At 46.5% G+C, this 378,609-nt stretch carries 272 protein-coding genes and 1 tRNA gene (1 of these 273 only partly in view); 117 read left to right on the top strand and 156 right to left on the bottom strand.

The annotated features are described in order from the left end of the window. From QNM19_RS04775 to QNM19_RS04750, 6 genes are all read right to left on the bottom strand, one after another. On the bottom strand, nt 1-7,009 hold a 7,009-nt coding region (locus tag QNM19_RS04775; RefSeq protein ID WP_284026402.1), incomplete at its 3' end, for an Ig-like domain-containing protein. 142 nt (nt 7,010-7,151) lie between these two features. Continuing rightward, entirely contained in the window at nt 7,152-7,766 is a 615-nt protein-coding gene (locus QNM19_RS04770; protein ID WP_284026401.1) for a phage tail protein, read from the bottom strand. Between the two features lie 169 nt (nt 7,767-7,935). Then, on the bottom strand, nt 7,936-8,409 hold the full coding sequence (locus tag QNM19_RS04765; protein WP_284026400.1) for a hypothetical protein: 474 nt from the start codon (nt 8,407-8,409) through the stop codon (nt 7,936-7,938). 173 nt (nt 8,410-8,582) lie between these two features. Then, nucleotides 8,583-9,554: a methionyl-tRNA formyltransferase gene (locus QNM19_RS04760; protein WP_284026399.1), complete on the bottom strand. Its 972-nt coding sequence runs from the start codon at nt 9,552-9,554 to the stop codon at nt 8,583-8,585. A gap of 9 nt (nt 9,555-9,563) precedes the next feature. Further along, the gene (locus QNM19_RS04755; protein ID WP_284026398.1) at nt 9,564-10,802 is read right to left on the bottom strand and encodes an SAM-dependent methyltransferase; all 1,239 of its coding nucleotides are present in this window, start codon (nt 10,800-10,802) and stop codon (nt 9,564-9,566) included. 95 nt (nt 10,803-10,897) lie between these two features. Beyond that, the gene (locus QNM19_RS04750) at nt 10,898-11,626 is read right to left on the bottom strand and encodes an NHL repeat-containing protein (RefSeq protein WP_049865907.1); all 729 of its coding nucleotides are present in this window, start codon (nt 11,624-11,626) and stop codon (nt 10,898-10,900) included. A gap of 455 nt (nt 11,627-12,081) precedes the next feature. Here QNM19_RS04750 and QNM19_RS04745 point away from each other — a divergent pair, with 455 nt between their 5' ends. The 5 genes from QNM19_RS04745 to QNM19_RS04725 all read left to right on the top strand — a co-directional run bounded on the left by QNM19_RS04745 (nt 12,082) and on the right by QNM19_RS04725 (nt 26,663). Further along, nucleotides 12,082-16,065, top strand: coding sequence for a TOMM system kinase/cyclase fusion protein (locus tag QNM19_RS04745; protein ID WP_082225561.1), 3,984 nt, complete (start codon nt 12,082-12,084; stop codon nt 16,063-16,065). A 9-nt stretch (nt 16,066-16,074) separates the two neighbouring features. After that, nucleotides 16,075-16,557: a hypothetical protein gene (locus tag QNM19_RS04740; protein ID WP_284026397.1), complete on the top strand. Its 483-nt coding sequence runs from the start codon at nt 16,075-16,077 to the stop codon at nt 16,555-16,557. Between the two features lie 43 nt (nt 16,558-16,600). Further along, on the top strand, nt 16,601-17,707 hold the full coding sequence (locus QNM19_RS04735) for an amidohydrolase family protein (RefSeq protein WP_284026396.1): 1,107 nt from the start codon (nt 16,601-16,603) through the stop codon (nt 17,705-17,707). 1 nt (nt 17,708) lies between these two features. Continuing rightward, a complete protein-coding gene (locus QNM19_RS04730; protein ID WP_284026395.1) occupies nt 17,709-19,694 on the top strand; it encodes a YcaO-like family protein in 1,986 nt (661 codons plus the stop codon). Nucleotides 19,695-19,844: 150 nt separating this feature from the next. Continuing rightward, entirely contained in the window at nt 19,845-26,663 is a 6,819-nt protein-coding gene (locus QNM19_RS04725) for a PKD domain-containing protein (protein ID WP_284026394.1), read from the top strand. A 321-nt stretch (nt 26,664-26,984) separates the two neighbouring features. Here the strand turns inward: QNM19_RS04725 and QNM19_RS04720 are convergent, their stop codons facing one another. Continuing rightward, nucleotides 26,985-29,168: an OsmC domain/YcaO domain-containing protein gene (locus QNM19_RS04720; RefSeq protein WP_284026393.1), complete on the bottom strand. Its 2,184-nt coding sequence runs from the start codon at nt 29,166-29,168 to the stop codon at nt 26,985-26,987. Nucleotides 29,169-29,362: 194 nt separating this feature from the next. On the opposite strand from QNM19_RS04720, the gene QNM19_RS04715 reads away from it, so the two are divergent. Further along, on the top strand, nt 29,363-29,953 hold the full coding sequence (locus QNM19_RS04715; protein ID WP_284026392.1) for an outer membrane beta-barrel protein: 591 nt from the start codon (nt 29,363-29,365) through the stop codon (nt 29,951-29,953). A gap of 95 nt (nt 29,954-30,048) precedes the next feature. Here the strand turns inward: QNM19_RS04715 and QNM19_RS04710 are convergent, their stop codons facing one another. Beyond that, nucleotides 30,049-30,924 carry a LysR family transcriptional regulator gene (locus QNM19_RS04710; RefSeq protein WP_049864957.1) on the bottom strand — a complete coding sequence of 292 codons (876 nt, stop codon included), beginning with the start codon at nt 30,922-30,924 and terminating at the stop codon, nt 30,049-30,051. Nucleotides 30,925-31,031: 107 nt separating this feature from the next. On the opposite strand from QNM19_RS04710, the gene QNM19_RS04705 reads away from it, so the two are divergent. Further along, entirely contained in the window at nt 31,032-32,198 is a 1,167-nt protein-coding gene (locus QNM19_RS04705; protein ID WP_284026391.1) for an MFS transporter, read from the top strand. A 20-nt stretch (nt 32,199-32,218) separates the two neighbouring features. Beyond that, nucleotides 32,219-32,776: a GNAT family N-acetyltransferase gene (locus QNM19_RS04700; RefSeq protein WP_049864959.1), complete on the top strand. Its 558-nt coding sequence runs from the start codon at nt 32,219-32,221 to the stop codon at nt 32,774-32,776. Between the two features lie 109 nt (nt 32,777-32,885). Here QNM19_RS04700 and QNM19_RS04695 read toward each other — a convergent pair whose 3' ends face one another. From QNM19_RS04695 to QNM19_RS04685, 3 genes are read right to left on the bottom strand one after another with little or no spacing between them, the layout of a single operon-like run. Then, on the bottom strand, nt 32,886-33,140 hold the full coding sequence (locus QNM19_RS04695; RefSeq protein WP_284026390.1) for an EF-hand domain-containing protein: 255 nt from the start codon (nt 33,138-33,140) through the stop codon (nt 32,886-32,888). Continuing rightward, nucleotides 33,103-33,330: an EF-hand domain-containing protein gene (locus QNM19_RS04690; protein WP_049864961.1), complete on the bottom strand. Its 228-nt coding sequence runs from the start codon at nt 33,328-33,330 to the stop codon at nt 33,103-33,105. Before QNM19_RS04690 ends, QNM19_RS04695 begins: the two co-directional genes overlap by 38 nt. Nucleotides 33,331-33,356: 26 nt before the next feature. Beyond that, on the bottom strand, nt 33,357-33,581 hold the full coding sequence (locus QNM19_RS04685) for an EF-hand domain-containing protein (protein ID WP_284026389.1): 225 nt from the start codon (nt 33,579-33,581) through the stop codon (nt 33,357-33,359). Nucleotides 33,582-33,865: 284 nt separating this feature from the next. Between QNM19_RS04685 and QNM19_RS04680 the strand changes: the two genes are divergently transcribed. The 7 genes from QNM19_RS04680 to QNM19_RS04650 all read left to right on the top strand — a co-directional run bounded on the left by QNM19_RS04680 (nt 33,866) and on the right by QNM19_RS04650 (nt 40,516). Continuing rightward, complete coding sequence (locus QNM19_RS04680; RefSeq protein WP_049864963.1) at nt 33,866-35,275, top strand: HAMP domain-containing sensor histidine kinase; 1,410 nt, start codon at nt 33,866-33,868, stop codon at nt 35,273-35,275. Then, the gene (locus tag QNM19_RS04675; RefSeq protein WP_049864964.1) at nt 35,272-35,811 is read left to right on the top strand and encodes a hypothetical protein; all 540 of its coding nucleotides are present in this window, start codon (nt 35,272-35,274) and stop codon (nt 35,809-35,811) included. Before QNM19_RS04680 ends, QNM19_RS04675 begins: the two co-directional genes overlap by 4 nt. Beyond that, nucleotides 35,811-37,151, top strand: a complete 1,341-nt coding sequence (locus QNM19_RS04670) for a sigma-54-dependent transcriptional regulator (RefSeq protein WP_049864965.1) — start codon at nt 35,811-35,813, stop codon at nt 37,149-37,151. The genes QNM19_RS04675 and QNM19_RS04670 overlap by 1 nt, the downstream gene beginning before the upstream one ends. A gap of 192 nt (nt 37,152-37,343) precedes the next feature. Then, on the top strand, nt 37,344-37,499 hold the full coding sequence (locus QNM19_RS04665; RefSeq protein WP_156202323.1) for a hypothetical protein: 156 nt from the start codon (nt 37,344-37,346) through the stop codon (nt 37,497-37,499). A gap of 194 nt (nt 37,500-37,693) precedes the next feature. After that, a complete protein-coding gene (locus QNM19_RS04660) occupies nt 37,694-39,649 on the top strand; it encodes a methyl-accepting chemotaxis protein (RefSeq protein WP_284026388.1) in 1,956 nt (651 codons plus the stop codon). After that, nucleotides 39,642-40,055, top strand: a complete 414-nt coding sequence (locus QNM19_RS04655) for a GNAT family N-acetyltransferase (protein WP_049864966.1) — start codon at nt 39,642-39,644, stop codon at nt 40,053-40,055. The genes QNM19_RS04660 and QNM19_RS04655 overlap by 8 nt, the downstream gene beginning before the upstream one ends. Before the next feature lie 125 nt (nt 40,056-40,180). Next, nucleotides 40,181-40,516: a hypothetical protein gene (locus tag QNM19_RS04650; protein WP_049864967.1), complete on the top strand. Its 336-nt coding sequence runs from the start codon at nt 40,181-40,183 to the stop codon at nt 40,514-40,516. Nucleotides 40,517-40,624: 108 nt separating this feature from the next. Here QNM19_RS04650 and QNM19_RS04645 read toward each other — a convergent pair whose 3' ends face one another. Continuing rightward, the gene (locus QNM19_RS04645; protein ID WP_049864968.1) at nt 40,625-41,806 is read right to left on the bottom strand and encodes a helix-turn-helix domain-containing protein; all 1,182 of its coding nucleotides are present in this window, start codon (nt 41,804-41,806) and stop codon (nt 40,625-40,627) included. 209 nt (nt 41,807-42,015) lie between these two features. Here QNM19_RS04645 and QNM19_RS04640 point away from each other — a divergent pair, with 209 nt between their 5' ends. Beyond that, entirely contained in the window at nt 42,016-42,471 is a 456-nt protein-coding gene (locus tag QNM19_RS04640; protein WP_049864969.1) for a DUF6326 family protein, read from the top strand. Between the two features lie 90 nt (nt 42,472-42,561). Beyond that, nucleotides 42,562-43,551 (top strand): tetratricopeptide repeat protein, encoded by a 990-nt coding sequence (locus QNM19_RS04635; RefSeq protein WP_049864970.1) that lies wholly within the window; start codon nt 42,562-42,564, stop codon nt 43,549-43,551. A gap of 42 nt (nt 43,552-43,593) precedes the next feature. Here the strand turns inward: QNM19_RS04635 and QNM19_RS04630 are convergent, their stop codons facing one another. Next, a complete protein-coding gene (locus tag QNM19_RS04630) occupies nt 43,594-43,947 on the bottom strand; it encodes a DoxX family protein (protein WP_049864971.1) in 354 nt (117 codons plus the stop codon). 101 nt (nt 43,948-44,048) lie between these two features. Here QNM19_RS04630 and QNM19_RS04625 point away from each other — a divergent pair, with 101 nt between their 5' ends. The 4 genes from QNM19_RS04625 (at nt 44,049) to QNM19_RS04610 (ending at nt 48,645) form a co-directional block, all read left to right on the top strand. Further along, the gene (locus QNM19_RS04625) at nt 44,049-44,921 is read left to right on the top strand and encodes a LysR family transcriptional regulator (RefSeq protein ID WP_049864972.1); all 873 of its coding nucleotides are present in this window, start codon (nt 44,049-44,051) and stop codon (nt 44,919-44,921) included. A gap of 290 nt (nt 44,922-45,211) precedes the next feature. Continuing rightward, entirely contained in the window at nt 45,212-47,374 is a 2,163-nt protein-coding gene (locus QNM19_RS04620) for a S9 family peptidase (protein WP_284026387.1), read from the top strand. A 183-nt stretch (nt 47,375-47,557) separates the two neighbouring features. Continuing rightward, nucleotides 47,558-48,046: an RNA polymerase sigma factor gene (locus QNM19_RS04615; RefSeq protein WP_049866390.1), complete on the top strand. Its 489-nt coding sequence runs from the start codon at nt 47,558-47,560 to the stop codon at nt 48,044-48,046. After that, complete coding sequence (locus tag QNM19_RS04610; RefSeq protein ID WP_049866391.1) at nt 48,043-48,645, top strand: hypothetical protein; 603 nt, start codon at nt 48,043-48,045, stop codon at nt 48,643-48,645. Before QNM19_RS04615 ends, QNM19_RS04610 begins: the two co-directional genes overlap by 4 nt. Before the next feature lie 59 nt (nt 48,646-48,704). Here QNM19_RS04610 and QNM19_RS04605 read toward each other — a convergent pair whose 3' ends face one another. After that, nucleotides 48,705-49,520, bottom strand: a complete 816-nt coding sequence (locus QNM19_RS04605) for an aminotransferase class IV family protein (RefSeq protein WP_049866392.1) — start codon at nt 49,518-49,520, stop codon at nt 48,705-48,707. A gap of 81 nt (nt 49,521-49,601) precedes the next feature. On the opposite strand from QNM19_RS04605, the gene QNM19_RS04600 reads away from it, so the two are divergent. Further along, nucleotides 49,602-49,955 carry a MerR family transcriptional regulator gene (locus QNM19_RS04600; protein ID WP_049866393.1) on the top strand — a complete coding sequence of 118 codons (354 nt, stop codon included), beginning with the start codon at nt 49,602-49,604 and terminating at the stop codon, nt 49,953-49,955. A gap of 33 nt (nt 49,956-49,988) precedes the next feature. Here QNM19_RS04600 and QNM19_RS04595 read toward each other — a convergent pair whose 3' ends face one another. From QNM19_RS04595 to QNM19_RS04575, 5 genes are all read right to left on the bottom strand, one after another. Next, nucleotides 49,989-50,636, bottom strand: a complete 648-nt coding sequence (locus QNM19_RS04595; protein ID WP_284026386.1) for a hypothetical protein — start codon at nt 50,634-50,636, stop codon at nt 49,989-49,991. 31 nt (nt 50,637-50,667) lie between these two features. Further along, complete coding sequence (locus QNM19_RS04590; RefSeq protein ID WP_284026385.1) at nt 50,668-50,958, bottom strand: energy transducer TonB; 291 nt, start codon at nt 50,956-50,958, stop codon at nt 50,668-50,670. Between the two features lie 83 nt (nt 50,959-51,041). Next, entirely contained in the window at nt 51,042-51,800 is a 759-nt protein-coding gene (locus QNM19_RS04585; RefSeq protein ID WP_049864322.1) for an alpha/beta hydrolase, read from the bottom strand. A 52-nt stretch (nt 51,801-51,852) separates the two neighbouring features. Then, nucleotides 51,853-53,886, bottom strand: a complete 2,034-nt coding sequence (locus tag QNM19_RS04580; RefSeq protein WP_284026384.1) for a S9 family peptidase — start codon at nt 53,884-53,886, stop codon at nt 51,853-51,855. A 220-nt stretch (nt 53,887-54,106) separates the two neighbouring features. Further along, entirely contained in the window at nt 54,107-58,108 is a 4,002-nt protein-coding gene (locus QNM19_RS04575; RefSeq protein WP_284026383.1) for a response regulator, read from the bottom strand. Nucleotides 58,109-58,199: 91 nt separating this feature from the next. Here QNM19_RS04575 and QNM19_RS04570 point away from each other — a divergent pair, with 91 nt between their 5' ends. Both QNM19_RS04570 and QNM19_RS04565 read left to right on the top strand, forming a co-directional pair. Continuing rightward, the gene (locus QNM19_RS04570; RefSeq protein ID WP_049864325.1) at nt 58,200-59,279 is read left to right on the top strand and encodes an HD-GYP domain-containing protein; all 1,080 of its coding nucleotides are present in this window, start codon (nt 58,200-58,202) and stop codon (nt 59,277-59,279) included. Nucleotides 59,280-59,296: 17 nt separating this feature from the next. After that, entirely contained in the window at nt 59,297-60,418 is a 1,122-nt protein-coding gene (locus QNM19_RS04565; RefSeq protein ID WP_049864326.1) for a response regulator, read from the top strand. Between the two features lie 105 nt (nt 60,419-60,523). Here QNM19_RS04565 and QNM19_RS04560 read toward each other — a convergent pair whose 3' ends face one another. Continuing rightward, on the bottom strand, nt 60,524-60,994 hold the full coding sequence (locus QNM19_RS04560) for a GNAT family N-acetyltransferase (protein ID WP_197094276.1): 471 nt from the start codon (nt 60,992-60,994) through the stop codon (nt 60,524-60,526). Between the two features lie 277 nt (nt 60,995-61,271). Here QNM19_RS04560 and QNM19_RS04555 point away from each other — a divergent pair, with 277 nt between their 5' ends. Beyond that, the gene (locus QNM19_RS04555; RefSeq protein ID WP_049864327.1) at nt 61,272-62,405 is read left to right on the top strand and encodes a fibronectin type III domain-containing protein; all 1,134 of its coding nucleotides are present in this window, start codon (nt 61,272-61,274) and stop codon (nt 62,403-62,405) included. Nucleotides 62,406-62,776: 371 nt separating this feature from the next. On the opposite strand, the gene QNM19_RS04550 is transcribed toward QNM19_RS04555, so the two are convergent. Beyond that, entirely contained in the window at nt 62,777-63,676 is a 900-nt protein-coding gene (locus QNM19_RS04550) for a LysR family transcriptional regulator (protein ID WP_049864328.1), read from the bottom strand. A 269-nt stretch (nt 63,677-63,945) separates the two neighbouring features. On the opposite strand from QNM19_RS04550, the gene QNM19_RS04545 reads away from it, so the two are divergent. The 6 genes from QNM19_RS04545 (at nt 63,946) to QNM19_RS04520 (ending at nt 70,947) form a co-directional block, all read left to right on the top strand. Then, nucleotides 63,946-64,665 carry an SDR family oxidoreductase gene (locus tag QNM19_RS04545; RefSeq protein WP_049864329.1) on the top strand — a complete coding sequence of 240 codons (720 nt, stop codon included), beginning with the start codon at nt 63,946-63,948 and terminating at the stop codon, nt 64,663-64,665. A gap of 491 nt (nt 64,666-65,156) precedes the next feature. Then, nucleotides 65,157-65,567, top strand: coding sequence for a helix-turn-helix domain-containing protein (locus tag QNM19_RS04540; RefSeq protein ID WP_049864340.1), 411 nt, complete (start codon nt 65,157-65,159; stop codon nt 65,565-65,567). Nucleotides 65,568-65,639: 72 nt separating this feature from the next. Further along, nucleotides 65,640-66,047, top strand: coding sequence for a VOC family protein (locus QNM19_RS04535; RefSeq protein WP_049864330.1), 408 nt, complete (start codon nt 65,640-65,642; stop codon nt 66,045-66,047). Nucleotides 66,048-66,510: 463 nt separating this feature from the next. Beyond that, nucleotides 66,511-68,625, top strand: a complete 2,115-nt coding sequence (locus QNM19_RS04530) for a neutral/alkaline non-lysosomal ceramidase N-terminal domain-containing protein (RefSeq protein WP_049864331.1) — start codon at nt 66,511-66,513, stop codon at nt 68,623-68,625. A gap of 302 nt (nt 68,626-68,927) precedes the next feature. Continuing rightward, nucleotides 68,928-69,902, top strand: coding sequence for a helix-turn-helix transcriptional regulator (locus tag QNM19_RS04525; RefSeq protein ID WP_049864332.1), 975 nt, complete (start codon nt 68,928-68,930; stop codon nt 69,900-69,902). Between the two features lie 613 nt (nt 69,903-70,515). Continuing rightward, a complete protein-coding gene (locus QNM19_RS04520; protein ID WP_049864333.1) occupies nt 70,516-70,947 on the top strand; it encodes a hypothetical protein in 432 nt (143 codons plus the stop codon). Nucleotides 70,948-71,313: 366 nt separating this feature from the next. Here the strand turns inward: QNM19_RS04520 and QNM19_RS04515 are convergent, their stop codons facing one another. Then, nucleotides 71,314-72,237, bottom strand: coding sequence for a histone deacetylase family protein (locus QNM19_RS04515; RefSeq protein ID WP_284026382.1), 924 nt, complete (start codon nt 72,235-72,237; stop codon nt 71,314-71,316). A gap of 104 nt (nt 72,238-72,341) precedes the next feature. Here QNM19_RS04515 and QNM19_RS04510 point away from each other — a divergent pair, with 104 nt between their 5' ends. Next, complete coding sequence (locus QNM19_RS04510; RefSeq protein WP_284026381.1) at nt 72,342-72,956, top strand: flavin reductase family protein; 615 nt, start codon at nt 72,342-72,344, stop codon at nt 72,954-72,956. 68 nt (nt 72,957-73,024) lie between these two features. Here the strand turns inward: QNM19_RS04510 and QNM19_RS04505 are convergent, their stop codons facing one another. Beyond that, nucleotides 73,025-75,088, bottom strand: coding sequence for a hypothetical protein (locus tag QNM19_RS04505; protein WP_049864335.1), 2,064 nt, complete (start codon nt 75,086-75,088; stop codon nt 73,025-73,027). Nucleotides 75,089-75,367: 279 nt separating this feature from the next. On the opposite strand from QNM19_RS04505, the gene QNM19_RS04500 reads away from it, so the two are divergent. After that, nucleotides 75,368-76,258, top strand: a complete 891-nt coding sequence (locus QNM19_RS04500; protein ID WP_049864336.1) for a DMT family transporter — start codon at nt 75,368-75,370, stop codon at nt 76,256-76,258. An 87-nt stretch (nt 76,259-76,345) separates the two neighbouring features. Here the strand turns inward: QNM19_RS04500 and QNM19_RS04495 are convergent, their stop codons facing one another. Next, nucleotides 76,346-76,999 (bottom strand): hypothetical protein, encoded by a 654-nt coding sequence (locus QNM19_RS04495; protein ID WP_049864337.1) that lies wholly within the window; start codon nt 76,997-76,999, stop codon nt 76,346-76,348. 249 nt (nt 77,000-77,248) lie between these two features. Between QNM19_RS04495 and QNM19_RS04490 the strand changes: the two genes are divergently transcribed. Both QNM19_RS04490 and QNM19_RS04485 read left to right on the top strand, forming a co-directional pair. Then, nucleotides 77,249-77,605, top strand: a complete 357-nt coding sequence (locus QNM19_RS04490; protein ID WP_049864338.1) for a DUF2237 family protein — start codon at nt 77,249-77,251, stop codon at nt 77,603-77,605. A gap of 449 nt (nt 77,606-78,054) precedes the next feature. Continuing rightward, a complete protein-coding gene (locus QNM19_RS04485) occupies nt 78,055-78,363 on the top strand; it encodes a hypothetical protein (RefSeq protein ID WP_284026380.1) in 309 nt (102 codons plus the stop codon). A gap of 43 nt (nt 78,364-78,406) precedes the next feature. Here QNM19_RS04485 and QNM19_RS04480 read toward each other — a convergent pair whose 3' ends face one another. The 8 genes from QNM19_RS04480 to QNM19_RS04445 all read right to left on the bottom strand — a co-directional run bounded on the left by QNM19_RS04480 (nt 78,407) and on the right by QNM19_RS04445 (nt 88,068). Continuing rightward, nucleotides 78,407-80,755, bottom strand: a complete 2,349-nt coding sequence (locus QNM19_RS04480) for a hybrid sensor histidine kinase/response regulator (protein ID WP_284026379.1) — start codon at nt 80,753-80,755, stop codon at nt 78,407-78,409. Beyond that, nucleotides 80,752-81,780: a cytochrome-c peroxidase gene (locus tag QNM19_RS04475; protein WP_049866317.1), complete on the bottom strand. Its 1,029-nt coding sequence runs from the start codon at nt 81,778-81,780 to the stop codon at nt 80,752-80,754. The genes QNM19_RS04480 and QNM19_RS04475 overlap by 4 nt, the downstream gene beginning before the upstream one ends. Nucleotides 81,781-82,028: 248 nt before the next feature. Continuing rightward, a complete protein-coding gene (locus tag QNM19_RS04470) occupies nt 82,029-82,499 on the bottom strand; it encodes a GNAT family N-acetyltransferase (RefSeq protein ID WP_049866316.1) in 471 nt (156 codons plus the stop codon). Nucleotides 82,500-82,800: 301 nt separating this feature from the next. Further along, nucleotides 82,801-83,850, bottom strand: coding sequence for a hypothetical protein (locus QNM19_RS04465; RefSeq protein ID WP_284026378.1), 1,050 nt, complete (start codon nt 83,848-83,850; stop codon nt 82,801-82,803). A gap of 11 nt (nt 83,851-83,861) precedes the next feature. Continuing rightward, on the bottom strand, nt 83,862-84,923 hold the full coding sequence (locus tag QNM19_RS04460) for a hypothetical protein (protein WP_049866314.1): 1,062 nt from the start codon (nt 84,921-84,923) through the stop codon (nt 83,862-83,864). Between the two features lie 308 nt (nt 84,924-85,231). Then, nucleotides 85,232-86,275 (bottom strand): GGDEF domain-containing protein, encoded by a 1,044-nt coding sequence (locus QNM19_RS04455; RefSeq protein ID WP_049866313.1) that lies wholly within the window; start codon nt 86,273-86,275, stop codon nt 85,232-85,234. A gap of 281 nt (nt 86,276-86,556) precedes the next feature. Further along, nucleotides 86,557-87,213, bottom strand: a complete 657-nt coding sequence (locus tag QNM19_RS04450; protein WP_049866312.1) for a LysE family translocator — start codon at nt 87,211-87,213, stop codon at nt 86,557-86,559. A 111-nt stretch (nt 87,214-87,324) separates the two neighbouring features. Next, the gene (locus QNM19_RS04445) at nt 87,325-88,068 is read right to left on the bottom strand and encodes a helix-turn-helix domain-containing protein (RefSeq protein WP_049866311.1); all 744 of its coding nucleotides are present in this window, start codon (nt 88,066-88,068) and stop codon (nt 87,325-87,327) included. 133 nt (nt 88,069-88,201) lie between these two features. On the opposite strand from QNM19_RS04445, the gene QNM19_RS04440 reads away from it, so the two are divergent. Genes QNM19_RS04440 through yiaA form a run of 3 tightly spaced genes read left to right on the top strand, consistent with a single transcriptional unit; the run spans nt 88,202 to nt 89,822 of the window. Continuing rightward, nucleotides 88,202-88,552: a hypothetical protein gene (locus QNM19_RS04440; RefSeq protein ID WP_049866310.1), complete on the top strand. Its 351-nt coding sequence runs from the start codon at nt 88,202-88,204 to the stop codon at nt 88,550-88,552. A gap of 2 nt (nt 88,553-88,554) precedes the next feature. Further along, a complete protein-coding gene (locus QNM19_RS04435) occupies nt 88,555-89,364 on the top strand; it encodes a DUF2145 domain-containing protein (protein WP_049866309.1) in 810 nt (269 codons plus the stop codon). An 11-nt stretch (nt 89,365-89,375) separates the two neighbouring features. Further along, nucleotides 89,376-89,822: an inner membrane protein YiaA gene (yiaA, locus tag QNM19_RS04430; RefSeq protein WP_049866308.1), complete on the top strand. Its 447-nt coding sequence runs from the start codon at nt 89,376-89,378 to the stop codon at nt 89,820-89,822. A gap of 30 nt (nt 89,823-89,852) precedes the next feature. Here the strand turns inward: yiaA and QNM19_RS04425 are convergent, their stop codons facing one another. The 3 genes from QNM19_RS04425 to QNM19_RS04415 all read right to left on the bottom strand — a co-directional run bounded on the left by QNM19_RS04425 (nt 89,853) and on the right by QNM19_RS04415 (nt 98,504). Then, complete coding sequence (locus tag QNM19_RS04425) at nt 89,853-95,636, bottom strand: DNA repair ATPase (protein WP_284026377.1); 5,784 nt, start codon at nt 95,634-95,636, stop codon at nt 89,853-89,855. Nucleotides 95,637-95,726: 90 nt separating this feature from the next. Then, the gene (locus QNM19_RS04420; protein ID WP_049863955.1) at nt 95,727-97,820 is read right to left on the bottom strand and encodes a flotillin family protein; all 2,094 of its coding nucleotides are present in this window, start codon (nt 97,818-97,820) and stop codon (nt 95,727-95,729) included. A 69-nt stretch (nt 97,821-97,889) separates the two neighbouring features. Continuing rightward, nucleotides 97,890-98,504, bottom strand: coding sequence for an OB-fold-containig protein (locus tag QNM19_RS04415; RefSeq protein ID WP_049863956.1), 615 nt, complete (start codon nt 98,502-98,504; stop codon nt 97,890-97,892). A 420-nt stretch (nt 98,505-98,924) separates the two neighbouring features. Between QNM19_RS04415 and QNM19_RS04410 the strand changes: the two genes are divergently transcribed. Continuing rightward, on the top strand, nt 98,925-100,628 hold the full coding sequence (locus tag QNM19_RS04410) for a DUF4153 domain-containing protein (RefSeq protein ID WP_284026376.1): 1,704 nt from the start codon (nt 98,925-98,927) through the stop codon (nt 100,626-100,628). Here the strand turns inward: QNM19_RS04410 and QNM19_RS04405 are convergent. The 4 genes from QNM19_RS04405 to QNM19_RS04390 form a co-directional block, all read right to left on the bottom strand. Further along, on the bottom strand, nt 100,625-101,209 hold the full coding sequence (locus tag QNM19_RS04405) for a GNAT family N-acetyltransferase (RefSeq protein ID WP_284026375.1): 585 nt from the start codon (nt 101,207-101,209) through the stop codon (nt 100,625-100,627). The genes QNM19_RS04410 and QNM19_RS04405 overlap by 4 nt on opposite strands. 16 nt (nt 101,210-101,225) lie before the next feature. Beyond that, a complete protein-coding gene (locus QNM19_RS04400; protein ID WP_049863961.1) occupies nt 101,226-102,305 on the bottom strand; it encodes a tetratricopeptide repeat protein in 1,080 nt (359 codons plus the stop codon). Then, nucleotides 102,302-104,323 (bottom strand): DUF3857 domain-containing protein, encoded by a 2,022-nt coding sequence (locus tag QNM19_RS04395; RefSeq protein ID WP_049863962.1) that lies wholly within the window; start codon nt 104,321-104,323, stop codon nt 102,302-102,304. Before QNM19_RS04395 ends, QNM19_RS04400 begins: the two co-directional genes overlap by 4 nt. Before the next feature lie 176 nt (nt 104,324-104,499). Beyond that, nucleotides 104,500-104,967, bottom strand: coding sequence for a CreA family protein (locus QNM19_RS04390; RefSeq protein ID WP_049863963.1), 468 nt, complete (start codon nt 104,965-104,967; stop codon nt 104,500-104,502). 147 nt (nt 104,968-105,114) lie between these two features. On the opposite strand from QNM19_RS04390, the gene QNM19_RS04385 reads away from it, so the two are divergent. Next, nucleotides 105,115-106,077, top strand: a complete 963-nt coding sequence (locus QNM19_RS04385) for an endonuclease/exonuclease/phosphatase family protein (RefSeq protein ID WP_049863964.1) — start codon at nt 105,115-105,117, stop codon at nt 106,075-106,077. Nucleotides 106,078-106,521: 444 nt separating this feature from the next. Beyond that, nucleotides 106,522-107,691: a right-handed parallel beta-helix repeat-containing protein gene (locus tag QNM19_RS04380; protein ID WP_049863965.1), complete on the top strand. Its 1,170-nt coding sequence runs from the start codon at nt 106,522-106,524 to the stop codon at nt 107,689-107,691. Between the two features lie 75 nt (nt 107,692-107,766). Here QNM19_RS04380 and QNM19_RS04375 read toward each other — a convergent pair whose 3' ends face one another. The 3 genes from QNM19_RS04375 to QNM19_RS04365 are packed head-to-tail and all read right to left on the bottom strand — an operon-like array spanning nt 107,767 to nt 110,863. Continuing rightward, nucleotides 107,767-109,095: a peptidoglycan DD-metalloendopeptidase family protein gene (locus QNM19_RS04375; RefSeq protein ID WP_284026374.1), complete on the bottom strand. Its 1,329-nt coding sequence runs from the start codon at nt 109,093-109,095 to the stop codon at nt 107,767-107,769. 3 nt (nt 109,096-109,098) lie between these two features. After that, nucleotides 109,099-110,481: a M23/M56 family metallopeptidase gene (locus QNM19_RS04370; RefSeq protein ID WP_284026373.1), complete on the bottom strand. Its 1,383-nt coding sequence runs from the start codon at nt 110,479-110,481 to the stop codon at nt 109,099-109,101. A gap of 1 nt (nt 110,482) precedes the next feature. Next, nucleotides 110,483-110,863 (bottom strand): BlaI/MecI/CopY family transcriptional regulator, encoded by a 381-nt coding sequence (locus QNM19_RS04365; RefSeq protein WP_049863972.1) that lies wholly within the window; start codon nt 110,861-110,863, stop codon nt 110,483-110,485. Between the two features lie 293 nt (nt 110,864-111,156). Between QNM19_RS04365 and QNM19_RS04360 the strand changes: the two genes are divergently transcribed. Together QNM19_RS04360 and aroQ are read left to right on the top strand one after the other, a co-directional pair. After that, nucleotides 111,157-112,785: a Na/Pi cotransporter family protein gene (locus QNM19_RS04360; protein ID WP_049863973.1), complete on the top strand. Its 1,629-nt coding sequence runs from the start codon at nt 111,157-111,159 to the stop codon at nt 112,783-112,785. 289 nt (nt 112,786-113,074) lie between these two features. Continuing rightward, the gene (gene aroQ / locus QNM19_RS04355) at nt 113,075-114,271 is read left to right on the top strand and encodes a gamma subclass chorismate mutase AroQ (protein ID WP_284026372.1); all 1,197 of its coding nucleotides are present in this window, start codon (nt 113,075-113,077) and stop codon (nt 114,269-114,271) included. A 680-nt stretch (nt 114,272-114,951) separates the two neighbouring features. Here aroQ and QNM19_RS04350 read toward each other — a convergent pair. The 4 genes from QNM19_RS04350 to yddG all read right to left on the bottom strand — a co-directional run bounded on the left by QNM19_RS04350 (nt 114,952) and on the right by yddG (nt 121,609). Further along, entirely contained in the window at nt 114,952-117,468 is a 2,517-nt protein-coding gene (locus QNM19_RS04350) for a serine protease (protein WP_049863975.1), read from the bottom strand. A 300-nt stretch (nt 117,469-117,768) separates the two neighbouring features. After that, the gene (locus tag QNM19_RS04345; RefSeq protein WP_284026371.1) at nt 117,769-119,670 is read right to left on the bottom strand and encodes a S9 family peptidase; all 1,902 of its coding nucleotides are present in this window, start codon (nt 119,668-119,670) and stop codon (nt 117,769-117,771) included. Between the two features lie 108 nt (nt 119,671-119,778). Continuing rightward, nucleotides 119,779-120,648, bottom strand: coding sequence for a PhzF family phenazine biosynthesis protein (locus QNM19_RS04340; protein ID WP_049863980.1), 870 nt, complete (start codon nt 120,646-120,648; stop codon nt 119,779-119,781). Nucleotides 120,649-120,715: 67 nt separating this feature from the next. Beyond that, entirely contained in the window at nt 120,716-121,609 is an 894-nt protein-coding gene (gene yddG, locus QNM19_RS04335; protein WP_082225393.1) for an aromatic amino acid DMT transporter YddG, read from the bottom strand. 311 nt (nt 121,610-121,920) lie between these two features. Here yddG and QNM19_RS04330 point away from each other — a divergent pair, with 311 nt between their 5' ends. Continuing rightward, entirely contained in the window at nt 121,921-123,978 is a 2,058-nt protein-coding gene (locus QNM19_RS04330) for a S9 family peptidase (protein WP_049863976.1), read from the top strand. A 210-nt stretch (nt 123,979-124,188) separates the two neighbouring features. Here the strand turns inward: QNM19_RS04330 and QNM19_RS04325 are convergent, their stop codons facing one another. From QNM19_RS04325 to QNM19_RS04305, 5 genes are all read right to left on the bottom strand, one after another. After that, the gene (locus QNM19_RS04325) at nt 124,189-124,827 is read right to left on the bottom strand and encodes a DUF6058 family natural product biosynthesis protein (protein ID WP_049863977.1); all 639 of its coding nucleotides are present in this window, start codon (nt 124,825-124,827) and stop codon (nt 124,189-124,191) included. A 37-nt stretch (nt 124,828-124,864) separates the two neighbouring features. Continuing rightward, nucleotides 124,865-125,314 (bottom strand): hypothetical protein, encoded by a 450-nt coding sequence (locus tag QNM19_RS04320; RefSeq protein ID WP_049863978.1) that lies wholly within the window; start codon nt 125,312-125,314, stop codon nt 124,865-124,867. Between the two features lie 83 nt (nt 125,315-125,397). Next, entirely contained in the window at nt 125,398-132,531 is a 7,134-nt protein-coding gene (locus QNM19_RS04315) for a PKD domain-containing protein (protein WP_284026370.1), read from the bottom strand. 617 nt (nt 132,532-133,148) lie between these two features. Continuing rightward, nucleotides 133,149-133,382, bottom strand: coding sequence for a hypothetical protein (locus QNM19_RS04310; protein WP_049862974.1), 234 nt, complete (start codon nt 133,380-133,382; stop codon nt 133,149-133,151). A gap of 18 nt (nt 133,383-133,400) precedes the next feature. Continuing rightward, on the bottom strand, nt 133,401-133,853 hold the full coding sequence (locus tag QNM19_RS04305) for a nuclear transport factor 2 family protein (RefSeq protein WP_049862973.1): 453 nt from the start codon (nt 133,851-133,853) through the stop codon (nt 133,401-133,403). Nucleotides 133,854-134,337: 484 nt separating this feature from the next. Between QNM19_RS04305 and katG the strand changes: the two genes are divergently transcribed. Next, on the top strand, nt 134,338-136,656 hold the full coding sequence (gene katG, locus QNM19_RS04300; protein ID WP_049862972.1) for a catalase/peroxidase HPI: 2,319 nt from the start codon (nt 134,338-134,340) through the stop codon (nt 136,654-136,656). A gap of 86 nt (nt 136,657-136,742) precedes the next feature. On the opposite strand, the gene QNM19_RS04295 is transcribed toward katG, so the two are convergent. Next, nucleotides 136,743-137,927, bottom strand: a complete 1,185-nt coding sequence (locus QNM19_RS04295; protein WP_049862971.1) for a GTP-binding protein — start codon at nt 137,925-137,927, stop codon at nt 136,743-136,745. A 310-nt stretch (nt 137,928-138,237) separates the two neighbouring features. Continuing rightward, complete coding sequence (locus QNM19_RS04290) at nt 138,238-139,866, bottom strand: methyl-accepting chemotaxis protein (RefSeq protein ID WP_049862970.1); 1,629 nt, start codon at nt 139,864-139,866, stop codon at nt 138,238-138,240. Nucleotides 139,867-140,458: 592 nt separating this feature from the next. On the opposite strand from QNM19_RS04290, the gene QNM19_RS04285 reads away from it, so the two are divergent. After that, nucleotides 140,459-140,845: a thiol-disulfide oxidoreductase DCC family protein gene (locus QNM19_RS04285; RefSeq protein ID WP_049862969.1), complete on the top strand. Its 387-nt coding sequence runs from the start codon at nt 140,459-140,461 to the stop codon at nt 140,843-140,845. Between the two features lie 90 nt (nt 140,846-140,935). On the opposite strand, the gene QNM19_RS04280 is transcribed toward QNM19_RS04285, so the two are convergent. The 3 genes from QNM19_RS04280 to QNM19_RS04270 form a co-directional block, all read right to left on the bottom strand. Further along, on the bottom strand, nt 140,936-141,313 hold the full coding sequence (locus QNM19_RS04280; RefSeq protein ID WP_049862968.1) for a hypothetical protein: 378 nt from the start codon (nt 141,311-141,313) through the stop codon (nt 140,936-140,938). Between the two features lie 210 nt (nt 141,314-141,523). Continuing rightward, nucleotides 141,524-142,390, bottom strand: a complete 867-nt coding sequence (locus QNM19_RS04275; protein ID WP_082225300.1) for a lipase chaperone family protein — start codon at nt 142,388-142,390, stop codon at nt 141,524-141,526. Beyond that, the gene (locus QNM19_RS04270) at nt 142,387-143,304 is read right to left on the bottom strand and encodes an esterase/lipase family protein (RefSeq protein WP_049862966.1); all 918 of its coding nucleotides are present in this window, start codon (nt 143,302-143,304) and stop codon (nt 142,387-142,389) included. The genes QNM19_RS04275 and QNM19_RS04270 overlap by 4 nt, the downstream gene beginning before the upstream one ends. A 668-nt stretch (nt 143,305-143,972) precedes the next feature. On the opposite strand from QNM19_RS04270, the gene QNM19_RS04265 reads away from it, so the two are divergent. The 3 genes from QNM19_RS04265 to QNM19_RS04255 are packed head-to-tail and all read left to right on the top strand — an operon-like array spanning nt 143,973 to nt 148,276. Next, on the top strand, nt 143,973-144,974 hold the full coding sequence (locus QNM19_RS04265; RefSeq protein ID WP_049862965.1) for a ferritin-like domain-containing protein: 1,002 nt from the start codon (nt 143,973-143,975) through the stop codon (nt 144,972-144,974). An 11-nt stretch (nt 144,975-144,985) separates the two neighbouring features. Then, on the top strand, nt 144,986-147,154 hold the full coding sequence (locus QNM19_RS04260) for a LodA/GoxA family CTQ-dependent oxidase (protein ID WP_049862964.1): 2,169 nt from the start codon (nt 144,986-144,988) through the stop codon (nt 147,152-147,154). Between the two features lie 9 nt (nt 147,155-147,163). Next, complete coding sequence (locus tag QNM19_RS04255; RefSeq protein ID WP_049862963.1) at nt 147,164-148,276, top strand: tryptophan 7-halogenase; 1,113 nt, start codon at nt 147,164-147,166, stop codon at nt 148,274-148,276. A gap of 88 nt (nt 148,277-148,364) precedes the next feature. Here the strand turns inward: QNM19_RS04255 and QNM19_RS04250 are convergent, their stop codons facing one another. From QNM19_RS04250 to QNM19_RS04235, 4 genes are all read right to left on the bottom strand, one after another. Then, entirely contained in the window at nt 148,365-148,709 is a 345-nt protein-coding gene (locus tag QNM19_RS04250) for a hypothetical protein (protein WP_049862962.1), read from the bottom strand. Between the two features lie 263 nt (nt 148,710-148,972). Beyond that, complete coding sequence (locus tag QNM19_RS04245) at nt 148,973-150,727, bottom strand: PI-PLC domain-containing protein (RefSeq protein WP_049862961.1); 1,755 nt, start codon at nt 150,725-150,727, stop codon at nt 148,973-148,975. A 184-nt stretch (nt 150,728-150,911) separates the two neighbouring features. Continuing rightward, nucleotides 150,912-152,495: a hypothetical protein gene (locus tag QNM19_RS04240; protein ID WP_049862960.1), complete on the bottom strand. Its 1,584-nt coding sequence runs from the start codon at nt 152,493-152,495 to the stop codon at nt 150,912-150,914. 49 nt (nt 152,496-152,544) lie between these two features. After that, nucleotides 152,545-153,516 (bottom strand): hypothetical protein, encoded by a 972-nt coding sequence (locus QNM19_RS04235; RefSeq protein ID WP_049862959.1) that lies wholly within the window; start codon nt 153,514-153,516, stop codon nt 152,545-152,547. Nucleotides 153,517-153,945: 429 nt separating this feature from the next. On the opposite strand from QNM19_RS04235, the gene QNM19_RS04230 reads away from it, so the two are divergent. Both QNM19_RS04230 and QNM19_RS04225 read left to right on the top strand, forming a co-directional pair. After that, the gene (locus QNM19_RS04230) at nt 153,946-154,443 is read left to right on the top strand and encodes a YdcF family protein (RefSeq protein ID WP_049862958.1); all 498 of its coding nucleotides are present in this window, start codon (nt 153,946-153,948) and stop codon (nt 154,441-154,443) included. Nucleotides 154,444-154,601: 158 nt separating this feature from the next. Beyond that, the gene (locus QNM19_RS04225) at nt 154,602-154,946 is read left to right on the top strand and encodes a hypothetical protein (protein ID WP_049862957.1); all 345 of its coding nucleotides are present in this window, start codon (nt 154,602-154,604) and stop codon (nt 154,944-154,946) included. 331 nt (nt 154,947-155,277) lie between these two features. Here QNM19_RS04225 and QNM19_RS04220 read toward each other — a convergent pair whose 3' ends face one another. The 11 genes from QNM19_RS04220 to QNM19_RS04170 form a co-directional block, all read right to left on the bottom strand. Beyond that, entirely contained in the window at nt 155,278-155,604 is a 327-nt protein-coding gene (locus QNM19_RS04220) for a hypothetical protein (RefSeq protein WP_049862956.1), read from the bottom strand. 383 nt (nt 155,605-155,987) lie between these two features. Beyond that, nucleotides 155,988-156,335, bottom strand: a complete 348-nt coding sequence (locus QNM19_RS04215; RefSeq protein WP_049862955.1) for a hypothetical protein — start codon at nt 156,333-156,335, stop codon at nt 155,988-155,990. Nucleotides 156,336-156,804: 469 nt separating this feature from the next. Further along, entirely contained in the window at nt 156,805-157,152 is a 348-nt protein-coding gene (locus QNM19_RS04210) for a hypothetical protein (protein WP_049862954.1), read from the bottom strand. A gap of 19 nt (nt 157,153-157,171) precedes the next feature. Then, nucleotides 157,172-160,861 carry a DNA/RNA non-specific endonuclease gene (locus QNM19_RS04205; protein WP_082225299.1) on the bottom strand — a complete coding sequence of 1,230 codons (3,690 nt, stop codon included), beginning with the start codon at nt 160,859-160,861 and terminating at the stop codon, nt 157,172-157,174. A 15-nt stretch (nt 160,862-160,876) separates the two neighbouring features. After that, complete coding sequence (locus tag QNM19_RS04200; protein WP_049862952.1) at nt 160,877-163,537, bottom strand: hypothetical protein; 2,661 nt, start codon at nt 163,535-163,537, stop codon at nt 160,877-160,879. Nucleotides 163,538-164,093: 556 nt separating this feature from the next. Continuing rightward, nucleotides 164,094-165,065: a hypothetical protein gene (locus tag QNM19_RS04195; protein WP_049862951.1), complete on the bottom strand. Its 972-nt coding sequence runs from the start codon at nt 165,063-165,065 to the stop codon at nt 164,094-164,096. 853 nt (nt 165,066-165,918) lie between these two features. Then, nucleotides 165,919-166,245: a hypothetical protein gene (locus QNM19_RS04190; protein ID WP_049862950.1), complete on the bottom strand. Its 327-nt coding sequence runs from the start codon at nt 166,243-166,245 to the stop codon at nt 165,919-165,921. A gap of 804 nt (nt 166,246-167,049) precedes the next feature. Next, a complete protein-coding gene (locus QNM19_RS04185) occupies nt 167,050-167,370 on the bottom strand; it encodes a hypothetical protein (protein WP_049862948.1) in 321 nt (106 codons plus the stop codon). Between the two features lie 9 nt (nt 167,371-167,379). After that, entirely contained in the window at nt 167,380-178,269 is a 10,890-nt protein-coding gene (locus QNM19_RS04180; RefSeq protein ID WP_049862947.1) for a SpvB/TcaC N-terminal domain-containing protein, read from the bottom strand. Beyond that, nucleotides 178,266-179,630: a hypothetical protein gene (locus QNM19_RS04175; protein WP_049862946.1), complete on the bottom strand. Its 1,365-nt coding sequence runs from the start codon at nt 179,628-179,630 to the stop codon at nt 178,266-178,268. The genes QNM19_RS04180 and QNM19_RS04175 overlap by 4 nt, the downstream gene beginning before the upstream one ends. Before the next feature lie 496 nt (nt 179,631-180,126). Continuing rightward, nucleotides 180,127-182,136, bottom strand: coding sequence for an alpha-amylase (locus QNM19_RS04170; protein ID WP_417711709.1), 2,010 nt, complete (start codon nt 182,134-182,136; stop codon nt 180,127-180,129). Nucleotides 182,137-182,496: 360 nt separating this feature from the next. On the opposite strand from QNM19_RS04170, the gene QNM19_RS04165 reads away from it, so the two are divergent. The 6 genes from QNM19_RS04165 to QNM19_RS04140 all read left to right on the top strand — a co-directional run bounded on the left by QNM19_RS04165 (nt 182,497) and on the right by QNM19_RS04140 (nt 187,196). After that, nucleotides 182,497-182,928 (top strand): helix-turn-helix domain-containing protein, encoded by a 432-nt coding sequence (locus tag QNM19_RS04165; RefSeq protein ID WP_284026369.1) that lies wholly within the window; start codon nt 182,497-182,499, stop codon nt 182,926-182,928. A 172-nt stretch (nt 182,929-183,100) separates the two neighbouring features. Then, a complete protein-coding gene (locus tag QNM19_RS04160; protein ID WP_049862945.1) occupies nt 183,101-184,210 on the top strand; it encodes a DUF418 domain-containing protein in 1,110 nt (369 codons plus the stop codon). Nucleotides 184,211-184,589: 379 nt separating this feature from the next. Next, on the top strand, nt 184,590-185,042 hold the full coding sequence (gene bufA2, locus QNM19_RS04155; protein WP_010380202.1) for a BufA2 family periplasmic bufferin-type metallophore: 453 nt from the start codon (nt 184,590-184,592) through the stop codon (nt 185,040-185,042). 81 nt (nt 185,043-185,123) lie between these two features. Then, nucleotides 185,124-185,960, top strand: a complete 837-nt coding sequence (gene bufB, locus QNM19_RS04150; protein WP_049862944.1) for an MNIO family bufferin maturase — start codon at nt 185,124-185,126, stop codon at nt 185,958-185,960. Then, a complete protein-coding gene (locus QNM19_RS04145; protein WP_049862943.1) occupies nt 185,953-186,762 on the top strand; it encodes an HvfC/BufC family peptide modification chaperone in 810 nt (269 codons plus the stop codon). Before bufB ends, QNM19_RS04145 begins: the two co-directional genes overlap by 8 nt. Nucleotides 186,763-186,770: 8 nt before the next feature. After that, on the top strand, nt 186,771-187,196 hold the full coding sequence (locus tag QNM19_RS04140; RefSeq protein ID WP_049862942.1) for a hypothetical protein: 426 nt from the start codon (nt 186,771-186,773) through the stop codon (nt 187,194-187,196). On the opposite strand, the gene QNM19_RS04135 is transcribed toward QNM19_RS04140, so the two are convergent. The 5 genes from QNM19_RS04135 to QNM19_RS04115 all read right to left on the bottom strand — a co-directional run bounded on the left by QNM19_RS04135 (nt 187,180) and on the right by QNM19_RS04115 (nt 193,154). Then, a complete protein-coding gene (locus QNM19_RS04135; protein ID WP_049862941.1) occupies nt 187,180-188,499 on the bottom strand; it encodes a sensor histidine kinase in 1,320 nt (439 codons plus the stop codon). The genes QNM19_RS04140 and QNM19_RS04135 overlap by 17 nt on opposite strands. Beyond that, nucleotides 188,489-189,187 carry a response regulator gene (locus QNM19_RS04130; protein ID WP_049862940.1) on the bottom strand — a complete coding sequence of 233 codons (699 nt, stop codon included), beginning with the start codon at nt 189,185-189,187 and terminating at the stop codon, nt 188,489-188,491. Before QNM19_RS04130 ends, QNM19_RS04135 begins: the two co-directional genes overlap by 11 nt. After that, on the bottom strand, nt 189,188-189,541 hold the full coding sequence (locus tag QNM19_RS04125; protein WP_049862939.1) for a hypothetical protein: 354 nt from the start codon (nt 189,539-189,541) through the stop codon (nt 189,188-189,190). Beyond that, nucleotides 189,531-192,179, bottom strand: a complete 2,649-nt coding sequence (locus QNM19_RS04120; protein ID WP_284026368.1) for a reprolysin-like metallopeptidase — start codon at nt 192,177-192,179, stop codon at nt 189,531-189,533. Before QNM19_RS04120 ends, QNM19_RS04125 begins: the two co-directional genes overlap by 11 nt. 201 nt (nt 192,180-192,380) lie before the next feature. Further along, the gene (locus QNM19_RS04115) at nt 192,381-193,154 is read right to left on the bottom strand and encodes a hypothetical protein (RefSeq protein WP_284026367.1); all 774 of its coding nucleotides are present in this window, start codon (nt 193,152-193,154) and stop codon (nt 192,381-192,383) included. A 158-nt stretch (nt 193,155-193,312) separates the two neighbouring features. Between QNM19_RS04115 and QNM19_RS04110 the strand changes: the two genes are divergently transcribed. From QNM19_RS04110 to QNM19_RS04100, 3 genes are all read left to right on the top strand, one after another. Beyond that, a complete protein-coding gene (locus QNM19_RS04110; RefSeq protein WP_284026366.1) occupies nt 193,313-194,437 on the top strand; it encodes a sensor histidine kinase in 1,125 nt (374 codons plus the stop codon). Next, nucleotides 194,430-195,065 carry a response regulator gene (locus QNM19_RS04105; RefSeq protein ID WP_049866455.1) on the top strand — a complete coding sequence of 212 codons (636 nt, stop codon included), beginning with the start codon at nt 194,430-194,432 and terminating at the stop codon, nt 195,063-195,065. Before QNM19_RS04110 ends, QNM19_RS04105 begins: the two co-directional genes overlap by 8 nt. A 155-nt stretch (nt 195,066-195,220) precedes the next feature. Continuing rightward, on the top strand, nt 195,221-195,517 hold the full coding sequence (locus QNM19_RS04100; RefSeq protein WP_049866456.1) for a hypothetical protein: 297 nt from the start codon (nt 195,221-195,223) through the stop codon (nt 195,515-195,517). Nucleotides 195,518-195,561: 44 nt separating this feature from the next. Here QNM19_RS04100 and QNM19_RS04095 read toward each other — a convergent pair whose 3' ends face one another. Further along, entirely contained in the window at nt 195,562-197,043 is a 1,482-nt protein-coding gene (locus QNM19_RS04095) for a hypothetical protein (protein ID WP_284026365.1), read from the bottom strand. A 133-nt stretch (nt 197,044-197,176) separates the two neighbouring features. Then, nucleotides 197,177-197,980 (bottom strand): substrate-binding periplasmic protein, encoded by an 804-nt coding sequence (locus tag QNM19_RS04090; protein ID WP_284026364.1) that lies wholly within the window; start codon nt 197,978-197,980, stop codon nt 197,177-197,179. Nucleotides 197,981-198,104: 124 nt separating this feature from the next. On the opposite strand from QNM19_RS04090, the gene QNM19_RS04085 reads away from it, so the two are divergent. Continuing rightward, nucleotides 198,105-198,986: a tetratricopeptide repeat protein gene (locus QNM19_RS04085; RefSeq protein WP_284026363.1), complete on the top strand. Its 882-nt coding sequence runs from the start codon at nt 198,105-198,107 to the stop codon at nt 198,984-198,986. A gap of 67 nt (nt 198,987-199,053) precedes the next feature. Here QNM19_RS04085 and QNM19_RS04080 read toward each other — a convergent pair whose 3' ends face one another. The 5 genes from QNM19_RS04080 to QNM19_RS04060 all read right to left on the bottom strand — a co-directional run bounded on the left by QNM19_RS04080 (nt 199,054) and on the right by QNM19_RS04060 (nt 203,774). After that, nucleotides 199,054-199,512, bottom strand: coding sequence for a nuclear transport factor 2 family protein (locus tag QNM19_RS04080; protein ID WP_284026362.1), 459 nt, complete (start codon nt 199,510-199,512; stop codon nt 199,054-199,056). Between the two features lie 129 nt (nt 199,513-199,641). Then, entirely contained in the window at nt 199,642-200,382 is a 741-nt protein-coding gene (locus QNM19_RS04075; RefSeq protein ID WP_049865264.1) for a ferredoxin--NADP reductase, read from the bottom strand. 91 nt (nt 200,383-200,473) lie between these two features. After that, nucleotides 200,474-201,463 (bottom strand): tetratricopeptide repeat protein, encoded by a 990-nt coding sequence (locus tag QNM19_RS04070; protein ID WP_156202354.1) that lies wholly within the window; start codon nt 201,461-201,463, stop codon nt 200,474-200,476. A 377-nt stretch (nt 201,464-201,840) separates the two neighbouring features. Then, nucleotides 201,841-202,542 carry a purine-nucleoside phosphorylase gene (gene deoD / locus QNM19_RS04065; RefSeq protein ID WP_010380169.1) on the bottom strand — a complete coding sequence of 234 codons (702 nt, stop codon included), beginning with the start codon at nt 202,540-202,542 and terminating at the stop codon, nt 201,841-201,843. 17 nt (nt 202,543-202,559) lie between these two features. Continuing rightward, a complete protein-coding gene (locus QNM19_RS04060; protein ID WP_049865266.1) occupies nt 202,560-203,774 on the bottom strand; it encodes a phosphopentomutase in 1,215 nt (404 codons plus the stop codon). A gap of 316 nt (nt 203,775-204,090) precedes the next feature. Here QNM19_RS04060 and udk point away from each other — a divergent pair, with 316 nt between their 5' ends. Both udk and QNM19_RS04050 read left to right on the top strand, forming a co-directional pair. After that, nucleotides 204,091-204,720: a uridine kinase gene (udk, locus tag QNM19_RS04055; RefSeq protein ID WP_049865267.1), complete on the top strand. Its 630-nt coding sequence runs from the start codon at nt 204,091-204,093 to the stop codon at nt 204,718-204,720. Nucleotides 204,721-204,737: 17 nt separating this feature from the next. Further along, nucleotides 204,738-205,961 (top strand): NupC/NupG family nucleoside CNT transporter, encoded by a 1,224-nt coding sequence (locus QNM19_RS04050; protein WP_010380163.1) that lies wholly within the window; start codon nt 204,738-204,740, stop codon nt 205,959-205,961. A 332-nt stretch (nt 205,962-206,293) separates the two neighbouring features. Here QNM19_RS04050 and QNM19_RS04045 read toward each other — a convergent pair whose 3' ends face one another. The 4 genes from QNM19_RS04045 to QNM19_RS04030 form a co-directional block, all read right to left on the bottom strand. Next, a complete protein-coding gene (locus tag QNM19_RS04045) occupies nt 206,294-207,199 on the bottom strand; it encodes a hypothetical protein (RefSeq protein ID WP_049865268.1) in 906 nt (301 codons plus the stop codon). Beyond that, on the bottom strand, nt 207,196-207,993 hold the full coding sequence (locus tag QNM19_RS04040) for a glycoside hydrolase family 25 protein (protein ID WP_049865269.1): 798 nt from the start codon (nt 207,991-207,993) through the stop codon (nt 207,196-207,198). The genes QNM19_RS04045 and QNM19_RS04040 overlap by 4 nt, the downstream gene beginning before the upstream one ends. Nucleotides 207,994-208,142: 149 nt before the next feature. Then, nucleotides 208,143-208,394: a DUF2999 family protein gene (locus tag QNM19_RS04035; protein ID WP_049865270.1), complete on the bottom strand. Its 252-nt coding sequence runs from the start codon at nt 208,392-208,394 to the stop codon at nt 208,143-208,145. A gap of 15 nt (nt 208,395-208,409) precedes the next feature. Next, entirely contained in the window at nt 208,410-209,615 is a 1,206-nt protein-coding gene (locus tag QNM19_RS04030) for an RsmB/NOP family class I SAM-dependent RNA methyltransferase (protein WP_082225494.1), read from the bottom strand. A 248-nt stretch (nt 209,616-209,863) separates the two neighbouring features. On the opposite strand from QNM19_RS04030, the gene QNM19_RS04025 reads away from it, so the two are divergent. Together QNM19_RS04025 and QNM19_RS04020 are read left to right on the top strand one after the other, a co-directional pair. Then, on the top strand, nt 209,864-210,082 hold the full coding sequence (locus tag QNM19_RS04025) for a hypothetical protein (protein WP_049865271.1): 219 nt from the start codon (nt 209,864-209,866) through the stop codon (nt 210,080-210,082). A 222-nt stretch (nt 210,083-210,304) separates the two neighbouring features. Further along, nucleotides 210,305-211,666: a hypothetical protein gene (locus QNM19_RS04020; protein WP_284026361.1), complete on the top strand. Its 1,362-nt coding sequence runs from the start codon at nt 210,305-210,307 to the stop codon at nt 211,664-211,666. Between the two features lie 114 nt (nt 211,667-211,780). Here QNM19_RS04020 and QNM19_RS04015 read toward each other — a convergent pair whose 3' ends face one another. After that, the gene (locus QNM19_RS04015) at nt 211,781-212,128 is read right to left on the bottom strand and encodes a hypothetical protein (protein WP_284026360.1); all 348 of its coding nucleotides are present in this window, start codon (nt 212,126-212,128) and stop codon (nt 211,781-211,783) included. Between the two features lie 352 nt (nt 212,129-212,480). Between QNM19_RS04015 and QNM19_RS04010 the strand changes: the two genes are divergently transcribed. Next, the gene (locus tag QNM19_RS04010) at nt 212,481-213,344 is read left to right on the top strand and encodes a bile acid:sodium symporter family protein (RefSeq protein ID WP_049866050.1); all 864 of its coding nucleotides are present in this window, start codon (nt 212,481-212,483) and stop codon (nt 213,342-213,344) included. Between the two features lie 544 nt (nt 213,345-213,888). Here the strand turns inward: QNM19_RS04010 and QNM19_RS04005 are convergent. The 4 genes from QNM19_RS04005 to QNM19_RS03990 all read right to left on the bottom strand — a co-directional run bounded on the left by QNM19_RS04005 (nt 213,889) and on the right by QNM19_RS03990 (nt 223,739). Beyond that, entirely contained in the window at nt 213,889-214,281 is a 393-nt protein-coding gene (locus tag QNM19_RS04005) for a hypothetical protein (RefSeq protein ID WP_049866051.1), read from the bottom strand. Beyond that, nucleotides 214,272-221,417 carry an FG-GAP-like repeat-containing protein gene (locus QNM19_RS04000; protein ID WP_284026359.1) on the bottom strand — a complete coding sequence of 2,382 codons (7,146 nt, stop codon included), beginning with the start codon at nt 221,415-221,417 and terminating at the stop codon, nt 214,272-214,274. The genes QNM19_RS04005 and QNM19_RS04000 overlap by 10 nt, the downstream gene beginning before the upstream one ends. A gap of 239 nt (nt 221,418-221,656) precedes the next feature. Continuing rightward, a complete protein-coding gene (locus QNM19_RS03995; protein ID WP_049865677.1) occupies nt 221,657-222,007 on the bottom strand; it encodes a hypothetical protein in 351 nt (116 codons plus the stop codon). A 292-nt stretch (nt 222,008-222,299) separates the two neighbouring features. Continuing rightward, on the bottom strand, nt 222,300-223,739 hold the full coding sequence (locus QNM19_RS03990; RefSeq protein WP_082225539.1) for a chitinase: 1,440 nt from the start codon (nt 223,737-223,739) through the stop codon (nt 222,300-222,302). Between the two features lie 287 nt (nt 223,740-224,026). Here QNM19_RS03990 and QNM19_RS03985 point away from each other — a divergent pair, with 287 nt between their 5' ends. Then, nucleotides 224,027-224,584, top strand: a complete 558-nt coding sequence (locus tag QNM19_RS03985) for a GNAT family N-acetyltransferase (RefSeq protein WP_049865679.1) — start codon at nt 224,027-224,029, stop codon at nt 224,582-224,584. After that, entirely contained in the window at nt 224,584-225,918 is a 1,335-nt protein-coding gene (locus tag QNM19_RS03980; protein ID WP_049865676.1) for an NAD(P)/FAD-dependent oxidoreductase, read from the top strand. The genes QNM19_RS03985 and QNM19_RS03980 overlap by 1 nt, the downstream gene beginning before the upstream one ends. A gap of 19 nt (nt 225,919-225,937) precedes the next feature. On the opposite strand, the gene QNM19_RS03975 is transcribed toward QNM19_RS03980, so the two are convergent. The 8 genes from QNM19_RS03975 to QNM19_RS03940 all read right to left on the bottom strand — a co-directional run bounded on the left by QNM19_RS03975 (nt 225,938) and on the right by QNM19_RS03940 (nt 234,498). Continuing rightward, nucleotides 225,938-226,630: an SDR family oxidoreductase gene (locus QNM19_RS03975; RefSeq protein WP_049865675.1), complete on the bottom strand. Its 693-nt coding sequence runs from the start codon at nt 226,628-226,630 to the stop codon at nt 225,938-225,940. A 70-nt stretch (nt 226,631-226,700) separates the two neighbouring features. Next, nucleotides 226,701-227,078, bottom strand: coding sequence for a SpoIIAA family protein (locus tag QNM19_RS03970; protein WP_049865674.1), 378 nt, complete (start codon nt 227,076-227,078; stop codon nt 226,701-226,703). 7 nt (nt 227,079-227,085) lie between these two features. Then, nucleotides 227,086-227,691: a LysE family translocator gene (locus tag QNM19_RS03965; RefSeq protein ID WP_049865673.1), complete on the bottom strand. Its 606-nt coding sequence runs from the start codon at nt 227,689-227,691 to the stop codon at nt 227,086-227,088. A 52-nt stretch (nt 227,692-227,743) separates the two neighbouring features. Continuing rightward, a complete protein-coding gene (prpF, locus tag QNM19_RS03960) occupies nt 227,744-228,925 on the bottom strand; it encodes a 2-methylaconitate cis-trans isomerase PrpF (RefSeq protein WP_049865672.1) in 1,182 nt (393 codons plus the stop codon). Nucleotides 228,926-229,015: 90 nt separating this feature from the next. After that, on the bottom strand, nt 229,016-231,604 hold the full coding sequence (acnD, locus tag QNM19_RS03955) for a Fe/S-dependent 2-methylisocitrate dehydratase AcnD (protein WP_284026358.1): 2,589 nt from the start codon (nt 231,602-231,604) through the stop codon (nt 229,016-229,018). 99 nt (nt 231,605-231,703) lie between these two features. After that, complete coding sequence (gene prpC, locus QNM19_RS03950) at nt 231,704-232,825, bottom strand: bifunctional 2-methylcitrate synthase/citrate synthase (RefSeq protein ID WP_010380134.1); 1,122 nt, start codon at nt 232,823-232,825, stop codon at nt 231,704-231,706. 91 nt (nt 232,826-232,916) lie between these two features. Continuing rightward, nucleotides 232,917-233,795 (bottom strand): methylisocitrate lyase, encoded by an 879-nt coding sequence (prpB, locus tag QNM19_RS03945; RefSeq protein ID WP_040644496.1) that lies wholly within the window; start codon nt 233,793-233,795, stop codon nt 232,917-232,919. A 34-nt stretch (nt 233,796-233,829) separates the two neighbouring features. Next, on the bottom strand, nt 233,830-234,498 hold the full coding sequence (locus tag QNM19_RS03940; RefSeq protein WP_010380130.1) for a GntR family transcriptional regulator: 669 nt from the start codon (nt 234,496-234,498) through the stop codon (nt 233,830-233,832). 214 nt (nt 234,499-234,712) lie between these two features. Here QNM19_RS03940 and QNM19_RS03935 point away from each other — a divergent pair, with 214 nt between their 5' ends. Further along, nucleotides 234,713-237,181 (top strand): TonB-dependent receptor, encoded by a 2,469-nt coding sequence (locus tag QNM19_RS03935; RefSeq protein ID WP_284026357.1) that lies wholly within the window; start codon nt 234,713-234,715, stop codon nt 237,179-237,181. A 23-nt stretch (nt 237,182-237,204) separates the two neighbouring features. Here QNM19_RS03935 and QNM19_RS03930 read toward each other — a convergent pair whose 3' ends face one another. Both QNM19_RS03930 and QNM19_RS03925 read right to left on the bottom strand, forming a co-directional pair. Next, nucleotides 237,205-237,894 (bottom strand): substrate-binding periplasmic protein, encoded by a 690-nt coding sequence (locus QNM19_RS03930; protein WP_049866530.1) that lies wholly within the window; start codon nt 237,892-237,894, stop codon nt 237,205-237,207. Nucleotides 237,895-238,222: 328 nt separating this feature from the next. After that, the gene (locus tag QNM19_RS03925) at nt 238,223-238,420 is read right to left on the bottom strand and encodes a hypothetical protein (protein ID WP_284026356.1); all 198 of its coding nucleotides are present in this window, start codon (nt 238,418-238,420) and stop codon (nt 238,223-238,225) included. Between the two features lie 203 nt (nt 238,421-238,623). On the opposite strand from QNM19_RS03925, the gene nfi reads away from it, so the two are divergent. Next, nucleotides 238,624-239,298 carry a deoxyribonuclease V gene (nfi, locus tag QNM19_RS03920; protein ID WP_049866325.1) on the top strand — a complete coding sequence of 225 codons (675 nt, stop codon included), beginning with the start codon at nt 238,624-238,626 and terminating at the stop codon, nt 239,296-239,298. Nucleotides 239,299-239,421: 123 nt separating this feature from the next. Here the strand turns inward: nfi and QNM19_RS03915 are convergent, their stop codons facing one another. From QNM19_RS03915 to QNM19_RS03845, 15 genes are all read right to left on the bottom strand, one after another. Further along, nucleotides 239,422-239,931 carry a hypothetical protein gene (locus QNM19_RS03915; protein ID WP_049866326.1) on the bottom strand — a complete coding sequence of 170 codons (510 nt, stop codon included), beginning with the start codon at nt 239,929-239,931 and terminating at the stop codon, nt 239,422-239,424. 153 nt (nt 239,932-240,084) lie between these two features. Then, the gene (locus QNM19_RS03910) at nt 240,085-240,618 is read right to left on the bottom strand and encodes a hypothetical protein (RefSeq protein ID WP_049866327.1); all 534 of its coding nucleotides are present in this window, start codon (nt 240,616-240,618) and stop codon (nt 240,085-240,087) included. Between the two features lie 232 nt (nt 240,619-240,850). Then, the gene (locus QNM19_RS03905) at nt 240,851-241,357 is read right to left on the bottom strand and encodes a CC0125/CC1285 family lipoprotein (protein WP_284026355.1); all 507 of its coding nucleotides are present in this window, start codon (nt 241,355-241,357) and stop codon (nt 240,851-240,853) included. Nucleotides 241,358-241,481: 124 nt separating this feature from the next. Beyond that, on the bottom strand, nt 241,482-242,147 hold the full coding sequence (locus QNM19_RS03900) for a hypothetical protein (RefSeq protein ID WP_049866103.1): 666 nt from the start codon (nt 242,145-242,147) through the stop codon (nt 241,482-241,484). Between the two features lie 235 nt (nt 242,148-242,382). Next, nucleotides 242,383-243,315, bottom strand: a complete 933-nt coding sequence (locus QNM19_RS03895) for a hypothetical protein (RefSeq protein ID WP_284026354.1) — start codon at nt 243,313-243,315, stop codon at nt 242,383-242,385. 5 nt (nt 243,316-243,320) lie between these two features. Then, on the bottom strand, nt 243,321-246,938 hold the full coding sequence (locus tag QNM19_RS03890) for a DUF637 domain-containing protein (protein WP_049866105.1): 3,618 nt from the start codon (nt 246,936-246,938) through the stop codon (nt 243,321-243,323). Nucleotides 246,939-246,953: 15 nt separating this feature from the next. Further along, nucleotides 246,954-249,506, bottom strand: a complete 2,553-nt coding sequence (locus tag QNM19_RS03885) for a hypothetical protein (protein ID WP_284026353.1) — start codon at nt 249,504-249,506, stop codon at nt 246,954-246,956. 606 nt (nt 249,507-250,112) lie between these two features. Next, nucleotides 250,113-250,838 (bottom strand): PKD domain-containing protein, encoded by a 726-nt coding sequence (locus tag QNM19_RS03880; protein ID WP_284026352.1) that lies wholly within the window; start codon nt 250,836-250,838, stop codon nt 250,113-250,115. Between the two features lie 243 nt (nt 250,839-251,081). Beyond that, a complete protein-coding gene (locus tag QNM19_RS03875) occupies nt 251,082-252,560 on the bottom strand; it encodes an internalin (RefSeq protein ID WP_284026351.1) in 1,479 nt (492 codons plus the stop codon). 10 nt (nt 252,561-252,570) lie between these two features. Further along, entirely contained in the window at nt 252,571-253,440 is an 870-nt protein-coding gene (locus tag QNM19_RS03870; protein ID WP_284026350.1) for a GEVED domain-containing protein, read from the bottom strand. A 9-nt stretch (nt 253,441-253,449) separates the two neighbouring features. Next, nucleotides 253,450-254,697 (bottom strand): hypothetical protein, encoded by a 1,248-nt coding sequence (locus QNM19_RS03865; protein WP_049865711.1) that lies wholly within the window; start codon nt 254,695-254,697, stop codon nt 253,450-253,452. A gap of 53 nt (nt 254,698-254,750) precedes the next feature. Continuing rightward, nucleotides 254,751-256,703, bottom strand: a complete 1,953-nt coding sequence (locus QNM19_RS03860; protein ID WP_284026349.1) for a Hint domain-containing protein — start codon at nt 256,701-256,703, stop codon at nt 254,751-254,753. 90 nt (nt 256,704-256,793) lie between these two features. After that, nucleotides 256,794-259,586: a M4 family metallopeptidase gene (locus QNM19_RS03855; protein WP_049865706.1), complete on the bottom strand. Its 2,793-nt coding sequence runs from the start codon at nt 259,584-259,586 to the stop codon at nt 256,794-256,796. A 569-nt stretch (nt 259,587-260,155) separates the two neighbouring features. Beyond that, complete coding sequence (locus QNM19_RS03850) at nt 260,156-260,659, bottom strand: DUF4240 domain-containing protein (protein ID WP_049865705.1); 504 nt, start codon at nt 260,657-260,659, stop codon at nt 260,156-260,158. Between the two features lie 126 nt (nt 260,660-260,785). Beyond that, the gene (locus QNM19_RS03845) at nt 260,786-260,995 is read right to left on the bottom strand and encodes a cold-shock protein (RefSeq protein ID WP_010380108.1); all 210 of its coding nucleotides are present in this window, start codon (nt 260,993-260,995) and stop codon (nt 260,786-260,788) included. A 469-nt stretch (nt 260,996-261,464) separates the two neighbouring features. Between QNM19_RS03845 and QNM19_RS03840 the strand changes: the two genes are divergently transcribed. Next, on the top strand, nt 261,465-262,139 hold the full coding sequence (locus QNM19_RS03840; protein WP_049865704.1) for a hypothetical protein: 675 nt from the start codon (nt 261,465-261,467) through the stop codon (nt 262,137-262,139). A gap of 2 nt (nt 262,140-262,141) precedes the next feature. Here the strand turns inward: QNM19_RS03840 and QNM19_RS03835 are convergent, their stop codons facing one another. Together QNM19_RS03835 and QNM19_RS03830 are read right to left on the bottom strand one after the other, a co-directional pair. Continuing rightward, nucleotides 262,142-263,377: a GAF domain-containing sensor histidine kinase gene (locus QNM19_RS03835; protein WP_284026348.1), complete on the bottom strand. Its 1,236-nt coding sequence runs from the start codon at nt 263,375-263,377 to the stop codon at nt 262,142-262,144. A gap of 225 nt (nt 263,378-263,602) precedes the next feature. Then, nucleotides 263,603-265,846 (bottom strand): putative bifunctional diguanylate cyclase/phosphodiesterase, encoded by a 2,244-nt coding sequence (locus QNM19_RS03830; protein ID WP_284026347.1) that lies wholly within the window; start codon nt 265,844-265,846, stop codon nt 263,603-263,605. A gap of 218 nt (nt 265,847-266,064) precedes the next feature. Between QNM19_RS03830 and QNM19_RS03825 the strand changes: the two genes are divergently transcribed. Beyond that, a complete protein-coding gene (locus tag QNM19_RS03825) occupies nt 266,065-266,670 on the top strand; it encodes a hypothetical protein (protein WP_049863510.1) in 606 nt (201 codons plus the stop codon). Next, nucleotides 266,667-267,398 (top strand): oxygen-binding di-iron domain-containing protein, encoded by a 732-nt coding sequence (locus QNM19_RS03820; RefSeq protein ID WP_049863480.1) that lies wholly within the window; start codon nt 266,667-266,669, stop codon nt 267,396-267,398. Before QNM19_RS03825 ends, QNM19_RS03820 begins: the two co-directional genes overlap by 4 nt. A 3-nt stretch (nt 267,399-267,401) precedes the next feature. Here the strand turns inward: QNM19_RS03820 and QNM19_RS03815 are convergent, their stop codons facing one another. Beyond that, nucleotides 267,402-267,752 (bottom strand): VOC family protein, encoded by a 351-nt coding sequence (locus QNM19_RS03815; RefSeq protein ID WP_049863481.1) that lies wholly within the window; start codon nt 267,750-267,752, stop codon nt 267,402-267,404. 180 nt (nt 267,753-267,932) lie between these two features. Here QNM19_RS03815 and nagZ point away from each other — a divergent pair, with 180 nt between their 5' ends. From nagZ to QNM19_RS03795, 4 genes are all read left to right on the top strand, one after another. Next, a complete protein-coding gene (gene nagZ / locus QNM19_RS03810) occupies nt 267,933-269,723 on the top strand; it encodes a beta-N-acetylhexosaminidase (RefSeq protein WP_049863482.1) in 1,791 nt (596 codons plus the stop codon). A gap of 59 nt (nt 269,724-269,782) precedes the next feature. Beyond that, the gene (locus QNM19_RS03805) at nt 269,783-270,580 is read left to right on the top strand and encodes a D-glutamate cyclase family protein (RefSeq protein WP_049863483.1); all 798 of its coding nucleotides are present in this window, start codon (nt 269,783-269,785) and stop codon (nt 270,578-270,580) included. Nucleotides 270,581-270,701: 121 nt separating this feature from the next. Beyond that, the gene (locus QNM19_RS03800) at nt 270,702-271,433 is read left to right on the top strand and encodes a 5-oxoprolinase subunit PxpA (protein ID WP_049863484.1); all 732 of its coding nucleotides are present in this window, start codon (nt 270,702-270,704) and stop codon (nt 271,431-271,433) included. Between the two features lie 25 nt (nt 271,434-271,458). Further along, nucleotides 271,459-271,980 carry a GNAT family N-acetyltransferase gene (locus QNM19_RS03795; RefSeq protein WP_284026346.1) on the top strand — a complete coding sequence of 174 codons (522 nt, stop codon included), beginning with the start codon at nt 271,459-271,461 and terminating at the stop codon, nt 271,978-271,980. Between the two features lie 55 nt (nt 271,981-272,035). On the opposite strand, the gene QNM19_RS03790 is transcribed toward QNM19_RS03795, so the two are convergent. Then, nucleotides 272,036-274,114 (bottom strand): beta-propeller domain-containing protein, encoded by a 2,079-nt coding sequence (locus QNM19_RS03790; RefSeq protein WP_284026345.1) that lies wholly within the window; start codon nt 274,112-274,114, stop codon nt 272,036-272,038. Between the two features lie 153 nt (nt 274,115-274,267). Between QNM19_RS03790 and QNM19_RS03785 the strand changes: the two genes are divergently transcribed. The 4 genes from QNM19_RS03785 to QNM19_RS03770 are packed head-to-tail and all read left to right on the top strand — an operon-like array spanning nt 274,268 to nt 277,594. Then, nucleotides 274,268-275,260: a MipA/OmpV family protein gene (locus QNM19_RS03785; RefSeq protein WP_049863489.1), complete on the top strand. Its 993-nt coding sequence runs from the start codon at nt 274,268-274,270 to the stop codon at nt 275,258-275,260. Further along, nucleotides 275,250-275,648: a DUF3019 domain-containing protein gene (locus tag QNM19_RS03780; RefSeq protein ID WP_049863490.1), complete on the top strand. Its 399-nt coding sequence runs from the start codon at nt 275,250-275,252 to the stop codon at nt 275,646-275,648. Before QNM19_RS03785 ends, QNM19_RS03780 begins: the two co-directional genes overlap by 11 nt. Then, on the top strand, nt 275,648-276,337 hold the full coding sequence (locus QNM19_RS03775) for a response regulator (RefSeq protein ID WP_049863491.1): 690 nt from the start codon (nt 275,648-275,650) through the stop codon (nt 276,335-276,337). Before QNM19_RS03780 ends, QNM19_RS03775 begins: the two co-directional genes overlap by 1 nt. A 6-nt stretch (nt 276,338-276,343) precedes the next feature. Further along, nucleotides 276,344-277,594, top strand: coding sequence for an ATP-binding protein (locus QNM19_RS03770; protein WP_049863492.1), 1,251 nt, complete (start codon nt 276,344-276,346; stop codon nt 277,592-277,594). Between the two features lie 12 nt (nt 277,595-277,606). On the opposite strand, the gene arfB is transcribed toward QNM19_RS03770, so the two are convergent. From arfB to QNM19_RS03745, 5 genes are all read right to left on the bottom strand, one after another. Continuing rightward, nucleotides 277,607-278,020, bottom strand: coding sequence for an alternative ribosome rescue aminoacyl-tRNA hydrolase ArfB (gene arfB, locus QNM19_RS03765; RefSeq protein ID WP_049863493.1), 414 nt, complete (start codon nt 278,018-278,020; stop codon nt 277,607-277,609). A 56-nt stretch (nt 278,021-278,076) separates the two neighbouring features. Beyond that, a complete protein-coding gene (locus tag QNM19_RS03760; RefSeq protein ID WP_049863494.1) occupies nt 278,077-279,288 on the bottom strand; it encodes an ABC transporter permease in 1,212 nt (403 codons plus the stop codon). 10 nt (nt 279,289-279,298) lie between these two features. Next, nucleotides 279,299-280,627: an ABC transporter permease gene (locus QNM19_RS03755; protein ID WP_284026344.1), complete on the bottom strand. Its 1,329-nt coding sequence runs from the start codon at nt 280,625-280,627 to the stop codon at nt 279,299-279,301. Nucleotides 280,628-280,714: 87 nt separating this feature from the next. Further along, the gene (locus QNM19_RS03750) at nt 280,715-281,983 is read right to left on the bottom strand and encodes an efflux RND transporter periplasmic adaptor subunit (protein ID WP_049863496.1); all 1,269 of its coding nucleotides are present in this window, start codon (nt 281,981-281,983) and stop codon (nt 280,715-280,717) included. 382 nt (nt 281,984-282,365) lie between these two features. Continuing rightward, nucleotides 282,366-282,668: a hypothetical protein gene (locus QNM19_RS03745; RefSeq protein WP_049863497.1), complete on the bottom strand. Its 303-nt coding sequence runs from the start codon at nt 282,666-282,668 to the stop codon at nt 282,366-282,368. A gap of 138 nt (nt 282,669-282,806) precedes the next feature. On the opposite strand from QNM19_RS03745, the gene nhaR reads away from it, so the two are divergent. Continuing rightward, entirely contained in the window at nt 282,807-283,721 is a 915-nt protein-coding gene (gene nhaR / locus QNM19_RS03740) for a transcriptional activator NhaR (RefSeq protein WP_010380070.1), read from the top strand. Further along, on the top strand, nt 283,718-283,999 hold the full coding sequence (locus QNM19_RS03735) for an Rdx family protein (protein ID WP_049863498.1): 282 nt from the start codon (nt 283,718-283,720) through the stop codon (nt 283,997-283,999). The genes nhaR and QNM19_RS03735 overlap by 4 nt, the downstream gene beginning before the upstream one ends. A gap of 10 nt (nt 284,000-284,009) precedes the next feature. On the opposite strand, the gene QNM19_RS03730 is transcribed toward QNM19_RS03735, so the two are convergent. Both QNM19_RS03730 and QNM19_RS03725 read right to left on the bottom strand, forming a co-directional pair. After that, complete coding sequence (locus QNM19_RS03730; protein ID WP_049863499.1) at nt 284,010-286,037, bottom strand: methyl-accepting chemotaxis protein; 2,028 nt, start codon at nt 286,035-286,037, stop codon at nt 284,010-284,012. A 456-nt stretch (nt 286,038-286,493) separates the two neighbouring features. Continuing rightward, nucleotides 286,494-287,420: a hypothetical protein gene (locus QNM19_RS03725; RefSeq protein WP_049863500.1), complete on the bottom strand. Its 927-nt coding sequence runs from the start codon at nt 287,418-287,420 to the stop codon at nt 286,494-286,496. 112 nt (nt 287,421-287,532) lie between these two features. Between QNM19_RS03725 and QNM19_RS03720 the strand changes: the two genes are divergently transcribed. Continuing rightward, nucleotides 287,533-288,348 carry a hypothetical protein gene (locus QNM19_RS03720; RefSeq protein ID WP_049863501.1) on the top strand — a complete coding sequence of 272 codons (816 nt, stop codon included), beginning with the start codon at nt 287,533-287,535 and terminating at the stop codon, nt 288,346-288,348. Between the two features lie 72 nt (nt 288,349-288,420). Here QNM19_RS03720 and QNM19_RS03715 read toward each other — a convergent pair whose 3' ends face one another. Both QNM19_RS03715 and QNM19_RS03710 read right to left on the bottom strand, forming a co-directional pair. Beyond that, nucleotides 288,421-289,602 carry a sensor histidine kinase gene (locus QNM19_RS03715; RefSeq protein ID WP_049863502.1) on the bottom strand — a complete coding sequence of 394 codons (1,182 nt, stop codon included), beginning with the start codon at nt 289,600-289,602 and terminating at the stop codon, nt 288,421-288,423. Further along, on the bottom strand, nt 289,599-290,279 hold the full coding sequence (locus tag QNM19_RS03710; protein WP_049863503.1) for a response regulator transcription factor: 681 nt from the start codon (nt 290,277-290,279) through the stop codon (nt 289,599-289,601). Before QNM19_RS03710 ends, QNM19_RS03715 begins: the two co-directional genes overlap by 4 nt. 71 nt (nt 290,280-290,350) lie before the next feature. On the opposite strand from QNM19_RS03710, the gene QNM19_RS03705 reads away from it, so the two are divergent. Beyond that, entirely contained in the window at nt 290,351-292,093 is a 1,743-nt protein-coding gene (locus QNM19_RS03705) for an amidohydrolase (RefSeq protein ID WP_049863504.1), read from the top strand. Nucleotides 292,094-292,135: 42 nt separating this feature from the next. Here the strand turns inward: QNM19_RS03705 and QNM19_RS03700 are convergent, their stop codons facing one another. The 4 genes from QNM19_RS03700 to QNM19_RS03685 form a co-directional block, all read right to left on the bottom strand. Continuing rightward, nucleotides 292,136-294,715: a family 20 glycosylhydrolase gene (locus QNM19_RS03700; protein WP_082225347.1), complete on the bottom strand. Its 2,580-nt coding sequence runs from the start codon at nt 294,713-294,715 to the stop codon at nt 292,136-292,138. Then, entirely contained in the window at nt 294,712-295,587 is an 876-nt protein-coding gene (locus tag QNM19_RS03695; protein ID WP_049863505.1) for an ROK family protein, read from the bottom strand. The genes QNM19_RS03700 and QNM19_RS03695 overlap by 4 nt, the downstream gene beginning before the upstream one ends. Then, nucleotides 295,584-296,846, bottom strand: coding sequence for an MFS transporter (locus QNM19_RS03690; protein WP_284026343.1), 1,263 nt, complete (start codon nt 296,844-296,846; stop codon nt 295,584-295,586). The genes QNM19_RS03695 and QNM19_RS03690 overlap by 4 nt, the downstream gene beginning before the upstream one ends. A 591-nt stretch (nt 296,847-297,437) precedes the next feature. Next, nucleotides 297,438-300,410: a TonB-dependent receptor gene (locus QNM19_RS03685; RefSeq protein ID WP_284026342.1), complete on the bottom strand. Its 2,973-nt coding sequence runs from the start codon at nt 300,408-300,410 to the stop codon at nt 297,438-297,440. 379 nt (nt 300,411-300,789) lie between these two features. Between QNM19_RS03685 and QNM19_RS03680 the strand changes: the two genes are divergently transcribed. Together QNM19_RS03680 and QNM19_RS03675 are read left to right on the top strand one after the other, a co-directional pair. Continuing rightward, a complete protein-coding gene (locus QNM19_RS03680) occupies nt 300,790-301,656 on the top strand; it encodes an AraC family transcriptional regulator (RefSeq protein ID WP_284026341.1) in 867 nt (288 codons plus the stop codon). 75 nt (nt 301,657-301,731) lie between these two features. Next, entirely contained in the window at nt 301,732-302,520 is a 789-nt protein-coding gene (locus tag QNM19_RS03675; protein ID WP_049863506.1) for a penicillin-binding transpeptidase domain-containing protein, read from the top strand. Nucleotides 302,521-302,662: 142 nt separating this feature from the next. On the opposite strand, the gene QNM19_RS03670 is transcribed toward QNM19_RS03675, so the two are convergent. Both QNM19_RS03670 and QNM19_RS03665 read right to left on the bottom strand, forming a co-directional pair. Continuing rightward, a complete protein-coding gene (locus QNM19_RS03670; RefSeq protein ID WP_049863507.1) occupies nt 302,663-305,164 on the bottom strand; it encodes an ABC transporter permease in 2,502 nt (833 codons plus the stop codon). Then, nucleotides 305,154-305,873, bottom strand: a complete 720-nt coding sequence (locus QNM19_RS03665; RefSeq protein ID WP_049863508.1) for an ABC transporter ATP-binding protein — start codon at nt 305,871-305,873, stop codon at nt 305,154-305,156. The genes QNM19_RS03670 and QNM19_RS03665 overlap by 11 nt, the downstream gene beginning before the upstream one ends. Between QNM19_RS03665 and QNM19_RS03660 the strand changes: the two genes are divergently transcribed. The 14 genes from QNM19_RS03660 to QNM19_RS03595 all read left to right on the top strand — a co-directional run bounded on the left by QNM19_RS03660 (nt 305,872) and on the right by QNM19_RS03595 (nt 330,705). Continuing rightward, nucleotides 305,872-306,495: an arylesterase gene (locus QNM19_RS03660; RefSeq protein ID WP_049863509.1), complete on the top strand. Its 624-nt coding sequence runs from the start codon at nt 305,872-305,874 to the stop codon at nt 306,493-306,495. The genes QNM19_RS03665 and QNM19_RS03660 overlap by 2 nt on opposite strands. 465 nt (nt 306,496-306,960) lie before the next feature. After that, nucleotides 306,961-310,272 carry a M4 family metallopeptidase gene (locus QNM19_RS03655; protein WP_284026340.1) on the top strand — a complete coding sequence of 1,104 codons (3,312 nt, stop codon included), beginning with the start codon at nt 306,961-306,963 and terminating at the stop codon, nt 310,270-310,272. A gap of 83 nt (nt 310,273-310,355) precedes the next feature. Next, nucleotides 310,356-312,404: a Hint domain-containing protein gene (locus QNM19_RS03650; RefSeq protein ID WP_284026339.1), complete on the top strand. Its 2,049-nt coding sequence runs from the start codon at nt 310,356-310,358 to the stop codon at nt 312,402-312,404. 48 nt (nt 312,405-312,452) lie between these two features. Continuing rightward, complete coding sequence (locus QNM19_RS03645) at nt 312,453-313,700, top strand: hypothetical protein (RefSeq protein WP_049865376.1); 1,248 nt, start codon at nt 312,453-312,455, stop codon at nt 313,698-313,700. Nucleotides 313,701-313,709: 9 nt separating this feature from the next. Then, entirely contained in the window at nt 313,710-314,567 is an 858-nt protein-coding gene (locus QNM19_RS03640; protein ID WP_284026338.1) for a GEVED domain-containing protein, read from the top strand. 11 nt (nt 314,568-314,578) lie between these two features. Continuing rightward, nucleotides 314,579-316,057, top strand: coding sequence for a hypothetical protein (locus tag QNM19_RS03635; RefSeq protein WP_049865377.1), 1,479 nt, complete (start codon nt 314,579-314,581; stop codon nt 316,055-316,057). A gap of 60 nt (nt 316,058-316,117) precedes the next feature. Then, nucleotides 316,118-317,185, top strand: coding sequence for a hypothetical protein (locus QNM19_RS03630; RefSeq protein WP_049865378.1), 1,068 nt, complete (start codon nt 316,118-316,120; stop codon nt 317,183-317,185). 550 nt (nt 317,186-317,735) lie between these two features. Then, a complete protein-coding gene (locus QNM19_RS03625; protein ID WP_284026337.1) occupies nt 317,736-321,032 on the top strand; it encodes a GEVED domain-containing protein in 3,297 nt (1,098 codons plus the stop codon). A gap of 85 nt (nt 321,033-321,117) precedes the next feature. Beyond that, nucleotides 321,118-323,214, top strand: coding sequence for a Hint domain-containing protein (locus QNM19_RS03620; RefSeq protein WP_284026336.1), 2,097 nt, complete (start codon nt 321,118-321,120; stop codon nt 323,212-323,214). Between the two features lie 49 nt (nt 323,215-323,263). Continuing rightward, nucleotides 323,264-324,511 (top strand): hypothetical protein, encoded by a 1,248-nt coding sequence (locus QNM19_RS03615; RefSeq protein WP_284026335.1) that lies wholly within the window; start codon nt 323,264-323,266, stop codon nt 324,509-324,511. Between the two features lie 12 nt (nt 324,512-324,523). After that, nucleotides 324,524-325,378 (top strand): GEVED domain-containing protein, encoded by an 855-nt coding sequence (locus QNM19_RS03610; protein WP_049864094.1) that lies wholly within the window; start codon nt 324,524-324,526, stop codon nt 325,376-325,378. A gap of 11 nt (nt 325,379-325,389) precedes the next feature. Continuing rightward, on the top strand, nt 325,390-326,868 hold the full coding sequence (locus QNM19_RS03605; RefSeq protein WP_049864093.1) for a hypothetical protein: 1,479 nt from the start codon (nt 325,390-325,392) through the stop codon (nt 326,866-326,868). A gap of 60 nt (nt 326,869-326,928) precedes the next feature. Further along, the gene (locus QNM19_RS03600; protein ID WP_049864096.1) at nt 326,929-327,996 is read left to right on the top strand and encodes a hypothetical protein; all 1,068 of its coding nucleotides are present in this window, start codon (nt 326,929-326,931) and stop codon (nt 327,994-327,996) included. A gap of 180 nt (nt 327,997-328,176) precedes the next feature. After that, complete coding sequence (locus QNM19_RS03595; RefSeq protein WP_156202236.1) at nt 328,177-330,705, top strand: TonB-dependent receptor plug domain-containing protein; 2,529 nt, start codon at nt 328,177-328,179, stop codon at nt 330,703-330,705. 54 nt (nt 330,706-330,759) lie between these two features. Here QNM19_RS03595 and QNM19_RS03590 read toward each other — a convergent pair whose 3' ends face one another. Next, entirely contained in the window at nt 330,760-331,623 is an 864-nt protein-coding gene (locus tag QNM19_RS03590; protein WP_049864091.1) for a hypothetical protein, read from the bottom strand. A gap of 712 nt (nt 331,624-332,335) precedes the next feature. On the opposite strand from QNM19_RS03590, the gene QNM19_RS03585 reads away from it, so the two are divergent. The 6 genes from QNM19_RS03585 to QNM19_RS03560 all read left to right on the top strand — a co-directional run bounded on the left by QNM19_RS03585 (nt 332,336) and on the right by QNM19_RS03560 (nt 338,183). After that, nucleotides 332,336-333,058 (top strand): hypothetical protein, encoded by a 723-nt coding sequence (locus tag QNM19_RS03585; RefSeq protein WP_049864090.1) that lies wholly within the window; start codon nt 332,336-332,338, stop codon nt 333,056-333,058. Between the two features lie 11 nt (nt 333,059-333,069). Then, nucleotides 333,070-333,804 carry a zinc-dependent metalloprotease family protein gene (locus QNM19_RS03580; RefSeq protein ID WP_010380001.1) on the top strand — a complete coding sequence of 245 codons (735 nt, stop codon included), beginning with the start codon at nt 333,070-333,072 and terminating at the stop codon, nt 333,802-333,804. 666 nt (nt 333,805-334,470) lie between these two features. Further along, on the top strand, nt 334,471-335,268 hold the full coding sequence (locus QNM19_RS03575) for a dermatopontin-like protein (protein ID WP_049864089.1): 798 nt from the start codon (nt 334,471-334,473) through the stop codon (nt 335,266-335,268). Between the two features lie 594 nt (nt 335,269-335,862). Next, nucleotides 335,863-336,441: a TetR/AcrR family transcriptional regulator gene (locus QNM19_RS03570; protein ID WP_049864087.1), complete on the top strand. Its 579-nt coding sequence runs from the start codon at nt 335,863-335,865 to the stop codon at nt 336,439-336,441. A gap of 249 nt (nt 336,442-336,690) precedes the next feature. Then, nucleotides 336,691-337,290 carry a hypothetical protein gene (locus QNM19_RS03565; RefSeq protein WP_049864086.1) on the top strand — a complete coding sequence of 200 codons (600 nt, stop codon included), beginning with the start codon at nt 336,691-336,693 and terminating at the stop codon, nt 337,288-337,290. 2 nt (nt 337,291-337,292) lie between these two features. Further along, on the top strand, nt 337,293-338,183 hold the full coding sequence (locus QNM19_RS03560; protein WP_049864085.1) for a sterol desaturase family protein: 891 nt from the start codon (nt 337,293-337,295) through the stop codon (nt 338,181-338,183). 232 nt (nt 338,184-338,415) lie between these two features. On the opposite strand, the gene QNM19_RS03555 is transcribed toward QNM19_RS03560, so the two are convergent. Then, nucleotides 338,416-338,766, bottom strand: a complete 351-nt coding sequence (locus QNM19_RS03555; protein WP_049864084.1) for a hypothetical protein — start codon at nt 338,764-338,766, stop codon at nt 338,416-338,418. 432 nt (nt 338,767-339,198) lie between these two features. Between QNM19_RS03555 and QNM19_RS03550 the strand changes: the two genes are divergently transcribed. Then, entirely contained in the window at nt 339,199-340,734 is a 1,536-nt protein-coding gene (locus QNM19_RS03550; RefSeq protein ID WP_049864083.1) for a basic secretory protein-like protein, read from the top strand. 94 nt (nt 340,735-340,828) lie between these two features. Here QNM19_RS03550 and QNM19_RS03545 read toward each other — a convergent pair whose 3' ends face one another. The 7 genes from QNM19_RS03545 to QNM19_RS03515 all read right to left on the bottom strand — a co-directional run bounded on the left by QNM19_RS03545 (nt 340,829) and on the right by QNM19_RS03515 (nt 354,916). Then, nucleotides 340,829-341,296 (bottom strand): Imm26 family immunity protein, encoded by a 468-nt coding sequence (locus QNM19_RS03545; protein ID WP_049864082.1) that lies wholly within the window; start codon nt 341,294-341,296, stop codon nt 340,829-340,831. Next, entirely contained in the window at nt 341,297-349,690 is an 8,394-nt protein-coding gene (locus tag QNM19_RS03540; RefSeq protein WP_284026334.1) for an Ig-like domain-containing protein, read from the bottom strand. 437 nt (nt 349,691-350,127) lie between these two features. Then, nucleotides 350,128-351,396, bottom strand: coding sequence for a sensor histidine kinase (locus QNM19_RS03535; protein WP_049864095.1), 1,269 nt, complete (start codon nt 351,394-351,396; stop codon nt 350,128-350,130). Between the two features lie 7 nt (nt 351,397-351,403). Next, nucleotides 351,404-352,099 carry a response regulator transcription factor gene (locus tag QNM19_RS03530; protein WP_010379993.1) on the bottom strand — a complete coding sequence of 232 codons (696 nt, stop codon included), beginning with the start codon at nt 352,097-352,099 and terminating at the stop codon, nt 351,404-351,406. A gap of 70 nt (nt 352,100-352,169) precedes the next feature. Further along, nucleotides 352,170-352,589, bottom strand: coding sequence for a hypothetical protein (locus QNM19_RS03525; RefSeq protein ID WP_284026333.1), 420 nt, complete (start codon nt 352,587-352,589; stop codon nt 352,170-352,172). A 430-nt stretch (nt 352,590-353,019) separates the two neighbouring features. Then, nucleotides 353,020-353,430 carry a winged helix-turn-helix domain-containing protein gene (locus QNM19_RS03520; protein ID WP_010379990.1) on the bottom strand — a complete coding sequence of 137 codons (411 nt, stop codon included), beginning with the start codon at nt 353,428-353,430 and terminating at the stop codon, nt 353,020-353,022. Between the two features lie 367 nt (nt 353,431-353,797). Next, nucleotides 353,798-354,916 (bottom strand): DJ-1/PfpI family protein, encoded by a 1,119-nt coding sequence (locus QNM19_RS03515; RefSeq protein ID WP_049866298.1) that lies wholly within the window; start codon nt 354,914-354,916, stop codon nt 353,798-353,800. A 79-nt stretch (nt 354,917-354,995) separates the two neighbouring features. Here QNM19_RS03515 and QNM19_RS03510 point away from each other — a divergent pair, with 79 nt between their 5' ends. Then, the gene (locus QNM19_RS03510) at nt 354,996-355,451 is read left to right on the top strand and encodes a DUF3293 domain-containing protein (RefSeq protein WP_284026332.1); all 456 of its coding nucleotides are present in this window, start codon (nt 354,996-354,998) and stop codon (nt 355,449-355,451) included. An 11-nt stretch (nt 355,452-355,462) separates the two neighbouring features. Here QNM19_RS03510 and QNM19_RS03505 read toward each other — a convergent pair whose 3' ends face one another. Both QNM19_RS03505 and QNM19_RS03500 read right to left on the bottom strand, forming a co-directional pair. Beyond that, nucleotides 355,463-358,276: an EAL domain-containing protein gene (locus QNM19_RS03505; RefSeq protein WP_049866300.1), complete on the bottom strand. Its 2,814-nt coding sequence runs from the start codon at nt 358,274-358,276 to the stop codon at nt 355,463-355,465. Beyond that, complete coding sequence (locus QNM19_RS03500; RefSeq protein WP_284026331.1) at nt 358,273-359,208, bottom strand: cytochrome-c peroxidase; 936 nt, start codon at nt 359,206-359,208, stop codon at nt 358,273-358,275. Before QNM19_RS03500 ends, QNM19_RS03505 begins: the two co-directional genes overlap by 4 nt. A gap of 236 nt (nt 359,209-359,444) precedes the next feature. Here QNM19_RS03500 and QNM19_RS03495 point away from each other — a divergent pair, with 236 nt between their 5' ends. Next, nucleotides 359,445-361,838: an ATP-binding protein gene (locus tag QNM19_RS03495; RefSeq protein WP_284026330.1), complete on the top strand. Its 2,394-nt coding sequence runs from the start codon at nt 359,445-359,447 to the stop codon at nt 361,836-361,838. On the opposite strand, the gene QNM19_RS03490 is transcribed toward QNM19_RS03495, so the two are convergent. The 3 genes from QNM19_RS03490 to QNM19_RS03480 form a co-directional block, all read right to left on the bottom strand. Then, nucleotides 361,818-362,132, bottom strand: a complete 315-nt coding sequence (locus tag QNM19_RS03490; protein WP_049866401.1) for a cupin domain-containing protein — start codon at nt 362,130-362,132, stop codon at nt 361,818-361,820. The genes QNM19_RS03495 and QNM19_RS03490 overlap by 21 nt on opposite strands. An 88-nt stretch (nt 362,133-362,220) precedes the next feature. Beyond that, nucleotides 362,221-362,296, bottom strand: a tRNA-Ala gene (locus QNM19_RS03485). Between the two features lie 161 nt (nt 362,297-362,457). Next, nucleotides 362,458-362,982 carry an NADPH-dependent FMN reductase gene (locus QNM19_RS03480; protein ID WP_049866402.1) on the bottom strand — a complete coding sequence of 175 codons (525 nt, stop codon included), beginning with the start codon at nt 362,980-362,982 and terminating at the stop codon, nt 362,458-362,460. Nucleotides 362,983-363,124: 142 nt separating this feature from the next. Here QNM19_RS03480 and QNM19_RS03475 point away from each other — a divergent pair, with 142 nt between their 5' ends. The 5 genes from QNM19_RS03475 to QNM19_RS03455 all read left to right on the top strand — a co-directional run bounded on the left by QNM19_RS03475 (nt 363,125) and on the right by QNM19_RS03455 (nt 368,484). Continuing rightward, nucleotides 363,125-364,045 (top strand): LysR family transcriptional regulator, encoded by a 921-nt coding sequence (locus QNM19_RS03475; RefSeq protein WP_049866403.1) that lies wholly within the window; start codon nt 363,125-363,127, stop codon nt 364,043-364,045. Between the two features lie 199 nt (nt 364,046-364,244). Then, on the top strand, nt 364,245-365,810 hold the full coding sequence (locus tag QNM19_RS03470) for a YHYH protein (protein WP_284026329.1): 1,566 nt from the start codon (nt 364,245-364,247) through the stop codon (nt 365,808-365,810). A gap of 15 nt (nt 365,811-365,825) precedes the next feature. Then, complete coding sequence (locus QNM19_RS03465; RefSeq protein ID WP_049865889.1) at nt 365,826-366,329, top strand: hypothetical protein; 504 nt, start codon at nt 365,826-365,828, stop codon at nt 366,327-366,329. A 38-nt stretch (nt 366,330-366,367) separates the two neighbouring features. Beyond that, complete coding sequence (locus QNM19_RS03460) at nt 366,368-367,807, top strand: ATP-binding protein (RefSeq protein ID WP_284026328.1); 1,440 nt, start codon at nt 366,368-366,370, stop codon at nt 367,805-367,807. Beyond that, on the top strand, nt 367,807-368,484 hold the full coding sequence (locus QNM19_RS03455) for a response regulator (protein ID WP_284026327.1): 678 nt from the start codon (nt 367,807-367,809) through the stop codon (nt 368,482-368,484). Before QNM19_RS03460 ends, QNM19_RS03455 begins: the two co-directional genes overlap by 1 nt. Before the next feature lie 14 nt (nt 368,485-368,498). Here the strand turns inward: QNM19_RS03455 and QNM19_RS03450 are convergent, their stop codons facing one another. The 4 genes from QNM19_RS03450 to QNM19_RS03435 all read right to left on the bottom strand — a co-directional run bounded on the left by QNM19_RS03450 (nt 368,499) and on the right by QNM19_RS03435 (nt 373,615). After that, nucleotides 368,499-369,509 carry a tetratricopeptide repeat protein gene (locus tag QNM19_RS03450; RefSeq protein WP_284026326.1) on the bottom strand — a complete coding sequence of 337 codons (1,011 nt, stop codon included), beginning with the start codon at nt 369,507-369,509 and terminating at the stop codon, nt 368,499-368,501. Nucleotides 369,510-369,574: 65 nt separating this feature from the next. Next, nucleotides 369,575-370,789 (bottom strand): hypothetical protein, encoded by a 1,215-nt coding sequence (locus QNM19_RS03445; RefSeq protein ID WP_049865883.1) that lies wholly within the window; start codon nt 370,787-370,789, stop codon nt 369,575-369,577. A 58-nt stretch (nt 370,790-370,847) separates the two neighbouring features. Then, complete coding sequence (locus QNM19_RS03440) at nt 370,848-372,479, bottom strand: trypsin-like serine protease (RefSeq protein ID WP_049865882.1); 1,632 nt, start codon at nt 372,477-372,479, stop codon at nt 370,848-370,850. 383 nt (nt 372,480-372,862) lie between these two features. Further along, a complete protein-coding gene (locus tag QNM19_RS03435) occupies nt 372,863-373,615 on the bottom strand; it encodes a substrate-binding periplasmic protein (protein WP_082225556.1) in 753 nt (250 codons plus the stop codon). Nucleotides 373,616-374,095: 480 nt separating this feature from the next. Here QNM19_RS03435 and QNM19_RS03430 point away from each other — a divergent pair, with 480 nt between their 5' ends. Beyond that, nucleotides 374,096-374,503, top strand: a complete 408-nt coding sequence (locus QNM19_RS03430) for a hypothetical protein (protein WP_049865881.1) — start codon at nt 374,096-374,098, stop codon at nt 374,501-374,503. Nucleotides 374,504-374,717: 214 nt separating this feature from the next. Beyond that, entirely contained in the window at nt 374,718-377,291 is a 2,574-nt protein-coding gene (locus QNM19_RS03425; protein ID WP_284026325.1) for a reprolysin-like metallopeptidase, read from the top strand. 66 nt (nt 377,292-377,357) lie between these two features. Here the strand turns inward: QNM19_RS03425 and QNM19_RS03420 are convergent, their stop codons facing one another. Beyond that, nucleotides 377,358-378,380 (bottom strand): glycosyltransferase, encoded by a 1,023-nt coding sequence (locus QNM19_RS03420; protein WP_049865878.1) that lies wholly within the window; start codon nt 378,378-378,380, stop codon nt 377,358-377,360. 4 nt (nt 378,381-378,384) lie between these two features. After that, nucleotides 378,385-378,609, bottom strand: the 3' portion of a protein-coding gene (gene glf / locus QNM19_RS03415; protein WP_049865877.1) for a UDP-galactopyranose mutase. The gene runs 894 nt beyond the window's last position; only the last 225 of its 1,119 coding nucleotides appear in the window; its start codon lies off the right edge, out of view — the gene reads right to left on this strand; the stop codon is at nt 378,385-378,387.

The following is a 378,609-nucleotide window of genomic DNA, read 5'->3' as shown; positions in this document are numbered from 1 at the left end:
CTGCGTTATCCAGTGTAATCGTCTGAGTCGCAGCAGTTGAAGTGTTACCTGCCGTATCCGCCTGGGTGGCCGACACGGTTAGCGTGCCATTGTTCAGACCACTGACATCGAGCTCGCTGCCGCTCAATGTCCAGTTTCCTGAACTGTCGGCAGTCACCGTGCGGCTTACAGAGCTGTTATTATCTGTGATGGTCACGGTGACACTGTTACCCGACTCCGCGCCTGAACCGGCGATCAGCACGTCATTGTCTTCTGCCGCATTGACGATCCCATCGGTTTCAATCGGGGTGGTGATGGTCAGTGCCGACGGCGCTGCGTTATCCAGTGTAATCGTCTGAGTCGCAGCAGTTGAAGTGTTACCTGCCGTATCCGCCTGGGTGGCCGACACGGTTAGCGTGCCATTGTTCAGACCACTGACATCGAGCTCGCTGCCACTCAATGTCCAGTTTCCTGAACTGTCGGCAGTCACCGTGCGGCTTACAGAGCTGTTATTATCTGTGATGGTCACGGTGACACTGTTACCCGACTCCGCGCCTGAACCGGCGATCAGCACATCGTTGTCCTCTGCCGCATTGACGATCCCATCGGTTTCAATCGGGGTGGTAATAGTCAGTGCCGACGGCGCTGCGTTATCCAGCGTAATGCTTTGCGTCGCTGCGGTCGAGGTGTTACCTGCCGTATCTGCCTGGGTGGCTGACACCGTCAACGTGCCATTGTTCAGGCCACTGACGTCCAGCTCACTGCCACTTAAGGTCCAGTTACCTGAGCTGTCTGCCGTCACCGTACGACTCACCGAACTGTTGTTGTCTGTGATGGTTACCGTCACGCTGTTACCGGACTCTGCGCCTGAACCGGCGATCAGCACATCGTTGTCTTCTGCCGCGTTAACAAGGCCATCGGTTTCAATCGGGGTAGTGATGGTCAGTGCCGAAGGTGCTGCGTTATCCAGCGTAATGCTTTGCGTGGCTGCGGTCGAGGTGTTGCCTGCTGTATCCGCCTGAGTGGCCGACACGGTTAGCGTGCCATTATTCAGGCCACTGACGTCCAGCTCACTGCCGCTCAGCGTCCAGTTTCCTGAACTGTCTGCGGTCACGGTACGACTGACCGTTGAATTGTTATCTGTGATGGTTACCGTCACGCTGTTGCCGGACTCAGCGCCTGAGCCGGCGATCAGCACGTCGTTGTCTTCTGCGGCATTAACAATCCCATCCGTTTCAATCGGCGTGGTGATGGTCAGTGCCGACGGTGCCGCGTTATCCAGTGTAATCGTCTGAGTCGCAGCAGTTGAAGTGTTACCTGCCGTATCCGCCTGGGTGGCCGACACGGTTAGCGTGCCATTGTTCAGGCCACTGACGTCCAGCTCACTGCCACTCAAGGTCCAGTTTCCTGAGCTGTCTGCGGTCACTGTGCGGCTTACAGAGCTGTTATTGTCCGTGATAGTTACCGTCACGCTGTTGCCGGACTCAGCGCCTGAGCCGGCGATCAGCACATCGTTGTCTTCTGCGGCATTGACAATACCATCAGTTTCTATCGGCGTGGTGATAGTAACAGCGGAGGGTGCCGCATTATCCAGGGTGATACTTTGTGTAGCAGCGTTAGAGGTATTGCCAGCGGTATCCGTTTGAGTCGCTGACACCGTCAGGGTGCCATTGTTCAGACTGCTGACATCCAGTTCACTGCCACTCAGCGTCCAGTTACCAGAGCCGTCTGCGGTCACGGTACGACTGACCGTTGAATTGTTATCCGTGATGCTCACGGTCACACTGTTGCCCGACTCAGCACCCGTACCAGCAATCAACACATCATTATCTTCTGCCGCATTGACGATACCATCCACTTCAATCGGCGTGGTGATGCTGACTGCGCTTACACTGGTATCCACAGTAACAGACAAACCAGAGCCATCAGCAGTATTTCCTGCTGTGTCTGTTGAACGTGCTGTCATTGTATGTGTGCCTGCTGATAAAGCAGACGTTGTAATAGTCCAGGTACCTAAAGTGGCAGTGCCGGTGCCCACAGTACCATCAATGCTTGAAATCAGCGTAATCGCGCCACCATTTGGACCTGAGCCGGTAAATGTCGCGGTTGTATCATTGGTCACATTATCGGTATTGGATGTACCTGTATCACTGCTTGCATCCAGATCAGGTGTGCCCGGTGCTGAAGGGGCGGTTGTATCTATCGTCACACTCAGACTACTCGATGCCGAACTTTCGTTACTACTTGCGTCGGTTGCTTTTGCAGTGATGGCGTGCGTTACTCCGGCAGTCAATGCACTGGTGGTAATTTGCCAATTGCCGCCTGTTGCCGTGCCAGTTCCGATTACGGTTGTACCACCACCTTCCTGATCGCTATACAACCTAACCGTTGAACCGCTTTCAGCTGTACCACTGAATGTTGGTGTTGTGTCATTGGTGTTATTGTCGCTATCAGAAGTACCTGTATCAGATCCGGCGTCAAGATCTGGCGTTGATGGTGCGTTAGGTGCTACGTCATCATTCACTGTGATAGTAAATGCTTTTTGGAATGTCGTTGTAGAATCACTGGTTTGCAAACAAACCACATAGCTTCCCGCCGATAACGCGGCTTGCGTTTCGATGTTTGAACCATCGATCTGGAAACTACCATTGTTAGTATCTGCGCTACAGGTACCATTCGCGCTGGCACCGCTGCTAACTATCGTATACGTATGACTGTCACTGGTGTCAGGATCTGTGGTGCTCAGTGTGCCTATGTTGGCACCTGCACCAGTTGCAGATTGATTAATTGACGTCGTGTCCAGACTAATATCTGTCGGGTCATCATTTTGCGCAGTAATGGTCACTGTTGCCTGGTTGGTGCCAGTGCTGTTTGCTGTGCCATCATTAAAAGTATAATCGAGCGTCACAGATGACGGCGGTGCTTCTGAACTATTCTGGTAAGTGATGTTTTGCAACACCGAATCAACGATCGCAGAGGTTGCACTGGTGTTGAACGTCAACACTAAAGTACCCGACGAATTCGTTGTTACCGTACCGACTGTCGTTGAGTTATAGGTGAAGGTACTGCTCTCGGTAAGCGTTCCCAACAGGCCATTATTACCAAAAACATCCTGTGAGCTCGCACCGCCATTTCGGGCAATCGTCAGGGTTGCATTGTTATAATTACCTGCACCACTGTCTAGTGCATCCAGTTCGGTATCTGCAACAACAACATCCGAATCGATAATAATGGCTGAACCGTTTTCAGTAAACGTCTGGCCGCCATTCAGATTACTAAAAGTCGGTACATTGTTTGGCGAGATAAAGGTGATATCAGTATTGGCACCGTTATCCGCCACAGTAAAGTCCAGTGAACTGGCTGGCGCATTTGAAAGCGTTATTGCTACCTCAACGGCGCTGAAGTCAGTCGCATCAGTATCCACCTGCAGTGTGCTCGTGCCGTTAAAGCGAACATTGCTGGTTGTCAGGCCCGTCACACTATTAATGGTAATGATATCACCCACACTTAAGTCTGTGATGGTATCACCATTAAGGTCAGACGCGTCGCCGACAAAGTTATCATTGCCCGCATTACCTGTCATCGAGTCAGTACCACCACCAGGACGAATGGTATCAGTCCCGCTACCACCGGTGATCGTATCGTTACCGTCAAAGTCAGTGGCAGTCATGTTTATGGTGTCACCACTCAACGCACTGGCGTTTAGCGTGATAGCGTTGCTGAGCGCAAAGCCAACAGCATTGGAGATAGTGACTGAGTTGCCATTGGAGTCAAAGTTATCTGTCAGCGTAATGGTAAAAATATTGTTGGTACCAATCGCCAGGTTTTCGATTTCAGAGACGCTGGTATTACCAAAGTTAAACGTGCCCCCATCCATCAGTTTTAGGGTTTCGGAGCCTGCAGCACCTGTGATTGCCGTAGTAAAGTTATTTGCTACATTTGCCACATCAATGGAAACCGTTGCACCACTGGCCAGTGACAAGGTACCAATATTGGTAAAGCCACCGCTGGTCAGGTCAGCACCATCAGAGGCACTCACTGTATCACCGGTCGTTGCGTCACCTGTAAGCGAACCATTAAAGGCACTTCCGGCAATATCAAATGTAATAGCGTCATTGGACGCTGTCGCGTCAATCGTCGCTGACGCATTGGTCACTGTGATAGTACGGCTGTTAGTACTGTCATCGTTAACTGAGTAAGTCTCTATACCCGATAACGTTGTAAAGTTACCGTCTCCAGAAATTGTGATGGTCTCCGAACCTGCCGCCGTGACAGTACCGCTAAAAGACGCATTTTGCGCAGGCGTCATCGTCACGGATGCACCGCTGGCTAAAGTCAGGTTAACTATGTTTGCAAGCGTACCACCCGAAATATTAGCGCCTGAAGACAGCGACACAGTATCTGCGGTTGTGCTATCACCGGTCAGCGTGCCTGTATAACTGAGCGTTCCCACGTCGAATGTTACGGCATCAGTAGAAGACGATGCCGTGACAGAGGTGCCAGCGGCACCAAGGGTCACGGTACGGCTATTTGTCGAAGAGTCACCGACCGAGAAACTCTCTACATTAGCAAGCGTGGTAAAGTCACCATCCCCTGAAATATTGATGGTTTCAGTACCCGCCGCAGTGATAGTGCCACCAAAGAGTGCTGGCTGAGAAGCCGTCATAGAGACGCTGGCACCACTGGCTAATGTCAGGTTTTCAAAGTTCGATACCGTTGCACCGGCAATACTCGCACCGGAGCTCATTGACAAGGTATCCGTGCCGCCGGCTGCATTCAAAGTGCCCGTTGCGGTCAATGCTGCTATGTCGATGGTATCGTTGCCACTGCTGCCAGTGACGTTTTGTGAGGCTGAACTCAGCGTAATGCTGTTTGCAGCGCCCAATACATAAGTTTCGATTGCGCTCGCTGCCGTCAGGCCATCGGTTGCCGCAGAGATTGTAATGCTTTCCGACGCGCTGCCGTTAATCGTACTAAAAGCATCGTGTTGCGCTTCAGTCATTGTCACAGATGCGTTGGCATCCACAGTCAGGGTTTCAAAACCACTTACTGTCGCACCAGCAATACTGGCACCATTACTCAGCTGTAATACATCGGTACCCCCACTGCCCGTCAAAGTCCCCGTTGCCGTCAACGACCCCGTCGCAACGGTATCAGCCGAGCTACTGCCCGTGACATTTTGTGCAGCACCGCCCAGCGTAAAGGTAAACCCGGCACCCAATACATACGTTTCGATATCTGCATCACCAGTAATAACGGCATTGCCATCAGCACTGCTAAGTGTAAATTGGTTAGTTCCCGCGCCATTTATAGTGGTAAATGACTCATGCTGAGATTCAGTCAACGTGATAGATGCACCGCTATCCGGTGTCAAAGTCTCAAAGCCACTCAGGGATGTTAGGTTTGCGAGGTTTGTGCTGGTTGGCACAGAAAGAATATCTGTCCCCGTACCACCACTGGCAGTTGAACCTGATACATGACTGGCATCCGCAATAGTCAGAGTTTCGTCACCACCGGCAAACGTAATAGCCGGGCTCAGATTTGTGCCATTACTGGTATTAAAGCCTGTAGCTGTGGAGCTTGCAGCCGTGACATCCGTAACACTGACGGTGGCTGTTCGCGTTGTACTGCTTGCAGAGCCATCGTTGATCACCACAGTCACTGTACGTGCAGTTTCGTTTGGCGTACTCGAGGTATTGTTATAGGTGATGGCCTGCAGGAAGGTTGTAACTTCGGCTGGTGTCGCCGTCGCGCCCGTAATAGAGATAGTATCCTGCAAAGTAATATCGGATGCACCCGACACACCTGTCAGAGCATTTTGCGCTGCTGCTGTTACGTTCAGGCCTTCGGATGCTCCATCTTGATCATTGGTCAGTGAAACTGTTATGGTTGTTATGGTGTCACTGTCTGCATCCGTTGCTGAGGCGCTGCTGGCAATGTTAACCGCGCCGCTGCCCTCAGAAAAACTAGCACTGCTGTCATTACTGCCGCTCCCTGTATCTAGGTCAACAACCGGCGTTGTATTGGCTGTACTAAAATTAAAGGTAGTGTTATCACTGATCCCCGTAAAGGCATTGCTGGAAGTATCTGTTACTGAACCTGAGTCAATTCGGATCGCATATGTTCGGTTGCCGGTTAAATTACTGGTTGGATTCAGGTAAACCTTATCACTGGTAATACTTACCCGACCAGACCCTGGCGTGGTGGTGGTGCCATCGCTTTCGCTGGCAACATCAAAAACCTCAAAGTCGCTACTGTCAGTGACATTACGAATGGTGATATTACCCGTGCTCAGTGCAATGTTTTCATCAAAGGCGATGACAATGTCGTTGCCGACTGCAACATCCGTCGCGTTGTCATTGGGAGTTGAGCTTGCGCTGACAAAAGCAGGTGCCGTTGAATCAGAGGCAGTTGCATCATCCACAACCAGATATCTTAGCGCGTAGCGAGTATCATAATCATTGTTTACATCGGCATCTGGAAAGGTAATTTCAACCACATCAACATTTTGCCAGAGCGCATTATTAAAGTCGGACGAGCGTGTAAAGCTAAAATTGCTACCAGGCCCTAAACCTGCAGGAGGAGTCAACTCGACAGAGACTGTCTCGGTATTATCGGCATACCCCGTCAGCTTAACTCTTGAATTTGAGTCGGTACTGCCCGCTACAACCAATGTCATACCATCAAAGCTAAAATGCGTACCACTTTGCTCTGTTAGCTTATAGCCTTTGTTAACCGTTACGGCCGCACCGGTTTGGGGAAAAGAATTGCCATAAAAAGAGTTTGCCACAGCTCTAAAGCTATCATTATTAAAGGCGCTACTGTCCCCCGCAGTGACAAGAAAGGTCACCGCTCCGGCATTATCTAGCGAGATATCAGGAATGTCGTTCGAACCGTCCTGAAGGGTAGTAGGCGTGCCTGACCCACTGAAAAAATCCAGCGTTTTTTGAGCTGCCCAAATATTACCAGAAAACAGTGCTGCTGATACGCCCGCAGTGCTAACCGCTGATGCAACCTTACTTAACTTCATACCCATACTCCATTGATATTCCTGGTAATGTAACTATATTATTTTTAGAGCGCACCATGCATAGCCAAAAGCAGGATGCTTTAATTTTAAATGCACAAACGGGCCATTTCACAAAAGAAATAGCCCGCTAACTTTTTATATCTTAATTGCGTGGTGGAAATACCCCATCTGTCGCAATCAACCAGTTAACCGGTAAAACCGGATTTAATATATTCAAAGGTGCAGAGCCACCTGTGTTAGTGACAGTGACAGTACCACCCGCAGAGCCGCCACCACTGACATTCAAGCCCTTAATGGTTGTGAGGGCTTCAGTTTCAAATCCTGGCTTAAAAAAACCTTCGCTATTATTTCGAGCGATAAAGCAATCCGAATCCGGTACTTTAGTATTTGCCGTATTGGTTGCGACACTCATAGTACCCGAAACAGGATTAGTTCCCCCCAACGGGGTAAAAATTGCCGTATGAGAGTGCGCAGGCATATGAATGATCTCAATACCTACCAGCTCTGTACCTTGTCTTTCACCTTGACGGTAGTCCATACCACCCGGGCGCACACCCTGACCTACCGGACTGCGACCACGCAAATCTGGTAACGCGTATGTAGTACGCGCATCACCGCCATAAATAGTCCCGATCAACGCAAATAACGCCTGATTTTGTGAAATAGCCATAGTCTGGCCTAAACACATTGCAAAATTTCTGATTGTAAAAGCACCGCCGAAGGTACCCATTGAGCCAATATACGGGTCAGTAGACATATGAAATCCTCTCTAATTCGTAAACATACCCTTTAACGATAAACGCTCAGTACCACTATAATTCTCTCAGTGATTTATCGACTTGTTGCGACGAGTTCGCACCAACTACTTCAATTACAACTTTGCCTGAAAGGCATAATATGTGTTAACAGCTATCACTACTCAGTGATTATTCTGGGTTTCCTTCTGGTAAATGTGGCGTAAAAACAGGTGGGATGAAAAACTCGGGCAATTGCACCCTGCGCGCCTCTCCACTCAAGACCTTGTCAAGGCAGACTGTACCGGTTTCATTAATACTGACATTTAGTTCAGCCGGATCATCGCTGTCTGAAAAACGCCAGTATAATTCTGTGGTTTTGTAACGTAAGAGTGCCATTAATGGGTAACCGTCAAATTCGCTGGGGCTATCACAGAACCTTTCGTGACAGTCCACGAGCTTTTGATCTCCCAAAAACTGGACTAACAAGCTGCCCATGCCGGGTACTTCTAAAATACTGCACTCGCCCTGTGCGACAACTATCTCGCCAGTGCCTTCAACTTTCGCAATACGCTGTCCTTCACCACTTGGTGTGACGCCTCCATTGTATGGAAACAGCGTAAGATCATAACCATATCGGTTGGTCAGATTGATCTTTATATTCATATCTATCTCGCTTCTGAGTTAAAGTTCAGAGCATAGTTAGAAATGCAGGATAATAAGTACATCGGCTGGGCCACTCACAAGTCCTTCTCAACTAAGCTACCATTGTAAAATTTAGTACAAAGGTATCGGTTTGCAATTGATATACCTCAATCAAAACACTTAATTTTGAACACCTAGATTCTGCCCTCAGATGAGGCTGCCACCTCTAAACCAGGTTCAAGTCCAAACAGCACGGCAAACCGGTAGCCATCAAAAATCCCTTGCTCAGTTAAAACCGTATCAAGGCGAATCGCACCATCAATCGTTTTAACTAATAGTCCTTTCACTCTATCAAGTTCCAAAACTGTGCCAGGCTTAATGCCCGCCAACTTACACTCCATACTGCTGGCCTGCATTAGTTGCAACAATCCCTCGCGAAACTTAAACCTTGCGCCACCGAGCTCAGCATTGGCAGCGCGTGCCAGGTTGACAATGTCGGTGCTGGTATGCTGTCGCCAGTCAATCAATAAATCCTCTACCTGCACATGTGCAGCGTAACGAGGCTCAGATTGCACACCATCAATCTCGACGTGCTCACTTTGGGCTTGCCAGTTCAAAGTGCCGGCAGCACGCTGCTGCGCGAACTGCTCAAGCAGAGCAGGAACCGCCTGGGCTATTTTTTGGTGAAAGCACTGTGAGGTATCGAACGGGTGAACAGGTAAATCAATATGTGTAGCAATATCGCCAGTATCAAGCTGCTCAGCGACTTTGTGCAGCGTTAGTCTGACAGTATCTGCGCCACTTTTAAGCTGCCAGAACACGGGCATTGGACCGCGATAATCAGGCAACGCACTAGGGTGGACGTTAAGTACATCACCTGTAAAAAAGTCAATCAGCTTGGTACGAAGCTTGTGTTTAAACAAATAGGCTAAACCACTGTTTGCTCCCAGCCTGTCGAGATCGGCAATCAAGGCGTCGTCCGATTCGGTTTTATACTGCAGCATAGGGATCTGATGGTGATGCAAAAAGCGCTGTAACTGAACAAGATCCGGGTTTGGCTCAGCTTCAATCAATACAACGCAGCTAAGCTGCCCTCTTTGCAACAAGTACTGTACAACAGCCAGACATAAACAACTGCCACTAAACAAAGCATACTTAGGTTCCATGGTCTTCTCCTATACTTTAACCGGGACAAACCCAGGCATGCCGCTAAGCTGATAATAGAATTGGACTGTGTCACCACTATTGGCTACAAAATGTGTATGCTCCAGCTCTTTGGGTCGGGCATCAACGTAGAAGCTCATGTCGGGTTTAGGGTGAGTAATCCCCGAGTCGTATTGGTCCACTCCTTCTTCATCAAACGTATTGATTTGGGCATAAACCGCTAAAATACGTGTAGACATGTCTTCAACACCCGTAGGGATCGTCACGGCATTTGCTGCAACCACCTTGATGTCATCCTCAAGCTCTATCTCTGTCATTTCCAAAAGTGCAGACTTATCGATACGCATCAATTCGCCCAGCTCAACACGCTCATTTAACGCACTGTCGCGTAAATGGTCGGAGTGACAATACTCAGCGTCTTTCCATTGCTGGTTGTACTCAGTCTCACCATGGATCATCATCCCTTTAATGGACACAGATCGTGGTATCATCCAGCCATCAAGCGTCAGGAATTTCACCAGGTGTTTAGCAATGGAAAGTTGACCTTCGCGAGTAAAGCCATGTTGCATTGCTTCCAGTACCAGTAAATCTATCGCCTGCTCTGGCTCATAAATAGTGGCATCTTCCTCGATAATGTCTGCCACAAACTCACCCAATTGCAAATCATTAATCAGCTGTTTTAGCGTAACTATGGCACCTGGGTGCGCATCTACAAATAACACCTTAATTTGCTCATGGTTAAACTCGTTTTGATCTTTATAGTAACTTAGCAACGGCAGTATTAACGGCGCAAAAGGACCACAGGCAGGGTATAAAATCGTTATAGAGCCTTTATGAGACAACATGCCACGTATCGCTTTGTCGATACCTTTTGCGTAGCCCTTAATACGGTATATGTCTTTGATTGTATGACGGCAATTTTGGGGTGACATGATAAGACCCGTCGCTGAAATATACTGACGTGTCAATAATTCTTCACTGAGGTCCGCCATCGACATTGACTGCAAAGCATGATCGTACATTGCCTCAAAAGCAGCTGTCAGTTGCGCGTGCGTCGCTTGTGTGGTGCTCAGTATCAATGTCATTGCATCGACAAAGCTTTTGGTAAGCGCCTGCTGTCGTTGTGCGGTTGTGAGCTTAGCTTTAAGCAAAGATTCAAGTTGATTTCGTACGGTGTGTTTTAATAATTGGTCGATATTTGGATCGGCGTAATCTGTCTTCGACACATTACCCATCTGATGTTTTTCCATCGGGCGCTACCTAAGTATAATAATTCCGTAATTACAAGGCGTTAACAGACTTAATGGCTGTCCAATTTAACGCCTGTCAGCGTTCACTGTCCAGTTTAGTTGAGTGCTGAGAATTTGCGAGTTTCAATATTGAAAGTCCACTTTCTGTCATCCAGCGTGCCACCTGAAATCAGGATATGCTGCGTACCATCCAGTGACCTGTACTGCGGCTTTTTGCCTAATCGTGAGCGGCCGTAAGAGTACAAGAATGCGCCATTATTGCTGAATACCTTGATACTGGACGTGCCCATTTCAAGAACGTGAATGTGTCCTTGAGTATCCAAAGTAAGGTTTTTAGGTCCATTTAGCTGAGCCACAACCTCGGTACCAAACTCACCGATCTGAGCAAGTTTTTCACCGTAAAAATTTGCCACGGTAATAGAGTGATGTCCTCTTTCAATCAGATACAGCAGCTGCTGACTTGGTTCTATGGCAAAGTCATTAAGGTTATCAATACCTTGTGGTAATTTTATGGTTCCGCTTGGATTACCGGACAGGTCAAATATGTTTATCTCGCTGCTGGTTTCAAAGTGTACGAATAGACTCGAACCATAGCGTCTCGCTATTGCGGGATTTAGGCTAAACTCTACGATGTCACCGTTAGGCGACTCTATAGAGGCTTTAGGCGCTTTAAGTGCTAGCGTGTCGAGCAGCTCTTTACTCAGCCTTTGCGTATCCTGCTCTGAAATTGTAAATGAAGTGCTATTTGCAGCAAGTGCACTGACTGGCAGCACACCACTCGCACATAGGTACGAGCTTGTTTTAAGAAAAGTACGACGTTCCATCTGTAAACACCATTAGCAACCAAAAAACTAGTTCATTATTACAAACTACTGAATAATTAGATATTACACTATATTACACCACAAGCAACATATACCAATTTAGTACTGGAATATGCCAAAAACGTAGTAATTTAGCACTTTTTCACCGTAATTTATCCCAATACTAAGCCAGAAGCATTTGACCCTCTATTGATAATCGGTAAAGATTAAAAGCCGACAGGTTTAACATGCTTCAGACTAATCAGTAACTATTGAAATTATTGAAATTTACTCATGCTATGAGGTGAGTTTGCAGTAATCCTTACGATCTTCATCTTAGTGAAACCTGTCTGATGTCAAATAAACGATACTGTGGGCAAGGATGTTGAAAAAACATTGTAATAATCGTAATTCTTAACAATAATTTAGAGCTTAAGTTCGAGCCCTGTTAACAAATTAGATAAAAACAAAATACTATGCCACTAACTCAATTTTCTGATCCTTATATCCAGGATCGCTTTCAGTCGACTCAATATGAGCTCATCCACAAGATCGGTGAAGGCGGCTTTGGTAAGGTCTATAAAGCGAAGAATAAAAACACCGATCAGATCGTGGCAATCAAGTTTCTGGCACTTGAACCACATCTGGACGAAGCCAAAAAGCACCGTTATGTGGAGCGATTTAAACGCGAAACCACTCTGAGCAGCCAGTTGCAGCACCCGCATATCGTGAGGCTGCTGGACAAAGGCCAGGTTGATGAAAACCTGCTATACGGTGTATTTGAGTATGTGGAGGGTCAGTCCCTACGCGAGCACCTGATCCAGGAAGGTGCGTTAGACGCAGTAGACGCAACCGACATTATGTTGCAGGTGCTGGACGCCCTGATCCATGCGCACAAACAAGGCATCATTCACCGGGACATCAAACCTGCGAATATCATGCTGACCCAGGCTGGCGCCAAAACCTATGCAAAAATTCTCGATTTTGGTATTGGTACGCTGAGCCAGGAAAGCCGCCATCAGGACTTTGCAACACTGACACTCACGCAAGAAACCCTGGGTACACCTTCTTATAGTGCCCCCGAGCAATTACGCGGTGAGCCAGCGTCAGCCAAAACCGATATCTATGTATGGGGCCTGGTATTTTTAGAATGTCTGACGGGGTTACCTGCCGTAACCGGCTCTAGTATTGCGTCGATTTATCACAAGCAATTGAGCGATGTTCATATTCCGTTACCAAGCGCATTACTAGGCCACCCATTATCCGGATTACTGCGCCGCGTATTACAAAAAAATGCAACTGAACGAGTCATTTCTGGTGAAGAGGCGTTTGCTGAACTTAACTCCATGAACGTCTCTAACCTGGTTGGCGTGCTGGCAGATGTCCAGGCTCAGCATGGTTATGACGATGCCACTGTGGTACTGCGCACTGATGATCCGGCCCACCCGGGTCAGCAAGATTACACAACACTGACAGAGCGTAAGCAAATCACCGTAATGGCGTTGAGGCTGAGCGCCAAAATATTGGATGAAAACGCCAAAGATCTGGATGTCATAGACACTCTGTTTAAGTCGCAGCGTAACACCTGTATCGATATTGCGACCCGTTTTGGTGCATACCATGTCGGCAACCTGGCCGATACCGCCTTATTCTATTTCGGTTATCCTGTCGCCAGCGATAACGACACTCGCCTGAGCGCACGTACTGCGCTAGATGTAGTGAGTGAATTGGGCAAACGTAATGCACTGATGCAGGAAGCCCATGGCGTGCAACTGAATGCCCATATTGGCTTGCATTCAGGTATTTTTGTCACTTATGCCAATGCCGTACCAGAAGGCCATATCGCCAATACAGCAATGCAGCTTGCACGTCTTGCTGGTGAGCGACAAATTTTGTGTACCGCAGAGTCACGTGCCATTCTTGAGCCTTACAGTGAATTCGACTATTTCGACAATATGCCGCTGGGCATGGTGTTTGAGCAACAAGCCATTTATAACCTCAAGGGTGAAAAGCGGGTTGAAGCCTTTGGCTTTATGCGCGGCACACGTCACCATCACAAGCTGATTGGCCGTCAGAGTGAGCTCGATAAAACCCTGTCGATCATCAACAATGAACAACAGACCACCCGGGTTGCCCACATCTATGGGGAAGCAGGGATTGGTAAGTCACGTTTACTACAGGAAATTCGTGCTAACGCCGGCAAATATCAGCACCTGGTTGCCCAGTGTCTGCCGGAACATCAGAACAACGCGCTCTACCCTATTCTAACGCTTGTACGTTACCTGTTTAATACCAGCAACCTCAGCAATACTGAGGTAATAGACTTGTTTGTGTCACTGCTTAAAGAGCAGGACTGCACACTCAGCACAGATGCCATTTTGCCAATCCTGATGGTCTGGTTGAATATCGAATTACCAGAAGGCATGCAGCCGTCATCACTGGCACCGGACGCACAAAAAGAGTTGCTATTCAAAGGTCTGACTGCCCTGCTGCTATCGCACAAATTCAGCCTCAGCAACCACAAACTGTACATCATTGAAGATATTCACTGGGCAGACTCTACAACTTTGGAGTTTATTCATCACTTTGCGGCCAACCTTGGCGATGGCAGCGTGCTGATCAGCACTTCGCGCCAGCCTAGACCAGACAGCCTGCACGACCTGACATTGCTCGAACTGGAGCTACACAAGCTCACCGCAAAAGCAACGGAAGACTTCATCGAACAGTTGTTCGAGGGCAAAGCCGTATCGCAAAACGTACGCGACATCCTGGTCAGCCGAACAGACGGTATCCCGCTGTTTATCGAAGAGCTGGTCGATATGCTGAAACAAAAAGCACTTGTCAGCGAGCAAAGCGGCGAAGTTAATTTCGTCAGCCCGGATAAACTCGATCAGGTTCCCAGTAGCCTGCGTGAATCACTCCAGCAAAAACTCGACAGCCTGGTACACGCCAAAGAAACTGCACAACTCGCCGCAACCATTGGCCGGGAATTCGAATACGACCTGCTCGTCGCCGCGTCTTCACTCAGTGAAGATCAGATCCAAAACGACCTCAACGAGCTGATAGAGAAAGACCTCATCATCCAGCAACGCCGGGTTGAGAACGATAGCTATATCTTTAAACACGCGCTGGTGAGGGATGTAACGTACGAAAGTGTACTAGATTCTACTAAGAGCAAAATTCACCAGAGAGTTGCTGAGTCGCTAGATAGCTTATACGAAAGTAAATCGATTATTGAGCCCAGTGTTATTAGCTTTCACTATGAAGTTGCAGGAGACTACAAAGCTGCCGCAGAGTGGTCTAAGAAATTTACACTAGAGTTAATCTCCAAATATTCTTATCGGCATGCACTGGAGGTCGCCCAGCACACTGAAGAGCTATTAGAATACCTCAGCAACAGAAACCAGGCAGATTTACTGAAAGGACAATTGCTCAATGCGATCTATCCATGCTATGTCAGTACTTACGGTACAGCCTCTCCTGAAACTCTCGATTTTAGAGACAAACTATCTTCGGTATCTCAGTCTGATGAGGTAAAAGCTAATTCAGACATACATTTATCAATAAAAAACAAACTCGATTGGATCAAATTCATGGAGCTCTTCTATTGTGGTGGAGGTCCGAATACTATTAAATTTGGTATGGAATTACTTGAGCTATATAAGTGCGGTAAAGACTATAATAAGCAAGCCGTTACTTTAGCGCACTTGATCTTATCGTATCTATTTGAAGGGAAAATTGACGAATCTTTAGAGTGCTTTAAAGTTCTACAACAGGAACTTTTTGAAAAAACTGATAGGGATTATATTCTCCATCAGTATGGAATTGATATTGAACCATTCTCCTATTCCGTTGCCTCGCTTAGCTATCTTCATAAAAATAACATTAGTAAAGCGGATTACTGTACCCTAACAGCCATTGAAAAATCTTCTGGGCACTCCGCATGTCACGCCACTGCAATGGCTTACTTATTTCGGGCGCTTTTGAATGCTTTCTTAAATAACGATGAAGAAGTCATTGAAGTTGGCAAATTATACTTTACAAGAATTTACGAAGAGAAGAATTTCTCTTATTATCAAGTATATTTAAACTTCCTCCTTTCTTGTTATGAAGGTAAAATTGACGAATCCGAAAAAGTCATCATGAGTATTGCTGATTCTCCCCAAGACTATGCCACCGGATGGTATATAGTTTTCTTAGCATTGAAGATTGCTAAAAACGGTAATTATGAAAGAGCAAAAAAAGTACTCACATACTCTTTAGAAAAATCAAAAGAAAATAGGGAACTACCTGCCATACCTATTATATTAAACTCTTTATCCATGGTCGAAAGTGAACTTGGTAACCACTCAGAAGCCAAGAAATTGATAGAACAATCTATTGAGTTGAGCACAGCTCAAGGTAATTTGTTTTTCTTAAACGAAGCTAAAAAACGGCTTAAATCTACTCCTAATATCTAAGGTGAAAATATGTCAGATCAAAGTTCAACTATACAAGAAGACAACTCTCATGGAGATGAAAACCCGCTATGGGGTTTTGAAAAAGATGCAGAGTGGAGAAATGCTTTTAGAAGACTTATCAGCTACTCATGGGTCTCTGATGAAAAACTTCAAGAAGTAATTAATAACCCTCTAGAAATGATGAGCAAACTCTCTGATTACACGCCTCCTTCTGGTTTATATATCCGGTTCAGAGGCCTAAAAAGTAATAAAGAAGTTATTGAAACACCTCCTTATAATGAATTTAACAAAGAAAGTCTGATTGGATATAGCTATGACGCTAGCTTTTTAGATAAACAACATCCGATCAATGGTTGGCTGGAAACTGCAGATCACCTTCCTACTGAAGTCATCTTTACACTTCCTCCAGCCCCAGAAAATAATGATATAAAGGCATACGCTTTAGCCGATTATGAAGCTAAAGGAAAAGAAATGCCATTTAGCTGCTGCTAAAGTCAACTTTGTAGGAGGGGCTTCCCCTCCTTGAGAACTAAATATGCCAAATAAAATATTTGATGGAGACAGGCACGTTATAGAGCCCGTTTCACTTTGGAAAGAGTATACTAGTGAAAGAACATTTTCTAAATACCCAATATATTTAAAAAATGTCCCGCATCAAGAGCTCAGCATTCCACCGATTTTGATGATTGGAGAGCACTCTGTCCTCAGCAACTGGGGTCCCGACATCCAAGTTGCTGCCGCAATCGAAAATGAAAGCAGTATTGCGGAAAGACTCGCTGCAACCTGTTCGCAAGACCAGCTACTATCAATGAATGACTCTGGTATTGAACAAGCTTTGTTGTTTCCAAGTTTCGCCATGTACATAGTCAATCATAGTGAAATTGACGCTCAAGCCTCGCTTGATTTTGCTTCAGCATACAACCGTTGGCTATTTGACTATATAGGTTCAGAGACCGATAGATTGCACGGCGTAGGTGTGATCAGTCGCCATGACCCTAAAACTATGGTGGCACAGTTAGAGACAATCGCTCAGTTTGGATGGCGTATGATCAAACTACGCCCTGAAATCATTAATGGCAGATCTCTTGGCCACCCTGATTATGAAGCCTTTTGGAAGCGTTGCGAACAGTTAGGCATCACAGTAGCACTGCATGGTGGTACGCATTTAGCGGGCAGCACAGTTGGAACGGACAGGTTTACTAGCCGATTTGGTTTACATGCCTGCTCACACCCTATAGAAATCCAAATGGCTTTCTTATCTCTAGTCGAGTCAGGAGTGACAGAGAGATACCCAAGCTTAAAGTTTTTACTACTGGAAGCTGGCTGCTCATGGGTCCCGTACTGGCTCTGGCGGCTTGATAATATATGCTATACCGAGTTCCCAAGCTTGATTCAAGACAACATAAAAATGCTGCCGTCTGAATATTTTAAAAGACAATTTTGGCTCACAATTGAGCTTGGGGAACCCAGTATCGAAGATTGCATCAAAACAGTAGGGGTTGACAACCTAATATATGGTAGTGACTTTCCGCACCCTGACCATATGCACTTGAATGATGTCAACATAAGAAATGAGCTTGATTATCTGACACCCTCTGAAATAGACAAAATACTGTATAGAAACTATAAAGCCTTGATTTAATATGCATTACTCAAATTACAAATGGAAAAACAAAGCTATAGTTTACTCCGGAGTAAACAAGGATTTTTTCGTTATTTACGAAGAAATCCTATATCAGTTTCCTGCTGAGCAGTTCCCCTACTTAGAGCTCATTGGAAAACCAAATGTATATGAGCTTGATATCGACAGCGAAATTGCTTTCATGCGAACTTTGGAGTTAATGAAGCGTTTTTCTCTAGTTGAGATAGACGAGGAAACCAACGATTCAATACCAATGCAGGATATTAAAACTGCTTTAGAAAAGTCACAAGTTGAGACCTTAAATACAAATGAAAACTTATGCTGCCAACTTTTAGAAGTTGAATATCAGAATTATAGATCTCGACTTATTTATATTTTTGGTCAGGTGTTCATAGCAAAGAACAACATCGAGTTTTTTGATGCACTTGAACAAGTCCTACTCTCAAACTACCCGATTCGGAACATTGTAAATAACCTTAACGTAGGAAAAGAAAAACCAGCTTTCATTAAGAAATCAGAGTTGGATGCCGTTATCCGAAGTAAGCTCATTGAGAAATCAATTGAAGAGGTTAATAAATCTTCCGAGCAAATTATTGTCGAAATTTCACTTCATGACTGCTCTTCAAAAACTCACAATGTAGAGCACTTAACAGTAGACCCTTTCAATCTCGTAAATGAGCAAGATCCTGAACTAAAATTAAACTCTGTAGCATGCATATTTGACCAGGATGGCGGCTCAAGATCTAAATCCCCGAGCTCAACCTTGAATGAGCTTCTGCCATTCGTATCAAACAAACTTGGCCTTGTAACTCACATAGAAGAGCTTTCAGACTCTCAAGACAACCCGATTAAAATTTATAGAACGGGATTTTACAAGGGGCCATATACCTCGCTCGGACGTCATAACTCCTCATTCGTACAAATATGTTTGGGTAAAGGAGTTGATCCAGTTCAATCTAAAGTAAGTGGTATTTGTGAAGCGATTGAGCGAAAGAACGCCCAATATTATGGAAGCGAACCTAGTACTTTATCATTACCAAAGAAATTACCTCACCGCTATATAAGCTTTTCTGAACTATTGCCATATAGTACAACTCAAATTGATCGTTTTGCCAATACAAACTCTCAAGATTTCAACCGTAAACAAGCTGTTATGAGCTATGACAACAGCCCAGTAAATTGGTATAAAGCTTGGTCCCTCACAAATAGTGAATACGCTTATATCCCCCTTGTTTGCTGCTTTGCAAACACACCTTTTAATGATGTGAAATACGGTTTTTGGCATTCAAATGGCTGTGCTGCTGGCAACAACAAAGAAGAAGCTATTCTACAAGCACTATTTGAATTAATAGAAAGGGACTCAACCTCTATCTGGTGGTATAACAAATTAGTACGACCGGAGTTTGACATTTCTCGAATCGAATCAAACAGTCTCGATTTAATTCAAAAGAGCATTGGTAGTACGCACGATTTTTGGGTGCTGGATATTACTAATGACTCAGGTATCCCTGCCATGGCAGCAATTGGAAAAAATAAAAAAGACAATGGCTTTATATTTGGATTTGGCTGTCACCTAAAACCAGAAATGGCAGCACAAAGAGCACTAACAGAATTATGTCAGTTGATACCAATTCGCGATCAAAACGGCGCGCCTTTTGATTTCGACTCAATAAAAGATGAAGGCTTTTTATATCCAAGCAATAATATGACTTCGACAACAGCTTACACTGATTGCGAAAATATGAGTATAAATGATTGTGTATCTCATATAGTAAGCTCACTGCATGAGCTGAATATGGAAGTGATAGCCTTTGAGTATACGCGAAAATTCTCTCCGGTAAGCACCGTAAAAGTCTTTGTACCCGGACTGTGCCACATCTGGCCACAGCTAGGTAATCCAAGACTTTACCAAACACCTGTCAAACTGGGTTGGCTGGATGAAGCATTGACGGAGCGGACGATTAATCAGCAAGGGTTGTATATTTAGTATTGAGCTGAGTATCTCTCATTCAAAGTGTGATGAACGTAAAAATTCGAAATAATCATTTACATTCATTCACTCCCACCCTATACCACTGATTTATTTGTAGCTAATCGATTAGTATAATCCTCTTTTTTCTCAAGGAATGGTTTTTTAATGACTCATTCGTTTGGCCGGTTCTGCCCGACCGTGTTTATAAAAATTGTGCTCATAGTCTTTTTTTCACTCAGTATGAATGGTTGTGGAGGGGGCGGAGACTCGTCAGAAACAACCTCCAAAACACAAACTAGTAAAAGCCAGGATGATAAAAAAAATGATAATCAGGCGCCTCAAGTTGAAATACTCGGATTTTCTGAAATCTCCGAACAAAGTACATTTGAGTTATCCGCCAGAGCATCAGATAGCGACGGTCAGATAAGTCACTTTCAATGGCAGTATACCTCTAACGCTGAGCTCGTTTTATCCGATACAACCTCTGAGACCATTAGGGTAGAATTACCAGACATTGATACAGACACCACTGCTGATTTTACTGTTACGGTTACCGACAATTTCGGTAAGACCTCATCCGCTCATCACAGTGTTACCATCTTAAAGGTAACCGTTCCACTAACAGTTGCGATTTCAGGTGAGAGCTTGGCCGATGCGAACTCGCCAATGACACTTTCAGTACAAACAAACATAGCACCAGAAAATATCAAATCAATATACTGGCGCCATGACTCGAGTTTGCCGTTTTCGCTGCTTAACCAAGACACCAAACTAGTAACAGTAAGTGCACCAAAGCTTTCAGAGCAGGTAACGGTCAACTTCACAGTGACAGTTGACCATATCGATGGTGCTAGTTCATCAGCAACACATGCTGTGATTTTTGAGCCAGCTCCAAACATGCAGCCAGTCGTATCAATCACAGGCCCTACAGAGATAACCGAAGGTGCTATATTATCACTACAAGGTCAGGCAATAGACCCCGACGGTGACAGCATCTCTGTTATGTGGACGCATAACTATGACCAACCCCTTGCACTGCAAAACCCGGAGCAACCCGCGCTGTCTGTAACAGCACCAAATGTAATGGTAAACACGCCTGTTGAATTTACCCTGACAGCCACAGACGCCGAAGGCGAAACGCAAACTGCCACCCATAGTGTAACGATCGTCGCATTACCAAATGCTTTACCAACCGCTGAGATAGACGGACCAAGCGAAATCCAGGAACAAGAAACTGCACTATTTAAAGCCCAAGCCGAAGACTCCGACGGTACAATCACTCAATACACTTGGTCTTATTCATCGGATCTTGCTCTTAATGTCAGTGGAGAAAATACCTCACAACTTTCTGTCACTACACCTGATTCAACCAAAGATCAGGATGTTGTACTCTCATTAACCGTTACAGATAACCAAGGTGCTACCTACACCACCTCGCATACTCTAACAGTCACCGCCTTACCAAATATTGCGCCAGCAGTACAAATTGAAGCACCCAGTGAAGCTCAGGAGCGCACTGGGATAACGCTTACAGGGAAAGCATCTGATCAAGATGGCGAAGTTGTTTCCTACAAGTGGCAACATGACGAGACTGAGAACCTGATGGAAGTAGGTATGGACTCTGCGACACTCTCCGTACAGCTTCCGGAACTCAGCAATAAGCGGGATATCACCTTTACCCTAACGGTCACAGATAACCAGGGTGATCAGTCTGTGCTCTCACATGTTGTATCAGTACACCCGAATACCATAGGCTTAACACTAAAGGGCAAAGTGACCGACGAGCCCATTCCGTTTGCTCAGGTTGTATCACATATCGGCGATCAAGTGTTCGAGACACAAGCGAACGAGCAAGGCGACTATGAACTGACAATTTCAGTAGATGAAACCGCAGCTGAGCAGCTGGTTAGACTAGAAGCAACAGGCGCAGGAACACAAGCCCATGTAGCGCTAGTATCGCAAATGAGTTCAGTTGAACAACTACAATCTGCCGCTGGTGATGATGCCACCGTGACAAGCGCTGACATGTTCGATGTGAATATCACTAATGTAACAACCGCTGAATATGCCTTGTTGCAATACACTGAAAATCAATATAGCACCGCAGATGCGCTGTCTAACGCACGCAAACACGTGGATATGTCAGAAAAGCTGAAGCTCGCCTCTGTGCTAAAAGCCACAATAGATCACGGTATAGCGCTGCCAGAGGGCATTGCATCAACACGTGTTTTATCAGAAAACCGCCAGCAGTGGGAAGCGCTGCAAGCCAAGCTTGAAGCTCAACAACCCGAATTACTGAACCAGATAGAGCAGGACATTAAAAATGACAACAACCTGGTTAACGCTCACCGGTTTGAGCCATTCGGCCACCAGTACCTGAAAGAAGCCGGTTTTATCGACGGCTTTGGTTTTGAAATGATCTTTGGCACAGACAATACAGGTACCATGCTATACAAAGGGATTATTCCATTTGAATGGCAGCAAGAGGGGCAAAATATCATCGTCAAACTTGACGGCGAGATTGAAATCTATGGAAAACGCTTGTATGGACAGCCAGACTTTTATTCATCTGAATTCACTCTGTCGGCCTTTGAAAGTGGTGAAAACGCTACGGCTGTAACCGTTGATTTTGTTGTATCCAGTCAAAACTTATATAACTCTGCAGATAAGACTTCATTTACCGCAGAACTCATTCAGGTAGATCAGCTACCGACACCTGAACTCCCGGCTCTGCTAGGCAACTGGTCTCTCAGTTATTACGGTAGCAATGGTAAAGAAGCCTATTTCCATGTTGAACTGAAAGACAATTCAGAAGCAGTGATGTACAAACACAATATGGCGTTAGTATCACAGTGGTCTTTAACGGGTAATACGTTATTAATAAGTAACAACCTGTACGACCTCGAGTTTACTATTATCCGCGAGTCAAAGCTCGGCTATACTTTAATGGCCGCCTCCTACGCAAAAGGCATAAAAACACAAGTCCCCGCTACGCTTATTCGTCACCAGAATATAGACTTCAATGACTTTGACTATCAAAGAACCTGGAAAGAGATAAAATCCAAACTGCCTAAAACTCAATTCCAAATTGACGAAAACGATGCCTTCCATTTTCGTTGGCACCGAGACATAGCGGGTCAGAAAGTTGCAGGTAAGCTCGAGTACTATGACATGTATATGCTGAATGGCAAAGGAACCCAATACTGCGATACAACACACCCTGAATGTACTAGCTACGTGACCTATGGCTTTGAACTGCTGTCAGTGATCAACGACACCATAGTGGTTAAATATTCTAAGAACTCAGCTTGGGACAAATTTGAAAAGGTGAAGATCTACAAACTATCAGATCAGACCTGGCAATTTGCTCAGTTCGATAACTCATTTATTTCTAGCTACGGTATTGATGATAAATACCCACCCAGAACAGCTCTTTATGCGCTCCAAGATGGTCGTGTGAGTACTATCAGCAATCGCCTGCGCTGTCCGGGCACTGTTAGCCCTGTTTTCCTGTGTGGCAGCGTTCTCGTAATTAATGGTGCAGATCACTACGCGAATATTGTTGACGGTGTCATTGAACTGCAAAATATTGCAACGGAAGAGACCTCCTATCTGTCGATCATTTCAGAAGACGAGTCGGGTATCGAATTATGTCATATTTCCACAGCAGCGGCGTGTTCGGAAGATAACATCATCCGCTATACTTATCAGCGCCCGCCGTTAACCATTACAACCCAGCTCAAGGGAGACGGCAGATTAACTTTGCCTGCTCACCAAATTCGTTACAAAGAAAGTTTTGTGGTGGAAGTAGAACGTCTGAATGACTCTAACCTCCTGAGTATCTCAGGTTGCAATGGCAAACTCATTGATGATGTAGCTCCCCTGCAATACCATGTTCAAACCCCGACTGAGTCGTGTGAGATCAGTGCGCACTTCTCCAGCCGCAGAGCACATAAAGAAAATACCCTACTGGTGGCCACACAATTGGACCTCCTTGTACGTGACGACATGCCTGCTGCCTGGTACTACGAGGTAAACGAGGATAACACAGGTACATTTTATGGTTTGGGAGAACAGCGTGAGTTCACCATTGAGCAAACTGATGGCGATACTTTCACATTCAACTTCACGAATGACGGCCAATTACCAGTACAAACCACCAGTACTACACAGCATACAATCGACGGGTTTACTATCAGCTATGGACCCGATGGGACACACTTAGGGTGGCTTTTCTCTGAGCCCTATACCAATTTCAGACGAGTACAAACCGTTCAGCGCACAATCGATTTACCGGATCTCAACATATCCAGAGAGTCTCTCATTGGCAGCTGGGCTCTGGCGTATGCCAGTGATTCGCCAGGCTACACACAAAACACGGTAGAACTGACGTTGAATGAAAATCACACGGGCGCAATGTATACAGGTAAGGACTCAGAAGACCAGCGCACAATTGACTTAACATGGGACCTTACCACGCAAGGAATTGTCCACTTGTACAGCAGCGAGCTTGCAGCCTCTGCCAGTTTTAAGTTGTATGAGAAAAAAGAAGGTGGATTTGCATTTGCAGCTTACGATGTACAAAGTGATACAGATGCACATTACCATACACACTGGTTCCGTCACGGTGCAGGTCTGCTTGTGTCGAAACAAGTTACGCCTGTTACATCAGAGCAAGTAACAGGGAAATGGCGTTATTTAATGGCTTATGAAGATCAAGGTTTCGAGCTCTATTCGGACGGCGCATACAGAACCGGTCAGTACAACGGGGCAGCCACAGCAGCGATTGATGAAAGTACACTCGTCGCATCGGCCTGGTACAATCGCAACTTTCATAGCTATGACCCCTATTGTGACCCAGGCGAAGCTAAATGCCAGTCCAAAAAAGTGGGGGAGTTTAAGATCTTCAGCGTATTTGAAAATTATCTTTATGCACAGATAAAGAACGAATCCGGTCAGTTTGTATTCAGGCCTGTCAGGTTTGATCCCACACCACAACTAGAAAGTTTTGCAGAGTACCTCGAAGATAATGCCGCTTTCTACGAGCTTGATACGCCCAATCCGAAGAAGTGGCAATTTGTCAAAAAAGAAGATAATGGGAAGCAATTCAGGATAACATCTGAACAAGGTACAGAGTATTATACCCACTATATAAGCGGAGGAAGATTAAGCCTATTCAACTTTGCTCGCAATGAGCAAACCGATTATCGAATCATCGAAAGTGATCAAGACAGTATTACTGTGTGTCCAAAATATGGTGCAACTTGCACTACAGATGAATTACGGGTGCTTTCGTACAAGCCTCCGCGTATTCATGTAACACTTGATATACCCGAAGATATTGAGTTTGATCTCAATACCTCAGATGGTTACATGCAATTTGGTCAACCCTTTGAGCTGCTGCTCTCCCACGACCGATATGCCGACACCTATTTTTCTTCATTCGAAGGATGCGGAGTAGTTCGTGCTCAGTCCAGGTCTCACTTTGTCGAATTCAAAAATGAGTTTGTCACTGAGACATGTACTTTTAAAGTCACGCTCTCAGAAAAACCTGAGTCCAACGCAGAGCGCTTGGGCATTACAGCCCCCTATATGAAGATCTGTATCGACCATTACCGAGATTATTACATTGAGCACTCCTCAACCCTACAATGTAGCTCAGGTCAAAGTGACGTCACTGACCTTGAGGGGTTAGAAAAGTTTCGCTATCTGGAAAAGCTGAACCTGAAAGCCAATTTCAGTCAAGCCGCACTAGATACTGTCTCAAATTTAACACTGCTTAAAGAGCTAACCCTGGTGGGGAATGACTCACCAGGTATCGACCCAGGTCAACAGTTAGACCTTAGCCAAATGGGCAAACTGAGATCCATTTCTATAGATAGACTTTCTTTGAGCAGTCTGGCACTTGAAGAAGACAACTGGCTTTCCTCATTATCGCTCACAAATTCTCAACTTGATGAATTGGATTTGTCCGGTTCACCTTTTCTTAAATCGTTGAATTTAGAAGGTACTCATCTCACCAGTATAAACTTACAGAGAAACAAATTTCTTGAAAGATTGCGAGCAAATAACAGTCAACTAGCTGAAATTACGGGAGTTACCGAAAAGCATAAACTGGCTCACTTGGATCTCCAAAGTGCTCAGATTGAATACCTTGATCTAACTAACTTTGTTAACCTGTACTATCTAAATCTTGATGAAAACCCCATTTTAGATTTGGATATTAGCCCGGCAAAAGCACTCCAAACCGTTAATCTGCGTAAAACTCCGTTGCGGTCGCTGTTAGCCACAGAAGGATCAACGGTCACCTCGTTAGATTTAACCAGTTCAAAGCTAACACAACTGAATACAAGCCAAATGAAACAATTAACTCATCTGACCGTCGAGGGATCTGACCTGTCTGAACTGGACTTGACTAACAACATTAAACTTCGCAGCTTAGAAGGTTCAGCTGGAAAACTAACGCACGTTTCCTTCCCTGCCACTACTGAAACTTTTTGGTTAAATTACGATTTATCGGGTAACCAACTTAGTTCCGTCACAATTCCCGCAGATCTGGTCATTAGTAAATTAAACTTGTCTGATAACCCCCTCAAGGAGTTTACAAGCCAAGGAGGCGCAGAAAGCCTAAAGCTAAACAACACGTTAGTTGAAATATTGGATCTGAACACCATGAGTGACTTATATTCGCTGGATGTTACTCAAACACCACTGTCTGAGTTAAAGATCCCCGCATCCCTTAATACCTTGAGAGCAACCAGCACGGCTATCACACAATTGCATATCCCAGCCAACAGCAAATTCCGTTATTTCTCCTTTAGAAATAATACACTTAGCTCAATGACGGGGCTGGAAAATATATTGACTGACCGGCCAAATGACACTGCAACTTTCTATCTGAAAGATACCGAAGTTGACAGCACCTTGTTGCAAGCACTGGAAGCACATGAAAAGATCAGAATAGATATAAGCGCTTACAATTAGCCCTGATTGAAATGGCCTGACGCAAACAAATTTACATCAGGCCAATTCAACTCTTTACCACATCAGCAGCTAATAGATGAATACACTAAGGAAATAGCTTCGGAAAAACAGGATTTAAGCAGAGCTTTAGATATTCAGAAATAGACCCAGTCACCAGTCAGAGGAAAAGAGGTGCTAACAACTTCTTATGTATTCATCACTTGCGTGCCATGAACCCACAATGCATCTCTTACTGCCCAATTTGTCAGACAGTATATACCGGCTCCGATCCGAAGCCGGTATGACAATCAACTCACAAACTTCATTCCATCTTCAACCAAATCAGCCCTTCGCAAACGTAGCGCGTGCGGCGTGTAGCTTTTTATAGCTGTCGATCAGGCGCAAGTGCTTATCCAGGCCTTCCAGTTGCATGTTGGTCGGTGTCAGGCCATAGAACTTCACATCACCGTTAATTGAGCCAATCACCGCATCCATCACTTCTTTGCCGAACATACGGGTAAAGCTGTGGATGTAGTCTTCAATTTCCAGCTCTTCGTCCAACGCTACTTCCAGCGTGGCGTGCATTGCCTGGTAGAATAAGCCGCGCTCAACCGTGTTGTCGTTGTATTGCAGGAAGGTTTCAACCAGCTCAATGGCCGCTTCAATGTCGCCCAACGCCAGATAGATAAGGATCTTCAGCTCTAAAATGGTCAGCTGACCCCACACTGTATTCTCGTCGAATTCAACTCCGATCAGCGTGATAATATCGATATAATTATCAAGCTGACTTTCTTCAAGACGATTAACCAAATCGGCTAGTGCTTCGTCTTCCAGTGAATGGATGTTCAGAATGTCTTCGCGGTATTGCAGCGCTTTGTTGGTGTTATCCCAGATCAGATCTTCTGCCGGGTAAACCTCAGAGTAGCCAGGCACCAAAATACGACAGGCGGTGCCCATATCAGTAAACTCTGCAACATACGCCTCTTTGCCCAAATCTTTAAGAATGGCGAACAGTTTGTCACACTCTTCTTCGTTAGTGCCCGTGAAGTCCCACTCCACAAACTCATAATCGTGCTTGGCACTGAAGAAACGCCAGGAGATCACACCAGTTGAATCAATGAAGTGCTCAACAAAGTTCTCCGGCTCAGACACTGCCATGCTGTTGAACGTAGGTTTTGGTACGTCGTTCAGACCTTCGAAGCTGCGGCCCTGCAACAGCTCGGTCAGGCTGCGCTCCAGCGCAACTTCCAGGCTTGGGTGCGCACCAAAAGAGGCAAACACACCGCCCGTTTTCGGGTTCATGAGGGTCACACACATCACCGGGAACTGGCCGCCAAGAGAGGCATCTTTCACCACAACCGGGAAGCCCTGCTCTTCAAGCCCTTTAATGCCAGCAACAATGCCCGGGAACTTAGCCAGTACGTCTTCAGGCACGTCCGGCAGCACAATTTCCTGTTCAATGATCTGCTTTTTCACTGCGCGTTCAAAGATCTCAGACAAACACTGCACTTTGGCTTCAAACAGGTTGTTACCGGCGCTCATGCCGTTACTCAGAAACAGGTTTTCGATCAGGTTAGATGGGAAATAAACCGTTTCACCGTCGCTGTGGCGCGTGTAAGGAATAGAACAAATACCACGCTCGATATTGCCTGAGTTGGTGTCAATCAGATTAGAGCCGCGCAGCTCCCCTTCCGGATCATAGATTTCACGCGTGTAGCCATCCAGGATCTCAGCAGGTAACTCATCGTTGTCGCCCGGCTTAAACCACTGCTCATTGGGGTAATGAACAAATTCGGCATTGGCAATTTCTTCACCAAAGAACTGGTCGTTATAGAAAAAGTTGCAGTTCAGTCGCTCAATAAATTCGCCCAGCGCCGAGCACAGCGCGCTTTCTTTAGTCGCACCTTTACCATTGGTGAAACACATCGGCGATGCGGCATCACGAATATGCAAAGACCAAACGTTAGGCACAATGTTACGCCATGACGCTACTTCGATTTTCATGCCCAGATCAGACAAAATACCCGTCATGTTGGCGATGGTCTGCTCTAATGGCAGGTCTTTACCCAGGATGAAGGTGCTGGCGTCTGAGTCGGTGTTTACCATCAGCATAGCTTGCGCGTCGTCATCCAGGCTCTCTACCGCTTCAACCTGGAATTCAGGTCCGGTCTGGATCACTTTTTTCACAGTACAACGGTCAATTGAACGCAAGATGCCCTGACGGTCTTTCTCAGAGATACTCTCTGGCAACTCAACCTGAATTTTAAAGATCTGGTTGTAACGGTTTTCCGGGTCAACAATGTTGTTTTGCGCCACACGGATGCCATCGGTCGGAATGTCACGCGCATTACAATACACTTTCACAAAGTAAGCAGCACACAGCGCAGACGACGCCAGGAAATAGTCAAACGGGCTGGGTGCCGAACCATCGCCTTTATAACGAATAGGTTGGTCGGCAATGACAGAAAAATCATCAAATTTGGCGTCAATTCGAAGATTATCGAGATAATTTACTTTGATTTCCATAGGAAAGAGTCCGGTGTATTGCGATCGAAAACCCCTATTGTACTTGAGGTTGCAAGACGGCGCCAATGCTGATGACACAAATAACCCAACCAGCTCAAATTAAGTTATTAAATACCTATTATTGGTCGTAAAGGCATGTTACTTTCTTGGCAAATAAACTCTTCAGACAACACATGAGATAACAAGGATTTATTATGCGCAGCTATGTGTGGTTAGCACTTGGTTTAGGTCTTTTCTCTGGCTCAGCATTGGCCAATAACGGCTTTGGTGTCACTCTGTATGGTGGCAAAAGCAGCAATCAGGAATTGCATACCAGTAAAAAAGCAGTGGTCAATCTGGCCGATGAAAACCACTTTGGTATCAGCTTTGATCGCTACCTGAATAAAAAACGCTATGGCCTGTTTTACAGCATGCTGGAAACTGAATTTGAAGATGCGCCAATCCAGAAAGTGGATATGGAATATTTGATGTTTCAAAGCGCCATAGATGTGAATATCACAGATAATCTGGACAGCTATATCGGTGCGCAGATCGGTGTAAATAAGGTAACACCCAATTTTGAAGAATCAGATCACTTTTTTGCTGCGGGCTTTTATGGTGGCCTGAAATATCATTTAGGAGCCGGGTTCAGCGCGCAAACAGAATTGCGCTGGCTTGCGTCTTCTATCAAGAATTCGTCTAAAGTACGCTGTGATGGCAGCGATGAAGACGTCTGTGCCTGGCACTTTGATGGCGACGTACTTAATCAATTCCAGCTGAGCCTGGGCCTGACTTACCGTTTTTAAAAGTTGGCCAGCAATACTATTAGCCCCGGCTCTATGGCCGGGGTGACACTGTAATTGGCCATGTTCAAGTCAAATAACTGCCCACGCTTACATAGTTACAGCGTATTTTTAAGGTGCTCTATAAACAACCGGGTTTTACGGGGTGTATAGCTGGCCTTAGGATAATAGGCCCAGAGTTGTTTTACCTCAGAACGAATATCCGGCAATATGGGCACCAGCGCACCAGATCTTAACTCCCGCTCAATATAACTGGGCGCGATAAACAGCAAACCAATTCCCTGCACTGCCGCTTTCAAAATGGCATCGAGATGATCGGTCACAAAATTATAGTTAGTAAATTCAAACAATCTGCCATCTTCAAGTACAACACCACCAATTTTATGATAATAGCTACTCAGTAACATCTTATGATGTGCGAGGTCTTCAACACTGGCTATTTCATCGCAGCGCGCCAGATATTCCGGGGCCCCAAACAGCTGCATTTGATAGTCAAACAGCCGGGTGCCTTTGTGTGAGACTGAATCAAACGACTCGTTATAGCGGGTGATCACTACATCGTGCTGTAGATCCGGCGGCTCTCCCGGAGCCAGTACATTCAGGTGAATGGTGATCTGCGGATATTGCAACAAAAACTGCTCAATTTTGGGCATTAATACACTACTGCCTACCGCCTGTGTTGCCGCGATTTTCAAACTGCCCTGCAACTCGCATTGTTCAGATTGTGCGGTCTCCACCAGTGCCTCAAACTGAGCAAGCCAATCTCTGGCACGAGGAAAAAAGTGCTGCCCCTGCTCAGTCAGATTAACCTGTCTGGTGGTGCGAATGAACAAACTTTGCCCCAGATGCCTTTCCAGCCAGTCAATTCGTTTACTCATAGCAGATGCCGAAACCCCTTGATGTTCCGCCGCTTTAGTGAAGCTGCCCAGCTCTGCCAGAACGCAAAAACTGCGTGTTGCCGTTAACCAATCCATTTAATTAATTCCTACAAGGAAATAGTATTTTAATTATTACCTTATTTTTAGGACAATGAAAGCGGCGTATAGTGCCCGGGTTAAATTTACTTCACGCTGGAGTGCCCGTGCATCTATTTACCATGCTTGCTGTTTTACTCATGTCCTGCTCTCAGCTGGTCAGCCAGGTGTATATGCCTGTTTTGCCAGATATTGCAGACAGCCTGATGCTAACCAATGGCATGAGTCAGGCAATGATAATCAGTTATTTCATTACGCTTGGCGCCTCTCAACTGATTGTTGGGCCGCTGCGCGACAAGTACGGTGATCGGCCACTGTTTATTGCCGGGCAAGCCATCTTACTGGCAGGTACACTGTTATGCGCCGTTGCACCAGACAGCACCACCTTTTTACTCGGACGAATTTTGCAAGGTGCAGGCTCTGCTTCGCCGGTGTTAATCAGCCGCACATTACTGGCTCAACGACTGTCGGGGGCCAGATTAAAAAGTGCCATGGCAACCGTGGCCATCTCGGCCAGCGTCACTGCAATTATTGCCCCCCTGCTCGGCGGTATGTTGAGCAGTTGGTTTGGCTGGCAGGGCTTGTCACTGGTACTCATTACATACTATCTGTTCATCACCATATTCGGGCTGAGTCTGCTCAAAGCCAGCGAACCTCAACCTTTTGTGATTAACCCAATGAGCCTGGTTCGGCACTATCAAAATATGGTGCGCTGTCAGGTCTTTTTATCGCTGGCCAGTCTCAAATGGGTGCCAACCTTTTTGTATTTGACACTCCAGCTGCATTTGCCGTTTTTACTACAGGACCGCTTTGGCTTTACCACCAGCCAGACCGGACAAGCCATGATGCTGCCTATGGTTGGTCTTTTGTTGGGCGCTGTGTTTGCTAAAGTCTTACAGCGCCACGTTAGCTACATGAAAATTGTTTTGTGGCTGTGGCCTGCACTATTACTGAGTGCACTGACCTTCGTATTAGCCAGCGACAACGCCATAGCGATATTACTGGCCTATGCCGCCATTATGTTGGTATTTGGCGGATATTTTCCAAGCTATATGCACCTGATTGGCTTACTGCACCCTACTCACGCGGGCACTGCAAATGCTTTGGTCGGGGCAATTGAGTTACTGATATTTTCTGTCATTGCCTGGCTGGTGAATCAATGGCTGCCAGATAACACGCAAGCCATCGCGCTACTGATCGCTGTGTGCGCCGCTTTGTTGCTACTTTGCTGGCGTACTATCCGTATTCAGCGACCTCATTTTGAACACACATAAGTATAATATTGGGATCAATCATGTTCGAAAAACTCCACTTTAACACTGCCCGATTTACTATCCGGCCGCTTCAGCAAAGTGACCTTCATGCCATTTACGAGAGCAGGCGTAATCCGGATACCTCCAGGTATATTGGTGAACCAGCGACACTAAAAGATGCTCAGGACAGAATTGATCAAGCAACAGCCCCCTGGCAGGCAAATGAGCATGAAAGACTGCTGCTGGCCATCATCAGACGTGAAGACAATGTGCTGGTCGGTGAACTCATGTATAAGTTTTTGTGCCATAACGCCAAAACAGCCGAAATCGGTTATCGTCTGAATGAAAGATTTATCGGCCAGGGTTATGCATTTGAAGCTGCAAACGGGCTGATTGAAGCTGCCTTTGAGCAATTTGGACTCAATAAAGTCTGTGCATTTTGTGCTGTCGAAAACCAGGCTTCCTGGCGCTTAATGGAAAAGCTCGGCATGCAACGTGAGGCCCATTTACGTCAGCACTTTAAATTTAGTCATGGTTACTATGATGGCTATATGTACGGCCTGCTACGTAGTGAACATATCATGGCAGCAACAGCCTGATAAACGAAAAAGGCACCCTTATCAGGTGCCTTGACTCATGGAAGGACCCATGAAGATCGTTGCGTAAAAATACAAAATTGGGAGAAGAAAACTGTGTCAGGATAATGTCCTACTGACTAAATTCCTGCTCCGATAGTTTGCCGTCGCCATTGCTGTCCAGCTTATCGAAAATGACCGTCAATGTATCCGAGCCCGCGGCTTCCGACTTAGAGATATACCCATCGCCATTGGTATCAAAAGTTGAAAACGAACTGTCCGTAGCATGCGCGCCAATACTGGCTGCCATCAAAATGGTGCTTAACATAAGCTTGTACATATCAAGTTCCTCATAAATGCTTGTTAAAGTGTTTAAATTCTTTGGCACTCAGCGCGCCATCCCGGTTTGTATCCAGGCGTTTAAATGCGTCAGCGACCAGAGAGACCTTAGCTGCTTCTGAGCGACTGATCAGGCCATCGCTGTTATCATCCAAAAGTGCAAAATCGACTTCAGAGGCAAACGCTAATGCACAGGTAAACATTCCCAGGGTCAACGCAAAAACGTATGTAATTTGCATATTAAATCCTCCGGTTCAAACGCGACTTAGCCGTTAAACTCAGAGAACTCTTTTCTGCTCAGCAAGCCATCACCATTGCTATCCAGCACTTTGAACTGACCCATTAGCGCGGAGTTTGCCGTCGCCTCATTCAAACTAATGGTGCCATCACCATCCGTGTCATACTTTTCAAAACCATCGCCTGCAATTGCCTGTGTCGCCAACACCGTCAGGGCCATAGCTGTCATCATTGTCATCGCTGTTTTCATCATATTTTCCTTCTGTTTTTGAATGTGTGCTGCCGCGAAACTGTTCTGAGCTTGCTGGCTGCATTTGACAGGACTATTCCAACTTTGGTGCCAGATTTAATTAGATATTAATTTTCAATAAGTTAGTTTTAACTGGGTAAAAAAGTTCAGGGGACATTAAGGCGATTCGTTGCTAAATGGCGACAAAATTCAACTCGCGTTTTTAGCTTACTATTTAAAATCAGTTACTTATAGCTGTCGCTAATTGGCAACAGACAATTAAAAGCGCGCAAACTATCAGGCTCTTTATGCTCCATGCCAGCTCAGAATTACGCTCACACACGCCACTCAACCCCTTTTTTTCTCAGGCATTGTGGAAACAGGCACTTATGGCATTAATGCTGGCCCTGGTTCCTCTGTTGCTGTTGACCTTGTGGTTTATTCAGTCAGTTGCCTATCAGCAACATAGAGTTCAGGATATTTATACTAATAATCATAAAGTTAAATCAGAATTCAATGAGCTAAAAAACGCCTTTCAGGCGCTTCAGAAAGCACAACAAAACAATCAGTTACTACAAAGCGAACAATTAAAAATAAGCATTAATAAAAGCTGGCAGGTGCAAAAAAATGGGCTTATATCACTGCTTACGCGACTTGAGAAAGATGCATCTGTTGCTAATTGGCAACACCTGCTCCAACACACCCAGACGCCAGACAGTAATACCCTGTCGGCACTGGTCAACGCCCTGACTCGCCAGTCACAACCGCTTCAACAGACCCTGGATAAACAGCTGACGGATGCGCTCTTGCAACAAAGTCTCATCCGGCAGCGTTTTTTAATTGGGCTGAGTATTCTGTTGCCTGTCTTAGTCGGCATGAGTATCTGGTTGATCAGGCGGATCTCCCGTCAGCTATTTCAGCTGGAGCGAGCCATAGAAATCATTGGTGAAGACCGTTTTACTACGCCAATCCAGCTGGCAGGCAGCCGCGAGTTTAGCCAGCTGGGTGAGCGCCTTGAGCAATTGCGTCAGGAGCTGGCTGCCAGCAAACATCAAAAAGAAACCTTTTTACGCCACGTATCACACGAGCTAAAGACCCCGTTGGCCTCGATTAAAGAAGGCACAGACTTACTGAATACCGAGCACCTTGGGCAGCTCAATGACAAACAACGACGCGTAACCGATATTCTCCACGCCTCTGTCGCCAAGCTCACTCAGCTCATTGAAGACCTGCTTACGTTTAGCGCTGCCAGTCACCCGCACAGCCAACAGGCACGCTGCAGTGCCCGGGCAATCAAAGCGCAACTGGAAGACCACTTTGCACAGCGGCTACAAACGCGAGATATCCGTATTCACTGGCACTTTGAGCAGCAGTTAACAGACTTACCTGAGCTACCAGTCAAACTGGCTCTGACACACCTGCTCAGTAATGCAATTCAATATACACACAGCCAGATCCGCATCGACTTTCTGGCTACCCCAAGCCACTGGCAGATCAGTATCCGGGACGATGGACCCGGGCTCGATCCCCAGGAGGCTAATCACTTATTCAAACCCTTTGTCAGAGGCCGCCACAGCAAAAAAATAGCGGGCAGTGGACTGGGCCTGGCCATTGCGCATGAATGTATGAGCCAGTACGGTGGCCAGTTACAGTGGCAAAATACCCGGCCAGGCTGCGAATTTACTCTGACACTGCCCAAACACGGAGAAAACAGATGAAACCCCTCTTTTTAATCGTGACACTCGTTATCAGCCTGAGCGGTTGCCAACTGAGTCCAACACAGCAAAACACCCACTTTGTCGGGCCACGTAAAACGCTTGAGCCGGAATACGCCTCTTTGGCGCTGCTACTGCAACGCTACCTGACACTGTGTCAAAAAAATCAACTTGTTGAGCAACAAAAGCCTGACCCCTATATCGGTCAGGCCGCTATTGAGACCTTCATACACAGCTACTGCAATACCGTGTCAACAACCAGACAGTTGCAAGCAATTGCAAAGATCAAACAAAGTCAGCACTGGCCCCAACACTACCATCTGTGGTTCGATACCCTGAAACAACAGACACAGGTGCTGCGGGGACAAAAGATCCGCTTGCATCGTAGCAACGCCAAATTGAGCCAGATCCAGACGCAGCTGACCCAAACCAACCAGGCACTACTCACGCTCAAACAGGAGCTGGCCGACATCGAGCAGCAAAGGCTTCAGGACATTCCCCTGAATGCCCCCCTTCAAACACCATCGGAGCAGCCATAATGTCCTATACAACCCCGTCTATCTCAGATACTCACACGGTCTCTGTTTTGTTGGTCGACGATGACCCGGCATTAAGCGAACTATTGGCAATACGCCTCGAAAGTCATGGCTTTGACGTCACCCTGGCCAGCAGTGGACATGCGGCCCTACGGCAACTGGCAAATGGGCCCGTTGATGTGGTGATCACCGACTTACGTATGGAACATATGGACGGTCTGGCACTGAACCAGAAATTACAAGCTCAATACCCAGGCCTCCCCGTGGTCATGATGACTGCGCATGGCTCGATCCCCGATGCTGTGGATGCCATTGAACAAGGGATCACCGCTTTTATTACTAAACCAATAAACAGCGAAGAGCTATTAGCAGCGATCGACAAAGCATTACCTGAACACAGAGCGACACAGCTCACAGACCCCGATAACTTTCATGGCTTGTATCACCAAAGCCTGAGCATGCGCCAGCTGGTACAGCAGATTAAAGCCATCGCGCCCAGCCAGGCCAATATATTGATCCAGGGGGAAAGTGGCACGGGTAAGGAAGTCACCGCACGCGCCATTCATCTGGCGAGCAGTCATTCTCAGGGCCCCTTTATTGCCATCAACTGTGGTGCCCTGCCCGCACATTTGCTTGAATCCGAGCTGTTTGGCCATAAAAAGGGCGCATTTACCGGTGCAATTTCGGATAAACAGGGGCTGATCCAAAGTGCCGATAAAGGCACATTATTACTGGACGAAATAGGAGACATGCCGCTCGATCTGCAGGTAAAACTACTACGGGTATTGCAGGAAAAAACGGTCCGCCCTATCGGCGGCCAGCATGAGCAAACGGTTGATGTGCGTATTCTCTCGGCCAGCCATAGAAACCTGGCGCAGGCTGTCAGCGAAGGAAAATTCAGAGAAGACCTGTATTATCGCCTCAACGTTGTAGCCATTCAGTTGCCTGCGCTGCGTGAGCGAGTTGAAGACATTCCCCTACTGGCAAATTTGTTTATCAAGCAACTCGCCGCTGGACAAAAACGCCTCTCTTTGGACGCCACAACGGCGCTGTTAAGGTATGCCTGGCCAGGCAATATTCGTCAGCTACATAACGTAGTTGAATACTGTGTGGCAATGACACCCGGCAAATTAATCACTGCAGACACTATTATCAGCGCACTGCCAGAACAAGATGACAAGCAAGGCTTTGTCGGACTGAATGACGCTAAGCGTCAGTTTGAGCGCGATTATCTGATAAAAGTGCTCGCCCTGTGTGAGAACAGTGTCCCTCAAGCCGCCAAACTGGCTCAAAGAAATCGCTCAGACTTTTATAAGCTAATGAAAAAACACGATATAAAATAAATTAGTAAAAACATTTGACCAATTATTATGCATGCGCTTAAATGAATATGAAGGCAGGCAAGGAGTGCTTAGCCCTTCAATCACAGGGCCACTTCTTAGTTTTGGTACGTTTGAGTGAGCCTGGTTATTTATCAATATCATACAGGGATTGAAAATCTATGATCTCTAATACAACAAAAACTGGATAACAACATGAAAATAAAGGTAAAGAAAACCAATTTAAAACGCCTTTCGGAGTCTAATTCACTTCCTCAGCAGGCGACGCCGCAAATCGCGGGTGGCGATGTAGCCGCCTCATTATCAGGCAAAATTTGTGATATGTTTTCCTTGTACCACTATTGCCGTTAAGCCAAAACAGAGTTCTGAGTTCAGAACTCTGCCTTGTTCATAAAGCAGCACTCCTCTCAGCCGTGCCCCTTGTCCTCCCGTGCAAAGTTTGCAATAGTATCTTCGAATTAATGTCATAAATTGACATCACATCAGAGCAACATGCTCCGTTCACAACTACACTATTATTAGAATAAAAAACGAGGTGGTTGCCCATGAGAATGCGTAAAAAGCTGATCCTAAGCTTTGTTATGACCGTTATCATTCCTATTCTTGCAATATCCATCATGAGTATCTCGCGCACCAAACAGGAGTCACTGGACCGATTCTTAGAGACATCGGTTAACGAGATCAGACAAATTGAGAATGCATTTATCATCTTTTTTGACCAGATGAAAAGTAATGCCCGATTCTTAGCGCAGAGCAAAACGGTCCAGTCGGTGAGCAAAGACACCACAACCTATCTGGGCGCCGAAAAGATGATGATGCCAGACGCTTCCGGCGAGGCTGAGGCCGCCATCTTCGATCTGTACACCACTTTTGGTAAAACCCACCCCGAACTATTGTTTGTCTATCTCGGCACCCGAGAGGGCGGCTTTATTCAGTATCCCGCGGAGCCTCTTGGTAACTACGACCCGCGCAAGCGACCTTGGTATCAGCAAGTTAGTTCAAGTCCTTCTCAGGTAATTATCACTGAACCCTATCAAGGCGTCACCGGACAGGCGATGGTTTCCGTCGCCACCGGGATAATGAAAAGCGGCGAGATGCTGGGCGTGCAATCTCTGGATGTAACCTTATCGACACTCACGGACATTGTGAGCAACATCAAACTCGGCCAAACTGGCTATCTGTTGCTGCTCGACAATCAAGGGACGGTGCTGGCAGATCCGAAAAATGCTGACAGTAACTTTAAGAACATTCGTGATTTGAATGACGCCCGGTATCAGGCTATACGAAACGCGGGAAATGCGCCTTTCATTACGCTGGAGTATCAGGACAAAGCCTTTTATGCCAAGTTTTATCGCTCTGAAGAGCTGGGCTGGACCTTTATCGCCATCATTGAAGAAGATGAGATCCTCACTTCGTCTTATAACATGACCTATAGCATCAGTATCATCGCAGTCATCATGCTGGCGCTATTTGTGGTCATTGCCATTGTGCTGGCCAACAAAATCGTTTACCCCATTGAAATGGTATCGGACGGGCTAAAAGAAATTGCTCAGGGTGAAGGTAATTTGTCAAAACGGCTCCAGGTCATTGGCAATGATGAAATAAGCGAGCTGGCAACCTGGTTTAACCAATTCCTCAACTCCATTAATGCACTGGTGAAAGACATTCAGGGCAATGCACGCACCCTGAATAGTGAAGCCCAGAGCTCTCAATCGCGGATCAATGATATTCGTAATCAGTGCCGTCATCAGGAAAAAACATCGCAAACCGCGACGGATACCACGCAATCCATGGCAAGCATGGCCATGACAGTCAGCGACAACTGTGGTGATGCACTCAACGAAATCTCAACGACGGAGCAACACACCCAGACTGGTAACCAGATGATCCAAAGCACTGTGGCACAGGTCGCTAAACTTAACGACTCTCTGGGCGACTCAGCGACGGCCATGAGCAAGCTTGAAAATGAAAGTAACAACATCACCAATATTCTGGAGGTGATCCGCACCATTGCCGAACAAACTAACTTGCTGGCCCTCAATGCCGCCATTGAAGCGGCCCGTGCCGGTGAGCAAGGCCGGGGGTTTGCGGTTGTGGCCGACGAAGTACGAACACTGGCACAGCGCTCTCACGACGCCACTCAGGATATTGAACAGGTATTAACTAAGCTGATTGAGCAAACTCGCAGTGTGTCTGAACGCATGACAGCCAGTGTTGGTGAATCAAAACATGCCATTGACCAGTCGGAGCTGGCCCATCAGGCATTCGATGATATTGCCAGCTCAGTTTCCCGCGTTAAGGGGATCATTGCTGATATTTCCCAGCAGGCCAATGCGCAAGGGCAGGCTGCCGAGGACACCCAATCTCGTATTCACGGTGTAAGTCAGTCAGTGCAACAAGTGGGCGACTCTGCCGACGCACTGCATACAGGTGCAACACAATTGGTTGAGCTGGCCCACAACCTGGATCAACTGGTTGACCGGTTTGATGTCGATGACTGAACTAAAAATTCTGCATACCCCTCCAGCTCCCTTGGAGTTTAGCGCGCTGCGCGAAAGTGCAGGCTGGCAAAATCCTACGCCTGCTATCATTGCGGCCAGCATTACGGCGTCACTTTACTGGGTGCAGTGTCGTAAGGCAGATAAATTGATTGCCTGTGGCCGGATTGTAGGCGACGGGCACATGTACTTTTACATTCAGGATGTCATTGTGCACCCGAGCCACCAAGGCCAGGGCCTTGGTCATCTTATTATGGATAATATAGAGCAATATCTGGCGGCACATTGCCAAAGCGGCGCGACCGCCGCTTTGCTGGCTGCAACTGGCAAAGAAACCTTCTACCAGCGCTACGGCTATTCACTGAGAGACGGCGAAAAACTGGGATTAGGGATGTGTAAGTTTTACTAAAAATCAATAGATAAAGAATGTCCGTTCCCGTACAGGGTAGCAATGTGCTATCACCCTCATGTATCCTCTATCAAATAATTTAAAACACCACCTACTATAACTTATCAGTTAATGAGGAATCTTGGATGAAAAGGTTATTACTTTTAGTATTAACGATGATAACGTCAATGAGCTACGCCAACCCTTTGGCAGGCACCTATACCATAAAATCGATTCGGGTAAGTGACGCAACAGGCTACACTTATGTTTATACAACAACACCAGTGGATCACAAAAACACCAGTTGCACCGAAACTGATTCTTTCGCAATCAGTCGAGATGCCAAATCATATGACCATATTTACTCTTCATTGCTGGCAGCTGGTGCCACGGGTAATCAAGTCCAGATTTGGGTTGCATACGGCAACGGAGAGTGTTTAAACAATCGACAAAGAATTGCTTTAACGGAAATCAAGTTTTAATTGCAATTTGATAAAAGAGCCCTTGCTAACAGGGCTCTTGTGCTTTACATGTGAAATAAACGCCCTTCGACCAAGCTAATTAACATCTTCGACGTTGTCTTTATAATCTCATCTGTGCTCACCATTTTTTTGTCTGAACTGACCCGGTGTCATGCCTGTTTCTTTCTTAAATGCCTTATAAAACGAAGAACGCGCATTAAATCCCACCTCAAGGGCAATATTCAACACCGATTCATCGCTGCTCAACAGGCGGGACTTCGAAGCCTTGATACGCCAGTGATTAACAAAATCAAAGAAGTTCATCCTCAGCGTTTCATTTAAAGCCTGAGACAGGTAATTAGGTGATATCCCACTTGCCTGTGATAGCTTTTGCAGAGTCAGATCGGCATCCAGATAAAGTTCGCTGTTTTGCATAGCCTGCGTAATTTTTTCAACTATCCGTGTAGACTGAAGCTCATCCAGTGCGGATTTATGGTACTTGTTCCCTGTCCTTTCACTACGCGATAAGCGCGGAACGTCGATACTAACAACTTTGCTATGGGGTTGTGATTGAAGTATTGGCGCGCTCTGCTGCATTGCAAAAAAGGTCACGCTCCAGATAAGCACCAGTGCAACAAACACTTCGGCGCTGCGCGACAGTAGTGCATGATCAAATAGGCTAGATACAAAAGCTGACACCAAAACAAAAACCCAAATACAGACGGCGATATAAATAAGCTTTCTGATAACAGAGATCTGGGGACTGTCGAGATTAGAATAACTTTCTTTTAGCTGCGCATTGAATCTGGCCAGACGCCTGATAACCACCAGTAGCGTAAACCCGCATTCAATCAGCCATAAACACATCAAAGCCAACATCGCACAAGCCAAAACCACAACATACGGACCCGCTGGCATGTCATCTGTCACGAACAGTGCTCTGTGATGCTGCGCAGGCAAAAACGCAACCGCGCCGGAAATCAGCACGGCAGGCCAGAACAAAACAAACTTGCTTAACTTAGCTCTGTTAAGTACCCATCTTTTTTGTGTAGTAATACCTTCAATGTACAAGCGAAGCGCCGGACACAACACAAAGAGCATGGGAAAACCCAAAACGGTATATACCTGATACCAGTTGGGTAAAAACACCGGCACGATAGCATTGAGCGCAAGTACTCCACTGGCACAAAGAAAAAGTACCAAAGGCATACGATAAACACGTGTCGCTCGCGGGAGCAGCAACACGGGGACACTCAACACAATTTGTCCAATGAGCATCGCAATCAGCACCATCACGATAGATTCAGTCACCTAACCCCCCTGACATCAAAATAAACTTTTCCATAATATTTTGTTTTATCTGCTTTTAAATTTCCCTTCCCACCAAGACTGTCCGCGCCTTTACGCCAGGACGACGTATCCCCACAAAATGACTAGTCTGACGATAACCTGGATAAAACAGGGCATATGCCTTTTGGCACACCTTGCAGGGACATCCAATATGACTTAAGGAATCGCTTATGACAAACGCAATTTTAACCACTAGCGCATCACAGGATAAAAGCACTCGCATCAAAATCGCGACACTGTGGCTGTTAGTTATGCTGAATATGATTTATGCCGATATTTTGGCCTTTGTTTCAGCCTTTATCACTCCGGGGGTAATAGACACACTGATGAGCGGCTACTCAGGCTCGGTTAAACTCACCCAAGAGTTAATTTTGGTCTCAGCCATACTCATCGAGATCCCCATCGTGATGATTTTCCTCTCCCAATGTCTCAGCTATCGATTAAACCGCCTATGTAACCTAGTGGCTGTCCCGTTAACTTTCCTGTTTGTACTGGGTGGTATTGAAACGGATCCTTTCTACCTGTTTCTGGCATGCATACAGCTCACTCTGCTTTTAAGCATAGCCTGGATGATCATCCGGTGGCGAGCACCTGAAGCGGCAGTGTTAAGCACAGCTCAAAGTTGAATCGATCGATGACAGGACTCTGAACCATAAACACCCAAGGATTCAGCAGATTACATTTGTATTTAGAACATTTAAGAAGGAAACAGACTCATGAAAAGCAAACTGCTTATTCCCCTTACTCTGCTTGTTTATTGCAACATAACCACAGCCAGTGTTGAACTGGGCCAGGCAGAATTCGACAAAGGTAATCTGCGCCTTGCGCAATCCATTTTGTCGCAACAGCAAACCTCTGATTATCAAAAATCACTGCTTCTGGCCCGCATAGCACTTAGAAGCGATCAGGACGAAACGGCACTGCAACACTTAGAAGCAGCCATAGAGCAGCACCCAAACAATCCGGAGCTCTATTTTGCACATGCCGAAGTCGTCGCTAAAATTGCCGAACAAGCCAGTATTTTCAGCGTGTCCGGTTATATCAAAAAACTCAAAGCCTCATTCATCAAAGCAGTTGAACTGGCACCGGACAATAGTGAATACCGCAGTACTCTGATCAAATTTTACATCAATGCGCCCAGCATGTTTGGTGGTGATAAACAGGCCGCTTTAACGCACATTCAGGCACTGGAAAAAGTCTCGCCCTTTGATGCTTTTCTGACTCGCTTACACCTGGCCGCTAAGTCAGATGAACCAGAAGAGTTCGCTCGCCTGATAAAGATAGGGCAGCAAAACTTTTCCGCCGATCCCCGCTTTTTTTATACTTTAGGCCAAATCTATCTTGATCAAGAAGAGCCTGAAATGGCGTTAAGCCAGTTCAGAAATGCAATTAACATGCAGGCAAAAAATCTGAAACAAGAAAAGGCTCGCTATCAGTCCATGGTGTTAATTGGTGCCTTAAGCCAACAACTGGAGCGCAATTATGACGAGGGACAGAGCGCGCTTCAGCAGTATCTGAATGAGGCAGCCCATCACTACGACCTGCCCGATAAAAACCAGGTCAAATTCAGGTTAGCTTCGATAGCCATGGCACAAAAGAAAACCACGCTCGCGCAGCAACTACTCAACGAAGTCATAACAGAAACGCTGAGTGAAAAGCTCAAGAAAAAAGCCCGCTCTGCTTTGAAAAAGTTAGCCAGGGCCTGAGCGCACTCTGCCAGAGGGCTTTAGAACGAGCCCTTTCTCACATCACAGCATCCCTAAAGCCAGCAATGCTCCTGAGCCAGTTCCCGTTAATATTGCGGGAATGGCATCCTTAAAGGTGTCATATCTAAAGTGAAAATAGCACGCCCCTATTGAGGTTAATAGTATCAATACAGAACCAAGCAGCATACTTTGAACGTGCTCGGTCAGAATAGAAAACACCATCAACCCGGCAGCAAGCGACTCAATGAATCCAATAGCATACATATGCTTCCTGCCAAGCCCATATCGCCTGAAAAACGCACTTTGTATAGTGAACACTCGTGTGCTCCAGGAGAATATCTTTTGAGAACCAGCGAGAGTGAAGAAAGTGGCCAGCAAGCCTGCGAGTATTAGCATAGAAATGTTCCTGACAAGTTAAAGTGGATGCATTTAAACATTCCAATACAGCATTAAGAACCGTATTATTATGCTAGTTACTATTCCAAGTTGGAATGAATATGGACAAACTTGTTTGCATCAAACTATTTACCGAAGTGGCACATAGGGGCAGCTTTACCCATGCCGCAAACGCACTCAATATGACGCAGAGCGCTGTAAGCAAAAAAGTGGCCTGGCTTGAACAACATCTTGGATTCACCTTATTTCACAGGACATCCCGCGCAATAGCCCTGACCTCAGCAGGCAAGGCTTACCTCACCTACAGCCAGTCACTACTAGATACTATGGCCGAAGTAGAACACCAGATCCGTGATGAACAGGCACAGGTAAATGGCCATATAAAACTTTCAGCGCCCAGTGCCTTCGCAACACAGCGCCTGGCTGAGCCACTTGCTGAATTTATGCGTCGTTACCCAAAAGTTACGTTAGACATCAGTGTCAGCGATCAACAGGTAGATCTGATCAACGAAGACGTGGACATCGCCATCAGAGCGTCAGTCCTGAAGGACTCCGGATTAAAAGCAAAGAAGTTGTTGGATCACTCAGTTTGCTACTTTGCATCACCTGACTATCTGAAACGTCATGGTATGCCACACTCTCCTGACGAGTTAAAAGCGCATCAATGCCTCACGTATTCGCTAAACACACCATCAAATGTCTGGCTGTTTGATAAAACACACTACAAACTCAACGAATATATTCGCTCAGATAGTCCCGAGATGATTGTCAGGTTGGCTTTATCCGGGCTCGGTATCGCGGCAATGCCAGACTGGATGATCGCCCAACAACTAAGAGACAAATCACTTGTCACTTTATTTGAGAACTGGCAAGGCCATACCCTGCCTATGTACGCTCTATATAAAAATACCGAGTTTACGCCAGTAAGGTTTAGAGCCCTAATAGACTTCCTCGCGGAGCATTTTACTTATTAACCCTACAGTCCTGACACGGGTGATATGTGATGCGCACCTGCGCTTTGCGCACCCAAGGAGCTTAAACCAAGCTCACCCCAGCAGTTGAACATCCGTCGCCTCGGTAGTAAATTCAACTTGTTTTCCATTATTTTATGCCGCTAATCGCAAAACTATTCGGTTTATCTCAGTCACTTTGACCATTTATTAAAATTCAGACTACAATTCGACAACAATTTATTCAGGCAATGAATCTCAATTTCATTCAGAGCCATGCAAAGTCACTCCCTCTGCAATCAACAAGGACAAACATGACAACGATTAAATTCAGCGCCATTGCTGGTGCCGTTTTACTGGCCAGCGCCTGCAGCCAGATCACATCAAATAACAACACTGACACCCAAACAACGCAGCAGCAAATTCAGCCCCCTGTGGCGCAAAAAGTGCCCCATGTTACCCAAATCCATGGTTATGAACTGGTCGACAACTATCACTGGCTACGCGATGATTCAAGAAGTTCAGAAAAAGTACTTACTCACCTTGAGCAGGAAAACCGCTACGCAGACGTGAAGCTGGCGCCTATTGAGACATTGCGTGAGACCCTGTTTGAAGAAATTAAGAATAAAATCGCCAAAGACGACCGTAGCGTCCCTTATAAACGTGGCGACTATTACTATTTCAGCGAAGTTAAAGGCGATCAGGAATACCGTAACTTCTATCGCAGTAAACATGCTGACGGCAGTAATGCCACTGAGATTTTTAACGCCAACAAACAAGCTGAAGGCCAATCTTATTATGCGCTGGGTGCGATTAGCATCAGCCCGGATGGCAAGCTCATGGCATTTGCGGAAGATACCCTCAGCCGTCGCATTTATACTGTGAGTATTAAAAACCTTGAAACCGGCGAAATTTACACAGATAAACTTGAGGGTGCAGCGGATAGCATCGAGTGGGGAAACGACAACCGTAGCCTTTACTACATTAAAAAAGACCCCGTCACGTTGCTGGGTTATCAGGTCTATCGTCACGTGCTGGGCGAAGAACAATCACAAGATGAACTGGTCTACGAAGAAAAAGACAACACCTATTATACCTACCTGGAAAAAAGCAAAGAAGGCAGTGAAATTTACATTGTCCACTACAGTACAGAAGCCAAAGGGGTATCAGTCATTGATGCCAAAAACCCTAACGCTCAGCCACAACGCCTCTTGCCACGTACCAAAGGCCATGAATACAGCTTGCTCAAACAAGGTGACTTCTACTTTATTTACACCAATGACAATGCCGTTAATTTCAAGCTGATGAAAGCCCACAAAAATGATATGGCTGACAAGCGGAAATGGAAAACCATCATTGCGCACAACCCCAATGCTAAGCTGGAAGAAGTAGAACTGTTTAATCAGCACCTGGTTTATCAATCTCGCGTTGAGGGGATAGGCACTCTGAACGTGCTGGATCTGAAAACCAAACAGCACAAAGCGCTCACGTTTAAAGATCCGGCCTATATGGTGTCAATGACAGGCAACCGAACCCTGGATAGTCAGTTTGTCCGGGTCAGCTATCAGAGCCTCACCACACCCAAAACCATTTATGACATTGACCTGACTACTCTGGAAAAAACCCAGCGCAAGCAAACTAAAGTACTGGGCGACTTTAACGCTAATGATTATGCCTCTGAACGTCTGTTTATCGAGGCCAGAGATGGCACCAAAGTGCCGGTAACCCTGGTCTATAAAAAGGCAACATTCAAAAAAGATGGTACTAACCCACTCTTACAGTATGGTTATGGATCTTACGGCTCAACCCGTGACCCTTACTTCAGAGTCAGTACTTTGAGCTTACTGGATCGTGGCTTTGTTTATGCCATTGCCCATATTCGTGGCTCTCAGGCACTCGGCAGACCCTGGTATGAAGATGGTAAAAAGCTCAATAAGAAGAATACCTTTAATGACTTCATCGACGTCACCAAGGCACTGACTAAGTCGGGATACGGCGATCCAAAACGTCTATATGCTCGCGGAGGCAGTGCTGGCGGCCTGTTGATGGGCGCGGTGATCAACCAGGAGCCTGAACTGTATCACGGTGTGCACTCAGCTGTGCCCTTTGTCGATGTTATCAACACCATGCTGGATGAGTCATTACCGCTGACAACCAATGAGTACGATGAGTGGGGTAACCCGAATGACAAAGTCTATTTTGACTATATGCGCTCTTACTCACCGTATGATCAGGTGAGCGCACAAAACTACCCGAACATGCTGGTCACCACTGGCTTGCATGACTCTCAGGTACAGTACTTTGAACCTGCGAAATGGGTTGCGAAACTGCGCGAATACAAAACCGACGATAACACGCTGTTGTTAAAAACCGATATGTCTGCCGGTCACGGTGGCGCATCGGGTCGCTTTAAGCGCATCAATGATATCGCGCTGAGCTATGGCTTTATCATTGGCCTGGCTGAGGGCAAACTGTAACTGCGTGCTCCATTGCAGCCAAAGCCCTCCCGCGGGGCTTTGGCATATCATCATGCTCCCGCCGCAATCCTGCGTATTTCCAGCTTTTACCCAGATACACTTATCTTTTTTGCCAAGCTGTGACACATTTCACTCCTGTGGCCGACTAACTAAGTATCATCAATAACAACAAGCAGGGACACAGTGAACACACAACACGCATTCAAACAGATGCTCGCTGACAACGATGGGCGGATCCGATACATCGCCGACCGCTATGGCGGAGCGAGTGACCGCGACGATATGTATCAGGAAATCCTGCTGCAACTGTGGCGCAGCTATGAAAGCTTTTCGGGGCAGTCCTCAATCGGCACCTGGGTGTATAAAGTCGCGCTGAATACGGCCAACACCTTTGTCAAAACCCGAATTAAACACAATGACATTAAACAATCCGTTTCGAGGCACAGCAAACAGCAACCTCACGCTGAACAAGCTGGCTGTCAGGCCGATATTCTGAATCAGTTTATGGATAAGCTCAGTGATATCGATGCTGGCGTCCTGATGATGTATCTGGATGGCCTGAAATCGGAAGACATTGCACAAGTATTAGGGATAAGTGACAACGCAGTGCGCTCACGGATAAAGCGCATTAAGCGTGAGTTTGAACAGAACTTTGTAGGAGACGAGTCATGAAGCTGGATGATCTAAAACACAACTTTGCACAGCAAATCGAAACGAGCAGCTCAGAAGCAAAACTGGCGTTGCAAATCGATGAGCTTAAAGTCAAAACTAAAAAATATCAGCGTGATATTAAAGTGCGCGATTTTATGGAAATCTCCATTTCATTGTTGCTTATTCCCGTCTGGCTGTATGGCCTCACCATTAGCTTTAACTGGGTCCAGTCTTTAGGCTGTGTTCTGGCCACCCTGACGAGCCTGTACATCCCCTATAAATTGCTTAAAGCTCGACGCCTTTCCCCCTGCAAAGATGACAGTATCCGGGCATATTTACATCAAGAGCAGCAAAGACTTGCTCAGCAAAAGCAACTATTGGAGAGTATAGTCTGGTGGTACATAGCGCCCATTTTTGTCAGTGTTATGCTGATCACGCTGGGCGCCAACATGGATGATAACGGGGTGATTCAGCTCGATACGCACATGCAATTGTATTACCTGATTGTGCTGCTCGGTATGGTGGGGATCTACTTTTGGAATAAACGCGCCGCCGAGAAAAGGTTCGGACCTTTGCTGGCGCGCGTTGAACAGCAACTTAATGAACTGAGCGACGAATAGGCACATTACGGCCATGCATCATCAAGCCCCGAATAGCTTACGCAACGGGGCTAAGCGCGCTAGATTGCCTGCATAGGCTCAGCCGTATAAGCCTGATGAAGAAGCTCAGATAAGGATTCAGACTCTTTTAGGCTGTGGCCCGAAATTTCCGCCACTTCTACACCTGGTGTCCAGGAATTCATCACCACAGCCCCGCGAAGCGATGGCAAACTCGCCAATGTCACAGGCTCAGTGCGCTGCTCGATATTAAGTAAGCGTAGTTGCCGCTGAACCATGCTCATCATAGTGCCTTGTAGTTTTGGCGCCTGTGGCCAAATCACCGTTTCACCATCCCAAAAGGCCAGATTCCAGATGGTCCCTTCACTCAGACAACCGGTATCATCTATGAATACAGCATCATCATAGCCCTGCTGTGCAGCTTTGTGGAGGTAGTAAGTTTTACTGATCTCCCCGACATGTTTAATTTCAGGCAAAGGTCGGCAATATTCGGTAGCCAGCAGCTTCAGCGGTCCGCTCGGTCCATTCGCAGGAGCACCAGTACGAACCATAATATTTGGCTGGGTGTCCATACTATCCAGGGTGAACTCTCCATGAGAAGAATATAAGGTCACCGTCAAAGACAAGTCCGTGCCCGCCGCAGCGATGGCCGTACGAACAGACGTCAGAATTTCTTCATCAGACAGTGCCTGGCCAAACAATTCGACTGAGGCATGACGTAACCTGTCCAGGTGCAAGTCCATACCCTTTACCATGCCATCTCGTACCTGCATAGCAGTAAAATGTGCAAAACCAGAGAAGGCCAGCTGGCTCATCTGTGAACTCTGAAGTAGCGTGCCATTGACCACAGTTTGCGGCGTAAAGATGTGTTCATTCATACAATTAACTCCCGGTTTGAAACCTTTTTTGGAAGCCAGTACTATAAACCCTGACAGTACTGTGAGAGTCAAGAGCACATCATGAAAATCGGCGAGTTATCGAAACAAACAGGGATCAGCATTCGCATGCTGCGGTATTACGAAGAGCAAGGCTTGCTTCATCCCAGCCGCTCCCCCTCAGGCTATCGCCACTACACACCGAATGATATCCAGACTCTGACCCGTATTCAGTTACTGAGCGCGGCAGGCATGACACTAAATACCATTTTGCAGTTTTTACCCTGTATTCGCGGCGACAGGCCCATTTTTGAGCCCTGTGACGAGCTCAGAAACCTGTTACACAGCGAAATCAAAGCCGTTGATGAGAAAACGGCACAGCTGGTCAAGAGCAAAGCGATACTCAGTCGGTTTTTAAAGGAAATTGAGCAAGGGTAAGCTCATCTCAGATAATTTGAGTAAACAATACTCTCATAAACATTTAGCTTTATTCCGCAGCCACTTGCCTATAATTTCTTTGCTTTTGGTACTAAAGCCATTCCGAGATTTGTTTATAACAATATTTTCGCAGCCTAAACTAGTTTTAAGACCCCAAAGATTATTTGAACGGCACATTACCAACAGAATTTCACCTTTTTTCGCCTTTGTAATAAGGACGCGCCGTAAGTATTCTTGGGCAGCCCAAGCACTCGGCAAACAATTGGCGTGCTTTCCTGCTATATCCATAGTTTCCGATGCATATGGTATCAAGTTGAAGATAGCGAGATTTTTACTGGCTGCGTCTAATTGGCCACCATAAATACTATTTGCGCGTTGAGAAAACCAACTCTTCCAGCCGTCTAAGTCATATGGATAGGGTTCTTCTCCTGAAAGCTGCTCAAACAATTTAGCATTATGACTTGGAACTGAGATGGTCTTGAGTGATGGCCTATTTATACTGGGGTTTGCATAGCATAATATAACTTTAGCCGTTTTAATCGGTCCAAAATAAGGTCCTGGAGGAAAGTCATAGTTGAAGTCAAGAAGGCCACTAAGCTCACCCAATACTGCTTTATCCTCAGGATGAATATTAAGCTTCTTATCTCTACAGTCTTTCCAGAACTCTATTATGTCCATCATATGCTATCAAAGTTATTAAATTAACATTTGTCTAATTTTCTATATCAAATTCCAGCTGTACCTTTTGGTTGGTCTGCCTGACGGGTGTGCCATTCTCTGTCTTAGGGTTATATTTCCATTTTGTTAGTGAGCGTATGGCTTCTTGATCAAATAAACCATTATGGCTTGATTCAATGATGCGAATGTTCTCGGGCCTGCCTTGCTCGTTGATATCGAATTGCATCTGAACATAGCCGTTTTTATTCTGAGGATCTGCCTGCTGAGTTGACGTGCAACCACAGATAAAAACCAGGGTAAACAGCGCGGTCAGTAAGTATTTCATATGAGGGTGCTCTTATAATTATGATTAGTTGGTGAATATGACAGTGTGGCTCGCACACTGTCATTGTACTTTCTATCAGCCCACTATGCTTGTTGCAACTGTGAACACGGCTTCCCATCCAGATGTAACTGCACCAACTGCGTGATCTTATCCTTCAACCAGCCTGGACCAAAGTCAGCAATATCATCATGACGCGCTTTAGGAATGGTCACCACACAGCTGCCAAACTCGACTTGCTCCGTTTCGCTGGGCAGCACACCCGAGTCTGCCGGAAAGTCGCTGGCACGTATAGACAGTACCTTGATATCCTTAGTTTTTGGTAATGGCACACGGCGATGGTCTAAGGTAATGATCTGTTTAACATAGGGCTTGCCTTCATTACCCAGCCAGGCGGCAATATCTCCACCATTTGAGTGGCCAACCAAAGTTAGATTATTAAAATCGTACCCTGTTATGCTGCGTTGCAATTCACCGTGTAGAAACTCCAGTGTTTTTGCACCACGCTGCCAGTTTTCACTGCGCGTTTCAAACAAATTACCAGAGGCTGAAAGCGGCGGATCGCCCGGTAATTCGTGTCCGATTGCGACCACCAGATACCCATGTTTATTCAGCACTTTGGCTAAAAAGGTGTAATCAGTATGCGACATGCCGTAGCCCGCGCCAAGGAACGCCACCGGACAAGGGGCTTTTTCACTGCATTGCGCCTGGGACTCGGGATAAGTGATCTCAACCGGGATGGCTCTGTCACGGGCTTTATCGTAAACGCTGGCAGGTTGAACCTCGGCCGCTGCGGTACCCAACCAACAGGCAGTTACCAAACCAAATCCTTTTAAAAACTTCATAAAACTCCTGAACTATATAGTCAAAAAAAGCCGCATTACGCGGCTTTTACTGTTACTTTTTATATTTTTCGAACCACGCAAGCGTGTGTTCGATTTTGCTTATCATCCGCGAAGGACGCCCGGCGATACCATGGGGTGCGCCCGGAATTTTCACCAGTACAGAGTCTATCTTACGGTGTTTTAGTGCCTGATAGAACTGCTCTGTTTCAGCCATTGGCGTACGCAGGTCTTCCTCTCCGGTCATTAACATTGTCGGCGTGGTAACATTGCCAACCAGAGATAATGGTGAGCGCTCCCAGTAATGGTCAACATGCTCCCATGGCATACCAGGGAACTGAGTGGGGATCTGCACCAGGCCACTGTCAGCGGTCAATACTTTACTTAACCAATTGATCACCGGCTTAACAACCACAGCAGCATTAAAGCGATTTGTCAGGCCAATGGCATAGGCAGTCGCGATACCGCCCGCAGAGCCACCCGCGATAAACAGGTTATCCTGATCAATAAAGCCCTTGGCAATCATGGCGTCTACACCTGAGTTGTGATCGGCAAAGTCTTCTTTTGAGCTGTACTTGTATTTCAGTAGCATGGCAAAACGCTCACCATATGAGCTACTGCCACGATGGTTGTCGTAAAACACCACATAGCCCTGTGCTGCGTAGCGTTGTAACTCAGCCGAGAAATGTGGGCCATAAGCCAGGTGTGGGCCACCGTGGATCTCCATCAACAATGGATACTTCTTGTTCGGATCAAAATTTGGTGGCGTGATGTACCAACCCTGGATCTGCTCACCATCAAACGATGATTTGTATGTGATTTCGTGCACTTTACCCAGTGATTTGTGTGCCAGTAAATCCTCGTTCAGCGCAGTCAGCGATTTTACTTTGCCTTTACTGGTTGTCACTGCGACATCAGCCGGACGCGAGCTTGAGCCTTTGGTAAAAGCAATCTCACCATCAAAGTTGGCGCTGAACTGACCGCTCAGATAAGGGCGGCCCAGCGTGGTACCCGACAGTGTATCAGTCAGATCTTTAATTTTGCCTTTAGTAGTAATGGTGGCCAGTTTGCGCATGCCATGGTCGTCGTAAGCCATTGCCAGCTTAGTGCTGCCTATCCAGCTTGGGCTTTGGATTGAACGGTCAAAGTCCTTCGCAATCATGCGAGATTGCTTGCTTTGCCAGTTCATAATATTTAGTTTGTGATTGCGATACGGGTTCAACTCACCCGATGAGCTTAAAAACGCCAGCTGCTTGCCATTTTCTGAAAAGCTCGGAGAGTGCTCGCGACCCGGCGCATTGGTCAATTGCGTGATCTTACCCGCGAAATCGACTTCAAACAGGTCACCCTCCAGGCGCTTATATTCCCAGTCTGCAATGCGGTTAGCCGAGAACACGATGCCCTTTGAATCGCTGCGCCAGGCCAGCTTACCACTGTGGTGATAGTTACCTGAAGTTAGCTGACGAGGCGTGCCGCCTTCACTGGGCAATACAAAGATCTGTCGATATCCGGGCTTAACCAGACCGCGTCCATCCGCCTGATAATAGGCCTTATCAATCACAATGGCCGACTCGGACCATTTTGCGCCTTTTGGTTTTGCCGGCATCTTGGCAATCACCGCTGGCTTTTCCTCAACTTTTTGGCTAAATGCCAGCCATTTACCATCCGGCGACCAGGTCAAATCACTGATCCCAGCCTGCAACTGAGTCAACAATGCTGTGCGATTTTGCACAAGGTAATGCACGTGCACCTGAGTGCTGCCAGACACATCACTCAAAAAGGCGATCTTGCTGCCATCGGGTGACCAGCGCGGCTGATAGTAGCGGTTTTCGTCTGAGAACAACGGAGACTGTACGCCCGTTTTTGCATCGACCAGCCACAAGTTTTGTCTTTTGGCATCCTTCATCACGTCGTTGCTGTTACGTACGTATACCACTTGCGCACCATTAGGCGAAATCTGTGGATCGCTTGCATACTCCAGCTCAAAAATATCTTCAGCCTGGAGCCCGGCATTTGCCTGCGCCAATACGGGTAGTGTTGCAATCGCCAGCAAGGAGCATTGCAAAGTACGTTTCAGTCCAAAAGGCATGGGCAGCCTCCTATTGTTATCATTTTAATAAAGGCCACATAGTTATTCAGCTGAATACAGATGTCATCCAATACGCGATAAAACGGAATAAAAACCCGATGTGTTATAAAGTCACACAGATATTGAATGTCGCTTAAGTCAGCCAAACCTATGTCTGGCTGTTAATCGGTTGAGCTTGATACGCTTTTGTTTGTATCCCTTGATGGGCACTATAGGTTCACTACGCTGATTTTTCTAACAAATGGGCAACCACCTTGGCAGCCTCTTCAAATTCAAAGTCTTCAATCAAATCAATAAGCCGCTCGCTGGTCGTCTCGTCCAATTTATGGTTGGCAGCAAGCTCACGCACCTGCTCAACTGACTGCGTATCACAACTGAGCAGCAGTGCTTCAAGCTGAATAAAATCCTCTTTCGTTACCTTTAAACTAACCACATTTGTTCGCTTAATTAAAGGCGTATCTTCCTGATTTAGTTCACTCAGCTGCTTGTGTAGCTTCCTCAGGAATTCAGTCAGATCCTCTACCTGCTCCAACTCGACTTGCTCACCGCTGCCAATCGCTTTTTCAATCTCTGCGGCGCGTTTTGATAAGTCATCCATGCATAAATTGGCACTTGCGCCTTTCAGAGAGTGGGCAATACGCTCAGCATGTTCCAGATCACCTATGACCAGCGCCTGATTCAAATTAATGGTTTCCTCAATTTGGTTTCTGGCAAATTTCTTAATAATGCTCCAAAACGCCTTGTCATTGCCGCCCAGCCGCTTAATAGCGCGTTCAACGTCCACACCTGCTATTTCGATTTGCTCATCGTTTTTCACTTCCTTACCCTTATCCAGCTGGGCTTCAGTTTGCAAAGCAACAGGATCAGTAGGCTCAGATTGCTTATATAAGTGGTTGCGTATTGTTTCTGCCATTTGATTGAAGTTGATTGGTTTGCCAATATGGCCATTCATTCCGGCAGATTGACACTTTTGAAGATCTTCCTTCATAACGTTTGCTGTCATTGCGATAATTGGTAATGCGTTAAACTGACTGAGCTTTCTGATGTACTTTGTTGCAGAATACCCGTCCATAACAGGCATTTGTATATCCATCAGTACGATGTCAAACGCTTGTGCCTTAATCATTTCAACCGCAACCTGACCATTCTCAGCGATGCTCACCTGAAGGTTTAACGACGACAGCATTTCTTTGGCGATTTCCTGGTTTGTGCTGTTGTCTTCAACCAAAAGTACATGCTGCTGCTCAAATAAAAGCGCGGTGTTGTCGACCTTTTTATACGACTCATTGCCCCCTTGCTGCTCCGACAGCTGAAAAGACTCCATGATCGAATTCAGTAGCACAGACGCATTCACAGGCTTCAAAATGACCGAGTCAATAAGTTCATGCACCTCTGAGTTCATACCAATATCCGTTCCATATGCTGTAACAAGCACATACTTAGGTTCTGTTTCCAGCTCTAAAGCCCGAATATGTTTAATCGCATCAATACCGCTCATATGCGGCATTTTCCAGTCCATAAAAATAATGTCATAACCCCCGGCTTGCGCAAGCTCGACGGCACCGGAACCACTGGCAGAGCACGTCACCTGAAACTTCATTGCTTTAAGCAAATTAGTTAAAATGGCCCGTGCACTTTCATTATCATCGACAACCAGCGCTTGCTTACCCGCAAGCTGACTGTCAGGACAAATTACATTGGTGAGTTTAGCCGATTGTAAGCCACTCTTTATGGTGAAAAAGAACTCAGAGCCTTTCCCCTGCTCACTGTGAACACCAATAGAGCCCCTCATGAGCTCCACAAGCTTTTTGCAGATACTCAGACCAAGTCCGGTACCACCATACTTACGTGTGATTGAACCATCTGCCTGTGAAAAGGCCTGAAACAACTTATTTTGCTGCTCGCGAGACATGCCAATGCCCGTATCTTTCACTGAGAACTTTAAGGTTACCTGGTCTTCAATTTGCTCAGCGGCGGTCACCGAAATAGTAATTTCACCCTGCTCGGTGAATTTAATGGCGTTACCACACAAATTAATCAGGATCTGCCCGAGGCGCAGGGGGTCGCCAACCAGGCTAATTGGCACATCAGGGGCGATATCTAGCAACATCTCCAGGCCTTTCTCTTGCACCCGAATCACATTGATGTTGACCACATTGTCCAGGACCTCTTGTAAAGAAAAGTCGATGTGTTCAATTTCAAGTTTACCTGACTCAATTTTGGAAAAATCTAATATATCGTTAATGATCCCCAGCAAACTTTTCGCAGCTTGATCTATTTTATTGATATAGCCCATCTGTTGTGGGGTAAGATCGGTTCTGAGCGCCAAATGGCTCATACCGATTATGGCATTCATCGGGGTTCGGATCTCGTGGCTCATATTTGCCAAAAACTCCCCTTTTGCGGTACTCATTTCATCGGCTTTATCTTTAGCCAGCCTTAGTTCTTGCTCCATTTGTTTGCGTTCTGTTACGTCAAGCAGCAAACCTACCACGCCTGCCAGCCGATTTTCAGCATTGGTAAACAACGCCTCATACACAATGAAATTTCTGGGGTCGCCTTCTGCATTCTCGATCGTTATTTCATAATGGTGATTTGACTCTCTGTCGATTAAATCCTGATGGGATTGCTCAAAAACCTGAGCAATTTCATAATCGAAAATATCCTCAGCCGTGGCGTCCAACACATCGGCATCGAAAGTTCCAAAATATTGATTAAAAACACTATTTACGCCTAAATATTGGCCTTCGCTATTTTTGTAGTACATTGGGCTTGGGATGGCGTCGAGAATTTTCTTATTCAACTCAAGCTGCTCGACAATACGTTTTTCTGCTTTAGACTGTAGGTCAATATTCTGGGTCAATTGCAAACTCACCGCCAGATCATTAATAACCGACTTAACCCACTTGTAGTCCTGCTCTGTCAGCTCAACCAGGCTACCTAATTCCAATAACCCGATACTGTCGTTACTCACCACCAGCGGGAAGTAATATAGCTCACTAATCGAGAGCTTTTGTCCGTTTAACTCGATAGCATATTGCTCTTTTTCAAACTTCATAGAGTAGGGCTTTTGAGTGCTCAGAACATGAAAGTGAATGGAGTCATAATTGCTGTATGTTGTGGCGCAGCTGCTGCTATAGCCTGTTCCGGCAACTCGGTTGAGTGCTTTCTGATCTTCAAACACATATAAGCCAAGTAATGGCACAGATAACCGCTGCTCCAGAAACTGTAACAGCTCTTCACCAAGATCATGCGGACTTTTCTTGCCTCGCAATGCAAGGCCAAAATCCTTCATAATGGTGTTAAACTCAAGTTGCTCAGATAAGTCATTAAGCAGCTTGTTCATAGACATAGAGAGTTCAGACAGCTCCCCTTTTACGGATTCATCGAGCGTAAAATTATAGTTACCTTGCTCCACATTGCTGACCACCTGCTTTTGGATGGAGGCAACGGGGTTAATATACAATTTCCACAGCAGATAAAATGACAATGCGATATTGATGAGTAAAATCAGGTTAAATATGTTTCTGAACATATAAGCAGCGCTGAGGCTGTCTTGATGGCTTTGCAATTCATTATTAAGGCGTGTTGCAATGGCTCTGTGCGCCTCGCCAATTGCGGTCATAATTTTTGATTTTTCGGCTAAAAACGTATCGCTGAATAAAATCTTCTGCGCGCTTGTTAAATCGGGCTCCCCGCCTTCCACCCAATTCCCATACTCATCCCGGTAGATCCCCTGAATGGCATTAAAAGCCTGCCTTTCTAACCCCACTAACCCATTCGACGTGGACAGGGCATTTTGCATTTGCAACAGCTCAAAATCTTGTGCCCCAAGTTGTTGGAAACGCTCGATAATATTATGCCCGTCTTCTATCCGTTCTAACGCTGGCAAGCTGGCATGCGGTGATGCAAGATTATCCCAATAATCGAAAGTATTGGCGCTTTGCGCTTGCACTTTGCCATCCCGTACAAGCAAAACAAACTGAAACAACTGTTGCCATTTTTCATTGCCGGTTACTGCATAGGCCCGGGCAAAATTCGTTAAGTTATCCGAGCTGAGTTTCAATTCATGGGCAAGTTCTGTAAGCTGAAATAACTGTGCTTGCTTCTGTGATAAGGCATTGACCTCTACCCTTACAAAATGCGACATCAAGCCAATCCCACAACTCACAACCAGCATCATTAAAAAAGTGATAAAGAAGCTAGCTCTCAAGCTTTTCATTTTACTCAATCCCTATTTGGCGTTTCACTAATAATAGACCTATATTTCTGAGTACGTCGTGCAATCGTGCAACATAGTGGTAACAGAGGCTATGGAAGAACTAAAGACCGTGCTGGTAGTAGATGATGTGAAAGAGAACCTGGCTTTCATGGCGGAAATTATCAAAGACAAATATCGTGTATTGGCAGTAAAAAGTGGCGAAGCCGCGATTAACCTTGTTGAGAACAATCAGATAGATATTATTTTGCTGGACGTAGTTATGCCACAAATGAGCGGCTACGATGTCATCAAATATCTGAAGTCACATGAGTCTCACTGTGAAATTCCGGTAATCTTCCTGACCGCAAAAACCAGCGTCTCAGATGAAGAAAAGGGCTTTATGCTGGGTGCATGTGATTATATCAACAAGCCAATTAGCCCACCCATCCTGTTGGCTCGCCTAAATACGCATCTGCTAAACAAAGAATCTAAAGATATTCTTAAAGACAAAAACAATTACTTAGAAGAAGAGGTCCAGAAACGGACCGAACAAATGTCGCGACTGCAGGACGTTACCATTCAGGCAATGGCAAGCCTTGCAGAAACCCGGGATCAGGAAACAGGTAATCATATTCGCCGTACACAGCTTTATGTCAAATTGCTCGCCACCATCCTCAGTGGCAAAGAAAAGTATAAGCAGATACTGACCCCCGAAGTCATCAATATTTACTACAAATCCGCACCATTGCATGATATTGGCAAAGTAGGCATACCGGACAATGTATTACTCAAACCAGCCCGGCTAACAGCTGAAGAGTTTGAGATTATGAAAACCCATACCGTGTTTGGCCGCAATGCTATCGAAACGGCCGAATCAGCGCTGGGCCAGAGCGACAGCTTTTTACAAACAGCAAAAGAGATTTCTCATTATCACCATGAAAAATGGGATGGCTCAGGTTACCCCGAAGGGCTCAAGGGAGAAGATATCCCACTCAGTGCCAGGCTGATGGCCATTGCCGATGTTTACGATGCGCTCATCAGTCGACGAGTTTATAAAGATGCCATGGAACACAGCGACGCAATTGCGATTATGAAAGAAGGCCGTGGTAGTCATTTTGACCCCGAACTATTAGATGAATTTCTGGCACAAGAAAGCGCATTTTTTAAGATTTCTCAACAATACCGGGACTAAGATCGAACGGGGGACTTATGCCTTACTCAATTTTATTGGTGGACGATGATGAGGTAAACCATGACATCGCAATGACCATGCTGGGCGAAACACATAGCTACGTTTCGGCATTTAATGGGGAAGACGCACTGGCACTGTTCAGTGAACGAAAGTACGATGCTGTTTTACTCGATGTCGTCATGCCGGGAATGAACGGCTACGAGGTTTGTCAGGCAATTCGCAATGCCTCAAGCCATAACGATACCCCGGTTTTATTTGTGTCATCCAAAGACTGTATTGACGACAAACTGGAAGGCTTTAAGGCGGGTGGTGATGATTACATCACCAAGCCGTTTGATGCAGACGAGCTGGCTTTCAGAATTGAACGCCTGGTGAAGTACAGCAATGAAATAGATACTTTAAAAGTAAACTGTGAAGCCGCTGAAGAAGTCACTATGACCGCCATTACCAGTTGCAGCGAGCTGGGACTGTGCCTTGAGTTTATTGAAAACACATATCGGTGCAACACGCTCTCAGAGCTCTCCACAGCCATCCTGGCGTTGTGTCAAAACCTTAACCTAAAAGCGTCCGTACAGCTCGGGTTACTGGGAGAGTTTCGGGATTTTAGCAACTTTGGCGTAATTAACCCGCTTGAGCGCGAATTATTAAAAAAAGGCCGCGAGAGCAAAACCGTTATCAATATTGAAAAGCGGAGCTTCTTTAACAGCGCCTATTGCTCCTTGCTGGTTAAAAATATGCCCACAGACGACGAAGAGAAATATGGGCGCTTCAATGACATCCTGGCTCTGGTCGTCAGAGGAGCGAATGCCAGACTAAAAAGCCTGGAGAGCAATGTTCAGGCTATTCAGGCAAAAAACCAGGGCCTTAAGGAGCTGAGCCAGATTGCCAGCAAAGATTTAGAAAGTATCGAGCACATTTTTAGGCACTATAATGAATCGTGTCAGGAGCTGATTGAACGACTTATCTTTGATATCGAGGAGTCAATGCTAACCTTTGGGTTCAGCGATGCGCAAGAGCGGACAATTCGCGAGACCCTCGACGGCGCAAAGGACGATTTGCAACAGATACAAGCACATTCAGAAGACATGTCGACAACGTTTAATGACTTTTTTATCAAGCTGGATAAGCTCATCGATTAACGCTGGGGGTAATATCAGGATTAAATGCATCATGGCACTGGGTGTTTTTACATCGAAAGCGAGTGCCATGCTAAGCAAAGAAACCGCATACACCAGGGGCTCAAATCAGGAAAGCAACTTGCTCATTACAACCACATCCACGCCGCGATAATTAACTTGTTCCTGTGCCAGCCAGCCTAAACGCTGATAAAGCCCGCCGTCTTGTTGTTCGGTTTGTAAGTGTAGTTCCCGGACACCAAAAGACTGAGCCAACTGCTCGATTCTTTGTACCAACGCAGAAGCAACCTGCTCCCCTCTTGCGTGAGGTGCGACATACACACCGCCCAGCCAGTGCGTTTTATCCGGGTAAATGGTCATTTCGTGAAAGCGCAGATGAGCAACGCCAACAGGTTTGTTTGCCTGCATTGCCAGCAACGCCAGTGGGATAGCATCTTTTTGCAGATACCCTGCGAGCTTATCTTCAAACGAGTTTACTGTGGCGCCAGGTGTCAGCGCCCCCCACTCGTTGAAATACCAGTGAGCAACCAGCGCCTTAAACTCCGGTCGTTCTGCGAGAAAACAAAATTCCAATGTCATCATTCCTTGTCTGTTTGTTGAATAGGTCAACTGTCTCAATATTGATACATACTTGCAAGAAAGTAATAACTCCGTGCCTTTTGCCTGCTTGTACTAAACATTCAAGGCTTTTCAACTTCGAAAATTCGCATCTGGAATGCCGATTAAATCAATTACCTGATGAATATTTTAATATAACATCAAATGGCCTTTGTAATTAAAAGTGCACTTTTCTCATGGTTGGCAAGATGTGCCAGCCTCACATTTTTTTAGGACAGACTATAAAAGGAAAGTAAGTATGATCTCTAAGTTATTACCAAGCTGTGCTTCAGCGCTGTGCATGAGCGCCACGCTGGCACTCGGACTCCTGCCCACTTTCTCTGCCACCGCAGCGACACAAAGTGGATATTGTGAAATATCCAGAACCCAACCGGGCGCGCCGCCTATGAGCTGGGACAACAATGACTACGTGACAACCGCCAAGTACTCCGTCTTTGGCGCTGAGAGTTGTGAAGTCCCAAACAATGCGACTATTACCAATATTCGCGCGAGTTTTACTGCCTATGCGGATAGACAAGTACTGACCCGGGGCCTGCTGCTGGGCGATTATATACTCACAGTTAGCGCATCTTCTCCCTATTTACCTAATCCGCTAACGGGTCAGGTGAAAGCCATTATGTCAGCATACGGTGCAAACTCGTTAGGGTCTTCAACAGTTAACCTGCCTTTTAATGGTACTCGCTTAGATAATCTGTCATTCACCCTGAAGGCACAGCTGAGCAACAGCGTGAGTTTGCGGTGTGCTAATAGAAACCCGGCTGAGTGCGAAGACTATATGTATTTCGAATACACCATCGGCGTTGATTATGAATATGAAGTGCCCGGTGTACCTGATGCGCCAGGCTGGATCAATGCCTCAGCTTCAGGTAACAGCGTGAATGTGAACTGGGAACCTGTCAGCGGTGCAACCTATAAAGTTGCCATTCAATATAACAACAATAGCTGGACCGACTATCAATATATTCCGAGTCCGGCTTCAGCGTCCTATATGAGTTGGCACAACTTAAACGATGGTAATCGTCGTTATCGTGTCGTCGCTTGTAATAGCTATGGTTGCTCTCAACCTTCGCCGATCTCAAACACAGTTACAGTGCGCTCAGGCTTGGGTACACCCAACGCGCCTTACGCCAGATTAAGTGGCAATACCATCATTGTGGATTGGAACGATGTGCCTGGCGCATATCAGTATGTACTTTCAATCAAGTACAACAACAATAACTGGACTGACTACCGGTTCTACAGCGCACCAAACACGTCCAGTATCTCTTGGTCAAACTTAGGGTCAGGCAACAGGCAATATCGCGTCAAAGCATGTACGCAAAGTGGCATTTGCTACAACGCGTCACCTGCATCTAACGTTGTAAGTAACTAACGCTTTAAACCACGATGGCTGCCGACCTAGAGACTTTATGTGAAGGTTGGTAGCCGTCAATGAGTCATAAGTTGGTCCGAAAAAGCAAACCATCTACCACTCCATACCTCACACAGGCATACATCGTAAAAATACGAATTGCAAACGAACTTTGAAAGCATTGCTCATATTGATTACATCACTTTGCGCTGAATTGACTTCATTAGCAAACAGTCCCACCAACCCAGGCGCTACTCCCCCTCAGATGGATACCTTGAGTTTGCTTTATAAACAGGGAACAGCAAGTTGATAAAAACAAGAAATTAGAGAGAGCAGATAATTGATGGAAATTCCTGTTGAACCTGAAAGCATACTCGCTATAGAAGAGGCGATTACGCAAGGTATGACGCAAAATTATTGAGCACAAAGTCTTTAAATGCGCTGATCCTTGTGGGTTGATGTTTGTCTTGTAAATAAACCAGGTAGAGAGGAATGCGCTTTGGATGCCAATGTTCAAAGACTGACACTAGCTTGCCTTCTCTCAACTCCTTTAAACAGTAAATCTCAGGCACCCGAATGATGCCATTACCATGCAATGCAGAATACACCATGATCCGACCATTTTTACACTCCAGGTCGCCGTGAACACTGATTTCCTGTTCGCTACGATCATGGGGATGCACAAACGCCCAGGAGCGCATGCTGCCCGTAATACACTTATGGTTATCCAAATCTTTCGGAGTGTCCGGTTTCCCATATTTGCAGATGTAATCTGGGCTTGCATAGGTACCCATAGTCAGCTCTGTCAACCTCCTTGCAATCAGTGCTGAGTCTGCAAGCTCTCCCATCCGGAAGACAAAATCAAACTCGCCTGAAACGAGGTCAACCCGTTTACTACTGAAGTCCAGCACAATATTAATGTCAGGGTGTATTCGCATAAAATCAGCAACCAGCGGTCCAATGATGTTTTCACCAATATACCCACCGACACAATTAATTTTGATTTCGCCGGACAGCTCAGTGGCACTTTCTATTGCCCTGCTTATCGCTTGATCTATGCCAGCATAAGCTTGCTTGCACCGCTCGAAGAACGCTTCGCCCGCTGGCGTTAAATGCTGGGTACGCGTAGTTCGGACTAACAGGCTGATACCCAAACTGGACTCTAGTTGAGATAACTGTTTTGAAACTTGTGAACGTGAACACATGAGCTTTTCTGCCGCCCTGGTAAAACTCCCCTCCTCGACCAGCACCAAAAAGCTATTTATATCCGAGTAACTGACTTCTTTTCTCATCAAAATCTCTGTGTCCAAATGGAATTAATAATAAAGATTAGATCGTTTTTGTAAACAATGATGTGACTCTGACCTTATATATCACCTTCTGAGATTGCCATAGAATGCGCCTCATCATTTGGATCCCACCAGCCACTGCAACGATACGATAAAGCACTGCTGTGATATGAAGATCCTTTGCTTCGAACTCTGAGCAAACTCAACCATGTCAGAGACAAGAACTTTAACCAGCCTCACTCAAAAAGGCTGCCTTTTTAGGAGTTAAATTAATGAAAAAGCTTGTTGTTATTACAGGTGCCAGCTCTGGTATAGGAGAAGCTATCGCAAAACGTTTTAGTGAAGCTGGTTACCCGCTATTACTCATAGCACGGCGTATTGAAAAACTAACCGCACTCAACTTACCTAACTGTTTATGCGAACAAGTCGATGTCACAAACAAAGAGGCCTTTGTACAGGCCATCGCAAAAGCTGAAGCAGAGTTTGGTCCAGTAGACTGCCTAATCAATAACGCAGGGGTCATGCTGCTAGGCCAAATAGAGACACAAGACAGCAACGAGTGGCAAAAAATGTTTGACGTCAATGTTGTGGCTTTGTTGAATGGGATGCAGGCTGTACTTGAACCGATGAAAAATAGAAACTGTGGCACGATTATTAATATTAGCTCAATTGCTGGCAGAAAGACCTTTCCAAATCATGCAGCATATTGTGGAACCAAATTCGCGGTGTCTGCTATCACGGAGAATGTCCGTGAAGAAGTAGCAGACTTTGGTGTCAGGGTCACAAACATCAGCCCCGGAGCCGTAGAAACTGAATTACTGAACCACACAACGTCAAGCGAAATAAAAGCCGGTTATGAAGATTGGAAACAAACCATGGGAGGTGCTTTGCTCGCTGATGATATAGCCCGAAGCGCACTTTTCATCCAGGAGCAACCCCAGCAAGTCTGCATCCGGGAACTGTTAATTGCAGCAACTCGCCAACAACCATAAACACATATAATATGATAGACACCTAACCCCGGTACCCCTTCTCTGAACGGGCAGTTTCAAAAAATTTGTGCTGTGATGGGTGCCTTGCAATTGCGTGGCTTATGCACGCAACACGCATAATGCTGGGTGTCTTTGTCGCACCAATAACTGAGTTTCAATAATGTTTAGCCTGAACACCAAAAACAGAAACAACTGGCGCACCTCCTCACAGAGTCAAGATATCACCTACCTGTCGCAAACCGCAGCAGAGTCGATCTTTGCTTATATTTGGATGAATCATTAAAAACATATCAATCTGGCCAGTGCCGCATGCATTTGCTATTACCAACCCGATAGCTCACTTTCTCTGAGTAGGTTGTGCTTGAGCAAGGGGTATAGCAGTGGTAATTTGTTTGCTTATCTTAATGAATGATGCGTATACAGGGCTGTTGACAGGCCTAAAAGAATGTCAGTACGCCAGTCATTGTTACAGGGAACAAGCGTTAAATGTTATGGCCACAAACTATAAATTTAAAAAAGTGAAAGCTGGCAGGGATCACATTGCCGACAACTTCCACAATGCACTGAGCCTTTCTGATATGGCAAAGCATGCGCATATCTCTCCCTACCATTTTTTACGGGTTTTCAAGGACACTTATGGCGAAACGCCCAATGAATTTTTGATCCGACTCAGAGTAGCACACGCAAAGAAACTGCTGATTACCGAAAACCACAGTGTCTCAGAGGTTTGTGAGCATGTGGGTTATGCAAGTCTTGGCAGCTTTTCTTCTTTATTTTTAAAGCAAACAGGCATGGCACCGACTTTATATCGACGCAAACTTTGGGCTTTATCGGCGGAGCCTTTTTGCTTCCCCGCTCGGGCCATACCAGCCTGTTATGCTTATCACTTTTTAGGCAAATAGCGCAATATTGGAGAAACCTTTGCTGGATTTTATCTATACAATAAAGGTGAACTCACAACAAGGAATATGAAGATGATCACATCCATAGCGCATGCCACAATATATGTACTAAATCAGGACGAGGCGCTTGATTTTTATAAGAATAAGCTTGGTTTCGAAATCGGTGATGATATGAAAATAGAAGGCGGTTTCCGGTGGTTAACTGTCTATCCGAAATCGAATTCACAGCTCCAGCTGGTATTAGCAGAGCCAAAAGAAGGACCCATGTTTAACAAAGAGGCTGCCGAAAAAATCCGTAGTTTAATTGCAGAAGGCGCATTCGGCGCTGGCGTTTTCGAAACGGAAAATTGTCAGCAAACATACGAAGAGCTTGTCGCCAAAGGCGTCGAATTCATTCAGCCGCCAACAGAACAATTATATGGCGTAGAAGCCATGGGTCTGGACAACTCCGGAAACTGGTTTAGTTTGGTACAAAGATAAAACCCGATCACTAAGTAAAGTCAGCAAGTCGTGCCATGCGGCTCTGCTGCTTTGCCTTACATATATTAAGCACCTAGGAAGTGCTCGCTATTTTGTGTCTGTCACTCTCCGGGCCCTAGCTGACTAAGTGATTTTAATGGTAATAGCCGTTCCACGTGCGACCTTTGATACACACTAATATACCTAATGTAACAACAGCACATTCAAATCCGCCGGTTTTCCATCGCAAACAAATAAAACCTTATGCGCAACCAAATCGTGCTCTGTCCTGCGAGAACTTGTCGCTGCGCGTTCAGGCGGCAAATCAACTTGTTAGGCTAATATTACTATTTCGTTACACTGCTAACCAAGATTTAATAGTCCCTCGATCTCGCGAGTATCAAATGCACCCATTTTATATGGGTACTTATCCTAACCAATGAACGAAAACAGCCGTGCTGACTAGTATGGCTGGGGGATTAGTATGACTACTTTACACGCAAGATATAAAACCTGGCTGATTACACTCAGTAGCATAGGGCTGATACTTGTTAGCCTGAGTACAAAAGCAGATAGTGACTGGATCATTGGCTCCGGGATCTATGATATTACCGGTCCTGCCGCCGATCGGGGTATGGTCGGATATGGCGATGTTGGGCAAACCACCAAAGGGATTCACACACGCCTCTGGTCTCGTGCATTTGTAATTGGTAAACCAAACTCCAACCAGCTTGTCACCTTTGTCAGTGCAGATCTGCAAAGCATTACGCAAGGTGTCCATCAGGGCGTGCTCAAAAAAATCGCCAGCGACCCGCTGATTGCACCACTTTTTAACCAAAACAATGTGATGCTTAGCGCAACGCATGTTCACGTGGGACCGGGTGGTTACGATCACAACATCATGCTTAATATGAGTGCGCTGGGTTATGACGAAGATAACTACAACACCATAGTCAACGGGATATACCAGTCTATTCGTAACGCCTATCTGAGCCGAAGCTTAGGCAGTATTCAAATCAATCAGGGGCAATTGTCTGGCGCGGCAGTTAACCGCAATCTGACCGCATACAACCAAAACCCGGACGCCCATGACTATGACACTCAGATAAATGAAACTATGACCTTGCTAAAGCTTGTGAAAAGTAATGGCCAGGAAATCGGCATGATCAACTGGTTTGGCGTACACAATGTGTCGAGCAACCAGAGTCAGCGCCTTATTACCGGAGACAACAAAGGGGTTGCTGCCCAGCTATTTGAAAAGTACAAAGGGGCGAACTGGCCACTGTCGGGTCAATTTGTTGCTGCCTTCGCAAACAGCGAAGAAGGCGATGTTTCGCCCAATGTATGTGGACCGGAAGATGGCTGTGCAGGCAAAGGTAACAATGAGGCAAACGTCGCGCTATCAGCAAATAAACAGTACAACAAAGCACTGAGCCTATATAACAATGCAACAGACGGACTCAGTGGCGCATTGGACGTACGTTTTCAGTACGTAAAACTGCCTGGGTTAAACGTTTTGGGTCAATACACTGGAAATGGCAATCAACGACTATGTGAGGGTGCCATTGGATTTTCAATGACAGCCGGAGCAAGCTATGACGGCCCGTCTGGCCAGTCAGGTGTATTTGAAGGCATGACACAAGACAATGAAGGATCAAGCTGGGATCGTAGTACAGTAATAGGTGCTGTGGGCGGTGCGTTTAAGTTCATTAATGATTTTGCTGGCCTGCTCGGATTTGATAAAAACGTGCTGGGTAGTAAAACCCATGAGGCATGTCAGTACCCTAAACCTACTTTTTTACCCACACAATTGGGCTCCGGCGCACACTTGTATACAGATACCCTACCCTTCCAGCTCTTTCAGATTGGTAATATGGCCCTTGTGGGTATTCCGGGAGAAATGACCACCATGGCAGCACGCCGCCTGCGCAACGATTTACAGGCAGCGCTTGCTCCTCGTGGCATCACCACTGTGGTCTTCGCCGGGCTGGCGAATGCTTATGGCGGGTATATCACAACCAAAGAGGAATATCAGATCCAGTATTACGAAGGTGCACATACTCTGTTTGGTCAATACAGCCTGGCAGCCTATCGACAAATCTTTAACGGACTTGCCAATGCTTTGGTACACGACAATAACCTGGACACTGGTCCAAGCCCTCTGGACTGGTCAAATAAACAAAAAGTCTATGCAATTGGCGTCGTTTATGATGATAAGCGTTTGTGGGAATCTTTCGGGCAAACCTGGAGTGATGCCAACAGCAGTTATGTGCGTGGTAATAGGGTTAAGGTGAAGTTTCGCTCTGGCCACCCTCAAAATAACTTTAAAACGATGTCGAGCTTTATGGAGGTACAGCGATATGCAAATGGCGCCTGGTCTACCGTGCTGACCGACAATGATCTGAGCACTAAGTTCACCTGGATCCGCGATACTGCCGCTGACTGCATGGCCTGTTCATTTGCTCAGCTGGAATGGACTATCGATCCAAATATGCCCAAAGGTACCTACCGCATTAAGCACACAGGTCACTGGAAAAGTGGCTGGGGAGGCAAGATCCGCAGTTACTCAGGCCAGAGCCGCTCCTTTACAGTAAACTAACTCTGTTTATTGCTCGGCCATGTTTTACATGGCCCTTTTCGAACCGGACCTTTTATCAAATTCAATAACCTGCATAAGTGTACCGCCTGATGTGACTTTGCCCAGTATTCCCGCTCCAAACGCCGCCATACCCACTCTGAACTCACTCAGCTTTACACCGTCAACTCATGACAATATCGGATATACAAAATTTCTTATTCCCTCTATCATCGATTTAAAAACTTGAATATTTGCTCTATTTGGATAAACCTGACGCAGAGTATCGATACCTCAGTACTCAATCCAGATGAATAAAAACCACTATGACAACACAAATAACCAACGCAGAAAAAAGCACAGAAGCTTTCATCAGCACGCTTTACCGAGAAGCCGCACGCATACCACCCAATGAGTATCGTGTATGGGCTTTAGAACAGCTATCACGAGTCATAAACTTTGACGCGGCATTTTGGGGCAGTGGCAACAGTGCAGATATTCACTTTCATTATGTTTGTCATGTTGGCCTGGATGAAGATTATGCCTGTCAGCTGCAACAAACCCTGCCCATCAACCCTATCAAAGACGCCGTAATTAATAACCTTGGCAAACCAGTTAATATGCAGGATGTAATTGCTGACAATGACTTTTATCAATCTCAGTTATACCAGCAATTATTTCAACCATATGGTATTGAACGTATTCTGGCTGCTGGACATTTTGATCAGAACAATGGTCTGTACTCGCTGCTCAGTTTATACCGTTTTGACAGAGCGCAGATATTCACCGAGCACGAACGCCAATTACAGGAGCGACTTGTGTTTCATCTGGTCAATGCCGCCTCGCATGCCTTTTTTCTACACTTGCACGCAGGCAATATACTCCATCACAAAGCGCATGCAGCCTCCGCAATATGCGACATCAATGGGTGTTTTCACGAGGTTCAGCCCCGCTTTGTTACTCTGCTCAACGAGTATTTTCCCAATCGTACTGGTGTCACCCTGCCCTTTGCCATAGGTAAAGATAATTCCACAACGCATATTAATAACCTGACGGTCTCATTTAAAGCACAGGGGGAGCTGATGATAGTAACACTGCGTTTACCAGGCCCATTAGATTTGTTGAGTCAGCGCGAGACCCAGATTGTAGAGTGGGTATGTAAAGGCCTGACTTTCAAAGAGGTGGCCCGACAGCTGGATGTTGCCCCGTCAACCGTGTCTAATCATCTGTACCGTATTTACGACAAGATTGGCATCAACAGCCGCTGTGAGCTTGCCCAACTGGTTGATAGCCAGAGATAGGTTTAATAGTGTTGACGCAGGTGGCTTTTGAAATCCAGTGATGACTGGGACTTAGCAACAGGCTTTTAATTACGACTGACAGCTTATTGTTTTCCCAATGCACTACTCTTTACTTGCACCACTGAAATATTGAGCTCACTCAACAAAGAGGCTTAATTACCCATACCCAGGTAAATCTAAGCCCCCATTATATTGAGTGTCTGAAAAACCTTTAATTCTCATAAAATTCAATGAAAAACAAACCAAACGTGAATAAAATACTGAAAAAAGCCTTATAATTAAAAGCTCACTTACCTAACTCTAAGTCAAGGTAAAACGACACCTTCAATATATTTATTAACAAAAGTGATAGTACAGATGTCATCATAGGCCCCATCACATCAGTGGTCATGATGGAACAAACCCATAATTAAACAATAAAAACAACTTGATACAGCATCGTCATAGTGAAATACTGTGCTGGCAGAAGGTGAATTTAGTCCCTTTGGCCAAACTGATGACTTCAGTACTGTTGTTTTAATTGCCATAGTAATTAGCAGAAACAACTACACTTTTGTGTTAAAAAACACCAAAAACTCAAATTATAAACTCTACTTAAAAAGGAAATTTCTCTATGAAGAAATCATTAATCTTAGCTTCTCTGATTTATTCATCCGCAGCACTTTCAGGTACAGGGCAGGCATTAATTCCACATTATTATGTTGGAACCAACTCTTCATGCCACCTCCATATTACCAATATTTCTGATAATGATGTCCAGGTTAAGATAGATCTATTCGACCAAAATGGTAATACATATTCATCAAACATTACCTCCTGGTACGCTTTTTCAGGTTCCAACCCAGTTACTAGCACTGTTGCATTGCCTGCCAAGAAAACAGGCGCCATCTCAATGAACAAAATGGGGTCAGGCTACGTAGGACATGGTTATATCCGCTGGAGCAACGAACACAACCAAAATGACGCTTTGGTAGCTAACTTCCACTGTGATGCTACAAGTATCGGACAAAGATCGATATTAATTAACCAACAAAGTCCGTTCTAACGAAACCTCATCATCATATCTAACTCCTCTATTTGAGTTGGATTTTTCAGGGAAGCTATGAGCAACTTTTGATGCTCATCTTCCCGTCCAAACCGTCACTCAGGCACTAAGTGAGTAAAATAAAGCTGTCGAGCAGCCCAAAAATAATATAAAAAGTGAGTAGAGATTTGTTGTGCCTGTAACGCATTGGTTTTAGTCGTTTTAATATCTGACATTCAGCTCCCCGAAGTGCACCATATAACGCTATAGCTTTCATGATATGTCTGCCCACCAAATTGGTAACAAGACTCTCCATATTCGTGAATTCATTCAAGGCTTAAGAGTCAGTAGTAAGCTCAGTTAATACCTGTGGAAACTTGTTTTTACCTATAACAATGCCGCTTGCTCCACCACAATGGCGTGGCGCTGGGCCAGACGTAAATGGTCTTTGTCGTAACCGCCGCCGATCACGGTTGCAACGGGTACCCCTGCATGCTGGCAAGTTTTGAGTACCAGAGCATCGCGCTGCTCCAAACCCCGCCAGCTAATATCCAGCTTGCCCAGGCCATCGTGCTCCCAGATATCCACTCCAGCGTCGTACAATACCAAATCTGGATTAACATCTTCGAGCAAGCCTGTCAGGGTGTCTTCTACGATATGCAAGTAGTCCGCGTCTTTCAGATTGTTCGCCAGACCAATATCCATATCACTGCTGTGTTTTCGAAACGGAAAGTTTTTTTCGCAGTGAATAGAACAAGTAAACACATAAGGGTTATGTTTGAGCATGGCTGCAGTACCATCTCCCTGGTGGACATCCAGATCAAAGATCAGCACATTGTTTACTTTACCCTGCGCTATCAGGGTTGTAGAAGTAAAGACTAAATCATTGACCATACAATAGCCTGAGCCAAAATCGTAGTGAGCATGGTGCGTACCACCAGCCAGGTGGCAGGCTACCCCGTTTTGCAGCGCCAGCTCTGCAGTTTTGAGTGTGCCAAGCGGTGCGGTAAAGGTCCTCGCCATGAGCTGCTCTGACCAAGGCAGGCCAATACGACGCATCGATTTATCATCAAGTTGATTACGCCACAGATCCCACAAATAAGTATCGCAGTGCACCGCTTCCAGTGGCTCCGGTGACCCCAGCTCAGGCTGATATACATTGTCGCCAATCAACCCCATTGCCCTCACCTGCTGATAGAGATTAGCGAATTTACTCATCACAAAGCGGTGATTAGGATCGAAACTGAATGAATAGTTGGGGTGATACACCAGCGGCAGGCTGGTATTAAGTGACTGGCGGTTTATATACATATCCAAAACAACATATAACGAGGATGGCGAGAGTGTAGCGCATCTTTCCACCTTGTGGTTAGTATGGCAACATATCATCACCTAAACTTTGCGTATTTTGCCTTATGGAACTGAACTTTGCCGATTTTTCACCAACCCAGATATATCACCTTATGACTCAAACCGTGATCCCAAGACCCATCGCCTGGGTTTTAACGGAATCCGATGAACACAACTATAATCTGGCCCCCTTTTCTTATTTTTCAGCGGTATCCAGTGTGCCCCCTTTACTAATGTTTTCAGCTGGTAAAAAGCCCACAGGGGAAATTAAAGACACAGTAAAAAACATCAAATCAACATGTAGATGTGTGATACATATTGCCTCTGAGCATGATGCTGAGCTGGTAACACAAACGGCTGCAACGCTGCCGCATGGCGAATCAGAGGTGACAGCCAACGATATAAAACTAGCTGAATTCACAGGCTTTGACATGCCACGTGTCGCGCATTGTGATATCGCCTATGGCTGTGAACTATATGAAGTTCAGGAAATCGGCGACACGCCGCAAAATCTGGTGTTTGTGAAGATCATCAGTTTGTACCTGAGCGACAATGTAACTGAGCTGGATCACAAACAACGTATTAAAGTATTAGCCGATAAAGCCACCCCACTGGCACGTCTGGGTGGTGGAGAGTACTCAGGGATCACCGCACCATTTGCGAAAGTCAGACCTAAATAATGAACGCCCACAGCGATTGCCCCGTCGCAATCGCTGTGTTGTGCTTTAATGGATTTCTTCCGATTTTTTTAAACTTCAAATTCTTCTTTATTACCCACAACTATTCTGATGATTATCCCTCGCAATTTACTATAAAAATAGTCGTAAAAATCAGTGCGAGACACACCATATATCGAGATAATGGTAAAAAACATCACTGAGACAAACTGTAAAACGTTATCCAGTGTGTCATTTTTCTCAATATCAAAGTGGGCCATTAAGTATTGGGTCACGTCCAAGTTAATGACAAAGCTATAGTACACGAGTAAAAAAGCGATTAAAAATATACTATTGGTTAGTACTCGACTTATCTTACCGCAACGTGCTTCGATGCGTGCCAAGTTCATCTCCATATATGAAATTTTAACTCGCCCCTCTTCTACTTTTTTATTGAGAGATTCAGTCAGATAAACATTGTCACTTTCGAGTGTTTGTTTCTCACGCTCATATTTGGATTCCATATCACTTAACTGCGACTCCAGCGCTTTTTTCTGTTCTTCATTATCTTCGATGATTGAATTGATGTAGCTTCCTTGTTTGGTAATAATTTCTTTTGCGATACACTCAGCACCATCTTTACTGGGTGTCGAAGCATACTCGCTTAAAGAAATCAGCTTTTCAGTATAATTATAGAGCTTAACCTGAACACCTTCTTGCTCAGTTAATTTACCCTCGCCTATTAATTCGCCAATGTGCTTCTGAAACTGGCTTTTTACTTCTTTATTAATCGAGAGATTACTCATCGCATGAGCCACGATTTGATTCTTTGGTAACTTGTCGAGCGATGTGGGTAACTTAGTCCAAAGACGCGTTGCAAAGACCACGTCTGTCATACAGTGCTGGACTCTGTTTGATTCGCCTTCATCTCTGTAGTGATTTTTAAAAAATGAGGTAGCGGTATCCGCAAGCGCTTTATTTGGAGTAATAAAAATCGCGTTACATTTCTCAAGATAGCGCTTTGCTTCTCCTTTTCTGAGCCTGTAAATTGCGCATATAGAATTAACATCAGCGATCCGCGCGTCATCTGACTCCTGGTTTAATCGACTGCCCACCATAGTGTCCAGGTAGGACTCATTTATCGAGTTTTCCAGCTCGACTGTCGGAGCATCTTTGATCTCAAACCCCAACTGTTTAAGCTTGTCATCCAAGTCGATGACATATTCAAGCAACTCACCTGCGCTGATACCTCGTTGAAACGCATGATTTGCTAAGTCTCCATCAACCTGTCTGCCCTCAACCAACCCAGACGCGACACGATTAATAATTTTCTTAATTTCACTGACTGTATGGCTGAAAATACAAATTTTTGCGTCTAATGATTTGCACAAGTTAATAAGCTCATTTGTGCTTTTTTCCATTTCATCATTTACGTAACCCAGTACACGCAGCACCAATTTAGTATCGAAATAAACCTCTACACCTTTCATCTTTGACTGAAAGGTGACAATGGCAGATCCCATGTCTTGACTTGATTTATGCTTGTCATACTCAGTTATTTCGGTAATCGCCCTTAATAACGCATCCCCCAGAGCGACATCCGTAAGATCCTTGATGAAGGTTTTGCCATGCTCCGGATCGTTAATTGCTATTGCGACAATTCTGTTCAGTTCAGAGTCCTGATTACTGATGTTTGAGGCCTGAGCCTTACCGCCGAGAAAGCTAATAGCAGACTTATCCAGCCATTCTTCAAGCACTTCTTCTGCTTGAAATTTGAATCTGGAATACTCTTCAATCACATCAAATAGAATCGCTTTTATCCGGTTGATCTGCGCTTTTGACTCTCGCTCCATGTTTAATACATCTTCAATGCCTTTTTCGCTTTTGGTCCGTTCATAAATAAAAGTCGTTTTGTTTAAGGAAATGAGATCAGTGTTTGCGGAGATATTTTTAAACGTATAGCGTATCACGTTGAGCGGAATTTCAACGCCAAAGTACTTTTTTATCGCTGTCTGAACTTTGGCTTGTTCAAATTGACCATGTTTAAGATCCAATAAAGCCCTTTTGACCAAAGGCTCGACTGCATCGATAGGGCTTTTAAGACCTCGCCCAAAGGCAGCTTTAAGAAATGCGTATGCCAGAACAGATGAACTCATTGATAACACCATTTTTATTCTAATTAAGATTTAAAAGCGCAGAAAAGAAAGGTAAATCACTATAAAATGCAAAATAATAGTATCACAATATTAACCATTCTAAACAATCTTAGACAAATTCATGAGACGGTATGGGACTGGGACTTAAAACAGCTCTAACGGGCAATGCCTTACTGTAACAGTAAACAAAGAAGTGACAGCCAGAACACCTCTGCACCTCACTTCTCGATGAACGTTTGTGTATACTAGCAGCTTTGCATTAGTCAGAAGAATAATAACATGATTGGAATAGGTGAAATGGCAGCCATCAGTGCTGCATTTGTTTGGGCGTTTTCAACCCTGATATATAAGCGTTTTAGCCACCACCTTAGTCCATTTGAACTCAATGTCAGCAAAGGCGTGATCGCTGCAGCCCTGATGGTATTGTGCATGCTTATTGTGCAAGATACCGCATATCCTGTATTACCATCCAGCTGGGCCTGGTTGATTGCCAGTGGCGTTTTAGGTATTGCCATTGGAGACAGCGCCTATTTCGCTGCGCTCAGAAATATTGGTCCTGCACGCACTTTGGTCGTAGAAAGCCTGGCACCAGCTATTGCCGGCATATTAAATATCCTGATCCTGGGAGTCTATCTTAGCCCGGTTGCCTGGCTTGGGATCCTGGTAACAACCTGTGGTGTCATTGTTGCGATTAAACCTACCAAAGCTCAGCCTATCTCAGACAAAAAATACTATCTGCTTGGTATCGCGTTTGCGCTCACCGCCGCAACCTGCCAGGCCGCTGGCATGGTGCTCTCTAAAGGCGCATTAAATAGTGAAACCATCAGTAGCTTATGGGCTGCATTAATTCGTCTTGCCTCTGGTACCCTGTTTGTTGCTTGTCTGGTCGCCTGTTTGAAGTCACAAAGCCTCAATCAGGCACTGACATTGAGGCAATTGTCGGGTAAACGCTGGTTATTTATTGCTGTATTTTTTGGCACTTTTATTGGTTTGTGGTTGCAACTCATATCTGTTAACCACACCGATCCGGCAATTGCGCAAACTATTTTTGCCACAGCCCCACTCATGGTGATGACCCTGGGCCTGATCCGAAGAGAAACCGTCACCAGAGCGATGCTATGCGGCGGTGCAATTGCATTATTTGGGGTGTTTTTGCTGTTGCAAGGGTGAAGCTGCGTAACACTTAACAAATAAGTAAGGAAGCAGGAACAAAGTACCTGAACGACGCCATTGTACCTGCTTTCATATCTGCCTTACTTAGACTTGTGCTGCCAGATGCGCTTTGTAAGCTTTTACCCACTCCTTTTCGACAAACCAATCATCGCCGTTTTCTTCGATCTGCCGAATGATTTCATGGGATGTCAGTGTATCTGCCCATTTAAAAACATACTCTGCGGTGTTGATCATCGCCTTTTTCAGCAACTCTCTGACTTCATCTTCAGCAACGATATCGGCACCGCGTTCAGTGATCCAACCAGGAAGTAACCCCTTTGGCATTTCCCACTGTTTTTTAACAAAAAAGCCTTGCCTTATCGGCTCGGCCTCAATCAGCCCACCGTAGTAGATGGGGAAATAGGCGGATGTTTCCCCACAACTATTGTGCGCGTTTGTATACTGCCATTGTTCATACTCAGGAAGCTGCATAGGGTTTATCTGCACCGGACCATAGTGATCAGCATACTGCATCGGCTGCATCGCCAGGAAATCCTCACACTCAACATAGTTATAGAAAACTACCGTCAGATATTTTAGAAAAATGCTCTGGGAATGAGAAATGTTGGCCAGTTCAAAAGCCAACATGTAGTTGTCATCGGCGAAGTACCACCCGCCATTATTAAACCTGAAACCCAGAGGTAATAGATACTTGCTCCCCAGCTCTTCTGAAAGACTATAAAATTCATTGGCTTTCATTCTGATACATTCCTTTTCGTACTCTCATAAATTGTCTAAATCATGGATATAGTAACGTAGAAAAGGCGTTAAAAAATACCAGCTCCACTACTTACTGGCATAAAACAAGCGTACGTTGTTTAGAAGTAAGACCTGCCTCTGTGTTCTGTCTCCCGGTTCGCGCTCCCCGGTAAACACTTCACCCACAGTAAACCCCACTGCAAGCACATACGTACAAAGCCCTAACTGTATAAAGAATGGAAGTTAAACATGGCTAAAAATGTATTAGGTGGAGCGCTGCAGTCTTGCTGCACAGATCCGTTGACCGGCTTTTTAAGGGATGGATTTTGCAATACTAATCATATGGACGTTGGTACTCACGTAATTTGTGCAACAGTCACAGAGACTTTTTTAACCTTTACTAAATCCAGAGGTAACGACTTAAGCACACCGTATCCGGAATATCATTTTCCAGGCTTAAAACCGGGAGATAGGTGGTGTTTATGCGCACTGAGATGGAAAGAAGCCTATGAAGCCGGGGTGGCACCACCTGTTAACCTCGAAGCAACACACGAAAATGCGTTGGAGTTCATCTCATTAGAGGTTCTCAAAGCGCATCAACAATAATACGGCAGGTTTAAAAAACACTTTCTAGTCAGGGCATGCGTAAAAACAGTGCTCTGTGCTAGATTGCTGCGACTTTTCAACCAACGGCATAGCTACCTTACGTTTTTATAACGAAAAAACGCTCACACGTGATGTAACGAAGACCCGGTCATAAGAATATTTTTGACCGCCCAGGATGCCTCACAGTTGTAAGTTATAAATAGAAAAGCAGCCATCCGGTTTTGTGAGCATGCCCACAAACCACTTAAGCGGCTTTATGTTAAAAAAGGCTTTGGCGCAAAGCTAGCTTCAGTCTTCACTGAAAACCGGCACTTTGTAAAACCGCCAGTCATTCTCGACACCACTTTGCCACAGCTGTTGAAACTAAATGAGATGAATGCTTAGTCAATTAGAGTTGTCTTACAAAAAGAAACTAAGATAGAATACCGTTTTCAAAATAGGGAAAACCGATGAAATATCTGATCGCTTTATTTATCTTGATATTTAGTGTGGGGTCTTACGCGAACTACCAGTCTCAGGGTCAAGTAACAAATATCATGACCACTTCGGGTAAGATTATAGTCACCGTTAAGAACGTCAATGGTGCCATCGACAAGTTTTGGTTTACGCCAGACTCAGACATCAACCGTGTATCTCTCTCATTATTCCTCACCGCAAAAGCGACACAGGGTACTGTTTGGGTGAGTGGCTCAGACACAATTGATAATATTCAATACCCACACAAGGCAAGAAGATTCATCGCGATGGATTTCAAATAAAGTGCACTCCAGGGTAAGCAGCCTTTCAGACTACTTACCTTTACTACTCAGCTTTACTTGCTAAACACTCTCGCTTAAAAATGTACTTTTCCAGCACCTTATCCAGCTCATCCGTTTTAAACGGCTTTCCGAGATGCGCATTCATGCCTATGCTCAGGTATTTATCTACCTCGCTTTGCATGACGTTGGCTGTTAATGCGATGATCGTCAGTCGCTCTTTATCATAGGTTTCACGAAGGATACGGGTGGCTTCCATACCATCCATCACAGGCATCTGAATATCCATTAATACAAGGTCAAATGCGCCATCGCACGCCTTGATTGCCTCAATCGCCTGTTGGCCGTTTTCTGCAATCACAACCTCTAAGTCAAAACGATCTAAGAGCTTGGTCGCCACAATGCGATTAATCTCATTGTCTTCAACGAGTAGCACCCGAAACTCACCAGCTGCACAGGCAGATTCTTCTGCCTGGTCTGATTGCTCTGGGTTATTCTTTGCAGCAGTTTGGCTGGGCGTATCTTTAACAAAAATACTGATCAAGTCCTTTTTTAGTAATGGCTTATAGAGTATCGGGTAGTTCACTTTTGTCGCAATACTTTGCTCTGTGTGCGCCGTGTAAATGACAACTTTTGCAGGTAACACCGCTAAGGTTTCTAGTCTCTCTAGCAACTCATTGGCTTCACAGTCGGGCAATATCCAATCAAGTAGTAGCATGTCAAAAGTATTCTCTGATAACGCAGCCTCAGCTTGCCGTCCGTTTTGCGCACGCGACACAGTCAGCCCCACTGACGAGGCAATGTTATCACTGACCTCCATGTAAATTGGGTCATCTTCTACGATTAATATTTTGCCTGCAATACTGGCAGTCGAGACTTCCTGCTCGGTTAATGATGCCTTACTAACCGTGTTCAGAGGTAAACGAACGCTAAACGTAGAACCCTGCCCAACTTCACTGACCACCGCGATATTACCCTCCATTAGCTCTGTCAGTAATTTACAAATTGTCAGTCCCAGCCCGGTGCCACCGTAGCGACGCGTTGTGGATGCCTCAGCCTGTGTGAAACGCTCGAACAGCTGATCAACTTTGTCTTGCTCTATCCCTATCCCGGTATCTGTCACTGAAATCTCTACCCAGTCACTCGATGCTGTTTTAGTCTCTCGATGCACAGCAAGCGTAATCGAACCGGATTCCGTGAACTTTGCTGCATTCGACGTGAAGTTAAGCATAATTTGATTGATCCGAACGGGATCGCCGACGTACCAGTCACTGAGCAAAGGGTCAATATCGAAAATCAGCTTGACCCCTTTGGTATTGGCAATGGGCGTGATCAAAGATCTCAAGTTATCGAGTAACTCCTCAAACTGAAAAGGCGTTTGCTCGATATTAAGCTTCTTAGATTCAATTTTTGAAAAGTCGAGAATATCGTTAATGATGGTCGTCAGTGCATTTGCCGAAAAGCGCACTTTCTCAAGGTAATTTCTTTGTACTGAGGTGAGCTCTGTAGCCAGCAGGATATCAGTCAGACCCATGATCCCATTCATGGGCGTTCTTATCTCATGTGACATATTGGATAAAAACAAAGACTTGGTTTCAGCAGCCTGATTCGCCTGCGCATTGGCTCGCTTCAGATCGCTCATCAACCGCAGCAACACGACAATAATGAGAAGAGAGACCAAGACAAGCAGGAAGAGGATCGACCTTGTCATCTGCCAGTAAACGGTGTCGACCTGTTCGCTAAGGTGCTGCGTTTCTCTCAAAATGGCCGTTGATAGCGTGCTGTTTTGTATTGGTACCAGTAGGTTTGACGCAGGTAATGCATTCTCGAGTATAAAACCTATGTGCAAACGCATTACCCTGAAACTGCGGCTTTCCTGTTCAAACTGTTCGAGTGATGTCATAGAGCGCATTAACTGCTCACGTACCACTTCAACCACAGTATGTGAATTGGTCACCTGTAAATTAGACACCAAAGCAGCACTTTTACTGACTGCTAGCTGGGCTTGCGTCGAATAAGCATCTTTTTCCAACTCCTGCTTTGCAATGTAACGGTAGGACGTTTTGAGCATAGAAGCCAGCTGCATATATGTGTCAACGGCGTCATGAAAGTGCGTAACGGCGAGGCTCATTTCGTCGCTTAACAAGTCCCGGGCGAGCAGTTCATTGTATGCACTTTCGAATTCCAGCTGCTTTTGAGCATGCCTGTCAAAGTGATAAATATTGCTATCCATTGCAGATAAGGTTTCGAGCGATAATTCTGTTGTCGCCCTGTTAAGTCGCGCTTTCAGCGCCATAGCAACCTGAGTATCTTGTAATTGATGATATTGCGTGATGGCTTGCGCGCCAATCCACCAAATCAATCCAAGTATTGCTCCTTCAAAAAGGTATTTCATTCTTTTAATGACCTCGGCAGTTCGCCTGAAAAGGCATGTAGCAGCGCTTCCAGATCAGAGACATCCTCATCACTGAGTTCTAACCCTAGCTGTCCGCTCGCCATTATCCGGATCGCATCCGACAATTGCACCACAGAACCATTGTGAAAATACGGTCCTGTATGTGCAACGTTCCGTAAACTGGGCACTTTAAAGACAAACTTATCTTGCTCGTTACGGGTTAACTGATACCGCCCGGCGTCATTGAGTAATGCTTTGGGCATACGATCCAGGCGACCCATTTTCTGATAAATATTGCCTCCGATATTACGCCCCTGATGGCAGGTCACACAGCCCAGTTCAACAAACTTTCGATATCCACGCTGCTGTTGCGCTGTTAACGCCTGCTGATTACCTAGCAAATAAGCGTCAATGGGCGTATTTTCGGATACCAGTGACATCTGAAAGGCGACTATGGCCTTGGTAATATTCTCAGGCGTGATTCCGTCTTCGGACAAGGCTTCGAAGCTGTTAACAAAGTGCGGCTGTTGATTAAGTTTGCCAATCACCTGCGGCCAGTTGCTGGCCATCTCTAACGGGTTATGAATGGGTAACGGCAACTGACTGGTCAGGTCAGGACTACGCCCATCCCAGAATTGCCTGAAGTTAAAGACCGCATTAATCACACTCGGGGCATTGCGATTCCCCAGCTGCTGATTGATACCAACAGAAACAGGAAAACCGTCATCGCCGCCATTATAGAGGTCATGACAAGAAGCACAGGACGTTGTGTTGTCCGCCGAAAGCAATGGGCTTTTAAACAGGGCTTTGCCAAGCTGCACCCAGCCAACATCATAGTGTTCCAGGCGCGGCAAGGGTTGAATGGCGGCATCTACCCATTGGCTGGAATAAGTGACTAAGTCTGCGCTGTTATTAATAACAGGCTGGTGACGGCGAGTGTCTTTGAAAAAATAAAATTGCAACGCAAGCGTTAAAAATACCATTGCCAGCGCGCTAAATACTGCCACCACATACTTGATACCCATACAAATAATATCCCTGGTGAGCTTATTTGCTCTCAATTATGAGGGTAAGTATAGACACTTAAATCAAAAACCCCCATGACTACCAGGATAAGACGAATGCAACCGGTACCACTTGCTTGGTCACTGTCTGGATATTCTCAGTCAGATTAGCTCGTTGATCATGAGCCATTAACACTGATACTGTGATTAAAAAGCAAAGATTTGAATTAGCACTTTCCCGCCCCCGACTTTCTCATGAGCGGTTAGTTTCACTTAATTTCACTGTACATTATGTACTGAGGGCCAGCAGGACCACCCAAATATTTGTCTTCACATTCAGTTAGCCCGGCTTTCTTATAACAAGCATATGCCCCCGGATTTTGACAATTAACACCCAGATATAGCCAACGGAATTGCGCATAATGTTCCGCCAGGTAACCTAACACAGCCACCATTGCCGCACTGCCCAACCCTTTCCCCTGATACTGCTGACCAATCACAAACGCACGTATACCAAGCGCACCGGTCGGACAATAAGCAAACTTTTCTGCATACGCCAGATCCAGCTTAAAGTAGCCAATCAAAGTGTCCTGATGATAAATAACATGGAGATGCGTGGTCTCACAGATCTCTTCGAGAAATTCTTGCGCCGTGCCAGCAAAACGAACCTGCTCGCAGGCCAGCCCAATGGATTTAACCGCTTCAGTGTCAGCAGGTCTCAGCTTTTTAATTGTGATCATATACGACCTTAATTTGTTATAACACAACAAAACTGCTACCAATGTGTGTTTGAGAGAACCCACATGAGTGTTTTGATCTCTAATAGGAACAAACAACGTAACGAACAACAACGCGAGAATCAAGAAAAGCGAGGTGAGGTGTTCTGGTCAGCACAGTGTAAAACGAACAAACGTCATCTATTGAGAAAAATAGCACGCGCCTTTACCCAAAACGCATGTCTGGTTCGATACCGGGGAGCCAATTCTAGCAAAGTTCGAGATAGTGTCTCCCCGCTTGCCCTAATCAAACTTAGGGTAATGGCTATTGCTTGCCCAACTGCTTTAAAAAAGCCAGTTTCTGCTGCTCTTGTGCACTAGGCGTATAAGCTTGTCTTTGAAGATCCGAGAGATCGACCTCATCCAGTGCAAACTCGCTGACTTTACTTCGGCCAAAACGTGCTTTTTCCTGCGGCGAGCCAGACATCCGCTCTACCACGAAAGTCTTTAGCTTCAGGCCTGATGCATGGTTCGGCAACACACTTTGATGGATCTTCATGGGCAATGTCTGCACACCTTCACTCAGGCGTTTTCTGGCAACCACATGAGACAAAGGTTGATCGCCTAAAAACAGATTTGCTCTGACTCGATAAATCCCTGCTTCCTGCACATTCAGTCTGGCATCTATCAGTAGATCACTGCCGTGTACCCTTGCCTGTTCCAGATTTACCAGCTCAGCACTGGGCTTCATATATTGCACCTGTGCGACTACGGGGATTTCATCACCTCTGACATGTGCCCGCACGGTCAGTTGCAATGCTCTGGGAAAATCTTTTCTGCCAGGTATGCTGGCGATATAACTGCCTTCTTGCTCAAGCAGGCTTTGGGTTATCAGCACCTTATTACTGTCCACCTCGCTTACCATCACAGTGGCACCATAAATATCACTACCAGTCAGCATTAACTCTATTGGTTCTGGATACACAAAACGATATTGGCTCACTTTGAGTGTCAATACCTGTTCAATATCCTGTGTCGGAATGGTCACTGGATAAAAATGATTGGGTGTCAGCCTGTCACTGTCTTCCAATGTCAAAGGTTGGGAGTATGGGGCATGGCGTAATTGCTGCTCATAAAGCTGAGCAACTTTGCTTGCGGCATCAGTCATTTCTATCGGAATATGACGCTCTGACTGTCGTACTGATTTTACCTGAGGTGTGTTTTTTGTGGCTTGTTCTGGCTGATGGTTAGCCACCTCAGCGTTCAGTGTCTTAGCAACTGCGCCATGGTGAACGGGCTCAGCGTCACCGCTGAGCCACCAATAACCAAGCCCGATTGCCAAAAACGTCAGAATAATGAACATTCGGGACTTCATCCTGACCTCTCTTATTGCATCGCGTTAAGCATTAGACGAGACAGGCTGTTATTTCCTGAGTTTTCAACATAGCGATAAGTACTTTTCCAGAACCAGGCACCCGTTTCTTCTTCGTAGGTGTTGAAGTTGATAGTGCGACCATCCGCTAACTGGCGGCTCGCTTGTGCGGCAGTCACTTTGCCTTCAGCCCGATCGTTAATGACAGAAAAGTGGTCATAGTTATCACTCATAAGCATAGGGTAATGATATGGCATAAACCCGCTAACAGCATCGCTTTGCGACGCAAGCTTGCCGCTAGTTGCAACGCTTGCACTACAGCTACCAAAATCGTCTGCACGGCTGGCACCACATGCAGAGTGAGTTGCGACAACACTGTCATCTGTGCCTTTGAGGAAGAGTTTAGTTGCCCCCAGGAACAAGGTTCCATCAGCAACAAAGCGTAGCCTTGGCGTTCTGGCTTCTGGCAGAGCGGCGATCTGTCTGGCGTTATTAACTTTCAGGTCATTCAACACACCCAGCCGACCTTCAACTGAACCACCTAACCAGGCTCTGATAGCCGCTTCAAGCAATGGATTCAAACCTGATGTGCCCTGAGCAACACTCACCGCTAAATCGGCCAATTCACTGCCACCACCAGCACCCGCAATATCAAAGGTCGCAACAATATTAAGCGGTGCTAAGCCTGCGTTCTCAAGCCAGTTTGCCTGATTATCCAACAGATAACGCGCAACCAGATCACCCGTAGAGTGAGTGACCAGAATACAACCTGGCTGACAAGTTCCCTGTTGCGACATTTGTTTCAGCTTTGGCCAAACATAATCGCTGGCTATCTTGCCTTCGATACGCTCCAGCGCTGGCCAGTCAATACGTACATCTGCATGTTGGCCCCAAAACTCTGACCAGTAAGACTCCCCGTCACCAATTACATCGATTGGATAGCCTGAAGTGATCTGGCTGGTCTGAAGACCATGGATAAGTACGACTTTATAACCATTTGCAAATGAATTAAATGCGACCGAGCCTAGCAAGAATAGCCAGGAAAAACGTAGAAAGTACTTGATTTTGTGCTGCATAATTTCCTCTTAAATCCTATTAAAATCATTATGTTCAGTGACCAGTCTTCAGATTTCGGTTATCCGGTAATACGCCATACCGCGAAAATTACATAGAGCGCAACTGCATACAAGCATCACTCATCTGACGTCTGACCTTTTAGTTAAAACGAATAATAAGCTAATGAGTATATGATCAAAAATCAACCGCAAAACGAATATAAATTAAACTTTTATTAACGTTTGTAATTTGGAGAATAATGTATTTGAAGAAATTTCAAGATGTGCTGTGTAGCTAAAATAGCTACAAGTATAGCGTTCGCCGACTGTTAGCCGGCGACTTCGACCCGGTCTCGTCCGTGTGATTTGGCCAAATAGAGCGCCCTGTCTGCCAGTTCAATCAGGCTTTGCCAGGGTGCACCTTCTTTGTGTAGTGCAATACCAAAGCTCGCCGTGATCTGCCGAATAGGTTCACCAGTTTTTTTATCCTTCACCGACAGCTTTCGAATGTCATGACGAACCATATTGGCAAAGCTAACCGCTTCGCTAACACTACTGATTGATAAAGTAAGGCAAAACTCTTCGCCACCATAGCGGTAAGCATCGCCACGACCTTGTGCATGGTGTGACAGCTTTTCTGCCACCTTGCGCAGAATGTCATCGCCTTTTTGGTGACCAAAATCGTCGTTAAATCGTTTGAAGTGGTCAATATCAACAAATATCAACACCTTTTGCTTACTAAGAGGATGTGTGCAGAAACTGACAATATCTTCATCGAACTTGCCCCGGTTCAACAATCCCGTCAGCTTATCTGTGTTGGCCTCTCGTTGAGACGCAAACAGCGCCTCTTTGAGTAGCTTAATTTCATCGTAAGCCACTTCCAGTTTATTCTGAAAGCCCAGCGCATTCTGTTGCATTGCAACTGCTTCGCGGGTCAACCTGGACACATATTCCAGTACTTCATCATAAGCACTCGGGTCTTGTTCCGCACCGCGTTTTTTGAGGTTGTGCAGACCATAGTGACACTCGGAAAGAAACGCAGAGAAGTCCTGGGAAGATTCCAGGGTTTCACAGATACCGTTCTGGACCTGATCTATCGCGCCCTGAAAAGAATGAGAAATTTCATGGAACAAAGCCAAATCATGCTGAGACAGGTACTTATCAAATAACTCTCTGGCAAGATGAGGCGGACAACCCTGATAACGGGCAATAATCTGATCCAACTCCACATTCAGCTCTGGTTGTGAGCCCACAACATAGCAATAGCAAATTGAATAATTCAGTGGTGTCAGCGGGATCCGATAGCGGATCATAATAGGAAGCGCCTGCTTCAGATAGTGCGCGGAGCGAGTTAGTGTTGTATCAAATTCCATACAGGTCCATCAAGTCGCATTGTTCGGTGGCAATGCTTTATTGTTTATTTATTGTTCTACCTTTGGAGCCAAACGCGTGCAATACTAAATAATTAGAAAAAATTAATCAATCATATCGTATCATTTACAATTAAATTCACTCAGCCAAGCCCAAAACATAAAATATTCCCACCTGCAAATTCTAAAAATAAATTATTCAAACCTATGAAACAAATACAAAAGTTAGAACTGTCAGTGCTCAGCGCAATATTAATTATTGCTTATTACCATATAATGAAACTTCACTTGCTCAGTGCCAGGCGCGCTGATAATGCAATAAACAAGGTCCCCAGTACGCCGTCGAGATGCACAGCCCAGCGCTTTATCCCTTTGGCTCTTGTTGCGATAGTTTTAGCCAGATTACTGAAAGCAGCAGCGAACAACAGATTAATGCCAAACGCAAACAGACTTAACATCAGCCCAAGTACAATTAACTGCGCTGTCAAGCCATGCTCTGCTGTAGTGAATTGAGGTAAGAACAAGCTAAAAAACAACAGCGCTTTGGGGTTGAGTAAGTTGTTAAAACATCCTCGCTTGATCAACTCGACACCGTTTAAACCGCTATCAGTGGGTGCGGTGTCGCTTCCAGAAGGAGTAATGCGACGGTGTTTGTACCAGTGAAGGAGCATCTTGACGCCCAGATAGGCCAGATAGGCCGCACCAATGAGTTTTACAATGAGTGCAACCAGCGGCATTGTCTGCATCACCTGGCCAAGGCCAAAGGCCACTAACGCCGTCTGTACCAAGCCCGCCGATAAAATACCTAGTGCGATAAAAGCACCGGCACGGAACCCCTTTGTAGCTGAATAGCTGGATAACAGCAGCAGGTCAGGGCCCGGGCTGATAACCAAAAAGAAAATAGTAGTAAAAAACAGAGGTAACAGAGTAATATCGATCATCAGAGCTTCCGACTAACGTCACTTTATCGCACAAATCATCACCTCAGTGTACCCATTTGAAGACATAAAATAAATCACAGTTGGGAGTTTTTTGAGCTTTGTGCTACAACACTATTGCACCTCTTCGCGCCTGAGGTCATTAAACAAACCTAACTGCCATGGCCGCATTGCTAAAAACAACCCCACACTCTGACGTTTATCCAAAGGCAGGCGAGCATCTTGCTGATTCAGCTGAGCAACCTCCTTAGTCAACTGCTCGAGTCTGCGTCGCACCAGACTGATAGTCGCATCGCTATAACTACCACGTAAATAAAACCGAAAGCTGTCTTCCCGGTTGAAGTCGCCCTGTAAAAACCTGGTTAGTACCTGCTGTTCAATAAAGCGCTCGAGCGGGCCTCCGGGGATCCAGCGAAAGTCTTGCGCTACCAGAGATTTATAGCGATTGTTGGGGAGCAACTGGATCATGTCCAGGCTATCTAATCGTGCCAGTAAACGAATACACTCGAGGTCATCAATTTGATAGTGAGAGATAATGTCTTCAAATTGCCAACCATCACGCACGCACACAGCCACCAAAAACAGTTTCGGATTCTCCATCAACTCCTGCTCCTGAGCCTGGGTAAGCTGACTGATCAGAGACTGCTTTTGCTCCCCCAACGCAAACAGATCTGCCAAAGACAACTGCATCAGATCACAGATCTGCTCAAGACGCTGCAAACTAAACTGTTCACTGGCAAAGACCCGCTTAACATTGGCCTCGCTCATATCCAGTGCGTTAGCGACCTCCTTATAGGTCAGTTTATGTTGTTTCAACAGCTGTTTGAGCGTTGAGGTTATCATTGGGATTTGGCTCAAAGTATTACATTCCTATACTTACAGTCTCTGATTACTATACATATCAAATTTGAGTATACAAATATAATCCCTTCGGTAAATTGGAAAGCAAGTCAATGCAAGCCACATGGTTTGCTTACCAGGAGGGAAAGATATGACTCATTTACTTCGTTCAGTTTTATGTTCTGCGGTATTAGGATTATTTTGTACACAGGTTATGGCAAATGACAGCCATGCGTCACAGGCCAGCCATCATGGTAGTCAGGCCAGCAAGTACAGTGCACTCAGCGTAGGCGAAAGCGCCGTTGTCGGGGCCCAGGTATCTATGGTGATGTTAGCCGCCCCAATCGCTGTGGTCGGGATAAGCGCCATGTCAGCTGGCGCTGTTAGTACCAGTGCCGCGCTCAGTTTATCTGACGCAGCCAGCCCAAAACCCTTACCGATTTGTGACGATGTATTGATAGCAGGACCTGCCCCGGCACAAGCCCTTAGCGAGGAGCGATAGCTATGAAGTGGATACAAGGACTGTGCATGGCCGCTGTACTAAGTGCCAGCACATACACATTGGCAGGCAGCCAAAATAGTGGCAAGGCCCGCTTTGAAGCCAACCAGATTGCTCAGTTTGCCAAACAGGTTGAGCGTTATGCTGCAAATCAGGGTGCGCACGTATTTGTTATCGGCCGGGTTGGTCGTCCCGAGGGTGACTTACCAGAGGGCATTGAATTTACTCATGTTGCACTGGCGGTCTACTCCGAACTCACGACCACAGATGGTGAGAAAAAGCAGGGTTATGCCATTCACAATTTATATCAGTTGAACGACGACCCCGGCACCAGCCAGCTGATAATAGATTATCCTACGGACTTTTTCTGGTCAGTACATGATCTCAAAGCAGCCATTGCAATACCCAGCCGGGCATTGCAACAAAAGCTGCTGGATGCCTTTACCCAAGGCGTGCCAGCCAAAGTCCATAACCCAAGCTACTCAGTGGTGGCTAATCCTTTCAATAATCAGAAGCAAAATTGCACCGAGCATACGCTGAATGTGATCAATGCTGCGTTATATAGCACCACGGACATGGCACAGCTCAAAGTGAATACGCGGGCCTATTTTGAACCGCAAGCACTCAATGTAAGCCGCTTTAAACTGGCGCTTGGCTCACTCTTTAATGATGGTGTCGACAGCAGTGACCACCAAGGCAAGGTCAAAACCACCACCTTTACCTCTATCGTCCGATATCTGAATAACAATCAGTTGCTGGCGCACAGTACAGTACTGACGCCAGATGGTCCGGTTGATTTGAAATACCCACTTTAGGAGAACACAGTATGACTACAACAGCCTCTTATGCACCGAGTAAAGCATTCAGACTGGCATCTGTTGCCGCTCTGCTGATAGGTATCGCCTGCTACCTGATTGGCCTGTTCAATGCGCAAATGGCCCTGAATGAAAAAGGGTATTATCTGATAGCCCTGCTCTATGGCCTGTTCTCTGCGGTCTCTTTGCAAAAATGCATCCGGGACCGTCAGGAGCAGATCCCGACTTCAAACATTTACTATTTATTGAGCCTGGTTTCTACTTTATTGGCCATCATTCTGCTGGTATTTGCGCTGTGGCGCGCTGAGTTGCTGCTCAGCGAAAAAGGCTTTTATGGTATCGCGTTTTTGATGAGCCTGTATGCTGCGATTGCCGTTCAGAAGAACGTCCGGGATAGCCAGAGCATCACTGAAACAGTCTCCTCACCCAGCACACAAGTATATGAAGGCGAGGAGTGATCTGAAGTTATAAGGCCGCGCAATGCGGCCTTATAACATATAAGGATTCTCTCCTCTCGGTTCATTACCTTCCGACGGTGCCAACTGCAAATTTTCAAGCTTGTCGATAATCCTAGTAAGTTGCTCGCGCAACTGAGTGTCACTTCCCTGTTGTGACGCCTGCTGCATTTGGCCAAGTAACTCAGTTATTGCAGCTAATGCCTGGGCACTGGCATCATCACTGTAGTTATCTACCTGCACATTGGCCGACTGAATACGTGCCAGTTGTGCCGTCAATTCGCTAATCAAGGCTTGCTGAGCATCACTTTGCTTCGCTTGTTGAGATTCCTGCTGGCTGAGCAGTGACGCCAACACCTTATCCAGCGAACTCTGATGATGCTCTAATCCTGCAACGGACTGCGCCAATGCTTTGGATACTGCCTGAGCCTGAGCTGTCTGATTGGTTTGCTGCTGTCTAAGCACAGAATCCAATGCTGACTTAAGCGTTGCCAGATTATTGGCAGCAAGCTGATCACTGCAGGCCACAGCCTGACTGACTGTCTCGCTCAGTGCCTGCACCAACTCGCTTTGCCCTGACTGCTGATAAGCCACCAGCACTTCCAGTACCTCTTTGAGTTCTGCCTGACCCTTACGTGTCGCCGTGTCACTGCTCTGCGCAGCCGAGTTTATTGCCGTCGTTATGGTGTCCAGCCAGTGCGGAAATTGCTGGTTATGCGCCTGATTTTGTTCAGCAAGTTGCTCTAGCACTTTGAGGATGGCAGGCTGCTCGGCTTGTCGAGTCAATTGTTGCAGTTGCGCTGTCACGCCCTGCTCTCCAAGTACAGCACGCAAGCCTTCAAACTGCTCACTGTAGTTGTGACTCAGTTGCTGTTTGTCCAGACGCGAGGCTATCTGTGATAACGCACCGCTCACCTCAGCCAATTGCTCAACGGCCAGCAAAGCCGGACTTCCCGCATCATTGGCCCGATTAAGTCGTGCATAGTCTGCCTTAATCTGAGCCCAGCGTTCACTTTCCTCGGCTGTGAGCGTGTCTCGCAGCTCACCCAGTTTAAGCAGGTTTTCTTCACTGCCCTTACTCAGAGTTTGCGCTTCACCCCGGTAGTGGTCCTGGATCAGGTTTTCCAGTTCTTCCTGATTCATAGCGGCAACGACCTTTTCCGCCATCTTGTTCATGTTGCGGTAACTGCCCTGCAACTTAAATGGCGGCTCGGTGCGATAGTTATCATCCTGCGCAGCCGAGGCAATATACTGGGCATTCACTTTGAGTACAGTCTCACGAATAACCAGCAGTTTCTGAAGTACTGCACTGATCTCATTGGCCTGCGCCTGAGAATAGCCATATTCCAGCTCGTTAAGCGAAATGTCTTCTCCCTGAGCAATACGCACCAGCTTGTACAAGTCAGCCATATTGCGATTTGCCAGTGGCGCCAGCACCGCATTGGATGTCAGCGCATTTTCGACAAAACTCATGGCAAACTCTTGCTCACACCCGGCCAGTGTATCGCCCAGGTTGTATATGTCTGCCCGGTTCGCCAGCATATCCGGGATTTTAAAACTTTCACCCGATTCGGTATACGGGTTACCGGCCATGACCACCGCAAACTTTTTACCGCGCAGGTCGTAGGTTTTACTCTTACCATTCCAGACACCGTCAATCCGCCGAGAGCCGTCACACAGCGAAATAAACTTCTGTAAAAACTCCGGATTGGTATGCTGAATGTCATCCAGGTAGAGCATTACGTTATTGCCCATTTCAAAACTCTGGTTGATCTTATCTATCTCTTTGGCAGCCGTCGCATTAATCGCCTGAGACGGATCCAAAGAAACCTGATCGTGACCAATAGACGGACAGTTGACCTTAACAAAAGTCAATCCAAGGCGGTTTGCCACGTACTCAATCAAAGTGGTTTTACCGTATCCCGGTGGCGAGATCAGTAATAACATGCCCATTAAATCGGTGCGCTTAGCACTACCTGAAGCGCCGATTTGCTTGGCCAGGTTATCCCCGATGATTGGAAAATACACTTTATCAATGAGCTGGTTGCGCACAAATGAACTCAGCGGTCTGGGTTTAAATTCCTCCAGTTGCAGGCGAGCTTTTTGCGCTTGCAAAACGTCTGCTTTGAGCTGCTGATAACCTTGATAAGCGGGCAAAGCCTGCTCAATATACGCACTGGTGCGAGCCAAAAACTCAGCATAATCTAATGCCAGAGTTTGCTCTTCAATACGCGAATGCTGCCCCATCAAACCGGATACCTGCGTCTGCGCCTGGACATCCTGCACCTGATAGCTGAGCCCTTTGTGATCCACAAGCAACAAGTAATTCGCCGCTTCAATCTGACCTTCACAACTAGCGCCATGTTGTTCACCATAAGCGCTCAGCCACCCCGATGCCAGGCGGCACTTATCAGACAAAGTATTTAGTTCAGCAAAGGTGGCTTGCAGCGTCTGCCAGAAACCTTTGGCCTTGGCCATGCTCTGAAACTGTTCTGCCAGCTTGCGTGCTCCTGATTGCACTTCAAACTGTGGCAGACCTTTACTGCGGGCCAGCACCTGAATGAGGTATTCGGCGCTCAGCGGAGCAGAGTATTGCGCCAGACTCGCTGTATAATCGCCCAGTTGCACTGCAAAACTGCTTATCAGCTCACTCAGCTCACCAATTAACAGCTGGTTGAAACGCGGATCATTGAGTGTAGTGGCCATCAGTTGCGCCTGCGTTGCTTGTTGTTGCAACGGCTGTAACTGTGCCTCATCCAGTGTCGAAACAAACAGCTGGGCCATAACCCGGCAGCTGGCCGGATAAATCAATAATCCAAGCACGCTTTTTTGTTTCAGTAGCAAGGTCAGGATCTGAGTCGCGTCAAAGTCATGGATCCCTTTTTCATAGCCTTCCTGATATCTGGGCTCAGCAAATGCCTGGACTACACTCAGCAATGACTCTTCCTGCTGAGCACGCAGTAGCTGCTCCATCGACAAGTCAGACTCACCCCGTTGCGCCGCTCGCAGGATCTGAGCGGCCAAAAACTCACCGCGATAAATCTCTGGTCGTTCAGAGGGTAAGGTTTGTGTCCAGTAGTCAGCCGCCTCTGCTAACTGTGAGCGGGCTTGCGGGTCAGGGATCACATCAAAGTACTCAGTCCCGGTCAGGTGTAGCATTAGCTCATCATCGCGAGGCAAGAGCGTCAGATCAAGTACTTGCTTATTCACGCTAAAGCCATGCTTGCCAATTTTGACCGTTTTACCACCGTCGCTATAGATATCCTGCTTGTCTCTGAGTGAACGGATCCCCTGGTCTTTACTGGCCTTTAGTTTTGCTGCGATGTCATCGGCTTTGACTTCATCGCCGAGTTCCTTCAGCTCCTGGGTCAGGCTACGCAGCTTGCTGATCATAGGGTCAGAAGCAAAATAGCCGTTGATCTGATCCAGCTCAGTAAAATTCTGAGTACGTCGGCTCACGCCCTGTAAAATCCGCTCTGCTGCGGTGGCCAGATTCAGTGCCCGGCGCTGACGCTCGTCTATCAACTGCTGTTTGTGCGCTTCAAAACTTTCGTAAACGTCGTCTCGTTTGGCCAGTATCTCACCCAGAAATTCATCGTACTCACTAAACTGAGACTCCAGCTCCTCAAGCTGGATCAGCAATCGCGACAACTGCTCATCACATTGCTCAGGGGTTTTAGCAGCGCTCAGCGCACTGGTGATACTCTGACTGAACAGTTTAAAGCGCGCGGCAAACTCAGCCTTGGCCTCAACACTGCCGAGACTTTTGCGGCGTATCTCAACGGCCGCCTTAGCCCGGTTAACCAGCGCATAGACGGCGCTCACATCTTCAAGGATCTGCGTCCTGACCCGGCTGTCTTCAATTTCCAGGTCCAGCATTGTATGGTTTAGCAGGTCCAGCTCATCGCCCAGTGTTTCAAGAGCACCTAGGTAGCCTTTAAGTTCAGTGACACTGTCGCTTTGCTCACTTTTCTCATTAATATCCTGGAGCTGCTCATGATAAGGCGCCAGGGCTTTATCCTGCTGTAAGAAAGTCGCCGTGGCATGGCTGAGTACCCGGGTCTGCTCATCAATGCCATTTTGGATAGTATTGAGCACATCAAGGTTGATGTATTTCACTTCTTCCAGGCTGATCACTTTCCCTTTGAGCAGTTTCAGCGCATCCAGGCTGGCGACAAATTCACTGGCCTGTTTAAAACTGTCGGGACGCACTTCACGCAATACCTGATGGCTTTCCTGCTCAATATCGGCTTCCGCCTGTCGGGCACTTTGCTGAATTTGGCTGACCTTTTCAAACTCATCCAGCACCTGCTCAGAGGTTTCAAAGATGTCGTGCAGTTGCGTATTAATGGTGCTGAAATCAGATTCCGCGAGCCAGTGATAGCGATCCAGTATCCCACGGGTATGTGAGATCAGATCTTCGTAATGAAACACGCTGGGATTTTGCTCACTGATGGCCTTGCAGACGCTATAAAGATCAGAGATGGCTCTGACCAAATCAGGATTGCCTATGCGACCGAATACACTGGTCGGTGTGGGTGCATTAGCGGCAAACTCTGCCGAACAAAAGGGGCTTTGCCAGATTTGAATAGGGTGAACCCGCTCGGCTTCTTCCTGCTCAGCTTTAAAGGTCAGCGTTAAACCATCTTCATAAATGCCATAGCCATGACAATAAATGGGGTTTTGCAGGTTCTTTTCGATAATATTGTAAGCAAACAGTGCATAACGGCCTTCGGCAGGCTCATAAAACACATACAGCACATCTTCACCGTTTGGCGATTTTAGCTGACGATGAAACTCCAAATCATCTATTTTTTCTTCAAAATAGCGCGTCTGACCGGATTGCAGATAATAGCCGCCCGGGAAAATAATGCCGTGATCTTCAGGCAGCTGCACACAAGCCTGACCAATGGCATCCTGTCTGAGCACCTGCTGAGTGCGACAATTGTAGACAAAGTAACGCCACTGCTTTTCGCGATAAGGCTGAACCCTGAGCAGGATCAGCTCACCGACCTGCGCGTAATCCAGCTCACAGTCTGCCAATGACTGGTTGCTGTCTTCTACCGGCTCACTATAAATGCCTTCGCCAGTCTCAGTGTTGTTTTCAATCTTAATGGTCAGGTCGCCACCGACAGTTTCGACAAACACTTTGTCGAGCACATTAATGTGCGGGTGTCGGCCTTCCTCATGCTGGGCACGATCTGTCCTGGTCCACTCAAAATCAAAGCCGCTATGCTCTGAGATATCTCGTTCACCACGGTTATCTATGTAGTCCAGCGTGTTATCCGCAGCAATTTGCCAGCGGAATACCCTGACATCACTCAGCCGGTCACCAATCTGGAACAGCGCAAACAGCTTGCCGCCCTGCACAAACAGATGCTGCAAACGAGTTTCTTTGTAATAAGTATAAAGCTCGTCAAAATCTCGTAAAAAGCGGGCATCGGTCAGAAACTTGGTCTCTGACGGATACGGCTCCACTTCATAATGGTCATCCTGTAACACCAGTTTTTGTACGCTGAATACATCACTGACTTGCGTACTTTGCTTCAGACCCATAAAGACGTTGTACGCAAAGATCAGCTTATCACCGATCAGTACTATGTCTCTGGGAATGCAATTGTGCTCCGTTCTAACCCGGGCTCGACCTTGTACTTTCAGCTCAGTGCTGCCAAAGGCGTCAACGCGCTGACCATTGAGTGCATCAACCTGAGTGCGCAGCTCGCTGCCGAAATTGCTCAAGCGACGCTTTATTAGCTGATAGGAGCCCTGCTCCAGCGCACTGTGTGACTCAGTATCCTGACTTGTTGGTTCCGTCATATCACTTTCCTGTAATCATATCGGGTGCGTGCTCCCGAATTGCCGTCACGCACCTCAAAAAACATTGGGGCTGAGCCCCTTGTCAGGGGTTTATTCCTGTGTCGTGTTTTTAGCTGAGTTACCATTCAGTGAATTGCCAAGCAGGCTAAGCAATTGTTGTTTTTCAGCATCAGAGGTATTGCTCAGCTGCTGGAAAAACTTGCTCATATTGATGTTCTTAAGTGTCTCTGATGACGCATTTGCTCCCGCCAGTACACCTTTCAGGTCATCCATCAGATTGCGCTCACCGTTGAGGTGATCCTTAAACACAGTCTGCATAGTCTGGCTTTCGTTGACTAGGCCATCAATGGATTTGCCCAGTGTGATGGCGTTCATAAACTGGTTAAAGAACTGACCGTCACCACCCATGAAGTTGATATCCGCATCGCTTAGTGCTTTAGCCAGCACTTGTGCCTGATGAGCAGCAATGTCTTTGTTCGCTTCCAGCTGTGCCAGTGTCAGTTCTTTTTGCTGGTTCAGTTGCAGTGTGAAGCCTTCGTAGTCGCGGGCGTCTTTATCCATGGCATTCAGAGCCTGTAGTTTCTCTTCCAGACCTTTGGCTTCCGCCGACATTCTGCGCTCAAGGTTGATAGCTTCCGCTTCACCCTGTTTCTCCATCGCATCTGCCATGGCAGTTTGTACTTCGGCATCTGCCAGACCAATATCGCGCTTACCGTGCGCTTCTGCTTCCATCTTCTGCTGTAGTACCTTAGCGTCTGTTTCACCCTGTAATGCATTGGCTTGTGCTTTAGCCTTGATCACGTCAGCTTCCGCCAAGCCTGAGGCAGCCGCTTCAACCTGCGTTGCTTCTGCCAGGATCTTCTTCGATTCAGCCTGCTGGTTGGCAATGCGCAGCTCAGCCTCAGCCATTTTTTCCATTTCACGGGCTTTAAAGTCAGCGGCCTGTTCTTGTGCTTTAGCGGCTTCAATGTCTTTCACTAAGGCCTCCTCAGCTTCGGCCTGGGCGCGGATCACAATAGCCTGCTTATCACGTTCAGCGGCAGCCAGCGTTTGCACGTCTTTGATACGCTCCTGCTCTTCCGCCACAGTTTTCTCAACTGCCACACGGTCGCGTTGCACATCCGCAATCTCTTTGCGCTCCACTTCCAGCGCTTTTTCCTTATTAATACGCAGAATTTCAGTTTCTTTTTCGCGCTCAATCACTTCGATTTCGCGTGAACGGGCCACTTTTTCTTCTTCAATAGCCAACACGCGCAGGCGGTTTTGCTCCGCAATATCCACTTCGCGTTGTCTGTTTTGCTCTGCAATCTGAATGGCCTCATCCGCTTTAAGCCGCGCTTCTTCAGACTTCAGACGCTCTTCTTGCTTAACGCGCTCAGCTTCGGCCTCTTCGCGTGCCTGAACGGTTTCAATCTCACGCTTTTGCTTCGCCATGGCGTCTTCTTTCTGACGCTCTATTTCGAGCGTTTTTTCCAGCGCCGCCTGATTCTGGATTTCAATTTTTGCCTGCTCGTCACACTTTAACTGGTTGGTTTCAACGTTTTGCTCTGCGGTTTTTTCAGTGATACGACGAATACCTTCCGCATCCAGAATATTGCTCGGATCCAGCTTATGAATCGAGGTTTGCTCCAGGTAATCAATGGCGACATCTTCTAAGGTGTAACCCGACAGATCCTGGCCAATCACTTCTTTGATCTTGTCGCGGAACTCATTGCGATGCGTGAACAGCTCCTCGAAGTGCATCTGTTTACCCACAGTTTTTAGTGCTTCAGAGAACTTAGCTTCAAACAGCTCTTGCAGCGTTTCCGGCTCAGACGCACGCGCACACCCCACTTGCTTCGCTACCCGCAGTATGTCTTCTTTATTTTCGTTCACGCGGATATAAAAGGTAATGGCAATGTCGGCACGGATGTTGTCTTTACAGATCAGGCCACTGCTGTCACGGCGTTCCAGCACCATGCGCTTAGTAGAAATGTCCATGACTTCCATCTTGTGGATCACCGGGTAAACAATGCCGCCTGTGGTGGTTACATCAGGCTCGTTTTTCATTTTATTGATGATCAGCGCGTGGCCTTGCTCCACTTTACGATAGAATTTGCCAATCAATAAAATGACGGCAAAAATGACGACAATCGCTGTACCGACGATAGTCAAAACAGGTCCAAGGTTATTTAAAAATTCCATATCTCTTCCTGATAAATTTTATGAGTTATTCCCGGGCGCTTATCCGGCGCCATTTATAAAGTTGAGCCATCACCAGGGGTTGGTGACGATTGTGTAACTATGAGTTGTTGCGTTGTGTTCAATCAGCAGTGCTTTATCACCCTGAGTAAACGTATTTTCTTCATCACATCTGACTTCGATCAACTGCTCACTGCCCTCATGGGAAACGCGTGCCTGGCCAAATGTGGTGGTGACTTTTCCGGTGGCAATCACACACTCCAGTCCGACTAGCGCATCTTTACTACTGGTCTGCTGGCTATCGAACACCCCACGTAACGGCCTGACTAACGCCGCCGCCAGAGGCAATGCCACAACCAGACTACCCAGCATAAATGCACTGCCAATCAGGTAAAACATGACCCCATCACCAAGCAGGTAGGCAAATAATTTTTGTGCGTAGTAACTGACTACCCAGCTCAATGCAACGATTAAGCTGATTGAAACAGTCAAAGGCACACCACCAAAGCCCATTTGCCACAAAGAGCCGCCGTCCGCGCCTCCTTCAGCTTCGATATCGGCATCGCCGTCGAGCATATCGGGGTCGGCAAAGCCTGCCAAAGAAATCAGCCAGAACAGCAACACAATCAGCAGTAGTGTAGAGTAGATCACCGTAGGAAAAGTGAAAGCCGTGTTTAAAAAGTCCATATTTCCTCCTTACACGGGGGATTATTGCGTTTTTAATAACAAAAGAAGCATAGCGTGGTATTTATGAACAAACACCAAGTTGAGCGCCTGCATGGTAAATAAACGTAAATACAACCTACAGTGGACCTGACGAGTGAGATTGAATTTACCCCAGCCCGAGTTATTACGAGATGGGTACGATGTACAATGGGAAGATTTCTTCACCCCCTTTAAGTTAATATTGCGCGGTCAAAAACCACGCTATAAAAGGGCTTTGTAGCCTCTTTACCACACAATCAATCTGCCACACCTCGACATATTATGTCAAATTCTTTGTTGCGCTTTACTAGACTTTAGCGCCATTCTTACCATTATTTACTTGCTTTTCAGCACTGTTAAGTTTTAATGACAGGAACAAGGAATTGATATTATGAGATATATATGGAGCCATTACTGACAAGCCGTACACTGCTACTGGTCGCTCTGCTGCAGAGCTTTTTTCTGATCATCCTGCATCAATCTGTTGACTTCGCGTTCTGGCCGGGCCAATCACCACCCTGGCTGCTTGCCGCCTACTCGTTAGTGATCTTTTTGCCCTCTACGCTCATTTTTTCGAGCTTTACCCAGCTCAACAGCGCTTTTTACATTCAACTGGGAATATATGCTCTGCTATTCACGTTGTGTGGCTTTTATTTAGGCAGCCAGCTGCTCCCCGAGCGCGCGCCCATACCATCACAAGCGTGGCCGTATCCGCTGATCATATTCCTGGCTTCAGTATTGCTTATTCCATGGCTTACCCTGAATAGCCGGGAAAACTGGCTACCCAGCTATGATGCGCTGAGCCAGGCCATGGGTCGTTTGCTGTTGGTGTTTGCTGCGGCTCAGCTATTCACTTTATCTGTACTCATGCTGTTGATGCTGTGGGCCAGTTTGTTTGAAGTCATCGAAATCAGTTTTTTCACCGACCTGTTTTCTGAGCCCTGGTTTTATTACCCGGCCATCACATTAAGCCAGGCTATTGGCGTGATCCAGGCTCGCAGCCGCAGTAACCTGGCAAATCAATTGTTCGCCATATGCCGTAACTTTGCCACCCTGTTGTTACCCGTGCTGGTCGCTGTGGCCATGCTGTTTTTCGTGGCTGTTTTGTTCAGCGAGCTGGATACACTTTGGCAAAATGGCGGCAGCAGCCTGATCTTTGTGTTAGTTGGTGCCATCGTCTTGTGCCTGAACCTGTCGGGGGAAGCATTGACTCAGCGTCCCTGGTATCGCCATTTCATTGCACTCGGGCTACTCCTGCTCCCCTGCTATCTTGCCCTCAGCGGCTGGGGGTTATACCTAAGAATAGAGCAATACGGCCTCAGCCTGGCCCGCTTGTGGGCCGTGCTCATTGCCTCAGTCAGCATGACAGTCTGCGTGGGCTACGTATGGCAGTTGGTCACGCACAAAGCCACCTGGTATACCCGATTGAACACAGTAAACCGACCGGTGACTTTAGGGTTGCTTGGGCTGTTGATTGCCACCCAAACACCCTTACTGGACTTTCGTGGCATGAGTGTCAATTCTCAGATAAACCGCCTCACAGCAGGTATCACTCAGCCAGCTGATTTTGACCCGCGTTACCTGGTGAACGAGCTGGGCCGAAAAGGACTAACGGCACTGGAATCACTGCAACATAACATCGATGACGAGCAACTAAAGCGTCGGATCCACACCGCGTTGACCCTAGAAACTAAACCCCTGACGACACAAACTTTACTGGACCTGATTGACATGCCAGATGAACAAAAACAGGCATTGCCCCTGGAGCTGGTGACTGCACTGGAGGTATTCGCCAGACACAACACGCATTTGTTCGATGACGCGACTGAGCTTATGTTAAGACCCATTCAGCTGGACAATACACCTGAGGCAGAATATCTGTTTATTGCTGATACTCAGCATCGGGTGGAATTACGGGTGTTTTATCTGGGTGTTATTGATGGCGTACAGGGCTGGCAATCTGGCTACATGGACCAGAAAGTCTATGGACCGCAATCAAAAGATCTGCTGGAAGCGCTTAAATCGGACAACTTTGAGATTGTTGAACCCAGGTTCAAAGACATTAAGATTGGTGAGCACAGGTTAGAGCTGCACAGCCCGTTTTAACGGACTGTGAGTTTTGCTTTAAGGTGATTGCGCACTGCTGGCCATTCGCTGGCCAAAATGGAATACACAGCCGTGTCACGGATGGAGCCATCGGCCAGAATCTGATGGCTTCTAAGCACTCCATCCAGTTTAGCGCCAAGACGCTCAATGGCTCGCCTTGAAGCATGATTGAAAAAGTGCGTTTTGAACTCCAAAGAGAGCGCCCCACAGTGCTCAAACAAATTTTCCATTAACAGCAATTTTGCCTCGGTATTAACCGGCGTGCGACGCACCGCAGCGCTATACCAGGTATACCCGATAGAAGCGCGTTTGTGCTCAGGTTTAATGTCGTAGTAACGTGTGGTTCCCACAATATGGCCGCTGGCAATAGACCTGACTACAAAGGTTACCTGATCTTCACCCGCCTTACTCAGTGCCTTTTCGACATACCCTTGCATTTGCTCCGGAGCGGGCACACTGGCATACCAGAGTTTCCAGCTTTCGCCATCCTGCACGGCTTCCTGCAACTCCTCAACATGCTCAATAGACAGCGGCTCTAACCGAATATATTGCCCTTCCAGCACGGTATTTTTTATCCACATAGTTTACATCCTGGTGTTATAGATAAGCTTGTTTAAACTGCGCATACTGCGTTGAACTCATGAAATTCTCACTGTTACTGATATCTGCCAGCTCTTGTTCAGAAAACTGAATCTCAAAGATGTCTTTCATAAAAGTCAGTAGCTCAACTGCAGCATCATGTTCACCGGTGATGAACGCAACCTGTAACATGATCAGATAACCATACGCACCTGAAGCATTACGATACAAAGCATCTAAAGCGATACCAAACGCTTCGCGTTTCTGTCCTAGGTGAGCCAGCACCATTGCTTTTTCCATCAAAATTGGCGGGCTAAAACGAATATCCTCAGGCAGCTGTTCAAATTTAGTTAGTGCCTGCTCATATTGCCCCATAGTGCGATACAAGTTCGCTTCAAATAAGCCCTGATACGCCTGATCCCCCTCCTGAAGCAAGGTTTTGCATAATTCCTGATGCTGCTTACCATCACAGGTTTCTATAGAGCGGAATAAGGTTTCATGGACAATGGGCAATGATTTTAGCTCTGAGGGCAATTGTTGGTACTTTTCCAGCGCCAACTGCGACTCTTTTTTCTCCATAAGATCCGTGATCGCTGTTACCACTTCTTCGTGTCCGGCCGCTTCAATCTGCTGATCATATTGCGCGAAAAAGCGCACTACGCTGGAGCGATAGCTTCGGTTGTTCACATCAACCAATTTATAGCCTTGTTTTGTGAGGGTAATATCCACCAGCGCAAAGGTTCCGTTGTCATACGAGAAGATATACTGGCTAACCCAGTAGTCACCTTGCTCACGACTGTGGGTATAGAAAATGTGGTCGAATGAAGACAAGCCCATCATCGCCCCGGCTGAGACAAACGCACTTTTTAACGCAAACTTGGGGTCGTCTATTCCCAGTTCATTTTTCACATAGGTTTCACTGGCATGTCGGTCAATGAGGTTTAAAAATGCATTTTCATTGGGGTTATTCAGCACATACTCCACCTTTTTGTTCGCTTCATAAACCGATGCTGACGATTCAATAAAAGCAGTTTTTTTGGTGGACGCACACCCAGACACAACCAAGATTAAAACCAGCAGACTTAATAACCGCTTCATAGTGATTCTCCGACAAATTTCATCTTAGTCTTGTCCTCAAGTTGCTTAACAAAGTCCTGGAATAAGGTGTAGTGAGGGTTAGTCGTCACTTCGCTGACTGTGCCGCCAAAGCCACTATACTTGTTGGCCTGTTTAAGCTTACTGAGGTGCGCAGGCACTGCCTCAACCGGCACAGATTCCTGAAGGGCCTCATATTGAGCATGAAAAGTCACCCGACGGCGGTCATATTCCATGGCACTGTCGATTCGAACATAAGGGTCGGCAAACGACTTTTGATAAGCCAGCGCACTGAAGTCAATATCTGACGGCATGAGCAAGGTAACACGCTGAGACAAAGACAGTGGGTACACTTTGGCCAGTGGCTGCTTACGGCGCACGGTTTGAGGTAATTTTACATATTGGCTGACATTCCCAGCGGCCAGATAGAATTCTGCTGCGCCATCTTCAAGTGGTTGCCAGAAGTCTGGCACCCAGTAAGATTCCACCACAGTGATCACGTTGTCCTGGCGATTATCTGCAAAGCTAATCGGTGCCTTTACCTGTACGCCAGGATAAAATTGTGCGTAATAGTTGAGCGAATGCTCCTGAAACACCTTTTTTTCTGACGAGGCCAGTTGATATCGCAATCGTTCTGCCTGCCAGCCGTAATACTGTGACTCAATCCGCCATTGTACGGGTGATACGTAATCAGGGGCGATAATCATCTCATTAATATCAATACCATGGCGTGCCGACTGTACGGCTACGGTGGTCAAAGAGCCTGACTGGCTGTCCACCAGCAAAGCGCTGCCATAATCAGGTTGATACAAACTGGACAATCTGCTGCCCTGATAGTTAATTGTTGGATCAACCCAGAATGTTTCACCATCCAGTGTAAAGTGAGTAATGACATGGTTAAAGGCGCTATGCGTTGGCAAATACTCACTAATGTGAGCACGTTTATCCGTCGACACCAGGGCAGGTTGTGCGTCTATATCCAGCTCACGCAGCAAAGTATTCAGTAGCAGCGTTTTATCTTTACAGTCACCAAAGCGTTTCTCAAATACCTGGTGAGGCATGTTGGGCTGATGCGAATTGACACCCAGCTCAAGGCCCAGATAACGAATTTCATCTTGTACAAAGGTAATAGCTTGCTCAATTGCCTGGTGCTTTGGCAATGCTTTAAGTTCAGTGATATAGGCCTTAAGTTCTGGGCTATGCTCAGTGTTTACCTGAAACAATTGTGCCGCCCAGGCCTGCACTTCCAGCCAGGAGTTAAACTCGGTGAACTGAATATAAGGAAACGGGCTGAACCAGCCCGGAAGTTCGTTTTCAACAGTATGAGCTACGCTGTTTTCGACACGAACCGTATAGGTTTGGGTACCATTGCTTTTCTGGTGTTGCACCTCGGCATTAGGGTTACCGAATACTTTATGCGCTATTTGTTTATCATCTGGTAAGGTGAGTTTAAAGGTCAGCAGATCGACCGCAACGCCCCAGCCAAGGTTATCAAAGTAACTGAAACGATCACCCAGGACCGGGTTTTTGCCAGCCAAGCTGTAGCTGTAATCAAGTTCGTCGCCGACGCGGATATCCTGAAGCAGGATCAAGGCATCAAACAAACCCAGATACATATTATTTTGCTGATCATCTTCCGCGTTGATCACTTTAATATCCTGCGGGGTTAACTGATAAACCGCTTTGCCATCGCGAAAGACAGTGACATTGTGAAATACCAGTTTTTCATACGCTGGATTGAACCGCACTCTGACCGTACTGCCTTCCTGAACGCCGGCAGCATCGGTAAACACATAGCGGTTATGAGAAAAGGACGTCTGCTGTGCATCGTCACTCACCTGACTGTCAACCAGCCGATAATGAAGTGGCTTTCGCAGGCTTTCAGGTAATGCTGTTAGTGGCTGCTTAGTAACCCAACCTGGGGCAGACGAAATGGTCACATCAGGACGCTCACCGAGTGCCCGGACAGGATTAAACCAAACCATCAGAACGATGGCGAATATGATGTATAGCTGCTTCATAATACTCAACTTTTTGCTCTTCCCTGAACAGCTTGCAGAGCTATCAGGCTTCTTTAGGCACGAAAACGCGTCAGTTTATACAGACCGACATAGGCAAGCAAGGTACTCAGGTAACACTTTGTTAATCACCAGCGCGACCTCCTGCCCAGCCTGCCTGCCAACTCTGCGTAGCGACTCTAGGGGTTAGTGACTTTCTCAGAATAAGCCTGGGTGCCCCACAAAGGCACCGTCGACAAACTATGTTTAAAACTACCCGAAGTTTCTTTAGTGGTATAAGAGAGGTACATCAAGGTCTGATGTTCAGCATCATAAATACGCCTGACCTTCATGGCTTTGAAAAACACACTTTTTGACTGTTTGAACACCACTTCACCAGATTTGCTTTTGTCTATCTGGGCTATCATTTGAGGCGTGATTTCTCCGGTCTGACGACAGGCGATAGAGCTGTCACTGGGATCTGACAAACTAAGGTCCGCCTCAATGCTAGCGACATGGCACGTTACGCCGGTGACAATCGGATCCGTCATTGAGTGCAACTTGATGTCCTTCAGTGTAAACAGACCAAGCGATACATCGCCTACCTCACTGTCTGAGCAGGCACCAAGTAACATCATTGCTGGAAGCAGTAATAGTCTTTTTTTCATTCTCTTTCCTGAGATATATGATTTTCTTCAGTTTACCATTGTTGCACAAACCTGCTATTAAAAATATGGCTGGCGCAGTAAGCCACTGGCATTTACCACAAACTGGTCTAGCTTTATGAATCTATTCATCATAGTTCAAGGTAACCCATGGAACTGACACACCTTTCAAAAGCCACTGCCAAAAAACTAAAATTACTTGTAGAGCGCATTGAGGATAGCCATATTCCCCCCTCAATGCTGGATGAAACCCTGAATATTGCCACCTGGAATATTCGAGATTTTGGCAAACGCAGCCGCAGTGAACTGGCCATTACTCTGATCACACGTATTCTTTACCAGTTTGATCTCATTGCCATTACCGAGCTCAGAGATGATTTAACCGACTTCAAACGCGTCATGCATATGCTGGGTCCGAACTGGCAATTTGTGATCAGCGACTGGCAGAGTGACTTTGGCGGCAACTGGGAGCGCACGGCCTTTGTATATGACAAGCGCATGGTCCAGTTTACCGGCCTCGCCGCAGAAGCGCAGCCCGACCGGCAAAAAGTAGGCGACCAGTACGTTAGCGAGCAATCCTGGTGGCGTGCCCCCTATATGGCCTCATTCAAAGCTGGCAGTTTTGATTTCATGATGCTGGCCATGCATGCCCGCTGGGGCACTCGCCCAGGTCGCGAACAGGAACTGGCCAGTTTTGGCGACTGGATAAAAAGCCGCTGGATAGACAATGCCGATACAGTATTCGATGAAGATCTCATCGTGGTGGGAGATTTCAACATTCCCCGAGTTGGCGATCGCTATTATCGGGCACTCACCCAGTCAAGCGGATTACAGATGCCAGTGGCGCTCGCTGACATCAATGACACCGCAGCAAGTGCCGGCAATAAACGCTACGACCAAATTCTGCACCGCGCCAGACATGCGTTTAGTTACGCCGACCAGGGCGGTGTGATTGACTTTGCCGCCAATGGCCTGATGGCAGCGTTATTCGATGATACCGGCATCCCAGAGAGTAAATGGACCTTTGAGCTAAGCGATCACTTTCCGCTTTGGGTTCAAATCAATACCAATAACGAGCTGGCCATACTTAACAACATCATTCAAAACGAGTAACAAAATATTACCTAAATAATAGACAAGTATTTCATTTAATAGCACAATGCATTTTGACGAATGATACCCCTGCTTAATAATCTTACCTGCATTGAAGTGTGGAATGCTGTCGATAGCAACAAATGTGTCAGCACCTGTCTGTGACTCAGGTGCTGCATGACCCCATCTTTAATCATGTAAGCAGCAGCGCCCCCCCAAACAGGCAGGATATTAACGCATTAAGCTGTGGTATCTTCGTTGAACAATAAAATACCAATTTCACTTAATACCTGTTCAATTTGAAGGAGCAAATATGACGCTAACGGCGTTAAAAATCTCTCATTTAGAACAACTAAATAGCAAAATTTTTGCCTTGTTATCGACGATATTTTCTCGCCTCAAAGTAGAACACTTAATTAAGCAAATTGGTATAAGTGTAACGACGACTTCAATAAGGAAGAAGCAATGAAAGACACGAAAACCCTATCATTAACTCTAATCTCGGGTGCGCTGGCGTTATGTGCTGTTCCTCAGGCACTGGCCTCTCAATGCGACATTGTGATCCCTTCAAGCCATCACTTAATCGACGGCGACGCGCTGGCTGTGGTTGCTGGCGACACCATCTGTCTGGCAGCCGGAGAACGTGGTCCGCTGCGTATTCGCAATGTGCACGGTGAAGCAGGTAACCCGGTCGTGATCCGCAACGAAGATGGCACGGTTACAACCACGCCGTACGAGTACAGTATTTCCGTAGAGAAATCCTCCCAGTTGCGAATTACCGGCAGCCGTGATGAAGCTGGCTATGGTATGCGTCTTGGCGGTACCGTTGGCATTGGTGGATTAAGCGAATACATTGAGATTGATAATCTTGAAATCTACCGCGCGCGATTTGCAGGACTGCTGATTAAAACAGATCCAACCTGCGATCCGGCCACCTGGCAGAAAAACTTCACGATGCGTGGACTCAGCGTTCACCACAACTATATTCACGACACGGAAACAGGCGAAGGCATGTACATCGGCTACACAGGGAAGAGCCGCAAGCTGGAGTGTGATGGTGTCGCAACAACGGTATATCCGCACAAGCTGACCGGCGTAGATATTTACAATAACAACCTGGAAAACATTGGTGCCGATGGCATTCAGCTTAACTCGGTGGCTGGAGATGCACAGATCCGCAATAACAAAATTTACCGCACTGGCGTTAGCCCCTTCGATCCTAAGTATCAGAACACCGGTATTCAGGTTGGCGGTGATCACGTGACGGTATCAGGTAACCTTATCTATCGCAGTGGCGGCAATGGCATGATGCTCGATGGCGACGGTTTGATAATTCATGATAACCATATTCTATACGCCGGAGAAAACGGCATATTTGCCCGCAACCCAGCGCAACAGGATAGCAGCGTATCCGGTGGTGATGCCCATGAGTATAGTGAAAACCTCATTGTGCACCCGCTCAGTTACGGGATTAAGCTTTATGCAACGAATACAGCTACCCCTAATTTGATCAAAGAAAATACCATCGAGAACCAGGGTCAGGTTGATGCAGCTAATCGCCCGATGACTTACTCTTATCTGAACAATAACGTACTCAGACTGGAGCTAAACAACCGCCACTACGTGGTTAAGTAGTCAGCTCAGCAGTTTTTTGAACAGTAGAGCACCAAACAGACTCTACTGTTCATATCACCCATCCAAAGTGACATCTTATTCAGCTACAGACATAGCCGAGACGTACTGATTGAGCTCAGGATTTTGATGTACACGTGCAATGGTCTGTTGCAGACCGGCTAACATACTCCCGGCAAGACGTCGCTGTTTTACATGTCTCAAAGATAATGGGTTAATGGGTTTGCCATGCTTGTGCACTTCATAGTGTAAATGACGCGCCTGAGACAATCCTGTATTACCCAAATAGCCTATTACCTCCCCCTGTCTGACACGGGTGCCCGGTTTCACTCCCTTTGCAAACCCATTAAGGTGTGCATACAGCGTGTCATAGCCATTCGCATGGCGGATCACAATCCGGTTGCCGAAGCCACCTCCCCACCCTGCTTTTTTAATTGTCCCGTTACCGGCAGCAAAGATAGGTGTACCAACAGGTGCGCCAAAATCAAGCCCGGCATGCAAGCGGGTGTATCCCAGAATAGGATGCTTACGACTACCAAAAGTTGACGATAAACGCGCGCCATTTAACGGGGTTTTGAGTAAAAAGCTTTGTGCCGGGCGACCATCTACAAAGTAAAAGCCGCTTTGCTCGCCCTCAATGTGATGGTGATATACTGCCAGATCCTCTCCCTGATTTTGCAACCTCGCGAACTTTAGCTGGCCCGCTTTTTCAAGCTGTTGTTGCAGACCATCCTTCACCGATAAAATAGCTTTGTCGTACATCATAGTTAATGCATCGCCCTGATGTATTTCACGCTGAAAATCCACAAAGTGTGAAAACACCGTGATGGTCTGGTTAATCACATCCAGTGGCACAGAATCGTCAACCAATGACTCATACAAGCTTTGTGTGATCGCGACATCATGGACCGCCTCGGACTGATAGGTGTCCAGTTGATAAAAACGCTTGTGCCACTGGTCAGTCATCGACACATTCAAACGCTGCGCGAATCCGGTTGCCAGGGTAATTGAGCTCAGCTTGCCTTCCGTGATGCCAATTTTTATTTTTTGCCCAATCGGCAGCTGGCTCAGATTTACCTCAGGTGCCATTAACTTCTGTAAGTTAAACACCTGGCGTTCGCTCATCCCATAGGGTTTAAGCAAAGCAATAAAAGACTGCCCTGCTGACAACGTCAGGATCTTGTGCTCAGTATTTGGTGCCTGTTCAGGCTCAGCAGGTGACTGAGAGGCTGCAGGTTGCTGAGCCACTGCTGGTTTACTATTGACCTGATTTGCACTTCGTTGCTTCTCGACAACAACTGGCGTATCCGCAATATTGCATTGCTCAGAGGCCTGTTCAGGTAAATCAGACACAAGGGTGCTTAACACCATGCCCAGAGGTATGGCGATCATCAGATGGTATTTCATGGTTTAGTCCTTTGGAAAAATAGTCAGCGGGTCAAGGCGTTTTCCGTCAGCCAAAATTTCCAGATGCAGATGAGCCCCGGTCACCCGACCACTGTCACCTAAAGTACCAATGACTTCTCCGGCTGATACCCAGTCACCTTGTGACACAGTAATACTATCAAGGTGGGCATATAAACTCTGATAGCCATTGCTGTGCTGGATCAGTACCGTTTTGCCGTAATTTTTTGCCAGAGTTGTCTCATCGGCCACCAGGACTTTGCCCGTTGCCATCGCGCCAAGGGGCGTGCCTTTGGCCGCAACCATATCAAGCCCACCGTGCGGTTTGTAATTTCGAAAGGCCCACACGTGTCCAAAGTGAGAGCTGATCTTGTAGTCACTCATTGGAAGCTGCCAGTTGGGTGCCTGGGGACTCAATAACGGCTTCACCTGAAAGGAAACGAAAGCACTAAACACAGCTATCGCCAGTATGTTGAGTGTGACAAAACGGTGCCGCGTTTTAACCGGCTTCATGATTTGTACCAGGCGGCTTTTGTAATCAGCCAGGGATAACGCCTCCGATGCGAACCCGGCGACTGCATTAGGTGTCTTGTTTAGTGTACTGTGTTTCAGGGCATCCAGTAACGTGGCGGCGTATTGCTGACGATTAATACCGTAACGTCCGATGGTTTGTGCATCACAGCGTGCTTCCATGGCATTGATGAACGCCGCTTCCATCCTGGCAATGGCCGGATTAAACCAGAACAGACATTTGATCACTTGCCATGCCAGCAGGGCAATATGATCTTTGTGAGCCAGGTGCGTTACTTCATGCAGCAGCAAAGTCTGCTGTTTATGCTCAGGTAACCTCGTAAAGTAATGTGGCATCACGATAATCGGGTTTTTAATGCCCGTTGCAAACGCCGTACAATTCAGAGGCAGTATATACACTGACACCTGACGGCCTTTAATCTGAGTGAGCGATGAAAAAGACGCACAAAGGTCTGCCTGAAGTGGCTCAGCACTAACCAGTAACGCACGCAAGCTGGCAAGTTTGTTGAGTAAACGTGCTCCCCGACGAATGCTCTGCAGCGCCACCAGTAATGTCAGTGCGATAAATATCCATAACCCGTCCCACTGATGTTCCGCCGTCAGCATTATCTCTGTACTTAACTGCAGCTTTTCCGCCTGTTCACTAAAATCGTAAAGCACTGCCGGGATCGTCTCATCCAGCGCCATCTCGGGAAGCGGTGTAAAGGGCACGAAGCTGAGTACCAACAATGCCCACCATAAACCGGGAGCAGCCGGGTGACGGCGGCTCAGAAAGCGGCCCACTGGCACCAAAGCACCACATACCAGGCACCAAACCAACACCGACAATAAAATAGAAAATAACGTTGCCAAACTCATTTTACTGGTCCCGTTTGTCCTGCTCAGATAAGGACTCCAGCAAGTGCTCCAACTCTTCCAGCTCCTGTGATTCAATCAGACGGCTATCAGCGAACATAGCCACCGGCAATGGACCATCCAGTTCCAGGACATTTTTAGCAAATTCCTGAGCGTAAGCGGCCAAAGTGGGGACTTTATCAACCTTCGCGGTGTACGACTTCTTATTGCCTTGCTCACCAATGTTCAACAAGCCCTTATCGCCCATACGCTCAAGTGTTTTGCGCGTTGAAGAGTATGACCAGTTAAAGCGCTCGGCGATGGCGTCATGAATTTCTTTTGCGGTACGAGGCTCCTGTTGCCACAGTAGCTTGAGGATCTCTAATTCGGTGGTGTTGGGTTTCATATCTATTATTCTTTTAATGTGACACTTGTCGCACTTTAGCAGCAAAAAAAGTGCGACACAAGTCACACCATTTAAAAACGACTAATAATTAAAACCCAAACGACTGAAAATTAGCCGATTCTTGCTAACTTTAGACTTGCGGGCAATACTATTTATATCTTTGTAAACCTGTGACTGTGACAAAAGTTGACCTCAGACAACCACCGTTTTATGAAACTTGATACTTTTATGACAGTTAAGTGACACGTGGCAAGCTACTTTTTTGGTGTTTGCCCGATAAAATGGGGTAAGCAATGACAGAGACCTTTCAGTTGTTAGGAAGTCTGCTTGGCGGACTGGGGATTTTCCTGGTTGCCATAGGCATGATGACCGATGGTCTGAAACTCGCAGCAGGTAGTTCGTTGCGTAAAGTATTGGCGACCTGGACTAAGACCCCACAGCGCGGCATCGCTTCGGGCTTTTGTATGACAGCACTGGTCCAGTCCTCCAGTGCTGTCACCGTGGCTTCCCTAGGTTTTGTCAATGCCGGCCTGATCACCATGCATCAGGCACTGGGCATAGTTTATGGCGCCAACGTCGGCACCTCAGTCACCGGTTGGCTGGTTGCCGCAGTAGGCTTTAAGTTCAATATTCAAGCCATTGCACTACCTTTAATTGGTTTAGGCGCGTTGATGAAGTTGCTACGGCCACAAACCCGGCTAGCATCCGCAGGGCTTGCTCTGGTCGGCTTTGGCCTGTTTTTCATAGGTATAGATATTCTTAAAGGCACTTTTGAGCATGTTGTCGCCAGGTTTGATTTAAGCCAGTTCACCGCCCAGGGTATGACCGGCATGCTGACCTTTCTGCTGATCGGTATTGTCATGACGACACTTACACAGTCGTCCAGCGCTTCCATTGCGCTCACCATCACGGCGGCAGCCAGCGGCATAATAGGTCTCTATGCCGCTGGCGCCATGGTCATAGGGGCGAACATTGGCACCACCTCAACCTCTGTACTGGCAGCAATTGGCGCCACTTCTAATGCCAAACGCGTGGCTGCGGCTCAGGTCGTTTTTAACGCACTCACGGCGCTTGTCGCCTTTGCAATATTACCCGTACTGTTTTACCTGATAACCCAGCTCACTGGCTTTTTTAACCTGGCAGCCGACCCTGCACTGTCGCTGGCATTATTTCATACCCTGTTTAACGTACTGGGCGTCATGCTGATCTTTCCACTCAATAACCGCCTGGCAGGCTTTTTAATGAAGCGCTTTTGCAGTGCCGAAGAAACCGCAGCCCGGCCACGGTTTTTGGATAAAACTATTGCTCAGACCCCGGCGCTGGCAACCAATGCAGTGCTGCTCGAAACTAAGCTGGTTGCCGATAAACTACTGGCACAATACGAAAAATCCAAACAACCTCTGGATGGTCTGGCCATAGAGCAAGAAATACATACCATCCAGATGCTGTGTCAGCATATAACCAATTTCATTGTCACTGTTGAACAATCTGCCTTGTCTGAAGAAACCACCAGTGTGCTGGCAAAATTAATGCGTATCGAACATTACCTGTTCACCTGCAGCCACTGTGTTGAGAAGCTGGCTCAGCGGCAACCACAAAAAGCGCTTGCCGGGCACCCTGAATTACATACTCAGCTGGAAGAATACCAATCCCAACTGGGACATTTTATGAGAACCAGCTTAGAGGAGCAGGCGATGAATACAAAGTCGTTTAACGCTGCACTCCAGGAATTACAGCAACTACACGACGACGTCAAAGATGATTTGATCCTTGCCGGCACCAATGCGACTTTGCCAATCGACAATATGGTCCTCAATATCAATGGACTATCCGATATGTGGCAGCTAACCCAGCAATGGCACAAAGCCATGTTGTTGTTATACCTCATAGAAGAGCAGCTGAATCCACAGACATCATCATAGTGCAGCGGAGGCATAAAGCGGGCAAGGCTTAAGTGCGAGTGAGAAGAAAGCAAATACGTCGGGGGAATCCCGGCCCTTGCACCTTTCAGGCTAATGGCTGTGCTGCAAAAACCTAGATGTAAAGATCGCCTTTAAGTTAAAATAAACCTGATTGATCTCAATACAGATAAACTCAGGGCCACCCTATTTCACACCAGCTGTTTTATAATATGCTAACCTCTTTTGAGACAGGCAGTCGCAATTTTGCTAGGATGCCTGTTGCCTGACAGTCCTTTGGAAACCCTTACAATTGCGCCTTTTATCTCACTTACTTGCTATGTCTGTTGTACTGGCTGCCGTCACAACCGAGGCTGCCCCAGTATACGTACAAGCAGGACCCGGAAGCTTTAACCATGCAGCTCTCGACTTGCTGGCAGACCGTAACACTGACACCTATCAACGCCTTTATTCAGGCACGCCTGATGATACCTACGCAGCAGCAACAAACAATAATGCATGGGCATTCAGTGCACTGGCCAATTCGACCATTGACGGGCAGCTGGTCCCGGCAATTGTGAATGCCATGCGCAATTACCAGGTAACAGCGCTCAACGCCACAGTGCATATGCCCATCGAAATGTGTGTATTTGGATTAAATAAGACCAGTAAAATCACGCACGCAGCCTCTCATCCTGCGGCCCTTAAACAGATCAATCGGTGGCTCAGTGCGCATCAGATAAAAGCCAAACCTGTGCCTGAAGGCACCAACGAAGCGGCTCGCCTACTCGCTGATGGCCAGTTTGACCAAAACACAGTTGCAATTGGCAGTTGTGCACTCAAAGCAGTCTACCCTGCGCTAACCTTGCGCGAAGCTGGCGTTCAGGATAACGCAGATAATCATACTCTGTTCGGCTTGATGAAGTTGGAAAAACGGCCTCACACAATAAGCGAAGACGAAGCACGCACAGCGCTAAAGCAGGTCGTCGCTCAGGCTCATACACAGATAAAAGCACGCACAGACTCCGGCAAATCAGTGTTTTCATTAATTGATAAGCGTCTTGCTCAGATGCAGTCAGTGGCGCTATTTAAGGCTCACAAGCACAAACCCATTGAAGATTTATCCCGTGAAGTGGTGGTGCTCTCAAAAGCGCTTGAGCAAGCCAGACAACACTGCCTGGATGCCAGTAGCGTGAAGGCATTTTTTCAGGCACAGATGGATGCAGCCAAAGCAATTCAATACAGATACCGCGCGCAATGGCTGGCTGAAGGCGTGCCCAACAAAACAGCCGATCTCACACAATTAAGACAGGCGCTGAATCAACTCGGTTCAGCCATACTCGAAACGCTGACCGCTCATCTAGCCCAACATGGTAACCTCACCCCGGAACTGGCGCCTGCTTTTCATGCTGCGCTAATCACAGATAATTTGACTGATAAAGACAAACAAAGACTTTATCAGACACTCCAAAGCGTACGCAGGATTGAGAACTGCCAGGCAACCGACTAACCAGGTCGCACTGCAATACCTTTATCCATTAGCCCTTAACGCCAATACAGCGCAAAGGGCTGATGTAAAACCAAAAAGTATCGCCTTTATCCTAAATTAATGAGCTGGTAGTGCAATTCACACGTCTTCCGTATTGGCTGCGCTGGCGCTTTGTCATGTATAACAATGAGGGGGGTGTATTCGACATGTCGGCTCTCACCATGTGCTTAAGTATGCCTGCATCGCCCCTATTTAACATGCACTCACTCAGCTCTTCGCGCTTAAGCGAGACATCGCCACGTTTATTGTCATCAATGAGTCAGTGAAATCACATAAGCTAAAAATGATTATCATGAAATGAATTAAAGGCACATTAGATTCCCTCATTCAACTTAAATGAAAATGTAAATATGGCACTCTGGGCCTTTTAACCCGCAGTGTTTCAGATAAAAAGTTATCGAAGATACAGTACATTAATCGACGAAGTAAAAGTGAATATACAAACCAAAACAAGAAGGGGGCGGATGGAACGCAATACAAACAACATGGCAGTTCAAATCGATAAAGCACCATCCTTTTAAAAATAATGCTCGGCACCAATAAGGCCTGATATATCTAAAAAATACCGCCACCACATTTATAGTGACGGTATTTTTGCATATTTAGAGAAGTACAGTGTCTCTAAAAAGCGTCAGAATTGATTACTTCTTCCTACGACGCGTAAACAACGCCAAAGGCATCAGCAACAAGGCAAGGGAGCCAAATGAACCACTGTCTTTTTCTGGCTGCTTAACGGTAACCTGAATATTCTGTGTTGACGATGCACCAAATTCATCCGTTACGGTAACGGCAAATTCAAGTACTTCGTTCTGACTAACTGAAGGCGCAGCTACGCTTAGTTGCGCATTGCTTCCGGATACTGTGACGCTGGTGCCAGAAACCTGTTCCCAGTTAAATGTCAACGCATCACCTTCCGGGTCGACAGAAGCCGACGCGTTCAATTCAATGTTCTGACCTGATGCAACCAAAGTAGAGCTGGCTGTTAACACAACCTGAGGAGCGCTGTTTTTTGCAATCGCAACTGTCACAAGCTGTCCCGACTTGGCACCAAACTCATCTTGTGCAACGACTTCATAAACCAAGGTTTGGCCAACCAAGTCTTCATCCGCTGTGAGTTTTACAACCGCTGTTTCAGCGACAGGGGTCGTGTCATCGCCTGAGCGATTAATCCAAGTATAAGACAACGCATCACTTTCTGGGTCCGTCGTGCCACTGGCATCCAGAGTAAACTCCTGCCCGCCTCGTACATCAATATTCGTTTGCGCTACCGTGATAACAGGTTGTTTGTTCTCATCAATAGTTACTGAAACACGTTGCTTAGAAGCCGCACCAAATTCGTCTGTGGCTGTCACTTCATAAGTCTGAGTCGTCGTCTCACTGACAACAGGCGCAATTGGCTTAAATGTTGCGTCTGAGCTCAACACAACCTCAGGCGCAGTCATCTCTGTCCAGGCCAGCGCATAGTTATCACCTTCAGGATCGGCTGTACCAGTTGCGTCTAAGGTAATGCCCATACCACTTCTGACACTTAGGCTGGTTTGTGCCAATTTGATGGTAGGACTCAGGTTCTCACGCATTTTTACATCAAATGCTTTAAGCGTGATGTTATCAGTCCCTTGGCTGATGATGTAATCTTTAGTGTATTCAAACACCACAACGTTTGGACCTTCATTCAGTTCAAACGATGCTTTTTCATATTCATAAAAATCACCACTCTCGCTGAGCACTTGTTCGCCGTTAATATAAACATTGAAAAAATCAAAATTTTGCTCAGATGACAGCAGGTACTCAAAATCAATGCCTAATGCTAAGCCATGGTCAATTTCAGCCAATAAGATAGAGTTTTGTGATAACTCATCTAAGTTTGGGTTTTCTTCGTTATCTGATATATCACCGCTGATCAAAAGAGGCATTCTGGTATTATCTTCAGCAATATCTTCGCTAATAGTCCAGGGAGCATCACCGCCGGTATACCACTTTACAACAGGCTCAGAAGACATATGCAAATCAATCACCTTGCTGGCTGGGATCTTCTCATAGCTGTAACTATAATCACGCGAATGAACTCCCTGATTTACCAGCTCTGCACTTAACGTGAACTCACCTGATTTGGCGCTGTCCGATGTAACAACTGATACATCACAGCTCTGGCCTGGCTCTAAAACCGCTGCCGTACAACTTTCAGAGGTGATAGTGGCGTCAGCAGATTCCTCTGACAATTGAATTGCAGCCACGCCTATCGAGCTATCAGCCTTATTAATTAAGCTCACTGACATTGTCGTATTGGGTTTATCTGCAATCATGAACGCATCTGGTTCAAACATGACATACTGCTGGTTTCGATTTGCCCAGGTATTTAAAACGGCAACGTCTGCATATACACCAGGTTTGTTTGGTGCAGCACACCCATGACCCCAACTGACTACACCAACCTGGATCCACCGGTCATCACGACTCACAATGAGCGGACCACCGCTATCGCCCTGACAAGAGTCTTTTCCCCCTTCATCAAAGCCGGCACACAACATGCTATCTGAAATACCACCACCATAGTGCTTAGCATCATTACACACATCGTTCGGGATATAGGCTACATCGACTTCATGTAACTGATCAGGTGACTCTCCACCTGAATACAAGGCACCCCAGCCCATTACTTTAAAGTTTTCGCCCACCACAAAGCTGCGCTTCAATTCTTCGTCAGCCAGTTCAATGGGTGTAATCCCTTCTACCGGATTCGCAAGCGTCAGTATCGCAATATCATTATTATAAGCGTAGCCCTCAAAGTATTGCTCATGCATGACGATATCAGTCACTTCATAAAATTGTCCCTGAGTCTCATTAGTCAAGTCATGGGCACCAAACTTAACGGCAAAATCAGAGGCACTCCAGCCTACAACACAATGCGCTGCGGTCAGCACTTTATTTGGTGCTATCAGGGACGAGCCGCAATAGTGCCCAAACTTATTCTTGGTATAGACTTGTAAACTGCCCATAAAAGGGTAAGCAAATGGCGTTGTTTCTCCTCCACCGACTATTCTGATGTCATCCATCGCAGCGCGACGTTGCTGTGGTTGCTTTTCTTTCTCTTTAGCAACCCCAGTTAAAGAAGTGGCTGCTAAAGTGACCAAAAGTGCTGTTTTTATTGTCAATTCCATGCAAAATTTCCTGATTTTTTAGTAATGTACACATTTAACACAAACCCACCCAAACTATCACATAAAGTTCCTAAATATAAAACAAAAAATAAACCTGTCAGAGAAATTTAGGAAAATATGCCGGTTCATAGTTCTATGCCGCACCAGCGAGTGAATACACAACATGCAAAGAGGGAAGAACGCTAAGATAGAGGGTGTTTCATTGCGCTGCGGGAATAACTGGCCGAAGTTTTCCGACCGTTATTATGTACATGTCATAGACCCATCATCCACTCAGACAACGGGTCCAGACTCATTTAATTAAAGTGTATCATCCAGCCACTTAAAGAACTCACGCTGCCAGACTATGCCATTTTGCGGAGTGAGTACCCAGTGGTTCTCTTCAGGGAAGTACAGGAAGCGGCTTTTCAGGCCACGCAGTTTTGCTGCCTGGAATGCCTGGATCCCCTGCTCCAGCGGTACGCGGTAATCTTTACCACCGTGGATAACAAACATAGGCGCATCCCATTTATCCACATAGCTGACTGGGTTAAATGCCCCATAAGTTTTGTCGGTAGCGGCGTTTTTCTCCCAGTATGCACCACCAAACTCATGGTCAACGAAGAAGATTTCCTCTGTGCTACCATACATGCTGCGCAAATCGAAAATACCACAATGTGCGATAAAGGATTTGAATCGACCATCGTGATTACCAGCCAGATAAAAAGCGGAATAACCGCCAAAACTTGCACCGACTGCTGCAATACGGGTCTTATCAACATAGGACGCTTTAGACACCTCATCAATGGCGTCGAGGTAATCCTGCATTACCTTGCCACCCCAGTCCTGAGTGATGTCTTCGTTCCACTTAACCCCATGTCCCGGCATACCACGACGGTTTGGTGCAACCACGATATAACCTTGTGACGCCATAACCTGGAAGTTCCAGCGGAAAGAGTAAAACTGTGAGAGTGCCGACTGAGGTCCACCTTGTAGATACAATAAAGTCGGGTACTTCTTCGTTTCATCAAAGTTTGGCGGATAGATGACCCAGGTCAGCATATCCTGGCCATCTTTGGTCTTTACCATTTGCTTTTTAACGGTAGGCAAGTCCATATCGGCATAAAATGCATCATTGACCTTGGTCAGTGCACTTAACTTTTTGCTTTTTAGATCAAAGCGGTAAATTTCCTTCGCTTTGTTCATGCTGTTACGCGTTACCACCAGTTGCTTATCCAATGCTGCCACAATGCCATTCACATCGAACTGACCCTCGGTGAGCTGCTTAATGACAGGTCTGGCTTTTGGATTAGTGGTAACAGAAACCTGGAATAACTGGATCGTGCCGTCCGTCGGTGCCACAAAATAAATGTGTTTACCGTCTTCGCTCCACTTAAAGCTATTTACCGTGCCATCCCAATGTGCGGTCAGGTTGATGTTGTGATTTTTAACTCTGATGATGATGTCGTTCTTATCAGCTTCGTAACCTGGTGTGGTCATTTGTAACCAGGCAAGATGCCCTTTTGACGAAAATGCAGGGTACTTGTCATAACCAGGGTTGCTTTGTGTCAGGTTAGTTGTCTGCTTACTGGCCAGGTTATAACGATAGATATCGGTATTGGTGCTGGCAACATATTCTGCACCAGTGAGCTTCTTACTCACATAATAGATGTTCTCGCCTTTAGGTCCCCAGATATAATCACTGCCGCCACCAAATGGAGAAGTCGGGCTATCAAAAGGTTGCCCCAGCATAATGTCGACTTTTTCTTCTGTTTTCAGATCCTGATAAAACACATGCTTATAGCTGCCATCTTTCCAGGTGTCCCAGTGACGGTAGTTAAGATCATCATATACATAGGCATTTGCTTGAGTCAGCGCCTTGTGTCTGTCAGATGCCAGCACGGCTTCCACTTCAACCTTTTCGTGGAACAGTTTTTTGCTGCCATCGGGAGAGACTTTACTATTTGCCAGCAATCCCTGGTATGCGTCAAGAAGCTGAGGCGTTCCGCCTTTGAGCGGCACCTGATAGACTTTGCTGTCAAAATTGTTCATCTCAACACTGGGCATAGTCACTTTGTAAATGACGTGGGTTTTGTCTTTATTTAGTCCCAATGCACTGACACGTTTTACCTGCCAAAGTTTTTCCGGCGTCATCACCTCTTTGGCGGCCACACCGGTCGTCACTGCCAGTCCCAGGCCAGCACTTACTAGAATTCGCAACATCGCGAAATACCTCCGAAAATTGAATCCCAGCTAGACTACCTAAATTAACAGAAAGTTAAAAGAGATAGCGATGAGCGGCTTTGCTCTGCACAGTAATGACCTATCAACTTAAACAGACAGTCCCCTTTGGCCTGTGATCTGAGCCATGCCGCCGACAAGCAAGCGTGTGACCCCCTGCTCATCAGACTCAAGCTCAGCTGTGATACGCGAGGCACACCCCATTGCGCGTCCTTGTTCAAATACAAACCGGTTGGACTTTGCTGGGTAGACGTATTGGTTCAAATAGCACGCCAATGCCCCACTGGCGCTTCCTGTGGCTGACTCTTCCGGGATACCAAACAAAGGCGCAAAGTTACGACAACACGCCGTGAATACTCCGCTTGCATCACTCAGCTCAAACGCATGTACACCGATGACGCCGTGTTCACGGGAAAAGTCGCTCAGCGCCTGCTGGTCCACTTTAATCTTATCCAGGTGCCCTGCTGCTACGGGTACAATGATATCCGGTAATCCTGTTGAAATAACCTCAACTGGCAACTGAGTTGCACGTAATATAGACACATCAAGACCAATGAGTGGGGCAACCGTTGCGTAATCAAAGCGCTTAATATATTGGGGCAGGTTTTGCGCCATCACGATGCGCCCATTCGCGCCGACTGTTACGCCAAGCCGGCCCGCTTTGGTATTTTGCGTGTAATGCCCGTGGGTGATAAGCCCTTGTTCAAACATCACAGAAAACGCAGCTAAGGTGGCATGTCCACAAAAATCCACTTCATCCGTTGGCGTAAAAAAAGACAACGCAAAGTCTGCTTCACTGTCTGATGACACAAACGCGGTTTCAGAAAACCCCACAGATTGCGCAATGGCCAATCTTTGAGCGTCGCTCAGCCCGTCGGCCTGCAATACGACACCCGCTGGGTTTCCACCCTTACCTTGTTCTGTAAAAGCATTAACCAAATAAACTGTGAGATGACCCATATTCGTTTCTGTTTCCAAGTAAACTATGCTGATGCCCGTTGGCTCGTCACAGGCTCCGCATGCCATATTAGTGATTAAATTGCTTACGAGTGACCCACCAGCACAATAGAGATCCCGTCGTGACCATAAACACACCCTGCACAAAACTCTGAGATAACACCAATCCCAGGATCAGAGAGGAAAGTGCCGTTGATAGCACTGGCGTGAAATACGACAAAGTAGCCAGCAATACCATATTGCCACCTATAATGGCGTAGTTCCAAAGTGCATATCCACTTCCTAATGCGATACCGGTCAACAACAGCAAGCCTGCTGATTCAGCGTCAAACACCATCATGCGCTCATTACTCAGCGCAAATTTGAGCCATAAGCTTACTGCGGTCATCATAAAAAATAGGGTAATGGCGTTTTGGCCGTTACCAATACGTTTGGTTAAGATGCAGTAAAGTGCCCATAAAAACGCACCTACTAAAGCCATTGCATAGGTTACAGGGTTGGTGGCCACATTCGTGGTGATTTGGTGCAAGGTCAGCCCTTGCTCTCCAGTGATACTCCAGGCAACGCCGAGGAAAGCCAGCAAAATACCGGGGTAAACCCACTTACTACATGGTTTTCCGCTGCTGAGCACCGCCATTAGCACAGTCAGTGCAGGCCATAAGTAATTGATTACCAGCATTTCTACAGCCTGCTGTCGCGAGTTCGCCATCGCCATCGCCAACGCCAGACAGATCTCATAGGCAACAAATAAACTACCTCCGATAAGAAGGTAACGTAGCGAATACAGCCTGAGTTTGGGCACACCCATCACTGCAATCAAAAATACGGATGCCACCGTATAAATCGAGGCTGCACCACCTATGGGACCCAGCATTTCCGTCACAGCGCGAACCAATCCCATGACAGCACTCCACAGCAAAATAGCGGCCACCCCGGCCAGGGTATATTGGTATGACTTGTTCATGATTTTAAGCTATGTGTTGGTGAACCCATGGTATTCAACATGATGGAGACATCACGAAAGGAGTGAGTTCTGAATAAATTAGAAAATCAAACTGCCAGAAAGATACCTCGCGACTATGCGATATAGCAAATTTTTATCCATAAATTATCTGGCTTATCAGTTAATTGTCGGATAATTCTGCCACTTACCGCGTATCTATTCCAAAAAGTGTTACAACATATCATAAATAGGGGATATATCGAGCGACGGTTTATATTTCTAACACAGGCGTATGGACGGTCAACGACAACAACGAGTAGAGTACTAAAACAATGAAAAAGCTTTCTATTTTAACGTCTTGTATTGCGCTGGCACTGTCCGGTTCAGCACTTGCTGCCACGCCTGAACAAAACAACAACACGCTCACCTATCAAGATCTGTTCAATATCGAATATGCTGCCAACCCAGTGGTTATGCCTGACGGCAAGCAAGTTGTTTATGAACGCCGCAGCATGGATATCATGACGGACAGCCTGAAAAGAAACCTCTGGACGGTATCCCTGGATGGAAAAACACACTTGCCTTTGCTGTCAGATTCTAAAAACCATTTCAGCCCGGTCTTTTCTCCCGACGGCACTAAAATGGCCTATCTTTCGAGCAAAGAAGGCAAAGTACAGATTTATATGCGCGATCTGGCCACTGGCCTGACTGCGCGGGTGACCGATGTCAACATGACACCCAGTGGGTTAAGTTTCTCGCCAGATGGAAAACAGCTGGCTTTTTCCATGTTTACCCCCGGTAAATCCAAGCCACTGTTTAGCCTCGACTTTAAACCCAAGGATGCTAAGTGGGCAGATAATGCTCAGTATATCGACCAAACTTTATTCCAGCGTGATGGCGCCGGAATGAAACGCCCGGGTAATATGCACGTCTATGTGGTCCCTGCAATCGGCGGTTCACCAAGACAGATCAGCTCAGGGGCACATGACTTCGCTGGTGCTCTTGCCTGGACAAAAGACAGTAAGCAGATCATTGTCTCTGCCAACACCCACGACGATGCCCAGTTTGACGTTTTCAACAGTGATTTATTGGCCATTGATGTCTTAACTTCAAAAGTTACCGAACTGACTGCTATGTCAGGCCCTGAGGGCAGCCCAAAGATGAGCCCCAATGGCAAAAAGCTGGCATTTACTGGCTTCGAAGACAATGGTAAATCAAACCAGATTGCTGAGCTGTATGTGATGAACCCGGATGGCTCAGACATTAAACGCCTGACACCGAATCTTGATCGCAGTGTCGGCAACGTAAAGTGGGCCGACAACAGCAAAGGCTTATATTTCAGTTACGACAACGAAGGCAAGAAACACGTCGCATATGTTTCTTTGTCTGGCAAGCTGAAAACGCAAACTGATGCGCTGGGTGGCATGAGCCTGGGTCGCCCTTATACGTCAGGCCAGTATGATGTAACCGACAACGGACAAGTGGTGTTCACTCAATCCACTGGCGTACGCCCTGCCGACTTAGCGGTAGTCTCCAAACGTGGGAAAGTCACTCAGCTGACCGACCTGAATAGCGATGTATTTGACCATAAAACACTTAATAAACCTGAGCTGATGGAAGTGAAAAGCAGCGTCGATGGCAGACGCCTGCAGGCCTGGATAGTCACCCCTCCAAACTTCGATCCCAAGAAAAAATACCCCCTTATCCTGGAAATTCATGGTGGCCCACACACGGCATACGGTCCTGAGTTTTCAACCGAAGTCCAGTTATTCGCCGCTGCTGGCTACGTCGTTGTCTACGGTAACCCAAGAGGCTCAACATCTATGGGCGCTGATTTTGCCAACCAAATTGATAAAAACTACCCGTCAGAAGATTACAACGACCTGATGGATATGGTCGATGGCGTCATTGCCAAAGGGTATGTTGATGAGGAAAACCTGTTTGTCACCGGCGGCTCAGGCGGCGGGACGTTAACAGCCTGGATCATCGGCAAAACAGACCGTTTTAAAGCATCGGTCGTAGCAAAGCCTGTTATCAACTGGACCAGCATGATCGGTGCGTCTGACATTTATACCTTTATGACGCGTTACTGGTTTAGCGATCTGCCGTGGAATGACTATGAGCAATACTGGAACCGCTCGCCGCTTTCTTTGGTTGGCAATGTGAAAACACCCACTATGGTGCTAACCGGTGAACTCGACGTCCGTACGCCAATGGCTGAAAGTGAACAGTATTACGGTGCACTGAGACTGCAAGGCGTAGACAGTGCCTTTGTACGTATTCAGGGCGCTTATCATGGTATCGCAGCCAAGCCTTCCAACCTGGCACGCAAAGTAGGCAATATCCTGGCCTGGTTTGAGAAGTACCGAACCGACAATAAAGAAGACTAAGTCTTAGCAGCCACCTGCCTTGCAGGTGGCTTTTTTACTGATGAACAGCGGCATGATCACACCGTTCCCCCTATTATATGGCGCAATACGTTGATAAAACCGTATCTTTAGTGTTGCCATATAATCCTTGAGCTCTCCCTCATAAGTATCCATTTGCAAGTCCGAAGTGATTTAATTTGGACTCGTGATAGAGCGTTTCTCAGTATCCCACTATTGTGCTGGCAAGTTATATTTACGACGCACTTCATCCACTAAACGGTGGCGTGAGCTTCTTTGCCTTTCATGAGGTGCAAATAAAGCACTGACTGAGTCCAGCAGGTTAACGGCGCTCTCCAGCTGTTTTAATTGAGTCGGCTGAAGTGTTTCTTGTCCAATGAGCTGATTAATTTCGAGGATTGCTAACTCCTTGGCGGCAATATCCTCTGGCAAACCAGAATGAGTGCATAATCCATAAGTTCCACTGAGGAAATGTTGCCACTCCTGCTCTATATGCGCATCAAGATCGTCATTTAATTGCGGACTGTGTAGTACATGACCTGCGTCTTTTAACTGTTCTAGTGCATTTTTATAGCGCAGTGAAAACAGCGCATAAGCATCGCTTTCATCACTCAGTGCCGATATACACCCAAACCAAGCAGTATAACCTTTTGCATAATATTCAAGCGCCTGGTCTTCATTGTGCTCACCAAAAAATGAGTCACACTGTATGTTCAGTGCAATGCGGTAAGAGCAATGCGGCATTAACCCTTTTTCCTGAAGCGCTTGCAATACTTGTGGCGTGGCCTTAGTTTGTGCGAGCAACACACTTTTGGTAATAAAGCGCTCGTTTAAATAGTGCAGTAGTTCCATAAAGAAAACATTCCTTTTTCATTCGTTTTATAGAGCATTAACTGTTCTTCGATGTGGGCTCTGAGCCACAGATCCCCCCCACTTTTTCACCCGTTTGGGTGTTTTCCACCCAAAATATGATGGAGTAGCCATCCATTGCTTGTTTGATAATATAGTTTTCACCAAATTTGGCGTCTACCCATACACATCCATTTGCATAGCTATTTTTATAATTAAACCGAACCTCAATAGTCTGTACACCATCTTTAACATGAACTACATCTGGGTAGTGACTGTCCCATCCCACTCTGAATAAACTCTTGTCATTAAGTGACGTGATGACGATTCTTTTATCCAGACCGGTTAAAATTCGATTGTTCTTTTCGCTGTCTGTAGAAATGGTGATAAAGCTACCTTCTTTAGTCAAATCAACGCCTTGCTGAGTGTGCGTAGACGAACAACCTGCAACAAGTAGTAAACATAGCGCAGACAATAATACTGATTTCATTGAAACTCTCCTATTGGATTATTTATTTTTTGAGGTGCTTTATCTTGCGTGACAAAGCGTTCGCTTTGATACTCGCAAACTTGCTAAGGACCTATGAAAAAAGCATATTGATTATCTTCAACCTCAGTGAGCAGTGCCTCATTAATCACTGTGTCACGGGCAGTTATACTTAATTCTTGGGTCAAGTTGTCTAACCCGCCAATACTGTGAAGCACGTTGTAAGAAAAACTGATCCTCCGTATTCGACTGTTGGCAGATATTGTGATGCTCGTCGCAGGCACCTCGTCAGCCCAAAATTCTTGAACCATATTCGGGATATTAATAGACGCTATATTGGTTCTTCTGACAGATACACGGAACAAACTATCAAACGATGAGACGTCTAACTCTGTTAACTCAGTGTCTGATAAGTACAATCTAGATAACTCTCCCCCATTGAAGCTAATATGCTTCAATGGGTTATGCGAGACATCCAGGCTAGCAAAGAAACCATCGTACTTTGGCAGGTCCAGGTGCACCAAGGCATTGTGGGATAAATTGATACTCGAACTAACTTCATCTTCCACAGAAAAGTCAGTGAGTAAATTGCTGGATAGGTTTAAACTACGATTGATTGTATTGTGAAATAACTCAAACGCGGTTAACTGATTACCAGATAAGTCAACATTCTCAAATTTGCCATACAACAGGGCAGAAGTCAGCTTGTTATTGGCTAAATTCAACTCCCAAATCTCTGAATCAGCTAAAATCGAAATCGATTCCAACAAGTTGTTTTGCGCACTCAATGAATATGGGCTACCCAAAACATTGAGCTGGCTGAGCTGATTATTATCAAAACTCAGGTGACTATTCTTGAGACTTGCAGGCACAGTTAAGCGCTCGATTTTGTTATTCTCAAAGGAGAAACTTGTATAACCGATGTCTGAACTATCTGGCAATAGAACGCTTTTCACTGTACCCGTATCAGCATAAACACTGATATTGCTTGTCAGCATCGAAAAATCTAAAAATAATAAATTATTGTTTCTGATATTCAGGCTCCTTAACTTAGGCATCATATCAATGCGCAGTTCAGTTAAGGGAGTATTTTGCAGAGACACATCGCTCACATTAGCACTTTTTGCAAACAGCATGTTATGTAATTGAGATTGACTTGCATCAAAGCTTTCTAGCCGTGTCGCACCTGAAACATCAATCTCTTTTAGTTGCGAGCCAAATAAATTGAGCCTGATAAGTTGCTCATATCCTGTCAGGTCCAACGTTTCAATTGACGTCTTTTGTAACATCATACTTTCAAGCTGATGCTCAGGTGTCACACCTGAAATTGACTGAAGTGCAGAACCGCCTGCCGTCAGTCTTTTTAGCCTTTTGTTGTTTGACAGATCCAGAGTCACTATGTCTGATCCGTTGATGGCCAACTCTTCGAGGCCAGGTAGACCCGATAGTGCCACTTCTGTGATGCTTGCGCTAACGATATCCAATGAGTAAAGCTTCGATGTTTCGGGCAGAGTAAGGCGTCCCTGAGGTAGATTAGTTAGCCTTAGACTCCTCATATTTGTTAACCTGGATAGGTCTAAATTCAAAGTATCAGGGCCTTTATAACTTGGCCCCATCTCCAACAGGAGCCCAGTCAAGTTGGTCAACTGAGCGATTTTTTCACCGCCTTCTTCAGTCAACGCAATCCCCCTCAGCGACAGACTTGTCAATGAAGTCAGGTTTTCAATGCCTTTTAAATCTGTTTGTGTACCGTAGTTCATGCAAGATAGATGATCGTGATATTCCAGGTATTCATTGTTTGTCTTGTCAATACACTCCTTCAGAACAGGATCTGATATACCCAATCTGTCTGCGTCTGACTCTGGCAAAGGCGAAGCAACCATATTCACCGAACACGAATCAATCAAAAGTTCAGACTGAAAAATAACGAAGCCGCCGCTTATAATTTCCGGGCGTATGCCACATCCAGAAAAAGTAGACGCATACTGTCGCTGCTGATTATCCCGGGATAACCAAATTTCGAGATGCTGGCCATATTTAAGACGACCGGATTCAAGATTGTGCGTCGCTTCTAGCGACTCAGGAATATCCAGAGTGACTTCCACAAAAGGCACCTGAAATAATAGCTCTATCTGGTTCTGCATATCACATTGCCCGGCCACGACAGGGCATAACACCAACGCATCAACATTAACTTCCTGAATCTTATATCTGAAGCCGTCCTCATCCAGGTACTTCCTGAATTCTCCCTGCTCGTAATAAACGGGAATAGGAGATTGCTCATCAATGGTGAGGTTGGCGAAGCCTTCCTGTTCAAGCTGTTCAAACTGCCAGGTACGCAAAGTGCCATTCAACTTTTCATAGAACTTGGTTGAATTGAGATACGTGGGTAATTCTCTATCAACCGGGAACGCAGGATCTATCTCCACAATACTCAGTATATCTGCTGCTCCAAAACCTGAATGAACGCGAATGTAAGCACGCTGTCCATCCAGTGCAATCACTTCATATTGAGCAACGGAGAAAATCTCGCATCCAGGCAAGGTCGTCTCACACAGATTATCGTATTCCCGGCTCTGTAAGTTAAAGCCTGCGGTCACAGTGAGTAAATTATTTTCAATGGTCGCTGATGCAGCACCGTTAAATCTGCCTGAGCGGTATTCGCCACCGGCAAATAAATAAAACTCATCAATGTCCTGCTCATCGACGTTGCTCCACGCGCCTTTGAGTTGTTCTATCTCCAATGTCTGATGACCTGTGCGGATCATTGCCCAGCTGCCAAACGCCTGCCAGGAAGCATGATTACTATGATCGGTCTCATGGGCGATCAGCGTAAACAAGCTGTCTTCTTTTCTTAATACGGAGAACGCAGCGAACATGCCTGTCTCGTCAGTTAGCTCAAGTCTATTTTCTGCAGTCACCTGCCAGTTAACTTGCAGGTTAAACGCCGCCCCTTCGTCTTCTGACAGTGTCATTAGTCTGCCCGAGCCATCTTCATATAAAGTTAGCTGATAGAAGCCCAAAGACTTATCAAAATTCAGATACCAGTCACCAGTCAATTCACCCACTGAGATTTCAGTTGGTACCTGAGAAGCTGCAAGCTCTACCTCGGTGCAGATGCTTTCATGTCCGTCCGAACCTGGCTCAATGTAAACACTTTCGCGACTACCGTTCCAGCACCCAGACATCGTATTTGAACTTTTGTTAAACCACAGTGCAAATTTTGATGCGTAAAAATTGTAACCGTCTATCCGTGTGCGAATAACATCTTCGAAAACAAAGTCATAGACATAACCATTGCGTTTTTGCACGGTAAAGCTGGTGTTGCCATCCAAACCAAAGAATGTGCCGTGCCCTTCGGGGTCAATTGTGTAGTACCAGCTATCGGTAATCCCAGCAGGGGTAGCATCAACCAGGAGCGTATTCTGTATATGTGCAGTTTGATCATTAAACTGGGCTTCAATCACACACGATGAGGTCAGGCTATCGACCCGGTATTGTCTATACGTGACAGCATCAACTATATATCCGTCACACCCACTGATAGTGCCGAGCACTGAGCCTTCAACCTCATCAATTTCAATGAAAAAGCTATCTCCATAAAAGAACTGTTGCTGAGAGAGTGTCAGTTGACCACGGCCAGCTTGAGAAATTGTGACGTCCAGCTCTGGCTTAGCAAAATCAAACTCGAATTGCTCTCCCTGGGCACAAGACGAACCTTCGGAAAAATAGCACATTGAGATACGCTGTTCTGACTCGCCGGTTATTTCAAGATAAGAAACGGTGTTTGATGCAATGTGCTCTAACCTCAGGCGCTCGCCTTCAAAACGTGCCTGATAACGCTCCCCCTCTAAGACTATCGAATCAAAGCACAAGCGACTTGGTGATGGGCTGGTAGGGCAGTAATTATCACTGTGCAAGTAAGATACTTTGTCTCCTGTGGCAGAGTATAAGTGCGTGCCCGCACCAAACAGGCGCTCGAGTTTATTCGTATTAAAAAATGACTGCGTAAATTGACCTAATGGCCAAGTTTTATCTGACAGTTTGAAAAAGTGGATGTCACTTTGCTGGTCGGACAAATTTTGTTTTTCATCGGCAAAAACCACCGCAATCGTGTTACCCACCTGTGCCAGCAACTCATAACTGTATACGCCGCTGATTTCACAGTTTTCCAGCGCTGTGTTACAAAAATCAACGGGCCTTCCGTTTGACAGGTAGACATAACGCTTAAGCTTGCCATCATCGTTGCTCCCCTTGATACCGCGATGCCATCTGAAATTAAAGTTATTGTGCTCATCCACAGTGAACGCCGAGTGGGATGTTTTGCTATGCGCTTTTCGCCATGTTTTCTGGTAATCAATATCATCGAACGTGATTGATTGACGCTTAACAAAGGTCCCTTGTCGGTATTTTTCCGCTCCAAAAGACCCGGACTCAACCAGAGTCTGAAACCCAAACACAAATGGTCTGATGAACTTTAGCTTAAAATCCAAAAGAGAGCTGATGACCCTGACTTGACCGTTTTCGAGAAACCAGCGGCCTATCCAAGGTCCCTGACCAATATCAAACTCCAGTATTCCATCTTTTTTAAAAGTCAGTTCAACATAGTCTTGCTCGAAAAATCGGGTATAGGATAAAGCCCAGGTTCCCAGTAACTCAGACTCTGTGATGCCAGCCACATCAGCCGTACCAAAGAGCTGAGCAGCCGTAGAATAAACGCGAGATGGATGCCCAGTTAATGACTTTGATTCGGATAAGTAAAACTCCACCATCACAGCCAGCGACTTTCGCCTGTGGTCGTACATGGTTAACTTAAAAGATGAGCTGGAGAATCCAACGAAATGCTCAAACTGACTTGTCGCAAAGAATGTCTCACTCGCAAGCTGGACCGATATTTCCTCTCCAGCTTGCGTCCAGATGAACGCCTTATTGTCACGAGCTGTCGACAAAACGCCCGTGCCGTCTTGATTAAAAGACAGTTTATAATCAAGACCATCGACGTACTGTGTTTCGATCAGATAATAGCTGCCATTAGGCGTAAATGTGACTGATTCAAGCAAAGTTTCATCAGCAGTGATCTCCTGCTCCAACTGATCAATCAGAGTGGGCTGAGCATCCGATATACTAGCGACCAGTTCATCGACCAACTCAGGATCATTGGCTAATTCGAGCGTTGAATTAGCAGCCTCTGGCAGTGCAACATCGTGGTCTATGACTGCTTTAATAACCGCGGCCAGCCTCAATTGCTCCTGCGAAGAAATACGCGATCTGGCCTGGTCTAGCTCGTTATCATCACTAAAGCCTTCTGTGTCTCTGCTCAGCAAAGCGTACTCCGCAGTAGTCACATTCGTGACATTGACATCGAATAGCTCGTCAGATGTAACTATACCGTCATCACCAGCGGCTTCTTTAATGACTGCCACTGAGCTCAATTGTGAAACAAGCGCAACCTGGCTTTGCTCATTCACCCCCTGCGCAGATAACTTTGCTAGCGCACTGCTGTGAGCTTCATCCACTGCAACGCTCAACGTGTAATCACCGTTTTCATCAGCTTGAGTCTCGAATGCCTCATTGCCGATTTCCAAGTGCACTTGCGCAAACGCAACCGGTGAATCTGTCACTTTACCAGCGACAGTAAATGCAACTTTGACATTTTCAACGGTTACCACCGTGGAAGCACTCGCGCTTGCGCCCTGGTTATCTGTAGCCGTGTAAGTAAAGGTAATAACTTGAGCGCTATGAATGTCCGGACTGACAACCGTCAGAGTATTGCTTGTTTGACCATCAATGGCCAGGTCCAAAGAAGAATCATGAGACCAGGTATGACTCACAACTTCGCCATCTAAATCGATTGCAGAGGCCATAACCGAAAATGCTTGCCTTTCGATCGCGCCCTGAACAGCTTCTACAGAAACCTCTGGGACGATATTTGCGCGAGCGACAATGGTAACTGGGTGCTCAACCGTCGTTTTTGCGCCCTGATTATCGTATACAGTCAACGATATTATGGCCGTCTGATCTTGCGTGATATCCCCTGATTTAATGACAAACGTAGACGCATCTGGACCAGAAACAGTCAGCGGTGTATCTGATGTATAGGACCAGTGATAACGCACTAGCTGGCCATCGCTGTCGCTGGCATCCGCAGTTAACGTTAACTCTGACTGTTCCTCTATACTTTGTTCACCGTCAATCCTGGCAACAGGTGCCGCATTAGGTAAGGCAATAAACGTCAGCTCTTTGCTGGTACTGGAAGACAACCCCTGATTATCTGTCGCTGTCACGGTAAACGTAACACGCTGATCTACCAAAATATTGCCAGATGATACTGACAAAGACTGAGAGCTCTCCCCTGTTATCGTCAGGTCAATCTCGGCGTTATGAGACCAGGCATATGACACCAGCTCGCCATCTGGATCGGTAGCTGTAGCAACCAATACACTTGTTAACCCTTCAATAACTTCCTGCTCACCCGTAATACTGACTTGAGGCGCAAGATTATCACGAGCTTCAATTGTCACCTGATGTGTGTGCTCATTCACACGACCATCGCTCAGCGTTACCCGAGCAGTAAAGTTAACAACCTGGCTTTCGGAGATATCAGGTATCTCTACGCTCAAAATCCCTGAGTCACCGTCCTTAAGGATCAGCGGCAAAGACGAATCATGTGACCATAGTATCTGAGCTGAACTGTCTATCAAAATGTCGCTTGAGAGTGACAGCTGGAATGTACTCTGTTCTTGCTTGGAATCCGTCCCATCAATGCTGATATGCCAAGGTGTGATGTCTGGCACAAAGATTTCTACAACTTGTGAAGCGACGGCCTGCTTGCCCTGATTGTCTGTCACTGTCACTTTGACATCAAATGTAATGCTTTCTTCAATCTCCTTACTCACCAGAGTAAAAGAAGAGCTGTTAAAGTCATCAGAGGAAACTGGTAAGGCCGAGTCATAGCTCCACTGATAACTTTCAATCCTGCCGTCACTGTCAGATGCATTGGCGGTCAACGTAATAGGCACTAACTGTGCCGCTTTTGCTGTACCTTCAATACTGACTGAGGGAGCCACATTGGTCACTTTGGCTGTACCGCCACCTGAGTTTGTGGAACCGCCATCAGAACCACCTTCGCCACCAGAGCCGCCACATGCACTCAGCCCAAATAACACCAAAATCGCAAACAGCGCCTTTAACACCGCGCTAATACCGAACAAAACTTTCAACAACGTTTCCCCGTTTGATCCAAACACACCTAGTCGGACAAAATTCATACTGAACAAAAATCAAGCGGGCAATTATAGAGTAATTATGGATAATTTAAAGCAATTACTTTAGTCGATTGCAAAGATATGTAAAAGAGGGGAGGAAGTGACAAAGCAAACATTTAAATAACTGAATTAAAATAAAAAAATACTTTAAAAGTGCTTTCAGAAAACACAAACAGAACCTAAATTAGATATATCGCATGCATTGAGCGATAGATTTCCGCCTTTAATTATTCCGATAAACACAACAAAAGATTTACCCGCCACATGTTTTTACAATAAGAACATTGAGCCCCTGTTAATGACTTTTCCGGCTGATATGCATAACACCAACCGCAAAGTCAGCAGCCAGGATCAGCTGCACGTGAGCAACTTGTTCCCTGATGGACAGTGGCATGCGCACACCGAAATCCTTTATACGGAGAAAGAAATCGTTAATAAAATCGTATCAATAGTATGGCCAGATAATCCATAGCAACCCCAATGCTGTGTAACTCCGCGCAACCTCCGATAAGCTCATTTGTCGCTCGTCATTCCAAAGCACAACGGCCGTCCTGGAAGCCAAGAAAAGCGTATTAATCTGGTATAGAGTTTAAAAACGTCATTACCCTTTTGATCGACTCACTGCCATCTATCACACCGTCGGCAATATCTTCACAGATCCGCATGATTTCATTTCTTGAGCCAAAAGGGACAGCTTCCAGGCATTCTATTTCTTCTCCGGCAATGCGTAGCACATCATGAATGTCTGAACATTCCGCACGCTTAATCGCACTGAGAATCATGTGTTTTCTCTGCTGATTCGTCATTCAAAAACGCTTACTGACCTACAATTTGCTTTTGGCGACAAAGGTTTTAGTCACAATACGCCACGCATTTTGACGTTTGTACATCACTAAATAATCAATGTAGTGTGTTTTCGGGGTGTGAAAATCCAGTTTAACCATCGCCATTTTATCATCTACGATATCAACAGATAAAATATTGGCTTCCCATTTATCCTTTGTGGCCTCCTTGAAATAACCAGCAAACTCCTTGAGTGAAATCACTCTAACCGTTTCTTGCTGCGTTTCTTGGTCTATCCGGATCATTTTAATGTGGCCAAATTCTAAATCAAACGCTTGTGCCAGTAGTGCCTGATCGCCCTTCGCTGCGCCATTGAAGTAGGTATATGCGGTCTTAACGACCGCCTGATACTCAGTCCCGGTAACCGCTTCAGCTCGACTGAATGTAGAGAAAAGTAGTGTTGCCGCAGCCATAGCTGTAAAGAATAATTTCATTATTATCACTTCCTTTAAATTGGAGTTATTATTCAATAAACCTGCCAAAAGCAAAGGCTCATCAGGTTATAAATTCATATTTCTAGGTAAAATTACTTGCAGCTTAAAAGTAAAAATCAGCATATTATTAAGCATTAATACACTCATCATTTTAATGGGATCATATTACTCTCATTAAGATAAAAACCACATTAATGCAGATTTAATTAAAACCTATCAAGTAAATTACGTGCACTCAAGTCAGCTTGCGATGAAGAGTATGAACTTTGCGCTCGTTCGTTTTTAACAACTCGCTCTAAAATCGTCCGACCCCTCTTATCTGCATCTACCGCAGCCATGATTGATTTTTACGAATACAGGCATCGAAAAATCCCATTAACAATTTTGCAAACAAAAAATTATACTCTCAGAGAATTAAGTAGATGCACTGACGACCGGGTAGATCTGGCTGGTCGACAGGTATGTTGAAGAAAAGGTAACCTTTATGACGACAACGAAGATGTTTAAAAAGTCAGCACTGACCGTACTGGTGGGTGTTGCGATCACGGGTCTGAGTGCCTGCGCCAGCAACAATGATACACAGCAAGCCAGCCACTCTAATAGCGAAATCAGTAAACCAAAAGGCGCTGTCGGTAGCGGTCATGTGCCAACTGGCGTGGCCAAGTCGAACCAGTTCTGGTGGCCAGACCAACTTGACCTGTCGCCTCTGCGTGACCATGATGGCCGATCCAACCCGCTCGGTGAAAACTTTGATTATGCTCAGGCTTTTAACCAATTAGATATGGCCGCACTCAAGCGTGATATGAACGAATTACTGACAACATCGCAAGACTGGTGGCCTGCAGACTGGGGCAATTATGGGCCTTTATTTATTCGCCTGGCGTGGCACAGCTCTGGTACCTACCGGACGCTGGATGGTCGCGGCGGCGGTGACGGCGGACAAATGCGCTTTGATCCACTCAATAGTTGGCCTGACAATGGCAACCTCGATAAAGCAAAACGCCTGCTTTGGCCACTCAAGCAAAAATACGGAGAGCAAATCTCCTGGGGCGATCTGATGATTCTGGCCGGCACCGTTGGTCTTGAAAATATGGGCTTCAAAACCTATGGGTTTGCCGGGGGCCGAACGGATGACTGGGAACCTGATTTGGTTTACTGGGGTCCGGAGGTCGAAATGCTGGCCAGTGACCGCGAAGAAAAAGACGGGAAGCTCCAGCGCCCACTGGGTGCCACTCATATGGGCTTAATCTACGTGAATCCGGAAGGACCAAAAGGTAAGCCAGATCCTGCTGGCTCAGCGAAAAACATCCGCATTGCGTTTGGTCGCATGGCCATGAATGACGAAGAAACTGTGGCGCTGATCGCAGGTGGCCACACCTTCGGTAAAATGCATGGTGCCCACAAAGCCAACAAATGCGTTGGCAAAGAACCCGGTGGCGCTGCTATCGAAGAGCAAGGGCTGGGCTGGAAAAACAAATGTGGCAAAGGCCACTCAGAAGATACCGTAACCAGTGGCCTGGAAGGCGCCTGGACTCAGGCTCCAACCCGCTGGACTACGTTATATCTGCAAAACCTACTGAACTTTGAATGGCAGCAGACCCGCAGTCCTGGCGGCGCAATTCAATGGATCCCGACGGACGAAGCACTACATACTTCAGTTCCGGATGCGCATGTAAAAGGTAAGTTCAATTCGCCTGTTATGACGACCGCAGATCTGGCACTCAAGTACGACCCTGAATATCGGAAAATTGCCGAACGCTTCTTGGCGAACCCGGAAGAATATCGCCTGGCCTTTGCCAAAGCCTGGTACAAGCTGACACACCGCGATATGGGACCGCGTACTCGATATCTGGGTAATACAGCACCCGACGAAGCGCTGATCTGGCAAGATCCAGTCCCGGCAGTCGACCACGCTTTAATTAACGAAGCTGATGCCAAAGCAATCAAGCTGGATATTCTGAAAACCGATATCAGCGTACCAGCACTCATCCGCACCGCCTGGGCCTCTGCTGCCAGCTTCCGTGCCTCAGATATGCGCGGCGGCGCAAACGGTGCCCGAATTATGCTTGCGCCACAAAAAGACTGGTCAGTTAACAACCCAGACGAACTGTCGTCGGTTTTGAATCAACTGCAAGCAGTTCAGGCTCGCTTTAATCGTGCTGCGGGTGGCGCTAAGCAAGTATCTATGGCAGATGTGATAGTCTTGGCAGGTGCAGCAGCCGTTGAGCAGGCAGCCAAAAATGCGGGTGTCACCGTTTCTGTGCCTTTTACTCCTGGCCGCACCGACGCAACTCAGGCGCAAACCGATGTTAACTCATTCACGCTGCTTGAACCAAAAGCGGATGCCTTCAGAAACTATTTTGATGTCAACGCAAGCTATCGTTCGCCGACCGAGATGCTGGTCGATAAAGCTGATCAGTTAAACCTGACTGTACCAGAAATGACGGTGCTGCTGGGCGGACTACGCGTACTCGGTGCCAACGCGTCAGGATCTCAACACGGCGTATTTACCGATAAAGTGGGCACGCTGAGCAATGACTTTTTCGTCAACCTGTTGAGCATGTCTCATCAGTGGCAGAAAACCAGCCAGGCAGGTCTGTATGAGAGCATTGACCGAAGTACAGGCGAGCAACGCTTTACGGCCACCAGCGTCGATTTAATCTTTGGCTCAAACTCTGAGTTGCGCGCCGTGGCCGAAGTCTATGCGTATGACAACGCCCAGCAAAAATTTGCTGAAGACTTTGTTAAAGCCTGGCACAAAGTCATGCAGCTGGACCGCTTTGATTTGCGCCATCAGCTATAATTACACCCCAATTGTCAGTGCCTGTCATTACAGGCACTGACACGTTAGCAACTCACCGCACCGGCTATCCTTTTTCCTGCTCACACTCAGTCAAAGGTATCTGTCACGTGCCCCACACCAACAATCTGACCATGTTGACGAATTTCGAACTTTGTACCCACTTTTACAGCCATAGACTTACTGAGCCTGACGGTTACATGTAGCTCATCGCCGGGCATCATCATTTCAATGTTCCGAGGCCAGTCCGCCGTGCCTGCCACATCAAGGTAATGGAGGCTAAAGTCAGCTTTAAAATCATTGTGCAAAGGGGTTCTGCGTCCGCCCTCTTCGCTGGTCAAGCAATAAACCCGTGCTTCGAAACGTTGACATGATTTCATCGTACCCGCTTCGCAAAGCACCATTCCTCTTTCAATATCAGAGCGTGGGATCCCTTTGAGGCCTATCGCCGCGCTATCCCCCGCACTCACCCTTTCTTGTGGGTGAGCCCCAATATCGATGCTTGAGCAGGTTGTCTGCCGCGTATCTCTGATACCAACCAGCTCAACAGGGTCGTGTACTCGTATAGTACCTGTTTCAATTCTGCTATAAGCTTGCGTATCACGACGCGGTGAGGTAAATATGTCTTCGACAGGCATCATAAAAGGCTGGTTTTTAAATAATACCGGGTCCACAAAATAGCTGTCCATCGTCCTGATTAACTCACGTATTTTATCTTCCCATACGGGAACGCCTTCGAGCGCTTGTAATGCCGAACCATAAATCACGGGTGCTCTGTCACCATCAAACCCGTAGCCATTAAGCTGCTCTCTGACAAGTGACTCGACAAGCCCCGTTAGCTCGTCGTACTGATCCAAATCGCACTTATTAATAAATATGATGATGTGACTGACGCCGAAATCTCGCAATAGCATCAGATACTCGTCGCATGCTCTGCTAAAATCGGGTTCCTGACTGACCACCAGAATTGCCGCATCTACTCTGGTTTCGCCACTGTTCATCCCTTTAGCATGATCCATGAAGCTGGGGCAATCATATTGAATGCACACTCGTGCTGAGGATTCATACACCGCTTCCGAGCGGTAAAAGGTTACACCTGAGCGGGCTTTGTGTTGTGGCGCATTATTTAACGCGGCTAAGTCTTGCGCGACCGCCATATGATCTTTTGCCAGAACCTGCGTGATAGCAGCGGTTAAGGTCGTTTTACCGTGCCCTTTGGCACCGATCGTATCGATAAAGATAGCTTGTTTAATAAATTCATCATTGCTTGCCATACTATAGCTTCCTGACTCATGTGATATTTAACTAACCATCATTATGATAAAGGGTCTGCTTACATATCAATGACACAGTATTACACCTGCGATACTGAAACCGCAGTTTTAAGTTGGCTTGCAATTGTGTTTTATAACCATGCTGGAATTGCACCCATAAAAGTAAAAGGAGGTGTTATCAATTTAGCTGACAACCCCTCACTCAAGGGCAAGTATTCTATCAATACTGATTACTTTTGCGGATCAGGGCTTGTTTGACTTGTTGCCGGAAAACTCCTGCGATGAATTATCCGGCTGATAGAAATAATACTTATAACTTAAACTGCTCAACACAAGATTTGAGGTCATGCGCCAGTTCACTGATTTCATGACAAGCATGAGAAATTTGATTTGCGCCTTCAGTCATTTCCACGCCCGCGACATTAATATTCTCAATATTTCGGTTAAGCTCTTCCGACACCACTGACTGCTCGTTACACGCTGCGGCAATTTGAGTGCTCATGGCGGCAATGCTGTCAATTTCCTGCTCAATCTGGCTGATGGTTTTACTGACCGTGTCAGTTTGCTCAACACACACGTCAATGCCCGTCTGACAGGTCCGGGTGGCTTCGCCAGTCTCTTTGGATTTCTGTTGCAAATCACTGACAATTTCGACAATTTGTGTGGTTGAATCTTGTGTCCGGCGTGCCAGTGAACGTACTTCATCAGCCACCACAGCAAAGCCTCGCCCCTGCGTGCCGGCACGCGCCGCTTCAATGGCTGCGTTTAACGCCAGTAAGTTAGTTTGCTCCGCAATCTCGCGGATCACATCCACAACCACATTGATATTTTTAGAGTTCTTTTCAAGATTAACGGCCAGCTCACCCGCATGTGTGACGGTATCCGCCACTGCAGAAATATGTGAAATACTACTTTTCAGTGCAACACTTCCCTCGCGAGACTTCGTATGTGCCTGGTTAGCGGATTCTGCCCCCATTTCTGTGCTTTGTGCCACCTCAGTCACTGCTGCCTGCATTTCGGTCATTGCCGAGGCAACGGACTGCAACTCATTTTGTTGATTCTCCATGCCTTTGGCATTTTGTGCCGAGATCATATTTACCTCTTCAACAGCAGAAGAGAGTAAGATAGCGCTGTCATTTATTTTCACAACAAGGCCATTTAGCTGCTGACGCATTTTATCCAGTGAAACCAGCAAGGAGCCAAGCTCATTTTGACCCACCGAATCGATTTCAATGCGGGTACTCAGATCGCCATTTGCGATATTTCCAGCCAGATTCATGGCTTTTTCCAGCGGTCGCCTGACTGCCCCACTGAGCACGATACAGATCAGTGCAATCATTAACGCTGACACTAAGGTACTAATGATAATGGCCTTAATCACCATGTTGACGGCCCTGACCGCCGAGGTTTCAGCATTTCCTACATTATCACTGTTTATTTTTTCCAGTGCACTAAGCTCGTCCATAGCTCTGGAAAAGGTAGGATAGCTGTTGAGCACAATGTCATTCGCCTGAGCCACTTTGGCATTACGCACCAGAGAATTGAAATCTGAGGTCGCTGCCGCATACTGTCGCCATGCCCGGGCAAAAGCCTCAAACTGGCGCTGTTCTTTATCTGAAACATCCAACTGGCTGTATAGATGTATTTTACGATCAACGCCGCTACGTAAGTCATTCAAAATGGAAAGCCACTCGGCCATTTGTGGATGATCCGGGTTCATAGTCGCACCAAATTCGTCTTTACGTATGGTGGTCAAGTCTATTTTAATATCCTTCACGACTTCGACAGAAGGAATACTTGTTTGCACAATAAAGCCCAGATCGTCACGGACACCACTCAACCCGTTATAGGTCAGTAAACTCACCGCGAAAAAAACTAAAAATACAGATGAAAAACTCAGGCCAATTTGTTTGGTAATTGATAAGTCTTTTATTGCCATACTCTTTATATAGGTCCCTAATTAAATGATGACTAAAGTGAACAAAAAACCGCCAGGACTCGACCCTCAGGTAGAGCTCTGGCGGTTATCATAAAATACTGTATATTGAGCTAGCACAGAGGCATTTATGTCTGAAATTAGCATACCTATGCAGCAGCTTGCTGTATAAGTTACGTACATCACGGACTACGAAAGGCCTATAAACTACACACGTCATAACTCAATATTTAATCAACCATTATAATGGATTGGCAGATGCGGGTGAATGGAATATTTATTAAGAATTCATTATTAACTTTTTGTTTTTATAAATAAAAAACTAACAGAGATCAAAAAACAAACCCTCATTAACAAGCGTAAAACACTCTGATTAAATACGTTTGGGATCATTACAAAACTGAGTTGACCAATAGCGCCTGTGCTGAATGGTATTGTGCTGCCATTACAGCCCGGACTTAGGGTATATTTTAGACCTCCGGCACTGACGAATTTCCTATTCAATGAGATAATATGCAAATCAGGTTGCTTTTAGCCGGTACTGATCTGAGTCTGGCCATAAAGCGTATCGTGTAAAAATTACTGGGAACAGATTATGCGTGAACTAATTATATTTTATGACGGCACCTGCCCGTTGTGCGTAAAGGAAATGACGGCACTGACAAAACGCGACAAGGCAAAGCGGATCGCAACCGTAGATATCTACAGTGAGGATTTTGCGCAGTATCCAAACATTGATGCCAATGAAGCAAACACGATATTACATGCGCTCGATGCAGACGGTAATCTATTACTTGGTCTTGACGTAACACACCAGGCCTGGCGACTGGTGGGGATGGGATGGTTATATGCGCCACTGAGATGGCCAATCATAAAGCCACTCGCAGACAAACTCTATCTAGTGTTTGCGAAAAACCGTTACCGGGTATCCTATTGGCTGACAGGTAAATCCCGGTGTGAAAGTGGGGTTTGCCGTAAGTGATCCGGTCTCTTGGCGTTGGGCTGTCAGTTAATCCAGGTGCCATACTGCATATTATTGCCAAGGACTAACTGTGTTTGAGTCTGACGTGTTTTACAGGTCCTGTACTTTTACATCCACACTGTATTGCCACATTGTAGTGCCCTCCTCTCCCATCTCTATGCTGCCACTGCCGCCCTCATCGCTGATAGAGAATTCAGGCATATCCATATGAGAGGTTCCCTGTTCATAGATACAAGACATTTTTCCATGCAACACGAGCACCTGATCACTCTGCCTGGACAGCAAACCGGCATATTTACATTCACCTGACCGCACAGTGTTAACCTGGTCGAGAGACTGGAGCAAAAATGACGGAAACTGCCTGTCTGACACAGCGTCTTTTACGCTTACAGTCACGATGTAGCTGGTTGAAGACATCGCCAGACCGGGCACCCCCATAAACAACAAAGCCAATACAGCATTTCTCATTCCGATTTATTTACCTCTTTCTTAGCCATGGAGAGAAAACACACGTTCAACGCCATGCCTTATTTTAAAAACATATCTCCGGCAAGCACAATCAAGCACACGAGCTCAATGTCACTGCGTGCCGCATAGTACCAGAGCGGTTGAGCACATTTTGTAAAGGTTCGTTATTTTTCGTAATGAAGATAACCAGTTACGAGCCAACCCGACAAGTTACTGTGGATAAGCTAAGACCACTGCCAGCCTTTTCTGTTCTGTGTCTGTGAACATAGACGCCCTCAGCGCAGCCAACGCCGATTGCTGCGCTCCCCCGATCTGGCTAGCCTGTATCTCTGCACGTCGTTGCTTAAATTGTGCGACTCGCTCACGCCATTGCAGCTGCTCTTTACGGGTTTGCATCAAGCGCGTGGCCGCTTCATCGCCATACTCGGCGCTGAGTTGATTGTAATCCATGTTGTGCCAACTGTGTTTTAGCGTGATCAGGGTTTGGGTGGCCTCTATGGTTTGTCGCTCTGTTTGTGGCAACTGACTGATGTGCGCATCAATCAGCTCAGCCCGGGTCTGCTCGCTCAGGGTTTTATCAGATAAAATCTGCCAGCGCGCTAAGGTCTGAGCATGCCAGCGGTTCTCGCTTTCAAACCAAGCCGCTATCACTTCAGTGGAAAAGTACTGCCCCTGAAGCGTTTGCAGTGCTTCAAAACGCTCGTGCATAGACAGGTTACTATCTACCCGAGTGAGTGCCTGTTTATAGGCCATATAATCATGGGCGATATCCTGTAAACAGGGTGGCAAGCGGTGTGTCTGCTGTGCCCAGTGCTGTTCCAGTTGCTCCTTTTGCAATAACAAAACCCAGTCGTCGAGCTGGTGCTTGTGTGCCCGGGTAATGGCGCCGCAATGCTCAGACTCTGCTGGCATCACGGCGACAGACTGCGCTTCAATCTGGTGTGGCGTCTCTGTCACTGTATGTACTGAGCCTGTCACCATCTCAGTGGTTACTTCATGGTCCCGTGCGGGTAGCAGAGACCAAAGGCAAACACTTAGCCCAACACAACTGAGTGAAAGTAGACGCCAGTACCTCATAGATTTAACCCCTTCAGGCGGCGAATATGCTGACGATACACAGTCAGAGGATCCGTTTCGAACAGATGATGAATACCAATGGTCTGATTAACCTGATCCAGGTGATTCATCTTAAAATCATTGCCAATCACGTAACCCAGGTTACTTGAGCAAGCCGAAACCAGGCCGTCATTGGCTTCGTCAAATACACCTGAGAACAGCAACAAGGCATTATCAGCCGGGTCCAGCAAATTGGTCCATGCCCGACTGCCGCTCCAGGAAAAATAGTACACACCGTTACTGGCCAGTGTATCACCCTGACCGCAATACTGAGCCGGCACGCCTTCAGGATACTTTTGATTAAAAGCAATGGTGCCTTCAGTTGTCAGGGCACTCAGCGCTTCAAGGGCATCTTTGGGCGCCGTTGGCTTGCCTGATAATAAATCAATCAATCCAGCCAGACCATTGGCCAGAGACGCTAAGAACTGCTCCGAAAAAGACCCCTGATCTACGCCACCACGCACCACATCAGCAAAGCGGCTACCCCAATTAACCCCACCAATACTGGTTACCGACGCAACCCATTGAGGCTTAACCGATGCCACATAGCGAATAGTCTGTGCGCCCTGGCTATGGCCAATCAGATTGACTTTATCTTTGCCTGTCAATGCTCTGATCAGTGCAACCTGTTCCAACAGTTGCTCACCGCGCAGTTCTGAATTGTGTGCCGATGAGACTTCTGCCACATAGACATTCCCGCCTTCCTGGCGGATCACCGAAGGCACCCGATAGAAATAATCGACCCCCAGTAAATTATCAAAACCAAACAGACCATGAACCAGCACCACGGGGTATTCGAGGTCATCATTACTGTGCGCCAGTTGCGCAAAGAGTGACATCACGCAAAGTAAGAGTGAGAGTGTTATTTTTTTCATTTACCTGCTCCAAAAGTTACAATTTAGCAACAAAAGAGTAGTTCATAGTGGTAAGAGGTCAAGCCTCATCGTTTAAAAAATATACTAAAAAATCCCAAAACCTTAGATAACACGAGTTCATCAATTTGTCGAAGACAGCGCATATTTATACTTTATGAGTTGATAAATAATGACTTTTTATAATAGGCTTGAATTTACACTACGCATGCAAAGAAATGACCAAATACGCATTGTGTTGCAGATGCAAGGATTAGAGCAATTAAGTTAAAACTTAAGACATTTGAAAATCCACACAAGTGACTTTGGAATTTGCTTATAGCCAGGGTAACGCCATGATTGTTATATAAAACCTCTTCTGCAATTGCTCAATCTATTGCAACTCCATAACCTGTAATGCCGATGTAATGTCAGGTTTAGTTGATTTGTCGTTTACTTGAACTAGTTTTTGGTGAGACAAACGCAGCGCCTGAACTTCCGAGAGTGATAACGCCGTCTGTTATCGTCAGCTCACCTAGTTCAAACCTTGTCTCTTCTATATGTACCGTCGAAGTCAGCTTGCTATACAGGTTTAAAGCTCTCGGAGCCAGGTAGTCCGTGTGGGGTCGCACGTTAGTTCCTTTCGCAATAAGCATCCGTAAGCGAGCGGCTTAACCCATAAAGGAACTAAAATGATTAAACTCGAGAACCCGTCAAATTTTTTGATGGCAAAACCATTACAAAAGCCAAAAAAAGTGACATGTGGCTGGACTACTGAACAATTACATGAACACTTGCAGTGGGCGGTTGATGTTGAGATGTACACCATTCCATTTTACATGGCTGCTATGTATTCCATTAAAGATCAATCTACTGAAGCTGGTCGCTTGATCAAGTCGGTCGTGAACCAGGAAATGTTACACCTGCAAAGCGCGGCAAATCTTGCCAACGCCTATGGTACTGATCTTGAGATCCGCGCCCCTCAGTATGGCACAACCATCCCCCATCTGGATTTTGACCTGGATGACCCGAATCCAAAAGACATCTACTTCCCACACTCAACGGCCATTGGCGCGTTTGACGTGGAAAGACTGAATACCATGTGTATTATCGAGTTCCCCACCTGGAAAGAGAAAGGCGGCACGGGTGCCACAGATGAATATGGCTCCATTGGCGAGTTATACGCTGCAATCAAAGCTGGCTGTGAAGCACGTGTTGATTTACTTCAGGCCAACGCAAAACAGGTAAACCACTTTGGAAACTTTTACCCTGATACGCAACTGACAATCACCGAAGCTGGCTCTGATGGTTTGACTCAGGCTTACAACCTCATTGATTTAATCACCGATCAGGGAGAAGGGTATGAAAAAACAGCACAGTATATTCCGCCAGAATATCAAAATCGTGCGGATGATATTCAGCCTACCTGGGATCACTACGAAAAATTCACTTACCTGTTAAAGCAGCCTTTGCCAGAAACCCACGCGATTGTGCCTTACGGTGAACGACAAAAGAGCCTGCAACAAATTCAGTTGCAGCACTTTAGCGAATTTCTGGAAATCATGAATGAGACCTTCACGACAGGGAACACCCCGGATGACTTCGCGGTAGTGATGTACAAAAATGGCGCAGCAATCTCAGCCTGCTGGCAAAATGGCGTGTTGCCTTTGTTTTCAATGCCAAATGATCAATAAGGAAAGTCATCATGTCTAAAACACTATTTAAAATTCACCCTGCTATTGGCATTGCACGCGTTGGTAACAGTGAAGAATATTACCTAGCGCCTGAGAGCATCGCTGCACTACCTCAGCCGGGCAAACCACAGAAAACCACCGGAGGATTGCCGCTTGATCCTGCTACAGGTGAAGTGATCACCAGCTCTCAATTGCGCGATGAGCAAGGTGCTTTTAAACGCCAGGCAGCACGCTTTCGTGTGTTTGCTTACACAGACGTTGATCAACCAAGCTACCCTGAACAAGGCCATAGCCAGGAGCTGACTGTGGGCGCTAGCTTTCAGGGCAAAACCGTGACTAACATCAAATGGTGTGTGCATCTGGCCAATAAGAAATCGGCCTGGTTTGTAAACGACGATGACCACGGTGTGGTTGCCTACGAAAATGGTAAGTTCCCGGTGTTACGTAACCTGTCTGAGGGCCTGGACCCTTACAATGAAAGCCGACTATCCCGACTGGTCATAGACGCAGGCCCGCGCGTGGTTGACCGGGAGACGCCAGAGGCAGAATTTGATAACAACGAAGTGGCGGCTTACCTGAAAGACGGTAACAAAGTTGAAGTCGCGGATTACCCTAAATCCTTTCCGTATATGCATTTTGACTACCTGGATATCCCGGAGAAAAACGAACAAGTGGCAAGTGCTCAGTTCAAGATTAAGGACGTGGTGGATCGCAGCGACATCCATAAAGCACGCACACCTTATGGGATCACTAGCCTGGGTGAGCTGCACACAGATGCAGAAGGTAGGCTAATTGTTGCCGGTGGTTATGGTAAGGCAGTTGGCTGGAGACTCGATAGCAAAGACAAGCCAGTGCCGATTGAAGGGCCCGTCAACAACGACCAGTGGTTTGACGATACGTCAGACGGCCCGGTGACGGCTGTGGTTGAGTTTGACGATGGCAGCATCGAGGAAGTATTCGGCGGCTGGGCGGTTGTGACCGACCCCAGTTACGCACCACAAACGCTGAATGTGGTTTCTCTGTTTGATGAAGCCTACGATACCTTTGTCAGAAAGCTGAATTTACAACCTGAGTTATATCGCGATGGTAAATTTAATCCGGATTATAAACCGGCATTTGATGACCACATTAAACCGATTTTTAAAGCAACCGGGCAGCAATTGTGGAACGCCTACTTACCTGAAATTGCCATCCAGGCTCACAAATCGGTAGACGCAATCATCGCCGAAGATGACCCGGACAGCACCATTTTAGCTGGCTTAGCCTATATTCGTCAGCCTAATCCGGGCACCGAGGCAACCTGGCGCTCGCAGTCGATTGACGAAGGCGCACCACTGATGCCGCTGGCGTTAGGTGATTCCAGTGCCGCAGGTGGTAAACCCTTTTTAACCCCCACCGTTACTCAGTATCAGTTCCTGCACAGCTGGTCGAATCATAACTATGTACACACCAGCACGCAAAAGCTCAATGAGGGCGAATACCTGGATCGGGCGACTCTGCAAAACTGCCTAGGTGGACGCTTTAGCCCGGGCATAGATATGACCTGGATCATTCGCGAGCCAGCCATGTATCAGGACTGGCTGACCGGTGCGGGACCATTTCGGATTAAGCATAAGCCGCTTAACTACGCGAGCGTGCAAACCGATAAGCCATTTTTGGGCTTGGGCTGGATCCCACAACATGAAGACGTTGAGCATTTAGGTTTAGAGCCAGGTGATGCCACTAAGTTTATGGCCCTGCCCTGGCATGCAGATTATAACTCCTGTGCTATTCACCAGACTTCGCCGAATGACCTCAATTCTGAAACGCTCTACTGGTCATGGCCGGCGCAGCGCCCGGTTACAGTTTATGTAGCGGAAGACTATGATATCAATAGCAAAGAACTACCGGCACAGCGTTACTCGGTGCGAGGCTCTGGCACTTATCCGCAGGAAAACTCTCCAGAGGATAAACATGACTTAGCCAACGCCGGGCGCTTCTGGGAATACCGGGAAATGCTGACCAAGTGGGACGACATCGGCGTAATAGTTCAGGGCACGGTGATTGATGATGGCAAGCAGTACGCTGACCATGTTTACCTTGAAGTTGAAAGCAGATTGAAGGGCTGTGAACCTGAGTTAGCCGACCCAACTCCCTGGCCAATGATCGGTGGTAATGGTACAGCAACGAAAAAGAAATAAGGAAACATAATGAGCGCGATTGATGACAGCAGGGAATTTGACGTGGCCATTGTGGGTGGTGGTCCGGCAGGGACAGCCACAGGGATCGCGCTACAAAATATCGGCGTCGGCAGGGTTTTCCTTGCCGAAGCTGGTAGCTACAGCAAACCTAAAATTGGTGAGAGTATTCCGCCTGACACCCGTAAATTATTTCAACGCCTGAACATTGCTGATGCCTTTGAACAGCAAGACCATGAACCTTGTCTGGGCAGTTTCTCCAGCTGGGGCAGCGCACAACTGGGGTTTAATGATAACCTGTTCAACCCCTATGGCGCGGGCTGGCATCTCGACAGACGTCGCTTTGACCAGTTTATGGCAGATCAGTTTAAACAAAGGGGGGGTCACCTTGCCTGTGAAACGCGTTTTGCGTCTGTCTCTGTTGAGCACAACACGCTCCATCCATTCCAGTTATCTTTTGACGACCAGCCGCCTGTACGATGTCGCTTTGTGGTGGATGCCACTGGTCAGTCTGCCATTGTTGCCCGCAGGTTTGGCGCCCAACCCAAAATGCAGGATACGATGCTAAGCATTGCCGCTTATTTTGATTGCAAAGATACCGACTTAAATACACTCAAGCTGACTTTGCTTGAGGCCATCGACCTTGGCTGGTGGTATTGCGCCTCTATTCCAAACAACCAGCTGGTGGTCAGTTTGACAACCGATGCCCATATCGCCAAAGAGCATGGGTTGAAAGACCCAAAAAACTGGTTCGCCCTGTTACATCAGAGCGCACATGTGGCAGAGCGCGTACACAGCCTCGCCCCGCCTGCGCATTTACACTACTGGAAAACCCCCTCCAGTTTGCTTAATCCACCGGCAGGCAATGGCTGGCTGGCCGTTGGCGACGCTGCATCCTGCTATGACCCCATCAGCTCTCAGGGGGTTTACAAAGCGCTGGCAACCGGGCTTAAAGCCGCACACGCCATCGCAGACTGGCTGGATAACAAGCCAACTACACTGGCTGAGTACCGACAATACATAGGCAATGAGTTTATTAATTACCTCAGCCAAAGAGAATACTTCTACCAACAAGAGCAGCGCTGGCATGAAGCCGCATTCTGGCTGCAACGGCGAGCAAGCTGACGGTAGACAGTTACCAGTCGAGAATCAGCAAACATGCCCGCAAAGTCAGGCATTTTAGTTTTAAAATTTAGCTAATCCTGCAGTACGCTCACTCCCCGCCTTTTAACCAGTCAGACTTTTCATAGGTGTACTCTATATTAAAGCTGCTATCCGGGTAGAGGGTAAAAACCAACCCCCAGATCTGCTCATTGCTTGTTTCGAGCAGGTTATCACGAAGGAAAAAGGCGGCTTTGCGCAAATCGGCCCCCGCTTGCAAAGGTAGTCTTTTTCCAATCGGTTGAGTGTTCACCCCATTGAAATGTTTCCAAACTTGCCTACTAGTGGCACCATCACCTATTTCCATTATCAATTCCAGCTTATCGAACGGCTCGTCAGGGTCAAAGTGGGCAAAAAGCACGTTTCCCAGAATATTGTATGCTTGTTCTGTGTTCATCTTTCATTCTCTTAGTCTGTTTATGTCTCTTCACAATAGCACTTCAATCCCAACAACGAGGCCGCCCCTTGTGAGGAGCTTGCAGTACAATTACTCCATACACTAAGAAAGGCATGATCAGCGTGTTCTGCAATGATGAATGGAGAGGGTAAGAACGAAAAGACCAGGTACCTTCGGTTTAAAGCGCAACACCTAATTGTTGCGCTGCTCGTAAACGGGAAAGGAAAAGTCTAATTTCCTTCCCCGATGAGCCTGGCGAACTCTTAGAGCTGGTTTGTGTTGTTTTGCGCTATTGCCACATCGGTCGCCCGGGCGTATTCGACATAGTCGACATACAGCAAATTAACTATTTTGCCGTACTGATTTTTCTCAGGCAGCTCGACCATTGCACTACCTAATGCCCGGTTTGCTTCTTTGGAGACCGGCCATACTGCAGTTGGCGGGGTAAGTGTCCATGAGAGTAAGAAGAGGTCACACGGCACGCTTGGATCTTTTTCGCATTTGCCGGTAAATCTCTCGAATTTCTCAAACTGATCTTTCTTCATCGAACTAAAACTAATGGTTTTTGAATACTCATCAAATACAGTGAGATCAGCTTGAGCAACGGCTTCCGAATCCCAGTCTTTGTAAACCCAAAAACCTTGCTGCGGCTGGTCAATCGCTAAATCATTGCCAATGGCGACCATCATTGCCGTACCCTCGTTTACGTATTCACTGAGCGTGCCCTCAGCTAAACGCTTGCCTTCAGGTTTCGTTTTAACCATCCATGAACCTATTGCGTCTTCGACTTGTTGACGAAATGCCGGGTAATTAGCGCTATTGATGCCATCAAAGTGAGAAAACTTAAGGATGGCAAGTTCCTTATGACCTTGCTCACAGTAGGCACAAATGTCGGACAGTACCTCTGATAAGTCAGGCCCGGTAATTGGGCCGTGATGAATAACAAACTTACTGCCTGTCCATTTGGGACGCAAATCGAAGTACCTGACTCCAGCTTCTAATTGACCTTTAATTGACAAGTCTTGCGTTTTGCCAAAGACGGCGAGTCCACCTTTATACATCCCAGAGTCATGAGAAGCTGGCAGAGCCAATTCTGATATGGTTCTGTTACCCAGTTCACTTAACCTGTCTTGCATCCATGAAGCCCGGTTTGTCAGCATGGAGGTGGAATACCACAATCCGTATAAAATTGTTTCTGAAGGATGCACCTGCACTGCAGTATTATTAGCAATGCCAACAGAAGGACGCTGACCATCATCAAATTCAACAGCGTCACTTTGCCAGTCAATTTGAGTGCCTCTAATTTGGCCCTGGCGTTGATAAAGCTTGCCGCCCTGACTCCATACTGCTATCACCATTTCATCGTCGGTTAACGCGACACTTGGCGCCGTACCCGATCCAAACTCATGGCTGCTACCAAAGTCAATTTTGCTGCCATTCACTCGACCCACGTGATACCAGACTTTTGATTTGCTTTGAGACTGGTGCACTTCAACGACGTAGCCATTATTATTTAGGGCAACCTGAGGAACAGAACCTGAGTCGTATTCATGGCTGGAATGCCAATCAACTTTGCTCCCGTTTACCTGTCCCACGTGATAGTAAAGACCGTTGCTAAAGGGGCTTTGAGTCTTGTGAACTTCTACCACTATACCATCGTCGTTGACTGCAACATGCGGTTCAATACCACTGTCGTACTTATGAGAGCTATGCCAGTTTACGTCGTTTGAAGACACATCTCCGACATGATAATACAGCGTAGAACCTGCCTGGTTTTTATGCACTTCAACCGCAACACCGCGGTTGTTGATTGCTACGGCAGGCGTGTTACCGTCATCATAGTGGTGACTGGATCCCCAGCTTACAGTCGCTTTATTTAAGTTGCCAAACCGATAGTAAAGCTTATAACCTTCTTCGTTCTTGTGTACCTCCAGTACCTGACCAGAAGCATTAATTGCTACGTTGGGAATACTGCCTGTGTCGTATTGTTCTGCCAGTCCAAAAAATACATCTTTCATCGGTTTATTCCTCATATTGACCGTTTAATAAGTGATGAAAGGTTAGAAGGCCCGGGGTAAGCTTGGTATTACATGATATTACGTGCAGTCTTAATGACTGGATGAACAGACGTTAGTTAGCTGGCCACTCTTTAGCGTTTATTAATTGCTAAAAGAGTGGCATAAACACACGACCCCACTATGACTAATGTTGGAGGATCGAAGCAAGTCGTTTTTTGATTATTGGATGCGTTGTAGCCTGATAAAACGCCGTCAGTTTGCCGATATTCTCCTCTGATAACGCGTAATCAGCCCGCTGATATGTCCTGACAAACGCATCCACTGTATTCACATCTGGTGCACCAGTCAGGCTGGTGACAACCTGGTCCTGATAGGCTTCATTGTTGGCCAACGATTTGATTGTATTACGCCTGACTTGTCCGTCTGTGTGATTTAGATATTCGGGTAGCTTGTTCACCAAAGCAGGGTTTTTACTATTTGCGATTGCCAAAATGGCTGTTGGCAGCTGTTGCGGCTCGGACAATTTGCGCTCCAATAGTCGCGCCACCTGCTGTGACTGAGCTGGCGAAAACTTATTCATCGTGCCAATACTCAGCAATGCAACGCCTGACAATGTTTGGTCAGAATGATCGTCTGCCACAGCTTGCAGGCTGGTAAATGCAATATTAGATGCATTTTCGATTCTGCCCAGTGCCATTGCGACCTTTTGCAAAGTGGGATGGTCAAGATCGCGTTCAATCAGCAAGTCAGCAAGGGTTTGTTCGGCCTCCGGTGTCTGTGCTTTTTGCAACGAATAGATCAATGCGGAGTTCAGACCAGCATGCTCCATCAGGTAGGCCTTAATGGTGCTATGATCGTAGTTCTCTAACATGAATTTCCCAATTTCTTTTGCCAGCATGGGATCCAAAGAACCAGTTAACAGCTCCAACTGTGCCATAAAGTTCTCCGCTGTGATCGCAATCGGTGCAGACTGGTTATTATCTAACGAAGGGACACTCGCATTATGAGAGGCGCTCCAGTTGGCCAGAGCAAATGGCTGGTATTCTACAGGCTGTATTTTCACAGTTTGTACAATTTGATACTGTTGCGTGTTTTGCTGCAAAGTTTGCGTGTGGCTGTACTCAAGCGTGAGCGGGCCTGGCTGATTGATCATAGTATGATCGGCATTTTTTAATGTGAGTAACCAGCTTTCTTGCGCTTTATTATTGGTTTGCCTTTGTTGCCTCACAATTTCTCTGCCAATGGCATTACCCTCTTGCTCAAAGCGATACGTCGTTGATCCCAATGCATCATTGAAGGTTAGCGTTTCTGTTAGTGAATAGCTCATCAGATCCAGTATTTTTGGCAACACGGATAACGGATGAGACTGAGCTAATCCCAACAGATCTGAATGTACAAATTGCTGCCCGTCATAGGAAAAGTAAAACGGTAACTGCTGCGGCATGTACTGTGCTTTGTTATCAGAGACAAACTCTATATCGGTTAGCAGCGCGGCAGACCTTGAAGCATTCCCTAAAGCCTGATGAAAGTACATTTTCCATGTTAAATCAGAGTGAGCAAACGCAGTGCCTTTGTCACTCAATACAGCAGACTGTATATGGACCCGATATCCAGAGACATGCTCCTGGTTCTTGACATACTTGTAGTCAGCGGTGCGCACTGCTTCAGCGTCTGGGCTCTGATAGGCCTGTTTAAATGACAAATTTGCCACGAAAACCAAAATGCCTAATAGACTAAAAGAAGCCAGCGTAATCGTTATTTTTTTCATAAAGCTATCTCAAAACGGTGGCCTTATTCAGGCCACCAACATCCAGGGGTTATAGATCTTCCCATACAGGGCTTGCATATTCGTACAATACGGTTTCACGCGTATACAGCGGGTCCCATTTCAGGACATCCACATTAAACTGCAACAACCCCCACAGTTTTTTGCAGTAGGCCTGGATCTTGCCATCTCCACCAGTCAGTTTAGTGCTTACCTTGAGCTCCAGGAAACCTTGTTCAATCACTTGTTCATCCTGAACAATGCGACGGATACCAGCTTCTACATAGCCCTTGCCCTTCACTTTAAGTAGATTAACTTTACCTTTAACGCCGGCTTCAGAGATGCCATGACCAAACGATCCATACGCCGAGCTAGACACTACACCGCCTACAAACGGCTCTACAGCAGCATAGACGTAATCTGGACGTCTTACCCCGTCTACTTCAAAGGGTTCTTCGTTGCCATGTCCACCAATCACACCACCCACGGTAAATTCAGCACCGGCTTCAATACCCGCACCAAATTTAACGCCTAGTTTAAGCAGACCCAGAGGGTCAAGCGGCAGCTCAACTTTAGGCTTAATGGGTTCAGGGATCAGATCGAAATAATACTCGACAGGATAGGTGATCGAAGCATCTAACAGATCGTCACAGTTTGGCTTAAAGGCTGCGACAGTATCTTCACCAACAGTAAAATTAAAGCTCATGCCTTGTGTACAATCCAGTTTGCTGGGGTTAAACGAAAACTCCAGCTCCCCGATTGACATTTTAAAGTTACGGTTATTCAGCTTTAGCCAGTTTCCAGCCTGATAAAAACCTTGTGTAGCACCATTTTGCACCTGATCAACGTACATCCAGCCCTGCTGATCACGATACTGATGAGACTGTCCAATCACTTTGTTCTTTTGTATCGAACGCGCATTACGCTCTACATAGCCAGGATCTTTATACAGGTAAGCATTTGCAACAGGTGACAATGTAATCGCAGAGATAACGCTCAACATTGCAGCGTATTTAAACTTCATAATTTCCTCATTGTTTTATTAGAATTTTAAAATTTCATTTCTACATATGTTGCGCAACCCCGCCAAGATACATCTTTTTCTTTACATTTTGCTTTCAAGATTACCTTTTTGTGGTAAATGAGGTTTTCGTTTATGTTTTGGGTAATAAATTAGCACTTTAGTTTAGCTCGTGTTTTTATTTGAATTTACTAGAGTTTTTATCCTAAAAGCCAGGTGTCAGGATATATTTCAGGTGCTTCTTTCAAAATATACAGGCTGCCACCCACCTGAATGATGCAAAAATAAAAACAATAAAAATAAACATAGTTACAAATGACTGTCACACACCTCATGTAACAAGGGTGGGTGATCTGTACTGTGCATTTAAGTACTATTACCCGACCAGATTAAATTGTTCAAAGACATGGCCCAGGTTCAAAGAGGATAGGAATGGAGTTTACAAACAAAGATGTGTTGATTGTATTAGGTTGCACCAATGATGATAGCGGCGTGCTTTCCAGCCTGGCGAAAGAGCGGGCAGACAAAGCAATTGAAGTGCTTAGCAAGCATCAGATCCGGTGTGTGCTTACTGGTGGCTTTGGTGCACACTTTAACGTCACAACAACGCCACACTACGAATATATGCGACGCTACATCGACGGCCAGCTTACCCAGCCGCTCCACTTTGTTCAGGGGATATCGTCAGCCAATACATTCGAGGATGCGCAAAAAACCAGTGCGCTTCTGAACAGCCTGGATTACAACAATGCGTATGTAATTACCTCTGATTTTCACGCAGCCCGGGTCGGCATGTTGTTCGAGTTATTCTGCAACAAACGCGTCAGGCTCATTACATCAATCACTAAAAAGAAAGCCAGAGAGTTAATCGAACTGATGCAACACGAAGTCAATGCCATCTCCTATGCCGCTGAGCTCAATAACCTTTAATGGGTATCGACAGAATGAGACAAGCATAAAGCGACAGTAAACAGCCCTGCTTTGCCAGGTTACCATTCTTGAGTGCTTACTGTTTGCTTACCACATTGACACCCTGATATATTACTACCACGCTGAACCCTGTATGGTTAATTCTGGAATATTAGTTTATGCAAAAACTATTTTTAATTTTAATGGGCTTTTTCTGCCTGCCCATCTTTGCGGCGGTGGGAGACAGTGTTAATACACAGACACTGCCGATAGAGAATATAAGAGTGCAACTATACAAGGGGGACGCCTACCTGTATTTTTCACCTAAAGAAAATGACTGGTCCGCACCGGGTTGCCCGGGCACAAAGTTTGCCTATATTAAGGAAAGTGAAGCGGGTGCAAATTCAATTATGTCCGTCGCTTTAGCGGCGAAAATGGCCGAGATCCCGGTAAGGTTCACTGGCATCTGTGGGGATATCAGCGGTAACCTCGGCTACATGCGAATAACCGATATATCAATCTAGTAAAAACGTCACCGGGAGCAGAAAAACACAGCTTTGATATTCTAACCACACAATACGGCTTGGGCCTTTATTAAAGCTGGTGGCCAGAGCAAGGTTGTTTGCAGAGGTTACATCATAGTGCGTAACCCATTGCCTGTGTGTCGTGCACGCAATATCATGATGAGCCTTCCGTCGTGGCTATATAGCCGTTTAATATCTCTGGCTTCAACAGGGTTGCCACAGAAGAGTACAACTTTGCATCATTAAATATCATCAATCCATGGAACGTAACAGAAGAGCAGACAGCGTGCTACCTGCACGCCAGTATAAAATAGCCCCCTTAAACTGGACATCACTGAATCCACACTTCAGAGATAAACGGATAGCCGTTTGTTCCATCTCCAGTACACCCATTTAAAGCAAGCTGAACTTGCCCACCAGTTGCATACGCCGTAAGTAACGCTGAGAACATGTTTATGTTGTGCATTTGTCCATCTTGTTTCAGATACAGATAGTCCGTATTTGAGCATTTTCCAGGATTAGTTGCATCGCTCTGAGTGATCAGTATTTGGCTACCCTGGATACGGATCTTATCAATAGAGCCCCTGCTCCAACCGTCATAGGCATATGACAGTGACGTAAAAAAAGTGGCAAACAATATAACTATTGAGATTTTCATAAGCATTACCTTTAATCTATTCAATAACTTTAAGTCAGAGTGCACTGATGGGAAATAAATAGAAAGTCATGGCTTTTCAAAGGGAAAACATTTAAAAAGCCACTATACATTCAATAACTTAACCAATCATAAGAGCACAAATAATAAAAAAGAAAATAACCAAAAATAGTTTATTTTGTGATTCTACAGAATTCTTCTTAAGAAAATACACCAAGTTTTTACTAGCGCAAACTGACGAACCAACCAAAGAGCCGATATATGTTCTTAAAAAACTACGACCCATTTAAGTGATACTAATTGCGTTGTCGACCGTATCAAATGGGCCGACTCTGCTTTTGGCTATACAAATGATGCCAGGAAAAAGCGCTAGACAAATCCAGGCTTTATTTTATCGTGATGAAATTTACGTCCGATAACCCAGGATAGATTGTGCAATTTTCCCTAGCATATACATCAACTTTGGCTTTAGTTGCATGTGCGGTCAACGCCAGTGAAAGCAGAGCCTGCCCCATAGGAGTGTCACCTTTAAACTGCATACGTTTGGCTGCTAAAGTATGGCAACTTCCTTCCTGCCCATGCATTACTGTATCCGAAGTAAATAAAACTGAGCACATATCATAGGTATCGACATAACCACAATAAACACTCTCAATTACCGCATCTTTTACATGTACTACCGCATTTGCAGCTCCAGATGCGATTAAAACCAATGAAAATATAACATTCCTCATAATCAACCTTAAAATCAAAAAATTAAATTCGGCACACTAAAAACAAACTTAAACAACTATAAACCAAAAACATTTCAAAAAGTGTAAGATCGAAAATTAATATACTATCTTATTTAGCCAGATTAGCTTCAGAAGTTGATATTATGAAAGTAGCTCAATCACACCTCCTGATGCTCTAAACTAACTTGAACATACCGTAATGTGCCAAAAGCTCAGCCTCTTTCTTTATATAAACCAATAACACCAAACTTTGAGCCTGTTCTATGGACTTAATATATGTCACACCCTTTAACAAGGAAGCTCTTTCAGAACACCAAGTTGCTTTACAGCCCAATCTGGGAGTTACACTGCCGAACGTGGTCTATAGAGAACGTTTACTACCACAACCGAATGTAGATTAAAACGGACAAAAAATGCCCGTAATTACGGGCATAATTTATCTTAAATTTCAGCTCGATAGGCCGTTGGCTTACTCATCGCCCTTTAACCAGTCCGACTTTTCATAGGTGTACTCTATGTTAAAGCTGCTGTCCTGGAAAAGGGTAAAAGTTAATCCCCAGATCTGCTCGCCCGTCGTTTCAAGCAGGTTATCACGAAGGAAAAAGGCTGCCCTGTTCAAATCTAAACTTGCCTGCAAAGGCAGATCTATATGAAGCGGTGGACTTGTCTGCTGACCTTCATAATATTTCCATACAGTACTAGCAGTAGCACCGTCTCCAATTTCTAATATCATTTCCAATTTATCAAACTTCTCTTCTGCATCAAAATGTGCGAAGAGCACGTTTCCCAGAATATTATATGCTTGTTCTGTATTCATTCTTTAGCATTACCTGAAGTTATTGATTGAATGTGTATCTTTTTGAAACACCGTTAACAATAGAGCGAACCACAAAAATATTTGGTCGTGTCGCAGTTGGAGTGTCAGGATATCCGACCTGAATATCAACGTACACATCTTTTCCATCTTTTAACGCCTTACCCAATTCACGCTCCATTGTGCGGTACAATTTGCGATTGAGCTCACGGGTCATTGGTACCAGATTGATCTTATCACCGGCACCGCCTAAGTGGGTGGCTATTAAATGGCCACCATCGTGTAACTCATGGCTCTGCGCATTTCCCTCGTGCCCGGTTTGTGACTGTTGGTAGGTGTTTCTGTCAAGCTTAACTCCTTTCCCGGCTTCACCAGAAACAGAAACTACCCGGCCATGTGCGTCAGTCGTATAGCTGTGACCATTGCTCAATACATATTTGGTGTCTGCTTCAAGTTTACCATTGACTCGCTTATCCCAGTTACCTTTGCTCCCTACGGGTACTTGTACTTCTTTCAGTAGCCCTGAAGGTAAGTCGACGTTTCCACCTTCTTGTCGATTATCGTTAAAGATATCTTTGATTTGTTTTGCCAGCTTGTCATTAAGATAGTTATTGCGCTTCAACCAGTCGATCATTTCATCGGCTGTTTTGAAACCAGGAATAACACGTTCTAATGCACTTTCTCCAAGGAAAGTAGCCAACCCTTTTGCAAGCGCTGTTGGATCACCATTTGCTGCACGATAGAGCGTCCACAACTCTTTTGCAGTCAAGGCAACGTCGACAGCTTTCAAAACCGACAAGAATACCGGTACCAGGAAAACAGCATTGTTCGCAGCAGCCCCTTCTGCAGCAGAAGCCGCAATGTCAACATCGCCATGTGCGGCAAATGCACTCAATGCACCCGACAACTTGGCATAATCCACTCCAGTAGCAAGTAATAGATCAACTTTCTTACTAAGCTCGCTAGACACTTCATCAGAACGGAAATACTCAAGAACTTGCTCTGGGGTTTTACCCTGCGCTTTTAACTTATCAGCTATTGCTTTGTTTTCCTCGAGTAACTCATTAATTGCGCTTGCTTTGTATATATCCGCAGTCAGCTCACCAATGACTGCACCGCCAGCACCAGACGCACAACCATGGCCACCGTTAGCATTGGCAACTTCTGACGACAGCGCTCCTCTGATGCAACCCGCACCAGCATGTGCAATATATCTGACTAAATTGTTGACCTCTCCTTTCTTAAAGTTAATTCCGATTTCCTTAGCCATGGCGTCACCCAGCGCATTAACCGCTGTTGTTGCAAGTGATTGAGTTAATGACTTACTAAAATCACTTAAACTACCACCGTCAACGATTGTCGAAACACCTGCTCGAACGGCAGAAGCCATCACTGCATCAGCGGCTTGATTAGCTAGTTGAATCGCTTTTTCACCTTCAAATAGCGTGCTCCCAAATCCAGCATTATCAAAGAATTTCAGGCTTTTGAACGCTTCACTATTCAGTATCCCTGCTGTGGCCATCGCTGTAGCTAAAGACCTAATACCATCTGAAGACAACATTGTTCTGATCGTACCGTCTAAGCCTTTACCACTTGCAAGGCTTGTTGCTGCCTGAGTAGCCATAGTGGTCGCTGCTGCCTGGATCATCGCGCTTGTCGCTGTATGCGTAATAGCCCCGGATGCAGTCTGTGCCCCGAAGTTTGCGGCAATCGAGCCTTGACCACCGGTCCAGCCCATTCCCCCAGGTCCCATTGCAACAGAGACTGCAATTGCAATAACAGCCATAGCAGCTGGAGACAAGGAGCTGGTACGTTCGTGAACTTCTATACGCTCTAATTTCTGAAAAGTTACGTTCAACAAGCTGCCTGAACACTTAGCAAACTCAGGGTCATTTCTTATGCTAAGTGGAAAGTTTGCAAGCTCAGAGGCTGACGGGCAGGCAAATTCAGAATCTCTATATATCTTTTCCATCCAACCCAAAGAGCTAGACCCTGCGAATCCACCGATAATCTCTTGTACAGTCTCTCCCTGGTACTGACCCAACTCTAACTTGATCCCGTGTGAGGCCGTGGCTTTAAACCCACCAACGATGTCATTATAAACAGCTGTATCAGAAGTGTTTTGAATTGTCTCGGTTTCGATTTTCCATGTTGATTTAGAGACTCTATTATAGAAGTAATGGTTATGTTCTTTCGCGAGCAGTAGATTAAGCTTACCATTTCGAGCGTCTACTTCAGTACCAACAGCAGAAGATATGTCTGCTGCTTTCAGTGTTATTTCACCGAAATCAGAAGCTATCTTTATTCCTTTTCCAGCTTCAAGTGCAGAACGAATAGCTATCGTCTCGAACTCTTGTTCCTGAACCGAGGTTTTACCCCACTTTTTCGAACGATTTGATTGAAACTCATCAAATTCGTTAGCGATATAAATACCATTTCTGGCAAGAATGTTTATTGTGCCTTCATCTGCATGGAGTTTTGATGCATACAGCTCTACATTACCACCTGCCATCAACGTAATACTGTCTTTTGCACTTAATTCCGTCATAAGGTTTTCAACAGTACCAACATCCTCAGAAAAACGAGGTGAAGAAAAGCTTGAAGATGAAGTAGCTTGCGCCGATTTAAGAATAATGTTATTTGCTGCGTTAAATTCAATATTGTTTCCAGAAACTGAGGCTCCTTCCAAAACAATATCATTGCTCGCCTTGATATATATATTATTGCCTTCTAAGCGGGCAATCTTTCCGAAGTGTGTACCTTGAGAATAAGGCGTCTCATACCTATGAAGCAGTGTTTTCTGTACATAATCATTTGTGAATATATTTATATTCTCTTTCGCCGAAAAATTACTCGACAAATTTGAAACTGTGCCACCTGCAACAATATTTAGGTCACCATTTGCAATAATCGCACCTTCCACCACAGATACATCCTTCGCGGCTCTAATAATTGCATTACCATAAGTGTAAAGATTGCCAGTATTAATAGTAATATTTCTAAACTCATTAGAGTTACCATGAAACTCAACCTGATGACCGTTTACCGTCTGAGCCGTAATGGTAGAATCGGTTAAGTGCAATATTGGTACAAGCACTTTTCGACCACCGACTGTGCGCATTTCCGGCCAAATAAAGTTGGAACCAAAAGCATTCACTTGCGCCTGAGTGACCGCACTACCAAATGTCACCTTACCTGTTTTAGAGAATAGATAGGCATTATTATATAAACCATTAATCTGATTTGACTCACTTGTGTAGCCAATCAACAAATTTCGGTTCAATTGATTATATACTTGCGCTCGAACAAACCTTGACTGCACAAAGCTATCGCCAACTCTCTCAGATAAAAGGTATATTGGAAGAACGATAGTGATACCGCCTGACATTATCGGCACCATAAGCGGAGATTCAAGTGACGACTTATTTGAATTTTTTAATTTTTCAAAAAAACTCTCTATATTCTGAACTGATGAATTAACGACTTTATTATCAACAAAATCAGACTTAACATAAAGGTGACCATTACCATTATAAACTCGAGTATATTGAGGACTCCTCAACTCTGCACTTATTTGGTTGTTTGTCATAGCAAACGCAATACTCGGCAACATAACCTGCCAGAGCAATAAAAATATATTAAGCGTAGCTACGGATTTTTTCCAAAAAGGAACTCTATATTCAAAGCCCCAATTTTCACTTCTATTTCTCATAATTATAACTCTAGCTTATTCTGGCAACTTTGAAATTAGAACTTTTCCACTATCAATTTCGTTGACACGAAGGCACTTAACTTTACGTTCCTCGCATCTCTTCAAATTAGGAAGTAAGTTATCATGTAAGGCCATATAGCCACTCACTTTATAAGCAAACTCAACCATAGTATCGTTTGTTGTTATTTGATAAGCCGTTTTAAATGCGGTGTATGGCAACCAAGTATCATAAGGAGGCCTTGATCTATCTTCATGTTTCAAACCACTTATATATTTATCAAGTCTTTCTTCTATCTGCGTAATTGTTAAACCTGTGTTACCAACAAATTTATCTTTATTTGAGTCGGTTAGGAGTTTATCCAAGTCAACAGTGTGCTCTTTTTTACTACAACTCCTTCTGAAACTATCGTCAGTATTTGCTATAAGTACCTTGCGACATGTGTAAAGCCAAAATTTTAAGATATCTCCAGATACAGAAAATGACGTAACACTAGCGTATTCATTAGGACCCCAGTTATATTCCAATGCCGCCATATATTTTTTCCCAGCTGCTGCTTTATCGGCTTCCAGACCGTTAACATTGTGAAGGTCTAAATCTGCAGAACTAGGAAGATCTTCTTTTACACCGTACACACCACCATGAAATGACAGCAGCGTTTCAGCTTCAACTTGAGTTTCTATCACTTCGGAACTACAAAGGCCTGTAGATTGACAATACTTAGTATCAGCGTATGTCGCAGCAAACGTGTCTGAGCTCAGTTGCAAACCAACTGACGTTAGCTTTAGATTGTTAAAATATGCTTTTGAAAATACTTCTACGTAGGAGAACAGGTTATTAAACTCCTGAGTTGATCTTGGGCTTTTTGTGCCATCACTCACTCTGAGTTTTCCAAAAACAATCATTCTTCCTGGTGGAGAGTAATTAACAACCTTCGATTTATTACCTTTTTCGGAAGCATATATTTGGGTTTTCGAGTCATTAGTTACACTAAAACCAGAATAGTAAGCAGTGTCTACATCCAAATGATAACGTTCGTTAAATACTTTATTCGCATTTATGTCAAAGGTACCACTTTGACTAAGGCTTAGTATTGCAGATGAGTTTAAGATGTAATTTTCAACATCAATTTCAAGGTTATTCTCTGCTTGAAATATCACAGAGTTAGAACGTGAAGAGCTGACTTTGATTGATGAGCTCCAATCATTAGCTCCTCTACTCAAAGAATATGGGTTAATATTCTCGAATGCCTTTGCAGAAACAGAGATTCTACTCGCAAAAACTTTCGCGGAAAGATCCGGCATATTTCTATAATTTATTTTATCTTTGACTAAATGATATATACCCTGATTTAACTTTTCATGGTCTTTTTCCAGCTCAAGCAACCCCCAGGAGCTTGAAATCGATTGACCACTCCTTCTCACCCCATTGGCCACGATACCTTTCAAAGATTTAAATGTTACAGAATGGCTTCTTATGACACCGCCATAAGCATTCACGATATCCCTCTCTGTTTCAACGACCAGTTCATTGGTGTTTACATTCTTTGTATTATTAAACTCTCCTCCAGCAACTTCAATATGATGTGCCTCTAACTCACCGTTATTAAAAACACCATGCCTTGCAAAAAGAGACGCTTTTCCGGAAAGAATCAAACCATTATTCGTAAAACTTCCCGCAGTAACAACTTCAACTTTCTTATCACTCATGATTGAACCTGAGTTCGTAACTCTAGGATTAATAACCATAGGACGCCCCCGATGAGGTGAAAATGGGTCCGAATAATCGATAACTGTAATATCTCCAACAGTAGTTATAGAAACGCCTTCACTTGGAACATATATTCCATCACCCGAGTTACTGGAAGATAAAGCTTCAGTTAATGTATTTATCTTAGTTCCATTATCTATTTCTACTTCTAGCGAAGATGCGATCGAAAATCCAGCTGACTTATAAACACCTTTTATATTCACCTTTGGAATATCTAAACGGATAAAACCATGCATAAGCAAATCAATGGAATGATTATGATTTTTCGTTACCCTTCCACTATTATAATCAACAGTATACTGCCCTATATAAAGAGATAAGCCACCAGTACCCACTTCAACATCACCACTCTCATTCGCAACCAAGTATTCTCCTTTATGATTAGTCGCCTTCAAGTTCAAGTCAATTAATGATGATTCGGACGTCGTTAATTTTGACGTGTAAATTTCTAATGATTGTGCACCTGGCGCATAAATTTCCCCAACACTAACACCTATATTCAATACAGCACCGTAGGGAGTGGTATATATAGAATCACCATTATAAGATCCATTAACAAGACTAACTCTTTTCACATTATCGAAGTCACACCTCATACAACTAATTCCATCAAAACTGGAAATGACTAAATCAGCTGGATGTCCAATAATTCTAATCTTCGTGTTTATAAGTTGGGAGAATGTTTGAATATGTATTTTGTTCTTCTTCGCATCCCCATTGTAAATCAGCAATGGTTTTCCAAGAGCAAGCGAGTCGATTTGAAACTTAGCACTATCCGAGTCAGCCGGCTCGGGTGTGAGAGCATAAAAATTATCAAATTTCTCTATACTACTTATCCTTGCACTTGCACTTGCACATGCAAAGTACAAAGCACTGTAAAGAATCACTGAGAACAGCAGTTTTTTCATAAATATTAGGCACCTAACTTACAGTTGTTTTGGGAAATCTCTACGCTCCCAATTATCAAAAAGCGGGATTCTAACAGTTACTTTTTCAACAATCAATTCCTCATTAAAGGAACAAGAGAATTAATTTTTACATATTAAAATCAATAACTTAAAATTTCAAAAGTAGATTTTGAAGTAGACACCCACACCTTTAACTATTGAAATAAAAACAACTTTCTTACTCTGCATCGAATTCATGTGACAACCAAAAACCGCTCATTTTTTGCCAAAGTATAATGAGCAAAGACCTGAGTCTGCCTGCACCGATCTTGCGCCAATAGTTTAAATCTCAGTTTAAAAGTTTAAAGTAGACATCCACCCGTAAACTCAACGCTTTCTTGCGGGCAGGTTCAATATAGAAATGCAAGATGATTGATTCCTGTGCTTACTCTCAGCTCAGGGCAATGCAATTGGGGAGTTTAAACACAAAATCCAGGAAACAAGTCAGATCCAGGCAATACTATAAGGTCCCCAAGCGTGTACTTAGATAAATGGAAATGGTACTTAAGAAAAGGTGTTAACCCAGTAAAAGCTCGCACTGAGTCAAGTTGGCACGTCGCCTTTTATGAAGATGTTCACAGTAATCGGTCATCGCTTGCTTTCGTCCTACAGCACCATGAAAGACCTTTGTAAATCGGGTGGTAAGCTTGAGCCAACTATCCGGATCTATATGCAACCTCTGCAACAGTGGCTGACTATCGCTGATATAACCCCGCTTATCTGCACGCATACATAGGCCTGTTAATTCCACCAGTTGAATGTAATAAGTCAGCTCAAACGGCAGTCCTTTGGACCTGTGCTTTCTTGGACTACCCGCAAAACGTAGCAAGCTTTTGGGTTGCTTACCTTGCTGTGCATGCTTAATACGCTTTTTAATGCTGGTGTAGTCTGACGTTTCCGGAGTCTCTGCCATTTGGGCTCTGACTGGGTTCAGGTCAACATAAGCCAAGCACGCTGCCAGTGCTGCTTCATCCAGTAAAGCCTGTGACTTAAATCTTCCTTCCCAAAATCGACCTGTGCAACCATCTTCTTTATTGGCCCTGCGGGCTATGTCTTCATTCAATACCCGCATAAACCAACTGATACTCGCAAGGCGTCTTCTGAATTCACTAATATCTGTACCCAGCATACATCGTTCTGCCTCACTCAGCTCATCACCATTGATGTATTTTTGCGTCAGCAAATTACCCTTAAACAGCTTGTGCCAGCGAAGTACGATTGCTCTATCTGAAATCCTTTGTGCTTTTTTATCATCTACATACAGTACGATATGTGTATGATTGCTCATAACTGCGTAGCCACACACATCAATGCAAAACACCTTTGCAAGGGTCAGCAATTTTTCCTCAGCCCAGTCACGCCGATGTTCATAAGACTTGCCCGTAACGCGGTCTTCGCCGCACAGAAATGCCCGGCGAACACACCGGGATATGCAGTGGTAGTACTTAGTATCTGATAAGCTGACTTGCTTCTTCCTTGCAGTTGGCATACTTTGTAATCCTCAATCCATTGAGTATCACCTAAAGGTAGACGGTATGCATTCCGCACGCCAGTTTAGTGCGCTTGTTCAATTCGCCAACCAAACGATCGCACATTCGATAAGCCAATTTTAGGTGGCTGTCTATGTAATTTGTTTTCCAGTGCCCACTGCACAGTACGCTGGCATCATTGAATATAAAAAAAAGCGCTGACTGAGCGTTCACTTTAAATGGGTGGTTCGCAACTTTGCATTGCGTACGCCAGTTTAGGTGGCTATCCATTTAACAACTACCGATTTTGAATGGGTGCCAATCAAAATTTCTTACTAAATGAAGTATAAAAACCAGCACCAGCCATGAAGTTAGAAACACCATTGGAATAAAACCATAACTACCAATATCCGAACTTAAATAGCAAGTTATGTATATTAAAAGTCCATAAAGACCAGTAAGAAAAAGCCGATTTCCGAATAAGCTTTTGAAAAAGAATAAAAATTCATGCACCCTTACCAATTCTCCACTTTTCTCTGAAAATGACTCTGAATAACTCCATCACTATTGAGTATAGTTTTTGTCGTTACCACGCTCCCAAGGCCGCTATCAGCATGATAGCCTGTTACAAAATCAGCACTTATTTCTTGAATGATGGTATCTCCAACTTGAACCTATCCATGTGCTGAGCGCTAACTTTTGAGTGGATATCTTCGCAACTTTCGCATTCGCAACTTTCGCAACTTCTCTTCTCAACTACCTAAAGTTAGACGGCACACCTCCATACACCAATTTAGGTGGCTGTCCACGTAACCCTCCTGTGCGCCAGTTTGGGGTGGGTGTCCTTGTAACTCCGCCCTTGTAACTCTCCTTTTAGGTATAAAGATTCGCAATTACCGGAACAATAAAAACGATAGCTAAAAATGGATATTGCATCAGTAAATACCATCTACTCTTATCCAGCGCTTTTGTTAGTTCTTTCGACTCTATAGATGCTTTATATTTCCCCATTATTAAGAAAAAGTAAAACTTCATATCCCTCATCAACATGAACTTAGTTTCAACTGAGTTGGAAAAAACAACTAAATTTTTTAATTCAGCCTTATAGTCCGAAGCCAAAACTTCATCGAGTGATCTAATATACTTTGTTGTAAAATAAACAACGCATAAAACGTTAATTAAAAAAGTAAATTCAAGCACTAAAACATCCCCTTGTATCCATTGTTTACAGTAACTCCCATAGCTCCTGATATCGATGTCCCTATAGCCCAATCTTTATATTTCCACTCAATAAGTTATGCACGATACACCCCTGTAAACTCAAAGGAAAATTGTGCCTAAGTTCTATACGCCAATTTTAGGTGGCTGTCTTTGCTGCACTTGACCAAAAACAGAAAGCCCCCAGCGGGTACAGGGGCTTTAGATTGGATGTCTTGTATATTTTTTACTGGTAAGTTCCTGATTATAACCTTCTATAAATATGCCATTTTTAGAGCTAACATCACCAGCTCCAACCCCGCCTAGATACATTTCAGCATAGCTTTGAACAGCTCCCCGAAGCTCTCTTTTGCCAGTGCCCACTGCACAGTACGCTGGCATCATTGAATATAAAAAAGGCGCTGACTGAGCGTCCACTTTAAATGGGTGGTTTGCAACTTTACGACATCGCTGGAGCGTCCATATATGGGTTCGCATTTGCTCTCTAAAAGTAGACGGCGTATTTCGTACACCAGTTTAGGTGGCTGTCCATGTAACTAGTTTTCCATGTAACTATGTTTGCTGCACTTAACCAGAAACAGAAAGCCCCCAGCGGATACAGAGGCTTTAGATTGGGTGTCTTTTATATTTCGTTTTATATTTCGTAACCCTAACCCTCCGAACAAGACGCGCATCCTGTGCGCCAGTTTGGGGTGGGTGTCTTTGAAACTTTGTTCGAAACTTTGCTCTTTAAGGTGGCTGTCCATGTAACTCCTTTAAATAAAGCTCCATATTTGTCATATTTATTTAATAAGACTTTATTTTAACTAAATCAAAATGAAGTTCACCTTCAGTACATTCCACGCCATTAGTGTTGTGCAAACTAATAGTCATTTTATTTTGCAAAGCCAATAGTATAACGTCAATAACTAAATCTCTAGAATCAATGTCAGATTTCAAAAAGTAACTTTCCTTTTTACAACCAATTGACTTTTCAAGGCGCACAATTAATGAGTTATTTGGAAGAACAAGAAGTTCTGAAACTTTACCTGCCGCCACGAAACTATTTTTCGCTTCAGCTATATTGCAAAACACCAGCACCATAAGAACAAACATATTTCTAATCATTTTCACACCTTAATCACACTTGATCCCGCAAATTTTTTCAAATGTAGTCTCATTTCGCCTTTGCATAAGTAAAGAGTTATAACCTGCTCCACCACCAATATAGCCTCCTGAAACATAAACTGCACTTCTTTGAGTCACACCTTCAGTGCCATTTATATGTTTTAAATCTGGACCTGAAAACCCACTGCTTGAGGCTCCATGGCTATGCCAGTACGACTTTATATCGCCCAAAACATCGATTGCCACTCTATTCCTATAATATTGAGTTGTGATGTCGGCCCCTGTGACCATTCTTTTTTGGCTTAGACTCCATTGATCTCTAATTCCAGCTCCAATTTCTATATCATATTTTACCGATAAAGGGTGAACATTATCATGTAACCACTTAGCTGCCTGAGTGCTATCATCAAACTCTTTTGTTGATAACTTTTTTTGTAATGTTGCATACTCTTCGTCAAACTTTAATTGCTCTTCCTTAGTAAGATTTCTAAGAACTCCCTCTTTTCCATCTGAACTTAAGTGACTGTGCCCATCAGTAGCCCCCCAATCCGTCCTCACCGCAGTAACAAAAGCCGCACTATAAGCACCATTTTTAAACTTCCCTCCGGTTACTTTTGAAATTGTACCGCCAACAACAGCTGAGATTAGAACATTCCCAATAGGGTTACTGACATAGTTCCCGCCTCCAACTGCGCTATTAAGTCCAGCTGCCCAGAAGCCATGGCCGAAATTGCCGCCATTTATGTCACTCATAATGCCGCCAACAATGCCATCAAACATAAACCGAGCGAATACATTTTCAAAGCCGCCCCCTCCTAATTGAGACGTTGCAGCAGAGGTTAAGCCAGCCTTAAATGCCTGAGATGAACTGCCACCCATCGCTCTGGTAAACTCGTAATTCCATGCCGCAGCACACGCAGCCTGAGCTGGTCCACAAAAAGCTGTCAGCATATTCCCCGCAATGCTGGTAATTTCTGCACCAAATACCTTTACCACACCTCTGATGATTTGACGGTTTATCTTCTTCGTGAGGTTATGTAACTTCTTAAACAAATACCCACTTGGATCCGTATACGACAGCGGATTATTCAACACATAACTATAAGCATTGTAGTTCTGCAAATTCGTAGGCGCCTGAACAAACGGATCCGCCTGCATAAAGCGGCCTGTTTCCGAGTCATAGATCCGGCCATTCATATGAATGATGCGTTTATCACCACCTAGCGAGACCGGCTCATGGCCCGTGTAAGCTCTCAGGTTGTCGTTAATATGATTGAACACACTGCCCATTAGTTCATCATTCGACTCTACCTCGCGCTGTTTACCAAATATGTCGTATGAATAACGTACCAGTACCTGGTGCTTGTGGTTGGTTACCGCAATAGTTGAACCCTGATGGTCGGTAAACAGCCACTTGATCTGGCTTCGTCTTGTTCCATAGTAAGTTTGCTGTGCGTCATTGCCGATGTAACGGTTGATAACAGACTGGCCATCTTTTGACTTGGGGATGGTCAGTTCCAGCGCACCTACATAATAAACCGTATTAGTCGCATCCTCTCGCTTAAAGCGGCGGTTATTCGCGTCATATTTAAAGGTTACAGTTTCACCATTACCCGAAATCTCTACTGCTTTATTTCGCGCACTGTAACCAATTGAGGTAATACCATCACTGCCTGCACGCTCAACCTGATTACCATTGGCATCATATCTAAACGACTCAATCTTGCCCGGCAGATTGCCAAAACAACCCGAGTTACTTGCACGGCTTCTTGATGAAATAGCATGTAATGGTGCGTTGCCTTCATCATACTTCTGAGTCCAGCGACCCAGCACCATTACTGAAGAGTCTCCATACCCAGAGCATCCAATTTCACTGCCAACCAAATAATCCGCTTTCTCGATTAAATTGCCAGTCGCGGAGTACTTAAACAGATCGACATTATTCACTCCAAGCACACGGCTCAGGTCGTCGTAGTGATACTCCCGCATTGCCATCCCTATTTGAGAGCGGGTTTTCAGGTTACCCAAACTATCAAAGCTATAGGTATCACTTTGAATGTGCGGCATGGTTTCACTGAATATTCTGGTTACCATGCCTTTTTGGTCATAAGCCAGCGTCATAGTCACGCCACCTTTTTCATATTTGGTGACCTGACCGCGCGCATTTAGCCCTGTGACACGGTAGTATGGGGGCAAGTTGCCATCTTTACGTGCTTCTCTTTTTTCCAACAGCTGACCATTTTGATAGGTCATCGCAACACCACGGGCTTCAATGATCTTGCCTTGTTCAGAAACACGATAATCGTCAAACTGCAACGCTAACCGACTGTAGCTATCGTAAAAGTTCTGCTGGATCACACAGCGATTTTCGATTGGATCCAGGTTAAAGCCATCTAAAATACGTAAGTCTGCCGTTTTATTATCGGATTCAACTTTAACCAGTTTATCTGTACATTGGGCAGTGCCATCCAGTGACGTCAGCGTGGCGGATGCTCGCCCAAAGGTGTCATAGTAGTATGTTTGTTTCCAATCGCTTCCCTGAGTGCTGGACAGTAATTGATGCACAGTGTCATTGGTTTGACCGTACACCCATTCGCTGTTGCCCTCATTGACAACACCGTTTGGTGTTGCTTGTGCTTGCTTAATTTTACGACCCAGGAAGTCGTACTTCATCGTCAGTACAACACCTCGCGCATCAGTCTGTCCGACCAGCTCACCAAAGGCATTGTATGTGTATTGCCAATAGCCTCTATCTAAATCCTGCACAGACTTTTTGCGGCCCATGTCGTCATAACGAATGGTGCTCAGCAGCTGATTACTATATGACTCAGCCAACGAACTCACGGTCAGCTGATCGCCCAGTGCATTATAGGTGTAATCCAGTACCTGGTTGTTCGCATCAATAACCTGAACAGTCTGACCAACCGCATTGCTTAACGACGTTTTGATCTGGTCATCAAAACCTGACCCGCTAATGGTAACCGTGGTCTCACGTCCAAAAATATCCGTCTGCGATGTTGTACCATTATTGTTATCTACCACGATGGTCGCTCTGTCCAGCGCGTCAAAGTGCTTAGTGACGGCATGCGAGCCCGCTTCTTTAATCACATCATTACGACTGTACTGATCAAACTGATACCAGGCAGTCAGCCACTGATTAAGTACGGTCAGTTTACGCACAGAGTAGGTACGGCCCAGTTTATCCAATAAGTGCTGTTCCCGAAGTACTCCGTTTACGACTTTATTTAAACGTACAGCACAGTTATCCGTATCACTACACGGTGTGTAGTAACTGTAGGTCTGAGCCCCGGTATTGCTGAATGAGCCGATTTTTCCACCAAAATGATCGTAAAGTAAGTCGGTCTGTACGCCATTATTGTCTATTACGGACAAGGGCTGGCCGAACACATTTCGACTCGCAACCCCTTGGCCATTTTCCACAACTTTACCCGAGACCAATGACAATACACTCTTACTGCCACTTTGCTTGGTATAGAGTACATAACGTCCCTGCGCATCAAAGATAGTCTCTGAAGTACGTGTCTCACGCTCTACTCCAGTACATCCTGTATTTGTGCTCGCTACTTTTACTTTATTACCGAGGTCATCATAAGTATGTTCTGTCGTCAGCTCATATTCGCAACCCAACCCTTTGCCAACCACTTCTTTATGCAGCATATTTTCATGAGTATGACCAAGCGGATAGTACTCAAAGTGACTCTTTTTAGTGATTGAGTCCAGACCCAGTCCTTCATAAGTAACAGTGGTGTCCGACAGTCGACCCAAGCGCTTATGCGTGTCAGAAGTACCGTATTCGTTTACCGTGGTTACAGTGCGCTGCAGATCACCTCCAGCACCAACAACTGTGAAGTGTTCAGCACCTGAGGCACTCACATCATAGGTATTCACAATCAGGTTTTTCACATTACTGTGATCGTCTTGCAGTGTTGTGGTCTCGGTACACGTGTATGCACTTACACTCATGTCCGTGTTTACTACAGCACTACATTCACGACTGTCTGAGTTGTACACACGATAGGCTGTCACACCATCCAATTGCAGTGTTTTACCGACAGAGTATTCATTGACCGCTTTGCTAAGCAGCACACTACTGCCAGCTGATAGCATTGTCTTCTGCGTCGAATACGGCATGCCGGTCAACGGAAACGCTTGGTGATAACGCGTAGTTGTCTCAAAAGACTTACCGCCTTTTTGCGTCGTCGTCTTCAGCGTTTTAAACCCTAACGGTCCGCGACCGCCGAACTGTATGCGTGCTCCCTGATAGTGGTACTCCACTTTGGCTTTATCGCTAGACAACGCGCCATCTCGATTACTCGGACTGTCTGTTTCAACGCTTTGCACCAATATGCCAGCGCCTGTCATTTTACTAACTAACAGTTGCTGAGCATTGAAACGCCCTAAATCTGAGGTCAGCTCATCTTCAAGATCGGTATACACCGCAGTATCAGACATGAAACCATAGTTAATCAGCGTGGTATTAGTGTGGCCCGCATACCCCTGATCCACTTCGCGCAGCATACCTGCTGTTGCAAGCTGATTCAGGTTATATCTCACGCTCACGCCATAGTCATGCTTTACAAGAATGTCAGCGACGCCATCGTTGTCATAATCACTGAAGAAGGCAAAATCACCGCCGCGTGTATCTACGGCAAGTTCAAATGCATTGTCAGTGATCTTTTCAAATGTCTCCTTTGCCGGCGACCATTCATAACGACGCCATTGCTTGTTAGTCTTCTCTTTAAAGAACAAGTCTGCCTTGCCGTCTTTATCCACATCCATAGACATTGGCGGGATCAACTCGCTGACTGACCAGTTATCATTACCAGATGACTTAGCAACGATATTAAAGACATCTTTAAATGACACCCGCTCACTGGATTGATTGAGTAAAACATGCCAGCGCTTAACATTGTGGTTGTACTTTTGTGTGGCAAGATACATCAGATCAACCAGGCCATCGCCATTCACATCGCTTGGCGTTAAGAGTTCTATTTTCTCCTCTGATGCAACGTCCTGTGCGAGGAAGCGCTCAAACCCACCAAACACAGTTTGCCCCTGGTTATAGTGCACAGAAATGCGTTTAGCATCGTCATTATTACAATGACTCGACTCACATTTTAGCGACACAATATCAGCCAAACCGTCGAAGTTCATGTCAATTACATGCCAGTCGCTGCCTTTACTAGTAAAGTCTCCATATGCACCAAAACCAATACCATTCTCTTTCGTGTGCAGCGTAAACTGCGAACCAAACGCTTTGGTTTGCGGGTTTGTCAGTCTGACATAAAGGTTAGGGTCGTCCTTTTTCTGCTTATATACCAGGTCAGCATAGCCGTCACCGTTCATATCGGCGGGCTTGATCTCTCGCATATATTGATTATTCGGCCACCCACCGGGCAGAGCCTGATACTGCAGTACATTGTTGTCACTAAGAGCGTAATGAGCCCAGTAGCCAGGGTTTGCATCCGAAGTATGCTCAGCGCGCATATTGACCATCAGCGTTTGTTTGCCATCCAGATCATGATCAATGGCAAACAGGCTCACGCTTTCGTGGTTATCTTTACGGAAGATATTCTGACATGCCAGCTCTTCTGCTTCACGATATGTATGCCCCTGATAAACGCAGAGTTTATAACGCTTCGCGCCTTTATCGGTCTGCTCTAAGGTGACCAGCTGTGTCTGCCCGCTCCCCTTGAGATCAGCTAAGGTGATAGACGCAAGGGCGTTATCCATCCGCTCTTTGGAATACACCTTGCTGAACGAGTCAAAACTTAGACTGGTTGCAAATTTATCGTATTTAAAGGTCACTGGTGCACGACACACTGTGCCTCGACAATGTGCAATACTTTCAAGGAGTCGTACACCATTGGTCGCGTTAGCAAAGCCAAGCTGATAGTTAGCCAGTTCATTACCCAGATGATTGAATACCTGGATAGTGCTCAGGCGTGCAAATTGCGTGGTTCTCGCCTCGTCGATATAACCAACATGGCGAAGCTCACCCAGTGCGTGGTTGAACACGACACGGTTGCCACTGTAATTAATTTCTGTCAGTACTTTTTCTGTGTTTGCAGCGTTATTTGTGTCCACCAGCTCTTCGTACACATAGCTAATAGTGGTACTTTCCTGACCCAGATTGTCATTTACTTCTGACAGCATCCAGCTCATTGTGTGTTTAACACCATCTGCATCCGTAAGGTTTTGTCGGCTCTTGTCCGAGGCACCATAGCGTTTAACAGAACCATCCTTCGCAAGTACAACAAACTGTGTCTGACTGCCGTAACCTAGCTTGTAAACGGTTGTTGATGAGTCAATTTCAGTCATAAACTCGTCAACGATTTGTTCACCATCAAAGCTGCCATTGTGCGTATGAACGGCTTTGCTGATCAGACGCTGACCATCCAGACAGTAGCGATCCTCATCACTTAGCGTGAGTCCTCTAAACTGGCCATCCTGTGCTTTGGTTTGTCGGCATCGCGTCACACCAGATGCTGCACTCAAGCTCCAGCCCAGTGCCACTAAGCCATCGCCACCTTGTGAGTTGTAGTTCAGACTAATCTCAGGCTGAACACCGGTAATACCAGCAGGTATAGCGATTGGTACAGAATAAGAAGCAGCACCACTTTCTGTCACTCGGAAGCTGCCTGTCGTTGGCTGTAATGTGGCATGGGCCAATAACACATTCTCACCAGGTAAGTGATTTTCAATCTCAACTTTTGGCATTGAGAAACTTGGCTCACCCTCGACTGCCGAGCCTGTGATCGTGATGATGACTTCGTCGGAGAAGTTATTGCTACACCTGGACGTTTGCTTGTGCTTCAGCGTCGCAATAGATTTAACACAGGCTTTTGCCTTAAACTGATAATTACCGTTATGAATAAATGCTTCATTAAAGGTCCCCGGGTTCCCTTCGGCCGTTCTGTCAGCATCAGCTGTTCCAATCTTTACAAACTGGTTGCTGCCAGGCTTTAATCCGTATAATTCATACTCCTCAACCAGCCCTGTTGCCGTCATGGTGAAATCAATAATGCCACTGTTCTCTGTCGCATTCAGGGTCGGGCTCGGCAGACCATCTCGGCCATCAGCAGGGTTGGAGCCTATAGCATTTTCTACCTCATCACTCAGACCGTCACCGTCCGAATCGTAATCAAAGTGGCAGCCATCACTAATCAGGCAGCGGCCATAGAAATATTTGAGTAAATTAAAGGTTGCCTTTTCATAGGCAGACGCGCCCGCACCTAGTAGATCGATGATCACATTCGCCCGGGTCACTCCCTGTTCAAGAATACCAACCCAGTAGGCCTGATCACCCGCACCATAGGTTGTTCCATACAGTATCTGGTCTGTATCAGGATCAACCAACAGATAGTCAAATAAGGTACTAATGAATTGCGCGTTCGAAGAATCCGACAATTCCGGGTTTGCCTTGATCAGGACATTGATCACTTCATTGAACGGATGACCATTAGCCATCAGGTATGCCATAAAGCTCACTTCAGCTTTGCTGGGAGTCCTTTGCAGCAGGATCAGCATTGCCTTTGTAAGCAATACAACATTGTCGGTGTTCTGATTAGGCGCCCATTGCTGAGTTTCCCATTGCTTGAGTTCATCCGAAAACTGATCCGCCAGGCCGCTAATGTTTTGCCAGGTTAGCGCATTGGCATGGATCATTCGATCATCGATGACATGGAGCTCACCGTCGTGCGTTGTCACATAGATGTGGCCAGACGCAGACACTTGAGGTTGCATCACAACCCCCCCACTACGCGGGAAAGTATAATGCCAGTTTACCAGGCCGTTTTTTGGATTAAGCGAATACAGTGCCTCATCCATAGAGCCAACCAAAAGGACACCGTTCTGGTCAAATTGCGCACCGGCCTTGATCTCACCCTGTGTTTTAAACTGCCACTTTTTAGTCATTTTTACACTAGCAAGCGGATCATGTTCCACCCGATAAAAGTGGTGGTTCAATGAACCAAAGTAGATATTGTCGACTTTTCTGGCATTGAGTGCATCAGACACAGGCTCCTGTCTTACCAGCGGCTTGGCGGTCACATAAAGGTCACCGTCTGGCTCATTGTATCTGCGTAAATACTCCAGGCCGTGATCAGTGCGAACCTTGTACGCCCAAAGCCCACTAGATTTAGGCCCTTGGCCCATATAGAGTACGTTATTATCACTGATCGTAAATTCGCGGCCTCTCAACCGAGGACGTTGCGCAGAACCAGTTTCGTCAAGGATGATTTTGTTTTGCAGGTAAGGGCTCTCAGGAGTGTCATCTGCACGCACCTCGTTTTGTGCAATTAACTCCACGCCAGCATTCAATAATCCGAGTAGAATACGCTCAGACACTAGACCCTGGAATTCTTCTTCACCTGTTCTTATCCTATTGATTGCATAAGTCTCACCTGTTCTGCGTAGACGTGCATGGAAACTGCCACTTATGCCAATCCCCGCAACACTGACTTTCGCCCATCCAACAGGACAATCATTGTAGTTACCGTTACAAGACTCAATTTTGGCTGAGTCTATATAGGGCGATATATGTTCGACGGAATGTTGCTGACCAGCAGTACATACCCCCTGACTATTACAAGCGCGCAACTCATATGTATACATCCCCTGAACAAGGTTATTTACGCCATGAGAATAGTAAGCAGTCATAAAGCTTTGACTACTTCCGGTACCAGCCTTATCAATTAACAAAGTGTGAGGAGAAGAATGTTTGTCGCTGGGGAGACCTCTCCAGGAAACCAGTCTATAGCTTGTTGTTACATCATCCCGGTTCTGCTTCCAGGTTAGCAAATAAGGACCGCTCGCCTGTGATTTATTTAAACTTGTAAAAACAGGCCCGTGAGGTTTAGCTTCGTGATTAACTACAGTTATTGCTGCACTGCCTTCCTCACCCGATACACTTTGGTGTGAGTTTTCGGCAACGCCATGGGCGAATACACGCAATGACTTGCCATGATCTGACACTTTAGTCTGTATTGTGGTTGTGTAAGCGGTACCATTAATACTTACCCGGCCGTCTTTCATTGGATACGGCGCGCCGCTCATAGTAGCTCGCATAACCAAGTCATTGGTGTTATTTAACTGAGTAAATTTAACTTCAACTAACCCTGCACCTAAATCCTTCAAAGCGATATTTGGCACACTGGGCTCCGCCGGAATTGGGTCAAATAGCCTGATATCCGGTAACCTGGCTGTTACTTCGTGACCGTCATTGTCTCGTGCACTCAGAGTTAGCTCAATGTTATCTCCGGCATCAGCCCGCGATGGACTCCAGCTAAAGTTCACGATTTTTGCGCCCGCCTCGTCACTCGCCATCGGCAGTACAAAGCTGTTTAACGACGGTGAGATAGTCACTCCGCCAGAGACAGGAGACCCGTTGCGTTTGAGCGTTAAAGAGGACAGTTTAGGTAGCCCACCACTGTTGGTACGGCGCGAAAATGCCGATGCGTGCACAGTAAAGTTCACTTTGTCCCGACCAATAACAAACAATGATTTTGTGGGGCTGGAAACACTGATGCCAAAATGGCTGACATAGTTCACAACCTGACTAGCCGCATTTGGCTTGCCAATTTCAGGCACGGCATAGGCGTAGTAAGTTACCTCACCGGGTGTACCGGATCCGTTAATTGTGACGGAGCAATTTGAATCACCGGTACTACAGCTTTTCACTGATGTGGCGCAGCCTTTATTGGTATTTTGATAATTACCTGGTGCTTTACATATTTTGTACTCTTTTAAGCCAGACGCATGGCTTGCAGTCGCCGTTAATGTCACGGGTTCATCAATAAACGGGCTCACTGTACTAGCCGTCAAAGTGACAGCGGGTGGAGGCGCAAGCTTTACTTTAAATGACAGCGTCTTACTGGCTCCCGCCCGGTCGAGCACTCTGACACGTAATGGTGAAATATCTGCAGTGACCGGGATCACTACATTGGTACATCTTGTATTTCTCCCCGACGTATCACATGAGCCGCCACTGTAGGCCGAAATATTGGTAAAGCCGTTACCTGTGTTCAACTCTACCTTGTCTATTCGGTTGGAAGACGCATCATCTCCATCATGTGCGTTTACATCCAGGGTCAGATTTTGATCCGGCGCAATTTCAATCTCGCTGCCTTCAGCGACTTCTTCACCACCACGCTTCACCGAAAGACTGGGAGGCGTATTTTGCTCTTTAACCAAAACAGAAAAAGTATGTGTGGTTGTATTTTTTTTACTATCCGTTGCCGCAATTTTAAACTTATAGGTGCCATTGGCTACCAAACTACTTTTATAAATAGAGCGACTACATTGATAAATGCCCTGCTGATTACTCTTAACACTGCAGGTTTTTGCATAGCTCTTGTAGGGCTGCTTGACGCCATCAACAAAGACATCATACGACAGATTAAGCGCCGTGATATCATGGTTTACATCCTTGAAAGAGGCAGAACCAAACAGTCTCCAATTGTCATAGTCCGCTATGTTATTGGTTCCGCTGTAATTCGACTCTACCAGCTCAGGCTTGGTGTTTTTCGTCACAACGATTGTTCTGTAACACGAGTAATCAGGATCCTGTTCGCTTTTAGGATTTCTGACCACAAGTGATAGCTGATACTTTCCTGCACTTGGGAATTTGTAGCGCAATGAAGTAGCTGTTTTACTCTGCTCTAATACCGTGGTTCCGCGCTTTAACGTTAATTGTCTATAAGGCGTATGACCAAACGATAGCGTTGTGGTTTTGCTACCGAGTGTTACATGAGTTTCGTCGCCAGCTATGGCAAGGAGCTCAGATGAATTACACACAGGTACACGCGCATTATATGCCTGAACTGAACCACTCAGGAAAGTCAGAAAACTAATGGTGAATAACTTAGATGGATTCATAGCTTTTTCCTCCATACAACTGGCAGCGTTTGGGGTTGTTTATTTGTGTTATCTGCCTGAGACTCAGTTTGCTCTGAGCCAAAAAGCTGCTCCATGGTGTTGTTAATGATGGAGGGCGATGTCAGCGTAGGTACATTGACACCAAACAGTTCATCGTCGTTTTGCATAATAAGCTGCTGCATTCCACCTGAGGACTCAGTGATCAGTGACGGTGTATTGATAAACCGCACTTGCGCTTCACCCACGTTATATTCACTTAGCACGACCTCGAGGTTATTCGGGTCTAAGACCTGTATCAGACCATTGTGATGAAAAACGTAAATGCCACCCTGAACTTCTGTGGTGGGGGTAAATATCCCAGAGACGGTACGCAAAGCACGATCACTGGTCGATAGTTTCGATTGCACGAATAACGGGCTGGCAAGCAGGTTACTGTTTGTGGCTTTGCTACGTTGCGTTATTTTGCCATCTGATAATCGCGCTCGATACACTTGCCCGGTGCCATTTAGCATGCTGACGGAGAACAGAAGCTCACTGCCAATGAGCGTAGGAGTATCATTAACCACACCAGGTAGAGATAATTTCCATTCGGGTTTCCAGTCGACAATTTTGCCTGCCTGCTTGTTCACTGAATAGCGGTACAATGTTTGGTCGTGAGTGGCAAAAAAGAGGTTATCTTCATTTTCGAGTACAGAGTGCTCCACCACGTCCAGGCCCGATAAAAAGTGAGGCTGATGGTACTGGCCCTTAACCCCGTCCAATTGTATGGGATTCTCTGGCATCGTTGTGATTGAAAGTGCGCGAGTAGTTGCCTGACCATTAAAGTCATAAGCGGTCAGCTTAAAGTGCGACCTCTGGGTTATCTGAGTAGTCAGTGTGCCTTGCTGAGGATTAAGTATCGGCCAGCTATATACCGCTGATCCATTTTCGTAACGTGTTAATGAAACCCTGGCTGCGCCCGTAATTTGCCAGCCGAGTTTAAGCTGCCCGAATTCATCCACCTGACTGCGGTCACTATAAAATGCATTGACTGAAAATAGTTCTGATGTCACTCGGTTTTGTTGTTTAGCTTCAGCACATCCGTATTCATCACAGGCAGTCACACGATAAACACCTGATGCGGTGCTTGGCATGGTGTAGTGGTTACCCTGATAATTGGCATTTACGATCACCCATTTACCATTAATATACTGTTCAATACGGTAGTAATCTGCATCACCCACTGCGGTCCACACCAGCCTGTCACCGGCATCATTAGGCTGGACTGAAACATAAACAGGTGCATCAGGTGAGCGTTCAATTGGGATGAAAGTGGTGAACTTCCCAACTTTGATTGGGGCGTACGCTTGCTTAAACTCCATAGCGGTTACATTGTTTACCGCTAAAAAACTTAATGCAAAAAGCAAAACAATTAGTCTATAACTCATGCAGAAGGTGGCCTAAATTTAGTCAACATGTTCAAAATGGCCGCAGATTCTATTTTATGGTTGCAAAATACACAACTATAAACAGTAAATGTTCGTAAACAAATTCACTATGAAACTCTTATCTATCTACTACTAAAGGAGTTTATTTAAGCCTCATCCTACCTGATGGTGGTTCCACAATAGAGACAGCTGTCAATTGACATTCCATTCAGCTCAGCTGGTGTAACCAATCCATAGTCAAAGTTATGTAAAATGAAATGAAAGAGGATGACAAGCCTGATACCTGCATGAGTCTGGCTTTATCTGCTGATAACTCTCAGAGCTGTGCCCTACCAGCTCGCAATTTAAAAACCAGAACGAGTAAATGGCGACGGTCACCAGGGAGTATGACCGCCGCCAGGTGTAGCTTACCGGTGTGCCGGTTTAAAGGTTAGAACGCGCTGTAACTCGCTGTTGATTGGTTGAATTCAAACACCGAGATCTGGCCACAGCGCGCAAAATGGTTGTTGCTGCTGTAAGGCGTGTTAGCCTGATTAATATCACCTTCCCAGCCCTGGCCGTTTTTAACAAAGGCTTTAATTTCAAACCAGCCATTGTGGGTCTGGTTGCAATCCATATCAACATCCAGCATCCAGTAGTGCGCGCCCCACTGATTCAGCGGTGTTTCACCGTAACCATGGCTTTCGACCGTCGCTTTGGCTCCCCATTCAGCAGGCCACAAGTTAGTTGTCCAGTCCAGTGCGCTGCCTTGAGCACCTGCACTTTGGCCTGATTCAGCACCATGCCAGTCCAGGTAGTTGTCACCCTGTTTCCAGCCTTGTGTGGTCGGGTTTTTCAGGTTGTTGTGACGAACGGGCATTGCACATTGCAGCGGATCCTGGTCACAGTTGCGGCCCAGGGAGGCTGCGAAGGTATGATCCAGCCCACCACGAACAAACAGATCCTGACCTGCGGCCGTTTCAGCTTTGATAAACACGACTGTTCTTTGCCAGTCGCCTACCGGCTCATCCGGCACGTTGCCCACTTTACTGTTATGATGGATCGCCACTGCACTCATGGGGCTGACACTGATACTCGCCAAACCATTTTGCGATACCGTAATTTGATTGCCCAGACATCCATTGCCTGAGGCATTTTTTCCGCCACTTAGTACATCACAGTACACACCTTCAGTAAGACCAGTTTGTAGTGTTTGATTGAGCGACCCACCTTCACGGTTAATCGCGACAAAGCCTTCACTGCCACGTGAAAACGCAATCTGATTATTGCCATTGTCCCACCAGTTATTTACCGTCCAGTGACCAGTGGTATTGTTTCTGAAGTCCATGGCACCTGCAATCATGCTGCGGCGATGCTCACACTGCCACTCATTGGCAAAGCAGTTTAAGGTGTTGCCCTGATGCACAACACTGCCCGGCGGTCCGGCATCGCCGTCATGGTTAAAGTCGTAACTCGACATCACTTTAGGATAGCCGTATGGATAGGCCAGCATAAAGACATTGGCCAAATCATACAGTGCACCATCTTCATAGGTCACCACATTGCCAGCTCCACCATGACCTCGCTGGTTGTCGTGATTGTCAACAAACACCACCGCAAGATAGCTGGGCATCATGTCCCAGGCTTCACCAAAACTGCTCAGCCAGGCCAGTTTACCGGACTTGAAGGTGTCACCCAGCTTGGTGCTGTACTTAAACTCAGTAACCAACCCATTTGCAAAATATTCATCAGCGCGTACTGCCTGCCCGCCCTGATCAATCACCTCCTGAAATACCAAAGGTTCGCCATTCACTTTACCCATGATGGCGGCAATATCGGACGACGCCATGTGTTTACTGGCATCCAGTCTGAATCCAGCCACCCCAATGCCAACCAGGTCATTCAAATAACCAGCTAGTGTATTCTGGACATATGAAGCTGACGTGTTGAGATCAGCCAGGCCAACTAGCTCACAGTTTTGTACCCGCCAGGCATTGTTGCCATAATCGGCGTCGTTTATTGCACATGTTTCGTGAAAGTCTTGTGGGCTGTAGATTGGATAGTGCTTGTCGCCGAATGTACTGCCTGCTACGCCCGTACCACTGCCGTGCGCCATATGGTTAATCACAGCGTCTACATAAATATCAACGCCTGCGGCCTTACATCGTGTCACCATATCAATAAACTGTGCACGGTTACCGCTGCGACTTTCTAGCTGGTAACTAACGGGCTGATAGCGTGTCCACCAGGGCGCGCCGGTGATGTGTTCACTGGGTGGCGAAACCTGTACGGCGGCATAACCTTTTGGGCCCAGAAAGGTTTCACATTCGGTCGCAATATCCTGCCAGGACCATTCGAATAAATGAACAAAGGTTGTGGGGGTGGCCAGTACCTGAGCAGACATGCCCAACCCCGCGGCGATGAGTGCTGTGTTCAGCACTTTGAGTGACTGTTTAATCATTGTATGTTCTCTGTTGTTGTCATAACGGTAATGTTTACATCACGGTAACAATATAGAGAGATCCGATTAAACGTCTATTGAATACGTATGCAATAAAACGCGGCCGCACTTACCATGCCAAAACGGGTCAAAAAGCGCTCAAACAATCCTTGTGATTCATCACTACAGTTTTAAAAATGTACTGAAAAATCGGCCTTCAACACACTTGAAAAGACGCCATTTTATACCTTGAAGAAATATAAAATGTTACCTAACCAGTTGAAAATTATACTTTGTCACAAAAAAGTCGGTGTAACCCCCTTGCTTGTACTGAGGCTTCTGGATAACACTTTTCGACATCACTTTGCAGCGAGCAACGCTATGATCCTAAAACAACTCAGATTAAGCAAGCACCTGACTCAGGCCCAACTGGCTACAATCTCCGGATTAAATATCCGTACAATTCAAAGAATAGAGCAGGGGCACACTCCAAGCCTGGAGTCTCTAAAATGCCTTGCCGCTGCACTGGACACTGACATCAACACGTTACAACAGGAGTCATTCATGACCAATAAACATGCGTCACCAGGGCCGCTGTGGCTGCGGATTTGGTTCTTTCTCGGAACATTTCAAAGTCAGCCAGGCAGGGCATTACTCATCAGGCTTGAGCGTATCCTACACGGTTTTGGTTTGCTTTTTTGCTTATTGGGACTCATAAGCGAAGCAGCCCTTGTTGGCGGTTTGCTGTTGCTCATCAATGGGTATTTCATTAGTTATTGCAAATATATGGGGGACAAGTTCGCTATCTGGTGAAAATGCGACCTTTGTGCCGCTAACCGCACTGTGAACCGGCGGCTTCACAGCCATGTGAAACACATATCATTAATCTGTACCCGTCACTGTTACAACTTTATACATTTATTTACGGAATATTCCGCCCGCTCAACTTAACTTAAACACACTAGATATCCAGAAAGGAACAATGATGAGCGCGCGGATCCATGGTATTGACCTTGCCAGAGCTTTGGCAATTTTTGGTATGGTGGTCGTAAACTTTAAACTCGTTATGGGTGCGACAACCGGCAGCCCACTGCTGTTGTCATTGAGCGGGTTATTAGAAGGACGCGCCGCAGCGCTGTTTGTGGTTCTGGCGGGCGCCGGGTTGACGTTAACCGCTCGCAAGATGCAAAATCATGGCCTGCTGCATCAAAAACAACTTCAAAATAAAATAGTTATGCGTGGTATTCTGCTACTTTGCCTGGGGTTACTTTATTTACCCGTCTGGCCGGCAGATATTCTGCACTTTTACGGCTGTTACTTTATTCTGGCCTCCTGGCTATTATTCGCCTCTCACCGTACTCTCCTCACACTCTGTGCGGTGGTTGTATCCACTTTTCCTGCGCTGTTGCTGATCATTGATTATTCCAAAGGCTGGCACTGGGAAACACTCACCTATCTGGATTTATGGACGCTCGATGGCCTGGTTAGGCGTATCTTTTACAACGGTTTTCACCCTGTTTTTCCCTGGTTTGCATTTCTACTGTTTGGTATGTGGCTGGGCCGCCAACCTTTGCACAATATCGCAACACAAAGAAAACTCTTTGTTAGAGCGCTTGTTACATTAATCGCGGTAGAGGCCGCGTTTTACCTGTTGCGCTCGTTTGCTGTCGAGTCCGGAATGCAAGATCAAGATATCAGATTTTTGCTCAGCACCGGACCTATCCCACCTCTGCCTCAGTACCTGGTGTGTGCCACTGCAACTGCAGTGCTTATTTTAATAAGCTGCATCAAACTTTCCCAGCGCTTTGCGCATACAGCCATACTTAAAACCCTGGAGAACACCGGAAAGTTATCGCTTACTTTTTACATAACCCATATCATTATTGGCATGGGCATTTTAGAATCGCTCAACATGCTAGGTGATCAGTCTATTGAGCTGGCACTGCTGAGTAGCCTGATTTTTTGCCTGTCAGCCTGGTGTTTTGCCATACTATGGAGTCGAAAGTTCACTCAGGGACCGATGGAATGGCTATTCAGATACCTTATTAATCGGGCTGAAGCCTATTCAGGCCATTTTATTCATGCCCGAAAATAACACGGTCGATAATTTTTCAGAACGCTAAAAAACATCATTCGACTTTATCTCAGCCTCTTACTGAAAAATAGTAACCATCTGATAAATATACTTTGTTTTAAAAATCAGATGAACTCCTCCTATCTCTATCCGGGCTAAAACGCTGGCGACCAGGTACTTGTATTTTCTTTGCTCGGACAAAAAATTTTCGACTACACTGAAATGAATTTCACCTGGCACAGGTCTTGTCGTTACAGCAGCATGTTCAGGTAGCTAAACACTACCGATAAGTACGGGCATGAACATGCTGCTGAACTACCTGTTGAATAAAAGAGAGTTGTTATTTTGGGTCAGGTAACCGCCACGCTCAGTTTGGCACACACTCAATGAGGAAGATAATATGAAAGCACTAACGGGGGCCGCGATGGCGGTCATGGTTGCAGGCCTGGTGGGCTGTAACGCAACAGACAACACGTCATCTAATACAGCAAATACCAGTGGTGCGAGTACCGATCTGGTTCACTGCTATGATGTTAACATTTGTGGTGGTCACAATGATTGTAAAACAGCAAGCAATGCCTGTTCAGGACAAGCCAGCTGTAAAGGGACAGGCTTTGTTGCAATGCCAACTAAAGCATGTGCGGATGTGGGCGGTAAAGTAAAAGATGAGTGGGTCGGTTCAGTAGCCAAATCTGACCTTGTAAAGTGCAATGACGTCAACATTTGTGGTGGTCACAATGACTGTAAAACCGCCAATAACGCCTGTGGTGGCCATGCGTCCTGTAAAGGTACCGGGTTTGTAAAAATGCCAGCTAAAGCATGCCAGGACATAGGTGGCAAAGTCGACAGCTAACAAACTAGCCTTGTGTCAGCAGGCAGACACCGAACATGCCTGCCTGCTGATCCTAACCTCTTGCTTTAAACGGAAGACACATTGAACGCTATACCGCCCTATCTGGGATTTGGCCTGGGACTCAGAACCTGCTATTTCGAAGACATTATCCAAACTCAACCGGACGTTGACTGGTTCGAGATCATCTCTGAAAACTATTTCGTCGATGGCGGAAAGCCCTGGCATTATCTCGATCAGATAAAAGAGCGCTATCCGATTGCCATGCATGGTGTGTCTATGTCGATTGGCAGCACATCAGCAATAAATTTTGAATACCTTGGGCAACTTAAACGCACCATTCAACGCGTTAACCCTGTATGGATTTCTGACCACTTGTGTTTTTCGTCCCTTGGGGAGTTTAACAGCCATGATTTACTGCCACTGCCATATACCGAAGAAGCCCTGACACATTTGTGCGAACGTCTACACATTATTCAGGATTATCTGGAACGTCCCGTCATCCTTGAAAATGTCTCCAGCTACCTCACCTATCATCAATCTCAGATGACGGAGTGGGACTTTTTATCGGCACTGCACCAGCAGTCGGGTTGCCAGTTTTTACTCGATATCAATAACGTCTATGTCAGTGCCAGAAATCATGGCTTCGACGCCATGGATTACCTCAACGCGATCCCCCAGCAAGCGGTTGCACAGATACATTTGGCTGGGCACAGCGACTTCGGCAGTCATATTGTCGACACACATGATCAACCTGTGTGCGACGCCGTTTGGCAATTGTTTCAGCGTTATACGCAATCAAGGCCGGCAGTCAATACCATGATCGAACGAGACGATAACTTTCCTCCTTTCGAAACTTTGATGGCAGAATTACGCCAGGCCAGAGAGCTTGCTCCGCTCAGTTGGAGGTCCAATGGCTAAGTTAGCCCAACTTCAGCAAGCATTTGTTGCCATGCTCAATGGCTCGGAATCAGATTTACTCAATCAGATTGCACCCCAACCTGGCTTAAATGTTCAGGACAGAGCTGCAATCTATCAAAATGCCTATCGTATTCGGCTGACCAAAGTACTGGAACAGGATCACGAAATGCTCGGCCTTTACTTAGGCGACGACTTATTTGATAACATGGTGAACGGATTTCTTGCTCAATATCCATCAACGGATCCATCTTTGCGACACTTTGGTGACAGGCTTCCCGAGTTTCTCTCGGATCATCCCCCTTTTTCTGACCATGGGATACTGAGCGAAATGGCCCGGTTTGAGCGCCTCTTGTTGCAAGCTTTTGATGCACCGGATGCACCTCGACTGACCATTCAGGCACTGCAGCAGATCCCTGCTAATTTATGGCCCAATGTCGTTTTTACGCTGCATCCAAGTGTGCGATTACTAGCGTGTCAGTTTTCCGCTGTTGAGAGCTGGCAGGCACTAAAACAAACGGACACCCCACCACAGCCTGAACTTGCAAACGAACACTATTGGCTAATTATTCGCGAGCCCGATTTACGCACCGCTTTTCACCCGCTCTCTCACAGTGATTATATATGCCTGACTACCCTGAAAGAGGGCCTGCCCTTTAGCTTTGTCTGTGAAGCCGCAGCCAACTTGCATCAGGATACAGAAGCTGGCACACACGCCGTTATGCAACTGCTGCAAAAAGCGCTCAACGCAAATTGGCTTAGCCGGTATCAGCTGCCAGATCCTATCCAGGACCTATCAAAATAAGGCGCCTTATGAAGCTCAGTGAAAAAGTCCGCCTGTATCAGCTTAGCCTGATCGCCAGTATGTTGTTTGCGTTTGTGGGTTTTGCTTACAATGCCTGGCGATTGGAGGTCTCTGAGCAAAACAATAATATACGCACCGCTTGTTTCGAAATGCTCAGAGAACTGGCACAGCTTGAACAACTTATCTACATCGCCCATTATGATCAGGACAAAACCCTGGGCAGCCCGAGAAAAGGCTGGGTAAGTGTGGGTTTAATCAATGATTTCAGCTACCTGACCAACAGTGAACTACAACAAAGTGCCACCACACTCAGGGCAACCTGGTCAGATAACTGGCAAAATATTTATGCCAGTACCCAGGCTGTTGATTTGGTGGTTAAGGACATTGACACTGTCCGCGCTGACATCAAACAATTGCTTAATGAACTGGAATAGCAGCACTGTCCGTACTCACGCGCTTTGGCAGTCTGATCTCAAAACACGCTCCGCCCAGATCTGTGCTTTCTTCACTCACACTCACCGTACCATGATGCTTACTGACGATTGACTGGACAATCGCCAATCCCAGTCCACAGCCGCCAGAATCCCGCGAACGGCTGGGATCAAGCCGTGTAAATGGTTCAAAAATACGCGCCTGTTTTCCCGGCGGAATACCGATTCCATCGTCGATAACACGAACCACCAGCTCACCGGGTAGCTCCCTGAGCTCAACGCGTACTCTTTCCCTGGCAAAACGGCCGGCATTTCGCAATAAGTTGGTGAACAGTCGTTTTACCAGTGCTTCATCGCCTTGCCAATGTATCTCTTGCGCATCCAGTTCAAAGTCAACCTGAGGATAAAAAGGGGCAACCTTATCCAAGGTCTCCTGCAATACAGAGCCCATTTGCAACACAACCTGTTTTGGTTTGACTGAGTTGTCTTTTACTCTGGCGTAGTACAGCAACTCACTGACAAGGCCTTCCAGATCCTGCAAAGATTGATTCAGGCTGGTATGGAGCGCCGCTCGCTCCTCCTCTTCTGCATCTTCCAACATGTCCAATGCAAACTGCATCCTGGCCATCGGACTACGAAACTCATGCGCCACCCCATGTAACAGATCTCTTTGCAACGTGATTCTCGCCTCTCCTTCATTCAGTTGCGCGTCGACTAACTGCGAAAGCTGTTGCAAACTGCTATTCAAATCCTGAGGCTGACTCAGCGCAACGGGCATTTGAGCGAGTCGTTCGGCCAGCACGTTACGCTCTTTCACATTCAGATACCAGAAAACGAGCAGCAAAAGTAGGTTGAGAAAGGCCGACATCAACCAGTCAAACCAGTCTACCAAGTAGTAATAGACATCCTGGTCAACCAAAGGGCCAATTTCGAGTACCTCATGGTCGTTGAGCACAAAATACAGTGTGGCATTTAGGTAATCAACCAGCGCTTGCTGTTCATTAAGCTCAGCAAATTCGCTTAGCTGAGACTGAGAGTAAAAGTCGGCATTGCGCCGCACCACCAGTGCCTGGGTATCGTACCGTGCTTCCAGACGTACCTGCAGTTCAGATAATGATATTTGTGAAGGGCGGGCCAGCTCAGTTTGAACTCTGGCTCCGACCTCATCTAAAAACTGATTTTGCGTTTCGATATACCGGGTTTCAATCTCAACAAGTAAGGTATGTCGTACTGTCAGCGCCACCAGACTATTGAGCACAATCGCCAGAGCGATAAATGCGCTCAGCCGCAAAGCATTAACTTGCAATCAGATATCCTTTATTTCTTATTGTTTTAATAATTTTAGGCTCTTTTGGGTCATCCCCCAGTTTCTTGCGCAGCCTGGAGATGCGCAGATCAATTGAGCGATCCATACCGTCAAATTCAAGTTTAAATATTGTGCGGTACAATTCGTCCCGCGACAATATTCGGCCCGCAGAATTAGCCAGCAACCACAATAGCTCGAACTCAGCACTAGACAGCAAGACTTCTTTATCACCACATGTTGCCTTACGTTTTGCCAAGTCAACACAGATTTCACCGTCATTAATTGTGCGCACTGTCTGACTGGTTTGTGTCACAAGCATGTTGTGGCGCCTTAATTGTGCCCGAATATGGGCCAATAAGACACGAGGTTTAACGGGCTTACACAAATAGTCATCGGCACCCACTTCCAACCCGGTTACTTCATCTATGTCGTCTACCAATGCCGTCAGCATAATAATAGGCCCGTTAAAACGGCCCCGGATCTGACGGCAAATACTCAGGCCATCCTGACCAGGTAACATTAGATCAAGCACCAGTAGATCTGGTGCAAATTCATCAACGCGCGCAACGGCGCCATTTCCCTGCTCATAACAAGCGACATGATATCCATTTTTTTGCAGAAATTGAGACATCAGCTGAGTGAGCTCTCGATCATCATCTATCAATAATATTTTTTGTTGTGTCGTCATTTACAACCTGTTTAAACACGCATCATATATTTTAAGGTTATACGCTTTCGCATACTGATAAGCTTGTGTCCGTGCAGCTTTATCTGCTTCACTACGTAAAGTATCGCCGGTGCCCGGCATCACTTTAACACCACAGCGGGCTTCGAGCGCTTTAAATTCAAATTGTTCAAAGCCAGGCACCACAGGCCGCCGGCCCGTGGTGTAATACAACCTGAAGTCTTGCTTATCCATCGCCTCAGAGAGTGCTTGCTGCAGCTTTCCATCTGGCGCCATTTCTTGCTTATTCATCCCCTGGCACCCCACTGCCAATCCTGCACTGAGCAAAACGCTCAGTGCAGTTAGTTTACCCTTCATATTTTTTTACTCCTAACCGAATGAAAACCCCAGCCACCAACAACCAAAGCATCATAAACAACGTGCCTCCTGAACCACCATCATCCAGAGATTGAGTAGGAGGTTGCGGATCCGGCTGTGGATCGGGTTGAGGGTCTGGCTCTGGTTCTGGTTCTGGCTCAACAGGTGCGGCCTCAACAGTTACCGCAACGCTACCAGATGCAGTGCCTCCATTACCGTCACTTATGGTATAACCTATGGTGTCATCGCCAGAAAAGCCAGTGCCTGCAGTATAGAGCAAACCATTTGACGCAATCGTGACTGTACCGGTTCCCTGATAATCCACAGCAGAGATACTCAGCGCATCACCATCAACATCCGTGTCATTGCTCAATACAGTCAATAATACTTGCTCTGCCTGAAACTCCACATTAGCACTGTCGTTTTGCGCGACAGGTGCATCATTGACCGCAGTAACCGTCACCTCCACGTTAAATCGTTCACTGTTTTGATTGTCCTTTGTTGCGAATGCCGCAACATTCAGCGTGCCATTATAGTTCTCATTCGGGATCACTGTCAGATCTGTATAGGTATAGTTATCACCCGGCAGCAGGGTGATTAAATCAACAGCCAGCCCGAGCTCAAAGTTGAGATCTTCTTTTTTAATCTGTACACGGTCATCTTCCGCAACAGAAATCGGATTTTGAGATTCAAACACAGGTACTATCGGATCAGGCGGGCCATCAGAATTGATTGTAAAGTTCCCGGAATTAATGGCAAAAAAGATATTGTCGGTACAAGCAACTCGGATCCGGGCAGAATTGGTACTAATTGCAGAAGTGATTAGCACCTCCTGCTCTCCATCGTTATCGACCCCATTTGCCAGCGATGTACCAAAAGTCACACCTGCATCGGTAGAAAGGCTAATGGTTACTCTGGAGCATGAAACTGGCGCATTCTGAGTATTTGCAGTGTCCCAGGTCACGGTGTGTGTATCAGATAGCCACTGAGTGCTGCTATCAGGCTGGGTTACTGTGAATCCGCTTGACGAACCAACCACGTTGACCTGCATCGTATCGCTGGCAACATGCCCCTGACCATCTCGCACGGCCAGACGGAAGTTCAGCGTACGGCTTGTTGTTGGGTACGCTTCCCCATATGCCACGCTATTTGCAAGAATGTCGATTAATTTAGGAAAGGTTCTGACCGGCTGCATGATTGGGTTAAATACCCGAAACAAAGGCCCTGACCCAGAATCAATGGCATCCTGGCTTGCACTATTTGTAGCCGACCCAAGGTCGAACTGCTGCCAGCTGTAACTAAGCGTATCAGAATCTGCATCGGTTGCGCTGCCAGTTAACGTGAAAGGTGTGCGGGCGGGTATGGTAAAGTCGCTACCGGCATCAACCACTGGACTTTGATTGGTCAGATTAGTACGGGCACCGCAGGTGCTGCCAATCCCCTGACGGGTTACCGCAACCATTTGCTCAATGGAGTGTAAGTGAAAGAAGGGGTCTGAATTTTGCTGTAAATCTTGTTCTCCGCAAATGCCTGTGTATCCCATGATTGTCGAACCGCTACCCGGCTCATAAGCAGATAACCCAGAGCGGTTCCCCTGACAGGCGCCCACCAAACCATTAAAAGTATGTTCCGCACCGAGCTGGTGACCTATTTCGTGGGCAACATAATCGATATAAAATGCATCTGTCTCAGGCTGGGGACTGCCGGTCAGGCCAGCCGCTTTTTGGCTCGAACAAACTACCCCCAGCCCTGCAACGCCGCCTCCGGTAGTCACCACCAAATGTCCAATATCATAGTCAGTATCGCTCATGACGTTTTCTATCGCCTGAGAAATGGTGTCTCCGTCTATGTCTTCATCAGTATTTGAGAATGGATCTGTGTCCGCATCCACAAAAATTATTTGATCATTGTTAGCAACAAGCTGAAATGTTACTCCAAGATCCCGCGCATAGACCTGGTTAACTCGATTGACCATAGTCACAATCGCAGCCAAGGCAAGTGGACGTGTACCACCATGATAAGCGGTGTACTCCCCCGTAGCAGCTACCGCAAGGCGGTATACTATTTGTTCACTAATCTGGCTGGTTTGCATCAGCCCTTCAGGGCGATTTGCAGTGGGGTCAGAAATACCGGGAAAACGAATTGGCGGATGGCGTTTGATGTCTTGTGCATGGTTATGATGAACCGCTGGATTAAAAAAATAACTGCGATAGTTGTTTAACGCAGGCTGAGGGTCAATATAAATAGTTTGTCCCTGGTGTTCAAACATCCCAAAAAACCCTTTCGGCGACAAGTCAAAGGTGCCCTGATTATCAGGCTCTCCCACTTCCACCCCTTTAAAAGTTCTAATTTCCGGATATTTATTTGCCAGCTCAGGCGCCATCACCTGGCTCGGTGTCAGACGAAACGTCACAAACTGACCATTTGGTAGCGGCAAAACCATATTCACCGTGTTTGCCACCAGGAGTGTTGCTCTAACGGATGCTAAATCCAGCTCGAGGTATTGTTCAGTATTACCAGGCTTAAAATACTTGTCTTGCTCAAGCACAGTCCAGTGAGTCTGGCCGATTAAGTGGACCGCCAATGCACTTTGGCAAGTTAGAAATAGCATCAGGCATATCAGTGAGAGTTTATTCATAGTTAGCCCCGTCGGATTGTTGTCATTGCGGTCATAATTCAACCATACAACTACAAGCATAGACGGTCAGTAACCATTTGTAGGCGCTTTGTATCAGGATTGATAAATGTACCCAAACCAATTACTTAATTTTGCAGGTACAGGTACAATTATCTTAACTGGAGCAAACGCTGTATTTCGGCACAACTCGCAAATAAAGGCTCAGGAAGCCGCAGCTTGACGGGCCAAATTATCCTTTACAACAACCTGATAGCGTTGCTGATATTTGCGTTTGGCAACGATAAGCCCAAGAGTCCCTAATGCCGAAGGTGCCAGCCACGCCAGCAACATTGCCTGCTCTCCCAATACCTCGACAAGTAAGTAACGGCCACCAACGGCGCTAAATGCTGTGTAAACACCAATACCCGAGCCAATCATTGCGCTGAGGTGTTCAATAATCCATTGCCGCGGCTTTACTGTGTGAGCAAAGGTATAACGCATCATTTTTATTGCCACAATCATACTGATAATACTGAACGCCAGATATAAAACCTGACCACTTTGAGCGCCCAGGTAAGCAACGTATAACGCGCTGGCGCACAAAGCAAAATAGTTGAAAAGCATATCTGGACGTTTTACTGTCAGGCGTGATGCCTTATCCTTAAGCACGCGCATGCCATGCATAACCGACGCCAGAACCAAAAAAGACAACATGAGTAAAAAGCTGGCTCGCTCACGCGCTGAATTTAAAAAGTCAGCCTGATTGGATGCCTGAAGATAGGCTTCCGGATAAACAGAGATAGGGTCAGTCAGCACCAGTGCACAGCATAAAATGCCTGTTAAAGAGACAGTCTGCATACTGTAAGCATACGCTTTCCCTGACAGATTGTGCATTTTTCCGCCTTTTTTGGCCAAAATTGGTGCCCAGAATAAGAGTAATGCACAGCTACCCACGATGATGTGAATAACCAAAGAAAATTGATGAAGGTATTGCATAATTGTTATCTCCCTAGTTGATGTCCGTTCAGCTTAGGGAAAAGTAATCCGACCTTCATGTCACTATTGTCACTAAAAACCAATGACATTCGTCATGCTTCTTTTCTCGCTCTGATCTGATATAAGTACATATTATAAATAACAATTATGATTTTACTGTGCAGCCTTACTTTCAATATCAACCTTCTATGCTTGCAACCGCACTCGTGACCTGGGGCGCGGTAGCTGCACCAAGCCTGTTTGCTCTATCACAGGCTCCATTCTGGGCCTGGTTGCCACATCTGGCCTTACTGCCCTTAATTTTGCTGGTCACCAATGAGTCTCAGCACAGTTATGGTTATACAGTCAGATACCGGCTACTGGCTATAATGGCTTTTCTTATCCACAGCACCGGTTTTTTACTGCCTTCATCGGTATACCTTATTTACAGCGTAATGCTCATCGCTATTTTGACATTCTATTTATCACCTGTGCAGTCATACTGCTACATGCTGTTCGCCAGCATGACTTACTTGCTTGTCCAAAAGTTTTACTGGCAGCACCCATGGCCCTGGGTAGAGGCCATGTTATTTGCCTCATTTCATTTATTTTCTTATGTGGTAAGTCATCGCATGCAGCAAGAGCGAACAGCCAAAGAACAGGCTCAGCTGGCCAACAGCCAATTGCTGGCCACTCAGTCGCTACTTGGACAATCTGTTTCAAGACAGGAGCGATTATTACTGGCAAGGGAGCTACATGACGATGTGGGCCACCAGTTAACCAGTTTGATCGTTAACCTTGACGTTGCCAGAAGAACCGCACAGGAACCACTTAAGTCTCAGCTACAGCAAAGCTATACACTTGCCCGCGAAACACTGGAAAAGATCCGCACACTTGTCAGTGATAAGCGCACCGAGCAGTCGCTTGACCTCGAAGCGGTGCTCACTGAACTGATCCATCACGTGCCACGAGTCCATATTACTTTGCAGTTTAACGCTCACCCCGTTTTACAAAGCTTAAGCCATGCCCATTGTATTCTGCGAGTTTGCCAGGAATGTATCACCAATACCCTGAAACACAGTAACGCCACACAGGTCAATATTGAGTTTGGGCCATCAATCAATGCTGAGTTTCAGATGAAAATTTACGATAATGGTACCGCAGCGCCACTCAGCGAACCAGGTAATGGGCTTCGAGGCCTCCAAGAACGTGTTGCTGAACTTGGGGGGCAATTTGATTGGCACAACTCACCAAAAGGCTTTATCGTGCAAGTTCAGTTTAAGGAAACACACCATCATGAGTAAAATTAAGGTCCACCTGGTCGATGATCAAGCTTTAGTCAGGCAGGGCATGCAGGCCCTGCTCGCGCTCTGTGAAAACATTGAATGTAATAGTAGTTCAGCAAATGGGCTGGAATTTATAGATCAGTACACAGCAGGCCTCATTGATACTGACGTCATTTTGCTAGACATGCGTATGCCTGAGCTCGATGGGGTTGGCGTATTGGAGCGGCTCAATGCCATGGGAGACGCGCCCAAAGTATTGATCCTGACGACCTTTGACGATACCACAAAGCTACAACAAGCCCTGCAACTGGGTGCCAATGGCTGCATGCTTAAGGACGTCGAGTTAGAAGAACTGGAAGCAGCGATTCAGGCAGTATATGAGGGGAAACTGGTTATTCAACGTGCTTTAAGCAACGTATTTAAACAGGCAGAATCGATACTGGATGAGCTCACAGACAGGGAAAAACAAATTCTTGTACTCATAGCGCGTGGACTATCAAACAAAGAAATTGCAGGCCAGCTTTATAAAGCGGAAGGCACTATTCGCAATCACGTTTCCAATCTACTTAGCAAGCTTCAGGTCAGAGATCGCACCCAGGCGACATTAAAAGCTGTTGAATTGGGCCTGGTGAGCCAAAGCAGCTAAATCCAGAAATGAGCAAAATGTGAGATATAACCTACCCAATTGGTAAGAGAAATAGGTTAAATCTGTAATTTACACATTTCAGGAACAATTCACTTGCAAGTTTAGATCCCAAACTCTAAAGTACAGTCTGGTTTTATTATTGCATTGGACGCACTATGACTTACTTAATCAGATGGATCGCTGGCATTGCCTTGCTTACACTGGCACTGCTAACACTGTTTAAAGGACAATGGTTAAATTCTGGCTTATTTGCCACTTTGGGTATACTGACTTTCCCACGTCGTACTCTTACACAGTTGGATGACACCGCAGGTTATGGTCAACAACTGTACCAAAAACACCTGGTGGCTAACTCTAATGAACGTTCTACAGCCATGCCTTATCTGGTGGTGTGTATTTCGGTGATACTGGTCGTCGTGTTATATCAGCTTCTGTCTGGTTCAGCTGCATAAAGCCAGCGAATTGGCTGACCTTATGCAATAAGCGCTATGAAGCCCTACTCAAGCAGGTCGGTGCCGTTATGAAACTCCAAAATCATAGTGTCACCGGCTGCGCACGAGCTACCCTCAGCGTAACGGCATACATTTAAGCTATCCCTTGTCGACTGCTGGATCTCCAGCACTTGCGTCTCCAGTTCACCTTCAAGGTGCAGCTTACCGTCAACCACTGTAAACTTGCCCTGAATATTATTCGGTGCGTCTTTCGCGTAAACATACTCCCAGGCCCCTGTTACTGAAGGCATCATCATAAAATAATATCGCGCAGACTCACTCTGTGATTTAAAAGTCAGCGTTGTCTGGCCAAGCCATGAGTAATCAAAGGCCGATACGCTTTGATATGGCTTGAGATCGAACTTAACAATTGCCTTGCCCATAAAAAAATGCGGGCCGGCATCGACCAGCTCCGAGTCTGTTTGTATTGACACGTATAGGGCCTCTTCATCCTGCGCCAACAGTTTTAACGTAAAAGTACAAGACACATAACACGTATCATCCGGACAGACAGGGACCGTACCCAGCTGAGGGTGAATAATTTTCTGGCGCTCTATTTCACCAGCCTGATTAAATGACCAAACTGCGCTCCCGAAAGCCACATTGGGAATATAAACGTGATCCTCAAAGTAGTCATAGCGAGCTTCGCCACGCAACCAGGTACCCACCGTATTCTCATAACTGAAATGCGTTTTCTGATCTTTAATCATTAACCCCGTGCGCAACAGCGGCGCTTTACCTGTATGGCTTGTGGCTTTGATCACAACACCTAATCCAACCCCTGCCAGTGATTCTGTGATTCTCAATACAAGTTTATTTTTGATACCATTTTGCCAATATTTCAGCACCAGGCGATTACCTTTAATACGCCATTTAAAGCGGCTCACCGTGTTATCATGATGCGTTATTTGACCATGCCCATTAGCAAAGAAGTTCGCTTCGACGGCGCCAAATGCGGGTATATCAAATTCTTCATACAAGATGTAATCAACCCCCGGGATCACCCAGGTTCCCTCAGTAAGATCAACTTGCCAGTCTTGCATTGACTTGGCTGGCACCAGAATTCCGGCAAAGTGCTGTGCCTGCGTTTCAACCACTTCCATTGTGTCCGTTCGCACTACCCGCATGTGTTGTGCAAAGGAAACACCTTCCTGCGACGGAAAAACATGCACCTGGTATATTTCTGAGCGATACTCTACACCCTGATCTTGATATGCCCAGATCAGTTCCGGTGAGGCCAGATTAACTTGTAATCCATCATCAACTTTGCTCCAGCTTATCTGGCTTTCAGTTTGCCGTGCGTATTTTCCCGTGCCATTTTTGGCCAGGACAAGTTCATAGGTGGGACCAGTCGAACTTTTATCGTAAAGGAAAAACTTGCCTTTTTTAATATCATGCAATTCAGACAAGCTGGTTGCGACGCTGGAAAAACTCAAACCAGACAAGATACTTAGTATGATGGGTATTAAGATTCTATATACGTTCACTTCTAACTCCTTGATGTTATTATTTTATATGTGAGCAGCACGCACAGTGCAGCCAATTCACTGTGACAGAGTTGAAATACTTGTTCAAGTTTCAGACAGAAGCTTTTGGTGAGCCGTGTGAGATTTGACTCAGTTATGGGCCAATATAGCGGCGATTGTGTTCAGCCAGAGCACGGCGGACCTTATCAATGATTTGACTATCCGTATCAGGATGAAATGCCAGACAAGCTCTCTCACCGGAACGATCTCGCACCTCCAGTGCAGACGTCACCACCTCATATGGCTCTTCAATCAAACGTAGGGCCTCGTAGATGGTAAATTCCGTGGTCATAAGAAAATCGACCCGACCTGCCAGTAGTTTTTTTACCAGCGAGTCTGGATTGGCTGACACATCTAAATTCACGCCTCCTTTAAAGCCCTTACTGAGCAAATACTCGTGAACCACGCTCCCTCTAACCAACGCTGTGATATAACGTTTAGCGTCCTCCAATGAGCCAATTTGTATGTCTTCTCGGGTAGATAAACGAAAGAGATGCTCTTTAACTGGCCTTAACAAAGGACAGGCCCACTCAAACCGGGCCTCACGGTCTGGCGTACGAAAAATAGAGTAAATCATAGTGTTAGGTTGAGTTTGGGCAATTTTCATGGCTCTGGTCCAGGGGAATACCAAGATTTCATAGCTGATCCCGGCAGCATCAAGTACTTCCCTCACCTTTTGAGTGGCACGTCCATCAACCAGCCCCTGCTCGTTGATAAAGTTGTAAGGCACCCACTCCTCCGTGACAACCTGGAGTTGGATAGTCGCTTCTGACTCGGGCACTATGACGGGGCGCGGCTGTGGATGTGGATGTGGGTGTGCAACTACCAGGCGGCAGGCAAACATAGCAACAGCCACTACGGAGTAACATAATAACTTAAAGATAGTGCCATACCTCATGCAATCTACTTAACCTCACCCCTCATTGTATTGACCAAATAGCCTCTAACCGTGCCGGATGGTTTTGCAATTTCTAAGCCTCTCATGCACCATGCTAGACTAAACTCTCAAACAGATCACTGCTATGCTAAAAAATATCCTTATTTTCGTCACTTTGCTCTATTGCAGCGCACTCGCGGCAAGTAACGCTCAGCCTGCTCTCATCTTAACCGAGCAACAGCAGCAACAAGTATTGCAACAGCTGAAAGAGCCAATGTATCGCCCATTAATGGAGCGCTATATTTTAGACGAATTAAAATCCTTACGGCAGGATCAACAAAAGCTGCGTGAGGATGTCACTTTACAGCTCACCCACAAACAGCTTGATGCCGCAGACCGCGCACTGACCTATACCACGGATACCATCAACAATGTGCTGTTCATCATCACAGCTACAGCCTCACTGCTTGTGTTGGTTGGCTGGAATTCATTGCGGGATATCAAAAATAAAGTTGAGGAAACGGTTAATGATAGAGTCGGTAATATCACTGAAGAATATGAACAAAGGCTAAGAACGCTGGAAGAAAAGCTCAAAGAGCGCTCAGAAGAAATTCTCAACAACCAACGAAAAATCACAATCACCAACGAAATTCACTCGTTATGGATGCGAGCAAATCTCGAAAGTGACATGCATGGCAAAATCGAGATGTACGACGAAATCCTGAAACGTCACCCCGATGATGTTGAAGCGCTGGTTTACAAAGCCGATGCCCTGCTCGAACTAGAACAAACAGGGCCTGCAATTAATCTGTGCAATCAGGCGCTTGAAATTGACAGTGACTATGGCTATGCCTATTGGCAGCGCGCCTGTGCTTATGCCCTGTTGGATCAATATGCTGATGCGATTGCCGATATTAAAATGGCACTGGCCTACTCGCCAAACCTAAAGAATGAGCTCAATAACGAGCCCTCATTTCAAGTTTTGGAGACAAACCCGAGCTTTAAGGAATTGGTTGAGCACTGGTAGCAGCGCTTATCTGTGCTGAGGCTATGTACCTGAAAAACATTGTGCATAGCCTTGACGATTTTCACACTTAACGAAAAAACACGACCTTTTTAATTTTACCGTTTTCAATTTGATAGCTAGTCACAAATTCCGAGCGTTTATCCACAACACCCGCTTCTTTACTGCAAATCTCCGAAGTTTCATGATCAATCACGATGGAGCCATGCGTAATACGCTTAATTGAGGTGGCTTTAAGGCAGTGCATTTTCTTAAACATCAGCCCATAACGCTCAATCAGTTTTTCTTTTCCAGTAAACATCAAGGTTTGCGGATACATATAAAATTCAACATCTTCGGCATATAACTCTATAAACTTGCGTATGTTTTGCGCGTTATACGCCAAAATAAGCTTGTCGACTACGGCTTCTGCCGCCAGTTCCTGCTCTGTCTTTGCTAACTGATAATCGCTGGCCTGTTCATCAAGCGCAGGGTTTGCTGACCCAATAACCGAATAAACCAATCCAATCAGTACAAATAGGTATTTCATAAATTACCTTTTCATGGGACTAATTGGCGTGCACGATAGCAAATTCAGTTACCAGAATACAGAATCAGGCCACTCCACCGGGAAGTTTTGCTTTGCTAAGTGTCAATATTCGAATACATTGCCTTACGCTCACCAATATTGCTCTACCGTAATATGGCCAGGTTGTGCCCGCCGATTCCGGGTGAACCCCATCGTCTGTAATAAGGCGGTCGTATCTTTCACCATTTGCGGGTTACCACACAGCATAAACTGGCTGTCTTCAGGCAGCTGCTCAAAACCACAATGACGGCATAGCTCTTCGCTCTCGAGCAGGTTTGTCACTCTTCCAGAAAGAGTGTGCGCCGTCTCCTCCCGGCTAACTAATGGCACATATTTGAACTGCTTAAATATTTTCTCTGTATCCAGTAGCATGTCCTGATAGCACAAATCTTGTGCATGGCGCACGCCGTTAACCAGCACAACCCGATCAAAGCGCTTCCACAACTTACCATCACTCAGCATAGACAAAAACGGGCCTATCGCCGTGCCTGTGCTCAGCATCCACAGTACACTCGCATCCGGTACTTCATCCAATGTGAAAAACCCACTAGGCTTACCTGCCACTAAAATATCATCGCCTATGTCCAGGGCCGCCAATGGCGCAGATAATTGCCCATCAGGCACTTCAATCAAAAAGAACTCAAGTAAAGGGTCCTGAGGCGCGTTTACAAAAGAGTATGCACGCGAAACTTTTTTGTCTTCTACGGGTAATGCCAGTTTAGTAAACTGGCCAGCAGTGAAAGGGTCGATATCAGCCGCTACTTTGATACTAAACAAGCTGGGTGTCCACCACAGCTTTTCAACCACTTTGCCATTCACCCAGTTCGCCATACTTGCTCCCGATAGTTTTCTTATACCTGCACCTTAAATCTGGCATAAAGTGAGGTAAAAACAAATTTTTATATAAATCAGGCTCGCAACACTACATCCCTTTACACCAACGTCTGGCCAGTGCACTCGAAAGCAGAGGTTGCTTAGTGTTAATTCGAGCAGGTCTTACCACAGCCTGATTTAGACTAAAACGCGCCGACAACAGCATAACAAACTCGATATAGTCCGCCGCAATTGTCTCTATATCCTGCAGTTGCTGTCGCTGTAACTGATTCAGATTATTAGCAGAACTATATGACCGGAAGGTGTCGAGCCATTGAATAAACCTCCCCCCATGATCAGTCAGCATGTCAATGTCCAGAGTGCTCAAGGTGCGCAGCTGATCATATGCTTGCGTATCATTTTTGGCGAGCGCAACGACCAACATATTTGCCACCACAGCCTGTGCATTGCGCTTATCTCCCACAAGCAAATAATGTTCACGCGCTTGCTGATACGCGCGATGCGCTTCATCATAGCGTTTGAGCTGCAAAGCTGTATTGCCTTTAGCGACATGCAATCCGGCCAGGATAATGCTCGGTAAGTACTTTTCCTCAATCCCCTGAAGTAGACGAAACCCAATCGCTGGCTGGTCGGCATTGCGATGTACTATCGCAATATTGATTTTAATAAGCGCTCTTTCATCGTGGCTGTTGGCATATGTTAACGCACAACGATAGTGCGTCAGTGCATCTTCAGGTTGCCCGACCTTTCGATATGCAACGCCTAAGTTATTTATAACATTGAGCTCTTTGCCCGCAACGTGAGGAGATAATCGTCCCGACTGAAGTATTTGAGCGACCTCTGCAACGAGTTTCCAGTCCTGTACCCTGGTTGCAGCCATCAATAAGTAACGATATGCCAGTGCCGCATCGGCGCAGGTTGCACGCTGAAAACTACCCTGATTGCTTAAATACGTTTGTACAGCTTGTTGAGGCTGATTAAATGCCTGTGATTTCAGTAACTCTATCGGCACATTACAGGATGCCGTTGTTGACAAAGCCATTCCCCAGGACAGCAACATACTCGGAAAAGTCATCATCTCTGACCTTAATATAAAACCGCATAATCAGAGTATATAGCTAACTGGTGAGATTAAACGCCAACCTGAGTGCATTTATTTCAGTTCAGTGAATACTGAGAAGAAATAAAATAACAAAACGTCTGCAAGGAATACGCTGGGACAAACTATTATCGAAACTGACTTTTTAATTAGGTGAAGGCATATATCACCAGTGCGCGTCCCGTGCGTATAACAAAAAGGAATAACAGCAAGGTAGTGGGCAATAAATTTCAGGTAAAAAAAAGCCGCACTGGGTGCGGCTTTTTGGGTGTGATTCGCGTTGTTTTAGGCGTGTCTCCAAAACTCTGCGATTACGTTACCAAGGAACAGGGAGATCCTGGGCAGGACCAAATTCTTTAAATTGACTCAAGGGCAATTTTAACCATTTCATTGAACGTGCTTTGACGTTCTTCTGGTGGTGTTGCTTCGCCAGTGATTACATGATCGCTCACCGTAAATAGCGCCATTGCTTTGGCACCATACTCTGCAGCAACACCGTACAGGCCGGCTGTTTCCATATCAACAGCCAGTACACCCAGCTTATCTAGCTCAGGGTAAAAGCTGCTGTCAGCCTGATAGAAAGTGTCTGTGGTGTATACATTACCAACTTTCGCTTCAATACCAAGGCGACGTGCAGCGTTCACACCATTCTCAAGCAGACCAAAGTCGGCAATGGCCGCAAAATCAAAACCACGTACGCGAGCACGATTGACATTTGAGTCTGTACTTGCGCCTTGTGCAAAAATCACGTCGCGGATTTTGGTATCCTGGTTGATACCACCACAGGTACCAATGCGAATTAAGTTCTTAACACCAAAGCTGACGATCAGCTCACGAGCATAAATAGACATGGAGGGAATACCCATACCTGAGCCCATAATACTGACAGGCTTACCGTTGTAAGTACCGGTAAAGCCGAACATGTTGCGTACGTCCGTTACCTGACGTGCGTCTTGCAAAAAGTTTTCAGCAATGTACTTGGCACGCAGTGGGTCCCCTGGCATTAGCACCGTTTCAGCAAAATCACCTGGGTTAGCATTAATATGCGGAGTACTCATAACATGTTTCCTTTAATTCAAGCCTTAGCGAGTTGGGCTGCAAAGCCGTCACCATAATCACAAGCAGATAAGTTAAACCACTGAGCCAGCGTCTGACCCATATCTGCAAAGCTGTTTCTTTCACCTAACGGAGTATTGTTCATTCCATTGCGATACGCCAATACTGGCACGTATTCGCGGGTGTGGTCTGTGCCCGGAGCGGTCGGATCACAGCCGTGGTCCGCTGTAATTAACAGCAGATCATCGTCTTTTAATTGGTTAATGATGTTCGGTAAATAAGCATCAAACTGCGCCAGCGCCTCAGCATAACCCACCGCATTGCGGCGATGACCGAATTTTTCATCGAAATCCACCAGGTTAGTGAAAATCAAACTATGCTCCGGTGCGCTTTGCATGACTTCACTGGTTTTTTCCAGCAAATTCATCAGGCCAGGCGCTTTATGCTTTTGCGTAATACCTTGATGCGCATAGATATCAGCGATTTTACCGATACTGATCACTTCACCACCGTCGTTCGCCAGCTTGTCTAATACTGTCGGCGAGGGTGGTAACACTGAATAATCACGGCGATTACCAGTACGAATAAAGTCGGCACTCGAAGTGCCTATAAATGGCCGCGCAATCACTCGTCCTATATTCATTTCATCAAGCAGTGCCCGTGCGATTTCACATACTTGATAAAGCTTGTCAAGGCCAAATGATTGCTCATGTGCGGCTATTTGAAACACACTGTCAACTGAGGTGTAGCAAATTGGCATGCCAGTTTTGACGTGCTCTTCACCCAGTTGCTCTAAAATGGTTGTACCTGAGGCATAGCAGTTACCCAAAATACCGGGAATGTCCGCACGCTTACACAACTCATCGATAAATTCTTGTGGGAAACAAGGCTGTGTATTGGGGAAGTAACCCCATTCAAACAACACAGGTACGCCTGCCATTTCCCAGTGCCCAGACGGCGTATCTTTACCGCTGGATAATTCTTTTGCATAACCCCATGCAGCTTGCGGTTCAATACGCTGTGCAACTTCACAGGCTTCTTTACCTGCGGCTTCACATGCTGCAATAAGTCCAAGCTTACTTAAATTAGGTAAAGATAAAGCTTCACCTTTTTCTTGCTTATATGCTGCTAATAGATGAGCCAGGGTATTAGCACCAGCATCTCCAAACTTCTCGGCATCGGGTGCTGCCCCAATCCCTAAGCTGTCTGCCATTAATATGATTGCTCTTGCCATAATTTACCTCTCATCTATTTATTCTGACGCACAACGATTTTGTTTTTAGGTCGTGATTACTCGTCAGAGGGTGTTACTTTATTTGTAGCCCAAATTAACGTACAGGACATAAGTCCGCTGTCATAAAAGCATAACAAAAATCCATTTGTCCCCATATTAATTAAATTTCAACACTAATTGGACCAGCGGACATAAGTCCTGTTTTGTTATAACCAAAACAATTAAATTTGCTCCTTAAGCGAGGCAAAAGAGATTAATCGTGTCTTTTTTGCTATTGTGATCTTCCAACATTAGCAACTGCTGGGTGTGAACTTTAGTGACACGAACAATTATAGCCATCGCCGGCGCATCTGCGTCCGGTAAGTCTCTTTTTAGTCAAACTATTTATAACGAACTAGTAAACGAACTTGAGTCGGGTGCCATCGCCGTTATAGAAGAAGACGCCTATTATAAAGATCAATCGCATTTGCCGTTTGAACACAGAACTCAAACGAACTATGACCATCCGGATGCGTTTGAACATGCGTTAATGAAAGAGCACCTGACGCAACTGCGTCAAGGTAAGTCTGTACAAGTACCGACTTACGACTATGCTCAACATACACGCAGTAGTGAGACACGCACGGTAAACCCGGCAAAGATTTTAGTCGTTGAAGGGATCTTACTGTTAAGCGATCCAGCATTAATCGAAGAATTTGATATCAAGGTGTTTATTGATACGCCGCTTGATATCTGTCTGCTGCGAAGAATGCAACGAGACATAGAAACTCGCGGTAGAAGTATCTCTTCGGTGGTTGAGCAATATCAGGCAACGGTAAGACCTATGTTTTACCAATTTATTGAGCCTTCAAAGCACAATGCCGACTTGGTCGTTACCCGTGGCGGTATGAATCGCGTTGCGATTGATATTATTAAAAGTAAAATAAAATATTTACTGCAAGAATAATACGGGAACAATCTGGCATGACAACAATAATGAGCTTAGTCGGCATGTTAATGCTACTAGCCATCGCCTACGCAGCTTCCACCAAGCGTAGTGCCATTAATTATCGAACCGTGGGTATCGCATTTATCATGCAAATACTCATTGGTGGCTTCGTACTTTTCGTAGAAGCCGGTAAAAACGCGCTGGCGGCTATGTCGAAAGCGGTTTCATCTGTGATCGGCTATGCCAATGACGGGATCAGCTTCCTGTTTGGCCCATTGGCCGGTGCGGACAACATAGGGTTTATTTTTGCGATCCAAGTACTTCCTGTGATCGTATTCTTCTCAGCCCTGGTCGGTGTGTTATATCACATCGGTATTATGGAGTGGATCATCAAAATCTTAGGGGGTGGTCTACAGAAGCTGCTCAAAACGTCCAGACCAGAGTCTTTGTCAGCAACGGCAAATATCTTCGTAGGACAAACTGAAGCACCTTTAATCGTAAAGCCTTTTATCCCTAAGATGACCCAGTCAGAACTGTTTGCTGTAATGGTAGGTGGTTTGGCGACAGTAGCAGGCTCTGTCATGGCAGGCTATGTTGCTATTGGGGTTGAATTAAAGTACCTGATTGCAGCCAGCTTTATGGCGGCGCCAGGCGGTTTCCTGATGGCTAAAATGATTGTGCCGGAAACCGAAAAGCCAAAAGAAAATCTCGCAGAGGTTGATAGCGGCGACGACAAACCGGTTAATGTGATCGATGCAGCAGCAGCTGGCGCATCAAGCGGTATGCACCTGGCACTAAATGTCGGTGCAATGTTACTGGCTTTTGTGGCACTGATTGCACTATTAAACGGGTTACTAGGTGGTATTGGTGGGATGTTTGACCATCCAACACTGACACTACAAGAGATTTTAGGCTATGTATTTGCTCCGGTTGCCTGGATGTTAGGCGTACCTTGGGCAGAAGCCACTCAGGCAGGCAGCTTTATCGGCCAGAAACTGGTTGTAAACGAGTTTGTTGCTTACCTGGACTTTATGAATTATCGCGACACGTTAAGTGAACACACACAAGCGATTGTCACATTCGCGTTATGTGGATTTGCTAACTTGTCATCGATAGCCATCTTACTAGGCGGATTAGGCGGTATGGCGCCGAGTCGAAGAAAGGATATCGCACGCTTAGGGCTCAGGGCGGTTTTAGCAGGGTCTATGGCTAACCTAATGAGCGCAGCAATTGCAGGGTTTTTCCTCTCGCTAGCTTAGAAACTTAATGAGATAAGCCTCAGTTGCAAAACAATTGGTTGGTTGCTTTAAGGGGTTAGAGTAACCAAACTAACTTGAACGATACTTCACCAAAGGGCCTTTATGGCCCTTTTATCGTTTCTATACGCTCATACCAATTTCACTTAATACTTGGTCTATTTGAAGGAGCAAATATGACGCTAACAGCGTTAAAAACTTCTCATTTAGAACCTGATACCTTAAACATAGGTTCACAAATTTTTGCCTCGCCTATAGGGATGTAGGTGCCTCAGCGATAGCAGGACGCGGGAGCGGTGTTGTCGACTATATTTTCTCGCCTCAAAATAGAACACTTAATTAAGCAAATTGGTATCACTTCTTTTTGCTATCCGGTAGGTTTCCTGTGCATGCAGGTAAAGCCCTTTCACTATGCGATAGAACCCCCAAACAAGTAATAACGGCATTAAGATTAAATCAAACAGATTCACCGCCAGTGTACTCACTAAATAATGCGACAAAGCGTTCTGCTGATACCTGACATGCTTAGGCGATACTTTTTCCAGTTCATGAATGCTCGACTCCGCTTTGTCTTTTAATGACGCTTTATTTTGTCCATGCGTAACATCCTGATGATATTGCAACAACGCTGTACGACCCGTCGTTTTATAGCTGGCACTGACAGAATGGCTAATGGCACCACTGATATGAATGGCGTAGGGCAACATCAGATGCAGCAGTACAAAAGCCAACAATAGTCCCTCACATACCCGTTTAAGAACAGCACATAGCACCACAGGTAAACCAAATAACTCAGCGCATAGCCAAACCATCGCGCCACTTAACGTGGCAATCAGCAGCGGCATAGCTATGACATGTGCAGCCTCACTGAGCAACGACAATATCTCTACAGCAACCAGTGAGGCAAGATTCAGATTAATGCCTTGCTGCAGGTAATGTGTCACTGTCGCAATCATATTACCGACATCGACCTTAAACTCGGCAATAAATGACACCCCCACCTGGCTGCTTTCCACCACTTTGAGTAGCCCGTTGATCTCTGCAAGGTAAAACAAATCATCCAGCGCCTGAGTTTCAACATGGTGTAAATAAGCCTGATTACTCAGATACACAGCATCCGGTTGATGCTGCCAATCATGATAATGGATCACCGCGATAGTCAAAAAACCAATCACCACCAGTAGTAACAGAGCCCGCATAACCGTGTGCTCGTGTTGCCAAAGCTGTTTCGCAAAGCTCATGATTTTGCTCCCATACTTGTGCACTTCATAGCATTTAGTCCCGGCTCTCCCGCTATCACCACATCCATATCAACCGAAGTACGCACACCTGCAACTTGGGCTGAATCTGAATATTGCCATAACCACCAGGCATGTGCCTGCTGAGGAACACTGGGGCTGTCAGCATAATCGGCCAGCCAAAAAGGTTGGTTAGCAAACTGGGCTGATAAGTTCTCTTGCCAAAAATCGCCATAACTATACAAAATGGTTTTACACCCTGTTCGCTGCTTCACGGCTTCTATAAACTGCGAAACCCCATTGCTGATCTGCTGCGGTGTGCGATTACTGGTGATCTCTACATCCAGCATAGGTATCAGTGTCAGCTCAAGCCCTTGCACGGTTGTCATAAAGTTATCGACCTGCTTAGTGGGGTCATCGTCTGGTTCAAAATAGTGATATGCCCCCACTTGCAACCCCGCTGACTGTGCCCCTTTAAAATGAGCATAGAATTGTGGATCCCGATAGGTTATACCATCGGTGGCTTTGATATAAACGAACTGTACGCCTGCTTGCGAAACCTGTTGCCAATCAACCGTCCCCTGGTAGTGTGACACATCGATCCCCAACACAGCCTTAGCATTAGGATCACTGAGATATTGCTGAAGACTTTTCGGAAAAAGAACATCATTCAACGCACCATCCTGCTGAGCAGGAGGCATAAATCCGGGCCGAAAGAAAAACAACAAACAGGCAATGGCCATAAACAGCACAAATACCATAGGGGAATCGTGTTCGAGTGTTTTGCTGGAGAGCATTCAGTATCCTTCTCTAAAATATGTGCTACCGAGCGACTAGCATCTAGTTTAGTCAAAGGATGTGGGTTTGTCTGACAGGTGATTTAAAAAAGCAAAAGAAACCAAATGGCCGGTCTTTACGCCCGGCCAACGAGTACAGGTGAAGTGATTTACTGTTTAAGCTGTGCCTTTGCCTGCTCTACTTTATCGTAATCAAGACCCAGTTCCTGAACCGCTTCTTTGATAAGCCCCGGATTTTGCATCACCAGGGCCATTAGTTGTTGTAGTTTTTCAGCTGGGATATTGAGTTGCTGAACAACCGCCATAGCCATCAAAGGGTTTTCGGTCAGTGCCTGAAATACCTCATTGATTTTTTCATCACTGATGTTGTGCTCTTTGAGCAAGGCAATAATGGGATTCATATTTTTTGTCCTATTTTAATCTTGTGGTAGTTCGTTACGGCACAATACGGCGCCATAAAATCCATCAAACTCTGAGTTTATCCCCGGCAGCAAACTCAGTTCCTGTTGCAGGGTCCAGTCAGGGTTAGCGTCTAAAAATTGCACGACCTGTTGCTGATTTTCGACCGGCAGGATGGAGCAGGTTGCATACACCAGTTTGCCACCCGGACGGCACATCTGACTATATCGTTGCAACAGATCGGCCTGAAGCGCAATCAAGTCACTAATACTTTGCTCGCTAAGGTGCCATTTGCTATCTGGATTGCGGCGTAATACACCGGTCCCGGAGCATGGTACATCAAGTAATACCCGATCAAACTTATCTTTGAGGCGTTTGATGGTTTTATTGTTTTTAATCGCTCTCGTCTCAATCATATGGCAACCAGCACGTTTTGCCCGCTTTTTGAGCGTATCCAGCTTGTGCTGATGGATGTCCATCGACAGCAGACGGCCTTTGTTCTTCATTAGGGCTGCAAGGTGTAAGCTTTTACCACCAGCCCCCGCACACGCATCAACCACTTTCATGCCTGGTGCAACGTCCAGTAACGGTGCAATTTGCTGAGACCCGGCATCCTGCATTTCACACTCTCCAGATTGGAACGCGCTGGATTTAAATAGTTTATCTACCGCCTGAATGACCAGTGCATCAGGCAACGCAGAAGAAATGTGTTCACAGGAGATCTGTTCCCGCTCTAACTTACCAGCAAGGGCATCTGCCGAGGTTTTTAAGGTATTGGCTCTAACATAATAGCCCGGTGCGCGATTTAACGCTTCAGCCACCTGAGGCCATTGCTGACCAAGCTGAGAGCTCCCCAGGGTATCCAGCCAATCGGGATAGCTAAGCTGAATGGCTTGTGATGCAGTATCCAGTCGGGTTAATAGCTCAGCCTTTGAAAGATTTCGCATTTCTGGCCAGTCGGGAATTGGCTTATCGTTGAGTAACTGAAAAGCCTGCCACACAGGCCAGAAATCCTGTTCGCTGGCATTACTGGCATAGGCCAATTTGCGAATAAAACGGACCAAATCATACAGGGTCGTAACAAAATACGCTTTGTCTTCGCGACGCCAGTGAGGATTATCGTGTAAGTGGTGCTGAATGACTTTGTCAGCATATAAAGATTGTTGGAATATTCCGTTAAATGCGGTGTGTAATGTACTGATAAGTTGACGATCAACGGTCACGCGATGTTCTCTGCCTGCAAATATTGAATATCAATTGTAGCGCTTTTAAGCGGCTCAAACCACTGATGGATGCAGCGCCAGCGCTTCAATGTGGGTTGGCTATTATCTGACCTGGTTAAAGAACAGGCAGAACCAAATAGTTAACAATATAAACACATTGACAACACCAACTTTAGATGCCAAATTAACTGTACCCGCAGTAGGAAACTCCTGGGTATACGAGTTGAATCAATAACTAAGGAAATGTTATGAAACTACAAGTAAGAAAGTCGAATCTGAAATCTCTATCTCAATCCCAGCAACTTAACCTAGCTCAGACACCCAATGTGGCCGGTGGCCAGATTGAACCAAACAGCAGCTACCCAACTTATCGTAACTGCCCTCCTCCGGGTGATTCGATGGACTGTGCAACTGCACCGGCACAGGGTATGATTTGTGTGATCACAGGGCCCTGCGGCGACTTCTAAGCCCAAAAATAGTTTAAACTAACAAAGGCAGCGCTGATCTGCAGCCTGCCTTAATGCACCGATAATCTCACAGACTTGCCCGCCGGTAACAAAAAGAAACAAATCGACCTGTTTTGTATACAAATCGAGCACACTGTCCACAAGACAAGTACATGCGAAGCTTGTTAGAATGAAATTGGCATTCATATGCTCAACAACAGGAATTTATAAATTGGAGAAAAGATGAAATATAAAGGACTTTTTATCGCTGTCGGTGCAGCATTGACACTCGCGGCATGTGGCGGTTCATCAAACGATAACTCGGTTGCAAGCAAAGAACAACAACCAAAGCCCAATACCTCAAAACCAACGCCAGACCCCGTATTTTCAGTGACGGCAAGACTGGTGCCTAGCTCATGCAGTAACACGACCACACCTGCAGTCGCAGAAGTGGTTTTTCATAATGCCAGTGGCAAGGCCATCTCTAGTGTAACAACAGGACAAGATGGAAAACTGACGCAGGCCCTGCCAGAAAACACACATCATGTTTCATTAATCGCCAATAGTGCGAATAATCAGCAGATGCCAACTCAGCTATTTACATTGCTGGATGTTACTAACACAGATTATGGCATCATCACATTTGACCAACAGCTACCCTGTGAATATCCCAGAAAAGAATTTGATCTCAGTGCACTTTCTGCCAGCCAACCTGATTACTATATCAGCGGTCTTATAGGCGACGAAATGTCCCTACAAGACCCGGTAACTGACATAACATATATTGAAGCTGAGAGTAAAAATAGGCTTATGCATATCAGTAACGAAGACTACACTGATGTACGTGGCGGTCTGTTCAGCCTGGAAGGCGAAAGTCCGCTAGAGTTAACTGATGAAGCATTTGATAGTCCTGGTGTAAGAGTCAATCTCGTCGATTTGCCTCTATCAAAAATAGACAGTATTAACTCTCGCGTACTCCTGACGTCATTCAACGACAGTGAACAACTCAGCGCGCAACTCATAGCTGGGCCTAATTACCGTCACAAGTATATTTTTCCTGAACTTGCGACCACCAGCTATGCATATAACTCTATTTCCGAACGCGCTGTATTGCCCGGCTTCGATATGTTCACCAGTTCTGCCACTGTGCATAGCATTGACGATGACGGTCAGCCCAGCGAAACCGCACCGCTGCTGTATGACGCAGCACTGCAAAACGCCTTCATGCAATTTGCACAGTCTATGGCCCAGCAAAGCAATGGCAACTTGTTCCAGTATGACTTCTCCAATGTCGATGATCGCATCAACCTGATCGCCATCACATTACGATGGGAAGATACCGTTAATGGCAAAGTTAAATGGGAAGTACTAAGTAAACCCCAGGCAGCGATCCCCAACTTTGAGTTCGGTAATGCCATCGATACCACTATCAACACAGTAGAAAGCTTCGAGCTGAACCTGGATATAACCGCATTTAACTTCTCAGGAGAGTTTGACGCTCTAAGACAGGAGTTTCAAAAAGCGGCGGCTGGAAATATATACACAGATACCTCGCTCTTAAAAGGGGCTGCCGTTTATAGTTTTGACATTGAAACGTCTGAGTAATTAACAATATAGCTGAACACAGTAACTATTATGAACTTTCAGCGCCTATAGCACGCTAGATATAAAAATGGCCTGTTCGGGAACAGGCCATTTTTACTTTAATTGCACAGCGTACTAATCAAAAACATAGAAAAAGTTTGCGGCATTTATTTTTTGAGCATTCTCGGGACCGCAAACAACAGGATCATGTAAATACACTTTCATTCTTTTCCCTGAAGCAAATGCCATCAGCAAAGTGGAGTAGAGTTTGTCAGGATCAGTTGCATCACTCGTCATAAAGAAGAGCTTTTTTTTATCACCACATTGGCTAACATCAGCCTCGGTGGTGAAAAAAGTTGAATTAGACCCATATTGGCCCACTGATGTTATCTTGGTTGGTACAGTCCACCCCGCGGCCAGTACACATGTATTGAAAAACAAAAGACTCATTCCAAAGACCGACTTTAAGCTCGCTAATTTCATTATTTTATTTCCTCTATATATATCTGCATTTCATCAGGCCCAACCATAGGTGAGCGGGCGCTGTTAGCCTACGGCCAGGAAGCCCAGTTTAACCCGGTTGCCTGACAAAATAGCGGCCATTATGATAATAATTAGCGTGAATACAACTGTTTTAAGGCGATCAACGCATACAACTCCTTCCAGCGCCTGAACCTGGCCACATTGTATCCTATATGCTTTCCGCTGCAGGTCAGCTTGATACCTCTGCACTGTCGTCATATCCCCTTCACATCCTACCTGTACAAAATACCTGTGACGGCATATCACATCCGTTGTTAAGATAAGCTGAGTCAGGCCAAACAAGGACAAAAAGATGCCATCTGATTTAATTGAAATAGGCTTACCCATTGCGCTCATCCTGATCATGGCAGGCGTCGGCCTGAGTCTGACACGTGCAGATTTTCGACGCGTCTACCATCAGCCCAAGAGCTTCTTCATCGGTGCAATTTGCCAGCTTATTTTGCTTCCCGTGCTTGCTGTTGCCACCATTGCACTGACCGGGTTAAGTGGCGAACTGGCCATTGGCTTATTTATTCTGGCTTTGTGCCCCGGTGGCACAACATCCAACCTTTACACGTATTTAGCGAAGGGAGATGTTGGCCTGTCCGTGTCTTTAACCGCGGTTGTTGGCTTTATAACCCCTTTTACTCTCCCCTTTCTGGCCGCCTGGGCGATCGGTTATTATGGGCAAAACAACACCTTGATAGAGTTTCCGGTCCTCAAGGCGTGGCTGCAACTCATTGTGGTTGGGGTGGTCCCTGTACTTGTAGGTATGGCCATCAATAGCAAATGGCCTGAATTTGCAAAAAAAGCCAGTCCGTATATCAGCCGTTTCTCTGTCGCAGTATTGCTTTTGGTGATTATCAGTATCTGTATCAAGCTAGAAGACAAACTCGTCGATTATCTGGTTCTGGCAGGACCTGCGGTGATCGCATTGAATCTGGTTTCTATGCTCGCAGGGTTTATTGTGGCCCGCACTTTTTTGCATCAAGTGATGCAAACTCGCACCATCACACTGGAAGTTGGATTGCAAAATGGTACGCTCGCTTTATTGGTGACCACAGGCTTGCTGGGGAATGAAGTGATGTCTATTGCACCGAGCATTTATAGCTTGTTTATGTTTGTCAGTGCAGGTTTATTTACTGCATGGGCAATTAAAACGCATGACACCCCCTGACCCCAAAATCAGAGTACACATGCTAAGCGCGGTGACAAAGGTTGCATGTAGCAGCAAAACTCGCATTGATGTCGGCATTCACACGTTTTGAGTGATGACACATTTTGAGTGACCCCCCGTGTATTCTCTGAACTATTGTGGACAGTATCAAAGTCGAAATGCAAGGCTATTGAATGTTACGTTTTCTATAAGCTTCCCATAGTAAGACTTGCAATTTTAACTACGAAATATGATTTTGGGTGGTGTCTATGTAACTTTTCATCGCCGTTGACACTCTTAACCTATTGTTCAAGAGTACGGTAACTGTAGCCAGTATAGGGTTGGTGTTTTAGTGAAATCGTGCCTCTTACCACCAAAATACCGTTCAAAAATCACGCTATCTACATAAAAGAACTATGACAGGTTGAAACGGGTTTAACACCAGCAACAAATTCTGTCTTAAATTGCTGAAGCATTTGTTTTAAATGCTTTGAATACTAGAGGGTTATTTTTGCAATCAGAATAAGGGCGGGATTTCCAGCCCTTATTCTGATTTATCGAGGTTTTACTTTGCCTTCAACACACTCAACTTACTTAGTTTCATGCGGTTTTGCGTCCCCACTACATAAACATAACGCTCAACATTGGACCTGGCATATTGCTCAAAAGACTGATTGTCTTCAAAGTCCAACTCCACCGCCTCATAAAAGCGGCGGTGCGTTAGTGCTTCTTTGTTGTAAAACACATAGGCTTTTTGTTCAAACTTTCCCTTCCCAATGTGCTCTTTGCCAAACCATAGGTAACCTTCAATCCAAATAACTTGCCCATCATAAGCAGATGGATTAGGTAACAGCTCAAAGAAGCTGACTTTTTTACCATAGTTCTTACTGGCGCTAGAATCACAAGCGAGCAGTAAAAAGGATAAGCACAGGGCCTTAAGAATTATCGTTAGTTGCATTTCTTTCCACATAGTTTAGTTGTCGTACCTCCGGTCTTATATGACCATAATGATACATCTCCACCCGAAGGTCCACGGCTAAGAAAAACGACACTCATACTTCCACTCGTAACAGTTGAGGTATCGGCCCCAGCTGTAAAACCAATATTTGAAAATCCATGAGAGTGCCAATCAGAAACCGGTTTGAAATTTCCGAATGTCGAATCGCTTACAGTCACTGAATCATGCATAAAATCGGTCACAATTGAGCCACCATAGAATTTTGTTTCAACTTGACCCAGCTTCGGATTATAAACCATGTCATTTTTAAAGATCTCAGCACCGATTTCCATATCATATTTTTCAGAGAGCGGGTGGACATTATCATGGAACCACTCAGCCACCTCTTCAGCAGTGTTAAAACCTCCTGAGTTATTTTTCTTATCGAGCTTAGATTGCAGCTCCGACAAGGTTTTATTGATGTCGTTGACTTGCTCTTCCGTCAAATCTTTTACGGGCCCTGTCGAGGACGCAGAACGAGTATCTTTGACTTCGGGTGTCTTTTCGGTCTCTCTTTGCTTTTGCGGATTCGGATTACCATCAGTGTCAGCACTGCCTTGTTGCTTCGTTTCAAGACCATCAATACAACCACCACCTGCTGCCATATTGAGCATACAGGTAACCGCCTGACCTTTCGCGAACCCTTTAGCCCAGCCGCCGGCAAAGTTCGCCAGTGCCGTTCCGCCCTGATTCGCTGCCTGGATAATACCCACCGCCAGCTTTGCGTAACCATAGTATGAATAGGCTGTCAGTAAGCCACTGAGTACAGTCGCCGTCACACCTGTGATAATTCCCTGGCTGATTGCCGCATTCAGTGCCCATACCGCAATCGTCGCAAAGATATATCCACTGGGATCGGTCTTATTCAGCGGGTTATTCACCACATACGAATAGCGGTTCAGGTTCTGAATATTATTCGGTGCCTGCACCATAGGATCTGCCTGTAAGAAACGTCCCAAGATTGGGTCGTAAATACGACCGCCCATGTGCACCAGGCCCACTTCATCCATTTGCTCATGACCCGTATAACCACGTAACGTCAGCTTGCTGGTGAACTTATTCTGGTCGCTATAGTCTCTAGCCCAGGTGGTTGCGTTTCGCCGTGCACCAAACACATCAAAGCTCATCACCTGCTCTTTCTTACCACTGGCATCCGCAATCACATGCGTTGAACCCAAGTGGTCGTCCAGCATAAAGCGCGTCGTCGCCTGATTGTTCACTGTGGTAATAAGTACCTTGCCCGCAATGTAGCGCTTGCTCACCCAGGTGCTCTGGCCACCATAACGAACGAACTCCACATTACCTACATAGCGGGTTTCCTGTGCGATTGGAATAAAGGTGCTGATATCCCCGTTGAGGATAGGCAACAGCAAACCTTTTTCACCACCAAATTCAGTACGCTTATAACGCTTACCAGAACCTGAGTAGGCAAACTCCATCCAGTAGCTGTCTTTTTTGATGTAAACCGGCTTGTGGAAAGTGTTGTATACCAGCTCTCGGGCATTGTCCTTCACCATGTTACCTGCCGCATCGTACTGGTAGGTATTGGCTCTGTCACCCGTGACTTTGGTCACTGCATGGGGGCGGCTTGACTGGTAATGATAATGGCCCACACCTGTTTTATAGGTGATGTTACCCAGCTCATTATAGTTGATTGTGGTGCTCGGCCCTCCTGATATTGCACTGCTGGAGACCCGATTCAGGCTATCATACCCGAACGTTTCTTTCTTACCAATCGTATGGTCCTGACGATAGTTCAGGTTACTCAGACTACTCCAGTTATAGGCCCAGTTCTGTAACGTGCCACTGCCCGTTGACTTCAGACTGGTCAGCAAGCCCGTTTTCTGATCGAACACCTTAGTCCGGGTAATGCGACTGCCCAACTTCTCCGTGGTGATGTTACCAAAAGCATCGCTCGCAGAGGCCTGCCAGACAATACTGTTAGTTTGCAAGTCTTTCAGGGAACTCAGGTGCTTGTGAGCATTGTAGTGGTAAGTCACTGACTTGCCCGAGGCATCTGTCTCTTTATATAGCTGACCGGCATTATTGAACGACCAGATTTCCTTATAGGTACTGCCGTCAATCACCGTGTGTTTCTCACGAGTACGACCAAAGCTATCGTAATAAAAACGTTCGGTAAAACCTGTCACCCTGTCCGTAGAGCTCGACACTTTCCCCTTGGCATACGCGCCACTGTCATAGCTATAGACCAGGTGGTGTTCAAGCTTAGTACCTCCACGCTTTCGCTGTACACTTGTATTTCGGCCCAGTACATCGTATTGATACGTGATCACATTACCATTGCTGTCTGATTCACGAATCAACTGATGGTAAGCATTGTAGGAGTAATTGACAGTGCCCTTGTCTGGATCGATTACACGGGTTTTGTTGCCGTACTTGTCAAAGCTGACCTGGATCTTATTACCCTTAGGGCCAGTTAGCAGACGCGTTTTACCATTTTCATCATATTCATAGTAAGCCGACTTATTATTTGCATCAGTCACCTTAACCAGCAGACCCATCGCATTTGTCAGCTGTGTATGTCTCTGATTCGACGGGTTAACCGTGGTCACACTCTCGCCGTTGTACTCGGTTTTCCAGATGGAGCCATCGGCTTTAGTTACCTGCACAACCCGGTTCTGCTTATCGTATTTGTACACATTCCAAAGCGGCGTGCCACCATGGAAATACGGCATGGACTCTTTATACTTGCGACCTTTGGTGTCATAGATATAATCAACGTTAATGAATGTGCCGCTCAGAGACATACTAGAGTCACGCAGCACACGACCATACTTATCAAAGTACTGTCGGCTCGTCGGGCCGCTTTCTGACGTATTTTCCTCGTAATAGGCAGCACCACTCACACAACCACTGGTGCACCAGTATTTACTCTGGCTACTGCTCAGTGCTTTAGTACCTGTTTTGCTTGTGTTGTCGGCCGGAGTCGAAGTTTCTCCCGTCAGACGACCCAATTTATTATAGGTATAGTAAGTACGCTGGCCATTGGTAGACTGGGTATAAGACTTGCGACCCAGGCTGTCATGGCCAATAGTACTGCGATGGCCCAAACTGTTCTTCTCACCAGTCACCAAACGATAGGTGCTATCGTAAAAAGTTTCTACGGTTTTAGTAGGTAATCCCGATTTAGAGACCGTTTTCTTCCTGACTAAGCCATACCCGTTAAGGGTGTAGTTTATAATTGCCCCATTGTCTGCACTCGACCTAATTAAACGCCCTTTGCTGTCATAGGCAAAGGTTGAGGTATGGGTATTCTGATAGTTCCCTTTATTCGTGCCATTCAAACGGTTCAGATAACGCTTTGTCTCCACCGTTTTAGTAACCCGGCCACCATGATAGCTGTAACCATACGTGTTCGTTGTATCCGTCTTTGCATAGCCATTTCTTGTATCAACCACACTACTTTGTTTCAGTGGATTACCGAAGCTATCTACCGATGATACCGTTTTAGTTTTGGTCGATATAAGCGTCAGACTGCTAACATCTGTATTATAAGTTTTAGTCACGACTTTAGAAGGGTACACTAGGTAAGGTTTAGTGCTGTTCCCAGTGACAAAGCTTGTTTCCTGCTTACGACCATAACTTGAGGCCATGTCTGATTTCAGACGCCAGATACTGGTGTTGACAGAAGCCGTACTCATGGTCGCAAACTGGGCGCTGTTTGAACGAACAGGTGACGCCATTGCACCGTTGAAGCCCTCTGCCGCACTGAATGTCTCTATCGGTGCCACTCTTGGTAACTCACAGGCTCGGTCAGCTTCCCAGCGACAGTTACAAGTTTCAGGAAACACTTCACACGGGTCAACAGGCCCGCCACCGCCGCCACCTGAACCACCGCCAGAGCCGCCACCTGAACCACCACCGGAAGACGTGTCACTACCATAACGCACATAGGTCTGAACCCGCTCCGGGCTACCCCGGTAATCCCCATCCTGACGATACGTCGTGACTATCTTAGTACCACCATTCACGCTTTCAGCTTCAATCTGACGGAAGCCCAGCATGCCGCGACCCACCTGGGCCTTTGCACCATGATACTTGTACTTAATGGTGTCATCATTCTTAATGAGTGCACTGACGACCCGTGCCCCTGACTTCATATCCGTAACACGACCATTACCCCAGCTCTTGGTCCGGGCATCGCTATGTGGTGTATAGATATTACGGTTATTCAGCGTCGAATACGACACCGTGGTATACGCACCAAATCCGTCTCGTACCGACGAGATCAGATTGGTCGGTGCATCCGAGTTCTGATAAAGACCCATGCGCCCCTGAAATACCAGCTTGTCCGCAGCACCGTCACCAGTGACATCCATAAAGGTCGTAAAGTCATAGTTAGAGCCATGCGAGGTCAGTTTACGATACGTGAAGCCTGTACCATTGTAAAAGTAGAAATGGTCGCCATGGTCTTCCCGGTATACTTCAGGGATCCCGTCACCATTGATATCAAACACCTTCAGGCTCGGCTTGTTATAGTTAAATAACTTAATTCCACTGGCAAACCCCGTTCCTGTATTGATCCGCGCATACCAGTCATTGTTACTATTGCGGTACAGAATATCTGCCAGACCATCGCCATTCAATTCAACCGCCTGAATATCTTTATACGAACTGGTACTGCCTAAAGAGTAAAGCTCTGCGAAGGTGTCATTACCCGTTGAAACCAGGATTTTCCAGTAATAACTGTTACGGTAGCCCTGAGTGGTAATAGGGCCAGATGCCCGGCTTAGTGACTGTGCCTGCGCAGCCTGTTGATCCGCCTGTAATAGCGCACTGGCTGCCGGGCCGCCTACCATATTCACCGGGTTCAGCTGACTCAGATTAACCGGGGTAATGGGTGCTGATTCACTACGCTGTGTGACCGTACCACCACCGATGCGCTCAACCTGACCACCAAATCGATCTGCCAGGCTTGAAGAGGCCCCTACGTGATTAACCTTAACCGCCATTGGAGTGGGTTCAACCCCTCTGGGATCTTCACAGAAAGGTGGTCTTTCACAGGGTGGATGAATATCGTCATAATAAGTACTCACTCGCACTTTAGCGAGGAAATCAGCGCGACCATCCCCATTAAAATCCATCGCCTGGAAGGTGTTGTCTTCTTTATCGTACGACATCATAGTCGCCGTTGAGCCACTCGGTGCCGACAGGTTAAACTTCAGCGCTTTTGCTGTGCCACTGGCCAAACCATTTTTAGTGCCTTTCTGATAAGACAGCTTATTGCCCACAAAATGCAATAGCTCAGGGTAACCATCTGCGTCTATGTCTAAAAAGCGCGTGTTATCATCCGAGCTCGGCTTACTGATCCCGGTCAGCTGCGTAAACGTGAAATTCATCGCTGACGTATGACGCATCAGTTGCCAGTACTGGCTACTGCCCTTCATATACAGGATGTCGTCTTTGCCATCCTTATCATAATCAATGACTTTCCAGGTTTTACGGAAGGTTTTCGTAGCAATATCATGAAAACGACGTTCATCGCCAAAGCCACTGCCCGTATTCGGGATCATGTATAAATGATCTGACGAGCTACCCCGGTCGTTACGCACATAAGCGATATCGGTCAGGCCATCCCCGTTGAAGTCCATAAACTGGTGCGCCTTATAGCGGCTGTTTCTCGAGTAGTCACGACCAATGTCTGACCCCAGACGAATGTTACCGCGCGTCTTCCAGTTGAACACAGTGGGTGACAAACAGCTGTTGTCCGACGAGCAGGCCTGTACTTTTTGCAGCGCACTTTGTGTGACGCCGGTGCCAATGTAGCGGTACGTCAGCTTATACTTACGCAGCAGATTCCCTGAGTAATAAGAGTCAATTTGCTTGAGGCGTTTGGTCAGGCCAACCTTGTTCCCTTTCAGATAAGAGACTTTGTTCTTATCTACACGGTCTTCCCAGGTAAAGCGGATTTCATTGCGGGTGCCGCCTGTGCCATAGCCTGAATACTTCACCGCCGTCGGGTAATACTCCAGACTGCCGCTGACCTTGGTATAGTGGTAGGTGTAGTAGTTACCCGAAGCATCCTGAACACGCTTCAGTGCCCAGGCAAATGCCTTACCCTGCTTTGAGTTAATCAAAGCATCCGAGGTGCTGCTGTACTTACCATAGGTATATTTATTGCCTTCTACATCCATTACCGTGAAGGCATACGGGCCTGTGCTGGTGCTGGAAGTATGGGCAATGATTTTCTGGCCACTGTTCTGACGCGTACGGTATTCCGTGTTGTTGGCGCCATAAGTCTGACCGGATTTCACAATCAGACGCTGGCCGTCCAGACAAAAGCGGTCGTTGGTATCAAAGTTGACCGCACCGGCCTTGCCGTCGGTTTCCATATTCTGCTCACAGCGGGTAATCGCACTGAGTCCACCAATGGCAAACCCCACACCCACATGACCATTGTTGGGGTTAGACGCATAACTCAGAGAAACAGATGGCTTCAGTCCACCCGTTGATTCGCCCGTGGTGATGGGAATGGAATAAGTAAACTCACCACTGGGTGACACGTTACTCTCTGCCGGCAGTGAGCCCACATAATCATTGGTGTTGATAGCTGAACTCAAACCCGTCGCCTGGGCATAATGCACCAGCTCGGCAGATGGGTTTACAAAGTCACTACGAAAGTCATAGTTCACATCGCGTACCTGCATCCGCGTACCGATGTCACGCAGGTCAATGCCGATACGGTAAGGACGTACCTGGCCATTTGAAATAAGCAATTCATGTCCAAGATCGGACTGCATCAGAATGTCCGGCTGACCATCTCCGTCAAAATCGCTGCGCAGACGCTTACCGACCACATCCAGCTCGTCGCGCAGTGCTGTAAAGTCTTTCTTTGACAGATACTCCAGTTTGTATCCGTTTGTCGTTTCGACCACTCGCACATAGGGCAAGGCATTGTGAACACGAATACTTACCGGGGCGTCATCCGCCGTGGTGACCTGTTTAACAGGCTGCTGATAATAGAGGTGGCCGTTACTGTCTCCCCAGACATCGCTGCTGGGGGTGACCGGGCTGGCCTGTCCCGACACACTAAAAGCCCCCAGCATCAGGGCCAGGGTTCCTTTGTACTTAAACATGTTTGCTCACTTTGATTTTTTATTTTTATCTGACGTTAATACCTGTCTGCATTTACACACATCCAGTTTGAAGACACACCGCGCGCAGGCAGACCCAGAATGAGCGTATTTCTCACCCGGGGCCTTGATAGTGTCATAGAGACACAGGCAGCCTGTTGCACACAGGATCAGGATACCTGAATGCAGTGCTCGGACTTGAGCAGAGTGGTATAGCCGTATCGACAATTTGGTCGGTGGTGTTATTCAACCACCTTCACTTCAACTTCATCGATTTGACAGTTCGCAGAAGCCTGATTAAAAGTGAGCTTAACAGGCAGGTTAGCGGCAACAGCAGTAAGTAGCATAGACTGCATATTGCGATAGTTTTCACTGGTTTTATTCAGCGCAGCCGCTTCTTCCTGATCCAGGTTACAAGCCAAAGTGGCATTGGTACCCTGTGGAAATTTCACTTTTACCTGAGTGGTGTTGGCCACAACCGAAGAAAATACAACGTTTGATACGCCTTCACAGCTGTACTTATCGCAGCTCGCAGCTGCCTGGCCGGCGAAAATAATGAATAAAGCGGAGATAGCAAGTGTAGAAAATTTCATTGTTATTATGTCCTTTTGAGAGTTATCGGTACAATGATATCGAAAAAGGAATATGAAATAAATTGTAAGTTAACAATATCATCATCAAGTGCATACAGATGTTGCTAGCAATAACAAAAACTCAACTAATTCATTCAGGCTGGGCGCCTATTTTCCAGAAAACAGAAAGTAGGTTAAGTAATTTGCGTTAAAAAAGGAATAAATATCGATTTTCTATTCAGGCTGCCAAAGCTCCTAAATTATAAGAGCTTTGGCTATGATATAGTCACGAAGTAACGTTAAAGCCTAAAGGTCAAGGAGCAGTAACAAGCTCCCAGGGGCCAGTCCCGTTTGGCTCGTCACCACGGGTCCACCACTTAGCAACATACACTTTGCCATTGAAGCTGGCTTTATCACCTTGTAAATAAACCTTATTTGCCTCCCACGCAGCGACATTGTCTACCGGTGGTTTGTCATCCGGCGGCGGAAGATTGTCAACAACAGTGACAACCGGCCAGCCAGTATGTGAGCCATAGAAGTTAGTCACACATTTCTCATAATCGCCTTCAACAAGCGCAGAGTAAGCAGTCTGATAACCTACCAGCTTACATTCAAATGAGAATCCACCTGGGCGATCGGCGTAGTACTCCCAGTTTGCCTCCCAGTTGGTGTAAAGCACTTCGCCGGCACCATCCAGATTCAAACTACCAAAGGGGGTTTGTTGCCAGCAGGTGTTTTCTTCATCACTTTCTACCGGAATGTTGTAATAGTGAGACAAGCCCTCCCAGTAGCGAATACGATTGACTGGCTGGCCTTTATTTCTGTTGTGCTCGCCACACTCAATACCACCATTGATGACATTAATTGTGGTACCAAAGCCATAACCAATGCCGGCATTCAGCTCTGTCTGGGACGGTACCCAGGTACGGTCAATCACGTGCAACATCGCCGGTTTTGGGGCCTGAGGCGTCAGGAAAAACCAAATAGCAGAAGCCAGGTTTAGCCAGGAGTCAGCAACCAAAGCAGGGTTATTCAGCAATACGGTCGCGTCACCGTCGAACATTGCCTCAGAGAACATGCCATAGTTAAAGTGGTAAGATAACTGCTTGGCACCACGACCGAAGTAACCCTGGCCATCAGCGCAGGGCCAGCGACGGTTTTGCCAGTCATTTTGACCGCACCCTGTGGTGTAACCGGGTTGACCTTCAGACCAGCCCATTTCGCGCACATGCACCAGCGCTTGCTGCCACTCTTCCAGGCGTAACGGGTTATCTGACACATTGTCCGTTGAGATATGGCCACCCGTTTCCTGGGCAAAGTGTGCAAATGCCGTGACGATAGACTTCTTACAAATAGCATCTGCATTACGGCCATCGGTGTAATCACCACAAAAAGCAGGAAACTTACCAATTGCGCGTAAAAAGCGTGTATAGGTGTATTCTGGCGCCGCCATTTGGGTCAAAAAATCCCACTCACTTTGACCAAAGACTCGCTCTACTCGCTTTACATTATCGGGGTTGCTGGCCGCACCCGGAACAATTGCATCAACAATGGTATTGCTGCGTGTTTGTAATGCTTTTGCCCAGACCGCATACATAGGGTTGGCAGTCAGCGTTGACTCGGCAGCCTGAAGGCCTGCACGGTCGAGTAAATAAGCACCGGAATTGTTCGGATCAGGCTGTACATTGAGGGCCAAAGCGGGCGCACTAAGGCCCCCGATCACTGCCAGACTGACAAAGTTTAGTTTATTCATAAGACATCCTTTACATGTTGTTGTGTTGTGGGACACTCTGCGAGCACCCCGATTTCGTTTATTATCGTTCTTGTAAACAGCCTGCCAAAAAAGATCATTGCAACATCTACATCAGACATACTGTTGTCACAATTATTACCAAGATGACATCGCTGTCAATAACAGTTGAACATAAAACACACTAATTTCGTACCTATTTTGTGCAAGTTTTTTTGAACAGCTTTGTTTTCAATTAAGAAATGCTGCAGAATGACAACTCTGTAAATGACACTTGGCAATCGCATATGATCTCAATCCTCCCACTCAACTCAACGCATTACCCGGCAGTAATCGAGCTCGGTAACCTGGTCCACGGAGAGAATTACCTTGATCTGGACGGCATCAAAATGATGCATCAACGAGGTACTCAACATGGCCTGAACGCCTCTTTTGTGGCTGTTGACGAGTTACACGGAGTTGTTGGATTCAGAACGTCTTACAGCGCTGGCCAGTGGCCAATTGACAAGTGGTGTTCAACAACACTCTGGCCTGTGGGATCAGAACATATGGCATACTTTAAGTGCATCGCAATTCACCCGGATGCACAGGGACAGGGGATTGGACCTAAGTTACTCAAAGCGTCTGTTGAAGTACTGAAGCAACAGGGAGCCAAAGCGGGTGTATCTCATCTGTGGATGCAAAGTCCAGGCAATGGTGCTGTAAAATATTTCACCAAATCCGGGGGCAAGCTCGTCAAAGCACACGATGATCGCTGGCTGGATCTCTCCCTGTACGAAGGGTATTGCTGTCCAGTCTGTGGTAACGAGTGTCATTGTCAGGCAGCCGAAATGGTACTGGAGTTCTGATGCACGCTTTTGATCCACTCCATGCTCCCCATTGCCAGGGACAAGCATTCGCCCCCAGCTACTGGGCCGCAACTCAGCCTCTGCCAGTCGCAAATTCAGCGCCACAGACTTCTGAACATTTTGATGTGGCCATTATAGGTGGTGGCTTTAGTGGCTTGTTGAGTGCTTACTATCTGGCCCATATCTATCAACAGAAGGTATGTGTGCTTGAAGCCAATCAGGTTGGCTTCGGGGCGAGCGCCCGAAATGCAGGATTTGCGCTACCAGGCTCGGGGCGACTTGGCTATGCTGATTATGCAAAGCGCTGGGGCATAGATGTCAGCCGTGGTATTTATGAAGAATTTCAGGGCGGGGTGAACAGGGTCCGATCGCTGATTGAAACAAACCAGATTAACTGCGATGCTCAAGCATCAGGCTATCTTAAAATTGCACATAATGCTCAGGCTTATAACAACTTACAAAGCGCTGCACAGTTTATATCAGATAATTTTGGCAATGACGCGAGCCAGCTGCTCAGCCGCGATGCACTTGAAACTCAATTCATGTTAAATCACCATGCTCATGGTGCCATGCGCTATGAAAATGGTTTTGGTTTACACCCCCTCAAACTGCTACTGGGTTACCGCGACATGGCCATCCAGGCTGGAGTTACGTTATTCGAGCACAGTCTTGTCAGTGAAGTTAAACACGGCCAACGCCACCAGCTGAATGTCAACGATCAAACCATCAGCGCTGATAAACTGTTGTATACAGGTAACGCATACAACAATAAACACAGCCACCCATTGATTGACAACCGCTACCTGCCGATCCTAAGCAGTATCTTTGTAACACGCCCACTCAGCAATGACGAACTAGCACAAACAGGCCTGCAAACTCATCAGGTAGTCATGGATACCCGCAGACTGAAATATTACTACCGGTTATTGCCAGATAATCGTCTGCTATTTGGTGGCCGAGGTGCTGTGTTCGCCAAAGATCAGCACAAAGCCAAGTACCTTAATCATCTTAAGTCGGCTCTTGCCGAGTGCTTCCCTTGCCTCAAAGGTATAGCACACGACTATTACTGGCACGGCTATATCGCCGCAGCACTGGATGATATGCCACACATCTTTTTTGAAGAAAATGTCGGATATATTTTGGGTTATTGTGGTTCAGGGGTGTCATTTAGCTCACAAGCAGGCTACCGACTGGCGCAACTGACCATGAAGGATAAAGTACCTGACTTACCGCTTTATCAGCGGCCTTTACCCAAAATCCCCTTTCCACAACTCCGCCGTTTTGGCCAGCTAGGTTACTATCACCTGGCGCAAATTCAGGACAAGTTTTCGTAAAGCGCAACTGGTACAGGGTCTACCAGGGAATGGCAAGTCCCTGGTAATCATAAAATCCACCACTTTGCGCTTCGTGAAGCTCATCCAGCACTTGTTTGAGCCCATGTGCAGACTCTTCTACTGAAATCAATGCGTTAGGGCCACCCATATCGGTTTTTACCCAGCCTGGGTGCAGTGCTACCGTTTTGATCCCTTCAGGTAACAGGTCATTTGAAAGGCTCTTTACCACTGAGTTTAGGGCTGCTTTCGAGCTACGATATATGTAACCGCCCCCTTTGGTGTTGTTCGTCATGCTGCCAACTTTGGATGACAACACAGCAAATGTTTTTCCTTCACCTAGCTTTAGGTGCGCACTAAACGCCTCGGCCAGCTTCAGAGGTGCGATTACATTGACTTCCATCACATGCTTCCACTGTTCGACATCACAGTCACCAAAGGCATAGCCCTTTGGGCCATAAATCCCGGCATTATTGATGACTAAATCAATGGGCGTTTCACTGAGCGATTTCGCCAGTTTATTCATCTGCTCATATTGGGTAACGTCCAGCGCAAATATCTGCAAATGGCTAAATTGCTGCTCAAGTTGCCATAATGCCTCAGCCGATTGCGGCGTCCTGCAACTTGCCAGTACTCGCCAGCCCTGCTCAAGATAAAGCTTTACGAGCGCAAGCCCGATCCCCCGATTTGCACCTGTGATAAAAAGTGTGTTCATAAGTTTATTTCAGCCTTTAACTAACGCCCCACAGACCATTATATATGTTTCGCACTCGCAGGGACCACACCTACTTTGTTAACCATGACAAGGCTTGCGTTTTTTCCTCAAAATAACGAGACTCACCTTCAACAAACCAATTACCCACTTTGGCCGCAAATTTTTGCCAGCGACTGTTACCCAGCACCGCAATTTTGTAAAAGTCATGACTGTGATTCAGTGCGAGTGCGACATCGTCCCAGGCTGCATGGAGGTCCCAGCCCTCAAACTCAGTGACATCCACCAACACCCTGATTTTCTGGCCAACAGCCGCTCTCAATGCACTATCTATCACAGCTTTAATGGCCATATAATCAGCGTGACTGACCTTACCCAGTGCCTTAAAGCTCATTAACAGATCGCCATTTAAGCGTTCAGTATCTACGGAGATTGAATGAAAGCGCTCCATGGCAGTCTCAGCTAAGAAGATGGGTTGTACTAATCCAAATTAGCAGACAGGTTAACAAAAAGGCAAAAAATAAACGTAAATTACGCAATTGTGTCGGTGTTTTAATGAAACGGTGCAATACGCCGCCAAGCATCAGCCAAAGGCTATCCACTATAATAGCAATGATAAAACAGGTGCTCGCTGCCAATATCGCCCCCATCACCGGGGTGACATCAGGCACACTGTTATTAGCAAAAATAGCAATGCAGGCAGCGTAAGCCTTAGGGTTTAACAGGTTCAAAATAAATCCATCCCGAAACCCCACTTCGCTGCCCGCAATATCTGACAGACCGCTATGATTGTTTGCGATTTTATACGCGACGTAAAACAAGTAAACAATGGCCACTATCTGACATACCGCGCTGAGATTGGGATAACTCAACAATAGGGCGCCCAGACCTGTCGCAGCCGCAATAATAGCAACCAGCAAGCCCAGCAGAATCCCAGATAAAAAGGGCACACCACCGCGAGCACCAGAACTGGCTCCAACCGCAGCCAGCGCCAATGGAGCGGGTCCGGGAGAACCAAGTAACAAGGCCGTTGTCAGGGCTATTGAAAATATCGCTTCATACATATTCTTCGTTCCTTAAAAAATCAGCCCGGATAAACCGGGCTGAAGTACATCATTAAACTTGTTCCTGCGGGACTCTGACATGCCCCTCCATGACCACCCTGGCGCTGCGACTCATCACCGCTTTCTTAGCCAACCAACGGCCATTCACTTGCTCTGCTTCAGCCCCCACTTTTAGCGTGCCTGAAGGGTGACCAAAAGTAACACTATTTCGCTCACCACCGCCTGCTGCCAGATTCACCAGCGTGCCTGGAATGGCTGCGGCTGTGGCAATCGCTACGGCAGCAGTACCCATCATGGCATGGTGCAACTTGCCCATCGACAAGGCACGAACAGACAAGTCGATATCCTGCTCTGAAATCGCTTTACCACTGGATGCGGTATACGCTTTGGCACCGCACACAAACGCGATTTTAGGCGTATGCTGGCGTATTTTAGCTTCGTCAATGTGCTCAATCAGACCCATCTTAACGGCGCCATAAGCGCGGATTTTTTCAAAACGTGCCAATGCTGCAGCATCACCATTGATGGCTTCTTGCAGCTCCACCCCGGTGTAACCCAGATCCTCCGCGCGGAAAAACAAGGTGGGGATCCCGGCATTAATCATAGTGACATCGAAAGTACCTACATCCGGCACTTCCAGCTGATCAACCAAATTGCCACTGGGGAACATATCGGCATCCGCATCTGCCGGGTCAATAAACTCCACCACCACTTCAGCGGCAGGAAAGGTAACACCATCCAGCTCAAAATCACCGCTTTCCTGAACTTCGCCATTGCGCATAGGAATATGCGCAATAATGGTTTTTTCTATGTTTGCTTGCCAGATCCGCACTACAGCTATGCCGTTTTCAGGGACTCGGCTGGCATCAACCAGACCATTGCTAATCGCAAACGCCCCGACTGCGGCGGTCAGATTCCCGCAGTTGCCACTCCAGTCGATGAAAGGTTTGTCTATGGCAACCTGACCAAATAAATAGTCGACATCATGTTCAGCTTTATTACTTTTAGACAGGATCACAGTTTTACTGGTGCTGGAAGTTGCACCACCCATCCCGTCCGTTTGTTTACCATAAGGATCAGGGCTGCCAATTACTCGCAGTAACAGCTGATCCCGTGCCTCACCAGCGACCTGTGCTGCTTTCGGCAGGTCATTGAGATTAAAAAACACGCCTTTGGAAGTGCCGCCGCGCATATAAGTCGCCGGCACACGTAATTGAGGTTTGAAAGTCATCATTTTCATCCTAAATAGCAGCACGGACACCCACAGTGAGTGCCCTCTGCTCAGGTAAGCTCCACATTGGCTGCGGAGCGAGAACGGAATTACTTATGCGTTTGCTTCGAGAAAATCTTTGGCAAAGCGTTGTAGTACACCACCGGCTTCGTAAATTGACACTTCTTCTTCTGTATCAAGGCGACACAGCACCGGCACTTCAATCTGTACGCCATTGCTGCGATGAATGATCAGGTTCAACGTTGCGCCTGGAGTGCGTGTGCCTTCCACATCATATGTTTCAGTACCATCCAGCTCCAGCGTTTTACGCGTTGTGCCATTTAGGAACTCCAGCGGTAACACGCCCATCCCGATCAGATTAGTACGGTGAATCCGCTCAAAGCCTTCAGCCACAATCACTTCTACACCCGCTAAACGCACGCCTTTAGCTGCCCAGTCACGAGATGAGCCCTGACCATAGTCTGCCCCCGCCACGATGATCAGTGGCTGCTTGCGATCCATATAGGTTTCGATGGCTTCCCACATACGGGTTACTTTGCCTTCAGGTTCAAGGCGCGCCAAAGAGCCTTGCTGCACTTCACCCTTTTCCGTCACCATTTCGTTTAGCAACTTAGGGTTGGCAAAGGTTGCACGCTGTGCGGTCAAGTGATCACCGCGGTGTGTTGCATACGAATTAAAATCTTCTTCTGGCAGGCCCATTTTCGCCAGGTATTCACCAGCCGCACTGGATGCCAAAATTGCATTCGACGGAGACAGGTGATCTGTGGTGATGTTATCACCCAGAATGGCAAGCGGTCGCATGCCTTTCATCGTGCGCTCACCCGCTAATGCGCCTTCCCAATAGGGCGGGCGACGGATGTAGGTGCTCATTGGCCGCCACTGATAAAGCGGATCATTGTCTTCACCATAATCAACGCTGAGATCAAACATCGGTTCATACACGGCACGGAACTGCTCAGGTTTTACGCTCTGAGCAATAACCGCATCAATCTCTTCATCACTTGGCCAGATGTCTTTTAACGTAACCGGATTACCATCCTGATCATTGCCCAAAACACCGTTTTCGATATCAAAGCGGACCGAGCCCGCGATAGCATAAGCTACAACCAACGGAGGTGATGCAAGGAAAGCCTGTTTCGCATAAGGATGGATTCGGCCATCAAAATTCCGGTTACCGGATAGCACTGCGGTGGAATACAGATCGCGGTCAATCACTTCCTGCTGAATTTTTGGATCCAGTGCGCCACTCATGCCATTACAGGTAGTACAGGCAAATGCAACGATACCAAAGCCTAACTGCTCCAATTCTGGCAGTAACTGCGCTTCTTCCATATAAGAACGAACCGCTTTTGAACCCGGCGCAAATGACGTTTTGACCCAGGGCTTGCGACTCAGGCCCAGTTTATTCGCATTACGTGCCAGCAGTCCGGCTGCGACTACGTTACGCGGGTTACTGGTGTTGGTACAGCTGGTGATGGCTGCAATGATCACCGCACCGTCTGGCATTTCGCCTTCACGCTGTTCATAGTCAGCCACAATACCTTGCTTGGCCAGATCTGCCGTGGCTACTCGTCGGTGTGGGTTGGATGGACCCGCCAGGTTGCGGCCTACTGATGATAAATCAAATTTCAGCACCCGCTCATAATGTGCACCGGTCATGGCATCAGCCCACAGGCCGGTGTGTTTTGCATATTGCTCGACGAGTTTGATCTGCTCATCATCACGACCCGTTAAACGCAGATAGTCGATGGTTTGCTGATCGATATAGAACATGGCAGCCGTTGCGCCATATTCCGGTGTCATATTGGAAATAGTCGCCCGGTCACCCAAAGACAGGCCATCACAGCCTTCGCCGAAGAACTCCAGGTAAGAGGAAACTACACGTTCCTGGCGCAAGAACTCTGTGATTGCCAGCACGATATCTGTCGCGGTGATCCCCGGCTGACGCTTGCCAACCAGCTCGACACCAACGATGTCCGGCAAACGCATATACGATGCACGTCCCAGCATGACGCTCTCAGCCTCAAGGCCACCCACACCTACCGCAATCACGCCCAGCGCATCAACATGTGGCGTATGGCTGTCGGTACCAACCAGGGTATCTGGAAATGCCACGCCATCACGAGCCTGGATAACCGGCGACATCTTCTCTAAGTTAATCTGGTGTAAAATACCATTGCCTGGCGGGATCACGTCGACATTTTTAAATGCGGTTTTGGTCCAGTTAATAAAGTGGAAACGGTCGTCATTACGTCGGTCTTCAATCGCCCGGTTTTTCTCAAAGGCATTCTCTTCGTAGCCCGCGTGCTCAACCGCCAAACTGTGATCAACAATAAGCTGAGTCGGGACTACGGGGTTTACTTTAGCCGGGTCGCCGCCTTTTTCTGCTATGGCATCACGCAGACCGGCAAGGTCCACCAGTGCAGTCTGGCCCAGGATGTCATGGCAAACCACGCGCGCCGGAAACCAGGGGAAATCCAGATCGCGACGACGTTCGATAATTTGAGTCAGGTAATCGTTGAGTTTTTCAGGCTCAGCGCGGCGTACCAGGTTTTCTGCTAACACTTTAGAGGTATAAGGCAAGCCATCATAAGCACCCGGCTTAATGGCTTCGACCGCTTCGCGGGTGTCGTAATAACACAACGAAGAGTCAGGTAATTTTTTGCGAAATTGGCTGTTCATAACTACTTCCAGAATTGCTCGTTGGCTCAATGGCACAGATCTTTATAATTGTTGTGGACGATCTGTGCCATTAGGTGACGTGAAATGTTGATTTAGATATTAACGCTCAGACATAGGCGGAACCGGACGTAGCTCCTCACCCGTGTAATCCGCTGACGGACGGATGATACGGTTGTCTGCTCTTTGCTCCATGACATGACCTGCCCACCCTGTTAATCGTGACATCACGAAAATAGGTGTAAACAGCTTGGTTGGGATCTTCATGAAGTGATAAGCCGATGCGTGGAAGAAATCCGCGTTACAGAATAGCTTTTTCTCACGCCACATAACCGCTTCACAGCGCACAGAAACAGGATAAAGGACTGTGTCACCTACATCTGCAGCAAGCTTTTCTGACCACTGTTTGATGATTTCGTTACGCGGATCTGACTCGGAGTAGATAGCGTGCCCAAAGCCCATGATCTTCTCTTTACGCTCAAGCATGCCCATCATTTCTTGCTCTGCGTGATCAGCTGATTCAAAGCGCTCAATCATTTCCATCGCAGCTTCATTTGCACCACCGTGCAAAGGACCACGCAATGAGCCTATTGCACCTGTAATACACGAGTGCATGTCTGACAGCGTAGACGCACAAACACGCGCCGTGAAAGTAGACGCGTTAAACTCATGCTCTGCGTATAGGATCAGAGATACATGCATAACACGCTCATGTAATTCGTTTGGCTTCTCACCATGCAGCATGTGCAGGAAGTGCGCGCCGATTGAATCGTCATCCGTTTCAACGTCAATACGAACGCCATCATGGCTAAAGCGATACCAGTAACAGATGATGCTTGGGAAACATGCCAACATACGATCAGTAATCGCCAGCTGCTGTTCAAAGTTGTGCTCACCTTCTAAGTTACCCAACATAGAGCAACCTGTACGTAATACGTCCATTGGGTGTGCGTCAGCCGGAATACGCTCCAGTACTTCTTTGAGTGCCTGTGGCAGGCCACGCTGAGACTTTAGTAAAGCTTTGTAGCCGTCAAGCTCCTGTTGATTAGGTAACTTGCCTTTTAAGATCAGATACGCGACTTCCTCAAACTGACAATGCTCTGCCAGGTCTTTCACGTCGTAACCGCGATAGGTCAGGCCTGAACCAGATACGCCCACTGTCGACAGCGCCGTTTTACCTGCAACCTGACCGCGAAGGCCTGCACCGCTTAATACTTTAGCCATTTTGTTATCTCCTGAATTTTTACCTGCTGGTTAATTTCATTATAAGAAAGGCCACATATCAGCGGCACTTGCTCAATATCCTTTGTGTCTTTTACTTATTTTTACCCTGGGCAAATAACCCATCGAGCTTTTGTTCATACTCGTGGTAGCCGAGGTAGTCATACAAGTCCATACGAGTTTGCATGTTATCTATGACGGCTTTCTGATCACCATTCTCTAAGATGGACTGATAGACCATTTCTGCTGCTTTGTTCATAGCACGGAAAGCACTCAGCGGATAAAGCACCATATCAACGCCCCACTCACCCAATTCTTGCTTGTTCCATAACTCGGTTTTCCCGAATTCCGTGATGTTTGCGAGAATAGGCACATCCAGCGCCTCTGAAAACGCGCGGTAGTGTTCTTCTGTCTGAACGGCTTCTGCAAAAATGCCATCCGCACCGGCTGCAACATACGCTTTAGCACGCTCAATGGCGGCTTCCAGACCTTCCTGAGCAAACGCATCAGTACGGGCCATGATGAAGAAATCTGGATCGGTGCGTGCATCAACGGCAGCTTTGATCCGATCAACCATTTCCTCAGTCGAAACAATCTCTTTGTTTGGACGGTGACCACAGCGTTTTTGCGCAACCTGATCTTCCAGATGCACAGCCGCTGCACCCGCTTTTTGCATTTCCTGAATGGTTTTAGCAATGTTAAACGCCCCACCCCAGCCGGTGTCGATATCAACCATTAGAGGTAAGTCACAGGCTGAAGTGATACGCTGTACATCAGCAATCACATCATTCAAGGACGTAATACCTAAATCAGGCAGGCCATAAGAGGCGTTGGCTACGCCACCACCTGAGAGGTAAATCGCCTGATGGCCAATTTTCTTCGCCATAATTGCGCTATAGGCATTGATGGTGCCAACAATCTGAAGCGGCTGATTGGCTTTTAGCGCGTCGCGAAATTTTTTACCTGCGCTGATGATCCCTGTACTCATAAGTGTGTCTCCCCAATTATTACTGATGCTGTTTGGTTAACTTGGTGGCAATGTTATTTTTAGAATATTGAATATGGCGACGCATTAGCATTTCTGCCAGTTCGGCATCCCGATTTGCGATAGCGCGCACTATGTGTTTGTGCTCGTCGTAAGCGGTGGTTACGCGCGGCCCGGCCATGCCGAGCTGCACCCGATACATACGTGCCAGGTGATATATGCCGTTGCTCAGCATGGCGATAAGCTGCTGATTCTGACTACCCACAATGATGCGGTAATGAAAATCCAGGTCACCGGCTTCCTGGTAGTAAGATTCGCCGCCCTTAACTTCGTCGAACTGCTCATTCAACAGGCTGTTTAGTTTAGCGACTTCATCATCTGGCATGTGTTGTGCTGCCAGACGCGCGGCCATACCTTCAAGCGCTTCACGCACCTGATATAATTCCATCAAGCCTTCTTCACTTAACGAAACCACTCTGGCACCCACATTCGGACGACGTTCAACCAGGTGACACGCTTCAAGGCGGTTTATCGCTTCTCGTACAACAGCGCGGCTTACTTCATATTTTGTCGACAATTCCATTTCGCTCAGTTTAGAGCCAGCAGGAATATCACCTTCAACAATCTCTTTTCTAAGCCGGAAAAATGCTTTATCAGAAGCAGTTACGGCACTTTCATGCATAAAGCTCATTATGTCTTCGCCTTCCGGTCTTGATAAAAGTTGTAGACAATATAGAGCTACTTGACGTGTACGTCAACCTAACACCCTAGAGATTGTCGACAATTTTAGCTATACAGGGTATTCATGAAATTTATGGTCCAAAAATGGTGGACCAGGCTCAGAAATAAAGACGCCAGTCATAAGTTCTCTTACATTCAAAGTAAGCATTTGAAGAAAAAATCAAATGACGGCTCAGCAATGGGGGCAGGCTACTATTGGCTTACTATACTTAATGCAAAACATTCCTGAAGCTGTTGAGAACAGTATGTATGCCACCTATTTAAAAGGGCTTTGGCTTTATTTATTGCTACCTTTGACCCACCTGTCTTGCACACCCGCCATGGCGCAGGAAGCACCTAGCCAAACTGCGAATGCCCTGCAGCTGGAGCGAATTACAGTCACTGCCAATCGCCGTAATCAGGATTTACAGGCTGTCTCTTCTTCAATATCGGTATTAAGTGATGAAGATATAGAACGTAACGGTATTGTCGACATAACAAGATTAGACAGCCTCGTTCCCGGATTGCGTATCGGTCAGTCCGGAGCCGAAATACGCCCGGCAATGCGTGGTGCCAGAACCAATGAAGTGGGGGTTTCCGGCCCGGGTATTGCCGAACAGGTTGTCGGGGTTTTTCAGGATGGGATCTATATTCCGACAACGACTGCTGGCACAGGCGCTTACGTTGATATTGAGCGGATAGAAGTGTTACGAGGTCCTCAGGGAACCTTGTATGGTCGCAATACATTTGCGGGAAGCATCAACATCATCAGCAAACAACCTGACTTTGAGTCGCTGCAAGGTAGCATTAAATTGCTCAGGGGCAGTTACCACAGAAACCGTTATGAGGGTATGGTCAACCTGCCCATCAGCGATTCACTTGCAACCCGGCTGGTCATGGTGGCAGATAAACATCAGGGTTTTATCGCCAACCATCATCTGCCGGGTCCGGAGGATGACCTCAGAGAGAAAGACTTATTCTACGCACGCTGGATATCCAGATATCAGAATAATTCCGATTTTCAGATGACTTTACGATTCGATTTTTCCAACAAAGATGCCAACTCAGATGCAATTTGGGGCTATCAACAAATATATGGCTATCAGCTCAGTGAAACCACGCCTGGCTCCGGCATCTTTCATCCTCAAGCCATAGTCACGCCGGGCCACATTTATCAGCCTGATAATGTCAGAAATGACGACACTGGCCCATATGATGTGTTTCGCAACGCACAGTCTTTCAACAAGCAAGACGCGCTATCTGGCACCGTGCTGTTAGAGTGGCACGATGCGCTGGCTCACTATAAATGGACCAGCAACTATACCAAGTTTAGTGGTAAACAGTTTTACGATAATGACTTCAGCGATGGCGGTATAGACAAAGTAGGTGGATTCGGCCGTCAGGACGAACAATATAGCTGGTCCTCAGAAATACAAGCGTCTTGTGCGACTAGAGGCCCGCTGTCCTGGATTGCAGGTCTGCACATATTTCATCAGGAAGCTGACTGGGCGTGGTTATGGCACACGGATAGCAATGATGACGGGATCGCCGACCGCATTCATGTGCCAGCCTGGGGGAACCCAGAAGATGACCCTCATATCAGCCATTCAACAGCGCTATTCAGCCAGCTAAGGTTTGCGCTCAGCGACAAGCTGCGTTTAATTGGCGGTTTACGTTACAACACAGATAAGAAAGATTTTACAGGTAACCTGACCCCGCAATGGCAAAACGCTACCTTGCTGTACAAAGCAGGCGTGGAATTTAAAGCCGACGAGGACGCACTCTATTACGCCAGCATTGCTAATGGCTATCGCACCGGAGGCGCCAATGATACACGTGTGGTCGAGCGTGGCGCAGCCCCTCTTTACGACAATGAACAGGTGATATCTTTTGAGCTGGGCATGAAGCACACCCTGCTAGGCGGCGCAATGCAGCTGAATATTTCGGCTTATATGAACAAATACAGTGATGTAAAAGCACAGCTGTTTGCCATTGCCTGCAATGATGTCATCTCAGGTCACACTGTGACTCAGTGCCTTGCTAACGGTACCAGTACCACATTCGAGTATTATGAAAACGGCGGAGATATTACTTCTGTGGGCCTGGATCTGGCGCTGTCCTGGTTGCCTCTGGATGATATGCACGTGTCCGCTAATTTGACCTGGATTGATGCCCGGTTCAGTGATGATTTCAAAGTCGGCAATGCGGCACTTCGTCCGCTTCTTGGGCTTGGTAATCTGGACGGCAGACAAGACATTAATGACCACACCAGTCAGTTTAGTTTCGCCCACTGGCAACCGGCAATGACCTCAGAATACACGCTGGGATTCAGTGCACTCTATCATTTCTATCTTGATGAAACATCTTACTTAACACCCTATATCCAGCTCAGCTATAAAGACGATTATTATGCGTTTGACACCAACATTCCCGAGGTCAAAGTCAATGCCCATTTGATGGCCGATGCGCGCCTTACCTGGACTGTGAATGACAGAACAGACATTCAGTTCTTTATTGAAAACCTGACCAACCAAAACGTGCTCAGCCGTGCCGTTGTGCACTCCCAAATCGTCAATGACTTGCCTGCCAATTCAATCCAGGCCAACTGGAACAACCCCCGAACATGGGGTGTGGTATATCGATATCAGTTTTAGTTTGCACCCAAAAACAGACACAGCTACTGGCTGTAGCCTGCAATGATATTTGCCAGTGTGCCGTTGCGCTTTGCCTGGGCGATGACCTGATTAATCTCTGGCAATAAATTGGCACACCAGGAGTGACGGGATAACAATAAATGTACATCAAGCACCGCAACAGGGTGCGGCAGCGCAACAAATTCGTCCTGCAAGCCGCTTTTTTGCAAAAACAGCAAGCCATCCTGATAATCCAGCACAAAATAATCGGCCAGCCCTTCTATGAGTGGTCGCAGTACATTGGCCTCAAAAGTGGCTTTATGCGCGGCAACGCTGACAAAACTGGATTTGTTTTCAGCCGCAAAGCTATCAAATGCCTGACCAAAGCTGCCCCCAAGCGGTTTTAGCCCTACACGGCCCTTCAGGTGTTCAAGCTTCTCAAACACAAATGACCTGTCTTTATGTACAAACACCCTGATCTCATTGCGGTAATAAGGCTCGCTATATTGGAACAGGCTACTGCGCTGGGCGGTTTTATAGGCGCCAGAGACAACATCCAGCTGCCCCACTTCAACCATTTTAAGCACGCGTTTCCAGGGTAAAGACGGTGCTATCCACACTGGCAACTTTAACTGTTCGCCAATGTACTCTAGCAACTCAAAAGAAATCCCCTCTGCTTTATCCGTTTGCTCATTGATATACCCAATAGGCCACCAACTTACCGGCCCGCCCACCCTCAATTCCTGGCAGCTCCCTGTTACACTGGCGCTCGCTGCAAACCCATATAATGCAAAGGTCAAAAATGAAATGACTTTGATGTATTTCAGGCAATAAGGAAATGGGTTAAAACAGACAGCCAAACGACACCACTGTGAAAGGTGAACACACTCTAACCATAGACAGGCACAAGCTGTTTATCCAGTACAGCCCTGCTTTCAGTGCGTTTTATCACAGTATAAGATTTGATCCCGAAGAACTTGCATATTTTGCGCGTAAATCAATCTAAAATCGCGAATAAAGGCGCAACTTAAACACAGTTATAAAGCGAGCCTTTCATAAAAGTTATCGAAAATGATACTGCTTTACCACATCGTTAATGCTGCGGTTGCCGCTTTTCACCGCATTGAAATCCTGCTCGGTAATTGGTTGAATGGTGGAACTGGAGCCGTGTGCACCACTGTCATAACTGACAAAAAACTTGCCTTTTTCACGGACAACCATACAACTGATGCCTCTTATCTCTTCGTAATCTGGTGTCATATTTTTTACCCTAAAAACAAGTTCATAAACGTTTAAACTGAGCTATTTAGTGTGCTTCGTGATAACCATTGGCAGACAGATTACCTTCAACACAGCGCCGCAACATCAGCATTTTACTTAACCTATTTGTATGCTCTGCTCTATGAATAGCGAGCTAAGGTACGTTAAAATTGCACAGTAATACAAAGAATAAGGTAGTTACAATGCACATTGAGTATCCCAGCTCTGAAACACAAGCTTGGGCACTGCAAGAAACCCTCGCCACTCAGGTTATTTGTGAAGACAATTTTGACTCCATCTCCACCATTGCAGGGACGGACGTGGCCTATGACGATGCGACAAATCAACTGGTTGGCGCCATTGTCGTGCTGGATGCCAGTACACTGGACATCATTGAAACTCAGGTAGTCACCGAAAGTGTACGTTTCCCCTACATTCCCGGCTTGTTCTCATTCCGGGAGTTACCCCCATTGCTATCCGCTTTCGAGCAGCTTACCCATAAGCCAGATATGATAGTGTGTGATGGCCAGGGCCTGGCTCATCCAAGGCGCTTTGGGCTGGCCTGCCACCTCGGTGTGACCCTGGATATTCCCACCATAGGGTGTGGTAAAACACGGCTCACAGGCACACACGAAGCCTTGGTTGAAACACGAGGAGCAAGCGCAAAGCTTATCGATAATGAGCAGATAATAGGGGAAGTTTTACGGACTCAGGACAACATTAAGCCAGTGTATGTCTCTGTCGGTCACAAAGTCAGTCTGAGCACAGCCAGAGACTGGATCCTCAAACTCACGCCAAAGTACCGCCTGCCAGAAACAACCCGTCAGGCCGATCAACAAGTGAACCGGGCGCTTAAAGCGCTGCAAGCACAAGGCTGACAATTCCGTCCTGCGCAATCAGGATTGGCAGGGCATGGATTATGGGTGCTTTGAAAATAGCAGAGCCTGGTGAAGCTGGCTCTGACAGCTAATAAGCTGGCTTTCAAACCGCTAAATAGTTATTTAAGCAGTGTAGTCAAATGAGCATGCATCTGCTGACGTAGGGACCGTATAACCGGGCAAGGTTTCTCCCGGAAATATAACATCCCAGACACAGCATTTGACCAGCAGTTTCAGCATCTCTGGATGATATTTGTCAAAGTACTCGTCAAACTTATCTTGATCCATAAACTCCTTACTCAAACCAAAATATTCAACCCAGAAAAGAACACACGCACCCTGCACGCCCATATCAGGCTCTCGCTGAGCTTCATGTGGGAGGCTGTCAGTATTAAAGCTATAACAATTCAGGCGCCACCAAAACTCAGTACTCTGCTGATAAGCACTAATTAACGTCTCCTTCGCATCGACAACTCTAAAACGACCACCTTGAAAATCAAACCCTTCAAGATATTCATCCATCGCGTCCTGCATCATGCCAATTGGTGTTTCTTCACAATCGCCCGGGACATGGTAGTCTATAAAAACCGAGATTATCCACTCCAGAATTTCATGTTGCTTCGATTCAAGCATTTTCTAAACCTTTTTAATTTAGATTGACGCCTTTTTCACTGACGGGTCACCAAGGACATCCACCCTAAATTGGCGTTGGGATGATAGGCTATCCTGTACGACAGTTTTAGGTGAGTGCCCTCGCAACCCGTGAAATAAACTATGAATCCAGTATTATTTCATTATGCTGTAATCCAACAGGGACAAATCACCAGAGGTGGGCTCTTTATAACCCGGCAGGGTCTCACCGGGAAATAGTACATCCCACATACAGCGTTTAACCATGAGTTTTAACATGTCGATATGAAACTCTTGTTCCGGGTCAATACTGTATAATTTAACTTCATCTGGAAATGTCTCCGCCCAACAAATCGCCGAATTCGGCTGGAGACCATATTCGCAATCCTCGAGCTTTTTATCTCCCATGAGCAGAGAAGTTGAACACATACCGTGCCAATGATCATTGCTGGAATCAAATAAGCCTAAGAACTCATCTCGCAGTCGCTCCCTCGTTTCATCACTGCTGTAGAACTGTTGATACATATCCAACATCTCATAGATACATAGTGACAACCTACCGAGATAACACTTGGTAGGAAACTCCTTTTGAAAACTATGCTCGGCAGAAAGACCTGGCCCCCATTCTCCACGTAAGGGTTTGATTAATGAGTGAATAAGCGTATATTTCTTTGAAAATAGTTCTTGCATTACCTATCCTGGTTAATCAATTTTAGTCGGGGAAACAATCTGTTGGAGGATATCCAGGTTGAACCGACCCTGACGTACTACATTAAATAGTGCAACAGGAGCCGTGTAACAAACACATTAGTCAGAACGCGCCTTACCTGCCACAAAAACGCCTCTGGATACCAACCTCACCAGAAGATAGAACCGACCCACTCAGTCCACAGATGCGTAGCCAGCCCCGGAGAAGCTTAAACTACTTTTTATCAAACACCTGTTGCTCTGTGAGTTGGTATTTATGCTGCACCTGGTCAATACATGTCTGGGTATCATGGCTAACAGGGCGAGGCGCCTCTTGCATAGCCATTAATTGAAACAGATTTGCAAAATCACCGCAATCAGCGGTATTAGCAGGTGTCTGCTCATCGTGCAGCGAAACATCCAGATACACGCTGGGCTTACTCACATAAACACCGGGAGTCCCGGCATATGTGCTGGACACATCGGCTGAATAATTTGAGCTGATAAAAGTATCTGACCCCTGCTGCTGGGCAATCACAGCGCTACGCAACAAAGCAAAATCAATCGCCTGCTCCAGCGAAACACTGCCATTACCAGAATAATGCACCCGATAAATGTGCTCAGTGAGCTGCTTTTCCGAGTAACCGCCACGGATCCCCATAGACTGATAAGACACCGCGCTACACCCGGCCGCAGACAATGTTAAACAAACAAAACTCAGATTTATTAAAGACTTCATCATTTGTACTTCTGTTACTTGTTAAATTATGGGCGAGTACACTAGGACTCGCCCGATTCCTTTTTGTGCACTTATGGCGCGCCTTTTTCATACGCCAAAGAAGTCTTTTAAAAGCTTCACCTTTAAGCTATTCACCGAGGTGATAGAGCTCCATACACTGCTCTGGCATCCCGCCATCTTCGGGTAAAGGACCAACCCAGCCACCTGGCATACCACCTAGCCGGTAACAGTCAAGTAACCTTTTAAGAATTGGTGAGTTGTCTAAGCCTCCAAAAATGGCAGCATCCACAATCATCACGAAGTGAGCATGAACAATATCAGGAATTAAATGGTGAAATATATACTCAACATTAGTGCTGGTTAATGAGAAATTCTTCTGCATTGTTAAATCGTGCTCTTTAGTCCGTAAAGCAGAAATTCTTTGATGGGGAAAGGCTCCGAAATCATCAGTAAACCCCCAAAGTACTTTCTTATACTTTTCCTGTACAGCTAATCTATAATTGAAATCTGAATACACCCCCTCAGACGTAACTCTTCCTTGCTCATCATCCAAAATATATGGAAGATTCTGAAAACCCCACTTCTCCGGTTCGTCATTGCAATAACCAGGAGTCTGAATGCGGAAATCCAAATTAATAGGGTCTTTAAATATTCGAAACCCCTCTAAATTTTTTGGTAAAGATGAACCTAAAAAAAGTCCTGACAGAAACAGACTATTTTCACAAACCCGTTCAATACGTTGCAGATCTTCTTTAATAGATTCCAAGTCTATACTTTGATAATCAAATAGCATTGGTTGCATCTCCTATCTATTACAGATCTAAGAACCTCTATCCATTTATCTTCTGTAGCACCATGCTTTTTCATTAATGGCGGTTCATTCATGTCAAAAGAGACACCGGGAGATACCAAGGACATCCACCCTAAATTGGCGTTTGAATGATGGGCTATCCTGTACGGCAGTTTTAGGCGGGCGTCCGTACATTCTTTGAGGAATGAAGGCAAGCCATGTGGCTTGCCTTTAATTTTTACGCCTGAAGCGCGGTTTCTTCATCAAATCCCTGTGCACGAATGCGGGTCAGGAGCTGGCTGAGCAGCTCGTCTTCCGCAGGCGCGACTGGTGAATCAGGCAGCAGCTGAGTAACATTACCAAATCCGGGATGACTGAAATCCGGATTAGGCAGGCCGTGCTGAGCACGCAATGCCAGTAACATCAGTGCAGCGTAGGGAGTAAACTGCCAGTTCATATTATTGAACTCAAAAAAGTCCTTGCTGGGCGGCGCAGCCACCTGCGCTACCTGATCGTCGCATAAGCGAGTCAGATAGGCCGTGAGCAACTCTTCATTTTCCGTGTTCCAGTTTGCAACAATATCCGTATAAGCAAACCCATCCACTATTGGGGTCATGGATTTACTACCATTGACGGCATCAAACAACAGAATTACCAAATCCCCGATATGGCTGTTTGAGCGGTTAACCCAGTGTCTGGCGTAACCGACTTCAAACAACCGGAAGATATGACTCGCATATTCAGGCTGTTTTAAAATCACCGCTATGGCCAGATAGAATACACTGTCTGGCGAGACGCCCCCATCATGTTCCCGGTCAAACCTGGTTACAAAACGCTGCTGCTTAAAATAGGAGATCACACAGCTGAGATAAGCATACCCCAGACTGTGTGCCAGCGTATCTGAACAGAGTCTATCCTGCTGAATTAACGCCGTTTGTGCCGACATTTCATAATAGTCAGTTGGAATAGCGAGTTCTGATGTAAACTCCTCCCAGGGTAAAAATGGCAAACGCTCGTTCTCTGGATAGTCAAAGCCCATACACCCTTTGTCAATGTAACTCAAAATATCCGTTTGATTTCTTTCAAATACGCTTTGATACTTTGCAGGGTTTTTTATCGCCTGTTTGCGTTTTCGCAAAAATTTTTCTAACTCTTTTGAATTACTTTTCATATATATTATCCCGCCGGGATCATTGACACTGACGCAGTACCAGTTGTGCCCGGCTTTGGTACTTTCACCTTAGCCAAAATGGGCTTTATTTTATAGCCTTGAGCTTGCAAAGACTGCAGTTTTTTTGCGTATTTTTGGGCTTCAGACGTAACTTCCTGTCCATTTAACTTACCGCTTGCCACGTTGTTAATCCAATCTTTTCCTCTTTTGAGCAAGTTTAGTTTACTTGGATCTTTTGGAAAATTCTCTCTGACACTGGACTTCACTTCTATCAGCCAGATGGTTTTATTGGCGTCATCAACCCCCAACAGATCAGCACCATGGTTAGATTTGTTTTTAACTAAATCCACAAATTCCAATCCAGTGCTATCGTCAAAAATCTGCTTGGCTATTTGCTCACCATAGAAGCCATCGTTACGCTTCGCAATATGCGAACCATTTACTTTCGCAAGAAACTCGTACTCACCGCCCAGGTTACCAAGATCCAGACGCTTATCCACGGCATTTACAACATTGATATCACCGCTTGGTTTACCTTGCTTACCGGAACCTATATTGTCCTCGATATCCTCAAGCATTTTAGACGACATAACGTTATTGCGTTTCAGCCAGTCAAGCATCTCTTCAAACGTTTTGAAACCCGGGATTGCCTTGCCGATAAGACCGCCAGCAGCTTGATCAATCAGCCACTCCTCCAGCATTTTCTGACCTTCTGCCGGGTTTTTACCCATGGTGTCATAAATGTCATATAACTCGTTAGCAGTCAGAGCAATATCAATCCCTTTAAGCACCATTAAGCCCAGAGGAATAAGGAACAGAGCATTATGTTGAGCAGCATTTTCGGCCGTCATTGCCGCAAGGTTTACGTCACTGTTTGCAATCATTGCTGCCGTAGCCCCGCCGAGTTTGGCAAGATCAACACCCGCTGCGGTCAGCTTAGCCACTTCCTTATTAAAATAGCTCTGAGCTTCCTCAGATTTATAGTAAGCGGCAATTTGAGCATCACTATATCCTTCATCACTCAGTGCCTTGGCTCTCTTTGCCTCTTTTTGATAAAACTCGTCCAGTTTCTTGGCTTTGTATGCATCGGCAACTAGCTCACCAACTACGGCGCCGCCAGCACCAGTCAGGCAACTTTCACTGCCGCCCCCGGAGGATTGTCCTGCTTCACTGGTTGCAGCACCAAGAAGGCAACCCGCGCCGGCATGCGCAAGGTAACGCACCACATTTGAAATGTCACCATCCTTATAAGCTGCACCAATAGAAGAGGACATGTATTCACCGACCGCAGCAATACCGGCACTCTTGAGTGAGTTGGTAAAGGAGTCTGAGAAATCAGAAAAATCACCGCCATTGATGGCTGTAGAAATACCAGCACTGATGGTGGAGTTAACCACAGCCTGTGTTGCTTGATTACCTACTTCGATAAGTGTGTCTGCACTAAATAGCGCAGCATCCGGATTCACCTCACCGAAGAACTGAAGATCACTAAAGTGACTCAGCATGCCCGCTGTGGCCATTGCCACCACGAGATTACGCACGCTATCACCACTGGTCATTGTCTCCAGCGTATCACCAATGCTATTCCCGGCCGCAAGGCTGGTCGCAGCCTGAGTCGCTAAGGTGACAGCAGCAGCCGACATCGCCGAACCCATAGCCGCACTTTCAAACGCAGCCGCAATAGCCCCTTCGGTGCCTATCCACTGTGCACCAGCAGGTCCCATAGCAACCGATACCGCAATCGCAATGATCGCCATCGCAGCAGGGCTCAGAGAGCTGGTTTTTTTGTCAATATGAAGCTTTTGTAGCTCCGTGGTGACAATACTCAGATTATTGCTTACGTTCGCGTCATTGCTGTTATACAGCTGATTCATCCAGCCAAGTGTTGATGAGCCCGCAAAGCTACTGATGACTGTCGATACATCTTCCCCTTCGTATTGCCCCAGCTCCAGAGTAATACCATGGGTGGCATTGACCTGAACGCCGCCGATGATCTCGTTATATACCGCCGTGTCGACGTCATCCTGCTTGGTTTCGGTCTTAATTTTCCAGGTGCTTTTCTTAATCTTATTGTAAAAGTACTGCTTCTGCTCTTTGGCCAGCAGCAGGTTCACTTTGCCATTACGAGCATCAATTCTGGTACCAGTACCAGAGCTGATTTTGGTCGCCTGGAGTGTTACATCGCCAAATTCAGACGCGATTCTCACGCCTTTGCCGGCTTCCAGCGCTGAGCGGATCGCCATGGTCTGAAGTGATTGTTCTTCTTCCGTGGTTTTACCCCACTTACCACTTTTACTGCTTTGAGACTGGTTAAACTCATTCAGAATATACACACCCTGAAGCGCAAGAATATCAATCACACCTTGGTCAGCGTGTAACTCTGCAGCTTTAAGTTCAATCGCTCCCGAGGCCATCAAATAGATGCTGTCTTTGGCGGACAACTTAGTGGTTAAATGCTCCACCTCAGATTGGTGTTCACTAAACCCTTTGAACTCTTTACTACTTGAATAGCTGGTTTGTTGTGAGATCAGACGGATGTTTCCGTCGGCACGCAAGCCAATTGTGTTCCCTGTAATCTCACCACCTTGGACAACTAAGTCGCCATAACTGTGAATACGAATATCCTGTCCATCTACCGAAGCGATTTCCCCAAGACGAGTGCCCTGACCGTAAGCCGTGCTGTAGCGGTGCAATACTGTTTTTTGTACATATTGGCCAGCCACGATATTAACGCTCTGAGTCGCAGAAAGACGGCCAGACAGATTCTGTAATGTGCCACCTACAAAAAGGTTTAAGTCGCCATCTGCACGGATCTCAGCTCTAGGCATCACGGTAAGATCTTTGGCCGTCTTTACAAAGGTATCGCGCTGAGTTTTAAGCGTGCCACTATTAATAGTAATGCTTCTAAACTCGGCTCGTGAACCACCAAATTCAGTGACATGACCATCAACTCTCTGGCTATCAACAGTACTCTGAGTCAGATGTACAACCGGCACCAATACCTGTTCACCGTTAATAGTTTGCAGCTCAGGCCAGATAAAGTTTTTATTGAAACTCTTCAGGTTACTTTCTGTAACTTTATCGCCAAACTTAGTCGCTGTTGATCCTGCAAATTCAAATGCGTTGTTGTACAAGTCATTAATTTGTTGTGTCTCATTAGTATATGAGCCATTGATCAAGGTACGGTTAAGCTGATTATAGATTTGTGTGCGCACCATGCGCGATTGCACAAATCTGTCACCCACTCTTTTGGCCAACTCATAGTGTGGAAAAATAATCGTAATCGACTTATTGGCAATAGGAATGTACTTTGGCGGATTCAGACCGCTCTTGTTGTGCTCAACCAACTTTGCATGAAATGTTTCAATCGTCTGTGCAGAGCGCGCCTGTGAAGACTCTACGACATAATCTGATTTAACAAACTGGCTGTCCGAACTGCTGACTTTAGTAAACGCCGGATCAGCATTAAGTTCAGCAGTGGCTTGCTGAGCATCAAACAAGGTGAAAGCCTGCGCAAGCGTCGGTAAACCGAGCTGGCCGACTAATAATGCAATATTCAGGTAACCGACACACTTTTGCCACAATGATATGGGCTTTTCGGGGTTGAAGTTATTATTTTTCATACGATTCAAAGTCCCTTATAAATGCTTAATCAGATCAGAGAATGGTAATTCTTTGCTGATCCGACGGTTATAGTTGATATAGCCCTGACCAGAACCTGGAGTCCATTGTTTGCCATACTCTATGTATACAATCGTTATGGTCTTATAATCTGCGCTAAATGCGTAAGACTGGTACGATTTACTATCCATTGTTTCTATGGCTGTCGGATTATCTTTAGGTAGTGTGTCAACATAATTGATGGATGCTTGCTTTATCTGTGCGTGGGTCTTGCCAGTTGTGCCAACATAATTATCTTTAATTTCTTCTTCTATGAGCGCAGAAATTCGAGTTCCAAAAGAAGCATTAACGCAAGCTGGAACCTCGACACCGACATAAAAAATGTACTTAGTTCCGTTGCATACTTTATAAGTACCAGAGAGCCAATCACCTTCAGCTTTAATGCTTGTCACCCGAGAATAATGAGTACTCGACTTGTCCCAAATAAACTGGGACTTATATTTATCAATCGCTTCTCTTCTGATCTGGTCCTGAACATTGATATTCTCTTGCGTATAATCAGTCTCTGATAGCATTTGCTCATTCAGACCATATACATTGCCTTGCAACGCAAGCAGGGTTTCAGCTTCTGCGTATGTTGTTATAGTATCGGTTTTGCATCGCACTCCAAGCATGCATAGCCGCATATTCGTCACCGCAGCAGTAGCAATATCTCTGCTTAATTCAAGTCCCACTGATTTCAACTCAAGCTGATGAAAGTGACTTTGCCCAAAGACTTCAAAATATGAGAATGCATTTATCAATTGCTCATCAGAATCTGTATTGTTGCCATCACTGACCTTCAGCTTGCCATAGCTAATCACGCGGCCTGGGGGCGAATACGCCGTGATTTTAGATTCAGTACCAACTTGTACCTCTTTATAGGTGGCATTTTCAGTCGCATCGTAAGACACTTGTGACACGAGGAAGGTCGTTGCTTCCAGTCTGTAACGCTCGTTGTAGAATTTAGGCGTATTTACGTCAAAATTGCCCGCCTGATTGAGTGCCATAATGGCAGAAGAGTTACGAACGTAATATTTGGCTTTCAGTTCCAGGGTATGCTCTGCTGACATTCGTACCTGATTAGCCTGTACGGTGTTTACTTTTATGCCTGAATCCCAGCTTTCACCTGACCCTTTCTTAAGTGAATAAGGGTTTATGTTCTCGATTGCTTTTGCACTAATTGACAAAGAATTAGCATGAATAGAAGCGCTCTGATCAGACTTGTGGGAGCCACTGAAGGTCGCATTTTGATACAGGCCATGTTTGGCGCTGGTTACATCTAAAGTCGGTGTTTTTAACGCTAATGGAGAAGGCGTGTAAGAGCGTGTTGTACGAGAACCATTAGTAAAAATACCATTGGTCAAAGTAGCTTTAATGGTTCCTGCTTGCATAACGCCACCAAAACTGTTGTATACATCGCCATCACTATCGATTTCGATACGCTGGCCAACAAGTCGACCATGGTTAATTACCCTCGCCCCATTAAGTTCTATGGCCCCACTGTCAACTCGACCATAATTATAAATTGTGCCCTCAGTGAGTACTTTGAATGTGCTTGCCATAACATGAGAAGAGCGCTGAACAGCGACTGTATTGCGGTTTTTAACCGTTACAATGTGATCAGAATACAACTTACCTGATAGGAATACATTGCCACTGTTGCTCTGAGCGACCTGAATGAATATTCCCTCATTCGGCGCATAGAAATCGTTTAACCTGGTGCTGGTCGCCAGTGCGTCAGATAGCGTATTTAGCTCGGTTTGTGAAGAAATGGATACCGGGCCCGCTGCTACAATACCAATACTAGCTGCTTTGAATGTGCCGCCCGGAACATAAGATGATGTGGCCGTTTTTGCCGTCAGGACATCCAGGTTACTGTACTGAATGCTAAATTCACCCTGATATAGATTGATGCCACCAGCACCAATAATGTAATTACCCTCTGGTGCTACTGAAAACCCGCCTCTGGGGTGACGCTCTGCTCGCAGGTTTGTGTCGATCACACCTGTAGTCACAATGCTTTTTGCAATTAATTCAAGAGATTGAATTCCTGGAGCAAAAAGATTCTCAATGGCAATCTTACCCGTACTTCTGGAGTCAAGGTTTGTATCCGAGAATGTACCATTTAAAAGGGTGACCCTGCCCATATTGTCAAAGCTACAGCTTTTACAAGTCAAACTAGCTGAAGTGGTCGTAAACACCACATCAATCATTTTTCCCACGACTGAAATTTTGCTGTTTAACGTCAAATTTGGAGCAGTTATCACCAAAGTTTCAAGCGGGCTGTCCTCAGCCACTCTGATGGTCAAGGGCTTACCGGTTTGACTGAATTGAGAAAACTCCAACCGTTCAAGCTTTTGTGTGCCGCTAATAACTAAAAAGTCACTACTTGCATTCGGAAATGAGGAGACTGAAAAACCCGCATTAGCGTTATACGCATACCCTGCGGCATAGACACTTTTTGAGACCAGTGCACATGACACAACTCCCAATAAAATAACAAATGAAACTATAATCCTGACGTTCATTTTAACCCTTGCGTTACAATTAGCAAAAATAAATTAACCATAATAGGTACAAAGGAAAACAGTGTACAGCAAATATACAGTAATTCAAACAGTTGCCAGAGAATAATTAGCTATAGAAGGTACAAGTTAACTAACTCGCGAGGTCCTAATTTAACCCAACAGTTACTCAGAAATTCAATAAGTTGAGATTATGCAGGGTTGAGTGCAGAGACTGGAAGGGATTTGCCTGAAACAAGATGATCCTTGCTTGCCTGCAAAGATCACGGTCTCTTGTACTGATAAGTACGCAGTGCATGCGCATTTGAAAGTTAGCAGTCACAAAATCAGTAAATAGCAATTTGTTGTCGTGCAGAGTAAAAAGAAATGAAACCGTTTCACAATTCCAGTGCTTACTTCTCAAGGATAAGTCAGTCAATGACAAAGGTATTTAGGTGTCGGGTCAATTCACCCGCCAATGCATGTGCCTGGTAATTCCTCAACCCCTCAGAGGAATGCAACGTCGCTTGTCTTAGTGTATGGAGCATCAAGGAAATAAAGTGGGCAACAAAAAGAAAGTCGCTCGCTGCCAAAGTGCTGGCAGCTAACCGAGTTGGTAGGGCAATTTAACTAAGAACGTCTGCGTATCGCACAGACACCTGCGAGGAATAACATCAGGAAATGAAGACTACCGCCAGAGCCCCCGTCATCAGATTTGCCTGTGCCAGGCGTTTTATTGTCATTGCCATCCTCTTTTCCTGGTGTCTCGCCATTATCACTTCCGCCATCTGAATTATCTCCCTCATCGCCGCCGGGGTTTTCGCCATCCCCATCGGACCCATCGCCGTCTTCTCCATCTGGCTTTTCGCTTTCAGACTGCTCAACAGATAGCTGTGTGCTTGCACTCGACACAATCGTTTGCTGCCACATCGCATCAACTGACAACTCAACAGTACCAGATTCAGCAAACTGAGTGGTAAACTTGCCCGTTTGTGAACCCGAAGCAATGGGCTCACCGGCAACAAACCACTGATAATTTAAATCAAGCGGCTCACTGGACGTTAAACTTGCCATAAATTCAACACTTTGGCCCTGCACAACTTGATCAGGCTGCACAATAACCAGTTCGGATATTTTCGGCGTAATAAGGTCAACCAGCTTTTGTGAAGACTCTAATAACTTACCATCCTGGTACACTTCCCGGGTCACAGTATAAATGCCAGGTTGTTCGTACTGATGCTCGGGCTCCGCGTCATGAGATACAGACCCATCACCAAACCGCCAAAAGTACTGGGCGTCACTTGCCACTGCCGTGCAAGTCAAAAAACATAAAAGACCGGTTATTACTTTGTACATAGTCACTCCTTGATAGTGATATTGAATCATACGCAACACCAAAACCGTGTTCACTTTCCTCAGCTAACGCCAAGATAACTTTAACATAAAAGTTACAAAAATTCGATATTCCTCAATCTCAATGAACAAGCACTCAAAATAAATGATTCCACATTGGTTTTTCATTCAGTAACAGTGACGTCATTGTCGTTAATAGGGTAACGCTTTAAAGCGTATGCCTGCTAACAGGCACACGCTGTATCCTTATTGTTGAAAGGCCATACCATAAGTACTTAATGCCCCCTCACACAGTCGCCAGTTCAAAATCCCACGCGCGGGTGCGCCTGAATCGATGAAAGTAGGTGCCCAGCGCAAATTACGGAACAAGACACTGTGCGCTTGTGAAACGGCCCCTGAACGAACAGCCTCTTGCCTGGCCAGCTCGCACTGCTTCCAATCCTGAGCGTCGCTGGTAGGCAATTGCAAATCGGTTATATCGTAGCTGGCAGGACAAGATTTCCCGCGCTGCACACACGCATTTTTTATTTCCTGAATTTTATTTTCGCAAGCATATCCAAAGGGGTTATCACGACAGAACTGGGCGGCAGTAAAGGAAAACCAGGCATTGTCATAGGCCAGATCTTTGATGCGTTCGACAGCCAGGCGTTGCGTCTCGGGCAGATAGGCATAATAGCTGGTGAGCAGACTTGCAGCTCTTTGCTCATCCAAAATAGCTTGTTTAAAGTCATCTTCGAGTTCACTGATCAACCACTTAGTTGCATTTCTCACTATCTGATAATCTGGCACCAATGAGCGTAATGGCAAAGATGATTTGTCGTAGCGGGTTGTGTAATAACGCACCACATTGTAATCGCTGAGCGAAGTAAGCTGGCTATTGAATCCTGTTTTCGCGTATTTAACCGCTTCATAAAACATGTCAAAACAAGGCTGTGGATTATCCAAAGAGCAGGTAATGATATTATTGGGTATGACACTCAACAACTGTTTCGGATCTCCCCCTTGCTGAACCGCCCTCACCGTAATTTTGACCGACGATTTTATATCGTGCTGCAAATAATTAAGTTGCCCGCCGACATTAAATGCGCCCCCGTACAAGTCAACATCCAGGTACCCACCGATATCAGACTTATCTTTATTGCTCCCATAATCAATCTTTAAATTAACCAGAACATTTGCACCATACTCAATACCCGTCACAAACTCATCACCAACCAAATCTTGTATCTGAGCCTGGTGATTCTGGGCTATTTTCTCTCCAACCTGCGATAGGGTATATCCAGTATTTTGATTCACAGGCAAAAACACACGCTTTTTCGGCGTGCTGGAAGCACTGAATGTATAAGAGCTTGAATACGTGCTGGATGCCATTTCTTTTGCAAGCGAAGCTCCGGCAGACACACGCACCACAGGGAAATTCACATCAGTATCAACACTGCCATTAAGCATGCTCAGCATGTCATCGTAATTCATGTCAATGCCGGTTTTAAATTGCAGCTCGGTATTACCAAAGCTTTCGTCAATAACACCTTTGATTGGCTGAACGTTCAGAAAACGCTTTTTTTGGCTATCATAAGCCGTACCGATCGCTATGTGATCGTTGATAAGCCCTGAAATGACAGAGCCTGTAAGGTTGTTATTAGTTATCTGCGTATCAGCACTGAATGTACAACAGCTCACAACTGCCAGCGCTATTGCCAGTAATGTAGGGTAAATTGGTTTCATATCATCTTCCTTAACGAACCGTCACCAGATAGTCTTCGACTTCACCATAATGAATACGAGTACACGCATTATCCGAGCCTCCGCCAGCATCGGTAGCAATGCGCATCATAGTCAAACCTTCAGGCACTGTTGCAGGCACATCCAACAGAAACTTAAAAACGGCTGATGATGCCGAATGGTACACCATTTCAGATTGTTCAAACTGGCCATTGTGGTCCCAGTCTAACCATACCCGAACAGCCACGTATGAAGGAAACTCCGGCTCTTTATTTCCCGGCTTAATGGTCACTTTCGATGTCTGATTCGCCCTAAGTAAAATCACTTTTCCCGAAATCAGACTATGTCCGTGTTTTTCAGACTGGTGCGTAAAGTCATCCACCGTTACTTCAGAGATCCACTCCCATTCATGATCATAACTGCGATTATCGCAATACGATCTCGGCAGCACTGTGGTTTTAAGAGCAACTGGCTCATATTCAGGAGGCAAAATCGCGCATGCCTGACCCACACTGGTACCCGCATACCATTGATATGGGTTGGTAAAATCAGCATTTGCGAACGTTAGGTACTGAGCTTTACCCGCTGCTAATGCAGCGTCAGAGAACCATAACTCTTTTAGCTGGCGAAGCTTTTCTTCTTTCCCGACAATGTCAGTTGTGCCATGCATTCGCTCCCACAGCTCAACCAACAAGCCATCGTAACACTTGCTCAGCCAGGCAAATCGGCCCTTCGCCTGCTCCACCGTAAGTAAATCACCTAACTCGCTGAATCTGGCTTGCTGGTGTGTATGTGTATTTTGCTCTGACTCAAACGCCAGAGCGGACCGGTTTATAGCTACACACAAGATGAGTAAAACCAACAAAAATCTGAGTATATTCATGGGATATCCTTATCTTAATACATCACTGATGGCACTATAATCACGTAAATAAATCAGATTATCGGCCTCATAATCAATGCAGTGATTGCCTTCCGGGTTGCGCTCACAGTAATCCACCAAATCAGCATATAAGTTGGCGTTAGCACGGCTCTTAGTCTCAATATCCTGTAGCTGTTCAAGTTGCTGTGCAGAAAATTGTGCTGCGTAATAACGCTGCAGGTTTTTTGCACGGCGATAGACCAATCGCTCATCTATCCAGCGTGCCGTCAGCTCTTTGACAATTAATCGAGTCAAGTAGTTAGCAGGTGTATAGCCACTATCTGGGATAAGCTGCAGGAGATCTGCACCAGAATCCAGGTAACTGGCTGTATATACGTCAGTAATATTATAGTCATCCAGAGAATTGAACTGATTGATGTAGTCTGTTTTCAGGTAATGTATCGCGGCTTCAAACAAGTTAAAGCAGGGCTCAGGGTTAAGCAATGTGCAGTGCATGATACCGTTAGGTATGACTTGTAGCAGCCTGTTGGGATCTCCCCCACTTTGAATACCGCTGATCGTGATCTTAACTGACTTTCGCTTATCTTCGGCTATTTTCTGAAGTTCACCGTCAACCTTCACCGTACCTATCCAGTCGACACTCAAGTAGCCTCCGATGATGCGTTTGTCCGTTTCATCTCGGTACTCAATTTTCATGTTAATAACCACATTTGAGCCATACGCAAATCCATGTACAAATCTATCACCCAGGTTGCTCGCCTTGTTTCCGGGATACGCCTTTGCCAATTCCTTCGCAGCTACTGTCGGCTGATAGCCCGAATCATTACTGGGAGCCAACATGCTCGATTTGGGTTTAATTGAAGAATAGACAGTGTAGGTACCTGTATACCTGTCAGCACTGATATCTTTGGCATAGTTTGCACCAGCATCCACTCGCACCGCAGGCAACTCGAAGCCAGCATCAACCTTACCATCAACAAGCTTCAGGGCTTGCTGATAACTCAAATCAACACCGACTCTAAAATCTATATGCGAGTTACCCAGATGTTCGACTTGTCTGCCAAGCACAGATTGCAGCCCTAGAAATTGCTTACCTTTGCTCTGGTAAGCCGTTCCCAGCGGCACAAGGTCGTTACTCAAACCAATGATCGTTCGTTCTTCTACTTCATGGACAGCTACGGCGTGAGCATGAGCCTTTATCAGTAACAAGGCAGCTCCCAGTAACAACATAATCGAAACCACATTACGTATTTTCATTATCATATCTCCATGAAAGGCCCTTCAGGGCCTTAGTAATTGTCAATCCATGACTACTGCTTCAGGCTGTTCAGGTAATCCTGATGCCAGGCCTGAGGCAAACGATTCAGCACATCTTCAGTTGTTTCGACTTCATTGCTCAACTCATGCTCACTTTGCATTGCCAGATCACCCACTTGCAGACCATTTGCAAACATACTGAAGGACTCACCTAGCTGATAATCAGGATCATCTTTACCGCGACCCAGACGAAGGTTATAGACCTTATCGGTAAACTCTACCTCAGCGATATGCGTAATCATCTCCAGCCCATTTTCGGTTAAGATCTGCGCACCTTGTTCAACCTTGCTGGCCCATACAGCCTGACCTGATTGCATCACAACAGGATGAGATTCTGTCAATAACAGCGTTTTACCCGACTTAGTTTTGAGCTGGACCATAGGAATGGTTTCAACTCCAACAGAAATATCCTCAATTGTCAGAGCCAGATGATTAGCAGGTGAAAACTCACTGGCCCCCAACACCTGGTCACCCACTTCGAGCTGCTCTATTGGGAGCCGCTTGCCGTTTGGTAAAGTGATTAAAGTGCCTTCGGCCAGACAACCGTAAACAATTTGCATTGGAGGGTGGCCTATATCCTGCCATCCACTGTCCATATCGGTAGAGCCAATGACAAAAGAAGCCGTTAGGGGAGGTCTCCCGGGACGAATTACGTGATCAAGTGCAAAGTGCATAATCCAGTGGGTATCCTGGTATCTGCCAAATAAAGTGGCATCTCCGAATATTCCTTCGTCTTGTGGAATGTCCCAGGATATAACCGTTCTATCAATTCCATGCCACTTCTCATAGTTGAGGGTTAGCTTTTTCGCAAAAAAACCACTAATTGCTTGGTAATCGGAACTCCCAATTGGCACAGCTCCGCCACCCTCTTTTGTCTGTATAAAGATATTGGTGCCATGATTCACAAAAGCAGGCTGAGCAATAACAGGGCTCTCAACTAACGTGATTGTGCCATTTTCCTCCTTTACCTCCAGCGTAGTAAAATCCGGCAGATAAAGGCGAGTTACTTTACCCATTACACTAAGGCCCCCCTTGAACGGCACCTTTAGCTTAGTTTGACTGGTGGGGGTTCCTGATGGATAGATACTGTCGTAATCGCAATCCTCATAAGTGCGATTCAGACACATCACAATCTTGCCATCAGGAACACCCTCACCACCTTCAGAGCGGTTGTCACTGGGAGTTTCAACCTTAGTTTGAAATCCTCCTTGCAAAGCCATAGGAAATAGTGATGAATCTGCTGAACTGAATTTACCTGACCTTGGCTGGCTAAGGTAACCTAACTTGGCGAGTAAAGTCTCCTTTGAGTACTCCACCACAACGTTACGATCTTCAACTATCTGCCTATTATTGGCATCTTTGTATACAACCGTGATCCAGCCATCTGCAAAGATACGTTCCGAAGCTGCAAGCTTAGAAAGTATATTCTGTGTTTTGACATACGAATATACAGATTTACGCTTAGCTTCATTTCCATCTCCAAAGTATTCATTGTATGCCGAGTCAGTAAGCTGCTCGCCTTTTTCATTGATCAAGCGAAGGTCTATCAATGTATAATCGGTCGGCACTGTTTTACTATTCAAAGCAGAGAGCACAACAAATTGCTCACCTGTAGACGCACTTATCGCAGGCTCAATCCCCATATGTTTAAAAAAAGAACACAACTCAGGCCTGCCGCTCGTACAGTTTTGTGATGAGCTGGGATCTAAGCCGTTAGCGCTTGATGCATCTTGTTCAAGCCTTTGCTCAATCAGAGAAAACAGCTGAGGTCGATTTTTTTTGCTCAGACCGTGTTGCGCCAGTCGCGCCTTCAAGCGATCATTTTTGATTTGCATGTGTTGTAGATATGCGACATTGCTGTCGACTATGGTTAGACTTGCAAAAGCATCTGGCATGACGGATACCGTCCCCAATGCCAGTGCAATGGATAAATAGAGAGGTTTCATATTTTATTCCCTTAATATGGAGAGTTGTTTGAGCCAACGCTCAGGTCTCACCTGCGATATGCCGGCGCAACCCTACTGCAATTCTTTCAATTACGTTGGATGGAGTACGCTATAGATTTGAGATGTGACGTTTTTTATTTTGCTAGTGCATGGGCCAATATACATATAGTTCCGTGGACTCACATCCGATATCGGCTCACGGCAATTCTGGATGTCAAAAGAATGCGAAATCACGTTTGATAGAGCGGGAAACGCTGAGCCATTTCCGTTTACAGGTAGTTCAAAGCCATCCGAAGGTTGTACCTTACTTTGGACAAGACTGTTGGTGAATTTAACTTTGTTACCACTTTGAATTTCAAAGCTATAGTCAGTAGGCAGCAATTCGTCTGTGCCTGAAAAGTCGACTTTAACATCTAAAACTTGGCCCTCACTCACACCACCACAGGAAAATAAGAAACTATAACTTTCACCAACAACCACACGCATCATTATTTTGCCTGGCTGAAAACCTTCTGGCAAAGTAAAGGCAACCTGCCCCGTACCTGTAATTTCTTCTTCGAGATACGCTTCTTGTTCTTCATAAATACCATTGCGGTTGGTGTCCAGCATCACTGTTACATGCTGCCCGACAGAACTGATACCTAATTCTATTATATTCTGGTGCTTTAGATGTAAACTCAATGGCTGGTCGAGAATCTCCTGGTAGCTTTGCGGCAATAACGGCAGGCTTTGCTGATTAATCAAAATGTTACTCATGGTAGCTACTTTTTCATCTCTAAACCACGGTGGACAGGCAACTCCCAGCGGACGAGAATAATAACTCCGGTAAGCAAGTAACTCCTTCCCATCTGTTTTGACCACTTTTAATTTAAAACGCGTAAGCAGATCAGGCTCAACCCCATGAGCCCTTTGTAAGAAAGGATAAATCGCATCACCGGAATTGCGCTCCCAATGTTCAGTACTTCCATTTCCCCAGTCTACAACTATGCTTTCTATCTCACTAATGGGTAATGTATCTATCAGGTAGCCAAATTCATCGTACTGCGGCACAGCCGTAACTGATAAGCTGGAAATTTCAGACGTTTGAGCCACCAATCCAACCAGGTGTAAAGCCCCGTCGACATTGTTCAATGCTTCCTTCGCAGGCTTACCCACAACACCTGTATCTGCAACCAACATCAGACAGGCTGCAGCATCATTCAAACTCGCGTTGGCGGGCAAGCACGAAACGTTAGCATTCAAAAACAGTTTGAACGCTTCTTCTACTGTCCAGCCATAAGTTTTTACCAGTTCATAAAACGCCTTTCTGAAAATACCACCCACATCATAGTGAGACATGTTGGCACGATAAGCACTCAGGTGATCAATACTGCTGCCGTCAAGAGATGGCAGGGAGAAATAGCGCTCCCCTAGATCCTGAACTCGTACATCCCAACCTAGCCACCATTTCTTATCTGCTTGCGGACGCCCTGTACCATCCAGCACTTGGGTTAGAAATGGCTCAGAAACTCTAAAGCTGCCCGTAGCTTTGCGCTGCAAATAATCCAATACTGCGACACTTGTAATATCAGAAAATGCTTCGTTATAGGCACCGGATTCTCCATTATTTTCCAACTGACTATTCCAATGTGTCAGTGCATGTGCAGCTTCATGCGCAACTACACTTAACGTAGTGTGTGAATAATGACTATAACCATAATATCCAGTGCCGTAATTGACATAAGTATTGTCCCAATAGGCCTTGTTCATACCCTGAGTGTTATTTCTTACTCTTTGTTTGAGCGCCTTGAGACAGAAACCATTAGTTTCACAGGCGCTCTTTTGTTCGGGGAACAGTTCATTTAGCTGCTTGTGAAGAAACTGCATTGTAAGCCCGCCGTAAAAGTGAGCTTCATTCTCAGGACCGTAACTAAACAGATAAAAATAAGCTTCATCGACTTTGGTTCGATCAAAGCTCTCAAGCTTGCCACTGCAGTCAAATTCATAAGGTTCTGTTTTATGAATTAGGTAGTTAATAGTCTGCACATACGGGTTCTCCAAAACACAACGTCCCCCTTCTTTTCTAACCACAAAGGGATAGCCGTCGAATTCTGCGAAGATGAGAGGGCTATCTGTATCACTCACATCATTAAATAACAGTTCAGTTGACGGACTGGTCGTTTCATCATATTGATATCTGAGACAAGCCTCCATGGTTGCAGGTTGTGGTGAGTAACATATGGCCCCCATTTTTTCGTTACCACCGATACCACCGGCAGCCACATATCGACCCTCATCAGAAAAGTGATCAACCCCCTGCTCAGATAAAAGTATACTGAGCGTATCGGCATTGATAGTGAGTCTGCGGATGCCCTCTTTCGAAGTTGCCGTGATCTGAAACACACCTATCAAACGGCCTTGCCAAATCATATAAGCACGGCCAAAATCCTGAAACTGAGTCTCGGGGGTTATGTTTGGATCTGCAAGCAGCTTTTGCTTAATTTCAGACAGAGATATATGAAAGTACTGGCCGTCTTGAGCCTCCTTGGCTTCTTTCGTCATCAATGCAGCTCCAAGGGCCTGTGTGATCTGACCCGTACTGTCCCTGACGAGCACAAATTGCCCATCAAGCACGGGCTTGTCGCGATAAAGGACCTGGTAGTGCTCAAACCGCCTGGCTGTTCCTACTGTTTTTACGTGCTGATAAGTAAGTCCTTTTTCGACAGTTCCAGTGTTCACTACAAAGGGTTCAGTTCGAGCTTGCGCCTGCAATACTTGCTCAACTTCCTTCCACAAGTGCTGTTGGTTTAATAGTGCGTGTTTGTCGACCCACTGTGTATCAGCATGACTCAGACAACTGAAACAACACAAAAAGGCCGCAATGGGGGCTTTATTTATAGGCATTCACTCTCTCCCTGAATACATATTGTTTACAAAATAGACTTTCCTTTTAAGTTTGAGACCCGGCTATGGCGCTTACACTATGAAGTAAATGTAGCTTTTATTTGGGCGTTCAAACCTAACGCATTGCGTCATAAAAGCGTAATTTACAAACAATGAAAATGAAACAAAAAACAAACAACCTGTTAAAATTTCATATTCGCGATCTCACTTTTCCACGCTCAGGCGAAACAGACAAGTTCAATACCTGGTTAGTTTGTATGCTGGTCTTTTACAAACAATCGGAAGATTATTTCGCTATGCAAAAATAAGATGAAGCCATTGATGGGAAAATTAATTTATACTTCAGAAGAATAAGCCGTCCCCAGAGTTATCATGACAGGGAAACTATTTGCTTTAATAGAACTTAAGCACTAAACACGGGCTTGCGTTTGGTGTACAAAAGTTAATGTGGTAATCCACTTAATCGACCATCCTTAACCATGTATGACAAACCATTCATCTGTACCGACGCTTTATCACTGATGCAGATATCAAAAACAGCCATAAAACGATGTCTGGGCGGGGGTACATTACCCCTGCCAATACTTTGCATACAATTGTGGGTAAGTTTGCTTTAACACTTTGGGTTTATTTTTAAACTGCTTGCCCTGTGGCGCATAGTTCACAGTGTTGTGATACGGCAATTCCTGCTCAGTTTTTTGCTCGTAGAGCAGTCCTGCTGTCAGATCTAATTCGTCGCAATACGGATAGGGCAAATTGTCGCGCAGGGGCATGTCATCAATGTTTGCCAGGCTATCTGGCTGGGCCAGAACCTGATCGACAAGCTCTTCACCCTGAGTCAGTAACCAGTTACAGAAATCCAGAAAGTCATACTCGCTGTTGCAACCGCAAGTAACATAAGCTGCGCCCCAGATATCCCAGTGCCATAAACGTCTGAGTTGTTTACTGTAGTGGCTATCAAAATCAGCGACATCAGTATCAGAGAGCGTCTCGAGCTTGGCTTTTAATTCGCCCGCTTTGTCTTTGGTTTGGTTATCAATGGCAATGAGCTGCCAGAATTGAGTCTGATCCATGGAATAAAACACATCAGGAAGTAATAGAGCGATCTTACCACAGCCCACCAACTGAAAGGTATGTTATGACGAATTACAGGCACAAAAAAAGCAAGCCTTAGCTTGCTTTTTCTCTTAAGCCATAAATTATAGCTTAACGATTTCTTCTGCCTGAGGGCCTTTTTGACCTTGAGTCAGTTTGAACTCAACGCGCTCGCCTTCAGCTAGTGTACGGAAGCCGTCACCTTTGATAGCACTGAAGTGTGCAAAGACATCTGGGCCATTTTCCTGAGCGATGAAACCAAAGCCTTTTGATTCGTTAAACCACTTTACGGTACCTGTTAAAGTATTAGACATGATAGTAAATCCTGAATATTAAAATGATGCCAATCCTTAAAAGCTAACCTCTGCCCTGTTGCAAAGGATCCTTCTATACAAAAAACTGGCAAACCTATGCCCATGTGGGCGCATAGACCTAAATTTTGCCGGTGATAAAACTTCAGGACGGTACTACTACAAGCAAAAACTTATACAACAACGTAATGGAGATTTATAAACACTGACCCAAATTCTGTCTACGTTCATCTTATCGGGCTGCCCCTCTAAGTCAACTAATTTTTAATCATATTTATTAATTCTTAATGACACTAACAAGTCGCTTTCAAGGCAGAGCGGGCAAGGGTGTACCTTTTTTATTTTGGCTAATTGGTGGGACTATGATCGAGGGCAAATTGTGGTTAATTTAACCTGATATAACACCTTTGGAGACTATGCTTTGCAACCAAACTGGGTATAATTCTGCGAAGTTCTCCTGAGGCGTTTTTTTATGCTCAAAAAAACTTTTAGCCTAATTGCCAAAGTTATCACCTTGTGTACTTTTAGTGTATCAGTGTGTGCCACACCATTAACAATCTCTTATCTGCAACACCCAAGTGTGCGCGATCAGGCTCTGCCTTTAATACAGGCCGCTTACAATCAGGCTGGAATTAAGGCCAATTTTGTGGCCATGCCAGCACATCGCGTACTGCACGAAATTACGGCACAACACACCGATGGCGATGTGATCCTGGCACGAGAAATTTTCGCCCCCTTTAAAGATGTTATTGCTGTTGGGCCAGCTTTAACGGAAGTAGAATTTGTCCTTTTATGTGTGGCAAATGTGCCCTGTGATAACTCTGTGTTGGTGGCCACGCCCAGCACCATAGTCGCCACCGACCAGTCCAAGCGCGTTATACTCAACAAGTATCCGCATGCACACAGAAACACTTTTTATAATATAAATAATCTGGCTAAGTTACCCGAACTGCTGAATGTGCATCGGTTTGACTATGCAATATTCGTAGTTTCTACTCAGTGGCCGCTCCCTGACTCATTATCTCATTTACAAGTGCACCACTTGTTTCGCTCCAAAGCCTACCACGTGATGCACAAGAAGCATTCAGAACTGGCAGCACAACTTGCCCTGGCTATCTCTACGGTCAAAGCGCAAAAAGGACTCTGATCCTAATCCTCTATCGACTCTGATTGCGCATGAGTCACGGGAAAGCGCAACATGATACCTAACCCACTTTGATTGCAATTTACGTATACTGTCCCGCTAAGATCATTCATCGCAATACGTTTGACGTGCGCCAGACCCAGCCCTGAGCCAGCCACGTGCTTTTTGGTCGAATAAAAGGGAGCAAATATATCTTCAGGGTGAGCCAACTCAACCCCAACCCCATTATCACTAAACCTCAGCTTTAGCTCCGCTTGCTTTACTTTTACGGCGATTGTAATGCTTGGTTTTTCAACCCCAGAAAAAGCATGCTCAACAGCATTTGTAATTAGGTGATTTAACGCCTCAATAAGACTGGCAGGCTTTAGATACAGGAGTACATCGGCGCTCTGCTCAACATCAATATTCAACACAATATTGTGCATCGCCAAAGAAGACTCCCAGACACTTTCCAGTGATTTAAATACATCGGCGATACGGCATACCTTAGTTACGCCATCATGCCCTTGCACGATTGACTGCTTTAGCCTATCTATTTTGTCATCAATATGATGGAGGTTACGCAACAGCAAGTCCGAAGCTTGGTGAATGCAGGCTGCCTGTTTTTTTAACTCAGCAAATGGTACGGGGTGTTGTTGCAATAACCCGCTAAGCTGCTTGGCTGACTCACTTAACATAGATGCCGAAGTTACACTCACCCCCAGTGGTGTATTCAATTCATGGGCCAGCCCCATGGTCATCAGAGCTTGCTCTTTAAAAGCTTCTTTATGATCGTGTTCCTTTTGCTGTGACAGCATTCTGAGTTGTAGTTCAAACAGGTGCTTGAGAGAGCTCAACATAGCTCTGGCCTTAGTACCAAAGGTATTTTCCTTACTGTCCAGAACACAGACTGTGCCAAAGACAGAGTCATCAACATTTTTAATGGGTAAGCCGAGATAGGCAATCATGTTGAGCTTAATATCTGGGTTATGGTCCCAGACAGGATCTGCCAGGGCGTCAGGCACAAAGAGCTCTCTTTGCGTTTTGATAACGGTTTCGCAGTATAGCCCTGAACTTTCCCAGCATTCACTGTCGCCAATTTCATACGGGTTTTCATTATTGAGGCTTTTATTGAACACACTCAGATGCGGCCCGTTGAGCTTCATGATCAATGCCACCGGAACATCCAGCAGTTCGGCAACCCGAGTTAAAAGCTCGTTCCATTGCGTCACCAGCTGATCAGATAAAGTATTGGTGTTCACACGCTTGCTCCTCGCAAGCCCTGTTCCTGGCAACATGCCTGTCAGACTTGCTCTTTGAGTATAGCCTGCTCACACCATTTTAAAATTCAAAGGCCAATGTCGAAACTCAGAGAATCGCATTTTTCACGGCTGTTGAAGTGACATTCTGTATGTGGATGAAACTGAGCCAGACAAGCCTTTATTGAGACTTTTACAGCAGCATGACTTTACCCTGAATCGTGCGGTTTAGCTTGCCAGAATCGCCCCCAGCTGCTCAGCACTAACGGGCTCGCCGATATGGTATCCTTGCATAAGCGTACAGCCCATCTCGGACAATACCCTTGCCTGCTCAGCTGACTCAACCCCTTCAGCACAACAGGTAACATTGATATTTTTTGCCATCACTAATACAGATTTGACTAAACTCCGAGCCTCCTCGTCGGTCAACCTATGTAGTAATCCTGGATCCAGCTTCAGGGCATCGACGTTTAAATCATGTAACTGTCCAATACTCGTGTGACTGGCATCAAAATCATCAATAGCAATTGTAAAACCTGCCTGTTGCCAGCGACTTATCACGTGACTGGCCTCCGTCCCCAGCAATGTGAGTTGCTGTTCCATTATTTCAATTTCAATTTGCCGGGGCTGTAAATGATGTTCAGTCAGGCACCTGTTCAGTTCGCTCAGTGCCTTATCCTGTTGCAGTGTTTTCACAGACACATTGATACTCAGCCTGAGCCCAGGGATTGTTGCTTGCCAACTGGCAAAGTGCTTAAACGCTTGCTCCCAGAGCTTAGATTGCAATGCCATCAGGCAACCCACTTCGCTTACTTCATTGATAAATCGATTCGCTTCGACCAATGTGCCTTCTTTGTGCCACCTGGCCAACATCTCAACTTGAACAAGCCGGCCATCTGATGCGCTGACAACAGGCTGGAAGTACGGTACAAACTTATCTGCCGATAATGCGCCTAAAATGGCCTGCTCCAGGGCCTGGTTTTGCTCAGCTTCATCATCCAATTTTGAGCAGTAAAACTGCATCCCGCCTTTGCCCGACCTTTTTGCCCGATACATAGCGCTGTCAGCACGTTTCATCAGTAGTTCAGCGTTATCGCCGTCGTCAGGATACAGCGCGACGCCGGCACTCAGCGCAGCCTGTACTTCAACGCCTTTGATCTCATACTGACCGCACACGCCATCAAGCACTTTTTTAATCACGCTTCGTACATGGCGTTTATCTTCAATGGCATCCAGTAACAATACAAATTCATCACCGCCCATCCGGGACACGGTATCACATGCCCGAACAGAATCCGTTAACCGTTGTGCAATGTGTTTCAGGAGTAAATCGCCAAAATCATGCCCCAAAGAGTCGTTGATTTTCTTAAATTTATTCAGATCCATAAACACAACAGCAAACTGATGGCGATTACGCAACGCCCGTTTACACGCCTGGATAAGCCTATCTTGAAGCAGCAAACGATTAGGCAACCCCGTCAGTGCATCGTGGTGGGCCAGGTGGTTCATTTTGCGTTTGAGTGCCCTTGACTCAGTCACATCCTGAAAAATCATCACAGCACCAATGACTTTACCCGAATTGTTGTATACCGGAGAACAGGAATCATCAATGGCAAACTCCAGCCCAAGGTGATTTCGAAAACAGGTAGAATCCGGCAGGCTAACCGTTTGCTGACTGCGCATACACACAGCCATTTGATCTTCGATGGGTCGGTCACTGCCTTCATGATATAACGGCATCACCTCAGTAATGGGCTGCCCTTTAACTTCTTCGGTGAGTAAGGCGAGTACCGCCTCAGCAACCGGATTCATAAAAATCACCCGGCTATCAATACCGCAACATATTACGCCATCACCTATAGAGCTGAGCGTCACCGCCAGCAGCTCGCTATCGGTGTCCGCCTGACCCAGATGAGGCGAGAGGTGTAAGTAGCGGGCAAGATGTAAATTGCGGAGCTCAGAGCTTTGCAACTCAAAAAGTCCGGTGACACGCTCACTGTGCGCGCTGACCAAGGTCAGTTTAATCACCTGACCGGGTTTAGGTTCTTCCAGCCAGGCTGCCAAACGTGCCCAGCTATCCGGTTCCAGAAGTTCATGCAAATTATAAGCAAAAAGTGCTTTGTGGCTTTTACCAAGCGCGGTTGTCAGCCCGTCACTCATGCAGATCAAACTGGCATCAGAGCTAAACACAAATTCAAAGCCGGAATTGGCCTGAAATGCTTCGAGGTAAAAGTGGTGTGCTTCATCATGACCATGTTGACGCCCTTGATCCGAGCGACGACTCAACCACCAAACCACTGTGCCCGCCATTGCCGCCATCAGACCGCCGACGACAAGCACAATCATCATGGAACTAGTCGTGCCATTCGCTGAAGGCGCAAGCTCTGAGGCAGTTTCAGGCACAGCACTCGCCTGCCATCCCAACACAGACAAACACAGGCCCAAAAAATATTGCAAAGCAGAGATTTTCACTCAAACTCCGGTCATCTATTAAACACAGCTCTTATCAAGCGTAGTCGCAATAACAGGACTTTGGTACTGCAACTGGAGTTTTTGAAGCCTTTGTTAATGATAGGGTTTAGTGTTTTGGCAGAGGTAAAAACTATACGCACAATTATGCCGATTTCTGGAATTTCGGCGATTTTTATTCTAGTGTCTTGAAAGCAGCCCGTAGACAGTGGAGTTTTGCATTGAGCGACGACAACATAGTAGATAGCTTCATTCGCGTTGCGCGTATCATTGCAAATCTTGACGCGATTTTGGCCGAAGCTAAAAACCTTTCTCTCACCGCCAAGAACGCCCGCGTGGTCGCACTGAGAGCAGGTGATTCGGCCTCTGGCTTTAAACCCATTACAAACTTCATTGATGAGTTTTCAGAACAAACCATCAAGACCACTACGCATATCTCCACTTTGTCTAACCAGCTGTTCAAAATTGCGCTCGAGGCGGTCAGAAGCACTCAGTTCGACATGCACGTCGACAATGCAGCAACCCTCATCTCCACACCTCAAGTTGCTGCTTTGCAACACAGAGCAAAACAAGAGCGGCAGCACCAAACCAAAAAACTGGAAATCGCTTTACAGGACCTGGAGAGCTTTTTTGAAGAGATCAATAAGCAAATGCGCAGTGCGGAATACATTGCCGTGACCAGCCGGGTTGAGGCATCAAACGCCGGGGAATTTAGTGACAGCCTGCAGTCGGTCTCTGATTTCATTGCCACTGCAGCAAAAACAATTAAGCAATCAGTCACAGTAAACTTAAACGAAATCCATACTCTAAGAGGCGCTCTGCATTGAAAGCAACACAACTCTATCAGGCTCCGAGCCACGCCTGGCTGATGTTTGGCCGCGACGAAGGAAAACCAGAAAAGATCATTGATACTAACCAGTATCTGGTGAAAGGCATAGGTCAGGCAGTGCTGCTCGACCCAGGCGGCACAGAACTTTTTTCCCCCATGCTGGCTGCAATCTTGCAACACATAGAGCTGGAAGAGCTGACCACCTTATTCGCCTCACATCAGGATCCTGATATCATTTCTTCGTTGGGGCTTTGGGATAAAGCCCTGCCAGATGCAACACTGCATGCGCCCTGGCTGTGGGAAGGGTTTATCCGCCACTTTGGTATGAACAATATCAAATATCAGGGGATCAAAGACGAGGGGGGCGACATTCGCCTGAATGATATCAGCCTGAAACTCATCCCAGCACACTACCTGCATTCATCTGGTAATTTTCATGTATATGACCCGCTGGCAAAAATACTGATGAGTGGTGATGTAGGTGCGGCGCTGGAAAAAACCAATGCACCAATATTTGTTGATGACTTTGCGGCTCACGTTAAGCACATGGAATATTTCCATCGTCGCTGGATGCCATCCAATCGCGCTAAAGCAAACTGGATAGCCCGAGTAAGAGAACTCGATATCGACATTATGGCACCTCAGCACGGTCGCTTATTTAAAGGCGACGCTGTCGCTGAATTTCTTGAGTGGTTTGCAAAGCTGGACGTGGGCATAGCCAGTTGAAGCTTATTTATCGCTCCACACCGCCAGTTCATTGCCACTGGGCTCAATAAAATGAAACCGCTTGCCACCGGGGAAGCTAAATATCGCTTTATTGATGGTGGCACCAGCCTGCTCTATGGCTCGCTGTGTCTGTACCAAATCATCACTGTACAATACCAATAACGGGGCGCCCTGTGCCTGGCTGGCCGAAACATCGCTTTGAAAAAAGCCTCCCTCCAGCCCAGATTCACTAAACGCTACATACTGCGGACCGTATGACTGAAATTGCCAACCAAAAACCGATTCAAAGAATGTCTGCGTCGCCGGTAAATCCGAAGCAGCAAACTCTACATAGTTGAGTGTATGATGTTTCATCGTCTTTCCCTTTTTATTATTGTCTTGGCATTCAATGTGCGTTCACCCGCACCTGATAAAAACCGATAACATATTGAACTAAATTGGCTCCATATTAGCGTTGAGGCGTGATAGAGTGCCAGAAAAAATAGCATATTAATGATGAATATCTTGTTCCGCGTACTCTTAATAGGTTTGCTCATGACCCTCACAGCCCCAAGCCAAAGTGCTCAATCTGCACCTGAATTACGTACCCTGATCGGCCAAAAGCTCATGCTCGATTTGCGATACTTTTGCCAACAAGGCAAAGGGGCTAAATGTCGGGAGCCTATGACTACCCTGCCACAGGAGCTTAAACAGATACTGCATGACTATCAGATTGGTGGAGTGATCCTGTTTGCCGAAAATGTCCAGGAAATTGACCAAATTGTCGAACTGACGCAACAGATCCACAATGCAACAGAGCTGCCCCCGTTTATCGCCATTGATCAGGAAGGCGGTCGGGTTGCCAGAATTAATCGTGCAGAGGCCACCTCCTTCACTGGCAACATGAGCATAGGTGCCAGCTATGCTCAGCATGGTACACGCTATGCGCAGGAGGTTGCGTCAGTCATAGGTAAAGAGCTGTCCGTGCTTGGGATCAATGTCAATTTCGCACCAACCGTTGATGTCAACGCCAATCCGGATAACCCGGTCATTAATGTCAGGTCATTTGGCGAAGACCCACACATGGTGGCAAAACTGGGCGCCGCACAAGTCAAAGCATTCGAGCAACAGGGAGTGATATCTGCCATCAAGCACTTTCCGGGGCATGGTGATACCAATGTCGACAGCCACACCGGCTTACCCCGTGTAAATCATCCCCTGAAGCAGATACAGCAGCAAGACATTGCGCCGTTTGCCAGCATCATCAAACAACACGCTCCGGGTATGATAATGACGGCGCACATCCAGTACCCAGCGCTGGATAATACAGTCATACTCAACAAACGTAATGAAAAAATGCTGCGTCCGGCAACGATGTCACGCAAAATCATGCATGACCTATTGAGAGAGGAGCTGGGCTATCAGGGTGTCACCATCACAGATGCTCTGGATATGGCCGGTATCAGTGACTTCTTTGAGCCCGAGCAGGCCGTCATAGAGACCTTTGCAGCAGGTGTAGACATTGCCCTGATGCCTTTTGCGATACGCAGCACAGATGATATCAGCGCGTTCAGACAATTTATGGATGCGCTTTATCAACAAGCCACAGCGCAGCTGAGCATCTCTGAACTGAGGGCATCTCACCAGAGAATACAAACGCTCAAAGCCCGCTTTTTAGCACCAAAGCATCAACTGTCTTCAGCTATTGCCCAGTCTGTACTGGGAAATCCGCAGCACCGTAAACTGGAGGCTGAATTAGCACTGGCAGCCATAACACAAGTGAAAAATGACCAGCTGTTACCACTGGCACCCCGAGCAAATCAGCGTATTCATGTGATTATGCCAGACAAGCAAAAAGCCACGGCCCTGAAACAAGCCTTGTTAGCCCATGCAGCTCATCCGCTCACGATTACTCTGTCCAGTTTACAAGGGTTCAATCCTGCCCGGGCAGAAGCAGATATAAAAAATGCAGACTTCGTCATTGCCGGCCATGCCACACCCGCGCAAAGTGCTGTAGAGATTGGGGGTATGGAAGACCTGGCTACCTTGTCGCAGTTTTCTCTGGCAACCAAAGCCCAGCCTAATGCATTGCAAGATTTATTGCGGTTTGCTCAGTCTCAGCATAAACCAACGGTATTCATCAGTTTGCGCGCTCCTTATGAAATCACCCAATTTGCCCCTTACAGCCAGGCTGTACTGGCAAGTTACGCCTACAATGTCGACGTTGAAACCGCCCATGAAGTCAGCGGACCGGCGTATACCGCACTTGCCAAAGTCATTTTAGGTCATGAAAAAGCCACAGGAACGCTCCCCGTTACCATAGACAAACAGGCAGATTCATCTTAGCTGCCTATAATATTGAGTGAGATGTTGTTGAATCAGCCTGTTACCTGATGAGGACATGTATGGACCCAAAGGCATCACTCACTGCACCTAACGCTATTCGTGCCATGATCCGGGCCGGAGACTATTCCGGCCCCACTAACGGCTTTGTTCCCGGCTTCGCCCAGTGTAATGTGTTGATCCTGCCTGAAGCCTATGCGTTTGAATTTATGACTTACTGTCATCACAACGCTGACTGCTGCCCATTATTAGCGAGCAGTATCTCACCAGGGTGTTATCATCTCGACCAGTTAGGCCAGGACATTGATATTCGTACCGATATTCCGCGCTATCGGATCCTAAAACACGGCCAGCTTACTGAGGAAGTGTCGGATATCAAACAGCTATGGCGAGACGATCTGGTGACTTTTGCACTGGCCAGTTACCTGGCCTTTGATACCGTACTCAACTCCTTCGGCATCTCCAGCCCGCTGGCGAATCCAACACACTCCTTACCTATGTATATCAGCAATATAGAGAGCAATCAGGTCGGGCCATTTAGCGGCAATAAAGTAGTTTGCATGCGCCCAATGAGTAAACCAGAGTTGATCAAAGCCATTCAGGCAGGCTCTGTCAGCCGGGTACCACATGGCATCCCGCTACACTTCGGTGAAGCAAGCGAAATAGGCATTACCAACCTGAATAAACCAAATTTTGGTGAGCCGCTTCCCGTAGCCAGCGATAAACTCCCCGTTTTCTGGACAACCAGCCTCACTGCCCACCTTGCAATTACCCGGGCAGCCCCTGATCTATGTATTATCAACAGCCCGCAACATCTGTTGGTTACCGACAAAGCTGATTTAAACCTGGTCATCAGCTGACACACGCCTGCCAGGTTTTATAGCTGTGTTCAGAAGACGTGTACTTGATTGGACGTGAAGCCCTAACCCTGACGCGGCAATCCATGTTAAGGTCTGAAAAAACCCAACATAAGAGTATTCTATGCTGCTAAATTGCGACCTGGGCGAAAGCTATGGTGCCTGGAAAATGGGACTGGACAGCCATGTTATGCCGCACATTGATCTGGCCAACATTGCCTGCGGCTTCCACGCGGGCGACCCGACTGTAATGGCAAACACACTCGCACTGGCCAAAGCACATAATGTCGGTATTGGTGCCCACCCAGGTTACCCCGATCTGCAAGGGTTCGGACGTCGCTCTATAAATTTGAGTGATACTGATCTGCGCAACACACTGCATTACCAGATCGCGGCGCTGGAAGGGATGGCCCGAGTACAGGGTATGACATTGCGCTATGTGAAACCCCATGGAGCCTTGTATAACGACATGATGCGCGAGGAGGCGATACTTCTTCAGGTACTCAAAACACTCTCCGAGTACCCAGCTAAGCTCAAACTAATGCTGCTGGCAACGGCTGAACAAGCGCATCATACACGCCTTGCGGAGCAATTTGGCGTAGAGTTACTATTTGAAGCCTTTGCTGACAGGCTTTACACAGATCAAGGACAACTCAGCCCGCGAACACAACCCAATGCGGTCCACGACGAGGCTAACGTACTGGCACAGGTAAAACAGCTGTTGGCTCATGGCACAGTGACTACGGCAAGTGGTCAAACTTTACCTCTTAAAGCAGACACCCTCTGTGTGCATGGCGACAACATGGACAGCATTAATCAGATAGTTACTATCAAAAAATTACTCCAAGACCAATAACATCAAACAATAAAAGGACTATACAATGATTGCCACTTCCCGCCTGATACTGAGGCCATTAACGCCTTCGGACTGGTCATTCTTTTTGCGCCTGCATCAGCTCCCTCAGGTGATGCGCTTTATTCGCGACCTGTCTGAGCAAAATGAAGTCCGCGCGCAATTTGACCGCCGGCTTATCGACTGGCGTAAAGAAAGCGGGGATTGGCTTACATTAGTGATTGAAGAGCGAGAAACCGGCAACCCTGTCGGGCTTCATGGCTTCTTATCCAACTGGACACCCTATCAGCAAGCTGAGCTTGGGTTTATGCTAGCCCCGGAACATCAGGGTAAGGGATATGCGAAAGAGTCGACCAGCGCCATTATCGATTTTGCTTTTAACCAATGCGGCTATCACAAACTGACAGCAACCGTCACCGAAGGCAATGAGGCATCATTTAACTTACTAACCCGTCTGGGGTTTGAGCATGAAGGTACACTTAAAGATAACTACATTATCGGCGGGCAATGGTGTCACGACCAAAAGCTGGGCTTAATTACATCACGCTAAATACAAAAATGCAGCCGGCCTGAAATAAACCGGCTGCATTGTTTTATCAATCAAGTCAGAATGGGCCCGTCGTGGTCTGTGGTGTTTGCCACAAGCTAGACCAAACAAAATTGCCGTGCACATAGTAAATATGATCGCCATGCAGGACACCCCGATCATCACCTGCCCAGATATACGGGGATACTTCAACATCGGACTGCTGTACCGGCACACTACTGCCCATATACTGTAGCTTGGGCGTTTCACCTATATGTACTTCAAATGCAGCCAGTTCGTTGCGCTTGTACCAGTTTACAGTATTGTCACTTTCACTCTCTGTAAGCCAGCTTTCCACAGGCAAGGTCATTCTGAACACCTGCTCACTGTGTTTTAGGAAACTAAAAGCGTGATAGTCAAACTCAACCGGGCTAAACCCACCACTAAACACTTTTTCGTCAACCAAAGACGGCGCGCTAATGTCACTGACATCAAACAAGCTCACTTTGGCGCCGACTTCATCATCAACTTCCAAAGGCCCGTCCAAAAACCAGTCCTGAACATTTTGACCGATGCCGATGAGTAAGTCTTCCGACACAGGATGGAGATATGAAGAATAGCCAGGTATTTCTAATGCGCCCGTGATTTTAGGGTCATTTTTGTTCGCTAAATCCAGCACATACAAAGGGTCAATCCGACGAAAGGTCACGATGTAAGCTTTGTCACCGAAAAAGCGCACTGCATAGATATCTTCTTCGACCAGACCATTTTCAGACACTTTTCCGATCGGCGTAGTGCGTGTTTCATTTGGTAGCTGGCTGATCACTGCAAGCTCATCACCTGTGTTTTCCATCAAATAGAGCTTATGCAGTATACCGTTTACTTCCGTAAAGCGTGACGTCACCACGCGCAAGATCCCTTCATGTTCACTGAATCTCAGGTTGAGATTACTGCTGCCTAAACGCCCCGCCACTTTGCCCGAAGCAGCATAATTTACCGAACCTTCTGCCAGGTTAAACTGGTGGATCACTGTCTGTATCGAGTCATCAAATGTGACGTCTTCAGGCTCATAGTAATAGCCATAGAGATACACATTATTCTGAGACATGTAAATCCCCTCAGTGCGGCTGGCGATACACGTTGTCGTTAGTGAATCCGGAGCGCTCAGCGACACACGAGTCACAGATGTAATGCGGTGATAACCATTCAGCTCTGATGCTTCATCTGGCATATAACAGGTCGCCGGGTCGACCAGGGGTCGCTCAGTACCGGCTTTAAGGTCCGTCACTTTAGGCAGTAACTCAGCGATATCTGTCTCGGTGATTTTTTGATAATTCGCTAAATCCAAATCCTCACCATCTTGCGCAAATCCGTCAAAACTCGCTGAAAACTCACTGATCAAATAGAGTGAATCATCAATAACACGAGAATCTATCAACTCACCGTCAAAACGGAACTGATGCGTAATACTCCCCTGCGAAGGGTCTTTGACATCAACCAACGTCAGAGCAAAATCACGCGCGTATGAATAAGGCATGGATGTATCCATGACATTCGACGCTACAGCAGGCTCAATGAAAAAACCGAATTTGTCATTACTCAATACCACAGCGAGGCTATCCTCTTGCAGGTATAGCTGCTGCCGAGCGTAGTAATCGGTACTGGTCACCAAAGTACTGGATGATCCTAACTCGCCACTTTCTTCGCGTTTTAAGATCCGCACAGACTGTTTATGCTCTCCTTCAGTGGCCTGAAAATCCGCCGTATTTGCAATAAACAAATGTGTACCGTCGTATTTAATTCTGTCACTTTCATCAACCGCTTGTTCCTGAACATTAGTGGTCGAATACTCTGGTGTTGCAGCATCCGCGACTGGCGAACTGACCTGCTCGCCGCTATCTTGGTTTGTTGTTGTACCTTGAGCCAGGTAAACACCATTTTTAAGGTAAGTCGAAAAGTCTGACGCATTTGCTTTGCGCAACTTTTTAGCACTGGCCTCACCGGTAGACAAATCAGGCACTTTGCTGGGTGGGGGTTGAGTACCCCCATTGCCTGGATCAGGGGTGGAAGTACTACTATCACTCCCTCCGCCACATGCACTGAGCAGCGCTAAAGTAAGCGCAGCAGCACAAAACTTTTGCTGGGTAGAATATAACATTGGCTGTCTCCTCGGGATTAAGTATGTACATAACCTTACTCGAATGCCAAAGAGTTGCTGTTACTACTGCGGTTTGAAATGTTATTTAATGTAACTCTTTCTGGTAATTGGTAATTTTATTGGTAAAGTACAGTTGTTCTGAATAAGGAGTGGGTGAAAAAAGTGAAACGTCTGTCAGGTGTGATTGGCTCTGTGTTGTTTAGCGGTGCGGCTTTGGCCAACTGTGATACTCACCCCGAAAACTGCATTGAGGTATCACAATGGGAGGTTTCCATTGCACTCGGGGCAGGTGTTGCAACTAACCCTTTGAAAGATAGCGATCATTCCCCTCTGATCGTATTGCCTTATGTGCGCTATTACAGCGACCGGTTTTTTCTCGATAACACCGCTATCGGATACACTTTTTTTGACCATCGTGCATTTGATGTTAGCTGGATTGCTGAACTCAATTCTGAACAGGCTTTCTTTAGCCGCTCCCGGCCTGGTACCTTGTTGCGCTCAAATACACTTTCCCCCGACATCAGTGAACGGGTTAATTTACCCCAAACCGATGTCAATTCCGGTGACAATGGTGCTGATGCAGACGGAGGAGACAGCGTCAATCCGCCCAATGACGTCAGCGTACAAGTCCCGGTCACCGACGTAGAACAAAACCCAAATCTGGCTCAACAGCCTTCGTTAACTTTCGACGATCTGGCAAAACGAAAATGGGCGATCGACAGCGGTATATTGGCGCACTGGTACATCTCCGAACAACAAAAGCTGACAGTAAAATTACTGCACGATGTACGGGGGATTTATAAAGGGTTTCACGGCTCAGTAGGATATAGCTATAAGCTGCCGTTCGGCGATCCTAAGTATGCTCAGCTTCAATTTAAAGTGGGCGTCGATTACAAAGACGCAAAATTAGGAAGTTATTATTACGGTATTACTGAAAGAGATACCGAACTTAGCCACTTTCGTTACCAAGTGGACAGCACTTTCAACCCTTACATTGGCGTCGCATACAACCACAAACTGAGCGACAGCTGGCAATTTAAATTCACCGCAAAACACCAATGGCTTGGCTCAAGTATCGCAAACAGCCCTATTGTTGATGAAGGCTATACAACCTCAGTCTTCATTGGAGGCTTGTATGCGTTTTAACTGCGCCTCGTACGGCCTGTCGGTTAGTGCATTGATGTGGTGCACGTTTTCGGTGCAAGCCGCCTTAGAGCCTCCCCCGCTGTTCGAGATAAAACCACTGGTCTGTATGGTAAAAACACAAGGGCAAACCTGCCAGATGACCATACGAGTTAATTGGCATCATGCTGTACAGGAAAACCTTTGCCTGTATCAGGCAAACGCTCGCTTGCATTGCTGGGAAAGTAGCAACAAAGGCACAGCCAAGCTGGCTGTCAAGTTGGCACAAAACATGGAGTTCAGTTTGCGGGATACACAGCAAAATACGCTTGCCAAAAAGACCGTCAAAGTCAATGCTGTTGTCAGCACTAAGTATCGCAGGAAACTTAAAACAGATTGGAGTTTATTTTAATGACCAAAGTCATATTGGTAGAAGATGATGAGAGACTGGCTCAGCTCACCGGACAGTTTTTGCAAAGTAATAATTATGATGTAACCCTGATACATGATGGGGCGCTCGCGCCGGAGAAAATCATCAGTGAGCAACCCGATGTGGTGATCCTGGATATTATGCTGCCCAACCTGGATGGCTTCGAAATATGCCGCCGGATCAGACCAGACTACTCAGGGCCGGTGCTATTTCTGACTGCTAAAGACAGTGACTTTGACCATGTCAGAGGTCTTGAAATTGGTGCCGATGACTATGTTATCAAGCCAGTTGAGCCTTATGTTTTACTCGCCAGACTCAATGCACTCTTACGTCGCCAGGGTAAACAAACTGACAGTACAGATCAACTCACGCTGGGCCAGCTGCGGATCGATAAAGCCGCGCGTAAAACCTACCTGAGTGAACAGGAAGTCGAACTGACAAGTTATGAATTTGACTTGCTTTGGGAACTGGCCCGAAACGCCGGCGATACACTCAGCCGGGAGCACATATACAACCAGGTCGTTGGCCGGCCGTATGATGGGCTGGACCGCAGCGTCGACGTCCGCATCTCCCGACTGCGCAAAAAACTCAATGACAACCTGGAACAACCCTACCGATTAATCACAGTTTGGGGTAAAGGATACTTGTGCTCTAAATCAGCCTGGGACTAAGGCGCGATGCTGCGTTTACTTGTCAGCCTCTACATTGTGGTGTTTGCCAGTATTATTGCAATTAACCTGGGCAGCGAGGCGATATGGCGAAACTGGGTGGAACAAGCGCCCGATGATTTACGTCACGCGACTCAGGTTGCTACAAACTATCAGCAGGCACTGAGCTACCTGCAGAAAGACGAGCTTGATTCCTACCTCCAAGCACAGCCACAGCTGACCGTATTTCCATACGAAGATGTCGCTTGGTTACCCGAACAGCTGGCGGCACTTAAACAGGGCGAGATAATCACCTCCTTTGACGATAAAGGTAATGCCCTGCTGCTTTTTGTGGTTAACAATAGTACCTCTGTCGTTCAGCTCGGTCCATTTGCCCCTGCCAAGTCAGCCAAAGTGAAGCAATATACCATTAAATTGCTCTCATATTCCGTGCTGGCCCTGTTGCTGGTCATGTGGTTAAGGCCACTCTGGATTGATCTGGTACAGCTCAAGCGTACATCTGAGAAGCTTGCATCCGGCTCGCTCGACCTGACCCCCACCAGATCCAGGTTTTCAGCCATATACACATTGACTCAGCAAATTGAAAGAATGGCGTTGAAAACGGCCAGCCTGATGAGCAATCAAAAACAGCTGGTCAATGCTGTCTCCCACGAACTGAGAACCCCACTGGCACGGTTAAAGTTTGCCCTGGCAATGCTGGCACCAAAAGCACCGGAACAGGTCTCAGCCATGGAAGAAGACGTAACCGAAATGGAAGTACTGATTGATGAGATGCTCGGCTATGCGCGACTGGAGTTTGCCAACCAGCAACTGCACATGCAGCAATGTGACCTGGCACCGCTGATACTGGACCAACTCGACAAACTCGCCCGCACGACCAACAAGCAACTGGTGACAGACGTTGCCAGCGATGTCCCGGTTAAATGCGATCCCCACCAGTTAACCCGGGTCATACAAAACCTGCTACAGAACGCTGATAAATATGGTCAAAGCACCATTCGGATCACCTTGAGCAGACAACACAATATGGCTGTTTTTCTGGTTGAGGATGATGGCCCCGGTATTCCTGAATCAAAGCGTGAACAGGTCTTTCAACCGTTCTCCAGGCTGGACAAGAGTCGTAATAAGGATACAGGCGGATTTGGCTTAGGTCTTGCTATCGTCAGTAAAATACTGTCATGGCACCACACCGATTGCCAAATTGATGATTCTGAGCTGGGTGGCGCCCGCTTTACCCTCAGGCTACCACTTGTGGCTTAGCAGACATGCTGATTAAAACTTAACGGAACCGCGCATCGCTTTGGTTTGCGCCCGTTTATTTTTGCTATCGAGTCGCTTTCGCTGCGAGCTTCGGGTGGGTTTGGTTGCACGACGTTTTTTTTCCACTTTCGTTGCACTGAGGATCAGCGCTTTCAACCTAGCCAGCGCGTCTTCTCGGTTCTGCTCCTGGGTACGAAAACTCTGCGCTTTAATAACAATGACACCTTCTTTACTGATACGGCTGTCCTGCAAGGCCAGTAATCGCTCTTTGTAAAACGGAGGTAACGTTGAGCGCTGAATATCAAACCTCAGATGAATGGCAGAAGATACCTTGTTGACATTTTGCCCACCCGCACCTTGCGCTCTGATCGCTGATAGTTCAATTTCCCAGGCTGCCAGTTCGACATGATTTGATAGCTTTAACATAGTGACTACGACTTGTTGTTCTGGGGTCTATCATAACAAGTCGCATGTACCCTCGTCTATCTGGACGCACCCAAACGACTTGCTATTGCAGGGGAAACTTTAGCTGCCCGACAGGCGGGCGCCAGGGTCGCAGCCTGACCCAGTAACATCATACATATCCCGCCCAGGGCGAAAAATTCAGCGGGCACAGTCGCCAATTCAAACCAATTACTAAACTGCATATTCAGTACAACCGCTGCAACACAGCCAAGCGCTACACCAAACAAAGTAAGCAGTGCATTTTCTAACATAAAATAGCTCACAATCTGCCCTTGCTGCGCGCCAAGCGCCCGGCGGATGCCAATTTGTCGAAGGCGTCGGGTGACAGCAAAACGCGCCTGACCAAATATGCCAAGGGCTGTGACTAAGGACAAACAGCCAACGACCCAGAGTAAGGTCATACTCGCCGCGTACTCAGCCTGATAACTTTGCTGTTTAACTTCTGCAAAAGTCATCAACTCTTCAATCTTCCGGCCATGTCGGAGCATCAAATAATCCGCCGTACTCGCCATTGCCTGAGCCTGCTGGCCCGGTGCGCTGCGCACCAGATAATAGACGTATTCACTGGTTTCTATCACAGGGGCCAGCACACTGTGCTCCACGACCACCCAAAAGCTCCAGGCGGCCTGCAAACTTTTCACCACACCACGCACCTGCTGAGGCCGTTTATCAATATAAAGTGTCTTGCCTACTACCTGGCGCCAGTCATCCGGATACAATGACTGTGCGAGCGCCTGTGTAATGATGATCTCCGTCGCGACACGAAATCCGTCCGTATCTGCATAGAGTGGGGCTTGTGTAAAGCCCTCCCCAGCAACCAGTGTCAGTCCCATGGTCTCTAACAGGGCGTTATCTCCCCCATAGTAACCACTGAACGTATCGTAGTCTCCGTCAGCTTGTGTCGCGACTTCCAGAAAATTCCCCCACCCAGTTAATGGAACACCCGAGGTAACAGAGGCATTGATAACACCAGATAACTCTTTTAATGCCAGCAAATCTTGCTCAATATCCGCAGCTCTGGAAGCGGCTTCGCCCGGTAAGTTGGTGAGAACATAAAAGGTATTTTGCTCATCCAAACCACTTGGCCGGGATAACAAGCTTTGCTTTTGCACTGCCATATAAGCGGCATTCACCAAAATCATAAAGGTGACGGCAATTTGCAACACAAACAGCATCGGCGCGGTCCGACTGTGATTCAGCGTTTTGAGAATGGGTAGCAAGTCTCGCATAAGTTGTCCCTCAGACACTGTTTAATTGGCTGGCAGGCTCTATCCGACTGGCTCGAAAGACAGGAAAAAGGCCAAAAAACACACTGACTGATATCGCCACCAAAGGCGTCAACACCAGAATATACAGATCCATTTGCATCAAATCGCTGCTCAAGTGCTGATATACCCGGCTACAAATAGTGAGTCCCAATTGAGCCAGTATCAGACCCAGTACACCGCCAAATATCCCCATCAACACAGTTTCGACACTGAACTGAATAAAAACCTGTTGCCTGCTCGCGCCCACAGCGCGACGTAACCCAATCTCTGCAGCCTTGCCGTGAAACTTTGCCATCATGAGGTTGGTGCTGTTCAATAGACACAGCAGTAGAAAACACAATGACAACCCAAGTGCCACCCGGTTATCGTCAGAAATAGCTTCACGCTCTGTCAGGTACTCAGTAGGTGTACTCAATTTATTGACTATTTTGCGCTGAAAACGTCCCAGCACACGCTGCTCCTGAACGTAGGAATAGAGGAATTCCTCGTAAGCACGACGTTGATTGGTATCTTGTAGTTCCACCCAAAAGTAAACCCAGACACATTCAGATGCCAATAGCGCTTCGAACGAACTGTCTTGTGGGTCACGCCAGCATTCAAAAGGCTGTAAGTTTGCAGACCAAAGGGCATTACGCACTTGGGTTTCAAATGGAATGAACACATCTCTGGGCTGACGAAAAGCATGCATGGCTTCGCCATAAAAGCGCGGCAAGATTGGCCAGGTGTCCAACACCCCGATAACGCGATATTCCAGTGCGCCTAACGTAATAGACTGACCAATCGAGTCCTGACCATTAAACAGCCGTTGATTAACATCGGCACTGATAACAGCCACTTGTTCACCCTGCCTATCGGCCTCAGCAGACCAGGCAGTGCCATACTTCATCGGGGCGTTAAAGGCAGTAAAGAAGTCCCGGCTGGTAGAACGCACCAATGCTGTTTTTGCAACAGAGTCTGGCTGCTCCGGCAGTTTCAACTGATCCCGATAGCCACTAATAGGAACATGTGACAGGGCACGATTTGCCCGCCATAAGTTTTGCGCGTCCTGAAAAGTAAGATAAGGCGGTACCCGCTCTTCTTCGCCCTGACTATAATAGGCTTTTTCCGGGCCCCAGCTGTTAAGCTGGACCAAAAACAGGGTGTCTGACTTACCAGGCACAGGTTCTTGGTTCATCATGTAATTGATGGTGTAAGTGGTCATTGTCGCGGCAATACCGACCGCTATGGTGACCACAATTAAGGAACTTAATAGTGGAGTCTGTTTGAAGCTTATCCAGGCCAGTTTGAAATAATATCTCATCAGCATGCTTCCTCCACCTTGTTATACCCGAAAATAGCGCCGGGCCGGCACGATCATCGTTGTGATCACGCCTTCGCGTTGATTAAATTACTGCACGACTCTCACACGCTCTGCACTATTAAACATGCGCGTATCAGAAATGATGACCGTATCACCTACAGCCAGCCCAGACAGGATCTCTACCTGACCAAGACTTTTCGACCCCAAACTTATGGACTTTTTCACTGCACTGCCTTCGTCCAGTACATAGGCATACTTGCCGCTGTATGCATCGACAAACTGACCTCTGGGCAAATAGGTAACGCCTGATTTTTCTTCCAGCACAATCCGACTGGTTAAGCGTTGATTTTGTCTCAGGCCAGTGATCTCTGCTTCCTTAAAGCGGATCTTGCCTTCCACCTGACCTCGCACTATTTCGGGCGATATTGCGGTGAGTTCACCTTCATAAGCGCGGCCATTTAAGGTAATTTGAGCAGGCATTCCCAAAGCCAGATCATCGGCATAGTTTTCCGGAATATTGACCTCAACCTCGTAATGGGACAAATCCACCACACTCAGCAGCGGCTGATTTTTCACCACTGTATTTTTCTGTTCGACGTTCAGGTTACCCACAATGCCGTTAACCGGTGAGCGAATTTCCAGCGAAGCAACACGTCTTTTTAATTCATCCACCAAAACTTGTTGAGCTTGCAATTCAATGGCACGTGTCTGGATCTCAAATTTCTGGCTTTCCTTCAGCAAAGCCACTTCTTTAACCGCCAGGCGATGCTCTCGCTGTGCGTTTTCCAATTCATCTTTGGCTTTTTGGTAATCTATATCGCTGACTACCTGATTCTTTTTGCCTTCTTCATTACGGCGCATTTCACGCTTTGCCGCATTCAGTGCCACGATTGCTTTGCCCAGATAATTCTCCTGAGCAAGATCCTGCTTTTTAGCCTGAATTTTTTCTCGTTCCAGTTGCGTGCTGAGGCGCGTTAACTCTGCCAGTTCCTGAGCCAGCAAGCTTTTTAGTTCTGGGCTATCTATCTGCGCCAACGGCTGGCTCATTTCCACCGAATCTCCGGCAGTCACCAAATAAGTAACTGTTCCTTCTGCCGGGCTATATAGTGTAGGACGACGTGACGCTATCACGCGGCCTTGAACAGAAATATCCCGCACAAATTCACCACGACGTACTTCCGCCACATGAATGTTTTCCATTCTCACGGCGCTCTCTCCACTTGCCCATGCAAGTATCTGAGGAACGACAAAATAAAATGAAATAAATACACCAGCGATGAGCAGGAAATAGAGTTTGTAGTTATGTTTTTTCTCTAGTTGGCTGTCCTGAGCGCTGGTATCGTCGATATACTGCATACACTACGTCCTTGAAACTAAAAAGTGTTGATCAATACCAGGCTCTGAAAATAGCAAAACTCCATCTAAATGTCACCAACAATAAACATTTTATTAATACTTTAATCAGTTTGAAAATTAATCTGGGTACATTATTGATCTTACTTGACTAATTTTTGCACCGAGCAGCATTATTTGTAGCTGAGTCAGGTAAGTTTGTTAAGGGAAAAACAGGTAAGAGCAGCGGAAAGCGCGGCCTCCATGCCGCCGCAAGTGCTTGGGAATAACTGTAAATACTGCATAATCATATTCTAACCTGGACGCCACCTCCTATTTCGTTCAGTTTGGGTCGAATAAATTTTCTACTTTTCAATAAAGTTGCTTCAGTACGCTTGGGGCTAAACTAAGCAACCCGATTAAACTGGCGCGCCAGTAGCAATTCGCTGTCACGCAATGCACGCTTGATCACCTGCATCATATTCTTACCTTTGGCTCGAACGGAGACACTGGGTAATCCGGGCAATAACACTTCCACTTTACAGATAGTCAAAACGCCATGGCGCTGGCAGGGCTGCTCATCCACATCAATGCGCACTTTGCGGATATGGGCGGCATAGCGCATAAACTTGTTGGTCGCCAACTTTGCGAGCTGCGCCTTAGTCGCCTCCGCAATACGCTTGCCTGTTGCTCTGAAATTTAGTTTCATAATGCTATCAACCTCTTGTACAAAGCCAGCAATTTACTGGAAATTGAACTCATATTGTTGCGTCGATGAGGCTAATCTACTAATGTATTTAAAAAGAAAAAAGCTGATTAATTCTTAGCGAAACCTCGAATATTACGAATGATAACGAACATAAATTACAATCACCTGTACTACTTTTGGCAGGTTAGTCGCCACGGCAGCATTGCCGCGGCCAGCAAGATATTGCATCTGACACCACAAACCATCAGCGCACAGATCACCAGTCTGGAGCAGCGTCTGGGTAAGCAACTGTTTTTACGCGAAGGCAGAGGATTACGACTGACCGAGTATGGACAACTCACCCAGCAATATGCCGATGACATGTTTGCCATTGCAGAGGAGTGGCTGGAAACCACCAAAGGTGATCTGGCCTCTATCAACCGGACACTGAAGGTCGGCATTTCCGATGCGCTGCCAAAGTCTCTGGTCTCTAAATGGCTGGCCCCCCTGATTGATAACGAGCGTATTTCCAACCTGCATTGCATTGACGGTCAACAAGCTGAGCTGCTGGCGCAAATGGCTACGCACAAACTGGACCTGGTATTGGCGGATAAGCCCTTAGATGGTGATACTCCGTTCAAGCTTTTCTGTCACGAAATCGGTAAGAGTCAGATCGGGTTTTATGGCATGAAGCAAGATCAGGCCTTAACCGGTGACAACTTTCCGGCTGCATTGGCCGACACACCAATCATACTGCCAGCCAAGAATAGCCCGGTCACCAGCGCCATTCAGTATTGGCTCAATGAGCTCAAAATCGAAATATCTGTTGCCGGTCATGTAGACGACAGTGCGTTGATGAAAGCGCTGGGACAACAAGGGTTTGGAGTATTCCCTGCACCTTTATCTGTACGCGAAGAAATAGAGCGGCACTATGATGTGAATTTCATTGGTGCAATCGAAAACGTTTATCAGAACTACTATGCCTTTACACCCGACAGACTGATCAAAGACTCGATTTATTCCGAGTTTGTACAGCATGCACGCAGCATAGATGACAATCAGGAACCAACATGAGTAAACCCAGAATAGCGATCCAGTATTGTGTTTTATGCCAGTGGTTGCTTCGCAGTGGCTGGCTTGCCCAGGAATTGCTGTCAACGTTTGCAGAAGAGTTGGCCGAGGTCGCACTGGTTCCGGCCAGTAAGGGCCTATTTAAAGTCTATTATAACGATACTCTGATCTGGTGTCGGGAGCGCGACGGCGGCTTTCCGGAAGCTAAAATCTTAAAACGTCGGGTGCGAGATCAGCTCGACCCCGGACGTGATATGGGTCATATCGACAGTACCGGTTAAAGTCAAAAAGTTAGAGCTTAAAACGCTCAATAAGCTGGGTCAGCCTGGCTGCAAAGCCACTGAGTGACTCGCTGTCTTTGGCCATGAAGCCCATTTCCTGTGAGTTACGGGCAGCCGTTTCCTGAACGTCTTTCATCAGCCCGGCAATACTCTCGCAGTGCGTTGCCTGATGATTTGCCGCGTCCAGTACCCGCTCACTCAATGCAGTAGCTTGCTCTATGGCTTCACTGACCTGCGCCATGTTGCTCGCAAGCACTTCACTTTGCTCGGCACACACACGAACATCCTGCTCCCCATTTTGGATCAGAGCAGCGGTCGTGTGGGTGTCAGCCTGTAAAGCCGCGATCATTTTATTGATCTCCTGCGTGGCATTTTGTGTACGAATAGCCAGTTGTCTGACTTCATCAGCAACCACCGCAAAGCCCCGACCTTGCTCTCCGGCCCTTGCAGCCTCGATGGCCGCATTTAGTGCCAGTAGATTCGTCTGCTCAGCAATTGCGACAATTGTATCCAAAATTTTCCCTATGTCTTCGCTGTGTGCTCTGAGCCCGTCCATCGCTCCCACAGATTCGGTCATCGTGCCGCTTAATGACATGATCTTTTGCTTATTGTGTATAACACTCTGAGCCGTTTCCTGATTCAGTCGCTGTGCATGCTTAAGCCCGGACACACCATCTCGAGACTGTTCAGACACATCAACCGCACTGCTGGCGATATTTGAGGCAATGTGCAACGCATTGTCTGTCCGCTCAACCTGCGCCGTTGCCCGACTGGTCAGAGTTTGGCTGCGCGCTAAGGATGAGCCAGCTAAGTCTTTTAGCTCATATACCTGGGTGTCTATTTCTTCTAACAAACTGCTCAGGCTTTGCTTTACCTGATTGATGTTGTCAGTCAGAGTACCAAACTCATCATCCTGACGTTTGACTATCTGTCTGGAAAAATCACCACTGGCTATATATCTCAGCATTTTGTTTACCGCTGCAAGCGGGATAAGCATCGCACGGCTGGTCGACAATGCTATCCAGACCGCTAATATGGCAAATACTAAAACCAGTATCAGGGCCGCATTTTGGGCTTGCTCAATCAACTGGTCTGATGCCTGCTGATATAAATCAAACTGGTTCTGTGCCTGACCTTGGATTGTATCGATCTGATTAAACAAATCGGCAAAGGCCTGCTCAGCACGCCGATAACTCTCCATAGCAGTTTGCTGGCCCCTGTGACGCTGCTCAAGTGCCTGATACAAAGTAGCGGGCTCTTTTAACTGGCGAGCAATGTGCTCCCAGGCCGGCTCAAACAGCTCAAGCAACGACTCGATAGGCAGCCCGGCTGACTGGCGTTTAAGGTAAGTTAGGTTGTCACTGATGTTATCAACGATAAATCCAACATCTTCGCGATGCGTCGCAAGGCTATCAGGGCCAAGTTGCGCGAGAGATTGCACATTATTTTCCAGCGTAAACAGCAGATCATCAATGCGGATCCCAGTCCCCGCGACTTCCTCCCTTAGTCGGGTATCCGTTGTTTCGATTAACTCGATATCCAACATCGCCGTACCCGCAGTGTTTCTGTGTTCAAAAAACCGGTCTACGCCTTGCTCAATGGTGTGTGCAGCACGAAATTGTGCCTGACGTGCGGCGAACAAAGCGTCTGAAAATTGCCGCAACTCAGCACGGACTTTAGTAACTTCCCGAAGCGGCTGCACTACGCCGGGATTATCTGCCGAGCGCATTTCTAACTCATCGAGCAACGACTGCGCACGCAATTCGGCCTGGTTAAAAGCGTGCTGCACCTGCTGTATACCGGACTCATCACTCGCACTGTATGCCTTGGAGACCAGATTACTGATCCTGAGTTGCTGTTGCTGGAACTGCTCGGCGGCATGCAAGATGGGCTGGGCAGTGTCTGTTACTTTATGATTGGCACGCTGGATCTCTAACAGTGCCCAATAAGCCAGCGCACTGGCAATAACCAGCAACATACCAATACCACCAAAACCCAGGGTGATTTTGTGTTTGATGGAAAGCCGCAACGGCAACATGGCTACCCCTTCCTTTACAGTCACCTAATTTATTTATGTACGAACAGGCGACAGCGCTAAATATGCGAGTTATCAGAAAAAATACACTATAAATATAGATGTAATTAATACACTACGAAATACGATTATCGGTATTTGTCACTTTGTTTGAATAAGGCAAACTCAACTGGCTGAAAAAGCCTGTCTTTAAAACACCGTTTCAATTGATCAGCGCTAGCGAGATCTCGGTTTAACTATTCACGCCGCGCCAGATATTTTCCGGTACCTTTTTTGGGCCATCGATGACCATGAAGCCGTATTATTGATAATGTGCCTGCGTATCACTCACAGGTAATAACAGACATCAGTATTAAACTGTGTACTGGGTACATAACGTTCATAAAGCTGTGCGTTTAACACGCCGGACAACATGCCTATAACGAAAAGAAAAGTTTCAAACCTAACTGATTAGCAAGATTACTTATTGGCATCTTTGCGAATTTGGTCCAGCAGGTCTTCGTCTCCGATCATACGCTGCATCAGGTTATAAACCTGATTATCAATATCGTTGTCGTATAATTTCAAAATATCGTTTGCCAGCTGCCGCTTAAGCCCCGGATATTGCTCATCGTTCGCCTGATAATATTGCGACATCAGACCTTCTGCTGCCGTTGCTCGCATATAATCGTTTTCTTCTTTTTCAACAATATCCAGCAAAGAACGCGCTATACGCGCATCTACCACTGGCGTTTGTGCAACGACATCCAGTGCCTGAACTCTTAGTTTATCATCGTACTGCCCACGGCTGATTTTAATCACAGCGTCCACCGTATCGTAACTCATGGTGTCCATTTGGGTGCGATTCAGCACATACATATTCATCTGCAACTGACCCATCGCCGACAAACGGTCAATCACAGGTAGACTCTCATCCAACACTTTTTGCTGTAATTGTCTGCCCAGTTTATCCGCATACTCAGGATCGGTTTTCAGGCGCATCTCATAGTCATCAGGCAAGTCTTCATAAAAGCCATAAACTGGGTTGCTCTGCCTGTGCTCAGCACGTTCTTGCTGCTCCTTTTTCTCCAGGATGGCTAATACAGATTCCTCTAGTGCCTCAGGAGAAGACGATGCAGAGAAAAAGCGATTCTCCAGTTCGAGAACACGCTCCTGTAAGTAACGCACTTGCTCTTCTAATTGCTCAATATGCTGCTGTTTGTTAACCAAGCTGCCTGCCTCGACAGGCGTATACCGTTCGCTGTGACCTTGCAACGATGCATTTTCTGCTGATTGAACATCAGGTGTGCTACTGAGTACTGGTGACTGGTTAAAGTGACTATAGAGCGCGACGCCAAGCGCACAGACCGAAAAAGTAAACGACAGTGTGGTTTTAAATTGTGACATATATTTCCTCTCAAGCCTGGCAATCTACACAAAAAGCATTGCTTTTGCATGGAGAATACTGTTAAAAGTTGTACCTTCAACAAACAGGCCAAGATAACAACAAGGACTCAGGATGGTTGCCCACAGGCATACGGTAAAAATAAGTGTCCTAATCATCGCACTCGCCATGCTCGATCTCATTTTCACTCTGCTCGGCGTGTGGTCTGTGGTAGGTGAAACACGCAACTGGGTATTAAGTTTTGAGGCATTGACCCTGACTTTATTGCTGTGTAATTGTTTAATAATAAGACAAGTTATCGGCCAACATCAACACGCTCGTAGTTATTGGCCACTTGCAAACCTAGTGGTGTTTTCTCTTCTGTTTTGTCTGGCGGGCGACGTTGTTAACTTCAACCTGGCTCAAAACTACTTCCAACATAGTGCAGTAGTAAAACATGATTATCTCGCAGACTCTGTGTGGTTTTTTATGCCCGGCTATCTGCTCTTATTTCTCGCCTGCTGGCGTTTGCTGGGCTATTCAGGCGCTCAGGTGGTTTACTTTGTAGTTGCCATGCTAATTACATCACTGCTGGCCTTATTCAGTTACTTAAATATGCACTTACCAGGCAGTGGCTGGTATGTCACGGTCTTAACTGGTGGCTATGCCATAGTCATAGCACAAGCTGCTTTGTTAGGTCTGTGTTTACTTATCAGCTCTGATATACCAAAAACGCCGAGGGCTATTCTGGCACTCGGTATGATACTGGCCACTGTTGCAGATGCGCTTATCGGCCAGTTTTGGATCTTTGGCAATGAAGGACAAGGTTATTACCCCCAGATCAGAGCTATCAACTGGGCCATTTATATTACGTCACAGGCCATTGTAATTCATTTACCTGTGATTACACTCAACCGTGATCATAGCTTTTCCCGCACCAGTATGACGTAGCGAACTTCTCTGTTGCTGAGTTTTACAGCAGCCTTTGCTGTTGCGGAAAATACTGGTTCAATCACTACAGCCTTAAAAATGGATCGTCAGTGTGTAATGCTGACCCGACTTGTGCCGTGCCTGCCAGCCAAAACAAGCACACACGCGTGACACAATGCGGGTGCCTAACCCCTGCCCCTGATGCGTTTGCTGTGTGCTGATACCATTCGTGAAGATCATACCATCGCTGTCCAACGACACATTGAGCGAGCCCTCACCGTGTTGCAGCGCGTTTTTGCCAACCTGCTCCAGAAGCAGATTCAGCAAACGCGACTGCACAGGCTTACTTATCGGCTCTGATGGGAGTTCGAGCGTGATCCTGAGCCCCTGTTGCAGCCAGTGCTGTTGCCATGTTTGCAAAAATACATTGAGGTCAGTTGACGTCAGCCGCACCTGATCGGCCTTACACAATAACAAAATGGCTTCACTCAGCGAAACCAGATCCTGCCCGGCCTCTTCAAGCTGGGTCAGCAAAGGTAATGCATCTAAAGGAAGCTCATCGAGTTGTTCAAAACGTGAGATCGTATTGTGGATTTGAGCCAGCGGCGTGTTAAGTTCATGACTTAAAAAAGCGGAATAAAGCCGTTCCTGTTGCTGAGCATAACGCTGTGCATACGCATCCGTTGCAGCGAGAATGGAGTGGTAAGAGAACTCTTCAAATTGCGCTGCCTGAGTTTTATTCTCATGTAAAGATATGCTCTGCAAAGACGCTGTCAGTCGCCCAGATTCACGCGCAATATGCCTGTGTATTGGCCACCAGGTCACTGCAGCGAGTATCAACAAGGCCAGCGTCAGCGCAATAAACACCGCCACCAGACTTGGCGAATCCTGGCCGCTAATACGATGAATAATATACAGCGGCTCGAAGGCGCTTTCTGTATAGCGCAGAGTATATAGATAATCATCTGACAGCGTCAGCAGTTGCGAGATTTCCTGCTCCTTTGCCTCTGGCCCAAGCCCGTGCTGACGTAAAGCTTGCTGATAGTCTGTGGGTAAATCTTGCCAATTCCCCATCAATTTACCGCCATCCTTGTATGGCAACATCAGCTGTCCAGACAACGCTACCTCAAGGTCCTGATAAAGATAATATTCTGAGGTCCCATCCCAGGCATAGTGATACACCTGACTGGCCACCCAGATCCAAATTAAGGAAAACAGTCCAAACAAGGCAAACAACCATCGCGCGAGATACCACCGGAGTGTTTTTTGCCTCATGAGCTCGATTCTCTTAATGCAACGCCCTGACCCTTAAGTGTTTGTATGACAGAGGGTTCGTCGTCACGACTCAGGTTATGCCGAAGCCGGGTCAATAGTGATTTGTACATATTGTTGTTGACCTCACTGTCAGGCCAGACATGGCGCAGGATCTGAGCTTTGCAAACAGGTGCGGGGGCTTGTTCCGCCAGCAAAGAAAGAAGCAGCCATTGCTGGGGCGACAAAACGATGGTGCGGCTGCCGCGGGTGACAATTTTTGCAGAGAAATCCACATGCAGGCTGCCAAGCTCAAATACTTGATTATGTTTACTTACCTTGCCCGCCAACAACTTTATCCTAACCGCCAGTTCAGGCAGTGCAAAGGGCTTGGTCATATAATCCAGTGCCCCTGCCGCAAACGCGGCCAGTTTGTCATCCAGATCCGCTGCCGCCGTGCAAAACAATACAGGCGCATCAAACCCGGCCAACGACTGTTGCAATAAACTCAACGCATTACCATCGGGCAACGCCATGTCCAGCACGATCGCATCATATTTATCGAAAGTGGCCGTTTGCGCTGCAATGTCTTTCGCGCAGCTCAGCGTTGCGGCATAATCCACTTCAATTCCCTCGGCATTGAGAAAGTCTATCGTTTGCGCTGCCAGTACGGCATCGTCTTCAACCAATAAGATCAGCATTTAACCTCTATACTGTTACTTTGTGGTTACCATGCTACTGATAGTGTATCGGCATCAATAAGGAGTCAACAATGCGAGCAACAAAGATGATCACAAGTAGTTTTCTGATAGCCGGTTTAGCCCTCAGTGGCTGTAACTCTGACAACCAAAGCAACAACCAATCTACAAATCCATCAACTTCAACAACGCCAAATATTGAGCAAACTAACGAAGCGCAAAGCGCGTCCATGGTGTTCACCAACGGGCGAATTTACACCGTTAATGCCGACCAACCCTGGGCACAGGCGGTGGTACTTCAGGATAACAAAATCGTCCTAGTCGGGAGCAATGAAGAAGCTCAGATGTATCTCAGTGATACAACACAGCACATTGATCTAAAAGGTAAAATGATGCTCCCGGGGTTTCATGATGTGCATATGCATCCGCTGGAATCGGCTTCTGAAGCCACCCAATTTACCGTACCCGCCGCTGCAACGGCTGGGGAATACATAGACGAAGTGGCTTATGCCGCCAGTCAGCACCCCTCCGCTAGCTGGTTAATTGGCTATGGCCACGAAATCTCCACACTATTAGAAATGTCCGAATCACCACTGGCGGTACTCGACGAAGCAGTGCCAGACCGGCCTGTGATTATCATGGAACAAACTTCTCACTCCATGTGGGTTAACAGTAAAGCGCTGGAGCTTGCGGGCCTGTCAGCCAGAAGCTTAGATCCGATTGGAGGTGTGCTGGGTCGTAATGAACAAGACCAGCTGAACGGTATTTTGTACGACAATGCCGGGAATCAGGTCATGGAGCTGGCAATGCAATCTCTTCCAGACGCAGCACAAAGTGACTACCTTGGCCTGCTTGAATACACCATGCCAGAGCTTAATAAGGCGGGGATCACCTCCATCAGTGACGCCCGCACCTACTGGCAACGCGGCCACCTGGAAACCTGGCAACGCGTTGCGGATGAAGACAAGCTGACATTACGCGTGTCGCTGGGGCTATGGGCGTATCCGCAAATGAACGACAATACTCAGCTTGCCAAACTCAAATCCTTATATCAAAACAACCCAGCAGAGCTGTTACAGGTAAATCAGGTCAAATTCTATATGGATGGCATTTTAGTCAATACCACCGCTGCCATGCATGAACCTTACCTGGAAAACTGGCTTGAGTTGGATGGCAATCGTGGCCTCAACTATTTTACTCAGGCACGGCTTGAAAAATACATCAAGGCACTGGAACCAACAGGGTTTGACTTTAACATTCATGGGATTGGCGATCGTGGTATTCACGAAGCGTTAAATGCCATTGAAAATGCCTCAAATGGTCAGGCCCGTCACCGCATCACCCATCTGGAAGTCATTGATCCTGCTGACCTACCGCGCTTTGCTAAGCTGAATGTGATTGCTGACGCACAAGTCGCCGGAGATTTCACCGACCCGAGCCACTGGCCTGACACCATTCCACTGATTGGCGCAGAACGTGCTCAGGATCTGGTGCCCATTCGCAGCCTGGCCGACAATCAGGCCACGCTCACCCTGTCGAGTGACTGGAATGTCAGCCCGTTTAACCCGTTTATCGGTTTAAGCAATGCGGTATCACGTCAGCCACAGGCCATTTCACTGGCGCAAGCCATTGAAGCTTACACCCTCAACAGTGCCTATGCGATGCGACAGGAGCAACGAGTCGGTAGTATTGAAGTGGGTAAATTAGCCGATTTAGTGGTCATTGACCGCGATCTGTTCGAAGCCAGCGTCAACGAGATCCGCAATACACAAGTGGTAATGACACTGCTGGATGGCGAGATTATTTACCAGCGATAAATTAATTAAGGGGCTAATTTAGCCCCTTATTATTTGACCAGGTTAATGTTTGCCAGACTCTACCGGTGCCGGCAATGGTAGCGCCCGTCCGGTTCGGGATTCGTCCTCTAGTGCAGCGCGCACTGCATCAACCGAATCAAAATCCAGCCTTGGGTGATAATTTACCCAGCGACCATTGATCAGTGCTTCGAGTTTAAACCCGGGGATTTCACTGAACATATTTAGCGTCCCATCATCACGGCGACTTGCAGCTACCGTAGGTATACGGAAAAAACGACCCTGACGCGTTAACTTAGGTAACTCACGATAACCCAGCAAAGCGACAAAACGCTGCCAGTCCTGCTCACGTAACCGTCGCTTTTTATCATTGAAATGGCCACTGCTGCGACTGAACACCAGGCCGCCTTGGTATGGGACAGCCCATGCGGGTTTGTGCCAGGCACGCTCTGCTAGTGCCAACAAACGTGGATACAGCATATACTCTGCCTGCAGATCATCCCGAATCATTTCGCTCCAAAGATGTCCCTGTATACCTGTATAGCCAACGCCCGGTTTCAGAGCAGAGTCACTGTCATCCGCGCTGTAGGTGTGATGCAACACATCTCGCCAGAACTCCGCATGCACAGGCAAGTTATCCGGCATAAATTCAAATACTTTACGGGTATCTAGTGCCCGGCTGGCCCAGTGATTACCACGCTCCTCAGGGTGGGACTGATATGGAAAGTCAAAATAAGTCACATCCGGCAGTGACAACACCACATCCCAGCCTAGGTTAGCCTGTTTGTGCGCCACTTTATGCCCTTGTTCGCTAAGCGTACTCCAGACATTGGATTGGACATTTTTAGGCATTTTTTCTGGATTCACATCACTCAGGCCATCGCTCCAGCCTGCCACCGTGATGCCTTTTTCAGCGACCATGGCCGCCACTTTTTCAATAAAATATCCATTCATCGAGGCAATGGATTGCTTTGCATTCAGCGCTTTACAGGCGGGCGAGTCTAGCCAGGCGCCCGCTGTTTCATCAGCACCTATGTGATACGTTTTTAAAGGTATACCGGCCCGTTCATGCATCCGCTGAAGCTCAGTCAGTACCTTATTCACAAATCGATAAGTCGCTGGCAAACACACATTCAGGGTATTATCGTGGTAATGCTGGATGGAGGAATAGCGCGTCTCGTCCGCTTCTTCCACCAGCCGATATTCATTGGCTGCCTCAGTTTTGCCTTTGGCTATCAAAGCCCGGTAACGCGCTTCCATCGCAATAATGGCGGCACGGGAGTGTCCGGGCATATCCAGCGATGGGATCACTTCAATGTGATGCGCTTTAGCGTAGCGCAAAATTTCACTGTAATCCTGCTGAGAATAGTGGCCATTACGCGGCGCACCGGTGCCGGTACCCGCGCCCAGTTGTGGTAACAAGCAACGCGTTTCACTGAGATCTAAACAGCGTAACCCTCCCACTTTTGTCAGCTCCGGCAGGCCTGCGATAGCGAGGCGCCAACCTTCATCATCAGCCAGATGCAGATGTAATTTGTTTAATTTATAAGCGCCCATTTGCGCTATGGTATCTAACACAAATTGCTTGGAACGGAAGTTTCGGGCACTGTCGATATGCAGCCCCCGAAACCCATATCGGGGCGCATCAGCAATAGCCACACTGGGGATACTGTGGGTTTTCAAATCCATGAGTCCAGCCAATGTTTGCACACCATAGAAGGCACCAGCGGCACCAGATGCCTTAATATCAATCAGGTGAGTAGAACTATTGAACTGATACCCTTGCGCAGCTATGGGCAGCGAGGGATCCACAGTGACCCGCACTGACAGCCCTTTTTGAGTTTGCTTCACACCCAACTGCGCGAGTCGCTTACCGGCCATTTCAATCTGTGCCAAATCAAGGCCTGTCAGCTCAAAACGAATCCCCTTTTTCAAACTGATCCGCCCCTGAGATACCACTTTGAACTCGCGGGGCATCGGGATCAGTCCCTCTGGCGCAGCGCGAAGCTCGGGTTCAGACTGGTGTTGCGCCAGATAAGCTGCGCCCATCCAGGGGGTCTGGTCTTTATTACTGACTCGCAACTGATGGTATGACTCGAATGGTGCCAGGTATGGCTGCTGTTCCAGCCTGGTTTGCTCATCCCGGACAGAGCGCGTACTGGCGACTACTCTGGGGCGCAGCCGCTCAGATTTATCGGCTAAGATATAATTGGGCATAAACTCAGAGCGGGTGATCTGCGAATGCTCTGTGTAAAAGCGCACGCTATAAGTTTCATCTGCAGAGAAACCAGCAAACTGCTCAGTGGGAGTCAGTCGATGCAAATCGCCATTCAGGTGTTCAATTCTGAACACGTCAGATTCAACCTGATAAATTGGCATCAGCTGGCTAAAATAAATGGCCCAATCAGCGCCACTATAACGCTGAGGTGAACGCAGCTGTAATTCAGAAAAGTAACACTGTTTCGCAGGTTCCGGACACTGCTGTGGCATAGAATCAATTAACTGATAACGGATCTGAAGATTGTCAGCCAACGCATTCAACTCGCCTTGTGTTAACGGCGCTGTAACCGCGTGTGCTGTGTGAGCACCCAATAGTGCCATTAACAGGCAAGCAAACTTGTTCATATTCCCTCCGAAAACTGTTCCTGGAACAACTTATAAGCGCCACGCAACGCGGCATGCTCCAGCTTACCTACTTGAATTTCGAGTTGTTTAAACAACGCCGGATGTGTTTGCCCGGCGAGGCTTTTCCACATACTGCGCTGAAATAAGTCATAGGACTTACTGACAGATCCACCCAGGACAATTTTATCTGGGTCAAAGGCCAGCAGCGTCTGCGCAATTGCATATCCTAGGTGGCTTCCAAACTCGTCGAACAGAGATTGTGCATAGCGATCCCCCTGCTGTGCGAGCATTGCCTGCTCTGCTCCGTTTGTACCTCGCTCCAGAAAAAACTGCCCGCTGGTATATTGTTCCAGGATACCATCACGATAGGGAAAGCTGCCGAACTCTCCCGCTGCACAATGCCTGCCACTGTATAGCCGGCCGTCAAAAATGAGTCCTGCGCCCAGGCCGGTTCCCAGACACACCCCCATCAGGTTACTCACCGGCTGGTAAAAAGGGGCACCTGACTGGTAATGACGACCATAAAAATATTCACCCATAGTAAAACAGTTAACATCGTTGTTAACAACTACAGGTAGAGAAAAATATGCGGTTAATTGTGAAGCCAGCGGCACATCCTGCCACGCTGGAATATTAACCGTCTCCAGTACAGTGCCGTCACTAAGATCAACCATACCGGGTACACCTATAGCGATACCACAACACTCGTCGCTGAGCTGCTCTGCAATAATGCCCGTAATAAACTCATTAACCTGCGTTTTAGTCGCAGAGGCCGGCACACTATAACGGCGAGCCTCATAAACACCTTGGTCATCAACCCGGGCAACCTGTGCTTTAGTGCCGCCCAGATCAACACATACTATAGTACTCATTGGCCAGCCGCTTCCTGTTTCTCTGTCAGTTGAGTTTGCTTATGCCAGAACATTCTGACGGTATGATTACGCACGATTGGCTGCGCCCACCAGGCTATCCAGGCAATGTACCCGAGCGGCAAGAGTAGTACTAAACACGCCAGCTGCAAAGAACCACTCAGCTGAGCCAGCATGCCGATTAAAGGAGAAGCCAGTGCTCCCCCAACAATGCCGGTACATAACACCCCCGATACGGCACCATGGCCACTCGATACAGAGTTTAACGCCAGAGAAAATAACACTGACCACATCACAGATAAGAAAAATCCGGATAACGGGAAAGCCAACAGTGCGATATCTGTACTACCAATCAATGCAGTAATAAGACTCAAAGCGGCTCCCAGGCAAAAAAACATGAGCACAAGTTTGGCATCGAACAGTTTCAGCAACACTAACCCCACTACACACCCCAGTGTCAGCATCATCCAGAACTGACTGATCACCTGCGCACTGGATTGCGGTTCAATCTGATGATAAGTCTGTAAAAATACCGCGATTGAGTTGGCAATCCCCTGCTCCAGTGCCACATATGCCACAATGGCAAAAAAGAAGCGGATCACTACAGGATTACGAAAGTACCCAACGCACGCTTGCCAGCTCAGTGTCTCTTCCTCTTTTCGTTCAACCGCTTCGAGCCTGCTCAGCCCTATCCAAATCAACATCAAAACACTGAGCAGTGCGAACAGCCAGTACATACTTAACCAGGGCATCGCAGCGGGGATCCAGGTGAAATCAGCGGGATGCGCTTGTACCTGACTGGCCAGTGAAACATAAACCCAGGGTGACAAACTGGCTGCCGCGCCAAACAATAACTGAGCAAGTACCGAGAACGCTGCAAAATGTGCGCTGCCGCCGCTGCGTCGCAGTAACGGGTTAATGGCGACTTGCAACATCGCCATAGCGGTACCAATCAAAAACAGCGCCAGCATAGCCACCGCAAACACCGGAGCTACGGCAAACAACAACGCCCCTACACCAGCAAGCGTAAAAGCCCCCAGCATCACGCGTTTTTCACCAAAACGCTGTACCATTAGACCGGCAGGGATAGACATTACGCCGTAAGCAATAAAAAAGGCGAAAGGGAATAAGCCGGCCAAAGTAAGGCCTATATCAAAGCTTTTAATGAGTTCCGGAAACAACGGACCGAGAATATTGGTGAAAAACGACACCATAAAGAAGGTTACCAGCACCAGGGCAACCACAGAGTAATTGGGTTTCATGAGTCTTACCTTATCGTGAGCTTAGAAATAAAAAGGCGGTGGCTTATTTGGAATCAGTTTGTGGGCAGACAAACTCAATGATCCAAGGGGATCCTGCTAGGGATAGCCACCGCCTTAACTCGTTGGTAAGACTAGTTTGCCGTCATTGCCAGCACTGTAGCGGCACATTTCAAACAATTGCTAATACTTTTCTCGTGCTCTGTATAGTCGGCCAGGGGCATAAAAACTGGATATCTATCAATAAGCTTAGCCGTCCAATTGGGTACTCTATGTTTACTCGGCACATTGACAGGCAAGACTAAAATATTATTCAACTTACGATATGAAAAAGTTAATAAATTCTATGCAACACACTAATTGAAATGAGGGAAATGCATCATTTATCCGGGTTTTTGCGGGTAAATTCCGCCTAAGTCACAGCAAGTGCATTTATGCACGCAGGCATACGGAAAGTATTCAGATAAGATAGCAAAGTAGCATGAGAAAAAATCACGAATACTGGATCACTCATATATATCCAGCGCTGCGCGTTTATCTCATGCCAGAACAAAAAGAAAAGGCCTGAACAACCTACTCAGGCCCGAGGGAGAATTACCAGCGACCGCGAACACCCAGTGTCAGACGACGCTCATAAACGTTTTGTGAAATACGATTGTCTTTCCATTGTGCGTAGTTAGATTCGTATTCCTCAGTCAGGTTACTGCCAGACATATACACCGTCATATAGTCTGTCACATCATAACTGGCCGAGATATCTATATAGGTTGTTGGCTCAGTCCAGATAGCCGTATCACCCATACCACCTGTCGTCGTGACCTGCGCCAGACGCTTGGAACGATGGTTGGCCGCTAAACGGAACTGGAAACCGTCTTTTTCATACCAAAGTACCGCGTTAGACGATTCTTTAGAGTTATCTTCCAGCGGTAATGCGTCACCATAGAAGTCAACGCGACCACTTTCACTGTCTGAATAGGTGTAGTTAAATGCCGCACCAAATCCGCTCCAGAAGCCCGGCAGGAAGTCGAATGCTTGCTGATAGGTAAACTCGGCACCATTCATTGTACCACCCTGGCCATTGACTTGACCGGTTACGCTGACTTCACGACGTACAACACCATCTGCATCAGCCAGTGGCATTGTCCAGGTACTGGTTTCAATGAAAGATTTAAGCTGGATATTGAACACACCTACGCTGACCAACGCGCTTGGTGAGAAATACCATTCCAACGCCAAATCCGTGTTTGTGGCACGCCATGGCTCCAGTTCCGGGTTACCCTGCATAGTTGCATTGGTTGCAATCAACAAGTCAGGAGAAATCCCCTCACGCGCTGCCAGGTCATCACCGGCACGTGAACGGCTTACCTGCAAACCACCCGCAATTGCGCCAAGGTCCAGACGCGTCATTGTTTTACCCCAGGCAGAGCGGAAGATCAGGTCGTCGCTCAGGTTCACCGCCAGGTTCAATGAAGGCAGGAAGTCACTGAATGATTTACTGGTGTTAATATCACCCGCATCGGCTGCCACAGAGCCCGGACAGTTCACACAAATAGAATCGCCAATCACGTTTTGCAGGATGTCGAGATCCGTTTTAATGTACTGGAAGCCCAGATTCGCGGTGTACAGATCGCTTGAGAAATCAGCGCGCCAGTAAAGTGTTTGAGTTTCTTCTTCAACCTCATAGGTGCTGCCTGGTACGCCGCCTTTTTTGTTACCCGGATAAAGTTGATTCTGGAATGCAAATGGGTCGTCAAGCTGACGCGGGTCGATGAAGAAATAGCTGCCACCATTAACCGGACCAAAATCAGATACCTGCTGGATCCATGCCGCTGGTAATTTATCGAAGGTATATGGCGTGTCGTAACCCATTGTCAGGTCACCGTCAGACGCACTCGGTACACCGCCGCTGCCGTCCGTATCAAAGGCTGCCAGACCTTGGTCTTTCCACATTACATCAACACTGCCTTCACCAACCGGGTTGCTGAATGGCGCCAGCAATACATATTGCTCACGAGATACGTCACGGTTACCTAAACGAGCACCAAAGCTCATTTTGGTCAGTGATCCCATATCTTCGAACAGGTATTCACCATCAAGACGTAAAATGTCCAGGCTTGCCTCTTCGTTAAAGTTATTTTCAGAGTACGTTGATACCACTGAGTAACGGTTCATATTGGAACCAAACACTTCACCTTGCATCTCACTGGGCGGCAACAATACCGGGTGATCACCCTGATAGTTCAATCTCACCGGCACAGTGCCAGGTCCATAACCATTTGGGTTTACTGCAATCGGACCATTGCCTTCGTTACGACGCAGGTTGTGTGCCAAACCACTGGTCATGTACCCTTGAGCAACGTTTTCCGTGTGCATACGCTCCGCATCAGCCGTGATCAGGCGCATCTTACCTGAGAAATTACCATCGCCTTTGTAGGTCAGTTCAAAGTTATAGTTGGTTGATTCACGCTCATTGGTATGACTTTCAGAATGCGCAACAACACGTGGCGCGTGCAGCGTAATATCCTGTGCAGTATACAGGTTGTATCCACCAGTCGTTTTACCCCGATCCATCGCATCATGCTGCTCCTGCCAATCCCAGTGACCGCCCCAGGCATTGTCCGCCATCAGGCCGCGCTGGCGATCTGCATCATCCATTTTGGTATAGAAAACATCTGCGCTCAGCTCAAAATTGTCATTAAGCTGCGCCTGGAAACTCAGGCTACCACCTGTACGCTCACGCTCAGTAAAGCGGTTAACCATACCGTAGCTGACGTAAGTGAATTCTGCATCATCAGTATCACCATCGCCATTGATATCTCCATCAGGACAATACCAGCAACCACCCGCTTCTTGAGGTGCATAGCCCCAGCCATGGTTAGTCGAACCAAAGCGATAGTTTGCCAGATTCACTTCATCTCTGGTCAGTGTCGCAAGTACCGCGAAGCGCTCGGCGTTATAGCCTGCTGCAATCATGGCTTTAGGGTCGGTTTCTTTTGAATAAGAGCCACGTGATGCTTCTATCAGTGCTGCACCGCTGAAGCCTTCTTCTAAATCAAATGGCTTACGCGTTTTCAGATCGACAGTACCAGAGATACCACCCGCTAAGGTATCAGCAGTTGGCGATTTCATCACATCCATAGCACCAACCAGACTCGAAGGAATATCGGTAAAATCGGGTTGTACTGTGGTCAGTGAACCAGCACTGAGGAACTGCTCACCATTAAGTAAGGTAGTGACCTGTGGCATACCCCGTACGTTAATCGTTGAGCCTTCACCGGCACTTCGGCGGATCTGGATACCTGGTACACGTTGGAGTGAATCCGCGATTGTCACGTCCGGCAGCTTACCTATGTCTTCTGCAGTGATAGAGTCAACAACACCATCCGCAAAACGCTTGGTGTTAAGGCTTTTTTCAGTCGAAGCTCTGATCCCTCGAACTTCAATAACTTCCACTGACTCTTCTTGCTCGGCCTGAACCGGTGCAACAAAGGCGGTGCTTGAAATCACTGCGGCAGTGACCGCAAATGAAATGCGAGACAATCTGAATGCTGCATTGCTGTGTTTCATCTTCTTCCTCTTATTCTGTATTATCAAGATGTACGCCTGGTGAAATAATCATCAGGCACTTTCCTTATTTGAACAGGCCTGTAACTTATAAGTTTGCATTTTCAAACTCATATCGGTACAAATCTATCAGATAACAGCGCTGTCATTTTAAAACGCAGTACTTAATGACCAGCCATGTCTCGACATTATGCATGCTTTCTTTTAACTCATGTTAATAGTTTGTACCTTTTTGTGCATATTGAATAGGATAGTATTGTAAGAGCAGTGAAATGCATCACCTTTCAGAGCGCAGGGCGCGAAGATAGCAGAATCGACAAACTTTTAGCGCAAAAAACGTGCGCTATAAGCCCACAGCTGACTAACGTAAAGGAGCAATATAATGAAAGCTATGTGTGAAAAAGTCATTCCGTCTCACAATTGTTCATGGCGCTATTGCCTCTATCAGCTGGACGAAATTCCTTTTAACTGGCATTACCACCCTGAATATGAAATTTGCCTGACCCTGAATAGCCAGGGCATGTGTCACATTGGTGACCATATCACGCCATACGACGACTACGACCTGGTACTGATGGGGCCTGAACTGCCCCATACCTGGCAATCTCGAGACAATACAGATGGCAGTCAGCACATAGTTCATGTAGCACAGATCCCAGCCCCCTGGCTACAACAGCAAATGCAGCAAAACACTGAGTTACAGGGATTGCATACTCTATTAGATCATGCCAAATGCGGGCTAAGCTTTAATAAGAAAACAGCTAAAAAAAGCGAAAAACTCTTCAATAAAATGCAAAATGCGTCACCAATAGAGCGCTATATCTTACTCTTTCAGCTGCTCAACCTGATGGCAAACAGCCCCTATCAAACGCTGTCGACCATGGAGTTTAGTTTTGCCAAACAGCTGGATCCTGCCAAGGATAAGTTTGATCATGTGATAAATTATATCTACGACAATTACACTGAATCTTTGAGTGCAGAGCTGCTGGCCAGACAGGCCCACATGAGTACCAATCATTTCCACCGCTTCTTTAAAAAGCGCACAGAGTGTACGGTGACTGAGTTTATTAATCAGCTGAGGATCGCCAAAGCTTGTAAGCTGCTACTCAAAACCAAAGCCCCAATCACTGTAATAAGCGACCAGTGCGGCTTTAATAATTTATCAAACTTTAACCGCCGCTTTCTTGCAATCAAGCAATGTACACCCAGCCAGTTTCGTGCCCGGGTACAGCAAAAAGCGCTGATATAATGAACGGTTCAGGCTAAGGTAAGGATTCGCTTATATGATAGGCGCGGTCTAACTATAATAACTAAGGATGAACCCATGCCGCTACTGACTTCACTTACCCTCACACCGCTGCTTGCGGCCAGTGTGCTTTCAACCCCCGCGACCTTGCCTGCCTGTCAAAATGGACAGGCGTGTACCATGGCAGTATATAGCGAGCGCACGCAACAATGGCAATTTATAAACCAATCGCGCGCGCAGCAAGCGTATTCTCCCTTCTCTACTTATAAAGTGCCGAATACACTGATCCTACTAGATACGCAAACCATCAAACCCGGACAGGGTTACCAGATAGATTTAGATACCTATCCGGTTAAAAAATGGTGGTTTGACGCCTGGCGCAAAGAGTCAATCACCCCACAAGACGCATTCAGGTATTCAGCACTGCCTTTATATCAGACCTGGACCAACTTGCTGAGCAAGCCTGTGATGCAAAAGTACCTGGATGACTTTAACTATGGCAACCGTGATATCAGCGGACCTCATGATAAGTTCTGGCTCAACAGCAGCATTAAAATCAGTGCTGTTGAGCAGGTCACATTTCTACGTCGACTACAGACCCAAGCTTTAAAGCTTAAGCCCTCGACCTTTCAGGCGTTTGATACAATTTTCTTACAGGAAGAAACTGCCAAAACCAAGCTTTATGCAAAAACGGGAACCGGACCGGTCGCCAAAGGTAAGTACATAGGCTGGTATGTTGGCATTGTAGAGAACAGCCAAGGACGTCACTACTTTGCTTTTAATATGGATGCCAAGAACTTTAAAGAAGTCGTGTCCACCCGTGTCGAAATCGCCAAAGCCACGCTGAACCAGATGGGCGTTTTATAACTTCAATCAGAACAACTAAGTTCCTAACTTTATGGTGCGGCAGGTTTACCCGGTAATGGGTTGTTTTGTATACACAATGGTAGGGAACAAAAGCGGCTTGTATTAGTTACAACACAAGCCGCCACCACTCAGAGAATCACCATCAGGCGACCTTTCGCAATAACCCCTGAGTATTTTGACGCATAGTATGTGCCACCATAAAATAGCCGATTAAAGCCACAAACGTAGCGCCTGATACTGGCCCCAGTATCCACACGTACGGGTGCAGCCTGCCATCCACACCAAACAATTGCTGCTGGATAATAAACAGGGTGATATCACTGACCAGCGCAGCAACGAAACCTGCCAGCGCGCCCAACAACAAGAACTCATACAGGGTAGCCAGTTTAATCAACTTACCCCTGGCACCGAGTGTGCGTAAAATCACCACTTCCTGCATTCGCTCAGCCAGACTGGCTTGTACCTGAGATATCAAGACCAGGGCACCGCTTATCAACACAATAGATAGCACAAAACCAATTGCCAGGGACACCTGAGCAATCATAGATTGTACCTGTACGATATTGTTCTTGATGTCTATCATGCTCACAGTCGGATACTGCAGTAACAGCCGGCTAATCGGGCGAACATGGTTATCCTCCAACTTGGCCGCCGTAAAATAAGTCACCGGCAGACGCTCGGCCATGGCAGAGTTAAAAATCATCACAAAATTAGGCTTAAGTGTTCCCCAGTCAACACTGCGAATGCTGGTTACTTTGGCTTCAAAGATCTGCGTATTGACCAAGAATGTCAGCGTGTCTCCAAGCTCAATACCAACCCGCTCCGCTGTGCCTTCAAACACAGAAACCTGCAATTCATCTGTTTGCTCAAACCACTGCCCTTCCAGAATTTCGTTGCCATCCGGTAAAGTATCGCTCCAGGTCAGGTTCAGCTCACGGCCAACACCATTACGGGCATCTTCTTGTTGCTCCTCACCTTCCTGCTTAGATACCCGACGGGCAAATGCTTCGCCGTTTAAGGCATTAACGCGGCCCCGGAAAACCGGGTAAAATGCCTCATGATGAATATTTTGCTCAGCAAAGAAGGTCTTAAACTGAGCAACGTCACGCTCTCCAATGTTAATTAAAAAGGCGTTGGGTGCATCTTCTGGTACCTGCATTTGCCAGTCAGAGATCATGTCATTTTTGAGCACAAACAAGAACAACATTAACTTGATGGCCAGTGCAAAACTGATCAGCTGAATGGCGTTTGCATTGGCGCGTTTTTGTAATGTTGCAATCGCCAGAGACCAACTGTTGCCCGGGCTCAGCCCTAATTTACGACCCGCACTAAAGAACAGTCGGGACAAGCCAAACAGCACGCCCATCAGAGTCGCAGTACCTGCAAACAATAACAGTGTGGTTTTAATGTCCCCGCTGAACAGCCACATCAACATGAAGATGGTACCCACCGAAAGCGCCATATGCACCCGGCTGACCGCCAGCTTATCGCCCAGACTTCTTCTGAGCACACGCAGTGGAGGAATATCAAACAAATCCAACAACGGTTTAAGAGAAAACATCAGCGCGCACACCACACCAATGGCAATAGACAACAGCCAGGGTCTGGGCCCGGCGAGAGGTAGTTCATTGGCAACAAAACTGGTCAGGTAGTCAACCGCCACTTCCTGTAAACCATAACCAATTGCCAGACCAATCGCCAGAGAGCTAACGGTTACGAGCGACAGGTGCATCAGAAAGATACGCTTGATTGTCCCGCGACTACCACCCAAGGTTTTCATCATGGCAACTGGGTCATACTGACGCTCACAATAACGTTTTGCAGACACCGCCATCGCCACCGCTGCGAGCATAATGCCGAATAGGCCAGCCAACAGTAAAAACCGCTCGGAGCGCTCAAGATTCTCACCCAATGGTGACTGCCGGTCTTTGATCCCTTGCCAGCTCTGGTTTTCTCTGAGCTGAGGCTTTAACCAAACATAATAATCTTTGAGTAGCTGCTCATCGCCCGCAAACAGCAATCGATAAAACACATCGCTGCCTGCCTGAACCGCTTGTGTAGTCGGGATATCGGCAATATTCAGTAACACACGCTTGTTACCTGCCAGTGAGAAAAATGCTGCGTCGGGCTCCTGTACCAAAACCTTAGTCACGGTAAACATACCCGCACCAATTTCGACTTTGTCACCCACTTTGAGTCCAAGGGTATGAAACAGCCCTTCACTCAACCAGGCTTCCCCCTTACCTGGTGCCGCAGCAATGTCGTATCGCTCTGCATCCAATGCGTCTCTGAGGGTGATTTTGCCACGCAGAGGGTGGTTATCGCTCACCGCTTTAATCGACCCCAGCACCAACTCGTCTCCCACAAAGAGCATGGAGTCAAAATAAATGTTTTGTGCCGTTTGCAGACCGAAATCCTGCGCTACCTTGAGGTAACTTTCGTCCAGTTCATAGTTACTGGACAGACGACGGTCGGCCGCAATAAAGTCGGCCGACTTTTGTTCAATGTTAAGTCGGATACGCTCAGTCACTGAGCTTAAGCTAAAGACCGTCAACACCGCCAATGCAATGGCAGCGAAAATGATGGTTAGCTCACCTCGACGCAACTCCCGGAAAAATAATCTCAGCGCCAATCTAGCCCACATGTACTGCCACTCCTTCTCCATCTCGGATCTTTGCCAGCTGACCGCCCTCGATATGGATAATGCGATCACACTGCTTAGCCAGGTCTTCGTCATGTGTGACCAAAATAAGGGTTGTGCCGTGTTGTTTATTTAAATCAAACAGCAGGCTTTCGATTAAATGACCGTTTTTAGAGTCCAGGTTTGCGGAAGGCTCGTCAGCAAACAGAATTTTTGGCGTACCGATAAATGCACGCGCTATAGCAACTCGCTGCTGCTCACCGCCAGACAGCTGAGAAGGATAATGACCAACCCGATGCGACAACCCTACTTTTTCCAACAGGGCTTGTGCCTGCTCTCGGGCATTTTTTTCACCCGCAAGCTCGGCTGGTAACATCACGTTTTCCAGTGCTGTCAAACTCTGAACCAACATAAATGACTGAAACACAAAGCCGACTTTCTCAGCCCTGAGTCTTGCGCGCTGCTCTTCATCAAGGCGATGTAGCGCCTCACCATCGAGATAAACCTCTCCCTTGCTGGCAATGTCGAGTCCCGCCAGTAAGCTGAGTAACGTTGACTTGCCCGAGCCAGAAGTGCCAACCACTGCAACTGATTCACCTGACTTGACAGAAAAATTGATATCGCTAAGGATAGTGAGGTCACCTTCAAAGGTACTGACGGTTTTACCCAACTCCTTAACCTGAATAATATTTAACTGAGAAAGCACTGACATGATGCGATTTTTCCTACAACTGGTGGTATTGATCTTCGGCACACTTTTCATCTTAAAAGCGAACGCCAACGATACCAAAATTATGATCATAGGTGATAGCTTAAGCGCCGGTTATGGTCTCAAACAAGCACCGTCCTGGGTTAATTTGTTACAAAATAAATACGAGGCAGAGCAAAAAGCGATCACTCTGGTGAATACCAGCGTCTCGGGCCAGACTACGGATAATGCGCTGCTCACGATCGACAAGCAACTAGAGAGCTACCAACCGAGCCACGTGCTTATCGAGCTAGGCGCCAATGATGGATTGCGAGGATTTCCGCCTAAACTGATCCGCAAACATTTACGCGAGCTGGTAGAAAAAAGCCAGGCAAGTGGCGCCAAAGTCGCTTTAATGCAAATCCACATTCCACCAAACTATGGCAAACGCTACAGTACCCTGTTTGCCGACAGTTACCCATTGGTGACCGAACAAACTGGCGCCTATCTGATGGAGTACTTCATGTTACCCATCGCAGCAGATCGCAGCCTGATGCAAAACGATAACTTACACCCCAATGCTGAAGCTCAGCCAATTATCCGGGATTTTATGTACGAACGCATTGCACTGTGGTTGCAAAAATAATACACAGGACGCGCCTTTTCCTTTAACCAACTCAACTTGCTCGCCTGACATACAGTGACACTGATCAGGCGAGTATTCCTGCAACATTCAAACGCTTTTTATTGCCAAAGGCAGGCCAACACGCTCGTATTGGGATCGTTGATATACTCTCCACTAAGCTAAAACCGCTTGCAAACATGATGCTTTTGAAGACCGCGAACTAAATAATCCATCCTCTTTTACACCGTACCTTAAAACACAACAAACAACTTTTGTCTCCTGCCATTGCTTGCAAAGAACAACAAAAACAAAGTCATACAAAAGTTTGTACCTAGTACATAGAAACACACCATAACAGACCAAGAAACCCGCAAAAAGAAACAATAAATAAACATTTGCAACAATTATTTTAATTTGTATACTGAATGAACAGTTAAGAGCTTTAACTCTATTAAACACCAATAATGCAACAAAAAAGGATTATTTATGACACGCCTTTGCGCAGTGCTTGGCGCCGGAGTTGTTACCTTGTTTAGTACACAAGCCGCAGCTTCTATCGAGTCTCAAGCGCTACTAAATCAGCAGCACCTTTGGTCACAGTTACCAACAGCGGCTCAACCAGAACACACCTCTCTGACAACTAAGGCTCAGCGTGTAACTACTGCATTGACCTATCGGCTAGAAAAAGTCGCGGGTACGCAGCCAAAGTACGAGCACTATCGGGCTTACTATCAGGGCAAACCTGTACTTGATAGTCAGCTGGTTATCGCGCGAGATACCCACGGCAATGTTATTCAGAGCATGGGCAAGCTACTTAGTGGTGAGGTTAAAGTCGCTGAGCATGCCACAGGTCATCAGCCAGACCTCGCAGCAAGCGTTGCAAATCATTATCAGGACGATCACTCGAAAATTAATGAGTCAAACTCTGCGTATTTAGTTGTAAACGGAAAGTTACTTAACGTGACAGTTATCGAGGTCAACCGTAAAGGAATTCAGGAGCAGCTCGTTGTCGACAGCGCACAAGGCACCGTGATCCGTCATCGTTCTAGTGCGTCCTTCTATTCAAAAGAGACCGTTTCGGCAAACGCTGTACTGGATAATAGCTATGTACCCGGAGGTGGGATAGGCGGTAATGATAAACTAGGCGCGATCTGTTATTCCCCGCAGCCAGACAGCATGGCAGCCTGTACGGCGTATCAGTACGACGAATTCACACCTGTCGGACAACGCCTGCTATTTACTGACACCAATCCCAATGCCATTTTTGCCCAATTTGGCGGATATCCCTTAGTCGTCAAAAAAGAGTTGGATTCATGTACGCTCGAAAACCCCTACCTGAGCACTTTTGATGCCAGAAGCTCAGATACGAACCCGGTGTCATACTCCTGCGGAGCAAACAACGAGGACTTTGATGTCACTAAGGTAACCAGCAACTTTGATACTTGGTTCACCTACAGCCATGCCAGCGAAGCGCATTTCAATGCGGGTGTTGTGATGCAGTACTTTCACAATCAATTTGCGGACTTATACCCAAACCAGTCCTCAGACTGCTCAAGCAATGGCTATTGCATCAAGCCACTTAAACAAAAAGTACACAGCAATACCATATTTGGTACCAATAAAGCGTTCTGGGACGGCGAGTTTGTCAACTATGGTTCCGGTGATGGCTACTATTTCTATTCACAAGCCACGCTAAGTATTGCTGCACACGAGATTGGCCACGCCATCACCAGCTGGAACTCAGGCATAGGTGCTGAAGGCATAGATGGTGCCATTAACGAAGGCTTCTCTGATTTAGTGACTATCGCTGTTATGGACTACTTTCAGAGTCAGGCCGATGGCGCTTACAGTCAGTCAGAATACTTCACCAAACAATTTACTGAGCAGGCAGGCCAGTACGGCCAAAACCGTAAATGGTGGTTTGGCTGGGATGCCATCTATGCCGATCAGGGCGTCCGCTTCTATGAATTACCCTCCTGGGACGGAACCAGTATCGATCATGTCGCTGATTTCTCGACGGGCAAAACAGAGCATGCCAATGGTGGTGTGCTACGCAAAGCCTTTTACGAGCTGGTAAAAACTAAGCATTGGTCGATTCAGGATGCCTTCAAAGTGTTTTTGCGCGCAAATACAGCAGGCTGTATGTTTCCTAATATGAGTATGGATGAATACGGCTACTGTCTGGCTGCACAGACACCCTTCATCGATATCGCAGGTAAAAATGCAGACCAGCGTAAAGCCGATATTACGGATGTTTTGTTAGGCGTCGGCATTGTAGCAGACAACAACTTGTCGACGCTAAACGCCAACGTCCGTTTTAGTTATAACGAATTAAGCTATGATATCAGCCACCTGGCGATTGATAACATAGAACAAATCCATGCCGATTGGGGCGATGGTACTGGCAGTACCTGGCGTAAGAGTGATAATCAGCCTATCTATCCTTTTTTACAGCAAACACACACGTTGCCGCTCGATATTCTGGCACGTGCCTCTGTAGAAGTTCAGTTCAGTGATAACAATACCAGCACAGCTTATCGCCACTTCTTTAGCCGTGCTGCTGACGTAAACTGCCCGCCATATCTGAATTCTCCTCAGGTGCATACCAATAGTCTAAATATTGCCACATATGGCATCAATAACATCACCGGAGAATATTTATCAGAGGTTGGAAATAGAATTCCGCTTGCCCGACAACGCAGTTACGGCCTTATTTTCGACAAAGATCTTAGCGGTAAGAAGCTCACGGTACTGTTTGATTCGGATAAAGACGGAGAATTCTCCTATACCGAGAAACTAATTGGCAATGCCACCATCTCAAGCAATAGCGCCGCTTTTGAACTAAGCAATGCCATCCCGCCGGGAATAGGTTTGATGCGTATCGCTATCTCAGATGATAAATACTCTTATATTCACAGTTGCGGCGTGGTAGATGCAGGCCAGGTCATTGACGTTATGATTGATGTAGACTCTCCGAACCTGCCGATCATTGCTGATTTTAGCTATCAAATCCTGGAAGGGAACAAAGTTAAATTCATCAATAACAGTACAGCCAATCAGACTAAACAGCCGGGTTACAGCTGGCAGTTTGGGTTTGATAATCAAACCAGTAGTGACGAAAACCCAGTAGTTCAATTTCCTGAGAATGGCGGGACGTTCAATGTATCGCTGACCACCCGTTATCAGGATGGCAGTGACAGTGATACCAGCAGCCAGGTTTTGATATTACAGCCGGTTTCAAGCTGCAGTACAGGCATTACCGACCCAAGCAATGCAGGCGTTTTGTACATCGACAAGCTGACTTTCAATTATTACTCAACTGTATTGCATGAGGTGCCTGAAGTAGCCGGGTACAATGCGTCAGGGTATAACTTTACTACTGTGAACGACTTCTCGCGCAGCGATAATTCATACCTGACCGTGGTTGGCTCGACCAACTTCCTGCCACGGTCCACCATAAATAATCTGTATGGTAACAATCAAATTGGCGCGCGTTTCACAGTCTGGCTGGATAAAAACCATGATGACACATTCAGTAAAGACGAAGGTCACAATGGTAGCAATGATTACAGCTATGACTACTACACCACAGATTGTCATTCCCGCACAGACGGAATTGAGTATTGCCGTGTCACGTCAAGCAAAATCATACGCCTCCCCTGGGTGAGCAGAGACAAACTGTTCACCTTAAGAGCCAAATTTGAGGAAAACCCTCAAAACCCACTAAAGCAGGATGCTTGTAAATCCTTCACTTACGGAGAAGTTGAAGACATTCAATTCAAAATTACTAGATGGTAATTAACACCTTGTGCTCGCAGTTATGTAGATAGGGTTTCTCCCTATCTACGAGCCTTTTTAAAATAAACTAAAAGGAAAATTGTATGAAACTGGTTAGCCTAGCAGTTGCCGCTGCACTGGGAGGAGCTTCTTTTGCTTCTATCTCAGCGCCTCTTACTCAAGAAACCGAGCGCTTCCCTGAACGCATCGTCAAATTTCAGCAACTCGGTGAATTGGAGCAAGCCAAGCAACGCCTTGCGAGACACGGCATTACAGAAAAAAATCGCCCGTTTCTGTTTCGATCTTTGGAAGAAACACTAAACCGTAAAGCCAATCAGCCAGAAATGGCAGGTATCATGTCGACAGCTCAGTCATCAGACTGTCAAACAGGCAAGCTTTGTTCATTCTTCAAGCACATGGGCCTGCGCTCAATGACACGCCAAGACGGACAGGAGTACCTGGTATTAACCGCGGTCAACAGTGAATTCAGTACCACTTACTATACCTATATCGACCTGACCCTGATGAATGAAAAAGGTGAAGAGCTGGTCATGCCAAGCTTCAACGAGTTTTTTGGCCAGGGGACACCCGATCAACCACAAAAGCGCGTCAGTGTTGCCTCAGTTGGTCGTATGGAAGATGTACTACCGAAACTGATTAACTCCGAACGCATCTTTGCAGATGCATACCTCACCGTGTCATATGAGGGAGCCAATGGTCAAACAGTCACTGAAATTCGTACATCAGTTATTGAATATTCACCAGAAACCTTACTGGCCGATCTGGGGGTATATAAAACCAATGGTGCCACGGCGAAGATGGCAACTCTAAACAATACTGAAGCAGGCATAGCAACCACTTTACCCGATGGCTATGCCCGCACCACTACCAGCATATTAGAAAATGAAATCACGCACCCCGTTGACGTCAAAGAGCGTAACGAAGCGGACCCCAGTCTGAACCGCATCAAAGTGTGTCTGAATCGTAAATATCAAGACTGTGATTACGAAGCCATGTATGCTCAGGGTACCCCGAATGAACAATTAAAGCTCCTTATCCCCTTTAGTGGTTTCCGTGAAGTGATGGGGGAAGTCACTAAGATCTATACGCCTGAATGGCATCAACTGGCTGTCAGTTATGATCCAAATACAGGTGCAGGTACGAAGTCACTGATCAAAGATGCGCAGGGTCAGCCCGTTACAGACAAGCCTGATGGACTGCACTATGGTTCTGAAATCTATATTCAAACACGTGAAGGTGGCGGTGCGTCACGCATCGGAGACGATTACAAAGCATCTGATGCAATCAATCTGTTCTCTGACTACATCACGCTGCAAAAAGGCGTCAAGGATGTAGGCGGTGTTGACTACCCTTATACACGTATGTCCTGGAATATCCCAAGAAACATGGGCGTCTTCGGCGATGCGACCTTATATGGCCGTTACATGGATGCACATTGGATCATGAACCTGGCAGTTGAAGTAGAGCAACAACGTGGTCCACGCGTTATGACACGTCACTTTACTTATGTGATCGGCAGCTCAGATATGCCAGAGAGTAACTGGAAAGACATCAAACATCCACCGATGCAGGTGGTCTACAGTTGTCTGGCCAAAGGCTCACTGATCACGCTAGCCAATGGTAAGCAGCTGCCAATTGAGCAACTCAGTGTCGGTGACTCCGTGCTGGGTGCCAGCCAGTTTGCACCAGATCAGCACATCCCGCTTGAAATCGAAGACATTTCTGTGGGTGTCGAATTGATCCCAATGGTCAAGCTAACGACTGCCTCTGGTAAAACTCTGCTGCTAACCGAATCACACCCGGTTGTGACAGTTTCAGGTTTGTCTGCCTGGGCTAACAAAGTAAAAACAGGCGATCAAATCCGCACCCAAAGTGGTATTGAGATGATCACCGCCATCGAGGAAGTGAAATACAGCGACAATGTTTACAACCTCAAGCTGAAACGCACTGACACAGATGAGACTCACGTTACGGGCGAAACCTTCACCATGTTTGCAAACGGCCTGCAAGTTGGTGATCTTGCAATGCAAAGTGACAACGAGTTCTCTGACAGTGAAATCACCACAGAGGATGTGCTCAACAACCTTCCTGAAGCCTGGCATCAGGATTACTTCAATAGTCTTAAAGACTAAGGTTCAAGCGAATAGAGGCCCTGTGGGCCTCTCATGGAGAGATCAAACATGAACTACGCAAAACTCATTCAAGTCACACTAGCCTGTGCGACTTTGCCAGTGCTCGCCACGTCACACCCTGCGCCGACTAAGCTGAGCGAGATACATGGACAGGCAGCAACCTCCAATGTGGTTGACCTGGCGCCACTCGGCACGGCTTATCAAAGTAAAGGTGACGTGTTGCTCGGGTTAAAGTCAGTCGATGGCCAAACCGTCGAGCACCTTGGCAATACCAACATTGATTTTCGTGTGGGTGTGGACCTGGGCTACGAGCAGGCATTAAAACTGATTGACGGAAAAGTTGACGCAGGCTTTAAATTTCCAGCTGTACGAGTTGATGCCGGTGCCAACTATGCTAAAGACATAAGCGCCGATAAATACACCGGCACCTATACCGTATATTCCTCAGTAAAGCCCAAATCACGGATCCTAATGCCGTCAACCGATGCTGGCTATCAGCCAACACAGGCTGCATTGGATCTGGCACAGGCCTACCCAGGTAATAAGGCAGCAAACCTTGGTGATGGGTTTATACAGGGCTTTGCCTATGGCTCCAATGTGGTGATCAATATGAAAATTGATTATCGCAACGAGAGCGATAAGCGCACCATTGGTGGTTATCTGAGCGTGGACTGGATAGGCAAGGTCAAAGTCGATGGCCAGCTGCAAAAGCTGGACGATGAGAAACGCCAATCCGTCAAAATTACCATCAGTGGCTATCAAAGTGGCGGCGAGCCAAATCGCCTGCTGCAAATCATCCCAAATGGGATCATGAGCTGTACTTTGCTGAACCCTGAACCTTGCTTCAACCTCTTTGAATCCGCGGTCAATTATCTTAAAACGGATTATATCAACCAGTTTCAGTCACTGGACGACTACAATGTGACAGACACTTATGTTGCAAGGTATCTGGACTCTGGTTCCAACTTGCAGCAATTGATCCCGGCGCAAGGATACGAAGCCATAAACTATCTCACTAAGTTAGTGGTTAAAGAGCTGACCTCGCGTTGGATTGAGGAACGCCTCACCTATCGCCGAGCTAAGAATCTGCAGCGCTACTACGCATCTCAGTTTAACGCTGGACAACTCAATCAACTGTCGGAAATAGAAACAGCCAGCCGGGCTAATGCCAACCTGTTTGCCGACCTGGTCGATTATTGTGAGCGCAACCCAGAGGGCAACTACTGCATCGATTACGAAGCCGCTAACCTGGCTTACTATCGCGATTACAGTGCCTACAGTGATGTTTTGAAGTAAGGATACACAATGATGAATACGTTATTTAAATTATCTCAGGTTGCCGTGCTCTGTGGCCTCACACTCGCCACCAGCCATGTCTCAGCCAATACGATTGAAGAAGCCAATTTTAACGAACTAGGCGATATGCTCACTATGGCAGAAGCCAAGGGTCGCTATGACTGGCTGAAAAAATGTTACGACGGGCTACTCGTCGAAATGTGGGAACAAATGTATGACTCCCGCGAGATCATCAGTAAAGAAGAAAAGCTCAATCAACTCAAGCAACTGTGGCTTTCGGATTCAGCACTTGCTGCTGGTAATGCGCAATACCCGACCTTCGCCAATGAAGACTTTACCAACCCATACGGCTGGTATGCCGGCACTAGCCAGGATCAGGCCTGCACCACTATGCCACCGGAATACAAAGCGGTGGCACTCAAAACCACAGTGCTGACCAATAAATATTGCGCAAACAATAGTTATGACAATGAATGGGAATGGATAGAGCAAGTGACAGTAGATGACTTTATTCACACGTCAGGAAGCACAGCGCACACGCTCGTATCTGGTAAGGTCCTCAATTTGCGCGCCAACCGTGACGCCAATGTCGAGATAAAACCGGGTTTACTGGACCCGAATTACCCAACTCTGCTGGCAGCGCGAGTTTGGGTTGACTGGAACCACAACGGCCAGTTTGACAGCGATGAGCTGGTACACAACAGCACAACTGGCAATACAGTGAAATTCACCTTGTCAGTCCCTGACAACACACCCGATGGTGTCACCCTGATGCGCGTCGCGCTGGATGCTGGAGGCGGCTCAGACAATGCCTGCACCAATATTCAGTATGGTGAAGTTGAAGACTATATGCTCACGGTTCGTTAAGGAAAGATGATATGAAATCACTCTATTTATCTGTACTTGCAATGGCATTTGCAGGACACAGCATGGCCGATGAGCAAGCCAGTGCTGACATCTCAAGCTCATCAGTATCAGGCTCTGTGATCTCAGGCCTAATCAATGATCACGTGGCAATCGGCACCGCCTATGACAGCCAGAAAAAGCGCTTTTTAAATGTCCAGCCCGTAGCCGGCGTTATTGACGAAAGCTACGGCAATACCGAGCTCAAATTTAAAACCGGCATTGATATGAGCTATGACGATGTGCTCAACACACTCAATGGTAGCGTTGATGTGGACGTCAACTTCCCAGTGGTGCGAGTCTCGGCAGGTGCGTCTTTGGCAAAAGAAATGGCGTCCAGCTCGTACTCAAGCTCATATACTTTCAGTGCTTCCAGCACGCCGAAAAAGCGCTTATTCCTGCCCAAAGATCAAAACTCAGGTTACGCATTGAGTGCGGTCGGTCAGGACATTGCGAACAACCATCAAACCAAATTGCAAACGCTGATTGGCGATGAATTTGTTACTGGTATTGAATACGGTGCCAACGTCCTGGTTAACCTGAAAATAGATTACGGTAGTAACCAGGATAAATCGGACATCGGCGGTTATCTGGATGTTGACTTGTATGGCGGGGTGTTCAACGTCGGCGGTCAGCTCAGATACCTAAAGGATGAAGTCAAATCTTCGGTTAAGATCACGGTACGTGCTATCCAGCATGGCGGTGACCCTAAACAGTTATTGACCATTATCCCGAACAACATCATTACCTGTTCACTGGACAATCCAACGCCTTGTTTTGACATGTTCTATGAGGCTGTGAAGTACGCTAAAAGTGGATTTAATCAACAGCTTAATTCATTGAGTGATTACAACGTGGTGCGCTACTACACCACCCGTTATGAAAACTCATCGTTGCCTTTGCGCGCACTGGTACCTGAGTATCAGATCGTACGCAATGCCACTAAGTGGCTGATCAGCGAGCTGGAAGATGACTTTAAACAGGCTATCTTGGATGAACAACGCGCCCAGAACCTGCTTAACAGCTACTATGCGTATTTACCCGAAGCACAGCGTACTGCCGTCGAGCGGATCAAAGATCTGGCCTACAACAATGCCTGGTTCTTCTTCAATGCCGCTCAGTTCTGCCGCGATAACCCTTTTGGTTATGCCTGTGAGAACAAGGTGCAGGAAATGAAAACCGCTTGCGAACAACGCGGTAATGCCTGTCCTGCGGCATACGATGTCACTCAGCTGCAGTTGCCCAGTAGCGATGAGTTTGACTGGAAGCAATGTGAACTTGCGCGCCAGGAAGCGGTCAGGGCCGGGATGGTCAGTGAAGAAGACAGCGCACGCTTCAGAAACCTGCGCTGGGCACCTACTTTCATCGACGTCACAGCACCCGCCCGAGGGATCCTGAACTGGCGTTTATGTGAGGGCGCATTGACCACTTACGGTACGGCATTTGCGCAATAACCTGCCATACTTAATCGCAATGTGCTTATGCACATTGCGATTTCTATTCAGGGAGCGGATATGAAAAGCTTATTAACGACCCTGGCGCTAAGCTGTACTTTCGCAGCGCATGGCCAGATTTATTATAGCGAACAAGTCGGTGCAAATGATCTTGGCAGAGCATTTGATCCCACCATACACAAGGTGAACCAAGCTTGTCTGCAAGGCACACCAGTACAGCACTCAGAGCAAAGTGGCAGCCTGGATTACTTCCAGCGCGTCGATGAAACCTTTATCAAGCGTCGCACGTTTGGAGAGGTACATGGCGGCGTTAACTTGTTTATCATCGCAGGCAGTGTATCTACCTCAATGACACACCGAAACGCGACGGATCAGCGTACATTAACGTCGCAATTGCACCTTAAGTTTGACGAGGGCTACAGTACGCTGGAAAACCGCCAGGTAAAATCGGGCGTGGACCTGAAGGACTGTGGCAGCCACTTTGTTTATCAGGTCAACTATGGGCGCGACCTGTTCGTCAACACCCGACTGCACTTTAGAACAGAAGAAGACTACAAGCGATTTGTCATTAAAATAAAGATACGTTTGTTGTTCTTTAAAAAAACCATTACCAAAGTCAAAGAAATCGAAAAGTATGCAGAAAATGCAGTATTCAGCGTCGATGTCAATTCCAATGGCCCGCTGCCTGCGAAATTGCAACAACAACTCAATGAGCAACCTACCTATTGCCGGGGCGGAAACATCACCCCTTGCCTGCAGACCCTGGAAAGCCTGGTGGCCTATAGTTTCGACCCAAACGGCTTGATGCTCGATTTAGCCGATCTGGATAAAGTTCCCCGCAGTTTTGTGGTGAAAAGCTATCTGGATTCTGGCCACTACGGCGGTGCTGACTGGCAATCAGTGATGAGCAATACCCTGTATGAGGCGACCTGGCGATGGGCTGAGCATCAGTATGGTGAAGCAGTCAGGCACCTGGAGCGCACTAAAGCCTTTTTAACCGTCGCTACGGAGGCTGAAAAGCCTGCATTGGAAGCGCAGTTTGAGGCAGCTCAAATTGCCCTCAGCGATGCCGAAACACTGCGTCAGACCTGCCTGACCTCACCCTGGTTAAGTCAGTGTGGTCCGTGACTCTTCCTTCCAAATACACCTGAGTGGCTAACCGGCTTGGCCACTTTTCAAGCCCGAACTTCTTGGCCAACCTCTCCCCTGGATCAAGCTATCTTTCAATCTGCTTAATTACACCTTCCCCTGATACAGACCTTTTCACCAAATGAGCAATCAACTAATGGAGTACAGTCCTGATAGTTCATCTGATCAACGAAACCCGATTGAACAGTAAAACAAAATAAAAAATGTTTTATTTAGAGGAAACTAATTAACATCCAGATCGCCACCATCAATCTCCCGGATAATGCTAACCCGGGCAGATAGCACTCCCTTAAATACGTAAATGTCGCAACGAAAACAAAGAAGAAAATTTTAATCATTTAAAATCAATAAAATATAAAAATCAACATTCAGAGGATAACTTATATTTACACCCTATTTTGAACCAGCACACCCCCCCGAGTGGAACACTAAATGTACTTTATCAAAAATAGATTTAGCTCATATACTAATCGAACACAAAATAGCCCACGTTAAAAATTAACTTTTTGCAACAGATAAGGACGATTTTATGAAACGCCTTGGTACTTTACTCGGCGCCGGTTCGATTATGTTATGCAGTACACAAGCATCAGCCTCGATCGAATCACATGCGCTTCTCAATCAGCAGCACCTATGGACGCAACTTCCGACCACTGCACATGCCGAGGTGCCTGACGCGTCGGTATTGTCTGCACATTCAGATACCGGGCTATCCTATCAATTGGAAAAAGTGATCGGAAAGCACCCCCGATATGAGCACTATCAAGCTTACTTTCAGGGCGTGCCTGTACTGGACAGTCGGTTAGTCGTTGTACGCAATCAACAAGGCGAGATCATCCAGAGTATGGGGAAATTACTCAGTGGTCCCGTTCAGCTTGTGGATCTTGCTTCGCAACATAACATTGACTTGCTGCGAATAGCGTCCGAGCTCTATGCAGGCAAGCAGCCAGAAATTGACAGTACTTCAAAAGCTTATCTTCTAACTCAGGGCAAGCTGCTGAGCGTGACAGTCCTACAGGTCCGCCACAACGGACTTAAAGAGCAAGTTATCCTCGACAACAGTCAGGGCACCCTGGTTCGACGTCAATCATCTGTTTCATTTTTTGCTTCACCAAACCTGAATGATTATGTTGCTGGGGGGGGAATAGGAGGAAACGATAAGCTCGGTGCTATCTGTTATTCACCACGTCCAGAGAGCATGCAGGCCTGTTCCGCATACCGCTTTGATGAGTACACCCCGACTGGGGAGCGATTGATGTTCTCAGACAAAGACCCAGGTGCAATCTTTGCTCAATTCGATGGGTATCCGCTAATCGTAAAAAAAGAACAGGATATTTGTCGACTGGAGAACCCTTACCTGACTACTTTTGACGCCAGAAACAACGACGCCCAGGCCGCGTCTTACGCATGCGGTAGTAACAATGAAAATTTCGATAGTGTCGCGGTAGATGATAACTTTTACACTTGGTTCAGCTACGACCCTGCTACCGAAGCGCATTTTAATGCAGGTCTGGTTATGCAGTACTTTCACAAGCAGCTCGCTCACCTTTATCCGTCACAGACTTCAGATTGTGCCTGGAGTGGATACTGCATCAAACCTCTCAAGCAAAAAGTGCATAGCAACACCATTCACGGTCCCAATATGGCTTTCTGGGATGGTGAATATGTCAACTATGGTTCTGGCGATGGATTCTACTTTTATTCACAAGCCACTTTGGGCATTGCTGCACACGAAATTGCCCATGCTATTACGAGCTGGAATGCCGGCATTGGGCCAGAAGGCGTTGACGGGGCCATTAATGAAGGCTTTTCCGATCTCGCAGCCATTGCCGTATTAGACTACTTTCAAAACAATGCCAGCGGTTCGTACACACAGTCTGAAGCCTTTACAAAACAATTTAACGAACAACCCGGTCAGTACAACCAAAACCGTAAATGGTGGTTTGGATGGGGCGCGATATATGAAGATAAGGCCGCTCGTTTCTATGAGCTTCCCTCTTGGGACGGAACCAGTATCGACCATGCCACTGACTTTTCACTCGCCAAAACCCCGCATGCCAACGGGGGAGTACTACGTAAAGCATTCTATGAACTGGTAAAAACTAAGGGATGGTCAATTCAGGATGCCTTTAAAGTGTTCCTGCGCGCGAACACGTCTGGCTGTATGTTTTCAAATATGAGCCTGGACGAATTCGGTTATTGTGTGGTTGCACAGGCGCCCCACATTAACATCAGTAATAAAAGCGCCATACAGCGCAAAGACGATGTCACAGACGTATTGCTGGGTGTCGGCATAGTCGCAAACAGCAGCCTCTCGACCTTAGAGGCCAACACTCGAGTCAGTTATAACGAAATAAGCTACGACATCGGACACCTGAACATTGATTCAATTGAAAAAATTAGCGCACAATGGGGCGATGGCACCAGTAGTGAATGGCACCAGGGCAGTAACCAGCCAATCTACCCGTTCCTGCAACAAGCACATCAGGTGCCAGACGGCACGCTGGCAAGAGCAGCCATCACTGTCGAACTCACCGGAGAAGGCACACGTTCAGCATATCGCCACTTCTTCAGCCGACCAGCCAATGTCAGTTGCCCTCCCTACCTGAATACATCAAAGGTACACACAAACAGCCTGAAGGTCGCAGATCACACTACCCTGTTTGCAGCAAACGACTACACCTCCGTGGTTGACAGCCGCATACCTTTAGCCAGCAAGCGCAGCCACAATCTGACCTTTGACAAAGATCTGAGCGGGAAAAAACTGACGATACTGTATGACATCAACAAAAATGGGCAGTTCGACTACACTGAAAAGCTAGTCGGCAATACGACTATCTCAGGCAACACCGCCACCTTTGCCCTAAACGACAACATTCCGCAGGGCATAGGCCTGATGCGCGTTGCTATTTCAGACGTGAAGTACTCTTTTATAGATAGCTGTGGCGTCGTCGACAATGGCCAGGTGATAGACCTGATGATAGATACAGACGCGCCAAACCTGCCTGTGGTTGCCGACTTTAGCTATCAGTTGCTCGACGATAACCGAGTAAAGTTCACAAACAACAGCACAGCGAATCAAGTTAAACAGCCTGTCTACCGCTGGAATTTTGGCTTTAACAATCAAACCAGTAATGATGAAAACCCAACCATTCAATTTCCACAAGAGGGCGGTACATTCACCATATCACTCACGACCCGTTATCAGGATGGCAGTGACAGCGACACCGCAACTCAGACACTCACTTTGCAACCTGTATCCAGTTGCCGAGCTCAAATTACTGAGCCCGCAAATGCAGATATATTTTATATCGACAAATTAACTTTCAATTACTTTGGCACCGTATTACATACAGTTACTAAAGACCCTGGATTCAATGCATCGGGATATACACTCACAGCATCGAGTGGTTTTTCTCATCCAGGTAACAGAACGATAAAAGTCGTGAGTTCGACCAATTTATTGCCAAGCTCCACCATAGACAGCTTGTATGAAAACAATCAAATTGGTGCGCGCTTCACCGTCTGGCTGGATGAAAATCACGACGGAAAGTTCAGCAAGACTGAAGGTCATTATGCCATGAACGATTATAACTACGATTACTATAAAACGGACTGCGAGTATAAAACTGACGGTAAAGAATACTGCCGTATTACCGCCAGCAGACTGATCCGTTTACCCTGGGTGGACGAAGACAAAACGCACGAAACACTCACCCTCAGAGCAAAATTTGAGGAAAACCCTCAATACCCCCTAAAGCAGGATGCTTGTAAATCCTTCACTTATGGAGAAGTTGAAGACATTCAATTCACTATTACCAAATAGTAACACCTACTTTGTGCTCGCTGTTAGTTGGGTAGGGCTTGCTCTACCTACGAGCCTGATTACAAATAATTAAAAGGAAGATTGTATGAAACTGGTAAGCCTTGCAGTTGCTGCTGCACTGGGAGGAGCTTCTTTTGCTTCTTTATCAGCGCCAATTGCGTCAAACACTGAAAATTATCCTCAGCATATTGCTGAATTTCAGCAACTTGGAGAACTTGAGCAAGCCAAGCAACGTTTGGCCAGACATGGTATCACTGAAAAAAACCGCCCATTCTTATTTCGCTCAATGCGCCAAAGCGTTAATCAGAAAGCATTCAGCGCAATGCCCACTCTGAACGCAATGCACGCTCCCACAGCGGATATCATGGCACAAGAGCAACTGTCAGAAACAAACTGTAACACTGGTAAGCTCTGCTCGTTCTTTAAGCACATGGGCATACAGTCAATGACGCAAGAAGACGGTCAGGAGTATCTGGTAATAACCGCTGTAAACAGTGAAATCAGCACCACGTACTACACCTTTATTGACCTGACATTATTAAATGAAAAAGGTGAAGAGTTGGTTATGCCCAGTTTCACCGAATACTTTGGCCAGGGCACCTCAGATGCACCTCAAAAGCGAGTCAGCGTGGCATCATTGGGGAAAATGAACGACATACTTCCCAAGCTGGTCAACTCTGAGCGCATTTTCGCTGATGCATATGTCACCGTGTCCTATGAGGGACCAAATGGTGACATCATTACGGAAAACCGCAACTCAGTGATCGAATACTCTCCAGAGACCTTGCTTGCTGATCTGGGCATTTACAAAGCGTCTGATACTGCCACACAAGTTGTCGGTGCTCAGGCTAGCACAACAGGTTACTCAACAATAATGCCACCTGGATACGTCCGTAATGGCAGGTCCATATTGGAAAGTAAAGTTACTCACCCAGTTGACCGACAAGAGATCGATGCGAATGACCCAAGTAAGAATCGTATTAAAATCTGCCTGAATCGAGATTATGGCGACTGTGATTACGATGCTCAATATGATCCGGGCACACCCAATGACCAATTGAAGTTGCTGATCCCGTTTAGCGGTTATCGTGAAGTCATTGGTGAAGTGACCAAAGTATATACACCTGAGTTCCACCAATTGGGTGTTACGTACGACCAAGTCACAGAAAATGGAACTATAAAAGGGACGAAAAAGCTGATTGTTGACGAAAACAACCAGCCCAAAGTCGACAAACCCGCCAGCATCCGACATGGCTCAGACATATTTATTCAGACCCGTGAGGGTGGTGGCGCGTCACGGATCGGCGATGACTACAAAGGCTCAGACTCCCCTAATTTATTCTCAGATTATATAAAGCTCGAAAAAGGGGAAAAAGACATCGGCGGTAATAAATACCCATACACCCGTATCTCATGGGACATTCCCAGAAACATGGGCGTATTTGGGGATGCCGGCTTATATGGCCGCTACGAAGATGCCCATTGGATCATGAACCTGGCTGTTGAAGTGAAGCAAAAACGTGGCAGGAGAGAAATGATCCGTCACTATACCTATATTATCGGCAGCTCAGATATGCCGCACTACACTAACTGGAAAGACATCGAACACCCACCAATGCAAGTGGTCTACAGTTGTCTGGCCAAAGGCTCACTGATCACGCTAGCCAACGGTAAACAGGTACCGATCGAGCAGCTCAGTGTGGGCGATACCGTGCTGGGAGCCAGCCAGTTCGCACCAGATCAGCATATTCCGCTTGAAATAGAGGACATTTCAGTGGGTGTTGAAGCCATCCCTATGGTCCAACTGACGACCGCCTCAGGAAAAACCCTCTTGCTGACCGAGTCACACCCGGTAGTTAAAATCTCAGGTCTGTCGACATGGGCAAATAAAGTGCAAACAGGCGACCAAATCCGTACTCAAAGTGGTGTGGAGATGGTCACAAACGTCGAAGAAGTGAAATACAACGACAACGTCTACAACCTGAAACTCAAGCGCACCGACAAAGACGAAAAACATGTCACGGGTGAAACCTTTACCATGTTTGCAAATGGCCTTCAGGTGGGTGACTTAGCAATGCAGACCGACAATGAGTTTTCGGACAATGAAGTGACGACCCAGGATGTACTCAATAACCTCCCTGAAGCATGGCATCAGGATTATTTGAACAGCCTTAAAAACTAAGGACTAAGCGACAGGAGGTCCGCAAAGGCCTCCCATGGAGAGACCAAATATGAATTATGCAAAACTCATTCAAGCCATATTGGCATGTACAGCTTTACCAGCGCTTGCGGCGTCTCAAATGATACCGGCACAGCTTAGTGAAGCACACAGCCAGGCTGCAACATCGAGTGCTGTCGACCTCGCGCCACTCGGCTCCGCCTTTCAAAGTAAAGGCAATATTTTACTTGGATTAAAGTCCGTTGATGGTCAAACAGTTGAGCACCTGGGCAATACCAATATTGACTTTCGTGTTGGCGTCGACCTTGGTTATGAACAAGCGCTAAAATTGATTGATGGTAAAGTGGATATCGGGTTTAAGTTTCCAGCCATACGCGTTGATGCAGGTGCAAACTATGCTAAGGACATCAGCGCCGACAAATATACGGGCACTTATACCGTCTATTCATCCATTAAACCTAAATCACGGATCCTAATGCCCGCTTCTGATGCCGGGTATCAGCCCACACAGGCGGCGTTAGATCTTGCCACTGCCTACCCGGGCGATAAAGCCAAAAACCTGGGGGATGGTTTCATACAAGGCTTTGCCTACGGCTCGAATGTCGTGATCAATATGAAGATCGATTATCGTAACGAAACCGACAAACGCACCATTGGCGGCTACCTGAGCGTGGACTGGATTGGCAAAGTCAGCGTAGATGGCGAGCTGCAAAAACTCGATGATGAAAAACGTCGATCAGTCAAAATAACCATCAGTGGCTTTCAAAGTGGTGGCGATCCAAACCGTCTGCTGCAGATTATTCCAAACGGGATCATGCGCTGCACTTTGCTCAACCCAGAGCCTTGTTTCAACTTGTTTGAATCCGCAGTTCATTACTTAAAAACAGACTACTTGCACCAGTTCGACTATTTAGATGATTACAACATCACAGATACCTATGTCGCTAAATATCTGGACTCTGGAGCAGGCTTGCAACAACTGATCCCTCAAGATGGTTATCAGGCCACTAACTACATGACCAAGCTGGTAGTCAAAGAACTCACTGCACGCTGGATTGAAGAGCGCCTGACGTATCGCCGGGCAAAAAACCTGCAGCGTTACTATGAAGCTCAGTTTACCAGAGAGCAACAAAATAAACTGTCAGCAATTGAATCAGCCAGCCGGGCAAATGCCAACCTGTTTGCCGATCTGGTCGATTACTGTGAACGTAATCCGGAAGGCACTCACTGCATCGATTACGAAGCAGACAACATGGCCTACTACCAAGATTACAGCGATATTAGTGATGTTTTAAAGTAAGGACACACAATAATGAATACAATATATAAGTTATCTAAGATTGCCTTGCTTACAGGCTTGTCTTTTGCGGCCTGCAATGCCGCTGCCAATACAGCTGAAGAAGCCGGTTTTAACCAACTGGGCGATCTGCTTACCATAACAGAAGCCAAAGGCCGGTATGAGTGGCTAAAAAAATGCTACGACGGGCTTTTAGTAGAAATGTGGGAACAGATGTATGACTCACGGAACATTGTTAGCAAAGAGCAAAAGCTCAACCAGCTCAAGCAACTGTGGCTTTCAGATACCGCGCTTGCAGCAGGCAAGGCCCAATACCTGACATTTGCCAATGAAGACTTCACCAACCCGTATAACTGGACTGCGGGTACCAGTGCCACGGACGCGTGTACTACGATGCCACCAGAATACAAAGCGGTTGCGTTAAAGACCTCTTTATTGGCCCATAACTATTGTGAAGTCAACAGCTATGACAACGAATGGGAATGGATAGAGCAAGTCAAAGTGAATGACTTTGTTCATACCTCCGGTACCTCTAAGCACACCAAAGTTTCCGGCAAAGTGATCAACCTGCGAGCAAAAAGTCAAGCCAATATTGAGATAAAACCCGGCTTGCTTGAGCCTGACTTCCCCGCATTGTTTGATGTACACGTATGGATAGACTGGGACCACAATGGCCAATTCGACGCCAGCGAACTGGTTTACAATTCGACAGCTACTTCCACTGTAAAATTCTCTTTATCAGTGCCAACAAACACGCCAGAGGGAGTCACTCTGATGCGCGTCGCACTGGATGCTGGAGGCGGCTCAGCCAACGCCTGTGCCAACGTTCAGTATGGTGAAGTTGAAGATTACTTACTCTCAGTTCGTTAAGGAAAGATGATATGAAATCACTCTATTTATCAGTACTTGCAATGGCATTTGCGGGACAAGGCTTGGCAGCTGAGCGATCCAGTGCTGCTATTTCAAGCTCAAATGTATCGGGCTCCGTGATATCCGGTCTGATCAATGACCATGTAGCGGTAGGCACAGCCTATGACAGCCAGACAAAACGTTTTTTGAATGTGCATCCAGTGGCGGGTGTTATTGATGAAAGTTATGGTAATACCGAGCTCAAATTTAAAACCGGCATCGATATGAGCTATGACGATGTCCTCAATACACTCAATGGTAGCGTAGATGTAGACGCTAACTTCCCTGTTATACGCGTCTCTGCCGGTGCGTCGCTGGCAAAAGAGATGGCATCCAGTTCGTATTCCAGCTCTTACACTTTCAGTGCATCCAGCACACCGAAAAAACGCCTGTATTTGCCGCAAGATCAAAACGCGGGTTATACGCTAAGTACGGTTGGTCAGGATATTGCGAACAATCACCAGACCAAACTACAAACACTCGTTGGAGATGAGTTTGTCACCGGCATTGAATATGGCGCAAGCGTATTCGTTAACCTGAAAATCGATTACGGCAGCAGCAAGGATAAATCAGACATCAGCGGCTATCTGGATGTGGATTTATACGGTGGCGTGTTCAATGTCGGAGGACAACTTAAGTATCTCAAGGATAACACTAAGTCCTCTGTTAAGATCACGGTCCGTGCGATCCAGCACGGCGGTGATCCCAAGCAACTACTGAGCGTTATTCCAAACAACATCATTACCTGCTCTTTGGATAACCCAACGCCCTGTTTTGACATGTTTTACGAGGCTGTCAGATACGCCAAAAGTGGTTTTAATCAACAGCTCAACTCACTGAGTGATTACAACGTAGTGCGATACTACACCACTCGCTACGAAAACTCCTCGCTGCCGCTGCGCGCTTTGGTACCTGAGTACCAGATCGTGCGCAATGCCACCAAATGGCTGACCGCAGACCTGGAAGACGACTTTAAGCAGGCAATGCTTGATGAACAGCGTGCGCAGAATCTGTTGAACAGCTACTTTGCTTATCTGCCTGAGTCACAACGTACTGCTGTAGAGGAAATTAAAGATAAGGCCTACAACAATGCCTGGTTTTTCTTCAATGCTGCAAAGTCCTGTCGCGATAATCCTTTTGGTAATTCATGCGAAACCAATATTAAGGATATGAAAGCGGCTTGCGAGAAGCGCGGAAACAAGTGCCCGGCGACCTATGATGTCACTCAGCTACAACTGCCTAGCAGTAATGAGTTTGACTGGAAGCAATGTGAGTATGCCCGCCAGGAAGCCGTTCGGGCAGGCGCAGTCAGTGAAGAGGACAGCACACGTTTCAGAAACATGCGCTGGGCACCGACTTTCATTGATGTCACGTCTCCGGCCAGGGGCATCCTGGACTGGCGATTATGTGAAGGCGCACTGACCACATACGGTACAACGTTTGAGCAATAACCTGCCATGATTAATCGCGATGCGTTCATCCGCATTGCGATTTCTTTTCAGGGAGCGGATATGAAAAGCTTTTTACCTTTATTGTCCCTAAGCTGTGCCTTCGCCGCCCAGGGACAGATTTATTACAGCGAAAAAGTCGGCGTCAACGACCTTGGCCGGGCCTTTAACCCCTCAATGCATCAGCTCAAAGATGCTTGCCTACAGGGGACACCAACGCAGCATACTGAATTCAGTGGCAGCCTGGACTATCTCCAGCGTGCAGATCAAACCTTGATCAAACGTCGAACTTTTGGTGAAGTGCACGGTGGCGTCAACCTGTTTATTATTGCGGGCAGTGTGTCCAGCTCTATGACACACCGCAATGCCACCGACCAAAATACGCTTACCTCACAGCTTCATCTGAAATTTGAAGAAGGTTATAGCACGTTAGAAAACCGACAGGTGAAAACGGATGTAAACCTCCGGGACTGCGGCAGCCACTTTGTTTATCAGGTGAATTATGGCAGGGATCTGTTTATCAATACACGCCTGCATTTCAGAACCGAGGAAGATTACAAACGCTTTGTAACTCAAACCAAGACTCGCCTCTTGTTTTTCAAAAAGACCAAAACCAAGGTCAAAGAATTCGAGAAGTATGCCGAAAATGCGGTATTCAACGTCGATATTAACTCAAACGGGCCGCTTCCGGCAAAGCTGCAACAACTCCTGAACGAGCAACCGACCTATTGCCGGGGGAGCGATATGACACCATGCCTGCAAACGCTGGAAAAACTCGTTAACTACAGTTTCGACCCGGATGGGCTGCAATTCGATTTGGCTGAGCTGGCAAAAGTACCACGGAGCTTTGTTGTTAAAAGCTATCAGGAGTCTGGTCACTTTAGTGCACATAACTGGCAACCTGTCGTGAGTAATACAATGCACGAGGCAACCTGGCACAGAGCTGAGCAGCGCTATGGTGAGGCAGTCAGACGTGTAGCACGTTTTAAAGCATTTCTGGCGGTTGCCAGTGAAGTCGAAAAACCAGCATTAGAAGCCCAGCTTGAAGCAGCTCACTTCGCACTTGATGACGCTCAGAGGCTACGCAAGACTTGTATTGATTCACCCTGGATGAGCCAGTGTGGCCAGTGAAGCTTGCACTTTTACGCTATTTAAGTGGCTAACTCGTTTAGCCACTTTGTCAAAAGTTCCCTTCATACCAAAAAATCCTATTCGACTTTAGTCCAATCCGATTGCACTCAAAATTGATTTATGTCAACGTCGTGCTCAATAACCATAAATAGTTACATAACATCAACAGAGTAGTAAATGATGACAACAACCATAAAACTTTCGCCAGTTGCACTGGCACTTTTTGCGTGCTCCGCTGCAATGGCAGAACAATCTAACGAACAAAACATCGAGACCATTTCTGTACTGGGCTCCAAAGTTTCAAACCGGACAGCAACCGAGTCCACCTCACCCATTGATATCCTGGATACAGATCAACTCAATAAAGGGGGATTTACCGAGCTTGGGCAGAGCCTGCAAGCCATTGCGCCATCGTTTAACTTCAGCCGAACCCAGGTTTCTGATGGCTCAGATCTGTTCCGCCCGGCAACACTGAGGGGATTGCAGCCAGACCAAACTCTGGTCCTGATCAACGGTAAACGTCGTCATACTCAGGCGATATTTGGTCTATCGGGCACAGTTGGTGCTGGCGCCGCAGGTACGGATATGAACTCCATTCCGATGATGGCGTTAAAAAATGTCGAGATCCTCAGAGACGGTGCCGCGGCACGTTATGGTTCTGATGCCATTGCCGGCGTAATCAACCTGTCGCTCAATGACAGTACCGGTGTAACCACCGGGTTTGTTCAGGCAGGCGCTACTGGCGAAGGCGATGGTGATACCTATTCACTCGGCCTGAACCGGGGCTTTGAGCTGGGCAGCCAGGGAGGCTTTATCAATGTCTCGTTGGAGTATCGTGATGCGGATGGTACCAACCGGGCTGAGCGCGACACCGGAGGCTCCTCCACCATTGCGTCCGGCACTTTATCCGATGATGTGCGCTGGAAGCAGGGTAATTCTGATAGTGAGTTTATCTCTGTGTTCTATAACGCCGCGTTGCCTGTGGGTGATAAAGAACTGTATTCATTTGCTGGCTTCTCAAACCGGACCGCTTTAGGCAACGGCTTTTACCGCGACTTTAATCGTGCAGAGCGCAATGTACCTCAAGTATATCCAGATGGTTTTCTGCCCAGGATCGATAACGAAGCTGAAGATCTGTCCTTTGCAATCGGCCTGAAAGGCGATATCAATCCGGACTGGGCATTCGATGTATCCAGTGTATACGGCGAAAACCAGTATGACTATTCGTCATCCAATACCATTAATTCATCTTATGCAGCCGAGTACCTTGCGAATAACCCAACAGCTTCAGCGCAAGACATCGCTGATAACGCTGGCCCCAGAGGCGGTTATTCCGGTGGTTTCAGATTCGACCAGTGGACCACTAACCTGGATATCAGCGGTATTATCGACGTAGACGGTGGCGAGCCGGTTTACCTCTCCGTGGGTGCCGAATACCGTAAGGAAAATTATGAGATAGTCCCGGGTGAAGTGGCCTCTTATGCCTGCGGCGTATCAAATTCTGACCGCTCTTTTCCATCTGTGATTGATGCCGAAGTTTTCGCCGACTGTGGTTTTCAGGCTTACCAGGGGCTTAGACCGGATGCAGCCAATAAAGCCGAACGCTCCAGCCATGCCTTGTATATTGAAGCGGAAACACTGCTTAACGAAGACTGGCTGATCAGTGCAGCACTGCGCTACGAAGATGTATCAGATTCCAACGATGATACCATCTGGAAACTGGCAACCCGCTATGAACTCACTGAGGACCTGGCAGTGCGCGCTGCTGCATCGACCGGTTTCAGAGCACCGTCTTTACAACAGTCGGGTTATACTGCCTTTACGACAACCTTGGGTGGAGATGGCACACTAGCCACATCTTATACAGCCACAGCTGGCTCACCTTTCCCAGCAGCACTGGGCGTAGATGGACTAAATCTGGAGTCCTCAGACAACTATAACCTCGGTCTGGCCTGGGACGTCAGTAGCGATCTGTCCGTTACTTTAGATTTTTATCAGATCAAGATTTACGATCGGATCAACCTGGGCAGTTTTATCGGCGTCAACAGTGACGAGCTAGACGCTTTCCCTGCTGCCAACACGGCATTGACCGCAACGGGCGCAGTGCAGGGCAACTTTTTCTCTAACTCACTGGATTCAACCACCCAGGGTGTTGACTTCATCGCTTCTTATTCGACGGCGGTCGCCGGCGGAGAACTGGATATCACCTTTGCTGCCAATAAGAATAAAACAGAAATTGATAAAGTGAACGCGCCACAGGGGATCCCTGAAAGTATCGTCCTTGATCAGCAAAGACGCTCATTCCTGACCCATGGTCAGCCAAGGGAACGGGCAACGCTAACCTTTGATTATCAACAGGACGACTGGAATGCTCTGTTACGCTTTAACTACTTTGGCAAAACCGAGGTCACATACTTTGCAGGCGGGCATATAGAACTGCCTGATTTTCTGTCTCCAACCAACAGCTGGCAGGAAACCAGCGTGGTTGAATCGGCTGTTCTGGTTGACGTCAACATGGGCTATCAGCTAACTGAGAGTATCAATCTGTCTGCCGGTATTGATAACCTGTTCGATGAAACACCTGATGAGTTGGGCGAAGATGAAGTACTGAACTTCATCACCAATGGTGCAATGCGCTACCCATTGCGTGCCTTGCCCTATGGCTTCGATGGCATGACGTATTACGCCAAAGTGAGCTTTAGCTTTTAAACATGAAAAGGGGTGGTCACCACCCCTTGTTCTTTCAGCATTGATATCGGCTTATCATCCGCCAATATTAGATGAGACCCTCTGGCTCATTTGCGGATCTTCTGCAAATTCACTCATACCCGGGCGCTTGTAAAACACTGTGCGGGTGTAGTTTGAAATCGCCCAGATCACCCCTTCTCTGTCTACATCAATATTGTAAAAAGCGCCAAACTTAACCAGCTCACCCTCTTTCAATGTATACACACTCTGCGGACCATCATTGCTGCCATACACACTGGCAACCAGATAAACCTGACCACTTCCCACTGCAATGTCTTTAAGTGTGCACAGATTTCCACACGCAATTGACTGCTGCTCCCAGCTTACCCCGTTAAACTTATATAGCTTGTCACTTTCAGTAATCGCCCAAATGACCCCACCCAAAGCAACATCAATTTTAGTAATGACTTCGTTATTGATTCGGTAGTTACCTTCGAAATTTTCCGTTGTATCATTAAATTTCTTTAAAGTACCATCCCCGTTGACACAGTAAACATGATCCACTGTAAATGAGCTCACATCTGTTGCTCCCCAGCAACCCGTCACAGGCTGCCAGTTGCTATCTTGATATCTGAATGCATTACCACTTTCTGAAATACTGAATGTCGCTCCTTCGTAGTATGCATAGCCAGGATCTTCTGGTGATGTGCCAAAGTGATAATGGAAATATCCACCAGAAGCCGCCAGCGCTTTTTGTCCATAAGGCAGCGCTTGTCGCTGCCAGACACCAAATGAGTCGTCTTTTTGCACATAAGGTATGCCCTGATCGTCGATAGCAACACGCACGGGTGAATTGGTATGTCCTTCTGCCAACACCCCTGCCGACGACAAAGTAGTAGTCGCAATGAATAAAGCCTGTGCTATGTATTTTCTTTTCATTTCCTTACTCCTATAGGTTCAAGCAGACTCAGGTACAAATGAAAGCAAAAAGTAGCAATATATTTGCACCTACAATCTAACCAGCATTGTTTTCACAACATTTTTAACAAGCTGTGACTTTTACAACCTTGATTTCAATCAAGAGTAAGAAGCAGTTCCCAAAATTAATACTACTATCGAGATAAGGGAACATGTTGAGAATAAAATATCTCCTATCGCCACTATTTCATGGAGTTATGATCAGTGGCAATCAATTAGTGATTGAGACAAATTGCATTAATCACGGATATAATAAAAGTGAATAACATATTCCACCGAGCTAGTTTTTAAGCTCCATTAATATCTCACATGAGAGTAAATTCCTTCATCCGGGTAGATAAAACTTAACTGCAACTCGCTATTAATGGCCACATGAATCAGTACAAATTAATGGCTCGAGCGCTATCACTTTCTCTCTCAAGAATAAAAAAGCAATAAATACATCACATTAGTCAATTTAGCCTGACGCAATAAAGCACTTTTATTGCTTACTTTCTGGCGCTGAAATTCGCTTTTGACACTGATTTATTGACTAATACTTATTCATTATCAGCAATTATAATTCGTTATATCATAACAAATTAATTACAAAAAAAGAGTTCTGCAACTTAATTGACACATTTGTTAACTTTAATTATATTCACTTTCCTCCCAGCCAACCGAAGAATAAAAAATGAATAAACTGACATTTTCACTTATTTTAATAGGGATATTTATATCATATTGGCTTTTTTCTGGATCTAGCGCAGAAATCACACAAGCCCCCACTGTGCAAAAAGATGCGTTAATAGTGAATAAAAACGTAGTTGAGGCAGATCCCCTTGTTGTTTCAAGTTCATCCAAGCCCCAAATAAAAATTGCCTCAAACACAACAAAAGAAATCACGCAGGACGTAGAGCGAACGCCGCAGGATATTGGAGAAATAGCATCAATCTCTGATGACGCCAAAGAAGTTTTAGTAGAAGCGGGCGTGCTGGTAAAAGATATTAGTGAAGAAGCCTATGTCGAATTCAACCTGGCAGCCATGCAGCAATTGGAAGTTGGAGATACTTTTGATTTAACCATTCCACAGACCACCGAGATGCATCGCGCAGAAGTCACTCAGGTAGATGTATTTCCAAACGGTGACAAAAGTGTTTTTGCAAAAGTAACTGGCTCAGGCAATCGCTTTCATAATTCCGTGATGACAGTGGGCAGTGATGCCATTTACGGGCAATTCACAGTCCCTTCTGGCAATTATGTTTTTGAATCTCATGGCAAACATGGCTGGATAGCCGCAAAACGCGACCTCTATAAAAATCATGTGGAGCACACGCCTCAAGAGCGTGCGCCTGCAGAAGGGGCAAAAGATCTCTTTTCCCCGCCCATCAACACTCAAACAACAAGTAAGAAGTAAGGAAAATCAATATGAAAAAAGCAATCTTAGCGACGGCGCTCACCTTAGCCTCAGGTTTAACTCAGGCCAACACAATCGATATCGCAATCCTGTATAGTGACGAAGCAGCTGCCAATACATCGAACATCCAAACGAAAATTAACCAGCTGATCTCATTTTCGAATCAGGTTTATAGCCAAAACGAAATTGACTTAAGACTTAACCTGGTCGCTTCAGCTTCTATCGGCAGTGCGCAGGTAACAGCTGACGAAAACTGGTTAAATGCACTGACGGACAGTGCATCCATCGCACAATATCGTGATGCAAATAACGCTGACATGGTTGCATTATTAGGTGTTGGGTCATCTGCAGGCAGCAACCTAATTAGCTGTGGTATTGCCTGGGTTGGTCAGGGCAGCAATGGTAATTTGTACTCGTCTCAGGTCAATAAGATGTACTCCATCACTGCTGTAGACTGTGGTGCAACCACCTTTGTGCATGAGCTAGGTCACAACCAGGGTTTAACGCATGCCCGCAGACAAGGTGACACATCCGGTGGTGTATACACCGATGGTATGGGGCATGGTGTATATAATGTATTTACCAGCATCATGGCGTATCCGCATGTCTTTGGTAGCGCAACACAATATGACTACTTCTCAAACCCTAACTGGACAGCGAACGGCTATCCTTTCGGTGTTGTAGGCGAGTCATACGCTTGGAAAACCGTGAATGCAACAAAAGACGACATTGCTAATATGAAATAGCAAACAGCCTGCTTTATTGTCAGGCAAGTGAAATGAGAGCGCTCGGTGAGCGCTCTTTTTACCTCACTAATAACAAAATCGGGTAAAAGCTAACAAGTTACAGCCAGAGATCAACAGGGCTCATATCTGTAAGTGATGATACTGTTCAATGTAGCACAGCAAATATCTGCTAACTTTGGCCCTACGAGGGAAGACCCTCGCTAGACCACTTCATAACCAATGGTGAGATGTGCTAACCACTGCGTACGTAGTCACAGCACCCAACCCCCTTTACCCGCATGGCATCGTCGCTACGTGCAAGACCGACCCTTACTTATTTATTTCTGATGTCACAGGGAACATTGAACAGGATATATATAACAAAATAGAATAAACACATTATTTTGTCCTCTATTCATGTACAAGCTGTCAAACAATTAATCAAGATAATAAAATAAATTGCCTCTCATCGGTACTTATTTGCTTATAAAACAGCCGTCACAAAAATATAAAGTCAATTATCATCAACAAACAACCGTCCCAATTTACAAAACAAAACAGACCACTGAAATAAAACAGAAATTCAACGTTAATAAAAATAAAATTGACAATTTACCAACCTAAATATCAAATATATCTCGATTCTAATGAATCACCTTAAACCAAACCTTAAAAAGGATTATAAAGATGAAAGTTAGTTCTATTGGAAAAATTGCAACCCTGATTTTATCTTTCACCACTTTAAGCGCATTTGCCGCACAAGATGCTGCAAATTATATGGAATATAACCTGGGAGACAGCATCTACAGAATTCCTGCTTCACAGGTTAAAAATGTAGATGAGATTATCGAATTAATCGATAGCCAGAACGACGTATCTGAATATGGCGTTGTAGCGTTAAAAGCAGATATCCCCAATGCTGCACTGTCTACATCTGACTTCACAATGCAAGCCGGCGGTACTTTACGCCTTTACAGCACGTTCAACGCTGGTTACCTGAACGATTTCGACGCTGTGCTTTCTTATACTTGCCCAAACAATATGTTCATCAAGTCAGTTTCAAGCTACCACGATAATGGCCGAGAAGACCGCCGTTTCAACATTGAGTGTGGCAAATACACGACTACTTCCGGTGCTCGCTTGTATCGCAAATCTCTAAGCTGGACAGGCTATGTAAACTCATATGACCAGGCTTTCAACTACACCTGCCCTGCTGGTAAGTTCCTGGTAGGTATGTACAGCGTACACAGCAACAGACACGAAGACCGTGTCTTCAAGTTCGCCTGTGCTGCTATGGCTGAATCTTCAGCAAGCGGTTTCGCTCTGAGTGCAGAGACTTGCTCAACTGTTGGTCCAACTAACTTCGACCAACCTTGGTACCTGGGTTCAAATGGCGCGTTAGTAGGTATGTCAAGCCGCCACAGTAACTCTCACGAAGATCGTGAAACATCAGTATCTTTCTGTACATCAGTATCAGACTGGTAATATCCGTCACTTTCGCAGGCATTAAGTAGTAGCCTGCTTTTATATTTAAAATTAATAAAAAAGGAAATAAATATTCAAATTAAAAAGCAAGAACCACATCAACATAAAAAACAGTCACGACTTATAAATAACGCAAGAAGCCAAAAGCCAAAAGCCAAAAGCCAAAAGCCAAAAGCCAAAAGCCAAAAGCCATCAAAATATAATAAAACTAAAAATCATAGTTCAATAAAGCAGGTATTTAGCGGATATATTATCCTCAACCTTCTCATGCATAGGGCCAATGAGGGTAAACAAAACATGATACAGCTACCAGCGCCCAAATCAGCATAGTTAACCAGTACATATAAGGTTGCAATTCTCGTATATAGGGCTGCCAAAGATAAGCCACGCCCCTCATCAGATCATAAAACAGCCACAACAACAGTCCAAAACCGAGCCAATAGCTCCAGGGTAAATTCAGCAACATCACGTACTTCCTAACGGTAAATTTTCAAATTGACAATTTACAACTTAACCTACACCTCAATTAATTGTCAACATGACAATTAATACTAATGTTGATATAGTGACTGAAATAGCAATTGAGGAGAAAGCATGGCCAGACCAAGCATGGCTGCGCAGCGTAAAGAAGAAATACTGGATGCGCTCGAAACCTGTATTTTACAATATGGCATCCAGGCAACATCTCTCGAAAATATCGCGGAGGTGGCAGGAGTGAAACGCACCATTTTACGCCACTACATTGGCAACCGCGATGATATTATATGCGCACTAAGCGCCCGGCTACGCACCCAATACTCGCAGCAATGGCAGCAACTGCTATGCTGGCTACCTACAAAAAACAAACCGGAATCCATTATAGATGCTCTGTTTACTGTAGGTTCTCGCGAGCGCGTTAACGCAACAATTATAGGTGAAGCCATATTTTCGGAAGCGAAACGCCTGCCGTCCGTTAAGCAGGATCAGGAGGCCATCATGGATGAGTTCATCACGATTCTCTGTCAGATTTTACGCGATGAATACGAGCACACTTGTGATGATAAAATTGAGTTAGTTGCACACGGCATTTATGCCAACTATCTGTTATCCGAATCTTTTTTACCTCTTACCCTGGTCGATCAGGTCTACAAACTGAAAGCGACTTCTAAACTACTTTGCACAACACTCACATAACTGTACCAAATTGCATTGATACACAATCCATTAAAAGGGTTGTGCCTGAAACGACCCAAACCCAACCAATTTACTGAGCTGTGATTTGTACACGCTTATCAGGCGAGCAATGAAATTTTCGAGGTACAACATTTGGGGCTGGCATATTCCGGCTAATGCGTCGCATACAACAGTAAATTTTCATATTGACAATTTAAAGTTCAAAACTTAGGCTATGCTTCATTCACCACCGAGTATTTGGATTTAGATATGAAGCTAGCAAGCTCACTCATCGTCACTGGTATCATCGCCTGTTCACTCTGGGGCGTTGCCTTATTGCAGCCCATGCCTGTCCGGGCCATTTCTTCCGTGCAACATACGTTCACAGATAAAGCGCCATCGGAAGCAAGTGCGGCACAAGGGTCCATAACAGAGTCAACACAACACGAGAAGCCACTAATTGTGCTGAATAAATTGGTAATTTCCGGTACTACAGCTGTTATGCCAACCAGTCAGGTACAGCAACTTTGGCAAGATTTTAATGCAGATACGTCATTGAATCGCAGACTAACAAAGCAACCCAAAGCCGTTTACGTATTTTACCGTGACTTTTCTGCAAACTTTGAGCAGTCCACCATAACCATAGGTTACTCAGTAGATGCACTGTCCTCCGCAGACAAATCGGTGACATTAAGCGCTGCAAGTTATGAACGCCTGTTACCCAGAAAAAATCATAATACCCAGGACATTGCTGACGCCTGGAAAAATATAGATTACCGCCGACCAATCAACAGGGTTATAGAGATCCATTACCTGTCGAAAAGCAGTGCCGTATTAAGTTCAGAGCTGTTAGTAGAATACGGAGATTAATCATGGAATTTTTCACCCTTCCCCTGTCAGCTGACGACGTCTGGTGGCTGGAAGTTTTTATAGATGAATGGTTCTTAGTGATCGCACTGAGCCTATTTATCATCGAAATGCTTCGTTATGCATTTAAGAAGCAATTCACTAAAAACTTGCTTGGTGACAGTATTGCAAACTTTGTGACTTTGGGGCTATTCATGTTAATGGTCGCCCTTGTGGCCCTGACTTACGTAGGTGTGTTTTTCTACGTATACGATAATTTTAGAATTACAGACTTACCCCTCACTCCCTGGACCATACTGTGCTGTATTGTACTGGCCGATCTGGCTTATTACTGGGAGCACCGCTTTTTACATAAGAATGGCTTTGCCTGGGCAACACATACCGTCCATCACAGCTCACCACATTTCAATATTTCGGTTGCCTATCGGCACGGCCCTATGGACTGGTTTTTTCCTTTGTTTTTCTACCTGCCGCTTGCGCTTATGGGCTTTCATCCGTTTATCATCTTTTTGGCCGAAGTGATCGTCCAGGTCTTCCAGACTTTGTTACACACAGAAACGGTTAAAAAGCTACCAAGGCCAATAGAAGCTATTTTCAATACGCCGTCTCATCACAGAGTACATCATGCTACAAACAAGCAGTACCTGGATAAAAACTATGCAGGCATTTTTATAATCTGGGACAGGCTCTTTGGCACCTTTGCCAGGGAAGAGGCAGAAGTAAAGTATGGTGTTTTTCCACGAATTAACAGCGTTAACCCGTTCACTGTCTTTTTCAGCGGATATACAAAGTTGTTCAGGCAACTCATCCAAGCACCAAGCTGGACATATAGGTTTAAGTTACTGATAAAACCACCTATCTGGGCATGGCAACAAGAACAGAAAAGCAAAGAGTAATCAAAGACCACTGAGCTTGCCTGTTCTGAATAATGCAGGAACAATGAGTTACTGTATGTAATATCAATGCAAATACTTCGGACTGGCCTCTGTTTCCCTGAAAGTATCGTTGTTTATTCAGGGGCCAAAAGGAAGAAACGAACTTTAAGACTCGTATAATACCTTAGATATGAAAAAGGCCTACACATTTTGTAGGCCTTCAGTAAAAGGCGCTATCGGCGCTATTTCTAATTTAGAAAAGGCCAATACGAGAAACAGACGGCTTATTTCTCACATGATCTAGTGAGGACGTACCACAACGATCACCTGCAATGGCAATCTTAACATCTTGATTAGACATTTTAGCGGCCAATAAAGCAGAATATATCGACTTAACATCTGCATTTACAGCTTCTACCGAGTACAAACTTGTATCACCACAGTTTGCCGGGTTAATGTGCGCCCCCGAAGTTTTGAATAAAAAGTGGCCGCTTTTGTATCCTGTGTAAAGCTCAACAATTTTAACCTTAGCTGTCCACTGATCTGCTGCTGCATTTGCCAAAGAGGATGTCAGAATCAACGCCGCACCGAATAAATATTTCATATTAACAATTTCGCTTTTATTGTGATTGCTACGAAAAAGAGCTTTCTACAACGATAGACTTCATAGTGCTCCCTGAAGGCGAATAATAACATAAACTTACCCTTACACACCAATTTGGGTACATGACATATCCATAGCAATAGGTTTCACCTAACAGCAATATCCAGAATGTTCCCCCTCTTTCGGCGACAACTGCTGCACGGCAAGACTTGTCTGCCTTATAACCAAATTGTACAAGTTTAAAACAATTTAATATTTACATAAATTTGACAACCAATCTTACAAGATCAATATTTAGATCGTTCCAACTCTATTTTATGTCAGGATTTATGACTCAAGCTTGAGAGCTTCAGGTTATTTCGATATTTAAAATTGGAACGATACAAAAAATAAAACACGATAAAGATACAACATGTAAAAGAGAGCAACAGGATGAAAAAACAACACAACTACAGAAAAAGTACACTCGCATTATGCCTAAGCAGCGCCCTGCTGGCACCGACCAGCTTCGCCAGCTCGGATCTGACTCAGCCTGACAGAGGTGTCATTACCGCAAGTGGGGAAAACGGCACAGCCGAAGGACGAACTAAGGCATTTGACGACTCTCAGTACAGCAAATGGCTGACTTTCGCGCCTACAGGCTGGATAGCCTACCAATTCAGTACCCCTCAGGTGGTATCGGGTTACACACTAACTTCGGCCAATGATGCGGCAAGCCGAGACCCACAAGACTGGCAATTGCTGGGCTCAAATGATGGCAATACCTGGTACGAACTTGATACACAAGCCAATCAGACCTTTTCTGCACGCTATCAGACTCGCCAGTATAATGTCACTAACAGTCAGGCCTATCGCCACTACAAGCTGAATGTCACAGCCAACCAGGGTGCCGGGATTTTGCAGCTTGCAGAAATCGAATTGCTGGGTGGCGCAACACCGCCACCCAATGATGCCTTACCGCTGACAGACAGCAAATCGCTCAGTAAAGGAAGCTGGCAGCACTATGGGCCGTTCAATGTGGCAGGAAAAGTATCGGCAACCACCTCAGGTAGCGGCGATGCCGACCTGTATATCGGCCTGGGCAGTCAGCCAACCACCAGCAATTATCAGTGTGCCAGCACCTCGCCCACAGCAACGGAGTCATGCCAGGCACAAGGCAGTAATTTGTATGTCTCTGTTTATGGCTGGTCTGCCACCAGTTATACCATCAACATCAAAGAAGAAAGTGACAATGGCAGCGGTAACTGGGACAAGCCGGTCGTTGATTTTGTAGATATGAATCCGGAAACGGCGGGTTCGCAACTGGTTAAGCGCATCATCAGCGACCCGGCTGCCCATATGGCAAATCGCTGCGTAGACGTGGCTCAGGTGCTCTATACCGATCCAAAAGAATCGCAACGTTTCAGACACCTGCGCTTTGAACTCAGAGAAAAAGACGCCTGGGGCAACGACTTTGTGGCCTATAAACTCGGCCAGGATGGGTCCGGCGAGATGACCATTGCCGTCAGTACGAAGCATCTGGAAAAAGTCTACCGGGATGGAAATAACGACGACAATGCGATCCGCGATGAAATCGATGGTATTTTGTTCCATGAGGTTACGCATGGCTACAACAACTCTCCAATCACACATGATGGCTATGGAGACGGCGGCCCCTATTGGGCTTATACCGAAGGCCTGGCAGATGCCGTACGGATTGGTGCGGGTTTTCATAAAACCAGACAACCAGACATCACCAACCCCAAAAAATGGCTGGGCGGATACACCACCACCGGCTTCTTCCTGCATTACATTAAACAGGAGAAAGACCCGTTGTTTATTCGCAAGTTTAACCAGTCGGCAGTGGATTACACCAACTACACCTGGTCATTCGACCGTGTCTTCACCGATATATTGGGCATAGGGGTAGAGCAAGCCTGGCAGGATTACGTGCAGTTTATTCAAAATGGTGGGCAGCTTCAGTACTAGCAGATAGTAAAAAGCCCGAAGCCTGGGTAGGCTTCGGGCTTAGGGTTGTGTTACTTGATTCCTTTCTTACTTTCTTGTTTTCCCGATGGATTTATTACGGGGCTAGCTCCAAGCCAATAGCTTCACTCACTTTGTCATCTATAGTTCTATAGCTATCTAAGCCATTGATGCCGCAAGGTTCATATGCTTTATCTAGCTGATTACCCTTGTCATCAAAACAAGTTCCCCTTAACACGCTTTTAAAACAATGTACTGACAGCAAATCTTCGCTTTTAAGTTCCATATTATCAACTAATTTAAAGTACCCTTTTTTCCATGGTAATTCATTAGTCGCAATTGGAGGGAGCAATAAATCTGATGTAGTTAGTGCGGGAATTTCATCATTCCCTTCAGTTTGTGTTTCATATATATAAATGAGTATACAATTATCAAAGCCCCCAACATTGGCAGTTAAACTTACAACTCGTCCCCAATGAAACTTATCATCTAGTATTTGAAATGAAAAAATATCTCCGAGCATTGGTTTTTGCTTGGTTTTCTTCAAAACCTTCATGTTTGTCATTTATAACCCCATACCTTTAAGGAAATTATTACCCCATTTTACTGCGTCGTTATAAATGGGCCGCTTAGGACTGATGCTGTTGATTCTATTTAAGTATTGAGGATTACGCAAAATTAACGCTTGCTCAACTGCTCTAGCTTGGTTTCTTGTGAGAGAATAACTCGTTACCTGTTCTAACGTAAACCTAGAACCGTGCTGAGCTTGCCTTATGTTTATAGCTTGACGAGTAATGCCCACATAGACATCTTTGCTGCCTCTGATACCAAGATACACACTTGTATTCTTAGGCCCTTTGCTCAACCATTTTGCAGCAGCAGAGCCTACAAGCCTGGCACCTGCTCCAATTCCAGCCCCTCGTATCGGAAGTTGTGGGGCATTGGGGTCACCAAATACGCCATAAAACAGCTTCTCACCCAAAGACCTGTCAGCTACAACCTTGTCGTAAACACCACTGAGGTACTCATAGTCGGCAAACATTCTCTCGGTTCCGCCTTCACCTGAGTAATCTTGCTCCCAAAGGATATTGAAGTTAGTGCCCTTCAACTCTTCAGGTGAAAAGTCTTCTAGTGCTCGCTCTGTTGTATGGGTTACCGTATTACCATCAACACTTACGTTGGCACTACCTTCCCCCACAATTGCTTGTGCAACACTACCAGACTTATCGTTTTTTTGACCATTAGATAGTCTAGAACGGTTACCCATACACTTTAGTTTTTCTGCTGTTCTTGAACAATCAATCCTCTCCTCCTTATTATCTGCTTTTTCAGTAGCATCACAAACAGACCCGGTATCACAGTCTTTTTCATAGGTGTACCCAGTTGGATCTGTGCCGCTCAGCGGATTGTTCAAAATATAGCTGTATGGGTTAACACTCTGTGTATTTGTCGGACTCTGAATGAAGGGATCGACAGATAAGAAGCGTCCTAATAAAGGATCATACCCACGGCCATTCATATGGATCAGCCCAACATCCGGCAAATGCTCATGGCCCGTAAAACCGCGACGTGTTACTAAGAAACTGCCCAGAGTATCATCATTGTAAGCTTCAAACACCCGACCAAAACTATCGTAGCTACGGCGCTGTAACGTCAGTTGCTTTTCAGTTTTGTGATTAATGTGCAAATCACCCGACGACAGACTGGTGATCGAGCCCAGGCGGTCAACATGTGTATGGGTGATCCTTGCGCCCTTAGCATCGCTACTAATAATACTGTGGTTGCCCACGTACACTTTATGAACCGACGACGTTTTACCAACTTCCAGCTCATAGCCTTTCATGTAGTAAACCGTTATGCCGTCACCGGAGCGAGTTTGTTTAATTCTGCTGTTCGCCGCATCATAAACAAAATTCAGCTGCTTGCCGTTGCGCACCACCTGTGATGGCTTCATCGCATGGGTGTAGCTAATAGCTAAATTGCCATCTGTCGAGGTCAGTAAATTACCGTTACCATCATATTTAAAGGCCGCATTAACACCATTGTTAAGCAGCACGCTGCGAATTGCATTAGGTCCGGCATTGCCACCAAGCGAGCGCTCTGAATTACCGTACTTATATTCGCTGGCATAGTCTGACTTACTGAGCAGATTACCCACTGCATCATAACTATAGGTTTTATCAACACTGATATTACCGACGGAGATGGTTGTCTGCTCCAGTCTGTGCAGCAAGTCATAGCTATATTGCTCATCCCTGCCACCGGCGATATCATTTCGACCCACCAGATTGCCAAAGGCGTCATGAGTGTAACTTTGATATTGTACGTTTTCTCCACTACATACACCGGTTGAGCTGGTACAAACGCTCTGCATCAGCGATGAACCTGGATAATAGTTCAATCGCTGGATCAACCCATTACCAAAAGTTTGCTGTACAAGCTTGCCCTGGGCATTGAACTCATCATAAGTCACCAGTGCTTTGGTTGTTTTGCCGGATACTTCAAGATCTGTATGAGGTTTACCGTAGTTGGTATAAACATGTTCAATGCTGGTGTAGTCGTTGCCATAACTGGTTGACTCAACCATGCCATATGCGTTGTAGGTATAGTTCTGGCTGATGCTTTGGTTGCCGACCTTTAACAGCTCAGATTCTACACGCGATAATGCGTTGTAGCTGTAACTGCGTGAATACTCATTGGTTGCATCGCTATCCAGTAAGCCCAGTCCAACGCGTTCACTGTCATACAACCAGGTTGCAATCTCACTGCCCGCAACTCGCTTAATGGTTCTGCCCAGTTTGTCATAGTTAAAACTGGTGACAAAGGCTCTGCCATCTGTCTGATTTCTCAGTTCACCCAGGACGTTGAATTGATAAGACCAGCTGCCCATATTGGGGTCACTGATAGCCACCTTATGGCCCAGACCATTGTAACTGGCGCGCAGTATCGAACCATTGGCATCCTCTATATAGTTTGGCTGACCATTGGCATGGTAGGTAAAACGTGTTGCGCCACCATTGGCATCGACGGTATGTACAAGCTCTTTGCCACTAAAGGTTCTGGATACACTAAAATTACCGACCCCACCCGCTACAACTACTGCTGGTGTTACATCGATACGGGTCGTTAAACCATCATATTGATAGGCAGCGGTGTACTGTAGTGGTGCAGCATCGGTATGCTTACTGGCCGGTCTGCCCAGAACATCAAAGTCCAGATAGGTTTCACTGCCAATCATGCCGTCCTGTTTATTATGCGGATGGCTTTTGTATACTAAATTCCCTGCGGCATCATAACGTTGCTCGGTAAATGCAATATTATCCGCCGAGTGCATCACCTTAGTGCCAACCTCACGACCAAGAGAGTCACGGTATACAACCGACACCACGCTACCATCTTGTACTTGCCAGATCTGGGTTGTCGCTGCAGCCGGGCAATCGGCATCATTCGAGCAGTTTGCATAGGCAAAATTGGTCGGCTGACTCAGTAACTGCTTCCCCTTGTGCTGGACAGTTCGCGTTATACGTCCTAACAGGTCTAAGCGATTGGTCGTTGTAATCCCATTAACATTTGTAACGGCAGTTTGTTTACCCCAAAAAGCATCATATTCGATTGTTTGTGCAGCAACCGTACTTCCCCATTGACTGTTATAGCTGGTCTGCGGGAAATAACCTTGGCTGTCATAAGCCACACTTTGCCAGCGCGTCCCTTCAAGCGAAGCAACGGTGCTGTCCTGACCACTTTGTGAGTGCGTCGTTTTAATGGTATTGCCGTAACCATCAAACGCAAGATCCGTGATTTTGGTGATATTACTATCTGGGCCGCACGAAAGTTCACTGAGCTTGCCAATCTTATAGTCAGCCACCGCGCCACACACTTTGATATTTCTGGCTCTGTTCCCCTGGAAATTAGAAAACTCAGTATATGAAACCGAACTGTTACTGCTCTTATCGTGCGCATATTGCCCTTTGTAGCTTCTGGCCTGACCTTTTTTAGAGCTTGCTTTCACATAACTATGAGCAATGCTACCCGACTCATAGGTGCTTTCTACAAAGTTTGTTTTAGTACTGGTTTCATCACTCACCGTCACCGTTTTGGACTTCAACGCACCAAAACACGAATAGTGGCTTTGCGCAGACTTATCGGTGATCACTTGCTGTGAGGCAAGATCATAGGAGCGCTCGCGTGAGCCAACCACATGCGGAGAATACACATCAGCAGGGGCGGAGTCACACCACTTCGACGCAATCTGCGTTGTGTCATACCGAGAGATCAATGCCCCATCGCTTTGACGTGTCTTTGATTTCGACTTGATCATGCCCGAAAACGGAAATTCGGTAAAAAACTGCGTGTCTGTCTTAACGCCCGTTGTGATATTTACTTCCGTGATTTGCTCAAAGCCCTGGAATCCACGGCCTTGTGTATGAAACAAGCCATTCGCGTAGTGATATTGCTTCGTTAGTGTCTTCCCATTGCCTGCATCTTTATCCAATTGCTTAACAACGGTCAACCCACCACCAGCACGTACATGGCGGGCATTTTCCAAGCCATGAGTCTCTGAGGTGTAAATGCCGGCATCTGTATTGGCATTCAGGCCAAGGCGGCTATATTGCACCTCCAGCTCTGTTGCATATTGATTCTGAACTCCTTTAAGCAAATGAACATTGTTCGCTTGAGACAGATAAACATGCACACCAGCATTGTTGCCCTGATAGCAATGCGCCTGACCGTATTCTAATTTCGTATTTTGGTCACACTCGGAATCAAACGTCTTGGGGTCAAACCCTTCAGTTGCAACAATATCAAGATAACCATCACCATTAACATCAGCAAACCCAGTGCCATTCAAAGCACCACGAATAGATTGTGGGAGCAGATGTTCTGTAAACCCTGCACCATTAGGTTCACTAATCAGCACTTTCCAGCGCCACACATCCAGACTAAACAGCTGTGGTAGTGGCTGATTAGACTCCTCCGCCGTTAGCCAGCAGTCCTGATTCGAAGCGAAATCCCAACATTTATATCTTTCCAACACTTGGTCAGGTACGAGCAAATCTGCCGCGCCATCAAGGTTAAAGTCAAAACTCTGTACAGACCCATTGTAGGTATTTTGCTGATCCTGGAAGTTCAACGCAGGGAAGCCGAATTCACGTAACCCCATGTTAAGCGCAGACGAAAAAACACCATTTCCTTCGTTAATACGTAATGTCCAGTAGTAATCGCGATCCTCTTCATCTCTGTTCAGAATCATCACATCCAGCAGGCCATCACCATTCTTGTCCAGCCAGATTGCACGCTTTTTACGATCAAAAAGCGAACCACCAGTCAATACATCCATGTCATGAGTGTCTACACTTAGCTGCGTACCTGTAAAATCGAGATCAAACCAGATAGCAGCCTCTGTGCTATAAGCATCCTGCTTACCGTCACCATTGATATCCGCAAACCCGATACTGATAGGGCCATTTTTATAGAACTTGGTCGTACTACCAATGTATTTAAAGCCGCGACCAGGCAGCCCACTCTCGGTATTTCTGACATGAAAACTGAATCCGGCTTCGTTTTTGGATACTATGTCCTGATAGCCATCACCGTTCAGATCAGTCAGAAAAGAGCGACAGTGAGAAAATGAAAGACCGGGAACAGCCGCCAGGCACTTGCCATTGATACCTGTTTCTAACAGTAATGTGTATGTGTCATTAACATAGTCATATTCTCCAATACGCCAGTGCATCTGCTCATCGAGATACATAACATCAGGTATGCCGTTTCGGTTATAATCTATATGTCCCGACATTTCATTACGATAGTATCGATAGCCTGTATAACCTTCGCCCTCAGGGATAATGCCAACCGCGGCTTTATAGCCAGGGAAACGCGATATATTCATTCGCTCAAGGCGATGATCATCACCAACCAGATAAATATCTCCGGTGGCTTTTAGGTCCCCAATACCATCTCCGTTATAATCCGTACCAGAAGAATAAGGCACACCAGCCATTTTTAAGTGGCGGGTATCAGTAAAATCAGCAAGCGGATGATCAAGTGTTTTAACATAGTCAAGATGCTGTGAGCTGTACCAGCTGAACGATTTCTTCGCCAACTCGGTAGTACACTGTGTATTGTCGCAAAGACGCACAGAGCTTAGTTTGTCATCACTGTAAGCCAGCTTATATACGCGCTGCTGCCCACCATTTACGGATGCTTTTACATATGCCAGCTTTGCACCCGTTGCAAACTTGCCACCCCATAAATACTGGGTGTGTGTGGGGTTATGCCAGTTTAGTTCAACCTTACGATCACCTTGGGTATCGCCCAAGCCTGTATAGCTAATGCTTGCTAATAGTTTTTGATAGCCCAGACTTTCACTGCCTTTGAGCGTATACCCATAATGGATTGTGTTATTGAAGGGATCCTGTACTTTTTCAAGTAACCACTGGTGCGGGTATGATGCTCCGGCATGCGTAAACTGACTGTCTGTCGACAGACCAAAGTACTTTCTTTTTCCTTTAGCATCGGTCACTGTAAATTGCGCTGTGCTGGAGTTCATATTGCCAGATTGAGCAACATGCACACCCGGATTACGCTCTGGATGATACGTTGCTCCACTTTGCCCATATACTCCCGATGCCAGAATCAACCGGCTCCCGTTTAAGCACAGCTTATCATTGTTATATGTAACATTTTTCTGGTAGCCATCAATACTAAAATTGGTACTACAACGCGCAATGACCTCACCCCCGCTAAAAGACCAACCATGCCCTGCCGATGATTTACCCGACTGGCTGCTATAGTTAAGTGATAAATTGGGCTGAATACCGTTTCTGCCAGGTGGCACATGCAATGGTAAACGATAAGTGAATGCGCCCCCATCAATGCCTGATTCCCCCTTTAACTCACCCTCATAAACACTTTCAGGTAAAAAGTGCATTGGCATACTGCTGTCAGTTTCTGTAGTAGTAGAATCAAAAGTGACAGGTATCGTGTGGGTTTTGCTCCTCGCACTGCCATCAGACACAGCAAGGGTAAATGCTTCATTACCCACGGCAAGGAAATCAGACTGAAGAGTCAAATCAAATCGCGATCCAATGCGTGTAATATCAAGTACCTTTAATACACTCGGGATATCAATTAGCTCCAGTTTAAGGTCGCTGTCCTGACTGTCGATATCATGGGCGAAAACTGAATATATCACCTGAGTGCTGGGCGCCATTGTGACACCATTGCCAACTTCCAGCATTGGTGCATCGTTTTGACATGCAACGTTCACCAAAACCCGAACAGAATCAATTTCAGGGATGTGCTGACCGCTATCGAGGTTATCTTCTATTGTCGTTTGTGCGCGAAATGCAGCTGTCCCGCAGAAGTTTGCTTTAGGTGTAAATATCACCCTTTGATTGACAACATCATGACTTACACTGCCGTTATATTCTGAAAAAACAGTTGTCCAATTTCTGTTATAACGGATCCCAAGCTGGCTGGGTAAAATAACTTTATCCAGATCTTCAATAGCGGACAACACGACATCATTCGCACTGACGTAATGATAAACATCAACCGACTTAGAGCAACCATAGTCATTACAGGCCGTAAATCGGAATCTGGCACCATTCCCGCTGCTAATACTAAAAGAGTTACCCGTTATTTTACTGCCAACGGTCACCCATACTCCGTTAATAAGCTGGTCAATTACATAGTAATTGGCATCCGTACTTTGATTCCAAGAGATATGATACTTGCCATCGCGTTCAACATTAGAGAACTTTTCCGGTGCTGCAGGAGAGCGATCGATAGGAATAAAAGTCGTAATATCATCAACTATAATAGGCACCAGTGCTATTTTACGTTCAACGCCTGCAACTGCATTAACTGTTAACGTAAACTCTCTCTCACTGCTGCTGCCCAGTGGATCCGTCACTTTGAGTTTAATTTTACTGCTACCGTGAGCTTCTGGATTCGGTACCAGCTGAACAACCCTGTTTGAGCCACTGCCGCTCAACAGCACACCACTTGTAGGCAACAACTGAGAATTGGAGCTAGACACAGCAGATACCGAAAGCTGAGACGCTGAGTTGTCAACATCACTTACCGTAAAGCTCATTGAGCGGGTAGTGCCTTGATCAATAGACAGGCTTTCCAGACCAGTAGTACCAAAAACGGGCGCATCGTTAACACATGTAACATTGACACTTACAGTAACAGTGCCTCCAATCGCGCCTGAATGAGACGCTTCCTCTTCCCAGTTTGGCGCGACAACCACGTTAAAACTATCCGAGCCACAAAAGTTACTGTTTGGCTTGTACTTTATTGTGCCTGAGTTTAAAGACGCGATGCCATTATTTGGCCGTGATGCGGTAGAATAGTCTTTTAGGTACGTTAGCCCAAAACTACTAAGGGAGAGTTCCAGTGTACTGTCTTCATTGATAGTTTTAGTTGTTGTACTAGTGATATAAGTAGGTTTTTCTACTCTTAACACAAAAGAAGTAGTGGAACTTGCGCCTTGCTCATCTGTTACAGAAATAGTCACACGAGAAGAGCCATACTGATTATGAGCGGGACGTAAAGAAATTAAACGATTTGCCTCAGCGCCTGAAATACTCACACCATTTAAGGGTAACAGAGTTGTATTTGAGCTGGACACTACTCTGACTTGCAGAGCGTTACTTGCTGACTCGGCGTCACGAAAAACTAAAGAGCGCTCTCCGACTTCATTGATTTTTAGATCAACATCTCGAATAGCTGAGATATATGGCGCATCATTAACACATGTAACCGTTAAATTTACTTTCAACTCTCCCGCTTTGGCACCTTGGTGAGTCGGCTCTTCTTCTGGATTAATCGTGGTGTAAACAGTAAATGTATCGGTACCGCAAGCATCAGACTTTGGGTTGTACCTTACATGCGAGGTCTTATAATCTACATATGCAGAACCTATGGCTTTTTTTGAAGTAACAGACATATAGTCTTTTAAGAAATAGAGTCCATATCGCTGCACAGAAAGTTCTAACGACTCGTCTTCTTTAATAGAAAGTGATATTTCTTTTTTTATATAGTTTGATGTAGATGCGAGAGCACTTTGACACATTAAATCAAAGAAAAGTAAAAAAAATAAAACAAAAAATTTAATGATCATACAAAATTTAAAAAATCCTTTAAAAAACAAAGGACAATGATAATTAAATAAAAAAAGTAAAACAACAAATCAAAAAATTAAGTAATATCATAAAGATGATTTTACATTAACAAGAGAAACCAGCTGTATATATAACAAACAAAATCTAATAAAATTCACTTTGTCACACATTTACCTGGACAATAAAAATCAAAAAACAGAATAGAATATTAAAAAAAAACCTTAAAAAAGCCAGAGTAAAGAATAAATAATTACAAACTCACTTAATTAACTTTGCCACCAATCTCTGTAAATTGCAGACAAAACGCACTGCCAGAGTCTGAGCTGGTGACACTCAGTTCAATGTTCAGTTTTTCACATAGGCGCTTGACCATAGACAGGCCCATACCCATGCCATTACTATCCGGGCCTTTCACACCCGCTTCAAACAGTGTCTTTAACTGCTCTGGAGCTATTCCGCCGCCGGTATCGGCAACAGTAATGGAATGCGTGCTGGCACTGATCGTGACCACACCACTGTTAATATGGGTAAACGCATTACCGATCAGGTTATTCAGCAGCAGTTGTAACGCACTTGGGGCAATAGGTAACGCAAGCTTTGCGGGTACTTCTACCTCTACTCCAATCTCTTTACCCGCTATTTTCTCAGCCTGAGCTAAGATGACCTGCTCAACCACAGGTAAAACACGTACACTGTCGTGCACCAGAGTTTCTTCCCGGGCCAGTGCCAGTAATACCTCAAGACTTTGCGTGATTTGATGCTGCGCATCTGCAATTCGGCCAACCAGCTCAGCCTGTTTGTCGCTAAGTGGTGTCTGTCTGAGCAAGGTCAGAGAGCTTTGTGTGATGGCCACAGGCGTTCTTAATTCATGTGAGACATCGCGGGTGAACGCCTGCTCACGATGGATAAAGCGCCGTATTCTTGCCAGAGCCTGTTCCAGCGTTCTCGCAAATACGCCAATTTCATCATTCACAAACTGCCCCGAGAAATTCTGTGGTAAACGCTCAACGGGCGCATCTTCGACTATTTTAACTAAGGTATCCAAGGGTTTAACCAGGCGCTTTGCCATGATCAGTGAAGCAAAGGCCAGCACCAAAGCAAGCACCAGCACGCCCCCCGACAACACCAGAATAAATTTCAGCATCCCACCTTTGATTTTACGCACCACCAGCTGCTCACTGACCTCCGCCAGTAAGTACCCGGTAGGCAATTTTTTGAGGTGGTAGTGAGCAACATCTTCGCCGCTAAATTCGACACGGTGTGGCTCAGCTTCAAGCGCTTCGCGCACAACCCTGGGCAAATCCGCATGTGCCGGGTAATAGCGAATAAAATCCAGTCGTGGCGTGGGCTGGAGGCCCGCTTCAAGTTGGATAGCAATAGTCTGAGCTTCATCATCCAGCAAAGAGACAAAAAACCGGTCTTCAATGTTGTAAGCAAACAAAAAGCTCGCGGCACCAAACAGTGCACTGATGAACAGGGCAATACCAACAAAAAAACCGACAATACGATTGCGCAGCTGAGTCGCTCTCACAGGCAATTTATCCTTCTATATCAAGTGCAAAGCCAATACCGTGAATGGTTTTGATGATCGGGCTGGAAAATGGCTTATCGATGGCCTTGCGTAACTGGTAGATATGAGAGCGCAGCGCATCTGAATCCGTCGGCTCGTCACCCCAAATTCTGTCGCACAGCTCGCTGCGACTCAGCGCCCTGGGGTGGTGCTCCATGAGCAAACGCAGAATTTTAAACGGGATCGGTTGCAGCGTTAACGGAGATCCGGCACGCTCAATGTGCTGAGTTTGATTATTCAGTGACAAAGCTTTGTCACCTTCCCCCAGTCGCAGTGTGTGTTCACTATTGAGTAAATGGCGCCTGGCCAGGGCATTGCAGCGAACCCACAACTCTTCAAGCGCAAACGGTTTAGTCAGGTAGTCATCTACACCAAGGGAAAAACCGCTGAGCTTGTCATCCAGTGTATCGCGGGCAGTCAGCATAATGATAGGAATATGGCGATTGGCCTCTGTGCGCAGTTGCTGACAGACAGCCAATCCATCCATTTTGGGTAGCATCACATCTAAGACCACACAATCATAAAATTGTTCCAGTGCGAGCTGCACACCCAGCTCCCCGGTGTGTGCAAAGTCCACCACAGCACCCTGTGATTCAATATATTCGCCGATATTGCGGCTCAGATCCTGATTATCTTCAATTAAAAGTACTTTTACTTGCGCCATCCTGGTCACCAAACTAACAATCATGTAATCACACTAACGCGACTTTCGTGAAAGCAGTGTGAAATTTATCTCAACTGGCCTGCAACCAGCGGCGTACATACTCTAACGATAGGTAACTGCGTTTTAGCTCTAGCCAGGACTCACGTGATTGCTGCCATTGCCACTGTTCATCTGCAATTTTCCTGAGTGAGTCACCATCCTGTGCACGGCTATAAAAAAGCAGATCACCGGCGTTAGCCAGCCTGGGCAGCGCATTGGCCTGTAACATCATCGTATGCTCTATGTGTGTGCGCAGATTGAGCACTAAGGCAATCAGGTTTGCGCTAGCTGCCTGTTGTGCAAGTAGCCTCAGCAAGGTTTGCTCTTTGCAGGCAGGGGGCACCTCACTGAGCTCAACAAAAACAGGGCAGAGAGACTCAGTCAGCACTTGTTTTTGGCCCTGAGGCAATGTACAAAACCAGCGAGTGAATTGTTGCAGTGGCGGCGCCATAATATTACCCGGTTAGTCCTTTGATTTAAGGTAAGTTTATCACACCCCACGTTTTTCGTAAAAACGTGCCTGCACAGTGAGTAAGACACATCTACTTGCTTATTGTCCATCACCTTCAGGCAGCACTCACACTAGTCATATCCTCTGGTCAAGGTTCTAGAATGGAAATTTTGCACACTGTTAGCGTCATATTTGCTACTTCAAATTGAACCGGTACTCGGTGAGATTGGCACTGTAACAGCAAAAAGATAGGCAGGTTCCTGATGCAGGCAGGCAAATTTCAGAAATTAGCCCGCCACCAGCACGGAGGTTAGATTAGATACAGGTTTAGTAGACTTTCTTCACTAAACCAATACAAAGAGATTAAGCACGATCAGCTGAGCGACGCCTGCCCAGCGGGCTTTGACAAAAAAGCCAGTTGTTTTACTGATCACTGTTCTTTGCATGGTACAGCCTGATGAAACCACTTAGCTATCCAACGGAACGGGTTTGGTCTGGGATCCAGTTCAACCACCAGGTTGAAACTGTAGCCCTTGCGGTAATGCGTTCTGATCACGTCAACCCCAAGTTTATGTTTGGAAACACAGCGCCTTAATTCGGAAACAGCCCGATTTATAGCATTGTTGTCGACATACTCCTGTTGCCAGATCTCCCGGCACAATTCATCCCGGCCAATCACCCTGTCTCTATGACAGATAAAATATTCTAATAAGTCATAGATAAGAGGTTCAAGGCGCACACTTTCACCACAATATGTTAACAACCTTTTCCTTTTGTGTAGCTCATAGGGCCCAAATACTGCACGGCTAAAGTCAGCATCATATTTATCATTTAACTTCATGATGATAGATACACTTCCTTTGACGTTTTGAGTTATCAAGCAAGCTTAGTGTAGCGTCTGAGAGGACTTTTTAAAATCCGAATTGCGATGAAAGTACATGACTTTTGTTAATAGAACAAATAATAAGTTGACCCAGCCCAGGTGAAAGGATTTATTCACATTGTACAAGTAGAAAACAAATATAAAACAAAAATGATACATATGGTGGTTTCTGATTGCTCTGGGCAAATTTTTCCCCACCCTTTATACCGTTATTAGTGACAATGGACATAAAACAGCCAGCCATTCAGCTATTAGTAAATTTCATAGTTAATGCGGCTGGAGCAAAGCTCGCCCCTTCGCCGCTATTTTTGAGTCCGAAAATGCACTATAGCCTGGCCAGCATGGCCTTTATTTTTTCATTATCAGGGTATGTTTTCTGCGCTCGTTGCAGGCTCGACTTTGCCTCAACCAGGTCATTTTGCCTCACGTATGCTTGTGCAATGGTCAGCTCAATCATAGGGTGGTTAAATTTTGATTGCGCAAAAGTCATCAATTCAATTGCATTGTGTAATTGTAATTGAGTTTTGGCAAACCGGGCCTGATAGACTCCTATCATAGCTAACATCTGCACATCATATTGTTCCGGCGATTGCTGAAATTGTGCCAAAGCTGCAGCTTTGTCTCTGAACAGCAGCTCAGCCAGCTTAACACTCCGGTCATCCTTATAAGCAGGCTCATTGACCTCTTCAATCCCCATGGCTCGCACCATGGCCACCGCCGTATCAGCAGTAGAAAAAGGGTTCTGACCGGTGATCAAACGACCGTCTATCGTAACCTGATTCAGCATCAGTCCGTCTTGCTCAAACAAGCCACCGCGCGCTTTAAGCTTGTCTTCCAATAAAAACTCAAACTGGGGACGCCACTTTTTACCAAAAGCCGTTTCTTCCAGGTTGGTAAAGCCATTTACTCTTTTGCCATCGACCAGGTATGCGCCATTGCTCAGCTTCACATCAACCAGGGCTGCCGGACCGTGACACACAGCCCCCACGATGCCCTGCTGCTCGTAGATTTCCCGGATCAGACGTTGTAACTCGCTATCCTGGTGCAAATCAAACATGGGTCCTTTGCCACCAACAATAAACACGCCGTCAAACGATTGCCCATCAAGACCGGCAAGCTTAACGGTGTCAGACAGGGCACTCATTGCCTGCGGGTCACTCAAAAAAGCCTTGTTGTAAGATTTATCCCGGTTATATTCATCTGCCAGAGGCTGTCCGCCCGCCGGTGAGGCCAGAGTGATCTGAATGCCATTGGCGCTGAATACCTGATAGGCCTTGCTGAGCTCATCAAATTCAAAACCCGGTTGGGTTGTTTCTCCATCAACCTGTTTACCATAACTACTCAACACCATCAGCACGTGCGGCTCCTCCGCGGCGGTGACCGTGCTAATAGCATTGATGCTCACCAACGACCATAAAGATGCAACCATCAATTGTCTTTTCATTATCGAGTCTCCTTTGTTTGGACAGATTCACCGTAACGCTGATACTGTGAAGCCACTGTGAAGTAACTCGTGAAAATACATGCACCGTCAAATTGAAAATGAATTGTGGCAGCTCTACCAGGACGTTTGGTTCAGACCATGTTCTGCGCTACCGGTAGCCCCAAAAGGCGCGATCATCAGTTTATGGAATCCACTGGGCATAAAGCGAACACTTGCCGAAAACCGCCGGTTTCAACACCTGCTCTATCCGGCATTAAAGCGCAGAGGCTATAAAATGCACCCGCTTTGGGGGGCCAGTGCCAGTCTTGACTATCGGGAATTCAGCGTATTGATCGTATGCTCAGAGCGAGCAGCCGCCCGGCTGGCGGCATTGTGTTATCAAAAAGCGTATTATTTCGTGCAACAAGATCAGATTTGCTTACACAACACCCATCACTCTCAGCAGCGATTGCAACTTAGCGCGTCATTTCAAACGCGCATAACTTATGGCGCACTCCCTGCACATAATGCAGCCATTCAGGACCTGAGCCAGTAACCCTTGGGCATCTAGGCAAGATCCTGAAGATGATTTTGAGAAAAGGTCTTACACCAGATCTCAAGTTCACTAAGTGACATAGGTTTAGCATACACATAGCCCTGTACCAGATCACAATCCATTTCCTTGAGGCCTTCGAGCTGTGCGACATGTTCCACGCCCTCTGCAATGACAGACAACCCAAGGCTAGCCGCCATTGATAATATGGCACGCACCAGATTTTGTGAGTCCGGAGCATGTGCGAACTCATGAATAAAGCTCTTATCAATTTTGATGGTGTTGATGGGAAAACGGCGCAAATAGCTTAGCGAGGAGTAACCGGTGCCAAAATCATCAATCGATAATTGTGCCCCCGTCGCTCTGAGTCCTTCAAGCCAGGCGAGGATGGCTTCATCATCATCCAGCAGAATACTCTCCGTGATCTCAAGCGCCAGGTTGGCCGGCTTGAACCCGGTCTGAGCCAGAATATGGCGCAAGGTTGTGGCATTGAAACCCAGTCTATATTGCTGACTGGAAATATTTGCCGACAAACAGCAATCCAGATCGAGCGTACGATTTAAAGCCGCAATGTCTGATGTGGCGCGCATCAGCATCCACTCCCCTAGCTCAGAGATCAAGCCACTTTCTTCTGCAACCGGAATAAATTCATCCGGTGCAATGTATTGCCCCTGATGTGTCCAGCGAGTCAGGGCTTCAAAACCATGTAGCTGGCCCGTTTTAAGCTCGATGATGGGTTGATAGAACACCTCCAGTTCATTGCTTGTTATGGCTCTGCGTAGCAATTGTTCCAGCTCTACGCGCCGGTTAACCTGTTGCTGCATTGAAGGGGCAAAATAATGATACTGATTACGACCGCTTTCTTTTGCTTTGTACATAGCCAAGTCGGCCCGGCGCAGGATCTCCTGTTGCTCGCGAGCATCATCAGGCATGATGGCAATGCCAATACTGGCGCCACTGATCACCTCAAACCCATTGATGGTGAAAGGCTGAGCCAAACAAGCAAGGATCTTTTCTGCCACTTTTGCGGCATCCTCAACCTCACTGATCTGACTAAGCAACAACACAAATTCATCACCACCGAAGCGGGCCAGGGTGTCGGTACGTCGCACCAGATGGTTCAACCGATTGGCCACTTCCAGCAGTAAATTATCACCCGCGTCATGCCCCATTGCATCGTTAATGCGCTTAAAGCGATCAAGGTCGATAAACAATAACGCACTCAGATGAGGTTGACGCTCAATTTGTTTCAGGTCCTGACAGATCCTGTCCAGCAACAGACGCCGATTTGGCAACCCGGTAAGCGCATCATACATCGCCTGATAGGCTATTTTGGCTTCCTGTTCCTTGCGTTCTGTCATATCGGATAACACCGCAATATATTGCTGAACCTGCCCTTGTTCATCCTGAACGGCACTGATGGCGAGCCATTCGGGGTAAACCGTACCATCTTTACGGCGATTCCAGATCTCAGCCGCCCACTCACCTTTGGTTTGCAGGGTTTGCCACATATGCTCATAAAAACGTTTATCGTGACGGCCCGAGCTAAGCAGGTTCGGCTTTTTGCCGAGGACTTCCTGCTCCTGATATCCGGTAATGCGTGTAAAAGCCGGATTCACCGCCATGATCTCCAGCTCTGCATTAGTGGTCATGATCCCTTCCTGAGTCGCCTGATAAACCGCTGCCGCGGTTTTGAGCTCCGCTTCAACTTCTTTAAACTCAGTTACATCCACACTGATGTAGACATATCCCCCCTCAGCAGTACGCGCATGACGAATTTGCAACCAACGTCCATGCGTTGTCCTTTGTAATCGTTGTGGTGTGTCGCTTTGTTCTTGAACAAACTCCGACTGGCGTTGTTGCCACTCACTCAGCGTTTGTGGAAACTCAGACCTGGAAGCTACCCCGTAGTGTCGCAGCCAGCACTGATTTGTCAGCATCAGTGTTCCCTCGCTGTCATAGAGCGCAAAGCCTTCCTGCAACCGTTCTATGGCATCATGCAACAACTGGCTGGCTTGCAACGCATGATTTTTGGCTTTGTTTAACCGCTGTAAAATAAACAACAAGGTCAACAACAACACCACCGCCAGGCCAAACAACTGCTCACTCAAAGTCCGGGTCTGCCTCAACTGCGAACCATGCAAGTCCATTTGTGCCCCATAAAGGCGAGCAAAGGCCTGCTTACTATTGATTGCCAGATAATCCTGGCGCGTCGCATGGACCTGACGATAGTATTCAACGGCAACCTGGATATGATTGACAAAACGACGACTGAGTAAAGCATGGTTTTGTGATATGACACTCGCCTCTGCCAAAGTCCGAATACGGGTATCCAGCAACAGTTCATCCAGTGGCTGGCCTGAGGTTACCAGGCTGGCGAGTATGGTACTGCCAAGTAATGCCTGAGGATGCTGCGTGACAATCATTTCATCCAGTACCACAGGCAAATAAGTCAGGCCATTGCGCATCCCCACGGCCTGGGTTTTCAGTTGCTCCATCAGTGCCATCTTGTGTCTGAGCAACCTGAGGTAGGCAAGAAACTCCATGCTAACGTGCCGATTTTGCTGCTTATTTGTCAGCTGCTGTAATGCCCTGTCCAGTTGCTGCAGCTCATCAAAATGGCGTAAGTTACCCACACTGAGTTCAAGTGCAAACTTATCTAGTTTGGCATCGATGGATTTGGCATCAAACAAATGAGATACCTGCTCATGTTGGCGCTCACCGGTGGCGAGATGGGCGCGAAAGAAGTACACCATCAAAGCCGTCAGCAGCATTACCAGCAGACACTGGCCAATGACAGGGAAGTTGAGTTTCAGAGAAGGCTTCATTGTGTCATTTCCTGATGCTGGCCAACCAGACTTTCCAGAAAAGCTTCAATTGCCTCTAACTCTGACTGGCTGAGTGAGCGGCCAAGCTGGTAACGGGCCATGGTATTGATAGCGCCTGTCAGGCTTTGCTCACTACCATCATGAAAAAAGTAAGTTTGTCTCGCGGCCAAACGCAGACCCGGCACTTTAAAAGTAAACTTATCGGCCTCACGACCCGTCACGTTATATCGACCGTAATCGGCAGGTTCTATGGGCGTACCACGATCGCCAAAGTAGTCTCCAAAAGTGCCCATTTTGGCGAACATATTGCCACCCACATTTTTACCCTGATGACAATTAATACAGCCATAGTATTTAAATAAGCGATATCCCTCCTGCGCTTGCTCAGACAAACTCCCCTTGCCTTGTAGCCACAGATCAAAAGGCGCATTAAGAGTAATTAAACTGCGTTCATAGTGAGCAATAGCATCACTAATGGCATCACTCGACAGCCCATTTTTATAAACCTGTGTAAAGGCGCTCACAAAGGCTTTATCCTCATTGAGGGTGGCGATCAACACAGGCCAGGTGGTGGCAAATTCTTTTGGGTTTTCTACTGGAAGCGTGACCTGAGCTTTTAAATCAATGGCTTTGCCATCCCAGGCCTGACGAATATTGAATACTGAGTTATAGACGGTAGGTGCTCTCACGTCACCAAGCCGCCCCGCGACTCCTTTAGAGCGGGCTGTGTTGTCAGCGCCATGGGTTGCCAACTGATGGCACGAAGCACAGCTTACTTCGTTATTGCGAGACAGCCGGGTGTCAAAAAACAATTGCCGACCCAATGCAACCTTGCGCGCATCCGTTGCGACACTGTGCAATGGTAAAATGGGCTCAGCTGCGACCCATACCGAACCGAACAACAATGCCCAAATCAGAAATTTCAGTATCACGCTTTAGTACCACTCATAGGGGCTAAACACCTTACTAATGTAGCAGTCCTTAATCCTGGCTGACTTGATATGGAATAAAGAATCGACGATCTCACAAAGCACTATTTTGCAAAAGCCAGCTTCGCCGGTAACCCTCCTCTTTTATCAGCGGACTGGAGAGAAAAATTGCGATAACGAGAGGTGCAAGCCAAAATATTGTCTAAACTTGTGAGATAAGAAGCTTTTTAATCTGATATATGCAATTAAAAACGCGCCTGACGGTGATCCTGGGATTAACAGCACTGGCCCCGATGCTGGTGATTTTCTTACTGGCAATGTTACACAGTACAGAGCAGGCAAAACGTCTGAGCATTTCAGCTGCTCAGGCCAAAGTTTATAATGCAGCTGCTATTTTCGACCGCTATTTCGCTAAGCGCAAAAGCGAAGTGGCGACCCTGGCACGTCAACCAACCTTAAAAATCATGGACTTTGCGGACATCTCACCCATTTTGCAATCAGAAAAAGCCGCCCATGATCAGACTTACGAAAAGTTCATCATTGGACGCCCCGACGGCAGCTTTCACAATACCGAAGGCGGTAATCCCTTTCAAAATATGCTCCGTACCTTCGATGATAAGTCACCAACAGCACGTAAAAGAACCATTTCGCGCCGCGATTATTGGCAGCAAACCATTGGCCGAAATGTAGAGCAAAACGCCGAAGTTTATGTATCTGAGCCGATGATCTCCTACACAACGGGCGTTAAGCAAATTGTAGTCGCAGCAACCATACTGGCCAATGATGGTAAAGTAGCTGGTTTACTGGGGGGCAGCATTCCCTGGCGCGAGATAGACAGGCTGGTACAAGCCGTTTCCAAGCAAGTTGTCCATCAGTTTTATGATAACGCCCGGTTTATGTTGGTATCTCAGGAAGGGATTTATATGTATCACTGGCAGCCGGACAAAATCATTCAGCTCAAACGCGAGCAGGGGAAATTTGTTGTTAATGACATTGGCGAAAAGATCGCAATACGCTTAAAAGTTACGGAAGAAGCAGATCCGCAACTAAAAGAGATCGGCCTGAAGATGATTGCGGGCTTTAATGGCTATGCCCAGCTGGATAAAACCCTCACCCGACCCAAATCTTACATTTTTTATGCGCCCGTTAAGTCCTCAGGGTACAGCATCGCCTTAACTTTACCCGAACATGTGGTGTTCGCCCCGGTGTATGAACTGCGTCAGCAGTTGTTGATTATTCTGGCATTTGCCATTGCCATTTCTTTGCTGGTTGCCTGGCGCTTTTCAAACAGTATATATCAGCCCATTGCCAAACTCACAAAAGCCGCACAGGCACTGACTCAAGGCAACTTTAATGTGTCTTTGTCTACCCGAGGCAAAGATGAACTGGCCAAGCTCAGCCGTGCGTTTGCACAGATGCGCGACAAAGTATTCCAGCGCGAATCTGAGCTGGAACACAGAGTGGAAGAGCGAACTCAGGCACTGGAAATAGCGAAACTCGCCGCAGAAGAAGCGGCCAATGCCAAAAGCCGTTTTCTGGCTAACATGAGTCATGAGATCCGCACACCCATGAATGGTATTCTGGGTACCCTGCAGTTACTCAACCAGCAAAACAGCTTTAACGCAGAGCAAACCACCCTGATCCGGGTTGCCAATGAGTCGGGGCAAAGCCTGCTGACTCTGATTAATGACATTCTTGATATTTCTAAGTTAGATCAGGGCGAAGTATCACTGTACTTCGAGCCCTTTGACCTATATGCGGTATTGCACCATTTGGAGCAGATATTCAGTGAAAAAGTCATTGAAAAACGGCTGAGATTTCAGCTGGTAATTGGCGATACGGTGCCCAAAGAGGTGGTCAGTGATAAACACCGTTTACAACAGGTTTTGCTCAACCTGCTCAATAATGCCATCAAGTTTACCCACGAAGGGTTTATCCGCCTGGAAGTAGAAAACATCGGCAACATGGAGCAAGTAATGCTCAGGTTTACCGTGTCGGACAGCGGCATAGGTATCGCAGAAGACAAGCTCCCGCAAATTTTTAATCCGTTTTATCAGGAAGATGAAAGTACTACCCGGCGCTATGGAGGGTCCGGGCTGGGCCTGTGTATCTGTCAGCATATTATTGACTTGTGCGGTGGTCACCTCAACTGTCAGTCGGTGCAAGGAGAGGGATCTCAGTTTGACTTTAACTGGCCAGTAACCACGTGCTGCCTGATTTATTCAGAAGACAGCGATCTAGTGACGCTGGGAGAATTACATGGCCATATTTTGTTAGCGGAAGATAATGCGGTCAATCAGATTGTCACTAAGGCCATTTTGGAAAAACTGGGCCTCAGTGTCACCATAGTCACCGACGGCCAGCAAGCCTTGCAGCAACTAGAAAAAGAACATTATGATCTGGTGCTGATGGATATGCATATGCCCAATATGGACGGCATAGAAGCGACAAAAGCAATCCGTAGCATGCCTCAGCACATGCAACTCACCATCATCGCCCTGACTGCCAATGTATTGATCAAAGATATTGAAGCCTGTTTTGCCGCTGGTATGGATGATTACATCAGCAAACCCATTGCACTGGACAAGCTCCAGACCGTACTCGATAAATGGCTATCGATAAAAAATGGCTAACCAGACTGTCTCCTGCTCGGGGTCGGTCCAGCTGACTTTATGCTTACAATGGGCTGGAATATTGATGTAATCGCCCGCAGCCAGGCGCTCAACCCGGCCGTCTTCAAATGTGAGTTCACCTTCACCTTGCAACACCAGTACCCACTCATGCTCATTTTGGTCGTACCATCCCTGAGGCGGTGAAGTGTGCCCTTTAGAGACGATCCGCTCGATTTTTAGCTGCTCATGAGACAAGAGTGTCTGAAAGACTTCATCGCTGAGATCAGCTGGTAAGTTAGCAAATAGATTGTTCATTCATGACCCGGATAACTGATATTGATTGCGAAAACTGTATCGTAACTAAGGGGGAATAAAAACAACAACATGGGAAGGATAAGAGATTTGGTGGAGCTAGGCGGGATCGAACCGCCGACCTCTTGCATGCCATGCAAGCGCTCTCCCAGCTGAGCTATAGCCCCAAATCGACGACAAAGATACTAGAAGATTTTTTTGTCTTTGAAAACCCCCAAAGGTAACTTTTTTAAAGTAATTAAGCTGTTAGAATAAAAATCAAACAGGCAGGGCAATATTTTGTATCGCCCGGCCTGTGTTATCAAGGTGTTCTGACGTTCAAGTTTGTTTAGTGCAGTAACTTAAGCGCAGCCTCAAGCTCTTGTTTAATCTCAGCATTTTTCAGCTCACCGACCTCTGAATCAAAATTGTCAAAGAAGCTAGGAACTGACAGACTGGCTTTAACATCCGCAGCAAAATAAGGTGCAGAGCCCACAGCCGATGCCAATACACTTTTTGCACCGCCTGGACCCGGAGACGTGGCCATCATCAGCATAGGCGTATTCTGATATACCTTCATATCGATGCGTGATGTCCAGTCAAACAAGTTTTTGTAAGCCGCTGAATAGCTGCCGTTGTGCTCAGCAAAGGAAACGATAATCGCATCCGCAGCACCAATTTTGGCAAAGAAACGCTGCGCTTCGTCCGGAATGCCACCGTCTGTTTCACGCTCAATGCTGTAAATTGGCATTTCATAATCATTCAGGTCCAGCACTTCGACCTCGGCATTGGGGATCAACGAGGCAGCATAGCTTGCCAGTTGCTGGTTAATAGATTGACGACTGTTGCTGGCTGCGAATACTAAAACTTTCATGGGATTACCCTCTCAAAATAAGACAAATTTAGGTTTGTGCAGGTGCTCACTTTGATAAGCGTTCACCTCAAGCTGATGACAACCAGTGTATATTAGGTTTTAATAATGATTAATAGGGTAAAAGTAAAGTTACTATTTCCATATGAATAATAATCTTTTTGAAGGTATTGAGATCTTCACTGAAGTCGTCGCGAGTAAGAGTTTTATTGCCGCAGCACAAAAACTGGGTCACTCTCCTTCGCATGTCAGCAAAGTGGTCGCCAGACTTGAAGAAAGGCTGGGTGTGCGACTGTTAAACCGCACCACGCGCACATTGGCACTGACGCCGGAAGGTGAGTCTTACTACCAAAATTGCACTCAGCTTATCCAGGATGCTCAGGCCGCAGCACAACAGCTAAATGTGACTGATGACATCCCCAGAGGCACACTTAAAATCACCTGCCCGGTGGCGTTTAGTACCGACTACCTGCAACCTGTATTGGCTGAGTACCTGAACCGCTATCCAAATGTTTCGCTGGAATGGGATCTTGAGGATAAAGCCGTTGATGTGGTTGGCGATGGCTATGATCTGGCCGTGCGGGCAACCCCACAACTGGAAGAATCCAGCTTGATCTGCAAACGTGTTTATCAATGCAAAACCTACGTTGTTGCCAGCCCGGACTATATCAGTCGGTTTGGGCAACCACATCATCCCAAAGAGTTAGAAAAGCATCACAGTATTTGTTATAGCAATCATAAAACCCCGGATCGCTGGGAGTTTAAAGACAAACAGGGCAGCCCCTTTCATGTAGATGTGCGGCAACGGATCTTGTGCAATAACGGTCATATGCAAACGGCCATGGCCCGTGATGGGATAGGTATTGCACGTCTGCCTGCATTCTATGTCGACACGTTTATCGAACAACAGCAACTTATCACTCTGTTTCCTGACTACCCGCAGCCAGAAGTCAACGTATATGTGGTTTATCCAAGTCGCCGCCACCTGTCACCCAAAGTACGACACTTTATCGACCTGTTATCAGAACATTTTGAGCACACAATCAAATCACGACGTGTATTTTGAACCCGTTGTGCCCTGTCGTCAGGATGATTTTTATCAGGGTAAACAAACCACACAGTTTCCACACATTTGTGCACTTTGCACATCGTTATTTGCATAACTCATTAATTTATGGATGATAAAAAATATCTATTTGCACTATTTTATCCCCACAATTGCCATCTAGACTGAGTAATAAGACAACAGCCACTTTGAGGTTTGCATGAAACAACTATTCTTAATCGCGCTATGTAGCCTGCTGGCAGCCTGTGGCTCAGGTTCATCGGACTCAGGTACCTCAACCGCCACAACCCAAACCGATACATCATCGGATGCCAGTAATACTGCGCAAAACGACACAAGTGACAGCCAGGGCGACACCAGTGGCAGCCAGGGCGACACAAATGACAGCCAGGGCGACACAAGTGACGACTCAGCTGATGACACAACACAACCCTCCACATTAAGTCTGACCAGCCCGGCGTTCAACAATCAAGAGGCCTTGCCGACCAGCTACACCTGTGATGGTGATAACCTGTCACCACCATTAAACTGGACAGGTGCACCTGCTGATACACAGGAGTACGCAATCAGCATGGCCACCGCTGCCAATGAGCAGCATTGGCTGGTTTACAATATAGATGGGGACATTGAAACAATGGCAGCCGGCGCCTCAATCGGTACCCTCGGCAATAACAGTGTGAATAACGAACAAACCTATGCACCGCCCTGCCCACAGGCTGCGGGCCAGCACTTCTTCACTTTTACCTTGTACGCTCTGTCTGACAGCCCATCCCTGGCTCAGAATACAAGCGTAGACAGGGACACTTTTCTGAGCGCCATCGATTCTCTGACTCTGGACACGGCCACCTTAACGGTAAGCGTAAACCGCTTTCCTGATGTCACACTCAGCGCCTGTGAACAGGTGCAACAGTCAGTCAGCAACGCTGGATTCAACGATGTTGCAGTCACCTGTGACACTGAATATGCCTATATCACATCCGATACTTACCCGGATCATGATCTGATGAATGGGATCACTGGCAGCAATGAACAGATCCCCGTGCCCGCGCCCGGTTATGCAGCACCCATTCGGCTTGACCGGCAATTAAGTGGCACCCCCACCAGTATCGATGCGGCACTTGGGGTCGCGGTAAATGGTGTGCCTATTTATGATTATTCATCCCAGGGTGAGCTGGATCTATATCAGTACGACCCGAAAGTGGATACCAAGGCACTTGGGCAACTCGATAACTGTGGTGGCCACGCCGGGCGTGGAGATGACTACCACTATCATGCCGCACCCACCTGTATGATTGCCGCCATGCAAAATCAGGGCGATGATGCCATCCTGGGCTGGGGTTACGACGGCTACCCATTGTACGGGCATAACAACCCGGATGGCACTGTAATTGAAGAGGGGACACTGGATTTATGTCATGGCCAGACTGATAGTGAATACGGTTACCGATACCACACATCGGATCAGGCCCCTTATGTGTTTCAATGTTTAATGGGTGAAGTGAATACACAGATCCTGCCCCGTGTTGCCCCTTTAAGTAGCGATAACCCCCAAATGCGCGCTAATCTGACGCCGCCACAAGGCGGTGTGAGCAACCTGCAACATACAATTTTGGCAGATGGTACTCGTAGCATGACCTATTCGCACCAGGGTACCCAGTACTATGTCAACTACACCCCAATCAGTGGACAGGAAAACTGCTACCGGTTTGAACAAAAGACCGTCAGCAATGGCGGGATCGTTGAAACTGGCACCTTGTGCCGATAAAAAGAGGTAAGTCCTATGAAATACCTGCTCTGCCTGATAATGATGAGTGTTCTGAGTCAGGCCAATATCGCTATGGCACACAGTATAGACAGCAATAAAGCCAGGCTCACCCTGAGAGATGGTCAGGCAGAATTGCGTTTACACATTGATATGCAGCACTGGTTCCAGGCCCTTCAGGATCCGGCGGCCTGGATACTGGGTGATACCAATACGGTAATGGCACCCAACCTGACTGCAACGCAGCAACAGGCCTTTATTAAAGACCTGCTTGAAAGCAACACAGTATTGCACCTCAATAAGGCCGTAGTTGCCTTGCAGCTGAAAAGCTTGCACACTCTGACTCACCCTACGGGCCAGGCTGAGTTAGTCCTGGAGGGCTTACACCACAACAAAGGCTTGGAGATTGAACAGGTTAGCCTGACACTGCCCCCCTCACTGGGTGCGATTCACCTTAATGTGGTCAGGCCACAATATCGTATGCTGGCAGCAGGAAAAACGGCACTCATTACTTTTAATTGACGGTGCACACTCAATTACCACGCGTACAGGAGCCACACTTGAACCTTTTCGCCAAACTGTTTCTGGCCATTGTGCTCACTAATCTGGCAATCATTGCGATCCAGCTGGGATTGACGGCGGGCAGCCTGACCAGCGACTTTGCGACCTTGGTTGAGCGCAGTGAAGAAAGTCATATTGCGCAAACTCGTGCGCGTTTGCTGGCTTTTTATCAACGCGAAGGCAGCTGGCAAAAGTTACGCAACAATCGCCGCGTGTGGCAGCAACTGATGCAACCGCAACAAACACAACAACGCCGTGATGGCCGCCATGACAAAGCGTTTAACCCGGCCCAGCATGGTGACCGCCGCTACTTTGACACCGGCAAACGGATCAGTCTGTATGACGACAACAAGCAACGTATTGAGGGTAAGTCCACATTGCAAAGCAACCGCTACCAGCAAGCTCTGAAGCTCGATGGCCAACTCATTGGCTGGCTTGGCTGGGATCCTGCCCGCATCAGTGAACCCGCAGCCAATAAGCAGATAAGCAATGACGAATTTATTAGCCAGCAACTGATCAATTACCTGTGGATTGCCTTGTCAGCACTGTTACTGGCGCTGCTGATGGCCTGGTTCGTCTCAAAACAACTCAGCAGGCCCATTCAAAGACTCATGCAATGCACAGATAAGCTGATGCGAGGGGATTTCAGCAGCCGGGCGAACCAAACCGGCAGTGATGAACTGGCAATACTAGCAAGGCGCATTGATCAGCTGGCACAGATCCTCGAAGATAACGAGACAAGCCGTCGGCAATGGATGTCTGACACCTCCCATGAGTTGCGCACACCACTGACCGTACTCAAAACTCAGCTGACAGCCATCGAAGATGGCGTCTTTACCATGGATGCCGATAAAACAGCACTGTTACTGCGCGAAGTCGATAACCTCAGTCGGCTGGTCGACGACCTGTATCAGCTCACCAGCGCAGATGTGGGTGGCTACCGTTACAGCATGACCGAAATTGACCCTTTGCCACTTCTTATGCAAACTATTCAAGGGCTTGAGAGTAAAATTTCAGAACGCGCTATCACTTTAGATGTGAGCGCACTGACACATGCTATGACGCTTACGCCTCGAGCGGTGATTGCAGACAAAGAACGCCTGTGCCAGCTATTCGCTAACCTGATTGAAAATGCCAGACGCTACACAGATACCGGTGGCCAGATACGGGTCGTGATTGGCCATGAGGCCAGCCGGATGATCATCCGCATCGAAGATTCGGCCCCGGGTGTTTCTGACGAGCAAAAAGTCAGATTGTTTGAGCGTTTTTATCGGGTCGAACCATCCCGAAGTCGCCTGTATGGCGGCAGCGGACTCGGACTGGCTTTGTGCAAAACCATAATAGAAGCGCACCAGGGCAGCATCACACTGAGTGACTCATCTCTGGGTGGGCTCTGTGTCACTCTCAGCCTGCCCTATCAACAACAAGAGAACCCATAATGAACAAGTTGCATTTGCTGATTGTTGAAGACGAAGCCAATATTGCCGACGTACTTATCGCCTATGCCAGGGCTGAGGGATATAACGTCACACACCTGGAACGTGGTGATGGTGTGATCGCATTCCTGCAACACCATCAGGTCGATCTCGTGCTGCTGGATCTGATGTTGCCGGGTGAAGACGGACTCAGTATTTGCCGTCAGGTCCGTCAATTCAGCGACATACCTATGATTATGATCACCGCCAAAAAAGATGAAATTGATCGGTTGCTCGGCCTGGAATTGGGAGCAGATGACTACATTTGCAAACCTTTCAGCCCCCGGGAAGTTATGGCCAGGGTCAAGGCGGTGCTGCGTCGCTTTGCGCCCAGACAGCAAGACGAGCTCAAAGCGGGAGACTTCATTGTCAGCCCGGCTCAATTCACTGCCAGTTATCGGGCTCAACCGCTGGAATTAACGCCCAGTGAGTTTAAGTTACTGACTTTGCTGCTTAGTCATCCACAACAGGTCTTTTCGCGTGCCCAGCTCATTGAACATCTCTACCCCGATAATGACGATATTGTCGACCGCAATATAGATACCCATGTCAAAAATATTCGTAAAAAACTCAGCACCATTGCACCTGATCAGACCCCCATCACATCTGTCTACGGCGTAGGATACAAATTTGCAGGGTAATGGCAGCGATAGATTTACCAATTACAGGCTTTAACCACCTGATACCAGCTGCGCTCAAACGGTCTGACTATCACCGGCTTTGGCAAATTGACTTCAACACCCAGAGGCTTTGCCAGGTGCTGAAATACCAAGCGACGAACATTATCATCCTGAAGCTGGGTGTACGCCAGTTTAAGACTGTTTTTGCTCTGCTGGCTAACCGGGTGACCTTCAAGTTGCATAAATCGGGCATTAACCCAAAGCAACATCGCCTGCTTGGTTTCGTTGGGGAAAGACGCAGTCAGTCTGGAGGTAGGTCCGTATAGGCGCTGATAATTCAACAGTTGCTCTTGGATAATAAAAGCAAATAACAGATTCACCCCCGCAGAGATCTGTCCGGAACGTTTATCTATTTCCTGATAACTGGCAAGCGCTTTTCGAAACTGCACCTCGGCCTCTGCAACTTCACCCAGCTCTAATGCTATGATCCCTAAGTTATTATTGATAATGCCATTTTTTGATGTAATACCGGCCTTATCAGCAATACTCATCGCCCTACCATACAAGCGTCTGGCCTTGGCATAATCACCAAGCTGACGTGAAACCAACGCCAAGCTGTTAGTCAGTACCAGCTTCTGCTGTTCTGACTGAGCGTACTTATAGGCACATTCCAGGCTTTGCCTTGCATCACTAAGGTAATTATGGCGACGTAACCAAATACCCAGCGCACTCAAAGCGGTGGGAAGTTTTTCGATAAAGTACGGGTGATTATGGTGGGAAAAAACGGCTTCCAGGGAGTATTCCATCTGTGCCAATTGATGGGTCGGCACGGCTGCACGCATGCGAATGAAGTGCCAGCGTAAAAACAAAGAGGTCGGTAGCTGCTGAACATTATCAAGTTGATCCAGCAACACTAAGGTCGTTGCCGGGTCTACCGTCAGGTAGTCTTCGGCTTCCTGAAGTTTATCGATCACCTCACTGGGTGTAGCAGCCCATAATGTCACCGGGAACAGCATCATCCACAGGCCAATCATCGCTCGTAACATCACCCGTTCCGCTTTTGCCTATCTCCTGAAACTATAGAATGCACGTAGCAATTGTTCAAAGTCACTCACTGATGTTCAAAGTATATGCGATAAGTGCTGGACCAGATTGGATAATCCACTTCCATCAGATAACAGCGGTAGTTAGCTGGATCCAGGCTGGCATAGCGGAACAGATAATCAAGCTTTTGCTGTTGCATAGCATCCCAGTGCAATGCCTGCGCGCCAGCATTTAAATCAATCAAACGTAGTTCTGGAAATTCAGGCAGGCGCTCGGTCCACATATCCTCTACGCTGAGCTTTCCTTCTTCCACTTTTTGGTTGCCATGATAACAACCGACATTCACGCAGCTGTGACGGTCCAGCTGCTTTTCTATCAGTACCAGTAAGCGTAACTTTTTGGCCGGGTTTTTAATCGAAATACTGGTAGAGCTACACTGACTATCGTGACTTAACGGGTCAACCAGCTCATCCGGATTATTAAAAATAAAGGTTGCATCAAAACGATCATGGTCCGCAATAGGGTCAAAGACCAACCCGCTGTTACCGGGTGAATAACTGGCAAAGGCCTGATGCAGCCCGGGTGTTGATAGCTCTTGCGCAATGCCGATACTAAAACGCTTTGATTCAACACGACAATTGGCATCTATGTTCAAAGGGGCGATGAAATCATCATTGTGAGGATGGGTGTAAAACTGCACGAAAGGTGCGGCGCCCGTCTCACGCTTGATCTGCGATTTGCTGATCATGGCGACTTCCTGCAAAAACCCGTCGCGGCCTTTGCCCCGGGTTAGCACATAGGCACAAAAAATCTCTTCCATACTCATACCAAGCAGCGACTTGGCCGCATAATACAACTGAGCCCGCTTATCCTGACCAGAGAGATGTACATCCCGAGCTTTCACTTCGTCCTCTTGCCGGTTGTCCAGTAATCGTTTTAGTTCTGCATGACTTCTTGCATACTGAGGAATGGTTGCAGAAAAGCGCTCACTTACCTGACGCCACTGCACTATCAAATCACAGGGGATATGCCCTGTCAGCTGCTCACCCAGCACGCTTAGCGCCTGTTGCCCGGGTAAGTGATAGAGTACCTGTTCGCCAGATTTGGCCTTGTATGCATTAAATAAACGCTGACTGGTTGAACGATGACACCCAATATGGCGGGCAAACCCGCCTATGGTTTGTGCTTGCGCAGGCACCGCCCGCATTATTGCCGTAAGTACTTTCTTAACACGCTCACCCAGTCTGCGTAATTCACTGTGCGCCTGATGACTCAGTCCCATGATCTTCTGTATACCGTTTAATTTCTGATAGATTACCCGGGACTGAGCAAAAAAGCGACTAGTTACAGGTGCCTACAGATTTCCATGGACCCCAAGGACCTGACTGGGCTGGATCTTCACCCTGTACCCACCACTGGGCTTCATAGACCTGACCACCTTTAGCAACCAAATCACCTGTGTTGTACACTGTGCTAGGACTCCAGCTAGGAATACCCTGACAGTTGTTGTCACCGCCAACGGTCACTTCTTTTGAAAGGGTACTGCTTTGGCCCTGATCATCTGTCACAGTCAGGCGGATTGTGTAGGTTCCCGCTGCCGCATAGGTATGCGTAACAGAAGACTGTGATGCGCTCTGACCATCGCCAAACTGCCACTGGTTTGAAACGATTTGACCATTATCTGTACTGGTATTAGTCAAAGTAACACTCAAGCCTGACGTAGCCACAGTAAAGCCCGCAACCGGTGCCGGATCGCCGGTACCACCGCAGCTATCCAGTTTCTTCCAGACATTCGGGTATAGATCCGGCTGAGCACCAGAAGACCACCAGATAGCCTCATAGATATCACCCTGATAAGACACTTTGTCACCTAATGCATAAGAAGTGGCACGATCCCAGGGTGATACATCACAAACAGGCGGCTCGCCAATAGACACAACCTGAGACACGCTGGATGTCTGCTGTGCAGTATCAGTCACGGTAAGCGTCACATTGTAACTTCCATCAGCAGCATAGGTATGACGTGGGTTTGCTGCGCTTGAGCGGTTGCCATCACCAAAGTTCCAGTCATAAGCTGTAATGCCATTGTCATCTGTCGCACGATTCGCAAAGCTCACTGTCATGCCAGAAACCGACGCACTAAAATCAGCAACTGGTTTTTCATCCGTCGGATTATCCGGGCTCAGACCCGTTTTACGTTCAATCCAGTCAAGATAGCTGGTTGTACGAGTAAATGCCGTCGCGCCAGAGCAGGCAATACCCCAGCTCACAGTACCTATACTGTAGAAATCGTTACCAACACGGACCGCATAAGGACCTCCGCTGTCACCATTACAGGCTGAACGACCACCTTCGCCGCCACCACAAATGACTGAACCGGGAATGTTGAAGTTAAGCTGACTGCTACAACTTGCATTGGAGATAACAGGTAGCTGAGCTTCGCGCAGCACATCGCTCGGACGACCGCGGTTAGAGGTTAATCCCCAACCTGATACCGTCGGGTAAGCGCCAACGCCGGCATACTGATCCGCAATGGACTGTGTTGGTAACTTAGCCGGGGTGTATTTGCTTGCAGCAGGCGTTGCCAGGCGCAGTACGGCAATATCATAGCCGGAACGGATACCGTTCGCACCACGCCAGTTCTCATGCATAATAATCTGAGATACACGCAAAGTATCTCCGTCACCACGGCTGATGGAATGGGCGCCAACACGGACTGTCAGACTGGCCGTTGAAGCATTGTCCAGACAGTGTGCCGCGGTCAGCACCCAATTTTCGCTCAACAGTGTACCACCACAGCCCTGACGGCCATTCATCAATAATGCAACTTGATATGGTCTTGAATAAGCTGGAGTTTCTATACCACCCACAACACTAGGAGTGATATCAGGCAGGCTCGATTGTTGTGTATTCGCAGAGACGGCGGTTGCTGATAGTGACAATACAGCAGCAGCCAAAAGTGTAATTTTCATGTTGTATCCTTGTATGGTTATTGCTCAAAAAGCAATCTAGAAATAATCTGAGATACACACAAAGATCAATGGCCGAGATGAAAAAAACAACTGGCTAGACCAGTTAAAAATTTAGTCACTTTTTCATCATTAGTTTGTATTTTAACCACTTAAATGTAACAGATGTTTTACAGTTAAACGTGAAATTTATTTCACAAATATTTAGGAAAAATCGCCTGAACAAGTTTGGAACGTTTTAAATAACAAGGACTTAAATTAGAAAAACGCGGACTGACTGACTTAAATTTGCCATAAGTTTGCCATAAGTTTGCCATGAACAAAGCGCGAAATCACAGGATAGCCAATGACATAGGTACACAAGGCTAGAGATCTGTAGATATAACTCAGAAAGGCAGCATTTTAATGCCATATTTATGGTAGATTTGGCTGATCTCGCCTTGCTCCATCATAAACTGTAACGCCTGATCAAGCTCACGCTTGAGCTCAGCATGCTTGGGTTGAATACGCATAGCAACCGGCAACTTGCTTATCTCGTAGACTTCCTTAAAGCCTCTGTAAGCCGGGGTGGTCGCAATATAATAGGCCGCTGTGACATCGCCAATCATAATATAATCGAGCCGGGTATGAGCAAGCTGCACCAGTAGTTCTCGCTCAGAAATATTGTCATATACCGCAATTTTCCCCGTCCCAAAATGGCGCTCAAACGGCCCATACCGATATCCACGTACGCGCCCCATCACTTTGCCATAAAAGGACTCAGGCTGTTTATAAGCACGTGCTTCTGCACGACCCAGTACCACCTCTCGAGAAAACGCATAGTCAATACTATAAATGCCCGGTACTCGGGAGCTTTTTCGCCAACTGGGATTGACCCCTGGCTCAATATCAATTTCACCCGATTCAAACGACTTGTGCCCACGTGCAACCGACAGTGGCACAAACTCAAACTCATGTCCTGTCAATTCACCAAGGCGGGTAAACATATCCTTAAATATGCCGGCCTGCTCTCTGCCATCTAAATAGTTATAAGGTGGATTTGCGCCGTGATACACCAGCACAGAATAACGTGCAGCCTCTGCACCTGCGCTCAGTACAATACATAAGATCAGCACAACACAGTGGTTGACTCTAGGCATCACAACCAGCCGATATTAGCGCCTGGTTATTTTGATTAGCATCTTGATTCATCGTTTACGCTTTCGGTTAAAACAGATCTTAAGCTTAGTTAAGCAACACGCTTAGGCAAAGGAACATCAACAAATTGTTATCTAAACATCCGATATTTAAGTTATCTGAATAAGAAAAAAGAACCAGCAATATGAAAATATTCATACGCATTAATCAAAAAGAAAGTGAGCACACACTTATAGTTGAAAAAAGTCAATAATACAGGTTAAATTGAATGGAATTTGCACAAAAATAAAAATATATAAATAAAACTTTCTTTATTTCGTCTATTTATCGAAACATAAGTTTCATGATAATGTACCACCATGAGTTCAAAGGCACGGTGATAAGCACCGCGTCATTGTCATCTGCTGTGATTCTGGGCAAAGGGTTTCCCTTAATTTATTACGTCTGATCTCAGCGCTTTATAGCAAAAAGGAAGTTTATTTATGAAAAATGCGTTACTTGTTTCGTTACTCTCACTGGCCAGCACAACTGCACTTGCAAATGCCACACCTTCTGTCACCCAAACTGAACAGGCACCGACCCGGGCTGGATACAGCAGCGTTGATGAAGTCATTGAATATGGCCGTCAGTATCAGGAGATCAAAGGTCAGCTTCTGGATGCCGGATACGAACTCCAGTCATGCAACCAGCATGTACTGAACTACTTTGTACAGCCTGCATCCGCCGTGTACCTGTACGCCCAAGCTGAATGCACCTTCTCTCGTTCAGTAGGCGGTGATTACTCACTGGAGACTGACTATGCCATGGTTAAAATTGACGTTGAGTATCATCAGTTCAACCAGCTCTTTCACGAAGGAACAGTCAACGTCAATTATGTCACTGTATACTAAGGTATAAAGACCAAACAGCGTTACGCTTTCAATCAGTAATCCGGCAAGGACAGCGGGATGATGATTCTGACCTCAGGCCGCAGACGTGCGGCCTTTTTCGTTTTCGTATCAAGCACTATGTATCTGCCCGGATACAAAAGGCAGACAATCAGATACCCAGCTACCAGCAACAAAACGCTACAGTCCTATTGGAATTCATCAATGGGATACGATTATGAAAAAACACCTAATTGCGCTGGCCCTGTCACACGTCGCCTGCACCTACGCAATCGCCGCTTCACCGCTTTGGCAAAGTGTGGAACAACATCATGCCAAGCCACAAAACCATCACAGTCAATATCTGTTGGACCAAAGTGCGCTGCACGCGCAACTCAGTTCGCTGAGTGACACGCAAACAACCTCTGTGATGCTCCCTCTGCCTGATGGCAAGCTGGTTGAATTTGTGCTCACGCCGAACCAGGTCATGGCGCCAGCACTGGCAAGCAAATTCCCGCAGATCAAAACATTCAGCGGCCATCAAAAAGACAACCCGATGCACTACGGACGATTTGATCTGGGGCCAAACGGCTTTTTTGGTGTTTTTAACTATCAGGGACAACGTATCTACCTGGATCCACAACCACGCTCAGGCAAACACCACTACCGCAGTTACGCTGGCAACAGTCAGGCCACAGACAAAAAAACACTGAAACAACACGCACCTCGTAAACATCACCGACATGCGCAGATGGTCGATCGTCTGGCACAGCCCGAGCAGAACAATGAAGCCGATACGCTGCCGAACACGCAGATCACGTACCGTATTGCGATTGCCACCACAGGTGAATACGCCCGCTTTCATGGCGGCAGTAAAGAAACAACACTGGCAGCCATTGTGACTATGGTCAACCGGATCAACGACGTTTATGAGCGCGACCTGGCAATAAAATTTGAACTGGTTGGCGACAATGACAAGTTGCTCTTTATCGACCCGAATACAGATCCTTTCGACAATACGGATGAAGATATAGATAAAATAAGTGAGCAAATCAATACCCTGATTGGTGCTGATGGCTATGACATTGGGCATTTGGTTGGCACCGGGGGTGGCGGCCTTGCCGGATTTGAAGTTGTTTGCACCGAGCTCAAAGCGGAAGGGATCACCGGCAGCGAGGAGCCCACCAATGACGCCTTTCATATCGACTATGTTGCGCACGAAATAGGCCATCAACTGGGTGCCGATCACACCTTTAATGGTGAGGCAGGTGCTTGTGGTGGTAACCGCGCTCCAGGCAGTGCCTACGAACCGGCCAGTGGGTCAACCATCATGGGTTACACTGGCATTTGCGATGAGCAGGATCTGCAAGCTAATTCCGATCCATACTTCCACATTCATTCTCTGGACCAAATGAATCGCTACGCGCGGCTATCATCGGGTAAAAGCTGTGGGGTTCATACTGAACGCGGCAATGCCAAACCACAAGTGAATGCTGGCACAGATCGCACCATTCCGGCACGCACGCCTTTTACTTTAAGCGGGACTGCCACAGACAAAGAACAAGACACGCTCAGCTACAGTTGGCAACAGTTTGACCTGGGCGAGGCGTCTGCGGACAAAACCCAAGATAGCGTTGATGATGGTAAAAGACCGCTGTTCCGGACCTTTAATCCAAACGACACACCACAACGCACATTGCCAAAAATGGCAGATATCTTGTCAGGTCAACCAAGTTTTGGCGAAGCCTATGCCACCACGACCAGAGCGCTTAACTTTCGCCTAGTTGTCAGGGATGGTCAGGGTGGCGTGAGTGATGATGCAGTGAAAATTGCCGTCATTGGCAATGATCAGGGATTTGCCGTGACCCTACCAGACGGCTCAAGCCAATGGCGTGGCAACTCACAGTTAGTGAAATGGCACACTGCTGACACAGAAAACGCCCCGGTTTCCTGCGCAAACGTCGATATTTTACTTTCCGAAGACGGCGGTCAGACATTTGCGACCGAGTTGGCAAAGCAAGTGCCAAATTCCGGCCAGTATGAAGTGCAGCTCGGTAATATCCGCACTGAGCAGGCCCGCATTCAGGTCAAATGCCATGACAACATCTTCTTCGCAATCAATCAGGGTAACTTTAGTATCAATAGCGAGTCCGCCGCTGACACAACGCCTGAGATCAAGGGACAAAAGCCGCTTAGCCTCGACGAAGATGGCAGCTTGCAGATAAAACCGGATGATCTGATCCTGGCACAAACTATGACCATAGATGCAATCACTTTAGCCGAGGGCGCACACTACCAGATCACGGGTACAACACTCACACCTGCTACACACTTTCATGGCGAACTCAGTGTGCCGGTAACGGTAACCAGCGGCACACTTACCAGCGCGCCTTACACACTCACCGTTACAGTAAAGTCTGTCAATGATGCCCCTGAGGCGAACAAGGATACATACAGCGTTGACTTTGCGTCGAAAAACAATGCGCTCGCTGTAATCGATAATGACCGGGATGTAGATGGTGATACACTGAAGATAAGTAGCGTGGATTATCGTGGTACAGGTCAGGTGACCATCAGCGACAATCAGTTAGTGTATACACCGCAAGATGACTTTTCCGGCACTGAAGTCTTTCGTTATGATATCGAAGACGGGCAAGGGGGCAGCGACTATGCAACCGTGACAGTGACGGTAAAAGCCAATCCCAACCCCGATGATGGCGGCGATGATAAAGACGACAACAACTCAGGCTCGTTCGGCCCTTGGGCAATGCTGAGTGGATTGTGTTTGTTGCTACGCAGACGACGCCGCTAAGCAATCAGGCCAGGGGTCGGCGTATCAAGCCTGCCACCTGGCCATGGTTATGAACCCGAGCGTTCGCTAAACCAGTCTGTCCAAAGCACGAGTCAGATACTGACCCGACTGCACATCCGCTTTAACTCTTTGCACATTCTGTTTCATCTGATCGATTTGTTCAGGTGTCAGCTCCGCAAGGCGCGTTTTGATATCGCGCAACGAGCTTACTTTAAAGCCAATTCCCTGCTCTTCAACAAAGTCAGCCATAGCTGCCTTGTCCCAGATGATGATAGGCATGTCACACAACAAGTACAAAGACAGTTTATGTGGGTTATTGTACTTAAGGTACTGACCCGTCACGCCATCACAGGTATCCAGAGTGTTGCCATACCAAACCAGACCAAAGTCTCCGTCAATATGATCGATCACCTTGTCCGACGGGAAACACCCTTTGTAGTCGAGAATTGTATTGTTGATGTTTTTGACTTTCTTCTCATCATAACCAACACCATACAGGTCAAACTTAAAGTTACCGCGCTCCAGCCTATCCAGCTCATACACAAATGGACCCATGTTACCGGCAAACACTACCCGAATTTGATCATAGTCGGTTGGTGTGCGCTGGGCATTCGGGTTATCGGTATGCAGATAGTCGAACGCTTCGATGTTGGTAATCTCAGCTTGGATGTTCTGCTCTTCAAACCAGGCGCGCATTTTGTCGTTATGCACAATCAACTGGTCTGATTTATTCAGCATATTGATTTCTTTCTCTGAGTGGCCGTACTTACCTTTGAGGCTGCGCACGTCATGCACCAGTGTCAGCACTTTACTGTTTTTCAGTTTTGCGCCCCACAAACAGTAACCGTAAAACTTGTTAAACGGGTACTGCAAACACACCGTACTGCCCGACTTCAGTCTCAACAGCGCCCAGCTTACACCCAATGCACTGATCAACGTACCCAGCACAGAATTTGCAATCCAGGTCTGCTTAAAGCCGATATTTTGCCAGCCGTTGTTCTGCAAAATGGTCTCACAATCCATCTTTGCTTTACCGGCTGCATCAAACTTAGAGCGGTAATTTCTTGCGATATAAACTTTACGACTCATGATGTTATGCCAATTCCTTGCTGGTTAATGCCAGTGCCGCTTCTATGGTGTCGTCCATATCATAGTATTTATAATCGGCAAGACGGCCTCCAAAAATAAACTTATCAGCATAAGGGGCTGTTTTTGCCAGCTCCTGATACCGTGCTAACAGCGCATTATTGGTTTCGTCGTTAATCGGGTAGTAAGGCTCGTTGTCTTTACTAAACTCATGAGGGTATTCTTTGGTGAC

The sequence above is a fragment of the Pseudoalteromonas ardens genome (genome assembly GCF_030125445.1).
Lineage (GTDB): Bacteria > Pseudomonadota > Gammaproteobacteria > Enterobacterales > Alteromonadaceae > Pseudoalteromonas > Pseudoalteromonas ardens.
The sequence above is the reverse complement of the archived record's forward strand: the minus strand, read 5'-3'. Positions and strand labels throughout refer to the sequence as shown.

What these genes read in the sequence shown, in the direction of transcription:
- QNM19_RS04285 (WP_049862969.1), top strand. Translation starts at nt 140,459, where the DNA reads ATGCGTGAACTAATTATATTTTATGACGGCACCTGCCCGTTGTGCGTA.
- QNM19_RS04000 (WP_284026359.1), bottom strand. Translation starts at nt 221,417, where the DNA reads ATGTTTAAGTACAAAGGAACCCTGGCCCTGATGCTGGGGGCTTTTAGT.
- QNM19_RS04085 (WP_284026363.1), top strand. Translation starts at nt 198,105, where the DNA reads ATGCTAAAAAATATCCTTATTTTCGTCACTTTGCTCTATTGCAGCGCA.
- QNM19_RS03435 (WP_082225556.1), bottom strand. Translation starts at nt 373,615, where the DNA reads ATGCCTAGAGTCAACCACTGTGTTGTGCTGATCTTATGTATTGTACTG.
- QNM19_RS04185 (WP_049862948.1), bottom strand. Translation starts at nt 167,370, where the DNA reads ATGATTAGAAATATGTTTGTTCTTATGGTGCTGGTGTTTTGCAATATA.
- QNM19_RS04540 (WP_049864340.1), top strand. Translation starts at nt 65,157, where the DNA reads ATGGCCACAAACTATAAATTTAAAAAAGTGAAAGCTGGCAGGGATCAC.
- QNM19_RS04265 (WP_049862965.1), top strand. Translation starts at nt 143,973, where the DNA reads ATGATTAAACTCGAGAACCCGTCAAATTTTTTGATGGCAAAACCATTA.
- QNM19_RS03875 (WP_284026351.1), bottom strand. Translation starts at nt 252,560, where the DNA reads ATGAAACCAATTTACCCTACATTACTGGCAATAGCGCTGGCAGTTGTG.
- QNM19_RS03655 (WP_284026340.1), top strand. Translation starts at nt 306,961, where the DNA reads ATGACACGCCTTTGCGCAGTGCTTGGCGCCGGAGTTGTTACCTTGTTT.
- QNM19_RS03815 (WP_049863481.1), bottom strand. Translation starts at nt 267,752, where the DNA reads ATGAAACATCATACACTCAACTATGTAGAGTTTGCTGCTTCGGATTTA.
- QNM19_RS04295 (WP_049862971.1), bottom strand. Translation starts at nt 137,927, where the DNA reads ATGGCAAGCAATGATGAATTTATTAAACAAGCTATCTTTATCGATACG.
- QNM19_RS03710 (WP_049863503.1), bottom strand. Translation starts at nt 290,279, where the DNA reads ATGCTGATCTTATTGGTTGAAGACGATGCCGTACTGGCAGCGCAAACG.
- QNM19_RS04635 (WP_049864970.1), top strand. Translation starts at nt 42,562, where the DNA reads ATGAAAAGCAAACTGCTTATTCCCCTTACTCTGCTTGTTTATTGCAAC.
- QNM19_RS04595 (WP_284026386.1), bottom strand. Translation starts at nt 50,636, where the DNA reads ATGATGGACATAATAGAGTTCTGGAAAGACTGTAGAGATAAGAAGCTT.
- QNM19_RS04220 (WP_049862956.1), bottom strand. Translation starts at nt 155,604, where the DNA reads ATGAAAATCTCAATAGTTATATTGTTTGCCACTTTTTTTACGTCACTG.
- QNM19_RS04415 (WP_049863956.1), bottom strand. Translation starts at nt 98,504, where the DNA reads ATGGACTTTTTAAACACGGCTTTCACTTTTCCTACGGTGATCTACTCT.
- QNM19_RS03690 (WP_284026343.1), bottom strand. Translation starts at nt 296,846, where the DNA reads ATGAAACCCAATTACTCTGTGGTTGCCCTGGTGCTGGTAACCTTCTTT.
- QNM19_RS04410 (WP_284026376.1), top strand. Translation starts at nt 98,925, where the DNA reads ATGGAGCCATTACTGACAAGCCGTACACTGCTACTGGTCGCTCTGCTG.
- QNM19_RS04395 (WP_049863962.1), bottom strand. Translation starts at nt 104,323, where the DNA reads ATGAAGCAGCTATACATCATATTCGCCATCGTTCTGATGGTTTGGTTT.
- QNM19_RS04270 (WP_049862966.1), bottom strand. Translation starts at nt 143,304, where the DNA reads ATGAAAAAAATAACACTCTCACTCTTACTTTGCGTGATGTCACTCTTT.
- QNM19_RS04365 (WP_049863972.1), bottom strand. Translation starts at nt 110,863, where the DNA reads ATGAAACCCAACACCACCGAATTAGAGATCCTCAAGCTACTGTGGCAA.
- QNM19_RS03470 (WP_284026329.1), top strand. Translation starts at nt 364,245, where the DNA reads ATGAAACAACTATTCTTAATCGCGCTATGTAGCCTGCTGGCAGCCTGT.
- QNM19_RS04390 (WP_049863963.1), bottom strand. Translation starts at nt 104,967, where the DNA reads ATGAAAAAAAGACTATTACTGCTTCCAGCAATGATGTTACTTGGTGCC.
- QNM19_RS03730 (WP_049863499.1), bottom strand. Translation starts at nt 286,037, where the DNA reads ATGTTGCCGTTGCGGCTTTCCATCAAACACAAAATCACCCTGGGTTTT.
- QNM19_RS03935 (WP_284026357.1), top strand. Translation starts at nt 234,713, where the DNA reads ATGACGGCTCAGCAATGGGGGCAGGCTACTATTGGCTTACTATACTTA.
- QNM19_RS03580 (WP_010380001.1), top strand. Translation starts at nt 333,070, where the DNA reads ATGAAAAAAGCAATCTTAGCGACGGCGCTCACCTTAGCCTCAGGTTTA.
- QNM19_RS03975 (WP_049865675.1), bottom strand. Translation starts at nt 226,630, where the DNA reads ATGAACACACTTTTTATCACAGGTGCAAATCGGGGGATCGGGCTTGCG.
- QNM19_RS04670 (WP_049864965.1), top strand. Translation starts at nt 35,811, where the DNA reads ATGTCCTATACAACCCCGTCTATCTCAGATACTCACACGGTCTCTGTT.
- QNM19_RS03980 (WP_049865676.1), top strand. Translation starts at nt 224,584, where the DNA reads ATGCACGCTTTTGATCCACTCCATGCTCCCCATTGCCAGGGACAAGCA.
- QNM19_RS03770 (WP_049863492.1), top strand. Translation starts at nt 276,344, where the DNA reads ATGCTGCGTTTACTTGTCAGCCTCTACATTGTGGTGTTTGCCAGTATT.
- QNM19_RS03495 (WP_284026330.1), top strand. Translation starts at nt 359,445, where the DNA reads ATGCAATTAAAAACGCGCCTGACGGTGATCCTGGGATTAACAGCACTG.
- QNM19_RS03525 (WP_284026333.1), bottom strand. Translation starts at nt 352,589, where the DNA reads ATGGCGCCGCCACTGCAACAATTCACTCGCTGGTTTTGTACATTGCCT.
- QNM19_RS04710 (WP_049864957.1), bottom strand. Translation starts at nt 30,924, where the DNA reads ATGGATTGGTTAACGGCAACACGCAGTTTTTGCGTTCTGGCAGAGCTG.
- QNM19_RS03970 (WP_049865674.1), bottom strand. Translation starts at nt 227,078, where the DNA reads ATGGAGCGCTTTCATTCAATCTCCGTAGATACTGAACGCTTAAATGGC.
- QNM19_RS04060 (WP_049865266.1), bottom strand. Translation starts at nt 203,774, where the DNA reads ATGGCAAGAGCAATCATATTAATGGCAGACAGCTTAGGGATTGGGGCA.
- QNM19_RS03900 (WP_049866103.1), bottom strand. Translation starts at nt 242,147, where the DNA reads ATGCTATTTGATTATCAAAGTATAGACTTGGAATCTATTAAAGAAGAT.
- QNM19_RS03465 (WP_049865889.1), top strand. Translation starts at nt 365,826, where the DNA reads ATGAAATACCTGCTCTGCCTGATAATGATGAGTGTTCTGAGTCAGGCC.
- QNM19_RS03635 (WP_049865377.1), top strand. Translation starts at nt 314,579, where the DNA reads ATGAAATCACTCTATTTATCTGTACTTGCAATGGCATTTGCAGGACAC.
- QNM19_RS04440 (WP_049866310.1), top strand. Translation starts at nt 88,202, where the DNA reads ATGACTCATTTACTTCGTTCAGTTTTATGTTCTGCGGTATTAGGATTA.
- QNM19_RS03680 (WP_284026341.1), top strand. Translation starts at nt 300,790, where the DNA reads ATGAAAGCTATGTGTGAAAAAGTCATTCCGTCTCACAATTGTTCATGG.
- QNM19_RS04550 (WP_049864328.1), bottom strand. Translation starts at nt 63,676, where the DNA reads ATGAGAAAAGAAGTCAGTTACTCGGATATAAATAGCTTTTTGGTGCTG.
- QNM19_RS03745 (WP_049863497.1), bottom strand. Translation starts at nt 282,668, where the DNA reads ATGAAACTAAATTTCAGAGCAACAGGCAAGCGTATTGCGGAGGCGACT.
- QNM19_RS03630 (WP_049865378.1), top strand. Translation starts at nt 316,118, where the DNA reads ATGAAAAGCTTATTAACGACCCTGGCGCTAAGCTGTACTTTCGCAGCG.
- nhaR (WP_010380070.1), top strand. Translation starts at nt 282,807, where the DNA reads ATGATAACGAACATAAATTACAATCACCTGTACTACTTTTGGCAGGTT.
- QNM19_RS04385 (WP_049863964.1), top strand. Translation starts at nt 105,115, where the DNA reads ATGGAACTGACACACCTTTCAAAAGCCACTGCCAAAAAACTAAAATTA.
- QNM19_RS04360 (WP_049863973.1), top strand. Translation starts at nt 111,157, where the DNA reads ATGACAGAGACCTTTCAGTTGTTAGGAAGTCTGCTTGGCGGACTGGGG.
- QNM19_RS04375 (WP_284026374.1), bottom strand. Translation starts at nt 109,095, where the DNA reads ATGAAATACCATCTGATGATCGCCATACCTCTGGGCATGGTGTTAAGC.
- QNM19_RS04260 (WP_049862964.1), top strand. Translation starts at nt 144,986, where the DNA reads ATGTCTAAAACACTATTTAAAATTCACCCTGCTATTGGCATTGCACGC.
- QNM19_RS03895 (WP_284026354.1), bottom strand. Translation starts at nt 243,315, where the DNA reads ATGAAAAGTAATTCAAAAGAGTTAGAAAAATTTTTGCGAAAACGCAAA.
- QNM19_RS03910 (WP_049866327.1), bottom strand. Translation starts at nt 240,618, where the DNA reads ATGCAAGAACTATTTTCAAAGAAATATACGCTTATTCACTCATTAATC.
- QNM19_RS04470 (WP_049866316.1), bottom strand. Translation starts at nt 82,499, where the DNA reads ATGATCACAATTAAAAAGCTGAGACCTGCTGACACTGAAGCGGTTAAA.
- QNM19_RS04025 (WP_049865271.1), top strand. Translation starts at nt 209,864, where the DNA reads ATGAAACTACAAGTAAGAAAGTCGAATCTGAAATCTCTATCTCAATCC.
- QNM19_RS04450 (WP_049866312.1), bottom strand. Translation starts at nt 87,213, where the DNA reads ATGATCGATATTACTCTGTTACCTCTGTTTTTTACTACTATTTTCTTT.
- QNM19_RS03775 (WP_049863491.1), top strand. Translation starts at nt 275,648, where the DNA reads ATGACCAAAGTCATATTGGTAGAAGATGATGAGAGACTGGCTCAGCTC.
- QNM19_RS03905 (WP_284026355.1), bottom strand. Translation starts at nt 241,357, where the DNA reads ATGATGAAGTCTTTAATAAATCTGAGTTTTGTTTGTTTAACATTGTCT.
- QNM19_RS03480 (WP_049866402.1), bottom strand. Translation starts at nt 362,982, where the DNA reads ATGAAAGTTTTAGTATTCGCAGCCAGCAACAGTCGTCAATCTATTAAC.
- QNM19_RS03870 (WP_284026350.1), bottom strand. Translation starts at nt 253,440, where the DNA reads ATGAATATACTCAGATTTTTGTTGGTTTTACTCATCTTGTGTGTAGCT.
- QNM19_RS04170 (WP_417711709.1), bottom strand. Translation starts at nt 182,136, where the DNA reads ATGATTAAACAGTCACTCAAAGTGCTGAACACAGCACTCATCGCCGCG.
- QNM19_RS03880 (WP_284026352.1), bottom strand. Translation starts at nt 250,838, where the DNA reads ATGTACAAAGTAATAACCGGTCTTTTATGTTTTTTGACTTGCACGGCA.
- QNM19_RS04330 (WP_049863976.1), top strand. Translation starts at nt 121,921, where the DNA reads ATGAAAAAGCTTTCTATTTTAACGTCTTGTATTGCGCTGGCACTGTCC.
- QNM19_RS03805 (WP_049863483.1), top strand. Translation starts at nt 269,783, where the DNA reads ATGGACCCAAAGGCATCACTCACTGCACCTAACGCTATTCGTGCCATG.
- QNM19_RS04080 (WP_284026362.1), bottom strand. Translation starts at nt 199,512, where the DNA reads ATGAAATACCTATTTGTACTGATTGGATTGGTTTATTCGGTTATTGGG.
- QNM19_RS04250 (WP_049862962.1), bottom strand. Translation starts at nt 148,709, where the DNA reads ATGAACACAGAACAAGCATACAATATTCTGGGAAACGTGCTTTTTGCC.
- QNM19_RS04230 (WP_049862958.1), top strand. Translation starts at nt 153,946, where the DNA reads ATGGAGTTTACAAACAAAGATGTGTTGATTGTATTAGGTTGCACCAAT.
- QNM19_RS03790 (WP_284026345.1), bottom strand. Translation starts at nt 274,114, where the DNA reads ATGTTATATTCTACCCAGCAAAAGTTTTGTGCTGCTGCGCTTACTTTA.
- QNM19_RS04535 (WP_049864330.1), top strand. Translation starts at nt 65,640, where the DNA reads ATGATCACATCCATAGCGCATGCCACAATATATGTACTAAATCAGGAC.
- QNM19_RS04050 (WP_010380163.1), top strand. Translation starts at nt 204,738, where the DNA reads ATGACAACAATAATGAGCTTAGTCGGCATGTTAATGCTACTAGCCATC.
- QNM19_RS04500 (WP_049864336.1), top strand. Translation starts at nt 75,368, where the DNA reads ATGATTGGAATAGGTGAAATGGCAGCCATCAGTGCTGCATTTGTTTGG.
- QNM19_RS04565 (WP_049864326.1), top strand. Translation starts at nt 59,297, where the DNA reads ATGCCTTACTCAATTTTATTGGTGGACGATGATGAGGTAAACCATGAC.
- QNM19_RS03865 (WP_049865711.1), bottom strand. Translation starts at nt 254,697, where the DNA reads ATGAAAATACGTAATGTGGTTTCGATTATGTTGTTACTGGGAGCTGCC.
- QNM19_RS03575 (WP_049864089.1), top strand. Translation starts at nt 334,471, where the DNA reads ATGAAAGTTAGTTCTATTGGAAAAATTGCAACCCTGATTTTATCTTTC.
- QNM19_RS04625 (WP_049864972.1), top strand. Translation starts at nt 44,049, where the DNA reads ATGGACAAACTTGTTTGCATCAAACTATTTACCGAAGTGGCACATAGG.
- QNM19_RS03450 (WP_284026326.1), bottom strand. Translation starts at nt 369,509, where the DNA reads ATGTTACGAGCGATGATTGGCCTGTGGATGATGCTGTTCCCGGTGACA.
- QNM19_RS04180 (WP_049862947.1), bottom strand. Translation starts at nt 178,269, where the DNA reads ATGAATCCATCTAAGTTATTCACCATTAGTTTTCTGACTTTCCTGAGT.
- QNM19_RS03715 (WP_049863502.1), bottom strand. Translation starts at nt 289,602, where the DNA reads ATGAGGCAAAAAACACTCCGGTGGTATCTCGCGCGATGGTTGTTTGCC.
- QNM19_RS03940 (WP_010380130.1), bottom strand. Translation starts at nt 234,498, where the DNA reads ATGAGCTTTATGCATGAAAGTGCCGTAACTGCTTCTGATAAAGCATTT.
- QNM19_RS03590 (WP_049864091.1), bottom strand. Translation starts at nt 331,623, where the DNA reads ATGAAAAGAAAATACATAGCACAGGCTTTATTCATTGCGACTACTACT.
- QNM19_RS04760 (WP_284026399.1), bottom strand. Translation starts at nt 9,554, where the DNA reads ATGGAACCTAAGTATGCTTTGTTTAGTGGCAGTTGTTTATGTCTGGCT.
- QNM19_RS03860 (WP_284026349.1), bottom strand. Translation starts at nt 256,703, where the DNA reads ATGAAACCTCTCTATTTATCCATTGCACTGGCATTGGGGACGGTATCC.
- QNM19_RS03695 (WP_049863505.1), bottom strand. Translation starts at nt 295,587, where the DNA reads ATGAGTACTATAGTATGTGTTGATCTGGGCGGCACTAAAGCACAGGTT.
- QNM19_RS04130 (WP_049862940.1), bottom strand. Translation starts at nt 189,187, where the DNA reads ATGACGACACAACAAAAAATATTATTGATAGATGATGATCGAGAGCTC.
- QNM19_RS03605 (WP_049864093.1), top strand. Translation starts at nt 325,390, where the DNA reads ATGAAATCACTCTATTTATCAGTACTTGCAATGGCATTTGCGGGACAA.
- QNM19_RS03850 (WP_049865705.1), bottom strand. Translation starts at nt 260,659, where the DNA reads ATGGATCAGACTCAATTCTGGCAGCTCATTGCCATTGATAACCAAACC.
- QNM19_RS04480 (WP_284026379.1), bottom strand. Translation starts at nt 80,755, where the DNA reads ATGAAATACCTTTTTGAAGGAGCAATACTTGGATTGATTTGGTGGATT.
- QNM19_RS03530 (WP_010379993.1), bottom strand. Translation starts at nt 352,099, where the DNA reads ATGGCGCAAGTAAAAGTACTTTTAATTGAAGATAATCAGGATCTGAGC.
- QNM19_RS04405 (WP_284026375.1), bottom strand. Translation starts at nt 101,209, where the DNA reads ATGTGGATAAAAAATACCGTGCTGGAAGGGCAATATATTCGGTTAGAG.
- QNM19_RS04620 (WP_284026387.1), top strand. Translation starts at nt 45,212, where the DNA reads ATGACAACGATTAAATTCAGCGCCATTGCTGGTGCCGTTTTACTGGCC.
- QNM19_RS03455 (WP_284026327.1), top strand. Translation starts at nt 367,807, where the DNA reads ATGAACAAGTTGCATTTGCTGATTGTTGAAGACGAAGCCAATATTGCC.
- QNM19_RS03570 (WP_049864087.1), top strand. Translation starts at nt 335,863, where the DNA reads ATGGCCAGACCAAGCATGGCTGCGCAGCGTAAAGAAGAAATACTGGAT.
- QNM19_RS04640 (WP_049864969.1), top strand. Translation starts at nt 42,016, where the DNA reads ATGACAAACGCAATTTTAACCACTAGCGCATCACAGGATAAAAGCACT.
- QNM19_RS03440 (WP_049865882.1), bottom strand. Translation starts at nt 372,479, where the DNA reads ATGAAAATTACACTTTTGGCTGCTGCTGTATTGTCACTATCAGCAACC.
- QNM19_RS04310 (WP_049862974.1), bottom strand. Translation starts at nt 133,382, where the DNA reads ATGACGAATCAGCAGAGAAAACACATGATTCTCAGTGCGATTAAGCGT.
- QNM19_RS03425 (WP_284026325.1), top strand. Translation starts at nt 374,718, where the DNA reads ATGAAAAAACACCTAATTGCGCTGGCCCTGTCACACGTCGCCTGCACC.
- QNM19_RS03445 (WP_049865883.1), bottom strand. Translation starts at nt 370,789, where the DNA reads ATGGGACTGAGTCATCAGGCGCACAGTGAATTACGCAGACTGGGTGAG.
- QNM19_RS03565 (WP_049864086.1), top strand. Translation starts at nt 336,691, where the DNA reads ATGAAGCTAGCAAGCTCACTCATCGTCACTGGTATCATCGCCTGTTCA.
- QNM19_RS03915 (WP_049866326.1), bottom strand. Translation starts at nt 239,931, where the DNA reads ATGCTTGAATCGAAGCAACATGAAATTCTGGAGTGGATAATCTCGGTT.
- QNM19_RS04610 (WP_049866391.1), top strand. Translation starts at nt 48,043, where the DNA reads ATGAAGCTGGATGATCTAAAACACAACTTTGCACAGCAAATCGAAACG.
- QNM19_RS04370 (WP_284026373.1), bottom strand. Translation starts at nt 110,481, where the DNA reads ATGAGTTTGGCAACGTTATTTTCTATTTTATTGTCGGTGTTGGTTTGG.
- QNM19_RS04200 (WP_049862952.1), bottom strand. Translation starts at nt 163,537, where the DNA reads ATGAAAAAACTGCTGTTCTCAGTGATTCTTTACAGTGCTTTGTACTTT.
- QNM19_RS04275 (WP_082225300.1), bottom strand. Translation starts at nt 142,390, where the DNA reads ATGAGGTACTGGCGTCTACTTTCACTCAGTTGTGTTGGGCTAAGTGTT.
- QNM19_RS04010 (WP_049866050.1), top strand. Translation starts at nt 212,481, where the DNA reads ATGCCATCTGATTTAATTGAAATAGGCTTACCCATTGCGCTCATCCTG.
- QNM19_RS03670 (WP_049863507.1), bottom strand. Translation starts at nt 305,164, where the DNA reads ATGTGGGCTAGATTGGCGCTGAGATTATTTTTCCGGGAGTTGCGTCGA.
- QNM19_RS03620 (WP_284026336.1), top strand. Translation starts at nt 321,118, where the DNA reads ATGAAACTGGTAAGCCTTGCAGTTGCTGCTGCACTGGGAGGAGCTTCT.
- QNM19_RS04145 (WP_049862943.1), top strand. Translation starts at nt 185,953, where the DNA reads ATGGCTAAGTTAGCCCAACTTCAGCAAGCATTTGTTGCCATGCTCAAT.
- prpC (WP_010380134.1), bottom strand. Translation starts at nt 232,825, where the DNA reads ATGGCTAAAGTATTAAGCGGTGCAGGCCTTCGCGGTCAGGTTGCAGGT.
- QNM19_RS04175 (WP_049862946.1), bottom strand. Translation starts at nt 179,630, where the DNA reads ATGGAGTTTAAGCAAGCGTACGCCCCAATCAAAGTTGGGAAGTTCACC.
- QNM19_RS03725 (WP_049863500.1), bottom strand. Translation starts at nt 287,420, where the DNA reads ATGTCACAATTTAAAACCACACTGTCGTTTACTTTTTCGGTCTGTGCG.
- QNM19_RS04555 (WP_049864327.1), top strand. Translation starts at nt 61,272, where the DNA reads ATGATCTCTAAGTTATTACCAAGCTGTGCTTCAGCGCTGTGCATGAGC.
- QNM19_RS04720 (WP_284026393.1), bottom strand. Translation starts at nt 29,168, where the DNA reads ATGGAAATCAAAGTAAATTATCTCGATAATCTTCGAATTGACGCCAAA.
- QNM19_RS03705 (WP_049863504.1), top strand. Translation starts at nt 290,351, where the DNA reads ATGCGAGCAACAAAGATGATCACAAGTAGTTTTCTGATAGCCGGTTTA.
- QNM19_RS04345 (WP_284026371.1), bottom strand. Translation starts at nt 119,670, where the DNA reads ATGTTGCGAATTCTAGTAAGTGCTGGCCTGGGACTGGCAGTGACGACC.
- QNM19_RS04660 (WP_284026388.1), top strand. Translation starts at nt 37,694, where the DNA reads ATGAGAATGCGTAAAAAGCTGATCCTAAGCTTTGTTATGACCGTTATC.
- QNM19_RS04120 (WP_284026368.1), bottom strand. Translation starts at nt 192,179, where the DNA reads ATGAATAAACTCTCACTGATATGCCTGATGCTATTTCTAACTTGCCAA.
- QNM19_RS03430 (WP_049865881.1), top strand. Translation starts at nt 374,096, where the DNA reads ATGAAAAATGCGTTACTTGTTTCGTTACTCTCACTGGCCAGCACAACT.
- QNM19_RS03540 (WP_284026334.1), bottom strand. Translation starts at nt 349,690, where the DNA reads ATGTCTGTTACTTCAAAAAAAGCCATAGGTTCTGCATATGTAGATTAT.
- QNM19_RS03665 (WP_049863508.1), bottom strand. Translation starts at nt 305,873, where the DNA reads ATGTCAGTGCTTTCTCAGTTAAATATTATTCAGGTTAAGGAGTTGGGT.
- QNM19_RS03555 (WP_049864084.1), bottom strand. Translation starts at nt 338,766, where the DNA reads ATGAAATATTTATTCGGTGCGGCGTTGATTCTGACATCCTCTTTGGCA.
- QNM19_RS04730 (WP_284026395.1), top strand. Translation starts at nt 17,709, where the DNA reads ATGCATTACTCAAATTACAAATGGAAAAACAAAGCTATAGTTTACTCC.
- QNM19_RS04075 (WP_049865264.1), bottom strand. Translation starts at nt 200,382, where the DNA reads ATGGCGAACTGGGTGAATGGCAAAGTGGTTGAAAAGCTGTGGTGGACA.
- QNM19_RS03645 (WP_049865376.1), top strand. Translation starts at nt 312,453, where the DNA reads ATGAACTACGCAAAACTCATTCAAGTCACACTAGCCTGTGCGACTTTG.
- QNM19_RS04745 (WP_082225561.1), top strand. Translation starts at nt 12,082, where the DNA reads ATGCCACTAACTCAATTTTCTGATCCTTATATCCAGGATCGCTTTCAG.
- QNM19_RS03515 (WP_049866298.1), bottom strand. Translation starts at nt 354,916, where the DNA reads ATGAAAAGACAATTGATGGTTGCATCTTTATGGTCGTTGGTGAGCATC.
- QNM19_RS03685 (WP_284026342.1), bottom strand. Translation starts at nt 300,410, where the DNA reads ATGAAACACAGCAATGCAGCATTCAGATTGTCTCGCATTTCATTTGCG.
- QNM19_RS04305 (WP_049862973.1), bottom strand. Translation starts at nt 133,853, where the DNA reads ATGAAATTATTCTTTACAGCTATGGCTGCGGCAACACTACTTTTCTCT.
- QNM19_RS04210 (WP_049862954.1), bottom strand. Translation starts at nt 157,152, where the DNA reads ATGAATACAGAACAAGCATATAATATTCTGGGAAACGTGCTCTTCGCA.
- QNM19_RS03780 (WP_049863490.1), top strand. Translation starts at nt 275,250, where the DNA reads ATGCGTTTTAACTGCGCCTCGTACGGCCTGTCGGTTAGTGCATTGATG.
- QNM19_RS04195 (WP_049862951.1), bottom strand. Translation starts at nt 165,065, where the DNA reads ATGCCAACTGCAAGGAAGAAGCAAGTCAGCTTATCAGATACTAAGTAC.
- QNM19_RS04425 (WP_284026377.1), bottom strand. Translation starts at nt 95,636, where the DNA reads ATGACGGAACCAACAAGTCAGGATACTGAGTCACACAGTGCGCTGGAG.
- QNM19_RS03610 (WP_049864094.1), top strand. Translation starts at nt 324,524, where the DNA reads ATGAATACAATATATAAGTTATCTAAGATTGCCTTGCTTACAGGCTTG.
- QNM19_RS03760 (WP_049863494.1), bottom strand. Translation starts at nt 279,288, where the DNA reads ATGCGAGACTTGCTACCCATTCTCAAAACGCTGAATCACAGTCGGACC.
- QNM19_RS03855 (WP_049865706.1), bottom strand. Translation starts at nt 259,586, where the DNA reads ATGCCTATAAATAAAGCCCCCATTGCGGCCTTTTTGTGTTGTTTCAGT.
- nagZ (WP_049863482.1), top strand. Translation starts at nt 267,933, where the DNA reads ATGACCCTCACAGCCCCAAGCCAAAGTGCTCAATCTGCACCTGAATTA.
- QNM19_RS04485 (WP_284026380.1), top strand. Translation starts at nt 78,055, where the DNA reads ATGAAATATCTGATCGCTTTATTTATCTTGATATTTAGTGTGGGGTCT.
- QNM19_RS04675 (WP_049864964.1), top strand. Translation starts at nt 35,272, where the DNA reads ATGAAACCCCTCTTTTTAATCGTGACACTCGTTATCAGCCTGAGCGGT.
- QNM19_RS03615 (WP_284026335.1), top strand. Translation starts at nt 323,264, where the DNA reads ATGAATTATGCAAAACTCATTCAAGCCATATTGGCATGTACAGCTTTA.
- QNM19_RS03925 (WP_284026356.1), bottom strand. Translation starts at nt 238,420, where the DNA reads ATGACACCAGATTACGAAGAGATAAGAGGCATCAGTTGTATGGTTGTC.
- QNM19_RS04510 (WP_284026381.1), top strand. Translation starts at nt 72,342, where the DNA reads ATGGAACTGAACTTTGCCGATTTTTCACCAACCCAGATATATCACCTT.
- yiaA (WP_049866308.1), top strand. Translation starts at nt 89,376, where the DNA reads ATGACTACAACAGCCTCTTATGCACCGAGTAAAGCATTCAGACTGGCA.
- QNM19_RS04750 (WP_049865907.1), bottom strand. Translation starts at nt 11,626, where the DNA reads ATGGAACGTCGTACTTTTCTTAAAACAAGCTCGTACCTATGTGCGAGT.
- QNM19_RS04290 (WP_049862970.1), bottom strand. Translation starts at nt 139,866, where the DNA reads ATGGCAATAAAAGACTTATCAATTACCAAACAAATTGGCCTGAGTTTT.
- QNM19_RS04215 (WP_049862955.1), bottom strand. Translation starts at nt 156,335, where the DNA reads ATGAGGAATGTTATATTTTCATTGGTTTTAATCGCATCTGGAGCTGCA.
- QNM19_RS03845 (WP_010380108.1), bottom strand. Translation starts at nt 260,995, where the DNA reads ATGTCTAATACTTTAACAGGTACCGTAAAGTGGTTTAACGAATCAAAA.
- QNM19_RS03735 (WP_049863498.1), top strand. Translation starts at nt 283,718, where the DNA reads ATGAGTAAACCCAGAATAGCGATCCAGTATTGTGTTTTATGCCAGTGG.
- QNM19_RS04140 (WP_049862942.1), top strand. Translation starts at nt 186,771, where the DNA reads ATGAAGCTCAGTGAAAAAGTCCGCCTGTATCAGCTTAGCCTGATCGCC.
- QNM19_RS04235 (WP_049862959.1), bottom strand. Translation starts at nt 153,516, where the DNA reads ATGAAGTTTAAATACGCTGCAATGTTGAGCGTTATCTCTGCGATTACA.
- QNM19_RS03475 (WP_049866403.1), top strand. Translation starts at nt 363,125, where the DNA reads ATGAATAATAATCTTTTTGAAGGTATTGAGATCTTCACTGAAGTCGTC.
- QNM19_RS03660 (WP_049863509.1), top strand. Translation starts at nt 305,872, where the DNA reads ATGATGCGATTTTTCCTACAACTGGTGGTATTGATCTTCGGCACACTT.
- QNM19_RS03625 (WP_284026337.1), top strand. Translation starts at nt 317,736, where the DNA reads ATGAAACGCCTTGGTACTTTACTCGGCGCCGGTTCGATTATGTTATGC.
- QNM19_RS04465 (WP_284026378.1), bottom strand. Translation starts at nt 83,850, where the DNA reads ATGAAGTCCCGAATGTTCATTATTCTGACGTTTTTGGCAATCGGGCTT.
- QNM19_RS04165 (WP_284026369.1), top strand. Translation starts at nt 182,497, where the DNA reads ATGATCCTAAAACAACTCAGATTAAGCAAGCACCTGACTCAGGCCCAA.
- QNM19_RS04280 (WP_049862968.1), bottom strand. Translation starts at nt 141,313, where the DNA reads ATGAGAAATGCTGTATTGGCTTTGTTGTTTATGGGGGTGCCCGGTCTG.
- QNM19_RS04240 (WP_049862960.1), bottom strand. Translation starts at nt 152,495, where the DNA reads ATGAAAAAAATAACGATTACGCTGGCTTCTTTTAGTCTATTAGGCATT.
- QNM19_RS04715 (WP_284026392.1), top strand. Translation starts at nt 29,363, where the DNA reads ATGCGCAGCTATGTGTGGTTAGCACTTGGTTTAGGTCTTTTCTCTGGC.
- QNM19_RS03840 (WP_049865704.1), top strand. Translation starts at nt 261,465, where the DNA reads ATGCTCAAAAAAACTTTTAGCCTAATTGCCAAAGTTATCACCTTGTGT.
- QNM19_RS04690 (WP_049864961.1), bottom strand. Translation starts at nt 33,330, where the DNA reads ATGCAAATTACATACGTTTTTGCGTTGACCCTGGGAATGTTTACCTGT.
- QNM19_RS04255 (WP_049862963.1), top strand. Translation starts at nt 147,164, where the DNA reads ATGAGCGCGATTGATGACAGCAGGGAATTTGACGTGGCCATTGTGGGT.
- QNM19_RS04350 (WP_049863975.1), bottom strand. Translation starts at nt 117,468, where the DNA reads ATGGAATTGACAATAAAAACAGCACTTTTGGTCACTTTAGCAGCCACT.
- bufA2 (WP_010380202.1), top strand. Translation starts at nt 184,590, where the DNA reads ATGAAAGCACTAACGGGGGCCGCGATGGCGGTCATGGTTGCAGGCCTG.
- QNM19_RS04515 (WP_284026382.1), bottom strand. Translation starts at nt 72,237, where the DNA reads ATGTATATAAACCGCCAGTCACTTAATACCAGCCTGCCGCTGGTGTAT.
- QNM19_RS04560 (WP_197094276.1), bottom strand. Translation starts at nt 60,994, where the DNA reads ATGACATTGGAATTTTGTTTTCTCGCAGAACGACCGGAGTTTAAGGCG.
- deoD (WP_010380169.1), bottom strand. Translation starts at nt 202,542, where the DNA reads ATGAGTACTCCGCATATTAATGCTAACCCAGGTGATTTTGCTGAAACG.
- QNM19_RS04040 (WP_049865269.1), bottom strand. Translation starts at nt 207,993, where the DNA reads ATGCTCTCCAGCAAAACACTCGAACACGATTCCCCTATGGTATTTGTG.
- QNM19_RS04400 (WP_049863961.1), bottom strand. Translation starts at nt 102,305, where the DNA reads ATGAAGCGGTTATTAAGTCTGCTGGTTTTAATCTTGGTTGTGTCTGGG.
- QNM19_RS04600 (WP_049866393.1), top strand. Translation starts at nt 49,602, where the DNA reads ATGAAAATCGGCGAGTTATCGAAACAAACAGGGATCAGCATTCGCATG.
- QNM19_RS03640 (WP_284026338.1), top strand. Translation starts at nt 313,710, where the DNA reads ATGATGAATACGTTATTTAAATTATCTCAGGTTGCCGTGCTCTGTGGC.
- QNM19_RS04490 (WP_049864338.1), top strand. Translation starts at nt 77,249, where the DNA reads ATGGCTAAAAATGTATTAGGTGGAGCGCTGCAGTCTTGCTGCACAGAT.
- QNM19_RS03595 (WP_156202236.1), top strand. Translation starts at nt 328,177, where the DNA reads ATGACAACAACCATAAAACTTTCGCCAGTTGCACTGGCACTTTTTGCG.
- QNM19_RS04650 (WP_049864967.1), top strand. Translation starts at nt 40,181, where the DNA reads ATGAAAAGGTTATTACTTTTAGTATTAACGATGATAACGTCAATGAGC.
- QNM19_RS04160 (WP_049862945.1), top strand. Translation starts at nt 183,101, where the DNA reads ATGAGCGCGCGGATCCATGGTATTGACCTTGCCAGAGCTTTGGCAATT.
- QNM19_RS04570 (WP_049864325.1), top strand. Translation starts at nt 58,200, where the DNA reads ATGGAAGAACTAAAGACCGTGCTGGTAGTAGATGATGTGAAAGAGAAC.
- QNM19_RS04340 (WP_049863980.1), bottom strand. Translation starts at nt 120,648, where the DNA reads ATGGGTCATCTCACAGTTTATTTGGTTAATGCTTTTACAGAACAAGGT.
- QNM19_RS03995 (WP_049865677.1), bottom strand. Translation starts at nt 222,007, where the DNA reads ATGAAATTTTCTACACTTGCTATCTCCGCTTTATTCATTATTTTCGCC.
- QNM19_RS03700 (WP_082225347.1), bottom strand. Translation starts at nt 294,715, where the DNA reads ATGAACAAGTTTGCTTGCCTGTTAATGGCACTATTGGGTGCTCACACA.
- nfi (WP_049866325.1), top strand. Translation starts at nt 238,624, where the DNA reads ATGCACATTGAGTATCCCAGCTCTGAAACACAAGCTTGGGCACTGCAA.
- QNM19_RS03560 (WP_049864085.1), top strand. Translation starts at nt 337,293, where the DNA reads ATGGAATTTTTCACCCTTCCCCTGTCAGCTGACGACGTCTGGTGGCTG.
- QNM19_RS03420 (WP_049865878.1), bottom strand. Translation starts at nt 378,380, where the DNA reads ATGAGTCGTAAAGTTTATATCGCAAGAAATTACCGCTCTAAGTTTGAT.
- QNM19_RS04680 (WP_049864963.1), top strand. Translation starts at nt 33,866, where the DNA reads ATGCTCCATGCCAGCTCAGAATTACGCTCACACACGCCACTCAACCCC.
- QNM19_RS03490 (WP_049866401.1), bottom strand. Translation starts at nt 362,132, where the DNA reads ATGAACAATCTATTTGCTAACTTACCAGCTGATCTCAGCGATGAAGTC.
- QNM19_RS04475 (WP_049866317.1), bottom strand. Translation starts at nt 81,780, where the DNA reads ATGGGTATCAAGTATGTGGTGGCAGTATTTAGCGCGCTGGCAATGGTA.
- QNM19_RS04575 (WP_284026383.1), bottom strand. Translation starts at nt 58,108, where the DNA reads ATGAAAAGCTTGAGAGCTAGCTTCTTTATCACTTTTTTAATGATGCTG.
- QNM19_RS04225 (WP_049862957.1), top strand. Translation starts at nt 154,602, where the DNA reads ATGCAAAAACTATTTTTAATTTTAATGGGCTTTTTCTGCCTGCCCATC.
- QNM19_RS04740 (WP_284026397.1), top strand. Translation starts at nt 16,075, where the DNA reads ATGTCAGATCAAAGTTCAACTATACAAGAAGACAACTCTCATGGAGAT.
- QNM19_RS04020 (WP_284026361.1), top strand. Translation starts at nt 210,305, where the DNA reads ATGAAATATAAAGGACTTTTTATCGCTGTCGGTGCAGCATTGACACTC.
- QNM19_RS04505 (WP_049864335.1), bottom strand. Translation starts at nt 75,088, where the DNA reads ATGAGTTCATCTGTTCTGGCATACGCATTTCTTAAAGCTGCCTTTGGG.
- QNM19_RS03795 (WP_284026346.1), top strand. Translation starts at nt 271,459, where the DNA reads ATGATTGCCACTTCCCGCCTGATACTGAGGCCATTAACGCCTTCGGAC.
- QNM19_RS04530 (WP_049864331.1), top strand. Translation starts at nt 66,511, where the DNA reads ATGACTACTTTACACGCAAGATATAAAACCTGGCTGATTACACTCAGT.
- QNM19_RS04245 (WP_049862961.1), bottom strand. Translation starts at nt 150,727, where the DNA reads ATGAAAGATGTATTTTTTGGACTGGCAGAACAATACGACACAGGCAGT.
- QNM19_RS03505 (WP_049866300.1), bottom strand. Translation starts at nt 358,276, where the DNA reads ATGAAGCCTTCTCTGAAACTCAACTTCCCTGTCATTGGCCAGTGTCTG.
- QNM19_RS03990 (WP_082225539.1), bottom strand. Translation starts at nt 223,739, where the DNA reads ATGAATAAACTAAACTTTGTCAGTCTGGCAGTGATCGGGGGCCTTAGT.
- QNM19_RS03675 (WP_049863506.1), top strand. Translation starts at nt 301,732, where the DNA reads ATGCCGCTACTGACTTCACTTACCCTCACACCGCTGCTTGCGGCCAGT.
- QNM19_RS04520 (WP_049864333.1), top strand. Translation starts at nt 70,516, where the DNA reads ATGAAGAAATCATTAATCTTAGCTTCTCTGATTTATTCATCCGCAGCA.
- QNM19_RS04105 (WP_049866455.1), top strand. Translation starts at nt 194,430, where the DNA reads ATGAGTAAAATTAAGGTCCACCTGGTCGATGATCAAGCTTTAGTCAGG.
- QNM19_RS04685 (WP_284026389.1), bottom strand. Translation starts at nt 33,581, where the DNA reads ATGATGAAAACAGCGATGACAATGATGACAGCTATGGCCCTGACGGTG.
- QNM19_RS03545 (WP_049864082.1), bottom strand. Translation starts at nt 341,296, where the DNA reads ATGACAAACATGAAGGTTTTGAAGAAAACCAAGCAAAAACCAATGCTC.
- QNM19_RS04100 (WP_049866456.1), top strand. Translation starts at nt 195,221, where the DNA reads ATGACTTACTTAATCAGATGGATCGCTGGCATTGCCTTGCTTACACTG.
- QNM19_RS03755 (WP_284026344.1), bottom strand. Translation starts at nt 280,627, where the DNA reads ATGAGATATTATTTCAAACTGGCCTGGATAAGCTTCAAACAGACTCCA.
- QNM19_RS04045 (WP_049865268.1), bottom strand. Translation starts at nt 207,199, where the DNA reads ATGAGCTTTGCGAAACAGCTTTGGCAACACGAGCACACGGTTATGCGG.
- QNM19_RS03520 (WP_010379990.1), bottom strand. Translation starts at nt 353,430, where the DNA reads ATGAAGTTAAATGATAAATATGATGCTGACTTTAGCCGTGCAGTATTT.
- QNM19_RS04325 (WP_049863977.1), bottom strand. Translation starts at nt 124,827, where the DNA reads ATGGAACTACTGCACTATTTAAACGAGCGCTTTATTACCAAAAGTGTG.
- QNM19_RS03885 (WP_284026353.1), bottom strand. Translation starts at nt 249,506, where the DNA reads ATGAACGTCAGGATTATAGTTTCATTTGTTATTTTATTGGGAGTTGTG.
- acnD (WP_284026358.1), bottom strand. Translation starts at nt 231,604, where the DNA reads ATGAACAGCCAATTTCGCAAAAAATTACCTGACTCTTCGTTGTGTTAT.
- QNM19_RS03890 (WP_049866105.1), bottom strand. Translation starts at nt 246,938, where the DNA reads ATGAAAAATAATAACTTCAACCCCGAAAAGCCCATATCATTGTGGCAA.
- QNM19_RS04455 (WP_049866313.1), bottom strand. Translation starts at nt 86,275, where the DNA reads ATGGAATTTGATACAACACTAACTCGCTCCGCGCACTATCTGAAGCAG.
- QNM19_RS04090 (WP_284026364.1), bottom strand. Translation starts at nt 197,980, where the DNA reads ATGAGGTATGGCACTATCTTTAAGTTATTATGTTACTCCGTAGTGGCT.
- QNM19_RS03720 (WP_049863501.1), top strand. Translation starts at nt 287,533, where the DNA reads ATGGTTGCCCACAGGCATACGGTAAAAATAAGTGTCCTAATCATCGCA.
- QNM19_RS04525 (WP_049864332.1), top strand. Translation starts at nt 68,928, where the DNA reads ATGACAACACAAATAACCAACGCAGAAAAAAGCACAGAAGCTTTCATC.
- QNM19_RS04580 (WP_284026384.1), bottom strand. Translation starts at nt 53,886, where the DNA reads ATGCCTTTTGGACTGAAACGTACTTTGCAATGCTCCTTGCTGGCGATT.
- QNM19_RS04460 (WP_049866314.1), bottom strand. Translation starts at nt 84,923, where the DNA reads ATGCAGCACAAAATCAAGTACTTTCTACGTTTTTCCTGGCTATTCTTG.
- QNM19_RS03510 (WP_284026332.1), top strand. Translation starts at nt 354,996, where the DNA reads ATGCACCGTCAAATTGAAAATGAATTGTGGCAGCTCTACCAGGACGTT.
- QNM19_RS04205 (WP_082225299.1), bottom strand. Translation starts at nt 160,861, where the DNA reads ATGAGAAATAGAAGTGAAAATTGGGGCTTTGAATATAGAGTTCCTTTT.
- QNM19_RS03550 (WP_049864083.1), top strand. Translation starts at nt 339,199, where the DNA reads ATGAAAAAACAACACAACTACAGAAAAAGTACACTCGCATTATGCCTA.
- QNM19_RS03650 (WP_284026339.1), top strand. Translation starts at nt 310,356, where the DNA reads ATGAAACTGGTTAGCCTAGCAGTTGCCGCTGCACTGGGAGGAGCTTCT.
- QNM19_RS04630 (WP_049864971.1), bottom strand. Translation starts at nt 43,947, where the DNA reads ATGCTAATACTCGCAGGCTTGCTGGCCACTTTCTTCACTCTCGCTGGT.
- QNM19_RS04435 (WP_049866309.1), top strand. Translation starts at nt 88,555, where the DNA reads ATGAAGTGGATACAAGGACTGTGCATGGCCGCTGTACTAAGTGCCAGC.
- katG (WP_049862972.1), top strand. Translation starts at nt 134,338, where the DNA reads ATGACGACAACGAAGATGTTTAAAAAGTCAGCACTGACCGTACTGGTG.
- QNM19_RS04585 (WP_049864322.1), bottom strand. Translation starts at nt 51,800, where the DNA reads ATGAAGTTTTTAAAAGGATTTGGTTTGGTAACTGCCTGTTGGTTGGGT.
- QNM19_RS04655 (WP_049864966.1), top strand. Translation starts at nt 39,642, where the DNA reads ATGACTGAACTAAAAATTCTGCATACCCCTCCAGCTCCCTTGGAGTTT.
- QNM19_RS03585 (WP_049864090.1), top strand. Translation starts at nt 332,336, where the DNA reads ATGAATAAACTGACATTTTCACTTATTTTAATAGGGATATTTATATCA.
- QNM19_RS04015 (WP_284026360.1), bottom strand. Translation starts at nt 212,128, where the DNA reads ATGAAATTAGCGAGCTTAAAGTCGGTCTTTGGAATGAGTCTTTTGTTT.
- QNM19_RS04700 (WP_049864959.1), top strand. Translation starts at nt 32,219, where the DNA reads ATGTTCGAAAAACTCCACTTTAACACTGCCCGATTTACTATCCGGCCG.
- QNM19_RS04115 (WP_284026367.1), bottom strand. Translation starts at nt 193,154, where the DNA reads ATGCAATACCTTCATCAATTTTCTTTGGTTATTCACATCATCGTGGGT.
- QNM19_RS04495 (WP_049864337.1), bottom strand. Translation starts at nt 76,999, where the DNA reads ATGAAAGCCAATGAATTTTATAGTCTTTCAGAAGAGCTGGGGAGCAAG.
- QNM19_RS04380 (WP_049863965.1), top strand. Translation starts at nt 106,522, where the DNA reads ATGAAAGACACGAAAACCCTATCATTAACTCTAATCTCGGGTGCGCTG.
- QNM19_RS04320 (WP_049863978.1), bottom strand. Translation starts at nt 125,314, where the DNA reads ATGAAATCAGTATTATTGTCTGCGCTATGTTTACTACTTGTTGCAGGT.
- arfB (WP_049863493.1), bottom strand. Translation starts at nt 278,020, where the DNA reads ATGTTAAAGCTATCAAATCATGTCGAACTGGCAGCCTGGGAAATTGAA.
- QNM19_RS04665 (WP_156202323.1), top strand. Translation starts at nt 37,344, where the DNA reads ATGAAAATAAAGGTAAAGAAAACCAATTTAAAACGCCTTTCGGAGTCT.
- QNM19_RS04725 (WP_284026394.1), top strand. Translation starts at nt 19,845, where the DNA reads ATGACTCATTCGTTTGGCCGGTTCTGCCCGACCGTGTTTATAAAAATT.
- yddG (WP_082225393.1), bottom strand. Translation starts at nt 121,609, where the DNA reads ATGAACAAGTCATACCAATATACCCTGGCCGGGGTGGCCGCTATTTTG.
- QNM19_RS04035 (WP_049865270.1), bottom strand. Translation starts at nt 208,394, where the DNA reads ATGAATCCCATTATTGCCTTGCTCAAAGAGCACAACATCAGTGATGAA.
- QNM19_RS03600 (WP_049864096.1), top strand. Translation starts at nt 326,929, where the DNA reads ATGAAAAGCTTTTTACCTTTATTGTCCCTAAGCTGTGCCTTCGCCGCC.
- QNM19_RS04755 (WP_284026398.1), bottom strand. Translation starts at nt 10,802, where the DNA reads ATGGAAAAACATCAGATGGGTAATGTGTCGAAGACAGATTACGCCGAT.
- QNM19_RS04590 (WP_284026385.1), bottom strand. Translation starts at nt 50,958, where the DNA reads ATGAAATACTTACTGACCGCGCTGTTTACCCTGGTTTTTATCTGTGGT.
- QNM19_RS04545 (WP_049864329.1), top strand. Translation starts at nt 63,946, where the DNA reads ATGAAAAAGCTTGTTGTTATTACAGGTGCCAGCTCTGGTATAGGAGAA.
- QNM19_RS03750 (WP_049863496.1), bottom strand. Translation starts at nt 281,983, where the DNA reads ATGCAGTATATCGACGATACCAGCGCTCAGGACAGCCAACTAGAGAAA.
- QNM19_RS04735 (WP_284026396.1), top strand. Translation starts at nt 16,601, where the DNA reads ATGCCAAATAAAATATTTGATGGAGACAGGCACGTTATAGAGCCCGTT.
- QNM19_RS04070 (WP_156202354.1), bottom strand. Translation starts at nt 201,463, where the DNA reads ATGATGACTTTTCCGAGTATGTTGCTGTCCTGGGGAATGGCTTTGTCA.
- prpF (WP_049865672.1), bottom strand. Translation starts at nt 228,925, where the DNA reads ATGATGACTTTCAAACCTCAATTACGTGTGCCGGCGACTTATATGCGC.
- QNM19_RS04770 (WP_284026401.1), bottom strand. Translation starts at nt 7,766, where the DNA reads ATGTCTACTGACCCGTATATTGGCTCAATGGGTACCTTCGGCGGTGCT.
- QNM19_RS04605 (WP_049866392.1), bottom strand. Translation starts at nt 49,520, where the DNA reads ATGAATGAACACATCTTTACGCCGCAAACTGTGGTCAATGGCACGCTA.
- QNM19_RS03800 (WP_049863484.1), top strand. Translation starts at nt 270,702, where the DNA reads ATGCTGCTAAATTGCGACCTGGGCGAAAGCTATGGTGCCTGGAAAATG.
- QNM19_RS04420 (WP_049863955.1), bottom strand. Translation starts at nt 97,820, where the DNA reads ATGGAATTTTTAAATAACCTTGGACCTGTTTTGACTATCGTCGGTACA.
- QNM19_RS03965 (WP_049865673.1), bottom strand. Translation starts at nt 227,691, where the DNA reads ATGTATGAAGCGATATTTTCAATAGCCCTGACAACGGCCTTGTTACTT.
- QNM19_RS04005 (WP_049866051.1), bottom strand. Translation starts at nt 214,281, where the DNA reads ATGCAACTAACGATAATTCTTAAGGCCCTGTGCTTATCCTTTTTACTG.
- QNM19_RS04125 (WP_049862939.1), bottom strand. Translation starts at nt 189,541, where the DNA reads ATGAAGGGTAAACTAACTGCACTGAGCGTTTTGCTCAGTGCAGGATTG.
- QNM19_RS04765 (WP_284026400.1), bottom strand. Translation starts at nt 8,409, where the DNA reads ATGAATATAAAGATCAATCTGACCAACCGATATGGTTATGATCTTACG.